The sequence below is a fragment of the Prosthecobacter fusiformis genome (assembly GCF_004364345.1).
GTDB classification, from domain to species: Bacteria; Verrucomicrobiota; Verrucomicrobiia; order Verrucomicrobiales; family Verrucomicrobiaceae; genus Prosthecobacter; species Prosthecobacter fusiformis.
The window spans coordinates 1-461,373 of the sequence record NZ_SOCA01000003.1; the positions used below are offsets into that span (position 1 = coordinate 1).

The 461,373-nt window shown below is 56.7% G+C and carries 333 protein-coding genes and 1 tRNA gene (1 of these 334 only partly in view); 188 read left to right on the forward strand and 146 right to left on the reverse strand.

Annotation, left to right across the window (positions count from 1 at the left end; genetic code table 11):
* Nucleotides 1-244: 244 nt before the first annotated feature.
* From EI77_RS09445 to EI77_RS09465, 5 genes are all read right to left on the reverse strand, one after another.
* Entirely contained in the window at nt 245-1,162 is a 918-nt protein-coding gene (locus EI77_RS09445; RefSeq protein WP_133795025.1) for an ADP-ribosylglycohydrolase family protein, read from the reverse strand.
* A gap of 44 nt (nt 1,163-1,206) precedes the next feature.
* The gene (locus EI77_RS09450) at nt 1,207-1,752 is read right to left on the reverse strand and encodes an RNA 2'-phosphotransferase (protein WP_133795026.1); all 546 of its coding nucleotides are present in this window, start codon (nt 1,750-1,752) and stop codon (nt 1,207-1,209) included.
* A gap of 30 nt (nt 1,753-1,782) precedes the next feature.
* A complete protein-coding gene (locus EI77_RS09455; protein ID WP_133795027.1) occupies nt 1,783-2,826 on the reverse strand; it encodes a hypothetical protein in 1,044 nt (347 codons plus the stop codon).
* Between the two features lie 128 nt (nt 2,827-2,954).
* Nucleotides 2,955-3,506, reverse strand: coding sequence for a protein-tyrosine phosphatase family protein (locus EI77_RS09460; protein ID WP_133795028.1), 552 nt, complete (start codon nt 3,504-3,506; stop codon nt 2,955-2,957).
* Nucleotides 3,503-4,192 carry an NUDIX hydrolase gene (locus EI77_RS09465; protein ID WP_133795029.1) on the reverse strand — a complete coding sequence of 230 codons (690 nt, stop codon included), beginning with the start codon at nt 4,190-4,192 and terminating at the stop codon, nt 3,503-3,505. Before EI77_RS09465 ends, EI77_RS09460 begins: the two co-directional genes overlap by 4 nt.
* Nucleotides 4,193-4,452: 260 nt before the next feature.
* Between EI77_RS09465 and EI77_RS23325 the strand changes: the two genes are divergently transcribed.
* The 14 genes from EI77_RS23325 to EI77_RS09530 all read left to right on the forward strand — a co-directional run bounded on the left by EI77_RS23325 (nt 4,453) and on the right by EI77_RS09530 (nt 21,860).
* Nucleotides 4,453-4,626: a hypothetical protein gene (locus tag EI77_RS23325; protein WP_166647154.1), complete on the forward strand. Its 174-nt coding sequence runs from the start codon at nt 4,453-4,455 to the stop codon at nt 4,624-4,626.
* Between the two features lie 87 nt (nt 4,627-4,713).
* Nucleotides 4,714-4,968 carry a GlsB/YeaQ/YmgE family stress response membrane protein gene (locus EI77_RS09470; protein ID WP_133795030.1) on the forward strand — a complete coding sequence of 85 codons (255 nt, stop codon included), beginning with the start codon at nt 4,714-4,716 and terminating at the stop codon, nt 4,966-4,968.
* Nucleotides 4,969-5,014: 46 nt separating this feature from the next.
* The gene (locus EI77_RS09475) at nt 5,015-6,850 is read left to right on the forward strand and encodes an alpha-amylase family glycosyl hydrolase (protein WP_208300319.1); all 1,836 of its coding nucleotides are present in this window, start codon (nt 5,015-5,017) and stop codon (nt 6,848-6,850) included.
* A gap of 142 nt (nt 6,851-6,992) precedes the next feature.
* Nucleotides 6,993-8,651, forward strand: a complete 1,659-nt coding sequence (locus EI77_RS09480; protein WP_133795031.1) for a sensor histidine kinase — start codon at nt 6,993-6,995, stop codon at nt 8,649-8,651.
* Complete coding sequence (locus EI77_RS09485; protein WP_133795032.1) at nt 8,648-9,331, forward strand: response regulator transcription factor; 684 nt, start codon at nt 8,648-8,650, stop codon at nt 9,329-9,331. The genes EI77_RS09480 and EI77_RS09485 overlap by 4 nt, the downstream gene beginning before the upstream one ends.
* 462 nt (nt 9,332-9,793) lie before the next feature.
* Complete coding sequence (locus EI77_RS09490; protein ID WP_133795033.1) at nt 9,794-10,198, forward strand: BlaI/MecI/CopY family transcriptional regulator; 405 nt, start codon at nt 9,794-9,796, stop codon at nt 10,196-10,198.
* A gap of 18 nt (nt 10,199-10,216) precedes the next feature.
* Nucleotides 10,217-11,833 (forward strand): M56 family metallopeptidase, encoded by a 1,617-nt coding sequence (locus tag EI77_RS09495; RefSeq protein WP_133795034.1) that lies wholly within the window; start codon nt 10,217-10,219, stop codon nt 11,831-11,833.
* A gap of 310 nt (nt 11,834-12,143) precedes the next feature.
* Nucleotides 12,144-13,667, forward strand: a complete 1,524-nt coding sequence (locus tag EI77_RS09500) for a polysaccharide lyase (RefSeq protein ID WP_133795035.1) — start codon at nt 12,144-12,146, stop codon at nt 13,665-13,667.
* Nucleotides 13,664-15,652, forward strand: a complete 1,989-nt coding sequence (locus tag EI77_RS09505; RefSeq protein ID WP_133795036.1) for a DUF1549 and DUF1553 domain-containing protein — start codon at nt 13,664-13,666, stop codon at nt 15,650-15,652. The genes EI77_RS09500 and EI77_RS09505 overlap by 4 nt, the downstream gene beginning before the upstream one ends.
* Before the next feature lie 20 nt (nt 15,653-15,672).
* Nucleotides 15,673-17,022 carry a DUF1501 domain-containing protein gene (locus tag EI77_RS09510; protein ID WP_133795037.1) on the forward strand — a complete coding sequence of 450 codons (1,350 nt, stop codon included), beginning with the start codon at nt 15,673-15,675 and terminating at the stop codon, nt 17,020-17,022.
* A gap of 160 nt (nt 17,023-17,182) precedes the next feature.
* On the forward strand, nt 17,183-18,073 hold the full coding sequence (locus EI77_RS09515) for a helix-turn-helix domain-containing protein (protein WP_133795038.1): 891 nt from the start codon (nt 17,183-17,185) through the stop codon (nt 18,071-18,073).
* Nucleotides 18,074-18,138: 65 nt separating this feature from the next.
* Nucleotides 18,139-19,374 (forward strand): MFS transporter, encoded by a 1,236-nt coding sequence (locus EI77_RS09520; protein ID WP_133795039.1) that lies wholly within the window; start codon nt 18,139-18,141, stop codon nt 19,372-19,374.
* Nucleotides 19,375-19,443: 69 nt separating this feature from the next.
* Nucleotides 19,444-20,604 (forward strand): trans-sulfuration enzyme family protein, encoded by a 1,161-nt coding sequence (locus EI77_RS09525; RefSeq protein ID WP_133795040.1) that lies wholly within the window; start codon nt 19,444-19,446, stop codon nt 20,602-20,604.
* Nucleotides 20,605-20,621: 17 nt separating this feature from the next.
* Entirely contained in the window at nt 20,622-21,860 is a 1,239-nt protein-coding gene (locus tag EI77_RS09530) for a hypothetical protein (RefSeq protein ID WP_133795041.1), read from the forward strand.
* Here the strand turns inward: EI77_RS09530 and EI77_RS09535 are convergent.
* Genes EI77_RS09535 through tyrS form a run of 4 tightly spaced genes read right to left on the reverse strand, consistent with a single transcriptional unit; the run spans nt 21,847 to nt 31,833 of the window.
* The gene (locus EI77_RS09535) at nt 21,847-24,141 is read right to left on the reverse strand and encodes an AAA family ATPase (RefSeq protein WP_133795042.1); all 2,295 of its coding nucleotides are present in this window, start codon (nt 24,139-24,141) and stop codon (nt 21,847-21,849) included. The genes EI77_RS09530 and EI77_RS09535 overlap by 14 nt on opposite strands.
* Before the next feature lie 2 nt (nt 24,142-24,143).
* Nucleotides 24,144-27,323, reverse strand: a complete 3,180-nt coding sequence (locus EI77_RS09540; protein WP_133795043.1) for an AAA family ATPase — start codon at nt 27,321-27,323, stop codon at nt 24,144-24,146.
* On the reverse strand, nt 27,320-30,628 hold the full coding sequence (locus EI77_RS09545; protein ID WP_133795044.1) for an AAA family ATPase: 3,309 nt from the start codon (nt 30,626-30,628) through the stop codon (nt 27,320-27,322). The genes EI77_RS09540 and EI77_RS09545 overlap by 4 nt, the downstream gene beginning before the upstream one ends.
* A gap of 32 nt (nt 30,629-30,660) precedes the next feature.
* Complete coding sequence (gene tyrS, locus EI77_RS09550; RefSeq protein WP_133795045.1) at nt 30,661-31,833, reverse strand: tyrosine--tRNA ligase; 1,173 nt, start codon at nt 31,831-31,833, stop codon at nt 30,661-30,663.
* A gap of 263 nt (nt 31,834-32,096) precedes the next feature.
* On the opposite strand from tyrS, the gene EI77_RS09555 reads away from it, so the two are divergent.
* From EI77_RS09555 to EI77_RS09595, 9 genes are all read left to right on the forward strand, one after another.
* Nucleotides 32,097-34,220, forward strand: a complete 2,124-nt coding sequence (locus EI77_RS09555) for a cytochrome c family protein (RefSeq protein WP_133795046.1) — start codon at nt 32,097-32,099, stop codon at nt 34,218-34,220.
* Nucleotides 34,214-35,671, forward strand: coding sequence for a DUF7133 domain-containing protein (locus tag EI77_RS09560; RefSeq protein ID WP_133795047.1), 1,458 nt, complete (start codon nt 34,214-34,216; stop codon nt 35,669-35,671). The genes EI77_RS09555 and EI77_RS09560 overlap by 7 nt, the downstream gene beginning before the upstream one ends.
* Nucleotides 35,672-35,677: 6 nt before the next feature.
* Complete coding sequence (locus EI77_RS09565; RefSeq protein ID WP_133795048.1) at nt 35,678-36,865, forward strand: Gfo/Idh/MocA family protein; 1,188 nt, start codon at nt 35,678-35,680, stop codon at nt 36,863-36,865.
* 142 nt (nt 36,866-37,007) lie between these two features.
* Complete coding sequence (locus EI77_RS09570) at nt 37,008-39,533, forward strand: right-handed parallel beta-helix repeat-containing protein (protein ID WP_133795049.1); 2,526 nt, start codon at nt 37,008-37,010, stop codon at nt 39,531-39,533.
* Between the two features lie 66 nt (nt 39,534-39,599).
* The gene (bioD, locus tag EI77_RS09575; RefSeq protein WP_133795050.1) at nt 39,600-40,232 is read left to right on the forward strand and encodes a dethiobiotin synthase; all 633 of its coding nucleotides are present in this window, start codon (nt 39,600-39,602) and stop codon (nt 40,230-40,232) included.
* A 113-nt stretch (nt 40,233-40,345) separates the two neighbouring features.
* The gene (locus tag EI77_RS09580) at nt 40,346-41,068 is read left to right on the forward strand and encodes a metallophosphoesterase family protein (RefSeq protein ID WP_133795051.1); all 723 of its coding nucleotides are present in this window, start codon (nt 40,346-40,348) and stop codon (nt 41,066-41,068) included.
* A 46-nt stretch (nt 41,069-41,114) separates the two neighbouring features.
* Nucleotides 41,115-42,080, forward strand: coding sequence for a glycosyltransferase family 9 protein (locus tag EI77_RS09585; RefSeq protein ID WP_166647156.1), 966 nt, complete (start codon nt 41,115-41,117; stop codon nt 42,078-42,080).
* 76 nt (nt 42,081-42,156) lie between these two features.
* The gene (locus EI77_RS09590; RefSeq protein ID WP_133795053.1) at nt 42,157-42,396 is read left to right on the forward strand and encodes a DNA-binding protein; all 240 of its coding nucleotides are present in this window, start codon (nt 42,157-42,159) and stop codon (nt 42,394-42,396) included.
* 35 nt (nt 42,397-42,431) lie between these two features.
* On the forward strand, nt 42,432-44,453 hold the full coding sequence (locus EI77_RS09595) for a serine/threonine protein kinase (protein WP_133795054.1): 2,022 nt from the start codon (nt 42,432-42,434) through the stop codon (nt 44,451-44,453).
* Between the two features lie 42 nt (nt 44,454-44,495).
* Here EI77_RS09595 and EI77_RS09600 read toward each other — a convergent pair whose 3' ends face one another.
* Nucleotides 44,496-45,473, reverse strand: a complete 978-nt coding sequence (locus tag EI77_RS09600) for a hypothetical protein (protein ID WP_133795055.1) — start codon at nt 45,471-45,473, stop codon at nt 44,496-44,498.
* Between the two features lie 72 nt (nt 45,474-45,545).
* Nucleotides 45,546-46,691 (reverse strand): ATP-binding protein, encoded by a 1,146-nt coding sequence (locus EI77_RS09605; protein WP_166647157.1) that lies wholly within the window; start codon nt 46,689-46,691, stop codon nt 45,546-45,548.
* 266 nt (nt 46,692-46,957) lie between these two features.
* Here EI77_RS09605 and hemC point away from each other — a divergent pair, with 266 nt between their 5' ends.
* Nucleotides 46,958-47,902 (forward strand): hydroxymethylbilane synthase, encoded by a 945-nt coding sequence (gene hemC / locus EI77_RS09610; RefSeq protein ID WP_166647158.1) that lies wholly within the window; start codon nt 46,958-46,960, stop codon nt 47,900-47,902.
* 18 nt (nt 47,903-47,920) lie between these two features.
* On the opposite strand, the gene EI77_RS09615 is transcribed toward hemC, so the two are convergent.
* Nucleotides 47,921-49,144, reverse strand: coding sequence for a L,D-transpeptidase family protein (locus EI77_RS09615; protein WP_166647159.1), 1,224 nt, complete (start codon nt 49,142-49,144; stop codon nt 47,921-47,923).
* Nucleotides 49,145-49,329: 185 nt separating this feature from the next.
* On the opposite strand from EI77_RS09615, the gene EI77_RS09620 reads away from it, so the two are divergent.
* A complete protein-coding gene (locus tag EI77_RS09620; protein ID WP_133795059.1) occupies nt 49,330-50,730 on the forward strand; it encodes a mandelate racemase/muconate lactonizing enzyme family protein in 1,401 nt (466 codons plus the stop codon).
* Nucleotides 50,731-50,838: 108 nt separating this feature from the next.
* Here EI77_RS09620 and tpiA read toward each other — a convergent pair whose 3' ends face one another.
* From tpiA to EI77_RS09635, 3 genes are all read right to left on the reverse strand, one after another.
* The gene (gene tpiA / locus EI77_RS09625) at nt 50,839-51,630 is read right to left on the reverse strand and encodes a triose-phosphate isomerase (protein WP_133795060.1); all 792 of its coding nucleotides are present in this window, start codon (nt 51,628-51,630) and stop codon (nt 50,839-50,841) included.
* 78 nt (nt 51,631-51,708) lie between these two features.
* On the reverse strand, nt 51,709-52,923 hold the full coding sequence (locus EI77_RS09630; protein WP_133795628.1) for a phosphoglycerate kinase: 1,215 nt from the start codon (nt 52,921-52,923) through the stop codon (nt 51,709-51,711).
* Between the two features lie 205 nt (nt 52,924-53,128).
* Nucleotides 53,129-53,584, reverse strand: coding sequence for a cytochrome c oxidase assembly factor 1 family protein (locus EI77_RS09635; protein ID WP_133795061.1), 456 nt, complete (start codon nt 53,582-53,584; stop codon nt 53,129-53,131).
* A gap of 562 nt (nt 53,585-54,146) precedes the next feature.
* Here EI77_RS09635 and EI77_RS09640 point away from each other — a divergent pair.
* A complete protein-coding gene (locus tag EI77_RS09640) occupies nt 54,147-55,049 on the forward strand; it encodes a nuclease-related domain-containing protein (RefSeq protein WP_133795062.1) in 903 nt (300 codons plus the stop codon).
* Nucleotides 55,050-55,324: 275 nt separating this feature from the next.
* Here EI77_RS09640 and EI77_RS09645 read toward each other — a convergent pair whose 3' ends face one another.
* Together EI77_RS09645 and EI77_RS09650 are read right to left on the reverse strand one after the other, a co-directional pair.
* Nucleotides 55,325-57,583, reverse strand: a complete 2,259-nt coding sequence (locus EI77_RS09645) for a TonB-dependent receptor (RefSeq protein ID WP_166647160.1) — start codon at nt 57,581-57,583, stop codon at nt 55,325-55,327.
* Between the two features lie 571 nt (nt 57,584-58,154).
* Nucleotides 58,155-60,662, reverse strand: a complete 2,508-nt coding sequence (locus EI77_RS09650; RefSeq protein WP_133795064.1) for a beta-ketoacyl-[acyl-carrier-protein] synthase family protein — start codon at nt 60,660-60,662, stop codon at nt 58,155-58,157.
* Between the two features lie 73 nt (nt 60,663-60,735).
* Between EI77_RS09650 and EI77_RS09655 the strand changes: the two genes are divergently transcribed.
* Nucleotides 60,736-62,010 (forward strand): AMP-binding protein, encoded by a 1,275-nt coding sequence (locus EI77_RS09655; protein WP_133795065.1) that lies wholly within the window; start codon nt 60,736-60,738, stop codon nt 62,008-62,010.
* Nucleotides 62,011-62,019: 9 nt separating this feature from the next.
* Here the strand turns inward: EI77_RS09655 and recD2 are convergent, their stop codons facing one another.
* Together recD2 and EI77_RS09665 are read right to left on the reverse strand one after the other, a co-directional pair.
* Entirely contained in the window at nt 62,020-64,194 is a 2,175-nt protein-coding gene (gene recD2, locus EI77_RS09660) for an SF1B family DNA helicase RecD2 (protein ID WP_133795066.1), read from the reverse strand.
* A gap of 51 nt (nt 64,195-64,245) precedes the next feature.
* Nucleotides 64,246-64,602 (reverse strand): hypothetical protein, encoded by a 357-nt coding sequence (locus EI77_RS09665; protein ID WP_133795067.1) that lies wholly within the window; start codon nt 64,600-64,602, stop codon nt 64,246-64,248.
* A 216-nt stretch (nt 64,603-64,818) separates the two neighbouring features.
* Here EI77_RS09665 and EI77_RS09670 point away from each other — a divergent pair, with 216 nt between their 5' ends.
* The 4 genes from EI77_RS09670 to EI77_RS09685 all read left to right on the forward strand — a co-directional run bounded on the left by EI77_RS09670 (nt 64,819) and on the right by EI77_RS09685 (nt 67,545).
* Nucleotides 64,819-65,559 (forward strand): TerC family protein, encoded by a 741-nt coding sequence (locus tag EI77_RS09670; RefSeq protein ID WP_133795629.1) that lies wholly within the window; start codon nt 64,819-64,821, stop codon nt 65,557-65,559.
* A gap of 144 nt (nt 65,560-65,703) precedes the next feature.
* Complete coding sequence (locus EI77_RS09675; protein ID WP_133795068.1) at nt 65,704-66,354, forward strand: SHD1 domain-containing protein; 651 nt, start codon at nt 65,704-65,706, stop codon at nt 66,352-66,354.
* 289 nt (nt 66,355-66,643) lie between these two features.
* On the forward strand, nt 66,644-67,072 hold the full coding sequence (locus EI77_RS09680) for an Hsp20/alpha crystallin family protein (protein ID WP_133795069.1): 429 nt from the start codon (nt 66,644-66,646) through the stop codon (nt 67,070-67,072).
* Between the two features lie 77 nt (nt 67,073-67,149).
* Complete coding sequence (locus EI77_RS09685; RefSeq protein WP_133795070.1) at nt 67,150-67,545, forward strand: Hsp20/alpha crystallin family protein; 396 nt, start codon at nt 67,150-67,152, stop codon at nt 67,543-67,545.
* Nucleotides 67,546-67,665: 120 nt separating this feature from the next.
* On the opposite strand, the gene EI77_RS09690 is transcribed toward EI77_RS09685, so the two are convergent.
* Nucleotides 67,666-69,159: a PLP-dependent transferase gene (locus tag EI77_RS09690; protein WP_166647161.1), complete on the reverse strand. Its 1,494-nt coding sequence runs from the start codon at nt 69,157-69,159 to the stop codon at nt 67,666-67,668.
* A 124-nt stretch (nt 69,160-69,283) separates the two neighbouring features.
* Here EI77_RS09690 and EI77_RS09695 point away from each other — a divergent pair, with 124 nt between their 5' ends.
* Together EI77_RS09695 and EI77_RS24090 are read left to right on the forward strand one after the other, a co-directional pair.
* On the forward strand, nt 69,284-69,607 hold the full coding sequence (locus EI77_RS09695; RefSeq protein WP_133795072.1) for a hypothetical protein: 324 nt from the start codon (nt 69,284-69,286) through the stop codon (nt 69,605-69,607).
* Nucleotides 69,604-70,014 (forward strand): HNH endonuclease, encoded by a 411-nt coding sequence (locus EI77_RS24090; protein WP_133795073.1) that lies wholly within the window; start codon nt 69,604-69,606, stop codon nt 70,012-70,014. The genes EI77_RS09695 and EI77_RS24090 overlap by 4 nt, the downstream gene beginning before the upstream one ends.
* Before the next feature lie 7 nt (nt 70,015-70,021).
* Here the strand turns inward: EI77_RS24090 and trpD are convergent, their stop codons facing one another.
* Complete coding sequence (trpD, locus tag EI77_RS09705) at nt 70,022-71,128, reverse strand: anthranilate phosphoribosyltransferase (RefSeq protein ID WP_243838760.1); 1,107 nt, start codon at nt 71,126-71,128, stop codon at nt 70,022-70,024.
* A 29-nt stretch (nt 71,129-71,157) separates the two neighbouring features.
* On the opposite strand from trpD, the gene EI77_RS09710 reads away from it, so the two are divergent.
* On the forward strand, nt 71,158-72,939 hold the full coding sequence (locus EI77_RS09710) for an Hsp70 family protein (protein WP_133795074.1): 1,782 nt from the start codon (nt 71,158-71,160) through the stop codon (nt 72,937-72,939).
* Nucleotides 72,940-72,997: 58 nt separating this feature from the next.
* On the opposite strand, the gene EI77_RS09715 is transcribed toward EI77_RS09710, so the two are convergent.
* Entirely contained in the window at nt 72,998-73,918 is a 921-nt protein-coding gene (locus EI77_RS09715) for a potassium channel protein - like protein (RefSeq protein WP_133795075.1), read from the reverse strand.
* Nucleotides 73,919-73,992: 74 nt separating this feature from the next.
* On the opposite strand from EI77_RS09715, the gene EI77_RS09720 reads away from it, so the two are divergent.
* The 6 genes from EI77_RS09720 to EI77_RS09740 all read left to right on the forward strand — a co-directional run bounded on the left by EI77_RS09720 (nt 73,993) and on the right by EI77_RS09740 (nt 81,471).
* Nucleotides 73,993-76,872: a valine--tRNA ligase gene (locus EI77_RS09720; protein WP_133795076.1), complete on the forward strand. Its 2,880-nt coding sequence runs from the start codon at nt 73,993-73,995 to the stop codon at nt 76,870-76,872.
* A gap of 141 nt (nt 76,873-77,013) precedes the next feature.
* A complete protein-coding gene (locus EI77_RS23330) occupies nt 77,014-77,154 on the forward strand; it encodes a hypothetical protein (RefSeq protein ID WP_166647162.1) in 141 nt (46 codons plus the stop codon).
* 120 nt (nt 77,155-77,274) lie between these two features.
* Complete coding sequence (locus EI77_RS09725; RefSeq protein ID WP_133795077.1) at nt 77,275-77,886, forward strand: sigma-70 family RNA polymerase sigma factor; 612 nt, start codon at nt 77,275-77,277, stop codon at nt 77,884-77,886.
* Entirely contained in the window at nt 77,870-78,517 is a 648-nt protein-coding gene (locus tag EI77_RS09730; RefSeq protein ID WP_133795078.1) for an anti-sigma factor, read from the forward strand. Before EI77_RS09725 ends, EI77_RS09730 begins: the two co-directional genes overlap by 17 nt.
* Nucleotides 78,514-79,014: a hypothetical protein gene (locus EI77_RS09735; protein WP_133795079.1), complete on the forward strand. Its 501-nt coding sequence runs from the start codon at nt 78,514-78,516 to the stop codon at nt 79,012-79,014. Before EI77_RS09730 ends, EI77_RS09735 begins: the two co-directional genes overlap by 4 nt.
* 177 nt (nt 79,015-79,191) lie before the next feature.
* Nucleotides 79,192-81,471, forward strand: coding sequence for a bifunctional SulP family inorganic anion transporter/carbonic anhydrase (locus EI77_RS09740; protein WP_133795080.1), 2,280 nt, complete (start codon nt 79,192-79,194; stop codon nt 81,469-81,471).
* 19 nt (nt 81,472-81,490) lie between these two features.
* Here the strand turns inward: EI77_RS09740 and EI77_RS09745 are convergent, their stop codons facing one another.
* Both EI77_RS09745 and EI77_RS09750 read right to left on the reverse strand, forming a co-directional pair.
* Nucleotides 81,491-82,240: an HAD family hydrolase gene (locus EI77_RS09745; protein ID WP_133795081.1), complete on the reverse strand. Its 750-nt coding sequence runs from the start codon at nt 82,238-82,240 to the stop codon at nt 81,491-81,493.
* Between the two features lie 51 nt (nt 82,241-82,291).
* Nucleotides 82,292-83,374: a mannose-1-phosphate guanylyltransferase gene (locus EI77_RS09750; protein WP_133795082.1), complete on the reverse strand. Its 1,083-nt coding sequence runs from the start codon at nt 83,372-83,374 to the stop codon at nt 82,292-82,294.
* An 80-nt stretch (nt 83,375-83,454) separates the two neighbouring features.
* On the opposite strand from EI77_RS09750, the gene EI77_RS09755 reads away from it, so the two are divergent.
* Entirely contained in the window at nt 83,455-83,775 is a 321-nt protein-coding gene (locus tag EI77_RS09755) for a hypothetical protein (RefSeq protein WP_133795083.1), read from the forward strand.
* Here the strand turns inward: EI77_RS09755 and EI77_RS09760 are convergent, their stop codons facing one another.
* Nucleotides 83,776-84,780 (reverse strand): HD domain-containing protein, encoded by a 1,005-nt coding sequence (locus EI77_RS09760; RefSeq protein ID WP_133795084.1) that lies wholly within the window; start codon nt 84,778-84,780, stop codon nt 83,776-83,778.
* Between the two features lie 27 nt (nt 84,781-84,807).
* Entirely contained in the window at nt 84,808-86,388 is a 1,581-nt protein-coding gene (locus EI77_RS09765) for an alkaline phosphatase D family protein (protein WP_208300321.1), read from the reverse strand.
* 378 nt (nt 86,389-86,766) lie between these two features.
* Between EI77_RS09765 and EI77_RS09770 the strand changes: the two genes are divergently transcribed.
* The 13 genes from EI77_RS09770 to EI77_RS09830 all read left to right on the forward strand — a co-directional run bounded on the left by EI77_RS09770 (nt 86,767) and on the right by EI77_RS09830 (nt 98,729).
* Nucleotides 86,767-87,207: a type II secretion system protein gene (locus tag EI77_RS09770; RefSeq protein ID WP_133795085.1), complete on the forward strand. Its 441-nt coding sequence runs from the start codon at nt 86,767-86,769 to the stop codon at nt 87,205-87,207.
* Between the two features lie 59 nt (nt 87,208-87,266).
* Complete coding sequence (locus EI77_RS09775) at nt 87,267-89,108, forward strand: hypothetical protein (protein ID WP_133795086.1); 1,842 nt, start codon at nt 87,267-87,269, stop codon at nt 89,106-89,108.
* 10 nt (nt 89,109-89,118) lie between these two features.
* On the forward strand, nt 89,119-89,682 hold the full coding sequence (locus EI77_RS09780) for a hypothetical protein (RefSeq protein ID WP_133795087.1): 564 nt from the start codon (nt 89,119-89,121) through the stop codon (nt 89,680-89,682).
* Nucleotides 89,679-90,293, forward strand: coding sequence for a hypothetical protein (locus EI77_RS09785; RefSeq protein ID WP_133795088.1), 615 nt, complete (start codon nt 89,679-89,681; stop codon nt 90,291-90,293). Before EI77_RS09780 ends, EI77_RS09785 begins: the two co-directional genes overlap by 4 nt.
* Nucleotides 90,290-92,026, forward strand: a complete 1,737-nt coding sequence (locus EI77_RS09790) for a type II secretion system protein GspD (RefSeq protein ID WP_133795089.1) — start codon at nt 90,290-90,292, stop codon at nt 92,024-92,026. The genes EI77_RS09785 and EI77_RS09790 overlap by 4 nt, the downstream gene beginning before the upstream one ends.
* Before the next feature lie 62 nt (nt 92,027-92,088).
* On the forward strand, nt 92,089-92,673 hold the full coding sequence (locus EI77_RS09795) for a hypothetical protein (protein ID WP_133795090.1): 585 nt from the start codon (nt 92,089-92,091) through the stop codon (nt 92,671-92,673).
* Nucleotides 92,670-94,361 carry a GspE/PulE family protein gene (locus EI77_RS09800; protein WP_133795091.1) on the forward strand — a complete coding sequence of 564 codons (1,692 nt, stop codon included), beginning with the start codon at nt 92,670-92,672 and terminating at the stop codon, nt 94,359-94,361. The genes EI77_RS09795 and EI77_RS09800 overlap by 4 nt, the downstream gene beginning before the upstream one ends.
* 3 nt (nt 94,362-94,364) lie before the next feature.
* Nucleotides 94,365-95,582 (forward strand): type II secretion system F family protein, encoded by a 1,218-nt coding sequence (locus tag EI77_RS09805; protein ID WP_133795092.1) that lies wholly within the window; start codon nt 94,365-94,367, stop codon nt 95,580-95,582.
* Nucleotides 95,583-95,596: 14 nt separating this feature from the next.
* On the forward strand, nt 95,597-95,980 hold the full coding sequence (locus tag EI77_RS09810; RefSeq protein WP_133795093.1) for a hypothetical protein: 384 nt from the start codon (nt 95,597-95,599) through the stop codon (nt 95,978-95,980).
* Between the two features lie 3 nt (nt 95,981-95,983).
* Nucleotides 95,984-96,388, forward strand: a complete 405-nt coding sequence (locus EI77_RS09815; RefSeq protein WP_133795094.1) for a type II secretion system protein — start codon at nt 95,984-95,986, stop codon at nt 96,386-96,388.
* A 21-nt stretch (nt 96,389-96,409) separates the two neighbouring features.
* The gene (locus EI77_RS09820) at nt 96,410-97,090 is read left to right on the forward strand and encodes an ATP-binding cassette domain-containing protein (RefSeq protein WP_133795095.1); all 681 of its coding nucleotides are present in this window, start codon (nt 96,410-96,412) and stop codon (nt 97,088-97,090) included.
* The gene (locus EI77_RS09825; RefSeq protein ID WP_133795096.1) at nt 97,087-97,866 is read left to right on the forward strand and encodes an ABC transporter permease; all 780 of its coding nucleotides are present in this window, start codon (nt 97,087-97,089) and stop codon (nt 97,864-97,866) included. The genes EI77_RS09820 and EI77_RS09825 overlap by 4 nt, the downstream gene beginning before the upstream one ends.
* Nucleotides 97,842-98,729 carry a hypothetical protein gene (locus tag EI77_RS09830; RefSeq protein ID WP_133795097.1) on the forward strand — a complete coding sequence of 296 codons (888 nt, stop codon included), beginning with the start codon at nt 97,842-97,844 and terminating at the stop codon, nt 98,727-98,729. The genes EI77_RS09825 and EI77_RS09830 overlap by 25 nt, the downstream gene beginning before the upstream one ends.
* 38 nt (nt 98,730-98,767) lie before the next feature.
* Here the strand turns inward: EI77_RS09830 and EI77_RS09835 are convergent, their stop codons facing one another.
* The 7 genes from EI77_RS09835 to EI77_RS09865 are packed head-to-tail and all read right to left on the reverse strand — an operon-like array spanning nt 98,768 to nt 105,216.
* On the reverse strand, nt 98,768-99,922 hold the full coding sequence (locus EI77_RS09835; RefSeq protein WP_133795098.1) for a type IV pilus twitching motility protein PilT: 1,155 nt from the start codon (nt 99,920-99,922) through the stop codon (nt 98,768-98,770).
* A 9-nt stretch (nt 99,923-99,931) separates the two neighbouring features.
* Entirely contained in the window at nt 99,932-101,884 is a 1,953-nt protein-coding gene (locus EI77_RS09840; protein WP_133795099.1) for a hypothetical protein, read from the reverse strand.
* The gene (locus EI77_RS09845; protein WP_133795100.1) at nt 101,881-102,414 is read right to left on the reverse strand and encodes a type II secretion system protein; all 534 of its coding nucleotides are present in this window, start codon (nt 102,412-102,414) and stop codon (nt 101,881-101,883) included. The genes EI77_RS09840 and EI77_RS09845 overlap by 4 nt, the downstream gene beginning before the upstream one ends.
* Nucleotides 102,411-102,875 (reverse strand): hypothetical protein, encoded by a 465-nt coding sequence (locus EI77_RS09850; protein WP_133795101.1) that lies wholly within the window; start codon nt 102,873-102,875, stop codon nt 102,411-102,413. The genes EI77_RS09845 and EI77_RS09850 overlap by 4 nt, the downstream gene beginning before the upstream one ends.
* On the reverse strand, nt 102,872-103,951 hold the full coding sequence (locus EI77_RS09855) for a hypothetical protein (RefSeq protein ID WP_133795102.1): 1,080 nt from the start codon (nt 103,949-103,951) through the stop codon (nt 102,872-102,874). Before EI77_RS09855 ends, EI77_RS09850 begins: the two co-directional genes overlap by 4 nt.
* 14 nt (nt 103,952-103,965) lie before the next feature.
* Complete coding sequence (locus EI77_RS09860; protein WP_133795103.1) at nt 103,966-104,532, reverse strand: hypothetical protein; 567 nt, start codon at nt 104,530-104,532, stop codon at nt 103,966-103,968.
* 18 nt (nt 104,533-104,550) lie between these two features.
* Nucleotides 104,551-105,216 carry a hypothetical protein gene (locus EI77_RS09865; protein WP_133795104.1) on the reverse strand — a complete coding sequence of 222 codons (666 nt, stop codon included), beginning with the start codon at nt 105,214-105,216 and terminating at the stop codon, nt 104,551-104,553.
* A gap of 234 nt (nt 105,217-105,450) precedes the next feature.
* Between EI77_RS09865 and EI77_RS09870 the strand changes: the two genes are divergently transcribed.
* Complete coding sequence (locus tag EI77_RS09870; RefSeq protein WP_208300322.1) at nt 105,451-106,941, forward strand: HTTM domain-containing protein; 1,491 nt, start codon at nt 105,451-105,453, stop codon at nt 106,939-106,941.
* 11 nt (nt 106,942-106,952) lie between these two features.
* On the opposite strand, the gene dacB is transcribed toward EI77_RS09870, so the two are convergent.
* Both dacB and glpQ read right to left on the reverse strand, forming a co-directional pair.
* The gene (gene dacB / locus EI77_RS09875) at nt 106,953-108,347 is read right to left on the reverse strand and encodes a D-alanyl-D-alanine carboxypeptidase/D-alanyl-D-alanine endopeptidase (protein WP_133795105.1); all 1,395 of its coding nucleotides are present in this window, start codon (nt 108,345-108,347) and stop codon (nt 106,953-106,955) included.
* 11 nt (nt 108,348-108,358) lie between these two features.
* Nucleotides 108,359-109,300 carry a glycerophosphodiester phosphodiesterase gene (glpQ, locus tag EI77_RS09880; RefSeq protein WP_208300323.1) on the reverse strand — a complete coding sequence of 314 codons (942 nt, stop codon included), beginning with the start codon at nt 109,298-109,300 and terminating at the stop codon, nt 108,359-108,361.
* 135 nt (nt 109,301-109,435) lie between these two features.
* Here glpQ and EI77_RS09885 point away from each other — a divergent pair, with 135 nt between their 5' ends.
* Nucleotides 109,436-110,068: a sugar-binding protein gene (locus tag EI77_RS09885; RefSeq protein WP_133795107.1), complete on the forward strand. Its 633-nt coding sequence runs from the start codon at nt 109,436-109,438 to the stop codon at nt 110,066-110,068.
* An 18-nt stretch (nt 110,069-110,086) separates the two neighbouring features.
* On the opposite strand, the gene EI77_RS09890 is transcribed toward EI77_RS09885, so the two are convergent.
* A complete protein-coding gene (locus tag EI77_RS09890; protein WP_133795108.1) occupies nt 110,087-111,148 on the reverse strand; it encodes a right-handed parallel beta-helix repeat-containing protein in 1,062 nt (353 codons plus the stop codon).
* Between the two features lie 9 nt (nt 111,149-111,157).
* A complete protein-coding gene (locus EI77_RS09895) occupies nt 111,158-111,790 on the reverse strand; it encodes a hypothetical protein (RefSeq protein ID WP_133795109.1) in 633 nt (210 codons plus the stop codon).
* Nucleotides 111,791-111,943: 153 nt separating this feature from the next.
* On the opposite strand from EI77_RS09895, the gene trpS reads away from it, so the two are divergent.
* The 4 genes from trpS to EI77_RS09915 are packed head-to-tail and all read left to right on the forward strand — an operon-like array spanning nt 111,944 to nt 115,301.
* On the forward strand, nt 111,944-112,912 hold the full coding sequence (trpS, locus tag EI77_RS09900) for a tryptophan--tRNA ligase (RefSeq protein ID WP_133795110.1): 969 nt from the start codon (nt 111,944-111,946) through the stop codon (nt 112,910-112,912).
* Nucleotides 112,913-112,929: 17 nt separating this feature from the next.
* Nucleotides 112,930-113,445 (forward strand): hypothetical protein, encoded by a 516-nt coding sequence (locus EI77_RS09905; RefSeq protein WP_133795111.1) that lies wholly within the window; start codon nt 112,930-112,932, stop codon nt 113,443-113,445.
* A 38-nt stretch (nt 113,446-113,483) separates the two neighbouring features.
* Nucleotides 113,484-114,335, forward strand: coding sequence for a class I SAM-dependent methyltransferase (locus EI77_RS09910; RefSeq protein ID WP_133795112.1), 852 nt, complete (start codon nt 113,484-113,486; stop codon nt 114,333-114,335).
* A 9-nt stretch (nt 114,336-114,344) separates the two neighbouring features.
* A complete protein-coding gene (locus tag EI77_RS09915) occupies nt 114,345-115,301 on the forward strand; it encodes a YheT family hydrolase (protein ID WP_133795113.1) in 957 nt (318 codons plus the stop codon).
* Here EI77_RS09915 and EI77_RS09920 read toward each other — a convergent pair.
* From EI77_RS09920 to EI77_RS09960, 9 genes are all read right to left on the reverse strand, one after another.
* Nucleotides 115,279-115,971, reverse strand: coding sequence for a hypothetical protein (locus tag EI77_RS09920; protein ID WP_133795114.1), 693 nt, complete (start codon nt 115,969-115,971; stop codon nt 115,279-115,281). The genes EI77_RS09915 and EI77_RS09920 overlap by 23 nt on opposite strands.
* Before the next feature lie 76 nt (nt 115,972-116,047).
* Nucleotides 116,048-116,977: an alpha/beta hydrolase gene (locus tag EI77_RS09925; protein WP_133795115.1), complete on the reverse strand. Its 930-nt coding sequence runs from the start codon at nt 116,975-116,977 to the stop codon at nt 116,048-116,050.
* A 57-nt stretch (nt 116,978-117,034) separates the two neighbouring features.
* Complete coding sequence (locus tag EI77_RS09930) at nt 117,035-117,661, reverse strand: GNAT family N-acetyltransferase (protein ID WP_166647163.1); 627 nt, start codon at nt 117,659-117,661, stop codon at nt 117,035-117,037.
* A 120-nt stretch (nt 117,662-117,781) separates the two neighbouring features.
* Nucleotides 117,782-118,105, reverse strand: coding sequence for a hypothetical protein (locus EI77_RS09935; RefSeq protein ID WP_243838762.1), 324 nt, complete (start codon nt 118,103-118,105; stop codon nt 117,782-117,784).
* A gap of 163 nt (nt 118,106-118,268) precedes the next feature.
* Nucleotides 118,269-119,576 carry an outer membrane protein assembly factor BamB family protein gene (locus EI77_RS09940; protein ID WP_133795117.1) on the reverse strand — a complete coding sequence of 436 codons (1,308 nt, stop codon included), beginning with the start codon at nt 119,574-119,576 and terminating at the stop codon, nt 118,269-118,271.
* Nucleotides 119,577-119,778: 202 nt separating this feature from the next.
* Nucleotides 119,779-120,105, reverse strand: coding sequence for a hypothetical protein (locus EI77_RS09945; protein WP_133795118.1), 327 nt, complete (start codon nt 120,103-120,105; stop codon nt 119,779-119,781).
* Nucleotides 120,106-120,146: 41 nt separating this feature from the next.
* Entirely contained in the window at nt 120,147-120,782 is a 636-nt protein-coding gene (locus tag EI77_RS09950) for a hypothetical protein (protein WP_166647164.1), read from the reverse strand.
* A gap of 258 nt (nt 120,783-121,040) precedes the next feature.
* Entirely contained in the window at nt 121,041-123,479 is a 2,439-nt protein-coding gene (locus EI77_RS09955) for a tetratricopeptide repeat protein (RefSeq protein WP_133795119.1), read from the reverse strand.
* Nucleotides 123,480-123,714: 235 nt separating this feature from the next.
* Complete coding sequence (locus EI77_RS09960; protein ID WP_208300325.1) at nt 123,715-124,350, reverse strand: arylesterase; 636 nt, start codon at nt 124,348-124,350, stop codon at nt 123,715-123,717.
* A 2-nt stretch (nt 124,351-124,352) separates the two neighbouring features.
* Between EI77_RS09960 and EI77_RS09965 the strand changes: the two genes are divergently transcribed.
* Both EI77_RS09965 and EI77_RS09970 read left to right on the forward strand, forming a co-directional pair.
* Nucleotides 124,353-125,078 (forward strand): ABC transporter ATP-binding protein, encoded by a 726-nt coding sequence (locus EI77_RS09965; RefSeq protein ID WP_133795121.1) that lies wholly within the window; start codon nt 124,353-124,355, stop codon nt 125,076-125,078.
* A complete protein-coding gene (locus tag EI77_RS09970) occupies nt 125,068-127,614 on the forward strand; it encodes an ABC transporter permease (protein ID WP_133795122.1) in 2,547 nt (848 codons plus the stop codon). Before EI77_RS09965 ends, EI77_RS09970 begins: the two co-directional genes overlap by 11 nt.
* Before the next feature lie 13 nt (nt 127,615-127,627).
* Here the strand turns inward: EI77_RS09970 and EI77_RS09975 are convergent, their stop codons facing one another.
* On the reverse strand, nt 127,628-128,653 hold the full coding sequence (locus EI77_RS09975; protein ID WP_133795123.1) for an SAM-dependent methyltransferase: 1,026 nt from the start codon (nt 128,651-128,653) through the stop codon (nt 127,628-127,630).
* Nucleotides 128,653-129,636: an aminoglycoside phosphotransferase family protein gene (locus EI77_RS09980; protein WP_133795124.1), complete on the reverse strand. Its 984-nt coding sequence runs from the start codon at nt 129,634-129,636 to the stop codon at nt 128,653-128,655. The genes EI77_RS09975 and EI77_RS09980 overlap by 1 nt, the downstream gene beginning before the upstream one ends.
* 133 nt (nt 129,637-129,769) lie before the next feature.
* Between EI77_RS09980 and EI77_RS09985 the strand changes: the two genes are divergently transcribed.
* Nucleotides 129,770-130,636 (forward strand): AraC family transcriptional regulator, encoded by an 867-nt coding sequence (locus EI77_RS09985; protein ID WP_133795125.1) that lies wholly within the window; start codon nt 129,770-129,772, stop codon nt 130,634-130,636.
* Between the two features lie 48 nt (nt 130,637-130,684).
* Nucleotides 130,685-131,158, forward strand: a complete 474-nt coding sequence (gene ispF, locus EI77_RS09990; RefSeq protein WP_133795126.1) for a 2-C-methyl-D-erythritol 2,4-cyclodiphosphate synthase — start codon at nt 130,685-130,687, stop codon at nt 131,156-131,158.
* A 106-nt stretch (nt 131,159-131,264) separates the two neighbouring features.
* Here the strand turns inward: ispF and EI77_RS09995 are convergent, their stop codons facing one another.
* From EI77_RS09995 to EI77_RS10010, 4 genes are all read right to left on the reverse strand, one after another.
* Entirely contained in the window at nt 131,265-134,528 is a 3,264-nt protein-coding gene (locus tag EI77_RS09995) for a DUF1592 domain-containing protein (protein WP_166647165.1), read from the reverse strand.
* Nucleotides 134,529-134,960: 432 nt separating this feature from the next.
* Nucleotides 134,961-135,761, reverse strand: coding sequence for a 3-keto-disaccharide hydrolase (locus EI77_RS10000; protein WP_166647166.1), 801 nt, complete (start codon nt 135,759-135,761; stop codon nt 134,961-134,963).
* 124 nt (nt 135,762-135,885) lie between these two features.
* On the reverse strand, nt 135,886-136,218 hold the full coding sequence (locus EI77_RS10005) for a type II toxin-antitoxin system RelE/ParE family toxin (RefSeq protein WP_133795129.1): 333 nt from the start codon (nt 136,216-136,218) through the stop codon (nt 135,886-135,888).
* On the reverse strand, nt 136,215-136,451 hold the full coding sequence (locus EI77_RS10010; protein WP_133795130.1) for a type II toxin-antitoxin system ParD family antitoxin: 237 nt from the start codon (nt 136,449-136,451) through the stop codon (nt 136,215-136,217). Before EI77_RS10010 ends, EI77_RS10005 begins: the two co-directional genes overlap by 4 nt.
* A 132-nt stretch (nt 136,452-136,583) precedes the next feature.
* Here EI77_RS10010 and araD point away from each other — a divergent pair, with 132 nt between their 5' ends.
* The 3 genes from araD to EI77_RS10025 all read left to right on the forward strand — a co-directional run bounded on the left by araD (nt 136,584) and on the right by EI77_RS10025 (nt 140,196).
* Nucleotides 136,584-138,356, forward strand: a complete 1,773-nt coding sequence (gene araD, locus EI77_RS10015; RefSeq protein ID WP_133795131.1) for an L-arabinonate dehydratase — start codon at nt 136,584-136,586, stop codon at nt 138,354-138,356.
* A gap of 65 nt (nt 138,357-138,421) precedes the next feature.
* Nucleotides 138,422-139,924 (forward strand): hypothetical protein, encoded by a 1,503-nt coding sequence (locus EI77_RS10020; protein WP_133795132.1) that lies wholly within the window; start codon nt 138,422-138,424, stop codon nt 139,922-139,924.
* Nucleotides 139,921-140,196 carry an acylphosphatase gene (locus EI77_RS10025; protein ID WP_133795133.1) on the forward strand — a complete coding sequence of 92 codons (276 nt, stop codon included), beginning with the start codon at nt 139,921-139,923 and terminating at the stop codon, nt 140,194-140,196. Before EI77_RS10020 ends, EI77_RS10025 begins: the two co-directional genes overlap by 4 nt.
* A gap of 11 nt (nt 140,197-140,207) precedes the next feature.
* Here EI77_RS10025 and EI77_RS10030 read toward each other — a convergent pair whose 3' ends face one another.
* Both EI77_RS10030 and EI77_RS10035 read right to left on the reverse strand, forming a co-directional pair.
* The gene (locus EI77_RS10030) at nt 140,208-141,344 is read right to left on the reverse strand and encodes a sensor histidine kinase (RefSeq protein WP_133795134.1); all 1,137 of its coding nucleotides are present in this window, start codon (nt 141,342-141,344) and stop codon (nt 140,208-140,210) included.
* A 134-nt stretch (nt 141,345-141,478) separates the two neighbouring features.
* On the reverse strand, nt 141,479-142,549 hold the full coding sequence (locus tag EI77_RS10035) for a metallophosphoesterase (RefSeq protein WP_208300326.1): 1,071 nt from the start codon (nt 142,547-142,549) through the stop codon (nt 141,479-141,481).
* 79 nt (nt 142,550-142,628) lie between these two features.
* Here EI77_RS10035 and EI77_RS10040 point away from each other — a divergent pair, with 79 nt between their 5' ends.
* Complete coding sequence (locus EI77_RS10040; protein ID WP_133795135.1) at nt 142,629-144,053, forward strand: class II fumarate hydratase; 1,425 nt, start codon at nt 142,629-142,631, stop codon at nt 144,051-144,053.
* A gap of 40 nt (nt 144,054-144,093) precedes the next feature.
* On the opposite strand, the gene rnr is transcribed toward EI77_RS10040, so the two are convergent.
* Complete coding sequence (gene rnr, locus EI77_RS10045; protein ID WP_133795136.1) at nt 144,094-146,661, reverse strand: ribonuclease R; 2,568 nt, start codon at nt 146,659-146,661, stop codon at nt 144,094-144,096.
* Between the two features lie 112 nt (nt 146,662-146,773).
* Between rnr and EI77_RS10050 the strand changes: the two genes are divergently transcribed.
* Nucleotides 146,774-147,076, forward strand: a complete 303-nt coding sequence (locus EI77_RS10050) for a hypothetical protein (RefSeq protein ID WP_133795137.1) — start codon at nt 146,774-146,776, stop codon at nt 147,074-147,076.
* Between the two features lie 15 nt (nt 147,077-147,091).
* Here the strand turns inward: EI77_RS10050 and EI77_RS10055 are convergent, their stop codons facing one another.
* The 6 genes from EI77_RS10055 to EI77_RS10080 form a co-directional block, all read right to left on the reverse strand.
* Nucleotides 147,092-147,277 (reverse strand): hypothetical protein, encoded by a 186-nt coding sequence (locus EI77_RS10055; protein WP_208300327.1) that lies wholly within the window; start codon nt 147,275-147,277, stop codon nt 147,092-147,094.
* Between the two features lie 112 nt (nt 147,278-147,389).
* On the reverse strand, nt 147,390-148,031 hold the full coding sequence (locus EI77_RS10060) for a DedA family protein (RefSeq protein ID WP_133795138.1): 642 nt from the start codon (nt 148,029-148,031) through the stop codon (nt 147,390-147,392).
* 278 nt (nt 148,032-148,309) lie between these two features.
* Nucleotides 148,310-148,900 (reverse strand): GNAT family N-acetyltransferase, encoded by a 591-nt coding sequence (locus tag EI77_RS10065; protein ID WP_133795139.1) that lies wholly within the window; start codon nt 148,898-148,900, stop codon nt 148,310-148,312.
* A gap of 60 nt (nt 148,901-148,960) precedes the next feature.
* Nucleotides 148,961-149,428 (reverse strand): hypothetical protein, encoded by a 468-nt coding sequence (locus tag EI77_RS10070; RefSeq protein WP_133795140.1) that lies wholly within the window; start codon nt 149,426-149,428, stop codon nt 148,961-148,963.
* 468 nt (nt 149,429-149,896) lie between these two features.
* On the reverse strand, nt 149,897-150,490 hold the full coding sequence (locus tag EI77_RS10075) for a hypothetical protein (RefSeq protein WP_133795141.1): 594 nt from the start codon (nt 150,488-150,490) through the stop codon (nt 149,897-149,899).
* A 40-nt stretch (nt 150,491-150,530) separates the two neighbouring features.
* Entirely contained in the window at nt 150,531-151,163 is a 633-nt protein-coding gene (locus EI77_RS10080) for a class I SAM-dependent methyltransferase (protein ID WP_133795142.1), read from the reverse strand.
* A gap of 150 nt (nt 151,164-151,313) precedes the next feature.
* Here EI77_RS10080 and EI77_RS10085 point away from each other — a divergent pair, with 150 nt between their 5' ends.
* Both EI77_RS10085 and EI77_RS10090 read left to right on the forward strand, forming a co-directional pair.
* Entirely contained in the window at nt 151,314-154,319 is a 3,006-nt protein-coding gene (locus EI77_RS10085) for a tetratricopeptide repeat protein (RefSeq protein WP_133795143.1), read from the forward strand.
* A gap of 370 nt (nt 154,320-154,689) precedes the next feature.
* Nucleotides 154,690-156,300, forward strand: a complete 1,611-nt coding sequence (locus EI77_RS10090; RefSeq protein WP_133795144.1) for an ABC-F family ATP-binding cassette domain-containing protein — start codon at nt 154,690-154,692, stop codon at nt 156,298-156,300.
* Nucleotides 156,301-156,429: 129 nt separating this feature from the next.
* Here EI77_RS10090 and EI77_RS10095 read toward each other — a convergent pair whose 3' ends face one another.
* From EI77_RS10095 to EI77_RS10120, 6 genes are all read right to left on the reverse strand, one after another.
* Nucleotides 156,430-156,876: a DCC1-like thiol-disulfide oxidoreductase family protein gene (locus EI77_RS10095; RefSeq protein ID WP_133795145.1), complete on the reverse strand. Its 447-nt coding sequence runs from the start codon at nt 156,874-156,876 to the stop codon at nt 156,430-156,432.
* Nucleotides 156,873-157,370, reverse strand: coding sequence for a hypothetical protein (locus tag EI77_RS10100; protein WP_133795146.1), 498 nt, complete (start codon nt 157,368-157,370; stop codon nt 156,873-156,875). Before EI77_RS10100 ends, EI77_RS10095 begins: the two co-directional genes overlap by 4 nt.
* Nucleotides 157,371-157,400: 30 nt before the next feature.
* A complete protein-coding gene (locus EI77_RS10105; protein WP_133795147.1) occupies nt 157,401-157,793 on the reverse strand; it encodes a hypothetical protein in 393 nt (130 codons plus the stop codon).
* A gap of 216 nt (nt 157,794-158,009) precedes the next feature.
* Nucleotides 158,010-158,531 carry a GbsR/MarR family transcriptional regulator gene (locus EI77_RS10110; protein ID WP_133795148.1) on the reverse strand — a complete coding sequence of 174 codons (522 nt, stop codon included), beginning with the start codon at nt 158,529-158,531 and terminating at the stop codon, nt 158,010-158,012.
* 50 nt (nt 158,532-158,581) lie between these two features.
* On the reverse strand, nt 158,582-159,301 hold the full coding sequence (locus EI77_RS10115; RefSeq protein ID WP_133795149.1) for an NAD-dependent deacylase: 720 nt from the start codon (nt 159,299-159,301) through the stop codon (nt 158,582-158,584).
* 3 nt (nt 159,302-159,304) lie between these two features.
* Nucleotides 159,305-159,694 carry a hypothetical protein gene (locus EI77_RS10120; RefSeq protein ID WP_133795150.1) on the reverse strand — a complete coding sequence of 130 codons (390 nt, stop codon included), beginning with the start codon at nt 159,692-159,694 and terminating at the stop codon, nt 159,305-159,307.
* A gap of 170 nt (nt 159,695-159,864) precedes the next feature.
* Here EI77_RS10120 and EI77_RS10125 point away from each other — a divergent pair, with 170 nt between their 5' ends.
* The 9 genes from EI77_RS10125 to EI77_RS10165 all read left to right on the forward strand — a co-directional run bounded on the left by EI77_RS10125 (nt 159,865) and on the right by EI77_RS10165 (nt 175,007).
* Nucleotides 159,865-161,178 (forward strand): sulfatase-like hydrolase/transferase, encoded by a 1,314-nt coding sequence (locus EI77_RS10125; protein WP_166647168.1) that lies wholly within the window; start codon nt 159,865-159,867, stop codon nt 161,176-161,178.
* A gap of 70 nt (nt 161,179-161,248) precedes the next feature.
* Nucleotides 161,249-162,244, forward strand: coding sequence for a 4-hydroxythreonine-4-phosphate dehydrogenase PdxA (gene pdxA, locus EI77_RS10130; protein WP_208300328.1), 996 nt, complete (start codon nt 161,249-161,251; stop codon nt 162,242-162,244).
* A gap of 386 nt (nt 162,245-162,630) precedes the next feature.
* Entirely contained in the window at nt 162,631-163,164 is a 534-nt protein-coding gene (locus EI77_RS10135; RefSeq protein WP_133795152.1) for an adenine phosphoribosyltransferase, read from the forward strand.
* 12 nt (nt 163,165-163,176) lie between these two features.
* Complete coding sequence (glnD, locus tag EI77_RS10140) at nt 163,177-165,951, forward strand: [protein-PII] uridylyltransferase (RefSeq protein WP_133795153.1); 2,775 nt, start codon at nt 163,177-163,179, stop codon at nt 165,949-165,951.
* Between the two features lie 103 nt (nt 165,952-166,054).
* Complete coding sequence (locus tag EI77_RS10145; protein WP_208300329.1) at nt 166,055-167,041, forward strand: S1C family serine protease; 987 nt, start codon at nt 166,055-166,057, stop codon at nt 167,039-167,041.
* Entirely contained in the window at nt 167,038-168,870 is a 1,833-nt protein-coding gene (locus tag EI77_RS10150; RefSeq protein ID WP_133795154.1) for a hypothetical protein, read from the forward strand. Before EI77_RS10145 ends, EI77_RS10150 begins: the two co-directional genes overlap by 4 nt.
* A 15-nt stretch (nt 168,871-168,885) precedes the next feature.
* Nucleotides 168,886-171,153, forward strand: a complete 2,268-nt coding sequence (locus EI77_RS10155) for an FG-GAP repeat domain-containing protein (RefSeq protein ID WP_133795155.1) — start codon at nt 168,886-168,888, stop codon at nt 171,151-171,153.
* A 111-nt stretch (nt 171,154-171,264) separates the two neighbouring features.
* Complete coding sequence (locus EI77_RS10160) at nt 171,265-172,800, forward strand: glycosyltransferase (RefSeq protein ID WP_133795156.1); 1,536 nt, start codon at nt 171,265-171,267, stop codon at nt 172,798-172,800.
* A 110-nt stretch (nt 172,801-172,910) separates the two neighbouring features.
* The gene (locus tag EI77_RS10165) at nt 172,911-175,007 is read left to right on the forward strand and encodes a hypothetical protein (protein WP_133795157.1); all 2,097 of its coding nucleotides are present in this window, start codon (nt 172,911-172,913) and stop codon (nt 175,005-175,007) included.
* Between the two features lie 9 nt (nt 175,008-175,016).
* Here EI77_RS10165 and EI77_RS10170 read toward each other — a convergent pair whose 3' ends face one another.
* Complete coding sequence (locus EI77_RS10170; RefSeq protein ID WP_133795158.1) at nt 175,017-176,435, reverse strand: DUF1501 domain-containing protein; 1,419 nt, start codon at nt 176,433-176,435, stop codon at nt 175,017-175,019.
* Between the two features lie 94 nt (nt 176,436-176,529).
* Nucleotides 176,530-179,508: a PSD1 and planctomycete cytochrome C domain-containing protein gene (locus tag EI77_RS10175; RefSeq protein ID WP_166647169.1), complete on the reverse strand. Its 2,979-nt coding sequence runs from the start codon at nt 179,506-179,508 to the stop codon at nt 176,530-176,532.
* A 177-nt stretch (nt 179,509-179,685) separates the two neighbouring features.
* Between EI77_RS10175 and EI77_RS10180 the strand changes: the two genes are divergently transcribed.
* Nucleotides 179,686-180,744, forward strand: a complete 1,059-nt coding sequence (locus tag EI77_RS10180) for an alpha/beta hydrolase (RefSeq protein WP_208300330.1) — start codon at nt 179,686-179,688, stop codon at nt 180,742-180,744.
* A 1-nt stretch (nt 180,745) separates the two neighbouring features.
* Here EI77_RS10180 and EI77_RS10185 read toward each other — a convergent pair whose 3' ends face one another.
* The 3 genes from EI77_RS10185 to EI77_RS10195 form a co-directional block, all read right to left on the reverse strand.
* The gene (locus tag EI77_RS10185) at nt 180,746-182,566 is read right to left on the reverse strand and encodes a hypothetical protein (RefSeq protein WP_133795160.1); all 1,821 of its coding nucleotides are present in this window, start codon (nt 182,564-182,566) and stop codon (nt 180,746-180,748) included.
* A 124-nt stretch (nt 182,567-182,690) separates the two neighbouring features.
* On the reverse strand, nt 182,691-183,419 hold the full coding sequence (locus EI77_RS10190) for an SDR family oxidoreductase (protein WP_133795161.1): 729 nt from the start codon (nt 183,417-183,419) through the stop codon (nt 182,691-182,693).
* A 47-nt stretch (nt 183,420-183,466) separates the two neighbouring features.
* Complete coding sequence (locus EI77_RS10195; RefSeq protein WP_133795162.1) at nt 183,467-184,231, reverse strand: SDR family NAD(P)-dependent oxidoreductase; 765 nt, start codon at nt 184,229-184,231, stop codon at nt 183,467-183,469.
* A 177-nt stretch (nt 184,232-184,408) separates the two neighbouring features.
* Here EI77_RS10195 and EI77_RS10200 point away from each other — a divergent pair, with 177 nt between their 5' ends.
* The 3 genes from EI77_RS10200 to EI77_RS10210 all read left to right on the forward strand — a co-directional run bounded on the left by EI77_RS10200 (nt 184,409) and on the right by EI77_RS10210 (nt 187,273).
* Nucleotides 184,409-185,338, forward strand: a complete 930-nt coding sequence (locus EI77_RS10200; RefSeq protein ID WP_133795163.1) for an AraC family transcriptional regulator — start codon at nt 184,409-184,411, stop codon at nt 185,336-185,338.
* An 81-nt stretch (nt 185,339-185,419) separates the two neighbouring features.
* Nucleotides 185,420-186,679 (forward strand): polysaccharide pyruvyl transferase family protein, encoded by a 1,260-nt coding sequence (locus tag EI77_RS10205; RefSeq protein WP_133795164.1) that lies wholly within the window; start codon nt 185,420-185,422, stop codon nt 186,677-186,679.
* A 108-nt stretch (nt 186,680-186,787) separates the two neighbouring features.
* Nucleotides 186,788-187,273 (forward strand): TspO/MBR family protein, encoded by a 486-nt coding sequence (locus EI77_RS10210; protein ID WP_133795165.1) that lies wholly within the window; start codon nt 186,788-186,790, stop codon nt 187,271-187,273.
* On the opposite strand, the gene EI77_RS10215 is transcribed toward EI77_RS10210, so the two are convergent.
* Nucleotides 187,274-187,837 carry a YaeQ family protein gene (locus EI77_RS10215; protein WP_133795166.1) on the reverse strand — a complete coding sequence of 188 codons (564 nt, stop codon included), beginning with the start codon at nt 187,835-187,837 and terminating at the stop codon, nt 187,274-187,276.
* Nucleotides 187,838-187,976: 139 nt separating this feature from the next.
* Between EI77_RS10215 and EI77_RS10220 the strand changes: the two genes are divergently transcribed.
* From EI77_RS10220 to EI77_RS10235, 4 genes are all read left to right on the forward strand, one after another.
* On the forward strand, nt 187,977-189,131 hold the full coding sequence (locus EI77_RS10220; protein WP_166647170.1) for a DUF3298 and DUF4163 domain-containing protein: 1,155 nt from the start codon (nt 187,977-187,979) through the stop codon (nt 189,129-189,131).
* A gap of 86 nt (nt 189,132-189,217) precedes the next feature.
* Nucleotides 189,218-191,566, forward strand: coding sequence for a tetratricopeptide repeat protein (locus EI77_RS10225; RefSeq protein WP_133795168.1), 2,349 nt, complete (start codon nt 189,218-189,220; stop codon nt 191,564-191,566).
* An 85-nt stretch (nt 191,567-191,651) separates the two neighbouring features.
* Nucleotides 191,652-192,050, forward strand: a complete 399-nt coding sequence (locus EI77_RS10230) for a hypothetical protein (protein WP_133795169.1) — start codon at nt 191,652-191,654, stop codon at nt 192,048-192,050.
* Nucleotides 192,051-192,057: 7 nt separating this feature from the next.
* Nucleotides 192,058-193,992, forward strand: coding sequence for a hypothetical protein (locus EI77_RS10235; protein ID WP_133795170.1), 1,935 nt, complete (start codon nt 192,058-192,060; stop codon nt 193,990-193,992).
* A 3-nt stretch (nt 193,993-193,995) separates the two neighbouring features.
* On the opposite strand, the gene EI77_RS10240 is transcribed toward EI77_RS10235, so the two are convergent.
* From EI77_RS10240 to EI77_RS10260, 5 genes are all read right to left on the reverse strand, one after another.
* On the reverse strand, nt 193,996-194,706 hold the full coding sequence (locus tag EI77_RS10240) for a hypothetical protein (RefSeq protein WP_133795171.1): 711 nt from the start codon (nt 194,704-194,706) through the stop codon (nt 193,996-193,998).
* Nucleotides 194,707-194,724: 18 nt separating this feature from the next.
* Nucleotides 194,725-196,446 (reverse strand): LptF/LptG family permease, encoded by a 1,722-nt coding sequence (locus EI77_RS10245; RefSeq protein ID WP_133795172.1) that lies wholly within the window; start codon nt 196,444-196,446, stop codon nt 194,725-194,727.
* A 100-nt stretch (nt 196,447-196,546) separates the two neighbouring features.
* Nucleotides 196,547-198,520 (reverse strand): lipopolysaccharide heptosyltransferase II, encoded by a 1,974-nt coding sequence (gene waaF / locus EI77_RS10250; RefSeq protein ID WP_133795173.1) that lies wholly within the window; start codon nt 198,518-198,520, stop codon nt 196,547-196,549.
* A 72-nt stretch (nt 198,521-198,592) separates the two neighbouring features.
* Nucleotides 198,593-199,498 (reverse strand): sugar phosphate isomerase/epimerase family protein, encoded by a 906-nt coding sequence (locus EI77_RS10255; protein ID WP_133795174.1) that lies wholly within the window; start codon nt 199,496-199,498, stop codon nt 198,593-198,595.
* A gap of 75 nt (nt 199,499-199,573) precedes the next feature.
* Nucleotides 199,574-200,494 (reverse strand): adenylate/guanylate cyclase domain-containing protein, encoded by a 921-nt coding sequence (locus EI77_RS10260; RefSeq protein WP_133795175.1) that lies wholly within the window; start codon nt 200,492-200,494, stop codon nt 199,574-199,576.
* On the opposite strand from EI77_RS10260, the gene EI77_RS10265 reads away from it, so the two are divergent.
* The 4 genes from EI77_RS10265 to EI77_RS10280 all read left to right on the forward strand — a co-directional run bounded on the left by EI77_RS10265 (nt 200,471) and on the right by EI77_RS10280 (nt 204,462).
* Entirely contained in the window at nt 200,471-200,770 is a 300-nt protein-coding gene (locus tag EI77_RS10265; RefSeq protein ID WP_133795176.1) for a hypothetical protein, read from the forward strand. The two genes, EI77_RS10260 and EI77_RS10265, sit on opposite strands and share 24 nt — an antisense overlap.
* Nucleotides 200,771-200,898: 128 nt before the next feature.
* A complete protein-coding gene (locus tag EI77_RS10270; protein ID WP_133795177.1) occupies nt 200,899-202,782 on the forward strand; it encodes a potassium transporter Kup in 1,884 nt (627 codons plus the stop codon).
* A gap of 23 nt (nt 202,783-202,805) precedes the next feature.
* Entirely contained in the window at nt 202,806-203,234 is a 429-nt protein-coding gene (locus EI77_RS10275; RefSeq protein WP_133795178.1) for a hypothetical protein, read from the forward strand.
* Nucleotides 203,235-203,325: 91 nt separating this feature from the next.
* The gene (locus EI77_RS10280; protein ID WP_133795179.1) at nt 203,326-204,462 is read left to right on the forward strand and encodes an ROK family protein; all 1,137 of its coding nucleotides are present in this window, start codon (nt 203,326-203,328) and stop codon (nt 204,460-204,462) included.
* Between the two features lie 8 nt (nt 204,463-204,470).
* Here EI77_RS10280 and EI77_RS10285 read toward each other — a convergent pair whose 3' ends face one another.
* Nucleotides 204,471-206,000, reverse strand: a complete 1,530-nt coding sequence (locus EI77_RS10285; RefSeq protein ID WP_133795180.1) for a hypothetical protein — start codon at nt 205,998-206,000, stop codon at nt 204,471-204,473.
* Nucleotides 206,001-206,106: 106 nt separating this feature from the next.
* Here EI77_RS10285 and EI77_RS10290 point away from each other — a divergent pair, with 106 nt between their 5' ends.
* Nucleotides 206,107-207,891, forward strand: a complete 1,785-nt coding sequence (locus tag EI77_RS10290) for an ATP-binding cassette domain-containing protein (protein WP_133795181.1) — start codon at nt 206,107-206,109, stop codon at nt 207,889-207,891.
* Nucleotides 207,892-207,981: 90 nt separating this feature from the next.
* Here EI77_RS10290 and EI77_RS10295 read toward each other — a convergent pair whose 3' ends face one another.
* The 3 genes from EI77_RS10295 to EI77_RS10305 form a co-directional block, all read right to left on the reverse strand.
* A complete protein-coding gene (locus EI77_RS10295; RefSeq protein WP_133795182.1) occupies nt 207,982-208,632 on the reverse strand; it encodes a class I SAM-dependent methyltransferase in 651 nt (216 codons plus the stop codon).
* Nucleotides 208,633-208,690: 58 nt separating this feature from the next.
* The gene (locus EI77_RS10300) at nt 208,691-209,647 is read right to left on the reverse strand and encodes a hypothetical protein (RefSeq protein WP_133795183.1); all 957 of its coding nucleotides are present in this window, start codon (nt 209,645-209,647) and stop codon (nt 208,691-208,693) included.
* 110 nt (nt 209,648-209,757) lie between these two features.
* Nucleotides 209,758-211,602, reverse strand: a complete 1,845-nt coding sequence (locus EI77_RS10305) for a GDSL-type esterase/lipase family protein (RefSeq protein WP_166647171.1) — start codon at nt 211,600-211,602, stop codon at nt 209,758-209,760.
* A gap of 194 nt (nt 211,603-211,796) precedes the next feature.
* Between EI77_RS10305 and EI77_RS10310 the strand changes: the two genes are divergently transcribed.
* Genes EI77_RS10310 through EI77_RS10320 form a run of 3 tightly spaced genes read left to right on the forward strand, consistent with a single transcriptional unit; the run spans nt 211,797 to nt 214,408 of the window.
* The gene (locus EI77_RS10310; protein ID WP_133795185.1) at nt 211,797-212,603 is read left to right on the forward strand and encodes an MlaE family ABC transporter permease; all 807 of its coding nucleotides are present in this window, start codon (nt 211,797-211,799) and stop codon (nt 212,601-212,603) included.
* Nucleotides 212,603-213,373 carry an ABC transporter ATP-binding protein gene (locus tag EI77_RS10315; protein ID WP_133795186.1) on the forward strand — a complete coding sequence of 257 codons (771 nt, stop codon included), beginning with the start codon at nt 212,603-212,605 and terminating at the stop codon, nt 213,371-213,373. The genes EI77_RS10310 and EI77_RS10315 overlap by 1 nt, the downstream gene beginning before the upstream one ends.
* A 6-nt stretch (nt 213,374-213,379) precedes the next feature.
* Nucleotides 213,380-214,408, forward strand: a complete 1,029-nt coding sequence (locus tag EI77_RS10320; RefSeq protein ID WP_133795187.1) for an MlaD family protein — start codon at nt 213,380-213,382, stop codon at nt 214,406-214,408.
* Nucleotides 214,409-214,479: 71 nt separating this feature from the next.
* Here EI77_RS10320 and EI77_RS10325 read toward each other — a convergent pair whose 3' ends face one another.
* Both EI77_RS10325 and EI77_RS10330 read right to left on the reverse strand, forming a co-directional pair.
* Entirely contained in the window at nt 214,480-214,716 is a 237-nt protein-coding gene (locus tag EI77_RS10325) for a hypothetical protein (RefSeq protein WP_133795188.1), read from the reverse strand.
* Nucleotides 214,717-214,775: 59 nt separating this feature from the next.
* Nucleotides 214,776-215,861, reverse strand: coding sequence for an OmpA family protein (locus EI77_RS10330; protein ID WP_133795189.1), 1,086 nt, complete (start codon nt 215,859-215,861; stop codon nt 214,776-214,778).
* 118 nt (nt 215,862-215,979) lie between these two features.
* Here EI77_RS10330 and EI77_RS10335 point away from each other — a divergent pair, with 118 nt between their 5' ends.
* The 3 genes from EI77_RS10335 (at nt 215,980) to EI77_RS10345 (ending at nt 219,734) form a co-directional block, all read left to right on the forward strand.
* Nucleotides 215,980-217,287, forward strand: coding sequence for an SGNH/GDSL hydrolase family protein (locus tag EI77_RS10335; protein ID WP_133795190.1), 1,308 nt, complete (start codon nt 215,980-215,982; stop codon nt 217,285-217,287).
* A gap of 121 nt (nt 217,288-217,408) precedes the next feature.
* Nucleotides 217,409-218,656 carry a hypothetical protein gene (locus tag EI77_RS10340; RefSeq protein WP_133795191.1) on the forward strand — a complete coding sequence of 416 codons (1,248 nt, stop codon included), beginning with the start codon at nt 217,409-217,411 and terminating at the stop codon, nt 218,654-218,656.
* 112 nt (nt 218,657-218,768) lie between these two features.
* Nucleotides 218,769-219,734: a hypothetical protein gene (locus EI77_RS10345; RefSeq protein ID WP_133795192.1), complete on the forward strand. Its 966-nt coding sequence runs from the start codon at nt 218,769-218,771 to the stop codon at nt 219,732-219,734.
* Nucleotides 219,735-219,827: 93 nt separating this feature from the next.
* On the opposite strand, the gene EI77_RS10350 is transcribed toward EI77_RS10345, so the two are convergent.
* The 3 genes from EI77_RS10350 to EI77_RS10360 form a co-directional block, all read right to left on the reverse strand.
* Complete coding sequence (locus tag EI77_RS10350; RefSeq protein ID WP_133795193.1) at nt 219,828-221,432, reverse strand: hypothetical protein; 1,605 nt, start codon at nt 221,430-221,432, stop codon at nt 219,828-219,830.
* 447 nt (nt 221,433-221,879) lie between these two features.
* Nucleotides 221,880-222,875 (reverse strand): alpha/beta hydrolase family protein, encoded by a 996-nt coding sequence (locus tag EI77_RS10355; RefSeq protein ID WP_133795194.1) that lies wholly within the window; start codon nt 222,873-222,875, stop codon nt 221,880-221,882.
* A 76-nt stretch (nt 222,876-222,951) separates the two neighbouring features.
* Nucleotides 222,952-223,458: a hypothetical protein gene (locus EI77_RS10360; RefSeq protein ID WP_133795195.1), complete on the reverse strand. Its 507-nt coding sequence runs from the start codon at nt 223,456-223,458 to the stop codon at nt 222,952-222,954.
* 27 nt (nt 223,459-223,485) lie between these two features.
* On the opposite strand from EI77_RS10360, the gene hflX reads away from it, so the two are divergent.
* On the forward strand, nt 223,486-224,880 hold the full coding sequence (gene hflX / locus EI77_RS10365) for a GTPase HflX (protein WP_243838784.1): 1,395 nt from the start codon (nt 223,486-223,488) through the stop codon (nt 224,878-224,880).
* Nucleotides 224,881-224,924: 44 nt separating this feature from the next.
* Complete coding sequence (locus EI77_RS10370; RefSeq protein WP_133795196.1) at nt 224,925-225,890, forward strand: peptidyl-alpha-hydroxyglycine alpha-amidating lyase family protein; 966 nt, start codon at nt 224,925-224,927, stop codon at nt 225,888-225,890.
* A gap of 15 nt (nt 225,891-225,905) precedes the next feature.
* Here the strand turns inward: EI77_RS10370 and EI77_RS10375 are convergent, their stop codons facing one another.
* Entirely contained in the window at nt 225,906-226,847 is a 942-nt protein-coding gene (locus EI77_RS10375) for an ROK family protein (RefSeq protein ID WP_133795197.1), read from the reverse strand.
* Nucleotides 226,848-226,922: 75 nt separating this feature from the next.
* A complete protein-coding gene (locus EI77_RS10380; protein WP_166647172.1) occupies nt 226,923-227,687 on the reverse strand; it encodes a type III pantothenate kinase in 765 nt (254 codons plus the stop codon).
* Between the two features lie 149 nt (nt 227,688-227,836).
* Here EI77_RS10380 and rplS point away from each other — a divergent pair, with 149 nt between their 5' ends.
* Nucleotides 227,837-228,202 carry a 50S ribosomal protein L19 gene (gene rplS, locus EI77_RS10385; RefSeq protein WP_133795199.1) on the forward strand — a complete coding sequence of 122 codons (366 nt, stop codon included), beginning with the start codon at nt 227,837-227,839 and terminating at the stop codon, nt 228,200-228,202.
* A 143-nt stretch (nt 228,203-228,345) separates the two neighbouring features.
* Here rplS and EI77_RS10390 read toward each other — a convergent pair whose 3' ends face one another.
* Entirely contained in the window at nt 228,346-228,819 is a 474-nt protein-coding gene (locus EI77_RS10390) for a dihydrofolate reductase (RefSeq protein WP_133795200.1), read from the reverse strand.
* Complete coding sequence (locus EI77_RS10395; protein ID WP_133795201.1) at nt 228,819-229,847, reverse strand: sialidase/neuraminidase family protein; 1,029 nt, start codon at nt 229,845-229,847, stop codon at nt 228,819-228,821. The genes EI77_RS10390 and EI77_RS10395 overlap by 1 nt, the downstream gene beginning before the upstream one ends.
* 228 nt (nt 229,848-230,075) lie before the next feature.
* Here EI77_RS10395 and nusG point away from each other — a divergent pair, with 228 nt between their 5' ends.
* The gene (nusG, locus tag EI77_RS10400; protein WP_166647173.1) at nt 230,076-230,615 is read left to right on the forward strand and encodes a transcription termination/antitermination protein NusG; all 540 of its coding nucleotides are present in this window, start codon (nt 230,076-230,078) and stop codon (nt 230,613-230,615) included.
* 55 nt (nt 230,616-230,670) lie between these two features.
* Nucleotides 230,671-232,224 carry a sialate O-acetylesterase gene (locus tag EI77_RS10405; RefSeq protein ID WP_133795203.1) on the forward strand — a complete coding sequence of 518 codons (1,554 nt, stop codon included), beginning with the start codon at nt 230,671-230,673 and terminating at the stop codon, nt 232,222-232,224.
* 45 nt (nt 232,225-232,269) lie between these two features.
* On the opposite strand, the gene EI77_RS10410 is transcribed toward EI77_RS10405, so the two are convergent.
* A complete protein-coding gene (locus EI77_RS10410) occupies nt 232,270-233,976 on the reverse strand; it encodes an amidohydrolase (protein WP_133795204.1) in 1,707 nt (568 codons plus the stop codon).
* A 139-nt stretch (nt 233,977-234,115) separates the two neighbouring features.
* Here EI77_RS10410 and EI77_RS10415 point away from each other — a divergent pair, with 139 nt between their 5' ends.
* Nucleotides 234,116-235,282, forward strand: coding sequence for a hypothetical protein (locus EI77_RS10415; protein WP_133795205.1), 1,167 nt, complete (start codon nt 234,116-234,118; stop codon nt 235,280-235,282).
* Nucleotides 235,283-235,335: 53 nt separating this feature from the next.
* A complete protein-coding gene (locus tag EI77_RS10420) occupies nt 235,336-236,334 on the forward strand; it encodes an SMP-30/gluconolactonase/LRE family protein (RefSeq protein ID WP_133795206.1) in 999 nt (332 codons plus the stop codon).
* 9 nt (nt 236,335-236,343) lie between these two features.
* On the opposite strand, the gene EI77_RS10425 is transcribed toward EI77_RS10420, so the two are convergent.
* Nucleotides 236,344-237,324 (reverse strand): class I SAM-dependent methyltransferase, encoded by a 981-nt coding sequence (locus EI77_RS10425; protein ID WP_166647174.1) that lies wholly within the window; start codon nt 237,322-237,324, stop codon nt 236,344-236,346.
* A gap of 145 nt (nt 237,325-237,469) precedes the next feature.
* On the opposite strand from EI77_RS10425, the gene EI77_RS10430 reads away from it, so the two are divergent.
* The 11 genes from EI77_RS10430 to nagB (EI77_RS10480) all read left to right on the forward strand — a co-directional run bounded on the left by EI77_RS10430 (nt 237,470) and on the right by nagB (EI77_RS10480) (nt 255,316).
* Nucleotides 237,470-239,995 carry a transglycosylase domain-containing protein gene (locus tag EI77_RS10430; RefSeq protein WP_133795208.1) on the forward strand — a complete coding sequence of 842 codons (2,526 nt, stop codon included), beginning with the start codon at nt 237,470-237,472 and terminating at the stop codon, nt 239,993-239,995.
* Between the two features lie 88 nt (nt 239,996-240,083).
* Complete coding sequence (dnaE, locus tag EI77_RS10435; protein WP_133795209.1) at nt 240,084-243,662, forward strand: DNA polymerase III subunit alpha; 3,579 nt, start codon at nt 240,084-240,086, stop codon at nt 243,660-243,662.
* A gap of 42 nt (nt 243,663-243,704) precedes the next feature.
* Nucleotides 243,705-244,271: a hypothetical protein gene (locus EI77_RS10440; protein ID WP_133795210.1), complete on the forward strand. Its 567-nt coding sequence runs from the start codon at nt 243,705-243,707 to the stop codon at nt 244,269-244,271.
* Nucleotides 244,272-244,283: 12 nt separating this feature from the next.
* Complete coding sequence (locus EI77_RS10445) at nt 244,284-246,794, forward strand: hypothetical protein (RefSeq protein WP_133795211.1); 2,511 nt, start codon at nt 244,284-244,286, stop codon at nt 246,792-246,794.
* A 289-nt stretch (nt 246,795-247,083) separates the two neighbouring features.
* Complete coding sequence (dnaK, locus tag EI77_RS10450) at nt 247,084-249,033, forward strand: molecular chaperone DnaK (protein WP_133795212.1); 1,950 nt, start codon at nt 247,084-247,086, stop codon at nt 249,031-249,033.
* Between the two features lie 110 nt (nt 249,034-249,143).
* On the forward strand, nt 249,144-249,719 hold the full coding sequence (locus EI77_RS10455; protein ID WP_133795213.1) for a hypothetical protein: 576 nt from the start codon (nt 249,144-249,146) through the stop codon (nt 249,717-249,719).
* A 155-nt stretch (nt 249,720-249,874) separates the two neighbouring features.
* Nucleotides 249,875-250,171 (forward strand): co-chaperone GroES, encoded by a 297-nt coding sequence (locus tag EI77_RS10460; RefSeq protein ID WP_133795214.1) that lies wholly within the window; start codon nt 249,875-249,877, stop codon nt 250,169-250,171.
* 135 nt (nt 250,172-250,306) lie between these two features.
* Entirely contained in the window at nt 250,307-251,929 is a 1,623-nt protein-coding gene (gene groL / locus EI77_RS10465; protein WP_133795215.1) for a chaperonin GroEL, read from the forward strand.
* A gap of 251 nt (nt 251,930-252,180) precedes the next feature.
* Nucleotides 252,181-252,498 carry a putative quorum-sensing-regulated virulence factor gene (locus EI77_RS10470; RefSeq protein ID WP_133795216.1) on the forward strand — a complete coding sequence of 106 codons (318 nt, stop codon included), beginning with the start codon at nt 252,181-252,183 and terminating at the stop codon, nt 252,496-252,498.
* A gap of 109 nt (nt 252,499-252,607) precedes the next feature.
* Entirely contained in the window at nt 252,608-253,240 is a 633-nt protein-coding gene (locus EI77_RS10475; protein WP_133795217.1) for a bifunctional 4-hydroxy-2-oxoglutarate aldolase/2-dehydro-3-deoxy-phosphogluconate aldolase, read from the forward strand.
* 189 nt (nt 253,241-253,429) lie between these two features.
* Nucleotides 253,430-255,316, forward strand: a complete 1,887-nt coding sequence (gene nagB / locus EI77_RS10480) for a glucosamine-6-phosphate deaminase (RefSeq protein ID WP_133795218.1) — start codon at nt 253,430-253,432, stop codon at nt 255,314-255,316.
* A gap of 39 nt (nt 255,317-255,355) precedes the next feature.
* Here the strand turns inward: nagB (EI77_RS10480) and EI77_RS10485 are convergent, their stop codons facing one another.
* From EI77_RS10485 to EI77_RS10500, 4 genes are all read right to left on the reverse strand, one after another.
* Nucleotides 255,356-255,673: a Dabb family protein gene (locus EI77_RS10485; protein ID WP_166647175.1), complete on the reverse strand. Its 318-nt coding sequence runs from the start codon at nt 255,671-255,673 to the stop codon at nt 255,356-255,358.
* Between the two features lie 13 nt (nt 255,674-255,686).
* Nucleotides 255,687-256,061, reverse strand: a complete 375-nt coding sequence (locus tag EI77_RS10490; protein ID WP_133795220.1) for an NADH-quinone oxidoreductase subunit A — start codon at nt 256,059-256,061, stop codon at nt 255,687-255,689.
* Between the two features lie 97 nt (nt 256,062-256,158).
* On the reverse strand, nt 256,159-256,941 hold the full coding sequence (locus EI77_RS10495) for a hypothetical protein (RefSeq protein ID WP_133795221.1): 783 nt from the start codon (nt 256,939-256,941) through the stop codon (nt 256,159-256,161).
* Between the two features lie 78 nt (nt 256,942-257,019).
* Nucleotides 257,020-257,700, reverse strand: a complete 681-nt coding sequence (locus EI77_RS10500) for a DJ-1/PfpI family protein (protein WP_166647176.1) — start codon at nt 257,698-257,700, stop codon at nt 257,020-257,022.
* Between the two features lie 162 nt (nt 257,701-257,862).
* Here EI77_RS10500 and EI77_RS10505 point away from each other — a divergent pair, with 162 nt between their 5' ends.
* Entirely contained in the window at nt 257,863-259,125 is a 1,263-nt protein-coding gene (locus tag EI77_RS10505) for an NAD(P)/FAD-dependent oxidoreductase (RefSeq protein ID WP_133795223.1), read from the forward strand.
* A 5-nt stretch (nt 259,126-259,130) separates the two neighbouring features.
* Here the strand turns inward: EI77_RS10505 and EI77_RS10510 are convergent, their stop codons facing one another.
* Nucleotides 259,131-260,420: an acetylxylan esterase gene (locus tag EI77_RS10510; protein ID WP_133795224.1), complete on the reverse strand. Its 1,290-nt coding sequence runs from the start codon at nt 260,418-260,420 to the stop codon at nt 259,131-259,133.
* A gap of 205 nt (nt 260,421-260,625) precedes the next feature.
* Here EI77_RS10510 and EI77_RS10515 point away from each other — a divergent pair, with 205 nt between their 5' ends.
* From EI77_RS10515 to EI77_RS10530, 4 genes are all read left to right on the forward strand, one after another.
* Nucleotides 260,626-263,199, forward strand: coding sequence for a protein kinase domain-containing protein (locus tag EI77_RS10515; protein ID WP_166647177.1), 2,574 nt, complete (start codon nt 260,626-260,628; stop codon nt 263,197-263,199).
* Nucleotides 263,200-263,204: 5 nt separating this feature from the next.
* Nucleotides 263,205-264,686: a carboxypeptidase M32 gene (locus EI77_RS10520; protein ID WP_133795226.1), complete on the forward strand. Its 1,482-nt coding sequence runs from the start codon at nt 263,205-263,207 to the stop codon at nt 264,684-264,686.
* 46 nt (nt 264,687-264,732) lie between these two features.
* On the forward strand, nt 264,733-266,676 hold the full coding sequence (locus EI77_RS10525) for a RecQ family ATP-dependent DNA helicase (RefSeq protein WP_133795227.1): 1,944 nt from the start codon (nt 264,733-264,735) through the stop codon (nt 266,674-266,676).
* A 91-nt stretch (nt 266,677-266,767) separates the two neighbouring features.
* Nucleotides 266,768-267,511 (forward strand): dienelactone hydrolase family protein, encoded by a 744-nt coding sequence (locus tag EI77_RS10530; RefSeq protein WP_133795228.1) that lies wholly within the window; start codon nt 266,768-266,770, stop codon nt 267,509-267,511.
* Between the two features lie 19 nt (nt 267,512-267,530).
* Here the strand turns inward: EI77_RS10530 and EI77_RS10535 are convergent, their stop codons facing one another.
* The gene (locus EI77_RS10535) at nt 267,531-268,154 is read right to left on the reverse strand and encodes a Pycsar system effector family protein (protein ID WP_133795229.1); all 624 of its coding nucleotides are present in this window, start codon (nt 268,152-268,154) and stop codon (nt 267,531-267,533) included.
* Nucleotides 268,155-268,406: 252 nt separating this feature from the next.
* Here EI77_RS10535 and lpdA point away from each other — a divergent pair, with 252 nt between their 5' ends.
* Entirely contained in the window at nt 268,407-269,783 is a 1,377-nt protein-coding gene (gene lpdA, locus EI77_RS10540) for a dihydrolipoyl dehydrogenase (RefSeq protein ID WP_133795230.1), read from the forward strand.
* Nucleotides 269,784-269,894: 111 nt separating this feature from the next.
* Nucleotides 269,895-270,155, forward strand: a complete 261-nt coding sequence (locus EI77_RS10545; protein WP_133795231.1) for a hypothetical protein — start codon at nt 269,895-269,897, stop codon at nt 270,153-270,155.
* Nucleotides 270,156-270,200: 45 nt separating this feature from the next.
* Here EI77_RS10545 and EI77_RS10550 read toward each other — a convergent pair whose 3' ends face one another.
* From EI77_RS10550 to EI77_RS10570, 5 genes are read right to left on the reverse strand one after another with little or no spacing between them, the layout of a single operon-like run.
* A complete protein-coding gene (locus tag EI77_RS10550) occupies nt 270,201-270,728 on the reverse strand; it encodes a hypothetical protein (protein ID WP_133795232.1) in 528 nt (175 codons plus the stop codon).
* Nucleotides 270,729-270,736: 8 nt separating this feature from the next.
* Complete coding sequence (locus EI77_RS10555; RefSeq protein ID WP_133795233.1) at nt 270,737-271,687, reverse strand: YndJ family transporter; 951 nt, start codon at nt 271,685-271,687, stop codon at nt 270,737-270,739.
* Nucleotides 271,684-272,244 (reverse strand): DUF1990 domain-containing protein, encoded by a 561-nt coding sequence (locus EI77_RS10560; protein WP_133795234.1) that lies wholly within the window; start codon nt 272,242-272,244, stop codon nt 271,684-271,686. The genes EI77_RS10555 and EI77_RS10560 overlap by 4 nt, the downstream gene beginning before the upstream one ends.
* A gap of 59 nt (nt 272,245-272,303) precedes the next feature.
* Complete coding sequence (locus tag EI77_RS10565) at nt 272,304-273,872, reverse strand: TIGR03790 family protein (RefSeq protein ID WP_166647178.1); 1,569 nt, start codon at nt 273,870-273,872, stop codon at nt 272,304-272,306.
* Nucleotides 273,873-273,910: 38 nt separating this feature from the next.
* Nucleotides 273,911-274,699, reverse strand: a complete 789-nt coding sequence (locus EI77_RS10570) for an MBL fold metallo-hydrolase (RefSeq protein WP_133795236.1) — start codon at nt 274,697-274,699, stop codon at nt 273,911-273,913.
* A gap of 101 nt (nt 274,700-274,800) precedes the next feature.
* Here EI77_RS10570 and EI77_RS10575 point away from each other — a divergent pair, with 101 nt between their 5' ends.
* Nucleotides 274,801-275,601, forward strand: coding sequence for a tRNA threonylcarbamoyladenosine dehydratase (locus tag EI77_RS10575; protein WP_133795237.1), 801 nt, complete (start codon nt 274,801-274,803; stop codon nt 275,599-275,601).
* Here the strand turns inward: EI77_RS10575 and EI77_RS10580 are convergent.
* Nucleotides 275,598-276,632, reverse strand: a complete 1,035-nt coding sequence (locus EI77_RS10580; protein ID WP_133795238.1) for a DUF5077 domain-containing protein — start codon at nt 276,630-276,632, stop codon at nt 275,598-275,600. The two genes, EI77_RS10575 and EI77_RS10580, sit on opposite strands and share 4 nt — an antisense overlap.
* 323 nt (nt 276,633-276,955) lie before the next feature.
* Between EI77_RS10580 and EI77_RS10585 the strand changes: the two genes are divergently transcribed.
* The gene (locus EI77_RS10585; RefSeq protein ID WP_133795239.1) at nt 276,956-277,606 is read left to right on the forward strand and encodes a hypothetical protein; all 651 of its coding nucleotides are present in this window, start codon (nt 276,956-276,958) and stop codon (nt 277,604-277,606) included.
* Nucleotides 277,607-277,621: 15 nt separating this feature from the next.
* On the opposite strand, the gene EI77_RS10590 is transcribed toward EI77_RS10585, so the two are convergent.
* The 3 genes from EI77_RS10590 to EI77_RS10600 form a co-directional block, all read right to left on the reverse strand.
* On the reverse strand, nt 277,622-278,014 hold the full coding sequence (locus EI77_RS10590) for a type II toxin-antitoxin system death-on-curing family toxin (RefSeq protein WP_133795240.1): 393 nt from the start codon (nt 278,012-278,014) through the stop codon (nt 277,622-277,624).
* Nucleotides 278,011-278,241 carry an AbrB/MazE/SpoVT family DNA-binding domain-containing protein gene (locus tag EI77_RS10595; protein WP_133795241.1) on the reverse strand — a complete coding sequence of 77 codons (231 nt, stop codon included), beginning with the start codon at nt 278,239-278,241 and terminating at the stop codon, nt 278,011-278,013. Before EI77_RS10595 ends, EI77_RS10590 begins: the two co-directional genes overlap by 4 nt.
* A 758-nt stretch (nt 278,242-278,999) precedes the next feature.
* The gene (locus EI77_RS10600; RefSeq protein ID WP_133795242.1) at nt 279,000-280,349 is read right to left on the reverse strand and encodes a protein kinase domain-containing protein; all 1,350 of its coding nucleotides are present in this window, start codon (nt 280,347-280,349) and stop codon (nt 279,000-279,002) included.
* A 216-nt stretch (nt 280,350-280,565) separates the two neighbouring features.
* Here EI77_RS10600 and EI77_RS10605 point away from each other — a divergent pair, with 216 nt between their 5' ends.
* Entirely contained in the window at nt 280,566-281,456 is an 891-nt protein-coding gene (locus EI77_RS10605) for a hypothetical protein (RefSeq protein ID WP_208300331.1), read from the forward strand.
* A gap of 120 nt (nt 281,457-281,576) precedes the next feature.
* Complete coding sequence (locus EI77_RS10610) at nt 281,577-283,016, forward strand: sulfatase (protein WP_243838785.1); 1,440 nt, start codon at nt 281,577-281,579, stop codon at nt 283,014-283,016.
* On the opposite strand, the gene EI77_RS10615 is transcribed toward EI77_RS10610, so the two are convergent.
* Nucleotides 283,017-283,994 (reverse strand): magnesium transporter CorA family protein, encoded by a 978-nt coding sequence (locus EI77_RS10615; RefSeq protein ID WP_133795244.1) that lies wholly within the window; start codon nt 283,992-283,994, stop codon nt 283,017-283,019.
* A gap of 124 nt (nt 283,995-284,118) precedes the next feature.
* Between EI77_RS10615 and EI77_RS10620 the strand changes: the two genes are divergently transcribed.
* Nucleotides 284,119-285,231: a D-TA family PLP-dependent enzyme gene (locus EI77_RS10620; protein WP_133795245.1), complete on the forward strand. Its 1,113-nt coding sequence runs from the start codon at nt 284,119-284,121 to the stop codon at nt 285,229-285,231.
* A gap of 29 nt (nt 285,232-285,260) precedes the next feature.
* Here the strand turns inward: EI77_RS10620 and EI77_RS10625 are convergent, their stop codons facing one another.
* Both EI77_RS10625 and EI77_RS10630 read right to left on the reverse strand, forming a co-directional pair.
* Nucleotides 285,261-286,601: a sulfatase-like hydrolase/transferase gene (locus EI77_RS10625; protein ID WP_133795246.1), complete on the reverse strand. Its 1,341-nt coding sequence runs from the start codon at nt 286,599-286,601 to the stop codon at nt 285,261-285,263.
* Between the two features lie 36 nt (nt 286,602-286,637).
* Complete coding sequence (locus tag EI77_RS10630) at nt 286,638-287,282, reverse strand: hypothetical protein (RefSeq protein WP_133795247.1); 645 nt, start codon at nt 287,280-287,282, stop codon at nt 286,638-286,640.
* A 97-nt stretch (nt 287,283-287,379) separates the two neighbouring features.
* Here EI77_RS10630 and EI77_RS10635 point away from each other — a divergent pair, with 97 nt between their 5' ends.
* The 12 genes from EI77_RS10635 to EI77_RS10690 all read left to right on the forward strand — a co-directional run bounded on the left by EI77_RS10635 (nt 287,380) and on the right by EI77_RS10690 (nt 307,830).
* Nucleotides 287,380-289,020, forward strand: coding sequence for a peptide chain release factor 3 (locus EI77_RS10635; protein ID WP_133795248.1), 1,641 nt, complete (start codon nt 287,380-287,382; stop codon nt 289,018-289,020).
* A gap of 302 nt (nt 289,021-289,322) precedes the next feature.
* Complete coding sequence (locus tag EI77_RS10640) at nt 289,323-289,814, forward strand: hypothetical protein (RefSeq protein ID WP_133795249.1); 492 nt, start codon at nt 289,323-289,325, stop codon at nt 289,812-289,814.
* Nucleotides 289,815-293,015, forward strand: a complete 3,201-nt coding sequence (locus tag EI77_RS10645; protein ID WP_133795250.1) for a M64 family metallopeptidase — start codon at nt 289,815-289,817, stop codon at nt 293,013-293,015.
* A 90-nt stretch (nt 293,016-293,105) separates the two neighbouring features.
* A complete protein-coding gene (locus EI77_RS10650; RefSeq protein WP_133795251.1) occupies nt 293,106-293,771 on the forward strand; it encodes an NfeD family protein in 666 nt (221 codons plus the stop codon).
* Nucleotides 293,768-295,864, forward strand: a complete 2,097-nt coding sequence (locus EI77_RS10655) for a flotillin family protein (protein WP_208300332.1) — start codon at nt 293,768-293,770, stop codon at nt 295,862-295,864. The genes EI77_RS10650 and EI77_RS10655 overlap by 4 nt, the downstream gene beginning before the upstream one ends.
* A 68-nt stretch (nt 295,865-295,932) precedes the next feature.
* Nucleotides 295,933-300,975, forward strand: a complete 5,043-nt coding sequence (locus EI77_RS10660; RefSeq protein WP_133795252.1) for a DNA repair ATPase — start codon at nt 295,933-295,935, stop codon at nt 300,973-300,975.
* A 43-nt stretch (nt 300,976-301,018) separates the two neighbouring features.
* Nucleotides 301,019-301,459, forward strand: a complete 441-nt coding sequence (locus tag EI77_RS10665) for a hypothetical protein (RefSeq protein WP_133795253.1) — start codon at nt 301,019-301,021, stop codon at nt 301,457-301,459.
* A gap of 99 nt (nt 301,460-301,558) precedes the next feature.
* Entirely contained in the window at nt 301,559-302,764 is a 1,206-nt protein-coding gene (locus tag EI77_RS10670; protein WP_133795254.1) for a TolC family protein, read from the forward strand.
* 29 nt (nt 302,765-302,793) lie between these two features.
* On the forward strand, nt 302,794-303,144 hold the full coding sequence (locus tag EI77_RS10675; RefSeq protein ID WP_133795255.1) for a DUF3147 family protein: 351 nt from the start codon (nt 302,794-302,796) through the stop codon (nt 303,142-303,144).
* Between the two features lie 11 nt (nt 303,145-303,155).
* On the forward strand, nt 303,156-304,256 hold the full coding sequence (locus EI77_RS10680; protein WP_133795256.1) for an efflux RND transporter periplasmic adaptor subunit: 1,101 nt from the start codon (nt 303,156-303,158) through the stop codon (nt 304,254-304,256).
* A 4-nt stretch (nt 304,257-304,260) separates the two neighbouring features.
* On the forward strand, nt 304,261-307,368 hold the full coding sequence (locus EI77_RS10685) for an efflux RND transporter permease subunit (protein ID WP_133795257.1): 3,108 nt from the start codon (nt 304,261-304,263) through the stop codon (nt 307,366-307,368).
* A gap of 30 nt (nt 307,369-307,398) precedes the next feature.
* On the forward strand, nt 307,399-307,830 hold the full coding sequence (locus EI77_RS10690) for a hypothetical protein (RefSeq protein WP_133795258.1): 432 nt from the start codon (nt 307,399-307,401) through the stop codon (nt 307,828-307,830).
* 151 nt (nt 307,831-307,981) lie between these two features.
* Here the strand turns inward: EI77_RS10690 and EI77_RS10695 are convergent, their stop codons facing one another.
* Nucleotides 307,982-308,314 carry a hypothetical protein gene (locus EI77_RS10695; RefSeq protein ID WP_133795259.1) on the reverse strand — a complete coding sequence of 111 codons (333 nt, stop codon included), beginning with the start codon at nt 308,312-308,314 and terminating at the stop codon, nt 307,982-307,984.
* A gap of 322 nt (nt 308,315-308,636) precedes the next feature.
* Between EI77_RS10695 and EI77_RS10700 the strand changes: the two genes are divergently transcribed.
* The 5 genes from EI77_RS10700 (at nt 308,637) to EI77_RS10720 (ending at nt 318,183) form a co-directional block, all read left to right on the forward strand.
* A complete protein-coding gene (locus tag EI77_RS10700; protein WP_133795260.1) occupies nt 308,637-310,595 on the forward strand; it encodes a heavy metal translocating P-type ATPase in 1,959 nt (652 codons plus the stop codon).
* A gap of 1,064 nt (nt 310,596-311,659) precedes the next feature.
* Nucleotides 311,660-313,429, forward strand: coding sequence for a diflavin oxidoreductase (locus EI77_RS10705; RefSeq protein ID WP_133795261.1), 1,770 nt, complete (start codon nt 311,660-311,662; stop codon nt 313,427-313,429).
* Nucleotides 313,430-313,463: 34 nt separating this feature from the next.
* Nucleotides 313,464-315,188, forward strand: coding sequence for an NADPH-dependent assimilatory sulfite reductase hemoprotein subunit (locus tag EI77_RS10710; protein WP_133795262.1), 1,725 nt, complete (start codon nt 313,464-313,466; stop codon nt 315,186-315,188).
* A 146-nt stretch (nt 315,189-315,334) separates the two neighbouring features.
* Entirely contained in the window at nt 315,335-316,756 is a 1,422-nt protein-coding gene (locus EI77_RS10715) for a protein kinase domain-containing protein (RefSeq protein ID WP_133795263.1), read from the forward strand.
* A gap of 110 nt (nt 316,757-316,866) precedes the next feature.
* On the forward strand, nt 316,867-318,183 hold the full coding sequence (locus tag EI77_RS10720) for a prenyltransferase/squalene oxidase repeat-containing protein (protein WP_166647180.1): 1,317 nt from the start codon (nt 316,867-316,869) through the stop codon (nt 318,181-318,183).
* A 49-nt stretch (nt 318,184-318,232) separates the two neighbouring features.
* Here the strand turns inward: EI77_RS10720 and EI77_RS10725 are convergent, their stop codons facing one another.
* Nucleotides 318,233-318,658, reverse strand: a complete 426-nt coding sequence (locus tag EI77_RS10725; RefSeq protein WP_133795265.1) for a hypothetical protein — start codon at nt 318,656-318,658, stop codon at nt 318,233-318,235.
* Between the two features lie 3 nt (nt 318,659-318,661).
* Complete coding sequence (locus EI77_RS10730) at nt 318,662-319,987, reverse strand: sulfite oxidase (protein WP_133795266.1); 1,326 nt, start codon at nt 319,985-319,987, stop codon at nt 318,662-318,664.
* Nucleotides 319,988-320,113: 126 nt separating this feature from the next.
* Between EI77_RS10730 and EI77_RS10735 the strand changes: the two genes are divergently transcribed.
* Nucleotides 320,114-321,517, forward strand: coding sequence for a S41 family peptidase (locus tag EI77_RS10735; protein ID WP_166647181.1), 1,404 nt, complete (start codon nt 320,114-320,116; stop codon nt 321,515-321,517).
* A 64-nt stretch (nt 321,518-321,581) separates the two neighbouring features.
* Nucleotides 321,582-322,238: an SDR family oxidoreductase gene (locus EI77_RS10740; RefSeq protein WP_133795268.1), complete on the forward strand. Its 657-nt coding sequence runs from the start codon at nt 321,582-321,584 to the stop codon at nt 322,236-322,238.
* A 7-nt stretch (nt 322,239-322,245) separates the two neighbouring features.
* On the opposite strand, the gene EI77_RS10745 is transcribed toward EI77_RS10740, so the two are convergent.
* Entirely contained in the window at nt 322,246-323,946 is a 1,701-nt protein-coding gene (locus tag EI77_RS10745; protein ID WP_133795269.1) for a TonB-dependent receptor, read from the reverse strand.
* A gap of 178 nt (nt 323,947-324,124) precedes the next feature.
* Between EI77_RS10745 and EI77_RS10750 the strand changes: the two genes are divergently transcribed.
* Nucleotides 324,125-325,594 (forward strand): sulfatase family protein, encoded by a 1,470-nt coding sequence (locus EI77_RS10750; protein WP_133795270.1) that lies wholly within the window; start codon nt 324,125-324,127, stop codon nt 325,592-325,594.
* 35 nt (nt 325,595-325,629) lie between these two features.
* Nucleotides 325,630-326,199: a hypothetical protein gene (locus EI77_RS10755; protein ID WP_133795271.1), complete on the forward strand. Its 570-nt coding sequence runs from the start codon at nt 325,630-325,632 to the stop codon at nt 326,197-326,199.
* Between the two features lie 51 nt (nt 326,200-326,250).
* Here the strand turns inward: EI77_RS10755 and EI77_RS10760 are convergent, their stop codons facing one another.
* Nucleotides 326,251-326,715, reverse strand: coding sequence for an EVE domain-containing protein (locus EI77_RS10760; protein ID WP_133795272.1), 465 nt, complete (start codon nt 326,713-326,715; stop codon nt 326,251-326,253).
* A 194-nt stretch (nt 326,716-326,909) separates the two neighbouring features.
* Between EI77_RS10760 and EI77_RS10765 the strand changes: the two genes are divergently transcribed.
* Nucleotides 326,910-330,314, forward strand: coding sequence for a PVC-type heme-binding CxxCH protein (locus tag EI77_RS10765; protein WP_133795273.1), 3,405 nt, complete (start codon nt 326,910-326,912; stop codon nt 330,312-330,314).
* 157 nt (nt 330,315-330,471) lie between these two features.
* Here EI77_RS10765 and EI77_RS10770 read toward each other — a convergent pair whose 3' ends face one another.
* Complete coding sequence (locus tag EI77_RS10770; protein WP_133795274.1) at nt 330,472-332,040, reverse strand: sulfatase family protein; 1,569 nt, start codon at nt 332,038-332,040, stop codon at nt 330,472-330,474.
* Nucleotides 332,041-332,051: 11 nt separating this feature from the next.
* The gene (locus tag EI77_RS10775) at nt 332,052-333,731 is read right to left on the reverse strand and encodes a sulfatase-like hydrolase/transferase (RefSeq protein WP_208300333.1); all 1,680 of its coding nucleotides are present in this window, start codon (nt 333,729-333,731) and stop codon (nt 332,052-332,054) included.
* Between the two features lie 46 nt (nt 333,732-333,777).
* Here EI77_RS10775 and EI77_RS10780 point away from each other — a divergent pair, with 46 nt between their 5' ends.
* The 4 genes from EI77_RS10780 (at nt 333,778) to rlmN (ending at nt 337,387) form a co-directional block, all read left to right on the forward strand.
* A complete protein-coding gene (locus tag EI77_RS10780) occupies nt 333,778-334,800 on the forward strand; it encodes a DUF72 domain-containing protein (protein WP_166647182.1) in 1,023 nt (340 codons plus the stop codon).
* 69 nt (nt 334,801-334,869) lie between these two features.
* Nucleotides 334,870-335,526, forward strand: a complete 657-nt coding sequence (locus EI77_RS10785) for a DUF4412 domain-containing protein (RefSeq protein ID WP_133795276.1) — start codon at nt 334,870-334,872, stop codon at nt 335,524-335,526.
* A gap of 91 nt (nt 335,527-335,617) precedes the next feature.
* A complete protein-coding gene (locus tag EI77_RS10790) occupies nt 335,618-336,223 on the forward strand; it encodes a hypothetical protein (protein WP_133795277.1) in 606 nt (201 codons plus the stop codon).
* Nucleotides 336,224-336,250: 27 nt separating this feature from the next.
* Nucleotides 336,251-337,387: a dual-specificity RNA methyltransferase RlmN gene (rlmN, locus tag EI77_RS10795; RefSeq protein WP_243838786.1), complete on the forward strand. Its 1,137-nt coding sequence runs from the start codon at nt 336,251-336,253 to the stop codon at nt 337,385-337,387.
* Between the two features lie 10 nt (nt 337,388-337,397).
* On the opposite strand, the gene EI77_RS10800 is transcribed toward rlmN, so the two are convergent.
* A complete protein-coding gene (locus tag EI77_RS10800; protein ID WP_133795278.1) occupies nt 337,398-338,183 on the reverse strand; it encodes a creatininase family protein in 786 nt (261 codons plus the stop codon).
* Nucleotides 338,184-338,230: 47 nt separating this feature from the next.
* Here EI77_RS10800 and EI77_RS10805 point away from each other — a divergent pair, with 47 nt between their 5' ends.
* Both EI77_RS10805 and EI77_RS10810 read left to right on the forward strand, forming a co-directional pair.
* Complete coding sequence (locus tag EI77_RS10805) at nt 338,231-339,523, forward strand: alpha/beta hydrolase family protein (RefSeq protein WP_208300334.1); 1,293 nt, start codon at nt 338,231-338,233, stop codon at nt 339,521-339,523.
* A gap of 13 nt (nt 339,524-339,536) precedes the next feature.
* Nucleotides 339,537-340,130 (forward strand): molybdenum cofactor guanylyltransferase, encoded by a 594-nt coding sequence (locus EI77_RS10810; protein WP_133795279.1) that lies wholly within the window; start codon nt 339,537-339,539, stop codon nt 340,128-340,130.
* A 58-nt stretch (nt 340,131-340,188) separates the two neighbouring features.
* Here EI77_RS10810 and EI77_RS10815 read toward each other — a convergent pair whose 3' ends face one another.
* On the reverse strand, nt 340,189-341,535 hold the full coding sequence (locus EI77_RS10815) for a Gfo/Idh/MocA family protein (RefSeq protein ID WP_133795280.1): 1,347 nt from the start codon (nt 341,533-341,535) through the stop codon (nt 340,189-340,191).
* A gap of 154 nt (nt 341,536-341,689) precedes the next feature.
* On the reverse strand, nt 341,690-342,475 hold the full coding sequence (gene bamJ / locus EI77_RS23980) for a BamJ family beta-barrel-assembly machinery protein (RefSeq protein ID WP_133795281.1): 786 nt from the start codon (nt 342,473-342,475) through the stop codon (nt 341,690-341,692).
* 209 nt (nt 342,476-342,684) lie between these two features.
* Between bamJ and EI77_RS10825 the strand changes: the two genes are divergently transcribed.
* The 5 genes from EI77_RS10825 (at nt 342,685) to EI77_RS10845 (ending at nt 356,894) form a co-directional block, all read left to right on the forward strand.
* The gene (locus EI77_RS10825) at nt 342,685-343,182 is read left to right on the forward strand and encodes a hypothetical protein (RefSeq protein WP_133795282.1); all 498 of its coding nucleotides are present in this window, start codon (nt 342,685-342,687) and stop codon (nt 343,180-343,182) included.
* On the forward strand, nt 343,176-343,961 hold the full coding sequence (locus EI77_RS10830) for a metal ABC transporter ATP-binding protein (RefSeq protein ID WP_133795283.1): 786 nt from the start codon (nt 343,176-343,178) through the stop codon (nt 343,959-343,961). Before EI77_RS10825 ends, EI77_RS10830 begins: the two co-directional genes overlap by 7 nt.
* A 5-nt stretch (nt 343,962-343,966) precedes the next feature.
* Nucleotides 343,967-344,824: a metal ABC transporter permease gene (locus EI77_RS10835; protein ID WP_243838787.1), complete on the forward strand. Its 858-nt coding sequence runs from the start codon at nt 343,967-343,969 to the stop codon at nt 344,822-344,824.
* Nucleotides 344,825-344,874: 50 nt separating this feature from the next.
* Complete coding sequence (locus EI77_RS10840; RefSeq protein WP_133795284.1) at nt 344,875-346,968, forward strand: TonB-dependent receptor; 2,094 nt, start codon at nt 344,875-344,877, stop codon at nt 346,966-346,968.
* Between the two features lie 275 nt (nt 346,969-347,243).
* Nucleotides 347,244-356,894: a choice-of-anchor I family protein gene (locus tag EI77_RS10845; RefSeq protein WP_133795285.1), complete on the forward strand. Its 9,651-nt coding sequence runs from the start codon at nt 347,244-347,246 to the stop codon at nt 356,892-356,894.
* A gap of 84 nt (nt 356,895-356,978) precedes the next feature.
* On the opposite strand, the gene EI77_RS10850 is transcribed toward EI77_RS10845, so the two are convergent.
* Nucleotides 356,979-357,800, reverse strand: a complete 822-nt coding sequence (locus EI77_RS10850) for a TIGR00282 family metallophosphoesterase (protein WP_133795286.1) — start codon at nt 357,798-357,800, stop codon at nt 356,979-356,981.
* A gap of 50 nt (nt 357,801-357,850) precedes the next feature.
* Between EI77_RS10850 and EI77_RS10855 the strand changes: the two genes are divergently transcribed.
* Nucleotides 357,851-359,173, forward strand: a complete 1,323-nt coding sequence (locus EI77_RS10855) for an N-acetylmuramoyl-L-alanine amidase (protein WP_133795287.1) — start codon at nt 357,851-357,853, stop codon at nt 359,171-359,173.
* A complete protein-coding gene (locus EI77_RS10860) occupies nt 359,170-360,606 on the forward strand; it encodes a shikimate kinase (protein ID WP_133795288.1) in 1,437 nt (478 codons plus the stop codon). Before EI77_RS10855 ends, EI77_RS10860 begins: the two co-directional genes overlap by 4 nt.
* A gap of 2 nt (nt 360,607-360,608) precedes the next feature.
* Here EI77_RS10860 and EI77_RS10865 read toward each other — a convergent pair whose 3' ends face one another.
* The 3 genes from EI77_RS10865 to EI77_RS10875 form a co-directional block, all read right to left on the reverse strand.
* On the reverse strand, nt 360,609-362,909 hold the full coding sequence (locus EI77_RS10865) for an exo-beta-N-acetylmuramidase NamZ domain-containing protein (RefSeq protein ID WP_133795289.1): 2,301 nt from the start codon (nt 362,907-362,909) through the stop codon (nt 360,609-360,611).
* A gap of 51 nt (nt 362,910-362,960) precedes the next feature.
* Nucleotides 362,961-363,332 (reverse strand): type II toxin-antitoxin system RelE family toxin, encoded by a 372-nt coding sequence (locus EI77_RS10870; RefSeq protein WP_133795290.1) that lies wholly within the window; start codon nt 363,330-363,332, stop codon nt 362,961-362,963.
* A gap of 69 nt (nt 363,333-363,401) precedes the next feature.
* Entirely contained in the window at nt 363,402-363,917 is a 516-nt protein-coding gene (locus EI77_RS10875; RefSeq protein ID WP_133795291.1) for a hypothetical protein, read from the reverse strand.
* Between the two features lie 73 nt (nt 363,918-363,990).
* Here EI77_RS10875 and EI77_RS10880 point away from each other — a divergent pair, with 73 nt between their 5' ends.
* Both EI77_RS10880 and EI77_RS10885 read left to right on the forward strand, forming a co-directional pair.
* Nucleotides 363,991-364,206, forward strand: a complete 216-nt coding sequence (locus EI77_RS10880; protein WP_133795292.1) for a cysteine-rich CWC family protein — start codon at nt 363,991-363,993, stop codon at nt 364,204-364,206.
* A 54-nt stretch (nt 364,207-364,260) separates the two neighbouring features.
* Complete coding sequence (locus tag EI77_RS10885) at nt 364,261-366,057, forward strand: M3 family oligoendopeptidase (protein WP_133795293.1); 1,797 nt, start codon at nt 364,261-364,263, stop codon at nt 366,055-366,057.
* Nucleotides 366,058-366,125: 68 nt separating this feature from the next.
* On the opposite strand, the gene EI77_RS10890 is transcribed toward EI77_RS10885, so the two are convergent.
* On the reverse strand, nt 366,126-368,279 hold the full coding sequence (locus EI77_RS10890; RefSeq protein ID WP_133795294.1) for a hypothetical protein: 2,154 nt from the start codon (nt 368,277-368,279) through the stop codon (nt 366,126-366,128).
* A gap of 222 nt (nt 368,280-368,501) precedes the next feature.
* Here EI77_RS10890 and EI77_RS10895 point away from each other — a divergent pair, with 222 nt between their 5' ends.
* The gene (locus tag EI77_RS10895; RefSeq protein ID WP_133795295.1) at nt 368,502-368,708 is read left to right on the forward strand and encodes a hypothetical protein; all 207 of its coding nucleotides are present in this window, start codon (nt 368,502-368,504) and stop codon (nt 368,706-368,708) included.
* Between the two features lie 15 nt (nt 368,709-368,723).
* On the opposite strand, the gene gcvP is transcribed toward EI77_RS10895, so the two are convergent.
* The 4 genes from gcvP to leuA all read right to left on the reverse strand — a co-directional run bounded on the left by gcvP (nt 368,724) and on the right by leuA (nt 375,577).
* Nucleotides 368,724-371,546 carry an aminomethyl-transferring glycine dehydrogenase gene (gene gcvP / locus EI77_RS10900; RefSeq protein ID WP_133795296.1) on the reverse strand — a complete coding sequence of 941 codons (2,823 nt, stop codon included), beginning with the start codon at nt 371,544-371,546 and terminating at the stop codon, nt 368,724-368,726.
* A 51-nt stretch (nt 371,547-371,597) separates the two neighbouring features.
* Nucleotides 371,598-373,001 (reverse strand): ATP-binding protein, encoded by a 1,404-nt coding sequence (locus tag EI77_RS10905; RefSeq protein ID WP_133795297.1) that lies wholly within the window; start codon nt 372,999-373,001, stop codon nt 371,598-371,600.
* A 483-nt stretch (nt 373,002-373,484) separates the two neighbouring features.
* A complete protein-coding gene (locus tag EI77_RS10910) occupies nt 373,485-373,844 on the reverse strand; it encodes a hypothetical protein (protein ID WP_133795298.1) in 360 nt (119 codons plus the stop codon).
* Nucleotides 373,845-373,912: 68 nt separating this feature from the next.
* Nucleotides 373,913-375,577 (reverse strand): 2-isopropylmalate synthase, encoded by a 1,665-nt coding sequence (gene leuA, locus EI77_RS10915; RefSeq protein WP_133795299.1) that lies wholly within the window; start codon nt 375,575-375,577, stop codon nt 373,913-373,915.
* 299 nt (nt 375,578-375,876) lie between these two features.
* Here leuA and EI77_RS10920 point away from each other — a divergent pair.
* Nucleotides 375,877-375,966: transfer RNA gene (locus EI77_RS10920), tRNA-Ser, on the forward strand.
* A gap of 206 nt (nt 375,967-376,172) precedes the next feature.
* Here the strand turns inward: EI77_RS10920 and EI77_RS10925 are convergent.
* From EI77_RS10925 to EI77_RS10950, 6 genes are all read right to left on the reverse strand, one after another.
* Entirely contained in the window at nt 376,173-377,966 is a 1,794-nt protein-coding gene (locus tag EI77_RS10925) for a recombinase family protein (RefSeq protein WP_133795300.1), read from the reverse strand.
* Nucleotides 377,959-378,408, reverse strand: coding sequence for a DUF2924 domain-containing protein (locus tag EI77_RS10930; RefSeq protein ID WP_133795301.1), 450 nt, complete (start codon nt 378,406-378,408; stop codon nt 377,959-377,961). Before EI77_RS10930 ends, EI77_RS10925 begins: the two co-directional genes overlap by 8 nt.
* Before the next feature lie 38 nt (nt 378,409-378,446).
* On the reverse strand, nt 378,447-379,409 hold the full coding sequence (locus tag EI77_RS10935) for a hypothetical protein (RefSeq protein WP_133795302.1): 963 nt from the start codon (nt 379,407-379,409) through the stop codon (nt 378,447-378,449).
* Nucleotides 379,406-379,780 carry a DUF5681 domain-containing protein gene (locus EI77_RS10940; RefSeq protein WP_133795303.1) on the reverse strand — a complete coding sequence of 125 codons (375 nt, stop codon included), beginning with the start codon at nt 379,778-379,780 and terminating at the stop codon, nt 379,406-379,408. The genes EI77_RS10935 and EI77_RS10940 overlap by 4 nt, the downstream gene beginning before the upstream one ends.
* A gap of 4 nt (nt 379,781-379,784) precedes the next feature.
* A complete protein-coding gene (locus EI77_RS10945; protein ID WP_208300335.1) occupies nt 379,785-381,158 on the reverse strand; it encodes a site-specific DNA-methyltransferase in 1,374 nt (457 codons plus the stop codon).
* A 366-nt stretch (nt 381,159-381,524) separates the two neighbouring features.
* Entirely contained in the window at nt 381,525-381,713 is a 189-nt protein-coding gene (locus EI77_RS10950; protein ID WP_341806053.1) for a helix-turn-helix domain-containing protein, read from the reverse strand.
* Between the two features lie 137 nt (nt 381,714-381,850).
* Here EI77_RS10950 and EI77_RS10955 point away from each other — a divergent pair, with 137 nt between their 5' ends.
* Nucleotides 381,851-382,378, forward strand: coding sequence for a hypothetical protein (locus tag EI77_RS10955; RefSeq protein ID WP_133795304.1), 528 nt, complete (start codon nt 381,851-381,853; stop codon nt 382,376-382,378).
* A 598-nt stretch (nt 382,379-382,976) separates the two neighbouring features.
* On the opposite strand, the gene EI77_RS10960 is transcribed toward EI77_RS10955, so the two are convergent.
* From EI77_RS10960 to EI77_RS10980, 5 genes are all read right to left on the reverse strand, one after another.
* Nucleotides 382,977-383,744: a hypothetical protein gene (locus EI77_RS10960; RefSeq protein ID WP_133795305.1), complete on the reverse strand. Its 768-nt coding sequence runs from the start codon at nt 383,742-383,744 to the stop codon at nt 382,977-382,979.
* Between the two features lie 39 nt (nt 383,745-383,783).
* On the reverse strand, nt 383,784-384,113 hold the full coding sequence (locus EI77_RS10965) for a transposase (protein ID WP_133795306.1): 330 nt from the start codon (nt 384,111-384,113) through the stop codon (nt 383,784-383,786).
* An 81-nt stretch (nt 384,114-384,194) separates the two neighbouring features.
* Nucleotides 384,195-384,458: a hypothetical protein gene (locus tag EI77_RS10970; protein WP_166647183.1), complete on the reverse strand. Its 264-nt coding sequence runs from the start codon at nt 384,456-384,458 to the stop codon at nt 384,195-384,197.
* Between the two features lie 76 nt (nt 384,459-384,534).
* The gene (locus EI77_RS10975; protein ID WP_133795308.1) at nt 384,535-410,862 is read right to left on the reverse strand and encodes an RHS repeat-associated core domain-containing protein; all 26,328 of its coding nucleotides are present in this window, start codon (nt 410,860-410,862) and stop codon (nt 384,535-384,537) included.
* Nucleotides 410,863-411,503: 641 nt separating this feature from the next.
* On the reverse strand, nt 411,504-412,625 hold the full coding sequence (locus tag EI77_RS10980; RefSeq protein WP_133795309.1) for a choice-of-anchor Q domain-containing protein: 1,122 nt from the start codon (nt 412,623-412,625) through the stop codon (nt 411,504-411,506).
* Between the two features lie 1,428 nt (nt 412,626-414,053).
* Between EI77_RS10980 and EI77_RS10990 the strand changes: the two genes are divergently transcribed.
* The 13 genes from EI77_RS10990 to EI77_RS11050 all read left to right on the forward strand — a co-directional run bounded on the left by EI77_RS10990 (nt 414,054) and on the right by EI77_RS11050 (nt 430,924).
* Complete coding sequence (locus EI77_RS10990; protein ID WP_243838788.1) at nt 414,054-414,575, forward strand: sigma-70 family RNA polymerase sigma factor; 522 nt, start codon at nt 414,054-414,056, stop codon at nt 414,573-414,575.
* Nucleotides 414,572-416,002, forward strand: coding sequence for a FecR domain-containing protein (locus EI77_RS10995; protein ID WP_133795312.1), 1,431 nt, complete (start codon nt 414,572-414,574; stop codon nt 416,000-416,002). The genes EI77_RS10990 and EI77_RS10995 overlap by 4 nt, the downstream gene beginning before the upstream one ends.
* A 102-nt stretch (nt 416,003-416,104) precedes the next feature.
* Nucleotides 416,105-418,108: an alginate lyase family protein gene (locus tag EI77_RS23335; RefSeq protein WP_166647184.1), complete on the forward strand. Its 2,004-nt coding sequence runs from the start codon at nt 416,105-416,107 to the stop codon at nt 418,106-418,108.
* Nucleotides 418,109-418,150: 42 nt separating this feature from the next.
* Nucleotides 418,151-419,482 (forward strand): Gfo/Idh/MocA family protein, encoded by a 1,332-nt coding sequence (locus EI77_RS11005; RefSeq protein WP_133795313.1) that lies wholly within the window; start codon nt 418,151-418,153, stop codon nt 419,480-419,482.
* 37 nt (nt 419,483-419,519) lie between these two features.
* Nucleotides 419,520-421,016, forward strand: a complete 1,497-nt coding sequence (locus EI77_RS11010) for a sulfatase (protein WP_133795314.1) — start codon at nt 419,520-419,522, stop codon at nt 421,014-421,016.
* Between the two features lie 79 nt (nt 421,017-421,095).
* Nucleotides 421,096-422,508: a sulfatase family protein gene (locus tag EI77_RS11015; RefSeq protein WP_166647185.1), complete on the forward strand. Its 1,413-nt coding sequence runs from the start codon at nt 421,096-421,098 to the stop codon at nt 422,506-422,508.
* Nucleotides 422,509-422,685: 177 nt separating this feature from the next.
* Nucleotides 422,686-423,558: a 3-keto-disaccharide hydrolase gene (locus tag EI77_RS11020; protein WP_243838792.1), complete on the forward strand. Its 873-nt coding sequence runs from the start codon at nt 422,686-422,688 to the stop codon at nt 423,556-423,558.
* Nucleotides 423,559-423,641: 83 nt separating this feature from the next.
* Nucleotides 423,642-425,540, forward strand: a complete 1,899-nt coding sequence (gene nagB / locus EI77_RS11025) for a glucosamine-6-phosphate deaminase (RefSeq protein ID WP_133795317.1) — start codon at nt 423,642-423,644, stop codon at nt 425,538-425,540.
* Nucleotides 425,541-425,719: 179 nt separating this feature from the next.
* Nucleotides 425,720-427,495: a beta strand repeat-containing protein gene (locus tag EI77_RS11030; RefSeq protein WP_166647186.1), complete on the forward strand. Its 1,776-nt coding sequence runs from the start codon at nt 425,720-425,722 to the stop codon at nt 427,493-427,495.
* A 17-nt stretch (nt 427,496-427,512) separates the two neighbouring features.
* The gene (locus tag EI77_RS11035; RefSeq protein WP_133795319.1) at nt 427,513-427,734 is read left to right on the forward strand and encodes a transposase; all 222 of its coding nucleotides are present in this window, start codon (nt 427,513-427,515) and stop codon (nt 427,732-427,734) included.
* A gap of 67 nt (nt 427,735-427,801) precedes the next feature.
* Nucleotides 427,802-428,839 (forward strand): Gfo/Idh/MocA family protein, encoded by a 1,038-nt coding sequence (locus EI77_RS11040; protein WP_133795320.1) that lies wholly within the window; start codon nt 427,802-427,804, stop codon nt 428,837-428,839.
* 30 nt (nt 428,840-428,869) lie between these two features.
* Nucleotides 428,870-429,667 carry a PIG-L deacetylase family protein gene (locus EI77_RS11045; RefSeq protein WP_133795321.1) on the forward strand — a complete coding sequence of 266 codons (798 nt, stop codon included), beginning with the start codon at nt 428,870-428,872 and terminating at the stop codon, nt 429,665-429,667.
* 30 nt (nt 429,668-429,697) lie between these two features.
* Nucleotides 429,698-430,924, forward strand: a complete 1,227-nt coding sequence (locus tag EI77_RS11050; RefSeq protein WP_133795322.1) for an MFS transporter — start codon at nt 429,698-429,700, stop codon at nt 430,922-430,924.
* Here the strand turns inward: EI77_RS11050 and EI77_RS23340 are convergent.
* On the reverse strand, nt 430,921-431,814 hold the full coding sequence (locus EI77_RS23340) for a hypothetical protein (RefSeq protein ID WP_166647187.1): 894 nt from the start codon (nt 431,812-431,814) through the stop codon (nt 430,921-430,923). The genes EI77_RS11050 and EI77_RS23340 overlap by 4 nt on opposite strands.
* A gap of 157 nt (nt 431,815-431,971) precedes the next feature.
* On the opposite strand from EI77_RS23340, the gene EI77_RS23345 reads away from it, so the two are divergent.
* Nucleotides 431,972-432,244 (forward strand): peptidoglycan-binding domain-containing protein, encoded by a 273-nt coding sequence (locus tag EI77_RS23345; protein WP_166647188.1) that lies wholly within the window; start codon nt 431,972-431,974, stop codon nt 432,242-432,244.
* A 131-nt stretch (nt 432,245-432,375) separates the two neighbouring features.
* On the opposite strand, the gene EI77_RS11060 is transcribed toward EI77_RS23345, so the two are convergent.
* On the reverse strand, nt 432,376-433,482 hold the full coding sequence (locus EI77_RS11060; RefSeq protein WP_133795648.1) for a DNA alkylation repair protein: 1,107 nt from the start codon (nt 433,480-433,482) through the stop codon (nt 432,376-432,378).
* A 306-nt stretch (nt 433,483-433,788) separates the two neighbouring features.
* Nucleotides 433,789-434,118 (reverse strand): DUF4282 domain-containing protein, encoded by a 330-nt coding sequence (locus EI77_RS11065; protein WP_166647189.1) that lies wholly within the window; start codon nt 434,116-434,118, stop codon nt 433,789-433,791.
* 200 nt (nt 434,119-434,318) lie between these two features.
* Between EI77_RS11065 and mfd the strand changes: the two genes are divergently transcribed.
* Complete coding sequence (gene mfd / locus EI77_RS11070) at nt 434,319-437,597, forward strand: transcription-repair coupling factor (RefSeq protein WP_243838794.1); 3,279 nt, start codon at nt 434,319-434,321, stop codon at nt 437,595-437,597.
* Nucleotides 437,598-437,648: 51 nt separating this feature from the next.
* Complete coding sequence (locus tag EI77_RS11075) at nt 437,649-438,137, forward strand: hypothetical protein (protein ID WP_133795325.1); 489 nt, start codon at nt 437,649-437,651, stop codon at nt 438,135-438,137.
* Here EI77_RS11075 and EI77_RS11080 read toward each other — a convergent pair.
* The gene (locus tag EI77_RS11080; RefSeq protein WP_133795326.1) at nt 438,134-438,832 is read right to left on the reverse strand and encodes a sulfite exporter TauE/SafE family protein; all 699 of its coding nucleotides are present in this window, start codon (nt 438,830-438,832) and stop codon (nt 438,134-438,136) included. The genes EI77_RS11075 and EI77_RS11080 overlap by 4 nt on opposite strands.
* A gap of 144 nt (nt 438,833-438,976) precedes the next feature.
* Nucleotides 438,977-440,398: a cytochrome c oxidase accessory protein CcoG gene (gene ccoG / locus EI77_RS11085; protein ID WP_133795327.1), complete on the reverse strand. Its 1,422-nt coding sequence runs from the start codon at nt 440,396-440,398 to the stop codon at nt 438,977-438,979.
* 382 nt (nt 440,399-440,780) lie between these two features.
* Between ccoG and vccB the strand changes: the two genes are divergently transcribed.
* The 3 genes from vccB to vccA all read left to right on the forward strand — a co-directional run.
* Complete coding sequence (vccB, locus tag EI77_RS11090) at nt 440,781-441,311, forward strand: Verru_Chthon cassette protein B (RefSeq protein ID WP_133795328.1); 531 nt, start codon at nt 440,781-440,783, stop codon at nt 441,309-441,311.
* 73 nt (nt 441,312-441,384) lie between these two features.
* Nucleotides 441,385-458,427: an autotransporter-associated beta strand repeat-containing protein gene (locus EI77_RS11095; protein ID WP_133795329.1), complete on the forward strand. Its 17,043-nt coding sequence runs from the start codon at nt 441,385-441,387 to the stop codon at nt 458,425-458,427.
* 89 nt (nt 458,428-458,516) lie between these two features.
* Nucleotides 458,517-461,373: the 5' portion of a Verru_Chthon cassette protein A gene (gene vccA / locus EI77_RS11100; RefSeq protein WP_133795330.1), read on the forward strand. Its footprint extends 2,459 nt past the window's final position; 2,857 of the gene's 5,316 nt are visible here — the first part of the coding sequence; its start codon is at nt 458,517-458,519; the stop codon falls past the right edge of the window.

A 461,373-nucleotide genomic window follows, 5' to 3' on the forward strand; every position in this document is an offset into this window, starting at 1 on the left:
CCGCCCGCCCGAGCCAAACCGGCTGTCCATAACAATGCAAAGCATGGCGATGAACGAAACGGAATTGAACATACAAGGGTAAACGAAGTGCAGCCCTGGGGCGGTAACACCCCGCGCATACCTCCGCCATAGAGCCCTGAAAGGGCGGGACACTCCACGTCCTTCGCAGAAAGAGCCTGCGAACCTACAGTCGTGTCGAGGAGGCAGCAAAGGGTGGCATTGTGAGTATAGCTTTGGGGATGCATCACAAGTTTAGATCCAGAGGTTCACGGGCCTTGAGCCAATTCTCCGGTATGCCATTTCGCCCAACAAAAAGGGCCACAATGCCTCCGACAATGGCGCAATTGGTATCACAATCTCCGTCTCCTTCGAGAGTATTGATCATCGCTTCCTGATAGTCATCGAGATGCCTTGCCGCGCACCAGAGAGCGAACGGGACCGTGTCAGGAGCCGTGACCAGATAACCCGAGCCAAGAAGCCGTGCCGCATATTCAGGTTCCATTTCCAGAGGAACGACCGATGCCTTTCGGATACCATCAAGGGTTTCTCCTTCTGGAGTCAGCTTCAGCACCGTTTCCCACAGCTTCTCGCGGGCTTCAGACATTGGCTGACCTTGTGCCTTACAGATAGCTCCGGCGGCGAGCGCCACGGCCACAGTGCCCGCCACCCCCTCAGGGTGTGAGTGAGTGATCAGAGCCGATGCCCGGCTTTCTGTGATCAGGAGATCCACATCATCTGCAAAGTAAGCTCCCAAAGGAGCCACTCTCATCGCACCCCCATTACCTTTGGAACCACGGCCATTGAAGGCTGCGACAGATGTCTGTTGCCAAGAATCCCCGGCAAGGATTTGCTCAAGCTGCATCCGTGCTCCTTTGCCATAACCACGACCTGGATCGACCTGATAACGTTCTGCAAAACGATGGGCGAGTGAATCCTGCGAAATGCGTTTCATCTCAGCCAGCTCCTCCACTATAGCCATGGCCATCTGCGTATCATCCGTATGCCACCATTTTGGCCCCGGCAGAGCTCCTTCCGCAATAACGCGTCTGGCACCCCGTGCACAGGTTGTTAGCAGCTGCCCCAACGAATCTCCGACGGAGAGGCCGTCAAGCGATAGCAGGGCTCGCTGAAATCGAGCGGTATGAGTGGATTCTACATTCATAATAATTTAACCAAGTCCGAAGGGGCGAAATAAAGATATCCAAGTTACGGAAACACAATGAATTCCACCGGCACATGCTCCACCAGCCACACGCCATTCGTGCTTTGGTAAAAGACATATCCCTGCTGATGCATGGCCTCCGCGTGGACGTGCAGCAGCACCGGGATTCCATGCCGCGCACCCACTTGCAGGGTCACCTGCGTTTCAGCGGAGAGATGTACATGATGACGCTGCATCTTCAGCAGACCTTTTTCCCGGATGGAGTCTAGAAACCGGGTCGCCGTCCCGTGGTAAAGAACAGTCGGCGGAACCTTGGCCGCATACTCCAGCTCCACCTCCACAGAGTGACCCTGGCTGGCGCGGATACGGGTGCCATCCGCGCTGAATTCGAAACGCTTCTTTGCATTCGTCTTCACCACATGGTCCAGCTCCTCCAGCGTAACCGGCCTGCCTGCCGTCGCACATCCGGCCAGCAAGTCGGTCACAGAAACCCAGCCCGCCGAATCCAGCCGCAACCCCGCCCTCTCCGGCTCGTGCCGCAGCACCAGGCTGAGAAACTTGCTTCTTCGTGTCGTTAGTTCGTCATTCATTTTTTTCAATCATTCCAATCGTTGCTGAGATCAGTTGCCGTCACTCTTTCCCCAGGAGAAACCAAGGCCCCCGATCCCCCGGACGATCTCCGAAACTTCTCTTCCGGCACCCCCATTGAGGCCCTCTAAAAAAGCCATCCCCTCCTCGAAGTCGAAGCGGTTGCGTTCTTCGCCCACGTAAAACACCACCTTCCCCGCTTGGGCCATTCTCGCGGCGAGCACTTGGAGCATGGCCATGAGAACCCGGTTGCCTCCAAAGGCTCCGCATCCCCACCACCCCGTGTGAATCTCCACTTCCTGCGGCATCAAACCCGCACGTTCCGACTCCTTCACCGCCGCTGAGAAGCCGGTAAAAGCAGTCTGTAAAATGTCCAAAATCTGACGAGAAGAATAGCGGCCAGACCCTGTCGGGGCTGCCATGGCAATGATATTCGACGACGAGGCGGGCTTCAGAACCGTCGTCGCCTGAAGGATTCTTTCCCTGTTAGCAACGCCAAACGCATTGCCATACAGAGGACCAGAATTCGTTGCTCCTTCGCCTGGCTTCTCAGAGAGTCTGAAGAGACGGCCCCACCAGGGACTTTTGCTGGCACCGCTGGACGTACTTGTGAGATCCATGGCGCACACTCTCGGCACATTGGAGATGGTCACCGGCGTGCTCGCTCCATTTTCCCGCGTCAGCGCAGGATGCCCCTCATGCAGCAAGGCTTCACGCAAAGAGCCGAGCACCGGATGTTCCAGCACCTGCCATTCATCCTGCGCCATCAGCGCCGATCCATAGGCCGCAAACAGTCTTGGGTCAGCAAAGTTCACATGCCAGCAGCCTGGATCCGACTGCGGATAGGAATAAAACCCGGGCCTGCACCGGACGTTGCAGGCGCTGGATTCCAAGGGCCCGGATAAAGGGCTCAACATCCAGCGTGTATAACGCAATGTTCCGTGCACAGGACTCCCTTCACGACTGATCCGGTCATAGACGGCTTCTTTGTGAGGATGCTTCCAGACAGGCGGGTGGACGCGTATCAAGTGCTCCGCATCAAAGTCAAGTTGTTGCAGGATAAGTGGCGAATTCATAACTCAAACAAAATCCTTTCTTGTTCGGTCTCCTGCCGCTTGGGATCAAAGCAGAAGAGCTGGCGGAACCCTCAGGAGGGTGCACCCCATTTGCCCCCATAAAATACGCTGTTATTTGTTAGGCCCGTTCATTGGTTCACCTTCCAGTTCTGCACAAAGGCGCGTTGCTGCGCCGTTTCAGGAATGACCGGAAAATGAATGCGCGCATGGGCAGTGAGCTGCTGCAGTTTGCTCAGAGGATCGGTCTCGCCATGCCGGGCCAGCCAGCAGCCAATAACCGTGGCCGTGCGACCCTTGCCGCCCCAGCAGTGCACATAGGCAGCTCGGTCCTCCGCCAGCACTTCATCCAGGAGATCCAGCGTAGCAGTCATGTCGGCGATTCGCGGAATGCCCAGATCACGAATAGGGCTTCGATCCCACGTCACCGGCTCGCCACGGATAGCGCCCAGATCAAACCATTCGGGGGTGTAATCCGTGAACTTCCGCCGGTTCAGGGGATCCGACTCGTCCTCTTCCATGAGATTGGTGATGTGCGAGATGCCACAATTGAGCAGCGATTCTAGCTTCGCCTTAGCGACAAAGGGATCTCGATCTCCAGGCAGAAAACCGGCGAGCAGCTTGCCTGGGACAACCCAATAACTGCGGGCAAAAGGAAGATTGGGAGGACGTGGAGGTTTCATAATTCAAAGTGGAATCCCTTCTTCTTCAGTTTCTCATACCGCACGGGATCAAAGCGGAAGAGTTGGGCGGGGCGGTGGGCGCCTTCGCGGTGGGTTTCATTCAGGGGGAGGAGCAGGCCGTAGCTGAGTACCTTTTTGCGGAAGTTCCGTTTGTCTAAAGGCGTGCCCAAAACGGTCTCATATAGGTGCTGAAGGTGGCTCAGCGTAAACTTGGGCGGCAGCAACTCAAAGCCGATGGGCTCATAGCGCAGCTTGCCGCGCAGGCGTTGCAGGGCCACTGCCAAAATATCCGCATGATCAAAGGCCAGCGCTGGCACCTGGCTCACTGGAAACCACTGCGCATCCGCTGCATCGGTGGTGGCATGGGTGCGGTGATCGGCGGGTTTGGTGAGCGCATAGTAGGCCACGCTGATCACCCGCTCACGCGGATCGCGGTCCACCCGGCTGAAGGTATAAAGCTGCTCGAGAAAAATCTTGGCCAGGCCCGTCTCTTCCACCAGCTCACGCCGTGCAGCATCGTCCAGGGTTTCATCCACACGCACAAAGCCGCCCGGCAGCGCCCACTGGCCTTTGAAGGGCTGTAGTCCACGTTCAATCAGCAGCACCTTCAGCTCCGTTTCATCAAAGCCAAACACCACACAGTCCACTGTCAACGCAGCGCGCGGGTATTCATAAACATGCTTCATGCTGATTATGTAAGTGTAAAAACAACACGATGTAAAGAGCAAATTGCACACTGCCCAAAATGACCGCTGTGCAAATAGCCCAATGAACCATAGCCGCTCGTGCAGAATGCTCGAATAATGCCATCAACGCGAACTCTTGCAGTATGTAAATATGTTGATAAACAACGCATTACATTTCATCAGAATCCAATGGCACACAGCCTGCATAGATCTTTGGAGTGCGTTTTCTGACCGCACATAACATCAACCTAACAAAGACTATGAAACTCATCCGCATCCTCACTCTGGCCATCACAGCGACCACCCTGACCCTCACTTCCGTGAGCTGCCGGGAAAAAGGACCTGGTGAAAAAATCGGCGACAAAGTGGATGACGCCCTGGACGCACGCCCAGGTGAACCCGTCCGCGATGCCGTGGAAAAGGTCACCGAGTAAGCATCCCTGATACCTGGCCTGCAGATGCCCCCGCATCTGCCTAGGCCAGGTCGTTTTTCAAGTAATCATCTCTAATCTTCAAATTTTATGGGCATTCTTTCCTGGATCATTCTCGGCCTCCTCGCTGGTGGCATCGCTAAATTTCTCATGCCAGGCAAGGACCCTGGTGGCTGTTTCATCACCATCCTTCTGGGCATCGTCGGTGCTGCCGTCGGTGGTTGGATCGGCACCCAGCTTGGTTTCGGTTCCGTGCAGCAGTTTGACCTGCGTGGCCTCGGCATCGCCATTCTCGGTTCGCTCATTCTCCTGCTGATTTACCGGATGGTCGCAGGCCGCAAATAGATCATCTCCCGCCGTCCCAAATCACTTGCCAAACTTCCTCCCTCTCATGAGCGATCGCAAAGCTGCCCTGCAAAAGATCAAAGTCATTCCTGGCATGGGCTGCATGGTGCAGCCAAAAGGTGCCGCATTCCGTGTCTGGGCACCACATGCAGACAGCGTGTCGGTGGTAGGCACTTTTAACAAATGGGATCCGCAGGCCTGTCCCATGCAGAGGGAGGAAGGTGGCACTTGGTTTGCCTTGGTGGAAGAGGCGGAGGAAGGCCAAGGCTACCTTTATCACATTCGCAATGGTGAAAAGGAATTCACCCGGCCGGATCCCCGTGCCCGGTGCATGGAAAACTCCATTGGCAATTCACTCGTCTGGAAGTCGCGACGCGATGCTGCCGGTGGCGAATTCACTCCGCCCACCATGGATGAAATGATCATCTATGAAATGCACATCGGTTCCTTCCATGTGCATGAGGGTGCCGCTCATGGCACCTTTTCCACCGCCATCGAAAAGATGGATTATTTAAAAGACCTCGGTATCAATGCCATTGAACTCATGCCCGTGGCGGAATTCGCCGGCGACATGTCCTGGGGTTACAATCCTGCCTGTCCTTACGCCATCGAGTCCGCCTATGGTGGGCCAGAGGGACTGCTGGCTTTTGTTAAAGCCGCGCATGATCACGGCATCGCCGTCATCATGGATGTCGTTTACAATCACTTCGGCCCTTCAGACCTCGGCCTCTGGCAGTTCGATGGCTGGTCAGAGAATGAAAAAGGCGGCATCTATTTCTACAATGATCAACGCTCCAGCACCCCTTGGGGGGATACCCGTCCCGACTATGGACGCGGCGAGGTCCGCTCTTACATCCGCGACAATGCCATCATGTGGTTTGAAGAATACGGCGTGGACGGCTTGCGCTGGGACATGACCGTCTTCATCCGCAGCTGTCAGGGAAATCCCGGCCATCCTGATGATGATCTCTCCGAAGGCTGGGGCCTCATGCAATGGGTCAATGACGAAATCCACGCCCATTATCCTCAGGCCATCACCATTGCTGAAGATCTTCGGGACAGTGAATGGATGGTCAAGGATACCGGGGCTGGTGGAGCTGGATTCCGCAGCCAGTGGAATGCTGATTTTGTCCATCCCGTGCGTGCCGTCATGATCCAGGCCGAGGACCAGCATCGCAATCTCGAGGCCCTTCAATCCGCCCTCACCTGCTGCTTTGATGGCGATGCCTTCAAACGTGTCATCTATACCGAATCACACGACGAAGTCGCTAACGGCAAAGCCCGTCTTCCGTCTGAAATCGTTCCTTCAGATGCCAGTGCACTGCCTGCCCGCCAAAGGGCAAATCTCGGTGCTGTCATGGTCTATACAGCTCCTGGCATTCCTATGATTTTTCAAGGCCAGGAATTCCTCACCGATGAATGGTTCCGTGACGATGTACCTCTGGATTGGTCACGCACGGAGGAGTTTCAAGGCGTCGTTCAAATCTATCGCGACCTAGCCAAAATGCGCCGGAACTTTGAAGGCTGCACCGCAGGTCTCATGGGCCAGAACATTCACGTTCATCATGTTGAGCACGGGCGTAAGGTGCTTGGCTACCGTCGCTGGCGTGAAGGTGGCTCTGGGGATGATGTCATCGTTATACTAAACCTCGGCCATCAGCCTGCGGATGATATTCGCATCGGCGTCCCCTCCTCCGGCCTTTGGCGCATCCGCTTCCATAGTGATGCCCAGGTCTATGGAGGAGACCTCGCGGGTCATCCCTGCGTGGATGCCATGGCCACCGAAGGCGATTGGGAAGGACACCCCTTCAGCATCACCCTTGCCCTTGGCAGCTATGCAGCCGCCGTCCTTTCTCAGGACCCGGGCGAAAAGGCAGCCTAACCAATGATAGACGGAAAAGGGGCGGTAGATCGCAGGTCGCCTGCACGCCTCCTTTTCTTGCTGATTCGCAAAGCCGCGAAAATTCTCTGCATAAACTCGCTGTTGCGATGGCCTCGTTGCCTTATCGTAACCAACAAAGTTCATGCAGCAGCGCCGAACCAATCTCTTGCTCATCCTTCTGGTCGTCACGCCGCTGGCGTTGCTCACCTGGTTGGGTACTTACCTGATTCGCGATGCCGCACGCAGCACAGATTCTGCCATGCAGGCCGTGCTGGCGGAACGCCTCGCCGTTGCAGACCACCAGCTTGCCGATGACCTGCGCCGTTTCACGGACCAGTTAGACCTCCTGGATGCCCCCGCTAATTCGGATCCTAAATCCACCGCCATGGCCCTCGGCACACATCCCTGGACCATGGAGACCTGGATCGCCTCACAGAATGGCGTGGCGGAGATCGTCACCGAAAAAGGTGATCAGTCTCAGGATGTCGGTGCGGATGCCGCCACCCGCGCCCGCATGCTCCAGCACATTCTCAGCCTCCCCCTGCCCCGCTCCGCAGAGGCGATGGAGCCTTTCGCATTGGTCATCGAAGCCAGCTCCCAGCAGGATCCAGACCGCAGCCGTCAGGCCATCTGGCAGACCTTCGCGCGCACGGAGGGTTATCATCAAAAAGGACTCGTCAAGCCCGGCCCCATGCCTGCATTCAGCTCCGGCTGGCACGTCACCGATGGCGATTTCATTTATTGGCGCCAGCTCTCTCCGGGCACCATCATCTGTGCGCGGCTGGATAGCCGGGCTCTCCGCCATGCCCTTTTCAGCCGGTTGCCACCCCCTGGGTTGCAGGCATACCCCGGCCGCCTCACCCTCACCACCCGCAGCGGCATCCCCCTCCACACCGCCGGGCGCAGCCTGCCCGGCTCTCTCACACGTCCCGCAGCTGTGAAGCAATGCTCCGCACCCCTCACCCAGTGGTTCTTGAGCTATTCCCCCGCCGCTATCGAATTCCCCAAACCCTACCTGTTTCCCATTTTGTTAGGCGTCGGCTCCGGCTGCCTCCTCGTCCTCGCTCTCGCGTGGACCTTTTTTCGCGAAAATGCCCGCGAGCTCCGCCTCGCCCAGCAGCGCGTCAGTTTTGTCAATCAGATCTCCCATGAGCTGAAGACCCCCCTCACCAATATCCAGCTCTATACAGAGATGGCCGCTCACCGCATCGAGAGCACCAATGATATCATCTGCCAGCGCCACCTCCGCGTTGTCGAGACAGAGACCGCCCGCCTCAACCGCCTTATTCAAAACGTCCTCAACTACGCACGCCAGCAGCGGGATAAGCTCAGTGTCCAGCCCCGCCCTATCATATTGGATGAAGTCGTCAGCCGGGCTGTGGGAAACTGGCGCACCCTCTTGGAAAACAAAGGCTTCAAAGTTCACCTCTCCCTCAATGGCCCCCCCACCATGAAGGCCGATGCCGATGCCATCGAGCAGATCCTCAGCAACCTCCTTTCCAATGTGGACAAATACGCCGCTCATGGGAAATGGGTCTCCATCCACACCGAAAGCACCGGCAGCAGCGCCCGCATTATTGTCGAGGACCGCGGCCCCGGCATTCCCTCCGGAAAACGCCGCATGGTCTTTGAGCCTTTCGAGCGTCTCCGCTCAGATTTAAACGAAGGCGTCAGCGGCACCGGCATCGGCCTCACCATCTCCCGGGAGCTGGCAGATCTTCACGGAGGGTCATTGGAAGTTTGCAGCCTATACAAAGATGGGGCTAGATTCATCCTCACCCTGCCCGTTCAACCCTTATGAAGATCCTCATCGCCGAAGACGACGACCACACCCGCGAAGCCCTGCGCGAGGTCCTCAGCATGGAAGGTTACGAGCTGGTCACCGCCAGCGACGGCCTCCAGGCCATCGATTTCTTCCGCGCCACCCGCCCGGACTTCGTCTGCCTGGACGTCATGATGCCTGGCCAAAACGGCTACGAGGTGTGCAAACAGATCCGCAAGATGGACGAAAACGTCCCCATCCTCTTCCTCACCGCCAAGGCCGAGGAAATAGATACCGTCCTCGGCCTGGAGCTGGGTGCCGATGATTACATGACCAAGCCCTTCGGTGTAAAAGAGATCATCGCCCGCATCCGCGCCATCCTCCGCCGCACCGCCGCCCGTGCCGGCGCTGCTCCTCGTGAGGAAGACTTCACGATGGACGACCTCCGCATCGTCTCCGCCGAGCTTCGTGCCTACCGTGACGGCACCGAGATCCAGCTCAGCCCTCGCGATGTAAAAGTGCTGAATCTCCTCTACCAGCGCCGTGGCAAGGTCGTGGACCGCAACACCATGGCGGATGAAGTCTGGGGTGTGGATTACTTCCCCGAAAGCCGTGCGTTGGATCAGCACATCTCCCAGCTTCGCAAGCGCGTGGAAAAAGACCCCGCCAATCCCCGCATCATCCGCACCGTCCACGGTGCCGGCTATCGCTTCGAATAGCAAAGTAGCCCGCTCAGTCCTTGAGCGGAAAGCATCCTCGCAACTCCCTCCCCATCCCGAGCTTTGCATAGGTTGGCAGATAGCGCCGAAGCCAAAAAGCCTCGAATTTTTTCGTAGCGTCAAGCTCAGCAAAAGTAGCCCGCTCAGTCCCTGAGCGGAAAGCATCCTCGCACCCCCCTCCCCATCCCGAGCTTCGCATAACTTGGCAGATATCGCCGCAACCAAAAAGCCTCGAATTTTTGCGTCGTCCTAGCCTGGCAAAAAAGTAGCCCGCTCAGTCCCCTGAGCGGAAAGCAACGTCGTCCCCCCTCCCCATCCCGAGCAACGTCATCACCCCTTAACGCACCTTGGGTCTAAACTCGTCCCTGCACCCCCCGCCGCAAATTTTCACCGCCACCGTAAAAAATCTTGCCCTCCATCGGATTACATCTGTAAACTCACGATTACATTTGTAATTCAAAAATGCCCCCTAACCCCCAGCCCCCCTCCTCTCCCAAAATCTCTGACGCCGAATGGACCGTCATGAAGGTCCTCTGGGAGCGTGGATCCAGCACCGTGGCTGAGGTTGTGAAAGACCTCGAAGGTCGCCTCCACTGGAAGCCCCGCACCGTCCAGACCCTCGTCCGCCGCCTTGCTGAAAAAGGTGCCCTCGCTGTGGAAACCGTGGGCCGTGAGTTTCGTTATTACCCTGCCGTCGCCCAGGATGAATGCCAGCTTGAAGAAAGCCGCAGCTTCCTGGATCGCGTCTTCGATGGCCGCCTCGCCCCCTTCGTCGCCGGATTGATGGAGCGGGAGGAAGTGTCCAAAGACGACCTCGAAGCCCTGCGGCAGGTCCTCCGCGATGCCGAAAAGAACCTCAAAAAGTAATCGCAATCGTCACCGGCCATGAATGCTTCCACTCTGGATACTGCCCTGCACTGGCTCCTGCGTACATCTCTGGAGGCCAGCGTCCTCATCCTCGCCGTCCTCGGTTTGCGCGTTCTTCTTGGCGCACGCCTTGGTGCTTCTTGGCGCATCGGTTTATGGGTGCTTGTCGGGGTAAAGCTGCTGCTCCCCGCCTGCATCCCCGCAGGCTTTGGCCTCGGCGGCTGGGCCAGCAGCTCCGTGCTTCAGCCCGCTCCCGTGGCCCTCATTTCACCTGCCACAGCCAGCCCTCTCGCCGCCGCCCCGACCCCTTCCCCAGCTCCCCCCTCGCTCACCGCCACCCTTCCTTCCACATCCCGCAGCCTCAGTCCGCTGCATCTCATCGCCATCCTCTGGTTCTCGGGCACCCTGGCCGTCCTCGGCTTCGCCCTGTTCCGCCATCACCAGTTTGGAAAAAAGCTCGCCACCTGCCCCCGCGCTCAGGATCCCCGGCTCCTCGCCCTGCTGGAGTGCCTTCGTCACCTGGCCCGGGTCCGTCAGCCCGTCACCATCCTCCTCCTTCCTCCCGGCACCACCCCTGCCATCACCGGCATCCGCTCCCCCCGCCTGCTCCTGCCTCAGGACTGGCACTCCCGGTTCGATGACGCCAGCCTCCGCCACGTCCTCCTGCATGAGCTCTTTCACGTCCGTCATCGGGACCTCCTGTGGAATTGGGCCACCCTCGCCGTCCAGGCACTCCACTGGTTCAATCCCCTCGTCTGGACCATCGGTTCCCGCTTCCAGGCAGACCGCGAGCTGCGGTGCGATGCCGCCGTCCTCGCCATCCTCTCCCCTGGCGAAAGATTGTCCTACGGCCACACCCTCCTCCGCATCCAGGAGACCTTTTTTGCACCCCCGGCCATGGCAGGACTGGCCCCGTGCGTGCGCAACCATCCCACCCTGCTGCAACGCATCACCATGATCGCCCAACCCAACCGCAACCGCCCCTGGCTCCAGGCCCTCTTCACCCTCGCCTTTGGTGTGATGACCTGTTACGCCTTCACCACCGCCACCGCAGCAGATGAAAAAGAAATCCCCGCCAAGGATCGCAGCCGCGAAGGCCAGCGCAGCACTGAGCCGGGTGAAAAGAGCACCAACGAAGCCCCCCGTACATCCCGTGAGGGCGATGGCAAAATGACCGAAGGCCCTCGCGACGGCGACCGCCCTAAAACGGGTGAACGCGATGGCGACAAACCCCGCACCGGTGAAGGTGACGGCGACCGCCCCAAAACCGGTGCGCGTGACGGTGCGAAAAAGCCTGGCACCGGCGACCGTGAAGGCGGCCCCAAAACGGGTCCTCGTGATGGTGAACGTCCAAAGTCGGGCGAGCGCGATGGTAAAAGCACCAGCCTCAAAAGCAGCACCAGTGGCGAAGCCATCTCAGTGCATCTGACCAACAAAGGGGAAACCGTCATCATCCAGGGAGAGGAAATGCCACTCAACCGCCTCCGGGGTTACCTGCATCACTCCATGGCTGGCAATAACGACACTCTCTTTCAGATCACCGCTGAATCCAATGTCCCCTATAAAGGCGTCACGTCTGCCTTGGATGCCCTGCGGGACAACGGCAAAAGGAACGTGAAATTCGCCAAAGAATAGCCCGCCTTCCCTGCACTAAAAAAACGCCACTTGGCCTAAGTGGGGGTGCCAGTTCCTTGCGCCACTTCATCCCGCCCCGGACCTTGTCAGCACCTCTGTGCACCCATGGCTCCACCCTTTCACCAGTCTTTCCCCGCCCATCCCCATAGGGGGATGATGGGGAAGGCATGGGGACACCATGGGGATTCTTTTCCCCATCGCATCTCCTTCATGATCAACGGGTTGAGTCTGAAAATCCCCACATGGGGAAAAATTTAAAATCGTCCCCATTTCCCCATCGGTCGCCCGGCAGCCACTAAACGCACCCTTTATGAAACGTGCCCTCACCTTCCTTTGCCTCGCCTCGTGCGCCTCGGCCGCCACCCCCGCCGAGGTCGGCATCGCCCTCAGCAAAGCCGTCGCTTTTTATCACACCAAGGCCTCCTCCCACGGCGGTTACGTTTATCGTTACAGTGCCGATTTCACCCTGCGCGAGGCGGAGGGCATTCCCGGCCCGGACACCATCTGGATCCAGCCTCCCGGCACCCCAGCCGTCGGCATGGCCTTTCTTGATGCTTACGAAGCCACCCAGGATGAAGCTTGCTTAAAGGCCGCCGTGGATGCCGCCCATGCCGTCACCCGCACCCAGCTCACCTCAGGCGGGTGGGATTACTCCGGCCATTTCGATACCGCCAACCGCCAAAAGCACCTCTATCGCCGCGATACGGAGGGCAGGCTGATTGACCGCAAAAAATTCCCTCAGGGAGAGGCCGGCTGGCACATCTGGCGGCAGCGGGAGCACAAGGACACCAACTACTCCACCGTGGATGATGATGTCACCCAGGCCGCCACCCGCCTGCTCATCCGGGTGGACCACGCCCTCGGCGGTAAGGATGAGGAGATCCATGAAGCGGCAGATTATGCCCTCAATGCTATCATCAATGCCCAGTATCCAGCTGGTGGCTGGTCGGCCAGTTTTGATACCTGGCCCGCCTCGCCACCTCCTGCGGACAAATACCCCGTCAAGCCAGGCAACTATCCCGCTGACTGGCCGCGCAAATGGCCCAAAGACTTCACTGGCTGTTATGTCCTCAATGACAACACCCATGCCACCTTGATGAGCACCCTGCTCCTCGCCTGGCAGCTCCGGCAGGATGAAAAATACCTCGCTGCTGCCAAACGTGGCGGCGATTTCCTCGTCACCGCCCAGATGCCAGATCCCCAGCCCGCCTGGGCCCAGCAATACGATGCCGATATGCAGCCCGTCTGGAGTCGCGCCTTTGAGCCTAGCTCCGTCAGCGGTCGCGAATCCCAGGCCGCCATGTGGGCCCTGTTGAAGCTCAGCGCCGTCACTGGCGATAAAAAATACCTGCCCCCCGTGGCCAAGGCTGTCGCTTATCTACGCAAGTCCTTGCTCCCCGGTAACAAGCTCGCTCGCTTCTATGAACTTCAGACCAACAAGCCCCTCTACTTCGAGCGTGGTGAAGGCGGCAAAGGTTTTGAACTGACCTACAGCGACAAAAAAGCCTCCTCGAATTATGGCTGGGTTTGGGACAGCGAGCTGGATGCCATCGAGACCATAGGCCGCAAGATCTTTCGCGATGAGCTCGTCGTGTTCCCCCGTACCGAAAAAGAACGCTGGTCCTATCCTCCCACCGATAAAGACATCGCCAGCATCCTCAGCGAGCAAAAACCCGATGGCTCCTGGACTGAGACGAAGGATGAGCGCGGCATCATGCGCGATGCCAACGGCAAAAAGATATCCCCTAAAGGCGGCGTCATCTACAGCGATACCTTTGTCCAAAACGTCCGCGCCCTCAGTGCCTGGATGAAGATGAAAGGAGCCAAGTCATGAAAGCGAACCCGCTCTGGTTTCCCTTCGGACTCATCTTGGCCACCGTGCCTCTCTCGGCAGCTGAATATGAAAATCCAGTCCCCTGGTCCTACAAGCCCATCCAACGTCCCCCCATCCCTGAGATCAAGGAATCCACTTGGCCCCGTGATGACCTGGACCGCTTCATTCTCGCCCGGCTGGAAAAGGAAAGCCTTCACCCCATCGGTGATGCACCTCGTGCCACCTGGATCCGCCGCGCTTCTTTTGACCTTCGCGGCCTCCCTCCTTCTCACGAGGAAGTGGAGGCCTTCGTCGGTGACCCAGCAGGCGATGATCTCGCCTATGCCAAGGTCGTGGACGCCTTTCTGCAGAGCGAGCGTTTTGGCGAACGCTGGGCCCGCCACTGGCTGGATGTGGTGCGTTATGCCGACAGTGTCGGACGCGTCTGGAACGCCCCCTTTCTGTATGCCTTTCGTTACCGCGACTGGGTCATTGATTCCTTCAATAATGACAAGCCCTATAACCGCTTCATTGCCGAGCAGCTAGCTGGTGATCTCCTGCCCGCAAAGACCGTCGCTCAAAGGCGTGAGCAAATCACTGGCACCGGCATGCTGGCCCTGGGCAGCCTCAGCCTCCAAGAAGGCAGTTATGAGCAGTTCGTGCTCGATCAGGTGGATGACCAGATGGACGTCTCCTCCCGCGCCTTCCTTGGCCTAACATTCAGTTGCGCACGTTGTCATGATCACAAGACGGAACCCGTCAGCCAGAAGGATTATTATGCCCTCGCTGGCATTTTTTACAGTAGCCGCACCCTCTCCGGCCTCGCCAACCGCCATGACATGACTCGCGCCGGATATGTGGATCCCGAGATGCTCGTGGACCTTCCCACTTCCCTGAATGAACCCATCGGCCCACCGCAAAAACTTCCCGCCGGTGTCCATTCCATGGATGACATCCGCGCCCTTGGGAATCCCAAGCAGATTCCCCGGTATGACATGGACCCGCATTTCAGCATGGGCCTGGTCGAGGGCGAAGTTCGCGACTGTGCACTCGCCATCGGTGGAGATCCGTATGAACGCGAGGCCGCTCCGGCACGTGGCAAAATCACCGTTCCCAGCTTGCCACCCCTGCCCGCCATCGCCACTGGATCTTCAGGCCGCTTTGAGCTGGCCCAGTGGATCGCCTCCCCCGCCAATCCATTGACCTCACGCGTCATGGTCAACCGCATCTGGCAGCATCTTTTTGGTGAAGGCATCGTCCGCACCGTGGATGATTTCGGCATCACCGGCGCAGATCCTACCCATCCAGAACTGATGGATCATCTTGCCGTCCGGTTTGTTGAAGGTGGCTGGTCCGTCAAAAAGCTGATCCGCACCCTGATGCTCAGCCGCACCTATCGCCTCGCCTCCTCCACCGGCACCGCCAGTGATCCCAATCATCCCGATGCAGGCAACAAGTTGCATTGGCGCATGAATGCCCGCCGTCTCGAGATCGAACCCCTGCGCGATACCCTTCTTCAGCTGGCAGGCCGCCTCGACCTCAATCGTCCTGAAGGCATTCAGGTGGGTGGCACTGGCGGCAAAGGCCGCATGGGCGTCACTCAGAGTTTCATCGGGATTGAAGACCCCTTTCGCACCATCTACCTCCCCGTCATCCGCGATGCCGTGCCCGAGCTTTTCAGCACCTTTGATTTCCCCGGTCCCACCCAGATCAAAGGCCTCCGCGATGTCACCACCACGCCGCCCCAATCCCTCTTTTTCATGAACAGTCCCTTCATGGAAGACACTGCCGCCGAGATCGCTGCGCGAATTCTGGAGCAGGACAAAAGCACCTCCGAGGGCGTGACCCATGCATATCGTTATTTGTTAGGCCGCGCCCCCTCGCCCGAAGAATCCGCCGAGGCCACCGCCCTCATCCAAAGTTTCGAAGAAGCTTCCGATACCTCCCGCTGGACCACCCTTGTGCAGGCTCTGCTCGGCACCGCCGAGTTCCGTTACGTGTTCTAAATCTCCTTCCACCAGCTGCCATGATCACCCGTCGTCATATCCTTCAGTCCACCGGTGCCGGTTTCGGCTGGCTGGCCTTCCAGGCACTCAGCCAGCAGTGGGCGCATGCCGCCGCACCGCCGAAGACCATCAACCCGTTGGCCCCGAAGCCGCCGCATTTTGCTCCCAGGGCCAAACGTGTCATCTTCATGTTCATGCAGGGCGGTCCCAGCCATCTGGACACCTTCGACTGGAAGCCGGAGCTAGTCCGGGCACAGGAGAGAAAGCTTCAAAAGTACATGGGCTCCGCCTTTGAGTTCAAACCTCGCGGCCAGAGCGGCATGATGATCTCCGAGGCCTTTCCCGAACTGGCCAAACATGCCGATAGCCTCTGCATGCTCAATGGCATGAAGACCGCCACCAACGCCCATCAGATGGCCACCGTCGCCCTTCATATAGGTAGCGAATCATTTGTTAGGCCGTCCATGGGTGCCTGGGTGGTCTATGGCCTCGGCTCAGAGGCTGAAGACCTGCCCGGTTTTGTCACCATCAATCCCATCGCTGACAACGGCGGTGCCATGAACTACGGCTCCGCCTTCCTTCCGGCTACCTTCCAGGGTACGCGCTTGAATTCAGGCGGCGGTGGAGTGGCCCACCTCAGCAACAGCCGCCTCTCCGATGCCGATCAGAAACGGCAGATCGAGTTCATCCAAAAGGCTAACCGCCGCCTGCTCGGCCAGGATCCTGGCAATCCAGAAATCGAAGGCGTCATTCAGTCCTACGAACTCGCTTACAAGATGCAGACCTCCGTACCCATGACACTGGACCTGGACCAGGAGCCTGCGCACATCCGCGAAATGTATGGGCTTGATAATGGCGATACCGAACGTTTCGGCACCCAGTGTCTCATGGCCCGGCGCATGGCGGAAAAAGGTGTCCGTTTTATCCAGCTCACCTCTCCCGGTTGGGATCATCACAACGGCCTGCGCGATAACCTCGGCCGCCAGTGCCACTCGATTGACAAGCCCATCGCCGGTCTCATCGCCGACCTGAAACAGCGCAACATGCTGGATGAAACCCTCATCATCTGGGGCGGTGAATTCGGCCGTGGTTCCGCTTATGACAACGAGCTGTACAACGGTCGCGGTCACAATGGCGGCGGTTATACCATGTGGATGGCCGGCGGCGGTGTGAAGGGCGGGTACGTCCACGGCAGCACCGATGAAATGGGCGATACCGCCACCACCGGTATCATCCAGACCCACGACCTCCACGCCACCATCCTGCATCTTCTCGGCATCAACCATGAACGCCTCACCTACCGCTACGCCGGCCGCAACTTCCGCCTCACCGACGTCGCTGGAGTCGTCGCCAAAGACATCCTCGCCTGAGGCAAAGTACTCCAGAGCTTTAGCTCGCGATAACATCGAACAAACCATTTCATTCCCGAGCTAGGATTCGATCACACCTCAGCTCGTAAAACATTGGAATGCCTCCCGCTCCTGAATAACTTTCGAGGCCAGCCGAGCTAAAGCTCTAGACTACTTTTCCATGAACCGCCGCACCATCCCCTCGCTCCAGATGAGCGACTACGGACAGGACAGCCTGCGGCAGCAAGGCGTGGTGGTCATGCCCCTGGAGCTTTCCATGAGCCGCGAGCCATCCCGGCTCATTCCGCATTTTCATGATTTCTTCCAGCTCTTCCTCATTCAGGGGCCCGCCCGCCTGATGCATGATTTCCGTGAATATGACGTCAATGGCGTAACGCTGTTCTTTCTCAGCCCCGGACAGGTGCACACCATTTATCCACGCAGCCCGTCCATGCATGGCACCGTCGCCTCATTCACGCAGGCTTTCTTTGATCATCAGTCGCCGCCGCCAAGCATGCTCTTTGAGCTGCCCTTCTTTTTCGCCTCGGGTGCTGCTCCTTCGTTCTCCGTGGAAAAGAAGGAAGCCGCCCGGATCATCGCCCTCTTCAGTGACCTCCAGCGGGAATACGATGAAGGCAGGCGCGGTGTCATGGAGGCATTGCGTGCCCTGCTGCGCATTCTCTTCATCGAGGCCAGTCGCCTGGAGGCCGTGGGTCACCCAGTGCAGGAGCCATCTCGCGCGGCCCTGCTGACCCGCCAGTTTCATCTGGCCCTGGAACATCACTTCCGGGAATGGCAGGCCCTGGCTCCCTATGCAAAGCAGCTGGGCGTCACCGTGAACCATCTCAATGACGTCATTCATGAAGAGACAGGTCATTCCGCAGGAGAGCTTATTCGTCACCGGCGGCTCCTCGATGCCAAGCGCCTTTTACTCCACTCGGACCTCAGTGTCTCCGAAATCGGGTACCAGATCGGCTTTCACGATCCCTCCTACTTTAGCCGCTTTTTCCGCCGTTACGTGGGCGAGACCCCAGCCGAGTTTCGAGATGCAATCCGAGAAAAATACCATTGAGATCCCACCATGCACCAGGGCTGTCCTTTGAATGAAGAAGCCTTTGGGCGAAGACTCATGGTCCTATGAATGAGACAGTGATCGAGGAGATGCCGCCCCGGGTGAGGCCTCAGCAGAAAGCCACGGAGACCGTGTTTGCCCTGCTCTTTGCCATCAGCTTTTCACACATGCTGAATGACACCATTCAGGCCCTGCTTCCCGCCATCTATCCGGTTCTCAAGGAGTCCTATGGACTCACTTTCACTCAGCTAGGTCTTATCACCCTCACCTTTCAGTGCACCGCCTCGCTCTTGCAGCCATTGGTCGGTTACATCACGGACAAAAGGGCCATGCCATATTCCCTGCCTGTCGGCATGGGCCTGACCTTGGTCGGCTTATTGCTTCTGTCCCAGGCGCATACTTTCCCGGCCATTCTGATCGCCTCGGCCATGGTCGGTAGCGGCTCCGCCATCTTCCATCCAGAGGCCTCGCGCATCGCCCACATGGCGGCGGGGAAGCGGCGCGGGCTGGCGCAGTCGCTGTTCCAGGTTGGTGGCAATGCAGGGACATCCATTGGTCCTTTGCTAGCCGCCTGGTTCATCGTGCCACACGGTCAGGCTGCCCTGTCATGGTTCTCCATCATTGCCATGGTGGGAGTCCTGGTACTCTTCCAGGTGGGGCAATGGCAGGGGCGAAACCTTCACCGCATTCACAAGAAGCGTGCGCCCATGTCCGGTTCCCTGAGTGACGCCCCCGCGACTGGCCGCATCGCCTTTGCCGTGGCTGTGCTGGTGATCCTCATTTTCTCCAAGTATGTCTATCTGGCCAGCCTGACTAATTATTATACCTTTTACCTCATGGACCGCTTCCAGGTCTCTGTGCAGCATTCGCAGTATTACCTGTTTATCTTCCTCTTCTCGGTAGCTGCGGGCACCATCATTGGCGGACCTGTGGGTGATGCCATTGGTCGCAAGCGGGTCATCTGGGTTTCCATCCTCGGCGTGGCCCCCTTCTCCCTGTGGCTGCCTCATGCCGGACTGCTGACCACGGCCATTCTGACGGTGATCATTGGTCTGGTGCTGGCTTCTGCCTTCTCGGCCATCCTGGTCTATGCGCAGGAACTCATGCCTGGAAAGGTGGGCATGATCGCCGGTCTCTTTTTTGGTCTCGCCTTTGGCATTGCAGGCATCGGCTCGGCCGTGCTGGGTGCGGTAGCAGACAAACAGGGCATCAACTTTGTCTTTCATGCCTGTGCCTACCTTCCCCTGCTGGGTCTGCTGACGGTGTTTCTGCCCGATGTCGAAACTGCCAAAGAGAAGTGACGCACCCCCGCAAGCGGGTGTACGAAGCTTGCATCTTGGGCTACAGCATGATTGTGTAATTACCCGACCATGAAAGACGACCCCACGGTGCCCAGCGCAGCACGTTTTGAAACCCGAGCCATCCACATCGGCCAGGATTACCGCAGCGAAACTGGTGCGGTGATTCCGCCGATCTACATGACCTCGACCTATGAGACGGGGAATCCTGGCGGTTTCGACTACACCCGCAGCGGCAGCCCGAACTATCGCAACCTGCAAAACACTCTGGCCAGCCTGGAGAATGCCCAGCACTGTACCGTATTCGCCAGCGGCGTATCCGCCATCACTGCCATCGCCTTTGGGTTGAAGGCGGGGGATACTGTCGTTTCAGAGCAGAACATCTATGGCTGCACGTATAGGCTCTTTGAGCGTGTGCTGCGGAAGTTCAATGTGGACATCCAGTATCTGGACCTCGCGGATACGGCGAATTATACCCGTATAGCCGAGATCAAACCAGCCCTGGTATGGTTGGAATCGCCCACGAATCCATTGCTCAAGATCCTCGACATCGCCGCTATCTCGGAGGTGGCGCATAGTGTCGGCAGTACGGTCGTGATGGACAATACCTTTGCCTCCAGTCTGTTGCAAAAGCCGCTGGATCTGGGTGCGGACCTGTCCCTGCTCAGCACCACGAAATATACTAACGGCCACTCGGATGCCTTGGGCGGTGCGGTCTGTTCCAACTCCGCCGAATGGCAGGAGAAGATGATCTTTGCCCAAAAGGCCCTGGGTCTGCAGCCCAGCCCCTTTGATTCCTGGCTGACTTCCCGCGGGGTGAAGACCGAGGCCATCCGCATGGAGCGGCACAGCGCCAATGCCCTGGAGCTGGCGACCCGCCTGGAGGGCCGTGCGGATGTGAAGAGTGTGCGTTATCCCTTCCTGCCTTCCAATCCGCAGTATGAGCTGGCGCGGAAGCAGATGAGCGGCGGCTCTGGCATGCTGCTCGCAGACTTTGGGCATACGCAGGATGAGGCCCTGGCCTTCATTCGTCGGCTTCGTCTTTTTACGCAGGCCGAGAGTCTCGGCGGCATCGAATCACTCGTATGCCATCCTGCAACCATGACTCATGCCTCCATACCCAAGGATATCCGTGAAGCCGCCGGCGTGACCGACGGGCTGGTCAGGTTTTCTGTTGGTATAGAGCATGTCGAAGACCTCTGGGCAGACATCGAACAGGCACTGAAAGCATAGGCACTCCTTACTGAATCATGGCCCTGCGTATAGATCTTGCCATCACCCATGGTGAACTGGACAACACCGAGCGTGGTCGCATTCGCGGTCGCCTCTGGCTGCTTGGCCGTGAACAGCCCGTGGAGTTGGACCTTGATGGCGATGCCTGGCGGGATGTGGCCGGCACCCGGCTCACTTTTAAAAACCCCACTCCCGTTCCTCAATCCACCTCGGCCCGGCTTAACACCGTCCAAATTGGCATGGCCGGGGATATCACCGCCTCTCGAAAGGTGAAGGTCTTCACCGTGGATGAGGAAGAATGGCAGGAAGCCTACCGTCAGGACCGCATTGATGAAGTGCCCACAGAATGGCGCAACAGCCTTTATCTGGAATGGTTCACCCCGGAGCAGGGCCGCTGTGTCGTGGAAAGCGCCGACTTTGAAATCACCATCTCCGAGCATGTCTGGGAGATGGATGAGGATGAGGAGGGTGCTCAAAAACTAGCTAACATGCAGGCCATGCGCGACTTCCTGGCCGGCATCATCCAGCGGCCTGAACCTCGTGAGGATACCGACTCCGAAGACGATACCAGCCTGGAGCTTTCAGAGGAAGAATGGGAAGAGCAACTCAAAGCCTCCGACCGCCTCACCGATGCCAGTATGGAAGCCTACGAGAAGTATGGCGAGGACAACGACTCTGAGGAAAAGACTGCATTCGTCATGGGCTGGGACCATCTGCTAGAAGACATGGCCGATGCCCAGGAAGGCGTGGAACCTTCTGAGAACGACAGTGAGGATAAGAAACGTCGGCGTGAGTGGAATGAACTCATGGACCAGGCTGCTGCCGAAGCTGAAGAGGCAGAATCCTGGCAGGAAGATGACGAAGAGGATGAATCCCACCCCCTCTATGAACAGGCCCGTGAGTATGTCGTCCAGGTCAGACGTGAGATGCGCCAGACCGGCCTCAACGAAGATCATGGCGAAGATCCTGATCATCCTCTGGACCGTTTTATGACCAACATCATGCAGATCAGCGGCAAGCTGGCCGGTGCCCTGCATTCGCGTCGTGATCTGGAGGACAGCAATGATCGTGGGTATGTACTTGCCATCACCAAGCGCTGCCTGAACTGGGCCAACGAAGCCCTCGCCGCCCTCCAAGATATGCAGGCCACCCCTGCTTATGCCGTCCATCGTCCTTTGTTCGAGACCTGGAAAACCGGGGTGCTCAACCTGCGTGAAGGCATCAATCAATTGCGGGATGAACTTAAGGAGGAGTAATCTCCGTCGTGGCCCTGTTTGCGTCCCAGGTGACACGCAGCAGAAGGTCCTTGCTGGCGGGATGGGTGACGATCCATCGTGCCAATGGCATAACAATGAGTTCTTCAATCCGGCGCTGAAGTGGACGTGCACCATAGACAGGGTCAAAGCCGCGTTCGCAGACTGTTTGCAGCAGGGCATCGCTGATCTCCAGCCGCAGGCCGCGCTGGGCCAGACCCTCCCGCTGGATGAGGGCGGCGATCTCCCTCTGGGCAATGGATTCAACGGCACTGCGGCCCAGGGGCTCAAAGGTGACGACCTGATCCAGGCGGTTGAAAAATTCAGGCCGGAAGAATTGGGTGATGGCGCTTGTGTCTGAACGTGCAGCCTCTGTGGCAGATGCCGGACCAAAACCCAGGGCGCTGCCTTTCCGCGCGCCCAGGTTGGAGGTCATGATGATGACTGTACTGCGGAACCAGGTGGTGCGCCCCAGGGCATCGGTGAGGCGGCCTTCATCAAAGACGTTCATCAGCGTATCGAAGACCTCAGGCGCGGCCTTTTCCACCTCGTCCAGGAGAAGGACGGTGAAGGGGTTTTGACGCAAGCGTTTGACCAGGTCGGAGGGTTCTCCAAAGGCATCGCCAAGCAGGCGGCGGGCTGCATCGTGGCCAGCGTATTCGCTCATGTCCAGGCGCACAAGCCGGTCATTGGGCTGGCGGTTGGGGAAGAGATAGTCCCCCAGGAACTTGGCCAATTGTGTCTTGCCTGTGCCAGTAGGGCCGGTGAAAAGCAGGACAGCCAGAGGGCGGCGTGGATCATTGAGCCCAGCTTTGAATTTTAACAATGTGCGGCAGACTGCATCCACCGCCTGCGGCTGGGCGATGAGACGTTCACTGAACCAGGAACGCAGTGCTTCTGGATCTAGCACGGCAGTTTCATCCATGAGCTGATCAGGCAGGCCAGTGCCTTCAGCAAAGAGGCGGCGCAGATCCGCCAGAGCCACCTGGCGGCCGCCTGCTTCACGTGCACGCGCAGCGGCTTCGTTCATCAGGCCCAGCGGAGTTCCGGGAAAGCCTGCATAGGGTTGGAAACGCTTGCACAAACGGCCCGCCTCGCGCGCGGCCTCCATTGAAAAATCCATGGCCCCGCTGCCATTGAGAGACTGAGCGGCCAGATTCAATACGCGGTCTTCCTGGGCCGGTGCCAGCGGATGCATGCGCTGGATGGAGAAGGCATCCAGGAAGCCTGGCAGGCTGCGTTCACAGGCATCCACTTCCGCAGGTGTGGCTTCGACCACAAGCCGCAGCTCGCCTGACTGAAGATAGGGAATTAAAAAAGCGGCGAGACTGCTCTCCGGATTGCTGCCTCCCAGCCGCAGCAGCTCCTGTAGGCTTTCGATGCCCAGGATGGCCTCCGCGTTTCTTGCTTCGGCGATGACTTCCTCCAGCCGTTCCTGCCACTCGCCTAACCAGCGCATGCCAGCGATGAGGCGCGAGCCGCTGGTGATCCAGAAGCGCTGCGCTTTGCGCCCACTTTCCCCAGACAGCTTTTCCACCCGGCGGGCGGCTTCAATCAAAACGGCCGATTTTCCACAGCCGGATTCACCCACCAGCAGCACGCTGCCCCGGCTTTGACGCAGGCGGTTTTCCAGGTCGGTCACCTCCGCATCACGCTCCCAGGTGCGGGATGTTTTGCGCAGGGCAGGGGATCCCGCGTGCTCGGCGACTTTGGGCAGCACCTCCAGTTTAAAGTCATCCTCCTTCTCCTTCTGACGGCGCGGGGTGAAGGAGATCGCGTCCAGCTTCCATTCCACAGGTGAAAGCAGCCGCATGAGGCTGGCAGGGGTCAGCCCTTTCAATTCCTGGCGCGCATAATGAAGCGCCATTTCTTCCACCTTGTCCTGGCCGCTGAGCTCAAATTCTACATTGAGTGTCGGCAGCATCGCACAGACCAGCCCGCTCTCACGCTTGCCTACTACGCAGGGCAGCTTCAGCGTCACCGCTTCAGCACAGGGCACACTGCGGGTGCGGTTATGACCGTCCTTGACCTTCACTGCATACTCGGGCACAGCCTGGACCTTCACCACGCGCATTTCCGGGTCCTGGAAATCAGGTGCGACCATCCACAAATCACCGCTGCCATCCACGCATTGCAGGTAGTCCTTTAACTCCCGCAGCACGGCTGTGGGGGTGGCTCCGCTGGCGGAACCATAACTGGCCATGTCATCCAGCAGTCGGCCTGCCCAGCCACCCTGAGGGGAGCTGCGCCAGAGCACGACATTAAAGCGGAGGGTGCGGGACATGATCAGAAAGAAAGCGGTTCAGTACAGGCCAGCGCCAATGCCATTTCGAGGGGCAGGCTGTCATCGGTTTCCATGCACAGGCCGGTGCGTAGATCCAGCAGGCGACGACCCTGTCGGATGTGGCTGATTTCCCCTGTGCCTGAAGGCAGTTCCTGGCAGGAGTAACTGGTGAGCACCAGGCTTTCCTCGAAGCTGGCATGCACTCCGGTGAATGCGGCAGCAAGCTTTTGCAGACCGTGGCCTTCCAGGATGAGATGCGTGCCATCTGGGTTCAGGGCATCCACAAAAGCATCCTTGCGCCAGCCGGGAAGGGAAAGCTTGGCAGATGAAACCAGCGTCCATGCTTGCGGTGACGGACCTTCATCCGCAGTCAGCATCAGCAGGCGGTTTACCCGCCACAGCAGACGCAGAGCCATGGCGGTGGATCTGGCCATGGGCTGAGCCAGATCCAGTCTGGCTGCCACCTGTCTGGCGGACATGTCCGAGCCTAACAAATCATGCAGCAAGTTTTCAATGCCTGCCTCAGGCATCACGCAAAGGTAATCGTCCAGCGTTTCGATGAAGGGTTTGGTGCCTCGGGAGGCGGAGGCTTTTTTGCGCGCTTTTTCCATGGCCTCCAAGGATGCTTCGGTCTGGTGCAGTTGCTGCCTCAGGGCGTTGCTTTCATCCCGCAGGCGGTAATACCAGGCACGCAGGGCGGAGATGCCGTCTTCACTGTCATTGAGCTTCCAGTCATCCAGGCGTGCGTTCACTTGGTCCAGGCCCTGATGCGCTTCATCCACCCTGTCCAAGAGCTCATCATGGGAGAGCCGGACCGGCAGCCGCAGGGTCTGAGCCACCTGACGGTGGACTTCGCAGGTGAAGTGAAGGGCACCGTTTTGCAGCGTCGTTTGCACCCGCACGGCACGGGAGGTTTTCCAGGTCATCAGGTGAGCGGCCAGCGGCTCCACCAGATGTGTCTCGATGGCACGCCGCAATGCACGGGCACCATATTCAGGATCGTATCCGCGCTGTGCCAGGAAACCGGTGCTGTCTGCATCCAGCAGCACCTCCACACGCCGATCGCGCAGGCCCTGCCGGGCGAGTGCACGGGAGGAAAGCGTACCCGCCAGATGCTGGATGTCCTGCCTGCGCAGTTCATGGAAGGGGACGATGCGGTCCAGGCGGTTGAAGAATTCCGGCCTGAAGAATTTCTCCGCCGCTTCCCGATAAACTTCCTTTTCTTCCGCCGCCCGGTCATCAAAGCCGAGTCGGTGCCGCGTCTTCTGGGCTCCGATGTTGGAGGTGAGGATGATGAGGCAGTTGCAGAAGTCCACCGTCTGGCCCTGGGCATCGGTGAGGCGTCCTTCCCCCAATACCTGGAGCAGGAGGTCGAAGACATCCGGGTGGGCTTTCTCCACTTCATCAAACAGCAGCAGGCTAAAGGGCTGGCGTCGCACCCGCGAGGTCAGCAGACCACTGTGCCCCGGACTGCCGATGAGGCGCAGGGCCGCATCCCCGCCGCTGTATTCATTGAGGTCAAAGCGCAGCATCTTTTCCTCACTGCCAAAGACAAATTCCGCCAGGGCCTTGGCACATTCCGTTTTTCCAACGCCGGTCGGGCCGAGGAAGAGCAGCGACCCGAGCGGCCGCCGCGCATCATTCACCTCCGCACGGGCCATGAGCACTGTTTCCGTCATGGCGCTCACAGCCGCCGTCTGGCCCATGATGCGGCTGGAGAAAAATTCCTGCAAGCCGCTGGGCGTCATCGACTGGCTGTTATCAATCATGGTTAGGCGGATGCCATGACGTGAGGCAAACCAGTCCAGCACCTGCCCTGCGCCGACGGTCTCCAGTTTCAGGGTTCCTTCATCCGGGAACTGATCGGCAAAGGAGCCCGCCAGCGCGGTTAGCATCTCCACGCCCTTTCCAGGAAAAGCCCGGGCACGACCAAAGCGAGTCTGCAGGCGCATGATCAACGGCAGGATCTCCGGGGCCAGTTTCAGGCGGGACCGAGTCTCCAGCATCTGCAGGCTGCGGATAAGGATGCGCAGGGTGCTGTCATCATCCATTTCACGGACATGGATGACCTGAAACATGCTGGCAAAGGCACGGTCCGTTTCACGCAGTCGGCCCCAGGCTTCTGGGGTGGACTCCGCCAGGATGGCCACCGGTTCATGCTCTTGGCGTGCCTTCAGCACCTGGCCGAGTGACAGATCACTGCCCGCGGTTTTACCGGCTTCAAAGAGGCCTGGCAGATCATCCAGCACCAGGATATGGCGCTCCTGCCGCATTTCTGCCAGCATGGCTGTCCAGCGCTGCTCCCATTGGCCGATGTAAGACATGCCGCTGATCACCCGCTGGGGTGAGACATGCCAGAAGAGGCCGCGTTTAGTGCTCTCCGCCTTTTCCATCCGGCGGCGTACGCATTCATGGATGAGGGCGGTTTTGCCAGCCTTGGAGCGGCCTACCAGCAGCACCATCGGAGTGGTGGCTTTGCGCTGGGTGAACCAGGACAGCAGCTCGCCCACCTCATTCTCACGCAGCAGGGCGTGGTGGAGATCATTGGGGTACAGTGCGTCCAGGCAGCGGCCTACTTTGCGCAGTTCTTTCCCACCATCCATGGGGGTGTCATCGCCCAGCGACAGCTTGCGGGACGGGGCTGCGGGCAGCGCCTGCCTGCCGGGAAGAACCACGCTGACGTGCGTCAGGTGCGGCTGGCTGCCAGAGAGCCATTCTTTAGGATCAAAGTCCGCTTCGTTTTCTTTTTCGAGCTTTCTCAGATGCTCCGTGAGCACACGCTTCAGCTCATCTTCCAGGTGCGTGCCGGGAGTGCATTCAAAGCTGAGTCCGCCACCCCTTGGCAGTACCGCCTGGCGGCATCCGGCGCCTTCAAAAACAGCCACATAGAAATTGCCCTCAAAGGACTGACGGCGCAGTTCAATGCGCAGGCGGATATTCTGGCCGGTGGCGGGTGGTGAAAAAGTCCAGGGCAGGAGCTCCCGATGGTCTGGCGATGTTTTCTCTTCGGCCAAGTTTTTGGTGATGGCACTGGCCAGGCGTTGGAGTGCGCGGTCCTCCCGGACATCCGTTTCATCACGAGTCCAGGACGGCATGAACAAGGGCCGGACGCGGAAGCGCGCCTTCTCGCCCTCCTCACGGTGGTGGTCGGCATAAACCGGGATGGAAAGGCGCAGGTTCATGCCAGAGCCTCCTTCAATACGGCTTCACGGAGGCCGCGCAGAAGCCAGCTTTTTTGGAAGCTGCCGGATGTCCGGATTCCGCCGGGACCGTCACGCACCAGCATGCGCACGGGGTCATACTGGCGGCGGATCACGCCTTTTTCCAGATTTGGCTGACCAATGATTTCTGTCGTGGCCAGCATCAGTTCGGTGAGGTCCTGCGCATTGTCTTCGGGCACACTGACTTCGATGCGGCAGGTCCAGTCTTTCTCCGCCTGGATGGCTTTTCGTTCGCTGGGACGTGCCGGCTTTTCAGGTTCATCCTCCTTGTCCCGGCTGGCTTTCATGAGGTGCAAGCCGCCTTCGTTTTTCAGTAGCAGCGTGGCTTTTTCACCACTGATCCACAGGGCCATGGCGGCGACTTTTCCCGGCTCTTCCTGCCAGAGCTGGAGTTGATCGGCCTCTTTTTCCGGCACATAGGCAAAGGCATATTGGCCATCCTGGCTCAGCAGTTTGGCCGGGGTCTGTTTGTGAAACACACCTGCCTCCACCTTGCCGCCCAGGTCCAGTGCTAGGTCGCGATACATCGCCGCAAAGGCCATCATGCTTTTGCCCGGCTGGCCGTGGATGAGAAACAGCAACCGCTTCGGTGGTGGCTGCCATAGTGCATAGGCCTCCAGCACGGCTTCCTCCAGATCGTTTTTGGAAAGCGGGTCACGTCGGTTCAGCACAGCCAAGTCGCTGTGATGCAGGGCCAGGATGAGGCCCTCCTCATGCGTGAGCTGCTTCTGCGCATCCTTGTCGATGCGGGCCAGGCATTGCTTCAGCGTTTCCGTCTCAGGATCATGTGCCGTCCAGGCCACCGCGTTTTTGGCTTTGCCCTGGCTGTTGCGCTGGCGCTGCTGTGCCATCCTGAGTCGGCCTTGCAGACCGTTCACCATCGTGCTGCTGCGCAGGCTTTCGTAGGCCTGTCGCAGGTGGGCTGTGCTGCGCAGCCGGTCACGCAGATTTTGCAGGGCCTGTTTCTCCTCTGTGTTGGTGCCAGGCTTGACCACTTGCAGGAGCACATGGCCCAGGCTGTCCAGATCCGCCTTCAACAGGCTTTTTTCTGCCACGCCTTCAGCAATCAGTGCGGAGATAGGTGCCAGCAAATGCTCAGCCACGCGGCGCTTCAAAGGCCGGGCTCCATAACGCGGATCATATCCTTCCCGCGCCAGATTTTGAACCACGGCCTCGCTCACTTCCAGCCGCAGTCCTGCTTTGACAAAGCCGGGTCGCAAAGCAGCCGTGGCGATCTCACGACGGGTCAGGGAGACCACAACTTCGCTGCTGAGCGGCTGATAAGGGACGATGCGGTCAATGCGGTTGAACATCTCCGGTCGCAGGGCTTTCTGCACCGCTGTGGTGAAATGATCCGTCGCATCCTGGTGCGCGGCACCGCCACTGCTGAAACCCATGCGACCTTTGGAAAAATCCTGCGCTCCGAGGTTGGAGGTCATGATGACCACGCAGTTGCTGAAATCCGCCGTGCGGCCTGCGCCGTCGGTGAGCCGGGCCTCGCCTAACAATTGAAGCAATAAATCAAAGACCGCCGGGTCTGCCTTTTCAAACTCGTCCAGCAGCAACACGCTGAAGGGTTGCTCACGCACGGCAGCAGTCAGCAGCCCTTCACGTCCATCATGGCTGCCGCTCACCAGCCTCTGCGCGCTCCAGGGCTGACCGTACTCGCTCATGTCCAGGCGGATCATGCGCTCTGCGCTTTGGAAAAGGAATTCCGCCAGGGCCTTGGCCATCTCAGTTTTGCCCGTGCCTGTGGGGCCGATGAACAGCAGCGATGCCAGCGGCCTGCCTGGACGGGCGAGCCCTGCCTTGATCTGGGCGATGACGGACACCACCACATCCACGGCTTCGCCCTGGCCTTCGACCCGGTTTTGAAACCAGGTGCGGGTGATGTCGAGATCCAGCGGTGTCTCTGGATTCAGCAAGTGCTCCGGCATGCCAGTCTCGCGTGAGAAGGCGGCATAGACATCTGGCTCTTCGACGAGGCGCTCTGCCGGGATGTTTTCATGCAGGCGGGTCATGAAACGCAGCGGTGCACCTGGAAAGGCTGAATAGCCCAGATAGCGCCGGTGCAGAGATCTCACCCGCTCTAGCGCGGGCCGGGAAAAGCGTGCGCGGTCACCGGCTAGTTTGGTGGAGGCGGTGAGCATCAATGCCGCCAGCTTTTCCGCCTGCGGTTCCTCCAGTTTCAAGATGCGGAAGGCATCGGCAAGACGCGGGTCCTGTTTCTCGATCACGACCATTTGCTCATGCGTACATTCGACGATGACCTGGAGCTCCCGCCGCACCAGATACGGGCGCAAAAAGCTGGCGATGCTTTCGCTCCCGGTGCTGCTCTGGCCCACGTTCATGAGTTCGAAGAGGTTGCCCAGATAAAGGACCAGCTTTTGTTTTCGTGCCGTTTCCACCAGCTCCCGGCAGCGCTGCTGCCACATGCCAAACCCGCTGGCACCAGCGATCAACCGGGTGCCGCTGCTGCGATAAAATGGCTGCTGGCCCAGGCCAAAGTCACTGCGCCGTCGGGCCATTTCCTGGGTTAACGCGGTCTTACCCACACCTGCTGCACCCAGCAGCAGCACGCTCGGCTGATCCGGCAGAGTGAGCAGGCGGGACAGTTGCTTGAGTTCCGTTTCCAACTCATAGGCACGAGGCAGAAAGGCACCCTCCATGCGGGTGCAAAGCTGGGCGAGGATGTCCGGTCCCTGATCTTCGTTGAGGAATTTTTTCCAGCGGTCCACGGCGGTTTCCAGCCGTGGGCTCCAGGTCACCGGCTGCACGCTCACTTCACCCCGGGCCAGCATGGCTAGGCGCAGCAGGGAGGTGTTCCATTCGCCCCGCTTCAGGGCGCTGAGCGCATGCTCATTCAGCATCTTCGGCAGCCGCTCGCGGTCCGGGGCGATGACGGCGATGCCCAGTGCAGGCACAGTGGCCAGAACGTGTGCTCCTTGCTCCCAGACGACTGCTTCCAGAGTCATGGTCACTGGCTCGCGCCAGGCTTCCGTCCTCTTCGCGGGCTCCACCTTCAATTCCGCCCGCATGATTTCAGGTGTGCCCGAAACTGAGCGGCGCGTGATTTCATCCAGCGGTTCATTTTTCAGCAGGTCCTCCGCCAGATCCATCAATGCCGCCTTCGACGGGCGCTCCTTATTGGCCAGCGTCGCCAGCTCCGGAAACAGCAGCAGCTCCACCATCAACTGCGCCTCGCCCTCCGCACTGGTTTCCAGCGTGCGGGTGATGAGGTGAAGGGTGGTGTCAATGTCTGACATGGGAGGAGCATTGGCTCAAAGCAGGGGCCTGCTCACGCCAGCCGCACGCTACGCTTCTTATCCAGCTTCAGCACGGCACCGCTTTCCCAAGCGGGTTCGGCTTTGGGGTCACTGAGTTTTTCGCCGTTGAGCTGGATGCTGCCGCCTTGGATGAGGCGGCGGACTTCACCGCCGGAGACGGGTTGGTTGAAGACGGACTGGTAGGCGTGTTGCACCACACCGAGCACGTCTTTGCGGTCGCTGAGGGTGAGGTGGGGCAGCTCGACGTTGGCGAGATCTTTTTTGCTGAAGCGGAGGTCCCAGTCATCGCGGCATTCTTGGGCAGCGGCTTCGCTGTGGTAAACGGCCACGCATTTGCCAGCGAGGGCTTTTTTGGCCTCCATGGGGTGCATCGTCGCATCCAGTTCTTCACCGAGGACAAGTAGGTAGTACTTCGCCATCAGCTCATCCGGGATGCTCATCAGCTTGCCAAACATTTCCTTCGGAGCATCGGTTAGGCCGACGTAATTGCCGAGGGACTTGGACATCTTTTTGACGCCGTCCAGACCTTCCAGGAGGGGAAGGGTCATGCACACCTGTGGCTCCATGCCTTCTTCTTTTTGCAGGTCGCGGCCTACCAAGATGTTAAACAACTGGTCGCTGCCGCCGATCTCCACATCGGACCGCACCACGACGCTGTCCCAGCCCTGCATGATGGGGTACTGCAGCTCGTGCAGGCGCACCTCGGTGCCATTTGCCACGCGGTTTTTGAAATCTTCGCGCTGAAGCATCTGCTGCAGGGTCACGCGGGCATTGAGCTTGATCACCTCCATGAAGGGCATCTCTTTAAACCAACTGCCGTTGAAGACGACTTCCGTCTTTTCCTTGTCGAGGACGAGGAAGGCCTGGTCGGTGTAGGTCTTGGCGTTGGCCAGCACTTCGTCGTAAGTCAGCGGCGGGCGCGTGGTGGAGCGGCCGCTGGGGTCACCGATCATGGCGGTGAAGTCGCCAATGATGAGGACGATCTGATGGCCGAGATCCTGGAACTGGCGCAGTTTGCGCAACGCCACGGCATGGCCCAAATGGATGTCCGGGGAGGTGGGGTCCACGCCCAGTTTGATGCGCAGGGGCTTGCCCTTGGCCAGCTTGGCGGCGAGTTCTTTTTCACTGTGAATGGTCACAGTGCCGCGCTTGAGGAGATCGAGTTGTTCAGAGACAGAGAGCATGATGGGAAAGGGAAAACGGAAGTGCCGGAGGTACAGCATGTCGAATCTGAGGCAAATGACAAATGGCCAGAGCAGCCGGGGATGCTTTTTGCGTGCGAACTTTTCCGCAATCGACACTGGTCCAGGCTCATGACCACGCAAGAAGACGGGGTAGCCATGCGTAAATGCTCGGCTGATCTCCACTGGCTTGGTTGCCCGTTTGCGGGGCAGTCCCCATGAGCCCCGCCCGACTACCTTTAATCCTCAGCCTTTTTCTGCTGGGAATGCCCTCCACTGATGCCGTGGCGGAAAGTGCTGCGCCGAAAGTGATCGGTTATGAACGCCTGCATGCACAGGGTGATGGCATGAATAAGGAGGCGGGAGAGCTGTTGCTTTCTGAGCTGTCCTGTCTGGCCTGTCATGGTGACGGGCCGCGCGAGCCTGCTAAGCCGCTAGGATGGAAGGCGGGGCCTGATCTGAGCTCGGCCGGTGAGCGCCTGCGTGCTGAATGGGTGCGTGCTTTTCTTCATGATCCCGCCGCCACCCGGCCTGGGACCACGATGCCAAACCTGATGGCTGGCCGTCCGGAAGTTGAGCGTGCGGAGCTGGTCGAAAATCTGACGCATTACCTGATGCAGCAGTGTGAGCCTGTGACGGCGCGGGAAAGCTTTGTCGGCGTGGCCAAGCAAGGGAAGGAGCTTTTCAACAGCGTGGGCTGTGTGGCCTGTCATACGGATCTGCCGCTGGAGGGACTGGGTGAAAAATACGCCGCAGGTCAACTCGCGCGCTTTTTGGAGAAGCCTCTCCAGGTGCGGCCCTCCGGTCGCATGCCGGATCTTCGTCTGCCTGCAAAGGATGCGGCGAATCTGGCGGCTTTTCTTTCTGGCCCGGCTGAACCGCAAGCGGTCATAGCAGCCTTCACGGTGGATCCAGCCAAAGCGGGTCGGGGAGCTGAAGCGTATCAATCTTTGGGCTGTGTGAGCTGTCATGACAGTAGCAAAGCTCAAATCGCGCTGGTGCCTTTGCCTCCGGGCGAGTCACGAATGAAGGCAGGCTGTCTGGCTCCGGAGCCGACGAAAGGCGTGGCGCATTATCGCTTGAGCGAGGACCAGCGGGAGGCCATCCGCAGTGCATTGACGGCACGGGCGGTTGCAAAACCGGAGGCTGAAGAGCAGGCGCTGCCAGCCGAGGTGCGTCAGGTGATGCTCCAGCGGAATTGTTTCGCCTGCCATGTGCGGGACGGGCTAGGCGGACCGAAGGCGGACGTGGCGGTTCATTTTACCTCCACCAAGGATGACCTGGGGGACCTGGGGCGTCTGCCGCCGCCGCTGGATGGAGTGGGTCGCAAATTCCAAAGGCCAGCGCTGGAGGCGATCATTCATGGCCGGGATCCGGTGCGCAAATACATGGGCGTCAGGATGCCGGACTTTGGCACCGAATTTGCCCGTGAACTGAGCAAGCTTTTGGAGAAGGCGGATGCCGGTTCAAAAAACGCGCCGGTGGTGGCTCATGGCTCTGCCCAGGTGGCAGGGCGCAATGACTGGGGGCGTGAATTGATCGGCATCAAAGGATATGCCTGCATCGCCTGTCATGAGTTGCAGGGCCATGCTTCTCTGGGCATCGGCGCTTATGATCTGGCGCACATGCCCCGGCGGCTGCGGCCTGAGTGGATTCGCGATTTCCTGCTGAATCCGGCTCTTTACCCCACAGGCTCGCGCATGCCGCCGTTTTGGCCTGCCGGGAAACCGATGAATCCGAACATTGGCGGCGGCACAGCGGACAGCCAGATCAGCAGCATCCTCACTTACCTGATGGAGTCGGATGAGAGCCTGCCGCCGGAAGGCATTGCCGACCGCACGGCGAATGAGCTGAAGCCGACTGATCGTCCCATCATCTTCCGCACCTTCCTGGCGGGTGCTGGCACGCATGCCATTGCTGTCGGTTTTCCAGGCGGAGTGAATGTGGCTTTTGATTCGCTCACTTCCCGTTGGGCCCTGGCTTGGCGTGGCCGGTTCCTGGATGCGGACAGCACCTGGAACCAGCGTTATTCAAAGATGGAAAAGCCGCTCGGCGAGGCTCTAATACGGCTGGGAGAAGCGGGCACGCTTTCAGTTCGCGGGAAGAAAGACCTCCTGCCGCAATATCGCGGTTACCGCATTGGCGAAGATGGAGTGCCTGTTTTTGATTATACGCTGGGTTCACTGGCCGTGGAGGACAGGGTAGAACCTCTGCCTAACCAGGGATTGCGAAGGACATTGAAAATCAGCGGCCAAACCACCGAGGGTGTGCAGTTCACAGCCAAGCCGCCCACCGGAGTACAGGTGAAGCTTTCCAATGATGCCGGGCTTTCGTTTCGCATGAAGTTTAACAAAGGCGTGGCCGAACTCGTGGAGGAGATCACATGGTAACCAAGCGCCACGCATTATCCCTCCTGGCGGTGCTTCTGGCTTTCACCGCCCATGGCGCGGAGAGTTATCAGATCGTCAATATCCAGCATCCGGAAGACCTCATCCTGGAGGCTGGCGGCCTGGCCAAGATCCCGGGTGGAAAGCTGGCTGTCTCGACTCGTCGCGGGGAAGTGTGGATCGCTGAAAACCCGTATGCCAAAGATGGCAAGAGGGTGAAATGGAAACGTTTTGCCAGTGCCTTGCATGAGCCGCTGGGCCTGGCCTTTCATGACGGCGCACTCTATACCGCCCAGCGTAGCGAGGTGACACGCATGGCGGATTCCAATGGCGACGGCATCGCTGATGAATACCGCTGCATCGCCAAAGGCTGGGGCGTGACGGGTGCCTACCATGAGTATGCCTACGGACCGAAATTTGATCCTGCTGGTAACATGTGGGTCACGTTGAACTGCACCATGGGCCCGATGGCGCTGCCTAACAAAGAGTGGCGTGGATACAGCCTTCGCATCAGCCCGGACGGGCAGTGGCAGCCGGTCTCTGGCGGTATGCGCTCCCCCTGCGGCATCGGTATCAATGAAGTGGGGGACGTCTTTTATTCAGATCAGCAAGGCCACTGGAATTCCGCCTGCGGCATCCATCATATCCGCCAGGGGGCCTTCCATGGGCACATCCCTTCCTTTGCCTCCTGCGAGCTTCCGGGGGCACCCTTTGCGAAACCTGAGCCGTTTGTGGAAAACGTGCCGGTGCCAGAAGCCGCGCAACGCATGCCTGTGTATAAACCTGCCGCCGTGTGGATGCCGTATCGCAAGATGGGCATGAGTACGACCGACATCGTACTCGATGACACTGGAGGAAAATTTGGTCCTTTTACAGGTCAGTTCTTTGTGGGTGAACTCACGCTTTCATGCATCAACCGCGTCTTTATGGAAAAGGTCGGCGGTGAATACCAGGGTGCGTGTTTTCCTTTTCTCGAAGGTTTTGAAGGCGGCGTGTTGAGGCTGGAATTTGGCGAGGACGGTTCCCTTTTCGTCGGTGAAACCAGCCGTGGATGGAACTCTGCAGGCAGCAGGACCTATGGCCTGGACCGTGTCATCTGGAATAAACGCGCTCCTTTCGCCATGCGCACCATGGAGGCCAGGGCCGGGGGCTTTCACTGCACTTTTACCCAACCGGTCACCCCTGCTGCCGTAGCCGCCGCCACCTGGCAGATGCGCAGCTACACGTATGAATATCATGCCTCGTATGGAGGCCCTGACATCAATGTCAAAGACCTCTCCGTCAAGGTGGCCAGCATCGCCAAAGATGGCCTCAGCGCCGAGCTTGAAATCCAAGGTCTCCGCGAAGGTTACATCCACGAACTAACCGTCACCGGCCTGCTTTCCAACGGAGGATCCCCGCTCACTCCGACCATCGCCCATTACACGCTCAACAAGATCCCAACCGCTCCCTGACCTGCCATGAACCGTCGCCATTTTATCCTTTCCGCCGCCGCTGCTGCCAGCGTTGCCCCTCTCACACGCGCTGCTGATCCGGCACGCAAATGGCGGGTGGCCGTCATTGGTAATACCGGCCGTGGAGACTACGGACACAGCCTGGACAGCATGTGGCTGAAGATGCCAGAAGTCGAGATCGTGGGCGTGGCCGATGCCAATCCCAAAGGCCTGGCGGCAGCGCAAAAGGAACTCAGCCTAACCACAGGTTTTGCAGAATACAAAGTCATGCTGACCGAGGTGAAACCTGATCTAGTGGCCATCTGCCCCAGCCACATGGGCGACCGCCGGGAGATGGCGCTGGCAGCAGCGGCATCCGGTGCCAAGGGCATCTACATGGAGAAGCCTTTTTGCCACACACTGGCTGATTGTGACGACGTCATGGCCGCCTGTGAAAAGAACAAGGTGAAGCTGGCTCTGGCCCATCGGAATCGCTACAATCCCGGGGTGGTCGCAGCGGAAAAACTAGTCAAGGAAGGTGCCATCGGCCGCCTGCTGGAGGTGCGTGGCCGTGGCAAGGAGGACACTCGCGGCGGCATCACAGACATGTGGGTACTGGGCTCCCATGTGCTCAATCTTTGCGTCTATTTTGCGGGCAAACCTGTCGCATGCTCCAGCGTCATCCTACAGGACGGCCGTGCGGTCACACCTGCGGATGTCACCCCCGGCAAGGACGACGTCGGTCCGCTCGCCGGCAATGCCGTGCATGCACGTTTCGATACCGAAAGCGGCGTGCCCATCTACTTTGATTCCATTCAAAACGCCGGAGACCGCACCGTGGGTTTCGGGCTCCAGCTTATCGGCACCAAAGGCCTCATTGACCTGCGCATGGACGCCACCCCCATTGCTCACCTTGTTCCTGGCAGCCCGTTCCATCCTGTCAAAGAACCACGCCCATGGATCCCCATCTCCAGCGCCGGGGCTGGTGTGCCTGAACCCATGACCGATATTCGCCTCGACGTCATGAGCCACGTCACCGGTGCCCGCGATCTCATCGCCGCGATTGAAGAAAATCGCCAGCCTCTGTGCAGCGCTGCTGATGGCCGTATCACTGTGGAAATGATCACCGCAGTCCTGGCATCCCACACCCGTGATGGTGCCCGCATCACCTTCCCTCTGGATTCGCCGCAGAATCCGCTGAGTACCTGGAAGTGATGGGTCACCAGCTTGGAGGAAAGCCGCTTCGGTCATCGAAGCGGTTAGGCCAAACTTTTTGTGTGTGAGAGAAAGCTCTGAAACACTTTCTCTTTGGCAAAGGCTTGCCGTCATCCTCTGCCCTGCGTATGGCTGCATACTCATGAGTCTCAACCGTCTTCTGTTTCTCGCCTCACTTCTGTGCTGGGTGCCCCTGGCTCAGGCCCTGGAGGTCCGTGTATCTCCCACGGTCTCTCTGACGGACGCTCTCAATCAAATCCGCGAGGCGCGCAAGGCAGGCAATCTGGAGGCTGCTACCATCCTGCTGCCTGAAGGGATGATCGAACTCACGGAGACAGTGACCCTGGATGCGCAGGACTCCAACCTCACCATCACCGGCTCAAAGGCGACATTGGTGGGTGCGCCGACCGTCACCGGCTGGGAAAAGCATGAAGGCCAAATTCTCAAGGCAGTTGTCTCCAAGCTGCTGCCCAAGGGCTTTCGGCCTACCCAGCTTCTCTTCGACGGCGAGCGGCAGATCCTCGCCCGCTACCCAAACTTTGATGCGGCCAATCCCCTCTATGGTGGCTGGGCCTTTGTGGCCGAATTTCCACCCGGCGGTGCTCCTGAAGGGCACGTCTGGAAAAAGACTCTTTATGTGAAGCCTGAAGATGTGCGGAAATGGGCTCATCCAGAGGAAGTGGAACTGAACATCTTTGCCCAATATGGCTGGTGGAATTTCATCGAACCCGTCGTCTCGCTGGACCCGGAAACGAGACTGCTGACGATGAAAAAGAACTGCACCTACGACTACCACCCGCATAACCGGTTCCATTTTCAAAACGCCCTCGAAGAGCTGGATGCCCCCGGCGAATTCTATTATGACAAACGCACGAGCAGCCTGTACTTCTGGCCGCCGCAGCCCATCGAAGGGCATGAGGTGCGGCTGCCCACTTCCGCCGGTTTTTTCAAGATCAAGCCAGGCGCAAAAAACATCATCATCCGAGGCCTTACGCTCACCGGATGTCAGGGCAGCGCCATCACCTTTGAAGGGGCAGAGGATTGCCTCGTAGAACGCTGCGTCATTACTAAAGTGGGTGATTTCAATGGCAGCGGCATTGGCGTGAGCGAAGGCAAAAACGTGCGCATCGCGCGCAATGAAATCAGTTATACCGGGAGCAATGGCATCAGCCTGAGCGGTGGCGACCGGAAAAAGCTCGTCGGTCCGGGCCACATGGCTGAAGATAATCACATTCACCACATGGGGGTGTTTCGCAAAAACGCCTGCGGCATCTCCATGAATGGTGTGGACATCACCGCTGCGCATAACCACATCCATGACGGCCCGCGCATGGGCGTGCAGATGAGCGGAAACAATCTCATCGTCGAATACAATCACCTCCATCATCTGGTGCTGGAGACCCAGGACGGCGGTGCCATTTATACCGGCGGGCGGGACTGGATCAGCAGCCGCGGCAGCAAGTGGCGGTATAACAAGATCCATGACATCATCGGCGTCGGCCAGGAGGCTGGTGGGCTGAAGCATCCCTGGTTCACCTTTGGCCTGTATCCAGACGATAACAGCGGGGGGCTGGACATCATTGGCAACGTGGTCTTCCGCGTCGCCCACACCCCCATCCACATGCACAACTCCCGCGATTGCCTGGTGGAAAACAACATCTTCGCCCTGGGTCGCCGTTTCCAGTTTGACCTGCACGGCTGGACCAAGGAGCACCGTTTTCAAAGCAGCCACTTTCCCACCATGGTGAAGGGTTATGAATCCGTGGTGAACGAACCCGCCTGGAAAAACATGCGCAACATGGACCTGCATCCCAATGATGCCATCCGCGATGACGGCACCATGATGAGCGGCAACATCTTCCAGCATAACATCATGTTTGGCGATACCGAAGGTGTGAAATACGGTGACATCCGCAATGCCACCCCGAAGTGGAACACCATTGATTACAACCTGGGCTGGAACAACGGCCACCCCATTGTCACTGGCGTCAACCAGGTCGGTCCAGACATCGGCGAGCCTCTGGTGAATGACACGTTTGACACGGCTGCTCCAGGCAAGACGCCTGCGGGTTGGGGATTCAATCACCGGCCTAACAAGGACGTGCAACTCGTTGTTGCTGATGGAGTGCTACGTGCGGATTGCGCCTTTGGTGAAGATCCTAAAAATCCAAAAACCGTCTTCCATGGTCCCACCTTGCCCATCAAGCCAGGTGCCGCGTATCGAGTGAGGATGCGCATCAAGTCCAGTGAACCCACCGCACGCCTGGGCCTTGGTTTCGCCTCCTTTAAAAATGGTGAAGGTTACTGGCAGGCCGGCACCACCAGCATCACCGCCACCAATGAATGGCAGGAATTTGAGGCCACCGGCCGGATGCTGCGTGAAAACGAAAACCAGTGGAAGCCTTGGATGAAAACCTTCTGGATGCGTGTGGACTGCCACGAGCCCAAGGGGCAGGTTTTCATTGATGACGTCCGTATCACTGAAGCTGCCCCTTTGAATGAATGGTCCGCCTGGCAGGCCGCCGGCTGGGATAAAAACAGCCTCATTGCCGATCCGCTCTTTGTGGACTGGAAGAACGACGACTGGCGTCTCAAGCCCGAATCCCCCGCCTTCAAGCTCGGCTTCAAACCCATCCCCATGGAAAAAATCGGCATCAGGCCAGAGTGACGGGGGGCTACCCCCCAAGCCAACAACCCGTTGCCGATCCTCCCTCAGCACGCGATAGCTTGTCCCATGCATTATTTCATCACCGGCACCGATACCGATGCAGGCAAGACCTATGTCACCTGCCTGCTCATTGAGGCTCTGCGCCGCGAGGGGCATGCGGCGGCGGGATACAAGCCGTTGGCCTGTGGGGATCGCGTGGATGCACACGCGCTGCGTCAGGCCAGTGAGGACGCGCTGACCCTGGAAGAAGTGAACCCGGTTTATCTAAAAGTACCCGCTTCTCCGTACGCGGCATCGCTGCTTGAAAACCGCACCGTGGATGTGGAGGCCGCACGTCAGGGATTCTTCACCCTGGCCGCGCGTTTTTCACACGTCTTGGTGGAAGGGGCCGGCGGCTGGGAAGTACCCCTGACGGATAAGCTTAGCATGGCGGATCTGGCTGCCGATTTGGCCATTCCGATCATTGTTGTGGTGAATAACAGGCTCGGCTGCCTCAATCACACCATCCTCACGGTAAAAAATATCCAGGCACGTGGCCTGACCTGTGCCGGGATCATCCTGAATTATGCGCAGGATGAACGGGACCTCGCCAGCATCTCCAACCGCATGGTTTTGCAGCAATTCCTAGGCGTACCAGTCTTGGCGGAGATCATGCATGGTGAATCTCAGATGGATTGGCCAGCGGATCTGGCCCTCTGAAGCGTGTCACTTTTTAGAAGAATTGGGGTATCAAGATAAGGAGCATGTGCCGAAATGCTTGATTTCCCGTCTGCTGTCCCGATGATGGCGTTTTATACCGTCGCCCAACCACGATGAAATTTGCCATTTTCGGAGACATTCATGCCAATCTGGAGGCCCTGCAGACTGTTCTGTGGGACGCCCAGGAGCAGGGGTGTGCCAATTACGTATGTCTCGGTGACATCGTCGGTTATGCCGCCAATCCGGCTGAGTGTCTGGAAACCGTGCGCCAGATGGGCTGCCCCGTCGTCCGGGGAAATCATGATGAAGGTGCCGCCAGTGAAAGCACGCTGGAAGAGCTGAATCCCCTGGCCCAGGCCGCCCTGCTCTGGACCCGCCAGCAGCTCACCGAAGATCAGCGCCAGTGGCTGCGGGATCTGAAACTCGTCCGTCAGGTACGGGATTTCACCATTGTCCATTCCACCCTGGATTCACCTGGGGCCTGGGGTTACGTGACGAATCGCTTCGATGCGATGGCCAGCTTCAGCTACCAGTTTACCCAGGTCTGCTTTTACGGTCACACGCATGTGCCGCGCATTTTTGAAAAGGACGATTCCGTCCGCGCCGCGCGGGGCAATGACGTGACCCTCCAGCGTGGAGTGAAGTATTTTGTCAATGTCGGCAGCGTGGGCCAGCCCCGAGATGGAGACTGGCGTGCCGCCTATGCCATCTATGATGTGCAGGCGCAGACCATCTCCATCCGCCGTCTGGAATATGACATCCAGACCGCGCAGGACAAGATCCGCGCCGCCGGTCTCCCCTCCCTGCTCGCAGAGCGGCTTTCCCTCGGTAAATAAAATGAGCGTATCTGGGCTGCCCTCCCTGGCTGGATTTCGGTCCGCCATGATCGTCAAACCCAGCTCGCTAGGCGATATCGTCCACACCCTCCCTGCCGTCCAGGCCATCAAGGAAGCACATCCGCAGCTCAAGCTGCGCTGGCTGGCCAATACGGAATGGACTCCATTGCTCCAGGGTTCACCGCTGCTGGAAGAGGTCATTTCCTTTCCGCGCAAGCAATGCCGCGGCCTGCCAGGCCTGTTCATCCTGCGGCGCTGGGCTAAAAGCTGGCGCGCCATGCCGCGGGAGGCCCCAGAGATCGTTTTGGATTTCCAGGGTCTGTTTCGCAGCGGTTATCTCTCCCGTGCACGCGGCTCCCGGCCCGTCATTGGCCTGTCGGATTCACGGGAAGGCGCACGCTTTTTTCACGATCACATCCTTCCTGTAGATGCGGGGGCGCATGCCGTGGATCGTTACCTGGCCATTCCGCGTGCCTTGGGTATTCCCGTGGATGCTGAAAAGCTCACTTTTCCCCTAGCGCAGGGGCATCAACCTGCTGGCTGGCCGGACAGGCAGGACCTCATCGTTGTGCACCCCTGGTCTCGTGGAGAGGGGAAGTCGCTTTCACCAGAGGCCTTGCAGTCCCTTTGTACTGCCCTTGCTCCCTTGCCAGTGGTCCTCGTGGGCATGTCCCAGGGCGCAGCCATCCCGCAGGGAGAACACATCACGGATTTCAGCAACCGCACCTCCCTGGCGGAGCTCATCTGGATCCTGCGTCAGGCACGCTTTGTCATCAGCGTGGACAGCGGCCCCATGCACATCGCCGCAGCGGTGAATGACCGCACCCTGGGCATCCATACCTGGAGTGATCCGCGCCAGGTCGGCCCGTACAATCCGCGCGCCTGGGTGTGGAAGGCAGGCCGCATTGCCCATCGTACGGGTTTTCAGCCTCAGGAATACGGGATGGAAAAACAGGTCACTGAGGCCGATGCCGGAGACATCGCCGCCTTCGTACGCAACTTCCGAGACTAAGCATTGACAAGCGAGGACTGATTTCTACACTCGCATTGTAATTCAACTGCATACGGGACCGGGAGGTTATCACTCAATGAGGAACGACGAATCTGAAGAGCCGAGGCGCGGCAGCCCTGCGCTGCATTCTGAGAAGATCATGACGGACAGGAAGATTTTCTTCCTCGATCTCAAGGAGAACGAGCGTGGCCGTGTCATCAAAATCACCGAGGATGTACGTGGCCGTCGTGATACCATCATGCTGCCCCTGGAGGCTGCCGATGAGTTCCTCGATGCCCTTCAGCGCATCCTGGAAGTGGAGCGCGACCTGGAGTAGTCCGCCTTTGAGCCTGTGACTTCCCCCGCACACCCATGACGGAGGAGGAAATCTTTCATGCCATCCTGAGCCAGGGTGATGCTCAGGAGCGCCAGCGTATCCTGGCGGAACACTGCCCGGACGATCCGGTTCTGCGTCATCGGGTGGAGGCATTGCTGGACTCGCTGAAGACGGAAAACTTCATGCGCGTGCACCTGGAGCCGCCCACCACGCCCCTGCCAGTCAAGGAGATGGAGAGTCAGTCCATCGGCCCTTACAAGCTGCTCCAGCAGATCGGGGAAGGGGGATTTGGCACCGTCTGGATGGCGGAGCAGACCCATCCAGTGCAGCGGCGCGTGGCTTTGAAAATCATCAAAGCCGGCATGGATACCAAGGAGGTCATTGCCCGGTTTGAGCAGGAGCGGCAGGCACTTGCCCTCATGGACCACCCGAACATCGCCCGTGTGCTGGATGCCGGGGCCACGGAGACCGGGCGTCCATTTTTTGTCATGGAGCTGGTGCGCGGTGTCCCCATCACCCGTTTTTGTGATGAGCATCTGCTCACCCCGCAGGCCCGCATCACCCTCTTTACCAAAGTCTGCCGGGCCGTCCAGCACGCCCACATGAAGGGCGTCATTCACCGGGACCTGAAGCCCTCCAATATCCTCGTCACCCTCCATGACGGAGTGCCAGTGCCGAAGGTCATTGACTTCGGGATCGCCAAGGCCATGCAGCAGCGCCTGACAGACAAGACTCTCTTCACCCACTTTGAGCAGATGGTGGGTACGCCTCTTTACATGGCACCGGAGCAGGCCGAACTCAGCGGCCTGGACATTGATACCCGCTGCGACATCTATGCTCTCGGCGTCCTGCTTTATGAACTGCTCACTGGCCAGACACCCTTTAGCCAGGATGAGCTGATGAAGGCCGGCTTTGATGAAATGCGCCGCCTCATCCGCGAGCGCGAGCCGAAGAAACCCTCCACCCTTTTAAAAACCCTGGCCGCTGCCACCGCCAGCACCGTGGCCACCCATCGCCAGAGTGAGACACCGAAGCTCATCGGCCTGCTCAAGGGCGACCTCGACTGGATCGTTATGAAGGCCATGGAAAAGGACCGCCGCCGTCGTTACGAAACGGCCTCGGCCCTCGCGGATGACCTCCAGCGCCACCTCGATCACGAGCCTGTCCTCGCGCGCCCGCCTAGCACCGTTTACCGTCTGCAAAAGCTGTTGCAGAAAAACCGCGCAGCCTTCATCACCATCAGCCTCGTTGCCCTGTCTCTGCTTGCCGGGCTGGCCATTTCAACGACGCTTTATGTTAGGCTTCGGGTTGAAAAGGCCCAGCGTGCCGTGGAGGCCGCCCAGTTCGCCATCATGAGCGGGGAGGATGAATGGATCACCGCCACCATCCGTGAGTGCACTGCTGCTGGCGTACCCCGGACCTTCATCGGCCTGCTGGAGGGGGAGCAGCACCTCATCCAGGGACGCGTGGAGGATGCCATCCGCACGCTCGAAGACCTCGTCCACGAAGCACCCAAAAGCATCCCGGCCCGTGCCCTGCTGGCCACCGCTCATGACCTGGTGGATGATACCCGCAGCTACCACCGTGTGATGGCTACCCTGGCCGATGCAAAACCCAAGGAGCGTGAGGATTACCTCATCCTGGGCCATGCTCTTAGCCACAGCGATGATGAAAAAGAGCGCCAGCAGGGTGTCGAGTTCATGGCCCACGCCATTCACCAGATGCGGGATTCCCCCATGGCCCGCGTCCTCCTGGCGGAGGCTCGCACCCGCCTTGCCGTGCACAGCCGCAGCCTCGAAGAAATCCAGGAAGCCATTGCCGATATCAATGCCGCCCGTGGCTGGCAGCGCCACGGTATCGCCGTGCTCGCCATCAGTTCCTGGGCTCACGCCGTCGGCGCACAGATCGCTGAGGAAAAGAACCGTGCAGATTTGCGTCACTCCTGGTTAGCCGTCGCTAAAACCGACGGTGAGCAACTGGTCACCTTCGACAGCTTTTATGCGGAGAAATACCTGAAGCTGCAAAAGGAGATCTTTGCACAGATGGGGGTCGATTGACGTTCTCTAGCGAATCAATCATGGGGTTTTGGCTCCGAAGGGTCAGGCGATTTTCAGTGTTGTATTCGCCTGGCACAGTTCATCATGAATGATGCGGATGGCATCGGCGGTAGGATGGACAGTTTCACTTCCAAGTTGTTCCAGGAAACGGCAGGCGGCGAAACCTCGGGCCTTTTCTTCATAGGCGGCGATCCAGCGGTTACGGGCAGGCAGGTGCTCAGGCTTCACTGGCCAGTAACCAGGCCGGGGACGGATGTGTTCGCGGATGCCGATGCGCCAGGGTTTGGGGCTGAGTCGGGCACGGAAGCAGTGCTGGTTGCGACACATGCGGACATAAACGGGGTCAGTATCCAGTGCCTGGAAGAAATCCTGAACGGCCTCATCCCGCGCACCGAAGGTTGCATGCATCACGAGAATCCGCAGGCCTTTGGGGGTCTCATACACGCGCAAGTGCCAGTCCGGATGTTTACGGGAAAACTGACGGATGCGTTCATGCGCTCGCTCTCGGGTTCCTCCTTTGATTTTTTCATAGGCCCGAAAAAGCGCCAGGGCCAGGGGGGATCCCACCACCAATGAAACCAGAAGGCTGACCACCCCTGCCATCACCGACCATTGCCATACACCGAGCCCGGCTGAGAGGGCAACGAGGACCAGATAAACCGTGCAACTCAGGTTCATCGGTACGCTTTCGCCATAGTCCACATCTGCAAAGAGCACGTCGGGTGTGTTCAGGCAGCGGGCACCGTAGAGGTTACGGGTGATGACGGCCTCGCCATGACGGGCCAGGATTTCCTCCCGGATAGGCACGCCCTCTGCACCATTGTAAGCCAGTTTAGGCTCGTATTTTTCCACCATCTCCCCAGCGGCGATTTCACGCAGGGCAGCCATGGCCCGTTCATCGGCCAGGGCCTGCGCCTCCTCCTGACTGACGTCTGACCAGCCGAACCGGCGCACAGTGACCTGATGGTCATCCACACGTGCTTTGACCCGGCCTTCGGCCCAGAATTCGGGGACAATCATACTATGACCATGAAAAGCGCCATTGTGCCTGTCAAAACATCATTCCTTTGCACGCAGCACGCTTTGCTATGGTTAAAGCAAATCCAGTTTGAACTCCTCTCGAAGCTGGATAGCCAACTCCGGTAGCTGGCTCAGCCCGATTGCTCGTATAGGGTCATCCGGCCCTGCCAGCGGATAATCACGATCCCCCATGTAGATGGCATAAAGCCGGGCAGGTTTTAAATCAGCCATCACCGACTTCATGGAGGCCGTCATTGTAGGTGGGGCATACTTGATTTCAAACCCGATGAGTCCTAAGGGAGTTTCGATGACCAGATCTAGCTCTGCTCCAGAATGGACTCCATAATGGGAGCATCTGTCTTCGTAAACACCTAACAGGCGAATGATCTGGTCAATCACAAATGCCTCCCAAGATCCTCCCATTTTGGGATGAGACTGTAAAGTTGCCAGAGAGTCGATGCCTAAAAGCACATGCGGCAGTCCGCTGTCACGAAACAGTAGTTTGGGGGCTTTACGAAGACGTTTGCCGACATTGACATAATACGGCGGCAGCAGGCGCACATGGAACAGTCTCCAAAACAGGTCCATGTAGCGGCCTATGGTTCGCGGTGTGGTGCCCACTATTTGAGCCAGTTCGGATTCATTCCAAATCTGGCCGTTGTAATGGGCAAGCCCCATGGACATTCGTTGCAGTTGCAGAGCGTCAAGCCGGGTGTCCACCAATTGGTGCAGATCTCCCTCTAAAACTTGGCGCAAATACTGTCTGCGCCATCGCAGCGATACTGCATCCGTATCCGCGAGGAATGACGGCGGGAATCCTCCCCGCAACCATAGCTTGGTTATATCAGCATCATTGAGTTCGTGAATTCCAAAGCCCCCCATTTCTATTGTATTGATCCTTCCAGCCAGGGATTCTCCTGCTGTTTTACGAAGAGGAAGAGCTACACTGCCTGTCAAAACAAAGCGTGCGGGTGAACCAGGGCGGTCCGCAAGGACGCGGAGCACAGGCATCAGTTCAGGCATTCGCTGGGCTTCATCAATAATCACGAGACCTCGCATTTCACCCAGAACAGATTGGGGATGAAGCCGCAGCCGGGTTTCATCCACCATGTCTTCCAAATCAAAAAACTGCCCAGAAGGAGCACCCAGCAGTTTAACGAGATGAGACTTGCCACACTGTCTCGGGCCTAAAATCAGCGTCACTGGCCATTCTCGCACAGAAGCTTCTATAACCTCTCTCAATTGCGCGCGCGGTATAGCTGGGAAAGTCATCCTTGAAATTTGATCTCACAAGTATCAATTTTCAAGGCAAATGCCTTCAAAATCACCAATGTGAGTTAAAATGACCTCTCCTTTCAAGGATCGGCGTTCCGGTGGGAAACTGCATGAGGTTCTTGATGACGACGATTAGCAAACGCCCCTTTCATCTGTCAAAACATCATTCCTTTGCACGCAGCACGCTTTGCGGGCAAACATGGGGTAGAATGTCCCAACCCACTCTTACTCTCGGCACCCGTGGCAGCGAACTGGCCCTCACGCAGACGCGCATGGTCACGGAGGCGCTGCAAGCGGCTCACACGCAACTGAACGTGGTGCGCCAGATCATCCAGACCAGCGGCGACAAGCGCCAGGACCTGCGGTTTTCCGAATTCAACGTAGTGGCCCATGTGGACAAGGGCATCTTCATCAAGGAACTCGAAATCGCTTTGGAAAATAGCGAGATCGATGCCGCCGTACATAGCCTGAAGGATGTGCCTTCGGATCTGGCCACAGGTTTTGTCATCGCTGCTGTATTGCCGCGTGCTGCGATTGAAGATGTGCTCATCACCCGCGAGGCCTGCACTTTAGAAACCCTGCCTCAGGGTGCCCGGGTGGGCACCAGCAGTGTGCGCCGCGCGGCTCAGCTCAAGTGGCTGCGGCCGGATGTGGAGATCGTCGAGATCCGTGGGAATGTGCCGACACGAGTGAAAAAGGTGCTGGGAGATCAGCCTCTGGATGCCGTGCTTCTGGCCGCTGCCGGCCTGATGCGCCTGGGCCTCATGGAGGGGGACCGTATCCTGATTGAGGGGCAAACGCTCAGCGCATTGACGCTCGACCCCGTGACTTTTCTACCGGCTGCAGGGCAGGGGGCTATCGCTATCGAATGCCGTTCTGGGGATGAGGTGTCTATTCAAGCGGTACGTGCATTGAATGATGCTGAAACCGAAGCGCGGGTGACGGTGGAGCGTGAGTTTTTGCGCCTGCTCGGGGCTGGATGCCAGACTCCTGTGGGCGCTCATACCTGGGTGAACGGGGACCAGATGACCATGGCAGTGCGGGTCTTTAATGAAGCAGATCTTTCCGTGGCTCCTGTGGAATTGGAGGCCACTGGCCCGGTGAGTGATCCCAAGGCTCTGGCGGCAGAGCTGGCCAAACAGGTGCTGGGATAAGTGGCAGGCCCGAAGCTATCAATAGACAATTTGAACCTCGTCACCCACACCGACGAGGCCGAAGAATTTCTTCGCTTTTTCATACGGCAGCCGGATGCAGCCATGGGAGGCGGGGCGGCCGGTGACGTAGCCGCTATGCAGGCCGATGGCGCTGCAATTCAGACGCATGAAAAAGGGCATGGACACATGATAGAGAGTCGAGGTCCAAGCACGATGTTTGTCGGTGATGACATACCGACCTGCCGGGGTATCGAAGCCTTCCCGGCCCGTGGAAACCAGACAACTGTCGATGATCTTGCCTTCCTGTGTCACCCAGGCGCGTTGCTGGGTCAGGTTGACGGTCACGAGGATTTGGGGTTCGGACTCTGGCTGGCGCCCCAGGATGATGCGCATCAGGAAAAGGTATCCCTGCGTGGCGGCGAAGTTAATGGGATAGCGTTTATAACGGGTGGTGCAGAAGCTGGCTTTGGCCCCGGCCCGAATGAGTTCCGCTGCACCCTCCACATCCCCACGCGCTGCACAGGCCATGAGGGGGGTCACGCCCCGATCATTCTCCAGGGAATGTTTCAGGTCCTTGATCATGACCCGCTCAAGCACCGATCTGGAGACAGGGGAGGCAAAGCGTGTGTTAGGATCCACACCAGCAGCGGTCAGTGCCCGGAGGATGTCAGAGCCACGGCGAAGAGAGGCCAGGACAATGGGGGGCTGCTTTTCGAAATTCATCTGGGTCGGGTCAGCACCTCCATAAAGAAGTGCGCGGACAGTTTCAGGTGAAGCATGACGGATGGCCGCACACAGGGGGGTATCTCCACCGGGGGTTACTTCCGTGGCACTGGCACCCTGGGAAATGAGCTGGCTGATCCATTCTGCATCGTCCTGAAGAACGGCCATATACAGCAGTGGCAGGCCGCCGGTATCTGGGATGTCGGTGCGAAAGCGGGCGGCCACGTCATCCACCAGCGGTTGCCATTCCCAAGGCTTGGCTGGAACTGGAGCGGGGAGAGGTACTGCTTTCGTGGCGACGGGCATTGCATTCGCAGGAGGTGCAATGGGGGCCAGCTTGGGCTCATCCGGCTTTGGCAGGACTTTGGGCGCAGCTTTGACCTGCGGCTTCGGTTCGGGATTGAACAGAGTCTGTGTCTGCACCGCAGGATTCAGCGTCAGGGAAGCCAATGTCTGGGTGGTTTTGAGATCGGGCTGGCTCAAGATCACAATCATCCCTGCGCCTACGGCTGTACCCACGGTAGCGGGTAATAACCAAGCGAAAAGACTTTGAATCCAACTGGATTTTCTGACCATCGGGGAGCAATGCTTAGCGGGCTTAGACGTACTGTCGAGCGGCGTTTTCGTAGTAGCGCGAACCCTGCCATCCTTGCAACGCAGATTTGCCAATCCAACCTCCCAATCCTCTTGTTAATCTAGTCATTATGAAGAACACGGACATCCGAATCACCCAGGCTAAAGTTTATTTCCTCCCAGTCACCATGCGGGTGCCGCTGAAGTTCGGGCCTGAGACGGTGACTAGTGTGATTTGCCTGCGTACTCAGGTCACGGTGGAAGACCGCAGCGGGCGGTCGGCGACAGGTTGGGGGGAGACGCCGTTGAGTGTTTCCTGGGTGTGGCCGAGCACGCTGGGTGTGGCTGAGCGGGCGCGGCGGATGGAGGATTTTTCGGTGAAACTGGCCACCCGGCTGGTGCAGTCTGGCCTGGTGGGGCATCCGATGGAGATCGGGCAGGACTTTATTCATGGCCCGCTGGCGGAGACGCTGGCAGCGGCCAATGAAGCCGCAGGCGGGCCGGAGATGCCGTATCTTGGGTCTCTGGTAGCTTTCAGCGCTTTCGATATCGCGGTCCATGATGCCTATGGGAACCTGCTCGGCTGTGATGTTTATGATACTTATACGGCGGAGTATATGAGCCGTGACCTTTCCGCATTCCTGGAGCCGGAAGTGGGGAGTGGTATCAGCTTTGCGGGCAAATACCCGGCGGATTTCCTGGTTAAACAGGCCCCGAAGGTTCTGCCAGTGTGGCATTTGGTCGGCGGGGTGGATGCGCTGGAAACGGCGGACCTGACGGGCAGTGAGCCGAAAGATGAGCATCCGCTGCTGCTGGCGGACTGGATCCAGCGGGATGGCCTGAAGTGCCTGAAGGTGAAGCTGCGCGGCACGGATGCGGCCTGGGATTATGAACGCATGGTACGTGTGGGCAGGATCGGCCTGGCGAACGGAGTGCGCTGGCTCTCGGCGGACTTTAACTGTACGGTCAAGGATCCGGCGTATGTGAATGACATCACAGACCGCCTGCTGGCCGATGAGCCAGAACTGTATGCCCGCACGCTGTATGTAGAGCAGCCTTTCCCGTATGATCTGGAGGCGCATCAGATTGATGTGCGCAGTGTGTCGGCCCGCAAGCCGTTGTTCCTGGATGAAAGTGCCCATGACTGGGAATTCGTCCGCCTGGGCCGGAGGCTGGGCTGGTCGGGGGTGGCGCTGAAGACCTGCAAGACGCAGACGGGGGCGCTGCTGAGCCTGTGCTGGGCCAAGGCGCACGGCATGCCGCTGATGGTGCAGGACCTGACGAACCCGATGCTGGCCATCATCCCGCATGTGAAGCTGGCGGCCCATGCCGGGACTATCCAAGGCGTGGAATGCAATGCGATGCAGTTCTATCCGGATGCCTCGGTGATTGAGGAGAAGATCCATCCCGGTCTTTACCGCCGACGCGGTGGGGTGGTGGACTTTAGCAGCCTGAGCGGCAGCGGATTCGGATACCGGGTTGAGGAGATTGGCCGTGAGTTGCCTCCGGTGGCTGCCCATGCCGGGGTATAAGGGACGGCGGGTATACCTTCCTGGTATAGGGTCTGGGTATAGGTATAAAAAAGCGCCACGAGGGTTGCTCGTGGCGCTTGATTCATGAGGGTATAGGGCTGGAGCCGGTTACTGGGCGTTGACCCAGTCAATGGAGGCCCGGCAGATTTCCCAGAAGCTGCCGCTTTCCAGGCTGGCTCCGCCGACGAGGGCACCGTCCACGTCCTTCTGACTGATCAGCTCGCCCATGTTGTTGGGCTTGACGCTGCCGCCGTATTGGATGCGGAGTTTCTGGGCGGTGTCTTCACCGAACATGTCCGTGAGGACGCTGCGGGTGAAGGCGTGCGCTTCCTGGGCCTGCTGGGGGCTGGCGGTGCGGCCGGTGCCGATGGCCCAGACGGGTTCATAGGCGATGACGCAATCCAGGACGCGACGTGCGCCGACTTCGGCCAGGGATTCGCGGAGCTGGCTTTCGAGGACTTTCTCGATGAGGCCACCATCGCGTTCTTCCAGGGTTTCGCCGATGCAAAGGATGGGGTGCAGGCGGGCTTCGAGGGCGGCGAGGACCTTGGCATTCACGATGGCGTTAGTTTCGCCATAAATGCTGCGGCGTTCGCTGTGACCGAGGATGACATGCTTGCAGCCGCATTCCAGGATCATGCGGGCGCTGATCTCACCGGTGTAGGCACCGGCGGGATACTGGCTCATGTTCTGGGCCGCGAGTTCGACGCAATCTTCCTGGGCATTTTTCAGCACTTCCTGTGCCTTGGTCAGGCTGATGGAAGGGGGGGCGATGACGATCTGGACGGGGCACTTTTCAGGGACCAGGCGGGAGAAGGCACGGAGGAAATCATCCGTCTCCTGGGGGGTCATGTGCATCTTCCAGTTGGCGGCGATGATGGGCTTGCGGACGTGGGTCATAGAGGGGGTTAGCAGTGTTTGTGATTGAGGGCTGGCGGGAGGGGCTGAAGCTTAGGGAGCAGCCCCTCTGCCAAGTGGTTACTTGTCCTGGAGGCAGGCCACGCCTGGGAGGACTTTACCTTCGAGAAGTTCCAGGGAGGCACCGCCGCCGGTGGAGATGAAGGTCATTTTGTCATCCAGCTTGGCTTTCTTCACGGCCTTCACGCTGTCGCCACCGCCGATGATGGTCGTGGCGCTGGTGTTTTCCGCGATGGCTGCTGCCACGTCGAAGGAGCCCTTGGCAGATTCCTTGATTTCGAAAACACCCATCGGGCCGTTCCAGATGACGGTCTTGGCTCCGGCGATGGCTTCGGAGAAAAGCTTCACGGATTCAGGTCCGATGTCCACGCCTTCCCAGCCGTCTGGGATGCTCTCGCCCACTGAGGTATAGCGAGTGTTGCCGAGTTTCTTGGCATCGAAGTCAAAGGCGTCGGTGATGAGGGAATCCACGGGGATGAGGAGGTTGACTCCGCGTTCCTTGGCCTTGTCCAGTGCAGCCTGGGCGATTGGCTCCCACTCGGGTTTGTAGAGGCTTTTGCCGATGGTGATGCCACGGACGAGCTTCATGAAGGTATAGGCCATGCCGCCGCCGATGATGATGGTATCGGCCTTTTCCAGGAGGCGGTTGATGACTCCGATCTTGTCGCTGACCTTGGCTCCGCCGAGGATGACGACGAAGGGACGGGCAGGGTTTTCCAGTTCGTCATGGAGATAGGTCAGCTCTTTTTCCATGAGCAGACCGGAGACGGCAGGGAGGTAATCGGCGACGCCAGCGGTGGAGCTGTGAGCGCGGTGGGCGGAACCGAAGGCGTCATTGACGAAGATTTCCGCCAGGTCGGCCAGGCCTTTGGCCAGTTCGGGGTCGTTCTTTTCTTCACCGGCGTGGAAGCGGGTGTTTTCCAGCAGGAGGACGCCACCGGCAGGCAGGGCCAGGGCTTTGGCCTTGGCGGATTCGCCCGTGGTCTCTTCGGAGAATTCGACGGGGACGCCGAGCAGCTCGCTGAGGGCAGGGGCGACCGGTGCCAGAGATTGCTTGGGATCACGCTGGCCTTTTGGACGGCCCAGGTGGCTGCAAAGGATGACTTTGGCGCCTTTTTCGATGAGGTACTTCAGGGTCGGCAGGGTTTCCTGAATGCGGGTGGCATCGGTGATGACCATCGCGCCGTCTTTTTCGTCGAGGGGAACGTTGAAGTCCACACGGACGAGGACGCGTTTGTTGCTCAGTTCGATGTCGCGGATGGTCTTTTTGGGCATGGCTCTGGAGGGTATAATGAGGCCGCCGATGAAGGCGGGGATGATGTCTAGCACAGAGCGTGCAGGGTGCTCGTGAAAAATTGCAGGATGGGGGGAAGTGACTGGTCTGAGTGGGGAGGCAGAGGGATGGTAAAAAAATTTAGGGGTAGAAAGATTTCTGCCTGGGGAAGGGAGCAAGATGAGCCACAAGCCTGCGTGGCCGCAGCTATGGGGAGGGAAGGGGTTGCAGGAGATCGACGGTGGTGCCGGTGGGCAGTTCGGCAGTCATGCGGGTGTAGTTCCAGGTGCCTTTTTCCTTCGTGGCTTCGGTTTGGATACTGGCGGAGCCGCGAGGGCCGGAGACAGGGATCGTCAGGTTGGCCTGCCCCTCTTCCGCCGTGCTGTTGAAGCTGCCCATCACCCACCAGCCCATCTGGATGGGTTCGCCCAGTGCCTCTTTCATTTGGGGAGAATTTTGGGCTCTTTTTAGGGATTCGACGCTGGCATCCGCTCCGCGCATAAACAGCATGACGATGAAGAAGATGCTGGCCACGAAACCGATGGCCAGGAGGATGACCGCCAGGCAGCCACCGCAGCCAACGGCGACACCTTTTTTTACGGCGGCGGCATTCTCCCGATTAATGTTGGTAGGATCGCCAAAAGGAGGAGGTTCGGTATTCATGCGGTTGAGTGGAAGTGGCGGAACAGAAGTGTTATGGTAGCTCGGGCTAGTGGTTATGAATTTTCCAGTTTGATCAGACGGCTATCTAAATCTGCGGCTCAGGATGGGGATGGGGAAGAAGATCGTTTTTTCCCCATTTGGGGATTTTTAGGTTAAAGCGTTGATGGATAACGATTTACCATGGGGATTTGATGGGGATCTTTATCCCCATTGGGGGCCGGATGGGGAAAGGGGGCTGATTTTGAAAGGTCTGCGGGTTCCCGTTTTGACGGAGGCCTTTTAGACTGCGTTGCAAGAAGGGCAGGATTCACAGCGAGAATCATGCATCAGTATATAATATTTACGGATGAACAGCAACGGTGAATGTTTGGTTTGGGCCTGCGTTATTTGAGGGGGGATGGGGGGAGCGTGGTCAGGTGATTGATGAGTCTGAATGCTTGTCGTCACTGATTTTATCCCGGCTTGATGAATAGACGGGACAGAAGCTGAGAGCCGTAAAGGGTCTTTATATACTAGGCATCAATTTGATTGAAATTACGGAATTTATAATTACCGGGATAGGATGGAAAACTCCCGAGGTCTGATTTTTGCCGGTATTTACCTGATTGTAATGTTGGGTCTGTTCTTTGGATGCTTTTTTTGGGCTGTCAAAAAACGATTAGGCAAACATCCGCTGGGGCTGGACATTCGGCTTCAGCGTCAGGCTGGAGAACATCTGCGGAAGGAATGGGAGGAAATGATCGAGAGTTTCTTTGCGCGGATGCCGCTTTTCTTGATGGCACCGTGGGCGGCTATGTTCGTGGCATCCAAGCTTTTGCGTCACTTTTCAAAAGCTGCTCCTGAGGCTGTTTTAGTGGGGATCCTCGCGTGCGCGGTAGCGGCTTTTATTGTGGCGTTGCGATGGATGCTAAAATTGACGGACCGAATACTGAACTTGCGGCTGGGCTGGTTTGGCGAGCGTGTCGTGGCGGACCAGTTGGAGACGATCAAATCGAAGGGCTATGAAGTTTTCCATGATGTGCCGTGCATCGGTGGCAGCGGTCCATTCAACCTGGACCACGTGGTGGTAGGACAGGGGATCGTGGTGGTGGTGGAAACCAAGACCCGTCGGAAGCCCAAGAACGTCAAAGACAACCACAAGGTGAGCTACAACGGTGATAAGCTGTGCTGGCCCTGGGGGCAGAGCACTCAGGAACTGGAGCAGGTGTTGAGGAATTCAGCCTGGCTGAAAAAAGAGCTGAAGACGCATCTGAACCTGGACGTGAAAGTGCGCCCTGCGCTGACCATCCCTGGCTGGTTTGTGACGGGCGGTCCACCGCAAGCGCCCGTGCTGGTCGTGGGGTACAAATTATTGCCGCAGTTCATCCTGCAGCGCTTCCCGCGTGAACTGACGGACGCCCAGACTGAATTGGTGGCCCGGCATTTGAGGAAGCTGAGCTCGGATTTGGATTATGGGGCGCTGTGAATTGTGGGGCTCGGGGGCGGGAGAGGACATGAAAACCCATGCCCCGGAAACTGTTAGCCAAACAAGTCTCACACAAAATGAGATGCCCAATGTGGCCTGTGACAATGGACGGGATGAAGAAATGAAGAGAGATTTGAAGCCTCCGCATCCCTAGCCGCTTTTAGGTTCCAAATCGAATTTACCTTCGTGGGACCATATGGGGAGTCTGCCAGAATGGGCTAGTAGGGGAAGCATCAAGTGATGCTCCGACCATGAAGTGGAAGGAGGGGCCTGTATCAAAATCGCAGGCCGACACGGAGGCCGAAGGTGGCGGGAGGGCCGCTTTCGCCGAGGTAGTAGGTATCGGCATATGTGTTCTCAGCATAGAGGTGGGCGGAGGACACATACTCGGTATCGAAGGCATTTTGGGCGAAGGCTTCCGCGAACCAGTTCCGATGCCTGATGCCTAACCGAAAGTGAGTCAGGGTGAAGGCGTCCTGCGCGGCCTGGTTGGTGGCATCAAAGTGGTAGGGGCCGATGAATTGGACATCCGCCCCCGCATAGAGGGAGAGGCTGTGCGGGAGCTTCCAGGTGAAGAGGGTGCCGACTGTGGCGGTGTAGTCGGGGGAATAAGCGAGCTGGTGACCTGAAATGGAGTGCCGCTCAATGAACACGGTTTCCATGCTGCCCCGGCGATAGGTGGCCTGGGTCAGCGCGGCCTGGCCATAGAGCTGCCAGCAGGGCAGGGGGCTCCAGGCCAGAGCGGTCTCCAGGCCGTAGGCAGAGGCATCGGCGTGGCCGACACTCACGCCGCCGTTGAAGTAGGGACTGGAGCTATGAGTGGGGTCAGACGTGTTCACCTGGAGGTTTCTCAGATCGCTGTAAAACAAGGCTAGGGAATAGCTGACGGGGGCCTGCCTGACGCGGCCTTGGAGACCCCATTCGTAGTTCCAGCTCCGGGCCTGGTTATAGTCATAGTGGGCGTCATCCCACGCATTGCCGTAATCGAACGTGGTCTGAGGCTGGCGGCCCCCGGTGAAGGAGATGTAGGTGAGCAGATCCGGCGTCAGTTCAAAGGTGAGCGCGGCCTCTGGGGTGAAGGACTGCAAGTGGCGGCTGGTGGCGGCGATTGTTAAGGGGTAATAAGCGAATGGAACGATGGGGCCGACGATGGAGAGCGCGGTTAAAAGCTGAGAACCCTCAAATCGCTGACGTTCATAGTCCCATCGCAGTCCTGTTTGCAGGTGCAGCCGTTCTCTGAAAGTGAAGGTGCCCTGGAGGTAGGTCGTGATCCCGGTCGTCTCCATCTGAGTGGCTGTGTTGATGTTTTGCGCATCCAGTGGGAAGAAGAATCCGGGAGGTGGCGTGCTCAAGTCGGCCTCTGCTTGATGAAGATTTGTCTGCTGCTCATGGTCTGTATGATGAAAGACGGCCCCGGCGTGCCAGGCCATCTTCACGGAATCGGACAGGATCACCGGTGTGTCAGCGGGGTTTGAAAGTCGGAGCGCTTGCGTGAAGGTGTGTTGCTCCGCACGGTTGCGGAGCTGCTGGAAAGTGGTGTCGCTGCGATCGACCCGCACACGTAGGGCGGGGCCTGGGCCTGATACATAACCGAGCGGAAACTCTGCGCTCCGATCCTGGTCCACCAGCCTGTCGGTTTCCCACCAGGTATAACCGGTCGTGGAGGTGAGGTCGAAGTGCTCCCCATGATAGGTGATCTGGAGGGTGGGCTGCAGGACATCGCGGTTGGAATAGCCCTCCAGATCGCGGGCACTGCCCTGGTGGGAGGTGCGGCGGAGGGCATCCAGACGGTTCAGCGCGTCATCGCCATCGCGTGCGGATTCACCGGTGATGATCAGGCGCACCTCTAATGCGGGATCTGGAGTCCAGAGGAACTGGGCTTTGCCAAAGCTGGCGCTGCGGGAGTCCAAATCATGACCTGTGGCAGGGTTTTCAGAAAAGCCGTCCCGCTCCTGATACCCACCTGCAAAGCTGAAGCCGAGCTGATCGCGGATCAGGGGGGTGGTCACGCGACCGCGAAACTCGTAGAGATTGTAGTTGCCGTAGGTGCTTTCCATTTCTCCCTCAAAGTTAGTTAGGGAAGGGCGGCGGCTGGTGATCCACAGGGCTCCGCCTAGGGAATTACGCGGTAGGGCGGTGCCTTGCGGCCCGGTCAGGACGGAAGCTTCCTCGCCGTCCAGCAACTCCACATTCGCTGAATAGCCATGGAGCTGAGGCACGCCGTCCAGGTAGGTGGTGACGTAGGGATTGCTGACGCTGCCGCCCAGACCACGAAGGAAGAAGGTGCTATCCTGACGCAGGCTGCCATGGCGCAGCCAGGCACCGGGCGTGCTCTGGGTGGCATCGCTGAGCGGGCGCATCACACGGGGCTCGGCAGACCCTGCCTGGGGCATGAGGGCAGGGAGATTGCGCAGGGAATCCAGGATCAGACTCAGGGTGAGGGGACTGGGCGCAGTGAGGGCGGCTTGCTGGGCTGGCGGTGCGGCGGCTGGTTTTGGGGCAGGCTGCCCGGGTTGGGTTTCCTGAGCTGTCATCGAAAGGGGGCTCATCGCCATGAGACAGGGCAGGATGAGCCTGGTGGGGGAGAACGGCCGATGGCTAGGAATCATGTAAGCGCCTGACTTATGCTGATTGCCCTGGTGTCGCAAGTTTCTTGGAAAAACTTGAGCAAAGAATCACAAGCGGAGAAAGGCTGAAGGGCAGGCCAGGATGGCTGCGGAGGCCCTGGTGTCAGCGCACCTCTGCGGGGTGGGCTGGGAGGAAAAGAGGGCGAAGGCCTCTGGTGAGGAGGCGTGGGTAATTTGGCGGCTTTGCCGCTGGGGTTTTGACTGCGGACAGGAGTGTCCGCGCTCCGCTCGGGGGCTTTGGGGACAATCACGAGACGGGGTGGTTTGTCGGGGATTGGAAGAAGGCGCGGGCAGGAGTGTCTAAGATACTCCACTTCGTGATAAGTAGCTCAGAGGGAGCTAGAGGAGTTCGCTAGTTAGCGGGGTAGGATCTTGGCCTTGGGGGCCTTGCCTGGGTAATTTGGCGGCTTTGCCGCTGGGTTTTGAATGCGGACAGGGAGTGTCCACGCTCCGCTCGGGGCGGGGTGCCCTTGGCACTTTATGCCTCCACGACGGCGCCGTAGGAGGCGCAGAGGGTGCCGGGGAGGGTGATGGAAATGGGCTGGCCGGTTTGTTGGGCGAGGGTGGTGGCGAGGACGAGCTGGAGGGCTCCGGCGGCACCCATGGCTTCGCCTAGGATCTGGCGAGGGTGATGGGTGATTTGGGGGCAGCTGTCTGTGGATGCGGCCCCATCGCGGGCAAGAGTGCCCACGGTACTTTTTGGGGCATCGCCGCAGTCGGGGGACAGGGGAGTGCTGGCGGGACTTTTTGGGGCGTCGTCGCAATCAAGAGCATCGCGGCAATCGCGGGCAGGAGTGCCCACGGTACTTTTTTGGGATTCGGAGTGGTCGAGGAGGGGGATGCCGGAGAGGCCGGTGATGTGATGGGGGCGGTTGAAGGTGGGATTGGCGGCGAGGGTCTGTAGCTGGGCGGCTTTTTCGGCTTCGTTGTGGAAGGGGAGGGCGGGGGTGTGGGTGAGCTTTAAGCCGGGGCCGGTGAGGCTGAGGAGGAGGGCACCGGCTCCTTCGGTGGCCTTCATTTCGGGATGGTAGTAGTGGACGGCTTCGGCTCCGAGCCAGTCGCATTCTTCAGCTCCAATGACGAGGACGTGGTCCACGAGATCCTGGAGGAGCCAGGTATGGGCGATGTCCACGGCCTCAATGATGGCGCTGGATTCCCCGATGAGGGTGGTGGCGGGGCCATCGACGCCGAGATAGGCAGCGACATGAGAGGCGGGTGCGTTGTAAACGGTCTCGGGGAAGATGAGGGGGCTGGCGAGGGCGGGGGTATCCAGGACTTCGTGGTAAAATTTGCCGCTGAACTGGACGCAGCCATTAAACATGAGCTGGACGATGCCGAGGCGGCCTGCGCCTTTGCCCTGGGGGAAGCCGGCCTGGGTGAGGGCCTCAAGGGCGGCGGCCATGGTGAATTTGGTGATGGGGCTGGCGCGGCGGAGGCGGGGGAATTTGGGCAGGGTGTCTGCGGGGGCGGGCGGTGCGGTGCGGATGGGGCATTCCCAGTCGCGGGTGCCGACGGTGCGTAGGCTGTCGGTGGTGGGAAGGGAGGTGTTGTTTAAGATGGCCTGGGCGAGGGCGGCGGTGCCCCAACCGGCGGAGGAGACGGCTCCGGCACCGGAGATGCGGAGGGGTGGGAAGCTGGTCTGCGGACGGGGGCGTCCGCGCTCCAGGGAGATGGAGGCGGGGCTTTCGAGGGTTTGCGGACGGGGGCGTCCGCACTCCGTGAAGACGAGGGTGGCGTTGGTGCCGCCGAAGCCGAAGCTGTTGGTGAGGGTGACGTTGACAGGGGCCTGGCGGAAGGTGTGGACGAGGTCGAACGAGACGGCGGGGTCGGTTTCGCGGATGTTCAGGCTGCCGGGCATCCACTGGCCGCGCATGGCCATGAGGCAGATGACAGCTTCGACGGCTCCGGCTCCGCCGAGGAGGTGGCCCATGGCGGACTTGGTGGAGCTGAGGGAGATTTTGGCGGCGGCGTCTCCGGCCCAGGCTTTGACGGCGCTGGCCTCGGCGACGTCGTTATAGGGGGTGCCGGTGCCGTGGGAGTTGATGTAAGTGACCTCGTGCGGGGCGATGCCGGCCATGGCACAGGCTCCGGTCATGGTGCGGATGGCGGCTTTACCTGCGGGATCCGGCTGGGTGAGGTGATGGAGGTCTGTGGCGGTGGCGTATCCTGCGGCGACGGCGATGGCATCGGCTCCGCGCTCGGCAGCGGCGTCTTCGCTTTCTAAAAGGACGAGGGCGGCCCCTTCGCCAAGGGCGAGACCATCGCGGGCGGCATCGAAGGGGCGGGGGATGCCGCTGGGAGCGAGGGCGCGGAGGGTATCAAACCCGGCATAGACGAGCTCTGCCAGGGCATCGTATCCGCCTGCGAGGACGCGTTTCGCCTTACCTGTCTGGATCATGGCCATGGCATCGCCGATGGCATTGGCCCCACTGGCGCAGGCATTGGAGACGAGGATCATGGGGCCATGCCAGTCGTACTCCATGGCGATGGCATTGAGCTGGCGGTGGGGCTGATAAAACTCCAGGCGGGAGATTTGGCCGGGGATTTTGGAAGGGCTGCTGGTGGCGTGACGGAAGTATTCCTGGCCGATGCCCATGGCCCCGGCGGAGGTGCCGATGATGATGGCATCAATCCCCTGAAGGCCGGGGAGCCGGGCCATGGCGAGGGTCTCGCGCAGGGCGAGGAGGAGCATTTTGGTGCCGCGATCAATGAGATGCTGGCGGCGGCCGGGGGTTTTCAGGAAGAGGCGTTCCTCTGGCAAGTCCACGTGAGCCGCGGTGCGGGCAATGCGCTGGCTGACGTCAAACATGGTGACGGGCCGGAAGGCGGTGCGATTTGCACGGAAGGAGGCTTCGTTTTCCTGCCAATCGAGGCCTAGGGGAGAGACGATGCCTGCTCCGGTGATGAGAATGCGCTGGGGATAGACGGGTACCACGGGAAAAAGAACGCTGATGACTGGGGAATGGATTCCCAGGCTTGAACTCACGGGGGCAGGCTGGCACAGTCCTGGCTCAACCACCCGCGCCGTCTGGTTTAACCGTGCGCGGCGGAGAGTTCAAATGTTTGCTGATCGTTGGAAACAAATCCTGAGCCTGCGGGGTGATGAAACCGCACTGTGGCACCCTGGGGGGGCCCTGAGTTACCATGCCCTGGAGGCGGCGGCACGTGCGCTGCCGGTGCAGAGCTGCGGGAGGCTGGGGAGGTATTATCTGGCACAGGGGGATGGGCCGGAGGTCACGATCGCGCTGCTGGCGGGTTTTTTAACGGGGAAACCGGTGCAAGTGGTGGAGAAGGACCGCACACGCCGGGTGCCTGCCTGCTGTGTGCCGAGGAATGTGGCGCTGGTGAAGCAGACGGTGGGCAGCTCCGGGGTGAGGCGGTGCCAGTTTTTTACGTTTGCGCAAGTGGCGGCGGATGTGGACCGGCTGCACGTGGCACTGGGGCTGGGGCAGTGTGGTGCTGCGCTGGCACCGCTGAGTGTGGCGCACAGCTTTGGCCTAACGACGACGGTGCTGCAGACGCTGCTGAACGGGCTGCCGACGCATTGGCTGCCGACGCCTTTTCCCTGCGGGATGACGGAGGCGCTGGGGATGCATGAGGATGCTTTTTTACCGGGGGTTCCGGCGATGTGGAAGGCGTGGATGATCTCTGGCTTGGACCTGGGGAGGGTGAAGCTGGCTGTCTCGGCGGGGTCGCCGCTGACGCTGGAGCTGGAGGGGAAGGTGAGGGACAGTTCCCAGCTGAAGCTGCACAATCTGTATGGAACGAGCGAGACGGGGGCCATCAGCTATGATGCGACGGAAGCTCCGCGCACTGAGGCCGGGGACCTGGGGACACTGCTGCCGGGGGTGAATGCGACGACGGAGCAGGGAAGGCTGCTGGTGGAGAGCGATGCGGTGGGGCTGGGCTATGACACGGTGCAGCCGGGGGAGCTCTTCCACCATGGGCGGCACCGGACCTGGGACTGTGTGAAACTGAAAGGCGGGGCGCTTTCCTATGTGGGCTGTGATGGGGCGGGGATCAATGTGGCCAGCCGCAAGCTGAGCCCAACGGTGATCGCGGAAAAGATCCGCCAGGCGACGGGGGTGCGGCATGTGCGCATCCACGGACACACAAGCCGGGATCCTGAAAGGGTGCAGGATGTGGTGGCGTGCATCGGGGTGACGCCGGAGCAATTGACGTGTGAATTTAAATCAAAGGCCTGTGCGACGCTGGCCCCCTGGGAGGTGCCGAGGCATTGGCGGATCGAGAATCCGGGGCGCGTGAACCCTGATGCGGGGCGCGCAGATGGGATGGGAGATGTGGGGACGCAAATGGCGCTGCCGGTTTCCTAACCACAAGCGCTATAAGAGATCCTGCAAACCGGTCCAGCGCTTGCGGCTTTCCTGCCTGCCGACGGCGAGGCTGAGGGCGCGGGGATCCCCGACGAGGATGACAAGCCGTCGGGCGCGGGTGACGGCGGTATAGATGAGGCTGCGCTCCAGCAAAACATAATGCTGGGTACTCACGGGTATGATGACGCAGGGGAATTCGCTGCCCTGGCTTTTATGGATGGTGAGGGCATAGGCGAGCTGGAGTTCATCCAGCTCTCCAGGCTCGTATTCGACGAGGCGGTCGCCTTCGAAACGGACGCTCATTTTGAGAGGCTCGGTCTCGATGGTGACGATGTGGCCGATATCGCCATTGAAGACTTCTTTGTCGTAGTTGTTGTGAGTCTGGATGACTTTGTCGCCGACGCGGAAAGTGGTCTGGAAGCGTTCGAGTTCATACTTGAGATCGCTGGGGGGATTGAGGGCAGACTGAAGTGCTTCATTGAGGCTGCGGGTGCCTAACAAATGACGGTTCATGGGCGTGAGCACCTGGATATCCTGGACGGGATCGAACTTGTATTTAGCGGGCAGGCGCTGATGGGCGAGCTGGACGATAAGGTCGCGGGTTTCCTCCGGGGATTGGGTTTCCAGGAAAAAGAAGTCGCCATCGCGCTGCGGCTTGAGATCAGGCACGCGGCCGCAGTTGATCTCGTGGGCGCTGGTGATAATGCGGCTGGTGGCGGCCTGGCGGAAGATTTCGGTGAGCTGCACGCAGGGCACCTTGCCGCTGGTGATGAGATCATTCAGCACCATGCCGGGACCGACGGAAGGAAGCTGGTCTGCATCCCCGACGAGAAGGAGATGAGCACCCTCCGGCAGAGCGGAGAGAAACTGGGCCATCAGTGGTGCATCCAGCATGGAGCATTCATCTACTACGAAGAGATCCCCCGTGAGGGGCTTGCCACGATGTCTGCCCCAGGTGCCCTGCCCCTGATATTCTAACAAACGATGCAGCGTTTTTGCTTCGATGCCGGTGCTTTCGTTCAGGCGCTTGGCGGCGCGGCCGGTAGGTGCAGCAAGGGTCATCTTGACCTTCTGTCGGCCGAGAATGGTGAGGATGGTGCGAAGGATGGTGGTCTTGCCCACACCGGGGCCCCCGGTGATGATGAGGCAGCGGTTTTGCAGGGCTTCTTTGACGGCGCGTTGCTGGCTTTCAGCGAGGACCTTGCCAGTGTCCTGCGCTGCCTGAGCGATCATTTTTTCTTGATCCATTATTGGATAGGCCGCTGGCAGGGCGGTAAGCTCATGGATGGAATGGGCGATGCTTTGCTCTGCTGCACGCAAGTAAGGTAAGTAAAGGACGGGCTGGCCTTTGAGGTCATGGCGCTCAAGCAAGGAGGAGGTGATGAGTGCCGCGACTTGTGGGCTAACGAGGTTGGGAGCACAGTCTAGAAGCTGCGCCGTTTGCGCCATGAGTGCTTCCTCCGGCAGGCAGCAGTGGCCGCTGGCGGCGGCAGTCTCCAGGCCATGAAGGATGCCAGCGCGGATGCGCTCCGGCGCGTCTTTGGCCACGCCCATCTGATGCGCGATGCCATCCGCTGTTTTGAATCCGATGCCGTGAATGTCCTGGGCCAGCCGGTAAGGATTGGTTGTCAGGACGGAGAGGGCTTCGTCGCCATAGGTCTTGTGGATGCGCAGGGCGCGGGAGGAGCTGATGCCGTTTTGATGCAGAAACAGCATGATGTTATGCACTGATTTCTGCTTCATCCAGGATTCGCGAATCTCCTGGCGGCGTTTTTTGCCGATGCCCTCCACGCCTTCGAGTTTCGATGATTCGTTCTCGATGATTTCGAAGATGGCTTTGCCAAATTTTTTCACCAACCGCTTGGCGTAGGCCGGGCCAATGCCTTCGATGAGGCCGCTGCCGAGGTATTTTTCGATGCCTTCGCTGGAATCGGGCCGGGTGAGCTTCAGCGTGTCCGCTTTGAACTGCTGGCCGTAGTCGCGGGTGGATTCCCAGTGGCCCATAGCTTCAAACTGCTCGCCTGCGACGACACGCGGGGATTTGCCGATGAGGCTGACAGGCTCGCGACGGCCTTTGGGGATGACTTTGAGGATGCAATAACCGGTTTCCTCTGTGTGATACACCACCCGCTCCACCAGCCCGTACAGGGTCTCGGCAGGGGCAGGGCTGGCGTCGCGGTTCATGCCTTAAGACTAAGGTGAACTGCAGAGGAATCGCAAATCTTCAAATGCGGATTACCGGCTGCTCAGCCACAACCAGACGGCGGTGATGATGAGTCCACCCAGGGTGAGGAGGATGAGGTGGACTTTGAGCTTCAGCCAGCGGCGTCGCTTTATTTCACGGGGATCGTTTTCGATGCTTTGCAATTGCTGCATCACGGCCTGGACTTGCGTGTCCACAAACTGGGGGGCCTGGCCGGCCTGGATCTGCTGTGAAACGGCCTCCAGCTTTTCGTGGCTCAGGTAGTGATCGGTAGTGATCAGGTGCCGGGCGCGGTCCTCCAGACTTTTTGGGAGATGGCGGCAGCCGGGGCAGCGCTTCCAGGCTCCCGTTTTCATATGTCCACATTCCAGGCAAACAGCGGCGGTCATGGGTTGTTATAGCTCAATTTCGAGGAATTGAAAAGGCATCCCCCTTCAGTGCTGGATCTGGAAAAGGAGGCGAAGCGAAATGCATGCGATTACATAAATCAGGTTTGTCTGGAATCGGCAGGTCCTTGATTGCCCTTGGCATAACCTGAGCTAGCATCGGCGCACTCAACTTACTCTATGGATCTACTTCCCCTCCTCGCTGTTAATGTATTCGACATGTCTTGGGCTTCCAGCCCGGAGGCATGGATCGCCCTGGCCACCCTGACGATCATGGAGATCGTCCTGGGGATCGATAACATCGTCTTCATTTCCATCCTGGTGGACAAGCTGCCTGTGGCGGAACGGCCACGTGCGCGGTTCCTGGGCCTGGGTTTTGCCATGGTGACGCGTATCATTCTGTTGCTATGCATCACCTGGGTCATGCAGCTCAATTCCGCCCTGTTCACCGTTTTCGGACACGATATCTCGGGCAAGGACCTGATTCTCATTCTAGGTGGCCTGTTTCTACTTTGGAAGAGCACCAAAGAAATTCATCATAAGATCGAAGGCGATGCGGAAGAAGCCCACACAGGGGGCGTCAAACGTGCGGCCCTGGGTGCCATCCTGGTGCAGATCGCCATTCTCGATATCGTGTTCTCCCTGGACTCCGTGATCACGGCTGTGGGGATGGTGGATCATATCATGGTCATGGTCATCGCCGTTATGGTAGCTGTTGGCTTCATGATGGTCTTCGCAGGAACCGTCAGTGATTTCATCAGCAGGCACCCGACCGTGAAGGTCCTGGCGCTCTCCTTTCTTCTGCTCATCGGAACGACGCTGATCGCAGAAGGCTTCCAGGTGCACTTCCAGAAAGGCTACGTCTATTTTGCCATGGCGTTCTCCATCTTGGTGGAGTTCCTGAACATCCGCATGAAGAGCAAGGCGGAGAAAAAAGCCTTGGCTGCGAAGGCGAACTAAGATTCTGCTCTTTGAGGGGTGAAATATCCTTCAGAAGAACCCTGGGTGAATAATAAAGCTTTGTCCTGAAAGAGTTTGGTGCTTTCACAGGTTTGAACACCTGTGAAAGCGAACTTTTCATTCAGGGTCCAGACTCTTGTCAGCATGATGGTGATTTGGGCCAGTGTAACTGCCCAAGGGGCTGATACACGGGTTTACACAGACAAATCCGGCCGTTCCATTACGGCTGAACTGATTGCTGTGAATGGTGGTATGGTGACTTTGAAACGTGTAGACGGACAGTCTTTCACGGTCAGCCGGGACACTTTTTCTGAGAAGGACCTTCAGTTTTTCAAGGCCTTTGAAGAAGCAGCTCGGGAAGCTGAGAAAAACCGCAAGGGGCCTGCAGAGGCACCTCCCAATTCTGTTGTCATCGAAGCCCTGGTCGATGGACCCTCGGAACTGCGGGTGAAGAAAGATGGCATTTACTGGATCAACGGTGGCAATGCCAAACCGGGCCACCATTTTGGCCAGGAAGAGCCGACCTATGTGGATGGGAAATCCTGGAGGCCGAACTGGAAGGAGCCTCGGAAAGATCGTGGCGTGGACCGCACCGCGACGAAAAGTGTGGATGGCCTGGACCCTTTGAAGACGGAATTCAAGCTGCTGAATGTCACCCTGCATCAGGGAGGTCATGGCATCGAAAAGCGCGATGCGATCCGCGTGAGCCAGATTGATGAGGAGCTTTCTATCCTTATTCCAGACTCTCAGGGCGGCTCTTGCTGGTATCGATTTGCTCTCATCAAGAAGAAATAGCGAAGCTGAGGGGATGGAGGAGATCCGTGGTCTCCTATAGGCAACCATGATGGGGAATACGCTGCCTAATTTCAATAATGCCAAATGTGCATTATGGCGGAGAAAGAATGACTCCATAAACGCCAAAATGGCTCATATATAGAGTATATTTAAGAAGGGAACGATTTGTTAATACGTTGATAGCCAACGTATTAATAGAACTGAGTGGGTTTTGGCACAAGCTATGCACATAGATAGAACTGTCATCTGACAACACTCTACAGTGATAACTTTAAACCTACCTAATCCTATGAAACTCGCACGTTATACCCCTTCGTTTGACCTTGGTCGTGTCGCCGATTTTGATCAGTGGCTGCGCCATCCCTTTGCTGGTTTCCCTGCCGTGGGGCAGTTGCTCGGAGAATTCATTCCCGGGGCGGCGGGCCGCCTCGCCACAGATGTGTATGAGGACAAGGACAATTACTATGCCCGCTTTGAGCTGCCCGGCCTGAAAAAGGAAGATGTGAAAGTGGAGGTCCATGACCGCCTGCTGACCGTCTCCGCCGAGCGCCGCGAAAAAACAGATCAGAATGAAGAATCCTTCGTCTTCAGCCGCTCGGTCTCGGTGCCTGAAGGTGTCCGTGGGGACGCCATCGCGGCCAAGCTGGAAGACGGTATTCTGACCGTCACGCTGCCCAAGCAGGAAGAGCGCAAACCGAAGCTCATCCAGGTCGATTAATCCTCCACATCCACCGGAGGCGGGTGCCGTCACTCGCCTCCATCCCCAGCACTTTTAATCTCCATTTTATTGATCCTATGAATGCTACCTGCACACCTTCTACTTGCTCTCCTTCCACCCGCAGCGCTCCCAGTGTGGGCGTGACTGAAAACCTCCAGAAACCTGTCTATACCGTTGCCGGAAACGACGATGTCTATGAAGTCCGCGTCCAGCTCCCTGGCGTGGCCAAGGGAGGGGTCAAAATTGACCTTGAGGATAACGTCCTCTCCATCCGTGGTGAACGGCAGTCTACCGTTCCTGAAGGGTGGAAGCCGCTGCATCGCGAGCTTTCGACTTTAGGCTATCAACTCCGCCTGCGTCTGAACACACCGGTGGATGAAGACAAGCTCACGGCGAACCTCGAAAACGGTGTGCTGACGCTGAAGCTTCCCGTCAAGGAAGCCGCGAAACCCCGTCGGATTGAGGTCCAGTAAACTCATCCTTTTATCCCCCAACCTGAGAGCGCAGCATCGGCAACGGTGCTGCGTTTTTGCGTCTTTGCGTCTTTGATGGGGGAGCCGGAAATCCTGCGTCCTTATTCGAGGACGCTTGGGTTAGACGTAATTCAAGGCCTCTTCAAATCTGGCAATGAGGTCGGCGGTCTCTTCGAGGCCTGCGGAGACGCGGATCAGGTGGCGGGGGACGCCGCAGCTTTCGGCCCAGTCGAGCTCGGTATAATGGGCGAGCAGGGTGTAAGGGCAAACGAGGGTGAAATCGGTGCCCAGGCTGGGGCCTTTGCAGACGCGCAGCTCATCGTAAAAGGGAGGGCTGGTGGTGGCGGCATCCTTGAGCAGGAAGGAGAAGAGACAGCCGTAGCTGCCGCCTTCACGACGGATGGATTCGTATCCTGGACCGCCTTGCTGGCTGGCATGCCAGACACATTCCACCTTCGGATGCGCGGCCAGGTATTCGGCCAGGGCCAGGGCATTGCGGCTCATCGTCTCCACCCGCGAGACGAAGTCCCGTGAGTTTTGTTCCAGTGCCACGGCATCCTCACACCACAGTTCATGATCCGCATGCTGCTTCAGGAAGGAAGAGAAGGCCGCGTGATGTGGGGAGGCGCGGTTGAGGATGACACTGCCGGCGAGTACGTCCCCTGCGCCGGAAAAGCTCTTGGTTAGGCTGCTGGTCACCACATCAGCCACACGGCAGGCATCGGCATTGACGGCGGTGGAAACGGTATCATCCACGATGAGCGGCACCTGCGGCTGGGTTTCCGAGCGGATAGCTAGCAGGCGCGGAAGGTCCACGCAGCGCAGGAGCGGATTGCTCGGCGCTTCGCAGAATAGACCCGCGATCTTCTCCCCTGAGAGCAGGATTTGAAGCTGGCCGTATTCGCTTTCCTGGCTCATCGGCAGGAAATAGACACCGCTACCGAAGGTTTCCTGGAGCTTCAACACGTCCACATACGGGAAGTCCAGTTGCACGGTTTTCCTGCCAGGGAAAAGGGAAGTCAGCATGCGATGCACGGCAAAATTGGCCGCCATGCCGGAGGGGAAAAGGAAGACGTCCTCAGGTTGTTGCCCGGCCAGATCCGCCAGACGCTGACGGATGGTAGCGCTGGCCGTTTTGCCTGCTTCTTCGGTGACGTTACCCGTGGTCTGACCTAGCACGTGTGTGGCCTGGCGGGTGCTGACCACTTCGCCACAGAAACGCCAGAAACGACGTGCGTTCACATAGGCATCTGCGGGGAAAAGGGCCACGCCGAGTTTCTGGTCCCGCCATTCGAGGGCGCGTCCGGAGAATCCATCCCGGGCGATGAATTCCAGGCACCTTTGCGCATGGCTGAGGCGTGGGAAAACGATGGCGCGCTCACCTGGCGCACCCAGTTCCTTTTCCGCTTGGGCAAAGAGGGCGCTGACGGCAGGCGGGCAGCAGAAACGCGGGTAACCGGAGCGGAACTTCGAAATGATGTCCTGATCCCCCTCTTCATAACCGATCACATGACTCCAGAGCGGCAGCGAGACGCTGACACCGAAATCATTATTGGGCAGGGGAGAGCCCAGGGAATCGGCTTGCCAGAGGGGATGGCGCAAAAGGTCGGACATGGCGGGGAGGGCAAGCATTACGCCGCCCAGGCGAAGGCTCAACTGCAATCCTGGATGAAGCTCATGTTCGCCTCAGCAGTGGTTCAACGAGTCCACGCCTGGTAGTGAGGGGCGGAAAGGGTGCTTGAGAAAAATCGTGGATAGTCGAGGTGCCTGCAAAATGGTTCGATGCGCGCTCTTCACGCAAATTGACAAAGACTGGGTAGAGGCAGATAATGCCAACATGGCAGCAGTCATTTCGGCACCAAAATCCTGGGTCGCATCCGTGGGGCGTCTTTCCCTTCCAAAGAAGACGGAGAGGAGATTGCATGCGTTGATGGAGCGCAACAATGATGGCCAGCTAACGGCTACAGAGCGACGCGAACTGGCGGCACTGGTGGAATGGAGTGAAAATGTGTCGCTTATCCGTGCAGAGGCATTGAAATTATTGGGCAGACAGCCTGCATGAATGTGCCCGTTTCATTGGCACTGAAGGTTCGTCAGAGGGCAGGCTATCGGTGCGAGTTTTGTCGCATGAGTCAGTCTCTCCAAGAGGCCTCTTTTCACATTGAGCATATTTTACCCAGGGTTCACGGCGGCGAGACTGCCTTACCGAACTTGGCTCTTGCTTGTCCTGGCTGCAATCTACATAAGGCAGATCGAACTCACGCAAAGAATCCCGGCACAGGTGAAATAGTTTCGTTATTTCACCCCCGAAAGCACTCTTGGGGAGACCATTTTGAGTGGGTGGCTTTTCGTCTGGAAGGCAAAAGTCCGGAGGGCGGTGCTACCGTGGCGTTGTTGAAGCAAAATCACCCTCGCCGCCTCCTAATCCGGAAGGCGGAACATGGGTTTGGCCTCTTTCCTCCTGACTAAAAGTAACTCAGCACCAATCCCGCATGGCGACCATTTTGGCGTGGGCGGCACCGCGGTCGAGGAGGGATTCGGCCAGGGTTTTGCCTTCAGGGAGATCGGCGGCCAGGCCGGTGATGACGAAGCCGGCGGCGGCATTGAGCACGGCGATGTCGCGCTTGGGGCCTTTGAGGGTCAGGTCGAGGATGCCTTCAATGATGGCGGCGTTTTCCCGGGCATCGCCGCCCACGAGATCCTCGAGAACGGCAGGGCTGAAACCGAGGCTGGAGGGATCGACCGTTGTTTCGGTAAGTATTCCATCGCGGATCTGGCAGACCTGGTTTTTCCCGAGGGTGGAGAGTTCATCCATGCCGCTGCCGTCTTTGCCGGTGCCGTGGACCACCCAGGCACTTTTGCGGCCGAGGGTCTGGAGGATTTCGCCAAAGGAGCGTGTCAGGGACGGGTCAAAGACACCCAACAGCTGGTAGTGTGGACGGGCGGGATTGAGCAGGGGGCCGAGGAGATTGAAGATGGAGCGCTGGCCTTCAGCGGCGAGGATCTTGCGCGCATCGGCCACGGCTTTGAAGGCAGGATGGTAGAGGGGGGCAAAGAAGAAACCGAGGCCGTTGGTCTCCATGCCACGGGCAACCCGGTCCACGGGCAGGTCGATGCGGATGCCCAGGGCCTCCAGCACATCGGCACCGCCCGCTTTGCTGGTCACGCCGCGGTTGCCGTGCTTGGTCACACAGACACCGCCTGCGGCCAGGATGAACATGGCGGTGGTGGAGACATTGAAGAGATGCAGTTTGTCCCCTCCGGTGCCTACCACATCCAGCATGGGGCCGGGCAGCTTGTCATGGTCCAGGCCTGGATCCACCGCGAGGCGGAGAAACTCCTGAACAAAGAAGGCAATCTCCGCCGGAGTTTCGCCTTTTTTGGCCATGGTCCTCAAGAAGTTGGCCTTGGTTTCCGCAGATTCCTGATCATCCACCAGGAAGGCGGCGGCTTCGCGCACTTGGGCTTCGGTCAGGCTTTTGCCTTCGGCGAGGGGAGTGAGGATGGTCTGCATGGATTGGGATGCTGGCAGAGGTGACGGGTTTTGGCAATCGCCTGTGCGCAACGATTCCTTGTCTTTCATGCAAAGGCATGGCTAGAGAGGGGAAAGACATGCCTGATTTTTCGCCCATCCTCGGCATTGACCTCGGTACCACCCATTCTCTCGTGGGGGTGGTGGACAGTGGTTTCCCCATCCTGCTGGCGGATGAAGACGGCCAGCGCCTGACTCCCTCCGCCGTGAATTATAGCCCGGAGGGTGTGCCCACCGTGGGAGCGGCTGCATTGCGCAAGCGGGCCCTGGAACCCCGGCGCACCGTCACCAGTGTGAAGCGCCTCATTGGCCGCCGCCCCGGAGAAGGGGGCTGGCAGCCGCCGTATGACCTGCGCCAGCTAGGCGTGACACCTGTGGAGGTTTCGGCGGAGATCTTAAAGCGGCTCAAAGCCATCGCTGAGAGGGCTCTGGAACAGCCGGTCTCACGGGCGGTGATCACGGTGCCCGCATACTTCAATGATGCGCAGCGCAATGCCACAAAGCAGGCTGGTGAACTGGCTGGGCTGACGGTGGAAAGGATCGTGAGTGAACCCACGGCTGCCGCACTGGCCTATGGTCTGGACAAGCTGGACGAGCGAAAAAAGATCGCCGTTTATGATCTGGGCGGCGGCACCTTTGACATCAGCGTACTGGAGATGCGCGAGGGGGTGTTTCAGGTGCTGAGCACGGCCGGGGACACCCAACTGGGCGGGGATGATGTGGACAGGCTCCTGGTGGAGCATGCCATGCAAGGAGTGAGGGCTTCCAGCCCTCATGATGAGGCCAGGATGGCCTCACTCCTTGTGGCGGCTGAGGCGGCGAAAAAGAAGCTCTCGGCAGAAGACACGACGCGCATTGAGATACCCTTTTTTGATGGGGCGGAAAGTCTGAGCCTGGAAGTCTCACGCGCAGAATTTGACAAGCTGATCAAGCCTCTGATCGAGCGCACCCGTGCGCATTGTCTGCGGGCTTTGAGCGATGCGAAGGTGAAGCCGGAGGAGCTGGATGAGGTGATCCTGGTGGGCGGCAGCACACGCATTCCCCTGGTGCGCAGTTACGTGGCGGAGATCTTCGGGCGTGAGCCGAACACTTCTCAAAATCCGGATGAAGCCGTGGCCCTCGGGGCGGTCATCCAGGCGGGGATTCTCAGCGGTTCATTGAAGAACGTGCTGCTGCTGGACGTGACGCCCTTGTCGTTAGGCATCGAGACTTTCGGCGGCCTGATGAACATCATCATCCCGCGCAATTCCACCATTCCATGTAAGGCAGGGGAGATGTTTACCAATGCCGTGGCCAACCAGCAGGACATGCTCATCCGCGTGCTCCAGGGCGAGCGTGAACTGGCGAAGGATAACTGGGAGCTGGGCAGCATTGTCATCCCGTTCCCTCCAGGGCCAAAGGGCAGCGCCCGGGTGGGGGTGCAGTTCGCCATTGACGCCAATGGCATCCTGCAGGTGCTGGCCCGCGATACAGCCACCAATACGGATACCGTCCTGGAGATCCAGAATACCGCTGTGAATGTGGATGATGAGCGGGTGGAGCAGATGATCGCCGAAAGCGTGGAATACGCCTTTGAAGACATGAATGAGCGCGTGTGGACGGAGGCGCGGCTGAAGGCTGAGGAGCTGCTGCCTGCTGTCGATGCGGCACTGACCGAGTTTGGTGATGCGGTGACTGTAGAGGAGCGTGCCGTCATTGAAACGGCTGCTGCCACAGTACGCGCAGCCCTGGATGCCGCCAGTCACGATGCCAAGGCGCTCAAAGCCGCGAACCAGGCCCTGGATGATGCCACCCAGGAACTGGCAGTGAGACTGGTGGAGCAGGCGATGGAGGAATCGTTGGTGAGGCGCGGGCTTATTTGAATCGAAAGGAGGAAGTAAGAGAACCGGGAGCTGCTTGCGATTATGAAACTCGATCAGCCTAAACGGGGATGTCTGAGCTGGCTCTTTCCTTGAGCTTACCAGACCGAAATGTCTCCAGCTTCTCCTTTAACTGGGCGGTCTCGGCCTCCAGTTCGCCGATCTTTTTCTCGAGCCCGGCGCAGTATTTTTCCGGGTTTCGCTGCTGCAATCGCTCGAGAAGATTGAAGAGCAGGGCCAGCCTCCAGAGGCGGCTTTGGAGGGTGCGCAGGCGATAGGCGCGCAGCAGTTTTCCAGCACGGAAAAAGCGGGCGAAACGAAACAGGTTCAGCATCCGCAGGAAGGCGACCAGCGGCAGCAGGATGATGACGAGGTTGATCCAGTGACGCAGGCAGTAGGCCAGCTTTTGCGGGGTGGCGGAAAGCATCCAGACAAACTCGGCCACGAAGCCCACCCAGATCAGGCAGGTGACCAGGTGGACGGTCAGGGCCAGTTGCGGGCGTTGTTCCAGGGCCTCTCCAGCCCCCAGTTCCACGCCCAGCACGGGCAGCACCAGCAGCGTCAGGATGACCATGGGCAGGGCCAGTTTTTGCTCCATCCTTTCCACCGTCGCCGGTCCAGTGCGCCGCCAACCGGCTCCGGGAATCCAGAGCCAGCCGTTAGGTGTGCTGGTAGCGGTGGACATCCGCAGCGGCGGGAGGAGGCTGATGAGCAGCAGCCTTTTCATCCGTGCAGACCAGGCATCCGGTGCAAGGAAGAGCCCGCCCACGCTTTCGATCCCGATCAGAGCCCACAGACCCAGAAGCGCCGGAAGAAACCAGGGATGCAGCTGCAAATTCTCCCGAAAACTTTCTCCGCTGTCCCCATGCGGCAGGATGACCCCGACCAGGATCAGAAACAGCAGCGCGATGATGAGCATGAGGCCGTGGCGCAGCTTGCCTGTGGGAGGAGGCACGGAGATGGCCATTTGGGGAGCGCTCATGACGGGCGACTTACTACACCACTCCCTCTGCATTTGCAAAAAGGCTCAGTTGCCCCCATCTTGGCGGCCCTTTTATGCCCGAACTGCCCAAGACCTACACGCCGAGCGAAGCCGAAGAACGCTGGTACCAGCGCTGGCTGGACGACAAGTGCTTCGAAGCCGACCCGGCCCGCGTCAGTGAAAAACGTCCGGCTTACTCCATCGTCATTCCGCCGCCGAACGTTACGGGCATCCTCACCCTGGGCCACGTGCTCAACAACACCATTCAGGACATCCTGTGCCGCCGTGCCCGCATGCTTGGCAAGGAAGTGCTGTGGCTTCCCGGCACCGACCACGCCGGCATCGCCACGCAAAACGTGGTGGAGAAGACGCTCAAAAAACAGGGCGTGATCAAACATCGCGACGACCTGGGCCGTGAGAAGCTGGTGGAAAAAATCTGGGAGTGGAAGGACAAGCACGGCGGCATCATCATCCAGCAGCTCAAGAAACTGGGCGCCTCCTGCGACTGGAGCCGCGAGCGTTTCACTTTCGATGAAGACTACAACCGCTGCGTGATGCAGGTGTTTGTGGACCTCTACAAAAAAGGCCACATCTACCGCGGCAAGCGCATGGTGAACTGGTGCCCCTCCTCCCTCACCGCCCTTAGCGATGAAGAGGTGGAGATGAAGCAGCAGAACGGTTTCATGTACCACTTCAAAGTGCAGGTGGTAGAAGAGCCGGACACCTGGCTGACCATCGCCACCACCCGCCCCGAGACCATCCCGGGCGACACCGCCGTGGCCGTGAACCCGAACGATGAGCGCTACAAGCACCTCATCGGCAAACACATCCGCCGTCCGCTGCCGCTAGAAAACCAGGCCGCCATCCCGATCGTGGGCGATGACCACGTGGATTTCGAATTCGGCACCGGCGTGCTGAAGGTGACCCCGGCGCATGACAAAGCCGACTTTGAAATCGGTCAGCGTCACAACCTGGAAATCATTGATGTGCTGCATCCAAATGCCGTGCTCAATGACCTTGCAGGCGTGGACCTCGCCGGGCTGGACCGCTTTGAAGGCCGCAAGAAAGCCGTCGAACTGCTGAAGGAAATGGAAGCCCTCATCAAGGAGGAGCCGCATCAGAACAATGTGGGTTATTCCGAACGTGCCGGCGTGCCCATCGAGCCCCGCCTCAGCGAGCAGTGGTTCTTGAAATACCCGAGCGTGCAGGCCTCCCAGGACGTGGTGGCCAAGGGCGAGATGAAGTTTTACCCCGACCGCTGGGCCAAGGTGTATGACCATTGGATGGGCGGCCTCCAGGACTGGTGCATCAGCCGCCAGGTGTGGTGGGGGCATCGTGTGCCGGTGTGGAGTATTCGTTTTAAAGGTGGTGATTTCCGGGCGAATGAAAAGCTGGAAAGGTTGGTGGAGGATGTATGCTTTCAGTCGGATGTATCTCCCCCTGATGGCAAAATACGCTTTATGGTTAGCGGCCGCCCAAGTTCACATGTGAGCACCGGAGGTTGCGTGTCCTTGGAAGGCAGCCGAACGGCCTATCATTTGGTAGATTGTGGCGAAGGCGAATTCGAACTGCGTGCACTTCTTTTTAACGAGAAGGAAGCCCGGCCTCTTGAAGCCCTCGGCTTCACCCAAGACCCTGACGTGCTCGACACCTGGTTCTCCTCCTGGTTGTGGCCGTTTGCCACCATGGGCTGGCCTAACAAAACGGATGAGCTGAAGGCGTTTTACCCGACCACCGATCTGGTGACCGGGCCGGACATCATCTTCTTCTGGGTGGCCCGCATGATCATGGCGGGTTATGAATACATGGGCGAGCTGCCGTTCAAGAACGTGTACTTCACCGGCATCATACGCGACAAGCAGGGCCGCAAGATGTCGAAGTCCCTCGGCAACTCGCCTGACCCGCTGGAGCTCATTGCCACCTACAGTGCCGATGCCCTCCGCTTTGGCATCATGCGCAGCGCCCCGCTGGGCCAGGACATCGCTTTTGATGAGAAGAACGTGGAGCTGGGGCGCAACTTCTGCACCAAGCTGTGGAACGCCGCGCGCTTCCGCCAGATGCAGGGCGGCACGACCGAGACCGAGATCAGTGCCGAGCTGCTCAGCAGCGACGACAAATGGATCCTGCTGCGCCTGAACACCGCCATCGCTGAAGTCACCACGGCTCTGGAAGAGTACCGTTTCAGCGATGCCACCGCCACGCTCTACCGTTTCTTCTGGAGCGAGTACTGCGATTGGTATGTGGAGGCTTCCAAGGCCGTGCTTCAGGGCACCGATGACAAACGCAAGGCCAACACCCTGGCCGTGATTGACTTCGTCCTGGGCAACACCCTGCGTCTGTTCCATCCCTTCCTGCCCTTCATCACCGAAGAGCTCTGGCATGGCATGGGCTTCAATGAAGACCTGCCGGAAAACCAGGGCGGCAAGAGCATCATGTTCGCTCCTTGGCCGAAGGTCCTGGACGCCGATGAACTCGCCTACTTCGGCATCCTGCCGGAAGACGAAAAAGCGGCTAACGAGAAGTATGAAGCCGTGAACCTGGGCCGTGGCCTGAAGAGCAGCTTCAACATCACCAAGAAGGTGCGTTTCGTCCTCAAGCCGACCAGCGAACTGCCTGCGCACGAGATCGAAGTCCTGCGCATCCTGCTCAATGCCGAACCCCTGGATGTGGATGCCGCCTACGCCGCGCCGAAAGGCACGCCAAGTGCCCTCACCCCGCTGGGCACCATCTACCTGCCGCTCGACGGCCTCATTGACGTGGAAGCCGAACGCGCCCGCATCACCAAGGAACTCGACAAAGCCAACGCTGAACTCCAGAAAGTCTGCGCCAAGCTCGCGGACGAAAACTTCACCGCCAAAGTCCCGCAGAAAGTGCTGGACGAGCACCAGCAGCGGAAAGCCGACTGGAAGGAGAAGAAAGCCAAGCTGGAAGAGATGATGAGTGCACTGGGGTGAGGGTAGGGGACAAGGTCAAGAGTCAAGCAGGTCAAGGTGGTGACGGGCATCCGCCTTATTGCCTTGACCCCCTTGACTCTTTGACCCTCCCCTTGACTCCCCCCCAAGCCTGCCTCATCTCGCAGCACCATGCATCCAACCATGTCCTCTCTCAAAAATGCCGCAGATCAGGGAATCGTCTTTGAAAAGCAGACGCCGCGTTCTCTGAACCTGTGCATCCGCTCCAGCACCCCCACCGGTGCGGCTGTGGAGGTGGAGGCTGTTTTTGAGATTGTCGGTTAACCTTTAGGGGAAGGGAAAAATGTGGTGACGCATCTCTTTGACTCCTGCCCTTATAAAGACGAATATTCTTTTGAATAAGGCGTTTCCTGCGCCCGTCATAGCCTTTGTCATTCCTTAAACATGCCCGCCTTCACTGCGCCTGATCCTGGAGAAGTCCTGGACTCCGACTTGGTCAAGCGCTGCCAAGCGGGAGATACGCGTGCGTTCGACGTACTCGTGAACCGTTACCGGGGAAAGATATACGCCATGACTTACCACATGATCCAGAACGAGACCGAGGCCTGGGACCTCGCGCAGGAGGCCTTCATCAAGGCCTGGCGCGCGTTGCCACGGTTCAAGCTGGATTCGAGTTTCTATACTTGGCTCTACCGCATCGCCCACAACGTCACTTACGACTACCTGAGGAAGAAGAAGATCCAGGGTGACGGCGAGTTTGACGACTCCCGTACGGAGCACAAAATCGCTGCTGGTGCGGAGACTGTGCCCCACGGGGATGCTGCCCCGGATACTGTTTTGAAGAATGCGGAACTGGGAGACCGCATTCGTGCCGCCATCGCACAGCTCAGCCCGGATCATCGGCAGGTGATCGTGCTGCGTGAGGTGGAAGGTATGCAATACGAGGAAATCGCCGCCACCATTCCGTGCTCCCTGGGCACGGTGATGAGCCGCCTTTTTTACGCCCGAAAGAAACTCCAGGAACTGCTGAAGGACACTTATGAAAACGCCATCTGAAGACCATGACCTGATCCGTTGGCTGGACGGAGAGATGAACGCCGCCGAGCGCGAGCGCTTCACCGCCCGGCTTGAGTCTGACCCGGAATTGAAGGCCGAGGCTGAGTTTATGCAGCGCATGAGCGCCGACCTGCGCAGCAGCCTGCCGGCTGAAATGCCCGTGCCTTTTGGGGATTTCTTCAATTCACAGATTCAGGTACGCATTGCCCAGGAGGAAGAGGCTGCCGCCGTGACGACTGAAAGCCGCGCTTCCTGGCTGGACTGGTTTCGCCTGCCTGGTTTCGCCACGCTCGCGGCCGTCACCGCTGCGGTGCTCATCGCTGGGGTGATGATTTTTCAGCATGAGCCTTCGGGTGACAGCGTGGTTTTGAGCACCTATGCACCGAATAAGGATGTGCAGGTGAGCAGCTACCATTCCACGGATGCCCAGGCGACTGTGCTGATGCTCAACGGTCTGGAAGACTTGCCGGCGGACCGCAAGATCGTCGGTTATCACATCGAGCGCAGTGAAACGGACCAGGATGTAGCTGCCACCACCCTATATGGGGAACGCGGTGAAGTCGTGCTGGTGCTGGCCAAGGATGCCCGCAATCAGCCCCGCCTGATCGCTGCCGTCAATCCACGCGGATGAAAGCTTTCCTTTCCATCGTCCTCCTTCTCATTGCCACTCTAAACCAAGTGGGGGCGCAAAGCGCTGCCCCCCCGGTTACCCAGCAGTTGCCGACAGTGAAGCCGGAAACGGATGGAAAGGTGTGGGGAGCCTTGATCTTTGCCTCGAATAAAGCAGGGGAAAAGGCAGGAGTGGAGCAGCCTCCAGCCAGTCTGTCTGATTTACCCCAGCGTCTAGGTAAAGTTTTTCCCTATCAGCATTATGAGATTTTGGGGCAGCATCTTCAGGATGTGTTTCGGGAGTATGAATCCTGGGTAGTACCGTCCAAAGATTTGTTTTTGAAGGTGGACTCCAAAGGCCCTGCTTCTGGCGGAGGGGTAAATTTGCATCTCCAGTTTTGGAAGGATCAGCAAGTACTGGTGAAGACGGATGCGGTGCTGCGCTCGGGCAGTCCGCTTTTTATTGGGGGGCCTAAGTGGCGCGATGGGCAGCTCATTTTTGTGCTGGTCCTTCAGTAAGGCTAGAATGCGCAGGGCTTCGGCCTGGGGTAGGGGGTTATTCAGCAGGAAATAAAGATGCATTAATGTATTTTTTCCGTTCAAAATTTGAACGAAGGACGTAGTTTTGTGTCCAATCTGCCCTGTTTGAGCCTAAAATAATCCCGAAGGTCCATACCATATCATTTATCCTTAAGTATGACAAGTATCAATCCACTCTCTCCGAAGACCATTCCACGTGACCTTGTCGCAGGCTTGGTGGTGTTTCTTGTCGCCTTGCCCTTGTGCTTGGGCGTCGCTTTGGCATCCAACGCGCCACTTTTTTCAGGCATTTTGGCGGGGATTGTGGGCGGGCTTTTTGTAGGCTTTCTCAGCGGCTCCCACACCAGTGTCAGTGGTCCAGCAGCGGGTTTGACGGCTGTGGTAGCAGCGCAAATTGCCAGCCTGGGTACGTTCGAGGCTTTCCTGGCTGCCGTGGTGATGGCAGGTGTGTTGCAGATCGTCCTCGGCCTTTGCAAGGCAGGATTCATTGCGGCCTTCTTTCCTTCCAGTGTGATCAAAGGACTGCTGGCGGCCATTGGTGTGATTTTGATCTTGAAGCAAATTCCTCACGTTGTCGGGCATGACGCTGATCCGATGGGGAATAAGTCCTTCCAACAGGCCGACAACGAAAACACATTTTCAGAACTGGCCGAAGCGATTTTTGACATTCAGCCGGGTGCTGCGCTGGTCGGTATGCTTTCATTGCTCCTTTTGGTGGGATGGGATCGCATCAAGCTGCTGAAAAAATCTCCCATTCCGGCTCCGCTTGTGGTGGTGATTTTTGGCGTGGTTGTCAGCCTGCTCTTGCGCAAGATTGGCGGAGATTGGGCAATTGAAACCAGCCATCTGGTGCAGGTCCCCGTCTCCAATTCCCCGCAGGAGTTTTTAGGTTTCCTACGCTTTCCGGATTTCAGTGTGCTGAACAATCCTGCGGTGTATGTGGCTGCATTTACCATTGCCATCGTGGCTTCATTGGAAACGCTGCTGAATCTGGAGGCCGTGGACAAGCTGGATCCTGAGCAGCGCAGCAGCCCACCTAACCGGGAACTTCTGGCCCAGGGTGTGGGTAACGTGGCTGTGGGCCTCATTGGCGGTCTGCCGATGACCAGTGTCATTGTGCGCAGTTCCGTTAACATCAATGCGGGAGTGAAGACCAAGCTCAGCACCATTTTCCACGGCGCATTGCTTCTGGGCTGCGTGATGCTGGTTCCTGGCATGCTGAACGAAATTCCGCTTTCAGCCCTGGCGGCGATTCTCCTGGTGACAGGTCTGAAACTCGCCAGTCCGAAATTGCTGAAACAGATGTGGAGCGAGGGGCGCACCCAGTTCTTGCCGTTTATCATCACCGTGGTGGCCATCGTGCTGACAGATTTGCTGGTCGGTATTCTCATCGGCCTGGCGGTCGCTGTCGGGTTCATCCTGCATAGCAACCTGCGCCGTCCAATTCGGAAGGTGATGGAAAAACACGCCACGGGGGATGTGCTCCGCATTGAACTTGCCAACCAGGTGAGCTTCTTCAACCGAGCTTCACTGGAACAGACCCTGCGCAGCGTACCGCGTGGCGGGCACGTGCTGATTGATGCCCGGAATACCGATTATATCGACCCGGACATCCTGGACCTGATCACGGATTTCCGCAATACCACGGCTTCGGTGCACGGAGTGGAAATGAGCCTCATGGGCTTCAAGGACAAGTATCCCCAGTTGGAAGACCGCATCCAGTATGTGGACTTCAGCAGCCGCGATGTCCAGAATGCCCTGACGCCACAGCGGGTGCTGGAAATCTTCCAGGATGGAAATGAACGCTTCCGCAATGGCACCCGTTTGACCCGTGACCTGGGGCGTCAGGTGGACGCAACTGCTGCCGGGCAGTTCCCGATGGCGGTGGTGCTGAGCTGTATTGACTCGCGCACACCAACGGAACTCGTTTTTGACCTGGGACTCGGGGATATTTTCAGTGTTCGTATCGCCGGAAACATTGCCCGGGATAAAGTGCTGGGAAGCATGGAGTACAGTTGTGCCGTGGCCGGGGCCAAGCTGGTGCTGGTGATGGGTCACACCTCTTGCGGAGCTGTGAATGCAGCCGTGGATCTGATTTGCAGTAACAAAACAGCGGCGGAAGCTACGGGTTGCGTCAATCTGGATACCCTGATTACTGAAATCCAAAAATCTGTGGATATGAGCACCTGCAAAAAGCCTGACCAGTGGCTGGATGGGGAGAAGAAGGCGTATGCCAATGAAGTCTCCCGCCGGAATGTGCTGCGCACCATGCGCAAGATCCGCGAGCGCAGCTCCACGCTAGACGGACTGGTCCGCGAAGGCAAAATCGCCATTGTGGGGGGGATGTATGACGTCTCTACCGGGCAGGTTACTTTCTTCCAGACGCCTGAATCCAGCCAGAGTCCGCTGCCAATCGCCATGGTGACGATGGTCTGATTCATTCTCCGGGCCTGCCTTAACGGGCAGGCCCGTTTTCTGAATGCAGACCGAAAATCTGCCGGAGTGAGGATAGCATATCCCCCATTTTTCCCCAATATGGGCGGCGGGGAGTGAGGACTGTCACATCATGCTCGGGGAAGTGCTTTCGCAAGCTGCCACTGGGGTGGACCAGGATGCGGTTGCCGCAGAATTCCAGCAGTGGGATGTCTGCGGCACTGTCACTATACGCCCAGCAGTGGAAACGCTGCTCATCCGTGAGAGCTGCCACACCGGGGATGGAGGCCTTCATAGCGGCGATCTTGGCATCCCGTTTGTTATTTGTGCCTGTCAGAGGCGGGCGAAGGGGGACAATGTTGCCGATTTGAAAGCGGGTGGAGATACAGTGGTCGAAGTCGAGCACCGAGGCGATCTCTTCAGCATAGAAATCCGGGCTGGCGGTATTCAGCACCAGTTTCCTTCCTTGGTGTTTATGGCGCAGGATTTCGGCACGCAGTTCCTGATAGATCCAGGTATCCACGCAATCATGCGCAAAATCACGTGCCAGTCGGCGCAGGTGCGCCCGTTTCATGCCCCAGAGGTAGGATAGGAAGGCCCGTTTAGCAGTCTCTGTGCTGACCACACCGATGGCCCGGCCAAGCGCATAGGGCACAAACCAGGCGTGGAGAACCACGCGCCATGGATGCCGATGAAGCACGTAATTGCAGAACAACGTCTGCGTATCGAAGGGCAGCAGCGTGTGGTCGAGATCGAAAAAAGCGTAGCGCATCAGGGGAAACCTCAACGGGACTTGGGACTGGAATCGATCCTTTGGAAGGAGTTAATGCAGCTCCTGGGGCAGTTGATCCGCCAGTTTTTTGATGTTTTCGGCATGCGCCCTGGTGGTGATCAGGAGGGCATCTTTGGAGGCAACGATGATCAGATCCTGTACCCCTAGGAGAGCCACGTGCTGGCCTGTCTGGGTGAAAACAAGGTTGTTATCCGCATCCAGTTGGGAAAGGGCGCAGTTGTGCTGGTTATTACCGGCATCCTTTTTCAGGTAACGGCCGACGGAAGTCCAATTCCCCACATCATCCCAGTCAAAGGTGGCCTCGATGTTCAACACCCGGGAAGCGCGCTCCATGAGGGCGTAGTCGATGGAGAGCTTGGGCAGTTTGGAAAACTGCTTGGCCACGGTGGCATTGAAGTCCAGGGAACCGCGGAGTTCAGAAACGAAGTCCGCCAGGGCAGGGCAATGGCGGGACAGTTCACTAAAAATGGCCGGGATGGTCCAGATAAACATGCCTGCATTCCAGGTAAAGTTTCCTTGGGCAATGAAGTGCTCAGCCAGATCGGGATTGGGCTTTTCCCGGAAGCGGGCCACTTCATAAATGGCCACATCCGTCACCCCTAGTACCGAGGCACGTTTACCACGCTCCACATATCCATAACTGGGACATGCCCAGGTGGGCTTGATGCCCACGGTGACCAGACTGCTGGCGCTTTCGGCAGCCATAGCTGCATTCATGAGCACTTTCTGAAATTCGGCCACGTTCTGGATCAAGTGATCCGCTGGCAGTACCATCATGGTCGCTCCTGGATCCCGAGCCACCACCCAGCCGACGCCCAGGGCGATGGCTGGTGCGGTATCGCGTTTTTCAGGCTCCGCGATGATGTTTTCTGCCGGAAGCTGAGGCAGCAGGGCACGGACAGCGCTTTCCTGTTGTTTATTGGTGAGGATGACGATGTTTTCCACCGGCACGATTCCTTCCAGACGCTCCACCGTCATTTCGAGGAGAGTTTTTTCGCCGAAAAGCTTCAAAAGCTGCTTGGGCAGTGCATCGCGGCTGACAGGCCAGAACCGCTGCCCGCTACCTCCAGCTAAAATGAGGGCATATCGTGAGGGGGATGCAGGCTGTCTCATGTCAGGGAAACATGGAGCAATCGAGGTTGTGAGCAAATTCCACTTTGGAGAATCTGCTTGGATGCTATCTTGTTACCGTTATGCCACCTGAATCCACTGTCGAAAGCCGCTACGAAACCTACGCCAGCATGATCGCTCCTGCCGCCGCAGGCTGCGCATTGGGGCTGCTCTTTGGACGGGGCATGGGCCGGGGAACATCCAATATTGTCTCGCTCTCCCTGCTGGCCGCCAGTGCGGTCATCGCCGCGCCGGTGATTGGTGACATCGTTTCCCGCACCGCCAACCGCCCGGCCTCCAACCGGGGCAGCCGCCGCAGGCTGGAAGGCATCCGCAACGGCGCGGTGCCGGATGAAGACTTGAAAGAATTCTTTGTGGATTCTCCCAATGCATTGCTGCCTTGATCAGGGCAGTCGGCCTTGATTGAGTCTCTGAAGGGACGCCTGGAGATTTTTCCGGGCGATTTCTTCATACCGGTCTTGGAAGGAGGGTGTTGAATAGATCCTGGGACGGTTAAGAAACCCGGCCAGGATTCGCCTGCGACCCTCAATATACTCTGCCAGGGGCACCCATTCGTACTCGCGGCGGATGGCTCTTTCGTATTCTTGAAACCGCCCCTCGTCCTGGCCCAGGATAGCGAGGTCGATATCGCAAATGAGTGCAGCATCTGGCGTGGCGTCCGGAAGGTGTTTTTTCGTGAGATGGATGAGGGATGAAACGTGGCTAGCAAAGGGAGGGGATACGTTACCATCCTGCAAAACATCCAGGGCAAAGCTGGCACTGAGAGCTTCATTATCACAGCCAGCCTGCGGATCATAGATGGCATCATGAAACCACAAGGCCATTTCTAGTGCCACGGGTTGGGCAGCGAGGTCGGAGCATTGGTCCAGCAGAAGCAGGCATTCATTCAGATGCACCAGATTGTGATAGTGACGGTGGGGTTCGCTCCACGCACCGACGAGTCCTCCGAACCAGTCCGCTCCGTCCCCTTGCGCTGGGATGGCCTGCCAGAGATTTTTCCAGCGGGACAGGCAGACCTGCTCTGTCCCCTGAAATTGAGCGACAAAATCTATGAGCCGTCTCTGGGTAATCGTCTGGTTGCCGTGATAAAAGGCGTCCTTCATTTCCCTTCGGGACAGCGAGTGGTCACTCTGTCCCGCCAGCCAAGAAATGAAGCTGTCCTTGTCTGGAAAGCTTAGCGCTTGGACTCCACTCATTGTCTGGAGAGAACCAAGGTCCTGCATCTGCCCGTCCCATACTTCGGCATAACGATACTGCCCCTGCTGTACGGCCAGCCCCATGCCGCAATAGTCTCGGTGTCCTTCGGCAAGCTGGTGGCCTGCCTCCAAGAGAGAAGCTACAGCGGCGGCCAGCTCTTGGCCAAAAGGGCGGTGATCAGGAATACTCATCACATCGGGGCTGTCAGGGGAGATCAGTCAGGCTTCTTGCAGACCTGCTTTGCCAGATTCGACGACGAAAGAGGCGCGGGTATGGAGGGGGGCTCCCGGACGGGAGACATACTCGATGGCTTGGTAGTCGGATTTCCACAGCTCCGGGGTGACTTCACAGCGGATATAACCGCGTTCAGTACTGTGAAATTTGACGAAGGGATTTTCAGCGTAGGTGGCATCCAGTGTTTTCGGTTTCAGGAGGCCATCACCCCCGGAGCTGATGGAGGTGCCGACGAATTCGGTGGCCACGATTTTTGACTCCAGGTCATCGAAATCAGCGATGAGATTGTTAGCCCAGTTGCTGTGAATATCGCCGGTGAGTACGACAGGATTGGAAACGCGCTGATCGTGTAGGAATTTGAGAAGCCGTCGCCGCTCCATTTCGCAGCTTGGCCATTGGTCCATGCTATAGCCGATGCTTTCGCCGGCGACCCGGTCCACCCGGGCCATCATCACCTGCTGGGCCAGGATGTTCCAGGTGCTGGGCGATTTGGCCAGGCCTTCAAAGAGCCAGTCGCGCTGGATGGCACCTAGCAGGCTAGTATCTGGAGAAAGAGACTCCGGGCATGGCGGTTTGTTGTGGTCTCCGCAGGGCTGGTCGCTGCGGTATTGGCGGGTATCCAGGACGTGAAAATCAGTGAGCCTACCATAGCCCAGTTTGCGATAAAGCAGCATGTCCGGGCCCTTCGGCATGGCGCTGCGGCGCAGGGGCATGTGCTCGTAATAGGCCTGATAAGCGGCCGCGCGGCGCAGAAGGAAGTCCTCCTTCTTCACATCGGGGTGCTCAGAGATGTCTCCGGCACAGTTATTGTCGAATTCGTGGTCGTCCCAGGTGACCAGCCAAGGGGCGATGGCATGCATGGCCTGGAGCGCGGGATCGGTTTTATACTGCGCATGGCGGTTGCGATAATGGTCCAGAGTAGTGATTTCCGGCCCTGTGTGTTTACGCACACGCTTATCAATACCGCCGTCCTCATAGATATAGTCTCCCAGATGGATGACGAGATCCAGGTCCTCCCGGGCCATGTGCTCATAGGCAGTATAAAGGCCGGTTTCATAATGCTGGCAGGAGGCGACGGCGAAGCGCAGGCGATCTGGCAGGGTGTCAATGGCGGGGAAAGTGCGTGTGCGCGCTTTGGGACTGACTTCAGTGCCTGCCCTAAACTGATACCAATACCAGCGGTCCGGCTGTAGGCCGTCCACCTCCACATGCACGGAATGCCCCCACTCAGGTGTGGCAATGGACGTGCCCTGACGCACCACTTTGGACATGGCCTCGTCTTCAGCCACCTGCCAGGAAACCTCCACCGGTACAGGGTCCATGCCGCCGCCTTCCAGTGGCTGGGGGGCCAGCCGGGTCCATAGTACCACGCCATCGGGTGAGGGGTCACCGGAAGCGACCCCTAGAGTGAAGGGATAGCTGGTGAATTTGGGCAAGCTTTTGACAGCTCCGAATACTCGCTCGCAGCCCATGGCGGCTAAGACGAGTGAAGCGGAGCCGGAAATGAAGGTGCGACGGCTGGATACTTGCGCAGGGACGAGTGGATAAAGAGGTGGTATGCTCACAGGAAGGATGGGGAAGGGATACGGGATGATTTCTGTGATTTGTTCCTGCTAGAAAAATCGCCGGTTTATCAGGCCACTATGAGTGCTTCTCACGGAAGAGAGTTATTTTGAAATCAATCTCTGATTGGCATTTACCTGCGTTCCAAGAAGGAATTTCAAGTCAAAAGGGAAGGTACTGAAGAACGCGAGGTAAGATTGCTAATTTGATGGCCATTGTATTCATCGCAATTCTGAGTTGCTGCCATAGTAGTTATATTCTGCATTGGTATAGGAATAAACCAGATGCCTGTAGTTGAATAAGAAACGGCCTGCTTTTTCTTTGCATTTTTGATACTTCTATGGAAATTATAGTTCGGATTCAAAAAATCCGTCTCACATATGAAAATCAAAACATCCACACTCCTCGCACGTCGTCTCTCCCAGCGCGCCCCACGCTCAGGGATGACACTGATTGAAATCAGCCTTGTGATCGCCCTTCTCCTGGGATTGATCGCGGTGGTCTTCCTCGGCATCGGCAGCTACCGTCAGGGAGCTGACAAAGCCAAGTGCAAGATGCAGCTCGCTGCAGTGCAGAAAGCTGTTCGTTCTGGTGCAAACATGCAGAACTTGATCGCGGAAGCCCCAATGGTGGCCGCCACGGACGTCTTCGGCCCTGGATTGCTGCTTGAAACGACACCCGTCTGCCCTTCCGGTGGTGCATACACCTGGATCGATGAAGTCCCCGTGGTCGGCACTCCGTTCGGCAACTGCGACTTCACAGGCGCAGGCACAGCCACGACCACCCACGTGCTGACTGTTGCTGAAACCGCTGACTGGTAAACCGACCTTGCAAAGCATCCCTATCTCCTCCGCATCCGGTCCCGATCCCTCTCCAGGCCATGCTCAACATCACGGATCCCTGTGAACTTAAAGCGGCTGACATTTACCGTCAGGCGCGCACAGTGGCATCCAAGACGAGCCGCAGCACGGACAGTCATTGGTATCGGGTGCCGGAGGAGCTGCCCTGGCAGTGGCACTTGTGGTTCGACGGCGGTAGGGAAGTCTGCTCCGCCACTTTTTCTAAACAGCACAACCGCTGGCAGCCCGGACCGACGCTGCCTTTGGCCAACCTCACGACCGGTGAAGGCGTCAATGAAGTCATGGGAGAGTTGATGTCCTCCCGCTATTTTCAAGATAAACCGAAGGCCCTGGGTGTGATCCTGCATGTGGCCGATGAATTCGCCCTGGCAGAAATTGCCCAAGTTGGCGAAGCCGTAGGGGAAGCGGGAGATGATTTTCAAATCCTGCGCTATAATTTGATCGATGATCCGCGCGAAGTACTCGCTGATCGTGAAGTCTCCACCGAGGCCAATTCCTGGCGCCTGCTGCCCTTTTGGGGTGCGACTGCTGGCCAGCCCCGCTGCACGGCGGTCACCCTCTCCCGCTCACGGGAGGCTTTTTTGCAGACCCTGCTTTCCTGTGCGGAAGACTTGAGAATCCCCGTGCGCACTGCCGTGACGAATGCGGCGGTGGAAAGTTTGGCCTCGCTGCCATTGCTCCGGCCGGACATGGCCGGTGGCTGCCTCGTGGCCTTCGCCTTTTATAAATTCACAGCCGTTTTTGCCATCGGGCTCTCCGGGGAATTGCAGACGGTGCGCAGCCTCTCCCATCGGGGTGGTTCACCCGTGCCTACGGCTTATGGGGACATTTTATGGAACATGGCTCTGGGGGCGGAACTGGATACGCCAAAAGTACTGCTGGTTTCCGCACAGGCGTCCGTCTTGCAGGCCGCTGCCCAGGAACTGGAAATGTATTCCCTGACGCGTCAGGTGATCGAATTTGAAACGCTGAATCTGTCGGAGCATCCGGCGCTTACGGGGATTCCAGGCTTCAGGCCAGAGTTCCTCATTTATGACACGGCTGCGGTGGAGCAGGTGAGGACGGGCAAAACGAAGCTGGCCCAGTCCAACACCTTCAAAGCCCTGTGGAGCAGTTGGGCACGGCAGAGCTTTATGGACACGGCCCGGCTGGACAATCTGTATCCCTCCCAGCGGGATCTGCGGATGCTGCGCTTTTCATCGTGGTTGGTGGCGCTCCTGGCTTTTTCCCTTTTGACCACGGCTGGATACGGCACGTATTCGCTTTTTTCGGCCATGAACCATCCCTCCTGGGAGCTGAGTCCAGAAGCGATGAAGCAGACGCAAAGCAAGCACACGAAGCTGCTTGAGGAAAAAAAACAGATCGATGCCACAGAGCGGCTGCTACTGCCTCGTTCACGGGGCTGGGTGACCCTGGAATTTCTATTCCAGCTCTTCCCAGAAGATTCCGGGGTCCGGCTGGAAAGCTTTCAATATACTGCCGAGGCGGCACGCCCACCGGCTAAAAAGGCCAAGGCTAAGCCAGCGGATGCCACGGGGCTGGTCCGCACCTGGGAGCTGAAAGGTCTGGTCAAGCCAAAGGCCATGGAACTGCTGAGCACCCTGAACAGCCAGCGCGGTCTGAGCGCACTTTTTGACCGTGTGGCGGAGGCCACCGGAGACAGCTCTTACCGCCCGGACCCTTCCCGGCAACTCACCGTGACGCTGACGCAGGGCCGAAATCCCCGTTTTGATGCCCAGGCAGGCCCCGGAGATGTGGCCCGCGACCCGTCCCAGGCCTTCCCCTTTAATTTCGAAGCCACCGTCAGCCAAGTCCTCACGGAAAAGGACGAGCTTTCTCTGCCCCTGGACAAACCCTTCTGAGTCGTGCCCCATGAGTGCTTACACCAAGCCGATCCTCCGCTTCGGACTCATCACTCCAGCGGTGTTTAACTGTTTGCTGCTAGCAGGGGCGGTGGCCGGCGTGAGCAAGCTGAATACTGTCCGGACAGAAAAACAGGAGCGTTACCAGGAACAGACCCAGCGCCTGGCGGCGATGAAAAAACTGGAGGCCAGCATCGCGCCGAAAAGGAAGGCTTTTGAAGATCAGAAAAAACTGCTGAGTGCGGATCCCGGACAGCTTTTTACCCGCATCCTCGACGGCATGCTGCCGAAGTATAAAGAGATCGAGCTGGAGCGCAGCAGCCTGGTTTTTCCCTTGGATAAGGGGCGCTTCGCACGGGAGGTGAAGGCGGATTCCGCCCGTGTAAAGAGCAGCTTTCAGGGTGGACTGGGCCCGATGCAGGAGGCCTTGCTCCAGGTGGAATCTCTCATGCCCCAGGCCGTGCTGGAGGATATGAAAATCAGCCGGCGTGCTGATCTGCTGATTAAACAACGGGAGTTTCTGGTGCTGGAAATGACCCATACGTGCTGGAAAGCCACCGATGAGAAACCATGAATCCACTGCTTTTCATCCTCTCCCTGTTTCTGCTGGCCGGTTTGAATACTGTGCAGGCGCAGGCCAAGCCAAAACCCAAAGCGGGCGGGCCTTCACGTGCTGCCCTCTTTGTCGGTAAAGGAACGGCGGCCTGGCTGCCAAAGACGGAAATGCTGCCCGCTGCCGACGCCATCGAGACGCAGGCGCAGAAACTGAGCACCCGCCTGCGCAATATCGACCCCTTCGGCCTCTCCACTTTCCCGCGGGAAGATGATGCCCCTGTCATTGAAGACGACATCTACCGCGAGACACCCAAGATCACGCTAAACCAGGCCCTGCAGACCCTAAAAATCAATGGTGTGAACCTTCATCGGAAGGAGTTCCTCATCGGTGGGCGGCAGGCCAGTGAGGGGGATGTGCTGGAGCTTTCTTTTAAAGGCGAAGTTTTCCAGGCTCAGGTCATTGAGGTCAATTCCGCAGAACTGCTCTTTCATGATCTTCAGCGTGATGAAACGGGGGTGCTCAAGCATCAGGTCATCCCCCAACTGGCCATCGAGCCTTTGCAGAAGATCGCATCCCAGTTCGAAAGCCGGATGACACCCGTGGAACCTGTACCTCCCGACAAGCCATGAGCCCGAATCACCTCCTTTACCTCTGCCTGCTGGCGCTTGCTCTAGCTCTGCCCTTGCGTGGCCAGGAGGGGACAGAACCGCAGCCGCTGGAAAATCTGCCAGCCGGGGCGGTGGATGTTTCTGCGCGTCTGGGGGGACTCTCCAGCCTGCCGAGCCAGCCGGAGGATGGATACTGGATCGACAATGCGCCAATTAACGAAGTCTTTCAGTATCTCGCCCGCACAGCCGGACTGCAATTTTTCTACAATAACGAGCTCAACGCACCCCAGTATAACGTCACCGGTCACCTGAAACTGGACAATCCCCGCCAGCAGATGGAAGACCTGGCCATCGCCAATGGGCTGACGGTTTATCAGCAAAGGTCCAGCGTCAGCCTGATGACGGAGATCCAGCTCGCGAGGCTGCCTGTGGAGATCATGAGCTACCAGCTCAAGTACCTGCGCGGTGCCCCCCTGAACCGCAGTGGCACCACTTCAGCCGCCAGTGCAGCGGAAGGTGGCGGAGGCGGATCTGAAAACGCGTCGGACTTTGAAAAGCTCAAGTCCATCATTCGTCCTATGCTGACGCCGGTGGTGGGCCAGATCGAGTTTGAAGAAAAGACCAACACGCTGCTGATCACGGATAATTCCATCAAACTAGAAAGGGTGCGCAAGCTGCTGCTGGAGATCGATAAAGCCAAGCAGCAGATCATGGTCAATGTGCGCGTGCTGCGCATCCGCCGTAACCAGGGCCGCAATGTGGGAGTGGACTGGAGCGTCGCGCTTGGGGAATCTGGAACGACCATCTCCGCCCGGCAGAGTCTGAATGCTCTTTTCAACCTCCCTGATATCAGCACGGTGACACGCACGGGGGATCCGCTGAATCCGGCTTCAGCGTTGAACCAGGTGAACACCCAAGGGGCGGGCGTGGTCTTCGATACCTTCCAGGTGCAGGCCATCCTTCGCGCGCTGGAGGCAGCGGATCTCGTCACCCAGGAGGCCTGCCCAACCATCATCACAGAGGACAATGAACAAGGACTCATCTCCATCGTGGATCGTTTTCCGATCATCACCTCAGATATCAGTAACACCACCTCGGGAACCAATGTCACCGACAAGGTGCGCTACAAAATTGACAGTGAAGACCCCAGCGCCACGGAAGAGCCGGAAAAGAACCGTGAAATCGGAGTCACCCTTTCCGTGACACCGACTTTGCTGCCGGATGGCACCGTGCGGATGAAATTGCGTCCGCGTGTGGCGAAGATTGTCGAGCTGATTCCCGGCCGCTCCAACAATGTCTTTCCCCGCGTCAGTGAATCCACCGTGGAAGCCATCAGCCGCATTCCCGCCGGGCAGTCCCTTTTCCTGGGTGGCTTTTATGATTACAGCAACAGTGACGGGAATAACAAAGTACCTATCCTGGGCACCATCCCTCTGGTGGGCCGACTGTTCAGCTCGGATATGAAAAAGCTGGAGCAGGTCAGCTTGGTTTTTGTCATCACCCCCACGGTCTATGATGCCTCCAGCATCGAGCAGATCCCGGAGATCAACTGGCGGATGCGCGAATACTCCGGCATGCAGCCGGAAGACATCGCGGATACGCCCCTCCTGCTGCCGAAGCCGGACTGGCCGAACGCCAGCGCCAACACCAAAAGTCCCATACCTGAGGCAGTGGCCTATCCTGGAGATGAGATCACGCCAAAGCAGTCCTGGGTAAAGCGCCTGTTCAGCAAGAAGACGGACAGGACTCCCTGAAATTACAGACCCAGGTCCGCCGCTGCACCTGCCCCAAGCCAGAACTTCAACTTCCCCCCTTCATGACCGAATCCCTCACCGGCCTATCGCTTCCTGCCCAGACTGACCGGAGCATTCTGGTACGGGCCTTGGAGCGCATCGGCCAGACCAGCATGAATCATTTGAGGGAAGGCGGATACATCACGGAGGCCGAGGCCAAACCGTTGCTGCTGGACTATCAGTCCGCCCTGGTTTCCGCCAAGCCGCCCACGGATTTTCTTACCTTCGTCGCTGAAAACCAGGCGGCGAAACATTCCTTAACGGTCGAAGGGGAGATCGGTCGCATGCAAAAGCTGCTTCGCTCCTGCATGAATGACCGTGTTCACTGCTGGAGTTTTGGCCCGCTCCCTGGCAAGGCGTCCAGTCTTTATGATCACTGCCCGAAGCTGCGCAACGTCTGCGCCACGCTGGGTTGCCCTGCCAGCCTGGCGGGGGAAACGAGCATCGTTCACATTGCTTCCATCAATCCGGTAGCGGCGCAGGTCGCCTCCTTCTGGATTCGTCAGGAGCTGAACCGCGAGACTGAAGCGGATGCTCCCTTTGTCTTTTCCTTTCTCACCGATTTGCCTTCCTGGCAGTTGCTGATGCAGCGCCACTTTGCCGCATGAATCTTAATCTTGGCATCGAATTCAACGAAACGATCCAACGGCTTATCATTGGCCAGTTGCGCTCCTCCACGTCTGGAAATGAGACCCTCTCGGATGAGGCCCTGGTGCGCAAATGTTCGAAGACGCGCATCCTGGGTGCTGTCGGCCATGCCTCCGGTCTGCCCGCCTTTCCGCAGGTGCGTGAGTTGGCGGATGCGGAGTTCGTCAGCTACTGTGATCCGGTGGTGATGGCCCGCGGCATGTTTGTGCCGCTGCGGCGCAGCGCATCTCAGATCCTCCTGGCGGTGGCGAATCCGTGGGACTACCGGGCGGATGATTATTGCGCCAGCCGTTTCCCTGAGGATGAACTGCTGAAGGTCGTCACACTGGCTTCAGAGGTCTCTGCCGTCATCGAAGGTTCCTCCAATTCCTCTGGCCCCAGCCGTGCCGAGTTGGAAGCGGTGGAAGTGGAAGAATTTTCCAATGAAAGCCCGGACTTCGATGTGACCCGTCAGTATGACGAGCCCATCGCCCAGCTTGTGGCCAGCATGGTCAGCGATGCCATCAAACAGCACGCCTCGGACATCCACATCAAGACGGAGAAAACCAGTTTCCAATACTGCTTCCGGGTGGATGGGGACCTCGGCATCCGGGTGGAAATGCCGGTGAAACTCCGGGATCGTGTGGATGCCTTTTTGCTCAACTTGATGCGGCTTGCTCCCGAGGAGCGCAGCAAGCGCCCTGGTATCTCCGGCCGCTTTACCGCCAGTTATTATGGCCGGGCCGTCGGGGTCCGTTATGAGCGCCACCGCACCTATCGTGGTTACCACGTGACCATGCGTCTTCTGGACAAGACGCATCTGGAGGCACGCCTGGGCATGGGCACACTCGCCTTTGATGAAGAGACCCTGTTTGAGTTGGACAAGGCCATGGCCGTTCCCTCCGGCATCATCGTTATGTCCGGGCCTACCGGCTCTGGAAAATCCACCACGCTCAATGCCATGCTGCGTGAGCTGAACCACCCTGAGGATAACATCCTCACTCTGGAAAACCCGGTGGAAGATGAGATCCCCGGCGTCACCCATTGTGACTTGCGCGACAGCAGTGAATTCAAGCCCATGATCGCCAGCTTCATGCGGTCAGATCCGGACGTGATTTTAATGGGGGAGGTGCGCGACCGCGAGTCTGCCGAGCTGGCGATTGAAGCCGCCATCACCGGACATAAAGTGCTGACCACCATCCACACTCCGCGTGCTTCGCAGATCATCGAGCGCTTTCAGCAGCTTGGCATGGAGCGGTGGAAAATCGCCCAGACCCTGAAGGCTGCGTGCGCCCAGAGGCTGGTGAAGCTGCTCTGCACCGCTTGCCGTGAGCAGCGCACGGGCATTCCAGAGCGGGAGATCCGCCTGTTCCACCTGGACCCGTCCTGGGCGGAAAGAGCCGTCTTTGTGCATTCCAAAGAAGGCTGCGCCGAATGTAAAGGTCGTGGTTATTCTGGACGCACTGCCATCCTGGAGATCCTGCCCATCAGTCCGCGCCTGGGAGACAAGCTGGCCAAAGGGGAGATCACCCCCTTTGAGCTGGAGCAGGAAGTCAGAAAGGAATCCGGTCTTCCCTCCCTGCGGGACAATGGTTTGAAACTGATGGCAGAGGGTAAAACCGACCTCGATGCGCTGAAGAAGGTGCTTGACCTAACCTACGAATCATAAGCCATGAATGCGTTCCAAGTCACCCTTCGCAACATCAAGCGGCCGGAGTTATCCAAGGTCCTTGAGTTCGAAGCGCCTAACCGCGAGCAGGCTGCCCTTCTGGCGGCCAAGCCCGGTTTCCGGGTGGCCTTGGTGAAGCCGCTTTCCGGCAAGCTGAAGAGTGAAAAGTCAAACAAAGCCATTTCCAGAAAGGAACTGATCAAGCTCTTCCGTGGTCTGGCCTCCATGCTGAAGGCAAACATCAGCACCGCCGATGCCCTGCTTTATTATTCCCAGGGTCTTCCGGATCCAGAGCTTCAGTCATCGCTGATGAACATCCGCAATCGGCTGGAAGCAGGCCTGCCGGTGCATGTGGCCTTTGCCAAGGAGCAGAAGTTTGATAGCACCATCATCACCATCATTGAGGCCGGTGCTGATGCAGGCCAGTTGGGGGAAGCCTTCAGCGCATTGGCCAGGCGCATCAAGATTGAGATGATGTTTGCCAGCAAATTGCGCACAGCCCTGCTTGTACCGTCGCTGGTTATTCTATTCCAGATCGGCCTGTTTATCTATTCCCAGGTCTATGTGGTCAGTCAGGTGGAAGATACCTTGAAGAGTGTGCGCCAGGAGCCTGACCCCATCTCAGTCGCCATTTTTTCCATCAGCCATGTGGTGCAGAAGGTATGGCCCTTTTTTGTCATTGGTCTGATCGCATTCATCACCGCTCTGTTCAGATCGGCTGAATTTCGGCAGACCCTGCTCATCCTGGCCATGAAACGCTGGAAGCTGTTGACCATGCTGGTTATGGGCCTGCGGCAGAGCTCTTACATCGGCACCTTGCAGATGCTTTATGCCAATGGCATCAACTTGGCACGCGCTTCGGCCCTGAGTGCACGCGTCGTGCTGGGCACGCCCATGTATGATGATTTCATCAGAGCCTCCCAGGTTTATGAATCCTCAGGAGTGCCCTTTGCCGAGGCGCTAAAACGCAACACCAACCTGGACCCTCAGGTTGTCCACATGATTGGTATTGGTGAGCGCTCGGCATCCCTGCCTCAGCAGTTGGAACTCCTCCGGGATATTTATGAGGAGGATACCGCCGCCATCATGGCGGACTTCACCCAGGTCATCAATTTCATCACCCTGGCCATGGCGGTGGTGCTTATCGGCTTCGTCTTTACCGGCTCCATGCTGCCCATCTTCCTCATGGGTCCGCGCATGATGCAGTCCGGCAACATGTAAAATTTCCATCCCTTATGAAAACATTCGCCCTGCTTGCTTCACTGCTCTTTCCCTGCGCGATATTGCATGCGGAGGATCCTGCGCCAGCGCCTCCAAAGCTGGTGCCACGCCCTATTCCAGGCCTGGCTGCGGTTACGCCAGTGGTGCCGACGCCCGCTCCTGCCACTGCCGCTGTACGCGGCTGGGAGGTGAGTGACAAACCAGCCTTGCCCGCAAGTTCGGACCAGGCACGCATCCTTTACATCCACCGGCGCGCCACGCTGCCCCCCGCACTGGCGGCAAAGGTTCGTCCAGCTCCTGAGGCCAAAGTTTCGGCTCCCCAGGTGCAAGTCCGCCAGAACGCAGTGCGGATCATCCCCAAAAGTGAAGCTGCAAAGCTCGTCATCACCAAAAACTGAATCATGAAAACCTACCTTAACCCTGCTGACCGTCGCGGGTTCACGCTCATCGAAGTCAGTCTCGTCATTGGGCTGCTTCTCGGGCTGGCCACCTTCGCCACCATGAACATCTCCGCCGTGCGTGACTGGCAGCGCGGGAAAGACGCGGCGATTTCACTCCAGGCTGTTTTTGCAGCCCAGCGTTCCTACATGGCGGATCACCCCACGGCGGAGATCGAAGATGTCGCTTCCGCAGAACTCCAGACTTACTTGCCAGAAGGTTGGTCCACGCTGCCTTCCGCCGTCAGCCTGTCAGGCGATACCCTGACCATTGACCACAGCGTGATGCCGCCCCAGTGGCTCTTGGGAGTGACAGTTTATGACCCGTCCGGCGCGGGAAATGATGGACTTTGGGACACTGGCAACTGAAGGTACCGCATTTTATAACGCATGACCTCACCTGCTCTGTTGCACATCCCAGAGGGCACTCGATTCGGATACCGTGCAGGATTACCCTGGACGCGGCAGGATCGCTGCTTGGTAGAAGCTGTCCAAAGCGTGAGCGCCGGTCCGGGATTGCATCTTTTGGTCGCCCCGAATGGCTCTGGTAAAACGACTTTGCTGCGCACCCTGGCGGGACTTTCACCCACGCTGGCTGGACAGGTCAGCACGAAAGCCCAGATCCTCTACTTCGCCGATGAATTGCGGGCTGATCCCGAGATGAAGCCGCGCACCTTTTTCCGCGCGTGGTTTAAAGGCGACTCACTGGCCGCAGCGGAAAACTTGGCTGAGACACTGCGTCTGGATATGAAATGCCCCATCGGCAAGCTCTCCCGGGGCAACCGCCAAAAGGTGATCCTCATTCTTGCTGAGATCAAAGCCTCGCTCACACAGGGCAGCGTGCTGCTGATGGATGAGCCACTCACCGGCCTGGATGCGGAAACGCGGGAGCAAGTGACCCGTCTCTGGGCCAGTACCAACACCTCCGCCATGCGCCTGGTCATCATGCATGAGCTGGAATGCGTGCGGCAGGCGGATTCCCTGCTCACCATCGCCGGTGGCCAGTTGCGCCATGCCACTGCCCGGACGGGGGATTCCTGGATGGCCACCTACCAGACTTTGCACTCATGACCTCCCTCCGCACCTGGCCCCTCTTCCGCCTCAGTCTGGCCGCCCTGGCCGGGCGTGGAAGCTGCTGGCTCCTGCTTCTCGGCGCGCTGCTTTTTGTCTGGATCGCCCCACTGCTGACACCCTGGGAGGTGAATCCACAAATCCTCCAGCCCGCCCAGGCACAAGCAGCCTGGGTGTATGCTTGGCTGGCCCTTTTTACTTGGTTGCCTTTCCAGGCCTCCGCCCTGGGGCATCGCCTGCGGCGTGAGGGCATGCTGGAGCATTTGCAGGCAGCAGGGGTGGGAAAAGTAGGACAGTGCCTGCAACTGACGGCCGCCATCCTGGTCTGGATGTTGGCGCTCGTCGTCATTGCCATCGCCATCTGTTTCACCTTCACCATGCCGAAGCGCCCTGAGGAAGTGCAAATGTGGATGGCCACCGTCTGGCAGTACAGCGCCCTCTACAGCCTCTGTGCGGCACCGCTTTTGCTGCTCGCGGTTTCGCTCGGCACACGCACGGCGGAGGTGATTGCCTTCATGCTGCCCGTCGGTCTGCTTTTTATAGGCCTGTTCGGAGCTGCCTGGCTGGGACCTATCCTCGGCGGTGCAGAATCCGGAGTTCTAAAATCCCTCTGGCTGGCCCTTCCGCACTATCATCTGGCGGATCTCACTCCGCGATTGGTTTTCAAAATGGGTCCGCTGCCTGCGGCGGATTTCATGGGTAGCATCCTGACGCTGGCTCTGCAAGGAGCCGCCCTCTCCCTCTTTGGCCTATGCCTCTTCCGCACACGCTCCTGAGCCTCGCCGCCGCTGTCGGCCTCTGGTGGGCCGGGCATGGAATCACCTGCACACGGCCTGCGCTTCAGCCGCAGCCCGTGCCACCGGTTTTTGCCGTTCCCGGAAGTGCGTACGGCAGTCTGATGGCCCGCCTGATCCGGGACTCCTTATACAGCTACTGGCATGGCGGTGAGAGCGCTGCCCCCGCTCCTGAAACGGCGGTTCAAAAAGCAGCCCCACCGCCGCCGCCTCCTCCTGGACGCTTTGCACGAAAGGGCGCTGCTCCCCCTCCACCGCCTATAGCCATGGCTGAGCCGGAGGACATCTCATGGTTGGACCAGCGAGTGGACAAGCTGGCCCGGCTGGAAAAAAGCCGCACCAAGCGCAACAACCCGCTGCCCTTGTCCGCCGCCCACCGTCGGTATGTAAATGCCGCCGGCGATGTGCGCTTGCGGCTGGCGTATCATTTGGATCCAGGGGATGCCATCCTATATGAAATCCTGCACTTCCATCTTTCCTCGCGGACACAGCGCTCCGAAGCTTCTTTGAAAGCACTGTCGCACCGGGCCATGGCATATGGTCTTCGCCAAGGAGGCAGCCTTTCGGATGCACTCACCGGAGCCGGAGCTGCCATCAACCTCCTGAATGATGAACTACGTCCTGAAAACACCCAGCGTGATTTTCAGGCCATTCAGCATCAAAGGGATATACTCGAGCGTTCCCTGGCTCGTTACGGGGAAATCCGCAGCACCGCCCAGTCTGAAGGCTGGTGGGATGGTATACCCTCAGTCCGTCGTGACGAGCTGGAAGAACATGCCAAGCTGCTGACTCGCATCCGCGACAACGTCCGACGCACTCAGGTCAAGGCCCCATCCGGGCCATGAAAATCCAGAAACTCAACTAACCTTGAGGTGGCATCGCTTCACCCCAGCAGGTTGGCATTGAAAACATCCTCAGAGACCAGCCCGGCACGGTAGTGGTTCATCAGGCACTGGTCCCAGCGCAGGTTGCCTTTATAGCGCAGGGAATCCGCCAGGGAGGTGGCGCTGCCATCGTAGGCGCGCATCCCGGCCGCCACCGCATCACTGGTGTTTTGCAGGTATTCGGTCACCAGCAGGCGGCCGTTAAATCCAGTCAAGAGACCTTGGGATAAAACAAAAGTCAGCGTCTCGCTCAGCCGGTGAAGGATGCCCGGCTGCTGATCCTTCGGAAAGAATTCCAGAATACGGTCGATGGTCTTCACCGCACCACGAGTATGCAGGGTGGACAAGACGAAGTGTCCAGTTTGAGCCGCCTCGATGCAAGTCTCCATCGTTTCGCGATCTCGTATTTCTCCGATCAAGATGATGTTAGGCGTCTTACGCAGCACTTCTTTGAGGCCGCTTTGATACGAGATGGTATGACGTCCCACTTCCTGCTGCGTCACCAGGGAGGGAGCTGGCATACTCTTGCCCGGCTGGTTAGGATCTTCCATCGTCGTATCGTACCGGTATTCGATCGGGTCCTCGATGGTGACGATGTGCTTTTGAAAATTCCGGCGCACCCAGTCCAGGATGGCCGCCAGCGTGGTGGATTTTCCGGACCCCGTCGGGCCCGTGATCAGCCCCAGTCCAAAGCGTCGCTGCATCAGCTCACGCAGGCTGTCGGAAATCAGCGGATCAATGCCCAAGGTCTCCAGTTGGGAAATCTTCGCCCGCAGCCAGCGGCAGGTCACGCCCATGCCATGCTCGCTCAAATGCACCTGCACACGCATGCGTACCGGGGAGCCTAAAGCCCCTTCTTCACAGCTAAAATCGATCACTCGCCGGGACCGCACCTTTTCCCACATCTGCTCCGCTGTGCCATTGCCGCTGCCATCTGACCAGATCTCCACCGACTGCCGCGTATACAGGCCTTCTGCCAACCGTGCCACGGCCGCTGCGTCCTGGATGCCAAAAGCCTCGGCGATTTCCAGCCCGCGATTGGTATGCAGATAAATCAGCCCGCCAGTGCGCACCTGCACATCGGAAATTTCTCGTCCTGGGAAGGCGGCAGCCAGTTGGCCGAGGATGTCATAAGAGGGAGTGGCGGAACTCATAGGAAAACATTAATCCTGTGGGATCTCCTCGATCACCACCAGCCAGTTCATCGGATGGATGGGCGGCAGTTCAGCTGGGCTGCGCAGGGGAGAAAGCTCAGCGGAGATGCTATCCGCATGCACCGCATCATCGCTGCCAGATTTCATATCCAGTGGTTGCCAGGGCGTGGCCGTTCCACCCGTCGCCAAGCTGCCTAATTGGCCATGATGGTCGATGAGCCGGTTGACCCCGGTCGTGCCTACTCGCAGTTCAGAGGCAAAGATAGACAGCGGGGGATAAAACTCCGTACCCGCAGTCAGGCCGGAGCCTGTTGGAACACCTGACCTGGGCACCGCATTCAGGTCATCTCCCACATATACCCGCAAGGGAGCCACAATAGACAGTCCAGCGGTATAACCCGTCAGGTCTTTTCCTTGGCGGATGATCAGGCACATATCTTCGGCTGCAGGCGGATTGCTCAGCGCTCTTACCGTCAGCGGATTTACCGTCGCATCCACGCCAAAGTGCAGGCTGTTATTCTTGGGCACCGTAGCTCCGCCCTGCCCCTGCAGCCAGGCATTCAACAAAGCGGGATAAAAGGTCAAACAGGAACGGCTGTTATTCGTCAGCTCCGTTTGGAAAGGCACCGCAGACCCTCCCGGCTGAAAGACTGTCGGCCAGTTGACATCGCGTTGCAGGGTGACTTGTTTGGTCCCGCCAGCCGGGTTGAGGAAACGCACGCGCAGAGCCGTCGGCGTCTGGTCTTCAAAGCTCACCACACGGATCGTTTCCACCGTCACCGGGCACCGTGCACCGCCTGCGATGTAAGTTTCCCACGCATTCAGGCTGGCACCGACAGGGGCGCGTTGCAGGTAGGGCAGTCCGGTGGGCAGGGGCATGAAGCTCAGACGACCGGAGTTCGCGGATAAGGCCACGGGCAGTGCATCTGTGCCCTGGGCTGCTTGCAGTCGCTCGCGTTCACCCATGGCATCGAAGTCCGCTCCGACAGAGACGCCACCCAGGTCCATCTCCTGTGTCAGCTCGATGCCGCTGCGTCCTGCCAGCCGCTCCGCTCCATAGGCTCCTTCCACCCGCATTTGATCCGCATAAACAGCCCCCTGGATGCTTACCGTACCTGCATTCCATGCCGTGCCATCCTCATGCTGGCCGATGGTGGCAAACGTGGCTGCTTCGATGGGCATCTGGGAGGGCACTTCATACAGTGAGAGAACATAGTGCCGCGCCACACTGCTGCTGCGGTTGCCATAGTTCACGGTAAAGGCCCACCAGTTCCTCTTGGCCACAAAGGGCTCCCCAGGTGCCGCGTATCCGAACCGGATGTTCGGATATGGGATCAGGTTATAAGTGGGATATGCCACCACATCCGCCAGCAGACCCGGCACCTGCGTCGCATACCTTTTTAATGGGGTGACCAGAGGCCGCCTTGCATCGGCAGCTTGCAATGCCGCACTCATGTCCAGCAGCGGAGGCACTTTCCCGGCGTAGGCCGTCTGGGCAAAAACGTTCGCATAAGCCGTCGTCCCAGGCGTCACCTCACCCGGCTGGCCTGTCAGGGAGGTGATCCAGCTCTGCACTTCCATGCCGCTGTGGTCTCCCACATCCCCGCTGCGTTTCCCCAGCAGTCCCAGGGCCTCCGCCAGCTCGGGAGGCAGGCGGTTGGAGGCCGATGAAAGTGTCACAGCCTCTGTAAAAATAGCATCCCAATCATGGTCTTCCCCCTCCGTCAGATTGGCTTTCATGCAGGCGATGGCCTTGTTTGGAAACACCGCCACCAGCGCCCTCAGGAGCGCCTCCTCCCGCTGATGATAGTCCGCTTTCAGTTGCGTTTTCGATGCATGATCACGGTTCATGATCGTCTGCTTGAAGAGCATCGCCAGACTGAAGGTCAGCATGAGCGCGATGCCTGTGATGATCGGCAGCGCAGCATAACCAGAAGTTTGTTTGATTGGATAAAGCCTCATCGGGAACCTCCGCAGTAGCTGATTTCCTCGCCATTTGGCCCCGTCAGGGTAGCCACCAGGATACCCTCATCGGCCCTGAAATTTACTCCCTGAAGGCCCTGGCAGATCAGCCAGGACGTCATCGTCCCATCCTCCTGCCGCGCGTAAAATCTCAGGTTCGTACCTGTTCCCCCCGCTTCTGCCGCGATGATGCGCTCCTCCGTCGTTTGGCCTGCGGTTCGGAAAAATAGCCTCACCGCACGGCCTCCCGTTAATACAGGCGCTGCCGCTGTCTGCGCGCCTTCCAGGTTCGAGTAGATAAAATAGTGGTCCGTCTTTTGGAAAATACGGCCCAGGATATCACCGATCTTCGGTGCCTCCTCCGCCAGGAAAGACTGGCGCTGGGCCATGGTCATAAAGTTTAGATGCTGCTGCAGCATCACCACCAGCGCCCCGCTCAGCATCACCATCAGACCCATGGCCGTAGAGACCTCCATCAGCGTAAAGCCAGGGCGGAGGCGGCTTGGGCGTCTGGGAAAAAGAGTCTTCATTGCACACGCAGGATGGAGCGGGTTTTGGTATATTGCTCATCGCCGATGTTATACACCAGGATGGAGTGCAGCCTCCACATGGCCTGGGAGAGCTCGCTGTCCTCCACCGCCTCCGCCGTGCGAAAGCGTTTCAAGACCCCCTGCACTACTTGTCCGCCTGCCTGTCGTCCCAGAGTCACCGTTTGCTCATTCACCACCAGGCCTTCGCTGGATTGAGCGGGCCATGAGGAGGCATCGCTTGCCACATCGGCAAAAGGGATGCGGTTGGCCAGTGCCGTTTCACGAGTCAGATAGGCATCCGTCAGCGTTTGCATGATCGCCCACTGATTCCCAGAGATCGCCAACATGGAGGCTCGCATCAGCACCAGCGCCAGCATCGTGGTAAGACCCATCGCCACCGAGACCTCAATGATGAGGCTGCCCGGTCTGCGGCGCTGCGTTGGCTGGTGGATCCGCTTCATGGCCCTGTGGAGAGCTCCGTCGTACTAATCTGTCCGCGTGAGGAAATGACACGGTCCACTTCAAACGTGACATACAAAAGCCGCTCGGGAGCACGGCCGAAGAAGGGTGTCTCCGTCACCACCTCCAGCGTGTAGATGCCATCCTGGGCTGCATAGTTTGACAGGTCATCCATGGAGATCTCAATGTTTTGAGGAACATTCGTGGAGGCTTCCGTATGGGTGGGATTGTAGTAAGCACCGTATTCACGCTCAGTCCCTTTGATCTTTGTTCCGTCTGTCCCCAACGACTGGGTACCTGGATACACCTGCACGAAGGTGCGGGAATCTGGATACAAATTGGTGAACCGCACAATGATGGAGGGAATCCGGTCAATGAAGACCTGGTTGGAAGTGATGTTTTCAACACTCGCGGTGGCCACTGGCCAGACCTCCACCTTGGGTTGCGCCAGGATCGTATCCGGCACCCCGTCAGCGGCATAGCGCACAAAGGTATAGACCTGCTCACCACAGCCGGCGGAAAGGCGGGGCGAACTCAATTGATGGTAGAGGCCGTTGGCGCTGGTATTCCCATTTCCTAGGTTGGCTTCGCTGATGAGATACTGCGGTGCGTTCATGCCGGAAAAGGTCAGCGGATCGTAATTGCGCCCATGACAGGTGAAATACACCTCCCGCTCCGCCTTGGCGGAACTGCCTGCCACCAGTCCAGACACTTGAACCGTGAAGCCAAAGGGGCGGTCCGCCCGGGTGCGTCGCACATAGTTGGAGGAGGCGGGATCACCCCGTACATAGCTGTCTTCAGTCGTGATTTGAAACATCACCTCAGGCGCATAGGCTCGGATCAGTTTGGTATCCAGCAGGTACACCTTGGTATCCCAGGCAGTCCCGCGGGCATACAGTTCAAAGGTTGAACCCAGATCACTCACTGGTAGCGGAGCCTGAAACGGGCCGCCCGTGGCTGTGAGGGGGATGTCATAGAGCATCCCGTTCGTCAGGTTCGTTTGGCGCACCCAGGCTTGGGAATCCGCCTGCGCCGTCAGCGCCGCTGCGGTCAGGGTTAAGATCAGGAGCTTTTTCATAGTCGTGACCAGTTTTATGGGGCCGTCCTTTTGATAGGTGCAGGAGTGGGTTCCAGCACGCTGATGGGGCACTGCCGGTAAACAGAGACCAGCAGTTGATTGCTCTTCGCGGTTTCTTTCAGCACCGCCGCAGCCAGTTTGGCATCACCCTCCGCCATTTTCAGGGGCACTTCTTTCCCTGCCAGCCAGGACGCATTGCGCTTCAAAAAATCTGGCCAGTAAGTAAAATCACCCTTCGGTTCCGCAATAATCCTTTCTCTGAGTGCTGCTGGCAGGTGCAGGATGGAGCCAATAGGGATCAGCGTATGCATTTGCCCATCAAACAGAATGATGGATTTTTTATACAGAGTGTTACCCAGCTCCGGCCGCACTTCAGGCAGGGGCCGCATCATGGCAGCCATTTGCTCCGCCATGGGTTTTGTCTTGGCAGCTTCAGCCTGCAGGTTTTCTTCCTTGGCAGTCTCCCGGGCATTTTCCCACCGGGTCGGTGGGGCCAGTTGGCCGTGGAGATTGCACGCGAATATGACGGGGCACAGACATGCCATCCATGGCAGCGCCATGCGCAGGAGGGGGGATTTCATGCTGGGGGTGATTTCGGGTTATTCGCGGGTGATGCTGGCCAGTCCTTGGGGCTGGGAACCCGCATCTTCCAGGAGCCAGGATCCCACAGCGAACTGGAGATTGCCCGTGGGCGGTGGTGGATCCTTTTGATATTCTGCCAGGATGTCGAAAATGCCGTCCGGTTTGGACGCTGAATTGTCACACTGCCAGGTCAGTTTGATCTTCATCGGCACCGTATTGGCGCGGAAAACACAGGCGGAAGGAATGGTCGTCTTTTTGATCGGGCTCTTGTTAAATTCAGTCACATTAGCCCATGAAACCTGGCACGAAGCTTTGTTGGGTGTGGGCTTGTCGTCTGCGACAGTTGCTTTGCAGACGAGGCTGCCGCCACTGCCACCCCCGCTGCCGCCACCTCCAGAGCTACCGCCGCCATCATCGTCGTCGTCGTCATCATCATCGTCATCATCGTCGTCGTCATTGTTATTGCCCCCGCCTGAGCCGGAACTGGTCACCGCCGTCCCTTTTCCCTGACAGCCAGTGAATGAAAATTTGTAGCATCCCGGTAGAGTGACTTCTTTTTTAAACGGACACGATGTGGCAGACTGGGTATTCACTGGCACACCGGGCGCTCTGAGCGAGCAGGCCGCACGGACCATTGCGCAGCCCAGAACAAACAGAAGGATCATGCAAAGGTAGTTTTTCATATTTTTGATAAAATCCGTTCTCGCAATATTTGTATCAAATGTGAGAATATGCAACAGAAATTATAGCCAGATGTGTTATTTTCAAAAAAAGTCCCCTTGGCAGATAAACTTCTTAAACCCATCTCATGACCCCAATCCCTGCTCCCAGGCTGTTTCGATGGCATTTGTAGCTCCATTCAAATTCTCATTTGATCTCTAAGTTATCAAAACTGAAAGTCTCTTTCCTAAGTCGATATGTCTGAAGGTTCACCTCCCACCCACCTCACCATGGATGAAATATCGCCTTCTGCGCAGGGCACCTCAGTTCCCTCATCTTCTCCGTGGTCCCAGCGTCTCCATGCTTTTCTCTTTTCGCCGGTTCACATCGCCTGGCTGGTGATTTTCCGCATCGCTTTCGGCGGCATCATGCTGTGGGAAGTGTGGCGGTACTTTGCCATGGATCGCATCCGGCGGTATTACATCGAGCCGCATTTTCACTTCACCTACTATGGTTTTGAATGGGTAAAGCCGTGGGAAGGGGATGGCATGTACCACCACTTTTATGCCCTGGGTGCTCTCTCCATCTGCATCCTTTTCGGTCTCTATTACCGGTTGGCCACCACCTTGTTTTTTTTGGGTTTTACGTATGTCTTCCTCCTGGATCAGACCCAGCACCTGAACCACTTTTATCTGGTCAGTCTCATCTCCTTTCTGCTGATTTTCGTTCCTGCACACCGTGCCTTTTCTTTGGATGCCTGGCGCATGCCCAAACTGCACACGACGACTGTCCCTGGCTGGTCTCTCTGGCTGCTGCGCGCTCAGATCGGGCTGGTGTACTTTTTTGGCGGCATCGCCAAGATGGGCCCGGATTGGCTGGCGGGTGAGCCCATGCGTTCATGGTTGGCAGCCCGGATGGATTTTCCCGTCATTGGCCCCTATTTCCAGGATGAGCGGGTAGTGGCTGGTTTCGTTTATGGCGGTCTGTTGCTGGACCTTCTGGTCGTTCCCGCACTTCTATGGAAGCGCACCCGCATCTGGGCCTTTCTTGCGGCTGTGGCCTTCCATCTTTTAAATGCCCGCTTGTTCTCCATCGGCATCTTTCCCTGGTTCATGCTTTGTGCCACGCTGATCTTCTTTCCTGCGGACCTGCCACGTCGGATCTGGCAATCAGTCTTGGGTAAAAAAAGCCCGGCCTCATCACCTCTTCTGTCCATGACCACCAGTCCTTGGACCCGTAGCCAACACGTCACCGCTGTCCTCCTGGCGGCCTATTTTCTGGTTCAAATCCTCATGCCCCTGCGACACTGGCTATACCCTGGAAATGTGGATTGGACTGAGGAGGGACATCGCTTCTCCTGGCACATGAAGCTTCGTTCCAAAGATGCCCAGGCCACCTTTCTTGTCACCGACCTCCGCAATGGCCACATCACCGAAGTGTATCCTGGGGAATATCTCACGGAGCGTCAGTGCGGAAAGATGGCCAACCGACCGGACATGATCCTTCAGTTTGCCCACTACCTGGCGGAGCAGCTCAAGCGGCAGGATTATGAAAAGGTGGAAGTGCGCGCCCATATCATGGCCTCACTAAATGGCCGCAAACCTCAGTTACTCGTGGACCCCACCGTGGACCTCTCCAGAGAGCCTCGCAACTTGGCGCCCGCTCGCTGGATCATGCCCCTCACGGAGCCGCTAAAAAGACAGCCCTCTATGGCCATCCTCCCCCACGATACTGAGACCAAGGACTGACCCGCCCGATATCACAATTGCCGAAGGAGTAGGATAAGCTCATCCCGCAAAGTAGTCACCGCCTGCGCATCACTAAAATGATTCAGCATGACTGCAAAACTGAACTCCTCCCCAGAAGCCCCCTTCACAAAACCTGTGTAAGAACGCACACCAGACATCGCTCCGCCCTTCCATCGCAGCGTGCCATCCTCTGTCGCGGATAATGAGGCCCGGTAAGCCTTCCCATGAGGCCCTGCTCCCACCACATGCTGCAGCCTTGCCAGGTCCAGTGGACGGATAAAATCCGCACGCGCCAGCCCGCAGCCATCCTCCATCCGCAGCCCTTCAAAAATCAGGCCACGGTTTGACCAATGCTCCCTCACTACCTCATCCGGTGCCTTCTTGCCCACAATGCCTAACAAACGATACAAACACTCCGTTTCATGGTTGTCAGAGCTCGCATGAATGCTCGTGATGATCTCCAGCAGCGGCGGTGATTCATGAGTGATCAGCACTTCCGCAGCTTCTGGCACGTCGTTTGCCGCAGCCGTCATCACAGCTCCCTCCACCACGATGCCAGCTTCTAGTAAAAGCCTGCGCAGATGATGCGCGGCATAGCGTTCGGGGTCTGGGACCGCCCCTGTCACAGCAAAATCACCTGCCCCCAGCGGCACTGTGCCGCGCAGATGAATCACCCCCGTGCGTTCTCCACCATAAATGACCACGCCATCGCCGGTGTCTGCGGCCCCCGTCGTCACTTCATTCACCCATCGGACACTTGGCACCTCAGGGAGCGCGCCCAAAAAAACCGCTTTAGCACCTTCCTGGCTCCCACTTTGAAAGGAGGCTGTAAAACGGTTGTGCTCCAAATTCAGCCCCGCGACGCCGCTGCCGTACCCATTGCCAATATCGCCCCAGTTCCAAAAGTCATCGTAAAGCGAACCCGCCAACAGTCGGCCATCGCCGATGATGTCCCCTGTGATGCGCTTCAGCCCTTTATCCAGCAGGGTTTGCACCCATGATTTCAGATCCTCCAGCGACAGCATCGGATCTGCACCTCCTTCAATCATCACATCTCCCTGGATGAGACCATCGGTCATACGGGCAGTGCTTTTGATGTGCGTTTGGATGCGGTAGTCCGGTCCCCATTTTTCCAATGCCGTCGCCGTCGTTACCGTTTTTAAAGTGGAGGCCGGGATAAATGCCTTTTCACTCTGCCGCTCAAACACCGTCTTGCCTTCAGCATTCAAAAGACAAAAGCCAATGACCGTCCCGCTCAGCGCAGGATTTTGCTCCGCCTTGTCGAACAAGCGCACAAGTTCTGGATGGCGTACCGGCACTGGCGGTTGAGGGCTCTCCTCACGGCCTAGAATAAAAAGCAGTGCGGTCAGCACGGCTAACAAGAAGCATATCAATGCATTTTTCATGGCTGGCAGGGTCACTTTTTCTCCAGCCACTTCAGCACCACATCCGGAAAGTCCGTGAACAGGCCGTCCACACCCGCATCAGTGAAAAGCAGCCCCATCAGGTCCTCAGGCGACTTCGCAAATTTCGGCAGCTCATCTGTCCGCAGTGTATAGGGATGCACCTTCAGCCCGTTGGCATGAGCCTCCTTGACCAGACTGCTGATCTGGCGGTCTTCGCCAATGATGCTACTGATCGCAGGCCCGATACCGTCCACCGTTTGCTTCAGTTCCGCCAGTCCAGCAGGCGAGCGCAAGTACGCAAAGTCAGTCCCGTCATTGCCGCTGGCTCCTCCGCCCAGCAGCATGATCATCTTGCCTTTCCAGCCCAGTTCTTCGCGTATGCGCTTCACCTCCGCATACTCAAAACACTGCACGTAGCACGCATGCTCCTTGCCCGTGTAACCATATTTCTCCAGCATGGTCAGGACGATTCGGCTGATGTCGTGACCCTCTTTTTGGTGCCATTCGGGCTGCTTGATCTCAGGATAAATTCCCGCTTCACGGCCCGTGCTCTGGTTCAGTCCCTGAATCAATTGCAACTCTTCTTCGAGCGTCGGAATTTGAAAGGTGGAGCGATTGAGCGGGAAGCGTTTCGGAAAAACCTGAAGCCCGGTTTTCGCATGGAAGCGCTCCGTCACTCTCAACTGTTTTAACTCTGCCAGAGTGAAGTCCAGGGCATAAAAGCGCCCGTCATCACGCTGCCTTCCGGGGAAGCGTGCCGCCACATCGCTAATGGTATCCACATGAATGTCATGCAGGATCACTGGCACACTGTCCTTGCTCAGCACCACATCCTGCTCAATGAACGGTGCCCCCATGGCATGGGCCATGGCCTTGGCCTCCAGCGTGTGCTCCGGCAGGTAACCGCTGGCCCCGCGATGCGCGATGATGAGGGGAGAAGGTTCTTGGGACATCAGGGGTATCGTTGCTAAAAAAAGAAGATATCTCATGCGGCTGATGGTCTCATCCTAGCGGGCACCCGCCTTGCTGTCGAGGAGCGCTGAAGCTCCTTGCAGGGATGCCGTCCTTATCGGAAGACTGGCTTCTCCATGACCGCTGAAAATGCTCCGCTTCCCAGATTTCAAGTCCATCGTCGTGATCCCTCCAATGTTAATTGGAACCAGGCAACCTGGATCGAAGATTTCCAGTTCCCCTGGGAAGCCACTCCGCCGCCCAGCACAAAATTCTGTGCACAATGGAGTCATGATTCCTTGCATTTCTGCTTTCGCTGCGTGGATAAAGATCTGGTTCTCGGCGAAGGTGAAACCTTAAAGGAGCGAGTGCTCGGCTCGGATCGCGTGGAAGTCTTTTTTGCTCCCGATCTCACCCTTGACCCCTACTACGCCTTTGAAATAAGCCCGCGTGGTGAAGCCTTGGCTTATCGAGCCAAACACTACCGTCAGTTTGACTGGGAATGGAGCTGTCCAGAACTCAAGGTCGAAGCTCAGGTTGAAGCCCAGACCTATTCAGTCCAGGGCACGCTACCAATGTCCGTTTTACGTGATCTGAACATCCTCAAACCCGGAGCCACCGAGTTCTACGCCGGTGTCTTCCGCGCCGAGTTTTCTCACAAGCCCGATGGCAGCATTCACTCTGGATGGATGCCGTGGGTGAATCCACAGACCGAACGCCCGGACTTCCACGTTCCCTCCGCATTCGGTGTTTTTGAACTGGTCGGTTGAGCGCGCGTCCGCGTCCCTTTATCGCGGGTCCTTACCATAGTCACCATTCACCTCCTCCACCGGCAGTTTGGGTATGGATGCCTGGGGATTGTCCTCGGCAAACCAACGATTGTTTTCAAAGCGAAACGTCTCCGGGGCCGCACCAGGCCCAATATTAATATCTACCTGCACCTGGGCGCGGCGGAATACGATGCGGTTATCCCGGATGACCACATCCCTGCATGGCACGAAGCCTGGCTGGGTCGTTTCTTGGAGGATGCGGAAGATCCATTTCTCAGGATACAGGAGCGTATTCCCGCTGAATTCAGCTCCATCCACACCCACAAAAGCCGCTGCACACTGGCTTCCTTCGATAACATTGTCCCGCACGGTGATCTGCCTTGCCTCATGCTTGGCACCCTGCGGCCGAAAGTAGGCCAGCCCGGTGGACCCTCCAATATTGATGGGCCGCGCACCGCCATTTTTAAAAAGGCATTTTTCCACAGTCACTTCGGAGGTGCCGCCTTTGAGCTGAATGCCCGCACTCGCTGAAAAACCCGGTTTCCCGATGAAGCGACAACCCGTGATCAATGACTTATGACAGCCCACAAAATCGATCCCCTGTCCACCCCAGCCAGAAAGGGTACAATCACGAATCGTCAGCCCTTCAAGACCCGAGCACTTGATGCCATCAAAATTACCCTGCGGACCAATGTCGCTGATGTGCACCTTCTCGATCACGATGCCATCCACCGGTTTCTCCAGGAGGCCTCCATCATCTAGGTTAAGGCCGTTTTGCGACTGTCCACTGATGTGTAGATGCCGCAGTGTCAGGCCACTGCAGCGGGAAAATTGCCAGCCGGTTGAGCCACCTTTGAAATGAGGAGGATCCTTTTCATCCAATGCCTCGATGGTCAGTCGTTCGATACCCACCACATGATGGCCGCCAGGGTATTCTCCACCGGCGATTTTTAGAACCATCCCCGGTTTTAAAATCGGGAGCCCCGTCTTAAGCTCCTTTGCATTGTGTACAACCACTGTTTCTCCCTGGCTGAATGTCACCACCACCAGGCTGAGCAAAGCGATAAGGAGCAGTTTCATAGCGCTGTTTTATGGACGCTTCAATCCTGCGGGCAACTCCTTCAGCCTCTCGATCTCCGTGATCTCATGGAAGAACCAGGGATTACCAGTCGCCTTTTTATAGATCACTGTCTTGCTCGCATACTTCACCCCATCGTGTTCCTTCCAGTCGCTGAACAGGTAATAGTCAGCCCGCCAGCCGATGCGGCGCAGCAGCTTCGTTTCTTTGTCGAAGTAAAGATCCATGGGCGGATCAATCGTGCCACTGACGCTTAGGCCAAAGAGCGGCGGCCCTTCATGGGTCAGGTCAGGTATGATTTCCACCTGCGTCTTGGGATCCATCAATACACCCAGGCTCCAGGCCCAAACGTCGAATTTCGCTGGTTCATCCGCCCGCTCTTTTTTGCCTATCCACCAGTACTTCGGTGGTTCGACGACGGATACGCGGACCGTGGCCTTTTTACCTTCGTCCGGTGTTGGCTTCGCTCCCGAGTGAAAGGTTTCCTTCATGCGAAAGAGGGTGAGAAGCTTGTCTTTGCCTCCCACTTCCGCCATGACTTGATCAATGACCCTTTGTACATCGGCCCCTCTGGATACCGTTTGCCCATGGCTGGGAAAGGTGGCCAAAAGGCAAAGCAGGGTGCAGAGGATACGTAAAGTCATGGCGTCTCAGTCGGGGGGGTTAGTGTCCCACGCACCAGAATACGTCTGGAGCGGTCATCTTCCTGCATGCGAGGACTGACGGGGAATTTCACCAACGGAAAATATAGCTCCGCCCTTGAATCTCCCCCCATCGCCAGCCATCTCTACATGACTATGCGTATCCTTTCCGGCCTCCAACCCAGCGGACGTCTCCACATCGGCAATTATTTTGGCATGATGGAGGCAGCGCTGAAGCTGCAACATGAAGGTGAGGCCTTCTACTTCATTGCTGATTATCACTCCCTCACCAGCATTCACGATGGCAAGGCCCTGCGCAGCAACGTCCGCGATCTCGCCATTGATTTCCTGGCCTGCGGTCTCGACCCCGAAAAATGCGTCTTCTTCCGCCAGAGTGATGTGCCAGAGCACACCGAGCTTTCATGGATCCTCAGCACCGTCACGCCTATGGGCCTGTTGGAGCGCTGCCACAGCTACAAAGACAAGGTGGCCAATGGCATCAGCGCCAGCCACGGCCTCTTTGCTTATCCCGTCCTTATGGCGGCAGATATCCTCATCTACGATGCCGACGTCGTCCCTGTGGGCCGCGACCAGAAACAGCATGTCGAGGTCACTCGCGACATCGCCATCAAGATGAATGAGACCTTCGGCCAGGGCCTGCTAAAGCTGCCAAATCCCCGCATCCGCGAGGAAACCGCTGTCGTCCTCGGAACCGATGGCCGCAAGATGAGCAAGAGCTATGGCAACACCATCCAGCTCTTCGAAGAGCCTGCTAAGCTCAAAAAGGCCATCATGAGCATCCCCACGGACTCCACCCCGGTGGAGTCTCCCAAACCCGTCGAAGGCAGCAGCATCCTTGCCCTCTATCAACTCGTCGCCTCCCCGGCCGATTATGAAGCCATGGTGGCTGATTTCGAGGCAGGCGGTAAAGGCTATGGCGACTTCAAAAAGCGTCTCCTCCAGGGCATCACCGATTACTTCGCCCCCTTCCGCGAGAAGCGCGCCGAGCTCGTCGCCAATCCCGAGTATGTAAACAAAGTCCTCGCCGAAGGCGCTGAAAAAGCCCGCGCCGTCGCCCGCAAAACCCTGGAGCGCGTCCGTCAGGCCGTCGGTCTCGGAGACTGAAATCAGGCCCTCAATTCATGCGCCGCTTTTCCAGACATCTGCCATCACACCCGCCCGCACAGCCGCTCGGCTGGCGTGTGAAGGTCGTTTTGGCAGGGCTGGCAGCGCTGCTCATGGCCTGGCTTTACTCCCAGCCTCAGGCCTTGTTTTTCATTGGCGGAATGACCGGGCTGTTCTACCTCGCATCCATTCGTGAGCGGAGAAGAATCCAGTCCCTCAAGTCTTCCCGGGCAGACACCATCTGTGCTTTCCGCAAAGCATTCGATTGTCGTGTGGTGGATCCCTGGATCATCCGCGCCACCTACCAGGAAGTGCAGAACTGGAGCCGTGGATTTCCGCTCGAAGCCACCGATAACCTCATGGAACAATTAAAGATGGAAGCCGAGGATCTGGATGACTTGGCCGAGGACATCGCAAAACGCAGCGGGTATGATCTTGCGGATATCAGCGGTAATCCCTGGTATCAGCGCGTAACCACCGCCAGGGAACTCGTCCTCTTCATCAATCATCAGCCCAAAATACGCCCGGCCTGAAAGGCCACGATGCCCTGGTTTAAGGGCAGCCCATTCACATGACAAACGGCTACGAACTCCTCGACAGCGGCAACTTTCAAAAGCTGGAACGCTTTGGTGACGTCGTCCTCTCCCGCCCCTGTGCGCAAGCCGTGTGGCGTCAGACGCTGCCTCCTAACACCTGGCAAAAGGCCACCGCCAGCTTCTTCCGTGACGGTGGCAACCAGTGGCGCGGCCGTGACCGCCTGCCCACCACCTGGGACATCGGCGTAGACGGCACCCGCTTCCAGCTCAGCAGCACAGACTTTGGCCACCTCGGCATCTTTCCGGAGCAGCGGGACCAGTGGAAACGCATCCGTGAAGCCTGCGCCGCCTACCCCAAAAAGCACAACCGCGCAGCGCGCGTACTGAACCTCTTCGCTTACTCCGGCGGCAGCACCCTCGCCGCCGGCCTTGGCGGTGCGGAGGTCTGCCATGTGGATGCCTCCAAAGGCATGGTGGACTGGGCACGCAAAAACGCCACCCTCAATGGCCTGGATGAAAAACCCATCCGCTGGATCGTCGATGACGTCACTAAATTCCTTGAGCGTGAGCACCGCCGCGAGCGCACATACGACCTCATCATCCTCGATCCTCCCAGCTACGGTCGCGGTGCCAAAGGGGAGATTTTCAAGATCGAAAACGACCTGCCGCCGCTGCTCTCCCTCATTGGCAAGCTGATGTCCCCCCAGCCGTTAGGCGTGTTGCTTTCCTGCCACACCCCAGAGCTGACCCCCATCTCTCTGCATCATTTGTTAGCCCAGCAGTTTGGCCAGTCGGGCGGCAGCCTGGAGCAGGGTGAAATGCAGCTCCGTGGCGCTTCCGATGTCCTCCCCGTCCCCAGCGGCAGCTACTGCTGGTGGCTGAAATGATCCGTATCCATGCCCGTCATTACTTCCAGTTACCAGGCTCCCCGTTTCCTGCGTAACGGCCACGTGCAGACCGTCCTGCCCACCTTCCTCCCCCGCGCCCGGCCCCCACAGCCAAAGCATCAGCGCCTGGAATTGGACGACGGCGATTTTCTGGACCTGCGCTGGTACCATGCTGGAAACAAGCGCCTCGCCATCCTCTCCCACGGGCTGGAAGGCTCTGCCGAAGCCATCTACATTCGCAGCATGAGCGCCGCACTGCTTCACGCAGGATGGAACGTCCTGGCGTGGAATTTCCGGGGCTGTGGTGGCGTTGCCAACCGCCTGCCGCGCTCCTATCACAGTGGTGAATCCAATGACCTTCGCAGCGTCATTGACCATGCCTCAGACGCCTATCCGCAGATCGCTCTCGTTGGTTTCAGCCTCGGTGGAAACATCACCCTCAAATGCATCGGCGAAGCCCCGCCCCATCCCCACATCGTCGCCGCCGTCGCCGTTTCCGCACCTGTGGATCTCGCCTCCAGCGCCCGTGTTTTGGATGAGCGTACGGACAACCGCATCTACCTCAAACGGTTCCTCAATACCCTCGTCCTCAAGATCGAAGCCAAAGCGCGTCTGTTCCCCAAAAACTTCGATATCAAGGGCATTCGCGCCATCCGCACCATCAAGGAGTTTGATGACCGTTTCACCGCCCCCATGCACGGCTTTCTGGATGCGGATGATTACTGGGAGCGCGCCAGCTCCCTGCCACATCTGGCCAAAATCAAGGTCCCATCCTTGCTGCTGAATGCCCTCAACGATCCCCTGCTGACCACCCCTTCCTTCCCTCAGGAGCTGGCCTTTCACAGCGCCAGCCTGCATCTGGAAACCCCCTCGTATGGAGGCCATGTCGGCTTCCTGGATTATCGCCTGCGCGGCTGGCATGAGCGCCGCGTGGTGGATTTCATCAACGCCGCCTCCGCCGCATGACCAAGCCCGCCGTGATGAAGATCAAGACCACGCTTGTCGCGAAGATGGACATCACCTTGTAGCCACCCGCATTGCCCTGCGTGCCCTTGACCTCAGTTGCTTGCAGAGCCTCTTTCTCCGCCGGTGCAGCCCTGGTGATTTTAAACGGCAGGCTCGTCTCCCCAGGAAAAATGACCTGGGGTTTCCTCTCCTCATTTCCTTCTTCACCATTGATTAGGATTAAGCTCACATTCGCCATCCGCCCAAAGGCGATCTTAAAACTGTCCGCTCCTTCCGGCACTTCGGATTTCCCCGTCGCCAGCAGATGGGTTTCCGTTGTGTCCGGCTTCACCTCCTCATAAGTTGCCCCGTCGAGAGCCACAAATTCACAGGCTGGCAGCGGCACCTTTTCATCATTGAATGTTAGGCCAACATTTGCCCTCAGATACTCCGTCGCCTTTTCATACGTCACCCTCTTTTCCTCATCCGTCTGGTTCAGATACCAGTCCGCAGAAACCGGCGGCAGCGACGTCGGCTGATCACTCAGAAACACCCGAGGGTCCAGATTCATCCTCAGCGTATAACCACCCCCCTGGTTGAAATCCGCCTCGATAGTCATGTTCGGCACCACATGGGCCGTCGCCGTATGAGCGGATAAAACAAAGGCGGTCAGACAGAGAAAGCAACGCATGATCAGGAAGCCTGCTTCAATGATCGCAGATGAGCCTGGATTCCAGAACCATGTTCATCCGCGTTCTTGGATCCCCCTACTTCATCACCGGCTCACCCAGATGCTTCTTGAAGAACACGGCCGCGATCTCCACCGTCTCTGCACACCACGGATCACTCATCCAGAAAGGATGGGGTGCATATTTCAGCGTATGGACGTCGGTTTCGATGCCCAGGGCTTTCAGCTTCTCCATCATCTCCGCCCGGCCGATTTTCAGCGTATCCTTTTCACCTTCAATGAAGATCGTCGGTGGCACACCTGCACGCACATGCGTAATGGGGGAGGCCGCTTTGTACACATCTGGCTTCTCTTCCAAAGTACCGCCGAAAAACAGGATGGCACCTTCACTCTTCTTGCCCACGTTGGAGGTCACCAGATCCTGCGTCGCCGCCAAAACAATGGCCGCCTTCACTTCACTGGACTGGTCTTTAAAAGGCCCCTCGCCTTCAAACTCCGGCAGCCCGCTGGTCATCGCCGTCAGACCGGACAGGTGCCCACCTGCCGAGCCACCCATGCAGCCGATGCGCTCAGGATCAATCTTGAGCTCTTTAGCATGAGCACGCAGGCAGCGCAGTGCCGCCTTGCAGTCATGGATCGCCGCCGGATACTTGGCCTCCGTGGAAAGGCGGTAGCTCACCAGAGCCGTCACAAAGCCACGCTGCGCCAGCCGCTCCATCATCGGCTTGTCTGCCTCCACCTGTCGCTTCTGCCAGCCACCGCCGTGGATGTCCAGGATGCACGGCCAGGTCCCCTCCGCATCCGGCACATAGACGTATAGCTCCACCGTATGCTCCGGATACTTCGCCACCTCCAGCGTCTTCAGGGTATATCCCGCCGGCGTTTGTGGAGTCAGCTTCTGCCACTTTGGACCCGCTGGCACCGGTTTTTTGACCGCTGGCTTAGTTTCAGCCGCAGACAGCGCCGGGATGAGGCTCAGTGCCAGGAGAGAGACAAAAAGGGTTGTCATAAAATTAAAATCAGTCAGCAGAGATAGTGCAACAGGCCGGTTGAAGACTCCAACCGATTATTCTTCCTCCTCCGTATCATCCTCATTGGGATCATTCAGGAAAATCTTGATGCCTCGTTCCTCCAGCGCATAGCGGATGTCTTCAATGTCCTGGTCATCCACACTCATCCACACACTGGCCCGCCCCTCATCTGCACCAGGCCGCTTCCCGGAGGAAGAGTGATAGGCAAAGCCGAACCGCCCGTAAAAGGGCAGCGTGGCCGCTGTGGTGTTCACCCACACCTCCTGCGGCCGCACCTCACACTCCAGCAGCGCGAGGCGCGCGGCCAGCAGCGTCGTGCCAAATCCCTGCCGGTGATATTCCCCATGCACCATGCCATGGACCAGCGTCGCAGTGTCGGAATCACCGATCAATTCCAGCCCGCCACAAGCCACAATTTCACCATCATGCTCGATGACCAAATAGTATGAAGTTCCTAATGCCAGGAACTCGATATACGCCTCCAGGCCCTCCTCACTCAGATAATCCGGCGCATTTGACCGGTAGATTTCCACACAGGCTTCTAGATCTTCCGGCTCGAATTCGCGGATGCGGCAAAGCATCAGCTTCGGCGCAATCGCTTGTAGCAGAAGGGAAAGCGGCTGCTCAGGCTCAGATTCGGAATCAAATTCGCTGTAGGACATGGGGGGCTGTCTGTGTAAGTGGCAGGGGCTCCCGTCAAGGGTGGCAGGAGACGTTCTGGTACAAAAAAGAACCGCCATCCCTCATCGGAATGGCGGTTCTTTGGATAAAAAAGGAGGTAATTAACGGGCGACCACGGCAGCCGTGCGGGCCGCGATAGTGGCCTGATGAGCAGCGCGGAGGCCTTCCAGACCACGATAAGTCTTGCTGACCTTGGCACAAAGGCCGCGGCTAACCAGGCCTTGAAGCTTCTCATAAGAGCGCAGACGGAGCATCTCTTCGCCCCCGCTGACTGCGTTCTTCAGTTTCAAATTGTCGTAAACCAGTTTGAACAACGCGTTGAACTCAAGTGTGTCCCCAGCGGACAATACATTGACGAGCTCATCGGTTACATGGTCAGGGACGCGGCGGGAGAAACGTGTTTTGCGAGTCGGTGTCGTAGCCATAGAGGACATAAGAATAACACGTTTTTCAAAAGTTGCGACGTATTTGTGATAAGAAATGTTATTTCTCCCATCAGCGGTTTTCCCTGATAGAAAGCCGCTTCCAGCACGTTTTTTGGCACTGTTTATGCGGCATCCACTTCTGCCCGTCTCTGCGCGCTAACCTTTAGTGTTGTGCAATTTTAAACAGTTGCTTTTTCGTGCGGATAAAAAGCGCACCTTCCGCCACAGCAGGCGCAGCCGTCATCGCATCTGGCAGCACATTCTCCGCCAGGATCTTGAACGCAGGCCCCGCATCCAGCACCCGCGTATCACCACGGTCATTGCTGAAATACAGGCGGTCCCCTGCCGCGATCGGGCTAGGCAGATGCTGCCCAGACAGCCGCTCCTCCCACACATCCTCACCCGTCAGCGGATTCATGCATGTTACGATCCCGCCACGCGTGATCTGAAACAGCAGCCCATTCACCAGCACCGGGCAGGCCTCGCTGGCATTGCGCTTCTCCCGGTCCCACAGCACATGGCTTTCCGTGATGTCCCCCTTCATCTGCTCGTCAATTTTAACCCCGATGGTATGCGCCCTTTCAGAGCCCGTATTCAGGATCAGCACCTTCTGGTAAATCAGTGGCCGGATCGCCGCATTGAACCCCCCATGGCGGATCGTCCACAGTTCCTTCCCCGTATCCACGGCATAACCAAAAGCTGCGCGTGATCCCACAGAAACCAGCGTCTGCACCCCGCCCAGGTCGAAGACGCTCGGCGTATGATACGCCTTCCGCATGTCACCCTCACGCGTCGGGTGGCCTTCTGCATCCAGGTCGCCATAGTCCGTGGTACGGTTCGTCTTCCACACCGTTTCCCCCGTCTTCTTATTCAGCGCCGTCACATACTGTTGGTCGATGCCGTCAAACGTTAGGATCAGCAGATCCTGATGAATGATCGGGGAGGACCCCGGCCCGCGATAATGCCGGGCATTGATGTCCCGCCGCTCCCAGACCTTCTTGCCCGTCAGCGGATCGATCCTTGCCGTGCCATACGTGCCGAAGTGCACATACAGCGCATCCGCCTCCAGCACTGGCGATGGTGCCGCATAATTGTTCAGCGGATTGCCCAGCCCTTCCGGTTCCGCATTCTCAAAGACCAGCTCATGATGCACCACCTTGCCCGTGTGCCGGTCGATGCCATAAACAAACTGCTTCTTCCCATCCGTCGTCGCCGAGGTAAACCAGATCCTATCCCCCCCGATGACAGGTGAACTATGCCCATCATCTTCCAGGTCCACCTTCCACACAATGTTCTCACCCGTCTCTGAATTCCACTTCAGCGGCAGCTTCTCCGCCTCCGCCACAGGCACCACCCCATCAAAGGTCGGCCCATTTTTATCCGGCCAAAAAACCGGAGTCGTAGCAGGCTGCGCCGCAAGAGCCGCCGCAAAGGCAAGCGTGGAAAGCTGAAAACGAAAAGTGAAAGACATGCGCATCTAGTCACGAGCCATACACCCCGCTTCTTGCAACCCATCCACCCAAAACCACCGCCTCCCCCACCCCACGTTCAGGCAGATGTCACTCAAGCCGCTGCCTAGGGCGGCCGCTCCGCCTGGCGAGCTGCACCCGCAGCGCGTGGCCCAGGCTGCGCAGCCGATGAGAATCATGTCGCAGTCTGAGGCTCGGTCTCGTTTACTGGACACGGACCTTGGAGCCCACCCGGGCGGCCCGTTGGTTCAGGGTCCTGAACATCTTCTTCGCCTTGGTGGGGCCGTCGGCCAATGTTCCCCGATGCTGCAATTCAAAACCGTAGGCGTTCTGGCGCGGCACGGCGATTGCGGTGGCTGTGTAAGTCTGGGTATCGATGATGAACCGGTCATAGCCGGAGGCCACCAGCTTGCTGCCGGGCAGAGAACGACCCCGGCCCCGTTGGTCTTCACGAAGTTTTCGCCCAGCGCCACCGCAGGCTAGGTCAAGATGGCCCCACTCCGTGAGGTCTGGGGCCGAGCAAGAAAACAAGGAGTGACGGCATCCTGCCGTCATCGACCATCCAAGGCCGCCTACTTCACCTCAACGACATCCGTCACATCCAGCTGGATGAACTGGCCGTTGTACGGCTGCGGGGCGGGCGCGATTTCAGGCACCACGAGTTTGGCGAAGTTGGTGATCATGCGGCCGTTCTGGCCGTCGCCGTGGAAGGTGAGCGTGGCGCCGCCTTCGATCTCGACGGTGGCGGTGTAGTCGAGCGTGAAGATGCGGTGGCCCACCTTGTCATCGCGGTTGAAAAAGAAATGGGTGGCCGGGGCGGAGACGGTGAGCTGGTAGATGTTGTAAGTGGCGTTGTTGGGACTGCCGCCGATGTAAAAACGCTCGCCAACCTGCTGGCCGTCTTTGTACATCATCGGCTCCACCACACCGCGCACGCGCAGGGTCACCCGGTAACGCTTGCCGGGTTCACCGCCGAAGGTTTTCACATCGGTGAACTTGTCATTCGTTTTGGGATCCTCGGTCATGCGTGCCGAGGTGCCGTCCGCTCCGGGCTTGGGGTTCTCCGGCATCGGCTCCTTGCAGGGAAACTCAAAGCGGTAGCCGTCGATGCTGGCCGCCACCTTTTTCAAATCATCGGCCGCAGATGCTGAGGCGGCGCTGAACCAGACACTGACGGACAAGCAGGCGAGGAAAGAAAGGCGGTTCATGGAAGGGTTGGTTGGTGGAGTGGTGGATGAATGAGGCTGAGGTAACCTGATGCCGAGCATGAGCAGGTTTGCGCTCGCCGTCGAGTGCGTAGATGAATCTGCTCCAAAGCCCCCTTTGTCCAGGGTGCGGCTCCCATTTTGATCAGGCGGGCGGTCTCCAGACGTAGGTTCAGTGGCTCTTTTGAAAGATGATCACGCGCATCCCTCGGTGAGGCGACTTGATGGAAGTCATGTCAAACTGGGCCTCATTGCGGCCAGCTATCCGAGCGTGCAGCCCGGACAAAGATAAGCCAGGCTGCCGAACTTATCGGTTGGAGGAGCCACCTTGACCTCCGCAAATGGTGTCGGCTTTTTACACTCGGTGCATTCGATGTCCAAGGACGGCAACCGGAGGTGCATCGCAAGGCCCGTAGGCAGTACGTCCTTCACGCCGGACAGTTGGCGCAAACCCTTGACCAAGGGAATGCGCAAGTCCGTAAATCCCGCCCAGAATTCACCGATGAGTGCCAGCTTCGGCTTGCATTCCTTCAGCAACCGCGCCGTGCCGCGATAGCCCAGATGGACGTCTTTGAGTTTCGAGGCATCTCGAAGCTCTTCGATGCTTGGCTGGCTAATGTGTGCGATCAAAACATCGCACTTGGAAAGATGCTGGTGCAGGTCCATAAAGTAAGCGGTATCCGCTGTGTAGCCGATCCGTAAGACCGTTTCGCCTTTATCGTCGAGCAATTCCACCATCATTCCCAGGGCGTGTTGTACGTCAGTCCCGTGGTTGACCTTAAAGGGAGTGATGCGCAGCGGGATCTTTGCGGGGTGCTGGCCTAAATCGAGCGGCTGCGGAAACCCGCTTCCCATGACGATCGGCGGGTGCTGATGCTGCGGCTCATCAAACCCGAATTTTGTCGCCGTACTCGTATCTTCATCCCATAGCAAAACGTAGGGCTTGCTGCCAGATGCATTCGTGGAAGCCAGGCGTTTGTAGAGTTCATAGCGGAGGTCGTCGATGTGCTTGAGGTCGCTGTTATGGTCGGGATGATTGTGGCTCACCACCACAGCGGCGATTTCCCGCCCGTGATAACCGGCATCGTGAAAGTTTCGCAGAAAGTCGAATCCAGGATCAATCACGATTCCATAACCGCGCCACTTCAGGAAATACCCTCCTCCGCGCCAGCGCCGCTCAGAGCCTTCAAGGAGGGTGACGGCACTGCTCCAGCCACGCAGAATGCTCAGCGTGCTGTCTCGCCCGGAATCAGCCTTCTTGATGTACCTGTCGTATTGCGTATCTCCGGCTTCGTTGATCGCCGCGATGATCCCCTCTTCGATTTCAGCCGTATCACCACCTGTCGCAGGTCTTGCCATCATGGCACGGTCATCCGAAGAAAGCGCAGCAGGAGCGATCTTCGATCTCAAGATCTGCAAGCCGTGGCGAGCGCGAGCGTGATCACTACCTTGAGTGTCTGTGCTCGTTAGCGCTTTCTGGTAGGCACTTTCGGCTTCCTCCAGTTTTCCCGCGTCCACATACGTCTGAGCAAGATTAGTCCACGCTTTTGCGGGCATTTGGAAGTTCGGATCGTCAAGAGCTTTTTGGTAGGCCTTGATCGCCTCGTCGTGCTCGCCTTTGACTCCTAGTGCGTTGCCGAGGTTGTTCCAAGTGTCTCCAGGTGTAGCGTAGTTGGGATCGTCAAGAGCTTTGCGGTAGGCCTTGATCGCCTCGTCGTGCTCGACTTTGTCTCCTAGTGCGTTGCCGATGTTGTGCCAAGTGTTCCCAGGTGTAGCATAGTTTGGATCGTCAAGAGCCTTGCGGTAGGCCTTGATCGCCTCGTCGTGTTCGCCTTTGTCTCGTAGTGCGATGCCGAGGTTGTTCCAAGTGTCTCCAGGTGTAGCGTAGTTCGGATCGTCAAGAGCCTTGCGGTAGGCCTTGATCGCCTCGTCGTGTTCGCCTTTGTCTCGTAGTGCGATGCCGAGGTTGTTCCAAGTGTCTCCAGGTGTAGCGTAGTTCGGATCGTCAAGAGCCTTTTGGTAGGCCTTGATCGCCTCATCGTAATCGCCTTTGGCTCCTAGTGCGTTTCCGATGTTGTGCCAAGTGTTTCCAGGTGTAGCATAGTTCGGATCGTCAAGAGCCTTTTGGTAGGCCTTGATCGCCTCGTCGTAATCGCCTTTGGCTCCTAGTGCGTTTCCGATGTTGTGCCAAGTGTTTCCAGGTGTAGCATAGTTCGGATCGTCAAGAGCCTTTTGGTAGGCCTTGATCGCCACGTCATAATCGCCTTTGGCTCCTAGTGCGTTTCCGAGGTTGTGCCAAGTGTTTCCAGGTTGATCGAGTTTAGCATCTTCGAGGGCTTCGCGGTAGGCCTTGATTGCTTCGTCGTACTGGCCACTCCCTTGAGAAGCGGAGCCTCGAACAAACTGAAGCAATCCTTGCCAACGCTCGGGCACGCTGGACTGCGTCTCGGCAACAAACTTGAGAGCCTTGTCGAACTCGCCAGTTTGACTAAGTCGGCTCGCTTCGATCAAACCCTTTGCCCACGCCCAACCTTGAGCATCTGCAAATTCCATTGCCGCCTTGGATGCAGAATCCTGTGCCAACACCTTTCTTCCGCGAAGTGCCTGCTGCTTCCGGGCAGCCCAGAAGAGGCGGCTGAACTCGGCCTCCTGATCATCCTTGGAGCGCTTCGAGGCCTTTTTCCGCAGTGATGGTTGCATCGTGGATCATAGAGGGTCGCCGTTTGCGACACAACATTTTCTAAAATTGATGAGCAAATCTCCCATATTAAAAGGGTGCTTACCAAATCCCGACCTTTCCGCGCACCTACTGCTTAATTTATCCAATTTTCCTAATATGGAAAAAAGCGTAACTATAGCGTTAAAAATGAAGGACTGTGGTTCGCGTTTTAATCGACGGTTAGTTGACTGGGCTCGGAACGACCACGGCCCCCTCCTACAACATCCCTCTCACCTTCGCCCAAACCAGCTCAGCGATCTTCCGCTGCCCCTCCGCCGTCGGATGAATCCGGTCCGCCTGATTCAGCTTCTCATCGCCGCCGACGCCTTCGAGCAGGAAGGGGAGCAATTCCGTCTTCTCGGTCTCCGCCACTTTCGGAAATATCATCTTGAAGGACTCGACGTACTTGGGGCCGAGGTTGTCGGGCATTTGCATGCCGGCGATGAGGATCTTCATGGCGGGGTTCTTGGCGCGAGCTTTGGCGATGATGCCCACCAGATTCTTTTCGGTCTGCTCCGGTGACACTCCGCGCAGGCCGTCGTTGCCGCCCAGGGCGATGACCAGCACGTCCGCACCGCGCTGGCCCAGCGCCCAGTCGATCCGTCTTAAGCCGCCCGCTGTGGTGTCGCCGCTGACGCCGGCATTCACCACTTCATAGGCCAGGCCCTCGGCATCGGCTTTCTTTTGCAGCAGGGCGGGATAGGCCTCGTCACGCTCCAGCCCGTAGCCGGCGGTGATGCTGTCGCCCAGAATGACGATTCTTTTCTTTCCTTCGCCTGCGGCTTGCGCCAGCAGCGTAGCTTTTCCGCCGAATGATGCGGCCATCAGCAGTCCGAACACCAGCCATTTCATCCATGTCATCTGCCAGACTAGAATCTTCCCCTCCGGCTGTCAAACGGGCCATCCTGGAGATCCAGGGGCTGACCAAGGTGCACCGCACCCCGCGCCATGACCTGACGGTGCTGCGCGACATCCACCTGACGCTGGAGGCGGGCGATACGCTGGCGATCACGGGCCCCTCCGGCAGTGGCAAGACCACGTTGTTAGGCCTGTGTGCGGGCCTGGACGATGCCACGTCCGGCTCGATGAAACTGGACGGTCACGCTTTTGAAAACCTGTCCCAGGATGCGCGGGCGGCGCTGCGTAACCAATTGGTGGGTTTCGTTTTCCAAAACTTCCAGCTCATCCCGACCCTGACGGCGGTGGAGAATGTCCTGGTCCCGCTGGAGCTGCGCGGTGAACGAGGCCAGCAAAAGGTGGCCGAGGCGCTTCTGCGCGAGGTGGGCCTGGGCGACCGCCTGGATCATTATCCTGCCCAGCTTTCAGGTGGCGAGCAGCAGCGCGTGGCCCTGGCGCGGGCCTTCATTCATCGCCCGAAAATCCTCTTTGCCGATGAACCCACGGGCAACCTGGATGCGGCCACCAGCCTGCCGATCGTGGACATGCTGTTCCGGCTGAACCGGGAGGCGGGCACGGCCCTGGTGCTGGTGACTCACGATCCCAGCCTGGCCGCCAAGGCCCGGCGTGTGATCAAAATGGCCGGTGGGACGATCATCGCGGAGGAAGAAAATGCCGTCTGATCCCCGCCCGCTGCCCGCCGGTCTGGTGCCCGCCCTGCTGCATCCCTGGACCTGGAAAATGGCCTGGCGTGACAGCCGCACGCAGCGCCTGCGCCTGCTCATCTTTTCCCTCGCCATCGTCTCCGGCATCGCCTCGCTGGTCGCCATTCACTCGCTGAAGGCCAGTGTGGAAAGCGGCATCCGGGCGCAGGCCAAGGAACTGCTCGGCTCCGATCTCCAGGTGTCTTCCTCCCAGCCGCTCTCGCCCGACGAGACCAACGGCCTAACAAAACGTTCGACACGTGTCACCCGCGAGGTGGCTTTCCCCTCGATGATGACCTTTCCCAATGGCGGGACCCGGCTGGTGCACGTGCGCGCTTTGGACGGGGACTATCCGTACTATGGGCAGGTGAAAACGGTGCCCGCGGAGGCCTGGCAGCGCCGGTCCGGCGAAACAGGCATTTTGTTAGACGAGTCCCTTTTGGAGCAGTTCCAGGTGAAGCCGGGCGATGAAATCGAGCTCGGCCGCCTGCGGTTAAAAATCCTCGGCGCCCTGCACAGCAGCGCGCCGCGTGCCAGCCGTTTCAGCGCCCTCGCTCCGGAGGCTTACGTGCGGCTGGCCGATGTGCAGCAGAGCGGGCTCATCGGGGCTAACAGCATGGTCACGCATCTGCTCCATTTGGAGATCCCGCAGGGGCCGCCTTCGGCCGAGCTAAAGGAGAGCGTGCGCCGCGATTTCCCCACAGCCTCCTGGCGGCTGGAGACCCCGGAGGACCGGCAGGAAAGCCTGGGCGATGCGCTGGCTTTGTTTCAGCGCTATCTCGGCATTTTGGCGCTGGCTTCCCTCGCGCTCGGTGCGCTGGGGGTGGCGGGGGCCGTGCAGTCCCACATCAACCGTCGCGTGGCCACCATCGCCATCCTGCGCTGTCTCGGTGCGCCGCGCCAGCTCGCGGCGGCGGTTTACATCGCCCAGAGCGCAGCCCTGGGCCTGCTTGGCGCCATCTTGGGCGCGGGCATTGGCATCGGTTTGCAAACGGGCCTGCTGAGCCTGTTTCGTGACAGCCTGCCCATTGCCGTCACACCCGCGCCGGAGTGGGCCGTCGTCTTCCGCACCACGCTGGCGGGCTTTGCGGTGTGCTGCGGATTTGCGCTCATCCCCATCCTGAAAATTCACCGCATCTCCCCGGCCATCACCCTGCGCAGCGGCGGCCTGCTGCCTGGCAGCGTGCTCCGTACGGTGCCCGTGTACCTGCTGCTCACCGCGCTGCTCCTGCTGCTGGCCCTAACCAACGATGCTGACTGGAAACGGGCGTGCATTCTGGTCGGCGGGCTGGCTGCGGCCTTCGCCCTGGTCCTTGGGGTGGCTCGTGGACTCATGGCCGTCACGCGGCGCATCGTCCGGCCTGGCTGGCCTTACCTTTTGCGGCAGGGCATTTCCAACCTGCATCGTCCTGGCAACCAGACCCTGCTGTTTCTGCTTTCATTGGGGCTCGGTACTTTTCTGCTGCTCACCATCCTGCTGGCCGGGGATCTTTTGCAGCAGCGCCTGCACATCACCCAGACCAAGGAAAATCCGAATCTCTACCTCATCGATGTGCAGCCCGATCAAGTGGAGGGCGTGATGGCGCTGGTGAAAGGCCAGGGCCTGCCGGTTTTGGAAACTGCCCCCATGGTCACCATGCGCATCCAGGCCCTGCGCGGCGTGCCCATCGCCAAGGCGGAAGGCGTGCCCCGCTGGATCGCCAACCGTGAATTCCGCTCCAGCTACCGGGCCCGGCTGAATGCCAGCGAAACCTTGATCGCCGGCGAGTGGCATGAGACCGTGCCGGATCCCCAGGGGCCCATCCCGGTCTCGCTGGAAGAAAAGATCGCCGCGGACATGCATCTCACCGTTGGCGACACCTTGACTCTGGATGTTCAGGGCGTCACCCTGGAGGCCCGTGTCACCAGCCTGCGCCAGGTGGACTGGAGCCGGTTTAACCTGAACTTCTTCATGGTTTTCCGACCCGGCGCTCTGGAGGGCGCACCAGGCTTTCACGTGGTGACCACCCGCACCCCGGATGCGGCGGCGGTGGGGCGGCTGCAGCACGATCTCACCCGCGACTTCGCCAACGTGTCTTCCATCGACCTGGCGCAGATTTTGGAAACCGTGCGCGACATCCTTTCGAAGATCTCCCAGGTCGTCACCCTCCTGGGCGGCCTGACGCTCATCGCCGCGCTGCCCATCGTCACCGGCACGCTGCTCAACGGGCGCGATGTCCGCCTGCGGGAAAGCGTGCTGCTGCGCACGCTGGGGGCCTCGGCCCGGCAGGTGCAGGCCATCCTCATCCTCGAGTTCGCCGCGCTCGGTATCCTCGCCGCCCTGACCGGGACGCTGCTGGCCGCAGCCGCGAGTTCCGCCCTGGCCGTGTACGTTTTCGACACGTCACCCTCGCTGGATGTGACGGTCATCATGGTCACCTTCCTCAGCACCACCGCCCTTTCCATCCTGGGTGGCCTCGCCCTCAGCCGCGGCGTGACGAACCATCCGCCGCTGGAGATTCTGCGGAATGCCTGAGGAGGCAACTCTATCAAATTCCGGCAGCGATCCCAAAGGCAGTCACTTCGTTCTTGTTCGCGCAGAGGCGATTGAGGCGGAAGTCCTGGCAAAGAGGCGGGGCCAGTTCTTTAAGCTGATCCATCAGGGCGTATTCATCGGTACCTTTGAATTTGAGCGTCACGATGAAACGACGCATCTGGCGTTCGCGCAGCCACTCCAGTAGCAGATCAATGCTGCGTTGTGGGGCGGCGATGATGTCGCAGATGAGCCAATCCACGGGTTGCTCAGGCCGGAACTTGAAGGCATCCGCCTGGATGAAATCGAGGCGGGGATTGCGCATGAGGTCATCACGCAAAGGGCTGCGGTCAATGGCAGTGACCCTGGCTCCGCGTTGGATGGCCACATAGCTCCAACTTCCGGGGGAGGCACCCAGGTCCACGCAGGTCTGGCCACGCTCGATTTGCTGGCCAAGCCGCAACTCCGCCTCGATGACCTTGGCAAAAGCGCGGCTGGGGGCGGCCTTGTCCTCGGCATGGGGGATGTTACCGCCAATGAAGGGTGAAAGGATGGCCCGCAGGGCCAGAGTTTGCGGGGCTGAACTGACGGAGATGTATCCTGCATCTGGGCCTGTCAGCACCGCCTGCACCAAGGAAGTTTCCTGAGTGAAAGGGGCCGTTCCATCTTCCAGGGAACGCAGCAATGCACGGCGACGTTTCTTCAACCGCTCATTCAAGGCAGCACGGATGAGCGAGCAGCGGTGTAGCCCTGCGCGGCCTTCGCCATACGCGGTCCAAAGGTGGAGCCGCCAGGGCTGGGCATCTGGCAGCACCCCGGCGATGCGCGTGATGATCTGATCCGCCCAGCCGTTGATGGATGCATCTTTGACTTCGGTGCTCTCCGGCAGAGACTGACGGGCAAAGGCAAGGTAAGGCAGCGCCGGGAGGGTATCCGCAAAGACAAAACCGGTGGCCTCATCTGCCTGGGCCTTGGCACCTGAGCGCTCCAGTTCAGCCGCCAGGAAGGGGGCACAATCAACAGCAGGCAGAAAGGCGTGCATTAAAGGAAGAGGCTGCGCAGGGGTGCCAGCTCAGGGGCCTCATCACACACAGCGGTGAGGTTGCGTACACCGGCAGGGATGTGTTGTTCAAAGGACGCCTTCCCTTGGTTGCGACTGAGGTTGCCGTAGGCTCCCAGGGCCTGCATCAGGCGCTGCGCGGCACATTGATAAACGACAGTACGCAGCTCAGGCAGAGGCAGGTTGCGAAGGTTCGCATAGTATTGCAGCAGCTCACCCCGTTCACTTCGGCTCAGGGTCACATACGGGTCAAAAAGAAGGGAGGCCAGATCGTATTCCGCCAGTCCGGGACGCAGGCCCTGATAATCCACCAGCCAGGCTTGGCCATCTCTCAAGAGCACATTTTGACTTTGAAAATCACGGTGCACGAGGCAGCGGGGGAGGCGGGCGAGCCGCTGGCGGAGTTCCATGAGCACGGTGCGTGCAGGCGCATGGGCTGGGGCATCCGCATCACGGCGGAGCACGCCCCGAACAAAGTGTTCGATGAAGTAATTCTGCTCCCATTCGTAGAGACCTTCATTGAACTCAGGCTCCATGCTGCTGAGATCCGCCGCACTCAGACTTGCAGATTTAATGGAGTGAAGTTTCGCCGCTTCCACCAGGGTGGATTCATAGTAGGCGCGCCGGATTTCCCAGGGATCCTCGCGATGCGCATGCAGGTCGTCCCTTCCCAGATCCTCCAGCCAGACGCAGAGACGCTGTTCATCGAAGGCATAGATGGCCGGAACATTGACGCCGAGGGCTGCAAGGCGGCGGGTTGCAGGGACAAACTTTGGATTATCCCGCCTGGCCATCGTATAGACCATGAGGATCATCGTCGGATGAACATTCCCGGCCCAGGTAAATCGATAGAAATGCCGATCTGAGCCGCCTTTGACGATGGGCTCCACCTCGCAAGCCACATCCCTCAGTGCAGGAAATTGCTGGCGTGTCAGGATAAGGAGGGCCTCGTGTTCAGGTGGCATGGGAAATACAAATTAAAGCCACGACCGCCTCCGCTGCAACCAGTAGGTGGGAGGATACGCACAGCACCAAAAGCCCAGTCTTGAGCACAACCGCGTATTTGGCAATCAAGGGAATCCGTATAGACTTCAGGATATGAAGCCTGTCTTTGAGAAAGTCCCGCGCAGGGACTGGGAGTCCTTTCACTGTGAACTCGTGCATGGACCCGACTACGGTACACGCTGGCATTTTCACCCGGAATTCCAGATCACCCTGGCCATCCGCAGTCGGGGCCACCGGGTCGTGGGGGATAACATCGCGCCCATCAGCGACGGAGACTTGGTGCTGGTGGGGTCCAATCTGCCCCACGTCTGGCATCAGGAGGAGGGTGCGGGCATCGTGGATGCTATCATCATTCGCTTTGAGGAAAACTTTCTCGGCAAGGATATGATGGCCCTGCCGGAGCTGGAGTCTGTCCGCCGTCTGCTGCGCCGGGCCAGCCGGGGGCTGGAAATCAAGGGGGCAGTCCGCAAAGAAGTTTCGCTGCGCCTGCGCCATCTTGCGGAGAGTGATGGGCTGACCCGTGTCGTGGACTTGTTGGCGGTGCTGGACGTCATGTCTCGTGCCAAGGACCTCAAGCCCCTGGCCAGCGCTGCTTATGAGCCAACACTCCATGCCACGGACCAAGGCCGCATGGAGCGCGTCTGCGACTACATCCACCAGCACCTCACGGAGGATATCGACCGGGCGCAGCTCGCCAAGCTGGCCCACCTGAGCGAGGGGGCCTTCAGCCGCTTCTTCCGCTCCCGTACCGGCAAGACGGTGCCTGAATACATCAACGAAGTCCGCATTGGCCGTGCCTGCCGGATGATCGCCGAAGACCAGAACAACATCACGGACATTGCCCTGGACTGCGGATACCGGAACTTGGCCAACTTCAACCGCCGCTTCCGCGAAGTGGTCGGCAGCACGCCCCGTGAATACCGCACCCAAATGCGTACGTTGGGTGGCAAGCCAGGCTGATCTGCCATTCTCCCTTGCCACTTGGAAAACCCGGCCTAAGGCAGGTGCATGAACCGCGTTGGCATTGGCTATGATGTGCACCCCTTTGAAGAAGGCCGCCCCCTGATCCTGGGCGGTATTGAGATCCCCCATACCCGTGGCTTGAAAGGCCATTCGGATGCCGATGTGCTCTGCCATGCCATTGCCGATGCTATCCTCGGCTCGATGGGCCTGCCGGACATCGGTTTCTACTTCCCGCCCACGGATGCCAGCATCGAAGGCATCTGTAGCCTGCGCATCCTGGAAAAGTGCGCCGCCCTGGCCATTGAGAAAGGCTATGCGATCACCAATGTGGACTCCACCCTCATCGCGGAAGCTCCCAAGGTGATGAAGCATGCGGCGGCGATGAAGGAGAAGATAGCGGAGGCACTGGGCATCAAGCCAGACGAGGTCGGCATTAAGGCGACCACCAACGAGCGCATGGGTTTTGTCGGCCGCGAAGAAGGCATCGCGGCGATGGCCGTGGCTTGTGTGGAGAAGTGATGGAGTAAAGTACACCGCAGCTTTAACTCGCGAAGATATTGTTAGGTCATTTGACGCCGAATGTTGAAGCGGAGTTGGGGCGAGCTAAAGCTCTGGAGTACGTTCTTCAGAGGCGTTTGCTGGTGAACTGGCGGCTTTGGACAACGGCGAGTACAGCGGCGGAAAAGTGGCCGTCATTGTCGGCCAGATCGGTCTTGATCTTTTGCATCAGGAGCTTGTCGGTGGGCAGGAGCTGACGGCCGAGGGCGAAGCCGATGAGCTTGCGGGAAAAGTGGTGGGTGAGCTGGTCTTCCTGAGTTTTCAGGTAGTCGCGCAGACCTTCGAAACCGACAAACTTGGCACCGCCTTTGACCTGGCCGGAGGTATCCAGGGGCAGGCCGGCATCGTCCTTTTCACGGAAGCGGCCAATGGCGTCGAAGCCTTCCAGGGCAAAGCCGAGGGGGTCAATGCGGTCATGGCAGCCGGAGCAGGATTTGGAGGCGCGGTGCTGCTCCAGCATCTCGCGGACGGTGGCGGGTTTGGGGCCGTGTTCCTTAAGTTCGGGCACGTCGGCGGGCGGCGGCGGGACGGGGGTGCCAAGCACCGCCTGAAGCAGCCAGTTGCCCCGAAGCACGGGGCTGGTGCGGTGACTGCGGGAGGTCTTGGTGAGCATGCTGCCCTGGCCTAACAAACCTCCGCGATGGTGGTTCTTCACATTGACTTTGCGAAACTCCTCACCCTTCACATCCGGCACTCCGTAGTGCTTGGCCAGGCGTTCATTGAGGAAGGTGTAATCCGCGCCGATGATCTCTTGCACAGGGCGGTCTTCACGGATCAGGCTGGTGAAAAAGAGGGTGGTTTCACGGTCGAGATCGCGGCGCAGTTCGGGGGTGAATTCCGGGAATTTTTTGTCATCCACGGCAGCGTGTTTGTCGAAGCCCTTGAACTCCAGCCACTGGCCGGCGAATTCCTTGGCCATGGCCTCGGCTTTCGGGTCCTTGAGCATGCGCTTCACCTGGGCGGTGAGGACTTCAGGCTTCAAAAGGGTGCCATCGGTGGCTGCTTTGCGCAGTTGCCAGTCGGGTTGGGAGGACCAGAGGAAGTAGCTGAGGCGGGAAGCGAGTTCCCAGGCATTGAGGGTGACTTCCGTGGTGGAGGGTTTTGGAGTATTGGCTTCAGCCGGGGTTTGGGCTGAGGCCTTTTCTGAACCGGCTGAAGCCGGGACTACAGAGCGGGGAGGGATTTCAGCGCTGCCGTGGGTTTTTGCGGGGGTGGAGGTTTTAGGGGCAAGGTTTGCGGTTTGGGCTGCGGCTTTTCCTGAACCGGCTGAAGCCGGGACTACAGAGCGGGGAGGGGTGGCCGCTGTATTTTCGGTGCCGATCTCGGTTTTATACAGAAAGTTAGGCGAGACGAGGATGAGGGTGACGACTTCGCGGGCGGCGGATTCACGATCCAAATCCTTGGTTAGGCCAGCCTGATAAAGTTTCGAAAGCTGAGTGCGCTCAGCATGGGTGGTGGGGCGGCGCCAGGCCTGGCTGGCGAAGCGGTGCAGGTGCTGGCGCATGAGGTCGTCATACTGGATCTGCTGCTCTTTTTTGAGACCGTCGCGGACGAGGAAACTCCAGTCGAGGCGCATCTGTTCCAGGCGTTTCTTTTCGGTTTCCGGGATGATGGGTTTGAGTTGCTCATCGCTGAAATAATAGACACCAGGGCCGGGTTTTTCACTGTAGAGGTTGCGTGCCACCTCTTCCAGACGACGCTCGAGCATGTCTGGGAAGACGGCCTTCATGCGGCTGAAATCTGACATGGTTCTGCGATGGGCATCAGTGTTGCGTTTCCAGACGGTGAGGACCCCCGGGATGATGTCTTTGGGATTTGGCGGTGTGTCCACGGCCAGGGTCCATTGCACGGTGGCCAAGTCCACTTCGGGTGTTTGCATGTCCAGGCGACCGGAGCCAAAGACTTCCTTGGAGTCCTCAGGCAGGGGCAGGGTGATGATGACGGGAGCTTTGGCGGCAAGGATGTTTTCACCGATCCGGTTTTTGCCCAAAGGATCCTTGCCAAAATAAGACAGGGCTTTTTCAGACTCGGCGATGCGCTTCTTCAGCAGGTCTGCGGTGATGTCTTTGGGCGCAGGTTTACCCGATTCGATTTCTTTGATCAGCTTTTTATCCGCGTCCCGGCGCTGGCGCATGAAAGGTGCGTATTCGTGATTTTTTCCGTTTTTGAGCCGGACGGTGAGGCCTGTGAAGTTGACATAGTCACCGCCATTGCCATCGCCAATATCACCGACGACGACATGGAATTCACTTTTGCCCAGGGTCACCACGCGGTTGCCGCCATAGGTGCGGAGACCGTCGGCGTCCTGCTGGCGGCGCTGCACTCCGGTGCCGGGCTTGTCTGGGTTTTCTGGGTTGTTCCAGGAATGACGTTGTTTTTGGATGGCCTGTAGGCTGGCCAGGACTGGGGCGGGAACTTCTTTGGGTTTTGCGGAATCCGGCGGTGGCAGATTGCGCCAAGGCACTTTGGTCAGGTCCAGGAAACGGGACTGGGTCTTGGTGTCATTGAGCATGGTCCACCAGTTGGTCAGGAAGGCGATGGAGAGATTCGCGTCTTTGGCGAGCTGCTCGAGGGAAGCGGCTCCAGTGAGATCCTTGTGCTTCCATTTCCAGCAGGCCAGCATGTAATCAGCTTCCCGCAGTTCCCGGTCATAGGTGGGCAGATGCGGGCCGGACATTTTCTGGTACCACACATAAAGAGCCTGCTGGGCCTGGCCTTTGACTTGGGCATTGCCGCGCATGCCGACGCGTTGTGGATGAAAGGTGACACCGGTGCCGGGCAGGATGGTGGCGTGGTCCGCCAGCTTGCGGGCGGCAGAGAGGTATTTGTCGAGCTGGGCCGGATTAACAAAAAGCGTGTCACCGGTGTTGGCGAAACCTTCGCCGCCGCCGCCATCCGGCTGGAACTCTTTAGCGAGGCCGTAGTTCACCCCCGTGAGATCACGGATGGTGTAGTCATATTCGGCATTGGTCAGGCGGCGGAGGGTGACGGCTCCGGGATCGCCCGCATTGGCGGTGGCCACGGCATCCATGGAGGCGGTGGCCCATGTGAGGAGGTTCTTTTTTTCGTCGGCGGAAAGCTGGGTTTCGTCTTCAGGTGGCATTTCACCTTTGGCGATGACGTCCTTCACCTTTTCCCAGAGGGCGTATTCCTTTTCCACGGAGGGGTCCGTTTCCAGTCGCTCCAGATCCACTCCCCCTTTGGTCTTTTTGCCGTTGTGGCAGTCGTAGCAGGATTCGGCGAGCACCGGCTGTACAGATTTCCATTCGGGGGCCGCCTGGAGCGACGCCGCGAAAGACGTGAGGATGAAAAGACGAACGGAAGGGGGCATCCGGTGAAGCATGGGCAAGGCCAGAGTTTGGGGGGCAAAAAGGATACGCCGCCAGAAGGCGGGTTTATGATTTATGCCTTAGGATTTACGATTTGAAAGGATCGAAGCTGGGTTGTTGTTGGCGGATGTTGGGCGAAATTGGGGAATGGGGATGATTTTCAAATTTTCCCCATCTGGGGATGACGGGAGCTAATGCATTGTAAATGAACGTATTGTGATGGGAAAATGATTCCCCATGAAATCCCCATTGTTCCCCAAACATCCCCATGGGGAAATGCATATCCCCATGGGCTGGAAACGATGGAAAGTGAAGCGCATGGCCAGGCCGGTAACGTCTGCGAGACGCCATGCCAGTGCAAGGAGGTGCGACCCCGAGTTGGGGTAAGTGGGGAATAAAGTTTGAGGCGCAGGACTGCGTCTTTACCTGCGGCCTTACTTCTTTGCGGGGGCAGCGGGGCCGGTGCCTTGTGGGTTTTTGGTGCCGGGGCGGTCGATCTTTTGGGCTCCGGCAGGTATGCTGGCCTGATCAAAGACGAGGGTAGGGGTTGGGCTGAGGGTTTTGATGCGCAGGTCCTTGATCTGGACGGTGTTGGCATTACCCCGATGAAGCTGGATGGCGAGGAGGCCTTCCAGGCTGCGGGCTTTTTCGTTGTGGTCGGTAAATTCGGAAGTGGTCTGTCCGTTGATCTGGTGGATGAGGTGGTTGCCACGGGCGATGATGGTGTACTCGTTCCACTTGGAGACATCCGCTTTGATGGGATCGTGCTCGGCGACGAGCCAGCGGACACCGTCGGGACTCATGACGACATTTTTGCCGTTGAGGCCGAAGATGCCGCGACCTTTTTCCTCATAGGTCATGCCGGTGTGTTCAATGGCGGGATGAATGTCGATTTGATACCCGGTGATGCCCCAGGGACCGGCCTCGGGGAGCGGACGGCTGCGATACTGGATGCCCGAGTTGTTATCGCCGATGACGCGGACGGTGGCGCGCAGTTCGAAGTCTTTCACCTGACCGCCACGCCAGATGAGAAAGGTATTGTTCACCGGACTGTCCGGTCCCGTGCAGATGCCGGTGATGAGGCCGTCTTCCGCCTTCCAAAGTTTGGGGTCGCCGTCCCAGCCGCTGAGGTCCTGGCCATTGAAGAGCGGGGTGAAGCCGTCCGCGTCTTTGTCCTGGGCGAAGCCGGTGTGAAGGATGGTGAGGGAGGCGAGGAAGAGAAGGAGACGTTTCATGGTGGGTGCGGGAGATGTGAAACGGGGAGAACAGACCGATCTCTTGCAGCGTTGCTTCATGGATTCCATGAAGGAAAGCCTGTTTTAAGTCCTGACATAACTTCAAGTTATGAACACAGAGCTCTTAAACAGCCCCCGGTTCTTCAATCAACCTTCTAGGCAAGTCTCGTGCTCCATGAATGATCCGCTCAATGCTCAAGACATCTGTCACCCTATAAAAAATAAGGTGGCGGTCAAAGGACCCATGGACCTGGCTGCTGCGGATGCCTTGCAACTCGCTGGATTTAAAATGTCTTATTAAACCCAAGTCTGGTTGCTCTGCTAAACGGTGAATTGTCCTGTCCACACTCTTTAAATACCGCTCTGCGACTTCGAGGTCAGCATGTTTGGCATACCACTCGTATTGAAGTGACATGTCCTGTTCCGCTCGCTGAGCAATGACAACAGGCAGGCTCATGACAACACCTGTGCAGACTGACGGATGGAATCAAGTACTGCGGGGCCGTAAGGCCGATGTGGGGAGCGGACGCCTTCAAGCAAGGCGGACTCCAACGCTGGAGACTCGTCGAATTCCTGACGCTCTAGCACACGCAGAGCCGTTCTGACGACATCGCCTTCATCCGCATAGCGTCCGGCCTGAACCAAGTGTTGGACAAACTGGTCTAGTCCTGGGGGAAGGGTGATTTCCATACTCCAATATGCCCTTATCTGGTCAAAATGAAAAACAGAAAAAGAAAGTGGGCTCAGGCGCTCTGAATCCTGGCAATTTTTTTTGGGCTGGGCATGATCGAGGGTTTAGTCTTTCGTTTCTTCTTTTTCCATATGAGCACCCCTTCGCAATCGCATCACTCGGAGAGTGATGAATACTGTACCCGTAAGACTCCTGAAGAACTGCGCTCCTGGCGCTGGTATGGCCGCGATGAACTCCGTTCCTTTGGGCATCGCTCACGGGCAAAGCAATCGGGCTGGGGAGCGGAGGATTATGTGGGCAAGCCGGTGATCGGCATCCTCAATACTTGGTCGGAACAGAACTCCTGCCACATGCACCTGAAGCTGACGGCGGATGCGGTGCGGCGGGGCATTTTACAGGCAGGCGGGCATCCGATGGAAATCCCCGTGCTGTCCGCAGGGGAGATGCTGACGAAACCGACGGCGATGTTTCACCGCAACCTGCTGGCGATGGAGGCGGAGGAGGTGCTGCGTGGCAATCCGCTGGATGGTGCGGTGCTGCTGGGCGGCTGTGACAAGTCCACTCCGGGCTTGCTGATGGGTGCTTTTAGCATGGACATCCCGGTGATCTACATGCCGTGCGGGCCGATGATCAAAGGCAACTGGCGGGGCGAGACGCTGGGGTCCGGTAGCGATGTGTGGAAATATTGGGATGAGAAACGCGCGGGAAATCTGAGCTGGGAACAGTGGTGCGAGATCGAGGACGGCATCGCCCGCAGCCCGGGTCACTGCATGACGATGGGCACGGCCTCCACGATGACGGCGCTGGCGGAAACACTGGGGCTGGTGATTCCAGGAGCCTCGTCAGTTCCGGCAGTGGATGCGGCGCATGTGCGGCTGGCGGCAGTGGCGGGGCGGCAGATCGTGGAGAATGCGTGGAATGACCTGCGGCCTTCGAAGATTGTCACGGAGCGCTCATTTGAAAATGCGATCGCGGTGGACATGGCGCTGGGAGGCAGCACGAATGCGATCGTCCACCTGGTGGCGATGGCGGGCCGTCTGGGCATCAAGCTGCCTTTGGAAAAGTTTGACGAGATCAGCCGACGCATCCCGCTGCTGGCGAACATGCGTCCTGCGGGCAAGTACCTGATGGACGAGTTCTTTGTGGCAGGCGGTCTGCGGGCGCTGCTGAATGGCATGCGCGAGCTGCTGCATACGGAAGAGCTGACCATCACTGGCAAGACGCTGGGTGAGAATGTGGAGGGCTGCGAGATCTACCAGCCAGACGTGATCCGCACCCCGGCGGACCCGATCCAGCCGGATGGCGGCACTGCGATCCTGCGTGGCAATCTTTGCCCGGACGGTGCGGTGATCAAACATGCGGCGGCGACACCGGAACTGTGCCAGCACACGGGTCCTGCGCTGGTCTTTGACAGCTATCCGGACATGAAGGCCCAGATTGACAATATGGACCTGGATGTGACCAAAGACACCGTTTTGATCCTGCGCAATGCGGGGCCAGTGGGTGCACCGGGGATGCCGGAATGGGGGCAGCTACCGATCCCGAAGAAGCTGATCATGCAGGGCATCCGCGACATGGTGCGCCTGTCCGACTGCCGCATGAGCGGGACGAGCTATGGGGCCTGCGCCCTGCACATCGCCCCAGAGAGCGCAGTGGGCGGTCCACTGGCGCTGGTGAAAAATGGCGATCTCATCGAGCTGGATGTGCCTAACCGGAAGTTGCACCTGCACGTGAGTGATGAGGAGCTGGCGAAGCGTAAGGCCGAGTGGAAACCGGCGGCTCCGCGTTATCATCGCGGGTATGCGAAGCTGTTTGTGGATCATGTCACCCAAGCGAATGAAGGCGCGGATTTTGACTTCCTGCAGCATCATCCGGAAGGTGTGCCGGAGCCGGAGATTTATTGAGATCAGAATGATGGAAGTGACAAACCCAGGGGTGACAGACCTGGGCAGAGGGTTATCGTGAAAGCATGCCGAAAGTCCCCCCCGCTATCCTTTTGCTCGTCCTTGTCGTGATAGGGGCAGTAGTGGGACTATTTGTTTCAAATCAACCGGCCCAGTCCACTATCGAGGCAGGTAAGGTAGATATTCAGCCAGTCGTGAATGGGCTGCCCCTGACGGAACAGGAAGACCTGCCCGCACAGATTACTTTGCTGGAAGGCCAGGTGGAGTACCTCCAGGGGCAGGTGAATGCGCTGCAGGAGGAGAATGCACTACTGATCCAGAAGCTGGGCACGCTGGGCATGAAGGGTATCCCGAAGATGGACCCAGCCACGGCCACGGATACAGAAGATGATCCGCCTGACTTCGTGGGCATGGGGATCGAGCTGATGAAATTTCGCCAGATCCAAGCCCTGCCAACACCGACGGTGGGGGCGACCCTGGCGGAGGTGGAGGCAGCCATCCTGACCTGGATGCGCAAGCAGCAGCCGGAGGATGAGGGGCCACGCTTTGCCCTGGCACTGACGGCACTGGGGTGGATCGATAAACCGGTGGACCCGCTTCCCGTGCGGGCTGCACTGTGGGCACGGCAGCTCGGTGGATGGTATAACCAAGAGAGTGGTACGCTGCTGATCATGGAGGATAATCCTGAACCCGGAAAACCTGCGCCGGACCGGCCCCTGGCGATCACTTTTGGGCAACTCTTGCGGGAATACGGCAGCACACTTTTTCCTGAAGAACGTACCAGTCCGCTGACCACGGATGAAAGACTGGCGCGGGAATCCCTGCTGGCGGGGGATGCGGGACTGACACGATTTTTATACAGCCTGCAAAATCCTGACGCCGCCCCGAAGAGTGACCTGCCTGCGGAGGACCCAGACCATCCGCTGAACGAGGTGCAGGCACCCGCGTTCCTGCGTGAGCTGGCGATGTTTCCCTTCCGCCCAGGTTTTGAATTTGCGCAGACGCTGCACAGCGCGGGGAACTTTGCCCAGCTGAATGCGGCCTATTCGCGTCCACCTCGGGACTGTGCAGAGATCATCGAGGCGGAGCGTTATCTAGACAATACGGCACTGCCACCCAGCCGCCCGGAGTTTCCGAATGTGAAGGTGGGTGAGAGTGAACCCTACTGGGACGACAGCCTGGGCCGGTTTGCCATCTTCAATGCGCTGCGCACTTACAACAGTGATGAGGAAGCGGGGCAGGCGGCGCGCGGGTGGCAGTCGGATCGTTTGTTAGCCTATGCGGCACCTGATCAGCCACGTGATCATGCGGCCTGGCAGACACAATGGCTGACGCCTGAGCACGCGACGGCGTTTTTCAAAGCCATGCGCAACTGCCTGCTCCAGCGCTATGATGTGGAGGCGAAAACGGATAGTGCTGATGTGGTAAGCCTAGAAGCAGGCGGGCGGTACATCCTGCTGCTGCGCAACCGCAACGGGCAGGGGGTGCTGCTGGTGGATGCAGCCACGGCCGAGTTCGCTCAGGGCTTGCGCTCGACGCTGGACTCTGTATCCAAAGGCGCTCAATGATCGCTAAACAAGTGCTCTATACTGGCCGTGTACAAGGGGTCGGCTTCCGATATTCCACCAAACAGATTGCCTCGGGTTACGAGGTAACGGGTTCGGTGAAGAATCTGCCGGATGGGCGTGTGCAGTTACAAGCGATGTCTTACGATGTGGAGGAACTGGATGCTTTTCTGGCGGCGATTGACGAGAGCAATCTGGGATCTCTGATCAAAGAGCGGGAGGTCTCAGTGATCCCGGTTCTGGTGGGACAGCGGAGCTTTGTGATCGAGAAGTGAAGGGGACTTTTCTATTCTTGCGAAGTTTCCTCGATATCCAATGACGAAGGCCGGACCGCAGGCGGTGCCTCAATGAATTTCAGGGGTAGAAGCACCTCAAAACGGCTGCCTTCGCCCAAGGTGGATACAACTCGGAGCTCTCCGCGCAGAAGCTCAACCAGACGGCAAGAAATGGCCAGCCCCAGACCGACTCCACGGGCTTGTGAGGTGCTTTTGGCACGGTAGAACTCTGAAAAGATCTCCTTTTGATCTTCTTTGGAAATGCCTGAACCGGTGTCTGAGACAGACAGGCTCCAGCGGTCCTCCTCGATAGGATGAAAGGAGAGCCTGATTTCACCTTTGGCGGTGTATTTGATGGCATTGGAAAGGAGATTGATCACCACCTGCTCGATCTTCCTTTCATCCCCATGGACGGTCTCTAGTTCAGGGGCGCACTCAGCATGAAAAGTGAGACCTTTGGCCTCGGCCATGGGTCGATAAACAGCCTGCACATGCCTGAGCAATCCGGCGGGCCTGAAAGCCGCTGGCCGCACCACCTGCTGGCCATTGACCAGGGCGGAAAGATCCAGAAGATCATCCAGCAATTCCCTCATGTGGCTGACGCTGCGGGAGAGCGTCACCTGCATTTCTTGAACGGGCTCAGAAGGCTCATCGTCGATTAATTCGGCAGCCAGGCTGAGGCCGTTCAGCAGGTTGCGCAGCTCATGCGACATATTGTGAAGCAGGCGGGCTCTGGAGGCGCTGGCGTGAACCAGATTCCGCTGCTGTTCATGGATGAACTGCTGGGTAGAGCTCCAGCCCAGTTCATCGAGCAACTCATGAATACGCTCTGTCATCAGCAGCCGTACCTCGGGCGAGAGCGGGCCATGCTGCTCTTCAATGTGGAAGATATGACGGATCATCACCGTGCGGAAGAGGGTGAGCTCCCGGACAACTTCTTCCAGCTTATAACCTTGCTCCCAGCGGTAGCTGCCATGCTTGCGGGCATCTTCAGTAATGACCTCTGTATTGTCTCCGCTTTCACAGCGGAGAAGCTCTGCCACGGAATCCAGAAGCTGGGGAAGATGGTCTTCCAGGCCGGATCTGGAAATGTATTCAGATGCCTGGATGCTATGGTCTTCATGCACGGCCTGGATCCAGTCGTTCATGATGGCCTTCTTCGAATGCGATAAGGTCTGCGAGAGCTTTAGAAGGAGGGCACGGTCAGCTTGAGTCACGATAGCATAGTCGCACGCCCTCGCCCAACTACTAGCAAGATCGTCTTATCGTGCCGAATGCATCCTCAAGGCTTCATTGGGTAAGGGGCGCTGAATTGATGCTCAGCCCGTTCTTTCACATGAAGAGTACTTTCGGTGAGTTCATGGAGCGTCGTATCGTAGGTAATCACCTGGACGCGGTCTTCAGCGGGCAGGAAGCGATAAAGTCGCATGGGGCCGGAGGAGGTATAATCTGAAAGAAAGGCGTGAACCGTATTGCCGTGGTCGCCCACAGTATCCAGCTTGAGGGCGGTGCAGCGGCTCTGATCACCGCAGAAGATGAAGCCCAGGTTCGCATGCTTGCGATAAAGTTTTTCCCACATCTGCTGAGCTGTGTTGCCACGGCTGCCATGGTTTTTCGTCCAGTTCATACGGCCCTTGGGATCTTTAACGAAGCCTTCTTCGGTCTTGGGATGCTCCAGCACGCCCAGGTCCATGTGCGTGGTGATGATGGCACGGCGGGTGGCATACTGAGTCAGCAACGCATCCGCCCAGGCCAGTACATCATCCGGCGCATTGCACTCGAGGCTGATGTGGATGAAGTCCATGCCGCCGGCGCTGAAAAGCTGATGGCTGTTGGCATTGTTGCCGGAGAATTCAGGTGTGGGCCGGGCTGGCTCAAAGGGACCGCCATACCAAGCGAAGTCACGGAAGCGTTCGGCACCGAAGTATTTCTGAAAGAGGGATGAATCACCACTGCCTTTCATGTCATGATTACCCACCGTGACGCTGTAGGGGATGACCCCGTGCAACCGGTCCATGCAGCGGCGGGCGACCTCCCATTCCTGGGGATTGCTGCGGTCCACAATGTCCCCGACATGGGAGACGAAGACGATGTTCTGCTTTTGGATGTTGGCGGTGATCCAGTTCACGTGATTTTCGAACACCGCATTGGTGACGACAGGGTCTGTACTATCGGGTGTCTTTTTGGTCCCTTTGCCGATATACCACTGGGTGTCTGGGATGACGGCAATGGTGAAGCTGTCTTTGGGGGCGGCATCGAGATCGGCAGCAGAGGCCGATGGCACGAAGGTCATCAGTGTGGCAAAAACTGGCAGAAGCAGATAGCGTGCGAGGGAAGAAAGGACGGGAAACATACGTGGTGAAGACTGTACGTGAGCGGAGAGATGATCTTTTTAAGCTTCCGTTTTCCCCCAACTCTGTAACTCTAAGTCCATGAACACCCGTATCGAAAAAGACAGCCTGGGTGAGATGCCCGTGCCTGCGGAGGCCCTCTATGGAGCCTCCACCCAGCGTGCCGTCTTAAACTTTCCTGTCAGTGGGCAGCCGGTGCCTTATCCCATCATCCATGCGTATGGACTAATCAAATGGGCGGCGGCACGGGTGCACCAGGACCTGGGTCTGCTGGCAGAAGACAAGGCTGCACTCATCGAAGAAGCAGCCCTCGAGGTGGCCGCAGGAAAGCTAGATGACCACTTCGTTGTGGACATCTATCAGACGGGCTCAGGCACGAGCACCAATATGAATGTGAATGAGGTCATCGCCAACCGTGCCTGTCAGATCGCGGGCAGAGCTATCGGTTCCAAGGACCCTGTGCACCCGAATGACCACGTGAACATGGGGCAGTCCTCCAATGACACCTTTCCCACCGCCATTCATCTGGCCGTGGCGCAGGAGCTGCAAAATGGTCTGCTGCCTGTTTTGAAAAACCTCCAGTTAGGCCTGGCGCAGAAGGCTGAGGAATTTTGGGAGGTGCTCAAAATCGGACGCACTCATCTGATGGATGCCACTCCCGTACGGCTGGGCCAGGAATTTAAAGGTTATGCCCGGCAGATGGAGCATGGGGTGGACCGGGTACACAAGGCGCTGAAGACCCTTGCGGAGCTGCCGCTAGGCGGGACCGCTGTCGGCACCGGGTTGAATTGTCATCCGGAGTTTGCCATCCGGGCCATCGCCTTGCTCACGGATAAAACGGGGCTGCCTTTCCGCGAGGCGGGGGACCACTTCGAGGCCCAGGCTGCCAAGGATGCCCTGGTGGAGGTGAGCGGCCAGCTCAAGGTCATCGCGACGAGCCTCTTCAAAATCGCCAATGACATCCGCTGGTTAGGCTCAGGGCCGCAGTGCGCGATTGGGGAGATCAGCCTGCCTGCCACGCAGCCGGGCAGCAGCATCATGCCGGGGAAGGTGAACCCGGTCATGTGCGAAAGCCTGATGCAGGTCTGCGCTCGCGTCTTTGGCAATGATGCAACCGTGACGTGGTGCGCGGCGAGCGGCAACTTTGAACTCAATGTCATGATGCCAGCGCTGGCTGCGGCCTTGCTGGAAAGCATCACGCTGATGGCGAATGCGGGGCGTCTTTTCCAGGAGCGTTGCATCCAGGGCATTGAGGCGCGGACGCAGCGATGCAACGAGATGATCGAGCAAAGCCTGGCGCTGGTGACAGGGCTGAATTCAAAAATTGGTTATGACAAGGCCAGCGTGATCGCCAAAGAAAGCGCACGGACAGGCACCCCCGTGAGGCAGCTTTGCCTGCAGCGGCTGGCAGAACTGGGCATCACGGAAGAGGAGCTGAATGAGGCGCTGGATCCGGCACGGATGTGCGCACCGGATGCGGCCATGGTGGGCGCGGGCGGAGGGTAGGAGATGCCAAATCCCCGCCCCTCAGCGCCTGATGAGGTGGCTAAGACTTCTTCTTTTTGGGCGCTGCCGCAGCGGCAGGCTTCTTCTTGCCGAAGCCGAGACGGTGGTACCATTTTTTCGCGGCCTCGGGTGCCTCGGCAGCGGGTTTTTCTTCCTTTCGGGACCCTGCTTTTCCACGCTTCGGCCGCTCATCGCGGGACTTTTCCTGACGAGGTTCGGCCTTGCGTGAACCCCGTGGTTTCTCCTCCCGCTGGGGGGCGGCATCCTGAGATCTGTCACCGCGTTTGGGCGCCGTTTTTGTGGAGGGTATGCTACGGCGGGGTGTTTCTTGGCGATGCTCCGGCATCGGCGGTACATCCTGCTCCGCACCACGTCGGCCAGCGCCTCTGGAGGAGGGGCGTTCACGACGCGGCTCGTCCATGCGGGCTCTTTCCTGGCGGGGCCGCTCACGGCGGAAATCGTCGTCACGGTCCCGCGATGGGCGCACGGATTCCCCCTTCTCGACGGCCAGTTGAAAGTCCACCTGCTTTTTAAAGCGGTCCAGTTTATAAATCTGCACCGTCACCCGGTCGCCCAGCTTGATCACCCGGCGGGTGTGGCGGCCGATGAGGTGGTTGCGCGTCGGCTCCAGGATGAAAAAATCATCCTTGATGGAGGACAGCGGCACCACGCCACTGAGGCCAAGATCCGGCACATCCACGAAGAAACCGAAGTTGCGCGTGTCCGTGACCAGCGCCGCATAACGGACGGGATCACCGGATTCCAATTGCGCTTCCAGGTAGGCATAGAGCTTGACCTCCTTGCTGTCGCGTTCGGCATCGGCGGAGTTTTTTTCCGTCTCCGTGATGTGCTCGGCGATCTGTTTCAGCACCGGGATGGGAGCTTCCACTTTATCAAACAGCACGCGATGCACGACCAGGTCCGCATACCGCCGGATGGGGGAGGTGAAATGGGTGTACTTCGTTTTCGCCAGGCCATAATGGCCGAGTGGCTCCACCGCATAGCGTGCCCGCATCAGCGATCGCAGAAAGCCAATTTTGAGCGCCTGGCCGATGGGCAGCGTGCCCAGCTTGGCCAGCAGCTTTTGCACTTCAGGCCGGTGGGAAAGGTCACCGCAGGGGATGCGGTGGCTGAGCACATCTTCACGATAGTCCTGCAGCTTCTTGTCCTTCGGCGCCTCATGGATGCGGTACACCGCCGGGCGGTTGCGCTTCATCAGGTCTGCGGCCACGGCTTCATTGGCCAGCAGCATGTATTCTTCGATGAGCTGGTGGGACTCGTCATTTTCGATGCGCTCGATGCGCAGCACCTTTCCCTGCGGATCCAGGCGGATTTTGTTCTCCGGGAAATCCAGGTCCAGGGAGCCGTTGTCAAAGCGGGCCTTGCGGATCCTCTGCGCCATGTCATGCGCATCATGCAGCATGGATTCGATCTCTCCCACCGGCCGGCGTTGGATGACCTCAAACGCCTGTTTGTAAGTGAAACGTTTCTTGGAACGGATGACGGCGGAGTAAAACTTGGTCGAGATGACCTCGCCTGTTTTGGACAGCAGAAATTCCGAACATTTGGTTAACCGGTCCACATCGGGCTTCAGCGAGCACAGCTCATTGCTCAGCGCCTCCGGCAGCATCGGGATGACCCGGTCCACCAGGTAGGTGGAGTTGCCGCGCTTCTTCGCCTCCACATCCAGCGGGCTGCCAGGACGGACATAATGGGACACATCCGCGATGTGCACCCACACCTTCCATTTGTCACCCGGCGCCGGGACGATGCAGATGGCATCATCAAAGTCACGCGCATCATCCGGGTCAATGGTGATGACATTGTGGCTGCGGCAGTCCACACGTCCGGTGCATTCCTCTTCGGAGGGCTGGTTGTCCGGGCGGGATTTGGCGATGGTCGTCGCCTCCGCCAGCACTTCTTTGGGGAAATGCAGGGGCAGGGCGTAATGACGCAGCACGGACAGCATGTCCACCCCTTCGGCATTCGGCTCGCCCAGCACCTCGATGACCTCGCCTTCCGGCGGAGTCTGACGGTTTTCCCAGGCGGTGATTTCCACCACCACCTTGTCCCCTGGATTGGCCGGGCGACCCACATCGCGTGGCTCCGGCACATAGATGTTATGCGGGATGCGCGGATCATCCGGGATCACGTAGAGGAATTTTTTGCTGACCTGCAAGGTGCCCACGAACTGGGTGCGCTTGCGCTCCAGGACCCGCACCACGGAGCCCGCATTCGTCTCCGGCACGCCTTTGCGCAGGCCGATGGGTTTCACGTCCCGCCGCACCAGCACCCGGTCCCCATGCAGGGCGGTGGAGGTATTGCTTTCAGAGATGCTCAGCTCGCCGATGCCAGCTTCATCCGGTTGTACAAAACCGCGTCCGCCACGGGTGATCTGGATGACGCCAGGGATCAAATCTGCCTCGCTGGAGCCGATGTAACGGTTGCCCTTGGTGCGTACGATGAGGCCTTTTTTCACCAGGTCGGCCAGGACCTCCTGCAGTTCTTGCTGTTGAGCGGGCTTGAGCCGGAGATGGCTGATCAGCTCGGGAACATTCGAAGGCGTATAATCGGCCTGTCCGAGCAGTTTAAGAATTTTCGATTCCATAAAAGGATGCTACACAGATTCCGCATGAAGAGTCATCCCTGTTTGTGGATGACACGCGTCCAGAGCGGAAAACTCTGCGTTATTTAATTGAGGTGTTACTTTGTATAATCGCATGAATCCCCGAGGCTTTCATTTCCAGCTCCAAGGTGTGCGCGGCTTTCGGGCCGTGCTGACCTTGATCTTTATGGCGGCTGTCGCCCTCGGGATCATTGCATTGTTTGTGTTTGTCGGCCTTGCTGTCGCAGTGGTTGGCCTAGGATTGTCGGCGTGCGCGGCACTGTATTTTGCGGTGCGTCGTAAGCTGACAGGCACCACTTATCGCTCATCTCCCCTCCAGGATCAAGCACATCGTGAAAATCCGCCCGCTGACGTCAAGGTCATCGAGGTGGAATCCGTGCGCGTGGAGCGGGAGTAAACAGCCCATTCACGGCTACCACCGCGCCACTTCTTCAGGCAGTTCCTGCCCGTAAAAACGCTGGTAAAAAACCTTTCGTCGCGTTGGCATGTCCAGATCCGCAGGCAGGCTGCCCCAGACGATCGCCCGGGAAGTCTCCAGCATGGAAAGGCCCATCAACAAACGTTCCTCGTTCGTCAGCGCCATGACGCGCTGGAACATTATCGCATTGATTTCAGGCGAGGTGTCCCTCACGGAGAAACCCGTGTCAGCATATCTGTCAGGTTCAACTTTGCTGACCCTGCTGCCCCGAGGCTTGGCCCCCACCGGCGCATCAATCATGAGGCTGCTTCTTCGCCGCCAGCTTGTGCTTGATCACCTCGATCACGATCGGCAGCACAGAGACGAAGATGATCAGGACGAACACCAGTTTCAGGTTGTTCTTGATGAAAGGGATGCTGCCCAGGAAATAACCCGCTAGGGTGAAGCTGATCACCCAGATGAATCCGCCGCCCAGGCTGTATCCCAGGAAGCGTGTGTAATGCATCTGGCCAAAGCCCGCCGTGAAGGGGGCAAACGTCCGCACGATGGGCACAAAACGCGCCAGGATGATGGCCTTGCCGCCATGTTTCACAAAGAACGACTCCGTCTTGGAAAGGTACTCTCGTTTGAACCACTTCTGCGTCACCATCCAGGACCCCGCCTTGCGGCCGATCCAGTAGTTCAGGTTGTCCCCGATGATCGCCGCCGCAATCAGCAGCGGGATGATGTATTCCAGCCGCACAAACCCCTGCACCGAAAGCGCCCCCACCGCGAACAGCAGCGAATCCCCCGGCAAAAACGGCGTCACCACCAGCCCCGTCTCACAAAACACAATGGCAAACAGCAGCACGTAAATGAGCGTGCCATAGTTCTGCGCAAACGTGAGCAGGTGCTTGTCCACATGCAGGATGAGATCGAGAAAGTCGCCAATCATGAGGCGCTGACATTCCAGCCTCCGCGCCAGGGGGCAAACGAAATGTCAGGCAGATATGGTTCGCCAGCCGATCACGATGCCAGACGGTAGGACGGGTTTGTTCTGCGCCACCAGACATCGCCATCACTTTGGGCTCACTCGCAGAATTACCCGTCTATTCGCGAGCCTCGACCGGTCAAAAGCGACCACCCATGGCCCGATCACCATCCAAGAAGACGGGCTATCCGGCGTCGACACGAGTCGCTGATCCGCCCCCTTTACTTCCGGACAAACCGATCCTAAGCCTCTGCTCCTGCTTCAAGATTCCTCTGCGAACGCAACTCCCACTCCCGTCTCAGCAGCGCAAAGACAAACTCGCTCTCCCAATGCCCTTTGTACCAACGGTGCTCGATGTGGTGGGCCTCCTGCCGGAACCCGAGCCGCCTGAATAGGGAGGCCGCAGCCTGATTTTGATCGCCCGTGATCGCTAAAACCCGATGCATGCCCAGGGTGGCAAACGCAAAATGAATGAGGCACTCCAGTGCCTCCGCCGCATAACCCAGGCCCTGATGACTCGGCGCCAGGGTGACCCCAAACTCCATTTGCTGCGGTTCGTCCGCCAGGCAGTGCAGCCCGCAATCGCCGATCACGACGTTCGTCGCGCGCTCGACCACCGCCACCTGAAACCAGGTCCCCGGGATCCCCGGCTCCGCGTCCTTTTGGTCCTCAATGAGACGCCGTGCATCCTCCGGCCCATACGATTCCCACCCCTGATACCGCGCCACCTCCGGCAGCGACCGGTAGCCGCAAAGCGCGTCCCCATCATCACGTCGCAACCGACGCAGGAGCAGACGCGGCGTGGCTAAAAATCTGGGGAAAATCTGGCTCATCGTGTTCGAACGGCCTCAGGTTTTTAAATTACTGCTAGGTATCAATCAGCCCGTCAGGGTTCACGGCGGTGGTGTATAGAAAGCCTGGCTACGGTCATGGGAATTGAATTCAGTGATGATCTTTTCAACCCAGCTCTTTTGCTCATCCCCTGCCTTGAGCTTCAGGGGAGTCTGGCGCAACTTTTCCGGGAGGCATCGCCGAAGGCACTCCAGGCTGGCTCGGATGATGTCCTCCTTTGCATGACCACCCCTCTCAGGTAAAGCAAATCGGGTTACATCCATCGTCAGCTCCAGCGGAGCCTGGAACGCACCCAGATCACTGGTGGAAAAGGTCACTCCACACACCGAGGCCAGATTCAGATCTCGGTTTGCCTGCTGGCAGTTGTTTGTGGGCGGTACATTAACCGCCGTAATGAGACTGACCTCCGTCGCCTGTCCGCTGTGTGCATACCAGTCATGACAAGTCACGGCGGCAATAACGATCCGCCCGGATCCCAGCCCGTCCAGAGGCTGAAAAGTTGAGGTCAAGAAAGACTCACTTGCCATCGCGGGGTGCGCCCAAATTCCCAGAAAGCTAAGGATGATCAGGTGCAATTTCATGGCCTGTATTGAAGCGGATTTCCCAGGCCGTGGCAATCCTGAAGAGCGCCCATATTGTCCCTCGCGAGGCGTTGGAAAGTGGGCCGCTCAGTCCCTTGAGCGGGAACGATGGCCCACAGACACAGAAAAAATCTAAAGAGCATCGCTGACAACCTGGATAGTTTGGCAATCTGCGGGCTCCGCAGCGGCTTTCCGCACTGGGATTCGCTTCGCGGCGCTACGCTAGGTGCGGGCCACATTCGCTCTAATCTCCACCTAACCAACCCCCCCTTGGGCATGATCCCTGATCTCCGCGTCTGTCAACCCCATCCACCCCAGCGGTTTCGGTGTCGGCGGCTTCCAGTCGCTCTGCGGATCAGGCCCCTGCTGCACCCTCCCATCCGCGCAATTGATGCGCTAAGTGATGGACACCGCATGGACGGGAACAGTCGGGGGAAGTGTGCCCAACCAGTTTGAATAGGCCGCCGCTGAGAACCTGCTTCCACCGCAAAACTCAGGATTGAGGACAAAGGTTAATGTCGTGCCAGACTTTTCAGCTGCGCCAACAAGCGTCAGTGCCGCTTCCGGCTCCCCATGCCGGTAAATCTGCTGCCAGTGCTCCCCTTCCCGATGGATATCCAAAGTGAAAATCTCCGACAGAGCGACCACCACCGGCAGGCTGATGCGGCAAAGCGCTTTTCCCAGTTCCGCATGCTGCTTATGGTCACGGCAAGAGTTCAACGTGCATAACCATCTTTCCGCAAACCTCTTTCCGCCCGGCACTTCATGCACAGGCCAGCCCTGACCATCATCTGCAATGGTGACCGCCAATTTGTCCAGTGTGACCCAGACCCGGCTGGCCGTACCGCAGCTTAATTCCGCCAGCGGATGGCACATGGCGGCTTGAAGCAACTGATCGGCAACTGAACCCGATTCATCCCCCCTGACATACATCTCAGGGCGGCCCCGGATCGCCTGCAAGGCCGTCAATTCGGAAAGTTCTTCGATCATTGCAATAATAGTTATGGGTGTCACATGCTACCAGCCGTTGTTATTCAGAATGACACTCCCCGGATTTCTGCACAATGAAATACATATGCAGCTCTGGATGCTGGTCATACTCTAGATGCCGGCAAATGCAGCCCGCGCGGGCGACGATCTCCAGCAGCCGGGGCAGGCCCAGCGTCGCATGATACAACGGCTCGCCCATCAGGTCATTGCACCGCTCCTCCGGAGCATCTAGCCCGCCACAGGTAAAAATCAGCACCCCACCCGGATTCAGTCCCCCGCACAGCTTGTGCAGGATGCCCTCATGCTCCGCCAGCGGCGCATGCCAGATGCTGTCCCAGGCCGAAATGAAATCATACCGCTGCGGCAGCTCCCAGGTGCAGATGTCCGCCAGATGAAACATCACCCCCGGATGCCGCTCCCGCGCCAGCCGCACCATCTCCGCCGAAACATCCAGCCCCTCCACCTCAAACCCCTCCGCCAGCAGCAGCTCCACCATCCTTCCGCTGCTCCCACATCCAGCGTCCAGGGCCCGCCTCGCCATTTCCTCCTTGGCCCCAGCCACAAACCGCAGCGCCCGCCGATGCTGCGCGATACCATTCGTCCGGCAGAACTCCTCGCCGCTCCAGAAAGTAGCGATCTTATCGTATGTCTCAGCGGTCTGGCGGGATGTCATGAATGTCAGGCGGATCGGCGTATCATCATTTTCTTATCCCCTCAATTCAAGGCGTGTGGGTCATCCCAGCTTCTCTTTCCTTTCCAGCAAGGGCTACGCATCGAAAGGGATGCAAATCAGTTCCACGAGCACGCAAAATTTCAGTAAAGGATGAAACTTTCCAAATGCTTGTCATCCCACGCCATTATATTAAAGAACTTTCCCCATATGTTTAAATCAAAAATCCTGCGTGATGAAATAATTTTCCGCCTTTCCATTATGGAAACGTGTTTAAATTGGCATAGCACGCGTGGTCATAACGACCTTTGCAAGGAAGTAGAAAGGGTGATTGGGCAATTCCTAGCACCCATTTGCGGATGGAATCTGGAGGTTTTGGAAGAAAGGCAAAAAAACTATCCAGCCGTTGACCTTGGAGATTTTACAGCGCGTGTTGCTATACAAGTAACTGTAAATGACACGACAGAGAAAATCCGTGATGTTCACAACAAAGCACGAACCCACAATTTAGGAGCAGATTTTGATCGCATTATCATTCTTTTTCTAAACGAAAAAACTCCCAAAGCGCCCAACGCTTCAAACAGTTTTTCTCCCTATACAGATTTGCAAATCGAATGTTGGGCTCGTCCTCATCTCGATCAGCAGCTCGATGCTGTCACAGATGCACAATTGGAGGCGGCTCTCAAGGTCTTGCATGATAAAATGCCCGGCATAAAAGCAATTTTAAATCCCAGCATGGATTATCGCCCGTCCAACCTTCCTTACACTTCACTTGGGACACTATTCAAAGGCAGGGAAACATTCATATCCGACCTGCGTTCCGCCCTCACAAATAAATCCGCTGCTGTGATCAAAGGTCACGCAATCCATGGTATGGGCGGAGTGGGCAAAACACGCGCAGCCATCGAATATGGGTGGCGTTATTTTTTCGAGTATAGAGCTATCCTTTTTGTTACAGCAGATAGCCCTGACGCATTTCGAACCAGCCTTGCGAGCCTGTGTGATGCGAGTATTTTGGATCTCCCTGAAAAGTCTTCTACCGACCATAACACACAAGTACAATCCGTACTCCAATGGTTACAAAGACAACAAGGCTGGCTCCTCATAGTGGATAATGCAGATACCCGAGAAGCTCTTGAGACGGTTCGTGGGAACTTAAATAAACTTTCGTCAGGCCATGTTATTATTACCACGCGGCAAGATAGACGAAGTGGAGATCTGGAAACTCTTGATCTTGATGTCCTGACCCAGCTCCAATCGGCTGAATTCCTTATGGAGTGGACTGAGAAACATCGTAGCCACCTTTTTGACGATGAGGAAGCAGCCAAGGAGCTAGCTACTTTACTAGACGGTCTAGCACTCGCGTTACAACAGGCTGCGGCCTATATTAGCGAATGCCGAATCTCTTTTCATGAGTATTTAGTTCGCTGGAAAAATCATACCGCTGACGCATTGGCTTGGCACGACAAAGACTCCATGAATTATCCGGTTAGTCTGGCCATCACCTACGAAACAAGCGTGTCTCAACTTTCAAAGCCAGCCAATAAACTTCTCCAGGTTCTTTCATGGCTTTCTCCTGATCCATTTCCATTTTCCGCATTGAATGTTCTGAACCATTCTGCTGATCAGAAAATCTGCATAGCCGAATTGGAGAATTTACATCTTGCTCGCCGCCGCAACGACGGAATTGCTTTCTCCATCCACCGACTAGTGCAAGAGATAACTCGTCAGCAGCAAGTCAGCGACAACCATCCCCCAGCTCTAATCAACGCAGCAAAGTGGATCGACCATGAAATTGGGGAAGATCCGTCAAATGTGGCGAATTGGCCCAGCTACAATATCCTTGTCCCTCACGCCCAAGCTGTTGCATCTAGCTGCGAGGCGAGAAAGTTATATACTGAATCAATGTGCCTCTTTAATCAAGTGGGCCTTATTTATCGTAGCCAAGCTAAATACAAGGAGGCTGAGCCATTATTGAGGAAAGTGGTCGAGTTAGAGTATATCCGCGCGGGTAACCCATCTCCTATTTCACTTAATAATCTCGCTTTGCTGCTAGTAGATATGAATAGCTTCTCGGAAGCAGAATCTCTTTATCAGCAATCATTATCGCTATTGGATCCACAGGCGCCAAAGGACCAAGAAATTGTAACTATCATTCTTCGTCATTTTGGGAAACTTCTTTATTCAACCGAACGTTTTGAAGAAGCTGAGAGAACATTCCGTAAAGTTCTTTCAAAAGTCGAACATATTCGGGGGCATAATGATTACTTTTTTAGCTCTCAGTTAAACGATCTCGGTGAACTTCTTTTGAAAGTAAATCGGCTGATTGAAGCTGAGGAAGTAATTACCAGAGCGTTGGAAATTTTAAAAGACTCTGACAGTGAAGCTCCTGGCCTGCTGGCAGGTGCTTTAAACAATCTAGGGCAAGTTCTCGAAGCCACAGAGAGGCTTAATGAAGCGGAAGTTCAATATCGAAAGGCTTTGCACATCAATGAAAAACAATACCCTGATGGACATCCAACACTAGCTGTTGGTCTAAATAACTTAGCAGGTATCTTAGACAAGCTTGGGCGGCCCGGCGAAGCCGAGCCATTGCTCCGCAGAGCCCTTGCAATTGACGAATTTTTTCATGGCCCCTACCACTCAGAAGTCGCTACCGACCTTCTTAATTTAGGGTCTCTTTTATCGTCATTGGAACGCGGAACGGAAGCAGAACTTCTTAAACGTAGAGCCCTCCAAATCAAAGAGTTGGTTTTTGGTGAGAATCATTCCGATGTGGCAATGACATGTAATAATCTGGGAGTTACACTACAACAATTGGGGAAAATTGAAGAGGCTGAAATACTCTACCGTCGCGCCGTAAATATATATCATTCGTCTCTGGGAGAAGAACACCCAGAAGTGGCTTGCGCTCTCACAAATTTAGCTGGAGTTTTGGGAGAAGGTAACAGGCTTCATGAGGCTGATAGTTGCATGCGCCGAGCAATTCGAATTTTAGTTCAAGATTCAATATTGAATAAACGTCAGGCCGGTAAACTTACAGAATGTGTGAACTCATATGCCACGCTTCGGAAGCAAATGGGTGACTCGCCGCAAGAATTACGATTCCGGATTAACAAGCTCATCAAGAGATTTGGTTATGCTGAGCACCAAGGCTGACGAAGCTTGCCCGATCTTGATATTTAAACTAGAGTCAGGGCTAGGTTCACCGGGTGTCCAACAGGCCTTATCTGAGGCTTGTTTGACGAACAGGCCGTTGCTCGGCCTACCTCTGTTACACTGAGAGGCAAAAGAAAATTATTCCCGAAAGGCGAAATTGGACATAGCTCAGAGCATCATCTAAGGCAGGCCATCGTCGTCGTCTTTCAAGCTGAAAACCCTGTTCACTGGTTGAATAATGTGTATCTAGATGTAAAATCTTCGCGGCGGTTTCTAGTGCCTCAATTTCGTAGCGCGCTTCAAATGAATCGCGCCCCTGCACAAAACAAGCTGCAAAGCGCCCCTAACGGTGCTAAAGGCATCGCCCCACATGCTTACCCTTCGCGACGTCACCAAGACTTTCAATGCCCGGACGCTTTTCACCGGGGCCAACATGACCGTGAACTACGCCGAACGCGTGGCTCTCGTCGGGCCCAACGGAGCGGGCAAATCGACGCTGTTTTCTCTGATCCTCAAGGAGGATGAGCCGGATGCGGGCGAGGTGGTGCGCGATGAGTGGACCACCCTGGGCTACCTGCCCCAGGAGAGCGAGCCGGTGGGTGAGGAAACCATCCTGGACGTGGCCACGGGCAAGGCGGGCCTGATCGAAAAGTTGGAAAAGACTCTCCGCGAATACGAGGAGCGCGGCGATGTGGCGGCCCCGGAATACAATGAGGCACACGCCCAGCACGATGCGCTGAACGATCCCCAGGCCGAGGCCAAGGCGAAGAAGATCCTGAAGGGTTTCGGTTTCAAGGAAGCGGACTTCAACAAACCCGCCCGCGAGTACTCCGGTGGCTGGGTGATGCGCGCGCACCTGGCCCGCATCCTGGTCATCGAGCCGGACCTTTTGCTGCTGGATGAGCCGACCAACCACCTGGACCTGCTGTCCCTGATGTGGTTTAAGAATTACCTGAAGAACTATCCGGGCGCGATCCTGCTGATTTCCCATGACCGTGACTTCATGGACGAGCTTATCGAGACGGTCTATGAGATCGAGGAGAGCAAGCTGGTGCAGTATCAGGGCAACTACAGCGAGTACCTGAAGCAGAAGGAAGCCAACTGGGAGCGCGCGTACCAGTCCTGGAAAAACCAGCAGAAGGAGATCGAGGCGATCCAGGAATTCATCGACCGGTTCCGCTCCGTGACCTCCAAGGCGGCGCAGGCGCAGAGCCGCGAGCGCCAGCTTGAAAAGATGGACAAGCTGGACCGACCCCGTCCGCTGCGGAAGGCCTTCCGGTTCAACTTCCCGCAGCCTCCCCGCGGTGGCCAGCGTGTGGTGGCTCTCACGGACATTCATCAGGCCTACGGCGAAAAGAAGATCTACCAGGGCCTGGACCTGGAAGTGGAAAAGGGCGAGCGCACCGTGCTGGTGGGCCCCAACGGCGCGGGCAAGTCCACGCTGATCAAGATCATGGCTGGCGAGGTGCCTTTCCAGAAAGGCGAGCGCCGCTTCGGCACGAACATCAAGATGGGCTATTTCTCCCAGCACCGGGCCGATACCCTGGACCCGGAGTGCACCATCCTGGAAGAGCTGAAACGCTGCGCCCCCGAGCTGCGCGAAGACGATGCCCGCAGCATCCTGGGCAGCTTCCTGTTCAAGCGGGAAGACGTTTACAAGAAGTGCAAGGTCCTCAGCGGCGGTGAAAAGAGCCGCCTGAACCTGGTGAAGTTCCTGGTGGATCCGCCGAACCTCCTGCTCATGGATGAGCCGACGACGCACTTGGACATCTGGGCCATCGAGGGTCTGATCCTGGCGCTGCAGAAGTTCGAAGGCACGCTCGTCTTCATTTCGCATGACGTGCACTTCATCCGCAGCCTGGCCACCAAGGTCCTGCACATCAATGCCGGTGTGGTCACGCCTTTCAGCGGCGGTTATGACTACTACCTGGAGAAGACCGGTGCCGAGGAAAACGCCCGGGCTGCGGTGATCGCCGGTTAGTACAGTACTCATCACTCTCCGAGTGATGTTCTGGGAGGTTGCTTGTGGGAAAGGTGCCGTTTCAGGTTCAGTATCCTGGGGCGGTTCCACCTTCCCAAAACATCTCTCGGAGAGAGATGACTACTGTACTCAATCAATCAAATCCAGATCATGCCGCACCCGGCAGGCGGGCTCCTGGGTTTCCCGTCCAGTCACGGCGACCAGCTCAGCATCGCTCTTGAAACCCATTAGCCGCGACAGGCCGATGCGGTTTTGAGAGATCCAGTGTACCACCTGCCGGGCCATGCCCTGCATAACCGGTGTGGCCAGCCGGGCCGACCAAGCGCGGTATTCCCGCAGCGCCCACAGGCACATGACCCACGCGCCAGCCCCTTGCCATACCTCACCCGTATCCGCCAGGATTACGATCTCCTCATCCGCCCGCAGGTGCTGGATGCCCGGCAGACGTCGCGCTGCCTCTGGGGAGTCATAGGGGATAAACTCCAGCCGCACATACGACGGTTGATTGCTAAGCCAATGCCTGACCTGCGAACAAAGCCCGCAGCGGGCATCATAAAAGAGTGTGAGGGTATTCATAAATCATTGGGTTTGGGTTCTTCAAGTGAAGCGGGCACTCTCCCGTCCCGCGACTGGGGCGATGGCTGCTCTTTGCGAGGATGATGCAGCACCAAGTGAAGGCTGGCCGTGAGACCGCAGATGGCGGCGAGGAATGCCAGGAGAATGATCGAGCTAAAATCCCCGTCGCCGTATCTGTCTTCAGACAAGATAAAGGGCAGATAAACGGACATAAAACCTGCCATGCAACCACATGCTCCCGCCCATTCAGGCGAGCGTAAAAATGAGGATTCCTTCACCCATAAATCGGCCGGTAGGAATATAAAAAGCCACACGCCCAGGATGACAAAGGCGCTGCCTAGAAGCCAGTAAATCATCCAGAACAAACTCATCAAGCCGATGCCTCCTAATGACACTTCATATCCAAGCATCACAAGGAAGATGACGACAATACACACCGCCCACCCCCAGAACATGGCGATGAATGAGCGGCGGACGATGCATGCAGTTTTCATGGGAACAAGGTGGCGTTGATTAGCTTTTAGTTAGGCTCCCACTCTCAGCACCGGTGGCACTGGCGGGGGCATGGTGGCGAGCTGGCCGCGTTTGCGCATCTTGGTGAAGATCACCAGGTTGAAGAAATGCATGCCGCCCAGGGCCAGCAACACGACGCCCATTTTTCCGCTCAGCGCTTCAAACACCCCCTGGGCACCGATGATGCTTTCCGATGTTTTAAGATAGAGCGAGACGAAGCCGATGTTGATCAGGTAAAAGCCCACGACCAGGAGATGGTTCACGCTGTCTGCCAGCTCCGTGTTCCCCTGGAAACATTCGACCAGGAAGATGCGGCCGTTTTTATAAAGCGTGCGTGCGACCCAGATGGTCATCGTGATGGCGAGCACAAGGTACAGGGCGTAGCTGAGGGTGGTTTCATTCATAATGTTAGTTAGGTTTGAGGTTAAGAAAGGATCAGAGGGTGAAGAAGGCAGTGGCACGATGTTTCGTCCTGAGTGGCGGCGGCTTGCTCAAGAGCATGAGCTGTAGCGATTTCAGAACTCTCACTGCTGTGAGCAAGTAGGTATATAAGGCTCTCATGGTTTTGTTTTGATATTGAACTTTCGATAAACACAGAAACATAATGGCAAAAAAAGAGATCAGCTCAGCAGGCGCATGGCCCATTGCAGAGCGGAGGAATGCTTCATACCGGACACGGTATCGGAGACTTTCATGCCGAATTCGACGAACTCCTGAAGCTCCTTCATCTGCTTGTGGAAGTCCTTCCCTGGGCCAGCAGGTTCCTCTTTGGTCTGCTCGGCACAGTTTTTCAGCACGCTCAGGGCGGGGTCCAGTTCACGCCGTTTCCGTTCGCGGGCGATGGTGATGAACATCTTCCAGACGTCCTTTTCAGCTTCGAAATACTCACGGCGCTCGCCCTTTTTAACCACCCCGCGCACCAGTCCCCAGCCGACGAGTTCCCGCAGGTTGGTATTGGCATTGCCACGGCTGACCTGGAGCCGCTCCATGATTTCCTCCGTATGCATGCTCTCAGGAGCGGTCATCAGCAGAGCGTGGATCTGCGCCATCGTGCGGTTGATGCCCCAGTTGCTGCCGAGCGCTCCCCATTGGGCGATGAATTCCTCTCGTGAGGTTTCCCAAGTGGCGGTTTCATCCTTCATCTTACTTTCAGATTATTCTGAAAGTTGAGTTTGGCAACTACATTCGTGAGTTACTTCACTTGAGCCAAAAGCTCCTCCACCAGCCGGGGGACCTCGACTCCGGCCGTGCCCTGGCGCTGCTCTGTGAAGTGTCCGCTGATCTCCGTAGGCTCCAGATTTACCTCAATGAGGCGCTTGGCTCCTTTCGTCGCCGCCTGACGGGCAAAACCGGCGGCGGGATAAACGACACCGGAGGTGCCGATGCACACGAAGATGTCCACCGTTTCCAGTGCCTGGCTGACTTCTTCAATGTGATAAGGCATCTCGCCAAACCAGACGATGTCAGGCCGCAGCTTGCCCGTGGTGGCGCATTCTGGGCAGGCGGTGGTCACATCCAAATCTGCCTCCCAGTCCATCACATTGCGGCACCAGACACAGCGTATTTTTTTGAGCTGACCATGCATGTGCAGGAGTTTTTTCGCCCCGGCACGTTCATTCAGATCATCCACATTCTGGGTCACGTGCAGGAAAGCTCCCGGCCACTCCTTTTCCAACCGCACCAAGGCGTAATGAGCCGCATTCGGCTCCACCGTTTTCAAAGCCGCCCGGCGCAGATTATAAAAACGGTGCACCAGATGAGGGGTCTGCTTATAGGCCTCCGGGGAGGCCACCTCTTCGATGCGATGCCCTTCCCACAGACCATCCACCCCACGAAAAGTAGGCACGCCGGACTCAGCCGAGAGTCCGGCGCCTGTCAGTACAATGAGGTTAGGATGGGTCAGACCAGCCATGGCTTAAGGGTTAGCGGGAGGCGCTGGCGGGGCTATTTGAGGTGGAGCCGGAGCTTCCTCAGCAGGAATGACTTCTTTATTGTCGGGCTTCATTTTGCCTTGGGCCAGATCCTCATAGCTCACGGTGACGACTTCGCCAGTGGACTTGGTTTTGTAAGTGATCTCGCGCTTCACATCATCCTTCTTGATCACTTCAATGTCCGGATTTTTCTCCAGCGCCCAGATGACCATCTTCGATGGATCTTCGGCCATCTCTTTCAGCTGCGGCATAAACTTGGCCACCACGAAACCTCCGCCCAGGAAGATGACGATGAGAAGGCCGAGGCAGCCGATGCCGGCGATGGCGAAACCTGAAAGACCTTTTTTCTTCTGCGGATGCTGGGGTGTGCTCATGGGTTGATTCATTGCGTTAGTTTGTTAGCCGGATAGACCGACTAAGATTTCATACGAAATACCCCGCAAAGTGTCCAGCTCAAGCCTTGTCTTAACACGATCTTGACAATTCTCCCGGATCTATCCTGGCAGTCCTTTGAGACTCCACAGTAGTATGCGGGATGAAACTTATGCGGCTCTGTCTCTTTCTCAGCTTGAGTGCCCAGGCTTTCGCAGGATCACCAAACATCCTCTTCATCCTGGCAGATGACCAAGCGTGGAATGGCACCTCCGTAGCCATGATTCCAGGGGATACCGCCAGCCGCAGCCAGACCTTCCGCACGCCCAATCTGGATCGTCTCGCCTCCCAGGGAATGACCTTTTCCCAGGCCTACGCCGCCCATTGTAAATGCGAATGCTCACGAGCCTCCCTCCAGATGGGCCGCAGCACTACCACCCTCAATGCGCCGGACAAAACCGCCCGCAACTGGAGCGCCCCCGTGAGCGAATCCATCACCAATCTGCTCAAACGCGCCCACCCCGCCTACCGCACGGCTCACCTGGGCAAATGGCAGTGGTTTCACACCCCGGAATCCATGGGTTATGACGTCAGCGATGGCATCACCACCAACGAAGATGGAAACTCCCCGGACCCCGTAGACCCCAAGCTCTCCTTCAGCATGACACGCCGTGCCATGACCTTCATGGAGACTCAGGTCAAGTCAGGCCACCCCTTCTTCATCCAGCTCTCTTATTACGCCGTGCATCCAGAGGCCCAGGCGCTCGCCGCCACCGTCAAAAAATACCAGTCCATGGGCGTGGGTGGCGGCCGGGGAGACCGCGCCGTGATGGCAGGCATGACGGAGGATCTCGATACCTGCGTCGGTGGGTTGATGAAAAAGCTGCATGAACTCCGCATCGCTGAAAACACCCTTGTTATTTATACCTCAGACAATGGTGGCCGCACAGGAGTGCTCAATGGTGGCAAAGGTGACCTGGGGGAAGGCGGCCTGCGCGTCCCCCTCATCATTCGCGGCCCCGGCATCAAGGGCGGCAGCCACTGTGACGAGCCCGTCATCAGCTACGATCTCACCGCCACTCTACTCGATTTCGTACAACCCGGCACCGTCCTCCCCAAAGGAAGCGAAGGCGGCAGTTGGAAGCCAGTTTTGCTCAATGGCGGCAAAGGCAAGATCCAGCGTCCCATCCCACGCTTCGTCTGGCATCAGGCCGTCGAGGTGGAGCATCCGCAGTCCGCCATCCGCATGGGGGACTATAAACTTCTGTACTTCTGGGATACCCGCGAAGGCCTGCTCTTCGACCTCGCCCAGGACAAGGGAGAAACGAAAGACCTCGCCCGTGAGAAACCGGAGCTCACCGCCCAAATGACGGCGGCCCTCAAGTCCCACATCCAGGCCGGTCTCGGCACAGCAGCTTTCGCAGCTCTTGAGCAGGGGCAGTTCTCTGCCAGCAAGAAAGGCGCACCCAAGAAAAAGAAAAAATAGCCCCGCCCTGCAGCCAAAAGAGGAGGACCATTGACGGACCCGCCGATCCTCCCCATAGCTCAGGCTGCACATGTCAAAGCCCCTCATCGCCATCACCATGGGAGACCCGGCCGGGGTCGGCCCAGAGATCTGTCTGCAATTGCTGGCCAATGAAACCGTGCGCAGCATCGCCACCCCGGTCATCTTTGGGGATGCCCGGCTGCTCTCCCGCTGTGCGCGCCAGACCGGTCTCCCCGCGCCCCGGCGCATCGTTTCAGAGATCGAGTGGGCAGAAAAATGCCAGACTCTCGATGAGCCTGCTGTGCTGGACCTCTTCGGTTTTGATGCGGAAGGTTTCACCCCAGGCACCGTCAGCGCCAGCACCGGCTCCGCCGCTTATCGTTACATTGAAAAAAGCATCGCCGCCGCCCTTGCCGGACAGGTCGCCGCCGTCGCCACCGCCCCCATCAATAAGGAGGCCCTGCGTGCCGCGGGCATCCTTTACCCTGGGCATACGGAGATGTTTGCGGAAAAAATGCAGGCTCCCCGCTCCTGCATGGCCTTCTTTTCGGAGGTGATGATCTGCAGCCTCGTCACCGTTCACATCGGCTATCAGGACGTCGTGCCCGCCCTCAGCACCCCACGCATTTTGGAGGTGATCGAACTCACCGCCGATGCAGTCCAGCGTCACCTGGGTCGCAAGCCACGCCTCGCCGTCTGCGGATTGAATCCCCACGCAGGCGAGCATGGCCTCTTTGGCCAGAGGGAGGAGGAAACCCTCATCCTCCCCGCCATCGAAGCCGCCCGCGCCAAGGGCATGACCATTGAGGGACCGCTACCCCCAGACACCGCTTTCATTCCCGCCAAGCGCAAGACCGTGGATGCTTACATCTGCATGTATCATGACCAGGCCCTCATCCCTTTGAAAGCCCTGGCCTTCGATTCTGCGGTGAATACCACCCTCGGCCTTTCCGTTCCCCGCACCAGTGTGGACCACGGCACCGCCTGCGATATCGCCTGGCAGGGCAAGGCGAATGGCAACAGCCTCGTGGAAGCAGTCCTCCTCGCCGCCAAGCTGGCCCGCTAAGACCCCCATCCTTTTTATCCCACTTGGGCCAAGTCGGGGGCGCATCCCCTTGCGCTCCAGCCGCCTGTTTCGGAGATTGCTCCGTGCGAGCTGACCTTGAGCCTGAATCCTATAGCCATGGGGCCTCACCAGTCCGCATTTTCCCCAGGGGGATGGATTTCCCCATTCTCCCCACAGACCATCTTAAAATCCCCGCCTGGGGATTCCATGGGGAACGTTATCCCCATCGGAAAGCGTTCATCATCAATGCATTGCGCCTTATGATCCCCCCATGGGGAAAAATTTCGTTTTCTTCCCCATCCCCATCGGAAACGCGCCCACCAGCATCCTCCACCTTCAGGAGATCCCCCTTGCATCTCCGTATCGGTCCCGCACACTGGCGGGCCATGTCGCCTGACTCCCTTGAACGCCTCCGCTCGACCATCCGCGATGTACCGGATTTTCCTCAACCGGGTATCCTTTTCAAAGACATCACCCCCGTCCTGGCGGATGCCGAATTGATGAAGGCCGCCATCGAAGGCATGGCCGAAAACTTCGTCGGACAAAAGGTGGACAAGGTCGTCGGTATCGATGCCCGTGGATTCATCTTTGGGGCCTTGATCGCCCAGCACCTCGGGGCCGGTTTTGTGCCTGTGCGTAAAAAGGGCAAGCTGCCGTGGAAAACACGCGGCGTGGATTACAGCCTGGAATACGGCACCAACAGTGTGGAGATGCACCTCGACGCCCTGGCTCCTGGGGAGCGTGTCGTCCTAGCGGATGACCTCCTGGCCACCGGTGGCACCGCCGGGGCAGCGCTGGAGCTGATCCGTGAATCCGGTGCGGAACTGCTCGGCTCCGTGTTTTTCATTGAACTGGCTTTCCTCTGCGGCCGGGAAAAGCTGGAAAACTGCGGCCCCATCCATTCATTGCTGACTTTTTGACCTGGCCCCAGCATGACTGAACTCGAGTATCAACGCCGCCTTGAAGCGGCGGGCCAAAAGGTCTTTGGCAAGGACGTCACCTACCCTCGTGGCCGCACGGAAACGCTGAAACTCTGCAAGCGCTTCCTGCGCCTGAAAGAGCAGCGCATCAAGCAGAGGCACCGTGCAGGTGGCGGCGGCGTGGAGATCTGCCGCATGCGCTCGGACGTCATGGATTACATCGTCCGTTTGATCTGGCAGGAGTGCATCGCCTCCCTGGATCCCGCCGTGAGAAATAAGCTCAACATCAGCGTCGTCGCCCATGGTGGTTACGGACGCCAGGTGATGAGTCCAGGCAGTGATGTGGACCTGACTTTCATGCTCCCGGGGAACAGTTCCAATGTCTCCACGGAGGTGGCCAAGCTCATCGGTGATTACCTGCTGTTTTTTTATGACATGAAGCTCAAGGTGGGCCACGGCACCCGCAGTGTGGGGGATTGCCTGAAGCTGTCGAATGAAAGCATGGAGACCAAGACAGCTCTCATGGAGGCCCGTTTCCTGTGTGGCCATGAGGAAGCCATCAAAGAGTTTCGCAGCCGCTTTGACAAAGAATGCATGGAAGGGCGTGAGGCTGAATTCCTCAAGCTCCGTCAGCAGGATCTGGCCAGCCGCCATGGCAAATACGGCGGCACCAATTGTGTGCAGGAGCCGAATGTGAAAAACGGCTGCGGTGGCCTGCGCGATTACCAGAACCTCATCTGGATGACCTATGCCAAGCTAGGCACGCTCAATCCTCAGGACCTGGTGAAAAATGAGATGCTCACCCCCGCTGGCTGGCGGGAGATCCAGCAGGCTTATGATTTCATTCTGCGCACGCGCAATGAAATGCACTACACGGAAAAGCGCGCCAGTGACATCCTGACGCTACGCCTCCAAGGATTCGTCGCCAGCAACCTCGGCTACCGGCACAAACGCATCCTCCGCCGGATCGAGGCCTTCATGCGCGAATACTACACCGCCACGCGTGACATCCTTCAGCGCAGCAGCGAGGTCATGGACCGGTTTCACCTTCAGTCCCTGGAGGATGAAAGCACCCGCAAGGGCCTGCTTAGCTTCATGGTCCGGCGCAAGACCGCACTCAACCGGGCCGAAAAATTCGATGGCTTCATCGCCAAAAACGAACGCCTGTTTGCAGAGGATAAAAGCATCTTTAAAACCGACCCTGCGCGGCTCATGCGTGTGTTTTTACATACTCAGCAGCGCCATCTGCGGTTGAGCCCGGAGCTCTTCCAGATCATGCAGGAAAGCTTCCGCCTGGTGAACGTCAGCTACCGGTATAACAAAGGAGTGCGGGAAACGTTTGAGGCCATCCTGTCCCGCAAGGGCGATGTCGCCCGCGTCATGCGCCAGATGCACCGCCTCGGTTTCCTGGGCCGTTACATGCCGGAGTTTGGCGCCCTGACCTGTCTGGTTCAGCATGAATTTTTCCACCGCTACACGGCGGATGAGCACACCCTCCGCACCCTGGACATGCTGGATGAGCTCAGCGGCCCGCCCAAGGCGGGGCTGAGCTTGTATCAAAGCTTGTTTCACGAACTCCAGCAGCCGTTCATCCTTTATCTGGCCCTGCTCCTTCACGATGCCGGCCGCGCTGCCAATGCTAAGGCGCACGATGCGGAAAGCACCCTGATGGCGGATGCCGTCAGCCGCCGCCTGCAAATCAAAGGGGAACGTCGCAAGCTGCTGCTCTTCCTGGTGGATAACCACCTGCTCATGTACCGCACCGCCACCACGACCAATTTGGACGATCCCAAGGTCATCGGTGAATTCGCGAGCATCGTGCGCACCAAGGAGTACCTGGATACGTTGTTAGTGATGACCTATGCGGATTCCAAGGGCACCAGCGAGGCAAGCTGGTCCGGGTATAAAGAAGCCTCCATCCGCCAGCTTTATCACAATACCCTTCAGTTCATGGATGCGCCTGCGGACTTCATGCGCCGCGCCGCCGTGCCATTGGATGAGATCCGCACCGGGGTGACCAAGGAACTGGGAGGTGAATACGATCTGGAAATCAGCGCCCATTTCCAATACATGCCGCGCAGTTATTTCAACTTCCGTGAGCCCTCCCAGATTGCCGGTCACATCCGCCAGTTCCGCCAGTTCTTTACCCAGCTCATGCAGGAAGAGGCCGAAGCTGGCCTGCTGCCCGTGATGACCTGGACGGATCATGTGGAGCAGGGCTATAGCGAGCTGACAGTGACTTGCTGGGACCGTCATCAGCTCCTGGCACGCATCTCCGGTGCCCTGTCTGCGGAAAGTATCAACATTCTCAGTGCCGACCTCTATCAGCGCGGGGACAACGTCGTGCTAGATATGTTCCGTGTCTGCAATACCAACTTCGCCGCCGTCACCAGCAAGACATCCCGCCAGCGGGTGGAGGCTTCCGTGCGGCAGGCATTCCTGGCCCAGAAATTCGACTTTGGTCCGGCCATCGCCAAATCACGCAAGGCCATTCCCGGCTACGATGAAGTGATGTCTGAGATTCCGCAGCGGGTGCTCATCAACAATGAGCTGTCTCCAGACCAGACCATCATTGAGCTCCAGGTGGTGGACCGCCTCGGTCTCTTGTATGACATATTTATGGCCATCGGTAAGCTCGGCCACAACATCACGCATGCGCGCATCGGCACGGAAAAGGGCGTCGCCATTGACTCCATTTACGTACAGGATGAAAACGGCCGCAAGCTGTCTGAGCGTGCCGTGCTGGATGCCTTGCAGCAAAAGATCGAAGAAGCCGTGTTTGGATGAAAGAAACCGTTTTAATTCTAAGCCCGGACGGGATGAGAAATAATCTTCATCCCGCTACACAAAATCCTCGTATCCTTTCAGCCTCTCGCTAACCTTGCCAACCGTGATCATAAATAGGACCAGGGGCTTTTGGAGCGCGCTCATCATCAGCGTCGCAGGAACTGCCGTCTTCGCTGCGGAGCCGGTAAAAGTGACCCTCAAAAACGGTGCCCAGGTGCAGGGTGAAATCCTGCGTGAGCGGGATGATGTGGTCATGCTGGACCTAGGCTTTACAATCCTGAACATCCCCAGTGCTGAAATCGCTCTCAAGGAAAAAGCCGGAGAGCAAAAGCAGGCCCGTGCCAGCAAGGCTGAAGGGGAGGACATGTATTTCGTGGAGCCAGGACGTGAGCCGTTGGCCATGGATAAGAATGTCCTGCGTGTGGGAGAGGCCGTGGTTCAGATCCAGACTTCCTCCGGCCTCGGGTCCGGTTTCATCATCAATAAGCTGGGTCACGTCGTGACCAACCAGCACGTCATCGCCGGGGAGCGGGAAATCTCCGTGGTGGTCTATCGCATGAAGAATGGCGGCCTGGAAAAGCAGGTCTTCCCCAAGGTGAAAATCATCGCCATGAACGGCTTCCTGGATCTGGCCATTTTGCAGATTGATGATCCGGCGGCGAAGAAGTTGCCTTTCGTCCCGCTTGGTGATTCGGACATTCTCACCCAGGGGCAGGCGGTGTTTGCCATCGGCAGTCCGCTGGGCCTGGAACGTTCCGTTTCCCAGGGCATCGTCAGCGTGCGTGCCCGTGAGACGCGCGGTGCTTGGTCCATCCAGAGCACCACCCAGATCAATCCCGGAAACTCCGGTGGCCCCCTCTTCAATGCCCGGGGGGAAGTGGTCGGTGTGAACAACATGAAGCTGGCCGGCGTCGGAGTCGAGGGCCTTGGTTTCTCCATACCGGCCAACCTTCTGAAACTATTCCTCAAAAACCGGGATGCTTTTGCTTTCGACCCACGCAATCCGAACAGCGGCTTCCGCTACCTGAGTCCGCCGGCTCCGGCCAAAACCCAATCTCAATCTCCTGCCACCCCCAGCCTCCAGCCATGAAATCCCCACGCTTTTTTACCCTTTTCACGCTGCTCAGCCTGACGAGCGCTTTCACCGTCCGTGCTGAAAAGCTGGATGATTGGTTTAAGCTGCTGCCGAAGAACACCGTCGGCGTCATTGCCATCAAAAACACCCCGGAACTGCTGGCGGATTGGGACAAGTCCAGCTTTGCCAAACTGCTGGAGGATGAGGACTTCAAAAAATGGACCGCCCCCATGATGAAGAATGGCGAAGCCCCCTGGGACAAGGCTTCCAAGGAAAGCAGCGGAGAGGGCCTGCATGACAATTTGAAGCGCTATCCCGGTGCCAGCATGGCTGTTTTCACGGGCGATGGCCCGGAAGATTTCGAGGGGGATACCCCTCCTATCTGTGCCCTCAGCGAGGCTGGCGGTCAGGAAAAGGCGCTGGAAGAGATGAAGGCCAAAGAGTTTGAACTGGCCATCAAAAATGATGAAAACCTGAAGCAAACCACTCAGGAGATCGAAGGCGTCACCGTTCATGTGCTCGCACCTGCCGGTAGTGAGGATGGCTGGGAAAAAGGCTATGCCTTTGTGGATGATGTCTTGGTGGAGGCTTCAAATCTCAAGCAGATGGTTTATTTCATCACCGCGCTGAAAAGCGGCTCAGGTGAAGGCGCAGATGTCGTCACCAATCACCTTAGCCGCCTGGCGCAGCTCACGGAAGGTCATACCGATGTTCTGGTTTACCTCAATGGTGAAACCCTCGTTCAGTGGGGTCTGACGGCTGCCAAGACTGCTGCTTCTGAAAATGCCCAGGCGCAGGCCATGCCAGTCACCCCGGACAGCATCATTGCCGCCCTCGGAGTGGAAGAACTCCAGTCCATGGCGCTGATGCTGGACATCACCGATGAGCAGTCCCGCATGGAGGTCGCCCTGCTGCATCCTGAAAAGCCCGTCGGCCTGGTCACCCTCATGCGCGGCACTTCGGGGGAAGTGATCTTGCCCTCTTTCATTCCTGCGGATGTGATCAGCGGCAGTGTGATGCGTTACAGCATGTTGGACCTGTGGGACAACCTGCTGGGCATGATCAATAAACTGGGCCCCATGGCTGCCATGGCCACCATGCAACTGGGCGGTGCAGAAGCGCAGGCCGGAGTCAAAATCCGTGACGATCTCTTCGCCAGCCTGGATGATGAATACATCGAGATGACCGACGGTACGTTGGATAAGCAGAGCCAGGTCCTGGCTTTTAAAGTGAAGGACAAGGAACGCCTCGGCGGTGCCATCGACGGAATCAAGCGCTTCGCGGGCGGTGGCTTTGCCGCTTTCGAAGAAAGCGAGTTCTTAGGCTACCAGATCAGCATGATCAAATCCGCCAATGCCCAGCCCGGCGCGACTGAAGTCGGCTTCTGCCTAACCGAAGATTATCTCATTTTCAGCACTGGCCCACAGGCTCTTTTGAAGAAAGTGCTCTCCCGCATGAAGGAGCCTTCCGGCCCTAGCGTCTGGGAAAACGATCGCGTGCAGGACCTGCTCACCCGCCTGCCTGCGGGCTACATCGGCGCCGGTGTGGCGGATGGTGGCAAGCTGATGAAGGTCTTTGTGGATGCCATGGGCATGGTCCAGGGACAGGCTGCCAAAACCGCCAAGAAAAAAGGTAAGGGCAAAGGCAAAAAAGGCCCCGGTGAAGGAAGTGGCCTGGGTGGCCTTGTCGAGGAAGAGGCTAAGGAAGACACTTGGTTTGATCCCAATGCGATTCCTCCAGATGCCATGTGGAAGCGCTACTTCGGCACCAATGTCAGCGGTTATTATAACCCGGCTGATGCCATCTATTATCGCAGTGTCACGACCCCGGTCGCGGCCCAGTAACCGATCTTATTCGTCATGCGCTCCCTGCTCCTCCTTGCCGCCATCACCGTCCAGGCTGCTGAGCCTTCGGGCATCTATTTTGACGGCCCGGAGGTAGTTAAGCTGGACTGGAATACATCCAGTCCACGAGCGGGTGATTTTAATGACGACGGCCTGCAGGATCTGGTGGTGCTGAATCAGGACCGGGCGCGGATTGAGTTCCTTTTTCAGCGCAAGGAAGGTGTCAAACCCGGTGAGCCGGAGCGCACCTCCCGCGCGGATCGCTGGAATCCCATTCTGGAAATTTCCCGGTTGGAAAAGCAGCCTCTCGTCATCGGCCATAGTGCCTGGTCTTTGGCTGTGGGCGATTGGAATGGCGATGCCCGGCCTGATATCGCTTATACCACCGATGAGGATAAACTGGTCCTCCGCACTCAGGGGAAACCGGGAGACTGGAGCCAGAAAAAGGAGTTTATACTCGATTCCACCGCAGAGGATTCCGAGGTCCTCCTGGCCGTGGATTTAAATCAGGATACCATTCCGGATCTGGCGCTGCTCACGGATACCCGCCTGATGGTCTGGCTACAGAAAACTCCAGGTAACTGGAGCGAGCCGAAAACCTATGTCCTCGGCCAGAGCGGCTGCGGCGGCTTGCATTGCAGCGACCTCAATGGCGATGGCAAAGCGGACCTCTTTTATACGGCACCGGATGCGGATGCTCTGTTGGTTAGGCTTCAGCAAGAGGATACCGGTTTTGGTGAAGAATGGCGGCTGGAAATGCCCGAAAGCCGTTGCTGGGTACACCCCGTGAAACTCGGGAAGGAAACCGGTCTGGCCTGGATCCGCAGTGATACCGGGATGGTGGAGATTGCCCGTCTGGCAGCCGCCGCTGCTGAGCCGGATTCAGACCTCGCTGCCACCATCCGCCACGCCATGCCGTCCACGGATAGCAAAGGCGGCGCAACGGCTTATGGTGACCTCAATGGAGACAAGATCCCCGACGTCGTCCTCGCTGAACCGAAGAATGCCCGCCTGTGGTTTTTTGCCGGTCGCCAAGGCGGCAGCTTTGCTGAAGGACGCGAATTTCCTGCCCTTAGTGGTATCGAAAGTTTGGTCATCAGCGATTTGGATGCGGACGGCAAAGCTGATCTGCTGATCTTAAGCCCGGCAGAAAAGAGCATTGGTCTCGCCCGCTGGCAGAAGAACCGTCTGACTTATCCTGAGGTGATTCACCAGACCGCCGATACCTTGCTCAGCCTCCAGGCTGGCCTTGTGGGCACAGCCACGGAACCTGCCGTGCTGGCTCTGACCGAGGTCAAAAGCAAAGTCTCACTCCTGACCCTGCGTTGGGTGGCCGCTGAAAAGAAATTCGTCTCCTCCGTTCAGGACCTGCCTAGCTCACCCACCAAGCCCAACGCCCTGCGCATCGTGGATGCCAACCAGGATGGCTTGGGAGATCTGGCCCTCTTTTCCAACCTGGCCTCCATGCAGATCCTGCTCAGTCAGAAAGATGCAAAAGCACCTTTCAAACGCGCCGAAGGTCTTCCCGACAACCTGCTCAACAAGATCTCTCCCACCGCCATGACCACTGCGGACCTGGATGGTGATGGCAAGGCGGAAATCATCGTGGCCAAGGACCAGATCGCCCGTGCCCTCCGCATCGGGACCGATGGCAAAGCCGTCACAGTGGAGCAGTTCAATGCCCCGGAATCCAGTGCCCAGATCAGCGCCGTTATCGTTGTTCCTGGTAAAGACAAACCCAATGTCCTGCTGGCGGATACTTCCAAGGGTAAACTCTATGAGATGACCCCTGGCAGCGATGCGGTCTATCGCTCCTCCCATACCCACCCTCTCTCCAGCCTCACCCCGGACGAATGCCATCTTATTGCCACGGGCAAAGGCAGGAGTCTGCTTCTCATCGGAAAAACCAGCTTTGAGATCAGCCCGCTGACGGGCGCGGCACTGAAGCTGGAAACCATCACCACCGTGGACAGCGAGCTCAAGGACACTTCTGCTACAGATCTCCTCATTGCTTCCTTTACCGGTGGCAGCACCGATGACCTCATCCTGGTGGATTCTGGGAAAAGCCGGGTGCTTGAATTCCTTCAGGCCGGTGCCGAAACACCTCCTGTCTGGACCAGTGCACTGCATTTCCGCGTCTTCGAGATCGACCCTCAATACCGTGGTAAAACCGGCCTCGCCAGTGAACCTCACGACTATACGGCCATTGATCTTAATGGTGACGGCCGGCTGGATCTCGCCTTGCTGGTACATGATCGGCTGCTGCTCTATGTCAGAAAATAAGTCCATTGCAATATGCACGTCACGTCGGCAGTGTCGGCATTTGGCATCGGTATTGCTACTTGACGGAAGTGAACCGGCAGTGATTGGTCCACCCCGACATCCGGGCTCCCTATGATCGAGTGGGAAAAGCTTCTCTGGTTAACCAGCTATATTATTGTTTCTGCCGGATTGTCCGCCTTTGGGGCGCACAAAGTCAAAGTGCTGTACACCTACTGGAAGCACCGGAAGAATCGCCCGCAACCCTTGCGTGAGTTCACTGAACTGCCTTCAGTGACCATCCAGTTGCCCCTGTTCAACGAGGCAGATGTCATGGAGCAGCTCATCACCTCCATCAGTGCACTGGACTACCCCAAGGACCGGCTTCAGATCCAGTTCCTGGATGATTCCACGGATGAAACCGCCCAGGCCTGTGAGCAGTATGCCCGCGACTTGAGCCAGCAGGGCTTCGATGTAGAATACCGCCACCGGACCAACCGCACGGGTTTCAAAGCCGGTGCACTGGATGCCGCCATGGCGACCGTAAAAGGCGAGTTCATCTGCATTTTTGATGCCGACTTCCAACCTGCGCCGGATTACCTGAAGCAGACCATCCATTACTTCACGGACCCAAAAGTGGGCATCGTCCAGGCACGATGGGGGCACAGCAATCTGAAGTTCTCCCTGCTCACTCGTCTTCAGGGCATCCTGCTGGATGGTCACCTGATGATGGAGCAGACCTCCCGCAGTCGGCAGGGGGAGTTTTGCAACTTCAACGGCACGGCTGGCCTCTGGCGCCGCAATGTCATTGATGAAGCAGGTGGCTGGAAGCATGACACCCTGACGGAAGACCTGGACCTGAGCTATCGTGCTCAGCTCCTCGGCTGGCGCTTTATCTATCTCAATGACGTGATCGTTCCTGCGGAGTTGCCTCCAGACATGGATGGCTTCAAGTCCCAGCAGCATCGCTGGACCAAGGGCTCCGTTCAGGTATGCAAGAAAGTCTTGAGCCGCGTCTGGCGCAGTGATGAACCCTTCATGAAGAAGGTGGAAGCCACAGCTCACCTGACCTCCAACTTTGCCAATCTGCTAACCCTCGGCACTTTGGTGCTGCTGTATCCCGTGGACTTTATACCGGTGAATTCCTGGCAGAAGGCCGTATTCGTGGACCTGCCGGTATTCCTCTTTGCCACCGTGGCGGTGATCGCCTTTTACCTGACGGCTCAAGGAGCGCAGACCCGTTGGGGCTGGCTAAAGACAATCCCGTATATCCCCTGTTTCATGGCTCTCGGTATCGGTATGTCCATCAACAATGGCAAGGCGGTCATTGAAGCATTGCTGGGCCAGGAGTCCGATTTTGTACGGACACCGAAGTATGGGGTCAACAGCAAAGCCCAGGCACAGTCGTCAAAGAAGTCCTTCAGGTATAAGGCGGGCAAGTCGCTCTGCCTATGGATTGAACTGGCCCTAGTGGGCTACTTTGGCCACCTGCTCTGGCTGGCAGTGCAGCGCGAGCAGTGGGGTTCCCTGCCATTCCTGGCCTTGTTCCTGGCGGGATTCCTATACGTCTCATTGAGCTCACTACTGAAACGCTTTTCGATGGCCACCTTCACTCCTCAGCCTGTGACCGGCACACGGGAAACGGAAGAGGCTGAAGTGGTGGTGGCATAGACCAGGAGTGCTCGCGACAGCAGGTCCACGAAATGATGGGCCTGGTGGTTGCGTTTAAGTAAGTGACTGGCGCGGCAGCCAACCCTCTGCCCGCTGATGTCCACCCAACTATGAAGCGCATTTCCTTGGTTCCTCTATCCTTGGTCGTCTGGTTATCCATCACGGTTTATACATGTGCCGAGCCTTCAGCCGCTGTGGTGGGACTCATCCAGCGAGCGGGCAATACGGAAGATGAGCTGGAAAGACAACGGCTTCTAAATGAGCTAGCTGCTCTACCAGGACTGGAGGAGGGGCTGAAAAAGGAGGCTGTGGCGCTGGCAGGATTTGCTCGCAGTTGGAATGAAGGGGCCTTGAAGTTATATAACGGGTTCACCCGTGGCAAGCCGCCGGAGACCATCGGCGACTATGAGTTTGGAGTGGGCCGTGAGTCGCCTTTGTTTCCTATCACTGCCCTCTATCGAGGCCGGATGCTGGCGTGGAATTTGATTGAGAATAGCACGGTGCGCAGCAGCCCGAAGTCCGGCCCCTGGTTCAAGGATGAAGCGGTAAAATCCTTCCGCATCGCAGCGGAGGCTTTCCCTGAAAACAGGCTGCCACGCATGTATCTGGGAGAGGCTATACCATGGCCGAAAGAGCTGAGCGAATCTCCGGATGCGCCAGTTTGGGCAAACTTGCAGCGTGAGCAGATTGAGCGGCTGCGGGAGATCATTGAATGGTGGATTGATCATCGCCAAAAGCCGGACGGACAGTTTGGCGGGGGCTGGGGAGATGACTGCGAGATGTGGCGCTGGTGGTCAGCGGTGCTGCTTGGTTTTAACGACCCCAAGATCACAGCAGCGCAGTTAAAGTTCTCCAAGGCGGCAGTGAACCGTCCGCATCTCAAGGGAGGTTTTTACACAGAGATCACCGATGTGGAACATGCCGCTGAAGACACGACGGATAATCTGGTGCCCCTGCTCGTTTTGGAGCCGGAGGAGAAGCGCTGGCAGGACTGGAGCCGTGGGCTGACAGGCTTCATGGGGAATGTATGGACTGGGCGCAATGAGCGTGGGGGGCTTCAGTTTAAAAGTTTTTACTTCAGTGCCACCGCCGTCGCACCGCAGCCGCAGCGGGGGCTGGATGTCATCGCCAATGTGGCGGCCATTCATCCGGCGATGATGATGTGGCGGCGATCTGGGGAGGATGAAATGAGCAAACCTATTCTCGCCTGGCTGGATACCTGGGTGGAGGCCACGGCCCGTGCGGAGAATGGAAAACCGGCGGGTATCCTGCCTGCGGCTATTCGCTGGCCTGATGGAGTGGTAGCCGGTGCGGATAATAAGAACTGGTGGGAGCCTGTGAAAAAAGGCGGGTTCATGCATACCTATTACATTTGGCCCAGTGTGATCACGGAGATGACGGATGCTCTGGTTGTGGCCTATTTGAAGACGGATAACCAAAAGTATCTTGATCCTATCCGCTCCATGGCGGCTATACGTCTGAAGCATCTGAAGGCTCCATCTGCGGAGGCAGCAAAACCGGGTAGTGAAGCCTGGTGTGCGGAGCAACTAGGTCCAAGGCCCAATGCCAACAGCAATGTGGGATCTCTGGTGAAGACATTGGCGAGGCTGAAGGCACTGACTGGAACGGCAGAATTCGATGAACTGCTGGCGCTAGAAGGTGGCGAGTTTGTTTTGCGCACGGATACGGAGGGGCGCACTCAGATGGAGCAGGCTCTGAAGGAAAGTGCGGAAGCTCTGCGGATAAACTTTCCTGGTTATACCAGCGAGGTCAGGTCCACTGACCGGGTGATGCGATTTATCCAATTCCTGTCCAAGGATTATGCCTTCGACGAATACCGGGGCGTGATGCAGCCGAAGCATGAGTTGCTTTATCGCATGGTGACGGGGGATACGAATGCACCGCGCTTCCCACAAATGGCCGTGCGCTGGCATACCCCGCCGAAGGACATCGCGGCATGGGTGACGGAAGCCAGCACCGGACGTTTTGGTGCGGAACTCTTTCATTTCGGTCATGAGGAACGTGCGGTAACGGCGGAACTGTTTCTGCTGAAGCCCGGCACATATGAGGTGAGCTTGACGCGAAAAGGCAAGCCAGCGGAGATGCTGGAACCTTTAGAAGTAAAGGCGAGAAGCAGGACACAGTTTGCGCTGAAGCTGCCTCCTGGAGAACTGGCGGTACTGAAAGTGACGCCTAACAATAAGTAATAATGTCCATCAGGCGAGTATCTTTTTGACCACATGGCCGTGGACATCGGTGAGGCGATAGTCGCGGCCCTGGGTATGGAAAGTCAGGCGTTCGTGATCGAAGCCCATGAGATGGAGCATGGTGGCCTGGACATCGTGAACGTGGACGGGATCCTCAATGACGTTGAAACCGAGCTCATCGGTAGCACCGATGGTCTGGCCTCCTTTGACGCCGCCTCCGGCCATCCAGATGGTGAAGGCTTGTGGATGGTGGTCACGACCCAGGGCACGGCCTAACGCAGGATTGGTTTCGACCATGGGCGTGCGGCCAAATTCGCCACCCCAGACGACGAGGGTGTCATCAAAGAGACCGCGTTGCTTGAGGTCTTTGATCAAAGCCGCGCTGGCCTGATCTGTCTCTTTGCAGTTTTTAGTCACGTTGCCTTCGACGTTGGAATGGGCATCCCAGCCTTCGTGGTAGATGTTCACAAAACGGACGCCGCGCTCGATCATGCGGCGGGCGAGGAGGCAGGCACGGGCGAAGTCGGGCTTGGCGGGGTCACAGCCATACATCTCGAGGGTTTCCTTGCTTTCGCTGCTGAGGTCCGTGAGCTCCGGTGCGCTGGTCTGCATGCGGAAGGCCATTTCATAAGAGGCGATGCGAGTGGCGATCTCGGGATCACCGACGACACCGAGGCGCTTTTGGTTGAGGGCGCTGACGAGGTCCAGGGTATCGCGCTGAGCACGGGCATCAATGCCTGCCGGGCTGGAGACATTGAGGATGGGATCGCCACTGTTGCGGAAGCGGACGCCATTGTAGATGGTGGGAAGGAAGCCGCTGGACATCAGGGCGGTGCCGCCGCTGAGGCCGGAGCCAGTGGACATAACCACAAAAGCGGGAAGGTTTTGCGTGTCTGAACCGAGTCCATAAAGTGCCCAGGAGCCAATGCAGGGCCGGCCGGGCTGGCCAAAACCGGTCTGGAAAAAGAGCTGAGCGGGGGCGTGATTGAACTGGTCCGTTTTGACGGAACGGACGATGCAAAGGTCATCGGCAACCTTGGCGATGTGGGGCATGATTTCGGAAATCCAGGCTCCGCTCTGACCATGCTGGGCAAATTTGAACCGAGGACCTAGAGCAGCGGCATCCGGGCGGATGAAGGCATACCGCTGGCCGCCGATGACCTCGGGCGGAATGGGCCGGCCCTCATACTTGGTGAGCATGGGCTTGGGATCAAAGGTCTCAAGCTGACTGGGGGCACCGGCCATGAAGAGATGAATGACACGCTTGGCCTTGGGGGCGTAATGCGGGCCACGGGCTTGGAGGGGATCGATGCCCGCAGCCTGGGCTAGGGAATCCGTGAGCAGACTGGCGGCAGCCACCTTGCCCAAGCCATAGGTACAGTCGCGCAGGAAGTGGCGACGGGAGTAGAAGGTGGGGGTGGGGAGCATGGGGATGGGCGGTAAGTAGTGCTGAGTGCTCAGTTCGCAGTGCTCAGTTATTTGAAGAAGGGTAAAAAGATTGGGGGTAGAAAGATTTTTTCTTTTAGTTTTTGGTGATGAACTCGTCGAGGTTGAAGAGGACGCGAGAGGCGAGGGTCCAGGGGGCGGATGGGATGGCGAGGTCGTCTTTGAGATTGGTGATTTCCTGGGCGTTGAGGTCGTTGGATTTTAGGCGGGCGCGCTGGGTATCGAGGAAGGTCTGCATGAGCTGGATTTCCTGGGCATCGGGGGGGCGGGAGAGGATGCGGAGGTAGAGGTGGCGGATGGTGGTTACGTCATCGGTTCCGGCTTTGGCGAGAAGGGTGCCGAGGGCCTGAGCACCTTCGGTGAAGATGACGTCGTTCATGATGGTGAGGGCCTGGAGGGCGGAGTTGGAAGACTCGCGTTTGACCAGGCAGGACTCCCCGGTGGGGGCATCGAAGGTGGTGTAGAGGGCGAAAGGAGCGGTGCGCTTGCTGAAAGTGTAGAGACTGCGCCGGTAGCGGTCAGCGCCGGTGCTGGGAGTCCACTGGAATTTGCCATAAGCGACCTCGGTAACGCTGTCGGGCTGAGGAGGATAGACGCTGGGTCCGCCTAACTTTGTGTTTAACAATCCAGCGGCCTTGAGCATGGAGTCGCGGATGATCTCGGCCTCCAGGCGGACGCGTGGGAAATGAGAATACAGTTCGTTTTCAGGATCTTTTTGAAGACTGGAAACTGAAGGCTGGACGCTCTGACGATAAACGGCACTGGTAACAAGGAGGCGATGGAGTTTCTTCATGGACCAGCCTTGCCTAACAAATTCCACCGCTAGGAAATCTAGCAGTTCGGGGTGTGATGGAAGGGAGCCTTGGTAGCCGAAGTCATCCACGGTTTTGACAATGCCTTTGCCAAACAGGGTGGCCCACTGGCGATTGACGATGACGCGGGCAGTGAGGGGATTTTCTGGGGACATGAGCCAGCGGGCAAACTCCAGGCGTGTCTTGGGAGCCTGTTGTGGGAAGGGGTGCAGGACGGCCAGGGTGACTGGTTCTACACGTTCCTTCGGCTGGGTGAATTCACCGCGATGATGGCGGAAGGTGGGGCGGGTGTGGTCGGCAGGTCGCTCGCGCATGACCAAGCTGATGGGAAAGGCGGGCGGGGTGCGGAGCTGGTGGACGGTTTTGGAATGAGCGGCTAGCTCCGGGGTAGTTAGGAGGAAGTACTCCCACAAAGGTTGCTTCTCAGCTTCCGTAAGCTCGGGCTTGAGCAGCAGTGCCGTGATGGAGTTGTCCATGTCTCGAGCGATGGCTTTGGCATCTGAAGAGGCAGACAAGCGGAAGTGGCCGAGCGGGCAGGCGTAATGGCGGCCAAAGAACATCCGGATGCGGATCTCTGCCCCTGTGGGAATGGGTTCTGAGAGAATAAAGACCGCTTCGTTGCGCTCGCCATAACGGGCAGCGCAGCTCCAGCCTGTCTGGGGATCGCCATCGGTGGCTTGCATGGCATTGGCAGGATTTTTGCCAAAATTGTTTTTGGAATAGCTCTCGGTGGCAGAGGCGATTTTGACGGGCTTGTCATTCACGAGGACCTGGAACTCTCCCATGAAAAAGTCGCCTTTAGGGCCTTCGTAATTGCACATGCCGGGGCCATGGGCGGGGAGACTTTCGTGAGGCAGGGCCTCCAGGCGTATGGCGGAGATGGGCTGCTCAGAAGTAGTCAGAGTGAGATCGTAGGTGTCGGATTTGGTGATGTCCCCCGAAGCCAGGACGGAGCCGTCAGGCTGGATTTTGAGCAGCGGCATATTGGACGATGCCTTTTGCGGTTTCAGCGTCTGCCAGGCGACGGTGCGGGCACGTTCGGTTTCCAGCCATTTGGCGAAGGCGGTCTCCGCATTGTTTTCAGGCGTGGCGTTCGGCCATTTGAAGGGGAGTCTTTTGAGAAAATTGGCGGCACGGGCGAGATTGGCTTTTTCTTGGGTGGCAATTTTTGGGTCAGGCAGATCGAGATCCGGCTCGTCCGCATTATTCAGGAAGGCCATCATTCCATAATATTCGGTGTGGGTGATGGGATCGAACTTATGCGTGTGGCACTGGGTGCACTGCATGGTTAGGCCCAGCCACGTGGCACCGGTGGTGGCAACGCGGTCCGTCATGGCATGAAAACGAAACTCCAGGGGGTCAATGCCGCCTTCTTCATTGAGCATGGTGTTCCGATGGAAACCGGTGGCGATGCGTTGATCCAGGGTGGCTCCGGGGATCATGTCACCAGCGAGCTGCTCAATGCTGAATTGGTCAAAAGGCATGTCGTCATTGAGCGCCTTGATGACCCAATCGCGATAAGGCCAGATGCTGCGCTCCCGGTCTTTTTCATAACCGTTGGTATCGGCATAACGGGCGAGGTCCAGCCAGCGACGAGCCCAGCGCTCACCATAGGCGGGTGAGGCCAGAAGGGCGTCCACCAGGCGTTCATAGACTTCCTGGGATTTGGGAGACTGGTAATCCTGGACAAAGGTTGTGACATCCTCGGGAGTCGGAGGCAGGCCGGTGAGGTCCAGATAAACGCGGCGGATGAGAGCTTCAGGGGAGGACTCCGGGGCGAGGGTGAGACCGGCAGTGTGGAGTTTTGCCTCAATGAAGTGGTCCACGGGATGGCGTCCCTCGGGGACTGGGCTGGCGACTGGTTTGGCAAAGGCCCAGTGAGGGGAGTATTCGGCTCCTTCAGCGACCCAGCGTTTTAGGATGTCCTTTTGGGCATCGGTGATGGGTTTTTTGGCCTCGGGTGGCGGCATGATTTCATCTTCATCGTGGCTGAAGATGCGGTGGATGATCTCGCTGCTGTCCGCTTGGCCTGGGATAATGGCGACTTCGCCGGATTTCCCGGCTTTAAGGGCGTCTTCACGGACATCCAGGCGGAGCTGGCCTTTGCGGGATTGCTCATCGGGGCCGTGGCAATGGTAGCAATGATTGGAGAGGATGGGACGCACATCGCGTTGAAAATCGAGCGATGCGGCGGAAAGCGACGCTGGCAGGGCAAGGGCGAAGAAGGCAAACAGGCGAGGCATGAGGATCTGGGAGGAGTAACGTCTGGCTAGGGGAGATTGTGCAAGGATCGCAGGATCATCCATGGTTTTACAGGACGTAAAGTGGCCGCATCGGGTGTGCTAAGGGGGGCTGGTTTATTCGTTGCCGAGGGCGCAACTTGTCCGCCTAACCAGCGTTTCAGGACGTTAATCTTTCATATGTACACGCGACTTTTTTGTTTTTTGCTGGCTGGTTCATGCACCCTTGGTCATGCAGAGATCACCTCTGAAAACAACGAGCGTTTGAAACAAGGGCTGGCACTGTATCCGGCGGCGGATACGGACAAGGACGGCATCCTGACGATGGCTGAGGCGAAGGCCTTTCTAGCTCAGAAGAAGGCGGTGCCCGCCTCTCCCGTGAAAGCGGGTGCACTGAAGCCGGATGCGGCCGATGTAGCCTATGGCCCGCATGAGCGGAACAAGCTGGACATCTATCTGGCAAAAGGCGCGACCGGGCCGACCCCAGTGGTGGTCATGATCCACGGGGGAGGATTCCGCAACGGAGACAAGAGCCGCTGGGCGGGCGAGAAGACGATGCAGGAGCTGCTAGGCAAGGGGATCTCCTGCGTGGCGATCAACTACCCTTTTCTGACGGATAAGCCGGTGCAGGACATTCTGCGGGACTGTGGCCGTGCCGTGCAGTTTCTCCGTGCTCATGCGGATGAGTGGAAGCTGGACAAGACGCGCTTTGCAGCCATCGGCGGCTCAGCCGGTGCGGGTACATCTCTGTGGCTGGCCACTCGGGATGATCTGGCGGATCCGAAATCCGCCGACCCGGTGCTGCGTGAATCCACACGCCTGAGCTGCGCGGTGTGCAATGCCACACAGGCCACGTATGATGTGTCACGCTGGGAATCCTTCATGGGGCCGACCAAGCCTGAATTTGGCACCAGTGAAATGGAGGCCGCGTTGTTTTATCATCTGCCTTCCATTGAGTCTTTTCAGACCGATTCCGGCAAGGCTATCTTAAAAGAGTGTGACATGCTGTCCTGGATCACTCGCGATGATCCTCCGCTACTGGTGAACAACAGCCAAGTTGTCGAAGCTCCTACCAACCGGGGGGAGTGGCTACACTGCATCCACCATGCGCGGGAGGTCCACAAAGTCTGCGCTGCCGCAGAGGTGCCCTGCATCGTTTTGCAGGACCAGGAAGAGCCGAAGACGAACGCGGCGGATTTCCTGGCGCAGCATCTGATCACTGCCGGGCCGAAGGGATGAATCACCACATGGGGCGGAACACTTCCCGGGCATCCTCGGTGGCGCTGAAAGCGGACCAGGAATGGTTAAAGACATACTCTCTTTTTTCCTCCGCCGACCAGGCGATGCGCAACTTATTGTTAGCGAGTGTTTCCCATAATGCTGGTGTTTCAAGACCGGGGCCGGTGAGGCTGCCGTCGGCATTGAACTGAACTTCACCTTTCTCACTCCGCCACCGGGAGGCGAGGATCCAGGAATGGAGTTCAGCCTTGTCCTGCGGGCCGTAGAAGCTATGGGGCAGGATGTGCTCATTTTCATTGCGATGCTGCTCGCGGCGCACGCCATCCTTCATGTAAACAATGTGCAGGCCTTTGTTCCAATAAGGGTTGGGATCAATGCCCAGGTCTGGAGGGCCGACGGTGAAGTCTCGTTGATGCACTTCCACATGCTCTTTCACAGCGGCGGTGACATCGGCATTTTTTCCGCCTGTGCCGTAAGTGGCGGAGAGGATCTGAACGGGGCGGCGTATGAGGGGGGAGCCGAGGGTTGCCACCGCAGGTTTTGCAGGGACGGGAGGTGGTTGATGAAGTTTAAGTCCCTCCTCCACAGGCTTGCTTTTCCCCTGATTGAGGGCTGCGACGATAGTTGGCTGGGGGGATGCGGATGCGGCTACGTATTTGATCCAGGTGGAAGAACCTGCGCCCCACAGGGGCTTGCCAGGAAAAGCGCTCCCGGCAAATTGGTGCATGAAGGCGTCTCCATCTGCCCAAGGCTTGGCGATGGCATTGGCGCGCTGGCCAATGCCGGAATCACGCTGAGTGATGAAATCTTTCGAACGGGCGGGATCGTCGCAAGTGCTCCATTCGGTGGAAAAGGGATCAGACACGAAGCCGTATTGGTTAGGCCCGAGAATGCCTGCCACGGCAAAGTAACGGGAGCCACCCCAGCGCAGGCGGTTATGCACCACTTGGAACACGAGCCAGTCTCCAGGCCGCATATCCACGGCGATTCTTTCCACGGTGGCACCGAAGTGCTCATGCAGCAGGGTGCGCCTAGAATCGTGAATCTTCACCCCATTGCGGTACGCCTCGACGATGTAATCGTTGGTGACGGTGATCAGTTCCATCGCACGCAGCCGGGGTGCAGGCTTGCTGCGGGAATCCTCCGTTTCCGTATGTGTCAAGGTGGTAGCTGGGGGAGTCGAGCTAGGTTGATTGTCCCAGAACAGATACGATGGAACCGGACCCAGCCCGGACCACCATAGCCTGGGTGCAGGTTTGATGGCGATGGGTGGTACCTCCGTCACTTCATGGGTGAGGAGATCCGGTGGGATAGGGCTTAATTCTAACTGGCCTGGAGGTTTCCATAGGATGTGAATCCCGGAGTCCTGGCCGCGAGATTCCACCACGCCGATGGAGACAAATTTCACCCGGCCTTTTTTCAAAGGCAGCGAATTCACATTGCTATCTCCGTCGCGAAAGCCGCATACAATTTTGTCATTGATGAGGAGGATATCCCGGTCGTAAAAGCTGCGAGTGGAAAAGGCATAGTCGCCGTCTTTCTGGATCTCCAAAAACCCGCTGGCGACTGCATTGCGGCTGGTGGTCCATTTCCAGGGATGCACAGACTCAGCAATATGCGGCTGGCCAATGGGTGGGCCGAGCTGGTCCAGCGACACCTGAAACTGGTGTTGATTGTTCATCTGGGAACCGTGGCGCGGATATTCCTGCACGAGAAGACCTGGAGCGGATGAACGTGAGGTGGAGGATGGAGCCGCTGTCCCGGCCAGGAGGCACCCTGAAGCCAAGACGGCCAGGGTGATTGAGGAAATGATCGCTTTCATAAAGTGACACCTGACGATGGGGCAGTTTCACCTAACCAGGATTGGTAAATCAAGCCTTAAATATGCGGAGTCAGGAATCAGCACGCCGCACCCTTTTGCGGGGTGCGGCGTGAAAGACACTGGCTCATTGTGCTCCGGCGGTGGGACGGATGATGATCTCGTTCACATCCACATCCGCAGGCTGTCCGATGGTGTAGGCTATGGCGCGGGCGATTGCATCCGGCTTGAGGGCGATTTGGCGAAACTCCGCCATGGCCTCCCTGGTGGCAGGATCCGAAATGGTATCGGCCAGCTCAGACTCCACCACTCCGGGGGAGATGATGGTCACGCGCACGTCCTTGTTTTCCAGGCGCAGACCTTCTGAGATGGCGCGCACGGCAAATTTGGTGCCGCTGTAAACGGCGCAGGTGGCCCACACCTGGTGGCCACCAATGGAGGACACATTGATCACGTGGCCGCTTTTTCTGGCCTGCATGCCGGGGAGCACGGCGGCGATGCCGTGAAGCACACCGCGGATGTTGACATCAATCATGCGGTTCCACTCTCCCACTTTCAGTTCATGGAGGGGAGACAGTGGCATCACACCGGCATTGTTGATGATGACATCCGGCGGGCCAAATTTTTCTTCCGCATAGGCCGCGAAGGCCTGCATGTCTTCAAGGCTGGTGACATCCAGCGTGCGATAGGCAACGCTACCTCCTGAGTCCTGAATTTCCTGGGCGAGTTTTTCGAGACGGTCGGTGCGTCGGGCGCCCATCACTACTTTATGGCCTTGCTGGGCGAGATGACGTGCGGTGGCTTCGCCAATGCCGCTGCTGGCTCCAGTGATCAGAATAACTTTAGATGTGTTCATGGTGTTTAATGTGTGTTTTAAATAAGTGCTTGTTGTTAGGGTGAAGATTAAAGAAACATGCCGCCGGAGGCTTCCAGGCGCTGGGCATTGACCCAACGGCCTTCTTCAGAACAGAGAAAGGCAACCACGCCGCCGATGTCATCGGGCACGCCGACACGGCCAAGGGCGATCTGGGAGGCGAGGAAGTCTTTCGCGCCTGGGCGTTCAAAGGTTTCCTTGGTAAAGTCGGTCTCAATGACGCCGGGTGCCACGGTGTTTGCCCGGATACGACGCGGCCCGAGTTCCTTGGCCAGGTAACGGGTAAATACCTCGATGGCACCCTTCATGGAAGCATACGCGGAATAACCAGGAATGCTAAAACGGGTGAGCCCTGTGGAGAGATTGACGATGGAGCCGCCATCGGCGATGAGCGGCAGCAGCTTCTGGGTGAGAAAATAAACGCCTTTGAAGTGGACATTAAAAAGAGCATCGAAATTCTCCTCCGTGGTTTCAGCAAAGGGTGCAGAGGAATCAATGCCGGCATTGTTGACGAGGAAATCGAAGTGCTTCTGCTGCCAGGTGGTTTCCAGTGTCTGAGCCAATGCGGAGACGAAGACCGGGAAGCCGGTGGTGTCGGCAGCTTCGAGTTGCAAGGCGGCGGCTTTTCGACCTAGCGCGGCGATCTCTGCGAGGACTGCATCGGCTTCACTTTTGCGGCTGCGATATGTGATGACAACGTCTGCGCCATTGCGGGCAAGTTGGAGGGCGATGTTGCGACCCAGACCGCGGCTGCCGCCGGTAACCAATGCGATTTTTTGATTCAAGCCGTTCATGATGTTTTTCGTGCGTTGTGGATTTGAGGTGTCCTGTTTCGTGATTCAGAACTGTGGTGATCATGCCACAACCGGCCTTTTGAAAACAAGGCACGTTCATCCAGAAAACTTGCCTGATTCTATGAGCGGATGTATCTTTGGTGGAAATATGCGCTTAAAGGTCGCCTGATTCTCCAGATGAAAAGCATCACTCAAAAAGCTAAACCAACGCCTAAGCATCGGGCTAATGAACCTCTGGCTACTGTGCTGGGTCAGCTTGTGCGTGAAGAGGGTTTTGGTGTTTCCAGCCTCCCAGATGTGCGCTTGATGTATTCTACGGAGACCTATCCCAGTGCACCGGTTTCGTATGACCCGAGCATTGTCATCATCGCGCAAGGGTACAAACATGGGCGACTGGCGGACCGCGCCTTTACTTATGATGCTAGCCATTACCTGGTGCTATCGCTGCCGCTGCCCTTCGAGTGCCAGACGATTGGGTCCAAAGAGGAGCCGATGCTGGGGATGGCCGTGCGGGTGAATCCGGCGACGATTGCCGAGCTACTGTTGGAGATGGATACACCGCCTTCGGCGATTATGGCACCGGAGCAGGCCATTGATGCGATGCCTTTGACACCTGAGCTGGGGGATGCGGCATTGCGGCTGGCGCGTTGCCTTCAGTCACCTTTTGAAGCGCGTATCCTGGGGCCGCACATCATTCGTGAGATGACCTATCGTGCGCTGTGTGGCGGGCAGGGACCGGCCTTACGTGCGCTAGCGACGCCGCAGAGCAGCTTTGGCCAGATTGCCAGGGCGATGCGGCGCATCCATTTGGATTTTGGAAGCACGCTGGATGTGGCTTCGTTGGCGAGGGAGGCGGGCATGAGTGTCTCCACTTTTCATGCCCATTTTAAAGCGGTGACTTCGTATCCACCCTTGCGTTATTTGCAGACGATCCGCCTGCATAAAGCGCAGGTTTTTATGGTCAACGGCATGGCGGTGGCGGAGGCGGCAAATAAGGTGGGATACGAAAGCCCATCGCAGTTTAGCCGCGAGTTCAAAAGGCTTTTTGGTGGCACGCCGAAGGAGATCACCTCCAAGTCCAAGATCGCGCTGTCGATGTTTGCGTGACATCGGCCCAGGGGGCGGGCACAATGTCGAAAAGAATGTCCAAAGGCGATGCCGTACGGCCTTCTTTAGAACTTACTGACCATGACCACACGCCGCCATTTTATCGCCTCCGTCACCGCCGCCTTGGGCGGTTCCGCCTTTGCTGCCTCTGGCAAGCCGAAGACTGTCCTGCTGCAATCTGCATGGGATACGATCAACATTGGTGACATCGGTCACACTCCTGGTACGCTGAGAATTCTGGAGGAGCATCTACCCGAGGTGCGCGTGGTGCTGTGGGCATCGAAGCTGGATGAGCGGGTGGAGGCTTTGCTGCGCAAGCGTTTTCCTAAAGTGGAAATCGTGCAGGGTGGGCTGGCCGGGAAAAGTAAAAAGGATGCTGCGCTGCGGGAAGCCATCGCAGGATGTGACTTATTCATTCGCAATTCCGGGATGGGCCAGGGCACGGATTACATGGAATATTGCCGGGACGCGGCCAAGCCCTACGGTCTCTATGGACAGTCCTTTTTCCCCAACATGGTGGAAGGAAAAGGTGCGGAAGAACGCATCAAGCTGCTGAACAATGCGGCCTTCATTTACTGCCGTGAAACCAAGACGCTGGATATCCTGAAAAACGCGGGTGTGAAGACTCCCGTGCTGGAGTTTGGCCCGGATGGCTGCTTCGGCATTGATGTGCGCGATGAGGAACGCGGTCTCGCAACCATGAAAAAGCTGGGGCTGGAGGATCGGCAGTTCATCACTCTGCAACTGCGCACGCACACAGCTAAGCACCCAGGGGTGGACAATCCGCCGCTGAATCCTCTGAACCCGACGCCGCAGATGGTGGCCGATGATGAAAGGCGCGCGGCGAAGTATCGTGAACTGGTGACGATGTGGGTGCAGAAGACCGGCAAGAAGGTGCTCATCGCCCCCGAGGTAAAGAAGGAGATGGTGCATAACAAACGATTGATCTACGACCTGCTGCCGCCAGAGATCCAAAAGAACGTATTGAACCTGGAGACCTTCTGGAATGCGGATGAGGCGGCTTCCGTTTTCGCTCGTGCTCACACCATTGTCTGCCATGAACCGCATTCGCCGATCATCGCACTGGCGAATGGTACGCCGATCATTCACACCTACTCGGAATTTCACAGCCCCAAGTGCTGGATGTTCAAGGACATCGGTTTGGGTGAATGGCTGCTGGAGTTTGATGAAACGCCCGTGGAAAAAATGGCGGAGACGTTGCTGGCCATTGATTCGGATTACCCGGCTGCGCTCGCCAAGGTGAAGAAGGCGATGGACTTTGTCCACGAGCGCCAGGGCGCGACAATGAAAGTGGTGGGCGAGATCACGGGCGCTGCCTGATGATGAAGTGGCGATGATGGTTTTTCCCGATCAAGTTAGGATTGATGAAATCCAGCCTGATCGGGAAAACAGCCGCTGAGGGACTTTGCTACGTATAGTGAACGGTGTATGAATTCCTCCTCCAAGCTCCGCTCTGTTCTGGCTCTGATAGGCTTCCTGGTGATCACCTTTTGTGCTCCGGCTTTCGGGGCTTTTGCGCCGCCGGGAGAATGGTATGCGGGTTTGGTAAAACCGTCGTGGAATCCGCCCGCGTGGGTCTTTGGGCCGGCCTGGACCCTGCTTTATACTCTGATGGCGGTTGCAGCCTGGTTGGTGTGGAAGCGGGGTGGGTTTGGCGGGCAGAAGGGGCCGCTGACGCTCTACTTTATTCAATTGGCACTGAATGCTGTGTGGACGCCTGTTTTCTTTGGCGCGCATGAGCTGGGATGGGCGCTCGTGGTCATCCTGATGCTCTGGCTGGCCATTTTTGCCACGCTGCTGAGCTTCTGGCGGGTGCGGCAGATGGCGGGGCTGCTTTTTGTGCCTTATCTGGCGTGGGTGAGCTTTGCGACGGCACTGAATTTCATGCTTTGGCGGCTGAATCCTGCGGCCTGATCAGGCATCGGGATTTCCGTAAAGGCAGCTCAGGGTGATTTCGACAGAGTCCGTGCCATCGCCGACCCAGAGTGCGCCGTCTTGAAGAGTGAGTTGCAGGCTCATGGAGCGCTTGCACATCGCGGCGAGTTGCTGGCTTTGTTCGGCAGGCACCTGCCAGACGGTGAGGTTGCGCAGGCGCGTGAGCTTGCCTGCGATGCCACTCCACCAGGTGGCGGTGCTGGAACTGAAGCTGTAAACGGAAACTCGGGCAGCGCGGCTGCACAGGCGGGTGATGCGTTTTTCATCCGGCTGACCTACTTCGATGACGTGCACCAACAGGCCAGTGAGGTCTTTTTGCACCAAGCAGGGCTCATCCGGCTCCCACATGTCCTTGCCAAATTCGAGCAGGCCCTGGTCATTGTTAGGCGGTGCATTGAGGGCAAAGGCGAGCAGGCGGATCATCATCCGCTCGTCCGTTTCAGAAGGGTGCCGTGCCAGGGTGAGGTTGTGATCGCTGTAGAGATTGCGATCAATGTCGGAGATATTGAGACTGGCTTTGTGGATGGTGGCTTTGAGTGCCATAAGGGGATGAGACCTTACCGCATCTGGGAGCAGGAACAAGATGACGCTAAGGGTTTTGAGAATTCTCTTTAAAGGTGATGGGAAAGGCGTTGCCAGATGAGGAATGGATTCGATGCTGGAAGGCGCTCTTTCCATTCTTATGAAATGCACTGCCTTATTCCTCGCGGCGATTTGTTCCCTTGGCCTCCTCCATGCTCAGGAGGATACCTCTGGTGATGCAGGCAGGCGCTTTGAAGGTACGATTGGTGAGAACCTGAAGATTACGCTTCTTTTGGAAAGCACTTTGGATGAGGACGGTGAAACCAGCTACGACGGAGCTTATCATTACCACAAGACGGGCATCCCCATCAGCCTCACCCAAGTGCCGGATGCAGGGGAGCTGATCCGCCTACGCGAAAATGAAGGCAGCGATGCCGAAGGCCGGGAGACCTTCACCGGGCAATGGGCGGTGAAGCTGGATGGCACGGACATCACTGGAACGTGGTCCACTCCAGATGGAAAAAAGAAGCTGCCCATCAGCCTGCGGGAGAGCTATCCGGCAGGGTCCGTGAGAGTGGTGACGACTCAACTGGAGTCTGTGCAGACGCTGCGGAAGAATGGAGGAAAGCGGGGCTTTGAAATCAAGGTGCGCTATTTGCAGCTCGCTTCCCGGACGGCGGCAGCGGCGGAGATTAACCGGGTGTTACGGCAGGATGCGCTGAATGTGCCCGTGAATGAAGATGAAGACCCGACGCACATTCCCGAAAATCCCACGGAAAAGGACATCCTGGCGGCCATGGTCATGAAGGAGGAGGCAGGAGAGGATGAGGACTGGGAGGCCGCTTTTGTGGAGTCGGTGGATGACAGCCAGAGCGTGATGATGAACGAGAGCGGATTCCTGACGGTGGAGTATGTCACCTGGACCTACACGGGAGGAGCCCACGGAAATTATGGCAGCAGCTACCGCAGTTTTGATCTGGAGAGTGGTCAGGAACTGCTGCTGGAGGATCTGGTAAAAACTGGTTACGAAAAACGCTGGGCGACACTGGGGGCTGCGGAATTGCTTTTGCAACAAGGCCTGAAGCCGGATGCACCATTGACTGAAGTGGGCCTGTTTGAAGATACGCTGGAGTTGAATGAAACCTGGTTTCTCACGCCTGGAGGCATCGGGTTCAGTTATGATCCGTATGAGATCGGACCTTATGGCCGGGGAATGATCCAGTTTGTGCTGCCGTGGAAGGACATTTTACCGGACCTGAAGCCCGGCAGCCGGATCTATGATATGGCCAGCCGTTTGGGAGCAAAGACGAAGTAGTATTGGACGATGTTTGTAAAACAGGATGACAGGTCAGGGGTGACATCGCGTTGACGGGGGTTCGCTTTGCCGCGTATTGAATCGGGATGAAAAAACGCCGTCAGGAACCCAAGAGAGCGGAGACTCCGCCGACGCCTTCAGAGGAGGCGGGGAAGGAGCGTGGCGGCATGGGAGCGGTGGGTCTGGTTTTGGGAATGGTGGTATTGATCGGGCTGATCGGCTGGGGAATGTGGCCGAAGAAGAAAAACTATACTCCCGTGCCTGTGGCGGTGGTTCCCACGAAGAAGGTGGAGCCCTATGTGATGCCGGATGAGAAGGCTGCGTATGCGGAATATGCGGGCTCGCAGTCCTGCAAAGAATGCCATGCGGCGGAATTCGGGAAATGGGAAAACTCGCATCATGGGTTGGCGGAGCGAAAGCCGGATGACAAGCTGGACCTGGCCGGGTTTCACCCTCCGCAGATTTTCAAGCATGGCACGCAGACGACCGAGGCGCGGAAGAAGGATGGAGTGTATGAGCTGATCTCGCTCGGGTTTGGCGGCAAGAAGGAGGCTTATTCGGTGGAGAGGGTGATCGGTCATGCGCCGCTGCGGCAGTTTCTCGTGCATGGGCAGAATGGCCGGTTGCATGCGATGGAGGCCTGTTTTGATCCGAAAAAGGGAGACTGGTTCAATGTTTATGGGGATGAGGACCGCGTGCCGGGGGAGTGGGGACACTGGACGGGACGCGGCATGGTGTGGAACCAGATGTGCGCGAGCTGCCATAACACACGAGTGCGCAAAAACTATGACATGGAGACGGACAGCTACCGCACCAGTATGACAGAGCTGACCGTGAGCTGTGAATCCTGCCACGGTCCCATGAAGGCTCATGATGACTGGCAGCGTGAATACAAAGGCAGTGGGAAAAAGGATCCGACGGTGGTGAAGTGGACACGCGACCAGCAGGTGGAAAACTGCGCGGGATGCCATGCGCGGCGCGGGGAGATCACGGGGGATTTTGTGCCAGGGGATTCATTTTGGGATCACTATCTGCTGACCATCACAGACCACACGGATATCTATTATCCAGATGGCCAGATCCGGGATGAAAACTATGAGTTCGCCAGTTTCTTCAGCAGCCGCATGTATCACTCCGGGGTACGGTGCATGGACTGCCATGACATGCATAGCATGAAGACGATCCTGCCGGGCAACCAGCTTTGCATGCGGTGCCATACACCTGGCGGTTTCCCGAATGCGCCCGCGATCCTGCCGGAGATGCATAGCTTTCACCAAGCCACGAGCACGGGCAATGAATGCATCAACTGTCACATGCCGCAGACGACGTATATGCAGAGGCATCCGCGACATGATCATGGGTTCACCATTCCTGATCCGCTGCTGACGAAGGAATACGGCGTGCCGAATGCCTGCAACAAATGCCACACGGATCAAACGGTGGACTGGGCCCTGGCAGCGACGGACAAATGGTACGGTGAGCGGATGAATCGCAAGACACGCAGCCGGGCAGTGGCCATCGCCAAGGCACGCCAGGGAAACCCTGAAGGACGTGACGAACTGCTGAAACTGCTCGAGAGTGATGAAACACCGCATTGGAAAGCCAGCGCGACTTTGTTGCTGGACCGCTGGGTGGCCGAACCACAGGTGCAACAAGCCTTGGCCAGGCAGATGGAGCATGAGCATCCGCTGGTGCGGCAGTCCGCCGCCCGCATCCTGGAGCCTGCCCTGCAAAACAGCGCTATACGTAGCGCTACTGAAAAGCTGCTGGAGGATCCATCCCGCAGCGTGCGGGTGACGGCGGCTTGGTCACTGAGGGATAGCCTGAATCTGGACAGCGCAGCCGGGAAAGACCTTCAGCACATGCTGCGGCTGAATGCGGACCAGCCCAGCGGGCAGATGCAGATGGGCCAGTTTTATTATGCGCAGCGGGATGTACCCAGCGCCATCCGACACATGGAAACGGCCATCCGCTGGGATCCCAATTCGCCACCTTTTCACCATGATCTCGCACTGCTGTACAGTGCTGCTGGGAATACACCGAAGGTGATCGAGAAGCTGCGCGATGCCATCCGACTGGCTCCTAACGAAGGTCAGTTTCACTACGAGCTGGGCCTGGCATTGAGTGAAACAGGTGACATGGAGGCCACCATCGCCGCCTTGAAGGAATGCGTACGCGTGGCACCCCAATTCGCCCGAGCTTGGTATAATCTGGGCCTGGCTTTCAATGGTCAGGGCCGCACGGCTGAGGCAATGGATGCCCTGCGGCGGGGTGAAACGGCAGACCCTACGGACCCAGGCATCCCCTATGCACGCGCTACCATTCTTGCCCAGCTAGGGCAAAAGCAGCAGGCCATGGATGCCGCCCAAAAGGCTCTATCGATCAACCCCGGTTTTCAGGAAGCACGCCAGCTCCTGATGATGCTCAATCGGTAAATAGACGTCTGTTTTCGTAAAAATGCACGGTGGGAGTTGCCGCGCAGGGCTGGGTCCGTTAGACTCAAGGGAATTCCTAAAATACATGGCAAGACGCGCTCAATCCGGACTCAAACCCATGCACCTTATCGGCCTGCTGGCCCTGCTGGGGGCGGGCATTGGCGGAGGTTATGCGCTGCTGAATCGGTCCACCGATCCCATGACCGGTATCACCCCTCTGAGCACCGAGGAATACCTGGAAAGCTCGACAGCGCTGAGCGGGAATACTTATAAAATCGAAGGCACGGTGGATGACCGGCTGGACAACTGGCGCGCAGCCGATGGCCGCCTGTTCAGTGTCCAGGTATCTGAAGCAGGTTCTTACATGCCCGTCTGGGTGCCGGCAGGCATGGAGACAAACATCCAGCGCGGCCAGCGATATGTTTTTAAAGTCCGCGTACTGGAGACGGGAGTCCTGGAAGTGTTGGAATTGTTCAAAGCCTGAAGCCTTTATGAAAAAGCTGATTTTCACCGCTGCCTGCCTTGTCACTGGCTCCCTGGGAGCCCAGGTCCTGCCTTCGCCAGGAGCCTCACCGGCCCCACAATCTGCTCCGGCCAGTTCATCTCCTTCCGGGGGAGGTGGTGGCGGTGGCGGTAGCGGTAGCTCGCAAGGAGGAGACAACTCCATCTTTGGTGGCCTGATGCCGCATGTGGATGGCGGCAGCGAGACCGTGACCTGGGATGGAAAAATGTGGAACATGAACAACAACCGCATCGCGCGGGCGAAGTTCGAAATTTACCTGGCCACTCCAGAGGCTAAGAGTGCCGAAGATCAGGCGTATCGGGATATCATCGCCCAGATCACTCTGCTGCTGGCACCCACCCGCCAGGGCGGACCGGATGTGTCCAAGGCCTTTGCCCTTTTGCCAGAAGCCGGGGCTTATCCGATCGATGGCGGGATCTGCAACACCATTGCTAACGGCGTCTGGGACGTTTGGCTGGCCCAGCGGAAGGTGACCAACCTGCGTCAAGCCAATGACGCGATGCTGAAACGCCGCAAGGACCTGGAATGGAATACGGAGCAGGGCATGAACACGGCTCCCTTAACGCCCTCCACCTCCGGCGGCCCCACTAAAGGCAATGCCAACCAGCGCCAGCAGGCGGTTCAACAAGTGCAGACAAACAACACGACCTTTGGCCGCGTTTCCGGTTACATCAAAAGCATCGCTGAGATCGAAGGCCGCATGAAGATGAACGAGACGGCCATCGGCCTGTCTGAGGTCACCAGCAAGACACAATTCCAGGCGCTGATGGTGCAGCTTTTCATGCAGCGTCGTTTTGAGCATGCCATCATCGCCTGCCGTCTTTATCCACATATGTTTCGGGATGGCGACAGCGTGTTGCAACTGGATGATAACTCAGATTTGAAAAAGATGTTCTCCGCCAGCATGGGCATGCCGCCGACGGTGAGCCTGATCGATGGCTTTGCGTCCGAGGCCATCCGTGGGGTGGATGAAGCCGTGGTGGCCTTTGAGCAACTGGTGCTGCGCCAGGACTATGACAGCGCCAGCAAGCGCCTCATGGAGGCCTATGCCGTCGGCGAGTTTCTGCCCCGCATCCGCCGTCTTCCCATGGCCACAAAGCTGAAGGTCCTGGATTATGTCCGGGATGGCAACCAGCTCATCAATGCCCTGGAGATGCGGGATTTTGGGCTGGCGGAGGAGCTGGTGAAAAAGCTGCGCCTTTCCTCCAGCGACTTTGATTATTCCAAGCCCCTGGCCGCCATCGAAACGGCGCGGACACTCAGTGACATGCGCCTCACCGCGGCCCGCGCAGCCGCCGTCAAAGGGGATCAGGCCGGAGTCGCCGCAGAGCTGAAAGGCGCTGCGGAGATCTGGCCAACCAACCCAAAGCTGCGTGAAGTTTCCAACATGATCGGCCAAAACAGTGATGTGCAGGCGCAGGCCTTGCTGGATCTGGACCGTCTGCTCAGCCAGCGCAATTACCGTCAGGTATTCAATGATCAGGGCCGTTTCCTGGCCTCGGCCATCAATGATCCTCTACGGCAGGAGCAGCTCAAGAAAGTGCTCACGGATATGAACCGGGTGAACATGGTGGTGCACGCCGCCGGAGAATCTGCCCGCAATGGTAACAGCTTCGGGGCCTGGGAGGCCATCGAGCGTGAATACGAGCAGTTTCCAGATGATCCTGAGATCACCAAATTGCGCTCGGACCTCAGCGTCAAAGCCAGCGAATTTGTAAGCGCCATCGAGAAGGCGAAGCAGCATGAGCAGCGCAAGCAAAGCGGCTCCGCCATTGCCTGGTACCTGAAGGCCCGCCGTTTGTATCCGCCGAGTGAATTTGCCCGCAATGGCATTCAGCGTCTGGTGGCCGGGCTGAACGCCACGGGTGAAACATCCGTGGACGGTAGCAGCACCAATCCTTGAGCCTTAAGCGCGGGGAGATTCTTCTTCCACAGGAGGCTCCTCTTCGGCCGCCGTTGCCTCCTGCAGCTCAGCCGGGTCAGATTCTGGCACTGCTTCCTCAGGCTTTTCTGAGGCCGGGGCGTCAGGGGCAGCTTCGGCCGTATCGGTTTTTACCAGCTTGCCGTCAGGGCCGAATTTCATTCCCGCCGCCTTGGCTGCTTCTGCCGCCGGGCCGCCGAAGCCCAGGAGCATGGCCACTTCATCCTGCATCTGCGCCAGTTCATCCAGGCGCAGCTCAGGGTCGCGGATCATGAAGACTTCTCCCGTCTTTTTGTTTTCGTAAAACATCATCCGGCCCTGCTCCGTCTCCTTGGTGGCCGTGGGGGAAAGGATGCGTTTGCGCTCCAGCATCAGGGCCAGGATGTAGCGGGCATCTTCGGTCTGCGGTTCATCTTCCTCCACAAAGCGCTGGAGCAGGGCCATGGCGCTTTCTTTGCTGGTCACTTCGGGACGTTGTTCGACGATTTGTGGGGAGTAAGTCGTGCGCCAGTAGGCCACAGGAGTCCGCTCTGCCAGCTCCTCTTTCCAGGCATCCAGGCCCACATCCCGGCGCAGGTAGCCGCCCGTTTCCGGGTCAAAGTAAATCGCGGTATGAAACACCTCTCCTTCCACAAAAGAGCGGCCAGAAAGGGCGCATTGATGAGCACGGGAGCGGATGGACCAGTTTTGGATCACGGATGCAGATGGGCTGAGTTAGGAAACAGTCTGCGCATTGCGGGGCCGGGAGATCTGAGCCTTGCGTTTGGAAAACATGGACAGGGAAAGCCGGGGAAGGTCTTTATTCTGCGACCGGTAGTGCAGCAGCAGGACTCCTAGCACCCCGAAGATGAGATGGGGGATCCAGGGGCTGAGCCAAGGCGGGACATGGCCCCCTTTGCCCAGATTCAGGCACAGGTTATTCAGGAACAGGATGCCGAAAAAGATGAAGATGGAACCTGCGATGCCGCCCACGGCTCCACGTCGTGAATAGGCGATGCCCAGGGGCGCGGCCACCAGTGCCAGGGCAAAGCTCTGCCAGGGCAGGGCAAAGCGCTGGTAGTAATGGGTGTAAAAAGGTGCCAGCCGTTCCTTGGGATCTTTGGGATGCGCTTTCAGATAGGAGACAATCTCCGGCACGCCCATGTAGTCCGGCTGGAGAGCATAGCTGACCATGCCCCAGGGAGTCTCTTCAAAGTCTTGCACGTCCAGGGACAGACGGCCTTCGGCATCTTTTGAAAAGGGCCGCACGCTGGTCGGCTTGCCGTCGCTGTAGTCCACTTCCTTGCCATCGTAAAAGCGCCACAGGCCGCTGGGCCACCACATGGCGGAGTCGGCATGGATCACATGGCTTAATTTCCCGTGCTTATCCATCTCCCGCACCTGCACACCGCGCAGCCGCTCACCCCGGAGGGAGAAGGGCAGAGTGGAGACATACCAGATGCGGTGCGTAATGGGGTCATTGTAAAGGACGGAGGACGCCATGATGGAGTCCTTTTGCTTGGCACCCAGGGCGCGCATGACGGCTTCCCGGTTGCCCTCGGCTCGCGGTGCCCAGTGATAGTTGGCCGCCAGGCTCATCATCGCAACGGTGATGACCACGACGAAGATGGGCTGAAGGATCTGGATGACGCTGCGCCCGGCGCTGAGCATGGCCACGATCTCGTTGGCGCGGGACATTTTGGTTAGGGTATAGAGCACCGCCAGCAGCAGGGAGGCTGGCATGACAGAGACAAAAATGAAAGGAACCACACTGAAGTAAAACTTCACCACGCGGCCAAGGCCCGAATTGGCCTCCTGGAATTCCTTCAAATTATCCAGCAGATCCATGATGATCCAGAGGGAGCAAAAGGCGACAAAGCAGAAGACGAGCGGCGCCAGGAAGGTGCGCATGGTGTAGCGCTCCAGTGCACCGCACCGCACATAGTAGTGGACCAGCAGCGGCACGCAGATGCAGGCCAGGTAGATCATGACCATCTTGATCCAGTAAGCGGTCATGGCCAAAGGCTCCCCGAGCTCCGTCATCTGCATGGCCCCAAGCTGATGGGCGATGTCCGATGAGATGGCCCATGCTGCCACGGAGAGGGCAGCCGCCCAGGTGGGAAAAACAAGTTTGGGTGGATTTCCCCAGCGCCGCAGCAGGACAAAAAGATAGACCGCACCGCCGACCAGGATCCAGATATCCAGGTAGGGCAGCATCAGGGATACAGTTTTTAGGATGGGGCCTGCGGGTTGCACCCCCTGCTGGGCCACCAGCTTGCCAGACTGGATGTCATAGCCCACCACCTCTGGCGGGTGGTCCAGGTGATGTCCCTGCGTGGCCAGCAGGATCATGATCAGCAGGGCCAGCGAAAAAGCAGACCGACCTAAAAAAGGCCATACGCGCACCCGGTGGGCGATAAGGCGCAGCTTTTTAAGGAGTGTTGGAAGCCAAGTCATTCGTTCAGCCCTTAGAGATGGCGAGGATGCACCGGGTGGCAAGGACGGAGGATGCCCGGATGTGGGTCGAGGGCAGGCAATGTTTTATATACAGGCAAAATTAGTTTTGCCTGGCTAGCCTGTCCTCCACCGCTGCGGCGACCTGGGCCGGGGTCACGCGGGTCATGCATTCGTAATGGCCGAAGGGGCATTCGCGTTTAAAGCAGGGGCTGCAGGGGACGTGGTGGCGGATGACGGTATGCTGGGGGCCGAGCGGGCCGGTCAGCACGGGTTCCGTGGAGCCAAAGATGCTGACGGTGGGTACTCCCAGGGCAGCGGCCAGATGCATGGTGCCGGTATCGTTGGTGACTAGCAGATGGCAGCTGCGCAGTTCCGTGATGAGGCCGGAAAGCCGCGTTTTACCAACGAGATTGCGGTGCTTCACTTCACCCACCATTTGGGAAAGCTGCTCCCCCATGGCCGCTTCACCCGGCGCGCCGAAGAATGCCCATTCGATTTCTGGATGGCCTGCGGAGACTTGTTTCATCACGTCGGCAAAGCGGTCCATGGGCCAGCGTTTGGCCTGGCCGTATTCGGCTCCGGCACAGATGCCGATGCGGATGGGGCTGCCCGCCGGCGGTGTGTTCACGGGTAGAATGGCGTCCCAGCCTTCGATGTCGGCTCCGCATGTTTTGGCCACGTGCAGATATCGTAAAGTGTGGTGCATCGGCGGCCCCAGTGTTTTTGGGGGTTCTTTGATGATCTGGGTCAGGAAGCGGGATCGCAGGGAGCCTTTATACCCGACCAGTCGGGGAATGCCCGCGAGCCAGAATTCCAGGGTACTGCGGGTGGAATTGGTCAGCAGAATGGCGGCATCAATGCGCACGCCTGTTTTCTTGATGCGACGCGCGACGCTGAACAGCCCCTCTTTGTTTTCTTTGCCGATATACCGGTCCACTTCGGGCTGGGATTCCCACAGCTCGCGCAGCTTTTCAGGTCCGAAAACGGTTATCTTGCAGTCAGGTCGCCCAGCTTTCATGGCACGTACAGCGGGAAAGGCCATGCAGGCATCTCCCAGCCAGTTTGGAGAGCGGACAAGGAGCTCAAAAGGTTGCAGTTTCGAGGGATCGTAGTCCGTTGGGAAGGCGATGCCGCGTTTGTAAGGCTTCAGCAGGAAGCGGGGTTTGGGCAGCTTCCAGCGGTTGTGTACCCAGAACCAGTTCTCCGGCTGCCGACGAACCATCTTCTCCAGCCTCTGGTTCATCGCCAGGGTCAGTCCTTCGACCGTTTGTTTACTTTCTCCGGTTTCGACAGGAGCACCGAAGACCATGCGCCAGCGGCCAGGACCGTCATCATAAATGGCGACAGGCACCAGAACGCCGCGAGCACGGTGGGTCATCATGGCAGCGATTGGGGTGGTGGAGGCCAGGCGGTCAAATAAGGGGCACCAGATGCCGTGATCACCAGCGTGTTGATCCACCAGAATCCCCAGGCAGCCGCCTTCCTTCATGTGTTTCATCGGCCCATTGAAGCCGTCCTGGCGGTTAAAAAGGGTGAATCCTTGCAAGCGCCGCCGCCGGATGAGCAAGGCATTGAGAAAGGGATTCCGCAGCGGCTGGTACACGGCTGCTGGAGTGCGCCCGAAAGCAAAAAGCTGGGGCACTTGCGTGATGACCTCCCAGCAGCTCAAATGGGCGACCATGTAGAGGATCGGCTTGTTTTGGGCCATGGCTTCATGGTTATACTCGTTGCCCTCCACGGTGACCCGGCGCTCCACATCTGCCGTTTTCATCATGGGCAATTTGAAGCCGCACAGGATATTGGAAAAAAGGGATTGGAAGTGGGCCTTCGCCGTGTGGTGGATCCAGTGTTCCGTTCTTTGGCTGCCAAAGGCGATGCGCAGATTATGCTTGGCCAGCCGCCGGTATTTGGGAGCCAGGTAAAAGCCAATGCTGCCCAGGATACGGCCTAGATACCAGACGAGTGCCAGCGGCAGCAGCCAGAGCACGCCCTCTATGCAGCGAAACAGTGCATACACCAGCCAGTGGCTGATGAGCTGAAGAGTTTTGTTTTTCGGGGGGGAGGCCTTGCCCATGCGTTTTGCCTCCTATGGCTCAACGCATTGAGTTACGCAACCTCTCCCCTCATCTGGCGGCAAAGGGGGAGCTTAGCTCCAGCCCATCCATTCTTTCAGCACCTTCAGGTCGCGCACATGGGCTTCGCGGCATTCTTTGATGTAAGCTGGATTTTTGATGTCCCCTTTTAGGTACTCCAGATGCAGGGAAATGGGGCCGGAGTAATTGTTTTTGACCAGCATTTTCGCAAAGGCGGGATTCACCTGACCGGTGCCCAGAGGGCAGGTTTCGGATTTCCGGCCTATCCATTCGAAGTCTTTGAAATAGACGCCGCCCCAGTGTTCTTCGGTCAGCTTGGCATTGATGGGCCAGGCTGAGCCGCCTTCCACGGTGGCGTGCAGGATGTCAAAAACGAAGGCGAACTGCTCCGGTTTGTATTCGCGCATGATGGAATACATGTCCCAGACCGGGGCCGCCACATAGTCCTTGCCGGAGTGGTTTTGAAACAGGGGCTGGATGCCGATCTCCTGGCAAAGCTGCACCAGATCCTTGATCTTCGGTTTGATGTCCTGGAGCTGCGGCCAGATGGGCTTATCCAGGTCATATTTGAAATAGCTCATGCGGAAGCGCTTCACACCCAGGGCGGCGGCCGTGCGCAGGACTTTTTCGGTGTGTTGCTCAGCGCTCACTTCATTGATCCCGGACGTCATGATGGTCAGCTTCAGGTCCTGTTTTTTCAGGGCCTCGATCATCTTCGGCAGTTCCGTTTCGATGGCTTCTGGCTCGATGTGGCCTTTGGGACGGATAGGTGCTTCAACACCGTCCACGCCCATTTCTGCGGCTAAGCTGGCGATTTCATCATAGGGCAGGCCTTGGAGATGCTTGGTGAAAAAACACAGTTCATTGGCCCGGGGTTTGGCCGCAAAGGCCGGGGCGCTGAAGGCGAGGGAGCCACCGATGAGGGCGGCATTTTTCAGAAAGGTACGGCGGTCAGACATGGTGGGAAGAAAACCCACCAGGAAGGCGAATCTTGCAAGCCATCATTCGGCAGAGATGCTGAGCGGGATGGAATCCTATTCCATCACCGGGTTGCTCTCCACCAGTGCATACACTTCCACCGGTTCAGGCTGGCCCTTCACCGCATGAATGCCGACGTTTTTATAGTCTTTCATGCCATCAGCCCAGCCCTCCAGGAAGGATGAACCAGCAAGGACGGGTACCTGGAGCTTACGGGTGAGACTTTCGATGCGGAAGGTCACGTTCACCGCTTCTCCCACGGCGGTATTCACGCCACGGCCCATGGCACCCAGCGCCACACCGCCGATGTTTAGACCCACATGGCAGTAAACTTCCATGTCCATCTCATCACGCATCATTTTGCGCACGGGGGATTCGCTGGCTTCGGGGCTGCTGAGCAAACGGGCGGCTTCTGTGGCTTGTTCGCGCATTTCAATGCTGTCTCCCACCCAGTAGGCGAAGACGCCATCGCCAATGAATTTGTCGATGATGGCACCGCGAGGTTTTAGGATGCGTTCACAGTCCGCATACCATTCACGTAGCATCGTGGCCACTTGCTCAGCACTGAGGCGGGCAGAGATGTTAGTGAAATTGCGCAGATCCCCGACGAGCAGTGTCGCCCGGACGGTGCGCATGGGCAGGGCCACGGTATGCAGCATCTGGGTGCCGCTGCCTGCTCCCTGGGCATTATCGCCCTCATCAGTCTCAAAAATAAAAATGCAGGTGCCTAACTGGATGCGGTCTCCATGGCGGAGGGCACGTGCGGTGGTGACGGCCACGTCATTCACAAAGCTGCCATTGGCACTGCCCAGGTCCGAGACCCAGTAGAGGCTGCCATCGCGGCGGATGGTCGCATGCTGCCGGGATACCCCCGCATCCGTCAGGCGGATGGTGGCATCCGGGCTACGGCCCAGAAGGGTGAAGTCCTCGAGAGAGTGCTCCACTCCTTTATCGTGAGCTCTGAGAAAGGCAGGCATGATGATTTTGTCGAACAACTCTTGAAGCAACTAGCGCCAGGAAGTCAAGCGCCCAGCGAAAAGTTTTCCGAAATACACTTCATGCTGGGGCGATTGAGCCATGAAATGACGGATATCACCCTCAAATTCTTCGAAAAAACGCGCTTTTCCGTGGATTTTGCCCGTTCTGACCCTCGTCTCATTAAATGGAAGCTCAAAAAATTTCGAAATGATCAGATTCCAGCCAATGGGATTGTTGATGAAACCCAATCGCTGTGTCTAGTGCAGAGGAGGTGAGCAAGTGAAGTCGCCGGATTGTCCGCCAGCGCCCCACTCACCAATGCAATTTCCGGCTTTAGTTTAACACTGCTACTTATCCGGCCTCCCTGTTCCAACTGGTCTCCGGCATTCTCGGAGTATCCAAAATGTCCGATCACAAACCGTCTAATAATTGGTCCCTGGCCCTCGTGGCTTTGGGTGTCGTCTTTGGGGATATTGGAACCAGCCCTCTGTATGCACTGCGAGAGTGCCTGGATCACGCGGGGTATGACCCCGCCATCCATGGGGTGGAAATGGTCTATGGCCCCATCTCTTTGATGTTCTGGTCTTTGAGCATCATGGTTTCTGTCAAGTATCTGAGCTTGCTCAGCTATGCGACGGCCCAGGGGGAAGGGGGCATGTTTGCCCTGCTGTCCTTGCTGAAATCCAAAAAGGAAGTTTTGACCCCTAAAAGCATGGCCTTTGTGCTGCTAGTCGTCCTGTTTGGAGCTTCGTTGCTTTATGGCGATGGCATGATCACGCCGGCAATCTCGGTGCTTTCCGCTGTCGAAGGCCTCAAGCAGATCAATCCTGACCTGGCACATTGGGTGGTGCCGATTTCGGTGACCATTTTGATGGGGCTGTTCATGGTGCAGAAGCACGGCACGGCCAAAATCGGGGTCGCCTTTGGCCCGATCATGATCGTGTGGTTCCTGGCGCTTGGCGGGCTGGGGCTGTATCGTTTTCTAGAGCATCCAGAGGTCATTCAGTCTCTGTCTCCACACTGGGGACTGCTGTATCTTTGGGATCATGGGTATCATGGCATTGTCATCATGGGCATGGTGCTGCTGGCGGTGACTGGTTGTGAGGCCCTGTATGCGGACATCGGCCATTTTGGTCATAAGCCGTTGCAGCGTTCCTGGTTCATCATGGTCTGGCCTGCGCTCACTTTAAATTACCTGGGTCAGGGAGCTTTGGTGGTGAATGATCCGGGTGCTCTGGAACATCCGTTTTTCAAGCTGGTGCCGCAGGCGCTTCTGGTGCCAATGATTATTCTGGCGACTGGGGCGACCATCATCGCCTCCCAGGCGATGATTACGGGGGTATTTTCACTGACGCAGCAGGCGGTGCAACTCGGCTACCTGCCCCGCTTGCGTATTGTGCATACGAACCCGGATGTGCGCGGCCAGATCTACATGCCACAGGTCAATTTTCTTCTCATGGCTGCATGCATCGCCCTGGTGATCGGTTTCCAGACCTCCAGCGCACTGGCGTCCGCATATGGGTTGTCCGTATCCATGGAAATGCTGCTGACCAGCATCCTCTTTTACTATGTAGCCCGGCGTGTGTGGGACTGGCCTTTCTGGAAGGCATTTCTGCCCGTATTCGTATTCATCAGCATTGAGGTGGGTTATGTGGCGGGCAGTCTGGTGAAGTTCATGCAGGGTGCCTGGTTCCCGCTGGTGGTGGCTGCTGGTATCTGGATCGTGATGAAAACGTGGATGGACGGGCGGGCAGTGCTTTTTCAGGCGATGCAACGCGGGCGTCTGCCAGTCAGCTTCCTGATTGAGGAGATTCAAAAGGACCGCATTATCCGGGTGCCGGGTACCGCGGTGTTTATGTCTGCCAGTGCGGATGGCCTGCCACTGGCGCTGCTGCATCATTTGAAACACAATAAAGCCCTGCATAAGCAGGTCGTGCTGCTGACCGTCCGGTTCGAAGACGTGGCCCATGTCGGGCGGGATGCGCGGCATGAAATTGAGCAGCATTGCGATGAGTTTTACAGGGTGGTGCTGCGGTATGGATTTGCTGAATCCCCACGGGTCTTTGATGACCTGTGTGATGCCCTGAGTGAGAAGACCCAGCTCAAACGGGCCAGCATTACCTTCTACCAAAGCCGTGAGATCCTGCTGACCAACGGCCCTGGGAAAATGGCGCGCTGGCGGAAAAATCTTTTCGTCACTCTCAGCCGTATGTCGCGGCCGGCCACGGGTTACTTTGAACTGCCTCCTCGTCAGGTTTGTGAACTGGGTATCCAATTAGAGGTTTAAGGTGCCGCTGTGGAGTCAGACTAATGGATCAAGAACTGCTGGAAAAGCTGCGTAAAATCGAGCGTCTCTACGCTGGGGCTACTTCACCTGGGGAAAAGAATGCCGCCGCCGATGCCATGGCACGCATCACCCGCCGCCTCCAGGAAACTGTGAGGACTGAGCCCGCCATCGAATACAAATTCACCCTGACCGACGCTTGGTCCAAGAAGCTGTTTATTGCTCTTTTGCGCCGGTATTCCCTCCGCCCATACCGCTATTCCCGGCAGCGGCGGACCACTGTCATGGTACGGGTGCCGCGTAGTTTTGTGGATCAAACCCTATGGCCGGAATTTTTGGAACTCAGCACGGTTCTGAAAAACTATCTGGATGAAATGACGGATCAGGTCATCCGCCAGGGGGTGCATGAAAACGATGCGGACGAAGATGTAATCCTAGGAGAGTACCTCGAATGATTCAAATTCTTGTATTTAACGAGGAAAAGAACGCGAAAAGAGATGTGTAATTCTAATACGCCTGCTAAACTTTTTACGTGCCTCCCCCGTCATGCGCCAAAAAACTTCGGACCTTCGTCAGCTTCTTGCCTCCACCATACTGCATGTGAGGAGCGGCCGGGCGACTTCCCGGACGGGTCTGGCGCGCTCGCTGGAGATCTCTGCTTCCACCGTAGGGATCTATGTGGATCAGCTCATCGCCACGGGGCATCTGGATGAATCTGGCCTGGAGCACGGCTCCATGGGAAGGCCCAAGAGGCGGATTCAAGTCAGCGGCTCTCTCGGTTGGTTTGCCGGCGTGGAGTTCACAGCAAGCCGCGTCCAGCTCATCGGGCTGGATTTCTCCGGAAAGATGATTGAGATGGAAGAGATCAGGCTTCCTGAGGATCCTTCCATCGCCGAGGTTAAGGAGATCATTTGTGCCGGGCTGACCCGTTGGCAGAGCAAGCAAGCCCTGCCGCTCCTCGGTATCGGTGTCGGTGCGCCTGGGCTGGTGAATTCTCAGGAGGGTATCTCCCTGCGCTACGCCTTTGTCCGTGGTTGGGAAAATGTTCCGGTCCGGGATCTTCTGGTTCAAAAGTTCGGTGTGCCGGTGATGGTGGAAAATAACCTGCGAGCCATCGCCCTGGCTGAGCGTTGGTTTGGCAGTCACCGGGAGGAGAGCAACTATGTGGTTGTGGGGGCGCGCAGCGGGTTCGGCATCGCCTGTGTCCAGGGAGGAGTTCTTATCCATGGCGCAAATCATGCGGCTGGCGAGGTAGGGCTATGGCCATGGCCGCTGGCAGGAGAATGCACGCGGGGGGAGCTGCATCACTGGCTGAATGCGCCGATGGCTTATCGTCGGCTGGCAGGCATCAGTGAAACGGCCCCGGTGCCTGAAGATCTATACACAGCCATGTCAAGCCTGGTGAATGACCGGGGAACCTTGTGGGATGAAGTGGTGATGGATTATGCCCGTGTGCTCGGCTGTGTGCAGTTGTTGATGGATCCGAGTGTGTGCCTGCTGCACGGCCCGCTGACTGCTTTGGGTGACCGCTTTTGTCAGGCCATCATGGATGCTTCGCTGAAGATCGCCCCGGCTTTGGGGGATCTGCGTCTGCAATTGGTGCGCTCTCAGTTAGGGGATAATGCCGGGGCGCTAGGGGCAGCCAGCCTGGCCATGGAAACGTGGATGCCGACCTTTATTTGATGGCGGGTTTATTGACCCAGCAGGCCGCTGCTGATTCCTTCCAGAAGTTTCACGCCTGTGTCCACTGCCTTGCCGGTGGTGTCCGTGGCTCCTTTGATCGCTTCATTAGGCAAGGCTGCCGCATCTTTGCCAAGGACAGGCGCAATCAGCAGTTCGCTGCCTTTGTTCACCACCTGACCGGGTGCGTCCAGAAGGACTTTCCCGACCGCCGCTGCCAAGCGGGTGCTAAGGTCTTCGCGCGGAGCCTGCAGGGTGCCAGTGATGCGGAGTGGGGTCCACATCATGCCGACAGGGCCGGTGGGGTGGGTGGCGGTGAAAACATGCTGACCGGCCCCGGGAATCCACTTCAAGGTCTCAGGGGTTACGCCTAACATAAAGTTACCGTCGATTTGATCTCCTTCCACCTTGAGGTTTCCATTCAGATACAACAGGCCGTTGGATTGCAGGATGACCTTTTCAAACTGCCGTGTGCGGCCAGTGATGCTGACCTGGGAAGTGGCTACATCCAGCACCAGTCGCTTGAAGCGCTCTACTCCTGTATAAGATGCCAGTTGATCCAGCACGGGCAGGGCCGTGAGGATGCCCTGACGGATGTCCACTTGGCCGGTGATTACCGGGGTCGCAGTCCGTGAGCCACGGGCTGTTAAATCTCCTTCAATGAAGCCGCTGAGGCGGATGCGCCAGTCCTCCGTCAGGCATTCCTGAAGGGGGATGCCCGCGATATGAGTGGATACCTCCCAGGTGCCTTCCTGGGGGCGCAGATGACCGCGTGCGGTGATTTCCCCGGCATCCAGCCACTTCAGACTGGCCTCTTTCAACTGGAGTTCTTCACGGCTCAGGCGTACGGAGGCGCGAGTGAGATTCAGCTTCACGGGCTGCAACTGGGCTGGCAGCATAATCGGGGTTTCTACAATCCCGTCTTCGGCGGTGACCTGGATGGAGGTCTCCCCCTGACGCCAAGTGGCGGCACGCACTTTGGTGTTTCTCACATTCCAGGGACCTGGGTGGAGAAGGGAAAACCGCTCCACACTCACCCCATCCACTTCAGTTTCCGTCGGCAAATACCGGCGCAGCCAGATAGGAATCGAACTGCCGGTAGAGCCTAGAGGCGGGGCCGAAGCGACGAAGACCACGGGTTTGGCTATCGGGGAGACAACCTTCTTTTCCAGCGTGATGGAGTCTATGCCCGCCCCCACCGTACGCCATTTGCCCTGACGGAAGGCGTTCCAGTCCAGCATTAGATGCAGCCCGTCCAGATTTGCCTGCCAGCCCTGGGTCGTGGTGACGGAGGCTTGCGCGGAGGTCACTTCATCACCTGTCCAATGCAGCGGGGCCAGGGTCACTTCTCCGCGCATCTGGGTGCCAAAAAGCTGTTCCATTCTGCCGCGAAAGGCCTCCTCTTGAAGGTAACTGCGCACCCAGCCCATCACCAGCATGGGCATGACGAGGAGGATCACGATGCATACCACTAACAGACTGCCCAGGGCATAAAGCCAACGGGGTCTTTTACCGGAACGGAGACGGGTACGAGTGCTCATGAGAATAGAATAACAACAAAGGAACCCGGAATACGCGAAAAAAATAGGGGAGAAGGGCCACTTTATCTTGTCATACTTATCTCCTTTACCAGTATAACAAACGGGTATGCTCGAAGCAATCAACGTTGGTCTCGAAGTGGATGCCCCTCCTGGCTCGGAGCAGGAAAGTCTTTACCTGCTGCGCGAGGTGAGTCTGAGCGTGCCCCAGGGGCATCTGATGGCCATCGTCGGACCTTCCGGGTGTGGCAAGACGACGCTGCTGAAGGTCATTGCAGGTATTCTGGAACAGACAGACGGAGCCCTGAAATGGGAGGAAAGAGACCTCAAGGAGGAAGAGGATCTGCATCCGGGGGAGCTGGGGTATGTCCCTCAATTCAGCGTGGCGCATGATCTGCTGACGGTGGAAGAATGCGTGGCCAGCAGCATGGCCCTGCGCACCCAGCTTCCCGGCACGGATGACTTTGAACCGAAGCTGGATCACATCCTGTCCATCACCGGGCTGACGGACTTGGCGGATCGCCGGGTGAAGGTGCTTTCCGGGGGGCAAAAACGACGTCTGGGGCTTGCCTTGGAACTGGTCACCAATCCATGCTTGCTGCTTTGCGATGAAGTCACCAGCGGGCTTGATCCCAAGTCTGAGCATGAGATCACGGAGCTGCTGCGTGTGCTGGCCCGGGAAAACAAAAGGCGGGTGGTCATCAATGTCACCCACAGTCTGGCCAGCCTGGAGGCCTTTGACAGTGTGCTGGTCATGTATCAGGGCCATCTAGTTTATCATGGTCCGCCGAAGCTGCTCACCCATTACTTTACGGTGGAGCATCCAGAGGATGTGTATCGCCGCCTGACCATGCGAGAGGCACAGGCATGGCATGAATCCTGGCAGAAGAAGCGCAGCTATTACGAGGCGATGCTTTTGGAAAAAAAGGATGAGGAAGAGCCTGGGGCCGATGCAGCGAAGACCGCATCCGAAGAAGACGAAGAAACGGCCAGTGACGGTAAAAAGGATGAGCATCATCCTCTGGCCTCCGAAGAACTGCCGGGCCTTTTCAGCCAGGTCTTCACCCTGCTCTCCCGGCGTTGGACCATCTTCCGGCGGGACAGAGGCCAAGTATGGCTGCATCTGGCCATGCTCATCGGTTTTCCTCTGCTTGTTGTTATCTTCGCTCTGGACGGCATTAAGCCGCTGAAGCAGCTCAACCAGCGGCAGGACAGTGACATCGTTTACGAAATGCAGCGGCAGGCGCAGCATCAACTGGACCAGCTTCAGGCTGGCAGCATTGTCAGCGGGCTCATCATGCTGCAAGTTGTGCTCGTCACGCTCATGGCTAGCAACAACGCGGCGCGTGAGATCGCTGGAGAGCGGCTGATCCTTGAGCGTGAGAAACTGGGGGGGCTTAGCACGCTGGCGTATGTGATCAGCAAGGTGCTCTTTCTCGGTGTGTTTGTCCTGGCCCAGAGCATCTGGATGGGTGTTTTTGTGGACATGGTCGTCGGCGGTCTGCCGGGGGATCTGATCGTGAAGCTGGCCCTTCTGGTGCTGGCCTCCGCTGCCATGACCAGCGTCTGCCTGGGCATCAGTGCGCTGAGCCGCACGCCGGAAAAGGCTACCATTTTGAGCATCTACCTTGTCGGTTTTCAGCTCCCACTTTCCGGGGCTGTGCTGACTCTCCCCGACTGGCTGGAAGGTGCTGTGAATCCTTTCATCGCCGCCTTCTGGTCCTGGTCCGGCAGCCTCCGCAGCATGAGCGACACCTCCTTTTACGATGCCGTGAAACAAGTCACTGAGACATCCCTGGTCACGCCGGAGCTGGCCGGTTTTGTCCTGCTCGCCCATGTCATCATCGGTCTGTGCATGACTTATGTGGGCAGCAAGGGCAGCCAGTGGGAGTGAACGAAACGCTGGGGCGAACTAAACCTTTGGGATACTTTGGTGGGCTTGGTCTATGCGGCCCTCTCCCCATTTTCACTTTTGGTAATCATTCTAACTGCGTAGGGCCATCATGCGATAGCCGCCGAAGAGGGTCTCGTGAATGGTGATTTCCCAGTTGTTTTTGAGGCCTAGGGAATGGGGGAGCTCTTGGCTGCGAAAGCCGGCGCGGATGCTGACTTGCATGTCGTAACGGGTGACGGGATGAAGCTCTGCGAGGATGCAAAAAAACCGGCCTAGGAAGGTATGGATGCGGTAACGGGCGGGCTCTGCGGCAAGGATCAGTTTTGCCTCAGGCGGGATGCGGCTGCCTAACAGGCTGAGCTGGGCTGGCTGGAAGTGGTGCAGGAAAAGATTGGCGATGAGGACCTGCGATGGAGGCATGGGATGGGCGAAGAGATCCCCCTGGGTCCAGGCGGCTGCGGGTGGCCAGGAGGCGGGGCGTGGGGCGAGGTCGAAGGCGTGGAGGTCCTGGGCGCGGCAGAGTCCTTTTTCGGCCAGCTGCAGGGAGAGGGCTCCGTCCCCGGCGCCGATCTCGGTGATTTTCCAGCCTGGGGCGGCATGACGGCGGAGCATGCGGGCGATCCAGCGATGGTTGCCCATGATGCCATTGACCTGCAGCAGGTCCTGCCGACTGCGGAGGGCATCGGGGTGATCGTGAGGGAGGGACTCCAGGAGTTCCGGCTGGATGTCGCGCTGCTGCATGGGGATGCCTTAGCTCAGGCGTGTGAGTTCAACCAGGAGCTGATTTCTTGGGGAGGCTTTATTTTCCGCTGCCACTTTGGAGGATCATTTTGGAAACGCCGAGGCTGGAGCGGGACATGGCTTTTACCTGATCCAGGTAAGAATTCAGGGTCTGCCGCTGGTTGGGGGTGAGGAAGGATTCAGCCCGTTCTGCAATGATGCGGTTATTGGATTCGATCTGCTGTATCTGCTGCTCAATGACTTGATCGGTAAGCTGGTTGGGATCGGCACCGGTCTGGTCATTGAGACCGCCAACTGAGTAGGGGCTTTTTCTGACCTCGGCCATCAGGGACAGAAGTTGTTGCTCCTGGCTGGAGGAAAGAGGCTCGCCAGAAGCGCCGAACAGGCTGCGGCCCAGGGTATTGTAGTTGGTGCGTTCGGGCTGGGTGTCCTCCCAGTTGCGGAAGGTATTCCAGTCCGCAGTTTCATTGAGGAATTCCTTGATGGAGGCATCATAGAGGGAGCGCTGGCGCTTGGTTTCAGCCAGGAGCTCCTGACGTTTTTCAGGAGTGATGTTTGGATCCATGAGCTGGAGGCTCATGTCGGTAAGGATTTTTTGGCGGGAGGTGAGCAGCTTTTTGAAATGCTCTTTTTCCTCAGGGTTGAGCTGGAGGTGCTCAAACAGTTCTGCGTAACCGACTTCGATCTGGGCTGCCTGCTGCTGATCAATGATGGTGCGCATGGCCGGTGAGCTTAACATTTGCCGCAGGTTGCCCTGGTTGGGGGCGGCGACCTCGGCAGGAGGTGTTTCCATGGTGGGGCCGTCCGGCTGGGTGGTGGCAACGGGGGCAAGGGCCGCAGGTTTGCGGGCTAGCTCAGCCTTGAGGCGGGCGATGGTCTGGCGGGCGGCTTGCAGTTCTGACTCCAGCTTTACGGCCCGAGGATCCACGGACGCCGGGGTGGCGAGCAGCCAAGCGACGGCAGCCGTCGAGATGAGGCTGACCGCGCCGAGTATGGGGATGAGGATGTTTTTCATGGATAAAAAGGGGCTGTAGCCATCACAGTCCCCTTTTTATCCAAGAGCGTTCATTTTGACCAGTTGAAAAAGAAGGGCAGGTCTCTCCCGAATAAGCCCGGGGAGTGCTTTCACTCCTTCCACAAGATCCGCGCTGCATACACGCTGTTGTCCGCACCGAAGGCATTGTCGGGCGTGACGATATAGTTCGGGGACATGTTTTGCATCCACTCGGCTACAGTCACCCAGGTCTCGTTTTCACTCACTTCGGTGATGGCGAAATTGCCCAGGCGCACGCCGCGCTCGGGCACTAGAATGCGCTCGGTGGCGCGGATGACTTTCAGGGTTTCTGGATTCACCTGGGCCATGACCAGAGGCGCACGATGACGCACAATATGATCATTGTTCAGCCCCCTGCGGTTATAGACGAGATACAATCCTTTGTTATGCGAGACCCAGTGCTGCTGCGTGTTGTAGTTGCCCAGTTCACTGCCGTCCTCGAACTGCCAGGGCTGGATGGGGCCGAAGTGCAGGCCGTCATCGCTGGTGGTGACATATGCAGCGGTGTCGTTGCGGAGAGTCAGGTAAAACTTGCCCTGGTAACGGGTGAGCGAGGGTTCATAGACTCCACGCCCAGACGCCAGCTTCACATCATTGCCCTGGCCCAGATACTTCAGTGTCTGTCCGTCAAAGGAGCAGCGCAGCACGGTGACACTGTAATATTTCTCCCCTTGTCCTTTGAAGTAAACAGGAAGCAGGATGTCGCCATTCTCCAGGTCAAAGCGCTGCACGCAGCCTGCTCCTGAGTTGAAAAACTTAGCTTCATCGGGCATCTCCAGTGTGGCCCAGGCGGACCAGGTACGGGCCTTTTCGTCATAGACGGCGTAGCTGGTGCCGCGCCTCTGGTCATGCATCACTTTGTCATTTTGATAATGCACTGTGTGGCCTGTGCCCAGCAGCTTGCCGCTCTTGGCATGCCATTTGGGAGTGAAATCACAGGCGGCGACGATGATCCCATCGGGCTTGTTGCGTCGGCCCAGTGTCTCATCATACGGGGTGATCTTGCTCCAGGTTTTGCCCAGGTCATCGGTGCGCACATCATTGAGGGCAAAGAAGATGTCGCTGCCAGTGAGCAGCAGTTTTTGCATCGTCATCACCACGGTCGGCGTGGGTCCGGGGATGGCTCCGGCGCGGGGATGCACCCAGCAAGTTTTGCCATCATAGCCGCTGGTCACCGTCTCCAGCTTCACTTGATAAGGCAGACCTGCGGGCGGTTGCGGCAGCAGTTGTACCTGCTCGCGGATTTCAGGCACTTCACGCACCAGCCCTTCAGCCACCAGACGTGCCATCATGCGGGCGCCTTCTTTGTTAAAATGGGTGCGGTCCGTCTCGGAGGCACCGTAGGCCACGCCGAATTTCTCTCCCATTTGGCGGAAGAAAGCGAAGCTGCGATCATGCAGATCAATGACTGGAACCTGTGTTTCTGCGCCCACGGCCTTCATCGCCTCCACATAGGGACCGAGCGTGGAGGTCAGTTGGCCATCCACATAAACCCGGCGCGCGACGGAGGTCACCAGCACCGGCTTGCCACCTGCCGCTCGCACCTCGTTGATGAACTGGCGCAAGTTATCCCGATACTCACCTTTCGGGTCCGTGGTGCGCTCACCTTTGCCGGGCTGGTCATTGTGGCCAAACTGGATCAGCACGTAGTCTGGCTTTTCGGCGATGACCTTGTCCCACAGCCCCAGGCTGCGAAAGCTTTTCGTGCTGGCACCGCTGCGAGCATGATTGATCACTGTGGCCTGTGGCAAAAATTCACTCAGCATCTGCCCCCAGCCTGCCATGTTGGGCCGGTCCTTTGGCGGTTTAGGGTAATTGGCCACGGTAGAATCACCTGCCAGGATCACACGCGGCCCGCTCTGGGCGGGGGCCAGGACACAGGATACGAGAGACAGAGCAAAAATCAGAAAACGCATGGGGAAATAAAACGTCACTCGAGAGAGCTTGCTCTCAACGACATTGATTTCCACGCCCTCTCCAGGGTTCATCCCTGAAGGCTTAAATGAGCCTCGTTTCAGGGGCAGGGGACCTGCGGCGGTTTTTCTTATGGCCCAGCACTTTCTGTGCTGTGGGTTGCCTTTATCTCACACCGTGCCATCATGGAGGCCTGATGGATGTACTGCTTGGATTCCTGGCTCTACCTGGACGCGCTTTTTTAAACTACCTGGGCTACTTGGGACAGTTGGGGGCGCTGATGGGAGAATTGTGGGAGTCATTGACGAAAGGCACCCTGCGCCTGCGCTTGATGGCAGAGCAGATGGTCATGATCGGCTACGGTTCCCAGGCGGTGGTGCTGGTGACCGGGGCCTTTACCGGGGCTGTTTTTACCGCCCAGTCTTATTTCAAATTCAAGGATTTCGGCATCGAGTCCACGGTGGGTGGCATAGTCAGCGTCTCTCTCTGCCGGGAACTTGGTCCTGTGCTGGCCGGCCTCATGGTCACAGGCCGTGTGGGAGCCTCTATGGCGGCGGAGATTGGTACGCTCAAGGTCAGCGAGCAGATCGACGCGCTGCGTGTCATGGGCGCGCATCCGGTGGATTACCTCGTCCTGCCACGGTTTCTAGCCATGGTCATCTCCATGCCTCTGCTCATTGCAGAGTGCATCGTTTTAGGTCTCGTCGCCTCAGTTCTTGTGGCCACCTGTGTTTTTGAGATCCCCTTTGCTTGGTTTTGGGAACATGTGCGTGACCATACCAACCTGGAAGACCTCAGCTTTGGCATGATCAAAGGTTTCGTCTTTGGCATCCTCATCGTCGTTATCTCATGTCACCAGGGACTCATCGCCTCCAATGGCGCGGTCGGCGTCGGCCTGGGCACGACCCGTGCCGTGGTTTATTCCTCCCTGGCCCTGCTCGTAGCCAATTTTTTCCTCACCATGTTCCTCAATTACTTCTTCCCCCTGGGGACTGCCTTGTGATGAAAGAGACTGCTGCCACACCTGAAGTCCCCTTCATCCGCATCACGGGGCTGAGGAAGACCTTTGGTACCCAGAAGACCCTTCAGGGCGTGGATCTGACCATCAAGCATGGGGAAACGCTCGTCCTCATTGGCCCCAGCGGTGAGGGCAAAAGCGTACTGCTGAAGCACATCATCGGTCTTCTTCATCCTGACGAGGGGCGCGTGGAACTGGACGGGGTGGACCTTTGCAGCCTCAATGAACGCAAGCTGGTGAAATTCCGCCGTCGCATGGGATACCTTTTCCAAAACGCCGCCCTTTTTGACAGCCTCACCGTCGCGGAAAACGTGGCCTTCCCCCTCAAAGAAGCCGGCGTCACAGACCGTAGCGACATCGACCAGCAAGTGCATGAGGCCCTCGAACTCGTTGAACTGGTCGAGCACAAAAACAAGATGCCCATCAATCTCTCCGGCGGCATGCGCAAGCGTGTCGGCATCGCCCGCGCCATCATCTGTCGGCCTGAGTGTGTGCTCTATGATGAACCCACCGCCGGCCTGGACCCCATCGTCACCGACGTCATCGACCAGATGATCATCCGCCTCCAAAAACGCTTCCGCGTGACTAGCATCGTCATCACGCATGACATGAGCAGCGTCTTCAAGATCGCCGACCGTGTGGCCATGCTGAAAAATGGCGTCATTTCATTCCTGGGCACTCCGGACGAACTTCGCCAGTCTCCCAATCCTGACATTCAAAATTTCATCGGCGGCCACTCTGGCCTGCGTGCATAGACCTGTATGAACAAAGATCGTAAAACAGAAATCCTGGTCGGCCTTTTCCTTTTCATCGGCCTGTTGATGCTGGGGGGCATCATCCTGGAATTTGGCAGCCTGCGCACCCTTTTCCGTGACACTTATCATCTGAAGGTAGCCTTCCCAAACGCCTCCGGCATCAAGGAAGGATCTCCCGTTTTCCTCGGTGGATCTAAGGTGGGAAAGGTCATCAAACACCCGGAACTTAACGAAACCTTCTCCGGTGTGGTCATGACCCTGGAGATCTTCGACAGTGTGGACATCCCCCTGGATGCCACCTTCGGCATCGGCTCCAAAGGTCTCATGGGAGATGCTCTGGTGGAGATCAAACCCAGTGGCCTCCTTTCCAATGAATTCCTGCCGCATGATTACAGTGTGGTGATTGAAGGCTCGAAATCCGGCGGCCTGTCAGATCTCCAGGGTCAGGCCGAAGTCGTGGCCAAAAAAGTGGACCTCGTCCTCGACGATGTCCGCACGGCCCTGGTGGATGTGAAAGCAGCCATGGAAAAGGTGAACAAAGGTGCCCTCTCAGACACCACCATCACCGACTTCAAGGAGAGCATGCAGCACCTGAACAAGACCATGACCCGGGTGGATGAAAACGTGCTGGGGGATGAAAATGCCGCCAATCTCAAAACTGCCATCGCTGATATCAAGGAGGCCGCTGCCAGCTTCAAGACCTCCGCCAAAAATGTCGAGACCACCACGGAGAAGCTCGGCCCCATGATCGAGAAACTGGACCCCGTCATCGCCAAAGCAGACAAAGCCATGGCCACGGCAGATGAATCCCTGAAATCCATCAAGACCGCCGCAGACAGCTTCTCTGTCGCCGCCCGCAATATCACCTCCGGTAAAGGTCTCCTCGGTGCCCTGATGAATGATCCGGAACTGAAAAACGAATTTAAAGACCTCATCTCCAACCTGAAGCGCAACGGCGTCATCTTTTACCGCAACAGCGCAGATAAAGAACGCGTCCGCGAAGAGGCTCCCCCTCAGTCACCCTTCCGCCGCTAGCTTCCGCGCTCTGTAGTCCCGGCTTCAGCCGGTAAGGTTCCATTCCACGGACTGAAGGCATTCTGCCATCCTCACGTCAAATCTGAGCTCAGCACCGAATGCGCGGTGCGCATCGCCAGGTCCTTGGCTTGTGCTACTACACGGATCGCCGTGGCATCAAATTTATAGGCATGGCAGCTTGGGCATGTTACCGCGCGGGTGACCACGATGGAGCCGCAACCTTCGCAGACTTTATACTGCTCAGGGTGGTTGCTGATCTTCTCAGCCTGTTTCAGCCGTTGATCTTTGGACTCGTCGGGGGCGCTCATGGGTGTGTTATCATCTACGTCGCTGCGGGTGAAAGCGCAACGTTCGTGCCTCATGATTTTTAATTTCGCTGACGGACCTTGATTTCCACCCGGCGGTTTAGGCCTTGTTCTTCCACACTTCCCGCCGTGCTGACCAGGGGTTTGCTTTTGCCCATGCCAGCCGCCTGGATGCGGTCCGTCCCCAGCCGGAGTGAATTTTGCAGCCATGCCACCACGGCATTGGCCCGGCGCAGGCTTAGCTGAAGGTTGAAGTCATCCCCGCCGAAGCTGTCTGTATGGCCTTCGATGATGAAAAGGGAGTTTGGATTCTTCTGGATCAGGAAACCCAGCTTCATCAGGCTCAGTCGGGCCCCTTCAGCCAGTTGGTCGCTGCCGTATTCGAAGAGCAGATCAGTCGGCATCAGGATGGGAGCCGTACTGCCACCCATGCTGCCGCCACCGCCCAGCAGATCATCCAGATTGCTGAAGCCCTTCACCCGCTTTCCGGCACCATCACCGTCACCCTGCGCCTTCACCTGATCCAGCAGATTCATGTCAACCTTGCCGCTGTCCGCAGGGTCCAGCCCGCCTGAATCCAGTAGCATCTGTTTTTCAGAAACTGGCCGGGACAGCACGTCACGCCGCATGCGGGACATCTCCTCAGCCAGATCCGGCGTGGCGATGGCCTGCGGTGCCAGCAGTGCCGCCATTTCGGGCATTTTGCCACCGGGAGTCCGGTCATCGCCCATCTCATTGGCGCGGATGAAATTGGTCACCTCCTTCACATTCGGTGTCAGGTCGATCTCCTGGTTCTCTGGGATCATTTGCGCCTTGTCGAAGTTGTCCAGATCCGGCTCAAAGGACTTGATGTCCGGCTGATCCCCAGGGGCGAGTATCTCCGGGATCTCCTGGATGGCCTTTTGCTCCTGCAGCAGTTTAGGGTCAATTTTCATCCGCTCAGGCACCTTTTCGGCCACCTTTCCCTGCGGAACGCTGTGCCCCATCAAGCGGCTGATTTTGTCAAAACTGACGTAAAGGAACCCGTGCAGTAAGAAAGACAGAATCAGGGCAAACATGGTCCACCACTTCAGGCTCCAGTCCTCACGGGACCGGAATGAGGAGCGGGGTGTGCTGCTCCAGGTGGAGGATTGAGGGACGTTAGCCATGGGGCGGGAGACAGTAACACGCTTTCAGCGTTCAGGAAAATTCAATCTCGGATCACTAATCACAGCAAAATGAAGGCCGATGTGAACTCTTTGACCCTCTGAGACGTCAGATAACTCAATGCCCCCCTTTTTTCGTCCGCTGCTCCTGCTGCTGGGCCTGCTCTGCCTGCCCCTGCGGGGAGCGCAGTGCGTGGTCCTGGGGGACAGCCTTACCAAGGAATATCAGGTGGAATTTCCCCTGCTGTTCCCTCAAAATCCTGCTTCCTGGTCTGCTCGCAACTGGATCGAAATCCTCGATGAGCACCGCCATGCCTGGTTTGATATCGGTCGTTTCTCCACCTACTATCCTCCGGATCCACGCCTGACTGGGCATGAGCACAACTGGGCTTTTCCGGGTGCTAAAACAACCGAGATCGCCGCCCAGCTCCGCCTTTACGATCTCTTCCCCTGGTCCACAGAACTGGATGACCAGCTGAAGGATTCCGCCGAGCGCGTCGTCATCTTTGCCGGTGGCAATGACGTGGATGAATACTACGGCCCCATCTACAACGGCAGCAGCGCCACTTCCTACATCAATGGTACCGTCAGCAACCTGAAGGCCATCGTCAATTACGTGCGCGATGTGAAGTCCTCCCTGCCTATTGTGCTCGTCTCCGTGCCGCATCTCGGCTGTACTCCAGACATCCAGCGCCAGTATCCTACGGACCCCATCAAAACCGCGCGCGTCACTTCCGCTCTCGATAGCCTGAATGCCCAATTGGCCATGTTCGCGCAGAGCAAGGGCATCGGTTTTGCGCCCGGCGTATACCAGCTCACCAAGGACCTCATCAGCTCGCCCTTCCGCATTCGCGGCATCGAATTTTATAAAGAGGCCGACCCCGATTCCCGTGCCCGCTACGTCTTTTCTGGAGATGGTTTCCACCCCGCCACCAGTGCCCATGCCAAGATCGCTCAAATAGTCGTCGAAGCCTTCCTCACCAAGTACCCTTCCGTCCAGATTCCACCCCTGACCGATTCAGAAATCCTTTCCGATGTTCTCGATCTGAACCCCAACCTCCCTTTCCAGGAATGGATCGCCGCCTTTGGTCTCCCCAGTGGGCAAACTGGACTTCAGGATGACCCCGATGGCGACGGCCTAACCAACGAAGCTGAATTTTATATCGATGGCTCATCGCCAGCTGTCGCCTCACCAGGCCTCTTCCAGCCTTCTGTGGAAACCGCAGGGCCGGTTAAATCTCTCACCTGGACCTATCGCCTCAACCCCCTCGCCATGGAATGGGCTCCCGCAAAGCTGCAACATTCAACCAACTTGCGCATCTGGTCAGACGTGACTACGGAGCAGATATCTGCCAATGCTGACGGCTCTAGTACCGTGCGCTTACCTCTCATTGACCGGAGCTTTCTCCGGGTAAAAGTGGAGCATTGAATCTACAGCCTTGGAAAAATGAACCGGGGAGGGTTGGTTAATTTTAGGTACCCTGTTCCTGGCATCAAGGTTTCCGATTTTTTGGTGTTAGGTGTAAAATCGCGCTGCGTTTACCCTCCCCATGTCTCATCCTTTATTGTCCTTCATCGCTGCCTTCAGCCTGCTCTGCGGCACAGTCACCGCCAGGGAACTCGCCTTTGATGGGGCCACAGGATTTGGTGCCTATGCTCAAGGTGGCAAAGGCGGCCATATCCTCGAAGTCACTCGCTTGGACGACGATGTAAAATCCCCCCAGCCCGGCATGCTGCGCTGGGCCCTCACACAAAAAGGCCCCCGCATTATCAAATTCCGCGTCGGCGGCACCATTCTCCTGCACGATACCCTGGAGGTGAAGGAACCCTTCCTCACCATGAATGGTCAGGATGCCCCCGGGCAGGGCATCTGTATCCGTGGCGGCACCCTGGATTTCGAAGACACGCATGACATCATCCTTCGTTACTTTCGTGTGCGCCTCGGTGATGAAACCACCCAGCGCCGCAACAAAGAACAAGGCGTCAAACGTCCCAAAAACTCCAGCGGCCTCGATTGCATCTCCCTCACCCGCTGTCGCGATGTCATTGTGGATCACGTCTCCACCTCCTGGTGCTGCGACGAGCTCTTTAGCGTCGTGCATTGCCAGGGCATCACCGTCCAGTGGTGCCTGCTGGCTGAACCACTGACGAATCCCGCCCTCCATCCCTACGGGGACAACCACGCCTTCTGTTTCAATTCCAGCGCCAATACCCTCAGCGTTTACCATTGCCTCTTCGCTCATTACGTGATGCGTGGCCCCCAGTTCGAGGCCAACGACATGCGCCGTGAAGATACGTACGATGTCCAGATGGAAGCCGTGAATAACGTCATGTTTGACTATCAAAAATCCGGCTCCCGCTACACCACCGGTGTCGAAGACCATCGCGATGAAACCGAGGGCAAAAACTACGCCTTTCAGTTCATCGGCAATGTTTACCTGGGCGATCCTAAACGCCCCGCCATTGAGGCCGTCATGAAGCACGATGTCCACCCTGGCGTGAAAGCCTTTGTGGATGATGCCCGGCATGTGAAACTGAGCGATACCAAGGGCCGTGAAGAGAAGATGGAAAGCGCCCGCCAGCAGCTATCCACCAAAACTCTCTTCACCTCACCCATACCCATCAAGCCACTGGCCCCCGATGCCGTCCTCAAAGAAGTCCTTGATCACGCTGGATGCTCCCATGCTCGCGATTCTGTGGACCAGCGTATCGTCACAGAAGTGCGTAACAAAAAGTTTGGAATCACCCTCCGTTCCCAAGCCGACGTCGGCGGTTGGCCCATCCTGAAAGGAGAGTGAACTGGCAGTTGCCACCCACCTCCTCGGCGGAGTCCCTGGTCGTGGCTCACTCTCATTCCCTGACAGACCTCGCCTCGTACCGTCGTTCCACGCTCGCACCTATCCCATCACCATGACCCGCATCTCTCACTGGCTCAGCCTCGCCGCTCTCGCCCTGCTTACCCTTCCCACCGCCACCCGCGCGCAGGATGAAAAAAAGACGCTCAACGTCCTCTTCATCGGCAACAGCTACACCGCCCGGCACAATCTCTCCACCGTCGTCAAAGCCATGGCCGAGGCCGGAAACCCAGGCCTCACCTTCAACCGCACCGACGTCATCTATGGCGGCCGCACCTTAAAAGACCACTGGCAGTTAGGCACCCAAAACATCGTCAGCCAGTCCACCCTCACCAAGGCCGAGGCCGAAGCTACCATCGCCGCCCTGGAAAAAGCCGCCGCCGATCCCAAGGACAAATACGCCAAAAGCGCCCTCGCCCGCCATCGTAGCTTGCTGCCTAACATGGAATCCAACCGCCAGCCATGGGACATCATCGTCCTCCAGTCCTATCGCGATGACCTCACCGGAGATCCCACCCTCTACGCCGAATACGCTCCCAAATTCGCCGCCCTGGCCAAAGCCCAGGGTGCCCGCGTGGTGCTCTACGAAACTACCCCCACCACCCAGAACGAAAAACCCCTCACCACAGCACCCGATCCTGCCCCTGTTCTAGCCAAAGAGCGCGCCATCGCCGCCCTCGCCAACCGCATCGCAGCCTCCGTCGCCCCCATGGCCCTCGTCGTCCAGCGCTGCCAGGAGCAGCGCCCAGACATCACCCACCGCTTCATCAACGACGCCCACCTCAACCAAAACCTCGCCTACCTCACCGCCTGCACCCTATACGCCGCCATCTTCGAAAAAAGCCCCGTCGGCCTCCCCATCGACTCCATCACCGACATCCGCACATTCGAAGGCAAACCCGCCGATAAAACCAAAGATCGCGACGGCCTCCCCCTCACCCGCACCTTTTCAGATAAAGACCGCGCCGACCTCCAACGCATCTCCTGGGAAGCCTGGAACGAATTTCAAAAAATACGTTGAGGCATCAAATGTTCAGCTGAGCCACGATCCTTCGTAACTTCTTCGATTGTTCAGGCAAACTCCTTTGTTGATTAAGCGAGAGGTAGTGCACCGTCATTTTTTGGCTGGACCTGCTGGTTTTTTTTCTAAATCTTTCGGAGATAGTTCTTTGGTGACAGGCTTCGCTTCCGCCTCACCCTTTGATATCTCAGTCTTTGGAGATGTCTTGGATGCACTTTTGTCCGTCAGTAAAGGTGACGCAGACGATTTGGATCCAGACTGCTGCTGAAGGATGGGAGAAATATCGGAATAAATGCCGGCTTCGCGTCTTGGGGAGTAAGAATATGCAGATGATAGCCCTGCCTTATACTCCTCGGGATAGTCTCTTTTTATGGCAGCCAGGGATTCTGCAATTTTGGTTGTGGGGATAAGTTGTGAACCGCTCCTGAGAACGGTTATATAAACCGCCACTGCATCGGCATGCTGTTGAGCCTTTTCCAGATTGATAGCGCCCAAAAATTGTTTGAATACCGCTTGATCGGAACTGCTGATGGCCGTGTGGATTTGCATGGTTTGAAGGATTTCAAGCAAACGGGCCAGCAACGGCCAGTCCTCTGTCGCAATGGCCTCTTTCAACACTCTCTGTAAAAAAGTGCTAACGCTTTCATTGTCTTTATTTGACGGGCTTTCTGGAACATTGAGCAGGCGGGCTATCGCGTATCTCGTAAGCATGTCCTTGACGGCAAAGAGGGTTTCGGAACTGGCAGAATTGTACTCGCTGTAATTAAAGCGCGAAGTTATCACCGAACCCCTTTTAAAATTTTCATACACCATCTGGTAGTTGCGTAACTGAGTTGCCAGGGGGTAGTTGCCTGAGAAATTACCATCTTGCTGCTGCTTGCTCAAATCCTCGGCCTTTTTTGTTACCTCAGAGAGATCATCCAGGCTTTTGATTGCCAAAATCCATGGTTTCACATGCTCCTCAAACTCTATAGTTGTCAGGGGTTTGCTTCGCGATTCTGGTGAAATGCGTATCAGCTGCCTGTTAAGTTTTTCAATAAACTCTGAGCGTGGGATTATAGAGTTGAGACTTTTGCTATAGGTGTTGATGGTCGAATATTGAAAGCGGTCAGCAAACTCGCCTTGGCGTTTAACCAATGGATTCTCCTTTTCAAGCATGATATCTTGGATCGATGTCAGTAATAAAACAAGGGTTTGTAATGCTTCCTGATTGTATCCAGATGGCAAATCCTCCGTACTGCGTTTTTTGACAATATCCTTCTGCATCTTTTCCAAGGTGCTTATGGAGGCATCCAGTTCCCTGGCGGTAGTCGCAGTGAATGCATCTTGTAAAGAGGCTAGCAAAGTGCTGTCGTAGTTTGCCAGCCACTCTTCATTTTTTCGGGCCGTGCGCGCTTTGATTTCAGCAATGAGTTCAATGCACATCCCATCGATCTTTTCAGAAAGTGGCACGGCACGTATTTTCTCGATTCGCGAGATGATAATGTACTCCCTCTCAGATAGCAAATCATCGAAGCTGAATGAACTGAGCAAGGTTTCAGCTTGAAGTGCCTTCACTCGGTCCGTCTGATTTTTGCTTTCTCGAGCGGTTTTGATCACCGCAATAATCTCGTTTCGCAACGACTCTAATAATACCGCTGGTTCTGCGGCTATGGCTGTGAATGCAACAAACGAAAAGATCACGATAAGACGTTTCATTAGTTCCATATTAAGCACGGATCTTCGGGGGTCGATCTAAATTTATGCACACATTTTCATCTAGACTCCCAGAGCATTTAGTGTGTAAACCAGATTATGGGCCACGCCAAGATCCCTCGTATTTGTTGGGGGACTCTGGGACGAGTTCCTCAAATACGCTGATGGATATGCCCCCGAAAGCTTGGGTTAACCACACAGAGGTGCAAAGGGAAAGTAGGCTAATTTTCTTAACCTATTCACCCGAATTTTCTGCCTCCTCCGCTTGTCCGCCCTCCCGACTAAACCACTGATATGATTCCGCGGGAATTGGGCGAGGGCGAAGATCCAAGGCTGAAGGTTACTTGCTCAAGACGGGCCGTAGCGGCGTTGAGTTTTTTGGGGTGAGCTTGAAGGCTGGTTGCTTACATTAGCGGTATCTAGCCGCCTTAAGTTCAGATGCTCTATAGCTTACTTGGCTGTGGGTGCTTTGAGCTTGGCGATGAGGTATTCGTAAGCCTGGGAATGTTTCACATCAGGGGCACCGGGATAGACGAGTTCGCAAGGAACGCCGACGCTTTTGAGTTTCTCTTCAAGTTTTACGCCGAAGTTGGCACTGTGGGTGGGGTCTTTCTGAATCTGGCCCAGGGCTGGGGGGGCGCTGTAGATGAGGTAAATGGGGCAATCGTCACTGGTGACGTTGGCATAGGGGGAGTATTCCTGGATCCAGGGAAGGATGCCTTCCCGCCCGGCGAGGAATTCGCTGAACTGCTGGCCGCGCTTTTTGGGGTCGGTGGTGATGAAACCGAAGGCGTGACCGCCATAGGAGCTGTTAGGGGTCCATTCTTTCATCTGCTGAGGGTCCAGGGTGGTCTGTGCGCCACTGACGGCGGCACACCAGAGGCGGGTGGACTCCTGAGAGATCGGATCGCTGCTTTTCGGATCTGCCAGGTCATCGTGAAAGGCGAGCCAGAGGCTGGAGCAGGCTCCGGCGGAGCCGCCAGCAGCACCGATGCGCTCTTTGTCGATGTTCCACTCCGTTGCTTTGCTGCGCACAAATTGCAGTGCACGGGCGGCATCTTCCAGGGGGGCTTTGACGGGAGGCTTGATGCCTGCGGCGTGGGCCTGGGACACGTAGCGGTAATTGATGGAGACGACGGAGATCCCGGCTTCCAGATATTTTTCAAGGGAAGCGAGGCGGTTTTTATCTCCGCCCATCCAGCCGCCGCCATGGATGAAGAAAAGCAGGGGGGTGGGCTTGGCTGATTCCACTTTCCAGAAGTCCATCACCTGGCGCTCGTGGGTGCCGTAGGGGACATTGGCCTGGGTGGGCGTCGGCAGCTTGGGAGCGGGCTTGGCTGCGGTTTTCGGTTTCGCGGGGGCTTTGGTTTTAACGGGAGTATCGGCAGCGATGAGGGCTCCGCTGAGGGCGCAAAGAGCGCAGAGGGTCAGGTAGGTTGGGCGCATGGTGGAAGGTATAGGCGGGTAAAAACGGCACGGAGGCCGTGTTTCTTCCCGCTAAAGCCTTTTGCCGCACCTGCCTTTAGGGCTGCCAGTTGCCATCCCGCACGCCTTTGTCCGTAACCTTATACTTTTCATCTTCCTGGATGACTTCCCATGTTTTGCGCTGGAAGTGTTTTTTATAGGACCAGCCTGCCTCGTATTCCCAGGAGGCCGGGCCGGTGGTTTTCATCAGGCGGATTTGAATCACGTAAACGGCGATACCTCGTTCTGGGTCCACGATGAGGTTATCCGGCTGGGCTGTGGTGAGCACACTGGCGCTGATCATGCGCAGGTTGAGATCATCGAAACGCCTGAGAAACGGGACGGTGGCTGGGGTATAGTCACGGTTGGGGACGATCTCCCCCAGGGAGATGGAATAGCTTTTCGGCACGCCTGGATTGGGGTCCGGGAGTGTCCGGATGATCTCGCGCACCAGGGCCTCGGTGGCATCGGTTTCATAACTGTCCAGCCGGATGCCTTCACGATCTACGGGCCCGCAGGCGGCGAGAGTGGCAAGGCAGAGGCAGGTGAAAAGGCGGCGGATCATGGAGGCGGTCTGTGCCACGGAATACGCATGAGAGCAACTGGCGGTGCTTGGCAAGCGTTTCTCCCTCGCTATACTTTGATGATGTTCGATATTCGTGAAAAGCCTCAGCATGTGGATCGTGCCTTCCTTGTGGGTGCTTATTTTGACCGCCGTAAGGCTCAGGAGGCTACTGATTTGCTCGAAGAGCTCAATGAACTCGTCGAGACTTTGGGGATCGAAGTCGTCGGGTCCGAGCTTGTGTATGCCCGTGAACATACGGCCCGGCACCTCATCGGTAAAGGCAAGGCGAAGGAGCTGATGGATGCGGCGAAGGAGGCAGGTGCTGAGTGCATCGTCTTCGACAATGAATTTTCCCCTGGCCAGCAGCGTGCCTGGGAAAGCGAATCCGGCCTATGCGTCATTGATCGGCATGAGGTCATTCTGGACATCTTCAACATGCGCGCCAAGACGCGGGAGGCCCGCCTCCAGGTGGAGCTGGCGCGCATGGAATATTCCATCCCACGTCTGACGCGCATGTGGGCTCACCTTGACCGTCAGGGCGGTGGTGCTGGCGGTGGTGTCGGTGGTGCAGGGGCGGCTCGTGGTGAAGGGGAAACCCAGCTGGAAGTGGACCGGCGCATGGCTTATAAAAAGCTGGACCGGGTAAAGGCTGAGCTGGAGGAAGTGAAAAAGCAGCGGGATACGATGCGCAAGGAACGTAGCCGCGTCCCGGTGCCCCATGCCGCTATTGTTGGTTATACCAATGCAGGGAAGTCCTCTCTGCTGAATAAGCTGACGGATGCGGATGCTTATGTGGAGAACAAGCTCTTCGCGACCCTGGATACGACCACGCGCCGGATGGATCTGCCGGATGGCCAAGCCATGCTCGTGACTGATACGGTCGGTTTTGTCCGTAATCTTCCGCATGACTTGGTGCAAAGTTTCCGGGCGACATTGGAAGAAGCCGTGCTGGCGGATTTCCTAATTCACGTGGTGGACGCGAGCTCCCCCCATGCCTACAACTTTTATCAAACCACGACTGAGGTGCTGGCAGAACTGGGTGCCGGGGACAAGCGTGTGCTCCTGGCCCTGAACAAGGTGGACCTAACGGATGATGTGCGTCAGACCGAGCTCCGACGTCAGTTCCCTGAAGGTGTCTTCATTTCCGTCAAGACCGGCCAAGGAATGGACGATTTGTTTCACCGCATCCACGATATGCTCATCGACCGGGTGGTGCGCCTGGACCTGTGTATTCCCCTGGACCGCATGGATCTGGTGGCCCTGGCGCATCAAGAGGGCAAGGTGCTGTCCGAAGATTACGAGCGTGGCGTGGCCGACATTCAATGTGTGGTGCCGAAGCGCTTCGAGTCCAAATTCACCTCCTTCGTGCGTCCGGTGAAGAAGAAATCAGCCCGTGCTGAAGCTGCTGCTGCTGCCAAATAAAAAAGCGGAGCGAGTCTGACCGTGATATTTCTCACCCCTGAAGTATGTGCTGGCGTCTAACAATCTATTGTTTTCTCGCCTGCCTGCCAGTGTTCGCTGTGGAGGCGCATCACGAAGTGGTGACCGGCTGGCCGCAGTTGCCTGCGGATCATCAGCTAGGCCTCTGCGCGGGGGTGGATGTGGATGCGCAAAATCGCGTTTTTGTGTTTCATCGCAGCGGCAGGAAGTGGTCGAATCCCTTTCCGAAAGAACCTATTTCTCAACCTACGATCAGCGTGATTGATGGCAGTTCCGGCAAGCTTTTGCAAAGCTGGGGCGCAGGCCGGTTCATCATGCCGCATGGGCTTACGGTGGATCAGGAGGGGCATGTCTGGCTGACAGATGTGGGGCTGCATCAGGTATTCAAATGCACGGCTGAAGGGCAGGTACTGCTGACGCTGGGCCAAGCGGGTGTGCCTGGGAATGATCAGACTCATTTCAATCTGCCCACGGATGTGGCTGTCCTTTCTGATAGGTCCTTCTATGTCAGCGATGGCTACAAAAACACCCGGGTGATGAAATTCAGTGCGGATGGCCAGTTCGAATTTGAATGGGGCGCCAAGGGGAAGGGCGATGGCCAATTCAATTTGCCGCATGGGCTGGCGGTGGATTCCAAAGGCCGGGTGTATGTCTGTGACCGTGAAAACCACCGCCTCCAAGTTTTCGATGCGCGAGGCAACTTCCTCCAGGTGTGGGAAGGGGAACACGTTGGAAAACCCTACGGGGTGGCCGTGAGTCCCGAGGATGACGTTTTCATCATGGATGGCGGCATTCCTTCGTTAAAATCTGCTTCCCGAGGTAAAGCGGTACAATTGGATGCAAGTGGGCAGGTCCGGGATACCTTCGGCAGCTTTGGCAGTGCGCCAGGGCAGTTTCAGATGGGGCATGACATTGCCATCGGGCCGGATGGGGCCGTTTACACGGCTGAAGGAACGGGAGCTCGAGTGCAGAAGTTTGTCCTCAAGAAGTGAGGCAGAGTCTGTGGCTCAGGCGATTTGGTCGGCAGCCAGAGCTGCATTGCCGATGATGCCGGATTCATTGCTGAAGCGGGCGGGAACGATCTGAAGACGCTCCCAGACAACAGTGCTGAGCATGGACTGTACCTTGCGCTTGAGGGGATCAAAAATGAGGTCGCCTGCCTGGGCCACGCCGCCGCCGATGACAAAGGCATCCGGGTTAAGAAGCCAGGCGATGCTGGAGAGGGAGGTGCCCAGCCATTCGGCGATTTCTTCCCAAATCTGGCGGGCTATGTCGTCACCGGCCTTGGCGGCATCGGCGATTTTTTTTGGAGTGCATTCTTCGATGGTTTTTTGCACATGGGCCTCGGCATAACGCTGGACGGCATGCTCGGCGATTTCCTTGTTTCCGGTGTATTTTTCCAGGGCACCCAAGTTGCCGTAATGACCGGCACGGCCGTCGCATTCAATGCTCATCTGGCCGATCTCCCCGGCTGCACAGCCGCTGCCGCGATAAAGCTGGCCGTTTAAAATGAGGCCGCCGCCGATGCCGGTGCCCATGGTCAGGGCCACCACGTTTTTCAGTCCACGAGCGGCACCATAACGGAATTCTGCATAGGCCATCGCATTGGCATCATTTTCGACAGTGACGGGAAGGCCGCTTTTTTCACCCAGGATGGTTTTCAGCGGGACGTGCTTCCAACCGGGGACATTGGTGAGCACATGGACGAAGCCGTGGTCAAAATCCACGAGTCCTGGAACGCCTACGCCGATGGCGGCGATGTCTGGATAAGTTTCGCGCAGTTTGGCCACCCGGTTGGCCATCTCAGTGATCAGCGCCGCAGGGCCTGCAAAGTCAGCGGTGGGAATGGGGGCATCGGTAGTGAGCAATTCACCGCCACGGCAGACACCGAGTTTGACCGAGGTGCCGCCGAAATCAATGCCGACTGAGGTGATGGAACTTTCAGACATGAGAAGGGGCGCGGAGGATGCGCGGGCAGCAGGAGGGTGCAAGGGCAAAGGTTGAATGAGGAGGAGGCTGGTCTATCAACCAAAGGGTGGTTCTAAGCCGTCGGAGGGGGGAATTGGCAGACTGGCCACGAGCCGCAGGCCATGGAGGGTGAGGTCCGCATCCACAGAAATTTCCTCGTCCATGCCGGCGATGATCCAGCCCGCATCACCCCCTGTGGCGACGATGTGGAGAGGACCGGGGGGCAGCTCTTTTTTCAGGGCTTCGAGGATGCCTTTGATCATGCCACGATAACCAATGGCTGCGCCGGCCTGAATGGCCCCGACGGTACTTTGACCAATGGCTGTTTCGGGTTCCATCAGCTCCACCTGGGGCAGCAGGGCGGTGCGCTCGTGTAGATAATCGGTCATCAGGCGTAGACCTGGGGCGATGACGCCGCCAATGTAGTGACGGTCAGCAGAAAGGATGTCGAAAGTCACGGCGGTACCGAAATCGATAACGATACCCGGTGCCCCGTGGAGGTGTGCCAGGGCGACGGCATTGGCCAGGCGGTCTGCGCCGATGCTTTCCGGCTTCGGATAGCGGATGCCGATGCCCATGGAAGTTTGATGATTTAGGACGGTGAGGTTGGGCAGGGCATCCCGAAAGGCCTGAACGGCAGCCGGGACTACGCTGCAAATGAAGGCGGATTGAAAGGTCCAACCAGCTACGGTTTGCCTGACCAGATCAGGCGTTGCCTCACGGGTCGGCAGCTCCCGGCGGTCCAAAATGGCCTCACGGGTGGCCAGGCCGAGCTTGGTGCGGCCATTGCCTACATCGATGAGGAGAAAATCAGCGGTCATGGGCGTGCATATGGACGGGAAGAAAGATCTGGGCAAGCAAGATGGAAAAACTGGTTGCGAAAGAAGAGAAAGCATCCACAATCCCTGCCCCTCGCCCGGTTCGCCTCTCATGGGATCTGACTCCGAAGGATAAATTCGCCCCGCACATTATGAGCAACATCATCGCCAACATTGATTCTGAACAACTCAAGAAGGAAGTCGCTTCCTTTCATGTGGGTGACAGTGTCAAAATCCACACCCGAGTCATTGAAGGCGACAAAGAGCGTATTCAGATCTTCGCGGGCATCATCATCTCCCACAAAGGTGCGGGGCTGAACGAAGCTTTCACGGTCCGTAAAATCTCCTATGGTGAAGGCGTGGAACGTGTGTTCCCAGTCCACAGCCCAAAGGTGGCCAAGATCGAAGTCGTCAAAATCGGTAAAGTCCGCCGTGCCCGTCTTCACTATCTGCGCGGCCGTAAAGGCAAGCAGGCCATGACGGTCAAGGAACAGGCTTACAACAGCAACGAAGCTTAATCCGCTTCGGAACCCTTCGGGTTTTTCCTCCATTTTCAAATTCACCTCAGCATGATCTGCTGGGGTGTTTTTGCGTGGAGAGGAGAAGGCCCCAGAATCGAGGTTGCTCTGCTTCGAGCCGGATCATTTGCGTTGCAGCAAGATTACTTTGCTGCCGACTCGTAATAGCGAAATTCGAGAGCGTCTGTTGTTTCCAAGACTTCCTTCAGGGTGAACAGGTGCTCAAAGGGCGGCAGGAAGGTATCGCCTTCGTGGGCTTCTTTGACGAGGGTGAGGTAGAGGCCATCGCATTGCGGTAGCAGCTCGGCATAGACTTGGGCACCCCCGATGATGAAAATGGTCTCTGCATCTGGGCAAACGGAGGGCAATTCTGACACATTGCGGATGACGGTGAGGCCTTCGAGCGGTTCCATGTTGCGGCTGAGCACGATGTTTTGACGCCCGGGAAGGGGTCTGCCGATGGACTCATACGTTGTGCGACCCATCAGGATGGGGTGTCCCAAGGTGGTGCGCTTGAAGAACTTTAAGTCCTCCGGGAAATGCCAGGGCAGGGTGCCGTCGCGGCCAATGACGCGGTTGCTGGCCATGGCGACGATGGCGATGAGACGGGCTGGCATTACGGTGCTTTCACCCCCGGCAGTTTCACTTTGGCCACATAGATGGCGGTTTTGCCTTCGTGGCTGGAGTAGTAGCTCACAAAGAGATGCCCCTCATGCCAGCATAGGCCGGGATAGCTGCAATCACCCCCGCTGGGGAGTTCAAGTAGCGGGACGAGGCTGGTCGGCGTCATGGTATAAAGGACCATGTGGGGGCCGGGGGTTTTGCCAAATCCGCGTGAGCCGGCGATGAGGGTGCCATCCGGTAGCTCGATAAAATTGGGTCCTCCCAGGGGGACGGGGAGTTGAGTCCAGGTCCATTCACGATAGGGGGCTTTGGCCACGCCGATGGCTCCTTTGCGGTCACCGGCTTCACGGCGTACCAGGGCTACGGCACTGCCGTCTTTGAGGAAACGCAGGGTGGTTTCATTTGGCTGACCGGGCACCTGCATGATGGAGGAGAGTTGCCATACGCTGCCATCGGCGCTGGTATATGATTTCAAGGACCATTCGGGTTCGAACTTGGGTCCGCCTGTTGTCGGATAGACATTGAAGGAGACACCGTAGAATTTTTGGTCGGCAGGATTCACTGTGGTACGCCAGAGAGAGTCCCCTTCGGCCAGCAGTTTTTGGGGAGGCGTCCACACTTTGCCATCAATGGAGGTGGCATAACGCGGGCGGCGGCTTTTGAGTTGAGCGCCGTCATAAACGGAACCTCCGCAGATAAGGTAAAGGCGCTTGCCGTCTGGGGTGATTTCCAGTTTGGGGTCACGCAGGTCGGTCCCTTTTTCGGAGATGGTCGCATAGTCCACCCAGTTGTCCCCGGAGGCAGAAATGAGGATACGAACGATGCCCTCGCCCCCCATGCTGGCGCTGCCTTCGCGAAAGCAGCAGAAAAACAGGTTTTTGAAGCGGACCAGATCCGTGAAGGCCTGATGAGGTGCTTTGTCCCAGATCTTTTGGACGGCGACGATCTCCGCCTGAGGGGCCTGGGCAGCCGCACTGAGGGTGAAGATGGATGAAAGCAGGAGTGCGGGGACAAACTTCATGACCTTTCAACGTGCCTTGTTTACGCCCTCCTTCAAATATCAAAAGCGGATGTTGAGTGTGAGAGTGATGACCATGACGAAGGGTGCTGCCGCTGATCCTGGCGGATGTGATGGTGGGAATATGGTTTTAACCAAGCCTTTGTATTGGGGGGGTGCCTCTAAAAAAGCAGTGCCAAGTCGTGGCATTAAATGTTGCTCATGGAGCCGGGCCGCTGCATTTTATGGCTCATGTTTTCCGACCAACCCGCCTGGTATGTGATCCATAGCAAGCCGAAGTGTGAACATCTGGCAGCATCCATGATGCTTGGACTGCCTGATGTGGAGACTTACTGTCCGCGCATCCGGTTCCAGCGCAATACGAAGCGGGGGAAGGTGTGGTTCGTCGAGGCCCTTTTCCCAAGTTATTTCTTTGCCAGGTTTGCTCCTGCGAATTCTCTCCGCGCCGTCAGATATTCTCAAAACGTCATTCGTATTGTCGCGTTTGGAGATCAACTAATCTCAGTCACGGATGAAACCATCCGGCTGCTTCGTGAGGAGATGGAAGGGCAGGACGTCAAAATTGTCCAGGTGGGGATGAATGTGGGTGATACGGTGGAGCTGACAGAAGGGCCGCTGCGGGGTCTCAAAGGCATCGTGAACAGCATTCATGATGGCCAGGAACGAGTGAAGATCTTGATGGAGTTCCTGGGGCGTGAAAGCCTGATCGAAGTGGATGCGACAAAACTTCTCACCGATCACACGCCTCGCGACGTGTTCATTGAGCGATAAAAAAGCAGATATGGGCGAAGGGTTCGTGGGATCTCTGCGTACTCATGTGCTCTTTATGCGCCCATTCGCAATCACTTCACTTCTTACCAGCCTGGCCTTTCTGGCGCAGGCGGAAATCAAGCTCCCTTCCATCATCGGGGATAACATGGTCCTGCAGCAGAAGCAGGCCAATCCAATCTGGGGCTGGGATACGCCTGGGGCGGAGGTGACCGTCAAGTTTGCTGGCCAGACGAAGACGGCCAAAGCAGGAGCGGATGGCAAGTGGACGGTGAAACTGGATGCTGTGCCTGCGAATGCGCAACCGGCGACGATCTCTATCCAGGGCACGACGGCCAAGGAAGTGAAAAACGTCCTGGTGGGTGAGGTGTGGGTTTGCTCGGGCCAGTCCAACATGCAGTGGTCCGTCAATGGCTGCTGGGATGCAGATCTGGAAATGGCCACGGCGAAGTATCCGAACATCCGCCTCATTTCTGTGCCGCAGATTGGTACACAAGAACCGCAGCAGGACTTTAAAGGCGCATGGAAAGAGTGTTCACCAGAAACTGTCGGACCCTTCACGGCCGTCGGATACTTTTATGGTCGTATCTTGCACCGCATGCTGGATGTCCCTGTCGGGCTCATCAACAATGCCTGGGGCGGCAGTGCAGCGGAGGCCTGGGTACGGCGGGATGTGCTGGAAAATGATGCGCGTTTCAAGGGACTGATGGCTGACTGGGTGCAGCGTGAAAAAGATCTGGAGACCGACAAGGTCCGTCAGGACCATGAGAAGGCGATGGCCGACTGGAATGCAAAGAAGGACGAAGCTGATAAGGCCAAGCAACCCTTCGCCACGCGTCCACCAAAAGGCCCGCAGGAAATTTTGAAGGGCAACGCGCGTCCGGGTAATATTTATAACGGCGTGCTCCTGCCCACCATCGGATATGGCATCAAAGGCGTGATCTGGTATCAGGGGGAAACCAATGCTGGGCGCGGGTATGAATACTCATATCTGTTCCCGCTGATGATTGAGCATTGGCGCCAGGAATGGAAGCAGGGCGATTTCCCATTTTACTGGGTGCAACTTGCCGACTTCATGGGTGAAGTCAGCACTCCAGAAGAAAGCTCCTGGGCCGAACTGCGGGAAAGCCAGACAAAGACTCAGGCAGCCATCAAGAACGGCGGTCAGGCAGTCATCATTGACCTGGGGGATTCCAACGACATCCATCCCAAAAATAAACGCGATGTGGCTGAGCGTCTGGCCCGCCACGCGCTAGTCAATGACTACGGTTTCAAGCTGCCATCTCGCAGCCCTGAATACAAATCCGTCGCCATTGAAGGTAGCAAGGCGGTTGTCACCTTGGACAATTTCGGATCCAGCCTGAGGACCGTGGATGTGAGCGAGGTCAAAGGATTCGCCATTTGTGGTGAAGACCGCAAGTGGGTCTGGGCCACTGCGAAAATCATTGGGCGTGATAAGGTGGAAGTCAGCGCGGCCGAGGTGGCTAAGCCTGTGGCCGTTCGTTATGCCTGGGCCAACAATCCGGTGTGCAATCTCTACAGCGTGGACGGTCTGCCGGTCACTCCTTTCCGGACGGATGACTTTCCGATGACGACGAAGCCCAAGGAGTGAAAGAAAAGTGCTTCGGATCTCTAGCCAGCGAGGGGCCGATAAACATTATTTTTCAAAGACCACATTTCCGCCTAACCAGGTTTTCAATACCGTCGTTTGCGGCAGGTCATCAATGGGGCAGGTGAGCGGATCGCGGTCCACCAGGATCAGATCCGCCAGCCTGCCTTTTTCAATGGAGCCGGTTTCTTTTTCCAGTTTCAGCAAATAGGCGTTGTTGGTGGTGTAAAGGCGCAGCGCTTCCTCACGTGTCAGGGCGTTTTCAATGTGTACAGGTTTGTCCAGCTTGCGGGCTTTGCGGGTGATGGCGGTCCACATGCCTAACCAGGGATTGTATGGATTCACGCTGCGAAAGGAGCCGATCTTTTGCATGTGGTCGCTGCCTCCGCCCACGATGACTTTTTGATCAAAGCAGGCGCGCAGAGGCTGGAACATGGCCATGCGGTCCTCGCCAAAATGACCGGTCAGGGTGCGGCCATCCATGTGCAACCAGATGGGCTGAAGATCAATGCAGACGCCCAGCTTGGCAGCCTTGGCGATGGATTCCGGCTGCATGAAATTGCAATGAGTGATGGAAGCACGCGCAGCCCGTACGGAATGGCGCTGGTTCACTTCTTCATAAGTGTCCACCAGCAGCTTCACCGCTCCATCACCCACGGAGTGAGCGGTAAACTGGAGGCCGGCAGCGGTCACTTTTTCAACCAGTTGCTTCAAGCGTTCAGGGGTGATTTTTTGCACACCACGATATTGTGGATCGCTGATTCCATAGGCTTCACTGATGCCCCATGGCTCTGACATGAGTGAGCTGCCGGTGAGCATGCCGCCATCCAGATAGACCTTGGTGCCGATGATCTGGAGCTGGGGGTCTGCTTTGGCCAGAGGGCTGTTGATAACTTCTTCAATGGCGTTTTCAGAGGCAGGCCACAGGCTCATGGCGGGGATGCCCATGGAGACACGCATGCGCACGGTGAGATCTCCTTTTTGGCGCAGTTCCTCATACAACGCTGTCTGGCCAGGGCTGGAGTCGCGGTCAGCGACGGTGGTTAGGCCGACGCTGTTGTAATCCCTGAACAGTTCCCTGGTGCGCCGGTACTTGTCTTCTGCTTTGGGAGATTGGGTAATGGCCTTGGCGGAAAGCTTCGGGCTGAAACTGCGCAGAAGCCCGGTTGGTTCTCCTGTGGCGGGATCTTTTTCGATCTTTCCGGCGTGGTCCTTGGGCAAAGCGAAATCCCGGTCGATGCCTGCCATTTTGAGGGCAAGGCTGCTGAGCATCGCATCGGGTCCGGTGGAAAAGACCACCGGATTTTCCGGTGCTACGGCGTCCAGTTCAGCGCGGGTGGGATAACGTTTTTCCTCCAGCCGTGTGATGAAAACCTGGCGCAGGGCGATGAGGTCGCCCGGTTTGGAAACTTTCACCCGGGAAGCAATGTAGGCCAGCACCTCGGCGATGGTTTCCATGGTGGGAATTTCATGGTCGAACTCCACCATGGCTGCGGACGAAGGGTGGACATGGGAGTCCATGAGCCCTGGCATGAGGGTCTTGCCGCTGAGATCCAGGAGTTGGGTCTGATCATTCTTCAGCGCCAGAACCTCCTCGTTGCCTCCCACTGCGACGATGCGCCCCTCTTCGACCGCCACGGCCTCAGCAAAGCTTAGCTTTTCATCCATGGTGATCACACGGCCATGATGCAGGATGAGATCCGGGGCTGCATGTAGGGGCAGTGTTAGGGCAATGAACAGGGCTGGAATACGCATGGGCTACCAACGGACCTGGCGTTTAAAATCCTGCGCCATTGTCACTTCGCAGCCCATATCCTGTGTTGGGAATTAACGGTTTGACTATGTTTGTATTAATGGATTAGATGGGGTGGAACCATCAAAACAATTATTACTCATGATCATCTGGAAAGGACGGGGCATACTCATTTTGTTATTCGTGGTAGGCGGCTTTATGCTGGGCCTGGCCTTTGATTCTGTGGTCCTTGCAGCTTGGGGTGCGGTGGCTGGAGCATGGTTATTTGCGCTTACGGTGGGTAAAACCACCCAGCGGATTTTGGTGGACCCCCAAACACAGCGGCCGGTGGTCTTCAAAAACGCGCACACCCTCTACTTCATTCCTCCCAAAGGCTGGGCAGTGTTGCTCACCATCCTGGCTTTGTTCATCAGTTTCATACCCAGAGACAAACTGTCTGAAGACAGCGGGCCTGCGCAAACTGCATTCAAAAAAGCGGACAGCCTGATCACGTCTTCAGGCAAAGGGACGGTTCATGGCAATACACCCCAGGCCGTAAGTCTGGCCAAAGACTTTGCCGCTGCATCCAAAGAGTTCCGGGATCTTTTCATCGAAAAGGGCAAGGATAGTGAATTCCTGACCTATGTCTATTTGACCCCCACACGCTGCGTTTTTCTGCTGCACGTGCCTCAGTTGAGGAAGTTTTCGAAAGAGGCCAAAGATACCATGTCGGAAATCGCGTGGTTAAGTGCACAGGGACTTGCCGCCAAACTAACTCCCAAGCCTTCCAAGGTGGCCCTGGGAATCCGAGGCAACATTTTGTATGACCGTGCCTACATTGGCCACCCCGTGAGTAACGAAGAGGACTCCAAAGGCATTGACCAGGAGGTGAAGGGTATGGACGCTAGAGAGGTTCTCGCACTTCTCTTTGAGCCGGAAACTGAGACTCCCGACCTGGCGGCTGTGGCTGAAGAAACCCCTGCTCTTACGGAAGAATCCGAAACGCCGACCAGCACTGCCGCTCTTGAAGCAGAACCTGCGCCCTCAAACTCCCCTGCTGTGGAGCTTGCTTCTTCAGAGGCCCCTCCTGCTGTGGAGCCGACGTCCTCGACAGTGCTTGTGGAGGCCCCTGTCAGTTCTCTGCCCACACCTGTCAGAGATTGGAAAGATTCGTCCGGCAGGCCGATGCGTGCTGCCATGATTCGGTTCACGAATGAGGAGCGCAGCACGGGCGAATTCAAACGTGAAGATGGCCAGGTCTTTGAAGTGCCCCTGGACCGCTTTTCTGATGAGGATAAACAATTCATCCAGTCATTGTCCGATCAATAACGACGACTCGATGAATGGATGATTTGGAAACGGTCCTTGCACCCTGTTTGCCCATGACGCTAGTCTGGAAGGACATGCAAAAACTCGTCCTTAGCATTCTTTTACTCGCTTCACCCTGCTCCTTTGCCGCCGATGCGGCTCCAGAGTTTAGAGGTGGCATCGAGCGATTTGACCCGGCTTTTGACAAACTCATTGCTCCAGATGCGAAGATTGAGATCCTGGCGACTGGCTTCAACTGGTCAGAAGGACCGGTGTGGAAAGATTGGCAGATTCTCTTTTCGGATGTGCCTGAGAATACGGTCTTTGGCTGGAAGGAAGGGGATACCAGTGCCGCCAGTTTCTTGAAACCCAGCGGTAGTCTGAGTGGAGAAGGTCAGGGGTCCAATGGGCTGGCGGTGGATGCGAAAGGCAGCCTGATTCTTTGCCAGCATGGGGAGCGTAGGGTCGCGCGATTGGAGAAGGACGGCAGCTTCACCTCCCTGGCGGACAAGTTTGAAGGAAAGCGTTTCAACAGCCCCAATGACCTCGTCATCGCTAAAAATGGCAGCTTATTTTTCACTGACCCACCTTATGGGATGAAGAAGGGGACGGAACCTGATGCGCCCTATCATGGCATCTATCGAGTGGATGCAGGTGGCGAGGTGAGCCTGATCATTGAGGACATCCGCTGGCCTAACGGAATCGCTCTCAGTCCGAATGAAAAGACGTTGTACATTGCTGTGTCGGACAAGGATAACACCCGGCTCATGGCCTATGATCTCCAGGCAGATGGCAGTGTGAAAAATGGCCGTCAGTTTTTCCATGCGCAGCCGCTCAAGTCCGAATCCCGCAAAGGCGGCTGCGACGGCATGAAGGTGGATGCTCAGGGAAATATCTGGACCACAGGTCCTGGTGGAGTGCTGGTCATCAGCCCTGAAGGCAAGCATTTGGGCTCCATTCTTACCGGTGTTCCCACGGGGAACTGCGCCTGGGGCGGTGAGGACAAAGGTACGATGTATGTCACTGCGGACATGTTTTTGCTGCGTGTGAAGACGCTGGTGAAGGGGTATTGAGGAGATTGATCATGCCTTGTTCAGGAGCAGGACCCTGAAAAGTCTGCCCATGAAGGCTGGGTGTGTCAGGGAGTGATACTGGCGTAAGAGAGCCTGGGTTTCTGAATCCATCTTTCCTTCCAGCCCTGCCAGCCAAGGGAGGCCTAGTTTGCCCAGGAAGCGGCCTTGCAATTCATACGTCTGCTGTTTCATGCCGGAGGATTCGGCAACTTCGATGAGGCGGGTGAAATTGACATGGGTTGTGAGGTCGCATTCACCTAGATCTTCCAGCACCCGATCATCGGTCTGGTGATTTCGATAACGGCGTATAGTCCCGGTATTGCGCTCAGGGGAATACAGTTCTGCTGCATCGTATCCATAATCAGCGATGTAGATGGTTCCCCGGAAGGGGGAGGCTGCCAGCTCAACTATCCAGTCCATCGCGGCCAGATTCACCTCGGTTGTGTATCCGGCAGGTAGGTCTTGGGGCAGGCCAGTTAGCTCTCTGGCCAGTCTTTCTGTGGAGGGTGGGCCGGGTATCAACCCAGGGCGATGATCTTCCTGCGCCTGCACATACAGCTCCTTCCAGGCTGTACCGTCCCACTGCACCAAGTGTACCGGCATGGCATCCGGCAGTTCATTGCAAAGGTAAAAGGCAGTTACGGCAGGCACTGCGGATAGGGAGGAGACCCATCGGACCCGGTCGCCAAAAGGGGCAAGACGTTGACGCTGAACAGCTTCGTAGCGTGGATTGGGTTCAACGATCAGATAGGGCTTATCCACGGTGGAGAGGATATCCTCCGCTAGCTGTCCATCGTGTGCGGCCTGTTCGATGATGACAAAGTCTGCCGGATGGCCCATCTCCTGGTACGTTTGTTCAGCCAGGTGCCCCAGCAGTTTTCCATAAAGAGGGCCGACGGATACGGCGGTGTAAAAGTCTCCCCCTCGTCCTATTCGGCGGGGCTTTGGGCCATAGTATCCCTGAACAGGGTGATAAAGCGCCTGTTCCATGACATGGGCAAAGGTAAGTCCGCATGCTGATGACGCTGAAATTTCATCGTGCAAAATGCGAGTCAGTGAGGTCATGGGGAAACAAGTGGCGGAACAGTGGCAGAGCCGTTAGATTACCATCCCTTGGAATCAAGGGCATCTCCTCATGTTCGGCAAAGATTCGGAAACTAAACCCCAGAAGAACTGGCGCGGCGAGTCCGGCCTGAAGCTCCCATTTTACCGCCGAGTCTGGTTCAGTGCCCTCATGGCGTTGATCATTTTGATCGGGTTGGCAGGCCTGGGGACGTATTCCATTATTGTGGCACCTTTGCATGTGAAGGCGCAGACGTACGACCTTGAAGAGATCCGCAAACTGGAAGCTGCGAGCATTATTTATGACCGGAATGGAGAGGAACTCTCCCGCATTTATGTGCTGAACCGTACTCCGGTTCCCATCAAGGATGTGCCGCAGCATTTTATTGATGCTTTGACCGCCCAGGAAGACAGCCGCTTTTTTCAGCATGACGGGGTGGATTACATTGGTCTGACCCGTGCTGTGCTGGAAAACTTGAAAGCTGGCCGAACAACCCAAGGCGCTAGCACCATTACCCAGCAGCTGGCCCGGCAGACTTTCGGGCTGATGGAAAAAGACTATAAGCGCAAGATTGTAGAAGCGTTTGTGGCCCAGCGAATCGAGAAAAAATTCAGCAAACCTGAAATTCTGGAGCTTTATCTGAACCGCATTTTCTTCGGTAAAAACTTCTACGGCATTCAGGCAGCGTCGCTGGGTTACTTCGGCAAGGATGCCAAAGACCTCAGTGTGGATGAAGCCGCCACCATTGCCGGTCTGATCAAGAGCCCCAACAACATCGAGCCGATCCGGCACCCTGAGCGTGCTGTGAAAGAACGAAACTACGTGCTGGAGCGCATGGTCATTGAAGGCACCCTGAAGCGGGATGAGGCCGAGCGCCTGAAGCTGAAGCCGATGGTGACTACGCCGCAGACGAGTGATCCCAGGCTAAGCTACGTGTTTGACGAAGTGCGTCAGGAAGTGGTGTCACTGGTCGGTGAAGAAAGGGCCTCCATTGGCGGATTCCAGATTTATACCAGCATTGACAGAGACCTCCAAAAAGCGGCGGAGGAAGCGATGAAGAAACGCCTGGCGGAGGTGGAAACACGTGCGGGATATCCCCATCAGACCTATACCCAGTTCCGTGGCATTTTGGGCGACTGGTTTGGGCTGAAAACGAAGGGCCTGTTGACGGCAGACATGCCCCGCCCGGTGCCAGAGTATTTGCAAGGGGCTGCTATCGTGATGGATAACACGGATGGCTCCATCCTGGCGATGGTCGGCGGGCGTGATTTTATCGACAGCCAGTATAATAGGGCGACGGACGGTGTGCGCCCAGTGGGCACCGCCTTCACCCCGTTTGTTTATGCTGCTGCGTTTTCCAAGCCAGGATATTTTCCGATGACGCCGCTGGCGGACGAGCCGCTGGATAACAGGCGCGTGATGATCGGCGGTCTGACCGGGATTTTAGGCGAATGGGGGATGGAAGTGGCGGATCCGAAATGGTCCCGCAATCCCATCAGCGCACGGGAGGCTTTGGTCGGTTCTCATAACTCCGCCACCGTGCGATTGGGTGAGCGCATCGGCCTGGAAGGTGGACGAGTGAGGCAGGATTTCCGAGATTTTGCGAAAAGTGCTGGGATTCGCACACCCCTTCGTGAATTCCCTTCCACCTTCCTGGGTGCAACGGAGGCCCGACTGGATGAAATGTGCCTGGCTTACTCCTGCTTCCCCACGCTGGGCAAGCGCCCGGCCAAACAGCATCTGATCCAACGCATCACGGACTTCCGGGGTAAAACGGTTTTCCAACTGGACGAAAAGACACTGCAACCCGTCCGTGCGATGGATGAGATTGCCGCTTATCAAACGCATACCTGTCTGAGTGAAGCTCTTCATCGTGGGACGGGAGCAACGTCCATCGAATACGGCTTGGGTGATTTCCCTGCGGGTGGCAAAACTGGAACACACTACGAATCCAAGGATCTATGGTTCTTGGGATATACTTCCGCCGTCACCTGCGGCGTCTGGGTCGGGTTTGACCGGCAGAAGACGATCTATCCTGGAGCATTTTCCAATCAAATCGCCCTGCCGATCTGGACGGACGTCATCAATGCATCCACAAAGGTGCGGACCCCCCAGGAGATAACTCCTCCCGAATCGGCAGAAAGGATTGAGGTCTGCCGGGTCAGTGGCCTGCGTGCGACGGATTTCTGCTATGACAAGATCAAGGGGTCAGATGGTGTTGAGCGCTCTGTGCGCAGCACCTATTTCGAGTTTCTGCGCCCAGGGACCAGCTTCAACAATACCTGCCCTGTCCATACTGGAGAAGGATTGCCTGCGGATCTGGCTGCCTTTCATCAGGCGATCACGCATACAACGGATACCGCCCTGTTGGCGGGATCCAGCAAATTTGTCAATATTGAGCCGGTTCATCTCCAGGATCCCATCATCATTGGAGATGACCCCTACAATTCTGAAAAACCCGTGCTGCGTGCCCGTCCTGTGAATGATGACGGCACCCCCATTCTGCGAGCCGTCCCTGTGGGTGTGGATGAAGGTGGTTTCTCCGAGCAGCCCGTGATCAAGCTGAAGCCGCCGCCGACGATGAAGATTGAGCTGTGAGACCTGCCAGCAGGGCTGGCGCTGAATCTGAAAACCCCTGCATTTTTGGGAAGAAAAGTGGCGTCATCTGGCTAGGCTAGGCAGGCCAATGGCAGATTCTTTTGTCCACCTCCACGTTCACTCTGATTACTCACTCCTTGATGGTGCCTGCCGCATTGACGATCTCGTCAGCCGCACCCAGGAGCTGGGCATGCCGGCTGTGGCGGTGACGGACCATGGGAATCTGTATGGAGCCATTGATTTCTACATGGCGGCGAAGAAGGCCAAGGTGAAGTCCATCCTTGGCTGTGAGGTGTACCTGGCCCCAGGCTCCATGCATGACAAAAAGGAGGTTACAGGTCGCAAGCGTGCCTCACATTTGACCCTGCTGGCCTCGAGCAATGAGGGGTATGAAAACCTGTCCCGCATCGTCACGGAGGCGCATCTTTACGGGCAGTGGTATAGCCCCCGGATGGATAAGGAACTGCTGCGTAAGCACAGCAAGGGACTCATCTGCCTGAGCGGTTGCATCAATGGAGAGATCAACCAGCTCCTGCTGACAGACCGGAAGGATGAGGCCGAAAAAAGCCTCCTGGAGTTTCGCGACATCTTCGGCCCAGACAATTTTTATCTCGAGCTGCATAATCACGGGATGGAGCAGCAACAGACGGTGGCGCGCCAGCTCATCGAATGGGGGAAAAAGTACCAATTAAAAACGGTCGCGGCCAATGATGTGCATTTCATGAACCGCGAGGATCATGAGAGTCACGACATCATGATTTGCATCGGGACGGGTGCGAATGTCCACGATACCAACCGGCTCACTTATTCGCCGGAGGTCTATTTCAAGACGGCGGAGGAAATGCGTGCGCTTTTCCGCGAAAATCCCGAGGCCTGCGATGCCACGCTGGAGATCGCGGAGAAGTGCGATATCAACATCCGGCTGGATTCCACCAGCATTGACCGTTATCCCCAATATCCGCTGGAAGGGCAGTGGACGGACCGGGTGGTCTATCTGCGCCATCTTTGTGAAGAAGGTCTGATCCGGCGTTATGGGCGTGACCGCGCCCTCAATGATGAGTCCCTGCGCACTCGCATGGATTATGAACTGGCCTTGCTGGCGGAAAAGAACTTCACGAGTTACTTCCTCATCGTCTGGGATTTCATCAACTGGGCGCGTGAACATGGCATTCCGGTCGGGCCGGGCCGTGGCTCGGCGGCGGGTTCGGTGGTGGCATATGTGTTGGGGATTACGGACATTGATCCGCTGCGTTTTGAACTGGTGTTTGAGCGATTCCTTAACCCTGAGCGTGTGAGCCCTCCCGATATTGACATCGACTTTTGCCAGACACGGCGTGGCGAGGTCATCCAGTATGTGCGTGAGAAGTATGGTGATCTCAGTGTCAGCCACATTATCACCTTCGGTACCATGGGTGCAAAATCTGTGGTGCGGGATGTAGGCCGTGTACTCGGCTGGAGTTATGGGGATGCGGACCGCCTTTCCAAAATGATTCCCACGGAGCTGAACATCACGCTCGCAGGTGAAGACAAGAAAGATAAGGCAACGGGGAAGATGGTCCACATTGACGGGGCCATTGACAAGAATCCTGAGCTGAAGGCCTACATTGAGAACGACAGCAACGCGCAAGAGCTGTGGAAGCACGCCACCTTCCTGGAAGGTATCACCCGTGGCACGGGCATTCACGCGGCTGGTGTGGTCATTGGGGATCGGCCGCTTTATGATTTCATCGCTCTCACAAGAGGGAATGAGGAGGAAATCGTCTCCCAGTTTGCCATGAAGCCGCTCACTGAGCTGGGCATGCTCAAGATGGACTTCTTGGGTCTGAAAACGCTCACCGTCATTCACGAGGCGGAATACTGGGTGCAGAAGCGGGTGCCTGGATTCAATACCTCCGACGCACCGCTGGATGACGCCAAGACATTCGAGATGCTGCAACGCGGTGAAACGGTGGCGGTGTTCCAGATGGAATCTGGTGGGATGATCAATACCTGCAAGCAGCTCGGTCCGGACAAGATCGAGGAAATCATCGCTATTCTGGCCCTGTACCGTCCGGGGCCCATGCAGTTTATTCCAGATTACATTGCCCGAAAAAAGGGGCTGGAGGAGGTGGAGTATCCGCACCCCTTGCTGGAAAAGATCGCCAAGGAAACGTATGGGATTCTGGTTTACCAGGAGCAGGTGCAGCAGGCCGCCAACGTGCTGGCCGGATTCAGTCTGGGGCAGGCTGACTTACTACGGCGGGCCATGGGTAAGAAGGATGCGGCTGAGATGGCAAGGCAGCGTATCGCCTTCGTCGCCGGATGCAAAACGACCAATGACATCGGGGATAAGCAGGCGAATGCGGTGTTCGACTTGCTGGAAAAATTCGCCCAATACGGCTTCAACAAATCGCACTCGGCGGCATACGGGATTGTCACGTATCGCACGGCTTATTTGAAGGCTAATTTCCCGGTCGAATTCATGACTGGAGTGCTGAGCCTGGAAGTCAGCAACACGGACAAGATTGCCAATTTTGTCAGCGAGTCTCTGCGCATGGGAATCCCGATTTTGCCACCGGACATCAATCGGTCGCTTCTCAAGTTTTCCCCGGAGCGCACGAAGGATGCGAATCCGGAAATCGAGGGACCCAACGCGATCCGATTTGGCCTGAGTGCGGTCAAGAACGTGGGGGAAGCGGCCATGGCCACGGCCATCGAAGAGCGCGAGAAAAACGGTTTATTCAAGAGTCTGGAAGACTTTGCGGCGCGGATGGACACGCGGGCCGTGAACAAGAAGCTGCTGGAGGCGCTGGTAAAATCCGGAGCCTTCGACTTCACCAAGGAGCACCGGGCGTCTCTCTTCGCCAAGCTAGAACAGGTGCTGGCCTCAGCGGCCTCAGCACAGAAAGACAAAAAAGCCGGTCAAGGAGGGCTGTTTGATGACTTTGCCATGGCCCCGCCGAAAAAGGCGGCCGCTCAGGTGGAAATCACGCCATGGACGATGGACGAGACCCTGGCTTTCGAAAAAGAGCTGCTGGGTTTCTACGTCAGTGGACATCCCCTGGACAGCTACCGGGGCAACTTCGAATCCAGCAAGCTGACCAAGATCATCGCGCTGGAGGAAGTGGACACCAGTGGCAAGCCGCAGACGGTTTACATCGCCGGCATCGTCAACAGCCTGGACGTCAAATATTCAAAGAAGGACAACCGGCCTTTTGCCACCTTTACCTTTGAGGATTTTACCGGGCAGATTGAAATGATGGTCTGGAGTGACGAGTATGAGAAATTCAAAGACGTACTCAAGGTGGGCCAAGTTTTAGGCCTGCGCTGCCGGTGCATGAAGGATCAGCGGACGGAAGGAAACCGCCTAACTCTAGGTGATGCGAAACCGCTCCTGCCGAAAAAGGCGCGTGTAGCCAATGCCGGGGAGGCAGGAGCCGAAACGCCCGCCAAGCCAGCCGCTCCTCCGGCTCCGCCGAAGCCTCTCATCCTGCGGCTGGATTGCAAGCGCCACAGCCAGATCGACCTGGAGCGTATCCATGAGGTGCTGCTCCAGCATCCGGGAGAACTGCCGGTGATCTTTGACTTCGCCTATAACGGAGGCCGCCGTATCCGCCTGCAAGCGGGGGATGAGTATCGGGTCAGTCAGACCAAAGATCTGGTTCAACAGCTCATGATCTGGCTTTGAGCTTGCCCTCGGCCCTGTTTTTGATGCATCATCCCTGTGCTTGTGAAATTTCTTCTCCAACTTCTGCTGCTTGCAGCTCTGAGTGCGCTGGCCGGTGCTGCCTGGGTGGCCCATCGTCCGGTGGACGTGGCACCCGTGGAGCCTCCAAAACCCGGTGCCCGGCAAAGAGAACTGGTGGATGATTTAAAGCAGGCCGCCATCAAGCGCTCCGCCATCTTTGAGATTGGTGAGGCGGAACTGAACCGGCATCTTTCAAAGGCACTCGTGGGTACGCTGCCTGAACCTGCGGGAAAGTGGGCTCAGTTTGACCGTGTAGCACTGGAACTGGAGCCCGGCATCGCTCATGCGACGCTGGTCTGGAATGTGCGCGGCCACCTGACGACGGCGACTGTGGATTTCCAAGTGGAGCGTCTGGATCAAACTTTCCGTGTGGAAGTCATCGGGGGCAGTTATGGGCATCTGAAAGTGCCCCAGGGCATGCTCCGGCCACTGGCTCCGGCCCTCAAAAAAATAGCCGCTGCATTGCAGGAGGAGATCCACGTTTTGTTTCAGATGAACCAGATCCAGATAGCCCAGGACAAGCTCCTGCTGGATCCTCGTTTCCCTTAATTTCTACGTCCGATGTCACGCGCTGCCGTTTTTGTCTCCCTCTTTTTCATCTCCAGCCTGGGTGCTCAGGAGACTGCGCCTGAGGTTCCGCAGTCCCCGCCACCGGTGCCGGGCTCTCCTACATTGAGCACACCCGTGGCCCCACCTTTGCCTGGCCAGTTGCAGGCTTTGCCAGCCGCTGTGCCCCCTTCTGCGTTGGCCGCACTCCCCCCGTTAGGTGGCCCGGCTGCCTCTGCCATTCCGCCGCTGAGCAAGCCGAAATCCGGTTCCTCTACCAGCACCAGCGGCCAGTTTATCGTCCATGGGGATGACCTGACGCTGCGCAGTGCCCTATCCAGCAAATGTGAAGACATTTCCAAGGAATTACGCACCCTTTTGCATGACAAGCAGTCCTGGGCGCTGCCAGTCGTGGTTTTGGTGAATTCAGGTGAGGCTGCCCGGAAGGCGGATAAAACTGCCACCACGGTCATCTCCCAGCTCACGCATGGCGGGTTTCACATCCAGGTGAATGTCAATTTCCGTCCAGATCTGCGCCCGACGGATCTGCGTAAGGAAATCATCCGTGCACTTCTGGCGGAGCGGATCCTTCGGGATCAAAAGGAGATCACGGCCCAGCGCAAACTGCTGCTGCCAGACTGGCTATTTCTGGGGATCCTGGAAGCCTCCGATTACCGCCAGCGTGCCCGGCCCAGTACACTCTTCGCCGCCATTTTCAAAAGCGGCAAGATTTTCGGCATTGAGGAGATCATTGAAGCATCCGCTTCCGACATCGACGATTCGCTTTCTAAAACCATCTACCAGACCTCTTGCTGCGCCCTCGTTCTCGCCCTGCTGGACCAGCCGGAGAGCGGACTGCGGATGGGCAAATTTCTCAACGCCCTGGCTAGCGATCCCCGCAGTGAGCGCGAGCTCCTCAACCAATGGTTCCCCAACTTTGCGGCCAGCGATGCTAGCCTGAACAAATGGTGGGCGCTGCAACTCGCCACCCTGGCCAGCCCTGGCATGGGGGAGCCCCTCAGTCCGCAGGACACACTCGCAGCGCTGGAGGAGGCACTGACCTTTCGCATTCAGGCAAAGCCATCGGAGCTTCCCGCCACTTCCCGCCGCGTTGTTGCCACTGTAAAACCCAGCCCTCCCCGTGCAGCTGCGCCGGAGCCGCTTCGGGTGAGCCAGGCCGCTGTGGATGAACCTGTGCTGAAGCCTGAAGAGATCGGCATTCCTCCTGAAATTACGGTTGAAGAAGGAAGTGAAAAGCGTGGCTTGATGAGCCGTCTGAATCCTTTCCCGCGGCGCAAAACTAGCGACGACGAAATCGATGCTGCCATCGAAGCCGCAGCCCGTGCTGAATCTGAAAGCAGCGCTGCTGCCCTGCCAGAAGACCTGCCGGAATCTGTAGAAACCGCACCTGAAGTGGGAACCGGATCGCCTGGAACCAGCAAGCGCAAGCCGCTGCTGAATCGCCTTTTCACAGAAGAGGGGAAAGCAGAGACATCCCCTGCTGAAGCTAAACCTAAGGCTGCCCCGGAAAAAAAGGCGGCTCCGGTGAAACCTGCTGAAGAATCTGAGGCAGAAAAGCCCTCAAACCTGAATCCGATGAACTGGTTTCGCGGAGGTAAAAAGGGCAAGGAGGAGAAATCCACTGAGGAATCCCCAGCAGAAGACAAGGATAAAAAGGCCTCGGTTTCATCCCCACGGGATCCTCTCGTCGCCGAACTCCTTTCTGACAATCCGGTCTGTGTTCTTGTGATGCAGCAGGTCGGCGCGGAGGCTGAAAAGGAAGAGTCGGCGGAAGGGAAAAAACGATTTTTCGGCATGTTCGGAAAAAAGAAAACGGAGGACGATCCTGCCGAGCCCGAAGCCCCTAAAAAAACTGAGGCTGCTGCTTCAGAAAATAAAAAAGCCGAGGCCGGCGAGGCTGTGGAAAAGGAAAAGCGTGGATTCCCCCGCCTGCCTTTCTTTGGTGATAAAAAGAATGAAAGCCCGGAGGAAACAACGGTCGAGGAACCATCCATCATGCTGCCTGTGGAGCCTGCGCCTGCCCCAAAAGCAAAAGCTCTTCAGCCTAAGGCTGCCGCCAAATCCCTTCCGCCAGAGGATGAGAAACCGATTGCAGCAACGATCCCTATTGAAGATTACGCGGTGATTCTGAAGCGGAAAGATTTGACCCAGATTCTGGAACGAAACGTCGTTTCCCTCGGGGCACTGCAAAACCGTGCTGCTGTACTGTTCCGCCCCATTATCGGTGACTACCTTTTGGTTATGCAGGACCTTCTCAAGGGTAAGACCAAGGGGCTGGATGATCGCCTGCGCACGCTGCGTACACGCACCCAGGAAGCACGGACGAAAACCGATGCCGTGCGTGACCTCCTGGACCTCCACGAGGCCAACGATACGCCTGCCATGTCAGGTCTTTTTGAAGATTATTTGAAATTGCCGGAGACGATCCAAAACGAACTGCCTCCGCGGACGGACCCAATTTCCAAATATCTGGACGCTCTCGACAAAGAATTTTCTAAGGAGTGAAGGCATCGAAAGTAGCTTTGCCTAGCGATCTATGGGCAGGGTAAGGGAGTCATGAAACACGGTGGCCTCAAAGTGCCAGTTGCGCCGTGGTAAAGTGCCAAGTGTCACGCCAAATGTGTCTAAATGGCATTATTAGACTCGGTTATAGGGCGGAATATCAAGCGCTCTATTTTGTTACTCATTCATTATCAACGGATTAGGGCTTGATGCTTCGTGCTGGCACGCTGTGTGCCATAGAAGATGCACCAGAACAGACCGTTTTCCCAACCCCCTTTTCTAAATACACACCATGAGCAAAATCCTCGGCATTGACCTCGGCACCACCAACTCCTGTATGGCCGTCCTCGACGGTGGCAAGGCTACGGTGCTCGAAAACTCAGAAGGCGCACGCACGACGCCTTCCGTCGTCGCTTTCACCAAGAGTGGCGAACGTGTCGTCGGTCAGGCTGCCAAGCGCCAGGCCGTGACGAATCCGCGCAACACTGTTTTCTCCGTCAAACGTCTGATGGGCCGCAAATTCGCTGAGCTCAACGATGCAGACAAGCGCATGCCCTACAAGATCGTGGCCGCCGCCAATGGCGATGCCCACGTGCAGGTGGAAGTCGGCGGCGAAACCAAGACTTATTCCCCTCAGGAAGTCAGCGCAATGATCCTGGCCAAGCTGAAGGCAGACGCCGAAGCCAAGCTGGGTGAGACCATCACGGAAGCCGTGATCACCGTCCCCGCTTATTTCAACGACAGCCAGCGTAACGCCACCAAGGCGGCTGGTGAAATCGCCGGTCTTAACGTCCGCCGCATCATCAACGAGCCGACCGCAGCCGCCCTGGCTTACGGCCTGGACAGCAAGTCCGACGAAAAAGTCGCCGTGTATGACCTTGGCGGCGGCACTTTTGACATCTCCGTGCTGGAAATCGGCGACGGCGTCTTCGAAGTGCTGGCTACCGATGGCGATACCCACCTGGGCGGTGACGATTGGGACAACACCCTCATCACTTGGATCGTCAACGAATTCAAAGCAGACAGCGGCATTGACCTCAGCGGCCAGCCTGACGCGCTTCAGCGCATCAAGGAAGAAGCCGAGAAGGCCAAAATCGCCCTCAGCTCCAGCCAGAGCTACGACCTCAACCTTCCTTTCGTGACTGCCGACGCCACCGGGCCAAAGCACATCATGAAAACCCTCACCCGCGCCAAGATGGAGCAGCTCACGGACAGCCTGTTCGAGCGCACCATCAAGCCGGTGAAGGATTGTCTGGCTGCTGCCAAGCTGGACGCTAGCAAGATTGATGAACTCGTCCTCGTCGGCGGTATGACCCGCATGCCTAAAGTGGTGGAAACCGCGAAGAAACTCGCTGGCAAAGATCCTCACCAGGGCGTGAACCCGGATGAAGTCGTCGCCATCGGCGCTGCCATCCAGGGCGGCGTGCTCAAAGGTGACGTGAAGGACGTGCTCCTTCTCGACGTCACACCTCTGACCCTCTCCATCGAGACAGCCGGCGGTGTCGCCACCCCGATGATTCCTCGTAACACGACCATTCCGAAAAAGCACAGCCAGGTGTTCTCCACCTACGCTGACAATCAGCCCGGCGTGGAAATCGTCATCCTCCAGGGTGAGCGCCCCATGTCCCGCGACAACAAAACGCTGGGCACCTTTAAGCTGGACGGCATCCCGCCGCTGCCACGTGGCCAACCTCAGATCGAAGTGACTTTCGACATCGACGCCAACGGCATCCTTCACGTTTCTGCCAAGGAAAAGACCACGGGCAAGGAACAGAAGATCTCCATCCAGGGCAGCTCAGGCCTCAGCCAGGACGAGATCGAAAAAGCCAAGCGCGATGCTGAAGAGCACGCCGAGGAAGACCTCAAGCGCAAGGAAGCCGTCGAAGTGAAGAACAAGGCTGAAGGCCTGTCCTTCGAGATCGAGAAGCAGCTCAAGGAATGGGAAGACAAAGTCCCAGCCGACCAGCTTTCCCCGATCAAGGACAAGCTCACCAGCCTGAAGTCCGCCATCGAGTCCGCTGACACAGACAAGATGAAGACCCAGACTGAAGAGCTCGAAAAACTCTTTGCCGCCGCTTATCAAGCTGCTGCCCAGGCCGGTGCCGCAGGCGCTCCTGGTGGCATGCCCGACATGGGAGGCATGGCCGGTGCTTCCGAAGGTCCTGCCGCTTCCGAGCCTAAGTCTCAGGACAAAGGAAAGGTCGTGGACGCTGACTTCGAAGTCGTGGACAAGGACAAGTAAACGCTGACCTCCTGAATATGCGAAGCGTGATGACATCGCAGCCGAAAGGTTGCAGCAATTGTGAAAGCCCAGGAGGGTCCGCGAATCGTCGATTCATCCCAGGATTCGCGATGGCAGTTGTCCTCACGCTTCTCGTTTCATGTGGTCAAAAAAAGACGGTCCAGGTCCCTACACCGCCACCTTCTCCAAAACCTGTGGTCGTTTCCGAAGCTCAGATTGAGGCCGAGCTAAACAAGGCTTTGGCTGAAGATCCCAGGGATACACAGGCAATAAGAAATGATGAACTGGCCGATGAGGCCGATGACATCATCGCCCAATACCCTGACAAAAACGCTGCTGACTTGCTGAATACACCCGAAGTTAAACCGAGCCTGATGAAGGCGCTGGAAAAGCTAGGACAGGACAAGGCCCTGCAAGGCAAGATCAACTCCACCGTGGAGTTGGCGGCCCAGATGCAAGGTCTATCCGGTGAGCCCGGCTCTGTGCGTCTGGACATGGACATTTCGAAATACGATGACCAGCGCAAGTCCCACTTGTTGCAGGCTGTCCTTTCGGAAGACCCCAAACGCATCGTCGGCTTCCTCGTCGAGGAGATCGGTGAAGCTACGCCAGAGCTGAGCTATGGCGGTGTCGAGCGCGCCAGTAATGGTGTCGCCATCAAAGAAAATCAGCCTCCGGCGAAATAATTTCCGCCCGTCTTCGACTTCTCCTCTCCCGCAATTTTCCCCTCAAAAAAATTTCCGCCCGGCTGGCCGCCACACATGTCATGCGTGACTGCGAGCCGGGCAGATGAACCAAACCAAACAGAACAACTAAACCGCTAGCAGAAAATAGACCAACTATGGCTACCGCAATCACCCCGCTTGGACGCCGCGTCCTCCTCAAGCGCTCCATCAGCGAAGAAAAAACCGCCGGTGGGATCTTCCTCCCCGACACCGCCAAAGAAAAGCCACAGGAAGCTGAAGTGCTCGCCCTTGGCACTGGCAAAGATGACGAAGGCAAAGACGTCAGCACTCTTTTCACCGTGAAGGCTGGCGACAAAGTGCTCATCTCCAAGTACGGCGGCACCGAAGTCAAGGTCAACGGTGAGGACCTCCTCATCGTCAACGAAACCGACATCCTCGGTATCATCGCCTAACCGGCCCAGGCATCCTGCCTGTTCCGAGTGAGCCGGATATCGTGTCCGGCAAATGCAGGTCTGAAGCCTGTGCACTTGAAGCAGGTGAGACTGCCCACCATTCACAACCCCACACCTCAAACACGCTAACTTACTATGGCTAAACAACTCCACTTCGACGAATCCGCACGTCAGGCTCTCCTGCGCGGCGTCACCAAACTCGCCCGCGCTGTCAAGGCTACCCTTGGCCCTGCTGGCCGTAACGTCATCCTCGAGAAGAAATTCGGTTCCCCTACGATCACCAAAGACGGTGTCACCGTGGCCAAGGAAATCGAACTTCCTGATCCTTATGAAAACATGGGCGCCCAGCTCATCAAGGAAGTCTCCTCCAAGACTTCTGACATCGCTGGTGACGGCACCACGACTGCAACGGTCCTGGCTGAAGCCATCTATTCCGAAGGTCTCCGCAACGTGACCGCCGGCGCTAACCCGACCTCCCTGCAGCGCGGTATCCTCAAGGCTACTGAAGCTATCGTGGCCAAGCTGAAGGAAATCAGCACTCCGGTGAAGGACAGCAAGGAAGTGGCCCAGGTCGCAACCGTGTCCGCCAACTGGGACACCGCTATCGGCAACATCATCGCCGAAGCCATGGACAAAGTGGGCAAGGAAGGCACGATCACGGTCGAAGAAGCCAAGTCCATCGAAACCACCCTCGACGTCGTCGAAGGCATGCAGTTCGACAAAGGCTACCTGTCCCCTTACTTCGTCACGGATCCTGAGTCCATGGAAGCGAACCTTGAGTCCGCTTACATCCTCATCCACGAGAAGAAGATCAGCAGCCTGAAGGACATGCTTCCTCTGCTTGAGAAAGTGGCCCGCTCCGGCAAGCCTCTCCTCATCATCGCTGAAGACGTGGAAGGCGAAGCTCTTGCGACCCTGGTCGTGAACAAGCTCCGTGGCACGCTCAACATCGTGGCTGTGAAGGCTCCTGGTTTCGGCGACCGCCGCAAGGCCATGCTGGAAGACATCGCCATCCTCACCGGTGGCCGCTGCATCACCGAAGACCTCGGCATCAAGCTTGAGAACATCGAGCTTTCCGACCTCGGCCAGGCCAAGCGCCTCACGATCGGCAAAGAAAGCACCGTCATCGTCGAAGGCGAAGGCGGCAGCGAAGCCATCTCCGGCCGCGTCAGCCAGATCAAGCGCCAGATCGAAGAAACCACCAGCGACTACGACCGTGAGAAGCTCCAGGAGCGTCTTGCCAAGCTGGCCGGTGGTGTGGCCGTCATCAACGTCGGTGCTGCTACCGAAACAGAGATGAAGGAAAAGAAAGCCCGTGTGGAAGACGCCCTTCACGCCACCCGCGCTGCGGTGGAAGAAGGCATTGTTCCTGGCGGTGGTGTCGCACTCATCCGCGCTCAGGCCGCCATCGGCGATCTGGGTCTGGTGGGTGACGAAAAAACCGGTGCTGAAATCGTGGCTCGCGCTATCGAAGCTCCTCTCCGTCAGCTGGCTGCCAATGCCGGCGTCGAAGGCGCTCTGATCGTCGCTGAAGTCAAGAAAGGCACAGGTAACCATGGCTACAACGTGGCCACTGGCAAATATGAAGACCTGATCAAAGCTGGTGTCGTTGACCCAGCCAAGGTGACTCGTAGCGCTCTCCAGAACGCTGCTTCCATCTCCGGTCTGCTTCTGACCACTGAGTGCCTCATCGCTGACATTCCGAAGGAAGAGAAGGCTGACGCAGGTCACGCCCACGACCACGGTGGCATGATGTAATGAATTAATGAGTTCTTTTTTGAACTCATCTCGGAGCGGCCTGTCTGTATAAGGGAGGCTACTCTTCAACCCTTTTGTCTTGAGAGAGCTGCCTCCGCATACCGGGAGCTTGCGGAGGCAGACCTTACGATAAAAACCCAAACCCCCAACGACGGACCGGAAGGTAACTTCCGGTCCGTTTTTGTCTTCGGGCTGAAGCCTGGAATATTTTCCTCACTGGACAAAACGCGTGGCTGGACGCTTGATGAAACATGGATGACTTGGCCGCCCAGATGCAGCGTGATTTTGAAGAGATCGGGCGGACGCACATGCCTTTTGGAAAGTATGGCCCCCAGCACCATCCTCCGTATGGCGTGCCCATCTATGACATCCCGGCGGAATACCTGGGCTGGTTTGCTAACAAAGCAGGGTTTCCCAAAGGACGGCTGGGCACACTTTTGAAAATGGTGCACCAGATGAAAGTGGACGGTTCAGACATCGTCTTTGATGTCTTCCGCAAACAGCGCGGTGGACCCACCCGGCTGCGTCCAGAAAGAAAGAAGCGTTTTGATTTTCCTGACGCCGGTTAGCGGGAGTTTCGGCGGTTTCAAGGGGTTGCCTCTATGGAAGATATAATTTTCATGTAACCCATGATCATCATTCCGGTACTGATGAAGGGACCTTAAATCCTTCTGACCTATGAACGAGACATTTGATCTCCTCGCCCAGCACCGCGTCATTCCCACGGTGGTCATTGATGATCAAAGGGCCGCTAAACCACTATCGGATGCTTTGGTGGAAGGCGGTCTTCCCATCGTTGAGGTAATGCTGCGAACACCGGATTCACTCGCCGCCCTGGAGCGGATCATCGACAGGCGTGACATGATCGTGGGTGCGGGGACAGTGACGACGCTAGCCCAATTTGATGCGGCTTGGCGGCTGGGTGCACGCTTCATTGTGACTCCGGGTCTGGATGAAAACATTCTGCGTCATGCTACGCGGCGGGATCTGCTGGTCATTCCAGGTGCGGTTACACCGACGGAGATCATGCAGGCGCAGAACTTGGGCGTCAAAATGGTGAAATTTTTCCCCAGTCATGTCTTCGGTGGCATGGCTGCCATCGAAGCCTTGGCAGGGCCGTTTTCACAAATGAAATTTCTTCCGACAGGCGGCATTCATCTTGAAAATCTGGCCTCGTATTTACAAAATCCTAGTGTCTTTGCCTGTGGCGGGAGCTGGATGGCCAAGCGGGAATGGGTGCAACAAGGTGAATGGGAAAAGATCCGCCAGGCCAGCATTCAAACGGTGAAGACGGTGTGCACAGGGATATAAAGTCTGCATAAGTGGACAAAACAGGTCCCGGCAGGGCCTATCCACGTCACAGGAATACGTGCGCGCTCAGCCCGACTGGGGCAGAGTGGCTGTGTTCGGTGTTGAGTGCTGACGAATCGTGGCCAGAATCCGCGTATAAGGAATCAGCGCCTCGCCGCTTATCTTTACCAACCATTGCCAACCGCCCCCATGTCCCGCCGCACCCTAGCTGAGTCCTACGAGCACGTCCCGACGCATATTTTCCCCAGTTCTGGCATTGCTGCCAAGGCCCTGGCTGAGGAAGTGAGGGCGCTGATTGAAGAACGGGCGAAAGAGGGGAAAAACGTGGTGCTGGGGATGGCCACAGGTTCTACGCCGGTGCCTTTTTATCGGGAGCTGATCCGCCTGCACAAGGAGGAAGGGCTGAGTTTCAAAAACGTCATCACCTTCAACCTGGACGAATATTATGGCCTGAGCGGTGACCACCCGGAAAGCTATGCCTGCTTCATGCGGGAACAGATTTTTGATCACATCGACATCCCAAAGGCGAACATCAATATCCCGAGTGGCCTAGTCCCGGGAGATCAAGTTTTCGCCCACTGCCGTGAGTATGAAGAAAAAATGGACGCAGTAGGCGGCATTGATTTTCAAATTCTGGGGATTGGCCGAACGGGTCACATCGGCTTTAACGAACCGGGATCCAGCCGGGATTCCTTGACGCGCCGCATCACACTGGACCGGGTGACCCGCCAGGATGCAGCTGCTGATTTCCGCGGTGAGGAAAATGTGCCGCACTTTGCCATCACCATGGGGGTGGGCACCATTCTACGGGGCAAGAAGCTCGTCCTCATGGCCTGGGGGGAAAACAAGGCCGAGATGGTGGCCAAAGCGGTGGAGGGACCCGTGACCGAAGCCATTTCCGCCTCCTTCCTGCAAGACCATCCGGATGCTCGCTTCTTTATTGACAGTGGTGCTTCACGGGAGCTGACGCGAGTGAAGCTGCCCTGGCTGGTGGGACCGGTTTCCTGGACGCCGAGGGAGACACGCCGCGCCGTCTGCTGGCAGGCTTTTAAAACCAATCGACCGGTGCTGAAGCTGACCGATGAGCACTACAATGAGCATGGTCTGAGCGATTTGCTCTCCGAGCAGGGGCCGGCCTACCAACTCAACATCCGCATCTTTAACCAGCTCCAGCACACCATCACCGGCTGGCCGGGGGGCAAGCCGAACGAGGACGATACTTACCGTCCAGAACGTGCGACCCCTTATCCGAAGCGGGTGCTCGTCTTCAGTCCTGAACCCCAGGATGCCATCGTGGCCATGGGCAGCACCATTGAGCGACTGGTGGAGCAAGGCCATGACGTGCGGATCGTGGCTCTGACCAGCGGCAGTTTGCGCATTGCCGACAGTGAGGCGGACAAATTTGCCGGTACACTTTTGGAACTGGCAGGGATTGTCAAAGACAGTCCTGCCTGGCAGAACCAAACAGCCTATGCACGTGAGGTACTGCGCCTGCTGGAGGAGAAGGGTGAATTTGGCGAAGACACCCCCGTCCTGCGCCAGCTCAAAGGTCTGATCCTGCGAGGTGAACTACGCGATGCTGCCCATGCATGCTGTGTGGGCAATGACCATGTGACTTTCCTGGACCTGCCCTTCTACGAGCAAGGGCGTTACCGTCGGTTCAAGAGTTGTGAAGCGGATGTCGATGCATTGACCTCTCTGCTGCGGGAGCACAAGCCACATCAGATCTATGCCACCGGTGATGCAGCCGACCCGAGCAGCGTGGCAGGCATCTGCTTCAAGATTTTAGAGAAAACGCTCAAGACCTGCCGGGGCGAAGAGTGGGCGGGCAGCGCCAGCCTATGGCTCTACAGGGGCAAGGAAAAGCCGCTGGCAGCGCACGAGATCGACATGGCGGTACCGCTAAGCCCGATGCAGCTCGGGCGCAAAGGTCGTGCGCTTTCCCGCTACGGCTCGCTTTCCAGCCTTGAACTCTCGTCTCCAGAATCCAACCGCGAAAACGCCCGCCATTACGATGCACTCGGCCTCGCTGAATACGAGGCCATCGAGACATTTCAGAGGTGGAGCCGGGTATAACCCGAAACCGATTTTCTCAATGAGGTGGGGCTTCCCAAGTTAGGAATACTTAACGTTCTTTCGAGGCTCCATCTCAAAGGCGGTGGCGTCCTGCTCGGCCACGTTGGGCTTCAGGACTTCCTCACGGAATTTGATGTAATGGGGGTCATCCTGGCAGATGGCCAGCTTGTCCATGCTCTCCACTTCCAGATAAACGAACCAGGGAAAGGGATCGTTGGGGTTGACGCGCTTGCCGGTTTTAACAGTGAGCACTTCCGGCACCCGCAGGAGGGCCATGCGTGCGCGGGACATCATGTCCTCCAATTTTTCTTCAGTAACCTCCGGCCTGAGTTTGTAGAGGCTGAGATAGGCGATCATGGCAGGGAACGGGTCAGTTCTTCCAATCCAGCACACCTTTGCGCCAGGCATACAGGAAGGCCACACCGAGGATGCTGATGAAACCGAGAGCTGCCCAGGCAATACCAAGGCCAAAAGTGGCCAGGTAATCCTTATAGATGATGGCTCCTGGATAGAGAAAGACGACTTCGATATCAAAAAGCACGAAGAGCATCGCCACGACGTAAAACTTCACGCTGAAGCGGGGCTGGCCTTCCATCAGCGGCAGCATCCCGCACTCATAGGAGCTGTCTTTAATGGCTGTGCGCTTGGCGGATTTTCCAAACAAAACCGATACCAGAAGGGTGACACCGGCAAACCCGCCCGCGAGGACGACTTGAAGAAGGACGGGGAGATAATTCTCAATCATGACAGGGGAGAGGGGCGCGGAGTATTAAACGACCCTGGCCCCAGCGTCAAGGCGGCGGGTGACCACAATCCAAGGAGTTTCCATTCTCTGCCTTTTTTTACGGTGTCACGAAGACTCCACGGGCTGATTTTAAGCTGATTTTTTGATTCCGCGCATAAGCCGCTGTGGCGCGCTCCCGCAAGGCATCTCCTTTTTCCCCAGCCAGCCAGCCGTCTAAAAGAGCATGCAGGAGGAATGAGCCTGGATACATGAACTGGGAGGTCATCAAAACAGGCTGGCCACCACTTTCCCGCAGGCCTTGGGTGAAATACGAGTGGCTTTTACAGCAGAGCACGGTCACTGGCACCGGGGTATCCCCACGCTGGTTTTTGGGGAAAGGAGCGCTGAAATCCATCAGTCCATTGTGCCCGATGAAGGCCAGAAAGTGGGCTTGGCCGGAGCCTGGCAAATTCACTTCCCTTTCTCCCTCTCTGGCGAGGATTTCGGGGCCTGCCACGCCGCTAACACCCTGTAAAAAATCATCCATCATCTGTTTCATCTCAGCTCCGCGATAGGCATGAGCGACTAGCCAAACATCCTTCTGCCGGTGTTTAAAAATCAGCCTTTCCAGAACAGTTGCCGGGACAGGCTGTCTTTTACTTTCCACGAGTCGCCAGGAAGCGGACCGTTTGAAGACCTGACGCATGCCGTCATCGCAGCCCCAATAGAGATTGCGGTCGGGGTCGTCTCCATTGCCAATTTTGGCAGGCACCGGCACGATACCCTGAGTGGCATTATCACACAGAGCCACAAAAACGTGGATGACCTTCGGTGTCTCCGCCACTGCAAGCGCTGGCAGTCCGGCAATGAGGAAAAGACAGGCGAATGTACGGGTGATCATGATCAAGCTAAGAACCTCTGCGGAGGGGAATGTTCAACAGCCAAGGATGGCCTTAGATCAAGAGTAGCCTGCGGGGACTCAGTGCGCAGGCACCAGTCCGTTCTTGACCGCGAAGGGATCCCACGAAGAATCGCGATGCCACTCGTGCTCAATTTCATCCGCCATCTTTTCAGCCAGCCGCAAGGTGAAGAGGCGGCTGATAACGTGGAGAGTCATGTCGATGCCTGCGGAAACACCGGAAGAAGTGACGATGCTACCATCATCTACCCAACGTGCCTGCGGCACCCATTTGACGTTGTTTCCATAGCGGGTAGCGGCTTTCCAATAGGCTTTGTTGGTGGTGGCGGGGCGACCGTCCAGCAGCCCTGCGGCGGCGAGGATGGAGGCACCGTTGCAAACAGACATCGTGAGCCGTGCGCTTCCTGAACGTTCCCTCAGCCAAGAGAGCGTGGTTTCATCCTGCAATGCTTTGAACGCTCCAAAACCTCCTGGGACGAGGAGTAGATCCAGCGGTGGCGCGGTTGCGTAGTCATGCGTGGCAACTGTTTGCGGGCCTTGGGCACTGGAGATCGGACCTATCTTCTGGGAGATGGTGACGATGCTTACCCGTTGTTTCATATTGCCCCAAAGCTCAAGAGGGCCATACGCATCCAATAGCTCGAACCCGGGAAAAAGCAGGACGCCGAGTGTCAAGGTTTTGCCATCCTTGGCGGAGGCCTTGGTATCTGCGGCCTGTACTTCGAAGCAGAAAAGAGCCATCAGAAGGCTAAGCAAAACGGGAAAACAAGGGCGACGCATGAACCTGTGTGCCCGCGAGGTGAAGTTTGTATGACGCGCCGCTGCATATGACCTCTGCTTTCTGCACATCTGTCTGGCCTGTTGCTTGCTTGTCTAAAAGATGAAACTGCATTATTCAATCACATGACCCCCACTGAATCCGCTGCCCTGAAGCGTCCCCAAAAAGTGCTGATTCTGGGGGGCGGTTTTGCCGGCTTGTCTTGCGCGAAGGCGCTGACAAATCCGGACTTTCAGGTGACCCTGGTGGACCGATGGAATCATCATCTTTTTCAGCCTTTGCTGTATCAGGTAGCGACAGCGGGCCTTTCCACCACGGAGATCGCTCAGCCACTGCGTTCCATTCTATCTGACCACAAGAATGTGACCACGCTGATGGATGAGGTTGTGCGCATCGACCTAGAAGGGAAACAGGTGATCACCAAGGAGCGCACGCTGCCCTATGATCACCTGGTCATCGCCCTGGGTGCTAAAACGGGTTTCTTTGGGCGCAATGAATGGGAACCCTTTACCTTTGGACTCAAAAGCCTGGATGATGCCATGCGCATCCGCCGGGAAGTGCTGCTGGCCTATGAGAAAGCCGAGGCTGCTAACGACCCTGCCGAGACGGCCAGGCTGCTGACGATGGTAGTCGTGGGTGGTGGGCCGACGGGGGTGGAAATGGCCGGATCCCTGGCTGAGCTGGCGCGGGTGGTCCTGCGTGATGATTTCCGCCACATTGATCCTACCCAATCCAATGTGCACCTAATCGAAGCGGGGCCCAAGCTGCTGCCGGTTTTCCCCGATAAACTGACGAATTACACCCGCGAACACCTCGAGGACATGGGCGTCAAGGTTCACCTAAACTGTCCAGTTAGCGAAATGGGCCCAGGTTATGTGATCGCTGGAGACCAGCGGATCGAGGCGAACATCATCGTCTGGGCTGCCGGGGTGGAAGCGAGCCCGGTCACTAAAACGCTGGCCGGTGTTCCTCTGGACCGGGGTGGCCGCATCCAGGTGCAGCCGGATCTCAGCCTACCGGACTATCCCCAAGTTTATGCGGCAGGGGATCTGGTGAGCCTGACGGATGTGAACAAAGTGAGAGTCCCAGGGGTCTGCCCTGCAGCCATCCAGATGGGCCAGCACATCGCCAAAGTGATTCAAGATGGAGACCGCATCCCTTACGCCTATTGGGATAAGGGCAGCATGGCCACGATCGGCCGCAAGGCAGCGGTGGCCACTTTTAAAGGGATGAATTTTCGCGGCTTCTTCGCCTGGCTGATGTGGCTCTTCGTCCACCTGCTGTTCCTCGTCGGCATGAGAAACCGCGCCGCCGTTTTCCTGCACTGGGTGTGGTCTTATTTCACTTGGCAGCGGGGCGCACGGATCATCCTGAACCGGGACGAATAAACTCTTCAGTTTCCCCGCATGGCCCGCACATGGGCCAGGGCGGCCTCTGTCAGGAAGGTGCTGGCTTCCGAACTGCTCTTGTGCCCGGTCAGGGGCATGGTGAAAATGTTTTTCGGAATGGTCAGGGCATTATAAGCCGCATACACGCTGGTAGGCGGGCAGACGGTATCGATGAAGCCGACGGTCACTGCGGCCCCTTTGCACCGGGCACGGGTGGCGAAGTTGACGTTATCAAAGTAACGTGCCGTTTCCAGGCCTGCTGCAGATGGCTGGCCGTCAGTAAATTCCACCAGCTTCGGCCAGCCGTTGATGCGGCCGACAACACTGCCGGTGTGGTCACAGCCCGCAGGAACCCCGGCGCAAAAGAAAGTCACCCGAGGATCCAGACCTGCGGCTGCAAAGGCCTGGAATCCTCCCTGGCTGCCCCCATAAACGATCAATGTCCGGCCGTCCCATTCAGGTTGTGCGGTGAGGAAATCCAGCGCCCGGATGACTCTCAGAAACATGCCTTTAAAGTAGCATTGCTCACGGTCATTCCTTCCCTGGTAGCGGTAATTGGCCAAGGCACCGGTAGCCTGCTCTTCGTAGAAAGCCTTCGGTTTGCCATTCGGCAGGCCATGCGCATTGATGTCCATGGAAAGCATTCCGCCTTCACGCGCAGACCACGCCAGGGCACCAAGGGTGGAGTCACCTACACCTGCTCCATGGACAAAGAGGATGGCAGGGCAGCTCTTGGGGGTAGCGCCTTGCGGTTTACCAAAGTAGCCGGAAACAGGCGCTCCCAGACAGGTGACCTGCGCGTCGAAGGCCTCCACTTGGGCTGCCGGACTCTTCACCGCCGTGAGAGTGAATTGCATCTTCACCTGGGCCAGTGCGTCTTTTTGGGCCGTCCAAAAAGCATCAAAATCATCAGGTGCTGGCAGGCTGGGGGCAATTTCAAGCGGGCTGAATGCAGCGCCAGCTTGGGCAAATTCGGGCTTTTCAGGGGTGCTGACCCGCAGGTGAAGAAAACCTGGTTCACCTAGTGTTCCTGTAAGGCTGGCTATGCCATTTTGAAGGTCCAGAGTTTCAGTTCGCCGTGGCTCGACACCATCCTTGGACAGGCTGCAGAGCACCTTGCCTTGGGATAAGGGTTTTCCCTGCTGACTGACGGTGATGTCGAATTTCACGGTCTCTCCGACTTTGTAAAAGGCATCTGGCCGGTCTGTCACTGCCTTGATCACCAGAGCGGGTGTCTTAGCCGTCTGGGCGTCGAGGGAAAGAGTGAGAAATAGGAACAGGAGACAGCGGATCATGAGGTCGAAATCAACGCTTAGCACACAAAAACCTGTCGGCTAGCAGGATGCAGTGTGCCTGGAAAGGATGACGGATGAACGTTTTACATCGAATTCCCGTCAAAGCGCTGGCTTGACCCTGGCTCCTGCGCGTTGCAGGTTTCCGGTAAGCGCTGCTTCCCGCGTTTTATTTTCTTACCATGACAACCCCTGCCGCACGCCTCGCATGAGTTTGCCGGATATCGCTGGACATGAATTGCAGGACTTGATCGGCAGCGGAAGTTGCGGAGCAGTGTATCGCGCAAGTGCAGGCGGCAAAGCCTGCGCCGTGAAGGTCTTTTCCTCCATGGCGATCAATCGCAAGGCCCTGGCGACTGCCCTGGGTGCCCTGCAACAGATGCCGCACCACCGGGGTGTGCTGCCGGTGGAGAATTTTAACTTCGACCGCAGCCCGTATTACACCGCGATGCCTCTGGTGGGTGTGATGATGAAAGATGCGCAAGGCCGCCGCCTGTGGCAGACGCCGACGCTGGAATCTCTCTGCACCCAGCCGAACCCGGAGCAGGCATGGAACTACATTTACCAACTTTCCGATGCGCTTTCTTGGCTGCACCGGCACGGCATCCCGCATGGCAACCTGCGCCCGTGCAATGTGCTGCTGGAGGATGATGCTGAAGCCAGCATCCGGCTCACGGATATGGCCCAGGGCTGGGTGGGGGGCATTCACCATCTGGACCTGACGGATCATTTTGTGCATCTCTGCCCGGATCAGGCGGAGAATCCTGAAGGCGTCTTTGCCGGATACGGGGCCAGTTGGGATGTCTATAGCTTCGGTGTTCTGGCTTACCGTCTTTTGACCGGGCAATTGCCTCGTGGAGCCAGAGCCTGGGTGGAGCAGGTGGCCTCGGTGCAAAAGAAAGCATCTTCTGGCCTAGCCTATGGGATTGACAGTGCAGCGCTTGTGGCCGCCGTCAGAGCGCAGCCCAAGATCACCTGGCCGGATGAACCCCAATCCAAGTGGGATGAACGCCGCCGCAACATCATTGAGCGTGCGTTGGACCTGAATTCTGCTGCCCGCTGGACGGACATGCGGGAAGTGGTGCGGGAGTTTGAGGTTCTGGAATCGGATTACCTGCTGGAGGAATCCCGGGAACAAACGGTACAGGAGCGGAAAAAGCAGGCGGTCAAAGTTCGCATGCTGCAAGTCATCGCCCTCAGTCTGATGACTGCCCTGGTCATGTGCGGTACCTATGCGTTCATGACACTGCGCCGTGCCCAAAAAGGTGAAATCGTCATCCAGGAAAATGAAACGGTATTGCAGCGGGAGATCAATGCCCGAGAGCAAAAGATCACCAGTCTCACCAGTCAGAGGGATACTGCCCTGGCACAGAAAAAAACAGCGGACTCCAATTTGCAGCATTCGCAGACGGCAGTGGATCAGTTCCTGACGCAGCTTCTGCAATCTCCGACCAGCAACGAGCTGGATACCGAATTTTCCAAAGGCCAGCTTCGGGATGCCCTGGCCTTCTGCCTAGCAGGCTTGCCACCGCTGGAACAGGATCCCGCGCTGGGTGTTGAGCGACTGAGGTCCTATGGAAACATAGGCCAGATCTACCTCCGCATGCGCAATTACGAAGAAGCGCGCAATTACCTTGAAAAGGCCAGGGACCAGGCTGCGCTGCTCCTGAGGGACGGCAAGGGGCACCCGCGTCTTCCTTTGTATCATCAATGGTTCGGCAAATACAGTCTGCTGCTGTCTGACCTCTCCAGTCGCAAGGGAGACCAGGGGGCCTCACTGGCGCTGCTGGGGGATGCGACCAACAGCCTCACTGAAGGTTTGGCGGCGGACCCAAAAAATCGGCTGGCGCGCAATGAATGTGCTCGTGCGTGGATGGAATACGGACGGCGCATGCTCCACAACGGTGAATTAACAGAAGCGGAGAAAGCATTGGCTCATGTGCAGGATGTGCTGGATCCCAAGTTGCTCGGTGCAGAGCCGATCCCTGAGGAGCAATTTTTGCTCGCTCGCTCCAAATTTGCCAAAGGCCTGGCTCAGCGGGATGCGGGTCGCATCCAAGATGCGCTGACGACCTTGATTGATGCGGTGACAGAAATGGGTGAACTCGTCATGGGCTCATCCCCGCGCAATCAGGAGCAGGCTCTGATGCTGGCGGATGCCTATACTGAACTGGCTGAACTCATCGGCAAAAGCATCGGCGCCAAAGAAGCGCGTGAAGCTTACATGCAGGCCATCCCGATTTTGCTGGAGCTAAACCGGCTGCTGCCAGAATGGGCTGAGGTGAAATACCTTCTGGCAAAAAACTATGGCGGGATCGCCCTCCTGGAGCGTGATGCAGGCAACAATACCGAGGCGGTAAAGAAGAAGCAGGATGGCATTGAACTGCTGAATGAAATCCTGGCCGAAGAGCCGGATAATCTGCAGTTCGGCGTACTCCTGGCCAAACTTCGCGGAGAGTATGCAGAGCTGATGTCCGACCTCGGCAAGCCCAGTGCTGCGCTGCCCATCGTTCAGCAGGCAGTGACCGCCCTGGAAGCCTTGCTATCCAAGGAACCGGACGCACGGCTGACCCCTGAGCGTAAAGGCCAGGAGATCCAGCTAGCCCAGATGTATGGCGTCTTGGGCCACACAAGCCAGTCCCTCAGCAAAAAAGAGGATGCCAAAAATGCCTTCAGCTTCGCCGTGAAACGCTGGGAAAAACTCGCCGCATTGGTACCTGGGGATGACACCATCCAGCAGGGGCTCATCTGGGCGCAGGACCGGCTCACGAAGCTGAAATAATTCCCATGTCATCCTCCGCCTACGACCAGCTCATCGCCCTCGCCCAAGAGGTCTCCGTCCTCACCTCTGCAGAGGCCGCCCTTTCCTGGGATCAGGAGACTTACATGCCTGCGCGCTCGCTGAATCATCGGGCTCGCCAGATGGCCTATCTCAATGGCAAGGCCCATGCCCTGGCTACCGGCACCGTTTTCCGCAAGCTGCTGGCCAAGGCTGAATCTGACAAGCCCCGGGATGCCAAAGCGGCTGCCAATCTCCGTGAATTACGTCGTGACTATGACCGCGCCGCCAAGCTGCCGCAAAAGCTGGTTATCGAGGAAAGCGAACTCTGCGCCCATGGCAAAGCTGCTTGGGCCGAAGGACGCAAGAAGTCCGACTTCAGCCTCTTTGCCCCGCACCTCCAAAAGCTGGTCACTCTGGCGCGGAAAAAAGCGGACCTTTGGGGATACGCCGACGAGCCTTACGATGCCCTTTTGGAGACTTATGAGCGCGGTGCCCGCACCCGTGAAGTGGCTACCCTTTTTGCCAAACTGAAGCCGGACCTCACCCAGATCGCCCGGCAGGCGGTGGACCAAAGCGCCTCCGTGAAGCCTAACATTTTGCGTGGTAAATACCCGGTGGAAAAGCAGCAGCTTCTGAATGCAGAAGTGGCCGCCAGCCTGGGCTTCGACTTCGAGGCGGGTCGCATCGATACCACCGCGCATCCCTTTTGCACCACCCTCGGCCCCGCCGATATACGCCTGACCACACGTTACGATGAAAGTGATTTCACTTCTTCACTCTTTGGCGTGATGCATGAGGCTGGCCACGGTTTGTATGAGCAGGGCCTGCCCGTGGATGATTTCGGACTGCCCTCAGGCCGTGCGTGCTCGCTGGGCATTCACGAATCACAAAGCCGCCTGTGGGAAAACCATGTGGGCCGCTCCCGCAGCTTTTGGGAAAAGTGGCTGCCTCGCACGGCCGAGATCTTCCCGCACCTCAAGAAGATCAAGCTGGATGACTTCCTCCGCGCCATCAACCGCGCCGAGTATTCCTTCATTCGTGTCGAGGCGGACCAGGCTACCTATGACCTGCACATCCTTCTCCGCTTCAGCATTGAGCGTCGCATCGTCAGTGGAGAATTGGCTGTCAAGAATGTGCCAGCCGCGTGGAATGAGGAATTTGAAAGTTTGTTCGGCATGGTGCCTCCCGATGATGCCCACGGCTGTCTTCAGGACATCCACTGGAGCATGGGCGGCCTCGGTTACTTCGCCACCTACACCCTGGGCAATCTGAACGCTGCCCAGCTCTTCGCTACCGCTCGTAAACAAAAGAAAATCGCCGCTGCTCTGGACCGGGCCGACTACGCCCCGCTTCTTAGCTGGCTGCGCAGCAACGTCCATTCCCAAGGAGGCACCCCATTGCCGGGCGAGATTATGGAACACGCCACTGGCAAGCCGACGGATGCCAAATGGCATCTCAAGCATTTGCGTGAGCGGTTTGCGGAGTAAGCATCTCGCGCTTGCCACTGAGCCTTGAACGGTGGCATGAATAACCATGCCGCACGATCTCACCGCCACTCTTCACCAGCACTTCGGCCACAAGGCTTTCCGTCCGGGACAGGAGCAGGTGATGCAGGCGCTGCTGGAGGGGCGCAGTGCGCTGGCACTTTTCCCCACAAGTGCAGGTAAGTCGTTGTGCTATCAGCTTCCGGCTTTGCTCCTGGACGGTGTGACCCTGGTCATTTCGCCGCTGATTGCGTTGATGAAGGACCAAGTGGAAGCATTGCGGGCGCGGGGCATCGGGGCGGCGCGTCTGGATTCTTCGCTGAAGCTGGAGGAGGCACAGCAGGTCTTTGATGACCTGCGTACGGGCAAAACCAAACTACTCTACATCGCCCCAGAGCGGCTGATGAATGAGAACTTCATTGAGCGGCTGAAGCGACTGAAGATTTCCATGATGGCGGTGGATGAGGCACACTGCATTTCTGAATGGGGACACAATTTCCGTCCGGAATATTTGCGTCTGGCGCATGTGGCGAAGGAGCTGGGCATCTCACCCGTGCTGGCCCTGACGGCCACTGCGACTCCCAGTGTGGCAGCGGACATCCGGCGGGCTTTTGACGTTGCCGATGCGGACCATGTGCAGACGTCCTTTCACCGGGCGAATCTTTACTATCGGATCACGCCATGCCCAGCGGCGAAGAGGAAAGAATACCTCACCAAACTGCTCAACAAGCGTAAGGTGCCTTCCATCGTTTATGTGACCCTGCAACAAACAGCGGAGGAAGTGGCGACCCATCTCCAGCGCAACGGTGTCAATGCCTTGGCTTATCATGCTGGCCTGCCCGATGAGCACCGACATGCTGCACAGGATGGATTCATGACTGGAGAGACGGATGTCATCGTGGCTACCATCGCCTTTGGCATGGGCATTGATAAGGCAGACATCCGTGCCGTGTATCACTATAACCTGCCAAAGACACTGGAAAACTACATGCAGGAAACCGGGCGCGCTGGTCGTGATGGCAAACCCTCCGTGTGCGAGATGCTGGCCTGCCAGGATGATTGCATTGTGTTGGCCAATTTCACCTTTGGTGATACGCCAACACCGCAAGCTCTGAGGCAATTGTTGGATCATTTGTTACGCCAGGGAGATGAGTTTGACATCTCCATCTATGAGCTGTCTGGCAGTACCGATATCCGTCCGCTGGTCATCGAGACTGTGCTCACCAACCTGGAGCTCAACGGCCTCGTGCGTCCGCTCGGCATGTTTTATTCCAGCTATCAGTACAGTTTTCTCCAGCCGGAAGCCCGCATCCTTTCCGGACACAAACCTGATCGGCAGGCCTTTTTGCGCAGGCTCTTTTCCTGCGGCAAGCGCGGCTCCAAATGGACCACCATCGTCCCTGATGAGGCCGCTGCCGAGATGGAGGAATCTCGTGACCGCATCATGAAAGCTCTCACCTGGTTGGAAGAGGCGGGAGAGATCCAGATGAAACCCAGCGGAGCCCGCCAGCGCTACCGCCTGTGCGGAGATCCTTCTTTGCGCGATCCAGATCAAGTAGCCCTCAAAATGCAGGCTCTGTTTGCCGAACGCGAGACGCGGGATGTGCAGCGCCTCAACCAGATCCTCGAACTGGCCAGTCAGCGCGAATGCATTACCCGTTGGCTGCTACGATACTTTGGCGAAGAGATGAAGGAGGACTGCGGCACCTGTACGAGTTGCAAGGAACGCGAGAAGGGCCTGGATATGAGCGAACCCCGGCCCATTCCCCAAGCCGCCCGCCCTAGCATCACCACGGAGGATGTGGCCATCATTCGCGAACTCATGGATGAGCGCCACGCCGCCCTGCGCACGCCCCGCCAGCTTACTCGGTTCCTCTGCGGCATCTCCAGCCCCGCCACCAGCCGCTCCCGCCTTACGCGCCTAGGCACCTTCGCCATGCTGGAGCAGATTCCCTTTGCCGACGTGCTGGCCCAGGCGGAAACAATGCGGTGACAGCCATCACCGATGCCTAGCGATAGCTTGTTTCCTGCTTTCTCCTTGCCAACTATGGCAGCCAACAAACATCTTTTTGCCCCACCAACCCATGACCCTCCGCGAGCCTGAAATCGTCGAACTCACCACACCTTCCGGTCCTATGCGTACGATGGTGCTGCGACCTGCGGGACCGGGCCAGTTTCCGGGGCTGCTTTTTCACTCAGAGATTTTTCAACTGACGGCCCCCATTGTCCGCACGGCAGCCTATCTGGCCGGTCACGGCTTCATCGTCGCCGTGCCGGAGATCTACCATGAGTATTTGGCCTCCGGGACCGTACTCGCCTATGATCAGGCTGGCTCTGACGTGGGCAATCGGCTGAAGACGGAGAAATCCGTCGCCGCCTATGATGCAGATAATCGCGCTGTGCTGGACTATCTGAAAGCTCACGAAGCCTGCACGGGACGCCTCGGTTCCTTCGGACCCTGCATCGGCGGTCACCTGACCTACCGTGCTGCCCTGCAGCCGGATGTGGCCGCCGCTGCCTGCTTTTATCCCACGGACCTGCATAAACGCAGTCTGGGTGCAGGCATGAATGATGATTCTCTCGCCCGTGCGGCGGATATCCAAGGAGAGCTGATGATGGTTTTCGGTCGCCAGGACCCGCATGTGCCAGCAGAAGGCCGTGCGCTCATCTACCAGACGCTGACGGCGGCCGGCGTGAATTTCACCTGGCACGAATTCAACGCCGCCCATGCCTTTCTGCGTGACGAAGGTCTCCGCTACGATGCCGAACTGGCCCGCCAAGCCCTGGGCATGACGGTGGACTTTTTCCGCCGGTGTCTCGGGAACTAAAAGCTGTCACATGACGCCGTCAGTGTCCGGGAATGCGGGCATACAAGACAACCAGCATGACACGGGCCAGCAGCCAGATGACCATGGCAAAGCTGAGGAACTTCAGGCCATTCCGTACATGGCCCAGCTTCACTTCCAGCACGCGGGCTTTGGCATGGATCTGCTTCAGCACCCGGTCACGCACGTCAGAATTATGCTGGGCACCAAAAAGCTGGCTGTAGCTCTCGGGCGGCATGCTGACGATATCGGCGGTAAAATAGAGGTTGGCTTCCTCAGGCCTTTTTTTGCTTTTTCCGATGGAGCGAGGAAAAGCGGCCAGCAGAGCATGCGCGATGGCGGTGCAAATCAAGGTAATGAAGAACGCGTAAACCGTCACCACAATCCATTCCCTGCCTCTCCAGTCCTGCATGTTCGGTGAAGCCAGCCCCAGGCCCAGATTAGAAACCATAGCAGCCAGAATGGCCGAGGTGCTCAGGGTGATCTGGGCCTTCAGATCAGCCCGGTTGATCTGGCCCTCAATGTCCTGATAAAGCATGTAGATAAGCCGGGTGAGATCGACTGCCGTCGAGCTGACGAGCGTGCCTGCAGTCACAGGAACCGGGGCGCTGGAATGAGCTGGAAGGGGAGCGGGAACGTCAGCCATGTCTTATTTCCCATTAACTAGCTGTCGCTACCGGGTCCGGCAACCATGTGACGCAATTGTCACAAGACGATCAAGCCTCCTGTCCGCGCCTCGGCTTCGAATCCCCGGAAGATGTGCGAAATTAAATGGCGTTGGGCCATATCAGCCATCCTTCCGCAGAAGTCGTTTCTCCCGGCGGCTCCAGTCTCTTGTTGAACTCCTCCCCCCCCTGCGCTTTTCTGCGCGTATCATTTCCCTCCCAATCTCACATACATGAACTACGACCTCATCGTCATCGGCGGCGGGCCTGCGGGCTACGTCGGAGCCATCCGCGCAGCACAACTCGGCAAAAAAGTGGCCTGTGTGGAAAATGACCGCGCTGGCGGTACCTGCCTGAACTGGGGTTGCATTCCGACCAAGGCCCTGCTGAAAAATGCCGAGCTTTACCACACACTCACCCACCGCGCCGAAGAGTTCGGCCTGAAAATCGGCAGCGTGGAGTATGACTGGTCCAAGGTCATCGGCCGCAGCCGCGGCGTCTCTGACAAGCTGAACAAGGGTATCGAGTTCCTCTTCAAAAAGAACAAGGTGGACTACCTTAAGGGCACCGCCAGCATCCCGGCCGAAGGCAAGGTGGAAGTCACCGCTGCTGATGGAGCCAAGACGACCTATGAGGCTGCTAACATCCTCATCGCCACGGGTGCCAAGACGCGTGACATGCCCGGCTTCCCCTTCAATGGCACCACCGTCATCGGCAGCAAGGAAGCCATGACCCTGGAAAAGCAGCCGAAGAGCATCATCGTCATCGGTGCCGGTGCCATCGGCATTGAGTTCGCTTACTTCTTCAACGCCTACGGCACCAAGGTGACTGTGGTTGAAATGCTTCCCGACGTCCTTCCCGTGGAAGACACGGAAGTGTCCAAGCTTCTGGAAAAGAGCCTGACTAAGTCTGGCATCCGCATCCTCACTAACACCAAAGTCACCGGCACATCCGAGGACGGCAAAGGCGTTAAGGTAACCGTCGAAGGCGCGGCCAACGAAACTCTCGAAGCCGACGTCTGCCTCGTCGCCATCGGTGTGAAGCCGGTTCTGCCCGGCGGCATCGAACTGAAGCTGACCGACCGCGGCTGGCTGCAGACGGACGATAAGTATCAAACCAGTGTCAAAGGCATCTATGGTGCTGGCGACATCATCGGGCCACCGTGGCTCGCCCACGTCGCCAGCTATGAGGCCGTCCAGTGTGTGGAAGGCATCTTCGCCAAGCACAAGCCGAAGAAGGTTACGGTCTTCCCAGGTTGCACCTACTGCCATCCGCAGGTCGCCAGCATTGGTCTCACCGAGCGTGCCGCCAAGGAAAAAGGCCTTAAATTCAAGGTCGGCAAGTTCCCTTACGTCGCTAGCGGCAAGGCCCTCGCTGCCGCTGAGCCGGAAGGTTTTGTGAAAATCCTTTACGGTGAACCTCACGGTGAGATCATTGGCGCCCACATCGTCGGCAGCGAAAGCACCGAGATGATCGCCGAGATCGGCCTCGCCATGAACCTCGAAGCCACCTGGGACGAAATCGAAGCCACCATCCATGCCCACCCGACGCTGTCGGAAATGGTCAAGGAAGCGACCGAAGTGGCTAAGGGGCATCCGATCCACGTGTAACCCATCAAATTAACGATGAACCTTTTGGGCAGCCCGACGGAAGTAATTCTATCGGCTGCCCAAACTGTTTTTGGGCGGCTAGTTTGTTTCTATGGGGCATGTTTGCTGGGGATGCTGCTGCCAGCCATTCCCCAGGCCATCCTGCATGGCGACCCTGACATGTTGGTCGGGATTTTGCTGCATCCTTGGATTCTCCTACCCGTGGCATTCATCAGCCTGTTTTTAGGAGCCGGTCTCCTCACGTATCCACTGTGTCTTGCCTTTGCCATCTACTTTATTCGCGAGGAGCTTTCGTATAAATGGTTGTTGGTCCCCATGGCTCTCATTGCTTTGGATACAGGCTTCATGGGTCTTCGCTGGCGGGGACTCTGATTCATCGCCGCTGTAATGATGGCCAGCATTTCAAGATTGGACCACTCACAAAAAATTCGCCTTCAGCCTCGGCTCCCGGATCAAAGCGGTGCTAAGTTTTTGAGCAATCTCTGGAGGAAGAAACTGGTCCAGTCCGAGACGCAAAACGAAGCGGTTGGGATTGGCGTTGGGGCGAAGGGACAGCAGGATGTCCACGGAGGTGGTCACCAGTTCTGAGCCCGTTAGCCCTTGCGCATGCAGTTCTTTGACAATGAGCACGAGGGCCATGGCGGTGCTGCGGGAGCGGCCTGCCCAGCATTGCAGGACAAGAGGTTCGTGAGCGGTACTTCCGGCAAACGCGAGGAAGCTCTGCAAATGAGCGGGTTTCGGACCGGGGGTGTCGTCGCCAGGCGTTGGTAGGGCATCTTCGAAGGAAAGCTGGAGAGCACTTTTGGCCTTGGCCAAATCCGCTTCGGCTTGGATGGGATCATGGATGCTGACCACGTGCCAGCGGTCTGGCTCCCGCGCCAGAAAAGGGCCGATCTGAATGGCGGAGCAGATGGCCAGTTCCCGTTGAAGACGCTCAATGAACATGCCTGTTGTTAGTCTTGCGCTGGCCCTTTGGAGAGGGCGGTTGATGATCGACGCTGCTTTGCACTCCAGGCCAAGAGGCCGCAGAGGCCAAACCCAAAGGTGTTCAAGGAACCATGCACAGCCCACATGGTAGGCATGGGCAGAGTCCACTGGGGCAAAACAGAGCGGAGTCCAAAACTGAGCGCCAGCAACATGGCCACCAGCAGGCTGGCTCCCGAGATCCAGAACATGGCCTGTATCCAAACGGAATGCCGGGGCTGAAAAGCCATCCTCATTTGCAGCATCGCCACGCCCAATGCCCCCGTCACCAGCACGCAGACGGCCACCGGCTCCACCCACGGCAGCAGGTGGAAATGTGTGCAGGTAATGCCCGTCGCCACTAGCGGTACTCCGGCCAGGATCAGTAGGCAGGCACTCCGCGAAAACATACCGGGGAGAGCCTTCCCGCACAGTCCAGCCATCAGAGGCAGGGTAAATCCGGCATGGTGAAAGTGAGCAGCGGTCAGCAGCACGATCAATGCGTCGAAGCCAAAGGGCATCCAATTTAACCGGTTGGCCAGCAGCCATGCGGCACCGATGGCCGGGAAAATACCCGCTGCACCTATCATCCACCCTGCGGGATCGAATGATGAATGGAGGAGCTCTTTGAGCGTCTCGACCGCCCACCATGCGCGGTAGATGAACCAGGGCAGGGACATCAGTAAAGCCAGCGGACCCGGAGCGACAAAGAAGGCGGTCATTTGCAAAAAACCACACACTACCTCGGCTTGGGAATGCCAAAATCGAGGATGCCGCCTTTGCAAAGCATGACTGCCTGGCATCAAAATCATGATGGACATAAAAAGCAGACCCAAGATCCACACAGGATCCTGAGGATACGGCCGCCACCAGCCGCCCATGACCACTAGCCAGACCAGGGCACCCTGTAACGCAGGATGAATGAAGCGACCCCAGCTCATGAACTAACCGCCTTTTTCATCGCCTCCTGGGAATCTCGCACAAAGCGGAGTTGCCACCAGCGGGCCAGCGGAAAGCCGATCCAGGCTAACCAGTGATGAGGACGGGAAAAAGCGCGGATCTCATACCACACGGAGCCATCGGGCCGCTTTTCCACTCTGAAGCGCTCTTCTCCGCATTCTGCATGTTCAGGCAGCGTGCCATAGACAAATCCATGGTGGGTTTCATCATCGCAACGGCTCAGGATGCGACAAGGATTGATCCAGGACATACCGCAAATGCGCACCACCATGGCCACCACCTGCCCCGGCTGCTGGGCTGACTGAAAAGGGTAAACGACCGTCCAGGCGGGAAACATTTTCCACGCATCCAGAGCACGGCGTGCCCGATGATAAATAGTCGTCCCTACCCCCAAACACACCCGATGCTCTTCTTCAATAAAACCTTCTACAGGGGGCTGCTCCACACCCTGCCGATGGGCATAACTCAGCGGTGCGTCCTGGCAGGCTCTCACACATTCCATCACCTGGGATGAAGACGGCGGCTTTAGAGAAATCATGCCTTCACTTTCCGCTGAGACCCATCTCAGACAACCTCGAAATCCCGAAAGAGCTGGCGTCACGGAATCTGGCTATGGATCAAACGTGCAGCCTGGGCCGCTGGCAGATCTTTTTGATCTGGATCATCAATCATTTTTTGCAAAGTGGCCTTGGCCTCAGACGGACGGTTTTCCAGAAGGTACAGCCGGGCCTGGTAAAGATGCGCGCGGGCCTTGTCCGAGGCGATGACATAAAGGCTCAGGGCATGCTCCAGCAGGTCTATGGCCTCGGCATTTTTCCCTTCACTGGCGGAGAGAAGGCCGGTCAGTTCCAGCATGTGGGGTTTGCTCCGGGTTTCAGCCAGGGAAGTGAGCGTCCGTTTCAGTTCGCGGCTGTCTTCTCCTGGATGACGCAGGGCGGTGCCCTGGTAAAGGGCGTAGTCACGGTCACGCCCTTCCCCCATGCTGGAGCCGGGGCCCTTGGCATACGGACGGTACAGAGGATCCCCGCAGACGACATTCATCCATGAAAGCACCGGGGTGGCATTCCAGGAGGCTTCCGCCAGGGTATAACCTTCAAGCAACCGCTGGTTCAAGATGTCAAAATGGACCGTGAGGCTGAGATACGGCTCAAAGACATTCCCCAGCGCCGCCGCTGCTCCTTGTCGCAGCAGTGGGCCTACCCAATGCCGGTCTGGAGAGCGCAGGGCAGCACCACTGAATGAATGCAGATGGCAGGCGATGGCACCGGTCTGAAACCGAAAGGACGGACTGGCGATGGCACCGCTGGCATTCGTCGTATACCAGCCGAAATAAAAAGCCGTATCCGGCAGCGGCCAGTGGTCCGGCAGCACGGCTTCCGCCTTGTCCACATAAACGGGAATGCCTTTTTGACGGAAGAGAATGGCGCTGCGCGTCAGCCAGTCCTCGCCCTCCTGATACGCGCCCGTTTTCTGCGCCAGATCAATGACGGCCCGGCCTCGCAACCCGTTCTGCTCAGCACTGATGGCATCATCAATCATGCGCTTCACTGTATCTGAATCCGGCGCATCCAGCCGCCCCACCAGTAGAAGTCCAGGCGTGCCCTGAAACATCTGGAACCGCATGTCCTGGCCATAGTAGGGATTCCGCAACGCGCCGGCGATGGGCTGACGCGGCAGGCCCAGCAGGCAGAGCTCACTATCTACGCTAGCCTCATCCTCCTGGGTATTTTTTGGGTTTTGCGCATCCCGCTGGATTTGAAACGGGATTCCGCGCATAAGCACCACCACACGCACGGCGGATTCCGCCACGGTCATGGCGGGCATGGTTTTACCCGTGGTGGGATCTTTGATTTCCTGCTGGCCCAGCCGCCATAACCCACGGCGTACCAGGGCTTCGAAGAGTGGTTTGCGCAAAAGATTGTCATACTCCTGCCGGGTCATCGAATCATTGATCGGACAAGCGAGGCTGATCAGGTGGTCTTGCGGGATGCCACGCTTCTCCGCATAATATTCAGCCAGCTCACGTGACTGGGAGAAATCCGGATTGTAAACCACCACCGTTTCGCCATTCAAGTCGGGGGAGGGAAGGGGATCCTGGGCGTTAACTAAAGGAGCACAGGCCAGCAAACAGCCCAAGAGCCAGCACACACAGGCCGTGCCTGTCATGCGTGACCCATGTTGATATGCCCTGATTTCTGCCATGATCATTTTTCCCAGGTTAGCTCCAGTCCATCATAAGCGATCTTGACCCCAGGTGGCAGCAGAGGTTCTTCACGCGAATGCATGATCTCGCATTGCAAGTGGGTAAGGTAAGTGCGGCGGGGGCGGATGCGCGCCTGAATGGCCAGGGCTTCAGCAAAGTTCATATGGGTGGGATGCTCCGTATGACGCAACGCATCCAGGATGAGGGTATCCACGCCTTCCAAAGCGTCCAAGGACTCCGGCGGAATAACCTTGGCATCCGGAAAATAGGCGCACAGTTTGCGCTCATTGCGAGTGAACAGGTAGCCGATGGTTTCTACCTTTCCGTGCTGCACTGGCAACGGCGTGACCCAGGTATCCCCCAGGGGAAATGGGCCATGGATGGGCTTCGGGAAGGGCTTTAAATACCCGCGATAACGGTTTTCCCCATTGAAGGCGAATTCAAACATGCGCTCCAGCATGGCCAAGCATGAAGGCATGGCAAAAATGGGCATGAACTGGTCCGGCTCCACGGTAAAACGACGCAAGTCATCGAAACCGGTGAGGTGGTCCATGTGCGGATGTGTGAAGAGCGCTGCTTCCAGGTGAAGGATTCCTGCGCGCAGGCACTGGGTACGAAAGTCCGGCCCCGTATCCACCACCCAGCTCATTTCAGGTGTCTGCATCCATAGGCTGGAGCGCAGGCGGTTATCCCGGGGATCCGTACTGCGGCAGGTCTCGCACCCGCAGCCGATCATCGGAATACCGACGGAGGTGCCGGTGCCGAGAAAAGTGAGCGTGAGATCAGACATGTCCGCGTAAGCTATAGCTGTAAAAAGGCCCAAGGAAGGCAAAGAATTCAGTCCGCAGTTTTTTGCCTTGCCTGTCTTCTTTTACGGCTAAGAAAGAAAGCATGACAGAAAGTTATCTCCAGCGTTTCGGCGGCATCGGCAGGCTCTACGGAGTGCAGGCCCTGGCGCGGCTGCATGGAGCGCGGGTAGCTGTTATAGGTGTAGGTGGAGTTGGGTCCTGGGCGGTGGAGGCGCTGGCACGAAGCGGTGTCGGCTCTCTGACCTTGATCGACATGGATGATGTCTGCATTACGAATACCAACCGCCAGCTACCTGCCCTGTCGCATACCGTAGGGCATCCCAAAGTGGCAGTGCTGGCCCGCCGGGTGGTGGAAATCTACCCGGAATGCCAGATCCATGCGGTGACGGAATTCTTCCTGGAAAACAATGCCGACCGCCTGCTGGCATCTGGCTTTGACTGCCTTGTCGATGCTGTGGACAGCACCAACATTAAAGCCCTCATCATCTCCAAAGCTCGTGCGTTAAATCTTCCCGTCGTTGTTTCCGGCAGCGCTGGCGGACGGCGGGACCCGACCCAGGTAAAAGTGGCCGACCTGGGCCAGGCCGGGGCGGATCCTCTGCTGCTGCAAGTGCGCCGCCGCCTGCGTGAGGCGCACGGCTTCCCCAAAAGTCTCGAAGGCAAGCCCATGCACTGGGAGGTGCCCTGTGTTTATTCCACGGAAAAGGCTGTTTACCCGCAGGCGGACGGCTCTTGCTCCACGGAACGTGAGGTCGGCACCGAAGCAGGTCTGCGCCTTGATTGTGCGGCAGGATTTGGTGCGGCGACCTTTGTCACCGGCACCTTCGGATTTGCCCTAGCGGCGGAAGTGTTGAAGATCCTCGTGGCGGACAAAGCGACTTAACTGACTGGAGTCAGCACCACTTTTTGGACGTCCAGAACAGCAGACTTTACTTTGTTAACCGGATCAATCTGGAGCCGTTGTTTGCCTGGAGCTTTGATTTCGATTTCACCCAAAGACAGCTCCTGCCAGTTTTGAAATCCACCCGTGTCCTGCGTGGTAAATTTCAGAGTTTGGTCGGCATGTTTGAGCTCCACTTCACTGCCATGATTTCCACCGCCACAGCCGTGGCTGACGGTGACTTTGTAACGGCCTGGCTGGGTGACCTCAAACTCCCACTCCGCCAGATCGTCTTCAGAGGTCCAGAAGCCCAGGCAGTTTTTTTCAGGCTTGGGTTCGTAGCGCATATTCTCTGACCACGTCACGGCGTTTTTGGCTTCCAGGGTGATGCTGCCATCCTCCGCCTGCTTGGGCATTTCACCTTCACAGGTGGGAATGAGGGCGATTTCATGAATGACCAAAGCGGACCCCTCGGTAGGGGGCGTCAGGAGGGCGAATGGCACGTCTCCAGGCTGGGCGATGTACAATTCTCCCAGGTAAGTCTTGCGCACTGAAGGAGCCGATGGGAGCGATTTTTTAACCACCAGATCTCCCATGCGGAACTGCATGCCCAGTGCGCTGCGGTTAAGGGTATAGGTCATCCGAACTTGATACTTGCCCCAGCGCTTGGCCTTAAACTTCGTCCCTGTGTATGTTTCCCAGTGCGCGCCATTGCTGTGATCCCAGCTATCTGGACCGAGGGTGATGATGCCACGGCTGGGCATGTCTTTGCGCTCTGCTGGCTCGTCGCTGCCAAAACCCCCGATGTCCACCATGGCCGGGACCTCCGTTTCTGCCGGGGCCACAGGAGCCGCCTTGATCTCTGGCTGTGTGACAAGCTCCGAGGCTGGCGCGGGTGTGGCTTCCTCTTTGACCTGCACGGCTGGTGGCGGGCTGACTATTTCAGTACTGGCTTTTTCACCAGATGGACGCCCACAGGAGGTCAGGCTGAGGGCGAGCGTCAAAGCGAAGAGTGAAAAGATAGGTCGTAACATGGTGGATGAAAAGCTGGCCGCGGGGTGTAAAGGCCTAAAAACCTCCACTGCGTCTTGATGCAACGGATGGGAAGGGCAGATCTTTAGCCTGATTAACTCAGCCGCTGCGATAAAAGACGGTCCATTTCCCCAATGCCATAAACGAAACGTGCGGATATGAGATGGCTTTTTACCGGTTTGGAAGAGGGCCCATTGCATAAAAACGTCGCCTTTCCGGGCTCCAGGAGCATATTCTTGAATCTGGCACAGATGGCGCACGTCAATGATGCAGCGGCATTCGTACCTTCTCTGGGTAGGCTTTGATCTTTTTTATACACACGCTTATGCACCGTATTCTTCCATGGATCCTTCTGCTCGTTATCGGGCGGATGATCCATGCCGAAGAGGAACAGGCGCTCCGGGCACAGCCTTATTTATCCCCCTGTGAAATTCTTTGTGCGAATCTGACCAAAGCGATTCAAGAGCGCCCCGACCTCATGGTCATGAGGTTGGAAGACGCTTTGGTTATCAATGAACCTTGTGCAGGAGAGATCGTCACCGCCGCTATGGATGCCGTGCGTGCCAAGCCCCATTTGGTGCAGCAGATCATCGAGACGGCACTGAAAGTGGCACCTGGGCGCTCGGCTATGGTGATGGCCGCAGTAAATTCCTACACGCCCGCAAGCCAGCGCCCCGTCATCGCCATGGAAGAAGTCCGCCGCGCGGAGATCCCCGCTAGTGAACCTTTGATGGAAATTCGGCGCGCCGAATCCGCTGTATCCAATGAGCCACTGTTGGAAATTCGCCGCGCAGAGGTTGCCGGTTCCAGCGAAGCCCGGCCGATTGAAGAAATCCGCCGTGCTGAAGTCTCTTCCAACCATGGACCCGGGGCCAAAAGTGGAGCTGTTCTTAGCCCTGCGGATGGCCAATCCCATGAAGAAGTGCGTCGGGCGGAATTCACTGTCATGGCCCAACCAACTTCTTTTAGCCGTTAGGCGGGTGATATCAGTTTAGGCCGGGACAGGAGTTGAATTCGCTTCCAGCCACGCAGCATAGGCCTCTTCCGTCATGTCACCCGCAGCCAAGGCCAGCGTACGAACAGCCGCGTCCGCCTCATCGGCAGTGAAGCCGTGTCCATTAAGTTCCAGCATCAAAATTGTGATCACAAAACCTGTGCGTTTATTGCCGTCGATGAAAAGATGGTTCTTAACCAGCCCGTAAGCGTAACTTGCCGCCAGATCGAATATGTTCGGATGTCCGTAGGCGAAGACGTTCTGGGGTTTACCAAGGGCAGAATCCAACATTCCTTCATCCCTGATGCCGGAAGATCCTCCGTGTTCATACAGTGATTGCTCGTGCAATCCAAGAACGGTTTCTTTTTCAATCCACTCAGGTTCAATCATTTAGCCAGTTCCCTGAGAGTGTTACGATAGCGCTCCATGATGCTCTGGACGGCCTTCATCTGGTGGCTGATTTGTGGCTTGGATGTATTTAAACGAAGGCTTCCATCCGAAGCCTCAGTCAAAAGTACGGTATCCCCCTCCTCCGCTTTCAAATGGGCCAGAGCTTCTTTCGGCAGGACAAAGCCCACGGAATTACCGATTTTGCGGAGTTTGAGTTCAAGAACCATAGCCCCAATGTAGCAACGGATGTTATAACGTCAAGCTGCACGCCAGAGTTTGAGCTTCCAGAAACTCTCGGGGGTAATGTTTTAGGCCCCATGTTGCGGGGGTTTAAATGAGGCTATAAAACAATTGGGGACACAAATTCCTAAAAAAGTAGGAGGGGAATACGCGTTGAAGGGCCTCAATCCTCTCAGTCTTGAGAAGGCATAGGCTTGAACATTGCGATTTGGCCCGTTGCAAATACTGGAATTATCGGTAGCCTCGCGGCGCTCAGTCTCACTTGTGGATGCTGCAGCATTCAAACAAACACGTTACAAACAACACTATGAAATACGCCCTCCTCGCTCTCGCAGCTTCGGTTATCGCCGGTGGCCTCGTCTCCTGCGCATCCAAGGCTCCCCCACCGCCACCACCAGCACCTGTCCAGTACAGCAAGTAATTTGACTGGTTTGGAGGTCGTCTCATAGACAACCTGTTTCCCAACCGACACTCTCTCTATGATCCGTCTTCTCTCCGTAGGCCTCGCTTCAGCATCCTTGTTGCTCGCTTCTTGCGCCAGCAAGCCATCTGATTGCTCTTCCTGCACTGCTCCTAGCGGTAAAGCCGCTGCGAGCTGCTGCCCGAAGGACAAGAGTGCCTGCTGTGATTCCCAAAAGGGTCACAAGCACTAAGATTACTCGGTGGTAAGCCACTCACGTCGCGCCGCACGCTGGTCACTCCGGCGGGCGGCGCTTCATTTTATAGCGTCAAACAGCACCCAGACTCAGTGATGCTGCCGGAGGCGGCGTCTTTGCAAGACTTGGTTGACCACGCTGAGCAGGGCGCTGCTGTCATAAGGTTTTGGCAGCACCCCGGCAAAGCCAAAGTCCCCCGGATCGAGCATGGTAGGATCGTGGCGGTTGCCGCTGGAAACGATGGCATCCACCTGAGGATCCATCTGGCGCAGCATTTCCATGGCCTGCGCACCGCCCATGCCCATGGGAATGGTTAGGTCGATCAGCACCAGATCAAAAGGCTGATTGGCCAGCAGCGCGTCACTGTAGCAGCGCACCGTGTCCACCCCATCGCCCGTTTCGACGATTTCGAAGCCTTCATTCTTGAGGTTTCTAACAATCAACTGACGTAGGAGCAAGTCATCTTCCAGCACCAGAACGCGGCCTTGTAAAGGTTTGGCTTGGCGTGCTACCGGGGCCGCGGGTTTCATTTGCATGGCTTCTAGCGGAAGCGTGGTGCAGGATATCAGGGCCTGCTTAAATTCGGCGGCCGTTGCGTAGCGTTGAGTGCGGTCAGGCATCAAAGCGCGCACAATCACAGTATCAAGCCTGGGATCCGTTCCGGTCATGGCGGATGGTGGCTGCCACGCCCCGCGTGGTACCGTTCCCGTGAGCATTTGGTAAAAAACCACGCCCAGGGCATAAATGTCCGCCCGGTGGTCAATGATGGCACTCGTGTCATACTGTTCCGGGGCAGCATATTCAGGAGTGCCCATGGCCATGTTGCTCATGGTCAGCATGGTGCTGGGCCGGTCAAGCCGCTTAGCCAGGCCAAAATCGGCCAGTTTGACGCGGCCATCGGTGGCGATGAGCACATTGGCCGGTTTGATATCCCGGTGTACCATGCCTTTTTCATGCGCATAATGCAGTGCATCACACAGGCACGGGATGATTTCCAGTGCCCTGGCCTGAGTGACCTGCTTTGAGCCCATAAGCTGATGCAGGTCGGTCCCTTCGATGTGCTCCATGACATAAAACAGATAGTCACCCACCATCCCGAAATCATACACACTGACGATGTTGGGGTGATTCATCTGGGCCAGCAGTTGGGCCTCCCGCCTGAATCTTTCTGGATAGGCATAGTCTGTTCCATGCTGCTTGTGCAGAATCTTGATGGCCACCGCACGCCCCAGTTTATGCTGCTGGCCACGATACACCGCCCCCATGCCTCCCTGGCCGATCTGCGCATCAAAGATGTATTCGCCGGCGGGCATCATTGCGGTGAGCTCTGCGGGGGACGGATACATCGGCATCGGAGCCCAACCTGCCACACCCTCTGATGGCGAGGGAACAGCCTGGGGAGGCGGCGTCCGTTTGCCGAAAGAGAAAAAGCGTTTCATGAGACAGGATTTTGGGGTGGGGAAGATAGTTCTGATATTGTCCCCCTCCCGCAAGCGTTCTCTTATCAAACCCGATATCTTACGTCTTTAGGTGTAACTGGGACTAAAGGCTCCTCAAAACCGATTTTCCATGACTTTCAAATGAACACTATCATTTGGTATTGCTTCCTGGCCCGTATTTCGGTTACTTTCATTTCCCGTCACTGATAAGGAAGTATGAACGCCGCCCCCCCACGACGCTCACTCGTCTTGCTGCTGTTGTTTTCAACAGCAGCCGCGAGCGTTATGGCCCAGTCCATGCCGAAAGTCAGTGCCACCGGCAGTGCTGTGGCCGCCCCACCTGCCATCGTCGTGCCGCGTGTCAATTCACCCACCCTGCCGCGACTGGGCTACTCCCGCTATCCGTGGAAGACGGACATCATGGCGACCGTCTTTTGGGTTGGGGAAGAACCCACCCAAAACAATCCCACACCCAACAATAAGAGCTCCTGGGATACCGAGTGGGAAAGAAACTTCGGCGGATACGACGATCCAGATCCTCTCAAGCGAGGCAAAAACTACTGCCCGCTGGGTTTCACCCCTGGACTGAATCCGTTCTATATTGCGCTGCCATACAACGATCTACTGGATTACACGGCGCACAAGCCAGAAGCCTCCCGCGTGATTCCCTGGTTCAAGGAGCGTTATAACAAGGCTGGCAGGACGGTGCTGCGCGGGACCTGGATCGCCATCCGGTACGGTAACCGCGTCTGCTATGCGCAGTGGGAAGATTGCGGACCTTTCGTCACCGATGATTTTGAGTACGTTTTTGGCAATGCCCGTCCGAAAAACACTAGCAACCGCGGAGCCGGGATTGATGTCAGCCCAGCGGTACGGGATTATCTGGGCATGGCCAGCAATGGCAAATGTGACTGGCGTTTTGTGGACGTGAGCGAGGTGCCGCCCGGCCCGTGGCGCTCCCTGGGGAATAACAATCATTTCGTCAAATCCCAGATCCAGCAGCAGACGCAGCAAAAAACCGATGTGGCCGCCCGCCTGGAGGAATTGCGCAAGGCCCGCGATGCATACTTCAAGCAAAACGGCAATGCGGAACAGCGCATCCGCTAAGTGTGCCCGTTGATGTCCTGTTTTCAGAGGCGGTTTTGCTGCGAGAAGCGCTCCCTATCAGCGTTGTGAAAGGCCATGTTTGTGAAATCTCTTTTAGCATTGCTTCTGGCATCCAGCGGCATGGCGTTCGCAGCCGAAACCCGGCCTAACATTGTTTTCTTCCTCGTGGATGACCTGGGGCAGCGCGATATTGGCTGCTATGGCAGCACGTTTTACGAGACTCCCAATGTGGACCGTCTGGCCAAAGAAGGTGCACGCTTCACGGATGCCTATGCCGCCTGCCCCGTCTGTTCCCCCACCCGCGCTGCCGTGCAGACCGGACGCTGGCCGCAGCGCACAGGCGTGACTGATTACATTGGAGCCGCGATGAAACCGGAGCTCTGGAATCGCAATACCAAGCTACTGCCCGCCCCTTACAGTGATCGTCTTGCTCACGATGAAGTGACCATGGCTGAAATGCTCAAGGATGCCGGTTATGCCACCTTCTTTGCCGGCAAGTGGCATCTGGGACCTGAAGGCTGGTGGCCGGAAGACCAGGGCTATGATCACAACCTAGGCGGTGTGGATCGTGGCGGCCCGTATGGCCGGGGAAAATACTTTGTCCCTTATGACAACCCGCGCCTGCCTGATGGCCCTGACGGAGAGCATCTGCCGGATCGTCTGGCGAATGAGACCGCCAAGTTTATCCAGGCAAACAAGGATAAGCCCTTCTTCGCCTTCTTCTCCTTTTACTCCGTCCATACTCCACTGCAGGCGCGTCCAGATCTGGAGAAAAAGTATGAGGAGAAACGTTCCCGCTTAGGACTCGAGGCCAAATGGGGCATGGAAGATACCCGCCAGGTACGCCTTGTGCAGGAACATCCCGTCTATAGTGGCATGGTCGAAGCCATGGACCAGGCTGTGGGTAAAGTGATGGCCAAACTGGATGAACTGGGCCTCGCAGAAAACACCCTCGTTATCTTTACTTCGGACAATGGAGGCCTCTCCACCAGTGAAGGATCTCCCACCTCCAATCTGCCGCTGAGGGGTGGCAAAGGCTGGATGTATGAAGGGGGTATTCGCGAGCCTCTGGTCATTCGCTGGCCCGCTGTCCTGAAGGCGGGCTCCGTGATCGGAACACCCGTATGCAGCCCGGATTACTTCGTCACCGCCATGGATGTGGCCCAGGGTAAAACACCTTCAAAGGTGGATGGCGTCAGCCTGCTGCCACTGCTTCGTGGCACCACCCTGCCTGAGCGTGCCCTCTACTGGCACTACCCGCATTATGGGAACCAAGGCGGCGCTCCGGCCTCTGCGATCCGTGAGGGTGATTGGAAACTCATCGAATGGTATGAAGAGGGTAAAAAGGAACTCTTCAATCTGCGGGATGATCTGGGGGAGCAAAAGGATCTCGCTGCTGCCCATCCAGAAAAAGTTGCTGCTCTTTCTGCGAAACTCGCTTCCTGGAAAGACGAAGTGGGTGCCTTGATGCCCATCAAGAACCCCGCTTACGATCCTGCCAAACCCAGCGGACGTGCTGCTGGTGCGCCCAAAGGGGCTAAGAAGAAAAAGAAGAAGTGATCACAGCAGCTTCTTCCGCTTGAACCACCAGATGGGCAGCAGGGCGGAAATGATTAGCACACAAATGACAACAGGATACGCCCAGGGCAGTTTCAGTTCCGGCATGTGCTCAAAGTTCATCCCATAAAGGCTGGCGATGAGTGTCGGCGGCATGAACAGAACACTGGCGATGGTGAAGATCTTGATGATCTGGTTCTGCTGGATGTTGATGAGGCCCAGGGTGGATTCCAGCAGGAAGGTCATCTCCTGCTGCTGCTGGTTGGTGTAGTCATCCAGGGACTTGACGTCGCGCATCACACTGCGGAACTGCGCGGCCAGGTCGCTACGCATCCAGGTCGCGGCATTGTTCAGAAAGTATTGCAGCATGCGGTTCACACTGACGAGGCTCTCCCGCAGGTTGGCCACCAGGGCGCTGCGCCGACCAAGCGTGCGCACCACATCTCCCAGATCCTTTTCCACGGCGGCGCTGGCCTTGTGCGGGTTCAGGCTGAAAACATCGCGTCCGACTTTTTTCAAATCGGATTCCACCGTCTGCAGGGCATCGGCGATGCGGGCCACGATGAGCTCACAAAGGGTCAGGAAAACGGCGTCACTGCTCATCGGGCAGGCGCATTGCCTCCGCACCTGATCCACGATCAATCTGAAGGCCATGGGATCTGCATAGCGCACCGTCGTCAGGCAGTCCGGCGCCAGCACGAAGGTGATGGCTGTGGTATCCGGGTCGGGCGTATCCAGTCCTACCGGGATCCACGCCGTCATGTATAGCGCTCCATGCTCGGAATATAACCGGCTGGATTCTTCGATCTCCTGCATTTCCTCCCGAGTAGGGAGCTGATGCTCGAGCCAGCTTTCCGCCTCCAGCTCTTCTGTGCGGGAGGGATTGAGGAGGTCCAGGTAAACGAGGTTGTCCGGGAAGGGACGCACTTTCTCGTCCTGCCAATCGAAAAGCTGTCCTTGCTGGGTGATGAGTCGGACCATGAGTGGGGGAGGGAGACTGTAACGGCAGAGTGAAGGAGCGCCAAGGAAAAGGCTGCTGGGATGCAAATGTCACAGGCTTGCGATCTTGCATCCTTATTCGGCATTCGATATCAACTGCTTATCCATGACTGCTCACGCCTGGTTCCACGTCGAAAATGAGGCCGAAATCGCCTCTCCTGCCTTGCTGCTCTATCAGGAGCGCATTGAGCATAACCTCCAGCTCATGTTGAAAATCGCCGGCGGTCCAGAACGATTGCGGCCCCATGTGAAGACTCACAAGCTCCTGCCTTTGATCCAGCGGCAGGTGGAGTTGGGCATTACCAAGTTCAAGGCCGCGACCATCGCCGAGGCCGAGATGTGCGCCACAGGCGGTGCACGGGATGTCTTGCTTTCGATGCCGTGTGTAGGTCCCAATGGACAGCGCCTAGCGCAATTGGCACTTAAATTTCCCACGACTAAGTTTTCCGCCATCGCGGACGATGAAGCCACGCTGCGCACTCTTGCGGCGGCCGCCCAGCAGAACCAGGTAACACTGGGTGTTTTCTTGGAGTTGGACTGTGGCATGGGCCGCACTGGCATCTTCCCAGGGGAAGCGGCCGCTTATCTGGCGCACGTCATCAAAGACACGCCAAGGCTTCAGTTCTGTGGTCTCCATGCCTACGATGGCCACATCCATGATGCGGATCTGGAGACACGCCGCGCCCGCTGTGAGGTGGCCTATGCGCCGATTCTGGATTTCCGCCAACGGCTCATCGGGGAAGGGGTCTTGGTGCCGGAACTCGTCGCTGGCGGCTCACCCACTTTCGGCATTCATGCAGCCTTGCCTGACCGCACCTTTTCTCCTGGAACCTGTGTATTTTGGGATTTTGGCTATGGAGACAAGTATCCGGATCTCCCCTTCCTACCCGCAGCGGCATTGCTCGCCCGGGTTATTAGCAAACCTGGGGTGAACCGCCTCACCTTGGATCTTGGACACAAGTCAGTAGCCCCAGAAAACCCACATCCTCGCGTCCGCTTTGAAGAATTACCCGACGCGGAAGTGCTGATGCAGAGTGAGGAGCACTTGGTCCTGCAAACGGACCGTGCTCATGAATTTGAAATCGGCCAGTCCCTGCACGGCATTCCTCGCCATGTCTGCCCCAGCGTCTCCATGCATGGTGAAGCTGTGGTGATTGAGGGCGGGCTCCATACGGCCACCTGGCCTGTCACCGCCCGGAACCGGCGGATGACGGTATAAGGGAAATGCCGGTCTGACTTGGGACTGCTTTACTTTTTCACAACGGCATCTCGGTCAGCCTTGGCCACCTGATCCATTTTGGAGAGCAATGTTTTCACGAGATCCGGCTGCTGTTTGGCGAGGTTGGTGGTTTCATTGGGATCCTTGGCCAGATCAAACAGTTCCGGAGAGTCCCCGGCTTTATCCTTTGTTCGCGTGACGATCAGTTTCCAGTTTCCCTCTCTCACTGCAAGAGTGCGGAAATTGGGGCCGGTCCAGTAGAGGATTCGATCATTCAGTTCAGCTTCCCCAATGAGAGCGGGCCATAGGTTAATGCCATCCCATTTCAAATCCGCCTCACCCTGATACCCTGCCAGGGCACAGAGAGTGGGCATCCAGTCGCTGATGTGCACAGGTGCTTTAAATTGGCCCGCTTTTAGTACTCCCGGCCAGCTTACGAGGGTCGGCACCCGGATGCCGCCTTCATAGAGATCTGCCTTCTGGCCTCGCAGCGGCGCATTGCTGGCGGTTATTTTGCCTGCTGGGTAGTCATCGGCGGGGTATTTACGATCATTGTTTTCAGCCGTGCTGCCACCGTTGTCGCTGGTGAAAACGACGAGAGTATTGTCACGTTTCCCAGCCTTTTCCAATGCGGCCAGGATCTGCCCGATTGCCTCATCCATGTGCATGATGCAGGCGGCATAGTGGCGCGCCACGTCTCCGGTGATGTTCGCAGGCACTTTGGAAACCCATTCTTCCGGTTCCTTCACGGGCAGATGTACAGCAGTGAATGGCACATAAAGAAAAAACGGCCTTTCACTGCGGCTGCTGATCCATGCCACAGCCTCGTTAGCCAATAAATCGGTAACGTGTCCTTCTTCGGTGATCAGTGTGCCGTCGCGATGCCAGGTATGGGTATATTCGCCCTCCTTATACTGATGGTTATACGGTCCCACTCCTCCACCCAGGGAGCCATAGCTTAGATCGAAGCCAAACTTATTGGGACCCCATTCTGGTTTCGAGCCGAGGTGCCACTTGCCAGTGAGGCAGGTGTCATAACCTGCACTCTTCAAAGCACGTGGCAGAGTGACGGTATCAAAAGGCATAGCCTGCCCGCTGTTAGGGCTGGTGATGCCAAAGCGGCTCCAGTAACGGCCACTCATCAATCCAGTGCGTGTGGGGCTGCAAACTGGAGCCACGTAATGCTGGGTCAGCTCCAGGTTCTCCTTCGCTAGCCGGTCCAGATGCGGAGTGGGTGCACTGCCCCCATGAAAGGCCACATCCGCCCAGCCAAGATCATCTGCCATGATGAATACAATGTTGGGCCTGGAGGCGGCATGAATGAGACTTGCAGCCGTGAAGCAAAACAGAAGGCACAGATGACGGAGCATGGCAGGAGAAGGAAGGTAGTAAGATGATGGGGATGCCTATTCCAGGGCCCAGACCTTGACGTTATCAATGATGGCTTCCTGGCCATCTTTGCCACCCATGCGGAAAACAAGGCCGGGTTTTTTGACGTGAAAATCAGGGGCCGTGGCCTTGAGGGAATCTTTGCCCGTGACGTGGGCGATAACGTCGTTGCCCTTGCACTCCAGCAGGAGGGTATAGGTGGTTTCAGGGTCGAAGTTGGTATTCGCCGTAGCGAGCTTTTTCGTTTTGGATTCGGGATTGGCTTTGTCGTTATGCTCGATGATGGACCAACTTTCTGGAGTGACCACGACGGAGAACAGGTGGCCTTTCTTTTTCAATTCACCAGGGGCGGGATCGTAACCGAGATTGATGATGCGCATGGATCCAAGTTTGAAGTCCATCTGCACCGCACAATCCTGCAGGGGAAGGCGATGGCGGAAGGCACCGATATGCTTGTCGCTGGATTTCTCCGCTGCATGGAGTTTCCCTTCAGCAATGCGCAGACTGCCTGTGTTGGCCACCCAGCCTTTGGGGACGTCTGGACCATCAAATGTTTCCTGCTTGATCAGCGCACCTTTCTTTCCGAGAACAGGTTCGAGGTCAGCGGCAATAACCGGGAGTGTGACAGTAAAGAGGGCGACAAGAAGGACGTTTCGTTTCATGCAGCCGCTGAAACGGCAGTGCTCCCCAGCTTCTTCCCGGAATCGTCCTTGAGAAACAGCGCAGAGGAGGCGATGAAGAACGCCCCTTTCTCACGCCATGTCCGAAGTTGCCGCCAAAGCCCCCCACGAAGTCAGCCGTCGCCGCACCTTCGCCATCATTTCCCACCCGGATGCCGGGAAGACAACGCTGACAGAAAAGCTGCTTCTTTACGGTGGTGCTGTGCAGCTCGCCGGAAGTGTCACGGCGCGCAAGAATCAGCGGGCCACCACCTCCGACTGGATGGAACTGGAAAAACAGCGCGGCATTTCCGTCTCCTCCACGGTGCTGCAATTTGAGTATAAGGACTGTGTGGTTAACCTGTTGGATACGCCTGGACACAAAGACTTCTCCGAAGACACCTACCGCGTGCTCACTGCCGTGGATGCCGCCGTCATGGTCATTGATGCAGGGAAGGGGATCGAGAGCCAGACATTGAAGCTTTTTGAAGTGTGTCGTCGCCGTGGTGTGCCCATCTTCACTTTCATGAACAAGCTGGACCGTCCGGCGCGTCCGCCACTGGAGCTTCTTGATGAGCTGGAGCGCGTGCTCGGGATCGCGGCCTGCCCCATGAACTGGCCCCTGGGTGACGGCGTGGATTTCAAGGGTGTTTTCGACCGTGAATCCAATCAGGTTCACCTTTTTGAACGCACCGTCGGCGGTAAGTTTCGTGCGCCGGTGAATGTGAAAGGCATCGAAGATGAAAGCGTGCGTGACGCCCTGCCGCCCCTGGTTTATCAGCGGGTGGTGGATGAACTGGATCTTTTGGAAGGCGGCGGTTCCCCCTTTGATTTTGAGCAGGTGCGCAAAGGCCAGCTTTCACCGGTTTTTTATGGCAGTGCCATGAACAACTTCGGTGTGCAGATGATGCTGGACCGGTTCCTGGAGATCGCTCCGCCCCCGGCACCGCGTATGTCCGGTGAGCAGTTCATTGAACCTGCCAGCCCGAATTTCAGCGGTTTCGTTTTCAAAATCCAGGCAAACATGAACCCGAAGCACCGGGACCGCGTGGCGTTTATCCGCATCGTTTCCGGTTGCTTCCAGCGGGACATGAGCGCCGTCAATACCCGCACCGGAACACGCATGCGGTTAGGCAACTCCCAGCGTCTTTTCGCTCAGGAGCGTGAGACCGTTAATGAAGCCTGGGCCGGCGATGTGGTCGGGTTGGTGGGCAATTACGACCTCCAGATTGGCGATACCCTGGCTGAGGAAAACGGCATCAAATTTGACGAGATGCCAACCTTCCCGCCAGAATGCTTTGCGTATTTGCACAATGAAAACACCTCCAAGTTCAAGCGCTTCCGTGACGGCCTGGACCAACTCCTCAAGGAAGGGGTGGCTCAGCCTTTTGAGCTGCCGGATGCCGCTGTACGCATTCCTTTGTTAGGTGCCGTGGGTCCGCTCCAGTTTGATGTGCTGAAGTACCGTCTGGAAAGCGAATACAATGCTGAGGTCCGGCTGGAGTTTGCCCCTTGGACGCTGGTCCGCTGGCTGAAGGAGAAGAATGCGGCCGATGCCCCCAAGCCGAAGCGCGGTGACGTCGGCCCTCCGCGGCCCAGCCTGGTTGCCTCCTACGACACGACGCTGGCCCAGGATTCCCATGGCAACTGGGTGGCATTATTTGGGGACAAGATCAGCCTCGGTTACTTCGAATCGAAGAACGGGGAAAAGTTCGAGATCAGTCCCTTCCCCATTCAGTAAATCGGTCAGTCTGCACGGTTGCCTTCTTTCCGTGGCGGGAGCCATTGGATCATAACCAGAGATTGAGAGAAAAGACGCGTAACCCGCGCCGCTATAAGGGTATAAGATTAGATAGAGTTGAAGTTTGTCTCTCATGCGGGGTGACAAACACTTCATCTTTGGTTAGTCTGATCTGAGTCCTTATGCGCCGTTCCTCCACGCCATTGGTAGTGATATTGATTCTGCTTTTGGCGGCGGCTCTTGGTGTTGCATGGCAAAATGCAAAGCCCTTCGCGACTCCGAAGCAAGGGGAGAACTCGGAAATGCAGGCTTCTGCTACGGAAACGCAGTTAGGTGCTATATCGCCAGTGAGGGCAGCCGGGGAGCCTGAAGCCGACGCCGCACCATCTCCCGCAGAAGATGCAGATCCAGCGCATTACCGCCGTGCCTATCTTTTATCGTTGGATTCCGGCAAGCTGAGTCTGGAGAATACTGAAGATATCCAGGGGGATTTTGCCATGCGCCGTGGCCCGCAGGAAGAATGGTCAGGCATGCTGCGCTGCCGTCTCGTTTCGGAGGAAGGAAAAGTCTTGGCCGAGGAATTGCTCCCCGCACCAGACCACCTCTGTACCGTCCTGGATTCCTATGATGGCACGCCCAAGCCTGTTTCATACACAGTGGCGGGTCCGGTGATGTTTCAGCTTCGTCTCCCTCGTCTGGCGGCCGCCACGCGGCTGGATATTTCCCGCATTACCGGTCCGGGGGCTCTCGCCCGGGACATCCCCGTGGGCAGCCTTTCACTCACTTCTCCATAAATGAAAAATTCCTTCGTTATCTTGCTGCTGCTGATAGCTGCACAAAGCGCATTGCTGGCTCAGACTGCCACCCTGTATCCCGTGGGTACAGTCGAGGACCGGAGCAAGAAGCTGAACATGGTGTTTCTTTCAGAAGGCTTTACCGAAGCAGATCTGGGGCCGGGTAAAAAATTCGATCTGCATGTGCAGGGAGTGGTGAATTTCCTCTTCGCCCAGGAGCCCTGGAACCGCTACCGTTCCTACTTCAATATCTACCGTATCGAAATCCCTTCCAACCAGTCGGGAACGGATAATCCATACGCGAATCCTCCCTATTCGAAGGATACTTATTTTGGGTCAGGCTTTCATCCGCAGATTGAAAGGCTGCTCGTACTTTCTGGTCAGGGACTTTCCCGAGCATACAGCCTGCTCAATAAGCATGTGCCGGAATACGACATCCCCATCGTCATTGTGAATGACGTTACCTATGGCGGCTCCGGCGGTCCTATTTCGGTGGCTTCTCTGGATGCGCAGGGAGCACAGCTTGTGGAGCATGAGGTGGGTCATTCTTTTGCAAATTTGGCCGATGAATACGACTTCGACACGCCTGGTTACCCAGCTGCAGAATTCCCGAATGCAACGATGAAGACGCAGCTCGCTCAAATCCGTTGGAAGGATTGGATTGAACCAGGCACCCCGCTTGAACCAGGCACCCCGCTATTCACACCAGAGGATGATTTACGATACCAAGACAAGGTCGGCCATTTTGAAGGGGCCCACTACCGCTCGGTAGGTTTTTTCCGTCCTCATGACAGAGCTCTGATGCGCTTTTTGGGATACCCTCCTGGAGCCGTGACACGGGAGGCCTTCGTACTCAACTATTACAGCCGGGTGCCGCTGGTAAATGCTCGCTCTCCTGAGGCGTTGAGCCAGACGGTCACGCAACGCACGTCTTTAAATTTTTCAGTTACCCCCAAAATACCTTCCACGGGATCTGCTCTGTCCGTTCGCTGGGTGATCGGAACCTCCACGGAAACAGCAGGCACGGGCACCACTTTTTCCATCCCAAGTCAGGATTTGGGTGAGGGCACCCGCACGGTCTCCGCCATCATCAAGGACCCCACTGACTGGGTGCTCCGTGACCCCACTGGACTGACGGATGAAAAAATCACCTGGACGATAAAACTGAGCAATCAGGGTCCGCCTCCAGTCATCACCGACGCACCCGACAATGCGCTTTCAATTGTCGGACAGCCTGTGGCTTTTACTGTACAGGCTTCACCGGCAGCATCCGAGCAGCTGATTTATCAGTGGTATAAAAACGGCAAAGCCATTTCCAAGGCCACTGGCACCAGTTATTTTTTGCCCGCTGTGAAGCTGACGGACGCCGGGATTTACAGCGTTCGCGTGACAGGCACGGCCTATACAGAAGTGTTTGCGGATCTCGTCGTCGTGGACTCTGCACTTAAAAAAATCGTGCTGGCCAAGGACAAGACCGCCACTTTGTTAGCCCCCGTGGCAGGCCCCGTGGATGGCTTTCAATGGTTCCGCAATTTTACCACGATTGAAGCCAGTAATGATTTTAAGGGCTTGGGTACGGCTAAACTGGTCATCTCCCCTCTGGCGGTCAGTCCCCATAGCGGACTTTACAGTCTCAGACTGACCACTGCTGCAGGCACGCGTGACTTTGATACTCACACGTTGGATGTTTTTGACGATGTGCCGCAAATGACGATGGCCGTGGGGCAATCAATGCCAGTGGGCCAGGTTGCAGCCCTGTATCTGAATGAATCCAACCAACTGGTCAAGATCGACATTGCGGAAACTCCAGGCCGCGCTGCCTCTACCTACTCTGCCAGTGGCCTGCCTCCTGGTTTGAAGGTGGACAAGGTAACTGGCATCATCAGCGGCATCCCGACAGCCTTTAGAAAAGACAGCGCCGGAAATGTCATTCCCTACGACGTCAAACTGACAGCCGGCAATGGAAAAGGCAGTGTCAGCGTCATGGTGAAGCTCCTTGTCTCCCCCCTTCCTAATACCACGGTTGGTACCTTTGTGGCACCGCTTTACCGGCATGGTCCGCCTGCTCAGACCGCCCCCGGTCTCAATGGCAGTTTGGGCGGACGTTTGGATTTGGTAACTTCTGCCAATGGCAGCTACTCTGGCAAGGTCGTATTGGGAAGCCTAACCTATAGTTTTAAAGGCTCATTATCCTCCCAGGTCGGCTTACTGACCGTCTTTGGAGGGGTGGACATTCCTCGTGCCGGACGTCCTGCACCTCCACCATTGGAACTGGATTTTTATGTCCAGACAGGGGGCCTCTTTGGTAGTCTCAAAATCGCCGGTCAAACCCTTGTCTTTTCTGGGTGGCACAACCCCTGGAGCCTAACCAACAAAGCCGACGCATATGATGGTTATCACACCTTTCGCCTGGATCTGGATAATCCCCCTTTGGGTGCCCCCACTGGGAGGGGGTTTGGCTCATTCAGCATCAGTTTGGATGGTAAAATGACCATTACTGGCCGCACGGCGGATGGTGAGACATTCACCAGCGCTTCCCCGCTGGGATCCTTGGGTGAATTGATGATCTTTTCACTCCAAAAGGGTAAACCCCAAGGCTCCATTGTTGGCAGATTCTCAGTCAGCAAAGAGGAAGATGAGGACGATAAGAATAATGTGATCACTAGGATGCCATCGGGCCTGAATTGGTGGAAACCCGCGAGCACTGATGCCAAGGCCCGCATTTACAAAGACGGGATTGCTGAACTCGGGTTGGAGATCTACGGCGGAAGGTATGTACCACCCACTTCGACTAACGTGATTTTTGATATGGCGCCAGGTGTCTCAAATGCAGACCTTGCATTCACGGGTGCCAGTATTTCTGGGGTTTCGCGTCCTCCCGGCACATCAGTGGACATCCAGGCCTCAAACAAAGCCAAACCCACGGCACCTCTGGCTGCCAATACCACCCTGACGATCAATGCCAAACTGGGTACCTTCACCGGCAAGTTCAGCCTCCTCGATGATAATCCACGCGATGACATCAGCCCCATCAACGTCCCCCGCGCCGTGACATACCAGGGCATCCTCCTCAAGGATGGTGGCACACTTCGGGGGGATGGTTATTATCTCCTGCCAGATCTGCCTTCTCCTGTCAAATTGGATACCCCCACCACGTCTCCTATCCAATCTGGAGCCGTGACGCTGACTAAGGATGATTAATCGGAGGCCATGGGAAAGCGGGAGAAAGACACTGTATATTTATAATGCACATCCTGAATCGGCCTGCTTAAATCACCGCCATTCAAAGCTGTGATTGAACTCTTCCAGGAATCCTTAGCCACTCATAACCTGCCGCTCACTGCGTTGTTAGGCATGGTGGTTTTGTATTGGTTGCTGGTCATGATCGGAGCCTTTGATTTTGATCTCGATCTGTTTGATGGTGGGGCCGATACACCTGATCTCAGTAGCCCGCATTCGGGTGGCACCTTGGGAGGTGCCATGCTTTCAGCCGGCCGCTTTTTTGGTTTCGCCCAGGTGCCCATTGCCATCTGGGGCAGCTTCTTTGTACTCTTCCTCTGGCTCTTCGGACTCATTCTGAATTACCGCCTGAACGGTGCACCAGGTGATCGCAGTCTGACAACGGCAGCTCTTCTGCTGGTCCCTGGGTGCATAGGCAGCCTTGCTTTGACCAAGCTGGTGACCCTGCCGGTGGGAAAGTTCTTTGGTGCCATGGCCGATGCGGATAGCGAAAGCCTGATCATCCAGGGCCAGGTCGGCATCGTGACGACCACCTCCCTGGATGAACGCTATGGCCAGGTGCAGGTGGCCCAGGGCGGCGCACCTGCGCTCGTTAATGCCCGGCTTCATACAGGCCCGGACTCTTTGCAGAAAGGGGACCGCATCCGTGTCCTCGAGGCGTCTCCCGATGGCTCCTTTTATTACGTTGAACCTCTCCCAACCAACCCGCTCCCATGATAGCCAAACTCCTGCCTCACGCCTTCTTCGGATTTGAGATTTCCGCCTTTGTCTTCGCTGCATTGGTCGGGTTATTCATCATCTTCGGGATCCTGATCCTTATCTCCCGCTTTTTCCGGAAAGTGCAGCAGGGTCAGGCCATCGTTCGCAACGGCATCGGCGGCACCAAGGTGTCTTTCAATGGCATGATGATCATCCCCATTGCCCATCAGGCGGAGTACATGGACATCTCCGTAAAGCGTATTGAGATCGAGCGCAAGGCCACGGAAGGCCTCATTTGTAAGGACAACATCCGTGCCGATATCAAGGTCGCATTCTTTGTTAGGATCAACAAGATTGACGAAGACGTTAAACGCGTGGCCCAGTCCATCGGTTGTGTCCGCGCCTCCGCCATCGATACCCTGCGCACGCTCTTTGATGCGAAGTTTTCTGAAGCCTTGAAGACCGTCGGCAAGCGCTTCGACTTTGTGCAGCTTTACAATGAGCGCGACCATTTCAAGACCGAGATCCTCAAGGTCATCGGTACCGATTTGAACGGCTTCACGCTGGATGACTGCGCCATCGACTTTCTGGAGCAGACCCAGCTTGAAAACCTGGATCCTCAAAACATCCTGGACGCCGAAGGCATCAAGAAAATCACCGAGCTTACCGCCACCCAGGCCAAGCTGGCCAACCACATCCAGCGTGACAAGGAGCAGATCATCAAGCAGCAGGACGTGAAGGCCCGCGAGGCCATCCTGGAGCTTGAGCGCCAGCTTGCCGAAACCGAGGCCAAGCAGAAACGCGATGTCGAAAGCGTGAAAGCCCGCGAAGAGGCCGAGACCCTGAAGGTGCAGTCTGAAGAAAGACTGAAGTCTGAACGGGCCAAGATCTCGTCTGATGAAGAGATCGCCATCGCTACTGAAAATATGGAGCGCCAAGTCCTTGTGGCTCAGCGTAACAAAGAGCGCACCGATGCTGTAGAGATCGAGCGCGTCACTCGTGACCGTGATCTGGAAGTCATCGAACGCGAACGCATCACCACCCTCAAGACCATCGAAAAAGAGAAGGCCGTGGAAGTGGAGCGCAAGAACATCCAGGAGGTCATCAAGGACCGCGTCGTTCTGGAAAAAACCGTCGTGGTTGAGCAGCAGAAAATCAAGGATACCGAAGCCTTCGCCACGGCTGACCGCGAGAAGCAGGTGGCCCTGACCAATGCCGAGAAAAATGCCCAGGAGCAGCTCATCCAGAAGATCAAAGAGGCTGAGGCCGCGAAAGAGGCCGCACGTCTCGTTGCGGATCAGGATGCCTACACCGCCGTCAAGTCGGCCGATGCTTCGAAAGAAGCTGCGCAGCTTCGCGCTCAGGAAATGCTGACGCTGGCAGAAGCCCGGCAGGAATCGGCCACCCGTGAAGCCACCGCTGAAAAAGCGCTGGCCGAAGGCAAAGCTGCCCAAGCTGCCGCCCAGGGATTGGGTGAGGCCCAGGTCCTCCTGGCCAAGGCTGAAGCCTCCCAGAAACAAGGCACCGTGGATGCGGAAGTCACCCAGCTCAAGCTGGCTGCCGAGGCCGATGGCATCACCAAGAAAGCCCAGGCCATGAAGCTGCTGGAAGATGCCGGACGCGAACACGAAGAGTTCAAGCTCACGCTTGAAAAAGACAAGGCGGTGGAGCTCGCCCAGATCAACATCCAAAAGGACATCGCACAGCAGCAGGCCATTGTGCTGGGCGAAGCCATGAAATCCGCGAAGATCGAAATTGTCGGCGGCGAAACGCAGTTCTTCGACAAGATCACCAACGCCATCGGCAATGCCCGCGCAGTGGACCGCTTCGTCGAAGGCAGTCGCACCCTCACCGATGTGAAGGAAACCTTCTTCAATGGCGACCCCGAGTACTTCAAAGCCCAGCTTAAAACCCTTGTGGACCAGTTTGGCCTCACCAGCGAAGACACGAAGAACCTCACCCTCAGCGCCCTGTTCGCCAAGCTCATCGGCCTCAATCCCGATGAAGCCACGCTGAACAAGCTAACAGGAATGTTTGGCACCGCCTCCCGCTTCGGTCTTGCCGAACAAACCATCAGCGGCCTGCTCGCCTCCAAAGCCACGAAGAAGTAATATGGAGTGCCGGCGAATCGTCGGCTTAACATCAATGAGTGCATGCCGACGACTCGTCGGCTCTCCATATGACTGATCCCGTATCAACACCCCAGGCCCCCTCCGCCAAGCTCGAAGCCGGCGCTTACGAAGTCATTCGTCAGCGTCTGGACAAGCATGGCGCGGAGCTTCAGCGTCGGCTGGAAGCGCTGAATGCAGACCGCAAAGCGGAGTTTGGCGGCATTGACACGGCCCTGCTGGCGACCACCCGCCTGACCACCGATAATAACTGTGTCCCCCAGGACATGGTAGCCATCGGGCCGAAACGCTTTTTGTTCGGCTACAACGTCCTCCTCGGCCTGCGCACACAGATGCATGTGGCGGATGTTTTTGGCGTCTATGACTTCCAGGCAGAGGATCATAGCTTTCATCCCAATAAGGCGGATCTGCTGGCGGATAAAAACTTCGCGGAGGACTTTGATTACCTCTATCGCTACTACAAGAATGCATCCTTCCTGAAGTTTCACCGCATCGGCCCGCACCTTTACATGGGCATGCAGGTGGGGCGCGATACCACGGAGATCAAGGCATTCAAGTGGCTGGTGGATGACGATGACGGAACGCTGCAATATCTGGGTAACCGGTTCGATCACGAATTCATCTTTCCCACCCATCAGGAGTTCGAGTGGAAGCGCGCCCGGCGGGAGATGTATCGTCACGGTCTGCATCCGCACATCAGCATTGAGGATCGAGTGTTCGTGGAGACTGTCGGTGGCGACCTAACGGTAAAGGTGGAAAACAACACCGAAACCGGACGCGGCATCTATAGCGAGCCCGTGGACAATGCGGACCAGACGCTGGACGATGCCGAGGTCCATTACGCCATTGTTGGAAATCTCATCCTGATGAAGGTCCTGCCTTATCAGGAAAAGACCTGGCGTTATCTTGTCTTCAATGAGCGCACTCGGGAGGCGCATCGCATTGACAGCATTGCCGAATCCTGCGTACTGCTGCCAGACGGCCACGGCATCATATTCCCTCATGGGTATGTGTTGCAAACCGGTGAGGTAAAACGCTTCGATACCGGCCTGCCGCCCATGCGCTTTGAGCGCCGCATCGTCGCTGCCAATGGAGAAGACACGTTGTTTGTCTTCAGTCATCTGGAAAGCGGATCGTATTTGCTGCTCAGCTATAATCTCATTTCGCAGGGCGTCGCCACCCCCATCATCTGCCATGGCTACAGCTTGTTTCCATCGGGTGAGCTGATCCTCTTTCAGGGCGATGCTGAGCCGCGCAAGCACCATGTTGTGCAGTCCTGGCGCACCCCGTTTGTCACGGCGGATGAAAGCCCGCATACGAAGAGCCAAACCTTCCTCAGCAAGATCGGCAATGCAGAGATCGTGCGCTGCATGGCCGAGTGCAATGGCGTGCTAACCCTCCTTGCGAAAGACGATTCCTTCTCCGGTCTCTATGTCGAACTGGCCCGCGCTGCAGGTGACATTGCCGACAGTTACTTTTGGGTGGACCGCGAGGAAGCTCATCAGCTGAAAGAATCTCTCCTTGAGATCAAGACCACAGCCGAAGCCGCCCTGGGTGAGTTTGAAAAAGTCAGCCGCATGCGCAAGGCGGCTGCCGATCAGACGGAGACACTGCAAGCGGAGGTAAACAAGAACCTCAGCGCGGCCACCGGCAGTGCTCCTGACAACATCCTCGCGTATGTCCATTTGTTGGCGACCTTGCGTGGGCTTCGCGGTCAGATCATCGCCCTACGGGACGTGCGTTACGTGGACCTTGAAACCATCACCCGCATGGACACGGGTGTGGCGGAGGCCACAGACAAGCTGTCTGAAAAATGTGTGGCCTTTTTGCTGCTGCCTGAAGCGCTGGATCCATACCGAAAACAGATCACCGAGCAGCAGTCTCGAGTTCCCACGCTGAACAAGGTCACGGACGCGCAAGAGGTTGAAGAGGCATTGGCGAAATCCAGCAGCGAGTTGGAAATGCTCACCGGCATTGTCAGCAGCCTGAAGATCAAAGATGCCACGGAGACCACCCGCATCATTGAGGCCATTTCCACCCTGTTTGCCCAGCTCAATCAGGTGCGCTCGGTATTGAAAAACCGCCGCAATGACTTGGCCAAGGTGGAAGGATCCGCGCAGTTCCAGGCTCAGCTCAGCCTGTTGAACCAGAGCGTCCTCAACTACCTCGAAGTCGCGACCACTCCAGAGAAGTGTGATGAATCACTCACTCGGGTGATGGTGCAGATCGAGGAACTGGAAAGCCGTTTTTCGGACTTCGATGAATACGCCGCCGAGCTCACCACGAAGCGTGAGGAGATTCACAATGCCTTCGAAGCCCGGCGGCTGTCCCTGGCGGATGCACGCAACCGCCGCGCCCAGTCGTTAGGCCAGTCTGCGGAGCGCATCCTCACCAGTGTCCGCAACCGCCTTGCCGCCTTTGCAAAACCTGAGGAAGTGCACTCCTGGCTGGCAGGTGATGCCATGGTGGCCAAGCTGCGCGACCTCATTGAGGAATTGCGCAAGCTGGGTGACAGCGTCCGTGCTGATGAACTCCAGACAAAGCTGAAGACTCTCCAGCAAGATTCGCTCAAGGAGATCCGCGACAAGGCGGAACTCTTTGCTGACGGCGGAGATCTTATCCAGCTCGGCAAGCACAAGTTCAGTGTCAACCGTCAGCCCCTGGAGCTGACTATCCTGCCGCGTGAAGAAGGCCTGGCCTTCCATCTCACCGGTACACGTTATTTTGAAAAACTAGTTCAGCCGGAACTTGAGGCGCTCAAACCCGTATGGGACCAGCCGGTCGTTTCAGAAAATGCGGAGGTCTATCGCGCCGAATACCTCGCCTGGAAGTTCCTGCAAACAGGCGGCGAATTCTCTCCCCAGGCCATTCATGATTTCATGGCCCAGCGTTATCATGAAGGATATACTAAGGGTGTGCATGATCACGATGCCGCCCTGATCCTGCAACCGTTGCAGGAGATGCAAAAGGCGCTCGGTCTGCTGACTCATTCTCCTTTGGTGCGGGGGCTTGCACTGATGGTGTGGCATGCCTGGGAAGATGCGGAGGAAAAACAGGCGCTCGCTGCCCGCATGACCGCCAAAGGCAGGATGCGTGATTTGTTAGGCCAAACCTCGGTTGAGGTGAATCCGGCCCTGGCCCAGCGTGTCGCTACAGACTGCCAGCGACTCACCACCATCCCTGTTATCCAGGGCAGCAGTTCATCTTCGCTCCATACCGCCGTTGCCGCTTGCCTCACCGATGAGCTTCAACACCTCAACGGCAAACATCCAGCTCTTCCATTTACCCGTTTCACATCCGCCGTTGAGCTTCTTCGCTCCTTCCGAAAGGAACTCACTGTTAAACGTGCCGCCAAGGATTTCGATGACAGCCTGGACGCCCTCGCTTCACAGCCATGGCTCGCCTTTGAAATTGCACTCGACTGGCTGCGCGCCTTGCATGCCGATGTGGAGACAGGCATCCTGGTGGAGGCTGCAGCCCTCCTCGTCCTCAAAGATCAGCCACCCGCTGCCCTACCTCCATCTCCCGCCTCACAGGCCACGCTCACCGGTTTCACAGGTGCACATCCACGCATTCACGATGGAAAGATGGAGCTCGATTATCACGAGTTCACCTCGCGCCTGCGCCGGTATGAGCAAAGCGTCGTGCCGGACTATGAGCGCTTTCAAAAACTGAAGCACGACCTCGCGCAAGAGCGCCGCACCCAGCTCCGCCTGGACCAGTTCAAGGCTGGCGTCCTGAGCTCCTTTGTGCGCAACCGTCTCATGGACCAAGTTTACCTCCCCATCATCGGGGCCAACCTCGCCAAACAGATCGGTGCCGTGGGCAATGATACCCGCACGGACCGCATGGGCCTGCTGCTTCTCATTTCACCTCCAGGGTATGGCAAGACCACCCTCATGGAATACGTGGCCAGCCGGCTGGGCATCACCTTGGTAAAGATCAACGGCCCCGCCATTGGGCACAAAGTCACCTCTCTGGATCCTGCAGAGGCACCCAATGCCAGTGCCCGTGAAGAAGTGGAAAAGCTGAATCTCTCCCTGGAGATGGGGGACAACGTGATGATCTACCTGGATGACATCCAGCACACGAATCCAGAGTTCCTGCAGAAGTTCATCTCTCTTTGCGACGGCACTCGCCGGATTGAAGGCGTCTTTCAGGGCAAAGCCAGAACCTATGACCTGCGTGGTCGCAAGGTAGCCGTGGTCATGGCGGGCAATCCTTACACCGAAGTCGGTGGCAAATTTCAGGTGCCGGACATGCTCGCCAACCGCGCGGATACATACAATCTGGGCGACATCCTCGGCGGTCATGAAGCAGCCTTTAAAGACAGCTACATCGAGAATTGCCTGACCAGCAATCCTGCTCTGGCCCGCGTCGCCGCACGCAGTCATAAGGACGCCATGGCTGCGCTGAAGATCGCCATGACCGGCAACCGCGAAGGCATTGAATTCGAAGGCAACCAGAGCGCCGAGGACGTCAATGATTGCGTCGCCGTCATGGAAAAACTGCTCAAGGTGCGCGAGGTCATCCTGCGCGTGAACCAGGAATACATCCGCAGTGCCGCCATGGAGGATGCCTATCGCACCGAGCCGCCCTTCAAGCTTCAGGGCAGCTACCGCAATATGAACAAGATCTCCGAGAAGATCCAGCCGCTCATGACCGCTGCCGAGGTGCATTCGATCATCGAAGACCACTATCGCGGTGAATCCCAGACCCTCAGCCAGTCGGCCGAGGCCAACCTTCTCAAGTGGCGTGAGATCAACGATCTCGCCAGTGATGCTGACAAGGCCCGCTGGACCGAAATCAAGCGCACCTTCGGACGCAATCTTCTCGCCGGAGGTTCTGGCGAAAACGACCCCGTTAGCCGTATCACCGGCCAGATGAGCGCCTTCACCGCAGGACTCGAAAAAATCGAGCAGGCCGTTTCCCACCCGACTCTTTCTGACGTCTCCATCGCTCATCTGCAAAAAATCATCGAAGGCCTCCGGGCTGTGCCCGTCACCGTGGAGATCAAAGTACAGCCTGTGGAAAAGCATGAGGAAGACGATTTACCCGTGGATGTCCAAAGCAGCGTGAAGCAATCCGGATGAATATTTGACAAAGGACGGAGTCATAGACGTTAGTTAGAAAGTCATGCGCCCTGCCACCCGCCGCCAAATCCTCACCTGCCTCGCGCTTCTGGCGCTGGGTTGGGCGCAGGTCTTTGGAATCATGCGCGGTTATGTCTGTGACTGTGGAGGGGAGGTGGAAATTACTGCCTACGATCACTGCCACGGCCCTCATGGCATCGCCTGTCATCATGACGATTCACCCGCGCATCATCAGCATGATGAAAACGGGGAGGACACCCATGAGCATGCCCCTTTGAAGGAGCCCGTTCAGGCGAAGCAGCTTGTTTCCCAGTCTGTTTCAGTCCCTCTCCCCGTCCTCGCCGTCATGCCCCCCTGGGAACCGCTGACGGTGCTGCTGGCTTCCATGGATGCCGTCGGCCGCCCGGTCCCACCGCCAAGAAATGACCGCATTGGCCAACGATGGCCAGAGGTGCTGACACGCACCATTGCCCTTAGAGTTTAAGATACGGACACTCGCCGTCATCCACGATGATGACGCCCGCTCACTGTCCTGCCATGGACTTGGCTATTCCATGTCCGCCTTCTTAACCTCTGTCTATTTATGCATCGTCGTTTATTGATCCTTTCATGCCTCGTGGCAGTTTCGTCCACTCAGGCACTTACTCTTTCGGACATCGCCCCCCGTGTCCGTAGCCACCATCCCCAGCTCAAAGCAGCCCGCATGGCGGTGGAAGAAGCACGCGGTCGTCAGCTCGGCGCAGGTCGCCTGTCGAATCCTTCGTTAGGCTTCGAATTTCAAAACGAGAGCCGGGTATCCCCCCGCTCCAGCACCTTCTCGCTGGACCAGTCTTTCCCCATCACCCGCAGACTGACACTGGAAAAACAGCTTACCTCACAGCTCGTCACCGCTGCCGAACTTGAGGTGAAGGACGCCGAGCGCAACCTCATCGCCGAAGCCCGTAGCCTCGCGGTCAAGCTGCTCTCTCTGGAAAAACAACGCGCCTTGCGCCAGCAGCAGACCCAGCTTGCCCAGGAGCTTTCCAGCTTCGCCAAGGAGCGTGCCGATGCCGGTGAGCTATCTCCCCTGGATGCCGCTCAGGCTCAGGTAGATGCCCAGCGGCTCCAGTTGGAAGCCCGCCGCATCCAGATTGAAACCGTTACCCTCCAGGGCGCTCTCAAACCCATGCTTGGACTCAGCCCTGCCGCGTCCTTAAAGCTCACGGGGGATCTCCCCGCTCTCACCCTCCCAGGCAGGTCCGCATGGCAGCAGCGGGCAGATTACCAGCTCGCCCAGGCTAAAACCCAGGCTGCCCAGACCGATGCCGCACTGGCTCACGCCCGCCGTTATCAGGATGTCAGCGCGGGCCTCTTTGCCGCCCGTGAGCAGCAGGATGTCAGCTCCAGCAGCACGGAGCACACCGGTTTCATAGGCTTCCGCTTCTCCATTCCATTGCCCCTTTGGAACCGCAACCAGGGGGAGATCGCTGAAAAGACCGCTAGCATCGAGCGCGCCCGTTTGGAAAGCGAAGCTCTCGCTTCACAAATCACCAGTGAAGCTGAAACCGCCCGCCAGGAAATGCAGGCCAATGCTGCCCTCGTGACCGAGACGCGAGACCGCCTGCTCCCCCTCGTCAAAGAGCAGACGGACAAGTTGGAAACCGCCTACCAGACCGGCCAGACAGATCTTCTCACCGTCCTTCGCGCCCGGGATCAGCGCCTTCAGCTTGAGGCCGCTGTCCTGGACGCCAGCCGTGATTTCCACCTCGCCCGCATCCGTTATGAGGCTGCCGTCGGTTCCATGCATTAGAATCCACACGCCTAACAAAAAGCAAAGCCATGACTTATTACCTCATCAAGCTCTTCCTCAGCGCCGGCATGATCGTCACCATCACGGAGATCGCCAAGCGCAACAACGCCGCCGCCAGCATCATCCACTCTCTGCCGCTGACCTCCGTCCTCGCTTTCATCTGGATTTATCTGGAGACAAAGGACGCCGCCCTCATCGGCCGCCACGCTTACGGCACCTTCTGGTACGTCTTGCCCACGCTGCCCATGTTTATCCTCATGCCCTGGCTCATCAAAAAGCTCGGCGGCTTCTGGCCCGCCTTCGGTGCCGGCATCGTCCTCACCGTCGCTCTGTATCTCCTCACCATGCGCCTGCTCAAGCTCGCTGGTGTCAATCTTTGATCTCCCTTCCCATGCCGCGTTTTATCCGTCTCGCCTTTATTGCCGGACTCCTTTGTCTTCCTTCGTTCGCCGCCGAAAGCACCCGGGTCATCCTGGATGAAATCAGCGTCAAAAACCTGCGCCTTGAAACCGTCGAAACTGAAGAAGCCTCTTTTGAGGAAACCATCTTTTCGTTAGGCCATCTGGAGATCCTCCCTGGGCGTAAGGCCGTCGTCAGCAGCCGTATTGCTGGGCGAGCCTTCAGTGTCCTCGCCCTTCCAGACCAGCAGGTGGAGGAAGGGGATGAACTCGTCTGGGTGGAAAGCCGTCAGCCGGGTGATCCACCGCCCACCATCATGCTGCCCGCGCCCATGGCCGGCCTCATTTCAAAAGTGGATATCTCTCAAGGCCAGCCCATCACCCCGGATCAGGCCCTCATCGAAATCGTGGACATGGAAACGCTCGAGGCCGCCGCGCAGGTGCCTGAGCATCTGGCGGGGCGGTTGGAAAAAGGCCAGATCGCCCGTATTCGCTTGCCTGCTTTTCCAGACAAGGTCTTCGAGGCCAAACTCGCCCATATCGGTGCCTATGCCGACGAGAAAAACGGCACCGTCGAAGCCGCCTTCCACTTATCCAATGAAGACCTTCTTTTGCGTCCAGGCATGAGGGCAGAATTCACCATCGTCACCCGTCTCCGTGAAGGTGTGACCGTCATCCCCAGTGCTGCCCTCCAGGGTGATAGCATCAACCGCTTTGTGTTCGTCAAAGATTTCGAACTCGCCAATGCCTTCGTTAAAGCTTCTGTCGTCATCGGCCAAACAAACGATACGTTCGTGGAGGTCATCAGCGGTCTCTTGCCCGGTGATGAAGTGGTTACCCAGGGCGCTTATGCCCTCGCCTTCGCCGGTGGTGGCACCACCAGTCTCAAAGAAGCCCTTGATGCCGCCCATGGACATGAGCACAACGAGGACGGCACCGAGAGAAAAGAATCCGCCGCCGAAGACCACGATCACGACCATGAAAGCGAAAGTTCGTCATGGAATGAACTGACTCTCCTCTTCGCCGCCAGCACCGCTTTGCTGCTGGTCCTTCTGGCCCTGGTTTCATGGAAGCGCAACTCATCCATTTCCTAGCCCCATGCTGAACCGCCTCATCCTCTGGTCCCTCCACCATCGGGCCATCATCATCGGTGCCAGTATCCTCCTGCTCGTCATGGGAGCACGTACCGTCACGCAGCTTCCTGTGGAAGTTTTGCCAGACCTCACCAAGCCCACGGTCACCATCCTCACGGAGGCCCCCGGCCTCGCTCCCGAAGAGGTAGAAGCCCTCATCACCCAGCCCATTGAAAGCGCCCTCATGGGGGTTGCGGGCTTGACTCGTCTTCGCTCCACTTCGGACATCTCCTTGTCTCTCGTCTTCGCCGAGTTTGCTTGGGGTACAGACATCTATCGCGCGCGCCAATTTGTGCAGGAGCGGCTTGCGGGTGCCCGCTCCACCTTGCCTCCGGATACACAACCTTTCCTCACCCCCGTCGCCTCTTTGATGGGAGAAATCCTCCTTGTAGGCGTCCGCAGTACCGATGTAAAAGTCCCCGCCATGGAAGTGCGCAGCCTGGCCGACTGGACCATCCGCCGCCGCTTGCAGGCCATTCCCGGCATTGCTGAAGTGCTCAACATGGGCGGTGGCGTGAAGCAGGTACAGATCCAGCCAGACCCTCTCAAGATGCAGGCCCACGGGGTCACCTTTGAGGATCTGGAGCGTGCCGCACGCGAGTCCGCCACCAATACCACCGGCGGTTTCCTCAACTCGGGCCCCCGTGAAATCATGGTTAGAAACCTCGCCATGACTGTGCAGTTGGATGACTTCTCCCGCACCGTCCTTCGTCATGCCGATGACCGCATCGTCACCATTGGCGATGTCGCGCAGGTTGTTTGGGGTGTCGAACCCATGCGTGGAGATGCCAGTGTCAACGGCACTCGCGGCGTCATCATGAGCGTTACCAAAGCCCCCGGCTTTGACACCCTCACTCTCACCGGCGAGATCGAAAAAGCCATTGAGGAGCTGAAGCCCACCTTGCCAGCCGGAGTCGAGGCCGTGGTGCTTTTTCGCCAGGCAGATTTCATCGAGCACGCCATCGGCAATCTTCAGGAGGCCATTCGCGATGGTGCCATCATGGTCACCATCGTCATCTTTCTCTTCCTGCTGAATGCCCGCACCACCTTCATCACCCTCATGGCCATGCCGCTTTCGTTTGCCATCACCATTCTCGCATTCAAGGCACTCGGCATCAGTGTCAATAGCATGACCCTCGGCGGTCTGGCCGTGGCCATCGGCATGGTGGTGGACGATGCCATCGTGGATGTTGAAAACGTCTGGCGCCGTCTCCGGCAGGGTGGTTCGGCCTCTCCTCTCTCCATCATCGCCTCCGCTTCCGGGGAGGTCAGAAACTCCATCCTCTATGCCACCGTGCTCATCATTTTGGTCTTCCTTCCATTGTTAGGCCTCAGCGGGGTGGAAGGCCGCCTCTTCGGCCCCATCGCCATGGCCACCATCCTGTCCATGCTGGCCTCCTTCATCGTATCACTGTCAGTTATACCGGTGCTTTGTTCACTGTTGCTAAAACCAAAGGCCGGCCAGCAACACCACGAAGGTCGCTTCACCTCCGGCTTCAAATGGTTGCTGAAGAAAACCATCCTCCGCTTCAGCCTCAGCCAGCCCTTCCTGGTCATCGGCGTCACCCTCATGCTGCTCCTGGCTGCGGCCATGCTTTATCCGCGCATGGGAAAAGATTTCCTTCCCGCTTTCCAGGAGGAGACTGCCCTCGTCTCCATGACCGCTGCCCCCGGATCCTCTCTGGATGAAACCAACCGCATGGCAGATATTGTCGAAGCCCTCATCATGCAGGTGCCGGAAGTCCGCCAGGTCGGTCGCCGACTGGGTCGAGCTGAACGCGGAGACCATGTCGTCCCCATCAGCTCAGCCGAAATGGATGTGGACTTTCGTGCCACCTCGGGACGGACTCGCGCGGAGATTTTGGAGGACATCCGCACCCGCATCCGCAGCGTGCCTGGCACCTTCAGTGTCCTCACCGGTCCCCTGGCGGACCGCATCGGCCACATGCTCAGCGGCGTCTCCGCCCCCGTGGCCATCAAGGTCTTCGGGCCGGATCTGGAAACCCTGCGCTCCCTTGGCACCCAGGTGCAGACCCTGGCCAAAACCATCCCTGGATTTGAAGATGCCAAGCTCGACCAGCAATCCCTCATCCCCCAGCTCCGCATCGAGGCCGACCGCCACCGCGCCGCCGCTTATGGCGTCACCCCTGGCCGTCTCAATGAAATTCTCTCAGCTCTGATCGGTGGTCAAAACGTCGCGGAACTTCGTGATGGTCAGCGCTCCATCGGTCTCGCCATCCGTCTCCCGGCCGCCTTGCGCGATTCCCCCGACAAGATAGCCAGCCTTCCCATCGAGACCGCACGCGGCCCCGGTATCCCCCTGCGCCTCGTCGCCCAGGTTCGTGAGGCCAAAGGCCCCAATGCCATCCAGCGTGAAGGCACTCAGCGTCGCTTCGTCATCAGCATCAAGCCCACCGCTCGCGATGTCGGCGCACTCGTCGCCCGGCTTCAGCAACAGATCGCTGAAAAAGTGAAACTGCCTGAAGGTTACTTCATCAGTTATGAAGGGGAGTTCCAGGCGCAGCAGGAGGCCTCGCAGCGCATCCTCATTCTCTTCGGCGTCGTCCTGCTCATCATCGTCTTTCTCCTCTGGGGATATTTCCGCAGTTTCGTACTCGCCTGTCAGGTCTTGTTGAATCTTCCCCTCGCACTCATGGGTAGCCTGGCCCTCACCTGGCTGCTCGTGGGCAATATCAGCATCGCCACCCTCGTCGGTTTCATCGCCGTCGGCGGCGTCGCCGCACGCAATGGCATCATGATGCTCAGCCATTACCTGCATCTCATGAAGCATGAGGGGGAAGTTTTCAGCCGCTCCATGATCGAGCGGGGCACTCTGGAGCGCCTCGTCCCCGTCACCATGACGGCCCTCAGTGCTGGCATCGCCCTCATCCCTCTCGTCCTCGCCGCCGGCGAGCCAGGAAAGGAAATTCTTCACCCCGTCGCCGTTTGCATCGTCGGGGGTCTCATCAGCAGCACATTGCTGGATTTTGCCGTCACCCCAGCCGTATTCTCCGTCTTCGGACGGCGTGCGGCAGATAAAGCTTTGCGCCTGGCAGCCCCAGCCGCTCATTAAAAACACACAGCCCAAAATAGAACCAAAACCATGAAAAGAACCTTCCTTACCACCCTCATCCTCGCCGCCACCACCAGCCTTCTTCTGGCTCACGGTGGCGTCGAGCTCGGCCCCAATGGCGGCCGCATCCTCGAATTCAGCAAAGACGAAACCATGCACGGCGAGGTTACCGTCAAAGACGGCAAGTTCAACATCGCTCTCCTCGACAAAGACATGAAGCCCGTCTCCCTCGACAAACAGGAGATCACCGTCAGCACCGGCGACCGCGACAAGCCCACCCGCCTCACCGTGGAAAAAGATAAAAAAGGCTTCTCCCTCCCCGTCGTCGCCGAAGGCCAGTGGCTCATCGTCCAATACCGCTCCAGCCCTGACGCCAAACCCATCACCGCCCGCATGAACTACGACACCGGAATTTGCTCCGGCTGCAACAAAGCCGAGTGGCTCTGCCAGTGCAAAGACTGAGTCTTGAATGAAGACCGGAAAGGCAGGTAGCAGTCGATAAACATGTCCTGCCTTTCCCGGTTTTGATTTTCGTAAACACTCCAAAAAAAACCCGCCGGAGATCACTCTCCGGCGGGTTGTTGGAGTTCCTCAAAAGAAACTCATTTCCTGATTAACGCCTGCCAAAATCCAGATGAATGCCCGGAAGGCTGATGTGTCCGCGGCTGCCGCCATGGCCATGGCTGTCGTGATGCCCGTGCCCATGGCTGGAGCGGCAGCTATGGCTCACGGTGCGGTAGTCATACCGGGGATGACCATGGCGGTCACGGCCTGAATAAACGCGTTCACGATAAACCGGCGTGCGGCAGGAACCGCAGGTATGCGAATAGCTCCGGCTCGAATGTCCGTGGCCGGAATGGCCATGTGAATCGCGTGCCTGGGAGGTCGAAGGAACCAGCATGACAAAGCTGGTAGTCAGAGCCAGCAGGGTGAGGATCTTTTTCATAACAGTGTGGGGGTAGGTTTTGATTGATTGCCGCAGTTCAGCGGCGTGTAAGTCTGACGGGAAGCCTTTCCGGCTATTCATTGCCCATGCATTTATTTCGCCTCATTCATGAAAACCTTCGGCCTCTCTGCCCTCACTGCGTTTGCCGAAAAATGGCGGCTGTGATGCCGCTTCAGGGAGGGAGCTCTATTGCTGTATCATTGGTTTGGCTGCGCTTTGTGGGAGTCCTCATCCCGCGCCGCTGAACATTATGGAGTCATTCATCTGTTTGTTAGGCGCCGCCATCATCATGTTTGCACCACGGTCGTAACTTTTTTGTCCTATGGAAGATCATTCACATTCACATTCGGGGAACAGCTCATGCGAGCATGGCCACGATGACACACCTCTGCCACGCACCGCCCTGGTCACAGCCTCGGGGGCCTTGCTGGCTTTGGGCATGCTTTTACAGTGGCTCCAAGCCGGACCCTCCATGCTGCCGGTCATCGCCTTTGCCTGCGCCACTTTGGCCGGCGGACTGCTCGTCTTCCCTGCGGCCTGGGGCGCATTAAAGAAAGGCCGCCTGGACATGAACGTCCTCATGACCGTCGCAGTCACCGGTGCCTGGCTGGTGGGGGAGGGGGCGGAAGGGGCCGCCGTCGTCTTTCTTTTCGCTCTCTCGGAACTGCTGGAATCCTGGAGCGTCGGTCGTGCCCGGCGCGCCATTGCTTCACTCCTCACCCTCACTCCAGAAACCGCCCTTGCCCGCCAGCCCGATGGTTCCTTTCATGAAACGCCCGTGGCCGATGTATACGTGGACATGGAGATCCAGGTCAGCAGTGGTGAAAGCGTGCCTCTGGATGGCGAAGTCATTTCAGGCAGCTCATCGGTAAACCAGGCACCCATCACGGGCGAGTCAGTGCCCGTGGATAAAAAGCCGGGAGATGTTGTCTATGCAGGCACCATCAATGGCGAGGGCTCTTTGAAAGTCCGCGTCACCAAAGCCGCAGGGGACACCACACTGGCCCGCATTATTCGCCTCGTCGCAGAGGCGGAAAGCCAGAAGGCACCCACCCAGCGCTTTGTGGATCGCTTTGCCCGCATCTATACCCCGGCGGTTTTCGTGGTTGCATTGTTGGTTGGGCTACTGCCGCCATTGCTCCTGCATAGAGACTGGTCCGAATGGATTTATCGTGCATTGGTTTTCCTCGTCATTGCTTGTCCCTGTGCCCTTGTTATTTCCACCCCTGTATCCATTGTCTCCGGGCTCACCGCCCTCGCCAGACGTGGCGTCCTCATCAAAGGCGGAGCTTATCTCGAGGTGCTTGGAAAGCTGTGCGCGCTCGCCGTGGACAAAACAGGCACCATCACCCGTGGCCAGCCTCAGGTCACGGACATCATCACCTTGGGCGGCATGAGTGAGGAGGAGATTCTCCACCGTGCCGCCGCCATTGATTCACACTCCGCTCATCCCTTAGCCAGGGCAGTCGTCCAGGCTGCCCAGGCGCGGAACATTACCTGGCAGCAGGCGGGTGAATATCAGTCCGTCACCGGTCGCGGTGCCACTGCCATGATGGACGGGCACCCGCATTTCATCGGCAACCATCAGATGGCGCATGAAATGGGCGTCTGCAGCCCCGAGATCGAGAGCCGCCTTGCGGAGATTGAAGAACGCGGGGAATCCCTCGCCATCCTGGGGCATTCACCTCATGCAGGCTGCACCGGTGCTGTCCTCGGCATCATCAGCATTGGGGATACCATGCGCCCTGAGGTGCCTGAGGCACTGCGGCGTCTCCATGCCGCAGGTTTGAAAAAAGTCGTCATGCTCAGTGGTGACAATCAGCGTACTGCCGATGCCATCGCCCGCCTCGCCGGCATTGATGAAACCCATGGGGATCTCATGCCGGAGCAGAAGATCCAGCACATCCGCCGCCTCATGGAGGAGCATGGTTACGTCGGCATGATTGGCGATGGCGTCAATGATGCCCCCGCGCTCGCCCTTGCCAGTGTGGGCATCGCCATGGGTGCCGTCGGCAGCGATACCGCCATTGAGACCGCAGACATGGCCCTGATGAAGGATGATCTCACCCAGGTGGCGGATGCCATCATTCTCGGCCGCCGGACCTTGCGCATCATCCAGTTCAATGTCGCCTTCGCCCTCGCAATAAAAGCGCTTTTCCTCATCCTTGCCTTCACCGGCCATACCAGCCTATGGCTCGCCATCCTCGCAGATACCGGAGCCACCCTCCTCGTCATCCTCAATTCCCTCCGCCTCCTCGGCCCAGAAATTAAATTCAAATAAAACAAGACCATGAAACCCGTCCGGTGGGCCAGTAGGAGCTCATCGCCCAATACAAGGCGCAGAGCGTCCCGGAGGCCGGTCTAGCGATATACTTCAGAATTAACGTACGTCATATTTGACGTATGTTTAGGGAAGGTGGCCATAGGACAGCATTTGCTGCCATCACTCCAGCCCCAATGGATTTGGAGGCCTTAAATTCACGAAACGCGATCCATGCATATTAAAGAACCCGTTAAATAACTTTAACGCTCGAAATGAATTTATAAATTTCCTTAAATTCATTTCAGGCTTCAAATGAATTTAAGGACTCCCGTTCACCCACCCGGTACCGCAGTCGCGAAGCGTCCCGGAGTGCGGCGCAGCGAGGCAAGAAGCAAGTCATTGCCTCGGCAGCGCCGCTGTTGTCGAAAACTCCACCCCCCCACCTGTATCCTGTCGAATTCACTCCTTCTGCATCTGTCGGGATTTTTCCAGTGAGGCAGTTTGCACCATGCCTGCACGGAATCATTTCAGTCCCCACTCCGGGACAGTTTTTTCGGATGTTACCCCCCAGTTGGCTCACCGTCGCTTGCGCCCCACGGCCAGATACCGGATACTGCCTCTCACCCGTCAGCCATCCGTGTCCTCGCCCTTGTCTGCTCCTTTCCAAAAGCAGACCGTCATGCCTCGGCTTCGGCAAAAGCGCAGCATTCTGCCAGGTGCTCAGATCAGCTTGCACGCAGACTGCACCCATGGGGAAAGACCTCGGCACATCCCCAAAGACTCTCCCCATGGGGACAATGCGGGCACTCATGGGGAAAGGAATCCCCATTGCAAATCATTGATTATCAACAAAATGAACCGCATTTTCCCCAAATGGGGAAAAATTGAAAATCATCCCCATTCCCCATTTCCCCCACCTTGCGGCCTGTTTTCCCCATCGGGTATAACCAGCTTTTCTGAATCCCTAACACCTCTGAATTCACACGATTACTCGACGAGAGCCTGATTTTGGCTAGTTTGTCTGCCCGCTACGCCCTGGCGTGACGGTTTTCAGTCCCACCCTCCTGCGAAATATCCCCGAAATGCTTCCTGAGCACTCCCCCTTTTCACCTGACCTCCGCCGGGCCTTGGATGGCCTCCTCGCGAGTTTCACACCTGCCCAGCGCTTCTGGCTCGCCGGTTATTTGTCCGCAGGGGATGCCGCTCCAGCCGTCGCCGTTCCGACCGCTGCCGCCTTAAAGCTCACCATCCTTTACGGGTCCGAGTCCGGGAACTCTGAGAAGCTCGCCGATCTCTCCGCCAAAGAGGCTAAAAAACGCGGTTTCATCCCCACGGTCAAAAACATGGCCGACATCAAGCCGGCTGATCTTACCAAGATCGAAAACCTCCTGGTCATCATCAGCACCTGGGGTGATGGCGAACCACCGGAAACCGCCACCTCTTTCTACAAGGCCTTCATGTCCGAAACGCTCAGCCTGCCCAAGCTGCGTTTCTCCGTCTGCTCTCTCGGAGACACCTCCTATGAGAAGTTTTGCCAGATGGGCAAAGACTTCGATGCTCGCCTGGAAGCCTTCGGTGCCCAGCGCATCTACGCTCGTGTGGACTGCGACCTGCAGTATGAAAAGCCCCATCGCGCTTGGCTGGACGGCGCTCTGGCTGCCTTCGGTCCTGCTCCCGCTCCCGCTGCGGCACCTGCACTTACCAGCTTTGCCATCCCTGTCGCCACGGAGCATGACAAGGCCAATCCCTTCGCGGCCGAGCTCAAGGAGCGCGTCCTGCTGAATGGCAAAGGTACCGCCAAGGAAACTTGGCACTACGAACTCTCCCTGGAAGGCTCCGGCCTCACCTATGAGCCTGGGGATTCGCTCGGCGTCATTCCGGTCAATGCTCCAGATGTGGTCGAAGGCCTCATGAAAGCTGCCAAGCTGACCGGTTCCGAAACCGTGCAGGTGCCCGATGTCGGTGCCAAGGCGCTCAACTACGCCTTGCAGGAAAACCTGGACATCACCGCCCTGTCCCGCCCTGTCCTGACCAAGCTGCACGAAGTCACCAAATCCAAAAAGCTGGCTACCCTCCTCGGAGAAGCTTCCAAAGAAAAGCTCAAGGATTATCTCCACGGCCGCTGGATCGTCGATGCCATCGAAGACTTTGCCCCCAAAGGCCTGTCCCCGGAGGCCCTCGTTTCCATCCTGCGCCCTTTGCCACCCCGTCTTTATTCCATTGCTTCCAGCCCTCTGGCACATCCGGATGAAGTCCACCTCACCATCGCCTCCGTGCGGTATGAATCCGTGGGCCGTCAGCGCAAAGGCGTCACTTCCACCTACCTTGCAGACCTCGTGAAGCTTGGGGACAAAGTGCCGGTTTATACCAATCAGAACAAAAACTTCCGCCTGCCAGATTCCGGGGATACCCCCATCATCATGGTCGGCCCAGGCACCGGCGTGGCTCCTTTCCGCGCCTTTGTCGAGCATCGCGCCGCTCTGGAGCAAAAGGGTAAATCCTGGCTCTTCTTTGGCGACCAGCGCTACACCTATGACTTCCTGTATCAGACCGAATGGCAGGACCATCTCGCCAGCAAATCGCTGACGAAACTGGACGTCGCCTTCTCCCGTGACCAGCCTGAGAAAATCTACGTGCAGCAGCGCATGATCGAGCGCGCCAAGGAGCTTTATGCCTGGCTGGAAGAAGGTGCCCACTTCTACGTCTGCGGCGATGCCACCCGCATGGCCCATGACGTGAATGAAGCCCTGATCTCAGTGGTCGAAAAACAGGGCGGCAAATCCCGCGAAGCCGCCGAGTCCTATCTTGAGGACCTTAAAAAAGCCCGCCGCTACCAGCGTGACGTATATTAATCTGAAGGAGCTCAAACCCACCCCCTTTACCCCCATGAGCGAAAAGCAACTCTCTGCCAATGAAGGCATCAAGACCCGGTCGAACTACCTGCGCGGCACCATTGCCGAAGGTCTCGCCGATCTTTCCACCGGCTCCCTTTGCGAAGATGACCAGCAGTTGATCAAATTCCACGGCAGCTACCAGCAGGACGACCGCGACCTGCGTCCGGACCGCCGCAAGCACCGCCTGGAGAAGGCCTTCTCCTTCATGCTGCGCATCCGCGTTCCAGGTGGCGTCGCCACTTCGGAGCAATGGCTGCAGACGGACCACTTGGCGGATACTTATGCCAATGGCACCATCAAGCTGACCACCCGCCAGGCCTTCCAGCTTCACGGCATCATCAAGACCAACCTCAAGCGCACGATCAAGGAGATCAATGACGCCGCCATGGACACCATCGCCGCCTGCGGTGACGTGAACCGCAACGTCATGTGCAATCCGAATCCTTATCTGTCCAGCGTGCACGCCGACGTGCTCCAGGCAGCCAAGGATATCTCCGCCCACCTCACCCCTGCCACCCGTGCTTATCACGAAATCTGGCTGGATGGTGAAAAGGTGCAGAGCACGGAAGAGGAGGTCGAGCCCATCTACGGCAAGACCTACCTGCCGCGTAAGTTCAAGATCACCATCGCCGTGCCACCGAGCAACGATGTGGATATCTTTGCCAACTGCCTTTCCTTCATCGCCATTGTCGAAGACGGCAAACTGGTCGGTTATAACGTCGCCGTTGGCGGCGGCATGGGCTCCACCCATGGCAATGAAGCCACCTATCCCCGCATCGCCGATGTCATCGGCTTCTGCACCAAGGAACAGGTCGTGGATGTCGCTGAAAAAGTCGTCCTTGTTCAGCGTGATTTCGGTGACCGCACCGACCGCAAGCATTCCCGCTTCAAGTACACGGTGGATGACCACGGCCCCGCCTGGATCCTCGCCAAGCTGAACGAATACCTCGGCTACGAGCTCGGCCCAGTGCGCGAATACAAGTTCGATGACAACGGTGACCGCTTCGGCTGGGTCGAAGACGAAACCGGCGATTCCCACTATACCCTCTTCGTCGAAGGCGGCCGCGTTCTTGATGTCGAAGGATACCCCATGCGCACCGGCCTTCGTGAGATCGCCAAAATCCATGATGGTGACTTCCGCCTGACTGCGAACCAGAACCTCATGATCGCCAAGGTCTCCCCGGCCAAGCGCTCACAGATCGAAGCGCTTCTGGAAAAATACGGCATGGCCAAAAGCCACGAGCAGAGCGCCCTGCGCCTGTCCACCATCGCCTGCGTCGCCCTGCCGACCTGTGCGCTGGCGCTGGCAGAGGCGGAACGCTTCTTGCCAACCATCGTCACCCAGCTTGAAGAGAAATTGGAAGAGGTCGGTCTGCGTCATGACTCCATCACCATGCGCATGACCGGCTGCCCCAATGGCTGCGGACGCCCGTTCATTTCCGAAATTGGCTTCGTCGGTTTTGGCCCGGATCGTTACAATGTCTATCTCGGCGGTGGTCACGCCGGCCAGCGCCTGAGCAAGCTCTTCCGCAAGGACGTTCCCTCCAAGGACATCAAGCCGCTCCTGGATCCTATTCTCGAGCACTATGCCAAGGAGCGTCTCGATGGTGAGCACTTCGGTGACTTCGTCATCCGCTCCGGTTACGTCGCCGCGACCATCCAGGGCCCCGACTTCCATAAGAACATCAAGCCCGAAGCCGTGGCGCTGCAAAGCTAACCAGAGGCCCATTAAATAGCGGGGTTTCGCATTCGCGGAGCCCCGCTTTTTATTTTACAGGGATCATGCAAAAGGTGTGATTCTGCCATGGCTTGCGCAGGCCTTTTAGGCTATCCTATGTGCTAACGTGCTGTCGCCGCGAGTCCATGTCTGACCTTTCTGCCCATGATTTCCCCTCCGTGACGGAGCTTGGCCGCTGGCTGCCCCAGTATGAGGTGCAGGAGCAACTCCAGGTATACCAGGACGGGGCACTTTACTTGGGCCGACAGTCGGCACTGGGCCGGCAGGTGGTCATTGAGGTCATCCCCCCGCCAGAGGAACATCTGGCCAATGCTCTCCTGGACCGTCTTCGTCGGCGTGCCCGCCTGGTCCATCCGTCCATCACGGCGGTATATGATTTCGGACGTACTCCGCAAGGGCAGTTTTACTTGGTAGGGGAACATGTGGATGGCGACTTGCTTGATACTTTGATCTCTGAACGGCTACTCAAGCCCAAGGTCGCTTTTCCTCTGGCTCTTCAGGTCTGTGAGGCATTGCAAATCGTCCATGACCTGCCTATGCCACATGGCACGCTCAGCACGCAGACCATTCTGGTCAGCCCGGAAGGCCAGGCCAAGCTTACCGGCATCGGCATGGTTCAAAAGAGCACAGGAGAGCTGTCCTGGCTGGCCCCTTTTCGCGGGAGCCTCACCGGGGATATTCGCGCCTTGGGGTATACGCTTCATTGGATGTTCGCCAAATGCGCCCCGGATGCTGATGGCCGACTTTCGCGCGATCTTCCCCCAGCCTTTGCCACTGTCATCCGTCGCTGCCTGGAACCGGGGTCCGGCCGTCAGTTCACCCGTGCTGAAGACGTCGCCGAAGCTTTGAAGGATGCCCTCCGGGGTGAGCAGGAAAAAGGCGAGCCGACCACACGCACGAAGATGGTCGTTGCTCCAGGCAGCCGTCAGCCGGCAGGACCTGCACCCTCCTCCATGCCCCAGGCCGCCCCTCCGCCGAAGCTGGCCCCCGGCCAGTTAAAACCCGTGGTGAGGCACTACCAGCCGACCTTTTTCCAACGGGTGGATGCCTTTGTCTGGAAGGCCTTCAGCACCGGCCTGCACATGCTGGTTTCTCTCGTCAGTATCGGGGCCCTGATCTTGCTGTTCCTCTTCAAGGACAAGATCGTCTTTGAAGAGGATACCTCCTTGCCCATGGCCAGCGTCGAAGAGATTGAGATGGAGGATAAACCTATACCGGCCGCTGTCCTCGGGGCATTGCCACCGGTGGAAGCCCTTCCTACTGCGCCTGCAACGGTAAAGCCCATTACCCTGCCAGTATCCCCGCCCGCACCCCCCATGGATCCCATGGAAGACTTGCGCTCCCAGTATGTGACCGCCGTTCAAACAGCAGCTAATCAGGCCCTCGAAAAAGTCCGCCTGGATGATCTTCCGCACCTTCAGCGGGAGCTTCAGCTTCTCCAAAACGGTGGCGATGTCCCCTCCGTAGATGAACCCAATCTACCCGCCTCATTAAAGGTCCTCCGTCAGCGTTATCGTGAAGTACAAGCAGACAGAAAATCTAAATAACTCAGGCTGGGGCAAGGATTTATGGATTGACTATGCGGTGTTTATTGGTGAAAATGTCTAGGTAAATCAAGCTTATGAAAAGACGCCTGCTTTCCTTGGTCCTCTTGATAATGAGCACCTTTCCCTCTGGAATCTTAGCGGAGATGCGCACCTGGACCAATCTCAGCGGCCAGACTTTGCAGGCTGAAATGCTAGGTGTGGACATTGCGTCAAAGTTGCTTCGACTCCGTCGTGCAGACGGACAGGAGTTCTCTATCCCGATCGGTACTCTCAATGCGGCTGATGTGGCCTATGCCGCCGAACGTTGGAAAGTCATGCAGGCTGCGGGTCCGAATATGTCTTTAGTTCCTGCACTCCAGAACCTGCCTCCCCGTTATGCCAGCCGTTGCTCTGACCAGGCACGGCTCGCTCGCTTGAAGGCCCATGGGGGCAATGAGCAGGTGGAGGAAGCGGTGAAGCGCTCCCTGGCCTGGCTGAAAACCCAGCAGAACCCGGATGGCTCCTGGGGAGCACTTCGATTAACAATGACTGGCCATACGGCCTTCGTGTTGCAGTGCTTCACCGGACACTGTGAAACACCAGACTCACCCAACTATGGAGATACCGTGATGAAGGCGGCCCTTTATCTCATCCAGAAAGGGCAGTCGGATACCCACGGCATCCTGGCCTCGGATAGCAAGTCGAATGTAGGAGCTTATGAGCATGCCCTGGCCACCACGGCGCTGGGGGAGCTTTATGTGCTGACAAACAAGGGCACAACTGTCATCCCCGGCTTGAAGGAAACGTTTCAAAAGGCAGTGCAAATCACTCTGGCTCGGCAGGGGGCGGAGGGTTCATGGGATTATTTCACCAAGCAGTTGGCGGATGGTGAACCCGTCTCCCAACGTGGAGACCTATCGCTCACCCATTGGTTGCATCAGTCTCTGCTAGTCGCTCGGGAGTCGGCTCTGCCAGTCCCTGGTTTGGATAAAGGTATCAAAAAGGTGGTGGAATATCTGGAGTCCGTCCAGACGAAGGAAGGAGGATTCGGCAATCAAAACAAGGATGCTCATTACAATCAGTGGCATCTTTCAGGCGGAGCCATTTTGGGCGTGCAGACCTTAGGCACCAACAGCAGCGCAGAGGCATCCAAAGGCATCCGTTTTCTGCGGGATTTCCTCGAAAAAGAACCCTTGGACTGGGATACTCGCTGCAACCTGTATAGCTGGGCAGGATATACCCCCGCTTTCTTTCATGCCGGGGGAGATCACTGGAATTTCTATCAGGCGCAGTGGCTGCCAGAGATGCTCTCCGCCCAACTTCCAGATGGAAGCTTCAAACTGGGCAAGGCCGATTGGCCTGCCAGCGCGGCCATCGCGGATGTCTATCGACAGGCACTTTCCACCCTGCAGCTCCAGGTCTTTTACCGCTATTCGAATGTGCCTTGAGTTCCCGTTTAGGCGCTATGGCGGCATCCTATTGGATGCGTTCCAAGCCTTATGGCTGGGCGGGACGAAGGATACCTTGCTGCTGCTTGGCCTCGGCTTCGATCCTGGCTTCGCTGGCATAGGGGTTAGGCGGCATGAGGGTGGCGGGAATGGGGGCGCGTCGGTAGTTGGTCGCATCGCCGGGACCGTAGTTTGTAGCGAGGTAGCGGATGATCTTCTTTTCCACATCTGCCTCGAGTTTCCAAAGTCCTCCATGCTTCTGCATCCATTCCAGCACGGAGGTCCAGTTTGCCTCCGTGGCCCGTTGGCGGAGAAAGGTCTGCGAGGAATGGCAGATGATGCAGTGATTGCGCACGAGTTCCCAATCTCCCGCCATCTTCATACCGGTGACCGGGTCCAGGGGGATAGTGTCTTCTGCCTGGACCAAAGGCAGGCAGAGAAGGGAACCGACTATGATCGAGAGGGCGGTATTCATGGCTTAAACGGCCTGAATGGCGATGCGATGGCAGGTGTTATTCAGGTAACCCTCTGGATTCCAGCCGGGCAGTACCATGGGCTGGCTGCGGCCCTGGCTATCCAGGGCGCGAGCCCAGATTTCATAGTAGCCCTTTTTGGGCAGGTTGAGCGTGGTGGACCAGTGCTGCCAGGCATAGCGGTTGGCGGCGGGACGCAACTCTGTTTTATGCCAGGTGATGCCGAAATCCATGGAGACATGAACCTCACGGATGTCGCCCTCGCCCGTCCAGGCATGCCCACGCACATTCAGGATCTCTCCCACCGGATGGGTGATGCCGGATTTGGGAAAGGTGATGAGAGACTTGACCGGCATGGCGGCAATGACATCCATGTCTTCCTCTGGCACCTTGGTCCCCGGAGCCACAGGATACCTTGGCATGCGGTAGGAGTGACCGGTCATCTTCTCTCCGTCATGCTCACGATCACGGATAACGATGCGCTTGAGCCATTTGCCACAGGTGGATCCTGCCCAGCCGCCAAAGATCAGCCGCAGCGGATGACCGTTCTGAAAAGGGATGTCCTCACCATTCATGGCGAAGGCGATCATGGATTCATCCTCCAGGGCCTTTTGAATAGGAGCACCACGGGAGATGGGTTGTCTGGCAGGATCCCCGGACAGATGGAAATCGGCCCCGTAATAACCGACATACACGGCATCGGGTTTGATGCCGGCGTGTTTCAGCACATCCCGCAGGCGGACTCCGGTCCAGGTCGGGCAGCCGACACCGCCTGTGGTCCATTGGGTGCCGGTGGCGGGCGGATTGAATTCGCTGCGGCCGTTGCCGGCGCATTCCAGCACTATTTGCAGGGTGTGGTGCTCGAATTTTTCCTTCAGTTCCTGGAGCGTCAGCGTGATGGGTTTTTCACAGCTTTCCCCGGAAATTTCGAGGGTCCATTTGATTGGTTCTGTTTGCTCCAGGGATGGGGGCAGGCCGTTGTTGCGGATGAAGAGATGCTTGGCCGGGGTGATTTCGTCATCCAGCAAATGAGCCGGGGTCTCGGCGACAAGTGGCCTGTCAGTGAAAAGGGTCAGGCCTTCTTTTCCTGGAATGGTGAGGGGGGCAGCGGTCTGGGCCAGCGCTACGGGAACCAAGCCGGATGGCATCTTGTCTCCAAAGACAATCTCAGCACCCAGGGCGGCGGTCATGGTGGCCAGGCTGACCCGGCTCAGGAACCCACGGCGGTTCAGGGAAGTATCCTTTTCCCCACAAACCTGTTCGTTGTCCTGGGCAGCGGCGCTCTGGACTCCAGACGGTTGCCGAGGGGACTTGGGAGAGGAATTTATCATCAGGAGTACAACGCCTATGAGAGCCGTTTTTTCAATGGTAAGATGACAGCAGCCGAGATTTGAACAGCGATGAACAGGCCGAATTTTTCCTCTGTCACTTGTCCGCACATGATGCACTGTTTTGTCATGCGTATCGTTCTGGCCTCCAGCATTTTTTTGGCCGCAGGCTTCAGCCTTCAGGCTGCCACCCCTGCGGGGAGTCCTGCACCAGGATCCAACATTCCTGCTGATCAGCCCGTGAAGCCGACTGTGGAAAAGAGTCCGCTGCCTGCTCCGAAGCCGCCGCCACAGGATGCCTATCGCCAGATGGAATTGCTCACCCGGGCGATGGAAACTATCCGCCAGAGCTATGTGGATGAATCCAAAGTCACGTATGAGGAACTCGTCGAAGGGGCGCTCGAGGGTATGCTGCGCCGACTGGACCCACACTGCGAATACATGGGCACCAGTCTGTTCGAAGACATGCAGCGGGAGCAGAGCGATACCTCGGAAGGAGTCGGCATCACCGTTTCCCTGATTGAAGGTGTGCTGACCATCATCACCGTGCGTGAAGATGGCCCTGCCTCCAGGGCGGGGGTATTGGCGGGCGACCAGATGGTGCGTATAGGCGAGGTGCTGACGGATAGCGTCGGCGTGGCTGAGGCTATCCAACTTCTGCAAGGGAAAGCCGGGGATACCATGAAGCTCACAGTGCGCCGCCCCGGTACTCGTCAGTTTCTGGAATTCAGCTTGGTGCGAGAGACCCTAACGGAAACATCCGTGCATGATTCTATGCTGCTGGTGCCGAAGCTGGCAGGGGATTATAAAGTTGGTTATGCCCGCATCTCCCAGTATACCCATTCCACGACCAAGGATCTGAGCGATTCGCTGGATGAGCTGGAGAAGGCAGGCATGCAGGCCTTTGTCCTGGACCTGCGGAACAACCCCGGCGGCCTGCTGGACAGTGCCGTGGCTGTATGCGGCGAATTCCTTCCAGAGGGTACCATTGTGGTCACTACGGAGGGCCGTATAGCCTCGCAGAATCCGCCACCTTATCGCACACCGAATCGTGAGGGTAAAAAGCCGCGCCGTTATCCCATCGCCGTATTGATCAATCACGGCAGCGCCAGTGCGGCGGAGATCACAGCTGGAGCTTTGCAGGATCTGAAACGTGCTATTGTGGTCGGTACGACCAGCTTTGGCAAAGGCTCTGTCCAGAGTATATTGCCGATGAAAAATGGCGCGGCCATGCGCCTCACCACGGCCAAATACTATACCCCCAGCCATCGGACCATCCATGAGCATGGAGTGGAGCCTAACATTGTTTCCGTACTCACCACGGATGAGGAAATGAAGGTGGCCAAATGGCGCAACAGCCACGGCACCGGTGAAGCGGCAGCCATTGAGATCGCCAACTTGGGCGATAAGCAACTTGAACGCGCCGTGGATGCTTTGAAGGGAGTGCTGGTATTCGATACCTTTCAGGCCAAGGCCAAGCCCATCGCTCCGCCTGATGTGCCGCGTGCACTGCCTGCCAAAGATGCTCCTTGATGAATCTGCGACAGCAAGGATAGGCCAAACCTTCGTTCATTGTCCCGGCGTGAATCCGCACTCTATGGCTCCCCAGGCCCTTATCACAGGCGGTGCGGGGGATCTGGCCCAGGCTATTCAACGAGAACTGGAAAGCCAGGGCTGGATGGTGCATGCGCCGTCACATGTTGAAATGGATGTCACGGACAAGGCGCAGGTACAGGCGGTGATCGGCGCGCTACCACGGCTGGATCTGCTGGTTCACAATGCAGGATTCTTGCGGGATGCTTCGATGTTGAAGATGTCCGAAAGTGACTTTCATGACGTGCTTCAAGTGCATCTCAAAGGAGCGTTTCTGACTGCCCAGGCAGCCTTGAAACTCATGGTTAAACAGCGCCAGGGGCACATCATCACGATTGGCTCTTTCAGCGCCATTTCAGGTCCTGCCGGGCAGGCAAACTATGCGGCTGCGAAAGCCGGGCTAGTCTCCCTTACTCAAAGTCTGGCGGCTGAATACGGTCCTCGGAACATCCGCGCCAACTGTGTGCTGCCCGGATTCCTGGAGACCAAGATGAGCCGTTCCTTGCTGGAGAAACAGCGACCCCAAATCGAAGCGGCCCATGCTCTGGGAAGACTGAACACGGTGGAGGATGCGGCGCGTTTCATCGCGTTTCTACACACGATGCAAAACGTCAGCGGACAGGTCTTCCAGCTGGACAGCCGGGTGCGGCGGTGGACGTAAAACAACCTCAAAACTGAAGGCGTAAGCTCACTGCGACCCTGTGTTGTGTGCTCGTTTGGCCGGGTGATATCCCATTGAAATCGGATCCATCCGTGGCGAGCATCTGATAGTCCAGCCGCACCTGCATGTTGCTGCTGATGGCATAACTAACATTGGCACCGAGGCCCTGTTGGTGGAGACGGGGATTGTTAACGGCTGGCTGGATTTCTTCAGCGAAGTCGCCATGATTATCGACCGTCTGCTGTCGGTAGCTGTATCCGGCTCCTACTGTGACTGCGGGAGTGATCTGCTGTGACAGATGAAGATCTATCCCATAACGACTCATCTCAGACTCATAGTTTAATCCTCCGCCATTGCCTTCATCGTCAGCATGGGAGTTCTCAGCATAGCTGCTCACGGTCAGCTGGCCTCCACGCCAGACCTGTGCTGTCACCCCATAGTTGACGTAATGAGAGCTGTTGGCGTTGGCATAGGGATCCAGATTTGACTCAAACCCCATGGCAAATTCATGCCCGATTCGGTCGTTGATTTTAGCGGTGTAGGTTAGCGAATAATAGGGCTTTGAGACATCTTGAGCGCTGAGATAAATAGGGGGTGCCAAGCTCAAGATGGCGCCGAGAGAAGGTAACCAGCCGTTGATATAATCCGGGCGGTCAAAATCCAATTTTTGGTAACCGGCAGCCAAATTTAAAGAGGAGCGGGTATTGATCTCCCAGACCGTCAAAAATCCGGCATTCCAGCCCTGCATTAAGGAGCGGAGAGGCCAGAAATCGTCGGAAGTGTCATCATTGATGTATGAGACTTCAAATCCAGCCGACCAACTTTGGCTAATCTGGTGAATGACTGTCGAGTTGATGGTGTGACGGGTCGCGTCAGTATTAGCCCCAAAGTCAACGCCCAGAAAATCATTGCCGCGTTGTGTAGAGAGTCTGCGTACAGTAGTCAGAGTGTAGTTGAGAGTCCAGTCCCACTGCGGACGGAAGGCCCAGTTGATGGCGATCCCCAAGTCGTTTTGAAAAATGGGAGTGGAAAGGTTAGTCCTGAGGCTGGGCCGGTCATAGAGAGTCACATGGACATCTCCCAGATCCAGGTCATACGTCAGCGAGGTTCCTGGAAGCACGGTGAGGCCCAGTTCAGTTGCGAGGCTGTCAGAGATGTATTCTCGCTCTTCGGTTAGTAAATTAACGCCGATCCCGCCGGCGAGAGTGAGCTTCTGGCTGGCGTCAATCTGGTAAGTGCCGTCCAGCAGGAGATAGCTGGAAAGAATCCAAAGATCGCCTCCCCCCAAGGTTTGCGAGTTGTATTCTGCCTCCCACTGCATCGCTGTGCCCAAGCTCCACTTGGATGCGCCGTTCTCCTGCTTTGCGGGTGCTTCATAACCGCGTACCCAGGGGCTGAAATAGGAGCGCCCTGTCTGGTATTGGCCGACATAATCGGAATAGTCGTTTTCTGACCGTCTGGCGGCAGCGATGCTTTCACTAAAGTACTCAGGGTAGGCGTATTCCCTGCCTGCCTCCAGTTTTTCACGATCGGTTCCCAGTGGGTCAGGAGTGGGTGAAAGGGCAGGGACGCGTGCCCGGAGTTCACGAATGAAGGCCGCATTTTGAGAGGGAGATGCACCGGATTGAGCGGCGGCATGCGGAGCCAGGGGCAGCGACAGGGTGATAAGCAGCAGAAGAAAATTCAGGGGGGATGGGGGAAGCTGCATAAGAGAATGACACCGTAAAAAGGCATGTTTTGCTTAGCCTGAGCAGCCATGCAGGCAACTGTTTTCGCTAAACTGTGTCAAAAAAACACTTAATGGCGTTGCGTTCCTGGGACTCTGAATTTGAGGGCAAAGCATTTGTTTGAAATGCAGGGGGGTATGGGTCGTTCATGAGCAGACCATGATTTTGCGAAGTCTTCTTTTTTCCGCCCTGCTGCTGGCTCCGTGGGCGGTGCCTGCTGCTGAAAAGCCGAACTTGATCCTCATCAATATTGATGACCTTGGGTATGCGGACATTGGGCCTTTTGGTTCCAGCAATGCGACGCCGAATCTGGACCGCATGGCGGCTGAGGGGATGAAGCTGACGAGTCATTATGCGGCGCCGGTGTGCAGTCCATCGCGGGCGTCTTTGCTGACGGGCTGTTATCCGAAGCGGGTGCTGCCCATCCCGCATGTGCTTTTCCCGGCGGCGGCGGTGGGATTGAGTCCCGATGAGACGACGATTGCAGAGGTGCTGAAGGAGGCGGGGTATAAGACCGCCTGTGTGGGCAAGTGGCATGTGGGGGATCAGCCGGAGTTTCTGCCTACGGCCCAGGGGTTCGACAGCTACTATGGCATCCCTTATTCCAATGACATGGGGCCTCCTGCTGACGGCTCCAAGAGCAACCCCGGAAAGCCACTGCCGGAGCCCAAAGGCCAGGCCAAAAAGAAAGCGGCACCGGTGAATGATGAGACAGGACTCAAGGGGGCCGCACAGCCTCCGCTGCCGCTTTTGGAAAACAACAATGTCATTGAGCGCGTGAAGGCTGAAGAGCAGTTCACTGTCACCCAGAGGTACACGGACAAGGTCTGCGACATCATCCGCCAGAACAAGGACGGTCCTTTCTTCATCTACATGCCACACACGGCGGTACACTTCCCGCTTTATCCGGCTAAGAATTTCATGGGCAAATCGCCCAATGGACTGATTGGTGACTGGGCGCAGGAGGTGGACTCATGCGTGGGGCAGGTGCTGGATCTGCTGCGTGAACTTAAACTGGATAAGGATACGCTGGTGGTCTTCACCAGCGACAATGGCGGAGCGCTGAACCATGGCTCCAACAACAAGCCTCTGCGTGGCTCCAAAGGACAGACCTTTGAAGGGGGGATCCGTGTTTGTACGGTGGTCTGGGCTCCCGGCAAGATCAAGCCGGGTACACAGACGGAAGAGATCACCAGCCACATGGACTGGTTGCCCACCTTTGTCTCCCTTGCAGGTGGCAAGCTGCCGGAACGGAAGATCGACGGCAAGGACCTCTCACCTGTCTTCATGGGAGCAGAGGGAGGAAAAGGACACGATGTGTTTTATTACTATCGCGGCTTCAAGATGGAAGCAGTGAGGTCGGGACCGTGGAAGCTGCATCTGGACAAGGGGGAGCTGTATCACCTGGGGCGGGACATCGCGGAGGAGCAAAACATCGCGGCAAAACATCCCGAAGAGGTGCAGCGCCTGCGGACGCTGGTCGAGGCGATGAAGGATGACCTGGGGCTGGATGGTGCGGAGGCACCAGGGGTACGTCCGCTGGGCCGGGTGGCGAAGGCCGAGCCGCTGATCCATGCTGATGGGACGGTGCGCGCTGGCTTTGACGGTATCGCCAAGAAACTTCCATAAATTCAACCTAACTAAAGATGATGAAACGAATTTTAATGTCTCTCCTTGTCGCTTCAAGCCTTGGCGCTGCGGATGCTCCACTGCTTAAAGATGATTTTTCCAGCCCTAAACTGGAGGCTCGCCGTGCTTCACGTGGGGAGTGGAAGTTTGCGGAGAATACTGCCAGCTGCACGCAGGACGATGAACTGTATAAGAAGCACAAGGACCATGGCCCCATCATTTTTTATGATCTGGGGTATGAAGATGCGACCCTTCGTTTCAGCTACAAGGCAGATGCGGCGGTGAAGTCGGTGGTGTTTACCTCCAATGGTGAGGACGGGCACATTTTCCGTTTTGTGAGCAGTGAGAGAGGCACGTCAGTGGTCGCCTTTCCTCCGGATTCCAAGGATCACAAATCTGTCCGCCTGGGTAAGCCAGGTCCGCCTTTGAAACCCGGCGACTGGGTGCCTGTGGTGGTGACTTTGAAAAGTTCCAAGGCCACGGTGAAGATCGGAGACTTTGAAGAGACCTATGAACATCCCAGCCTCGCCCGGCCCAAGACGAATCTGAGCATTGGCTTTAGCTTCGGGACGGTGAGTGTGAAGGATGTGGTGGTGGAGAAGTGATGGGCTTCGACGCCTCTCCAAACCAAAGGCGGGCAGGAGTGTCCACCGTACTTAAAGCCCGCCCATCTCGCAGATCTTTTTCCAGTGCTTTTCCTCCACGGAGGTGATGGAGAGGCGGTTGCCGCGGCGGAGGGTGATCATGTCGGCGAGGGTAGGGTCATCGCGCAGCATGTCCAGGGTGACGAAGGTCTTGAAGGCGGCTTCCCACTTCACATCCACCATGAGCCAGCGTGGTTCCTCGGGCTTGCTGCCTTTATCGAAGTATTCGGAGGACGGATCGAACTGGGTGTGGTCCGGGTAGGCTTCTTTGACGATTTTGACAATGCCTGCAATGCCAGGGACGGGACAACTTGAGTGGTAGAAGAAGCCGAGGTCGCCCAGGGCCATTTCGTCCCGCATCATGTTGCGCACTTGGTAGTTGCGTACGCCGTTCCAGGGTTCGGTTTTCTTCGGACGCTTTTTGAGGTCGTCGAAGGAAAACACATCAGGTTCGGTTTTGAGCAGCCAGTAGCGCATAAGGATGGATGAGGAGATACACCGGAGGCGGCAAAAGGGAATGCTGAAAATGCGGCCTGGGGCAGTTCTTGAGAGGATGGGGTTATGAAAAAGGCTGCATAGACTGGCTTGAAGCGCCGTTATTTCCCGTCCGGATTTTTCGGAGAAACCTTGACCCCCATCCTGGCTCCGAGTTAACTCGTCACCCCATCGTCATGTCCAGCCGCCTTACTCTCTCTCTTTTGCTCTGCACCGGTGCTGCCTGGGCTTCCCAGCCGCAATCCACCTCCGATCTGCCAGATCCCAATCCGGAAGTGCAGAAGGCAGGTTTTGTGGTCCCTGAGGGGCTGGAGGTAACACTGTGGGCGCAGGAGCCGATGATCGCCAAGCCGGTGCAGATGAACTGGGATGCGCAGGGCCGGCTGTGGGTGGTGAGCAGTACGACGTATCCGCAGATCAAACCGGGAGATGGGACGAAGGACCAAGTGGTGGTGCTGGAGGATACCGATGGTGATGGCAAGGCGGACAAGTCCACGGTCTTTGCCGAAGATCTACACATTCCAACGGGGGTCATTCCAGGTGATGGGGGGGCCTATGTGGCGAACTCGACCGAGGTGATTTTCCTGAAGGATACGAATGGGGATCTGAAGGCAGATGAAAGGACGATCCTGCTGAGTGGTTTCGGCACGGAGGATACGCACCATTTGCTGCATACGATGCGGCATACACCGGAAGGTTTGCTGTCATTCAACCAGTCCATCTATATCCACAGCCATATCGAGACCCCGCATGGGGTGCGCCGTCTGATGGGGGGCGGGGTGTGGGAATTCCGCCCGGAAACGCGCAGGCTGGAATACATCAGCAAAGGGCTGGTGAATCCGTGGGGCTATGAATTCGACAAGTGGGGCCAGTCCTTTGCCACGGACGGTGCGGGGGGGGAAGGGCTGAACTACATCTTCCCAGGCAGTGTTTTCAAAACTTCTCCGGGGGCGAAGCGCACGCTCAGCGGGCTGACCCCGGGGCAGCCGAAGCAGTGTGGGCTGGACGTGATCGATGATCCGCATTGGCCTGAAGAATGGCAGGGCACCTGGGTGACGAATGACTTTCGTGGCAACCGCGTGAACCGTTTTAAAGTGACGCCCAGCGGCAGCGGCTACATCGCGAAACAAGAGGAGGATGTGCTGGCCTCCAACCATCGCGCTTTCCGGCCGATCGATGTGAGGGTGGGACCTGACGGTGCGCTTTATATTGCGGACTGGTACAACCCCATCATCCAGCATGGTGAGGTGGACTTCCGTGATCCGCGCCGTGATCTGGTCCATGGCCGTATTTGGAGGATCACGGCGAAGGGGCGGCCACTGAGCGTGATGCCGAAGATCGTCGGTGCGCCAGTGACTGAACTGCTGGAGATGCTGAAGAGTGACCGCCAGTGGACACGTCATTTTGCCAAGCAGGAGTTGCGTGCGCGTGGGGTGACGGAGGTGATACCGGTGCTGAAAACCTGGCCAGACGGGTTGGACAAAGCTGCCCCGGACTACTGGCATACCCTCCTGGAGGTGGCCTGGGCGCGAGAAGGACTGAATCGCTTTTCTCCCAAGCTGTGGCGTGAGCTGTATGCGACCCCGGATGCCCGTGTACGGTCGGCTGCGCTGCGTATCCTGACCCATCGCTGGCGGGAACTGCCGGATGCGATGGATTTTTTAAAGCAGGGTATCAGCGATGAAAATGCGCAGGTGCGCCTGTGGGCGCTGGCCGTGCTTTCCGACATGCGCCAGCCGAAGGCCTTCGAACTGGCGCTGAAGGTACTGGATAAGCCGATGGATGAAAACTTGGACTTTTTGCTGGAGCTGACGGCCCGCGAACAGGCGGATGTGTGGATGCCGCTGGCGCTGAAGGGGGACCTGAAGCTGAATGGCAATCCGAAGCATCTGGTGTATGCGATGAAGGCCACGGGCCGCAGTGACGCACTGAAGCCTCTGCTGGTCTCGCTGAAGGAAGGCAAGCTGGAAGCGGAGGATGCGGCCGCAGTGATGGCCATGGCCGGGGATGCCGCGGATGCTGCGCAGGCGAAGCTGATCGCGGACATGGTGAATGATCCGGCGATGTCTGACAAGGTGGTGGGCCTGATGGATGCGCTGGTGAAAGCGGGCATGACGCGTGCGGCGAAACCTGAGGGAGCGGAAGAAACCGTCAAAGCCTGGCTGGAGAGTCCACGTGTGGAGATCGTCCACCGGGCGACGATCCTGGCAGGTGCCTGGAAGGTGGAATCTACGCGTGAGGCTTTGCAAAACATCCTGGTGAAAGCGGAGACGCTGCCAGCGGTGCGGGACGGGGCGGTGCAGGGGCTGGCCAAGCTGGGGGGAAGCAAGTCACGTGACTTTTTTGACAAGGTTTTCCAGGAAAACGCAGAGCTGCGAGGCATCGCTGTACAAGGTCTGACGGATGTGGGTGCCCAGCTCGCCGCGAAACGTGCGGTGGAGTTTTTTGCGGAGTCCAAAACGGCTGAAGAGGCTGCACCCATCCTGACGGCTTTCCTCAAAAACAAGCAGCTGCCCGGGGTTCTGGCCAAGGAGCTTGCAGGAAAAAGCATCCCAGATTTTGTGGCGGTGGAGGGTATCCGCATGGTGTCCACCCGTGGCATCAAGGGACCGCTGGAGGATGCGCTGCGCAACGCAGGCGGTGTGAAACAGATGAACCAGGCGCTGACGCCGGAGCAGATGGCGGCACTGGTGGCGAAGGTGAAGGATCAGGGCAATGCGGCTCGTGGCGAGCAGGTGTACCGCCGCCAGCAATTGCTCTGCCAGAGCTGCCACGCCATTGGCGATGCAGGTGGCGTTTTAGGGCCTAACTTAGTAAGCATCGGGGGCAGTGCGCCGGTGGATTATTTGATCGAAAGCCTGCTGGAGCCGAGCAAGAAGATCAAGGAAGGCTATCACATGATCATCATGGGCCTGAAGGATGGCAGCGTGGTGAGCGGTGGTCTGGTGCAGGACGGCGGGGATGAGGTGATCATCCGTGACCCGGCGAACCAACTGCAAAAGGTACCGAAGGCGCAGATCGCCAGCCGCCAGATGAGTCCGGCGAGCATGATGCCTCCGGGCCTGACAGCGAGCCTGCGTGAAGATGAGTTTGTGGACCTGGTGCGTTTTCTTTCTGAACTGGGTCGTGAGGGGGATTACAAGATCAAGCCTAACCGCTATGTGCGTACGTGGCGGGTGATGGGGCTGATGACGCCTGAAACGGTGGATCACGTCCGTCATGTGGGCCTGCATGCGCTGCATGAAAAGGATGCGACCTATCCGTGGCAGATGCTGTTTTCACAAGTGAGCGGGGATGTGCCGCTGAGTGAGGTACAGCAGATCAAGATGTATCCGTGGTTTCCGAAGATCGCCCAGTTTACGCTGAAGCTGGACAGCCCTGGGAAGGTGAAGCTGGGCCTGAGCAGCACGAAGGCGGTGGACATGGTGGTGGGGGATCAGGTGCTGAAGGAAATCACGCCTGAGCTGACGCTGGATCTGCCTGCGGGGACACACCCGGTGAGCGTGGTCATTGGCCGTGATGCCGGAGAACTGGCGGGCTTCCGGGTGGAGATTTTGGACGGGGCGGTGACGGTGCAGTGAGGGAGGGAGTTATGTTTGGCAGTTCTGGATGGGATGGTTAGGCGGGCTTTGTGCGAGCAAAAGCTCTGGACTACTTTTGGCTGATAGGCTGCGATAAAAAAGCCGTCGCATTTTTAGTGCGACGGCTCTTTTGGTTAGGTGGAGTGATGGTGGGAGGTCAGGGAATTGGGCGGGGCTTTTTCGGGGAGCGGGCGCGTTGTTTGGTGTCCACTTCGATGGCTTTGGTTTTGATGGATTCGGTGAGGGCGGCGTCTTGGGCTTGGAGCCAGGTGTCATAGCCTTTTTTGCGGCTGCCGAGGTATTTGTAGGTATCGAAAATAGCTCCGTTACCGAGGGCGCGGGGATCACCCTCGGCTTTGAGTTCGGCCATCATTTTTTCGCGGAGTTCGGCCATGACGGGGGCGAAGGCGAGGTCATTGGCGAGGTTGCGGATGCCTGAGGGATCATCGCTGAGGCGGTAGAGTTCATCGGGCTGGCGTTTGCCCAAGGACATCTCGAAATAGGTGCCGCCGAGGGCTTTGAGGAGTTCCTTGGTGGGGCTGGCATCGCAGTTGCCGAAGTCGGTTTCGGGATCGCAGGCAGGCCAGCGCTCGGGATGGAAGTTGTGAACGTAGAGGTACTCATGGGTGCGGATGGCGCGGACGGGATAACCGAGGTCGTTAGGTCGGCCGAGATCGTGGCGTTCCTTGCCGGCGAGCATGAAGTCACGATTTTCGATGATGCCGGATTTGGGTGAGCTGAGAATATTGACGAGGCTTTTGCCGGTCATCTGGGAGTGGGGTTTCTGGCCGGCGAGTTCCAGGAAGGTGGGGGCGAAGTCGCGGACGTTGATGAAGTCTTCGACGACACGGCCTGGCTGAATGCCTTTTCCCCAGCGCATGGCGAGGGGAAGGTGGAAGCCGTCTTCGTGGATCTGGCCTTTCACATAAGGAAAGGGCATGCCGTGATCTGAAGTGACGATGATGAGGGTGTTTTCGAGTTCGCCAGATGCTTCCAGGGTGGCGAGTGCTTTGCCGATGTGGGCATCTGCGTATTCGACTTCGATAGCGTAATCGGCCAGGTCACCACGGACGATGGAGGTATCCGGGAAGTAGGGAGGGACGACGACGTCTTCGAGTTTTTTGCCGAGGCGTGTGCCGGAATCGAGTTCATAAGCGCGGTGAGGTTCTTGAAAGCCCATCCAGAAACTGAAGGGCTTGCCCTTGTCTCGCTGAGCCAGGAAGGCTTCGAAGTTTTTGCTGTAGTCGTTTTGTCCGATGCCTTTGGCCGGGGGCTGGATCTTGTGTTCATCGAAGCTGGGACCTGCAGGGTTTTGGGTGCGACCTTCGAGTTTGAAGTCACCTGGGCCCCAGCCTTTGCCGGTGAGGCCGATGGTGTAACCGGCGGCCTGCATGATGTCTGGAAAAACGGCGAATTTGGGCGGGAAGATGCCGCCGTGGCAGACGGCCTCCTCAAGCTGCCAGGTATTGCGGCCTGTGAGGATGCTGGCGCGGCAGGGACTGCACTTGGGATTGGAGGTATAGGCGTTTTTGAAAAGGATGCCTTCCTTGGCGATGCGGTCGAAATTGGGGGTCTTGACCCAGGTGGAGCCGTAGGCACCGGCATCACGCCAGCCCCAGTCGTCAAAGATGATAAATAATACGTTAGGCCGAGCGGCATCCTGCGCGGAGGCCAGGGTGCCTGCCGCGCAAAGGGCGGAGCAGAAGATGAGGAGGAGCCGTTTCATGGTTGGAACAATCAGGATTTCTTGGGTGGGTTGGAAACTTTGCCGGTGACAAATTCTTCGCGGCTGAGGGTGCCGTTGCCGTCTTGGTCGCGGGCTTTGAACCAGCCTTCGGCATCGGCTTGGCCGCGGCCTTTACTGAATTCCTGCCAGTTCAGAACGCCGTCCTTGTCGGTATCTTTTTGGATGAACTGTTTTTCGCGGCTCGGATCTTTTTCAGGCGTTTGTTTTCGCGATCCAGCTTTTTTCCTGGGCGGTAGGGCGAGAGGCAGGGGCAGGTAGTCAAAGTCCAGGATCATCTTTTCCTGGAGGGCTTCTTTGAGCTTCAGCTCGATGTCCTGCATGTCCGGCTGACCAGCGAGATTGCGGAGTTCATTGGGGTCGGATTCGAGGTCGTAGAGTTCATAGATGGCGCGGGGGCTGGTGAACCAGAGGGTTTCAAATTCGCTGGCGAGCTGTTTCTCTTCATGTGCCTTGACGATGTCCTGCCAGCTAGGGTCCCCTGCACTGTCCACGGGAGAATAGATATGGCTGGGGGTGACATTGTAGATGAGTTTGTAGCGGTCGCTGCGGACGGCGCGGCTGTAATCCACCCCGGATGCTTTGACGTTTTCGTCAAAGGTAGAGCTGCCATGGGGGCCGCGTTCGGCAAAGATGTGCTGGCGTGGCTCGAAGGGTTGGCCGCGCAGTAGAGGGAGGAAACTTTTTCCGCTGATGCGAGTCGGCACGGGAAGTCCGGCGGCCTCCAGGCAAGTGGGGGCAACGTCTTCCCCGGAGATCAGGGCGCGGGATTCGGTGCCGGGCTGGATGACGCCGGGCCACCAGACGAGCAGAGGGACATTGAGGCCTGGATCATGGAGGTTGCCCTTGCCGCTGGGGAAGGCCATGCCGTTATCACCCGTGAAAATGATGAGGGTGTTTTCCAAACCGGCGCGCTCCTTGATGATATCGAGTACCCTTTTGAAATCTCCGTCCATGTGCTCGATCTCGCCTTCGTAGTGTGAGAGATCTTCGCGCACGCCGGGGAGGTCGGGCAGGCTGCCGGGGACGTTTAACTTAGCGGGGTCGGGCGGATTAGTGCCGCTGTTCCAGGGGTGGTGAGGATCGCTGAAATTGACCCAGAGGTAATAAGGCTGGTCTTTGGGCCGCTGGTCAAAAAAGGCCTTCATCGTTGCAGGGATCGTTTCCTGGCCGGTGGCGTCCACATAGTCGAAACGCTCTTTGAAGGTCTGGAGTTGATTGGCCTCAAAGACGCGGGCGGTGGATGGGGGGCCACGGCCGGAGCCATCCAGATGATAACTGCGGCCTAGAACGCCGACGAAGTAACCGGCGTCCTTTTTCAAGATTTCTGGATAGGTGATCTCATCGCGGGGCAGGGGAGAGCTGAAGCGGGTGATGCGGCAGGCGACGGGTGAGCGGCCGGTGAGAAAGGTAGCACGGGAGGGTACACACTGGGGTGCGCCGGTGAACATGCGATGAAACTTCATGCCCTCGGCGGCAAATTGATCCAGATGTGGGGTCTTCATCTCCGGGCGACCGTAGCAACCGAGGAAGGGATAGCTGTGGTCATCGCTGAGGACGAAGACAATGTTGGGAGGCTTCGGCGCGCCTTGGGCGAAGCCGATGACGAGCAGCGAGAGTACGATGAAAAAGGTGCGCATGGTGATGAACTGCTGTGAACGACGGCAGGACATCTCCGATTGCGACAAATGCGGCTCATTCGTATTTTGTTACCCTACGATGCTGACCCCGTCCGGCTCACCATTCCCCGTTGCGTCTTTAAAGGCAGCCCTCGCCGCGCTGGCTGGGAGCAATGTCTATGTGGGCACGTCCTCCTGGAAGTATCCTGGCTGGGCGGGTCTGCTGTATGATGAGCAGAGGTATATTTACCGGGGCAAATGGGCCAAGAGCCGGTTCGAGCGGGATTGCCTGGAGGAGTATGCCGAAGTGTTCAAGACGGTGAGCGTGGATGCCGGGTATTACCAGTTTCCGTCACCGCAGTACATTGCAGGATTGTGCGGGCAGGTGCCGGACGGGTTTAAGTTTTCTTTCAAGGTGACGGATGAGATTACCGCCCGCACGTTTCCCAACCTGCCCAGGTATGGGGACCGGGGCGGGCAGGCGAATCCCCATTTTCTCAACGCCGATCTGTTTCAAAAGGCATTCCTTGCGTCGTGTGAACCTTACCGGGACAAGATGGGGGTGCTGATGTTCGAGTTCAGCCACTTTCATCCACGGGATTTTCAGCGCGGGCGTGATTTCGTGGACATGCTGGACGCGTTTCTTGGCCAGCTTCCCAAAGGCTGGCAGTATGGTGTGGAGGTGCGAAACAAGTCGCTCCTGCATCCCGAATATTTTGCCATGCTGCGAAGCCATGGGGTGACTCATGTTTTGAACAACTGGACGCACATGCCGTCCGTGGCGGAGCAGCTTCAGCTGGCAGGCAGCCTGACATGCGATGATTTCACAGCGGCGCGCTTTTTGTTGAAACCAGGACGCACGTTTGAGCAGGCAGTGGAAGCGTTTAAACCCTACAATGCCACCAAGGACATCTATGAGGAAGCGCGGCAGGCCGCAGCGACGTTGATTGAAATGCGCAGGCAGGACAACCTCCGGCGCATCACCAAGCCGAGCTTTTTGTTTATCAACAACCGGTTGGAAGGCAATGCGCTGCTAACCATCCTGGCGGTGATGCAGATGCTCAAAGTGATGGTGACGACTGCCTCCCAGCAAGCAGGGAATACAGCCGGTCCAGCGTCGTAATGCGATGGATGAGGGGTGTCTGGAATGGTATTGACCTTCCGGGACCTCTTTTAATAAGATCCTATTCCTATGAAAAAATCGCTTCTGCTTGCTGGCGTGTCGTTTCTAGCCCTGCAATCCGCTTTTGCGGACTTGGTGCTTATCCAAAAAGCCACGACGGATGGACAGGTGCAGGAGATCAACGTCAAGATCAAAGGGGACAAGACCCGCATGGACATGGGCGAGCAGATGACGGTAATCTATGACGGGGCTACCTCCAACATGGTGATGCTGATGCATGCCCAGAAAGTGATGATGAAAATGGATGAAGAGACGCTCAAAAGCATGATGGCGATGGCTGGAAGCGCATTGGGGGGGACCGCTCCCGCAGCCAAGCCCGTGGCGACTGGCGAGAAGGAGAAAATCGGCGAGCATGAGTGTGAAATTTACACCTGGAGCGGTCAGCTAGGCACTGGCAAATTTTGGATCGCCAAGGACTTTCCGCATTATCAGGAGCTTAATGCGGCGCAGGACAAGATGACCAAAGCCATGGGCTCTCCGGTGTCTGGGATGCTACCCCAAGCCAGCGATTTTCCCGGCATGGTGGTGAAGTCAGAATTGATTCTGAGTGGTAAGAGCAATGTCTCTGAACTGGTTTCAATGAAGGAAGAGACGGTGGAAGAAGCTGTTTTTGTCCCGCCAACGGATTATCAAGAAATGAAGATGCCAGGGATACCGGGGAAGTGATCGCACCGGAGATTTCAGTGAGCAGAGGGGTAGTGCCCTGTTGCTTTTATTTGCCAGGTGGGCTGTCACTGCCGTTACTAAGGGCATCATCATGTCTGCTCCTGCCGTCTCCCGCCTGCCCGAGGATCATCCTGCCTGGAAAGACCTGCGCCCGCTGGGCTATGAATGTGCCCGCTGGCTGGCGGCCATGGGGATGCTACAGAACCGATGGAAGAAAGGACGCCTGGGGGATGAATTGACGAAGTTTCTGAGGGACTGGATGCCGCAGGAGCCAGTGGAGACAGCGCTTCCAGAAACCTTTGACCTGACCTGGGATGGCAGTTTGCTTGAGGGAGAGGGTAAATTACTCCCTCTGACCCAGCCAGGCTGGCAGGCGCTTTTGCATCTGCATGCCCTGCGGGATTTTTGGACGGCGGAGCTGCGTGCCAGCCATTACGCGCACCTTTTGCAGATGATTCCACAGGCTTGGTTCATGGACCCGACGCCGTTGCCGCCGGGCAGTGTCATTGCCGGGCTGGGCATCACGGGCTGGGCGGAGCTGCCCCGGCTGGAAGCAGAAGGTCGCCAGTTCATCCAGCATCCCGTGGGTGAGAACAAGGTTGTTTTAAGCGCTGTTTCGGCGATAGCTGATTCCTGGCGTGCCCGCTATCAAATGCGGGATGGGCAAATCGTGTTGCAGGAGGCCTTCCTGCACTGATTCGTCCGATGGACCGCCTTTTCTGTTTTGACTGCTGCCGCCCCCAAACCTGCTGCCCTCCCTTCTTTGCTCGGCCTGACTCCGCCCGAGATCACTGCTTTTATGGCTGAACTGGGCGAGCCTGGCTTTCGGGCGAAGCAGGTCATCGACTGGACCTTTGCCAAGCGCGCGGTCAGCATCGAGGCGATGTCAAATCTGTCCAAAGGACTGCGGCAGACCCTGGCTGAGCGGTATGTGACGCGTACGATGACGATCAGCACGGTCACTGGCTCCAAGGATACCACGCGGAAGTTTTTGCTGAAGCTGCATGATGGCCGCTTTGTGGAAACGGTGCTTATTCCGGCCAATCCCGCTCTGTATGGTGAGGCATCGGACCGGCACACGTTGTGTGTTTCCAGCCAGGTAGGCTGTGCCTATGATTGCAAATTTTGCGCCAGCGGTCTGGCCGGGTTTGCCCGCAATCTCACGGCGGCGGAAATCGTGGAACAAATTGTCCAGGTGGAAGCTTACAGCGGAGAGCGGATGGATAATCTGGTCTTCATGGGCATGGGCGAGCCATTGGCCAACTACAGCCACGTTACCAAGGCAATCGAGATTCTGAACTCCGAGTGGGGCATCGGCATCGGTGCCCGGCACATGACGGTGAGCACTAGCGGCCTGGCACCGCAGATCAAGCGGCTGGCGGATTTCCCTTTGCAGATTCGCCTAGCCATTTCTCTGCATGGAGCCAGCGATGAAGTGCGTGACAAGATCATGCCGGTTAACAAGAAGCATAACCTGGATGAACTCTTTGAGGCGCTGGCTTATTGGCGGTCGAAGCGGAAGCAGCACATCACCTTTGAATACATCCTCATCCAGGGGGTGAATGATGGCCTGGATCAGGCTCATCGGCTGGCCAAACGTGCGAAGGGACTGGATGCCAAGGTGAACCTGATTCCTTATAACACGGTCGAAGGTCTGCAATGGGTGCGGCCCACGGAGGAGGTTCAGGATGCCTTCCGGGACGTACTTTTGAATGCCGGGGTGAAAGCTACTTTACGCCGTGAAAAAGGCCACGATATAGCGGCTGCGTGCGGTCAGTTGAGACTGCGGCAAGAGACGGAGGATGGGATCATCGAGTCTCCGATTCCCGAGAAGCGGATCACGATTGGTGCGGGGGCATAAACGGCGAATGTCACGTCGTGGCAGATGTTTGATACATCGCCTTCGTATCGGCTGAGGCGAGATCGATGAGGTAGCTGGCGAACTTGGTAGTTAGGCGCTCAAAGTAGCGTGCGCCTTTTTCGGCGGTGGAATGCTGTGGGTCACCGGAGCCGGTGTCATTCGTGGCCTGCGTCCAAGCACGCTGCGCCCAGGCCCATTTTTCACGCATGGCGGGGAGCTTCCACAGATTGTCTGTGCCGGGTCCCCATTCTTCCTTGGGCAGGACCAGCTCGGGATGCAGATGCAGCATGAGGCTGGTTTCACGCTCATCGGCATGGTCACCGACGATGGTGAAGATGTCCTGACCGCTGCTGATGCTGAACCAGTTGACGACGGAGAGAAAGATGCGCGGATGCCGGGCCTGAAGCTCCCGCAGGATCTGACGGAAATCATTGCCACCATGACCATTGAAGAGGACAAATTTTGGCACGCCCACTCCTTCCAATGAGGAGATGATGTCCTCCAGCACTGCCATCTGGGTGGTGGGGTTCATGTTGAGGCAAAAGGGGATGTCGAGCTGGCCCGTCTGTACGCCGAAAGGGATGTTCGGCAGGATGGCCACCTTGGCCCTGGCCTCCCAGGCGATGCGGCCTGCCTCGGCACACAGGGCATCATTTTGAAGACTGTCGGTGGCATAGGGCAGGTGCCAGTTGTGTGCTTCGGTCGCGCCCCAGGGTAGCACTGCCACTTCATAACGGGTCTCTTTGACCTGTTTCCAGTTCGTTTCAGCGATGATCCAGGGACGCGGCGGGTTCATGAAAGGGATACTCCACAGATGCAGTGATTTGCCAAGCATCTTGACGCGTGCCTCTGCCTGCCGCCATGATTGAAGCTATGCGATTGTTAGCTGCATTGTTTCTGTTTCCGATACTTGCCCAGGCGGCAGGATCCTATTTCACACTCGAATACCCGCCGTCTGAAAAGCCGGGAGAGCTGATCTATGGTGTGACCTATATTCTCTGGGTGCCAGATGAGGTGAAGGAGATCCGCGGGGTCATCGTGCATCAGCATGGTTGCGGAGCTGGGGCGTGTAAGAACGGAGAGACAGCAGCCTATGACCTGCATTGGCAGGCCCTGGCGGAAAAGCATGGCTGCGCACTCCTGGGTCCGTCTTTTCACCAGGAGGATGGGGATGATTGCCGGAAATGGTGCGATCCGCGCAATGGATCGGAGAAGGCTTTTTTGCGCTGTCTGGAGGACTTTGCCGTTCAGTCGAAGCATCCCGAAATCAGCCAGGTTCCTTGGGCATTGTGGGGGCATAGCGGGGGGGCTTTTTGGTCCAGCCTGATGCTGACTCTCCATCCTGAGAGGATTGCCGCCATCTGGTTCCGCTCGGGATCTGCCTATTATGTTTGGGAGAAAGGCGACATCCCACGCCCCACATTGACGGATGCGGTGTATCAGGTTCCATTTTGTTTCAATGGAGGATTGAAGGAAGAGCAGGACAAGCGTCACGGGCCTGCCCGCGTGGGGGACCGGGCGATGTTTGCGGCCTGGAGGGCCAAGGGAGCACCTGCGGGGTTTGCCCGTGATCCGCGCACCGGACATGAATGCGGAGATTCCCGCTACCTGGCCATTCCCTTTCTGGATGCCTGCCTGGAGATGCGATTGCCCGAAACAGGAGTTGTTTTAAAACCTGTGGATGTCAGCCAAGGATGGTTGTCTGAGATGGACAGCGAGGTCGCGGTGGCTGCGGGCAGATATGAGGGAGCCAAAGAATCTTCCGCCTGGATGCCTAACCAGGAACTGGTGAAAGCGCGTGCTGAATACCTGAAAACGGGCACGGTGGGAGATACGACTCCGCCTCCAGCAGCGACGAATGTGACCTTTGACAAAGGAGTGCTGACCTGGGATGCAAAGGCAGATTTTGAAAGCGGGATTCAGCAATTCATCATCCTGCGAAATGGTGAAGAAATTGGGCGAGTACCGGAGAAGGGTGTGGCCAAGTTTGGCCGTGCGCTTTTCCAACGCATGACTCATGGGGACACTCCCGAAAAGCCTTTGGCGGAGATGATGTTTACTGATCCGGCGCCTGCCGCTGATGCCAAGGCCTATCAGGTGATCTCTGTGAACAGTGTGGGGCTGCGTTCTGAGTAAAGCCGAGGACTGCATGATGTCTGACACACCCTTTTCCGCGCTGCTGCTGGCTGGCGGAAGGTCTGTGCGCATGGGCCAGGACAAGGCACTGCTGGAGTGGGCGGGAAAGCCGCTGTGGCAGGTGCAACTGGCCAAACTGCGGGTGAACAGACCGGAGAGGTTGCTCATCGCCTGTCGTGAGGAGCAAGGGTTGCAGAGCGGTGCAGAGAGCGGTGTGGAGTGGTTATTCGATCCGCCCGGTAGCGATTGTGGACCGATGGGGCCCATCATTGAGGCGCTGAAAAGGGTACAAATGCCTCTGCTGGTCCTGGCGGTGGACATGCCGCAGATGACATCCACTTTTTTGAATGAAGTGATTCATGGACTGGCGGATACGTCCCTTTTTTTTTCATTGGGGCAGGGGAGTGAGCCTTTGGTCGGCGTTTATACACCGTCCCTTTTGCCACTGTTAGGCGAGGCCATGAATAAACAGCAGTATAGTCTGCGCCGGGTCATCGAGCAGGGCCGGGATCAAGGGCTGGCGATCATCCTTCCGCTGGCGCAGGTGGATGCGGTGTTGTTTGCCAATGCGAATACTCCAGCGGAGTGGCAACAGACGGGCAAATAAAAAGGCGACCTCTGAAGAGGCCGCCTTTCGTTCCACAACGAACGGACTGAATTTGGGATCAGACTACCCACTCACCGCGGTAATCGCGGGTAAGCCATTTTGGATCACCACCTTCAGCGAAGGTGCGCTCCGTGGGGTTCCACTTGAAGGAAGTGCCCGAATAGTAAGACATGTTCATCAGGTGGCAGGAGATGACGGTGGTGGCACCGACAGCCACATCACAGATGGGGCGCTCGCGGGTTTTGATGCTGTTGAGCCAGTCATCGTGATGGTTCTTGCTGTCGTAAAGCTTCACCTTGGCGTCCTTGAGGAACTCGCGCTCGGTAAGGATCACTTCGCGGTCCAGGGAGGTGCCTTTATCCACGGCCTTGTCGAAGAACTTATGGACGGTTTTGCCGCCGAGGATGAGTTCAAATTTGCCACGATTGACGTGGATTTCGCCTTCGGTCCCGTAAATGGAAACACCCTTGCCGGTTTCATGGGTCAGGACCACGCCATTGGCGTAAACGAGCTGGGCACCGCGCTTGGCGTCCTTGCCTTGGGCCGCGCGCACTTCCACAGGGCCGCTTTCATCCACACCGAGAGCCCATTGGGCGATGTCGATGTGGTGTGCGCCCCAGTCGGTGATCATGCCGCCGCCGAATTCGCGAGTGTCACGCCATTTCGGAAAGTGGGTATGGACACCGCGTGGGCTGAGGATGCTGTTGTAAGGCTTCAGCGGGCCTGGGCCGCACCAGAGGTCCCAGTCGAGTCCTGGCTCAGCGGCCTCTTCGGGCAGATTGTAAACGGGTGCTGGGTCACCGAAGGAAGTCGTGATGGTCTTGATGTCACCAATGACGCCGTTGCGGACGAGCTCAGCAGCTACGCGGAATTCTTTGCTGGATCGCTGCTGGGAGCCTGTCTGGAAGATGCGTCCGCTATCGCGCACGGCTTTGGTCAGGGTCAGGGCTTCATGGACATTGTGGGTCAGCGGCTTCTCACCATAGACGTCTTTGCCCGCGCGGACGGCGGCGATGCCGATGTAAGCGTGCCAATGGTCCGGCGTGGCGATGACGACGGCATCGATGTCCTTGCGGGCCAGCAACTCACGGAAGTCGTTATAAGCGGAGCAGCCTTTGTATTCCGTGCCTGCCTGCTTGCCATAGGTGTCATCCACGCGCTTTTTGGCGTTTTCACGGCGGTTGGTATCCACATCGCAGACGGCGACGACCTGCACGGATTCGCGGCCCAAGAAATTGCCCAGGTGACCGCTGTTCATTTTACCCACGCCGATGAAGCCCAGGTTGATGCGGGAATTGGGGGCGGTTTCTGCAGACCAAATGCGTGAGGGCAGAATGAACGGGGCTGCGACGGCTCCAGCAGCAGATTTGATGAAGGAACGGCGGGACGGTTGGCTGTGGCTCATAAGTGAAATAAGACGGGTCAGACAATACGCAGTCAGGACACGTTTTGTGCAGTTTGTGTCATAAAAAGACCGGGCAGCCCAGCTTAAAATGCAAAACGGCTGCCAGGGATGCTGGCAGCCGTTGAGTTAAAGAGTGAAGGAGAATCTGACCCGATTATTTTTCGATCTTCAGCAGCTCGACTTCGAAGACCAGTGTTTCGCCTGGGCCGATGTCTGCACCAGCGCCGTTGTCGCCGTAAGCCAGCTCAGAAGGAATGTAGAACTTGTACTTGGAACCCACAGACATGAGCTGGAGGCCTTCGGTCCAGCCTTTGATGACTTCCTGCACGCCGAAGGTGATTGGCTCACCGCGATCCACGCTGCTGTCGAAGACTTTGCCATTCAGCAGGGTGCCGTGATAGTGGACGTTCACTTTGTCAGTCGGCACTGGCTTTGCGCCGTCGCCCTGCTTGAGGACTTCATACTGAAGGCCGCTGGCGGTGGTTTTCACGCCTTCTTTCTTGCCGTTTTCAGCCAGGAACTTGGCGCTAGCGGCTTTGACTTCACCTGCCTTGGCAGCCTGCTTGGCCTGAATTTCGGCCTGCTTGCCTTCCATGACTTTCTGGAAGCCTTCCATGGCTTGCTGAAGTTCTTCAGGCTTGTACTTGGAAGGCTTGCCTTCGAACTGGTCACGAACAGCACCGAGGAAGCTATCCAGATCGATATCGACGCCCTGCTGTTTAAAGTTGTTGGCGATGTTGCCGCCGATCTGGGATCCAATGAAATAACTGACTTTGTCCATCGAAACTGGTGCCGCAGGTGCGGCGGCTTCGCCAGCAGGTTTTGCAGCTTCTGTAGCTGGTTTGGCGACTTCTGCGGCGGGTTTTGCCGAATCCGTTTGGGCTGACAGGGTGGTTGCGGCGGTGAATGCGGCGCAGACAAGGCGAAGGGTAGCTTTCATGTGTTGGAGAGTTACGAGACTCGGAGAGATGCGGGAACTGGTCAACAGAAGAAAATATCCTCTATTGCTACATCCGGGAACGGGGAGCCCATCGATAGTCTGGCAGTTAAATACTGGGTCTGGATAAAATCTTGGGGTGTTTCTGGCTCCAATGGCAATTTGTTCCTTTGTTGACGTCCTGAAGGAATGGACCGACGTTATTGCAAATAATGCGCGGTTTCCCTCCAGTTCAGCTTTTCCTGCTCGGCCTTGTTTTCGTGGGCTTGGCTATTCCGCTGGTTCAATTGACAAATGGATATGCTGCCTCCCCTGTCCATGCGGAGGATGGGGGCCATGAGGAGCATGCACATGATGGAGAACAGGTGGTGAAGGGTGGAACGGATCATCCAGAAGGTGATCATAAACATGTCGAGGTGCCTACGCTGGTGCGGCTGCGGTTTGCCCACCGCCCACTGACGGTAAGCCTGCTACAGGAAGGTGCGGAACTGGCAGACAAGCTGGATCTGAATGCCTCGCCGGTGGAATTCAAAACGGACCTGGAAGTATCTCATGACGGCAATGAACTCATCATCAGTGCGACTTGGCCGGAAGGCACGCCTGATACTGCGCTGACGCTGGAACTGGAGCCGGATGGCTTCGAGACCCGCAGTGAAACGCGCTGGTCCACGGAGGCCGCACTCAACGAAGTCATCACTTTCACATGGTAAAACACGCTCCACCCGACCAGGCCCACCGCAAAGAGCACGTCTGCTGGGGCGGCGGTGGCTGCACCCACTCCCATGCCCACCGGCTGGAGGTGAACAATTTGCGTGTCAGCTATCAAGAGGTACTGGCGCTGGATGGAATCACTTTTGGTACGGAGTGCGGGCGCAGCATCGCCCTCATCGGCCCGAATGGTGCAGGCAAAAGTACACTCCTGAAAGCACTGGCTGGCCTGCTGCGTGCGGACAGTGGCAGCATCTTGTGGCGTGGGAAGCCGCTCACGCGCAGCAGCTACGAAATCGCCTACCTGCCGCAGCGCGGGGATGTGGACTGGAACTTTCCTATTACGGTACGTGGATTGGTTGAAATGGGACGTTACCCCAATCTGGGTTGGTGGCGAAAGTATTCCCGGCATGATGCGGAGATCGTCCAGCGTGCCCTGACGACCATGAACCTGCTGGATCTGCAGGACCGGCAGATCAGCGCTCTTTCAGGCGGCCAGCAGCAGCGCACTTTTATCGCCCGCGCTCTGGCCCAGGAGGCGCATGTGTTGCTGCTGGATGAACCCTTCACCGGTCTGGACAGGCCGGCCCAGCAGAATCTGGCGCGGCTTTTTCGCGAACTGACTGCGGAAGGAAGACTCCTCATCGCCAGCCACCACGACCTGCAAACGGTGGAAGGAAACTTCGATGACGTGCTTTTGATTAAACGCACCCAGGTCGTCTTTGGGGAAGTGGCCACCGCTTTCACTCCGGAGCGTATTGCGGAGGCCTATGACCACTGATTTCCATGCCTGCTGACCTGCCATCTCTTTCTGAATTTCTGGCTGAACCCATCGCCCGGCGGGCCTTGCTGGCCTGCCTGATGATCGGCTTTGCCAATGGCTTTGTGAGCGCCTTTGTGGTGCTGCGGAAGTCTGCACTGAAGGTGGGCACGCTGTCCCACGCCCTGCTGCCCGGCATTGCCCTGGCGGTGCTCATGGTGGGGCTCACGCAGTGGAGCGCGCTGGCGGGTGCGCTTTTTGCCGCACTTTTGGTTGGGCTGGGATCCATCTTTCTTTCCCGCACCTCGCGTCTGGACCAGGATACTTCCATGGGCATCCTTTATACCACGGCGTTTGCCGGCGGGTATCTGATCCTGACCCAGCTCAATGTGCGGCAGAAGCTGGATGAGTGGCTCTTTGGCAGCATTGTCGGCATGGCGGACAGTGATATGTGGATCGCCTTTGGCATCAGTGCCATCGCGGTGCTCTCCCTCACTGCCTTGCAGCGTCCGCTGCTGATATATCTCTTTGAGCCGAACATCGCCGCCAGTCTCGGCGTGCCTGTGCGCTTTCTTAACTACGCTACTTTTGGCATCACGATTTTAGTTCTGATCTCGTCGCTTCAGGCGGTGGGTTGCATTCTGAGCGTGGGGCTGATGGTGGCCCCGGCAGCCACGGTTTATTTGCTGACGAACAATGCACGCACCCTGTTTTGGGGTGGGGGCCTCATCGGGGCATTTGGCTCGGTCCTGGCTTTCTTTTTGAGTTACCCTTTAGGCTGGTCCGTCAGTGCCAGCATCATCGTGGTGCTCGGCGGGCTGTTCTTGCTGGCTTATATTTTCAGTCCGCGATACGGCCTGTTTAGTAAGCGTGGACGAGTATAGAAGAGTGCTTTTGCTAGAGAAAGCGGAAGCAGCGCCGTTTTCGTCTTCGCATGTCCCTGTTCACCTCTCCCGCCGCCTCAAGCTACAGTTCTGGAACGGTGGTTGCCGCATTGTTGCTGACGGCATGGCTGGCTTCTCCAGCGTGCGGGCAGACTGTGGAAGAGCTGCCCGAGGTGGTGGTGCTGGCTGAGCGGACTGGTACATCGGGAGTCGGAGCGGCTCTGGTGGAGTGGGATCGTGAGGCGTTGCTGAAGGAGGCACCTCGAACGGTGGATGAAATGCTGGCACGCGAGCCTTCCTTTTCCCTCTACCGGCGGCAGTCATCCATGTTTGGAAACCCCACCTCGGCTGGCGTAAGTCTGCGAAATACAGGTGCCACGGCAGCGTCGCGCACCCTTGTTTTGCTGGATGGCATTCCACAAAATGATCCCTTTGGCGGCTGGGTTTACTGGGCACGTTACGACCCAGCCACGCTGGATTCTATACGGATTGTGCCTTTTGCCCAATCTGCCGTTTGGGGAAACCAGAGCCCGGCGGGTGTGGTGCATATGAGCAGCCATTCGCCTTTTGAAGAAAGGCATACCATCCGGGCAGGCGGCGGTAGCCAGGGCACGCTCAGCGGGTCCATGGTGCATGTGATGAGCAACGCGGAAAAGACACGGGCCGTTTCCTTTTCGGCCTTTGGTCTGCACACGGACGGGTTTTATGCGGTGCCACCTGAGCAGCGCGGCCCCATCGATAGGAAGCTGGTCACGGATGTCGTTGGGGGTGATTTAAAATTTGCCTGGGTTCCAGCGACGGGCCTTTTGGTGGAGCCGATGGTGTCCTATTATAAAGAGGAGCGTGGCAACGGTACCCCGCTTACGGGCAATTCAACGGAAGCCCTGGACTTTGCCCTGCGCATTACGGGTGAAATGGATGGCTGGTCCTGGCAGGCGCTGGCTTATCATCAGCGGCGGGAGTTTGAGTCCGTCTTCAGCTCACTGGACCCTGCGCGCACGATGGAGACGGTGGCGCTGAACCAGTATGATGTGCCATCCCGTAGCACGGGGGGAGCCCTGACGGTGAAGCGGGACGATGGCGGTCACTGGAGCTTCACCGGGGGTGCCGATGCACGGGCCATCAGTGGAGCCACCCATGAAGATGTGGGGACTTTTCGTCGCAGGGAAGCCGGTGGCGAGCAAGCTATGGCCGGCATCTTCGGCCTCCTCGAATATCGGCCCGATTATTTGACACGCCTCGCCGTCAGTGCGCGGCTGGATGGCTGGCGACTCACGGATGGCCGCCGCATCGAGACCTCTCTCGCGAACGGAGCTCTTCTGCGGGAAGACATCCAGCCGGACCGGAATGGCATTGAACCCTCGGCTTCCCTGGAACTCTCGCGCACCTTGCCACAGAATGTGGAAACGCGGCTGTCTGCCGGGACCTCCTATCGGCTGCCCAGCTTGAACGAGCTTCATCGGCCCTTCCGCGTGCGCAATGACATCGTGGAGGCCAATCCGGGTTTGGATCCTGAGCGTTTCTTCAGCCTGGAAGGCGGCGTGACCTGGAAGCCTGTGGAAAACTTCACGCTCAGTGCTGCCGTGTTTCATCACTGGATCTCGGATGCCATCGCCAATGTGCCTGTGACGGACCCTGCTGAAATCGCGGAGATCTTTGGAGTCATCCCGCCGGGTGGCACGGGTGCGCAGCGGCGGAACGTGGACCAGGCGCGTGTCTATGGAATCGAGGCCGGGATGGAATGGCTGCCGGTGGAGGAGGTCACCTTTGACCTGCGCGGACTGTGGTCACAGACGGAATTTAGTGAATCCCCGGACCAGCCTTTGCTCAAGGGTAAACCCTTCCCGCAGGCTCCCGAGCTGCGCTTGATCGCCAGCGGAGAATGGCGTGCGACGGAGCGGCTGGGTTTCTTTGCGGGGTGGGAATATGGATCGTCGCAGTTTGATGATGCCCTGGCCCAGCGAGCCATTCCGGATTACCATAGCGTGCGCGTCGGAGCCTCCTGGCGAGTGAAGAACGCGGTCTTCCAGGTGCGGGTGGAAAATCTCTTCAACGAGCAGATCCAGACCGGCCTCAGCGGAGACGGGATTCGCACCGTCGCCGCTCCGCGATCTTTGTGGTTAGGTGTGGAGTGGCGGTTTTGATTATTTTTTCAGGATTGAGGCCTCTGTTAGGCTGTCGGAGGTGACAGAATATTTGCTTAACGAGACTTGGTTTTCACGACTCTGGAAACGGTGCCTTTATGTGGCAAGGCTAACAAGAAGCGTAACAAATTTAAAGGTGGCGGAATTGTTGCGCAGCCGCGCTGGAGTCCGGGGCGCAAAGGGCTTTAAGCGGAGGCCGTCACTATCCCCCCCTCCGTCTTTTGCTGCCGTTCCTTGTGATCTAGCTGCGGGAGGCGCAACCCAAGTCATCCTCCATGAAATCACCTTTCAAAAGTCTGCCGCTCGCAGCGCTCGCCCTGGCGCTGAGCTTTGGTGCTTTTGCCTCATCGGCAAAGGCGCAGTTGCTCGTCACTGAAGTAAAATCCGACCAGTCTGCGAATCCCGCTGCCGACTACTGGGAACTCACTAACTTTGGTTTAGCCACGATATCATTGGTTGGATACACGTGGGATGATGATAGCGAAAGCTACGCTACCGGAAGCGCCTGGGCATTGCCGGCTGGAAGTTCTATCGCAGGGGGTGAATCCGTCATTTTTACGGGTGTGGATGCCGCGACGTTTCGTACGCGCTGGGGCATTTCAGAAACGGTCAAGATCTTTACCACCACTGGTTCGCCCGGCCTCTCTGGGGGGGATCGAATCGCCTTTTTTAACAACGTAGGAACAAAGTTGTTTACCTTCAATTATGATGCCGGAGGCTTCACCAAATCCAACGGAGATCTTTCTACTGGTGGGCACGCTGGCTTATCTGCAGGTGGTGTGGCCACGGATGCTCTGATCTGGGATCCGACCTCAGGCATGACTCCAGAGACGGCCCGCTATACAGCGGCGAACGGTAGCAACTTCGGCAGTTTCACAGCGACCGGGGACGATGGTTCACCGGGGGTGACTGGGCTGCCGACTTCCGTGGATCTTTCCATGTATGTCCGGGTCGGTCGTTATGACCTTCCTGAGCCAACGCGGACCACGCCGCCTGACGACACCAGCCTGCTGGCCCAGGAAGCCTCTGGCGTCACCTATAACTGGGACACGGATACTCTGTTCATCTGCGCTGATGGTGGCACATCCATCGTGCAGGTCTCGAAGACCGGCGAGCTGATTGATTCCATGACACTGGCAGAAGGCAACAGCCCGCAGGACACAGACTTTTATGATCCGGAAGGAATCACCTACATCGGAAACAATCAGTTTGTGATGACTGAAGAGCGTGACCGCCAGGTCGTCCTGTTTACTTATGCTGCCAATACCACCCTGAGCCGCAGTGGCACAAAGACCGTGAAGCTGGGAACTTTTGTCCCCAATACCGGCACGGAAGGTCTCTCTTTCGACCCCCAGACGGGTGGCTATATCTGCCTGAAAGAAATTGACCCCATTGGCATCTTTCAGACGGAGATTGATTTTGATGCACTCACCGCTACGAACGGTTCGCCGACCACTGAAAATTCCACCGACCTTTTTGATCCGGCCTTGCTGGGCATGTTGGACGTAGCGGATGTGTTCGCGCTTTCCAACCTCCCCATCCTGAATGGACGGGCTCAGGCTGGCAACCTGCTGGTGCTGAGTCAGGAATCAGCCAACATTGTTAATGTGGACCGGGCTGGCAACATCTCCAGCACGCTGACAATTCAGTCCGATCTGGGCAATCCGCTGACCGCAGCAGCTCAGCAGCACGAAGGCCTGACAATGGACCGCAAGGGCAATCTATACGTCGTCAGTGAAAACGGCGGCGGGAACATCGACCATCCGCAGCTTTGGGTTTATTCTCCCTCGACCGAGCCGAATCAGGCACCGACTGCGGTGGCACTGACCAATCCGGTCAATTCCATCGTGGAAAACAGCAACACCGCGATTCGTGTCAAAGTGGCGGACATTACCATCACTGATGACGGGCTGGGAACCAATACACTGACCGTGAGCGGTGATGATGCCAGCTTTTTTGAAATCGTCGCCGGTGCTTTGTTCATCAAGGCGGGAACGGTGTTGGATTACGAAACCAAGACTAGTTATAGTGTTACCGTCGAGCTGGATGATGTTTCCATTGGTGCAACTCCAGATGCGACAGTCAGCTACAATCTGACCGTGACAGATCTGGTGGATGAGACACCTGTTCTTCCTGCTATCATCATCTCCGAAGTGGCTCCCTGGTCCAGCGGCAACAGCCTTGTGGCGGGTGACTGGTTCGAGCTTACCAATACGAGCTCCACGACTGTGGACATCACGGGCTGGAAGGTGGATGACAATTCGAATGCGTTTGCACAGGCGATTGAACTCAGCGGTATCACCAGCATCGCTCCAGGTGAATCTGTGGTCTTTATTGAAAAAGATGCGCGAGACTTTGCGGTCATAAAGGCATTGTTTGAATCCACATGGTTTGGTGCAAATCCTCCTGCGGCTCTGCAGATCGGCAGTTATGAAGGCTCGGGCATCGGCCTCAGCACTGGGGGCGACGCGCTCAATCTTTATAACAGCAGCGGTGTTTTGCAGGCCAATGTGACCTTCGGCGCTTCCCCTTCCGGTCCTTCTTATGCGACCTTTAACAATGCAGCCGGGCAGACCAATACGGCGATCTCCCTGCTAAGCGTGGCAGGTGTGAATGGAGCTTTTGTTGCCGCAGGTGATTCCGCACAGATTGGTTCTCCAGGAAGCGTAGGCAGCCTGTTTATCTCCGAAGTGGCCGCTTGGTCCAGCAGCAGTCCTGTGGACGCGGACTGGTTTGAAGTGACCAACACGATGGCACAGGCCGTGGACATCACCGGCTGGAAGGTGGATGACAGCACAGAGTCCCCGGCTGCGGCGCTGGCCCTGAATGGCATTACCAGCATCGCGCCTGGTGAATCGGTGATCTTCATGGAAACCGACGACCTTGCAACACAAGGTGCTGTCTTCCTCTCCACCTGGTTCGGAGACAATCCGCCTGCAGGTCTCAAACTCGGCAGCTACACGGGCAGTAGCATTGGTTTGAGCGGGGATGGTGATGCGGTGAACCTCTACAACAGTCAAAATGTTCTGAAGGCGAGTGTATACTTTGCAGATTCCCCGGGCGGACCTTCTCTTCCAACTTTTGACAATGCGGTCGGTTTAAACAATGCAGAGATCTCACAACTGAGTGTCGTGGGTGTCAACGGAGCCTTCGCAGCGGTCAATGATGCTAATGAAATCGGCTCTCCAGGCTCAGCTACGGTGGAAAGCCCTGCGCTGGCTTTAACCGTGGATATCACCCCAGCCACCTTTTCTGAAAGCGCGGTGAATCCAGCAGCGACAGGCACCGTGACCCGCACTGGCAGCACCCTCAACAGCCTGGTGGTGAGCCTGGTGTCCAGCGATGATTCCGAGGCCACAGTTCCTGCCACGGTGACCATCCTTGCAGGCGAAGAATCCGCCAGCTTTGATGTGACGGCGATCAATGACAGCTATCCTGATGGCAATATCATGGTGACTGTGACCGCGACGGCCAGTGGTGCTGATGCAGGTAGCTTTGATGTGACAGTCAATGACGACGGTGATTTGGATCCGGGATACAAGCTTCTCCTGACTGAAGTTCACTCGAATCCCGTCAGCGCCGGGTCGGAAGACTATTGGGAGCTGACTAACGCGGGCACCTCTGCCGTGGACCTCAGCAACTGGAAGTGGACCGATGGTGCACGCACTTTTGCCAGCGGAGTTACAATTCCTTCTGATACCTCCATCGCCGCAGGTGAGTCTATCATTCTGACTGCCATGACTGCCGAGAGCTTCCGTTCCTGGTGGGGCATCAGCAACTCTGTGCAGGTCATCACCGTAGTTTCAGCCCCAGGCCTGGGTAAAGGCGATGGGCTGACCTTGTATGACAGCGGTCGCAATGAGATCCTCTATTTTTCTTACAATGTGGATGGTTTTATGCAGTCCGATGGATCTAATGCTGAGGGCGGGCATGCAGGCGCTTCGGGTGGAGGTGCGGATTCTCAGGCACTGGTCCTGGATCCTACCTTTGGCACTGACACGCCACGTTATACTGCGGCAACCGCAGGCACCTTTGGGGCATTCGCTTCTACCATCAGCACCTTGGATATTGGTTCTCCCGGCACTACCGGGCTGGGTGTGACGGCATCACTGAGCCTGACGCTGGACATTACGCCGACATCCTTTTCTGAAAGCGCTGTGAATCCAGCAGCAGCGGCTACGGTCACACGCTCGGGCGATACCACGGATGCACTGGTGGTGAATCTTTCGTCCAGTGATACCAGTGAGGCGACCGTTCCTGCCACAGTGACGATCCTGGCTGGCGAGGACTCTGCCAGCTTTGATGTCACTGCCATCGACGACAGCTTCCCGGATGGAAACAAGCCAGTCATCATTACGGCCACTGCCACAGATGCAAACTCGGGCACGTTCAACCTGACCGTTAATGACGATGCGGATGTCGTGACGACCAGCCTGAGGCTGACAGAGGTACAGTCTAACCAGTCTGCGACTGCACCTTCTGGTGTAAATGATTACTGGGAACTGACCAACTTTGGTGAAGAGACTGTGGATCTGGCCGGCTACAGCTGGCATGACAAGGATCGCTCTGCTGCTGCGGCTTCGGCCTATGCTTTGCCCGGTGGCGCCTCCATTGAGGCAGGTGAATCCGTGATCTTTACAGTGATCTCTCCGTCGGCCTTCCGGGCTTGGTGGGGAATTGAGGAAACCGTGAAAGTATTCCAAACGGTGGGTGGTCCTGGACTTGGTAAGGACGATGGCGTGTCGTTATTTGACAACGGTGGTAATGAGCTGTTTTTCTTCAGCTTTGCCGCTGGCCAGTTCACGCGTGAAGATGGAAGCTCTTCGGTAGGTGGCCACGCAGGTCCATCTGCTGGGGCCACAACTGGAGCCGATAGTGTGGCGTTGATCTGGGTGCCGACCTCCGGCAGCACGACCCCGCGCTATACCTTTGCTACAGGCAGCAATTATGGCAGCTTTCAGGCGGCTGTAGGCACAGACCTGGGCTCTCCTGGAACAGTCGATGTGGCACCTGTCACCCCGACTCTCACTCAGGGGCCACTCAAGATGGCCCGTCTTGCGACGCTGCCACTCGCTGGTGCTGAAATCTCCGCTTATGATGCAGCCAGCCGACGCCTGTTCGTGACATGCAGTGCAGGTCTTCAGGTTGTGGATATCAGCAACCCTGCGGCTCCTGCTGTGCTGACGACACTGACCTTTACCGAAGCTCCGATCAGCCTGAGCTCATCGGATATAACCAGTGTGGATGTGTTTAACGGTACCGTCGCCGTAGCAGTCCCAAATGCCGACAAGACCCAGCGCGGCCATGTCGTCTTCCTGAATGCTGTTGATGGTTCCTTCATCAGCAAAGTGCAGGTGGGCTATCTGCCGGACCACATCACCTTCAGCCCGGATGGCAGCAAGGTGCTGACCGCTGATGAGGGTGAATACCAGCTCAATGGCACTGATCCAAATCCAGGTACGGTGAGCATCATTGATGTCTCCGGTGGATTTGCCGCACCTACGGTAGCCACTGCCGGATTCACAGCCTTTGATTCACAAGCCGCGGCTCTGAAAGCCGAAGGCGTCCGTATCTTTGAGGAAAATGGTGTGCTGCGCCTGCCATCGCTGGATTTTGAACCGGAGTATTTGGCAGTTTCCGCCGACAGCACCCAGGCCATGGTCACTCTTCAGGAGGCCAATGCCGTGGCTGTTCTGGATATCACCACCGCTACTTTCACCTCGGTGGTAGCTTTGGGTGAAAAGGACTTCTCCACTTTGCTGGCTGATTTCAGCGATCGTGACGGTCCTGAAAATAGCAATCTGATCAATCTGACCACGGGCAATCCGGTCTTTGGCCTCTACATGCCGGATTCCATCGCCTCATTCAAAGTTGGCGAAGAAACCTACTACGTGATTGCCAATGAAGGTGATGACCGCAACGATTTCATCACCAGCCCGACTGAGACGATCACCGTCGGCAATGGCGGTTATGTTCTGGATCCAGAGGTGTTCCCTGACGCCGCCACTCTGAAAACGAATGCACGCCTAGGCAGGCTGACGGTTTCGAACTCGCCCGGTCTGCGTGGCGATACCAACAATGACGGAAACGTGGACCGCATCCTTATGTATGGTGCGCGTTCGTTCTCCATTTTGGATTCCAACGGAGAGATGATCTATGACAGCGGGGACGACCTCGAGACGACTATGGCAGCTATCGGCGCACCGCAGTTCGATGACGGTCGCAGTGATAATAAGGGCCCTGAGCCGGAAGGCATCGAGATCGGTGTCATTGATGGTCGGACCTATGCCTTTGTGGGACTGGAGCGTCATCGCACGATCGTTGTCTATGATGTCACAGACCCAGGAAATGTGACGCGTGCCGGTCTGGTCAGTTTCCCTGAAGACCTGAACCCTGAAGGCATCCAGTTTATCTCCGCCAAAAATTCGGCGAACGGTAAAGCCATGATTGCAGTCACCAATGAGACGAGCAACACCATGACTCTGTTCTCGGTAGAGCCGGAAAACTTCACTCTCCAGCTCCTCCACCTGGCGGATGGTGAAGCCGGGCTGCTGGCTCCCCAGACTGCCCCGAATCTGGCGGCTCTGGTAGATGCCTTTGATGATCAGTATACCCATACGCTGATCCTTTCCGGCGGTGATAACTTCATCCCAAGCCCCTTCTTGAACGCAGGGACGGACCCTTCTCTGAGCAGTGTCCCTTCCATCGGTGCCACGGCTTTTGCCCGTCCAGACATTGCGATGCATAACATCATCGGTGTGGAAGCTTCCGCCATCGGCAACCATGAATGGGATCTGGGATCCAACGTGTTCATGGATGCCATTGGAAGCAGTGGAACCTGGATCGGTGCGCAGTTCCCCCATATTTCTGCCAACCTTGATTACTCGGCGGATTCGGCAGCGAACGCTAAATTTACGAATGTGCCTCTGAACGGAACGACCACTGCGGTGCCGGAAGCATCGTCCGTGAAGAGCCGCTTGGTGCCGACTGCGGTCATCACCAAAGGCGGTGAAAAAATCGGTCTGGTCGGTGTCACTACGCAACTTCTACGGAGCATTTCGTCCCCTAGCGGCACCTTTGCAAAAGGGTTCCCTGCGGGCACTACGGGTGTAGATGACATGGATCTGCTGGCCAGCCAGGTGCAGCCATACATTAATGAACTGATCGCTGAAGGGGTGAACAAGATCGTGCTGCTCTCCCATTTGCAGCAGTTGACCAATGAGCGCAGCTTGGCCACCAAGCTGACTGGGGTTGACATCATCCTCGCTGCCGGGTCCAACACCCGCCTGGGTGATGAAGACGATGTGGCCGTGGCCTTCCCGGGCCATTCCGCCGACTTTGCCGATACCTACCCCGTCATCACGGCCGGTGTGGACAGCAAGCCAACCCTCATCATCAACACGGACAATGAATACACCTACCTGGGCCGCCTGACGGTGGAGTTTGATGAGGCTGGTGAAGTCATCGTCTCCAATCTGGATGACCGCATCGCCACCAATGGTGCCTATGCCTCCACGGCTGCCAACGTCGCCGCTGCCTGGAATACCACGGAAGAAAACTTGGCCACCACCGCTTTCGCTCCTGGCACCAAGGGTGCCGGGGTGAAGGCCATTACCGACGCCGTCCAGAACGTGATCAACATCAAGGATGGTCAGGTCTATGGTTATACCTCGGTCTATCTGGAAGGTGAGCGCAGCTTTGTGCGCAGCCAGGAAACGAATCTGGGTAATATCACGGCGGATGCGAACAGCCAATCCCTGCGTGCCATCCTTGGAAATACCATCCCTATCGTTTCCGTGAAAAACGGTGGAGGCATTCGTGCCCAGATTGGCGCGGTTTCCAGCGAGCCTGGAAGCTCCGAAAAACTGCCTCCGCAGGCCAATCCGGCGGTGAACAAGCCCGAGGGTGGAATCTCCCAACTGGACGTGGAGAACGCGCTTCGTTTCAACAACCGCCTGATGGCTTTTGATACCACGGCCCAGGGCCTGAAGGCTATTCTGGAGCATGGTGTGGCCCTGTGGCCTAACCAGGGGCGTTTCCCGCATATTGCAGGCGTTGCCTTTGCCTGGAACCCGACGCTGCCTGCCGGCAACCGCATCACCTCCATGGCCTTGATTGACGAAAATGATGTCGTGGTGATGCCGCTCTACAAGGATGGGTATTTCAGCTTCGTCGCACCGCCTGTGATTCGTGTTGTGACACTGAACTTCATGGCTCAGGGCGGAGACAGTTATCCGATGAAGGCCAATGGCAGCAACTTCCGCTACATCCTCACGAATGGGTCTTTGGGTCCGGTCATTACGAATGAAGCTCTGGACTTCACCGTCGTGCCCCAATTGCCTGAAAATCCGCTGGGTGAGCAGCAGGCCTTTACGGCTTACATCAGCGCCCGCTACCCAACGCCTGAGACGGCTTATGATGTGGCCGATACGCCTGCCTCGGCGGATCTCCGCATCCAGAATCTGAACTTCCGTGAGGATGTCCTGGTGCCTGTGGAGATCACGGCTGATTCTGATGGTGACGGCCTGACCGATGTGGAAGAACTGGCTTATGGTAGCAATCCGAATGCAGGACTGCGGGTGGGTGAAAATGTGAATATGAACCTCAGCAGCCTGGCAGGTGCTGGCAATACCTTGTCTATTGTGGGTAAACTGCCCCCTGGTCTGAAGTTTGATCCTGTCACGGGCAAGCTCACAGGCCAGATCCTGGGGAATGCCAGCAACTACGCACTCCAAATCTTGGTCAAGAATGGCAAAACCATTGTGGGTTCCTATGCATTGGATTTGAGTGTCACGCCGTTCCCTGCCGCTCTGTTGGGGAATTATGAGGCGTTGCTTGAAACTGGTTCTCCCGCCCAGCCAAAGGGTGTAATACGTGTTTTTGTCTCCAAGGCAGGTACCTTCAGCGCCACGCTGGACTATGCGGGTGCATCCCGCCGCTCCACCAAGGGTACATTTAGCCTGACACCCGGTTCCAACATCGCGGTGATTAATCTCACCTTCGCTGCCTCACGCACCATCCCGGCCCTTACGGCCCAGCTTGAAGTGGCGACGAATTCTCCGCTGGTGACCGGCACCTACTCAGCCGCTGCTGAGACGGGCACCCAGCGCGGATTCAGGATGGCTGCTGCCAATGCCAACCCACCGGCGGTGCAAAAAATCGTCAGTGTCTTTGATACCGGTGCGCAAAACGGAGTGGATTATCCAGCTGGGCAGGGTTGGGCCAAGGGCAGCGTCAGCAAAGCGGGTGCGGTGAGCCTGAAAGGTCTTTTAGGAGATGCCCAAAGCATCACCATGAGCCTGCGCCTCTCCGCCACTGGCCAGGCCCTGGTCTGGTCCCAGCCTTACAAGAATAAGGCCTCCTATGTGGGTGGCATCATGCTGCTGGGGAATCTGGGCCAGCCGTTGAATCTCCCGCAGCGCCTGGAAAACGGATTGCAGTGGATGAAGGTCGCCGATGTCCGAGAGCTGGCATATGAAGCCGGTTTCGCCTCACCGATGACGATGGAAGCGAAGACGAGCAAATTCATCCCGGTCAAAACATCGGCTGAACTGAGCGCTTCACTGGGCCTCGCTGGCAGTGTCATGGGTGTGGAAATTGAAGGTGGCGGCATCTCCAATGAAGCTCCGAACAATTCACCAGTGCTGCCGGTTGAATTCACCCTCGATACCCGGTTTAAACTGACGACCACCGCTCCTCCTTTAGCCGTCCTTTGGACCGGCCTCATGAGCAAGACGGATGGAGGCTTCAGCGGCTCACTGACGTTGCCAATCGGAACGGCCAACATCGCTGGCAAAGCCGCTGCCACCGGGGTCATTCTTCAGGATGACACGTTTGGCAGCATCATCGGAGGTGGCTTGATCAAGGTGCCTGTGGCTGGCCGTCGTGGTGCCTTCCGCACTTCTTCGATTCTGCTGGAGCAGTAATACTTGAAAGATGATTGGGGCCGCCGGATTTCCGGCGGCCCTTTTTTGTTTGGATCTTATCTTCCGCTTGGCGGAGTCCTGCGCTTAATCGTGCCAGGTGCGGGCGATTCGTTCGATCGAGACCGCCTTGCCTGTTGCTGGATCCAGGGTGATGAGGGCACCGTTCAGGCGCACTGGTCCGCGCGCCACGCCGAACTTGGCGGGTAGCTGGGTGTGAAATTTTTCCAGCACGGGCTCAATCTGGCTGCCGATCACGGAATCCAGCGGGCCGCACATGCCAGCATCACTTTGGAAAGCGGTGCCATTCGGCAGCACACGTTCATCTGCCGTAGGCACATGGGTGTGGGTGCCCACGACAGCGGTCACCTTGCCGTCCAGGTGCCAGCCCATGGCCACTTTTTCACTCGTCGCCTCGGCATGAAAGTCCACAAAGATGACCGGGGTCTCCTGGCGCATGGCCTCCACGGCCTGGGTCACGGCCGTGAATGGATTTTCCAGGGCATCCCGCATGAAGGTGCGCCCTTGCAGATTGATCACCCCTACCTTGCACTTTTTGGTCTGCAAAACCAGGGTGCCTTTGCCATGCGCACCTTCAGGGTAGTTCAGAGGTCTCAGCAGACGAGGCTCATCATAGAGGAAGGGGATGATTTCCTTTTGGTCCCAGATGTGGTCTCCGGTGGTGATGACATCCGCTTTGGCGCGCATCAGGCTGATGGCGATCTTGGGCGTAATGCCCCTTCCCCCGGCGGAATTCTCCCCGTTGACGATGGCAAAGTCCACCTGCAATTCCTCCCGCAAGATGGGTAGCAGGGCGGCCACGGCCTTTCGCCCAGGCTCGCCCACGACGTCGCCCAGGAAGAGAATGCGGAAAAGTTCAGGGGTCGGTTCGGCGGCAGCTTCAGACATGGCTGCACTTAGTAGATGATGCCGGGGCGCATCAAGTCTAGGATGCAGGCATGTTGTTCCTTTTCAAAAATGGCCGGTTTTGGCTCGCCGCCCTGCTTGGCAGTGCGTCTGCTGCCTCTGCACAGGTGGTACCTGCCCCTGAAACGCTGCCGCCTGATCCACTTCGTTTTGCTAAAGTCAGCCCTCTGGGGAAAGAGCCGGACTGGGCAGAGCTGAAGGTCTATGCCGGTACGCTGACACGGGATGAATTCCAGAATGCATGGCAGGAGATCTATTCGCCAGAGATGGGGCTGCCTCCGCCGTTCGATATCACCCCAGATGAACTGGTCGTCCCCACGGGAGACCCAACGGACCCCACTTTGGTCCTGCCTTTCCGCAAGCCCGCAGGAGAGGGCGTGGCTCCAGAGGCCTCCTGGCGGCGTGCGGCAGACCTGCCGCCTTTGCGCGGGCGCCCGCCCTTGAGTGATCTGCATATTGCGCTGGATCCGGGGCATATCGGCGGGGCGTGGGCCCAAATAGAGGAACGGTTCCTCAGTTTCAAACCTGGTGAAAGCATCCGTGAAGGGGATCTTTCCCTCCTCACCGCCCAGGTTTTAACTGAGCGGCTCAAGGCTCTAGGGGCTCGTGTCAGCCTCGTGCGGGACAAAGCGCAGCCCGTGACTGAACAACGTCCGGCGGACTTCGAGCGACTGGCCCAGGATACGCTGAAAGAGCATGGCATCCTGGCCCCTCTGCCCACGTATGCCGGTTTGCAGGGCGATGCCAAAATCCTGACTGTGCAATGGCAGACGGAAAAGTTGTTTTACCGTGTCAGCGAAATCCATGCCCGTGCTGAAAAAGTGAATAGCCAGATCAAGCCGGACATCGTCCTATGCCTGCATCTGAATGCGGAGGCCTGGGGACCGTCGAATGCGCCCCAGTTTTCCCCTCAAAATCATCTGCATGTCTTGGTCAACGGCTGTTATGCCCCGGTGGAATTGGAACAGCAGGATGTGAGGTATGAAATGCTGACCCGGCTTTTCAACCGTGTGCATGAAGAAGAAATCCCCCTGGCCAATGCCGTCGCGGAAGGGATGGCCCGCGTCACCGGACTGCCTGCCTATATCTATACGACGCCTAATGCGCGCAAGGCAGGAACGAACCCGTATGTTTATGCACGGAACTTGCTGGCTAACCGTCTGTATCAATGTCCCGTCGTCTATCTTGAGCCCTTTGTCATGAACCATGAGGAAACCTACCGCCGCCTGCTGGCCGGGCATTACGTGGGCCGTACCCTCATTGCCGGGCGTTTGCAGAGCAGTGCCTTGGAGGATTATGTCCGTGGCATCGTTCAGGGCCTTCTGTCTTATTATCAAAACCAGCGCCGCCCATGAGAGTGCTCATTGTTGGCTGCGGTTTCGTCGGTGAGCGCACCGCCGATCTGCTTCATGCCGCCGGGCATGAGGTGGTGGGCGTGACCCATTCGCCTTCTTCGGCAGAGCGTCTGGCGGCGCTCAAGCCGTGGCGCGTGGTGGCTTGTGATGTCAGTGATGCACAGGCGGTGAAGACACTGCGTGATGTGACTGTCCCAGATGCTTTCATTCATTGTGCCAGTTCAGGCAAAGGCGGTGCTGAAATGTACCAGGCGGTCTATGTGAATGGGATGGCAAATCTGTTGGCAGCCTTTCCCCAGGCTTTCCCCCTCTATACCGGCAGCACCAGCGTCTATCCGCAGACCGATGGCAGTGAGGTGGATGAATCCAGTCCCGCAGATCCGGGTAAGGAAACCGGGCGCCTCCTGCTGGCAGCCGAGAAACTGGCGCTGGATCACGGCGGTGCTGTAGCACGGCTGGCTGGCATCTATGGTCCCGGCCGCTCCTTTGTTTTGAAAAATCTGCTGGAAGGGAAGAGCGGCATCGAAGTGAATGCCAGCGCCCCCGATGGCCGCCTGCTCAATCAGATCCATGCCGATGATGCGGCTGCTGCCCTGGTGCATCTCATCACCCACAGGCATACCGGCATCTACAATGTGGTGGATGATGCCCGGATGACCCAGCGGGCTTGTCTGGAAAGACTGGCCTTGTTGTTCAACCTCCCGGTGCCCGAAGAGAAGGCTCCTGATCCAGACCGCAAACGTGGCTGGACGCATAAACAGGTCTCGAATGCCAAGCTCCGCGCCACTGGCTGGGCGCCGCAGTATCCTGATTACTTCGATGCGCTGCGGGATGATCCTCAACTGTCCGCGTCCATTCTGCAACTCGTCCTGGATGGCGGGGAAGTCCGTCTGCCTCGGGCAGAAAACATCGTTCTCATTGGTCTCATGGGCAGTGGCAAATCCACCGTGGGTCGCATGGTGGCGCACATGCTCGGATTTCAGTTTGCAGATACCGATCATCTCATCATCGAAAAGGCGGGCTGTTCCATTCCGGAAATCTTTGCCAAAGAAGGAGAAGATGGCTTTCGGTTGCGGGAATCGGAGGCTTTACGCAGTTTGTTAGGCTGCCGTCACTGCGTCATCGCCACGGGCGGTGGCATCATCACCCAGGTGCGTAACCGCCCGCTGCTTCAGCATCTGGGTTTTATTACCTGGCTGGAGGCGGATCCAAAGCTCCTGGCCCGCCGCACTGCCAGCAACAATGACCGCCCTCTCCTACGCGGAGAAGAGCCGCCCTTGGTCAAGCTGGAACGTCTTTTGAGCGAGCGCAAACCGCTGTATAAACAGCTGGCGGATCTGCGCATTCAGACGGACGAGCTTAGCCAGCAGGAAAGTGCCTATGGAGTGGCGGAAAGCGCGCGCATCTTCTTCGCCCAGCGCCGCGCTTGTTAGTCTCAATACAGCAGCACTGCCGCCCGGCGTGACTCAAAGTCGGTGGTTTCTCCAGTCCACATTCCAGAGATTTCGCGCCAGTTCCTGCCCTCCCTCACAGCTTTTAAAAGAGGGGTGTGATTAAGCAGGGTATTCACTTTTTCCAGGTCGAACTGCTTCGGATATAAGCGCTGGAAAACGGTAGCGATGGCGATGCCCACTTGCACGGGTTTCATGGCCGCACGATCAGTGATCTGAATGTGCACCCCGCCGCAGGCTTGGTCTTTGAAGATGCTCGCTGTGGGGGTAAACCGCACGGGCATAAAGCGTATACCCGTCAGGCCCAGCTTGTTGAGTTCATGGCTAAGCGCCAGATCATTCACATAAGGTGCGCCCAGAATTTCAAAAGGTGTATCCGTCCCCCGACCTACACTGATGGAAAACTCCAGCAATCCGATGCCGGGATACAGCAGTGCCGCCTCCAGGCTGCGCATATTGGGGGAAGGATTGATCCAGGGAAGACCGGTCTGATCAAAGAGCAAATCGCGCCGCCAGCCCTCCATGCGGATCACTTGTAAACCCGCCTGAATACCGCGTTCAGCGTTCATCATCATTGCCAGTTCTCCCACCGTCATGCCATGGCGGATCGGGATGGCATGAGTGGCCGTAAAAGCCTCCTTATCCACCAGCGCAGGCCCTTCCATGGCCACGCCTCCGATAGGGTTTACCCGGTCGAGCACGAAGATTTTCTTACCCGCCTTTGCCGCCGCTTCCATGCACAGCCGCAGGGTGGAGATGTAAGTATAAAAACGGCAGCCGATGTCCTGAATGTCAAAAACCAGCGCATCCAGATCTGCCAATTGCTCCTCCGTCGGCGCACGTCTTTCTCCATAGAGGCTGTGGATAGGCCGCCCGGTTTTCCGGTCCCCTGAGTCTTGGATCATGTCCTTGTCCTCCGCTCCGCGAATGCCATGCTCAGGGCTAAACAATGCGCGCAGCTTCACCTTGGGTGCGTTGTAAAGAAGATCGATCGTGGCTGACCGCCCGGCGTCGATTCCCGTCTGGTTGGTGATCAATCCTACCCTGAGTCCATTCAATGGAGCAAAGCCGTTCCGTTTCAAAACGTCGATGCCATTGAGCACGGTCGGTACTTCCTTTTCACCTCGCTTTGGCAGAGCCCCAGTCACTTCCTGGAAAGCCGATTCAGGGATGCACTTGGCCGCAGCCGTACCGATTTCCTCATACAGATCCCTGACGCTACCGCCTTCCTGCGGATGCAGGCGCGAACTGAGAAAGATCACGAAACTTTTCGAATACGGGTCCATCCAAAGACTCGTCCCCGTGAAGCCCGTATGCCCGAACGAACCGACCGGGAAGATCTCGCCACGAGGTCTGCTATAGGGCGATTCGATGTCCCAGCCAAGCCCGCGCCTTTCATAGATCGTTGCAGCCGTTTCCACCCGTTTCATGCGTTCCAGCGTTTCAGTCTTGAAGATACGCACCCCGTCCAGCTCACCGCCGCGCAGGATCATGCGGGCAAATTTGGCCAGATCCTCCGCACAGGTAAACAAGCCTGCATGTCCTGCCACTCCACCCATGCGCCTCGCCGTAGGATCATGCACCACACCGCGCAGCATCACCCCATTTGCATCTTTCTCCGTGGGGGCGATGCGTGGCTGCCATTCAACCGGCGGCAGATAACGAGTGGAGGACATCCCTAGAGGCTGAAAAAGATTCTTTTGTGCAAAACTGTCCAGGCTGTCACCTCCCGTGCGTTTGACGATCTCGCCTAACAAAATGAAGTTAATATCACTATATCGGAAAAAAGTGTCCGGTGCGGCATCAGGCACCGCTTCCAGCGCTCTGCGGATGCCCTCCTCATATCCAGTCCAGGCTGGGTCCTGGGGGATGCCGGGTTTCAGGCCGGAGGTATGCGTCAGCAAATGTCGCACGAAGATGAGATCACGCCCATGACCCGTAAATTCCGGCAGATAACGGTGCACGGGTGCGTCAATGTCCACCTTGCTCTGCTCGCTCAACAGCAGAATAGCGGGGGCGGTGACCACTACTTTGGTCAATGAGGCAGCATCGAAGACGGTATCCGATGTCATCGCCTCGGTCGTCGGCTCCAGCGCCCTCGTCCCACTCACCAGCGTGTGTTTTTCCACACCATGCTCCAGCCATAGCACGGCCCCTGCGGGTTTCTTTTTTTCCACCGCCCTGGTCACGACCTCATTCAATGCCTGTAGGGCCTGCGCATTGAACGTCTGCGCCTGCGAAAAACTAGGCAGCAGAAGAACGGCAGTCAGCAGGAGGAAACGCATATCCCCTAGCAAAGGGGACAGGTCACGCAGAGTCAATCTCCGGCGCGTTCTTCAGATCGTCTTCAGCGTTTTTGCGCCTTCATCGATGAGCTGCCAAAAATGCTTCGACTGGCTCAGCGCTTCGTCTTCGCCCCCGCCCGGCAGATTGCTTCGGTATAAAAAGTCTGCCAGGGTGTTCTTATTCAGTACCCGGTGGATGCGCACATCCCCGTCATTCACGGCAAAGTAGATGCGGTAGTCTCCCGCACGGCAGCGGTAGAGCTTCTTTTGTCCGCGTTCCAGAATGCCAAATTTGCTCGCCAGGATGGTTTCCTCAAGATCTCCCGACTGAATGTTCAGAGCCTCCAGGATCTGAAACTGGATCTGGGTGGGCAGGTGGGACAGTTCCGCTGCACTGATGTCATTGAACACGATCTGAAGCATGGTCCCACAAAGTAGGGATCAAAACCTGGAGTTCAAAGGCTAAACACGCACTTTCTCCACATTATCTCTTCAACAGTCGTAACTGGGTTCCGTGATTTTAAATGGCACATTCAAGAGTGCTGCCACTTCCTCAGCCTTCTTGTGGCACCATTCCTGTAGCTTGAGATCATAGGGAGGGCACATAATGAAGTCCTGGGACTCCAACTGGCCGTTTTGGTGAACTTCGAAAAACAGGATAATCATGCCGCTGCCTTTTGCCGGCAGCACAGGATGCAAGCTGATCTCGTGGATAGTTGCCCGGTCCAACTTTTGTTTTCCTTGATGATTTTGCACCAGGACACGGGTTTCATCTGCGGCCACCAGCATGAACACGGATGGTCCGCATTGCTTCAACTCCTCCGCCAAAGCCGCATCCATATTCTTTTGATAGCAGCGGGATGCATATGCATATGGTGCCATCGGTGGCTGCGGAAAGGCCACATACTTCATCGTGGTGCCGGGCACACTTTTTATCCCCATGCTGGAGGGAGGAACGATGGGCGGCTCCTCACGGCGGAAAAACCACCTGAAGGGAAAGAGTTTCATGCACTGGGGAGACTACTCCTCACAACGTCCCTGACAAGCGGCTAGATTTGCGCCATGCTTAGCCTCCCCCCGAATGTCTCATAACTATGCCAAGCATGACATCGTCCCCTGCCAGCTTTGCTCGCAGACCTTTGTCTGCCTCTGCAACCGGGCGGCGGACTGTCCCTGTGCTCAGGTGAACCTCAGTCCTGACGAGGCCCAGTGGATCGGCTGGCAGACAGGCGGGGACTGCATCTGCATCGCCTGCCTCAAAAAAATGCGACAGGATGCTAAGACTGCCCTGGAATGAGCTGGCCACCCTTCCGGTATTGCAAGCTGACGGAAAAATGCGCTTAGTGGCAGTATGTCCTCTGATTTTCCCACCACCCCTGACCGCTGGTCCCTGGATACTTGGTTCACGCATTTTGGTGCGCCCGATTATACCGAGTTCAAAGAAGCCCTTGTAAAGGATATCGCGGCATTAAAATCAAAGGCTGAGGCTCTTAGCACCGATATCCCTCAGATCGTCCAGGTGATCCTCGATTATGAAGCTCTAGGGGACCGGCTGGGCCACCTCTCCGCTTACCTGGGCTGCCTTTCGGCGGATGACGCCAGTGACGAGGCCGTGAAAGCGGATGAAGCCTGGATTTCCACCCTGGAAGCCGAAAGCACCAAGTTGCGTGCATCCCTCCAATCTGCGCTCGCCGCACTGCCTGCCGCGGATTTTGATCTGCTTTTGACCGACTCCAATCTGGCTGGTGCGATCCATGCCGTGAAACGCATGCGGGAGGAAGGCCGCCATCAGATGCCGGGAGATCAGGAAGCTTTGGCGGCGGATTTAAACGTCACCGGACTTCATGCCTGGGGCCGTCTTTATGATACCCTCACCGGCAAGATGACTTTTGACATGACCTTCCCGGACGGTCATGTCGAATCCGTCCCCATGGCTCGCCGCCGTGCTCTTATGTCAGATCCCGACCGCCGTCTGCGGGAAGCATCCTTTCATGCTGGCCAGCAGCCTTGGGTAGATCATGCGGATACACTGGCCGCTGCTCTCAATGGCATCGCCGGAGCACGTCTGACACTTTACGGTCGCCGCGGCATCCCGCATTTCCTGGAGACACCCCTCTTTGATGGCGGCATGAGCCAGGCGTCTCTGGATGCCATGATGGCCGCCATTCACACTCACATAGAGTTGCCCCGTCGTGCCATCCGTGCCGCCGCCCGTTTGCAGGGGACAGATGCCCTCCATTACTTCGACCTAGAGGCTCCGCAAGTCCCTGCCCCGGATGAGAAAGCCCTCACCTGGGATGATGCTTGCAGCACGGTGGACCGTGCTTTCAGCACCGCCTATCCCGCCTTGGGAAAATACTTCCGTAGCATGCTGCAGCAGCAGTGGATTGAAGCCCAGCCCCGTCCAGGCAAGCGCCCAGGAGCTTTCTGTACCGGCTCCTTGCTCCGTCGTGAAGAGCGTGTGTACATGACCTGGCATGGCACTGTTCACGACATGGTCACCCTGGCTCATGAGGCAGGCCACGCCTGGCACTCCTGCGTCTTGCGGCCCACCCGCTCACTGGCTGCTAGCTATCCGATGACCTTGGCTGAGACCGCCTCCAACTTTGGAGAAATGATCCTTCTGGATGGTTTGATGAGTGATCCCGCCGTGACTCCGGCCACCAAGGCCTACTTGCTCGATCAGGAAATGCTTCGCGCCCATGCCTACCTGGTCAACATCCCCATGCGCTACGAGTTCGAAAAAGCTTTTTACACGGAGCGTGCGGCTGGGGAAGTCTCCGTCACACGGTTGAAAGAGCTCATGTCAGAGGCCCAGGTCAGTCTTTATGGGGACACCCTACAGCCAGGGGGAACGGACCCCATGTTCTGGGCGTCGAAGATGCACTTCTTCATCACGGGCGTGTCGTTTTATAACTTCCCTTACGTATTTGGTTACCTGCTCAGCCAGGCCCTCTTCGCCCGATTTAAGGTCGAAGGTGCAGATTTCCTGCCGCGTTATGAAACCTTTCTTGCAGCCACAGGCAGTGCCTCCTGTGAGGATGTGGCCCGCCAGACCCTGGGTGCAGATCTCACCAACCCAGACTTTTGGGCCACCGCGTTACAAGCCATCCGTCCCACCCTGGAGGCTTACGAAAAACTGACCTGAAAAGAAAAAGGGAACCCGCGCGACTAGGAGATGCCTCAAGGGCACTCCTCATACGCGCGGCGTGTGCCTCACTCCACTTCTGCTGGTGCAGCAGGCTTGCTGGCTGGCTGCTGATCATTGACGATCAGCCTCAGCAGCGGGAAAAGGGCGTCTTCACATTCCTTTCTCTTGAAGCGCAACTGCCGCTTCACGAGGGGATTGGAGAACATGCGGTGGCTATCAGGGGCCTTGCCATCCAGGATGTCCAGCCAGGTGGAACTGGAGGAGTCCAGTGCGGAGGCCAGGCTCTGGTCCAGCACCGGCATTTTCAGCACGATGTCCTGCGGGCGTGCCACTTCATCCAGCATGTCTGCTGTCACAGGTCCATCCTTCATGCTGACGATAAGCACGGAGGGAGAATCACCAAAGACAGAACTGCGCCATTGCTTGATGGCAGGCACCGCAGCCGCCTTGGCCGTGAGCAGATGGATCGGCATCCAGTGCAGTCCTTCATCGGTACGCAGACTTTGGACGATTTCGGGGTTCAGATCGCGTGCCATCACATCCTGGCAGCTCGCGGGCAGATCCGCCAGCACCAGCTTGCGGTCCATGGCGGACTCTACAAGGCGGCGCATCGTATCCACATTGTCGATAGGCATGGATTCAATCTTTTGCGGGGAGATTTTCTGAAAATCCCGGTTCCCCAGCGCGTCGCAGTCAAACATGGCCACATCATCCCGGTTTTCAAAATTTGCCAGTTCATAGATCAAGCGTGCGATCGTACTTTTGCCGGTGCCGCCGCTGCCAGCGGTGATGAGGATCATTTTCATGGGTTCAAGGGGAGGATGGGACTGTAGTTTGGTGATGAACTCAGCCAGGTCGACAAGGTTGCTTGCTGTCGAAGGAGCAGGCTCCCTTGGCGGGGCCAGAGATTCTCCAATGGCTGATTTGAGCGATGCCAGTGCCCTCTTATCAAAGGTGGGCAGTGGCAGTGCACACGAGAAAAGACCTGGGAGCTCCTTGTCAGGAGAGTTGCCCATGTCATATCCGGAAAGGCTAAAAGTTCCGTCCTGCAATGTCTGAGACAAGCGGCTCAACTGCGCATCCACATTGCCGCGCAGATCAGAATAAGGCAGGTCTGGCGCTGGCGATTCCCGGCATGTCACTGGAGAACGCGCCAGTGCAATGCATTCCTCACTGCTTTGTACCGTCACGAAAAACTCTGGCAGGCTGTCTAGACGCACATCCAGGATTTTCAGATCGTTGCCCCCATCACGCTGGCAAGGAAGGTGGAGTTGGATGTATTGGGGGTCAAAATTGACCTTTGCGTCAGGTGTCGTGGCAGCATGCTCCTGGAGGCGCTCCATCAGCAGGGAGACCTCATTTGCTGTCAGTCTGTTCCTGTGGGCCAGCAGGCGGGAAAGCCTGACTGGACTTAAGTGAGTCCTGTTGGGCACTCTTTTAAAATGATGGAGCAGGGGAGAAGGGGCATTGACCTTTTTCGGATACCAGTGCTCTCCCACAATGAGCTGGGACATCAGATTGGATCCTCTCAGTTCCCGTGTTACGGCCGCTGTCGTCATCAACATCAGTCCCTTGAGCTGTTTGAGGTCCAGGGAAGAAGTCCCCGTGTGTTGGAGATGGCGCAACGGCGTCAGCAGCGATGTCGGCACCCTGGCTGCCACGGCAGGATCAATGACCGAATCCGACTGACCACTCAGCAGCATCCCGCAAAGTTTCAGCAGACGGGAAGGCAGGTCCGCAGGCCTTTTATTAGCATAAGGCTGCTCAAAACGGTCAATGAAAAGGTGCAGAAACTCCTGCTGCCATAGTCCTATCCTGCAGCTCAGCGGATCCACGTAGCGCATAGCTTCAGGCAACCAGCTTTCCAGCGCCTCCAGCTCAGCCGCTAGCCGCCAGACCAGCACACAGGCCACTCCGACGGGCATTTGCCCAATACGCTGACTGTATTCTGCCACGGGATCTCCTGGCGCACTGCCCAGCAGCACCTGAAATTCATTCCTCTGCGTGTGCGCTTCCAGCACACGCGGCAGAGACGGGAAAAAGCCTCCCAGCATTCCCGAAAGCCATTTCGACTCCCGATTTTCGAACGCTTGGGCCACGACCCACGGCCCGCTAGTGGGGCACTTTTCCACCACCGTCGGCTTCAGGCCGGAGGCTTGCAAATGGCTGGTCATCATTGGGTGACCGGTATTCACGATCGCAGATCGTGTCTGTGACATATTAAAAATGGGGCGTGTGGAATCGGGATTTAAACGGCGGTGTTAGGTCGTGCAATAAGCAGAAGTCATGCAATAGCACCAGATACTCTTCTCTGACGGATAGTTTATGTGACAAAACAAAGCAGACAATGCGACTAGAACTTTCCACAAAGTGTAAAATAAATGATACTTTAATTTGAATGCCTAGAAGCAAACATCAAATACGAGTGAAGCATCTGGTATATGTCGTTCATCGTCAAAAGAAAAACCCAGTTTCTGGAAAATTTATTGTCTGAAAGATCGCTTGAGCATCAGGCGACTCTTGGTAAAAAAAAGCTGTATGTAGCCAACGCCATTTTTTTCGGAAGCAGTTTCGTTGCCTTATTCCTCACTAAAATAACTGATGGGACATTTGCACGATTTTGCAATTTAAACGTCATCAAGGCATGAAGCCTTAGCCCGTTTTTATTGCGCTGCCTCTTCCACGCTGATGCAGGAACAGATGAGGTTGCGGTCTCCATAAACATTGTCCACCCGGCCCACGGGTGGCCAGTATTTATCCTCCTTCACCCAGGGCAGGGGGAAGGCAGCCACCTCACGGGTATAGGCATGGGGCCATTCACTTTTCAATACGAAGGCTGCTGTGTGAGGTGCTGCTTTGAGAGTGTTATCCGTCGGATGATAGAGGCCTTTTTCTACTCCGTCGATTTCACCATAGATGCATTGCATCGCGCTGCAAAAGCGATCCAGCTCCGCCTGACTCTCGCTCTCCGTTGGCTCGATCATCAAGGTACCACCCACAGGCCAGCTCATGGTCGGGGCATGATATCCAAAGTCCATCAGCCGTTTGGCCACGTCCTCCACAGTCACTTTGTGGAAGTGGCGGAAATCGAGAATGCATTCATGCGCCACCAGCCCTTTGGCCCCTTTATAGAGGGTCGGAAAACAGGCAGCGAGTTTTTTAGCCACATAGTTAGCATTCAGGATGGCATGTTTCGTCGCCTCCGTGAGCTTCGGTCCCATCATGGCGATGTACATCCAGGAAATGGTACAGATGCTGGCACTGCCCCATGGTGCGGAGCAGACGGCTCCTTCACGTTGCTGTTCCCAGGTCAGATGTCCTGGCAGATACGGCTTCAAATGCGCTGCCACACAGATAGGCCCAACGCCTGGGCCACCGCCACCATGAGGAATGCAGAAGGTTTTGTGCAAATTTAGATGGCAGACATCCGCACCAATTTTTCCCGGAGAGGTCAGCCCCACCTGTGCATTCATATTGGCCCCGTCCATATAAACCTGCCCGCCATGTGCATGCACCATCTGGCAGATATCCACGATGCTCTCCTCAAACACCCCGTGGGTGGAAGGATACGTCACCATCAGGGCAGCCACTTTGTCTTTGTGGGCTTCCAGTTTCACTTTCAGGTCATCCAATGAGATGTTGCCCTGGTCATCGCAGACCACGGCCACTACCTTGAAGGCACACATCACCGCGCTCGCAGGATTGGTGCCGTGGGCGCTGGTGGGGATGAGGCACACATCGCGATGTGCTTCTCCCTGAGCTTCGTGGAATCTTTTGATGGCCAGCAGGCCGGCGTATTCTCCCTGGGAGCCTGCATTGGGTTGCAGGGACGTCGCATCGAAACCGGTGCACTCCGCCAGCCAGTTTTCCAGCTCGGTGAACATGGCGCGATACCCCTCGCTCTGTTCCTGCGGGGCGAAGGGGTGCAGTCCTGCCACCTCCGGCCAGCTCAGCGGCATCATCTCCGCCGCTGCATTCAGCTTCATGGTGCACGAGCCCAGTGGGATCATGCTTCGGTTCAGAGCAATGTCCTTGCTCTCCAGGCGGTGCAGGTAGCGCATCATCTCCGTCTCGGAGTGATAGCGGTTGAAGACCGGATGGGTGAGAAAAGCCGACTGCCTGTGGAAGACGCCCGAGCAGTTCAGCCCAGCCGCAACATCGAAGTACACTGGATGCTGGGCCTTGCTCACGCCCAAGGCTTTAAGGATGGCATGCAGGTCCTCTTCGCGCACCCGTTCATCAAGGGCTACGCCCACATGATGCCCGTCGATTTTCCGTAGATTGACACCAAAAAGCAGACCGGTTTTGAGCACCTCATCCGCGCTGTGGACCTTCACCGTCAGGGTATCGAAAAAGTCATCACTGGCGATTTCTAACCGCGCCAGCATCAGCTCGCGGGCCAGCCAGACCGCTGCGGCATGGGTGCGGAGGGCGATTTTTTTCAGGCCTTCTGGACCATGATAAACCGCATACATGGAGGCCATCACGGCCAGCAGCACTTGGGCTGTGCAAATGTTGCTCGTCGCCTTTTCACGGCGGATATGCTGCTCCCGTGTCTGGAGGGAAAGCCGGTATGCAGGGTTGCCTGCTGTATCCTTGGACACTCCGATGAGACGTCCTGGCATCCTTCTCTTCAGCCCATCCTTCACCGCCATGAATGCGGCATGCGGACCGCCGAAACCCAGTGGCACACCGAAGCGCTGGCTGTTGCCCACGCAGATGTCCGCGCCGAATTCCCCCGGAGGCCGTAGCGCGGTGAGGGCCAGCAGATCCGCTGAAACCACAAACAGAGCACCTACCTCATGCACCTGTTTCGCCAGGGCTTCAAAATCATGAATGACCCCCTGTGTATCCGGATACTGCACCAGCACGGCCGCCAGCCCCTTGCTGCCATCATGCTCCCAGGCTGCCACATTGGCCACTTCCACCTCAATGCCTAGAGCCTGCATCCGTGTGCGCACCACCTCAATATTATGCGGATGGCATTGATCCGAAACCAGCACCCGCTTAGCTCCCGCCATGTGGGCTGCGGCTAGCGTCAGCGCCTCCGCGCAGGCCGTGCCTTCATCCAGCAACGAAGCCCCGGAAACATCCAGCCCGGTCAGGTCTGTGACCATCGTCTGAAAATTGATCAGCGCCTCCAGCCGGCCTTGACTGATCTCCGGCTGATAGGGTGTGTAAGCGGTATACCAGCCTGGGTTTTCTAAAATGTTCCGCTGGATCACCGGCGGGGTAAAGGTGTCGTGATAACCCAGCCCGATGAAGGAACGCACAATCTTATTGCGACCCATGAGCTGTTTTAGCCGACGCAGCGCATCCTCCTCACCCAGAGCCTCCGGCAGATTCAGCTCTGTCCGCTGGCGGATGGCCTCAGGCACCACCTGGTCCACCAGGGCATCCAGAGAATCATAACCGAGCGTTTCCAACATGGCCGCCGTTTCAGCAGCCGAGGGTCCAATGTGACGGGAAGAGAAGGACGTAGGCATTCGCAACGGCAGTGGAGCCAGGATTTCCCCGGATGCAATCAGTGCTTCCCCTCAAGCAGGAGATTTCAGCGCATAAAGATCCGCCAGCGTATGAATATGCACCTCATCTGCAGCCGCCTTGCTGCGGGTCTTCACTGAGCGCACAAATAAGCGCCGCCCGATGGTGGCGTTGCGTTTATTTGGATAAAGGGCCACTTTACCCTCTAGCTCTGCCGTCAGCGCCGTCATGCTGCCTGCCTCTCCCCACTTGCATTCCCCCAGGTCGGTCCAGCCGTCCTCTCGTACCCCGACCACATCCACCTGCACATCCTTGTGCCAGTATTCCCCGCATTGGAAGGCTGCGCGCACGCCTTCTGCCTTGTAAATCAGCGGCAGACTTTCCCGGCACAGCCGCTCGAAGCAGCGTCCATAATAGGCCTCGATTTCCGGCTTGATGATCTCCGCATAACCCCGTTGCGGTCCCAGCATGCGCAGTACGCTCTGGTGCGGGAAAATGAAGCGGAACCAGAATTTCAAAAATGGATCATCCAGCGCATAGCGGACGGAGCGGACACTCGGCTTGCTTTCCGTCAGCGGGTACCGCCGCTGCACATAGCCCAGGTCCACCAGGGTGCTGAGGTGGTAGTTCAACCCGCGCACATCAATCCCTGTTGTGCTCGAAAGCTGCACTGGGGCCGTCTTTCCCTGCGCCAAGGCCATCAGCACTGCATGATAAGGCATGAGATCCCGCAGCTCCTCCCGCAGCAGAAATTCCGGCTCCCGTGACAGGGCCGAAAGATCATCCAGAATCTTTGCCATGATGTTTTGCTCCACCGACTGCCGTTCATCAAAATTCAGCAGATACATCGGGATGCCACCGCAGATGGCATAAACTCGCGCATGATCGGGGTCCGAATACCGGGGGTGAAACTCCGCTGCCTCCAGGTAATCAAAAGGCCTCAAGAGGATCTGTGCTGTACGCCTGCCAAACAGAGGGCTCTTTTTTCCCAGTACCTCTCGTTCCATGAAACCAAGGTATGATCCACAGAGGATCAGCATCACTTTTCCTGATTTGGACCAGTCCCGGTCCCACAGCGCCTGAATCACAGAAGGCAGCTCTGGGGCAGCCTCAGCCATCCATTGAAATTCATCCAGCGTCAGTACCAGTTTGGTTTTTCCCGTCCACCTTTTCACCACCAGTTCAAGTGCCTCGCGCCATCCATTCACCCGTGCCTGTGCCAGCAGTGGCTCTTTTAATGAACGTGCGGCGATCTCTAAAAACTCGCTGATCTGGCTCTCTCCCGGTGCCCGCTTCCCCACAAAGTAGATGCCCGTCTTTTTCTCCATGAAGTGGACGATCATCTCGCTCTTCCCCACGCGCCTGCGTCCATAGACGGGGATGAACGCGGCCGCCGGTCCGCGCCAGGCGGCCTCCAGCGCCCCAAGTTCCCGCTTTCTCCCTCGAAAGTTCATCATGACAGAGTTTACTTTATCAAAGTGTATTTTGTCAAAACGTGTTTTGATGATGAGGAGTGTATTGCATTGTATTTTGGTTGCGGCGCTGATTTTAAAAAACCTGCTGTTAGGCTAATGCGAATCCCGAAGGAATATCTCGAAGGGCGGAAAAGCCGGAGTGTGTAGGCGATGTCAGACGTCAATTTCCTGATCACAACCAGTTTTCATCTTCCGCTTTATCAAAACGTATTTCATCAAAGTATATTTTGATGATTTGAAATCAGATGGTTTTATCTGTTTCGTTTGACCCGGGTTTTCTTGCTCGCCTGGACGATGGAGAGCCGTGGGTAGTGGTATGTTACCCAGGTAGGGGCTGACATGCCCCGGCATCTAGAAGAGGACGCGGGAATGGAGCCCAAAGTTTTGCTTTGGCTCCAGGAGGATCGCCTGACTGTTCAGGCAGGGTTTATCGGGTGCAGGCACTCAAGCCTCCGCGAAGGCTCCTTATTTGGCCTTTGGCATCGCCTGGATGAGGAGATTGAAAAACTCGTTTTCATCGGCGGTCATGCCATCGCGCTCAAGCAGGGCTTTGACCACACCCAATACCTCGGCCTGGACGGTCTTGGTGGTGAATACGGCGGAGCGTTCTGTCAGGTAATCCATCACACCGTCATCGTCTTCGGCCACTTCGCGGGCGCGGGCGAAGGATTCTTCAATGAAGAGGCTTTTCGGGTATTCAGACTTCCAGCCTTTCGAGACGAAGGCAGACTGGATCAGGTCTTCTTCCACCAGGGAGATATGCGCGTCGGCATAGATCGAGAGGGAAAGGAGGTCAAACAGGGCTTCGCGCTGGGGTTGTGTCATGGGTGTATATCCTGGCAACAGGCGGCTCAAGATCAAGCCGCTTGATGCCAGGAGGGTGATTTTATGGTTTATGCGGAACGGTTCACGGCGCTAGTGACGGCCTTGATAGAAGCCAATTCGATGTTGGTATCCACCCCGGCACCCCAGACAGTTTTGCCATCAGGCAGTTTGATCTGGATGTAAGCCAGGGCGCTGGCCTCGGAGCCGGAGCTGAGGCTTTGCTCACGGAAATTGGCTATCTCAAAGATAGGAGCCCCGCCATCGAGGATCAGGCCCTGGACAAAAGCGGCGATGGGGCCGTTGCCTGTGCCTGTGACGGCGATCTCCTGGCCCTCTTTGATCATGCTGCTGCGGCAGGTGAAGACACCATCCACACCATCCGCGTGGAAGTGGTGCAGAGCGTAAGGAGTTTCACGCTCAATGTATTCGTTCCAGAACATGTTGCGCAGTTCCGTGGCGGTGACCTCACGACCCAGGGTATCCACCAAATCGTTGGCGATGGGGCCGAATTCGCGCTGCATGTCCTTGGGCAGCTCAATGCCGAATTCGCTCTCCAGCAGGTAAGCCACGCCGCCTTTGCCGCTCTGGCTGTTCACGCGGATGACCTCACGGTATTCCCGGCCGATGTCATTGGGGTCAATGGTCAGGTAGGGGACATCCCAGATGGATTTGTGCTCATCGTATCCGGTCAGGCCTTTCTTGATGGCATCCTGATGGCTGCCGCTGAAGGCGGTGAAGACCAACTCGCCCGCATACGGCTGGCGTGGTGGGACGGTCATGCCGGTAGTGCGCTCATACATATGGATGAGGCCGCTCATGTCGCTGAAATCCAGGCCGGGGGCGATGCCGTGCATGTAGAGGTTCATGGCCACCTGGACGATGTCCAGATTTCCCGTGCGCTCACCATTGCCGAAGAGGGTGCCTTCCACGCGGTCAGCCCCGGCCAGCAGGCCCAGCTCCGTGGCAGCGGTGCCAGTGCCACGGTCATTGTGGGTGTGCAGGCTGATGATCAGGCTCTCGCGGTTTTTGATATTTGTGCAGATCCATTCGATCTGGTCCGCATACACATTGGGCATGGCGACTTCGACGGTATCCGGCAGGTTAAGGATCATCCTCTTCTGCGGGGTGGGCTGCCAGACGTCCATGACGGCCTCGCTGATCTCTTTGGCGAATTCGACCTCCGTGGCGCTGAAGCTTTCCGGGGAATACTGCAGGGTGACTTGGGTTCCGGTTTCCTCCAGGCGATGCAGGCGGTCCTTGATCATCTGCGCGCCTTTGACGGCGATGGCAATGATCTCTTCCTTCGTTTTGCCAAACACATACTTACGCTGTGCTGGCGAAGTGGAGTTATACATGTGGATGACCACCTTTTTGGCCCCCATCAGGGATTCCACCGTCTTCTCGATCAAGTCTTCGCGAGCCTGCACCAGGCATTGGATGGTGACATCCTCCGGGATACGGTTTTCTTCGATCAGACGCCGGTTGAAAGCGAATTCGGTGTTGGAGGCGGAAGGGAAACCTACCTCGATTTCCTTAAACCCGCACTTCACCAGCGCATCGAACATTTCCAGTTTTTGGGAGACATTCATGGGCACAGCCAGGGCCTGATTGCCATCGCGAAGGTCCACGCTGCACCACAGAGGGGCCTGGGAAAGGTGGCGTGTGGGCCATTGACGGTTGGGCAGGGAGATCAGCGGAAACGGCTGATATTTGGAGGACGGATTCTTCAACATGACGGGACGGAATAAGAAAGCTTTAACAAGATTGGCATGTTTTGCAGGAAGGATTTTCCTGAAAATACCGGGTGAGGGATGCCGTGACGTGACGGCAAAGCATGGCGAGGAAACACGGGCCGCCTACCCTAGCGTAAGTCGCAGGGGGAGCAAAAGAAGGGCCTGAGCCGGAAGGGTCACAGCACCAATTAGTCATGGTACGGAGGAAAAGCACGCGTTTTTTTAGAAAGTGAAAATCTGAGAGGCGTATCTTGCCAAACGTCGGGTTCTGCCTAACATAGCATTGCTGCATGCAGCACGGAAGGGTGGCTGAGTGGTCTAAAGTACCTGACTCGAAATCAGACGTGGGGGCAACTTCACCGTGGGTTCGAATCCCACCCCTTCCGCCACTTTCTGAGAGATGAACCAGAAAGTACACTTTCAGACCCGCGTTTCCCCGCAAACACGCGGCGTCGTGGCTCTCTCAGATTGAGGTGATGGAGGGAAAACCACCTCCTGTTTCCCAATTCCCTCTCGCGTCTCTCAAACTGATTCAGGTCGTTGTACACTTTCCGGATTTCTGGAATTCTGAGAGGCTTTTTCGAATGGCACCTGCTCAGGCAGGTTTCTCATTTTCGAACCCGAGGTCACTCAGTTGTTGTTTCCAGTCGAGTGAGCGGGGCACCAGGAGGTCCTGCACCTGGAGATGGGCTGGCTGCGTGCCCTGGAAAATCGATCGTTTGATCGCTGGGGCGAGATAGGCGGCGTTCAGAAGCCGCCGCACATAAGCAGGTTTGATCCCATGTCGCTCGGTGATGTCCTGGAGCGATTTGTCTGGGTGTGTGATGAGTTCGGCTCGCCAAAACTCGGCCTGGGCGATGGTCTGGATCAAGGCTGGATTGGGTGCCGTTTCCCGTGTGGTGATGGCCTTGTCAGTCTCGCCGTCAATGATCTCGCATTTTCCACGCTGGGGCTTGAAGGACACGGATGCTGTGAGGATCACTTTATTTCCCTCCTGCGTCACTTTGGTAGGAATCGGAACAGGCAGTGTGTTTAGCTCGGCAACATTCGAGGGAGGGGCTGCGGCCAGTTTTGACAGGTGGTCAGCGGTGATGTGGATGGTCAGGGATTCTGGGCCGACGATGATCTTGGGGGCAAGTGCTTCGAGCCATTTGGCATATTCAACAGGTGTGGTGAGTCCGGCGAGATGTCGCGCTTGCATGGAGAACCGATGCCGGATCTCTTCAGCAGTGAGGTCAGCTGGTACAGCCAAGTCAGTGAGTCCTGGCAGCGCATGGAAAAGCATGCGGCGAACCACTTCCTCCAGTAGCGTGGCATTCAGCGTCTTGAGGGGAGAAGAATCATAGCCCTGGCGGATGGCTTGCTGCGACACGTAGTAGCGATAGCGTTTGCGTGTCTTGGTGCCACCGGCGGCTTTTTCACTTTTGTTGGTGTAGGTCGGAGTCAGGGCCTGCCCGTCCAGGCCGACGAGGAACCCTTTCAGCGGATGAATGAGGCGGCTTTTGGCGATTGAGATTTCATTGCGATGACCGCTGATCTTTCGGTAGTCTGGCTGATGCTCTCGCAGCTTGGCCTGGACGGCGGCCCAGACTTCGGTGGAGATGATAGATTCATGCTCACCTGGATATTCCTGGCCTTTATGCCGGATCAGCCCCCGATACACGGGATTGGAAATCACCCGGTGCAGCTCTTTAGCCACCCAGGCTTTGGATTGCTGAACCCTGCCATTGCGGCTGACGAATGATTTGGTGGCCAGATTCTGTCGGTTCAGTTCAAGCACCGCCTCAATCAACCCGGTGCTCTCACGATACACCTGAAAGCACTTCCTGACGGTTTCAGCTTCTGCCGGATTGATGACCAGTTTGCGATCCCGGACATCGTATCCAAGGGGAGGCACGCCGCCCATCCACATGCCCTTCTGTTTGGAAAGCGCGATCTTGTCGCGAATGCGTTCGCCGGTGACCTCACGCTCAAACTGGGCAAAGGAAAGCAGCACATTGAGGGTCAGTCTGCCCATGCTGCTGGAGGTGTTGAACTGCTGGGTGACGGAGACAAAAGAGACTCCGTGTTCGTCGAAGTGCTTCATGAGCTGGGCGAAGTCAGCTAGCGAACGTGAAAGGCGGTCCACCTTGTAAACCACCACGACATCAATCTTTCTTGATCGGATATCAGCCATGAGTTTCTGAAGGCCCGGTCGGTCCATGTGGCCCCCTGAAATCCCGCCGTCGTCGTAGTTTTCGTTCAGCGCTTTCCAACCCTCATGCTTCTGGGAGCGGATGAAAGCCGAGGCAGCGTCCCGTTGGGCATCCAGAGAGTTGTATTCCTGCTCCAGCCCTTCTTCAGAACTCTTTCGTGTGTAAATGGCGCAGCGTTTGATTGATTCAGCCATGATGGTTCTCCTTCAGTCCGAAAAACAAAGGTCCTGAAAGATGCTGGCCGGTGATCTTCCGGGCCAGCGCACTCAGGGATTTATAGGTCTCGCCTTCGCAGGCAAACTGACGTGGGCCGGTCACCTGGACCGTGATACGTTTGCCCTCCCAGTCGCGGGTGAGCACCGAGCCTGTTTCCAGCGTGATCTTGGGAGCGGCTTTGAGTTCAGGAGCAGCGGTTTTCTGGTTTTGCAGTGACTTTTCAAACTCGGTCATATGGCGGCGCAATGACACGGTGGTATTTTTGTCGAGCCGCCCAAGCTCCGCCTCCTGCATGCGGTAGGCCAGTTCCCGAAGGAGACGGTCCGTGCGTGCAGGAGGCGGCTGCCTTCCTGGCAGCTTCCGCCACAAGTACAGCAGTTCCTCTTTGGTTAATTTTTGAAGTTCCTCAATGGATTGCATTTCCCGCGACACACGCTCTACCAAGGCCTAACATCAAGTCATACAGAGAGGTTCGAAGCTAATTGAGACCGCAGGTTCTCCAGATGCCTTGAGGTGACCCAAGTGGGATCAAAAGCACCAATAGCTTTCCATTTCACACCATCCTCTTCGGGCAGGTCAATTTCACCCGTTTTAGGCGGCGAATACTCTCCCTGAAGATATTGAAATGAAAACGTTTCTCCACCCATTGCCTCCAAATGTCCCTGAATGTCCGTCCATTCTTCATGCGAATCTTGCAAAAGTTCACCTGGCTTCTGAATGTAGTGGACGTCTGGAGGGATATCCCAGGTCCAATCATTCAACGCAACCACTGGAATCGCGAATCTGGTCCAACCGCCCAGCTTCTGATGGAGGAACGAACTCAAGTCATCTTTTCCAAGCCGACGTGTGTTCAATATCATCATGCCTTCCTTCTGATTTTTTAACAGTCGGCCGATCTCGGCAAAATTTTCCAGCTTGAACCGGTCAAGGCTGTTCATGCTCTGCGGGTTGTCCATGATTACGATGTCACACTTTTTACGTTGGGAGGTATAACCGATGCCTGCATGCCGAATGCCTCCGCCATAATTGAGTTCGAGTGTCCGTGAACACTTTGTTATTTTAGTTCGCGGGAAAATCGCACGATATCGTTGGGAACTCATCAGTTCAGCGCACCGTTCCTGAATTTCAAATGCGGATCCTGGATCCTCTGACATGATCAGTACTGATTTTCTCGGATCCCGGCCTAGCACCCAGGCGGGAAACGATACCGAACAAATGTGGGTTTTCAGATATCCGGGAGGCAGATTGAAAATCAGCCGGTTCATGCCGTGAGTTGGCTCATGATAAATCAACTGAAGGATCTCGGCCATCAGATCGATATGCCAGTTCCGCAGAAAGAATTCACCGGGATGCAGCTCTCGAAAGGCGAAGTCAATGAAGCTCCTGAACCGCATTCGGTAAATGAACTGCGCGTCGGTCATGATGCCGCTCCTCGTTTTGCTACGACACGTTGAACCTCAATGTAGGCAATCTTGTCGTCCATGGTTTCCTCGAAATCCTCGAGCTCCACCTCTTCATCCTGAACCAAGGAAAGAAGCGTGTTTCGAGCACTGGCCTTCCCTTTGATGGCATCGTTCACTATGGAAAGAAAGAGGGCTTTGCGTTTGGTGATGGCATTGCCATTCACTGTGATCTTTTCGTCCAGGAGTTCATTCAGAAGCTCGGAGTTCGTTTGTTTCTTCTTAGGTCTGCCTTGAAGATTGCCAGACTGGCCCTTTTTAAACTGAAACTGCTTGGGAGGCTTTCCGTATCCCACCTCTTCTTCAGCCTCGATATGTTTTTTCCGTTTCATGGTATCAACGAGAAGCCTTGTTTTTGTAGGTCATGCCAGATTCAGCGTGGATTGCATCCTTGCCCGTCCACTCCTGCCAACGTGTGATGGCCACATCGACATAGCGCGGGGACAGCTCGATCCCGTGGCATATACGTCCGGTCTTCTCCGCGGCGATAAGAGTGCTGCCACTGCCGAGGAACGGGTCCAAAACGATCTCGCCACGTTTGGAACAATCCTTGAATGCATCTTCGATCATGGCCACTGGCTTGATGGTTGGATGAAGATTGAGCGCTTCTTTTCCGCCTTTGTCTCCGTCCGATTCCTTCAGGTGCATGACGGAAGGGTAATTCCACACATTGGTGCGATGCCGTCCATGCTGGCCTAACTCGAAGTGGTTCTGATGTTTTCCCTTACCGCTCTTGAACACGAAAACAAGCTCGTGCTGGCTTCTGTAGAAGGTTCCCATTCCTCCGGAGTTCTTGTTCCATACGCATAGGTTCTTCCATTCCGAATAGACATTCTTGCCTGCCGAAATCAGCTCTGGAGCATGACGCCAGTCCATGCAGATGTAATGTATGGATCCGCTCTTTGAAAACTTGGCCAAGTGGTCAAAGACCGTTTCTAGAAACTCTTGAAATTGAGTGGAGGTCATTTCTCCTGCTCCCATGGCAAAGTCTCCGTGGCTTGCCTCACAAGTCTTGCCAATATCCTTGGCGGGCAAGTTATAAGGGGGATCGGTAAATATGATTGACGCTCTGTTTTTCCCTGGAAGGAGCGTCTTGTATGAGCCGTATTCAAGGCTGTCGCCGCACAAGATACGATGCACACCCAGATGCCAAAGGTCGCCAGTTTGAACAATGGCTGGAAGCGAGTCAGCCGCTGGCACGGGTGGCTCTTCTGAGGATGATTCATCTTCCAGAGCGAGGAGGTTTTCGATTTCACCATAGGCGAAGCCGGTGACTTCGAGGTCAAAGTCTAGATCGAGATCGGAAAGAATTTTGAAGTTCTCTGCCAGGAGAACGTTGTTCCATTCCCCGTTTTCGGTCAGCCTGTTATCGGCGATCATGAATGCATGGATTTTTGCATCGTCGAGATCGTCTGCACGGATGGTTGGCACTTGGTCTATGCCAAGTAATTTGCAGGCGGCTACACGGCCATGACCGCAGATCAACCGGTTGTTTCCATCAATGAGGACAGGCACTTTAAATCCAAAGGTTTGGATGCTGTCGGCGATCTGACGGATCTGCTTTTTGCTGTGTTTACGGGCATTGTGCTGATGAGCGACCAGCGTGGATACGGCAATGGATTCAATTGAAGGAAGTGTGTTCATGAAAGGCGGTGTTGACATGCGGGCATGGATTGCCCGGTTAGATTTGTGCGCCCTGAATTCGGGCAAGCAGAACCATCACGGTTTTAGAGCCGCGATTTGACAGTAGTCAGGTTCAATAAGAGGTCTTTGAGACCTTTCCTGCCTTCACACTCCGAGCACCGCTCGGTGTAGGGGCACCGCCCCTCCATGTGACGTTCTGAAGGCACCGCCTTCAGGATTTTGGAAACATCGTTATTTGAAATCTGAGGCACTTTATCAGATGCGGGCTTTCACCCACACACAATTTCAGTGACATAACCATCGAAGCATCGTGAAGTTAATCGTGCAAGCAATTTTCGTTCTGAAGACCATTTTTTTGGTGCTGACCAGCTCTATGCCAAACCAATTGTGTATCGCTGCCTGGCCACGCCGTATTGCATGGTTTCAGCGATATTAATATCCTGCTTCACGCAGCAAATCAGACGCCCTTAATTCGAGCGCGAGGGCGATCCGCTCAACGGTTTCAATGTTGGGAGACCGCTCCCCTCTTTCCAGAAATCCAACATATGTTCGGTGATGGCCGGTTAATGCCGCGAAGTCCTCCTGAGATAGTCCCCTCTCTTCACGCAGCCGCCTCACCACGCGTCCAAGGCTGCGGGCGATTTCACGCGAGTTTTCTGATAAGGAGGCCAAGCGCCATTTAATAGCGTGCTGCTACCTTTTGCTCGACATACAGAAAGTAGCGACAAATGTGCTATTGCCTCCGTGGCCACTCACCCATGAAATTCATTCTTCCCTGCCTCCTCGCTTCCTTGATCACCATTTGCATTCTGACTGGGTGCCAGTCGGTGAATTCCGCCATGACTCCAGGCGTTCGTGTGACGACGGATGATTTTGATGGCTCCAAAGTCATCAGGCAAGACCCGGTGAGTTCCTCCGCAAGCATGACGGAGGAGTGGCACACCCTCGGGTTCAGTTGGAATGCCGCGACTCCTAACAAGGTTTATCTCACGGTTGGCGTCTATGGCACTCAGAACATCTTTGGCCTTGCCTTCAATACTGGTGGCCGGACGATTACCGCAGACACAGCCAGTCTGACAACGGAATATGGCCCTTGGTCAACCCGTCGTTTTGCAGTGGACTATAACGACTTCGAAAGCCTTGCGACCGCTCCAATGGTGAAGATGAAAGTTTCTGGCGCTAACACCTATGGAGTTTCATCCTTTGGAACTTCAACTAACGCGTTGGTAGGAAAGAAGTTTCCAGCATTTCTTCAGCAGGTGCGGACAGCAAAAGGCAGCCAATGAAAGATTGCAAGCTGGCTTTATCGCTGCCGGTTTAGCATGTCTCTTGTGGGAGACGTTTACAGATCCATGCTCTACAGCCTCTGCTTTCGCCCTTCGGTCGCGGTAGAGGTACGGGGCAACCCGTGTCCCTACCGCGACCGATCAAAAAAACGCCGGTTGGACCTTGGCTTGAGGTAGATCGACGCCGCTCGAATGATCGGAATCTCGCCCTGCGTTCTTGAGCTTTGGGAACGGGAACGCCGCTCACCATGCGGAACCGATTGGCAACTGGTCATCAAATTTTTGGGCCATGACCCGAGACCAGCTCCAGAAACTCTCGGCGCTTGGCTCATCTGGTTTCGGAACCTCATCGGATCCGATCAGCGCAGGTTCGCAGAGTCGCTGCAAGTCGATGTCCGAACACTGCGAAAATGGGAACTCGGTCGCACGTTCATTCCAAGCAACTACCTTGAAAAAATGACCAGGCTTGCGAAAGAAAACGCGATTCAATTAATGGATTTGCAGCCATGACTTCTAGCACATCGCTTCTCACGGTACAGCCTTGGTCCTGGTTCAGGCTGAGCCACTACGCAGCTTTCACGTCAAAAATATTTCACTCTCACTCAACCGCACGCACTCGTAATCGCCGCAGGGAAAAAAGTTCGTTATCGCATTCGGTGAAGCGACGGGCTCCGTCTTTGCGCTTCGGTCCAAAAAGTTCACGGTTTTCCTGGAACACGCTCTCGACGAATTCCTTGCTACCTAAAACGAGGCCGTCGCTGAAGTAGCGCACGCGCAGGCGGATGAGTTCGGCAGGACTTAGCTTGCCTTTCTCGGCCAGCACTTGACGGGCTTTTTGGATGCTGATTCCGGGCCGGGTGATGTTCTCATTTTGGGCATCGCGCACTTCGTTTCCGCTCGCAAACAGCAGGCTGCGATAGGCCTCCGCTGCATCATGGGAATTCCATCCGTCCATCGGCTTGGCGACAGCTTTGCATAGGCCGCGCTGTGCTCTTCGGCTGCCGCTGATGGCCTCAGCATAACCGCACCAGCGGTAGTCTTTGGGATCATCGACTAGCTTGGCGCGGACGGGGTTCAGGTCGATGTAGGCGGCCATCGTCCGCAGTGCTTCGCCACCGCTTTCGACCATGACGCTTTTGAATCGGTCCATCCACAAGGTGCCTCTTCGGCCCCGGCGTTTGTTGAACCAGCGGCTGAAGCGTTCTTTGACTTCCTTGACGAAAATGGACAGGTCGCAAAACCGCTTCTTGATGGCCTCAAGCTTCTCCTGGACCCGCGTTTCCAGGCCCATCCGGCGAAGCTCCGTCAGGTCCTGACGCAGGAGTCCAACATAGGTTTTAATGTAGAGAATGGCCAGATGCTCCAAAAGCTTTTCCTCCCCTTCCGGACCGGAAAACCGCTCCAGTCACGCCTCCCTCTTTGGCACCTCCACGAGCAGGTGGAAGTGATTCCCCATGAGGCAGTATGTGACCAACTTTACCCCGCAAAAGTCCGACAGCCGCCACATCAGGCGCTTGAGAGCCTCCTTCTCCACATCATCAAAAAAGACCTCGCCACCGCAGGTGCGCGACATGACGTGGTAGCAATAACTCTCCATCGGTCCCCTGCCTACGACTCGCTTACGTCCGCCTGACCAGGATCGCGCGGCAGGATAAGGGGCGGTCTTCGCATTGATGCCGACAAGCTGGGTTTCGAGTTCGTCGCGTTGCGGATCAGGGGTTTGAGTCGCTTTCATGCGTTGGAATTGGGTCGGGTATCAAGCACTGTATGCCTGGCATCTTTTTTTCATGCCAGGCATCTTTTTCTTTTTTTATTCCTACTTGTCCTCCAAAACTGTAAATCGTCCCAGCACAGCAGCTTTTAGATTGAGCCATGCCGCAAATTCAACACTTAAATCAATTGAATTTCCCACGGCCAAACATGTATGGCCGGGTTCTACCATAATATCAAAGTGATCTATATTATTACCTTCTTGGGGTGGATAAACGGTTAGATCATGATTCCCCAAGACAGCCAAATAAGCTTCACACTCGTCGAAATGGTCAACCTTATCAAGATTCACACCAATTGTTTGTGACAAGCAGCAAGCTACCTCATCTGCAGGTCGATTGGAGAATAACTTTACGTAGCATTCATATTTTCCTCCATCCGGAGCATTAGTCGAGAAAAAAGATTTGGGAGTCTCCCCTGAGTAATTGTTTTCTGATTTCATCGTGAGTATAAATCCTGAATCTAAAAAACTCTGGGCGCAAACCTTGAAACTCAGGAAGGCTCCTTAGTGTCTCGTCGAATTGTCTCTGTGCAGCACGAACGCCGTCAATTTTAGTGCCCCAACGTTGTCTGACATTGCCTTTCCAGGCCTTGGCCATCTGATCGCTGACAATAAATGCGTCAACATCAAAGTCAAACCTGTTGAAATCTGCTCCCTTCACCGTTGTCCCACGTGCAAGACTCCCTCGATACCCAACTAGAGCATTTGGATCGATTTGCTTGGCGAATTTGGTATCAATAACATCTGCAAGCTGTGTTTGGATGGATGTTCTATCATATCCCCAATTCGAGCGTCCGTACCCAGAAATAACCTGATCACCGTTTTGATAGCGGAGTCTTCCAGCGCTGGACAATTCGGATCTTAACGGGGCCAAAGCAGCCGTCCTGAGCGCTCCTAAGCCATATAGATTCAAGGCAAGATCCTTGGCTGTCTCCGCGGCCAGCACTCCTGTCTCCAGTATTCCGACAGTTGCCCGAATATTGCGTTCGCGGCGCGACATCAGTCCCATGTCCGCCAGAACTCCTAATGCTTCTTGCCCGTTTCTTTTATAGGCTGCGGCTGTGGCAATCGTCAGAGGATGCTCGGTCCCCATTTCTTCCGAAAGATTATACGCCGTTGTACTGAATATGTTTGATTCATTCGGTATTCCTAACTGAGAGCCACCAACACCTGTCTGCTTCATGATGCTTGCTGGCGTATGCACCGCACCACCACCATACCGAATGATATGTTGGTTCATGCTATCATTCAGCTGAAACCTGTTCATCTGCGACATCTCATACTGATGGTAGAATGATTCTGCCCGATTGATTTCCTGCTGCATCCGCCCATCCGGGTCCATAAAATTCACAGGATCTCCCCCGGCATAGTCATAGAGGGACATGCTGGCTCCGTGGCCTGCGGGATCAGGGGACAGGAAACGACCGCTGCCCGGCTCGTAATAACGGGCGCCGAGGTAATAGAAGCCCGTGACGTCCATGCGACGTCCACGCCAGACAGTGGATTCAGCCAGCGAACCGATGACAAAGCCGGTGTAGGTGGTGGTCAGCGAGCCAGGCGCAGGGCCATAACCGGTGCACTGGGTAGTCTGCCAGGACACGGTGGTGACGGCCGTCGTTTTCTGCTCGATCTGGCCGACGATGTTGCCGTAAAGATCTTCGACCAGGGCCGTCCAGAGACCGGTGGTATCATCCAGCAATGCCTCCATGCCGCCGATGCCGTTATGACCACCATAACTGCCGCTGCTGTCGGGTCCGTGGACTTTCCAGAGACGCTCCTGCCGGCTCAGATCGCTGCTGGTCGTGGAGTTACTCAAGCGTTCCACAGCCACTTCCAGGAATTCATGAAGCGGATCATACCAACTGCGCTCCTGCTGAGTGGTGCCGGTCACCAGACTGCCCGCCACCTTTTGAGTGATCTCCGTCTGGATTCGACGCCCCAGGGCATCATACCAGGCCTCCCAAACGTACCCCTTGGCGACATCCCCGGTCACACCGATGCGGGCATGCTGGGTTTCCACGACTTGTACGAGACGGCCAGCATAATCCCAGGTGAGGTTTTGGATACGGGTCTCTGTGCTGCCGACTCTGAACGTGCGGCTGGTCACCAGACCTTCGGCATTGTAGCTGGTCTCAATTTTCTCAATTTTCTCCGGCTCCACCTCACGAGGGATCGCGAATGCCTGCATATCCTGCGCGGTAGAAACCTGCTGGTTTGGCAAGGCCATCGTGGCCTGAGCCCGCAACTGGTAATCAAGCTCGGAGGGCCTGAGCCTCATGATGGCGTCCCACTCCGGAGGTGTGGTCTTAAGATTGACCGGTGACACCTGCACACGGAGGGAATCAGGGAAGCCTTCCCCCGCACGAGCGAGATCGAGCTCCACCATGTCCGGACTCACACTTGTGGTGCCTTCGGCCGCCTCCATCCGCCAGGCATCATTGCCAGACTCATTCAGGACGCGGGCGAAGCCGTTGATGGAAGGGCTGCCGACGGTGTTGTGAGCGGTAGCCACTTCATAAGTCCCGGGTGCCTGCACCTTGGATCGTGTCCGGATACCCAGCCCTGTGGCATCAAACTCATGAAGAAGAAGCCTCGAAGTTCCGGCGAGGTAATCACCGGGGAGGGCTGCTACCGCCCCGCGCAACGGCATCTCCGAATATCCTTCACTCAAGAGGCGGCGACGTTTGTCATACTGGTAATCCCGGGTGTCCTTCCAGGCAGGCATGCCATCTCCGACATCCTCTCTCCAGGCTTCATACTTCTTCTGCCGATCATCATCGGTCCAGCTGAGAGCCTCTCTAAACATGGCAGAAGCGACCGTTCCGTTTCGGGACTGGGTGACAATCTCTTCGATGCGCCCCCGTCCGTCACGCTGGGTGATGTCCTGGATCCGCCAAGGATTCGTTTTCTGCTTCAGGAGACCGTCTGCCTCATAGAAAAACTCGAAGTCCTTTCCAGCCGAGCCGATCTTTGAAAGCCTGCTATCTGCGCCCCAATTAAAGGTATAAGCCCCCCCATGGCTAACCTCAAGACCGGCTTTAGCGGTCAATGGCACTTGAAGGGCCGAACGGCGGCCGCTCTTTTCATCATAGACATTCTCCAGGCTGCTGACTTTCTCGGCACCTGCAAAAACCTCTTCCTTTCCGATGCGGCCGTGGCTGTCGAACGTACGTTCTAGCGTCGTGCTGATCCCGCCGGAGACGGTTCTGGTGCTGTGGGTTGCTGTGCCACCGACCGTTTCAATGACGGTCCGGGCCATGCCACGGGCGTCGTACTGAGCGTACTCACGAGCGATATTGCGGCTGCTCTCAATGCCTGAGCAGGAATAAAGCGAGATCCGCCCGAAGTCATCGTAGCTGAACTTATGAGTAAGCGGGTTGGATGAAGAGGCGTCCTGATATTGCGTTTCCACATCCAGGGCTCCTGCCCAGGCATGCGGCTCAGTGGAGCTGTAATAGCTCTGCGTCCGCAGCCTCTGGGTGTCTGTATTCGCCACCGCCTGAAGCTGTGAACCGGCCGCAAATGCGGGCGGTGCAGCTTTCAGGTAGCTTGCCGTCGGACGCCCGGCCAGGTCAGTCAGGCTGACCTGGGTGAGCCCCCCGGGCATGGTGTAGGCAGTGAACATGCCGCTGCGGGATCCGCTCGACGCCTCAACCACCATTTCATTGGCGTCGATGAAACCGTAGTGGTAGCTGCTGGTCTTGAGGTCCGGCAACTCGGTCTGAACGACGCGGTTTAGCGCATCGTAAGTCATCCTGGTGACAAGCTCGCTGGTCACCTCGTCCTGGATACCCATTTGACCTTTGCTGATGACTTCGACAGGGTTTCCAGCCGCGTCATAGACTGTCCTCGCCATTCCGCCGCCGTTAGGCAGACTGAGGACGGTTTTACCACTGACATCGGTATAGGTCGTCCCCAAGAGCCTTTCAGATCCGGCTTCTCCCTGATAGGTGCGGGTCCAATTCTGCAAAGGATCGTATTCCGTCCGGGAACGCCTGACGGTTCCGGCCGTCGGCACGAAGGCTCCAGATCCCGGGGAGGGAGCGGAGAACACCGTCGTGACCGTCGGCCTACCCAGAGCATCCAGTAACGTCTCCGTCACTTCCACGTTACCTGCCGTTGCGGCCGGACGGTAGCTCGTGGTCTTTTTCGCTTCAGGGTCATAGATGTGGTGGACGGCAGCATGGACCGGACCTCCAGGACTGTGAGGCTGGCTTACCATCAACGGTCGGCCGATTTTGTCGTAGCTAGTCGTGGTCTGATAACCCGCGATGTCCTTGCTCAACACAACCTGGCCACGGGAGTTGGTCTTGGTAACTTCAGTGCCGAGAGGTTCGGCCGAATCCGCACTGCGGATGGTTTTGGTCACGGTGTTCGCCGGATCGTTGTAGGAAAACTCTGCCCAAGTACCTGGAGTCAATTCTTGTACGGCCACTCTCCCGTCGTAGAAATAGGTGGTTCCCAATTTAATGCCATTGGCTCCTATGACGTAGTAGGGCTTACCTGTTGCGGTTGTCCCCGTTTCTGTGGTTGCGCCCGCAGCATCCTGGATGCGGACACCCGCCTCCCGCAGGTAATAATCTGTCTCAGTTACCGGATTAAAATCCATAGAGGATATGGCATCGTCCGCCACCGCTCCTGAAGTTTTGTTGACACGGTATGCCAGATATTGTGTGGTTTGCTGGCTTAACGGTTCTGCCGATCCCTTTGCAAAAGCTCGCGATTCAATGACACGTCCCATCCGGTCATACTTCGACTCGCTATAGTTCCCGCGTGGGTCCGTGGCTTTGACGAGGTCGCCGAACAAATTGTATTCGTTGGTCACTACCGCAAATAAGTCAGCACCTGGCACTGCCTCCACGCCAGAACCATCCTCCTTCGCACGGCTTCGCCAGCTTGTCTGCTCGACGGCACGGCCCATGCCGTCATAACGCGTGAAGGTATAATCCTCCGGATTGGAACGTGACCCGTCCGTCCACTCCACTTCCCCGTTCAGGTTGTAGTAGGTGTAGTTCCAGGCCACCTGTCTGCCGTTGGCGTCTAGACGCTCCTCCCAGATCTGGCGCCCCATGTCATCATAGGCATAAACCGTCTTCCGCCCGGCAGCATCCTTCTGCCAAATCAATTCATGACGGTTGTTATAGACAAAAGTGGTCTCCACATCCGGAACAGCTGTGACGCCGCTGTATTGAATTTGCCGGGTTTTCAGCCCCTTTGTGGTGTATTCAAATTTGGTGTGGGCAAAGTCCGGGGTCCCTGAAACTTCCTTGCCAACATAGATATCGGTCAGCACTCCGTTGGCAAAGGGACGTGTATCGTAGCCTGCGTCGGCGTAGATGTTTTTGGTTTGTCCAAGAACTGCATAGACACCGCCTGCTGCTTCGGCAGACTGGGTGATGACACTTGGCAAATAGGGATAGTCCACTTCATCGTCCTCCCCATTATAGATATAATCCGTCTTCATGGTCACGGCAGGGGAACCTTCCATACCTGTATTCGGCACCACCATGGTAATCGTTTTCGGCAGATCCAGAAGACCCGTTTTTGACTGATGTCTGGAAGGAATGTCGGAAAGTTGCAGATAGGTGGTCTGTGTGCTCAGGCTTTCGGTGCCATCCAGGCCATCAAGATCTCCCGTCATGGTGGTCTTTTTGACATTGCCCCGGGCATCATACTCAAAGGTGTTTTTAAGACCTTTGGAGTCCACTGCCTCCTTGGTGCTGCGCGCGTAGCCGTGAGTCTCTCCAGCGCTGTACTCCGACCAGCTTTGTTCATAACCGTTTGCATCCCTCATGTTGGTCATGAAGTTATACTTGTAGGTATAAGTTCTGGCGCGCCCGTAGGCATCATAAACCTTGGTAATGCCATGATAAAATTGGCCATTTTCCTTATCGATCGAATAATCTGGAGTTCCCGATGAGTCGTAACTGGCCCTATACCGGTCCATAGCGCTGTAGTCAAAAACCGCCGTGATGACCTCGTCGTAGGACTCCTGAACAGGCTCGCCAGCCCTTGAGGAATCATAGACGGTATAGGTTTTCGAAACCTTCGGAGTGGCCTTCGTTTCTGAAACAACCGTGAAATTCACCGTCGGCGCAGCGCCGCCAAGCCTGCCTGCGGTGCTCCTCTGCACAATCACACGACGGAGGTCATCATATTCATTGGACACCGTCCGTCCTTCTGGGAAGAACTCACGGTCAATCATGTGGGTGGAATAAGTTCCTTTTTTGCCGTTTTCATCGGTTTCCTCCTTTAACTGGTAGGAATATCGGAAGACGGAACCGTCGGGTCTCTCCACTTTCTCTAAATCCCCGTATTGGCTGTAGGTGTATTTGACCGCCCGGCCGTCCGTGGAGACGATTTCTGTCACTTGGGCATGGCCGTCGTAATAAAAAGTGACCGCCTGTCCGCTGCTGCTTTTAATGGTACGAATTTGGCCAAATTCCGGATAGAATGCTGACTCGTAGTAGCTGAATTCAAGATAGTTACCGGCATGGTCCATCCATCTATGGAGATAAGGCCTCTCTCTTTTGATGGAATTATCGACCGCGAACTGCCTCATTTTATATTCGCGGACGCTGCCATTGCGGGAAGTGAGTTCATAGATCGTCTCTGTCCCGACCTTTTTCTTAGTTATCGTGTTGTGCTGCAGGCCACGACCGTCAGTATTGACGAGTTCAGGATTGTCCTTCCATGTCACTTCCCACTTGGTGGGATTTGAACCAGAACCCGCAACCGGTGTATACTTCAGGACGGTCCCGTCCATTTCCGCTCCCATGAAGGATTTATCGCCTTCGGTGTTCGTTTGCAAATAAGGCATCATGAAGAACAACCAGCCATAGCCCATCATGTTATGCGCCTCATTGAGAGAAGAATAATGCCGCCGGATTTGCAGAGGCAGAGCCCCTGGCAAGGTCAGATCCACCGCATCCACATAAAAGGCCCCTGTCATGCTGTTGACGGGATCAGCCACCGTCGGCTGCATGACAGTATTTTGGTTTCCGAGGTCCCCGCCGTTGATGGAGGCGAGTGACAGCTCCTTCAAGTCAAAACCTAGCATGTCGGCATAGCGTCCATAGCTGTACAATCCACTGATATCCGAGGGCGCAAAGTCATAGAGGCTTCCACCAATGCTCTGCCAGTAATCGCTAAACCCAAAAGTAGAACTTCTCCAGTTCCTGGCCATGTCCCAGCCGAACAGGCTGTCATTGCGACTGCTTAGCCAGGAAGTATCGAATGCTGAGTAGCCACCTACATCTGCCATCATTAAGCCTGAGTAATCAACGTCCGAGCCACTTGCAAAATTCAAACCCACGCCGCCTGTTGCGCTTGCCGCGTTGGGGCCCAGGATGAACGCAGCTGTGCCGCTCCAGGTATTATTGGCCCCGTTGACCTTTCCGGGTGTCACATAAGCGGTGACGAAGCTTGGATCGCCATAAGTTCCACTCGTCATCGAATTCACGACCATCTGCCACTGCCGGGGATTCCAATCCTTTAACTTACGGGTTGCCACGGGATTCAACCCGCCTTTCGGATTGACGTGGGTGTATTCCACCTCCCCAGCAGCCGCATAATTTGCCGCAGTCAGGGCGATCACCGGTGTTTCAAGGGCATTTTCGTCTCTTAGTTGACGGTGCAGAAGGTTGATCGTCGAGATCGCATCTGTGTCATCTTTCGGATAGTACCGGTCAATGGTAATGTGCTCCAGAGCCGACTGCTCAAGATTGATAAACGCAGCTGCTTCTGCGGCGATCATACGTCCGCGTCCTCCCGAGTCTGGACGCAGATCCCAGGCCCCAGCAAAGGCCGTGCGGCTTGAGAAGATGTCCAAAGCCGGAAGGCTGCGTTTCTTCGTCTCAGGATCCTGACGGAGCTGCGCACAGCCCCAGTTACGGAAAGTGGCCGGAGACAGCTTGAAAAGTTCCGATATCCGACGCAGAGAATCCGCCATCCGCTGATGATAGGTCATTCCCATTTGGTGGACCACGCTCACCGTCGTACCTTCATCACCGTTTGTTTTCCGGTCATACCAGAATTGGTCTTCATTCGCACGTTGCATGCGCTGGCTGACGCGCCCCACATTCAGGCAGAATGCTGAAAGCGTATCGAGAGGATATTCTACAGTCTGCGATTCTTGCAGAACCTCACGGATTCCCAGATAGCTTTCCGGTTGGGATTGGGCAGGAGAGCCTGCCCAGCTACGATGCCGCTCTGTAGCGACACGCAGGCTGTAAAACGTCGCTTTGGAACTGCTGAAGACCTTGTGCTGTGCACCCAGCAGGAAAGAGTCTGTGCGGGCACCTTTATCGATATAATAGGGATCCACATAGTCCAGATTGTAGGCAAAGCCGAGTTGGCCGTTAAAAGTACTGGTGCGGTTACGGTTGAAGTTACCTTGCGTATACCCGGGCCGGAACTGATGAAGATGGGCGGTGACCCCGTTGGCCTTGTTATCAAACCAAAAACTCCTGTTATGCAGGTCGGAAACATTAAACGGCCCCAGCTCGCCAAGACGGAGGGCGAGCCTGGTAAACCGCTTGCCAAGAGTAAATCCGGCTTTCGATTCGCTGGCGTCAATAATGACCGAGTTTCCAGAGATACTCTTGATAGTCGCGCGGCGTGTTCCGTCCGATGGCTGCTGGTCGTCGTCTAGAGTGACCGAAAGACTGTTCACCAGCCCACCGATCTCAAGACCATCCTCATCGACCTGGGCAATCAGATCTCCGACTTTGAACGCGGTGGCTTTGGAAAACACCAGTTCAATGTCGCCATCGTCTTCTGTGTTGATGGCTAGAAGTGCGTCCATCACAAGAGGAGCAGCCGCCCGCGCGTAGTGTGCACGGATTTCAAAAGTCATTTGGTCAAAGAGACCTCCGACATCTTTGTACGACTCAACAACCCGTGGGAGAAGAAGATGTTCATCTCCCGAACGCCGGATGCGATGCCCAATGGCAAAAAGGTCCATCGAAGCAGTGCCACCCAATTTGGCGGTATAGGTCAATGTGTCGTCCGTCGTATTTTTAGTTCGGTGCAAGGTCTGGATGACAACGGGCAGGTTTTCACCCGTGACCGACAGCCCATCCGGCGAAACCGGAACGACAACCTGCCCCACAGCAAATTTACCCAGAGGATTTTCATTCCTGGTCTCGGGCGCGGTCACACCAGCAATTGGCTCTGAATTTGGATCCAAACAGGCCACCTCAATGGTCACCGTCCGTTCTGCCGAATTAACCGCCGAAATCACACCGTTACTGACAGTCGAGCTGGTAAGACCACTAGCAATCGCGGTTTCATAACTCAGGAATGGCCGAGGAAGGTCGGTCCAATCAGAGTAATGATGCTTCCTCAAACGGCTGGTGTATCCAAAGTCTCCCAGCCTCATAGCCCGGAACTCAGGCTTAGAAGCCAGAAACTCCCCAGCTTTCCGTTCCAGCGTCTCAAGTGGGCTTTCCTTGATTGCGGCATCGTCGTAGATGCGATTGTCGCGCGCCAGATAGGCCTTGACCCAGGTAAGCGGTGAATTGATTGCCTTACGAGCAGGGGTCTCTCCGTCTGTCGGCTCCTCTGGGTGCTGATACACCTCCCACAGGTCACGTCCTTCTTTGACCTCCATGTCCTTCAGCCATGGGAAAACGGATACCCATTCATCTTCAATGTAGGCGGCGACATAGGGATAGCTCACAGCGATCAATCTCTCTGGCAAAACATTCCCTTTGGAATCCGGCACACCATGCACCTGCATGCGCAGAAGATTTGACACCGTGCTGTCGAGCAAATGCATGGTTCCCTCTTGTGGGAAGAGATAAGTGGCCGGGATTCCGGCCTTGCGCAGCAGATAAACCAACAACGCACATTGCTCCTTTGGAGAGCCCTGGCGTTCCTGGAAAACGCCCACCGCATTCCGGTTTAGGCCACCATCGTTTAAGGAGCGTTCATAGACACGGCCATTCTCCTTGAAGGCCACCATATCAGCGAGCTCGATCTCATTAATAACGAAGTTAACAAGCCGCAAAGGGTCACTTTCCATGTCTTCCACAAAGGCATCCAGAATTGGGTGACGCAGCAGTTCTGGCGAATGATCTAACTGGCTCCAGTCATCTCTCTGGGAGGAACCGCCGTTGAAGGCGGTACCGTTCGGCAGCAGAGCCCCGAGGGTGTAGCAGTCATAAATGCCACCAGTCGATGATTCGATCGAGCAATCAACCAGCAGCGAGCCGCTGCTGGCTGCAGCCGCACGGTGGACGATGCTGCCATTGCGATAATAAGACACGACCGTCCCCACACGACGGATGACATACCAGTCTGTGTCTGCAGCGGTGCCTAAATCATTGACCTGTTTGCCGCTTTCGATGATCCTGATCGTCGGGAAGCCAGTTGTCGATTTGACCAAGGCTATGCCATAGTCCAGATCATTCCAGTGTGCGGTTCGGTTGATCAAATTAAACCCGACCGCAGCTTCGACACCCGGGGTGAAGGAGAACTTCACAGCACCATCTTTGGGGACAGCAGCCAGGCTTTCAGCATCGCTATTCCATATCACTCCTTGGATTGAGGACGATTTACGCAGGCCACCTCTTTTTCGTTCAGCTTCATCTGCGTTATCATCGCCGGTGCCGCCACTCCGGGTCAGACGATGACGCGTCCAATAAACTGGGATAACCTCATTCAGATCTGTAGCAGTAGCTCCCATGGCCATTTTCCACTCATCACGGATCAAATGCCCGTTCGCAGGAGGAATGGCGTTCTTACCTTGAAGAGAGGTAAGATTGCTCGCCTGACTCAGCTCCCAGTCATCGGGCAGATCATCGCTGTCTGAATCACACCAAGTATACTCGACGGCGTGGGTGCCATTCAGGCTTGATGTCACCGTCGAAGCCACCCATAACGGCTCATACACGGTCTGCGGGAACGTGTAGACGGGTGCATAGTGAAGGTAGGTAGGTGAAGTATTGCTTTGATACCCCATCCAGACAGTGACCTTGCCGCCTCGTCTCACCAACCCGAAATTAGGAGCGTTATCAGCGTCGCTGGTGAGGTAAGGTTTGACCTTGTCTTCAGAGACAGCCCCCCGGTAGTGTGCTGTCGCCACTCCCTTTGCGAAATTGATCCCAAAGTCAATGGTTTTAGCCGCAGTCTGAGCAACGCCGCCTGTTAGACCAATAGTGAACGAGGGCTTAGGCCCCGGAACTTTGAACCACATGGCTCCATCACCCCAAATCGCATGCTCGCTACGGTTTCCATTCCACTCAACTTCGGTCAATTTACCGCTCCGTGGGTTCAGCGGATCAGTTCCAGCTGCAGCTTCTTGAAGATTGGTGGCACCATCAGCCCCTGCCGTGTCGATATCTTCCTCAGGGCTGAGCGTGGTATTCGTTCCGGCCGCAGCTATCTCCACAGTATTCAGGATCCCGTCATTATCCTCATCGACCTCCGAAGTTATGATGGACCGTAAGAGAGCTCCCTTGCTGACTACACTGGTGGAGTTGCTGTAGACGGAGACATCAGCGACGTAAGAAGGAGACGGCGTGAGCGCAACAACCGTCAGGAACTTGTAGCCATCCCGGAGATAGCTGACGGACTTTTTCACCTCCCCATTGACAATGTTGCTGTCGATTTTCAACCCCAGGCGGGAGATTTCGTTCAGCGTGCCATGAACTGGCCATTCAACGCCATTGGCGACAACATTGAACTCAGTTGCGGAGGTCTGGAAACCAAAATCGAGGTCACTGTCCGCAGGACTGTCATTGCTCGAGGTGATGCCTGCGCTCATGATCGCTCCGGGAGCGACCTTGAATTCTACAGTGCCGCCTTCAGGGATTACCAGCCTGGACTGAGCGTCTGAATCCCAACCCTTACCGGACGAACGTACGAGTCCGTCCTTGCCCTCCGTCGGGTCCAGCTTACCACGCAGCCTTACCCACTCAGGGTAAAGAACCGTCGCGGTTGCCGGCTCATCATAAACGGCATCATTGCCGTGCGCGAAGTAGCTCTCAGACAAGCCGACCGTGTAACCATTGCCAGCGTCCACAGCCACCGCTTGAGCAAAAAGATTGGCTGTTTCAAGAACAGGGAATTGATGAATCGCCACACCGTCCACCCAGACACCAATTTTCCCGCTGCTGCGCACAAGGCCAAACTGAGTGTTTGGCGTGTAGGCTCCCAGGTAAGTCTGGCTTTTCAGATCCAGCTTGTTCAAGCTATCCGCTTTGTTTCTAGAACATGCCCATGCCCGGCCACCGCCACTATTCCGAGAGGCCACGGCTATCGCTCCAGTTCCGCCGCCGCCAGTGAACCCCACCGTGGGTACTGATGTGTAGCCGCTTCCGCTGTTGGTGACAATGACGGCACCAACACCGAACTTGACAGTGACAATCGCGCCAGAGCCAGTCCCGCCGCTAAGGGCCACAGATCCCGTCGGCGGGACCGTGTAAATGCCGCCATTGTAAACAGAGAGCGTGACGATTCCTTTCGTCGAGCTTACTTTATCAACTCGGAACGCAGTAGGCATCGTGCTCGTTCCGCCAGGAAAGGTTAGAATGTCCCCGACCACATAGTTTGTGCCTGCCGAGTTGATGGTGGTAGTACCAACAGCTTTCAAGCTCGTCGTGGCTGAAGCTTCGCTGCCTCCACCTCCAGTAAAGGTGACACCCGGACAACTGGTGTAACCGGTACCCGGTGCTTTCACTGAAATTCTGGTGACAATGCTACCGACCTCATCAGGCAAAAGGTAAACGCCATAGTCCACATCTGTGGTGGCTCTGGTAAGGGTGGATGAATTTTCATAGGCATCAAAGCCGACCACCAGCCTGCCAGAATGCGCAAAGCCCTTGAACCAAAGAGCTCCATCACTCTTCAATTTCTGTCCAGGCGTTGAGGTCTGGTAGGCAGAGGAGGCCGAACTGAACGAAGATGACGTCAATGCCATGGCTCCTGTCGTGGCATTTCCGATCTCAGTTCCTCGCGCTATCCATGTTAATTTAGCGGTAGAATTAGCCCCTGCTGGCGCGCTTACACTGGCTTTTGAACTTGAGGCAAACTCCTGGATGTTGGTAAGGCCGTCAGAGTCAGCATCCGCACCTGCTCCTTTATCCGGGAAGTTGAAATACTGAGTGTAAGTCGGCGTTCCGGACAAGTTGCCTCCTAAATCGGATTTTTCCCACTCATCCAGCATGCCGTCTGCATCCACATCACCACTGGAGTAAATCCGGCATGAGCTAATTCCAGCGCTCTCAGGTACTAAGGAGCAATCCACCCACAGCGGGCTGGCATCTTCACGCTCAACCTCTCCTTTCATCTCACCATCTTTCCAAAACTGAACCTGATTACCTTCCACAACAATGCGAAAAACCGTCTCGCTATACCAGCTGCCCATGCTGACGGTTGTCTTTGAACCTGGATGCTTATAAACAGCCTGTTTTAGTTTGGCGTCGTAGCCGATGTAATACTCAAGGTCCTCCTTGGTGCCACTATCGTTCTGGACAGTCAATCCAAGAGCGAGTTCCACTTTGCCGATGCCAGCTGGGTCTGCACGGAAGCTGACAGAGCCGTCCCCGGTGATTGGGATGCTGCTCTGCGCATCCGCCGCTGCAGTTCCCTTGCCCGGCTCCGTCACTAGCACACCCGCTGAAGGCGAGGTGGTCCAACGATGTCGCACCCACTGAACTGGATGTGTGCGGCTCAACGCATCGTATGGATGAGTGCCATCCAGGAATTCCTGGAAGTCGGTGGCACCGTCACCATCCTGATCCCGGCCTGCTCCGTCATCGGTCATGTTGATGGAGCCAAAGTAAAGTTTCTCCCAGAAATCTAGGATCTGGTCACCATCCGAGTCGCCGGCCGAATACTGCAGCTTGCACTCTGAAAGCTTCGCGTTAACCGAAAGAACTGCATCCACACACAAAGGGGCGTCCTCCCTTTTTTCAAACTCATAAAAAGGGGTGAAAACGCTCTGATCTCCAGCGCTGCCAATCCACACAGTGACCTTGCCTTCTTCTCTGAAAAGACCGAAAACAGTGTCGGTAGTGACTTTGCCCAGATGAGCTTTCGATACTTCTGTCGAGGCGTTTTTACCGTTGTAGTATGCCCATGCCACACTGCTGGCGTCAATGTGGATTCCATAGTCTATGTCATTTAACGTCCGGTCAACGTTGTTGGCGCTCAGCCCGACCGTCAGCACAGGGTTGGCGGTGCTCCCGGTGATGCTAGATGCTTTAAACCAGACACCGCCATCCGCCAGGATGCGTTTGGAACCGCTTGTCAGATCAGCGATGACTACAGGCGTGTAGTCGAGGCGACGGACAGGAGAGCCGCTGTCAGCGGCTGCATGCTCACTCCAGAAATACCGGCCTGGTGTAGGTGTAGAGGTCGTGGCATGAATGTCCGCAGCGGGCTGCCACGCAAACGTATGCAGGGTCGCTCCCAGGCGTGGATGAGGAGGGGTTCCGACTGAACCGGTTGAAATGCGGCAGCTCTTGATGGCCGCAGTGACGGTGGAGCTGGTGGCTCCAAAAGTGGCATCAACCCAAAGAGGTGAAACAAGATCTGTTTTGTGAGTCGAGTGAACCAGAAGGCCGTCCACAAAATAATCCACCCATTCGTCACGTACGCCGAGGCGGAAGATAGTGCTGGTGGAATATGTTCCGAGGGTCCAGGCAGCTTTTCCAGGCTCGATCAGGCTGACATCCCCGTTCAGCAGCAGGTCAAAGCCATATTCCACATCGTCCTTTTTGGCGGAGTCATTGCTGACCGTTAGGCCGACGGTCACTGCTGCCAACTGCTCCATGGAGAATGAAACATTCCCATCAACAGGAATAGGCACGATACTCTGCGCGTCTGATGTGTTGACGACTGTCGATACGGGAACAGATAGGGATGTCGTTCCGGATCCCGCCTCCGCTTTGCCTCGCAGGCGTCCCCAGGTCATGCCGGTCGATTTGCTATCTGCGCTTTTCGGGTCTGTCCCCTCATAAAACTCCTCGACAATCTTGCGGTCATCATCATCGCCGAAAGTCGAATCACCCAAGATAGCAGACACCGGAAGGGTCAGAAATTTCTCAATCTCCCAGACATCAGGAACACCGTCCCCATCTTTATCTGACCGCCAAATTTTACACTCTGCAAGCTTAGCCTGTGAAGTGTAAAAATATGTATCTACGACCAGAGGAGCCATTTCAAACTCAGGGAATGCATAGAAAGGAGTTCCATCTTTCCAAATCACCAGCTTACCGCTCTTGCGCACGATCCCCCATTGAGTCCCACCGTTCCCGCTGGCATCTGCGGCAACAACTTTACCTAAATATCGATCAACCGCAGAAAACGCTCCATTATGGTAGGCATAGGCATCGCCATCCGCCTCGATATAAACTCCGAATTCGACATCCGCAGCCGTCGCGGCATCTGCTGTTCCACGTTGTTTCCTTAGGCCTACCGAAAGAACCTTGTCGGCTGAACCAAAGCGGAACCAAACCCCGCAGTCCCCATTCAGGGGCGTGGTAGAATAGGCAGAGGCATTCCCGGTAGCATTACGGATCAAGACCGGTGAGGTTTCTGAATATGTTAAGAGAGTTGAATTATAGATCCAGGTGACGTTTTCAAGATTTCCTGCTGCAGCCTGAAACTGAAGATCACTCGTTGTCTCGCTCGGATTGGTGTTAGGCGATGTCGCCTGAGCCCACTCAACGATATTCGCAGACCCGTCGGCATCAATGTCCGACGTATTGTTCGATGAATCCGTGTATGCAGCGACTGTTCCGGGTGTCACTTCAGCCAGGCGGGTCTCATCTTTCACCACACCGTCTAGAGCGGCACCTGGCATCAGCGGAAACTTCATCTTGTGGAGGTCAATTTCCCAACTATCCACAAGCTGATCGGCATCCACATCGTCTTTCGAGTAGAGCCAGCATTCCTCAATCATCCCGGCGGCATCCTCGAACGCCGTATCCACCCATAGAGGTTCCTTGTTGGCACGCGGCACAGCATGGATCAAGACTCCATCCCTGAGGTAACGGACCTCTCCTTCACTGACCTCAAGTCGGAACCAGGTGGCGCTGTCATATTTCCCAGTGACCGCAGGATCCACGTTCACTCCATTGACCTGGACTTGGTAGTTATCAGTGCTCAGATAAATGCCATAGTTAAGATCCGCTTTGGTCGCAGAAAGGTTCTTCTCGGACAGCCCAACAGCAATACGTTTCCCCGTCTGCGCGGGACGGAAGCTCAGCGATCCTCCAGTCCGGATGGCCACGTTGCTTTGGGCATCCTGCGTGGCAGCCGAGCTCACTAGACCGCCTGTATTCCGGATGCTCCAGGCCGGATCATCCGTTTTCATGGCAGGGTTTCTCAACCGGACCCACTTCACAGGGGAGGCGTAACTCAGCCGCCCTGTCAGCGGGTTGGCGTCTGTCCCGTGCTGGAACTCCTGCAGATTCGTGCGGTCATCACCATCATCGAATTGCCCCGGAAGACGAGGATCGAACTCCCAGATGTCATCCATTGTTTTGCCTTCCCCAAGCTGGGCCAGCTCCCAATCGTCATCCATCATGTCCCCGTCTTTATCACCTTTACCAGGGACGAACTGAACACTAACTGTGCCATTGCCCGCGCCCAGGCCAGGGCCCAGGCTCCCAGCCCCAAAAGCGGTATCAAAGCGCAGGGGAGCATACTCTTTCTCTGGGAAGGTGAAAAGCTTCACACAATCGGAGCGATATTGCATCTCGATGCCTTTCTCGCGTGAAAGCCATACCGACACTTCTCCATCTCGGCGAACCAACCCAAGCGTTCCATTGCGGTAATAGGAAGTCTCTACCCCGCCCAAATGTCCCCCAATTGATGCCTGGGACACGCCCTTATAAAAGGCTGTGACATAGCCCCCATCAATCTGTAACCCGTAATCGATATCATCAACGGTTCCTGAACCGCTACCGGCGTTCAAACCTACTGTTAAAGGTCCCCACCAGCTTCTAAATGTAAACCAAGCAGCACCATCGTGTAAAATCCGCTCGCGCGTCTCAGCTATCAGGGAATAAGAAGAATAGGTTCCGCTAAAACCTGGTGATATACTTCCTAGCAAGATTGTGGACGTTACATTCGACGGCCCCCGAATCTGAAATGTAGGTAGAAACGCGCGACCACTCTTCACGTCATTGCTATTTGTTTCAAGAGCGGCCTCCCAAGCATTCAGAGAGTTGTCATCATCAATCAACGTCGCCTGATAAAGACCAGCAGTATAGGGCCCGTTGACTGGACTACCAGCACCGAATGCCGTATCTACGTAAAGAGGCGAAAACTGCTGCTGGTCTGCATCGTCAAAGATGTGGTGGCAAGCACCATCTTTCCACAACTGAACCTGACCACTTTGACGGATTAGGGCAAAGACGGTGACAGGCACCCCTGGATTTGCTGCATGATCAGCCTTGGTCTGGGTCGTGCCAGCCGAACGGACCAGCGAGCCCTTCCAATAAACTTTCGCTATGCCGCTGGCATCCAGTTTAACCCCATAGTCAATGTCTGCCTCTGTCATCGCTGAACTGATACCTGTGGAATCTACAGTATTTAATCCGACCATGAAACCCGCCGAGCGATTCAGAAAACTGAAGATAAAAGCTCCGTCATGGGTAAGTTTCCGCTCACTTCGGGCTTCGCCTGAGGATGCAGAAAATTGTTGACCTGCGCCTAATGTCACAGCCATCCCGCTGCTGTCATAATTGGTAAACTGCGCCAGATCCGCCCTCGGAGGGTCTGTCGGCGGTGCCCAGTGCCATCCCCATGAAAGCGGTTCAGCTTTGGCGTCACCTGCACTCGGAGGCAAAATGACATCCCATGAATTCAGATGCCCTTGGACAAAACATGATTCGGCCACACCAGCTTTATACTCTGAAATCGATGTTCCGCCTGCCGTCACATCAAAAGCGGTATCGGCATACATGGCCGCCGTCGGAACAGTCTTTTGACTAAAGGTGAACAATTTGACGCCTCCCCTCCAAATCGAAACCTCTCCCTCTTTTCGCACAATGGCCATCACAGATGCGGAAGTCGATGATGCAGGTATCACCTCACCCAGATTCCCGCCTGAAGATTGGACGACCCCCTGATAAACGGCATAAGCAGTGCGTGTGCTCGAATTGGCGGCCACATAACGAATTCCATAGTCGATATCCTCTTCAGTTTTAGACGCACTGGCCAGCCCGGATGACTCAAGCTGGTTGAGCCCGACGGTATAAGTCCCCCTGGCGCTATTAAAGCTGAAGAGAAAGGCACCATCACCGAGCAGTTTATTCTTGCTGATCATTTCAGCAGTAAAACTCATATAAGAGGGGGAGTCCGCTGATGTAGTAAAGAGCATTCCAGTCCTTGTACTATTCCAGGAAAAACTACTGCCATACGAACTTCGCCCCACCCAATTTAAAGAACTTACGTTTTTCGGATTTCCCAAGAGCAGCCAGCGCCACTGCAATTTTCCAAGGCTTCTCATTATGCCATCGTTATTGCCATCGGGTTCAAATCTTTGCAGCTTGTCGATAGGCAAAGGACTTTCTTCGATGTTGGCAGCCAATTCGCCAGCCTCCCATTCATCAAGAAGGCCGTCACCATCCAAATCCGTTTCCGAATAAAGATAGGATTCCGGCATGCCGGTTGACGAACCCGAAGGAATGTAAAGATCCACCCAAAGATCCTTCGAATCGACGCGCGGGATTCGATAAATCTCATGCCCGTCTTTAAGATAACTCACTTCATCCGGCGAGACCTTCAGTTGAAGTTGGGATTGAGTGTTGTAGGTCCAATTATTTTTAATGTAGGCCGTCGAACTGGCCGGGGTGCGCAGCCACAACTGCCCGTTTGCCTGGAAAGAGAAGCCATAAAGGATATCCGTTTCGACCGCAGCGGTGTTATTTGCTGTGAATCCCGCAGCCATGAGTTCAACGGCGATCACTCTGAAAGAGAACACGCCTGACTTGCCGCCGCTGATGGAGACGGCGCTCTGGGCCTCCCCAGCGCCCGCTAAGTTGCCACTATCTCCACTAATATTGCCTATGTTGCTGGTTGGGTTGGTATAGCAGTCTCTACGTCGAGTCCACTGCACCGGTAGAGAAAACTGCCTGCCTTGCCCACCACTTTCAGCAACTCCCTCTTCATAAGGATCAGTGCCGTGAATAAATTCATCGACATCCGAAACGCCGTCACCATCGGAGTCCTTGGGCATCCCGTCTCCAGCAGTTCCTCCCAGCTTGGAGAGGTCACTCGCATAGCGGGTTTCCCATTCATCTGGCAGACCGTCCTCGTCGCCATCCCCATTGACCATGACACATTCAGAAAGTCTCGAATCAATCGTTCCTGAGGCAATGTAGTGGTCCACCAACAGAGGCGAGGTCTCGGTGTCCGCAAAGGTATAAACCGGGGCGCCATCCATCCAGACGGTGATCGCGCCTGCCCGGCGCACCAATCCGAATTCAGTGACTCCTGGAGTGTAGTCTCCAAGCGTAGCTAACGCTGAAGTGCCCCCCTTTTTCCAGACGGTGGCTGTGCTGGTAGTCGCTGTCGGAGTCAGACGGACGGAGAACTGGATATCCGAATAGGCTGTGGAGGCGCTTTCCACAGTGAGACCGAGCGACATGATGGGCATGCCCGTGACGAAAGGTGCCGATCTGAACCAGACAGCACCATCCCCGTAAATCTTGGTGGGAGAAACACCGCCCGTCCAGGTAAAGGACTCTGCTTTGCCACTCTCAAGCACCTTGGGATCCGCGCGCACGGCGTATTCCCGGCGGTTGGTGTCATTGGATGGCCCGGAAGGGCGGTCGGAATCAGCTTCTGCGGAAAACCCGCTGAGGAGGGACCAGTAGCTCGAATGATCGGAGGCGGAAGAGCGCAATTCCTGCCAGGTCTTGGTCTGGGTGTTCGCATAAGTTCCTTCCCATGCGTCCGCCATGCCGTCCGCATCTTCATCTGTGCTGGAATAAAGAAGACACTTGGACATAGCAGTGGTCACTGTCTTCAGTTCCACCTTTCCCCACAGCGGAGCTGTGGAAGTCCTTTTGACAGTCCGGAAGACGACTCCGTTCCGTATAAAGCGGATATCCTGGCCCGCGACATCCACCCGGAATTTACTGATGGCAGGCGGGCTGGCCCCGGCAGTGAGGTCAGCATACACGCCCAGGTCTTCCCCTGCGGCATCGGTCGTCGGATCGACCACAAAAAGCCGTCCAGGAACCGTGACAACTCCGCTTGCGACCGTGCCCGGCTTGAACCACAGAAGAAACTGTTCTCCGTCTGTGGCAGCAGGATCCAGATTGCTGGTCAGGCCCACTTTAAACTCTTTTTGATGATCGGTGGTCGCCGCCGCCGCCAGTTCAAAATAAATGCTGCCTTTGACTCTGTTGTCCCAGGCGGGCTCACCCGTGCCGATGCTGACCACGCTTCGTGCGCTGCCATCCCAGGTGGCGGTTCCCGTTTTGGCGACTGAGCCGGTCGTGGCGTTGACGGTCGCTTTCTTCAACCGGGTCCAGCTTACCGGGAACGAGCGGCTCACCAAGTCTTTCGCGTGTGTCCCTTGGAGGAACTCCTGTAAGGCCGTGAAGCCATCGGGGTCAGGCCCGCTGCCTTCATCAAAAGTAGTGTCATTGAAGCCAGCCAGCGCGGCCCCATGGTCAGGAGCCGCCGTCCCTTCGGCCTCAGGTATGGACACAGGATCTTTATTTAGCTGAGCCATCTCCCACGCATCAGGCAACTCATCAGCGTCCGCAAGCGACTCATCCGCGCCCGTGGTTTCCGGCAGCAGTTCACGGTCTTTTTTAACAGCACGTAGCATCGGGAGGTATGTCGTCGTGGGTGTCGGCACGAGCGCATTGACGAACAGCGGCGCAGACTGCCGCAGCGGGAAGGTGTAAACCGGGACATCGTCTTTATAGACCGTGACATCGCTATTCCGGCGCACCAGGCCAAAGACTGTGTTTTGATCGAAGACACCCAGCGCGTACGGACGCTCAAACTTGAGTACCGTGCCTGTATAGACGCCTTTGTAAAAGAAGTAGGCCGTTCCGCTGGAGTTTGAATTTCCCTTTCCTACCACGGCATAGTCGAAACTTGTCGCAGCCGTCTGTGACTGCATGTTCAGCCCCACAACGGTCTCAGACCCGGAGGTAGGGCTCATGCGGAACCAGACGCTTTCGTCAGCCTGGATCTTCGTCATGCTGTTGGAGACTAAAGGATCGGGGAAAGGAATGTCCCGGGCGCTTCCGATCCAGTAAGAGCGGGCATTTCCATCGGAGAGGTACTCCTGCAGGTTATCCGCCCCATCTGTAAAGACCGTCGCAGAAGTATTGGTAAAACTGTCGTTGTCCTGCCCGGGTTTAAAAGCATCGAGATCGCCAACGGTATTCAATCCCAAGGCCGTAAGGTTTCCACCTTCAGGGCTGCGTTCCCAGGAGTCCAGAAGACCGTCAGCATCCAGATCAAAATTTGACTGCATCCGCGCCCCGACAACACCTGCATTATTGATCACATTTGCACCTGCATAGAAGCAGGCATCCCCCCAAAGAGGCACCTCAGGATCACAAGGAGCCGCATAGACGATGTCTCCGTTGACATAGTATCTCACTTCATTGCCGACGACCTGTAGCCGTAGTCGCGTTTCGTGGTTGTAAGTTCCACTATAGGTGGTCAATGCAACTCCATCGACGATGATATGCAGGATGGAATCGGATTCTTGAGCAGTTGCCGTATTGTCAGTTCCGGTGCCCAGAAACCCATATTTAATGTCGGTGATGTCATACTTGTCATTTTTGGCGGACAATCCGGCGGCAGTTTTATGGGAGCCTTGTTCGAAACGGAAGCTGAACCAGCCTCCCCCTTTGATAGGAATGCTGCTTTGAGCATCTGCCACAGCTGCATTCACCGCCGGAGCTGGTAGGCTCGGTGCAGATCCAGGGGCATAACGGAGAACGTATGCAGGAGCGTTTGCCCTTCCCACAATCGCCACACGCACAGAGTCCAAAGCATGCACGCCCGTGAAATCGATGCCGGTCACAATCGTGCTGGATTTCCAGGACACGCCATCGTCTGCCATGAAACGCTGCAAAATGGCGTTGTTACGGCCAACGGCAAAGACATTCATTGAGGCATCGCAGGAAATGGAAAGAAGCTCCTCCGTCAAAGGCGTGGTTTCCTGTTCCCATTGGCCATTGGTGAAACGCCAGATCCTGCCTTTTTCACCTGCGATCCACAATTCCCCGGTGCTGACTGAGACTGTCACCGCATTGTATAGAATAGAGCTGTCAGGGACCTGTATTTCCCCCACATTCACACTGTCATCCCAATGGTTAATCCTGCCATCTTCCCTCAGCAGGTAAACGTGGCCGGAGCCCCCCGCAACGCTTGTATACGAAGTTGTATCCGCAGTGGAAAGGTTTTGCCAGGAAGTTCCATTGTAACGTAGCACCGTTCCTTCACCACCTACAGCCCAGACATCGCTTTCAGAACTACCCCAAATAGCTTTTAAATCGTTCGTAACCCCCGAAGCCTGCACCACCCATGCGCTTCCCGCTGAGGCGGCATGGAGAATGGTTCCACCAGCTCCGACCGCCCAAAATTTGTTTCCGGACGTCCCCCAGATACCATATAAGTGCTGGGTGGTTCCCGAAGACTCTTTGGTCCAGTTTGACACGGAAGATTCGGCCGTCGCCTCAAATCTGCCAATGTAACCGGAGTCGCCGACCACCCACGTGTTGTCGCCGGAGGTGCCAACAGAGGTAGTAGTCGTCCAGATGGCATTGGCTTTCCCATATTCGTTCTGGTCCTCTCGGTTCCACACCGATCCTGCCTGGGTTTTAGTAAAAGCCAGAGTCGAATAAAACCGATCGTCCGTATTCTGAAGTGACCGTGCCCGCTGAGTATCGGAGTTACGCATCCGAGACCATTGGACCTCCCGGAGATGATCCAGTGGATTGGTGGGGTCGGTTCCATCCCAATATTCCTGGCGGTTTTGAGACAAATCCTGATCGGCATCATCTCTGGGTTGGAAATTCTCAAGAGCTTGGCTGACCTCCTCAGGGTCGACCGAGTTCAGGGCAGAGTCCAACGTGATGTCTAGATGAGCTAACTCCCACACGTCACTGACTTCATCTGCGTCGATGTCGCCACTGCTGTAGCGAGAATTTTCCCAATTAGAAGTCTCTGCCTTCCATCTGACACTCACTGGCCCATAGGAAGCTTCCGGGAAGGTATAGATCGGCAAACCATTGCGCCAGACAGTCACCTTTCCAGCTTTCCGGACAATCCCGAAACGGTCTACGTTATTCTCGGCGTATCCCAGGTTGGCTACCTGGACTCCTTGATAATAAGCGACTGCCGAGCGTTTCTCTCCACTTACCAAAGATAAAAAGGCGACTCCATAGTCGATGACACTTTCATACGAAGAGACATAGGTATCCAACCCGATCATCTCATCTTTGGTATCTAATGCGCTCCCTGGATTGAACCAGACTCCCCCGTCTTCCAGAACTTTGACAGCAGCCCTGTAAGACACCGTTGCAGGTATATAAATATCAGGAACGTCGGCTATCGTCTGAGCATCCGCCAGAGCAGTCATCTTTCCATGGAACTTGAGTTGGGCATAGGTTCCCTGCGAGTATTCCTCTAGGTTAGTCGCGAGGTCCTCGTCAGCATCGCCCGTCGTTTCAAATTCATTAATCTGTCGCAGCAGGCGGTCCGACGGAATGGCGTCCAATCCCATGTTGGCTCCTGCGACTCCCTGCTCCCAGTCATCGGGCAGCTGATCAGCATCCACATCTCCGGCGGAATAAAGACGGCATTCTTCTAGAAGCCCTCCCGAATGTACAATGCAATCAGCTACAGGCCAGAGCGGCAGCGCATTTGCTCTCGGCACTGTCAGCCTCACCACATCATCCACTATAAACTGCACCTCGTTTAAGGTGACATCCAGCCTGAACACCGAAGCCACCGTGTAAGGGGATGTCGTGTAACGCACATCGGTCGGCACTCCTGAAGCATTGGGATAACGGGCATACAGCTTCCAGCCATAAGTCTCCGTGTATTTGTATCTCCAGCCGTATTGGGAATCATCCGTAGCCTGATTCACACCGGTAGTACCGGAATTTGGATTTGTCGTAAGACCGACGTTGACATTTTTATTCACAGTCCCAAACCTGAAGCTCATTTTGCCCCGGTCATAAACCGGGATGGAGCCAACGGCATCCGCGCCGCTAACGGGAAACGACAGCCCGCCGCCACCTTCGGATGCCAGTGTCACAATGCCTTTTCTCTGAACGGCCCAGTTTACAGGATTGGCGACACTCCATCGGTCGTTGGGATCCGTGCCATCAAAAAGCTCTCTAGATTCATCAACACCATCACCATCCACGTCGCCAACAACGGTGGATTCAGAAAACGCACCGCTCAAAACCTCTTCCTCTTCCATCTGCTGAGCACCTACGACAACAGTATTGCCCTTCCACTTCACCTCGAGCGAACCTGCGAAGACACGTTCAAAGTAAATACTCACCTGTAGGGGGCCCGTCCATTTACCATTGATTATTTTGGTGGACTCAAGATAGTTGCCTCCAGGCAGATTATAACGTTCAAGGACAACTTGGTCACCAACACGCTTCAATGCATAGTCAATGCCTTTGTATTCCTCGTAGTCATTCTCCACGGTAAAGTAGAATCTCTTTTTGGTGGACAAATCCGTGATGTAGAACCAGCAAACAGGATAGGCTGGCATCAACTTGTAACGTCCGCATTTGTCAACGTAACCGTTTCCGGTCGAAACCTTATAGTAATCATACCTTTCTTGGGGGCCATGCGGTCGGAAAGAATGATTGGATACCATGATAACCCCGTCGCCAGTCAGCGCTTCAGTGGATTTCGACACCAAAACGGGATCTACCCTTTTGGGTTTTGTCTCACAAACTGGTACTGCCATTTTATGTTCCAGGTGCTTGATGAGATAGTGCTCGGAAAAAACAGCCGTTCTTGTGCCTCCATTTCCAGTGCTAACAGTCACATACTTCTCGTTGTTAGATTTCATTGGCACCGGCTTGAACGGTACTGCCGAGAGCGGCAATGAGACAGGTGCCAGCGATCTCGCCTTTTCAGCGGCAGTTTTATCCAGATAGGTGGAGGGTGAGATCACTCCATGAAAGGCAGGTGTATCCAGCAGGGTGGTCCGCCAGACGGGCTTTTGTTCGAAACCCATGGCGTACACGGGCGCGTAATTCGATGTGGCAGGAGTAGCCTCGGCCCAATAAGGACTAACGGAGGGGCGCTGCGATCCTGCGATAGGGTGGCTGTAATGACAGGCCCAAAGGCGATTGTCCTCAAAAACTAGCAAACCAGGATCCCTGTTCAAGACACCTTCGGTATCCACAGCGCTCCAGTAGGTCACTCCCTGAAGCTCCTTCCACCGGGCGATATTGGTCAGGTCACCGGTTCCGGAAGTGTGCGAGCTGACTGCCACATAGACTTTGGTGATGCCACTGGTCAAAGTGGTGATGAGGTCTCCGGAACGATAGTATTTTCCTGCGGTGCTATAGATACGTGCCTGGCTTTCTGTCTCCCAGCGGCTACTCCAGTTGGCCCCAAAGTCCGGGCGCTCTGATACGAGGGAGGTGTGATCTGACTTGGCGCGGTAAGAACGTTTTTGGGTACCATCATCGTGCCATACCCATTCGCCGGCCAGATAGTTGTCTCCAGTTTTCCACACCCGTGATGGTCCAATCGGCGCCAGTTGCGTCACCATGTCAGGAACGGCAGCTGCCGCTGAGGAGGTGATATCATCCGTGACAATATGCCATTGCCCTGACCACAAAACCAGGTCGCCACGGTTGTATGAGGTTCCACCCGTCCACAAACGGCCGGCTTTCTTCCAATAGCTTTCATTCCCAGCTGCGCCTGGAATGCGAGCTGGGTCAGTTTTTATAAGGGGTTGGGAAACATAGACATTTCCATTGTGCTGCACCCAGCTGCCAGCGTGATGATCGTCTGAAACGTTCCATGTGGAGAGTCGCTCTATTGTCAGGGGTTTAACAGCAGGCCAGTTTCGCTGTCCAGCCAAGACGCTACCTTTATAGGATACAATCACCCCATAATCCTTATCCAGACCAACATGGGTCAAAAACAAAGGGTAAGCCGTGCTTTCTTGTCCGTGCAGTGGGGACAGCCCAAATTGCTCCCAATCCGAACTCGCAGTCAGAAATTGAATTGTGGTCTTCAAGACCCCGGTGGTGACCCCTGCCACGTTCACAGTACTGACACGGCTGAGCTGATAGCCATTCTCCCCAAATCTCTCCCAGTCCGCTGAAAGTTTGTCCGGGTGGGAGGCCCCCAGAGGATTCGGCAAATCAATGGTATCATCATCAATCCATGCTCCATCTGCTTTAGAGTAGATCGAGATTTTGATTTCATCTTTTTCCCCTGAACTGCCCGCAGGTTGTTGTCCGGCAACAAAGGCAAAGCGATAAGGTTCATTGACAAACAAGACCGAGGAATCTGTGAGAGGCACCTCGTTGGAGGCTGCTCCAAAGTAGGCCATCGGATTTTTCACAGGGAAATAGCGGATCTCCCAGCCTGGCTGGCGGGCTTCCACACCATTGATGCGTGTGAAGGTCTTATTCAGAGCGATTCGGGAGTCTGCCCAGGCCTGATAAACAATCGCGTTTTGTTCACCTGAAAGCGCTTCCGTCAGCCATGGAGGAACGCTCATGCCAGGACTTTCAACCGGGCCAATAATTGGCAAGCCAATGCCCTTCTGATAATCCAAAGGAATCAATGACCATCCTGTGCCAGGCTCAGACCAAGGTGCGCTGCTATCTCCTGGTGGCAGAAGCCCCGAAAGATCATCCATGGCCGACACCCGCGCAGCTTCAGGATTGGGCTGGCCATTGATTATTTCAACAGGCTCAGTCTTCAGCCGATGAAACCATTTCTGGCTATTCTGCCCTTGAGCTGAAGCCTCGCAGGCAAGCAACAAAAATGACAATACCAGCAAAGAAAAAGACATTAACTTCATAAAATTATAGATCCAGCTGATCAATTAGGGGTTATTCTTTGGTGCCCCTTGTGACCGTATTTTTTCCAATTCTTTCATTGCCTGTTGGCGGGCCGTCTCTCTTAAAGCTGGTGTCTGAACACGTCCTGAAGTGCCAGAATCTAGTGTTTGCCCTGGCTTGTCAGTCTCCATAGTATGAATGGCTGGGCCAGGAGGGACGTCGGGCAACTGTGCGGGCACACTAGGAGGATCGGTTATCTCAGCAGCTCCAGGCTTGGGAGGCTCGTTTTTGAAGCATCCTGAAAGCACCATTACTCCAAATATAACAAGAACATATCTCATCTGGACAGTGGGGGTTAGTTAGCAACTGGTTTAGTGATGACGATTTCAAGTTGAGTGACGGAGTCATTTATCGGTGCTGCATCCGTGCCGTCATTTGTTTCATCCCCGTCTGAGTCCACCTTATAAAAAAGACTTCTTGTGACATACAGCTCATGGCTGTCGGGGACACCATCTCCATCCAGGTCCTCTTCCACTGCCTCCGCATTAAATTCATGGGCACCGACATCAGCATTGCTGCCAACGACTCGCGCCCTACCGCGGATATCATTAGTAAGGGCAGGAGGGTCGGAATCCGCGATTGATGCTGCGTCGATGCAGGCAGAGCCATACGCCAGCATTCCCTGAATCAGTCCCGGCGTGTCATCCTGATTGTGATTCACATTCGGATAAGGAACTTCAATACCACGCACATCACTATACTTAATTGAAACCGATGCGATCTGGTCATCATCCGGCGTGTCATGCACTTCCGACTCAATCCCTGCGTTCCACAAAATGGAATTGGTAACCGAAATCGATGAATTCCCATCCGTGCCGAGAGTCTTGATGCCCACCCCTGTACCTTCACCGCCTGCCGCCGTAAATCCTGCGATAGTCGAGAATGCGACACGTGCTTCATGCTGATTGTTCATTTGAATGCCAGCAGTAAGGCCATCTTGAAGAAGACATCCGACGACATCCAGTTTACTTTGGGTGTTTGCTATACTGTGAACGCCATGCAGCCCGCCTTGGGTTACACAGAGGACGACAGCGTGAACCCCGTCGCCCACCAACTTAATAGCGGTCCGGGGAGCCAATCCTTCTCCTGATGCAATAACACGAAAACCGCTTAGATATAAATCGCGTGAACTCGCGATTACAAAGTCATTTGCGTCATCGGCCGGAAGTTGGATAACCGTTTTAAAAGCGTCTGTTTCTTCTGCAATGATAAATATCCGTTTAGCATCAAGGCCAGTATTATCGACGCATTCCACATACGGTGCCAAATTTGGCTTGGCACGAACCAGGATGATTGAATCCTCTTCCGTGAGCGAAGCCACGGCGGCGGCTATTGTCGGAAAATCATCTGGCACAATGATGTCTGGCGTCAGTCCTGTTGCCAGATTAGCCGGTGTTCCTTTTTTGTATTCTGCCAAATTGGGGTAGCCGTCGCCATCGGTGTCTTCAAACCGATCATTCCTCGCTACATCTAAGCCATTTTCTATTTCATAAGCGTCTGAAATACCATCGCCATCAGTATCCGCACCCCCTTGAGCTGCAAGTTCACGTGCTCAAAAAGAGCAAAACGCAGGCTGAAACATAAGGTAATCGCATTTTCATTAGGTGCAGAAATCCCGTAGCAGCATATAGACCGACTTGTAAATAAATTTTTCTTTAAGGCACCTCTGGAAACCTATTTTGCCAGGGATGGACTTTCATCGGGCAGAAACCAGTGCATCGATAGGACATGAAGCGCTACCGCAAGAGAGAGGAGGAGGTCTTTTCAGCGCCCTTGAGCACGAGCAGGTCGTATCCAGCAAAAGCACCGGCATCCTCAAACTGCGCAATCTCATCTCCTAGGATGAGCATCCGCCTCTTCTTGAAGAGCGCACCGGCTATGCCACACGCGGCTTGAGCAATGCGGCTTGCCGCCCTTGCTCAAGTGCTCATGTTCATAAGCGCAAGCAGCCTGTCGGACTTTGACAAGCGCCAGAAGTGTTAAAAAGTCCTATGGCCTGCTTTGTGTACATTAACCACGACACGCCACTGCTGCTGCCCCCTGACCTGCGGGACTGGCAGCCTGAAGGGCACCTGGTGCACTTGCAGACGCCCGCAGCGAGATATCCTGCAAAGACTGATAACAGGGAACACGGGAATTGGGCGTCCAAAACCACTGACAATCAGCGCCTTGGAGAGAGGCGAGAGGCTCCAAAATCAACAATGACCTACCTTTTGCTCCGAATGTCCGTGTAAATTCGCGTTATCAGGGAATTCAGAGAGACCATTTCGATCCCAGAATAGTCCACCGCCATTCTTCGCCGACTTTAGGAGGTGAAGAATGCCCTCCGAAGCTCGCAGAGCGCAGGGTGGGCTCCACCTTTTCCGCCCGGCTTCGAATGGCACGCCTCTTTGCCTATTCGAAATGCTATGTGCTAGGTCTATTTGATTCGGAGCAACGCAGCCACATACAAGGGCTACACGGGATTCACCGAGGATCTAGGCCGATGGCCGTGACATTTGTCAATCCGGCTGGAATCCTGCTTTGATAGCCTCCTTCAGAACCCCACCCCACGACTGTGATCCGCCCGGATGGCGAGGCTGATGTGGGAGGATGAGCCAGCAAGCGAACCATAGAACTCTTTCCAAACTTTCCCAATCTTCACACCAATTTCATTCATTGAATGATTCACGCGAGCGGGCCTGATAGCCGATTTCCAAGATTTTAATTTGGGCACAAAGAAATTTAGCTTCCTTGAGAAGAAAGGTCTGGACGCTCTACCTTTCACGTTACTTTTGTATGCCTTGGGGTCGGGCAATCTAGACGCATGGGCAATGAAAAATCCATTCCTCCATCTGAGCCAGGCATGAGTTTGATGCCATCGGGAGGCTTTGAGAGTCTGTTGTCGGAGCATTCGGCTTCCATCCGTTTTTACGTTCGCTCGTTGATGCCGGGCTATGAAGGCGCGGACGATCTGGCACAGGATACGATGATCAAGCTTTGGGAGAAGCGTGACCAATACATGGAGGGCACGCGTTTCAAAGCCTGGGCTTTTCAGACGGCCAAATACCTGGTGCTAAACCAGCGCCGGAAGCTGGCACGCTCCCCCGTGATTCTGCTGGATGACGAATTAGTGGAGCAGATCGACAGGCGCTGGATGGAGATGGAGCCCATCCCCACCGATGAAGCCCATGCGGCGCTGAGCCAGTGCCTGGAGCTGTTGAAAACGGAGGACCGAAATCTTTTGCATGCCCGTTATGCAACCGAGACTTCTTTGGAGACATATGCTGAGCAGGAAGGGACCCGGCCTGGCACTTTAAAAGCCCGTTTGTTTCGTCTTCGGGACGCCCTCCGTGATTGCATTGACCGACGCCTTGGAAACTCATGATCCCCACTCCTCCAGAAGATCCTTTCAAACTGAACCGCAGGCTCGATCGGCTGATCGAAGGCAGTCTGACGGCTGAGGAAGCACAGGAGGTGCAGGCCTGGATGAAGTCAGATCCGGAGATCCTGTCTCTCTACCTGGAGAAAATGCGGATGGAATCGCTGTTGAGGGACCATGCCTGGCCAGCCAGACCGAAGGCTGCGAGGTGGCGTACAAACGCACGTCAGGCACTGGTTTGGGCTGCGGCTGCCGTGATCCTGCTGTCCGCCATTGGTTTGTTTTGGCGCTATGATTCGCCTCCTGGATCTGCACTCGCAGATGGAAGTGGGCTTCCAAGTGTTCAGTTTTCGGCGGCCTCGGTCTTTGATACCACTTTGGCCCGGCTTCCGGATGATGGAAGGCTTCAGTTCGGGGACGGGGTTATCATGAATGATGGTTCGGTTTCCATACGTCTTCCCAGCGGTGTGGAGGCGGTGCTGAAAAGTCCGTCCCGTTTTGCGATCACAGGTGCCAATCGGTTGAAGCTGGACCATGGGGCAGGCTGGTTTCGGGTGCCTCCGGCGGCGAAGGGATTTACGGTGGATCTGCCAGAAATGGAGGTCGTGGACCTGGGCACTGTCTTCACGGTATCCGTGGACGAAGAGGAACATCAAGTCCAGGTGGAGCAAGGTCTGGTGGAGGTCAGGCAGCGCCTGGGTGAGATTCCTGTGCGGCAGTTGAAAGCGGGGGAAAAACTGATGCGGCGTGCGAATCAGCAGACGGTGCAGGTGGTTTCGGGGACTTCGTTGATGGACCCTCTGGCCATGATGGAAAAGCCGGAGATTGTTTTCCAGGAATCACTGGCTGCTGTGCCTGATCAGCCTTTCACGGAGAGGCAGCCTTTGAAGGGAACCTGGACCGTGCTGGAGGGAGATCCGCAAATCAGCAAGGGGCGCTTTGCTGCGAAGTCGAGCTTCACGCACCTCATGGGCCGTTTTACCCGCCCTATCGAGTCTTCGGAAAACGCGGTCATCATGGTCAGTTTCAAGTCGGCCTCGCCCATGTCCCTCTTCCACTCCAAAGGATTTGCTGGAGTCAGTCTGTTTGATGGAGATGGCGAGATGTTCTTCCTCGGTGATAAATACACCGACTCCTATTCATGGGAACTGGTGGCTTATGGCAGGAACTTTTGGAGGCCTGGCGAAGGTCAGAAAAAGCCGGCTTACAATCTGGCCATCCAGGGCAGTGAAGAGACTTTCACCCTGCGTTACCGTCAGCGCACGGGTACCTTTGAGGTTTTTCGCGGCTGGGGGGTGCAGGGGCTGCCGGTCGTCCGTGGGATGACCGATCCGGGACTGCGATTTGATGGGGTGCGCGTGGCCAATGGTCAAGGAGGTGACTTCTCATTCGAGGAACTCCAGGTCTCCGTGATCAAAGATACGGCGGAGTGAACAAGAGGTGGTGAGTGGGGGCGTCTGGAGCATCCACCATGTTTTTTGGAAACTGTGCAACCGTACGGAGAGTCAGGACATTTGCGGTCAGCCCAACCCGCTATGAGATCCCTTTGCACTGCCATCCTTGGCCTCCTCGTTCTTTCGCCTGCCCAGGCCGCCCCCTCGGGACAGGAAATCACGGCCCGTCAGGATCGGCGGCGTATTCTCTCGCTGGCGGACAATGCGCTGAAAATGGTGCCGGTGAGCATCACTCAGAATCAATCCCCTTTGAGCGAAGGTAGGCCTAACGAGTTTTTCTCCATGAGCGACTACTACTGGCCTGATCCGGCGAAGCCGGATGGTAAGCCCTACATCATGCGGGATGGCCAGTCGAATCCTGGCAATTTCAACAAACATCGCGAGGCCCTCATGGACATGCGGGATGCCACGTCTGCGCTAGCAGCGGCTTATGCCCTGACCCAGGACGAGCGTTATGCGAAGAAGGCAGTGCAGATGCTGAAGGTCTTTTTCCTGGATGAAGAAACTCGGATGCAGCCCAGTCTGGATCATGCCCAGACCATCGTGGGGAAGCCGACGCCGGATCGCGGTACGGGTCTGATTGATACCTTGCATTTGGTGGAGGTGCCACTGGCCGTGCTGACGCTTCGGAATTCCACAGCCATGGAACCTGCCATCTTTGAGAATCTGCGGCAATGGTTCGCCGATTACACTTCCTGGTTTGCAACCAGCGGGAAAGGCAGGAACGAGGCGAAGGCCAGGAACAATCATGCGGTGGCTTACTGGCTGCAGCTCGCCGCCTTTGCTACACTCACGGAGGACATCGAGCTTCTGCGGGAATGCCGCAGGCAGTTTAAAGAGGTGTTTGTGCCTGTGCAGATGGCTGCCGATGGCGGCTTTCCTTTAGAGCTGGGCCGCACCAAACCCTACGCCTACTCGATCTTTCAGCTCGATAACATGGCCGCGCTCTGCCAGCTGCTGTCCAGTGAGTCTGACAATCTTTGGGCCTTTACCACTCCAGACGGCAGGTGCATGGCCAAGGCAGTGGCCTTTCTTTACCCTTATCTGGCCGACAAAACCTGCTGGCCTTTGAAGCCGGACATCCATGCCTGGGAGGGCTGGCCGGTGAGGCAGCCCGCGTTGTTGTTCAGTGGTCTTGCCTTTCATGAAGACAAGTATCTGAAACTGTGGCGTGAGCTGAAGCCTGATCCGGAAGACTTTGAGATCCGGCGTAACAATGCGATCACCCAGCCTCTGCTATGGACGACAATTTTTGATCACTCCGGTGCCACCCCTGCGCCGAAAAAGATCCGGGCTCAGCATGTGTTTGAGCCTAACAAAAAGCTCATCTTCGAAGATGATTTCCAGAGCGGACTTCTTGAGCGTTGGAACATCTCTGAGGATGATCGTTATGCCCTGCCTGCTGCCTCCCCCGAGCGCATTCAGGTGGTGGATGCGCCAGGGTTGCCAGATGGGGCCAAGGCTGCACGCTTTACCGTCAAACGTGCCCCGAATTCTTTCCGCTCGGAAATTTCGCTGCCTCACGAAGATGGTTTTCAAGAGCGGTGGTATTCCGCCCGCATCCTTATCCCTGAAGATTGGGGTTTCGATCCTGCAAAAGCGCACGACATCGTCATGCAGTGGCACAGCATTCCTGGAAACTGGCAGCCGACTCATCCAAATCTGGCCATTTCGGTGAGCAATGACCGATGGTTCATCAGACAGAGCTTCGGCTCCCCGCAGGAGGGCCCCACGCGGCGCAGTGAACAGCTGAATGAGCGTGTGCGCAGAGGTGGCTGGGTCTCCTGGGTCGTCCATGCGAAATGGTCTCCGAAAGAGGATGGACTCATACAAATCTGGAAGGACGGCAAGAGGGTCTTCGATCAAGCTGGTCCCAATGTCTATGGCACCATCGGTGTTGAATACACGCCTTACATGAAGACCGGCATCTATCATCCAGTGTGGCACACGGACACCGATGAAAAGCACCAGGCTTTTGAGGCTGAAATACCTGTTGTCACCGTCAAGACTGTCTATGTGACCGATGTCATAATCGGCAGCGAACGTTCAGCTCTGGAAGACTTTATTGCCCCAGCCCAACCCTAAACGCGGGACTGCTCAGCCTTTATTTACTCCAATACACATTTTATGAACCAACCCACTGTTTTTTCACGTCGTCACTTCCTGAAAACCGCCGGTACCAGTCTCTTTGCCGCACCCTTCATCACCAGCGGACTTCGGGCTGCCTCGCCTAACGGCAAGCTTCGTCACGCTGCCTTTGGTGCCGGGGGCATGTCATGGCGTGACATCGTTTCTCTGGCGGACCATCCCATGCTGGAGTTGGCGGCGGTTTGTGATGTGGACACACGACAGTTCGACAAAATAAAGAAGCAGTTCCCCAAGGCCAAGCTGTATCAGGACTGGCGGGAAATGTTGGAGAAAGAGGGGGATAGCATCGATTCTGTGAATGTCTCCACCCCCGACCACATGCATGCGCCGATGGGGCTGCGCTCGATGGACCTGGGCAAGCACCTGTATGGCCAAAAACCGCTAGCTCAAACATTGCACGAATGTCGCAAGCTGATGCTCAAGGCGCGAGAAAAGGGCGTGATGACGCAGATGGGCATCCAGGCATCATCCGATTTTACGGAGCGTTATGCGGTGGAACTCGTGCACCTCGGGCTCATCGGCAAGGTGAAGGAGGTGCACACTTTCTCGAATAAGAAATGGGGTGATATGGAGCCAGTGCCGACCAGTGCCAGCCCTGTGCCTGCGGAATTGGATTGGAACATGTGGTTAGGCCCCGTCACGGACCGTCCGTATATCGAGGGCTACTATCATCCCAAAGAGTGGCGGAAGCGCCGTGACTTTGGCACTGGCACCCTTGGAGACATGGGCTGCCACATGTTCAGTGGCTGGTTTCGTGCACTGGAATTGGCCGCGCCAATCGCGGTGAAATCGTTGGGAGCCACTCCACTGAATGCAGTGAACTGGGCCACCGACTGCGTGGTCGAATACACTTTCAAAGGTACGGAAAGAACTGAAAAAGACACCATCAAGGTGACTTGGTATGATGGTGATGCTCGCCCCCCTGTGGCTATCACTTCTCTGGTTCCAGAGGGCAAGTTCCCCGATCAGGGCAGCATTTATATTGGGACAGAAGGTGTGCTGCTGCACCAGCATACCAGCACGCCGATGCTTTATCCGCGTGAAAAATTCACGGGCTTTCGTTACCCGAAACTGCAACCGCGCAATCACTGGTTTGATTATGTGGACTGCTGCTTGAAAGGTGGCAGCACACGCCCCACCGCCCATTTTGACTATGCGGCACCTCTTACCGAAGCCGTCCTCCTGGGGTGCATCGCCACGGTCTTCCCCAAGGAGAATCTGACATGGGATGCCGAGGCCTTGAAGATTACCAATCACGAGGCAGCCCACGGCATGGTCACTCGCCAGTATCGCCCAGGCTGGGAAATTTGATTGTAGATTGCATCGTTTGTTATGCCCTTGTCATCGCATGAAATCTTCTTTGCCCTTCATCCTCCTGCCCTTCGCGCTTGGTTTCACAGCGCTTGCTGAGGAAAATCCCCCGCAGCCGAATGTCCTCTTCATTGCCGTGGACGATCTCAATGACTGGATCGGCTGCATGAAAGGACATCCACAGGCCAGGACACCGAACATCGACCGGTTGGCGGAACGCGGGATGCTCTTCACTAACGCCCACTGCGCTGCTCCTGTATGCCTGGCTTCCCGCACGGCCTTGTTTAGCGGTCGCTATCCCGACCAGACCGGTGTTTTTAGCAACTGGGGAAAGACCAAGGGCAAGGCACCGGCCAAGTCATGGCAGATGCCCCTGCACTTCGCTGCTTCGGGTTATGAAACGCTAGGGGCGGGAAAGCTGTACCACTCGGCATCTCCCCAGTTCTTTGATGACTACTACGACACCGAAAACCGCTGGAGTCCATTCACTCAGGAGCAGGCCCGTTACATCGACGCTGAGCTTCCCACCAAAAGCAGCGCTAAGCCGAGGCACCTGATTCAAAACGGCCCTGGTGGTCGCGACTGGATACTGCCTCTCAATGGCCTGCCGAGCGAGCGCAATCCTGACAGCAATGAAGGCGAGTCCTTTGATTGGGGGCCGGTCGATGTCGCAGACGAAGAAATGGGCGATACCCGGGTCACTCAGTGGGCCACGAAAAAGATCGAAGAGAAACGAGCCAAACCCTTTTTTCTCGGCGTCGGTTATTACCGGCCTCACATCCCCCTCTTTGCCCCTCAACAGGATTTTGATTCACTGCCGCCCGTTGAAGCCATCCAACTGCCCGCCAGTATCCCTGACGACTTGGATGATATCGGCGAGGCTGGAAGGAAGTTTGCGCTGGATCCCATCACCGCAGGCACTCACAAACTGGTGACCGACCACGATCAATGGCAAGAGGCTGTCCGCGCCTACCTCGCTTGCATCACCTATGTGGACCGACAGATTGGCAGCTTGGTCACGGCACTGAATGCCAGCCCTCATGCCGACAATACCTGGATCATTCTTTTCAGCGATCACGGATGGCAGTTAGGCGAAAAGCAACACTGGGGTAAATGGACGGGCTGGAGAGCCTCTACCCGCCTGCCTTTGATTATCGTGCCTCCCGCCAGCTTTCAGGCCGCACGTGGAAAAGTTTGTGCAGAAGCTGTCAGCCTGATGGATCTCTATCCCACCTTGATCGAGGTCTGCAACTTGGCTGAAAAGAAAGGCGTCGCTGGTCAGTCCCTCGTTCCGCTGATGAAGAATCCTGCTTTGGAAACCGGACGCGGCGTCATCACCGCCTTTGATCCGGGCAATCATGCGCTTTCGACTCGCGACTGGCGCTACTTGCGTTACCACAGTGGCGAAGAGGAGCTTTATGACATCCAGGCTGATCCTCATGAGTGGCACAACCTGGCCCAGGACACCGCGCATCAGGCCCGGCTGGGCGAACTCCGCACTCAGTTGGAGGAAGAATTGAAGAACATCCGATAATGCCACAATGAACAGACTATTCATTTTATCGCTCGGGCTGAGCCTGATGCTGCCTATGGCCTCGCATGCTGCTGAAAGCATGCGCCGACCCAACATCCTCTGGCTCATTGGGGAAAATCTCTCTCATGACCTCGGCTGCTATGGTGCCAAGAATGTCCACACACCCAACCTGGATGCACTGGCCTCAGAAGGGGTGCGTTATACACGGGTGTTTGCCACCAACCCAGCCTGTGCGCCCAGCCGTTCAGCTTTCTTTGCGGGCATGTATCAGACCACGACGGATACGCATCCTATGCGCTCCCATCGTGATGATGACTTCAGGCTTCCCGAGGGCGTCAGGCCTGTCACTCATCGTCTCAAAGACGCAGGATATTATACCGCCAACATTAAGACCGTCGGGCAGGACACGGTGGGCACTGGGAAACTAGACCTGAATTATGTCAACGAAGGCTCCATCTATCATGAAGGTTCCAGCGCATGGGAAACGGTGAAGAATCGCCAGCCTTTTTTCGCAGTCGTGAATGCTGAGGAAAACGAGTATGACATCTATGACCGGAAGAGTGCGGAAAAAGAGAGAGTCGAATGGGTGGGGGAAAGCATCCATGTCCAGCACGCCAAACCCGAAAGCGGGACGCCACCGCCTTATTATCCGGATCACCCGGTGGTGAGGCAGGAGTGGGCGCGTTATTTAAACTCCGTCTCCGGAATGGATCTTCGGTTTGGCAAAGTGCTGGCTCAGTTGCGTGCCGAGGGTCTCGAAGATAATACCATCATCATCTTCTTCGGTGACAATGGCCAGTTGGAGCCTCGTGGCATTCACTGGTGCTATGACAACGGTTTGCGGGTGCCTATGATCATCAAATGGCCAAAGAACTTTCCTGCTCCGACCCAGATTAAAGCAGGGACCGTGGATGAGCGCATTCATAGCCTGATCGATGTCACGGCGACGACGCTGGCTCTGGCAGGATTGCCAAAACCAGCCTTGATGCAGGGCCGCGTCTTTTTAGGGGACCTCGCAGAGGCCCCCCGCACCTTTGCCTTCTCCGCCAGGGACCGCATTGATGAAACACAGCAGCGCATTCGCTCGGTACACGAAGAACGGTATCATTACATCCGCACCATCTCCAGCGGACCCACCTTTGCCTCACTGAACCGTTATAAGGAAAAATGCTTTGCCATCATGCCAGTCATGAGAGACCTGCATGCCCAGGGCAAGCTCACCGGACCTGCCTTGGAACTCATGCAGCGCACCGGCCCATGCGAGGAGCTTTATGATACAGAGGCTGATCCGCATGAGATAAATAATCTTGCCGGATCTCAGGAGCCCACTCATCGCGAGGCCCTGATCCGCCTGCGTGCGGCATTGGATGCCTGGATGGTCGAAACAGGTGACCGGGGAGCCGTTCCTGAGGCTCCTGAAGTGGTCGCCCCCTTTGCGGGGGAGATGCACCAATGGTTCGGCACACCTGCCTGGGCACAGCCCAAACAATAGCGGACGCAGCATTTTTTATGCAACCCTCATCAGAGGTAGGACATGGGCAAGTGAACCACCGGTTCCAACCCAACCAACCACCCTCTGATGAAGTCCTTTTTGTTAGCCCTTGTCGTTTTTGTTACTTTCGCCTCCTGTCTTAATGCCGACGATCATCCCTTTTTGGGGCGATGGGCTTTGACCACACCTGCTGGTCAGGCAGCTTGGCTTGGCGTCAAAGAGGAAGCTGGCCATCTTTCCGCTGAGGTGCTGTGGGGCCGGGGCAGTGTGCTACCCGCCGACATGGTCTTTGTGAATGAAGGTGTGCTGAACATCCAGCGCACGATCCCAGGCAAAAAAAGTGTCACTCGACAAACACTTACCGCCACGGTGCATGAGGAAGGGCTCAGGATCACGTCGGTCATTACTAAAGAGGATGGAACGGAGATCGAAAAGGGCGTCTGCGAGGCAGCGCGTCTGGCGGCTATTCCTGCACGCCCGGACCTTAATCAAGTGCAGTGGGATGATCCCGTCCCACTCATTGCGCCATCCGGCTTGGACGGCTGGCAGTTGGTGGAAGAAGGCGCACCCAACGGCTGGGCCGTCAAAGACGGAGTGCTCTCAAACCGGGTGACCAAGATCAATGGCAAACGCTATGGCAATTTGCGGACTCAGAAGGTCTTCAATGACTTCAAGCTGACCGCGGAGGTGCGCACCCTGCCGGAGAGCAACAGCGGCATCTACCTGCGCGGGATTTATGAAATCCAGATCGCCGAGTCTTTTGGCAAACCGCTCAATTCTCATCACATGGGCGCTCTCTATACCCGCATCACACCTGCGGTAGCAGCGGAAAAGCCTCCGGGGGAATGGCAGACCCTGGAGATCATCCTGGTGGCCCGGCATGTCACAGTGGTCCTGAATGGCAAGACATTGATGGACAACCAGCCCGCACTCGGCTGCACCGGAGGTGCTCTGACCAGTGATGACTCACAGGCAGGCCCGATCATGCTTCAGGGAGACCACAGCGATATCGACTATCGCAACATGGTCCTGACTCCTGTGCGCCAATAGGACCCTCGTCTTCACAGGCTTAGCCTGAGCCCTCTGAGGAGGAGGCGAAGCCGAACCTTTTTCACGCAATCACACTCATTGTTATGTCATCTTCAAGTTCCACCCGTTCTCACTCCGAAATTTTCGAGAAAATCCCCGTTCACGTTTTTGCCACTCCCACAGCCGCAGCCCGTGAGCTGGCTGCTGAGGTGCGACAACTGATTGAATACCGCAAGGCAGAAGGACGAAATGCCGTCCTGGGGCTCGCCACTGGCAGCACTCCAGTGCCCTTCTATCGTGAACTGATCCGCCTCCACCGGGAGGAAGGTCTCAGCTTCCAGAACGTCATTACTTTCAACCTGGACGAATATTACGGTCTGGCCCCTGAACATCCGGAAAGTTACGCGCGTTTCATGGCGGAACAGTTGTTCAACCATATCGATATTCCCAACGAAAATATTCACATTCCCAGCGGTCAGGTCCCAGGGAACCAAGTGTTCGTTCATTGCCGTGAGTATGAAGAAGCGATCGAGAAGGCAGGTGGTATTGACCTGCAAATCCTCGGAATTGGAAGGACGGGTCACATCGGCTTCAATGAACCGGGATCGAGTAAGGAATCCCTGACGCGGCGGATCACCCTGGACCGCATTACCCGACAGGATGCGGCGGGCGATTTTCGGGGAGAACAAAACGTCCCTCACTTTGCCATCACCATGGGCGTCGGCACGATTTTGCGTGGGCGCAAGTTGGCCCTCATGGCCTGGGGTGAAAATAAAGCGGGCATCGTCGCTAGGGCTGTCGAAGGATCGGTGACGGATACGGTGTCCGCTTCCTTTCTTCAGGAGCATCCAGACGCGCGGTTTTTTGTCGATCAAGGCGCGGCTTCAGAACTCGTGCGGTTCAAGCTGCCATGGCTCGTCGGTCCTGCCTCATGGAGTCCGGCGGAATCCATGCGTGCGGTCTGCTGGCTGAGCAAGAAACTGGGAAGGCCGGTGCTTAAACTGGTGGATGAAGATTACAACGAGAACGGGCTGTCTGATTTACTGAGCGAGCAGGGCCCGGCTTATCAGTTGAACATCCGCATCTTCAATCGTCTGCAAAACACGATCACAGGCTGGCCAGGTGGCAAACCCCACGAAGATGACACCTACAGGCCTGAACGGGCGAAGCCCTACCCCAAACAATGCCTGGTCTTCAGCCCAGAACCCCAGGATGCCGTGGTGGCCATGGCAGGCACCATGGAGCGTCTACAGGACCAGGGAAACCATGTCTATCTGGCCAATCTGACCAGTGGCTCCCTTCGGGTGAGTGACAGTGAAGCGGATAAATTCGCAGGCACGCTGAATGAGCTGGCTATCAGCACGGATGAGTCGGCCGCATGGCTTCCCCAAAAGGCGTATGCCGATGAAGTTCTGCGAATCCTTGCCGAGAAAGGCGAGGTCGGCGAAGACCCGGAACTGCTGCGGCGGCTGAAGGCTCTCATTCTGCGTGGTGAGTCCAGGGATGCCGCACAAGCGATTCACATTGCCTCCTCGGAGGTGAGTTTTCTGGATTTGCCTTTCTATGAAAAGGGACGTTATCGCCGCTTCAAAACCACTGAGGAAGACGTGGTCGCCGTTGCATCACTTCTGCGGCAGCAACGCCCTAACCAAATCTATCTCACTGGCCACAGCTCGGACCCCTCTTCGGTGTCTGCAATGACTTTTTCCATCGTGATGCAGGCCTTGCAACAATGCATGGGGGAAGACTGGCGCAGCGCGTGCAGCATCTGGATTTACTCAGGCAAGGAAAAGCCTTTTGCTCCGCATGAGATCGACATGGCGGTGCCAATGAGTCCCACGCAGATGGAAAGAAAGCAGCGTGCACTGGGCCGGTTTCAGCAACTGACTTCCCTGGAGGTGCAGGCTCCAGATCGTGACCGTGCCACCGCCCGGCATTATGATGACCTGGGGCTGGCTCAATACGAAGCCATTGAGTGTTTCCAGCGCTGGCGCGCTGCGTAGGAAACGCGGGTCTTTCAAAAAAGTTGGCGGGTGCCTGCAATTTTTGCAACCGAAGGAAGCGCCAGGACATCCGCTTGATGACAGCACGTCTCCCCAACGTCCTTCACCGCCCCGATGAAGACGCGAAAGGAGAAGTGCTTTGCCGCCCTCACGAAACCTCAATCCCCTCAAGTTTCATCATGGCCCATCTCATCCTGCATCATGCGTGCCTCCGGTCAGCACTCCATCTTATCAAGAAATGTCCCGCCTCTCTGCTGACGCTGGCGCTTCTCCAATCCCCTTTGGAGGCGGCCAGCCTCTGGTGGGATGCCTTGCCAAGCACGGCGAATGGAGCGTCGAATGCCGGAACGGGAGGATGGTTTACCACCGGCACTTGGGACAAAGGATCCGACAACGGATATCAGACCTGGGTGGATAATAATGATGCGATCATCAACGGAACTTCCACCGTTCAAATCAATGCAAATGTCATCGCCAACACTCTGAGCGTTACTGGCAATGTCAACCTTCAGGCTCTCAATGCCACCCCTGTCATACCAGTCTTCACTCTGACAAACGGTGGCTCGATCGCCAATAACGCCACCATGAACTTTGGCGGAAATGCGACCACCGCGGGTGCTGCGCTTGATGTGCGTCTTGGTGGAGACATCAATACTAGCGTCACCGGAACCCGGGGAACCTTGACGCTTTCGGCTGGCTCCACCATTTCCTCCAATTTGACAGGAACGACGCGCACCATTTATGCCAATGTCAGTCTTGGCAATGGACCAGGCAGTTTCTTGGGAACTTTTGGCAACGTCGATTTGCCCGGCACCATCGCCATCAGCGGAAACATGGGAAGCGGTGGAGGCACGACGCGCATTTTTGGGATCGCCTCCGGCACCACCGTGGAGGTGGCTGGTAACTATACCAGTTTGTCGGCAGGGGCGAGCGGAACGGGCGGTCTGCGGGTCCAAGGCGGTGGAACACTGAAGGTCAATGGAATGACAACGGGCGCTAATCCCGCACCCAATCTCGGTAATTTTATCGTCGGGACAGGGACGGATGCCACGACTCTGGAGTTGACCTGCAACGGTGTCATGACCAGCGCCAACAGCGATAACACACCAGGCATCGTGGGCACCATGGCCAGCAACATTACGATCGGTTCGGCCAACAGCACCTTCCGCGTGAATTCCACTTTTAGCGGCTCGGCCACGGCGGGCGTGCAGACTATGTCCGGGGTGATCTCCGGCACTGGAAAACTCGTCCAGCAGGGTGCTGGCACACTGGCCCTGACCAATACCAACACCTACACCGGCACCACCACCGTCAGCGGTGGTGTCTTGCAGGTCGGCAGAGCGGGTGCGGGCAGCACTGGCACCGGGTCTGTCACCGTGGAGACGGGAGGGACCATCCTTGGCACCGGAATCGTTCGTGGCAGTTCATTCACGGCCCAAAGCGGCTCGATCATCCATGCCGGGGATGGTTTGGCTACGACGGATTTCGGGTCTTTGAGATTCACTCCCAGTTCTGGCAGTGGCAGCTTTAATTTTGCAGCCGGCAGTTCGACGCTTCTCGGTCTGAATCCTGGAGGAAGCGGGGATCTGTTAAGCTTCGATGGCCTCTCAGGAGGCACGCTCACTTTCAATGGAAATCTCACCATCACCGCACCTGGGTATGTGCCGACATCCGAGGAGACATTCAACCTGCTGGACTGGGCAAATCTCACCACCACCTTCGCCAGCCGTTATGCATCGAGTTCCTACAGCGACTTTTTGCTTGGCAATGGCGATGACAATCTGGGCTTCGATCTCCCAAATATCGCAGGCTCCGGTTACGGGTGGGATATCAGTCAGTTCATCACCAATGGCACCATCAGCACCGTTTTTATCATTCCGGAGCCTGGCCGCACCAGCCTGATCTTTGGTGGCGTGTTTGGCTTGTGGATGCGTCGTCGTCGCCCGGTTGCCTAACCATTAATTTTACTGCCATGCCACGTGCTTCCCGATATTCCCCGGCTGAAAAAGCAGCCATCCTCTCATCCGCCCGGGCCCAGATGCGAGCCGGGGCTAAGATCGGCGACATCGCCACGAACTTGGGAGTCCAGAGTGATTCCCTGCGCGGATGGTTGCGGCAGCAGACCTTGGACATGCTCTACCCACAACTGGAACGCAGTCAGAACCCACGGGCCCGCAGCAGCCTGCCACGATAATTCTCTCTCTCAGCATGCGACGCGTGGCCTGATCTGATCTGGCCATGCCGTCCTCTTATTCTCTTCAATGAACCTACCCAACTCAGACAAACTTCGCGTGGCCGTCATCGGACACGGCTGGGCCGCTTCCGCCCACATCGCCGCCATCAACCAGACAGGTATGGCCACCGTCAGCACGATATGCAGTTCCCGACCGCTCGACGCGACGGAACTCAGTCAGACGTACGGCTGTGAAATTAGGACCACCACGGACTACAGCGAGGTCCTCAGCGACCCCTCCATTGATGTGATCGATATCACCGGACTGCCCGCCACTCATGCCCGCCAGTTCATCGAAGCTGCAGAGGCCGGAAAACATATCATCGTGGAAAAACCCATCGCCATGAATCTGGCGGACTGTGAGGCAATGGCCGCCGCTGCGGATAAAGCCGGGATCAAAACTTGCGTCTGTTTTGAAGTACGTTACTCCGCCCAGATGCAGGCCAGCAGGGCCATGCTGGATGAAGGGTTGCTGGGCGATGTCCATTATGCTGAGGTGGACTACTATCACGGCATCGGTCCCTGGTATGGCCAGTTCCGCTGGAACACCCAAAAACAGAATGGTGGGAGTGCCCTGCTCACCGCTGGTTGCCATGCATTGGACGCACTGCTCATGCTCATGGGCACGGACGTGGAGGAGGTGACCAGCTACAGCACGCGCTCCAGCAGCCCCGTTTTTGCCCCTTATGAATACCCGACGGCCAGCACCACCCTGCTCAAGTTCCGCTCGGGCAAAGTGGCCAAATGTGCCGCTGTGGTGGACTGCCTTCAGCCTTATTACTTCAGGACACATCTCATTGGCAGTGAAGGCTCTCTGCTGGATAACAAATTTCATAGTACCAAGCTTCGTACCGACAAAGCACAGTGGAGTCAGCTTGCTTTCCCGATGCTGGACTCGGGAGATGTCAAAGATCATCCGTATCAGAGCCAGTTCCAAAGTTTCTTCACAGCCATCCGGGAAGGCCAGCAAATGCCGCTTACCAGCCTGAATGATGCCCTCCAGACATTCCGCATCCTTTTTGCCGCTGATGAGTCCGCCGCTTTGGGGCGTCCGGTGCGCCTGTAATCCAGCTTTTTATATCCCCACAACCCAACCATGGACCGCCCTTCTGTTCTTGCCCTCTTCGCCCATCCTGACGACATCGAATTTTGTGCCGCAGGTACCCTGCTGATGCTGCAACAGCGCGGCTGGGATCTTCATTACTGCAACCTCTGCACCGGTCACGGTGGCTCCATCCAGATGGACGGACCGACAACCGCCGCCACCCGTCTCCAGGAGGCGAAGAATGCGGCGGATTTGCTGAAGGCGGCTTTTTATCCGCCCATCTCTGACGATCTCATGCTCACTTACACACCTGATCATCTGTGTAAGGTGGCCGCGATTGTGCGCCAGACTAAGCCCTCCATCGTCCTGACTCATGCTCTTTCCGATTACATGGAGGACCACATGAATGCAGCGCGCCTGGCGGTGACGGCGGCCTTTGCCCATGGCATCCCCAACTTCGTCACCCAACCGGCCACCCCTGCCTTTTTCCACGACGTCACGGTTTACCATGCCTTGCCCCATGGTCTGCGTGATCCTTTGCGCAGACAGGTGCGGGCAGGACAGTACGTGGACACCACCCCGGTGCATCAGCAGAAACGTGCGGCGCTGGCGGCACATGAGTCTCAGAAAGACTGGCTGGATGTGAGCCAGGGCATGGACTCTTATCTGGTCAGCATGGACGAGATGTCACGGAAGATCGGCAGCCTGTCGGGCAAGTTTGAACATGCCGAGGGCTGGAGACGCCATCTGCATCTTGGATTCAGCGCTAAGGAGATCGATCCTTTGAGCGAGGCCTTGGCGGAAGCCTGCATCGTGGACCCCGGTTATGAGCAGTCACTGGAGTTCTAATTGAGGTAATCAGAACCAGGAATCACGTCCATGACCCATTCATACCTCCGCGCGCGATTGTCATACTTGATGTTCGTCCAGTATTTCATCTGGGCCTGCTGGTATGTAAGCATGGGCACCTATCTGGTGAAAACTCTTCACTTTGACGGAGCCCAGGTCGGCCTTGCTTATGGAGCCTTCGCCATCGCGGCCATGATTTCACCTTTCCTCACGGGCCTGCTTGCGGACCGCTATTTCGCCTCGGAAAAGATCATCGGTGTCCTGGGCATCCTTGGTGCCGTGGTACTTTGCGTGCTGCCTAGCCTGAAGACCTTCAGCAGCTTTTATCCCGCTCTGATCCTATACTGCCTGCTGTATGTGCCCACCCTGGCGCTCGGCAACGCCCTGTCTCTGCATCATCTCAAAAACCCGAAGAAGGACTTTCCCCGGGTAAAGCTCTTTTCAGCCGTCGGATTTGTAGCTGGACTGATAGGTCTGAACTTCCTAAATGGGGCGGAATCCAGCATCCAGTTTTATTTGGCAGGCGCTGGCTCGCTGGTCCTGGGACTCTATGCTTTCTTCCTTCCCCACACACCTCCGATGAAGCAGGGAAAGGATGTCAGCGTGGGTGAAATCCTGGGGCTGGATGCACTGGCCTTGTTAAAGAGGCCCTCCTTCGCCGTCTTCATGGCGTCCATGTTTTTTCTGTGCATCCCTCTTTATTTCTATTTTGTGAATCTGGGAATCTATCTCACCGAACTGAAGTGGGAGAACATGCTGGCAAAGACCTCCCTGGCCCAGGTTTCAGATGTCATCTTCTTCCTCCTGCTGCCGTGGTTTCTTCACCGGTTGGGTTATAAAAAGACCATCCTGCTCGGCATCGCCTGTTGGGTGGCCCGCTACCTCCTTCTGGCCACCAGTGCACAGTCCCCTGGCTGGCAGGAGGCATGGATCTTCGCCGCGATTCTGCTTCATGGTGCCTGCTATGATTTTCTTTTTATCGCCGGTCAGCTTTATGTGGATGAAACTGCCGGGCCACGCATGCGCGGCGCGGCCCAGGGCCTCATTGCCTTTGTCACCTGGGGTGCAGGCTCTTTCCTCGGCACTTTACTGGCTGGCCAAGTACTCGCTGCTAACGTCCTCGTTACACCTTCCGTGATCGGCTTGTCCCACGACTGGCAGGCTATCTGGCAGGTTCCTGCATTATGCAGTCTTGCCGTCATGGCATTTTTCTTCACCTTTTTCAAAGAAGCTCATAGCGGGCGAGCCAGTTCTTAGTGATTCACACCTTTCTCGGCGTGAAATTTGGCATCCACCTTCGCGCTGGGGCGAAATAATCCGATTAGATGAAGGGGTTGGAGCGAGCGGTGAAATTGGTTTCTAGGACATTTCGGCGAAAGGCATTTTTGGGAAAAGATGGTTTTCTTTGGGTGAAGTTGAATAGCTGGCTGCAAAAAGGGGTCAGAGATGGGTATGAAAACAAAAACTTTTCCTCTGAGCCTGGGTTTTGGCGCGGTGGCGCTGCTGGGGGCTTGTGTGATTGGTCTGCCCCTGACTGCGATGGCGCGGCCCGGCGATGAGTCCAGCCGCGAGCGATCCCCAAGCCAGGCACGTCCTTCTTCTTCCAGTAGGCCTTCCATTTCACGGCCTTCGCCCTCTTCGTCGAGACCGTCGATATCGCGGCCCTCTCCCTCTTCTTCCTCGTCTTCGCGGCCGTCGTTTACACGTCCGTCAACATCTTCGAGTTCATCCCGACCGTCATTCACGCGTCCCTCGACGTCTTCAAGTTCCCGGCCTTCGATCACACGCCCACCGACTTCTTCGGGATCATCTCGGCCCTCGTTCACTCGTCCCTCGACGCCTTCTAGCTCCCGCCCTTCGGTTTCACGCCCGCCGAGCTCTTCGAGTTCGTCCCGCCCTTCATTCACACGGCCACCCACGACTTCGAGTTCCCGGCCTTCGTTCACACGTCCGCCGACCTCATCGGGTTCATCACGTCCATCATTCACGCGCCCACCTACATCTTCGGACTCCAGGCCTTCCTTTACGCGTCCTTCGACTCCGAGCCGTTCTCCAAGCAGCCGGGAAGAAATCCGCAGGCCAGAAAGTTCCCGCAGTGATTCATTTTCCCGCCGTCCAGGCTCAAGCTTCGGGCGTCCTGGATTCACCACAGCCTCCAGCAGCAGGCATCGTCACTTCCATGATTCGTCACGCTTCGCCAGTATTGACCGTCATGTAGCCTTTCGTTCTTATCCGCGCAGCCATTATCGGTTGTGCCATGGGCAAGGTTACCGTGGTCTGGGCTGGTATTTCGGTCCGCCGAACATGTCTTACTACTATGAGACTCCCGGCGTGTACTATTACAGCTCTCTGACCGCCGCTCCATCCACCTATGTGAACCTGTCGTATTCCCCAGCCAATTCACTGGACTACGCTGTGCAGGAGTCCCTGGCTGAACTGGGATACTATGACGGTCCTCTGGACGGCGACATCGGTCCAATGTCGCGCCTCGCAATCGCCAATTTCCAGGCTGACAATGGCCTGGAACCCACCGGGATTATTGACGAAACCCTCGTCGATTATCTCGGGATTCAGTGATGCGAGAGACAGGAGTGATTTTAAACCACAAATGCCCAGCAATGTGTCTATTGCTGGGCATTCGTGTTTTTTTGAATGTTTCCTGAGCAGGTGGGTTTCTTGAATGCTGACGGGGGCCTTGCGGTTCCCAGTTACTTGGAGAGGTGGAAGCCGCTATTGGCCATCAGCTCTCCGTTCATGAGGATGTCCACACCGTGTTGACCGGGGTGGTGGAGGCGGGTAGTGAAGTCTTTGATGGTTTGCTCACGGGTGAGGGTGATGGTTTCACCGGGGGCGAGGGTGAACTCTTTCCATTTGAAGACTTTGGCGGAGGTGCTGCCACTTTTTTTAACGTAGTGAAGTGCGTAATCGACGACGAGGCGCTGGGGGACGGTGGCTATGGACTGAAGCTGGAGGGTGAGGCGGATTTTTTGGCCTAACTGAATGTTGTCTGGCGTGACGGTGAAGTGGTGGATTTTGACTTCGACCTTGCCGCTGGCTCCGATGATAGCGAGGGCCCTGGGATCTCCCTTTTTGATGAGAGTGCGGAGGGCGTGGCGGGCGATCCAGGTGGTGTGTGGGCTTTCACCCAGGGGCCAGGTGTGGAGGAGATCGAGCACCCAAGCGGGGTGGTCTTTGGTGATGTCGTTGAGGTGGTTGGCGACGGATTTTCGGACGTAAAGACTAGGGTCAGCGCGGAGGTTTTGGAGGATGGGGAGGACGGGGGTGGGATCGGCGATGAGGGCATCGAGCCTGAAGGACCAGGGGAGACGTGGGCGGCATCCCTCACTGGCGAGGCGGCGGACGTGGTCGTTGTCATCGCGGGACCAAGCCTCCATGACGGCGAGAGTGCGTGGGAGGTCTTGACGGAGGAAGGGACGGATGGCGAACTCGGCAGAGCTAAAGGGAGTAAAATATTTGAGGGCCTCGAGGGAGAGATCGAAGTGCTGGAGGCCGTATTGAGCAACGTAATCGGGAAGGACGAGACCGACGAAGCTGTGGTTGATGCGGGGGGCGAGGGCGCGGAGGATTTTGACGGCGGCGGGGTATTTGCTTGGAAGGGTCGCGTGAAGGCTCTCGGTGGTACGGCGGAGGCGCTGCATGAGGGAGAGCTCGTCGAGATCAGTGAGGGCAAGCTTGAGGAAGTGTTTGGAGTCGAATGCTGGCTGGAGGGCCGTGACCTCGCTGGCGATGTGGCGGAGGCGGGGGGCATCGAACCAGTCTTTCAGGGCGGGGGCGGGAGGTACTTCTTCAGTCATGGGTTTAGAAGCTAGGAGCAGTGGGTGCGGTGACGTGGGAGATTCGGTCATGGGGGCGCTGCGGCGGCCAAAGATGATGAAAGAGAGCATGTCTGGAGCAGACATGGCCCGAGGGACTGACAACGGTGTGTCAGGAGAGTGAGAAAAAATGACGAATGGCGGAGGGGGAGAACGGTATTCCGTGGTGCGCGAACCACGTCACGGGGGAGCTTGCGATCCATGGAGGGGTCCCCATCAAAGCAGCGGTCACGGCTAATTTCTTCGAACTTCAGGACTCTTCGTGACTGTAAGGCAGGTGAGAGGAAGTCAGTCTTTGCGGACTTTCTCGGCGATCTGGAAGATAGCGAGGATGACCTCCATGATCACGCGGGCGGTGAGCACGTACATGAGAAAGGCGACCGGGCCGGTGACAAGGGTAAAGAGGCCGTAAAAAAGGCCGACGCTGAAGCCGCTGGCCATCCACCCTAGCGCGGCGAGGGTGGCGGCAATGAGGCTCAGAGCGTAAAGAACACGGATGAGGTGGGGCGTAACGAACCTTTTGAATGAGAAATCGAGGACAAGGTCCATCACAGCACGTACTTCGGACCAGAGGGAGGTGGTGCCCTGGGAGAGTTTTTCAGGTGGGGGCGCGCTCATAGGGAGGTAACGTGGCGGGGGGTGGAGTTTGTGCAAGAGATGGGAGCTGGATTCCGCATGTGCGATTGGCCAATGAGCAGGTGGAACGGGAAGGCTCATGCCGCCAGGAGCGGCCGTAGCATTTTGAGGTGTGGCTCGGGTTGCGAGGGCAGGGTTTGTGCGCCTTCGTGAGGATGAGGGGCGTTTATACCCTGCTATTTGTGTCTGATCCTGTCCCGGTGAAAAAGGCGGCGCGTAAAGCCGCCCCTACGAAACGCAAACACTCCCCTCCTGCTGCGAAGCGGGAGAGGGTGGAAATGCATGGCTTAGTGGCCGCAGTGCTGGAAACGGAGGTGTTTGCTACAAAGCTGAAGGGACTGGGTGGAAAAAAGGAGATCGTGCTGGACCATGTGACAAGAGAGGCCCGGGCCTTTGCTGTGGCAGTGGTGATGGGGCATGTCGCGAAGGCAATCCCGGGACGAAGGCTGTGGGTGCTGTGCCCGGATGTGAAGACACAGGATGCGCTGCACGCTGAGCTGATGGTATGGGGATGCCCTGCACTTTATTTTCCGAGGCAGAGCGCGCTGGATCTGGAGGCACTGCAAGACCCGGAAAGCCTAGCGGAGCGGGTGTCTGTGTTGAGCCGCTGGCGGGAGCATGCTCCAGACTGTCCGCTGGCGCTGGTGGTCTGTGCGGAGAGTCTGGGAGAGACCGTGCCGGCTGCGAGGGAGATCGAGAACCAGCGGCGGACGTTGGAGGTGGGTGCCAAGCTGGACGTGGAGGCTTTCCTGGAGGAACTAGACGGGGCGGGTTATGAAAGGGTGCCGGTGGTGATGGAGCGTGGCCAGTTTGCACGACGCGGGGGCATTGTGGACTTTTTTTCCTGGCAGGCTGAGGAGCCGTTGAGGCTGGAGTTTTTCGATGATGAGCTGGAGTCCATTCGGGCTTTTGACATTCATCATCAGGCGTCTATTCGGCGGATGGAGAGGGCAGGGATTCTCTTGCAGATCAGCGAGGCGGCGGCGGATGAGGGAAAGGTGGAGGACTATCTGCTGCCGGAGGATATAGTGCTGATGGTGGGCGGGGATGAATCGAGGCCGTGCCAGGTGCGGATCGTGGAAGATGCGGCACCTGGTGAAATGGTGGAGGACTATGGGACGGCGATTCATGAGAATCCGCTGGGGGTCTTTGATGCATCGGACTTTGTGCTGCATGAGGCGCGGCGGAAGCAGTTTCAAATGCAGGTGAAGGAGTGGCAGGGAATGGGGTGGCGGACGGTGGTTTTTTTCCACAATGAGGCAGAGAAAGAGCGTTTTGCGGAGCTGTCCGAAACACTGGAGATGAAGCCTCTGGAAAGTTTGTTAGGCCTGCTTTACCGGGGCTTCACAGTGCCTGCGGCAAAGCTGGCGGTACTAACCGGTGCGGAAATCTTTGGCCGACACCAGCACACGCGACGGGTTCGGGGGTCGAAGCTGGATGACCCGGAGACTTTGAGGAAGGCGCGGGATGTTTTGCGCGAACTGCGGGACGGGGATCTAGTGGTGCATGCGGACCATGGGGTGGCGCGGTATGGCGGGGTGAGCACACGCATTGCGCCTGGGGGGCGGCGTGAGGAGGTGCTGGTGCTGCACTATGCGGATGAGGCGAAGTTTTTTGTACCTGTGGCCCAGGCGCACATGGTGACGCGGTATGTAGGCGTAGGTGGGAAAGCCCCGGCCCTCAGCAAGCTGGGGGGCGCGTCATGGCAGAAGACACGGAAGAGCGCGGAGAAAAGTGTGGAGGAATTTGCCGCGAAGATGCTGACGATCAGTGCAGAAAGGCAGAGCGTGACGGGCTATGCCTTTTCCCACGATACGAAGTGGCAGGTGGAGTTTGAGAACTCGTTCCTTTATCGGGAAACACCGGACCAACTCCGCTGTGTGGAGGACATCAAGGCGGACATGGAATCGCCCAAGGCGATGGACCGACTACTGTGCGCGGATGTGGGTTTTGGCAAGACAGAAGTAGCGATCCGGGCGGCGTTCAAAGCAGTCATGGGCGGCAAGCAGGTGGCTATCCTGGTGCCAACGACCGTGCTGGCGAGGCAGCACTGGGTCAATATTCGCGAGCGCATGAGCGAGTTTCCCGTGACGGTGGAGATGCTGTGCCGACTGACGCCGAAAAAGAATGAGAAGAAGATCATCCAGGGGGTGCGGGAGGGGAATGTGGACATCGTGGTGGGGACGCACCGGGTGATCTCCAAGGATGTGCGATTCAAGGATTTGGGGCTGGTGGTGATCGACGAGGAGCAGCGTTTTGGGGTGAAACACAAGGAGCGGTTCAAGGAGATGTTCCGTTTTGTGGATGTGCTGACGCTGAGCGCGACGCCGATCCCGAGGACGCTGTACCTCGCGCTGATGGGCATGCGGGACATGAGCACCATTGAGACTCCGCCGCCTAACAAACAGGCTGTCCAGACGATGATCTGTCCATATGATGAGCGTGTCATCAAGCAGGCAGTGGACATGGAGCTGGACCGTGGCGGGCAGATTTTCTTTTTGCACAATCGAGTGATGACGATCGAAAAGGTGGCGCAGCGCATCCGCGAACTTTGTCCGAGGGCCAAGGTAATCATCGGCCACGGGCAGATGGATGAGGAACTGCTGGAGGATGTGATGCATACCTTTGTGGACGGTCGCGCAGATGTGCTGGTGTGCACGACGATCATTGAGAGCGGCGTGGACATCCCGAATGCGAACACGATCATCATTGACCGGGCGGACCGATTCGGCCTAGCGGACCTGTATCAGTTGCGCGGACGTGTAGGACGCGGTGGACAACAGGCGCATGCGTACCTGCTGCTGCCGCGCGATGCGGTGACGGCGGGAGATGCTCGCAAACGTGTGAACGCGATCAAGCAATACGCGGGCCTAGGCAGCGGGTTCAAGATTGCATTGAGGGATCTGGAGATTCGCGGTGCAGGTAACCTGCTGGGGACGGAGCAGAGCGGGCACATCGCAGCAGTGGGTTTTGACATGTACTGCCAGATGCTGAAGCAGGCAGTGAACAAGATGCAGGGTCGGCGTGTGGCGCGACCCATCGAGGTGGCGCTGCGGGCGGATTTCCTGGTTCAGACGGAGGCGCTGATGGTGCAAGCGGCTGCGGGAGCAACGCCGGCGTTTCTGCCTAGCACATTCATCGAGGACACGCGGATGCGCATCACGGCATACCGCCAGCTTGGGGAAGTGATGACGCGGAAGGAACTGGATGAGCTGGAAAGCCAGTGGCGCGACCAGTTCGGCGACAAGCTGCCCCATGCGGTGACCAATCTGCTGACATGCGCTTCCATCCGTCTGGCAGCGGCTCATGCGGGGATCAGCGATGTGGAGATTAAGGACCGCAAGCTGATGCTGACACGCAATGGCAAACTGGTGATGATCGAGGGTAGGTTCCCAAGGCTGATGGAGAAGGCGGGGCACAAGCAACTGGCGGAGACGCTGGTGATGCTGAGGAGTTTGTGAGGAGCCCCCTTTTGTGCATCTGAAAAATAAAGTTTTATGAGGTGATTATAGTTGTTCGCCACCTATGTGGATGAGAAATTTGGCTCGTTAACAATGATCACCCTTGGAAGTATTTCACGGCAGCAGGCGGCATTATGGTTTCCATTTCTTGAAGAAGGATTTAAAGGCCGACGTACTGCTATCAGAGATCTGACACATGGTGTGCCAGAGTTTGTTTTTTGGATTTATCCAGATGGCAGGCTTCACAATGCAGGGAGAAGCCATCGCTCAAATCCTCCTCCTGGCTACGAGCATATTCTGAATGATGAGCCTGACTATGGTGGCTTTCTGCGAGGCCGGGTGGTCAGAATCGTCGATCATCAATTGATTGCCGTGTACTGTCGTGAGGACTCTTTGGCATCGAACACAACTCAACTGAAGCAATTTCTGGCGGGAGTTGATCAAATGCCGTTTCCAATTGATGACGCCGCATTGGTGATCAGTGATAATGCAGACATTTATGGAACCATGTCCGATCTTTGGGAGCGTCGTTATACCTAGAGCATCGCATGGCAGCAACTTGGAACGGCGTCGCTGGTGAAATCCAGAGTGCCACGGAGGCGCCAGGCCATGATGAGGGCGGCGCTGAGGGCGAGGCCGCGCTGGACGCGGCGCAGAGTGACGGGCTGGAGGCGTCCGCCTAACCAATGAAGCTGCGTCTGCGCCAGCCAGAGAAGAGGCAGCGTGCCAAGGCCAAAGGCGATGGCAAATTCAGCCCCTTTGAAGGAGCTGCCATTGGCCATGGCGAGGGCAAACATCACGTAAAGAGGGCCGCAGGGGAGCAAAGGTGTGGCGAGGCCTAACAAACTGGCGCGCCAGGCGCTTTTCATGCGGAAGGCGGCGGTCTGGATCTTGCGCAGGTTGTGGCTGAGGACCTGAGGTTTCGGCAGATATCTGTCCAGCCCCATGCCGACGAGGGCAAAGGCGATGACCATAAGCCAGGGCAGGACGATGCCTGCACCATGCTGGAACCAGCTCAGGGGTATGAAACCTGCGGCACCGGCGACGGCTCCGATGAGGCCGTAGGAGATGAGGCGCCCACCATGATAAAGGGCGGTATTGCGCATAAAGCCAGAGGTTCCAGATTTAGAGGAAACCGCCCACGAACATGAAAGGGGACCGCACATGCCGACGCAGTGTACACTTGTGACCAATCCGGCGAGGAAGGCGGCGGCGCTGGTATCGATGGCGGGCATAGGACGGCAGTTTTCGGCTTGGTCTAGGGGAGGAGCATCAGGATGCGTTCGACCTCCTGGGGGCGGTGCTGGATAGCAAAGACGATGAAGGCGATCCAGCTGGCGACAAAGGTGAGAAAAAAGAGCACGGGCAGGAGCCAGGGCTTATTGAATATAATCTTTCGGATTGAGAGGTGCATTGGTTTTGAGGCGGGTATCGGGGCCGAGGAATTCCATGACGCGGGTGGTGACGGCATCGCCACGCACAGCGTCTATGACTTTGACCTGGAGCTTGAAAGGCTGGTTGAAAGCGGCTTCGGGGAGGGACAGTACCAGGGTTTTTTGTTCTTCGCCCAATGGGTCCAGGTTGAGTGTTTCATTGAGTCCGCTAATGCTGAGCTGAGCAGGAAAATCGCCTGTAAGCTCTAGCCGGTAGGTGGAGGGGCTATTGCGTTTGTTGATGACGCGGACCAGGAATTGATTTCGCAAGGTGCCATCGGCCACATAAAAGGGTGCACCGACCATGCGCACGACACTGGCGCGGACAGGCGACAGTTGCAGGGCAGAGAAAGCAAAGGCACCGATGCCTAACAATAAGAGCCCGGTATAAAGAATGATACGCGGGCGGATGAAGCGCGTCCTGCCGCCATGCAGGCCGACATGGGAATCATAACGCACCAGGCCGGTGGGGCGCTTCAGCTTGAGCATGATGTCATCGCAAGCATCCACGCAGGCGGCACAGCCGATGCAGTCCAGTTGCAGGCCGTTGCGGATGTCGATGCCGGTGGGGCACACCTGCACGCAGCGTCGGCAGTCCACACAGGCACCGCTGGTGCTGCCGACCTTGCCACGGGGTTCTCCACGCCTTTTGTCATATCCGATGACGACGCTGTGGTCATCGGTGAGAGCGGACTGAAGGCGGCCATAGGGGCAAAGGATGACGCAGAACTGTTCGCGAAACCAACTGAAGGCAAAATAAAGTCCGCCAGTGAGGAAAAGCATGATGCCGAAGGCCATCAGGTGCTGGCTGGGTGGCCCCAGCATCATTTGGTACAGGGTTTTTAAAGATACATAGTAGCTCAAAAAAATATGGGCAATGACGGCAGAGACGAAAAGGAAGATGGTGTGCTTCAGCCCTCGGCGGATGGCTTTGCTGAAGGACCAGGGTGCTGCGTCCAGTTTGCGGCGTGCTGTGGCATCACCATCAATCCAGCGTTCGATACGCCGGTAAACGTGCTCCAGAAAAACAGTATAAGGGCAGGTCCATCCGCACCAGACACGGCCAAAAAGCGCGGTAACGTAAAAGAGTGAAAAGGCCAGCCCCGTGATGAGGAAGAAGCCCACCCATAAATCCTGCGTGGCCAGGGTGAGCCCCATGAAGTGAAAGCGCCGCTCCTGCACATCCAGAAACACAGCCGGGTAGCCATTGATGGGGATCCAGGGTAGGGAAATATAGATTCCCAGGAGCAACAAGGCGGATCCGCGTCGCCAGGCAGTAAAGCGGCCTCGCACATCCGCTGGATGAATCGTGCGGTGTGATCCATCTGCACGAATGGATGACAACGATTCCAGGGTGGGGGATTTCATGGGGGTATTTGCACCCTCGGTGCCCCGCTTTTTTTTGCTTCTCGCCGATTGCGGATGGAGGGGCCGATCTTGTTTTTTAAATAACGGAATGGGTAATTTTCAAAAAAGATGAAACCTCAAGATTAAATAAGAAATACCTTTAGATCGTAAAGGATGTAAAAGTTTTCACAGCCGAATCATCATCGGAAACGGTTGATTATGAAGCAGTCATAAAAAAGTTTTTCACAGGAATGGCTCTTTTGATACTCGATCTCAATTTCCAGTCCTGTGTAGCCAATGGTATTTACCATGTATTTGAATTGACGGTACATAGGCCAACAAGGTATTCTGAACAAATAACCGGAAATAGCAGTCCCATCCACCAGCCGGAGACCTCCCTCTCATGAAACCATCACTCTCGTATCTTCGTCGCCAGACCTCGCGTTGTGGCTTTTCCCTTGTGGAAGTCGTCCTTGCGACTGGCATTATGGCGCTCGGAGTCGTCACCATTCTCGGATTGCTGCCTCACGGGCTGGAATTATCTAGAAAAACAGCCAATGAGCAGTCTGAGACCCGCATTGTGGACCAGATCGTAGGGGAATTGCAGACCATCAATTGGGCAAACCTTGAAGCAGGCGTGCAGGAAAATCGTTTCTTCGACGATCAAGGCTTGGAACTGGTTGAAGGGCAGACCGGGGGGGCGGATATCAATTCCCTCCTCAGTTACGTTGTGCAGGTAAATCTGCCCCCGCTGGATGTGCGGCTCCCTAGCAACGATACCAACGCCAATCGGCAGGTTAATCAAAATTTAAGGAGAGTGATTGTTAAAATCATCGCTGCACCGATCGCCAACTTCAACTTCGACGCACCTGCATCAGGGGTGCCGATCAAGACAGTGACACAGCTAGTGGCCAATACAGGTCTGGAGCTTTGAGCTCACTTCAGCCACTCCCCAGCTCCGGGGCTAGGAGCGATGTTAATTTCCAACCCCCTCAGTTTTACCGACCATGAAATCCAACCTTGAATCTAAAGGTGCCATTCGCTCAGCCTTCCGGCTCACAGCGGGCCTGGGCCTGGCCCTTTTGGCGCATGCCCCAGCGGGTGCGCAAGCGCCTGTTTTGACCAAGGTGGATGCCTCATCCATCGCCAACAGCAGCGGCTCCTGGCAGGCGGGTCCCGGCAGTTATTCGCAGACAACGATGATTACCGCTACGGCGAGTAACGCGACACGTGTTGGCACCTCAATTTCAACGACTATTGTCATCTCTAATCCAGGCGCGGGATATCTTCCTCCGCCCGCAGCACCTCCTGCGGTGACTATCAGTGCTCCCTCTTCAGGAGGGACTCGGGCTACCGCTCATGCGGTTGTTTCTCCAGAAGGTCGAGTGACTTCAATCGTCGTGGACAATGTGGGCTCAAATTACCCGAGTTCACCTTCGATTACCGTCACCATTGCCCCTCCGGCTCCTGGGGGCATAGGCTCTTCGGTACGCTTCACCAATGATATTAGCTCTGACCGTACCATTACACTTGATGGTGCCAGGACTGTCGGGAAACTGTTGATTGGGGATCTCTCCAGTTCGCAGATCTACACATTGGCTGAGGGAGATGGTGGGGTGTTGACTTTTGACAATGCTGGCTTGGGTGGCGGTGCCTACATTAATAAAACCACCGGTGGTTCAGATGTGATTAGTGCCCCCATCGTGTTAGATGATCAGCTCAATGTGCGCGTGGCGACATCCAGGCTGACTCTCAGCAATACCATCACCGGCAATGGCAACACGCTGACCTCCTACGGAAATGGCGTTCTTTCCCTGACGGGAGACAATACAGGTTCAGATTTTACCCTTTGGCTTTGGAATCGAGGCGGGACAGGCACGGGTGTCCAGGTGGAGCTGGGTGCCACTACAGGAAATGCAGCAGGTGGTGACATCATCATTGGCAATGCTACCCGCGGCACATCTGGGCATGCCGTTTTGCAGTTGCTAACGGGACGCACAAATTTGGACCAGATCAGTGACACTGCCACACTGACCTTTGACAGCTTTAGCGGCAGCGGCCGAAATACCTACTTCAAGCTGATGGGTGGAAGTGAAACAGTGGGTCGCATCCTCGATTTGGGTTCCCTCGCAGTCATTCAAAATCGTGACACTGAAACCACCGTTACAACAGGAGCCACGCTAACCGTTGCCGGCGATGAAGATTCCTATGTCTCTGGCTACATTCGTGACAATGGGGGCAGTGGGAGCACCAACCTGCTCCAGAGTGATTCTGCAGGTACACCCGGTACGCGTGCTTTGTCTGTGGTTAAAGATGGAGCTGGCACCTTCACCATGCGGGGAACAAATATTTACTTTACAGGTGGTTTGAACATTACTGAGGGTACTGTTCACCTGAATCAGACCACGAATTTTCGAAGTGATGTGACGAACAATGGCACACTGATTCTGGAAAACACCGGCACTTGGAATTTTCAGAAATCTTTCACAGATATCTCAAAACCCGAATACTTGCGAATCACCGGCAGCGGTAGTGTTGTCAAACAGGGGACGGGCACCCTTAACCTCCTGGCTAAATGGAATGCCACCACCAATTCAGCTGAAAATCACCAAATTGGCAACACGCTGACGGTCCGAAACGGAGTTTTAAATTTGACCGGTATCGGAACTGGAACAGTCATCGGGAATTCGGAAGTTGGAGACGGACTAGTAATAGCCGGTGACTCAGGCTCAACGATAACTCGTAATGTCAATCTGCTGGGACGCACTACCATCAATGGAAATATTGATGCCACGGGCCGTTTTAATGTTGCCGGCAGCGCGTTGACTGTCCGAGGCGCGACGTATGAAACCAACAGCGGTACCGCTTTTGAAGCGGGACGCCTCACTGTGAATGGTAGTATCAAGCTTACCTACATGGATCTGCGTCTAGGCAGCAACAATGCAGTGAGCGGTAACGCAAGTAACCTTGACGGAGTGATTGATGGCAACATCAGCAGTCTCACCCTTGTCGGGCGGCCTGGGATATTGGGATCCACCAAAAATGGTGGCGGCTTGTTCATTAGCAACAACGTCAGTTCCAACAATACCAACCGTTTTGCCGACGGAGCTGCCATCAACATGAAAGGCGGCGTCATTCATCTGACCAATGATGCCGCTGCTGGTGTTAATTTTTCAGAAACGCTCGGTGCGCTGAATCTGTTGCAGGGCAGTTCCCAAATTGCCAATACCCAGGCAGCTACAGGGCGGACATCCACACTGACATTCGGCACCCTGACCCGTAACGCTGGAGCCACAGTCGAATTTGGTGGCCTGCTGACAAATGGTACGGCGGACAATACAACTCTGGGCACGACCCGAAACAAAATCCTCATTACAGGTGCTACGAATACCGGGTTTATGGGAGCATGGGCCACCTCCGGCAATGAGTTTGTTAAATACAACACGGTCAATGGCGTGACGCAGTTCACTGCGGGCGATTACATGATCTCAACCGGAGCTGCGACAGGTACCAACGGCCAAACCTCCTGGACACCGGCAACTAACCTGAAATTGACATCCTCAGCCACCTTGGCGACAAGCACTTCGGGTGGAGCAATCCCAGGACATCGCGCGATTAATTCTTTAAATCTTCAGTCCGTCACAACTGCGGCAGCAGCAAATCGCACTATTGCTTTAAGTAGTAGAATTCTTTCGATAGAATCTGGTGGTTTACTTTCCAATCATGGAAATCACACGATCTCTGCAACAACAGGTTATTTGACCGTAGGCACAGCAGCCGGAACAGTCGGCGAGCTTATCACCACCGTGGGAACTGCTACTAGTACTACTGGCACCATCACGACAAGTTCACTGACCATTTCAGCGCCCATACGCGATTTCAGCCTTACCTTGGGTGGTACCACGACATACATGGATTCGGGTTCAAATAAGTTGAATATTCCTGCTAACAATGCCCAGGTACTAAAGGTGGGCATGGCGGTAACGCATCCTAATTTGCCTCCAGGCACCGTTATTACGGAGGTTGTTCAGACTGATACCACCACTCAAATTACTCTGAGCAATGCGCCGATCTCGGGGGGATTAGTGGCGTCGTCTCAGTCAGTGGTCATCTCCGGCGGAAGCGTCGGTTTGACGAAGGCTGGACCTGGAACGCTGGTTTTGTCTTCTACCACAGGCAATACTTACAGTGGACCTACCATTGTGAATAACGGCATTTTAAGTCTGCGGCATCAGGACAGTCTGGGCACAGCACCTAGCAGCTTTGTTTCGAATCAGGTTCAGATTAATGGCGGGACTCTGCAATTTACACGGGCAGCTGCAGTTGGGGAAACGAAGTATGATTTCAATTATGGTGGCAGTCAGGACTCTAATTTAAACGGAGCAAATCGTGGATTTTACTTCGGCGAATCTGGCGGACGGCTGGAAGTGGGAACAGCAACCACCAATCCTGGAGAATCCAATAACCCGCTGATCAATGTCACCATTGCTAACCCTATCGATGCCTATGGCCTGGTAGAACTAGCTGTAAAGTCTAATACTTCACCCAACTCCAGTTTCACAAATACCCTGACGTTAGGAACTCAGTCCTCAACGAATCAGTTTAGAGGAGGTATCAAAACTGAGGGTAGCTACAACGGTACTATTTTAGTGAATGGCAATAATTACATCAATGGGTTCTTGATGGAAGGTTCTAATTTTACTTTGGAGCATGACAATGACTTTAGTGGTCCAATTCGTATTTTCGGCGGTACACTTACTTTGAATGGCTCCAATACTTACAACGGCAGTAACCTATTTACTGAAACAATCATTGTCGGCGGTAGGTTAGTGATGGGTAGCAGCACCGCCTTAGGGACGGAAGGTTTCAAAATTAACTTGTCAGAGACCGCAGAATTTCGACTCAATGGCACAAATCAAACATTGAGAGGATTAACTGGCGTCACAAACTCTAGAATCAGCAATGGAAGTGTGATTGAAGCAAACCTTACTATCAATATTGATGCAAACGAGACCTTTAGCGGTGAAATTGTAGACGGAGGCTTTGAAAGCTTAAATTTGCACAAAACGGGTCCAGGCCGCTTGACTCTGACTAATGAAAAAAACGATTTCAGCAGGTTAACCATCTCTGAAGGGGTATTGGATGTCACTACGGTTTCGCGCAGTGGCAGAAATTCAGCAATTGGCCGTGGTATCGATGGCAGTGCATCTGAAATTGTCATCAATGGAGGTGCACTTTCCTTTACCTTGTCCAATGAGCAATACACTGACCGCTCCTTCACTATGGGGGCGGGTATAAATGGGGCCACTCTTGTGGCCAATGGCGTTGATCAAGCCGCCCGAATAATATTGGGTGAGAATACCATTTCTGGAGCAGGCACCATCAATGAAGAGCGGACAAACAGTGCAGCCGTAGCTTTTATAGGAAGTGGGTCACGCACCTTGACCCTCAGTGGTTCGAATTTGGGGGACAACGAATTTCAACTACAACTCTCAGACAAATCCATTACGGAAACCACGTCACTGCTGAAAACTGGGGCAGGCACCTGGGTTCTCGGCACGGCAGGAGATTTCACCGGCCAAGTAACGGTGCACGATGGAGCACTGGCCATCGCTGCTAATAACGTTTTAGGCACGACTGGAATCCATACGACGGTTGATCTCGCCGCCAATACCTTTACCGGTAACTTACCTAATGGAGTGGAGGTGTCTTTCCTTTATTTGATTGGCAAGCGTCTGCCGCTCGGTATTCTTCCAAACCAAAGGTATTATGTTATTGAATCGGATAGCATAGCTCTGACATTTAAACTGGCGACCACGAGGTCCTCAACAACTGCAATTGATATCGAAAGTCCGACTCAAAATGCTGATCTGAGTGACATCCGATTTATTCCGAATATTCAGGCAATGGCTACTACAGTCGCAACGATGGAACCTGCGAGCACTTTTACAGGTAACCTGCCGAATGGCACAGCAGTAGTTTTCGCTACGCAGATTGGTGCTAAACTGACAGGTAAATCTGATAATGTTCTTTCTTCACTGCCCAACGGCATTGTGGCTTATGAAACCTATTATGTCATGAATGCGACAGGAAATACTTTTCAAGTCTCCAAGACTTTAAGTCCGCTCACTAAAGTGACTTTAACCAGTAATTCTACCGGTAATATTTATTATAAGGCGGAAGTCCCTGGCAATACCTCAGAGGGGATAGCTGTTTTGGGTGGACGTTTGGAGTTGCGTAACGTGGACTATATCACTCCTGAAACCGTCACTTTCCAAGGTGGTGCATTGACAGTAGGAGCCAATACGGAGGCACGCTGGAGCGGTAATTTCGATATTCAGTCAGCAACTAATTTTACTGTCGCATCCGATTCAGAATTGACTCTGGATGGAAATCTATTGGGAAACCGAGCCATCACTCAGTTAGGAGAAGGCACAGTCAGGCTGCGTGGTGAAACACTGATGCCTACGCAGCCAAACGCTCCTGGTGCAACTGGTACCTCCACGGCCGGTCAAATGGACAACTCTCGTCGGAGTTATACCGTTCAATCGGGAACATTAATCCTTGATTATAGCCTCAATAACAATTCCAAGTTGGTGGACCTCGCAGCCCTGGTCTTGGGGGGAAGTCGGCGTGGCGGTGAATTGAGACTTCAGGGAGGAAACCACGAAGAAATCATCTCGGGCCTGACTCTGAGCGGTGGTGCCAACCGAATTTATCGGGATAGTGGCACTAGCAGCATCAGACTGAATACGATCACACGTGGAGAAGGTTCTACGCTATACTTTGATCTGGCAAGGATTGCCTCGGTGGACAATCTGAATACAAACAACATACTTGGAGGATGGGCAGTCATTCGAGACGCAGTGGCCCCAGCACGTTGGGTGATCCCGGGGACGGTGAGCAAAAACTTTTCAGCGAATGCGGTGACTAATGTTTTATCGCTGCCCTTGGCCCAAGGCAGTCACTTTTTGAGTGATGGTACAGCGGTAAGGTTGACGACTGTGGGTACCCTGCCTGCCCCTTTACAAACTGGGGTGACTTATTATGTGACCAACGCGGGAACACGCACTTTTAAACTCTCTGAGGTGCCATTCGGTCTTCCAATTGACATCTTGGACACTGGTACTGCTGGTGCCACTCAACATACAGTAGCTACTTATTTGGCAGGTGGGGAAATCGCTCGCTTGGGGGCGGGTTCTCTTATTTTTACAGCTAACCAAGACAATTATCCCGGGGTGCTGGGCAATAATGTCTTCCAAATTGAAATTGATAATGTTGCGACTACAGGGCCAATCACTTCTGTTCTCTCAGGCGGATTTCCAAACAACTTGCCAATTGTTTACAAGATTACTACCACCTCGGATAACAGCAGCACGAAAGCAATCGTAGAGCATGTTAATAGCAATCCGACAGTTACCACTTACTTTACCGCAAGTGCATCAACTTTAGACACCACTGCGGATCCACAAGATTATCCCCCCACATACCTTAATGGAGGCAGTGATGATACAGGTAGTGACAATATGGGGTGGGCGCGCAACGGCTCCAATTCTGCCGATGGTCTCGTCCAGGTGAATACAAACTACAGCAACAATGCGTGGGGCCGGAATCTCAACACGACGGTCAACCCCAATTTATTGAGCGATCCATCGCTTTCGATATCCCCACTGGAAAATGAAACTTTTACCCTTCGATTTGCCGCCAGTGCACCTTCGACAATCAATCTGAGTAGGGATGAGTTATATACGCTACAGACGGGATCCATTTTGATCTCGCCCAGCGTCGGGGCCAATGATTCTACCATCAACGGAGTGGGGAACTTGACCACTGAGAATTCTGGCAATCTTCGCAATTTCCTGATCCACCAATACAATGAACTCGGGGATTTGGTGATCGGTGCCGATATCGTTAATCGTGAGCCTTTCACAAGATTAGGCAGCCTGACCCGCGGGGACCTGACGATTCTTAGTGGTCTTAGCAGAACAGATGACCTTTTAAATGTCCCAGTGAGTGGATCTGTGATCCCTGAAGGAGCAACAGTCACCGAGATTATTGATGCCTATACAGTGAGAATTAGCGAACCCGTCACAAGTACCACAGCAGTCCGTGAGGGATTCATCTTTACTATTGATGCTGTACCGGTTGAACGCCAAGCCACGACGCAGAATGCGACGACCCAAAATCGCATCAATGGCATCGTTGATAGCCAAGGAAGAATCTCGACTGCCGACCTTTATATTGGTATCCAAGTTTCCGGGCCAGGCATACCTGCGGGTGCCACAGTAACTGCTATTTTGAATGATGCAGATATTCAGATTAGTACGAACCATTTCTTCAACGGCCTGCTGACACAACTTACCTTCACACCGACAAATGGACTTGAAAAACTGGGTAAAGGAACTTTGATCCTCAATGGCAACAACACTTACGATGGTGTGACTTTCTTGGCTGACGGCATGCTACGGGCGCTCAAGCTGACAGATGGCGGTGTGGCAGGAAGCCTTGGCATATCTTCGGCACTTGAAGATAATCTTAATTTCAATGGCGGCACATTACAGTATGTAGGAGAAAATTCCTCTACTAATCGTGGTTTTACCATCACGGATTATGCTGTGCTTAACATTGGACATGAGAAGACCACCTCCCTGTTTACGGGCAATATTAAAGTGACCGGACAATTGGGGGCCAGTGACAGGCTCGAAAAAACTGGTTCAGGCACGCTAGAAATGCGTGGTTCAGGCAGTCTAAATGCGATCAAGGTGGATGAGGGCAAATTGCGTGTTCAAGTGGTGGATCTCAACCCCTCGGCTGCAACCACTACAGCATCAAATCTTGGAGGAAATCTGCTTACCAGCCTGCATGTCTCAGGGGGGGCGTTTGAACTTCGTGGTCTGGCAGAGGCAAATGCAACACAAACGTACGGCGGGTCCTTTTATGTGGGTGAAGGCAGTTCTGAAGTTCGGGCCATCAGCGTGGTGGGATTTAATCCTGCCAATCTAAGCAGCGGTGAAGTTCAGCGCAGCACCACTCTGACATTGATGGGTGGAGATGACATGGCAAGCCTTGTGCGTATGTCAGGTGGGACAGTACGTTTTGTCGAATCGCCTGAAGGTGACGCACTCGGTGCAAATATTGTATTAAATGCAGCCGATCAATTTAAAAGTGTGATCCTGCCTTGGGCAGTTTACGAGAATACGACCAATGTGGCCAATCCCGGGGTGAACGATTTTGCCTCAATCGAAGCTGGACCTACGGCTAATATTATATCGGCCGATGTGGCCTTCCTGTATAAATTGGGGCCTGATAGTGTCAAAGCTAGCACTTGGGGTCTTACGGGTGCTAAGATCAATGCTTCTGAAGGGGGCACAGAAACAGTAGAGTTCTTGAGTGGTGTTACCGTGGTAGAAGGTAGCACAACAGTCAGCATAAGTTCGAACCAGTCTGTCAGATTTAACCGTCTGATGACAACCATGAGTGTTTTTGGTCCTGGTATTGTTGCTGGAACAAGAGTTCTTGCCATTGATAAGGTAAACCGCACGGTGACTCTCAATAATGCAGCTACGCTGAGCTCGACTTCGGGGGTTTATACTTTTGAGATGGTGAATACCATCAATGGGTATGTGGGAGTGGATTCTTCTAACCCGTCTGCTGGTGCTGACCGCGAAGTTAACAGCCTTCGTTATTACAGTAATTTGGACAGCCTGGTAACGATTAACGATGGCAGCACCCTTAAGATCACTTCAGGTGCGATTTTGGTGGGAGCCAATGTGCGCGGTGGAAACAAAAGTATCCTGGGCGAAGGTGACATCACAGGTGGCGGCTCAGGTGATTTCAGTAACATCATTATCCACAATTATAATGCGGGGGGGACATTAACCATCGGTGCAAATGTTGTTCAGAACATTATCAAAACCCAAAGAATAGTGGGTGGAGTCGCTGTCGGATATGGCTCAGTAACCAGTGGAGAGACCTTGCTAGATGTTCCTTATGAGGAATACATCATGTACACACAAGTTTCTGCCGGTATGAAAGTGACCGGGGAAGGTATAGCTACAGACACTTATGTGACAAGCGTGGTGGACGGGAAAATTTACCTCTCCAAGCCAGCCATAAGCACGGAGGAAAATGAGATTTACAGCTTCCATTCAGTGACAAGTTTTGTGCAGGCAGGGATCGGCACCACTATCCTTTCGGGCGACAATACATATACAGGCAATACCTTTGTCCACGGTGGAGTGCTGCGATTGGATTCTGCCAATGCAGTGCCAGGTGGCATTACCGCTTCGGCTGACGAAGACACATCGAGTCATATCATTGTCAAAGATGGAGTAGTTGGCCTGGGCCTGGAAGATTTTACCCGTAATTTGGGGACTGCTAACAATCAGATTGAATTTAAAGGCAGTGGTGGTTTTGCTGCCTACGGTGCCGACCGTGTGGTGGACTTTGGTGGAGCTGGTTTGACAAAGCGGCTGCGTTTTGGCAATGAGGGTTTTGTGGCAGATGGTTCCTCGCTGATTCTGGGGGCGGCCGATGCCACCCATAAAGTGATCATGGCCAATCCGATTGATCTGGGCAGCTTTAGCCAAGCAGTAAGAGTAAACAATGGCCCAGCGGATATCGAAGGTGAATTGGCCGGGCCGCTGTCAGGTATTGGCAAGCTTATCAAATTTGGACTTGGTTCTCTACGTCTGAATGCGGCAAACACGCATACTGGCGGGATTGAAATCTCGGAAGGACGTCTTGTCGCTGCGAATGTAGCCAATGTTTTTGGAACTTCTACGGGCATTGTCTCGATGGGCACCAGCACGACTAACACCTCTAAAAATGGGGCTATTGAACTGACCCTTGAAGGTGGAGTAATCAGCAACAGCCTCAAAATTGGCAGTGTTAATTCAAAGGGGTCGGACTGGGTCACACGAGGCACGGTAGCAAATGTGGCTTCTCATTCCTCCATGATGGTGGTGAATGGTTACCCAGCGATCGCTTATTATGATACGACGAGCAAAGACTTAAAGTTTGTTCGTGCCGCCGACGCGAGGGGTAATTCCTGGCTGGCACCGGTGACTTTGGCCTCCCGTGGGGACGTAGGTCAGTATCCCTCTTTGTCCATCATCAATGGCAATCCTGCGGTGAGTTATTACAATGCCACCAATGGAACCCTCTCTTACATCCGCTCCAATGATGCGAGCGGTGTGACTTGGGCCATCCCAGTGCTCTTAGATACCAATCCGGTGAATGTTGTCGCCGCGCAGCCGGATGGGAAAGTGGTCGTGGGCGGTACCTTTGTGGAGTTTGACGGTGTGGTCAAATCTCGGCTTGTGAGGTTGCTTGAAGACGGAGGCCTGGATCCTGATTTTAACGTCACTGTAAATGGTGAAGTCCGCGCGATCGTCATTGAGACAAGCAATAACAACAACATCATCATCGCGGGTGCATTTACCCAAGTAAACGGTGTCACATGTGGTAACATCGCACGTTTGAGCAGTGCTGGTGTTCTGGACGTGACATATACTGCAAATGCTTCGGGCGGTGCTGTTCGTGCCTTGCTGTTGCAACCAGATGGCAAGCTGCTGGTAGGGGGCGCATTTACCAGCATCGGCGGGAGTTCGCGCAACCGCCTGGCACGCCTCGAAACGACGGGGCTTGCAGATAACACCTTTGCTCCAGATGTGAACAATGAAGTGTTTGCATTGGCACGTCAGACAGATGGTGCTGTCGTCTTCGGCGGCACATTTACTCAAGTGAATAGCATTACTCGCAACCGCGTTGCGAGAGTGAGTTCACTTGGTGTTTTGGAAGACTTCAATCCGAATGCGAGTGCCCAGGTTAGTGCTGTTGCCGTAGCTGCTGATAACAAGATTTACATTGGCGGAACATTCGCAACAGTCACTGGAACTGGCTCTACGGTAACTAAAACCCGTAACCGTCTCGCCCGTTTGAATTCGGATGGCACAGTGGACACAAATTATGCTGTCGAGGTGAATGCTGAGGTGCGTGGACTCCGTCGTCTGTCTACGGACAAGATTGCTCTTTATGGCATCTTCACGGGTGTGGGACAGACTCCGGCCAATTATCTTGCCCGCCTCAATTCTAATGGTGAGGTGGATGAAACTTTCCTGCCAGATCCTGATTATGAGGTTCGTGGCTTGGATGAGCATAATGGCAAGCTGGTTATCGGCGGCCTTTTCAGCAATGTTGGCGGTGCTACTCAACAGTTTGTAGGACGTCTGTTAATGACTGGCGTTGCTGACACTGCTTTCAATAAGCGTCGCGTGAATGACCGTGGACAATACAGCTCACTCTGCCAAGTGACGACCGCCCCCGCCATCTCTTACTATGATGTGGCCACAGGTGATCTGCGCTTCGTTCGTGGCCTGGATGTGAACGGGGCCGCCTGGGGTGCTGCACTGACGCTGGCCTCAGAGGGTGATGTCGGCAAGGCCACCTCCATGAAGATCGTCAACATCGGCGGTGATCTGGTCAGCCAATATACTCAAACGGGTAGTGCAGGCATTTCAGGTGTTGCCATCCTGGGCACTCCTGCCATTGCCTACCATGATGAGACGAATGGTGATTTGAAATATATCCTTTCAAATAATGCCGACGGCTCATTTTGGGGCAAGCCCGTGACCGTGGTGGCGACCTCGGATCATGTAGGCGATTACCTTTCTCTGGCGATGGTGGACGGGGCCCCTGCGATCGCATACTATAACACGACTGATGGAGATTTGGAGTATGTCTATTCCGTCAATACGAACGGCACGAAAAATGTTGCTGGTGTGAAGACTAACCTGACGAGCGTTGGCGGCAGTCCCGTCACCATCCCGGAAGGCAATGTGACTTATACCCCAACCTGGAGCACACCAAGGAAGCTTGATGAATCTGGGGACGTGGGGCTACATCCAAGTCTGGCTGTTGTGAATGGCCAGCCGACATCCGCCACAGGGTTCCCTGCGGTGGCTTACTATGATGCCACAAATATGGATCTGAAGTATATCAGAGCTGGAACATCCAATGGCTTGGCTTCGCCAAATCCGGCTATCCCCGCCTGGGGAACGCCAATCAAGGTGCAGACAGCCGGAAATGTAGGCCAGTATGCCAACTTGGCCATGACGGACGGGGTTGCTGGGATCAGCTATCAGGATGGAACCACTGTTAAATTTCTCCATCTGTCCGATGCAACAGGGTACTCCAAAATTGATGTTGAGGGGAATACAACGCTGGCAGGTGGCATCAACCTGGATGGCAGCGTATTGTTCGCCCCAGATCTTGGGCAGACTCTCACGATTACAGGTGCCCTGACGGGAGCAGGCGGCATCCGCCTTATTTCTGAGGGAAGTCTGTTAATTAGCGGCACGAGCAACAATTTCGGCACCGGCCTGGGGGCTGATCAAGAGGCTCCTGTAGTCATTCGCACGGGAGATCTGCTGTTGGGTTCAAGCAATGCTCTTGGCACCAATCGAGTGGATCTTGGAGATTCCTCCCCAGGGTTGATCACAAAGCGCGATGTAAATGGAAATGTGGTCCAAACGAATCCGCAAGTGATCACGGTGGAGCGCGCCACAACCGGCTTCAGCCTCATTCGCTCAGGCGGTCGCTTCGATGCTCAACATAACGGAAGATTCGGCAACGTTGCTGAAGGCCCGGGTGCCTTTGTAGAAGTAAGCACCACCATTGATGGGCACACTTATACCCAGGCAGATGAGGGAACACTCATCCTGGTAAAAGATGAAATTGACAATCCAGCCTGGAACGGTGTTTACAGCATTCAGTATGCCTCAGGCATCCAACTGGATGGCACTATGAATCTTGTGCGTGCTCCTGCGATGGATGAACTGGCCGAATTTGGTTACGGTATTCAGGTGCGCATCACGGACGGCACATTTGCTGGAAAAGCCTATTTCCTGGCCAGCAAGGTCGTGGAATTTAATGCCTCGCCAGTCCACTGGGTAAATGATGCCCCAGATGCTGCGCTAGCCCTGCGTGCGAATGTCAGCGGATTGACCATTGCCAACGACATTGACGTTAACAGCAGGCTCGGTGCCGGGGCGATGAGCCTGGGCGCTGCACAAACGGTTACTACCGGCAATGTCACATTTACGGGCGCCATCACCCTTCAAGACAATCAGCCTGCAACGGCTGAGCTGCAGACATTGAGGCTCGATTCCTCCATCGCCAGCGGCTACGGCGTCAGCGTGAACGGCTTGATATCTGAAAGCCACGGCACTTCTGCTTCGGGCGCTCCGGCTGATGTCCTTACCTTGAGCAAAACTGGGACTGGGGTGGTTACCTTGCGGAATAATTCCAATAGCTTCCATGGGGGAGTGACCGTGGACCAGGGTACATTGCTGATCATGAATACAGATGTATTGGCCGGTTCCGCAACAGGCAGCGGCACGGTCACTGTGAATGCTGCAGCCGTGCTGGGTGGTACAGGGCGCATTGGTGGGGCCGTCAATCTCATCGGCACAGGTACGGATCTGGCTACACGGGCGATTCTGCGTCCCGGAGACCCAACACTAGTCGCCGTCGGCGAGGAAAAGCTGACCATTGGCGGAGCGCTGACGGTAGGTGCGAATTCGGTAGTTGAGTTCGCTCTTGGTTCCACCAACTGGACCAAACTGGCGGCTGAAACTGTCAGTATGACCCCTACGGGTCGCCTGGTGGTGACTCTGACTGACCTTCCTGCCTATGGAACGGTGTTTGACCTTATGGATCTGACCACCACCCTGACCTTCACAGCCCCTGGTGCAATCTCCCTGAGAGATTATTTGAAGCTGCCTGGAGAGTATGAATGGAATACGGATACATTCCTCACCGACGGCAAAATCACCTTGGTCAAACAAACAGAGCAAGTATCCATTGTTAGCATCACGCGGACACCGGATAGTGCCGTCAATCCTGGTCAGTCCATGGCATTCACCGTTACTGTCACCGGTAGCCCAGTCTTTAAATATCAGTGGCAGAGGAGTATCAATGCTGGGCCATTTGAAAACTACGGCCCTGCGAGAGAGTCCCAAGGTCCGATTCATACGACTAATGTGCTTACGCTGCCTTCCGTGGTTGAGGCCGATCAAGGCTCATATAGGGTGGTGGTGAGCAATGGTGATGGTGTTTATACGCAGACTAGCTCAGCGGTGGAACTCATCGTAAATGATCCGCCATCACTCACAGTGTTGGGGTCTCACGTTAAGAATCCAGGTGAGACAGCAACATTCACCATCACTGCATCCGGCCCAAATCCCTACACCAGTTTTGTCTGGAAAAAGGGTGCTACGGTCATCAATTCAGGTGGTCGCTTCACGATCACTTCGGATTCCACGACGGGCGTGTCCACTTTGGTGATCACGGACGTTTCAGACGTGGATACATCGAACAACTACAACGTAACCGTGGGCAACGCAGTCGGGAACACCGTCAGCAATTCCGCTTCTCTCACAGTAAATAAAGCCATCGTCATCACTCAACAGCCGATTAACTCGGTCATCGCTGAAGGTGAAACGGCCAACTTTAATGTGGTCGTGTCTGCGACATCTACTGCCCCAATCAACTACCAATGGCAGTGGGACAAGGACCGTGCTGAGGGCGACTATGTGGCCATTAACGACATCGGCATTGTGTCTAACACAAATCAATTGAGCCTTGCTGGTCTTACGAATGAAGATTCCGGCTTCCGTGTGCGGGTCCGGGTATGGAATGTGGTGGGTGAGGAAATAAGCACTGCAGCTTCAATCATGGTTCAAGGCAATACTGGCGTTCCTGTTTTCCTTGATCACCCTGCTTCGCAAACCGTGCTTGCCGGCACCATCATGTATCCCGGGGATACCGTCCAACTTGTCGCCCGTGTTGGCGGATCAGCTACAGGCCGCAAACTACAGTGGAGAAAAGGGACGGCGAATGTTCGTCTCGGGGAGATCATCGCTAGCGGTATCAAGTCCACCGTTACAGTCACCGAGGAGGTCGTCGGTGACACCCTGCGCTCCACACTGACCATCACGAACATCACACCCGCACTGATGGGCGAATACAACTGCCTTGCGACCAACAGTTCAGTTTTGATTGCCAAGAACGCACCTGTTAGCAAATCAGCTTTGGTGGCTGTGGTTAGCAACAATCCAGACCTTGTCATTGCAGCCCAAGATACCGGCAAGGAAAAAGCCACTATGACCGTCACGGTCTCCTCCCCTAAACTGCCCGTAGGAACGGTCATCCAGTATCTTTGGAAGAAAAATGGTGCCGATATTGAACCAAATACTCCTTTAGACCCACTTCGCATCACCGGTGTGACTGCCAAAACATTGGTTATTAACAGGGTGACCGCTGCAGACCGTGGTATTTATACCTGCATCGTTACCGGCCCAGGGGATTTGGATCATCGCACTGCCGAAGGTGGACGCCATGACCTGCGAGTCTATGATTCAGCCCCTGTGCTGGGTGAAATCGTCTTCCCTCCGGCCATGGTAGGAGCAGATTTCGAATATCGCATCCCTGTGGAATTGGGTGAGGACGGATCACAAGCACCCGTGAGTTACAAGGCTGTCGGCCTGCCCGCTGGATTGAAACTCGACGTCAAGACAGGTTGGATCACCGGACGTCCGACGACCTACAAAGCTGGTGGCTACATGGTCACCCTGACGGCTATTAACAAGATCAAGCCTGATCCCCTGAATAACCTGAGCACCAAAGGCCCTCTCTTGTTGAACGTGCAGGATGTGCCGACTGGTGTAGTTGGCATATATGCTGGCTGGCTGCCACGGCATGAGCTCAACGGGAATGTCGGTGGACGGTTTGATCTGACCACAACTTCCAAAGGGGCGTTCTCTGGCAAGGTCACCCTTGGCTCTGGCAGAGTCTTTGTGGGCGGAGTTGAGACCGATGGTACTTCGATTGTCTATTCCTTCAAAGGAACACTGACTTTGGACCCCACCCTGGTCAATCCGCAGATGCCAACGGCTACGGTATCCATCCTGCGTAAGGCCCCTCTGTCGCCACTGACGCTGACCTTCACCTTGAATCCGACGACGGATCTTATAGCCTCCGCCTCTTTGAGCAACGGAAGCGCGACCATGCCCTTCACAGGTTGGAGGAGCAAGTGGACGACCACCGCGCCAGCCACAGCCTATGTTGGTTACCATACGTTTGCCATGATGCCTCCGACGACGCCTCCTGAGGATGCCGATGAGGCTGATGAGGCTCCACAAGGAGACAGCTACGCCTACTTCACGGTGAAGCCAGATGGCAAACTGTCCATGGTGGGTAAAACGGCCGATGGACAGACCATCAGTGGTGCCCAGTTTGTGGGTCCTTCCGGGCAGATCCTGATCTACCAGATCCTTTATAAAACCACGGTGAAAGGCTCCTTGGTTGGCCAGGTCTCCCTTAATCCCGGAGTGACATCTACATTCGCAGATAACACCATTACAGTAACTTCTGGCCTTCCATCCTCAGCCCCTAGCTGGAGTTGCCCGCCCAATTTGATTGCCACCAATTACGTTTATCCACAGGGTTTCAACATGACCCTTGGTGTCACGGGTGGCGCATATGAAGACCCAACTCGGGCCAATCCTAACCCTTCCACTCCGTATCCGCTGATTCTGGGGCTGACGGCTGGCACAAACAACGCGGATCTAAAATTCTACCTGGATCAGCTCGATGTGCCCCCAAGTGCAGATCCTAGCCTGCCATATCCTGGAGCTCCCTCCACGGACACTATAGACGTGATTGCTGGCAACAAAGTACTCGTTCCAGTTCAGATCACCGATGGTCCTCTAGTCAATCCCTCCAAAACAACGCTCTCGGTGGTTGCCAAGACCGGCCTGTTCAGCGGCAAGGTCAATCTGATCCAGATTCATTCCGTGGTTGAAGGAAAACCCATCTACATCACCCGTTCCTCCACCTTCCAGGGCATCATTGTCAAAGAAGGCAGTGGCTTGCGGGGTGTGGGCTATTACCTGATGCCGATGCTGCCTACTTTTGGGACTGGACAGACTGTAGCGAAGATGCAGAAGGTCTCCAATCAGGTCGAATTCGCTCCCGCAGATCAGTAAAACCTTTGCCCTGAAGGGGGTATAACCCTTTCAGGGCTTTTTCTTGTCAAAAATCGTCTGTAATAACGAAGTACATACTGAGCAATGACTTGAAAAGAATTCAGCTTTCCGATTTAATCGCAAAAAAGAAATCAATTTCCCCCTCCGTCATGAAACACATACGCCTCTTTCTTGCTGACGCACGCCGTCACCAGGGGTTAGCCCTGATCATCGTGCTCTCGATGCTCGCCCTAGCCACGATCGTCATCCTGGCCTTTCTCAGCGTCGCTGACACAGAAAATAAGGCAACCAACGTCTATTCCGCCTCGCAGTCCTCGCGCCGGTTTGCGGATACAGCGGTGAACATGGTCATCTCACAGATTCGAGCTGGTTCGGCTCGTGAGACGCCTGGGACACCGGTTATCCACGCCACACAGCCAGGTGCTGTAAGGAAGTATGCCGCCAGCGGAGACTTCCTCGCAGGATATAAACTGTTTTCTGACAAGGACATGGTTTACCGGGCCACAGGCAACTCTGGCCAGGTTAATCAGGCTGAATTCGATTTTGTGCGAAATTCAGAACCTCCTGCAGATTGGAATCAGGGAAACAACTTGGCACGCTATGTGGATCTTAACGACCCAGTCATCAAGGGTGTAGCAACAGGAGCGGAAAATAATAAAGCACAGCCCCAAATTTATTTCCCGATCATTGACCCGCGCGCAGGGCAGGACATCGATCCCACAGGCCAGGAAACGCCGGTTGAAGGCTTTTCCTATGAGACAAAAACAGCATTAACCTCAGCTACCTTAAGTGGAGTCGCCGTCGGCCAGGATACTGCACCCATTGTTAAGCCAGCGGCAGATACCCTGGCCAATAATATCAATACTCTCCGTTTAGCCATGCCGGTCCAGTGGCTGTATGTGTTGAAAGACGGCACCGTGGGGTATTTAAATGATGGATTAAATTTCATGGTTTTAGACAACCAAGAAGGCGGGCTGCCAGGAGGACCTTCGGTGTCTCCTGATGAAGACTACGGCGTTCCTTCGGAAGTGAATCCCATTGTAGGCCGCGTCGCTTTCTGGACAGACGACGAGACTTGCAAAGTCAACATCAATACGGCTTCAGAGCCTACCTATGTCGGTCAGCCCATCTATTATCATGAGCGTGATCACCAGTGGGGAGATTATCCTCCTGCGACCCGTGAATACCAGCGTTATCCTGGTCATCCCGCCACAGTTGCCCTCAGTAGTATCCTTTACCCGAATCCCCTGCAAAGTGCCAACCGCAGCTTAGACACCTATGGACGTGCGGGGCCAGTGGCCAACAAAGCCCGAGCTCTTGCTGTTAAAGAGCGAATCTATGACTTGATCCCACGCATCCACACTGGGGGCAGCATCGCAGGCACACGCACTTTTGAGGCAGATGATTTTGACAGCAATGACACGGAAGTAGGTTCCATGGTGGCCATTGAAGATGCAATGAACGAAAGGCTTTATTCTAGTGTGGACGAACTCCTATTCGACCAGACAAATGATAATACCAGCCGCATTCTTAACAATGCTCAAGCCAATGCTGAGGTGACTCTATTCAATAAAACGACTTTAGAGCGCGCTTCTGCATTCTTAACAGCCAGCAGCCGGGCCAGTGAAATCAACCTGTTTGGCATCCCCAGGATCGCCATGTGGCCTTTGCCCGATGCCTCCTCTTCACCGGCTGTGCCCGGCACCGGATATGACAGCCTGATTCGGTTTTGCTCCCGTCTTGGATCAGCATCCAATCTTTATGCTTTCCAGCGTAAACTTTCCCGGACCATTCCAGGTGTTGGAAATGGAGCGTTTGGTGACATTAGCATTCAGCGGAATTTAGATTTGTTAAACATGCTGGATAAAATGCTGGGTAACTTGCCTGAGGGTAGCCAACAGCCATTTCCAACGAAAAGCATCATTGGCGAAACTGCCAGCACTTTTGAAGCAAAGCTTACAGAGGACAATACTCATCAATTGATCGTTTCGATGTTTGATTACATCCGCTCCATCAATCTCTATGATAGTTTCTTAGTACCTTCGAGCCGCGAAGACTGGCCTGAAGCGAGTTCCAGTGCTAATATATATGATGTGCGCGAAGATACAGAGCAGTTTAAAACTTACACGCCGGGTGTGTATAGAAATTCCTCAACGACTGTCGATTCAAATACTGGCATCAGTTACAAGGAGGATCCCAGGAGAGACAGATTTTTCCCAGGTCATGGACAGGTAACTCCTTCGTTGCATCCAAGTTGGAAGGTTACTAATGGCGGCTCAGTCAAAGGATTCGGACGATTCATTTCTATCAGTGAAATCGGAATCCAGTTCATCTGCACGGCTGATGGGCAAAACGACATGTACAGCTGGAGAATTCCTGAAAAGGATAATTCTGCGCCTGAGTCAAACGTAGAAAAGCCTCGCCAGTTTAAAATCCCGGAAATTGCTTTGGAAGCCCTGGATGCCGATCCCAGGGTTAGTGGCGGACGCACTGCTTTGGTAGTGGACGGTACGGAATATGACGCTACTTCCCAGACTAAAATATTTGATGTTGAGCAGAATAATGTTCCTGGGTTTGCACCTACCGGGCGGTACCTTACTAATTTAGAAGCAATACACTGGAGCAAGACAGGGGCGGGAGCTAACACTAAATTATTTAAAAATAGATTTTATTCCAATTACCCCCCCTTGTCAAATCCCGATACTTATGTTGACTACGGCATTGCTTCTGGCAGTTCTAAGCCTCTAAGTATAGAAGATCCAAATCACGGTAAATATAGAGAAAATCACCCTGGCTTTCAGCGCGAAAATTGGAACTATACATTGGATTTCGATACACCTTTAGAGACAAATCAAAAGCGTATTCAGGCCATGTTGCAGTTGGAATTCTTCACTCCTTCGGTTGGATATACGGAAATCAATCCAGAATATACGATTGTTTTGTCAG

Excerpts from the sequence above, each read along its gene's own strand:
- EI77_RS09445 (WP_133795025.1), bottom strand. The coding sequence starts at position 1,162 with ATGAATGTAGAATCCACTCATACCGCTCGATTTCAGCGAGCCCTGCTA.
- EI77_RS09450 (WP_133795026.1), bottom strand. The coding sequence starts at position 1,752 with ATGAATGACGAACTAACGACACGAAGAAGCAAGTTTCTCAGCCTGGTG.
- EI77_RS09455 (WP_133795027.1), bottom strand. The coding sequence starts at position 2,826 with ATGAATTCGCCACTTATCCTGCAACAACTTGACTTTGATGCGGAGCAC.
- EI77_RS09460 (WP_133795028.1), bottom strand. The coding sequence starts at position 3,506 with ATGAAACCTCCACGTCCTCCCAATCTTCCTTTTGCCCGCAGTTATTGG.
- EI77_RS09465 (WP_133795029.1), bottom strand. The coding sequence starts at position 4,192 with ATGAAGCATGTTTATGAATACCCGCGCGCTGCGTTGACAGTGGACTGT.
- EI77_RS23325 (WP_166647154.1), top strand. The coding sequence starts at position 4,453 with ATGAAACTCATCCGCATCCTCACTCTGGCCATCACAGCGACCACCCTG.
- EI77_RS09470 (WP_133795030.1), top strand. The coding sequence starts at position 4,714 with ATGGGCATTCTTTCCTGGATCATTCTCGGCCTCCTCGCTGGTGGCATC.
- EI77_RS09475 (WP_208300319.1), top strand. The coding sequence starts at position 5,015 with ATGAGCGATCGCAAAGCTGCCCTGCAAAAGATCAAAGTCATTCCTGGC.
- EI77_RS09480 (WP_133795031.1), top strand. The coding sequence starts at position 6,993 with ATGCAGCAGCGCCGAACCAATCTCTTGCTCATCCTTCTGGTCGTCACG.
- EI77_RS09485 (WP_133795032.1), top strand. The coding sequence starts at position 8,648 with ATGAAGATCCTCATCGCCGAAGACGACGACCACACCCGCGAAGCCCTG.
- EI77_RS09490 (WP_133795033.1), top strand. The coding sequence starts at position 9,794 with ATGCCCCCTAACCCCCAGCCCCCCTCCTCTCCCAAAATCTCTGACGCC.
- EI77_RS09495 (WP_133795034.1), top strand. The coding sequence starts at position 10,217 with ATGAATGCTTCCACTCTGGATACTGCCCTGCACTGGCTCCTGCGTACA.
- EI77_RS09500 (WP_133795035.1), top strand. The coding sequence starts at position 12,144 with ATGAAACGTGCCCTCACCTTCCTTTGCCTCGCCTCGTGCGCCTCGGCC.
- EI77_RS09505 (WP_133795036.1), top strand. The coding sequence starts at position 13,664 with ATGAAAGCGAACCCGCTCTGGTTTCCCTTCGGACTCATCTTGGCCACC.
- EI77_RS09510 (WP_133795037.1), top strand. The coding sequence starts at position 15,673 with ATGATCACCCGTCGTCATATCCTTCAGTCCACCGGTGCCGGTTTCGGC.
- EI77_RS09515 (WP_133795038.1), top strand. The coding sequence starts at position 17,183 with ATGAACCGCCGCACCATCCCCTCGCTCCAGATGAGCGACTACGGACAG.
- EI77_RS09520 (WP_133795039.1), top strand. The coding sequence starts at position 18,139 with ATGAATGAGACAGTGATCGAGGAGATGCCGCCCCGGGTGAGGCCTCAG.
- EI77_RS09525 (WP_133795040.1), top strand. The coding sequence starts at position 19,444 with ATGAAAGACGACCCCACGGTGCCCAGCGCAGCACGTTTTGAAACCCGA.
- EI77_RS09530 (WP_133795041.1), top strand. The coding sequence starts at position 20,622 with ATGGCCCTGCGTATAGATCTTGCCATCACCCATGGTGAACTGGACAAC.
- EI77_RS09535 (WP_133795042.1), bottom strand. The coding sequence starts at position 24,141 with ATGTCCCGCACCCTCCGCTTTAATGTCGTGCTCTGGCGCAGCTCCCCT.
- EI77_RS09540 (WP_133795043.1), bottom strand. The coding sequence starts at position 27,323 with ATGAACCTGCGCCTTTCCATCCCGGTTTATGCCGACCACCACCGTGAG.
- EI77_RS09545 (WP_133795044.1), bottom strand. The coding sequence starts at position 30,628 with ATGTCAGACATTGACACCACCCTTCACCTCATCACCCGCACGCTGGAA.
- tyrS (WP_133795045.1), bottom strand. The coding sequence starts at position 31,833 with ATGCTCTCTGTCTCTGAACAACTCGATCTCCTCAAGCGCGGCACTGTG.
- EI77_RS09555 (WP_133795046.1), top strand. The coding sequence starts at position 32,097 with ATGCCCTCCACTGATGCCGTGGCGGAAAGTGCTGCGCCGAAAGTGATC.
- EI77_RS09560 (WP_133795047.1), top strand. The coding sequence starts at position 34,214 with ATGGTAACCAAGCGCCACGCATTATCCCTCCTGGCGGTGCTTCTGGCT.
- EI77_RS09565 (WP_133795048.1), top strand. The coding sequence starts at position 35,678 with ATGAACCGTCGCCATTTTATCCTTTCCGCCGCCGCTGCTGCCAGCGTT.
- EI77_RS09570 (WP_133795049.1), top strand. The coding sequence starts at position 37,008 with ATGAGTCTCAACCGTCTTCTGTTTCTCGCCTCACTTCTGTGCTGGGTG.
- bioD (WP_133795050.1), top strand. The coding sequence starts at position 39,600 with ATGCATTATTTCATCACCGGCACCGATACCGATGCAGGCAAGACCTAT.
- EI77_RS09580 (WP_133795051.1), top strand. The coding sequence starts at position 40,346 with ATGAAATTTGCCATTTTCGGAGACATTCATGCCAATCTGGAGGCCCTG.
- EI77_RS09585 (WP_166647156.1), top strand. The coding sequence starts at position 41,115 with ATGATCGTCAAACCCAGCTCGCTAGGCGATATCGTCCACACCCTCCCT.
- EI77_RS09590 (WP_133795053.1), top strand. The coding sequence starts at position 42,157 with ATGAGGAACGACGAATCTGAAGAGCCGAGGCGCGGCAGCCCTGCGCTG.
- EI77_RS09595 (WP_133795054.1), top strand. The coding sequence starts at position 42,432 with ATGACGGAGGAGGAAATCTTTCATGCCATCCTGAGCCAGGGTGATGCT.
- EI77_RS09600 (WP_133795055.1), bottom strand. The coding sequence starts at position 45,473 with ATGATTGTCCCCGAATTCTGGGCCGAAGGCCGGGTCAAAGCACGTGTG.
- hemC (WP_166647158.1), top strand. The coding sequence starts at position 46,958 with ATGTCCCAACCCACTCTTACTCTCGGCACCCGTGGCAGCGAACTGGCC.
- EI77_RS09620 (WP_133795059.1), top strand. The coding sequence starts at position 49,330 with ATGAAGAACACGGACATCCGAATCACCCAGGCTAAAGTTTATTTCCTC.
- tpiA (WP_133795060.1), bottom strand. The coding sequence starts at position 51,630 with ATGACCCACGTCCGCAAGCCCATCATCGCCGCCAACTGGAAGATGCAC.
- EI77_RS09630 (WP_133795628.1), bottom strand. The coding sequence starts at position 52,923 with ATGCCCAAAAAGACCATCCGCGACATCGAACTGAGCAACAAACGCGTC.
- EI77_RS09635 (WP_133795061.1), bottom strand. The coding sequence starts at position 53,584 with ATGAATACCGAACCTCCTCCTTTTGGCGATCCTACCAACATTAATCGG.
- EI77_RS09640 (WP_133795062.1), top strand. The coding sequence starts at position 54,147 with ATGGAAAACTCCCGAGGTCTGATTTTTGCCGGTATTTACCTGATTGTA.
- EI77_RS09645 (WP_166647160.1), bottom strand. The coding sequence starts at position 57,583 with ATGACAGCTCAGGAAACCCAACCCGGGCAGCCTGCCCCAAAACCAGCC.
- EI77_RS09655 (WP_133795065.1), top strand. The coding sequence starts at position 60,736 with ATGTTTGCTGATCGTTGGAAACAAATCCTGAGCCTGCGGGGTGATGAA.
- recD2 (WP_133795066.1), bottom strand. The coding sequence starts at position 64,194 with ATGAACCGCGACGCCAGCCCTGCCCCTGCCGAGACCCTGTACGGGCTG.
- EI77_RS09665 (WP_133795067.1), bottom strand. The coding sequence starts at position 64,602 with ATGACCGCCGCTGTTTGCCTGGAATGTGGACATATGAAAACGGGAGCC.
- EI77_RS09670 (WP_133795629.1), top strand. The coding sequence starts at position 64,819 with ATGTCTTGGGCTTCCAGCCCGGAGGCATGGATCGCCCTGGCCACCCTG.
- EI77_RS09675 (WP_133795068.1), top strand. The coding sequence starts at position 65,704 with ATGATGGTGATTTGGGCCAGTGTAACTGCCCAAGGGGCTGATACACGG.
- EI77_RS09680 (WP_133795069.1), top strand. The coding sequence starts at position 66,644 with ATGAAACTCGCACGTTATACCCCTTCGTTTGACCTTGGTCGTGTCGCC.
- EI77_RS09685 (WP_133795070.1), top strand. The coding sequence starts at position 67,150 with ATGAATGCTACCTGCACACCTTCTACTTGCTCTCCTTCCACCCGCAGC.
- EI77_RS09690 (WP_166647161.1), bottom strand. The coding sequence starts at position 69,159 with ATGTCCGACCTTTTGCGCCATCCCCTCTGGCAAGCCGATTCCCTGGGC.
- EI77_RS24090 (WP_133795073.1), top strand. The coding sequence starts at position 69,604 with ATGAATGTGCCCGTTTCATTGGCACTGAAGGTTCGTCAGAGGGCAGGC.
- trpD (WP_243838760.1), bottom strand. The coding sequence starts at position 71,128 with ATGAAAGACAAGGAATCGTTGCGCACAGGCGATTGCCAAAACCCGTCA.
- EI77_RS09710 (WP_133795074.1), top strand. The coding sequence starts at position 71,158 with ATGCCTGATTTTTCGCCCATCCTCGGCATTGACCTCGGTACCACCCAT.
- EI77_RS09715 (WP_133795075.1), bottom strand. The coding sequence starts at position 73,918 with ATGAGCGCTCCCCAAATGGCCATCTCCGTGCCTCCTCCCACAGGCAAG.
- EI77_RS09720 (WP_133795076.1), top strand. The coding sequence starts at position 73,993 with ATGCCCGAACTGCCCAAGACCTACACGCCGAGCGAAGCCGAAGAACGC.
- EI77_RS23330 (WP_166647162.1), top strand. The coding sequence starts at position 77,014 with ATGTCCTCTCTCAAAAATGCCGCAGATCAGGGAATCGTCTTTGAAAAG.
- EI77_RS09725 (WP_133795077.1), top strand. The coding sequence starts at position 77,275 with ATGCCCGCCTTCACTGCGCCTGATCCTGGAGAAGTCCTGGACTCCGAC.
- EI77_RS09730 (WP_133795078.1), top strand. The coding sequence starts at position 77,870 with ATGAAAACGCCATCTGAAGACCATGACCTGATCCGTTGGCTGGACGGA.
- EI77_RS09735 (WP_133795079.1), top strand. The coding sequence starts at position 78,514 with ATGAAAGCTTTCCTTTCCATCGTCCTCCTTCTCATTGCCACTCTAAAC.
- EI77_RS09740 (WP_133795080.1), top strand. The coding sequence starts at position 79,192 with ATGACAAGTATCAATCCACTCTCTCCGAAGACCATTCCACGTGACCTT.
- EI77_RS09745 (WP_133795081.1), bottom strand. The coding sequence starts at position 82,240 with ATGCGCTACGCTTTTTTCGATCTCGACCACACGCTGCTGCCCTTCGAT.
- EI77_RS09750 (WP_133795082.1), bottom strand. The coding sequence starts at position 83,374 with ATGAGACAGCCTGCATCCCCCTCACGATATGCCCTCATTTTAGCTGGA.
- EI77_RS09755 (WP_133795083.1), top strand. The coding sequence starts at position 83,455 with ATGCCACCTGAATCCACTGTCGAAAGCCGCTACGAAACCTACGCCAGC.
- EI77_RS09760 (WP_133795084.1), bottom strand. The coding sequence starts at position 84,780 with ATGAGTATTCCTGATCACCGCCCTTTTGGCCAAGAGCTGGCCGCCGCT.
- EI77_RS09770 (WP_133795085.1), top strand. The coding sequence starts at position 86,767 with ATGAAAATCAAAACATCCACACTCCTCGCACGTCGTCTCTCCCAGCGC.
- EI77_RS09775 (WP_133795086.1), top strand. The coding sequence starts at position 87,267 with ATGCTCAACATCACGGATCCCTGTGAACTTAAAGCGGCTGACATTTAC.
- EI77_RS09780 (WP_133795087.1), top strand. The coding sequence starts at position 89,119 with ATGAGTGCTTACACCAAGCCGATCCTCCGCTTCGGACTCATCACTCCA.
- EI77_RS09785 (WP_133795088.1), top strand. The coding sequence starts at position 89,679 with ATGAATCCACTGCTTTTCATCCTCTCCCTGTTTCTGCTGGCCGGTTTG.
- EI77_RS09790 (WP_133795089.1), top strand. The coding sequence starts at position 90,290 with ATGAGCCCGAATCACCTCCTTTACCTCTGCCTGCTGGCGCTTGCTCTA.
- EI77_RS09795 (WP_133795090.1), top strand. The coding sequence starts at position 92,089 with ATGACCGAATCCCTCACCGGCCTATCGCTTCCTGCCCAGACTGACCGG.
- EI77_RS09800 (WP_133795091.1), top strand. The coding sequence starts at position 92,670 with ATGAATCTTAATCTTGGCATCGAATTCAACGAAACGATCCAACGGCTT.
- EI77_RS09805 (WP_133795092.1), top strand. The coding sequence starts at position 94,365 with ATGAATGCGTTCCAAGTCACCCTTCGCAACATCAAGCGGCCGGAGTTA.
- EI77_RS09810 (WP_133795093.1), top strand. The coding sequence starts at position 95,597 with ATGAAAACATTCGCCCTGCTTGCTTCACTGCTCTTTCCCTGCGCGATA.
- EI77_RS09815 (WP_133795094.1), top strand. The coding sequence starts at position 95,984 with ATGAAAACCTACCTTAACCCTGCTGACCGTCGCGGGTTCACGCTCATC.
- EI77_RS09820 (WP_133795095.1), top strand. The coding sequence starts at position 96,410 with ATGACCTCACCTGCTCTGTTGCACATCCCAGAGGGCACTCGATTCGGA.
- EI77_RS09825 (WP_133795096.1), top strand. The coding sequence starts at position 97,087 with ATGACCTCCCTCCGCACCTGGCCCCTCTTCCGCCTCAGTCTGGCCGCC.
- EI77_RS09830 (WP_133795097.1), top strand. The coding sequence starts at position 97,842 with ATGCCTCTTCCGCACACGCTCCTGAGCCTCGCCGCCGCTGTCGGCCTC.
- EI77_RS09835 (WP_133795098.1), bottom strand. The coding sequence starts at position 99,922 with ATGAGTTCCGCCACTCCCTCTTATGACATCCTCGGCCAACTGGCTGCC.
- EI77_RS09840 (WP_133795099.1), bottom strand. The coding sequence starts at position 101,884 with ATGAGGCTTTATCCAATCAAACAAACTTCTGGTTATGCTGCGCTGCCG.
- EI77_RS09845 (WP_133795100.1), bottom strand. The coding sequence starts at position 102,414 with ATGAAGACTCTTTTTCCCAGACGCCCAAGCCGCCTCCGCCCTGGCTTT.
- EI77_RS09850 (WP_133795101.1), bottom strand. The coding sequence starts at position 102,875 with ATGAAGCGGATCCACCAGCCAACGCAGCGCCGCAGACCGGGCAGCCTC.
- EI77_RS09855 (WP_133795102.1), bottom strand. The coding sequence starts at position 103,951 with ATGAAAAAGCTCCTGATCTTAACCCTGACCGCAGCGGCGCTGACGGCG.
- EI77_RS09860 (WP_133795103.1), bottom strand. The coding sequence starts at position 104,532 with ATGAAATCCCCCCTCCTGCGCATGGCGCTGCCATGGATGGCATGTCTG.
- EI77_RS09865 (WP_133795104.1), bottom strand. The coding sequence starts at position 105,216 with ATGAAAAACTACCTTTGCATGATCCTTCTGTTTGTTCTGGGCTGCGCA.
- EI77_RS09870 (WP_208300322.1), top strand. The coding sequence starts at position 105,451 with ATGTCTGAAGGTTCACCTCCCACCCACCTCACCATGGATGAAATATCG.
- dacB (WP_133795105.1), bottom strand. The coding sequence starts at position 108,347 with ATGAAAAATGCATTGATATGCTTCTTGTTAGCCGTGCTGACCGCACTG.
- glpQ (WP_208300323.1), bottom strand. The coding sequence starts at position 109,300 with ATGTCCCAAGAACCTTCTCCCCTCATCATCGCGCATCGCGGGGCCAGC.
- EI77_RS09885 (WP_133795107.1), top strand. The coding sequence starts at position 109,436 with ATGACCGCTGAAAATGCTCCGCTTCCCAGATTTCAAGTCCATCGTCGT.
- EI77_RS09890 (WP_133795108.1), bottom strand. The coding sequence starts at position 111,148 with ATGAAACTGCTCCTTATCGCTTTGCTCAGCCTGGTGGTGGTGACATTC.
- EI77_RS09895 (WP_133795109.1), bottom strand. The coding sequence starts at position 111,790 with ATGACTTTACGTATCCTCTGCACCCTGCTTTGCCTTTTGGCCACCTTT.
- trpS (WP_133795110.1), top strand. The coding sequence starts at position 111,944 with ATGCGTATCCTTTCCGGCCTCCAACCCAGCGGACGTCTCCACATCGGC.
- EI77_RS09905 (WP_133795111.1), top strand. The coding sequence starts at position 112,930 with ATGCGCCGCTTTTCCAGACATCTGCCATCACACCCGCCCGCACAGCCG.
- EI77_RS09910 (WP_133795112.1), top strand. The coding sequence starts at position 113,484 with ATGACAAACGGCTACGAACTCCTCGACAGCGGCAACTTTCAAAAGCTG.
- EI77_RS09915 (WP_133795113.1), top strand. The coding sequence starts at position 114,345 with ATGCCCGTCATTACTTCCAGTTACCAGGCTCCCCGTTTCCTGCGTAAC.
- EI77_RS09920 (WP_133795114.1), bottom strand. The coding sequence starts at position 115,971 with ATGCGTTGCTTTCTCTGTCTGACCGCCTTTGTTTTATCCGCTCATACG.
- EI77_RS09925 (WP_133795115.1), bottom strand. The coding sequence starts at position 116,977 with ATGACAACCCTTTTTGTCTCTCTCCTGGCACTGAGCCTCATCCCGGCG.
- EI77_RS09930 (WP_166647163.1), bottom strand. The coding sequence starts at position 117,661 with ATGTCCTACAGCGAATTTGATTCCGAATCTGAGCCTGAGCAGCCGCTT.
- EI77_RS09935 (WP_243838762.1), bottom strand. The coding sequence starts at position 118,105 with ATGGCTACGACACCGACTCGCAAAACACGTTTCTCCCGCCGCGTCCCT.
- EI77_RS09940 (WP_133795117.1), bottom strand. The coding sequence starts at position 119,576 with ATGTCTTTCACTTTTCGTTTTCAGCTTTCCACGCTTGCCTTTGCGGCG.
- EI77_RS09950 (WP_166647164.1), bottom strand. The coding sequence starts at position 120,782 with ATGAACCGCCTTTCTTTCCTCGCCTGCTTGTCCGTCAGTGTCTGGTTC.
- EI77_RS09955 (WP_133795119.1), bottom strand. The coding sequence starts at position 123,479 with ATGCAACCATCACTGCGGAAAAAGGCCTCGAAGCGCTCCAAGGATGAT.
- EI77_RS09960 (WP_208300325.1), bottom strand. The coding sequence starts at position 124,350 with ATGAAATGGCTGGTGTTCGGACTGCTGATGGCCGCATCATTCGGCGGA.
- EI77_RS09965 (WP_133795121.1), top strand. The coding sequence starts at position 124,353 with ATGTCATCTGCCAGACTAGAATCTTCCCCTCCGGCTGTCAAACGGGCC.
- EI77_RS09970 (WP_133795122.1), top strand. The coding sequence starts at position 125,068 with ATGCCGTCTGATCCCCGCCCGCTGCCCGCCGGTCTGGTGCCCGCCCTG.
- EI77_RS09975 (WP_133795123.1), bottom strand. The coding sequence starts at position 128,653 with ATGCACGCCTTTCTGCCTGCTGTTGATTGTGCCCCCTTCCTGGCGGCT.
- EI77_RS09980 (WP_133795124.1), bottom strand. The coding sequence starts at position 129,636 with ATGCCACCTGAACACGAGGCCCTCCTTATCCTGACACGCCAGCAATTT.
- EI77_RS09985 (WP_133795125.1), top strand. The coding sequence starts at position 129,770 with ATGAAGCCTGTCTTTGAGAAAGTCCCGCGCAGGGACTGGGAGTCCTTT.
- ispF (WP_133795126.1), top strand. The coding sequence starts at position 130,685 with ATGAACCGCGTTGGCATTGGCTATGATGTGCACCCCTTTGAAGAAGGC.
- EI77_RS09995 (WP_166647165.1), bottom strand. The coding sequence starts at position 134,528 with ATGCCCCCTTCCGTTCGTCTTTTCATCCTCACGTCTTTCGCGGCGTCG.
- EI77_RS10000 (WP_166647166.1), bottom strand. The coding sequence starts at position 135,761 with ATGAAACGTCTCCTTCTCTTCCTCGCCTCCCTCACCATCCTTCACACC.
- EI77_RS10005 (WP_133795129.1), bottom strand. The coding sequence starts at position 136,218 with ATGAGCCTGCCTGTTGTCATTGCTCAGCGAGCGGAACAGGACATGTCA.
- EI77_RS10010 (WP_133795130.1), bottom strand. The coding sequence starts at position 136,451 with ATGGAAATCACCCTTCCCCCAGGACTAGACCAGTTTGTCCAACACTTG.
- araD (WP_133795131.1), top strand. The coding sequence starts at position 136,584 with ATGAGCACCCCTTCGCAATCGCATCACTCGGAGAGTGATGAATACTGT.
- EI77_RS10020 (WP_133795132.1), top strand. The coding sequence starts at position 138,422 with ATGCCGAAAGTCCCCCCCGCTATCCTTTTGCTCGTCCTTGTCGTGATA.
- EI77_RS10025 (WP_133795133.1), top strand. The coding sequence starts at position 139,921 with ATGATCGCTAAACAAGTGCTCTATACTGGCCGTGTACAAGGGGTCGGC.
- EI77_RS10030 (WP_133795134.1), bottom strand. The coding sequence starts at position 141,344 with ATGAACGACTGGATCCAGGCCGTGCATGAAGACCATAGCATCCAGGCA.
- EI77_RS10035 (WP_208300326.1), bottom strand. The coding sequence starts at position 142,549 with ATGTTTCCCGTCCTTTCTTCCCTCGCACGCTATCTGCTTCTGCCAGTT.
- EI77_RS10040 (WP_133795135.1), top strand. The coding sequence starts at position 142,629 with ATGAACACCCGTATCGAAAAAGACAGCCTGGGTGAGATGCCCGTGCCT.
- rnr (WP_133795136.1), bottom strand. The coding sequence starts at position 146,661 with ATGGAATCGAAAATTCTTAAACTGCTCGGACAGGCCGATTATACGCCT.
- EI77_RS10050 (WP_133795137.1), top strand. The coding sequence starts at position 146,774 with ATGAATCCCCGAGGCTTTCATTTCCAGCTCCAAGGTGTGCGCGGCTTT.
- EI77_RS10055 (WP_208300327.1), bottom strand. The coding sequence starts at position 147,277 with ATGTTCCAGCGCGTCATGGCGCTGACGAACGAGGAACGTTTGTTGATG.
- EI77_RS10060 (WP_133795138.1), bottom strand. The coding sequence starts at position 148,031 with ATGATTGGCGACTTTCTCGATCTCATCCTGCATGTGGACAAGCACCTG.
- EI77_RS10065 (WP_133795139.1), bottom strand. The coding sequence starts at position 148,900 with ATGAGCCAGATTTTCCCCAGATTTTTAGCCACGCCGCGTCTGCTCCTG.
- EI77_RS10075 (WP_133795141.1), bottom strand. The coding sequence starts at position 150,490 with ATGATCGAAGAACTTTCCGAATTGACGGCCTTGCAGGCGATCCGGGGC.
- EI77_RS10080 (WP_133795142.1), bottom strand. The coding sequence starts at position 151,163 with ATGACATCCCGCCAGACCGCTGAGACATACGATAAGATCGCTACTTTC.
- EI77_RS10085 (WP_133795143.1), top strand. The coding sequence starts at position 151,314 with ATGAAACTTTCCAAATGCTTGTCATCCCACGCCATTATATTAAAGAAC.
- EI77_RS10090 (WP_133795144.1), top strand. The coding sequence starts at position 154,690 with ATGCTTACCCTTCGCGACGTCACCAAGACTTTCAATGCCCGGACGCTT.
- EI77_RS10095 (WP_133795145.1), bottom strand. The coding sequence starts at position 156,876 with ATGAATACCCTCACACTCTTTTATGATGCCCGCTGCGGGCTTTGTTCG.
- EI77_RS10100 (WP_133795146.1), bottom strand. The coding sequence starts at position 157,370 with ATGAAAACTGCATGCATCGTCCGCCGCTCATTCATCGCCATGTTCTGG.
- EI77_RS10105 (WP_133795147.1), bottom strand. The coding sequence starts at position 157,793 with ATGAATGAAACCACCCTCAGCTACGCCCTGTACCTTGTGCTCGCCATC.
- EI77_RS10110 (WP_133795148.1), bottom strand. The coding sequence starts at position 158,531 with ATGAAGGATGAAACCGCCACTTGGGAAACCTCACGAGAGGAATTCATC.
- EI77_RS10115 (WP_133795149.1), bottom strand. The coding sequence starts at position 159,301 with ATGGCTGGTCTGACCCATCCTAACCTCATTGTACTGACAGGCGCCGGA.
- EI77_RS10120 (WP_133795150.1), bottom strand. The coding sequence starts at position 159,694 with ATGAGCACACCCCAGCATCCGCAGAAGAAAAAAGGTCTTTCAGGTTTC.
- EI77_RS10125 (WP_166647168.1), top strand. The coding sequence starts at position 159,865 with ATGCGGCTCTGTCTCTTTCTCAGCTTGAGTGCCCAGGCTTTCGCAGGA.
- pdxA (WP_208300328.1), top strand. The coding sequence starts at position 161,249 with ATGTCAAAGCCCCTCATCGCCATCACCATGGGAGACCCGGCCGGGGTC.
- EI77_RS10135 (WP_133795152.1), top strand. The coding sequence starts at position 162,631 with ATGTCGCCTGACTCCCTTGAACGCCTCCGCTCGACCATCCGCGATGTA.
- glnD (WP_133795153.1), top strand. The coding sequence starts at position 163,177 with ATGACTGAACTCGAGTATCAACGCCGCCTTGAAGCGGCGGGCCAAAAG.
- EI77_RS10150 (WP_133795154.1), top strand. The coding sequence starts at position 167,038 with ATGAAATCCCCACGCTTTTTTACCCTTTTCACGCTGCTCAGCCTGACG.
- EI77_RS10155 (WP_133795155.1), top strand. The coding sequence starts at position 168,886 with ATGCGCTCCCTGCTCCTCCTTGCCGCCATCACCGTCCAGGCTGCTGAG.
- EI77_RS10160 (WP_133795156.1), top strand. The coding sequence starts at position 171,265 with ATGATCGAGTGGGAAAAGCTTCTCTGGTTAACCAGCTATATTATTGTT.
- EI77_RS10165 (WP_133795157.1), top strand. The coding sequence starts at position 172,911 with ATGAAGCGCATTTCCTTGGTTCCTCTATCCTTGGTCGTCTGGTTATCC.
- EI77_RS10170 (WP_133795158.1), bottom strand. The coding sequence starts at position 176,435 with ATGCTCCCCACCCCCACCTTCTACTCCCGTCGCCACTTCCTGCGCGAC.
- EI77_RS10175 (WP_166647169.1), bottom strand. The coding sequence starts at position 179,508 with ATGCCTCGCCTGTTTGCCTTCTTCGCCCTTGCCCTGCCAGCGTCGCTT.
- EI77_RS10180 (WP_208300330.1), top strand. The coding sequence starts at position 179,686 with ATGTACACGCGACTTTTTTGTTTTTTGCTGGCTGGTTCATGCACCCTT.
- EI77_RS10185 (WP_133795160.1), bottom strand. The coding sequence starts at position 182,566 with ATGAAAGCGATCATTTCCTCAATCACCCTGGCCGTCTTGGCTTCAGGG.
- EI77_RS10190 (WP_133795161.1), bottom strand. The coding sequence starts at position 183,419 with ATGAACACATCTAAAGTTATTCTGATCACTGGAGCCAGCAGCGGCATT.
- EI77_RS10195 (WP_133795162.1), bottom strand. The coding sequence starts at position 184,231 with ATGAACGGCTTGAATCAAAAAATCGCATTGGTTACCGGCGGCAGCCGC.
- EI77_RS10200 (WP_133795163.1), top strand. The coding sequence starts at position 184,409 with ATGAAAAGCATCACTCAAAAAGCTAAACCAACGCCTAAGCATCGGGCT.
- EI77_RS10205 (WP_133795164.1), top strand. The coding sequence starts at position 185,420 with ATGACCACACGCCGCCATTTTATCGCCTCCGTCACCGCCGCCTTGGGC.
- EI77_RS10210 (WP_133795165.1), top strand. The coding sequence starts at position 186,788 with ATGAATTCCTCCTCCAAGCTCCGCTCTGTTCTGGCTCTGATAGGCTTC.
- EI77_RS10215 (WP_133795166.1), bottom strand. The coding sequence starts at position 187,837 with ATGGCACTCAAAGCCACCATCCACAAAGCCAGTCTCAATATCTCCGAC.
- EI77_RS10220 (WP_166647170.1), top strand. The coding sequence starts at position 187,977 with ATGAAATGCACTGCCTTATTCCTCGCGGCGATTTGTTCCCTTGGCCTC.
- EI77_RS10225 (WP_133795168.1), top strand. The coding sequence starts at position 189,218 with ATGAAAAAACGCCGTCAGGAACCCAAGAGAGCGGAGACTCCGCCGACG.
- EI77_RS10230 (WP_133795169.1), top strand. The coding sequence starts at position 191,652 with ATGGCAAGACGCGCTCAATCCGGACTCAAACCCATGCACCTTATCGGC.
- EI77_RS10235 (WP_133795170.1), top strand. The coding sequence starts at position 192,058 with ATGAAAAAGCTGATTTTCACCGCTGCCTGCCTTGTCACTGGCTCCCTG.
- EI77_RS10245 (WP_133795172.1), bottom strand. The coding sequence starts at position 196,446 with ATGACTTGGCTTCCAACACTCCTTAAAAAGCTGCGCCTTATCGCCCAC.
- waaF (WP_133795173.1), bottom strand. The coding sequence starts at position 198,520 with ATGGGCAAGGCCTCCCCCCCGAAAAACAAAACTCTTCAGCTCATCAGC.
- EI77_RS10255 (WP_133795174.1), bottom strand. The coding sequence starts at position 199,498 with ATGTCTGACCGCCGTACCTTTCTGAAAAATGCCGCCCTCATCGGTGGC.
- EI77_RS10260 (WP_133795175.1), bottom strand. The coding sequence starts at position 200,494 with ATGCCTGCCTTTCTCAGAGCTCACGATAAAGGAGTGGAGCACTCTCTC.
- EI77_RS10270 (WP_133795177.1), top strand. The coding sequence starts at position 200,899 with ATGTCCGATCACAAACCGTCTAATAATTGGTCCCTGGCCCTCGTGGCT.
- EI77_RS10275 (WP_133795178.1), top strand. The coding sequence starts at position 202,806 with ATGGATCAAGAACTGCTGGAAAAGCTGCGTAAAATCGAGCGTCTCTAC.
- EI77_RS10280 (WP_133795179.1), top strand. The coding sequence starts at position 203,326 with ATGCGCCAAAAAACTTCGGACCTTCGTCAGCTTCTTGCCTCCACCATA.
- EI77_RS10285 (WP_133795180.1), bottom strand. The coding sequence starts at position 206,000 with ATGAGCACTCGTACCCGTCTCCGTTCCGGTAAAAGACCCCGTTGGCTT.
- EI77_RS10290 (WP_133795181.1), top strand. The coding sequence starts at position 206,107 with ATGCTCGAAGCAATCAACGTTGGTCTCGAAGTGGATGCCCCTCCTGGC.
- EI77_RS10295 (WP_133795182.1), bottom strand. The coding sequence starts at position 208,632 with ATGCAGCAGCGCGACATCCAGCCGGAACTCCTGGAGTCCCTCCCTCAC.
- EI77_RS10300 (WP_133795183.1), bottom strand. The coding sequence starts at position 209,647 with ATGAAAAACATCCTCATCCCCATACTCGGCGCGGTCAGCCTCATCTCG.
- EI77_RS10305 (WP_166647171.1), bottom strand. The coding sequence starts at position 211,602 with ATGCGTTTTCTGATTTTTGCTCTGTCTCTCGTATCCTGTGTCCTGGCC.
- EI77_RS10310 (WP_133795185.1), top strand. The coding sequence starts at position 211,797 with ATGGATGTACTGCTTGGATTCCTGGCTCTACCTGGACGCGCTTTTTTA.
- EI77_RS10315 (WP_133795186.1), top strand. The coding sequence starts at position 212,603 with ATGAAAGAGACTGCTGCCACACCTGAAGTCCCCTTCATCCGCATCACG.
- EI77_RS10320 (WP_133795187.1), top strand. The coding sequence starts at position 213,380 with ATGAACAAAGATCGTAAAACAGAAATCCTGGTCGGCCTTTTCCTTTTC.
- EI77_RS10325 (WP_133795188.1), bottom strand. The coding sequence starts at position 214,716 with ATGAGCGCCCCCGACGAGTCCAAAGATCAACGGCTGAAACAGGCTGAG.
- EI77_RS10330 (WP_133795189.1), bottom strand. The coding sequence starts at position 215,861 with ATGGCTAACGTCCCTCAATCCTCCACCTGGAGCAGCACACCCCGCTCC.
- EI77_RS10335 (WP_133795190.1), top strand. The coding sequence starts at position 215,980 with ATGCCCCCCTTTTTTCGTCCGCTGCTCCTGCTGCTGGGCCTGCTCTGC.
- EI77_RS10340 (WP_133795191.1), top strand. The coding sequence starts at position 217,409 with ATGTCTCATCCTTTATTGTCCTTCATCGCTGCCTTCAGCCTGCTCTGC.
- EI77_RS10345 (WP_133795192.1), top strand. The coding sequence starts at position 218,769 with ATGACCCGCATCTCTCACTGGCTCAGCCTCGCCGCTCTCGCCCTGCTT.
- EI77_RS10350 (WP_133795193.1), bottom strand. The coding sequence starts at position 221,432 with ATGAAACGTCTTATCGTGATCTTTTCGTTTGTTGCATTCACAGCCATA.
- EI77_RS10355 (WP_133795194.1), bottom strand. The coding sequence starts at position 222,875 with ATGCGCCCAACCTACCTGACCCTCTGCGCTCTTTGCGCCCTCAGCGGA.
- EI77_RS10360 (WP_133795195.1), bottom strand. The coding sequence starts at position 223,458 with ATGATCCGCCGCCTTTTCACCTGCCTCTGCCTTGCCACTCTCGCCGCC.
- hflX (WP_243838784.1), top strand. The coding sequence starts at position 223,486 with ATGAGAGCAACTGGCGGTGCTTGGCAAGCGTTTCTCCCTCGCTATACT.
- EI77_RS10370 (WP_133795196.1), top strand. The coding sequence starts at position 224,925 with ATGTGCTGGCGTCTAACAATCTATTGTTTTCTCGCCTGCCTGCCAGTG.
- EI77_RS10375 (WP_133795197.1), bottom strand. The coding sequence starts at position 226,847 with ATGTCTGAAAGTTCCATCACCTCAGTCGGCATTGATTTCGGCGGCACC.
- EI77_RS10380 (WP_166647172.1), bottom strand. The coding sequence starts at position 227,687 with ATGACCGCTGATTTTCTCCTCATCGATGTAGGCAATGGCCGCACCAAG.
- rplS (WP_133795199.1), top strand. The coding sequence starts at position 227,837 with ATGAGCAACATCATCGCCAACATTGATTCTGAACAACTCAAGAAGGAA.
- EI77_RS10390 (WP_133795200.1), bottom strand. The coding sequence starts at position 228,819 with ATGCCAGCCCGTCTCATCGCCATCGTCGCCATGGCCAGCAACCGCGTC.
- EI77_RS10395 (WP_133795201.1), bottom strand. The coding sequence starts at position 229,847 with ATGAAGTTTGTCCCCGCACTCCTGCTTTCATCCATCTTCACCCTCAGT.
- nusG (WP_166647173.1), top strand. The coding sequence starts at position 230,076 with ATGTTTTCCGACCAACCCGCCTGGTATGTGATCCATAGCAAGCCGAAG.
- EI77_RS10405 (WP_133795203.1), top strand. The coding sequence starts at position 230,671 with ATGCGCCCATTCGCAATCACTTCACTTCTTACCAGCCTGGCCTTTCTG.
- EI77_RS10410 (WP_133795204.1), bottom strand. The coding sequence starts at position 233,976 with ATGCGTATTCCAGCCCTGTTCATTGCCCTAACACTGCCCCTACATGCA.
- EI77_RS10415 (WP_133795205.1), top strand. The coding sequence starts at position 234,116 with ATGATCATCTGGAAAGGACGGGGCATACTCATTTTGTTATTCGTGGTA.
- EI77_RS10420 (WP_133795206.1), top strand. The coding sequence starts at position 235,336 with ATGACGCTAGTCTGGAAGGACATGCAAAAACTCGTCCTTAGCATTCTT.
- EI77_RS10425 (WP_166647174.1), bottom strand. The coding sequence starts at position 237,324 with ATGGAACAGGCGCTTTATCACCCTGTTCAGGGATACTATGGCCCAAAG.
- EI77_RS10430 (WP_133795208.1), top strand. The coding sequence starts at position 237,470 with ATGTTCGGCAAAGATTCGGAAACTAAACCCCAGAAGAACTGGCGCGGC.
- dnaE (WP_133795209.1), top strand. The coding sequence starts at position 240,084 with ATGGCAGATTCTTTTGTCCACCTCCACGTTCACTCTGATTACTCACTC.
- EI77_RS10445 (WP_133795211.1), top strand. The coding sequence starts at position 244,284 with ATGTCACGCGCTGCCGTTTTTGTCTCCCTCTTTTTCATCTCCAGCCTG.
- dnaK (WP_133795212.1), top strand. The coding sequence starts at position 247,084 with ATGAGCAAAATCCTCGGCATTGACCTCGGCACCACCAACTCCTGTATG.
- EI77_RS10455 (WP_133795213.1), top strand. The coding sequence starts at position 249,144 with ATGGCAGTTGTCCTCACGCTTCTCGTTTCATGTGGTCAAAAAAAGACG.
- EI77_RS10460 (WP_133795214.1), top strand. The coding sequence starts at position 249,875 with ATGGCTACCGCAATCACCCCGCTTGGACGCCGCGTCCTCCTCAAGCGC.
- groL (WP_133795215.1), top strand. The coding sequence starts at position 250,307 with ATGGCTAAACAACTCCACTTCGACGAATCCGCACGTCAGGCTCTCCTG.
- EI77_RS10470 (WP_133795216.1), top strand. The coding sequence starts at position 252,181 with ATGGATGACTTGGCCGCCCAGATGCAGCGTGATTTTGAAGAGATCGGG.
- EI77_RS10475 (WP_133795217.1), top strand. The coding sequence starts at position 252,608 with ATGAACGAGACATTTGATCTCCTCGCCCAGCACCGCGTCATTCCCACG.
- nagB (WP_133795218.1), top strand. The coding sequence starts at position 253,430 with ATGTCCCGCCGCACCCTAGCTGAGTCCTACGAGCACGTCCCGACGCAT.
- EI77_RS10485 (WP_166647175.1), bottom strand. The coding sequence starts at position 255,673 with ATGATCGCCTATCTCAGCCTCTACAAACTCAGGCCGGAGGTTACTGAA.
- EI77_RS10490 (WP_133795220.1), bottom strand. The coding sequence starts at position 256,061 with ATGATTGAGAATTATCTCCCCGTCCTTCTTCAAGTCGTCCTCGCGGGC.
- EI77_RS10495 (WP_133795221.1), bottom strand. The coding sequence starts at position 256,941 with ATGATCACCCGTACATTCGCCTGTCTTTTCCTCATTGCCGGACTGCCA.
- EI77_RS10500 (WP_166647176.1), bottom strand. The coding sequence starts at position 257,700 with ATGGCTCTTTTCTGCTTCGAAGTACAGGCCGCAGATACCAAGGCCTCC.
- EI77_RS10505 (WP_133795223.1), top strand. The coding sequence starts at position 257,863 with ATGACCCCCACTGAATCCGCTGCCCTGAAGCGTCCCCAAAAAGTGCTG.
- EI77_RS10510 (WP_133795224.1), bottom strand. The coding sequence starts at position 260,420 with ATGATCCGCTGTCTCCTGTTCCTATTTCTCACTCTTTCCCTCGACGCC.
- EI77_RS10515 (WP_166647177.1), top strand. The coding sequence starts at position 260,626 with ATGAGTTTGCCGGATATCGCTGGACATGAATTGCAGGACTTGATCGGC.
- EI77_RS10520 (WP_133795226.1), top strand. The coding sequence starts at position 263,205 with ATGTCATCCTCCGCCTACGACCAGCTCATCGCCCTCGCCCAAGAGGTC.
- EI77_RS10525 (WP_133795227.1), top strand. The coding sequence starts at position 264,733 with ATGCCGCACGATCTCACCGCCACTCTTCACCAGCACTTCGGCCACAAG.
- EI77_RS10530 (WP_133795228.1), top strand. The coding sequence starts at position 266,768 with ATGACCCTCCGCGAGCCTGAAATCGTCGAACTCACCACACCTTCCGGT.
- EI77_RS10535 (WP_133795229.1), bottom strand. The coding sequence starts at position 268,154 with ATGGCTGACGTTCCCGCTCCCCTTCCAGCTCATTCCAGCGCCCCGGTT.
- lpdA (WP_133795230.1), top strand. The coding sequence starts at position 268,407 with ATGAACTACGACCTCATCGTCATCGGCGGCGGGCCTGCGGGCTACGTC.
- EI77_RS10545 (WP_133795231.1), top strand. The coding sequence starts at position 269,895 with ATGCTGCTGCCAGCCATTCCCCAGGCCATCCTGCATGGCGACCCTGAC.
- EI77_RS10550 (WP_133795232.1), bottom strand. The coding sequence starts at position 270,728 with ATGTTCATTGAGCGTCTTCAACGGGAACTGGCCATCTGCTCCGCCATT.
- EI77_RS10555 (WP_133795233.1), bottom strand. The coding sequence starts at position 271,687 with ATGAGCTGGGGTCGCTTCATTCATCCTGCGTTACAGGGTGCCCTGGTC.
- EI77_RS10560 (WP_133795234.1), bottom strand. The coding sequence starts at position 272,244 with ATGATTTCTCTAAAGCCGCCGTCTTCATCCCAGGTGATGGAATGTGTG.
- EI77_RS10565 (WP_166647178.1), bottom strand. The coding sequence starts at position 273,872 with ATGACAGGCACGGCCTGTGTGTGCTGGCTCTTGGGCTGTTTGCTGGCC.
- EI77_RS10570 (WP_133795236.1), bottom strand. The coding sequence starts at position 274,699 with ATGTCTGATCTCACGCTCACTTTTCTCGGCACCGGCACCTCCGTCGGT.
- EI77_RS10575 (WP_133795237.1), top strand. The coding sequence starts at position 274,801 with ATGACAGAAAGTTATCTCCAGCGTTTCGGCGGCATCGGCAGGCTCTAC.
- EI77_RS10580 (WP_133795238.1), bottom strand. The coding sequence starts at position 276,632 with ATGTTACGACCTATCTTTTCACTCTTCGCTTTGACGCTCGCCCTCAGC.
- EI77_RS10585 (WP_133795239.1), top strand. The coding sequence starts at position 276,956 with ATGCACCGTATTCTTCCATGGATCCTTCTGCTCGTTATCGGGCGGATG.
- EI77_RS10590 (WP_133795240.1), bottom strand. The coding sequence starts at position 278,014 with ATGATTGAACCTGAGTGGATTGAAAAAGAAACCGTTCTTGGATTGCAC.
- EI77_RS10595 (WP_133795241.1), bottom strand. The coding sequence starts at position 278,241 with ATGGTTCTTGAACTCAAACTCCGCAAAATCGGTAATTCCGTGGGCTTT.
- EI77_RS10600 (WP_133795242.1), bottom strand. The coding sequence starts at position 280,349 with ATGAAACGCTTTTTCTCTTTCGGCAAACGGACGCCGCCTCCCCAGGCT.
- EI77_RS10605 (WP_208300331.1), top strand. The coding sequence starts at position 280,566 with ATGAACGCCGCCCCCCCACGACGCTCACTCGTCTTGCTGCTGTTGTTT.
- EI77_RS10610 (WP_243838785.1), top strand. The coding sequence starts at position 281,577 with ATGGCGTTCGCAGCCGAAACCCGGCCTAACATTGTTTTCTTCCTCGTG.
- EI77_RS10615 (WP_133795244.1), bottom strand. The coding sequence starts at position 283,994 with ATGGTCCGACTCATCACCCAGCAAGGACAGCTTTTCGATTGGCAGGAC.
- EI77_RS10620 (WP_133795245.1), top strand. The coding sequence starts at position 284,119 with ATGACTGCTCACGCCTGGTTCCACGTCGAAAATGAGGCCGAAATCGCC.
- EI77_RS10625 (WP_133795246.1), bottom strand. The coding sequence starts at position 286,601 with ATGCTCCGTCATCTGTGCCTTCTGTTTTGCTTCACGGCTGCAAGTCTC.
- EI77_RS10630 (WP_133795247.1), bottom strand. The coding sequence starts at position 287,282 with ATGAAACGAAACGTCCTTCTTGTCGCCCTCTTTACTGTCACACTCCCG.
- EI77_RS10635 (WP_133795248.1), top strand. The coding sequence starts at position 287,380 with ATGTCCGAAGTTGCCGCCAAAGCCCCCCACGAAGTCAGCCGTCGCCGC.
- EI77_RS10640 (WP_133795249.1), top strand. The coding sequence starts at position 289,323 with ATGCAGGCTTCTGCTACGGAAACGCAGTTAGGTGCTATATCGCCAGTG.
- EI77_RS10645 (WP_133795250.1), top strand. The coding sequence starts at position 289,815 with ATGAAAAATTCCTTCGTTATCTTGCTGCTGCTGATAGCTGCACAAAGC.
- EI77_RS10655 (WP_208300332.1), top strand. The coding sequence starts at position 293,768 with ATGATAGCCAAACTCCTGCCTCACGCCTTCTTCGGATTTGAGATTTCC.
- EI77_RS10660 (WP_133795252.1), top strand. The coding sequence starts at position 295,933 with ATGACTGATCCCGTATCAACACCCCAGGCCCCCTCCGCCAAGCTCGAA.
- EI77_RS10665 (WP_133795253.1), top strand. The coding sequence starts at position 301,019 with ATGCGCCCTGCCACCCGCCGCCAAATCCTCACCTGCCTCGCGCTTCTG.
- EI77_RS10670 (WP_133795254.1), top strand. The coding sequence starts at position 301,559 with ATGCATCGTCGTTTATTGATCCTTTCATGCCTCGTGGCAGTTTCGTCC.
- EI77_RS10675 (WP_133795255.1), top strand. The coding sequence starts at position 302,794 with ATGACTTATTACCTCATCAAGCTCTTCCTCAGCGCCGGCATGATCGTC.
- EI77_RS10680 (WP_133795256.1), top strand. The coding sequence starts at position 303,156 with ATGCCGCGTTTTATCCGTCTCGCCTTTATTGCCGGACTCCTTTGTCTT.
- EI77_RS10685 (WP_133795257.1), top strand. The coding sequence starts at position 304,261 with ATGCTGAACCGCCTCATCCTCTGGTCCCTCCACCATCGGGCCATCATC.
- EI77_RS10690 (WP_133795258.1), top strand. The coding sequence starts at position 307,399 with ATGAAAAGAACCTTCCTTACCACCCTCATCCTCGCCGCCACCACCAGC.
- EI77_RS10695 (WP_133795259.1), bottom strand. The coding sequence starts at position 308,314 with ATGAAAAAGATCCTCACCCTGCTGGCTCTGACTACCAGCTTTGTCATG.
- EI77_RS10700 (WP_133795260.1), top strand. The coding sequence starts at position 308,637 with ATGGAAGATCATTCACATTCACATTCGGGGAACAGCTCATGCGAGCAT.
- EI77_RS10705 (WP_133795261.1), top strand. The coding sequence starts at position 311,660 with ATGCTTCCTGAGCACTCCCCCTTTTCACCTGACCTCCGCCGGGCCTTG.
- EI77_RS10710 (WP_133795262.1), top strand. The coding sequence starts at position 313,464 with ATGAGCGAAAAGCAACTCTCTGCCAATGAAGGCATCAAGACCCGGTCG.
- EI77_RS10715 (WP_133795263.1), top strand. The coding sequence starts at position 315,335 with ATGTCTGACCTTTCTGCCCATGATTTCCCCTCCGTGACGGAGCTTGGC.
- EI77_RS10720 (WP_166647180.1), top strand. The coding sequence starts at position 316,867 with ATGAGCACCTTTCCCTCTGGAATCTTAGCGGAGATGCGCACCTGGACC.
- EI77_RS10725 (WP_133795265.1), bottom strand. The coding sequence starts at position 318,658 with ATGAATACCGCCCTCTCGATCATAGTCGGTTCCCTTCTCTGCCTGCCT.
- EI77_RS10730 (WP_133795266.1), bottom strand. The coding sequence starts at position 319,987 with ATGATAAATTCCTCTCCCAAGTCCCCTCGGCAACCGTCTGGAGTCCAG.
- EI77_RS10735 (WP_166647181.1), top strand. The coding sequence starts at position 320,114 with ATGCGTATCGTTCTGGCCTCCAGCATTTTTTTGGCCGCAGGCTTCAGC.
- EI77_RS10740 (WP_133795268.1), top strand. The coding sequence starts at position 321,582 with ATGGCTCCCCAGGCCCTTATCACAGGCGGTGCGGGGGATCTGGCCCAG.
- EI77_RS10745 (WP_133795269.1), bottom strand. The coding sequence starts at position 323,946 with ATGCAGCTTCCCCCATCCCCCCTGAATTTTCTTCTGCTGCTTATCACC.
- EI77_RS10750 (WP_133795270.1), top strand. The coding sequence starts at position 324,125 with ATGATTTTGCGAAGTCTTCTTTTTTCCGCCCTGCTGCTGGCTCCGTGG.
- EI77_RS10755 (WP_133795271.1), top strand. The coding sequence starts at position 325,630 with ATGTCTCTCCTTGTCGCTTCAAGCCTTGGCGCTGCGGATGCTCCACTG.
- EI77_RS10760 (WP_133795272.1), bottom strand. The coding sequence starts at position 326,715 with ATGCGCTACTGGCTGCTCAAAACCGAACCTGATGTGTTTTCCTTCGAC.
- EI77_RS10765 (WP_133795273.1), top strand. The coding sequence starts at position 326,910 with ATGTCCAGCCGCCTTACTCTCTCTCTTTTGCTCTGCACCGGTGCTGCC.
- EI77_RS10770 (WP_133795274.1), bottom strand. The coding sequence starts at position 332,040 with ATGAAACGGCTCCTCCTCATCTTCTGCTCCGCCCTTTGCGCGGCAGGC.
- EI77_RS10775 (WP_208300333.1), bottom strand. The coding sequence starts at position 333,731 with ATGTCCTGCCGTCGTTCACAGCAGTTCATCACCATGCGCACCTTTTTC.
- EI77_RS10780 (WP_166647182.1), top strand. The coding sequence starts at position 333,778 with ATGCTGACCCCGTCCGGCTCACCATTCCCCGTTGCGTCTTTAAAGGCA.
- EI77_RS10785 (WP_133795276.1), top strand. The coding sequence starts at position 334,870 with ATGAAAAAATCGCTTCTGCTTGCTGGCGTGTCGTTTCTAGCCCTGCAA.
- EI77_RS10790 (WP_133795277.1), top strand. The coding sequence starts at position 335,618 with ATGTCTGCTCCTGCCGTCTCCCGCCTGCCCGAGGATCATCCTGCCTGG.
- EI77_RS10800 (WP_133795278.1), bottom strand. The coding sequence starts at position 338,183 with ATGAACCCGCCGCGTCCCTGGATCATCGCTGAAACGAACTGGAAACAG.
- EI77_RS10810 (WP_133795279.1), top strand. The coding sequence starts at position 339,537 with ATGATGTCTGACACACCCTTTTCCGCGCTGCTGCTGGCTGGCGGAAGG.
- EI77_RS10815 (WP_133795280.1), bottom strand. The coding sequence starts at position 341,535 with ATGAGCCACAGCCAACCGTCCCGCCGTTCCTTCATCAAATCTGCTGCT.
- bamJ (WP_133795281.1), bottom strand. The coding sequence starts at position 342,475 with ATGAAAGCTACCCTTCGCCTTGTCTGCGCCGCATTCACCGCCGCAACC.
- EI77_RS10825 (WP_133795282.1), top strand. The coding sequence starts at position 342,685 with ATGCGCGGTTTCCCTCCAGTTCAGCTTTTCCTGCTCGGCCTTGTTTTC.
- EI77_RS10830 (WP_133795283.1), top strand. The coding sequence starts at position 343,176 with ATGGTAAAACACGCTCCACCCGACCAGGCCCACCGCAAAGAGCACGTC.
- EI77_RS10835 (WP_243838787.1), top strand. The coding sequence starts at position 343,967 with ATGCCTGCTGACCTGCCATCTCTTTCTGAATTTCTGGCTGAACCCATC.
- EI77_RS10840 (WP_133795284.1), top strand. The coding sequence starts at position 344,875 with ATGTCCCTGTTCACCTCTCCCGCCGCCTCAAGCTACAGTTCTGGAACG.
- EI77_RS10845 (WP_133795285.1), top strand. The coding sequence starts at position 347,244 with ATGAAATCACCTTTCAAAAGTCTGCCGCTCGCAGCGCTCGCCCTGGCG.
- EI77_RS10850 (WP_133795286.1), bottom strand. The coding sequence starts at position 357,800 with ATGTCTGAAGCTGCCGCCGAACCGACCCCTGAACTTTTCCGCATTCTC.
- EI77_RS10855 (WP_133795287.1), top strand. The coding sequence starts at position 357,851 with ATGTTGTTCCTTTTCAAAAATGGCCGGTTTTGGCTCGCCGCCCTGCTT.
- EI77_RS10860 (WP_133795288.1), top strand. The coding sequence starts at position 359,170 with ATGAGAGTGCTCATTGTTGGCTGCGGTTTCGTCGGTGAGCGCACCGCC.
- EI77_RS10865 (WP_133795289.1), bottom strand. The coding sequence starts at position 362,909 with ATGCGTTTCCTCCTGCTGACTGCCGTTCTTCTGCTGCCTAGTTTTTCG.
- EI77_RS10870 (WP_133795290.1), bottom strand. The coding sequence starts at position 363,332 with ATGCTTCAGATCGTGTTCAATGACATCAGTGCAGCGGAACTGTCCCAC.
- EI77_RS10875 (WP_133795291.1), bottom strand. The coding sequence starts at position 363,917 with ATGAAACTCTTTCCCTTCAGGTGGTTTTTCCGCCGTGAGGAGCCGCCC.
- EI77_RS10880 (WP_133795292.1), top strand. The coding sequence starts at position 363,991 with ATGTCTCATAACTATGCCAAGCATGACATCGTCCCCTGCCAGCTTTGC.
- EI77_RS10885 (WP_133795293.1), top strand. The coding sequence starts at position 364,261 with ATGTCCTCTGATTTTCCCACCACCCCTGACCGCTGGTCCCTGGATACT.
- EI77_RS10890 (WP_133795294.1), bottom strand. The coding sequence starts at position 368,279 with ATGTCACAGACACGATCTGCGATCGTGAATACCGGTCACCCAATGATG.
- EI77_RS10895 (WP_133795295.1), top strand. The coding sequence starts at position 368,502 with ATGTCGTTCATCGTCAAAAGAAAAACCCAGTTTCTGGAAAATTTATTG.
- gcvP (WP_133795296.1), bottom strand. The coding sequence starts at position 371,546 with ATGCCTACGTCCTTCTCTTCCCGTCACATTGGACCCTCGGCTGCTGAA.
- EI77_RS10905 (WP_133795297.1), bottom strand. The coding sequence starts at position 373,001 with ATGATGAACTTTCGAGGGAGAAAGCGGGAACTTGGGGCGCTGGAGGCC.
- EI77_RS10910 (WP_133795298.1), bottom strand. The coding sequence starts at position 373,844 with ATGACACAACCCCAGCGCGAAGCCCTGTTTGACCTCCTTTCCCTCTCG.
- leuA (WP_133795299.1), bottom strand. The coding sequence starts at position 375,577 with ATGTTGAAGAATCCGTCCTCCAAATATCAGCCGTTTCCGCTGATCTCC.
- EI77_RS10925 (WP_133795300.1), bottom strand. The coding sequence starts at position 377,966 with ATGGCTGAATCAATCAAACGCTGCGCCATTTACACACGAAAGAGTTCT.
- EI77_RS10930 (WP_133795301.1), bottom strand. The coding sequence starts at position 378,408 with ATGCAATCCATTGAGGAACTTCAAAAATTAACCAAAGAGGAACTGCTG.
- EI77_RS10935 (WP_133795302.1), bottom strand. The coding sequence starts at position 379,409 with ATGACCGACGCGCAGTTCATTTACCGAATGCGGTTCAGGAGCTTCATT.
- EI77_RS10940 (WP_133795303.1), bottom strand. The coding sequence starts at position 379,780 with ATGAAACGGAAAAAACATATCGAGGCTGAAGAAGAGGTGGGATACGGA.
- EI77_RS10955 (WP_133795304.1), top strand. The coding sequence starts at position 381,851 with ATGAAATTCATTCTTCCCTGCCTCCTCGCTTCCTTGATCACCATTTGC.
- EI77_RS10965 (WP_133795306.1), bottom strand. The coding sequence starts at position 384,113 with ATGAAAGCGACTCAAACCCCTGATCCGCAACGCGACGAACTCGAAACC.
- EI77_RS10975 (WP_133795308.1), bottom strand. The coding sequence starts at position 410,862 with ATGAGCGTTCCTCCATGGCTGACGGAAGCGCTTTCAGGTGAACAAAAC.
- EI77_RS10990 (WP_243838788.1), top strand. The coding sequence starts at position 414,054 with ATGAGTTTGATGCCATCGGGAGGCTTTGAGAGTCTGTTGTCGGAGCAT.
- EI77_RS10995 (WP_133795312.1), top strand. The coding sequence starts at position 414,572 with ATGATCCCCACTCCTCCAGAAGATCCTTTCAAACTGAACCGCAGGCTC.
- EI77_RS23335 (WP_166647184.1), top strand. The coding sequence starts at position 416,105 with ATGAGATCCCTTTGCACTGCCATCCTTGGCCTCCTCGTTCTTTCGCCT.
- EI77_RS11005 (WP_133795313.1), top strand. The coding sequence starts at position 418,151 with ATGAACCAACCCACTGTTTTTTCACGTCGTCACTTCCTGAAAACCGCC.
- EI77_RS11010 (WP_133795314.1), top strand. The coding sequence starts at position 419,520 with ATGAAATCTTCTTTGCCCTTCATCCTCCTGCCCTTCGCGCTTGGTTTC.
- EI77_RS11015 (WP_166647185.1), top strand. The coding sequence starts at position 421,096 with ATGCGCCGACCCAACATCCTCTGGCTCATTGGGGAAAATCTCTCTCAT.
- nagB (WP_133795317.1), top strand. The coding sequence starts at position 423,642 with ATGTCATCTTCAAGTTCCACCCGTTCTCACTCCGAAATTTTCGAGAAA.
- EI77_RS11030 (WP_166647186.1), top strand. The coding sequence starts at position 425,720 with ATGGCCCATCTCATCCTGCATCATGCGTGCCTCCGGTCAGCACTCCAT.
- EI77_RS11035 (WP_133795319.1), top strand. The coding sequence starts at position 427,513 with ATGCCACGTGCTTCCCGATATTCCCCGGCTGAAAAAGCAGCCATCCTC.
- EI77_RS11040 (WP_133795320.1), top strand. The coding sequence starts at position 427,802 with ATGAACCTACCCAACTCAGACAAACTTCGCGTGGCCGTCATCGGACAC.
- EI77_RS11045 (WP_133795321.1), top strand. The coding sequence starts at position 428,870 with ATGGACCGCCCTTCTGTTCTTGCCCTCTTCGCCCATCCTGACGACATC.
- EI77_RS11050 (WP_133795322.1), top strand. The coding sequence starts at position 429,698 with ATGACCCATTCATACCTCCGCGCGCGATTGTCATACTTGATGTTCGTC.
- EI77_RS23345 (WP_166647188.1), top strand. The coding sequence starts at position 431,972 with ATGTCTTACTACTATGAGACTCCCGGCGTGTACTATTACAGCTCTCTG.
- EI77_RS11060 (WP_133795648.1), bottom strand. The coding sequence starts at position 433,482 with ATGACTGAAGAAGTACCTCCCGCCCCCGCCCTGAAAGACTGGTTCGAT.
- EI77_RS11065 (WP_166647189.1), bottom strand. The coding sequence starts at position 434,118 with ATGAGCGCGCCCCCACCTGAAAAACTCTCCCAGGGCACCACCTCCCTC.
- EI77_RS11080 (WP_133795326.1), bottom strand. The coding sequence starts at position 438,832 with ATGCCCGCCATCGATACCAGCGCCGCCGCCTTCCTCGCCGGATTGGTC.
- ccoG (WP_133795327.1), bottom strand. The coding sequence starts at position 440,398 with ATGAAATCCCCCACCCTGGAATCGTTGTCATCCATTCGTGCAGATGGA.
- vccB (WP_133795328.1), top strand. The coding sequence starts at position 440,781 with ATGAAACCATCACTCTCGTATCTTCGTCGCCAGACCTCGCGTTGTGGC.
- EI77_RS11095 (WP_133795329.1), top strand. The coding sequence starts at position 441,385 with ATGAAATCCAACCTTGAATCTAAAGGTGCCATTCGCTCAGCCTTCCGG.